This is a genomic window from Paenibacillus sp. FSL P2-0089 (genome assembly GCF_038595095.1).
In the GTDB taxonomy this organism is placed as follows: Bacteria; Bacillota; Bacilli; order Paenibacillales; family Paenibacillaceae; genus Paenibacillus_AQ; species Paenibacillus_AQ silagei.
On sequence record NZ_CP152006.1, the window covers coordinates 1901881 to 2363253 of the forward strand.

Consider the following 461373-nt stretch of genomic DNA (forward strand, 5'->3'; position numbering starts at 1 on the left):
GAGCTGAAGATCACGATTAAAGGCGGCTTGAAAGTATGGGATGTGGGGTATAAGAAGATGCAGTATTTCTGGCAATGAGTGCTTGATCTTCTATTCAGAGAGGATGGGTGACGGTTATGAAAATGGCATTTGTTCTGTTCGACGGCATGACCAGCATGGATGTTGTGGGGTTCTATGAAGCGGTGAGCTGGGTGGCGATCCTGAAGGCGAAGGAGAACGTATCCTGGACATTTTGCGCCAACAAAGCGGAGGTGACGGATGACCGGGGGCTGACCATGAAGGCCAATGAGGTGCTGCCTGATCTGGGCACCTTCGATCTGGTCTTCCTCCCGGGCGGCATGCCGACCCGGACACTCCGCTATGACGAGGACTTTATGAGCTGGATACGAACGGCAGAAGGCGCACGTTATAAAGTGTCGGTCTGCACCGGTGCACTGCTGTTAGGGGCGGCAGGATTCTTAGAGGGGAAAAAAGCGACCACGAACTCGTCAGCCTACGATCTGCTTGCCCCTTACTGCGGGGAAGTCATTAAGGCCCGGGCCGTCCGGGACGGTGATACCTTCACCGGAGGCGGAGTAACGTCCTCGATCGATCTTGGTCTGTACCTGATTGAGTGCTTAGTGGATACAGACACTGCACGCCTGGTGCAAAAAAAACTGGAGTACCCTTACTACCAGGCAGGTAAGCTGAGCGATATCTACTATCCGTATGAAGTGGAATAGACAGAGGGTCGCCGGCAATTTAGAATGTAAGAAAAGGCAAGCCCCGCAGCAGGGGCTTGCCTTTTGTCCGTTTATTATTGCCCGGCTGCAGCGTCCAATTGAACCGCAACGTAGCTTCCAAGCTCAACCATGCCTGCACTATCCAGCTTGGCGGCATCGTGTTGCTTGATGACCTCGGCGGTTTTCTGCATCAGCTCCGAGCTGTCGGTATTGCCCAGAACGCGCAGGACTACCAGCGTCTCGCCTTTCTTCAGTTGTTCGGCTAGCTTGGTCTTGTAGGCGTCCAGGGAATCTACCTCCAGCCCTTGGGTCACGTAATAATCGTAGGCATTGCTGGTGGCCTTGAAGAGAGGCAGCTCATGATCCAGCCAGTAGCCCTTGTCCATCACATACTCTACATCGGAGGCTGTAGCGTCATTGGAGTTATAGAGCAGATAAGGAAGTCCGGTATTGGTGGCGTTATTGGTCGGGTCAACGTTGACCCATTCGTCGCCAATCTTCACCTTGTTCCAGGCGTGATTCACGCCGCTCATGGTTCCTGTGACGACCATCGAAGGGACCTGGACGAGATCAGAGAGCAGCTGGAAGGTATGGGCATAGCTCATGCATACGCCGACTTTTTTAACCAGAATGCCATAGGTATTGAAAGAATCGTTATACTTCGCATCCACTGTCTTGAACTCCTGCTCCATGGCATTCTCCAGTGCAGCATCGTCATAGGCGGTGTTATCATTCAGATAATCGTAGATCGCCATCTGTTTCTCATCCGCGCTCATGCCTTCCTTGATCACAGCAGCGATTACTTTATCTGCCTCGGCAAGGATCTCCTTCTGCTTGGAGCGGATGATCTCGGCAGAATCATCGTACTTCACATTCAGTGTCAGCTTCTCATAATCGTAGCCATAGCCGCGGAAGCCGAGAATGAGCGGGTTCTGGTAGACTACCTTCTCAATTACATCCACCAGGGTACGGGCATTCTGCGCCTCCGGGAAGGCTTGCAGCGAGATTTCAGTGTCGCCGTTCATCAGGGTCAACGCGAGATACTCCTCCAGCGCAGAGTCTGCATGAATCAGATCTGCCCGTATCGTGGTGCCCGGAACCGCCTGTTTGTTGCCTTCCTCTACCTTGCTCTTGGTATTTTCTTTTTGCTGGTCGATGACATTATCTCCAGGTTCACTAGCGTTCCCGTTATCGCTGTTGTCGATGATGGTCGGTACATCCGGTGCAGGCACATAATCCGTGTCATTCTGCGGCTCCACATACCCGGGATTCGCCTTGTTGCTCTGGGCGGCTGCAAGACTGGTAATATCCGCTTCCGTCAACTGCGTAACCTGGACATAGCCTTTGAGCGCAGTACCTTGTATCGTGTACGGGACATCGGTTGGACCGGAAGCCTTAAGAGTCACAGCTCCGGTATCGTACATCACTGTTACTGAGGCTTTGGAGCCGTCAATGAACTGGACCGGGACGGTCTTGGGCAGCTCTTTGGCATTCTTGTACAATTTCAGGTTGATGTTATCCTCAGGAGCCACGGTGCGCGGCAGCCGTTTGGATAATGCCACGGTGTCCACCGAGCGGCTGAATCTGGATTCTTTGTCTCCCTGAACGGCAGTAACGTAATATTCCCCTTGCACATTGTTGTTCTGGACGCTTGTAATGGTCTCATCCACAATCCCGAGCGCACCGCGGCCGTCCTTCATGAAGTCGTTATACTCATTGCCCTGTACCGTTGCAATCTTCAGCGGACGCTGATCCGCATAGCCCTGCTCGGCGCCGCTGAGCGGCTCATTGATGTTCTCCATTGTAATATGGGAGGCGCTGTAAATATTGTAGCTTTCCGCGCCCGGAACTTCATTCCACACCAGAGTCAGTCTTCCGTCAGGACTGATGTCGGCTTGCAGCGTCGGCGTGGGCAGATCCGATTTCACCGTAAACGGGATGATCACTGGCTGCTTCAGCAGAGTAGGCGACTTGGCATCCAGGTCATAGTTGAGCCGGATGTAGTAGACCGGGGCGTTCCCCCAGGAACTGTCTCCCGTGGCACGCAGAGAATCGGAGGGAAGGACGCCGAAGCCGAGCGGCTTGATGGAGTACACGCTTTTGCCGTCTACGAGCTGTGAATCCTCAAGGGTCGCGACCTTGCTCTCCGGCAGCGCCTCGATATCGGTATGTACGGATAACGTCTTGCCAATGGCTTCTGAGCCAAGATCGGTATTGAATCTGAAGATGAATTCCATATCCTGCTCCACATTATACATAGGCATGATGCCCGGATTGTGATCTGCTTCGTCCGAATCATACTTCTGCTTCAGATCGTACACGGTCTGTGAAGCCTCCGGCGGAGGGTTCCCCGAAGTGTTCTTCGTCTCGGCAGCTGCCGTGGCGGCGGGGCTGGATGAAGGCGCTGGACTTCCTTCTTTGCTGCCCCCCATGCAGCCTGTCAGAATCACACACATGATGAGCAGCAGTATTGCCATTTGTTTCACTTTCACTTACGTCCTCTCCCGTCTGGTTTCTGTATGAGGGTAATTATAGACCATCCAGAATTACCCATTATAAATCACAGGAGATATTTAACCCATTCGGATACTATTAAAACAAAATTGGGATAATTTATATTTAAGTATTTTTTGCAGCAGGGGATATGGGGGAGAGGGGGCGATGGGAAGGGCGGATTTATTATTTTCTGGGCAACACGCTTGTCATACTTTTCGACATTTCTTTAGTATTTGTTTAAGCCGTTTACGCTTTCCTGACAAGCTCTTGGAGCTGGTCATTAACGTTACCCTTACATAATCCTCCGTGATAACAAATAACCGATGTAATGTCGAAGTCTAAATATTTTTCTAGGGAACGGAAAGCTGTGTTCATATCCGGTGTGGAATGCGGGTGGGGTCCCCTCAAGATGCCTTCCACACTGAACATTGCATCACCAACAACAAGGGTTTTGCTTTGTTTCAAATAAAGACTAATATGTCCAGGCGTATGCCCGGGTGTAAAGATAACTTGAATTCCCCCGCAATACGGAAGCTCTTGTCTGTCAGCTAAGGTTCTGTCAACTTTGGCCTTAGGAGAGTTCTCTAACAAGTAGGCTACTATTTTCAAACGTTCGTCTTCCGGAAGGGATTCTAATTGCCAAGCCATACTATCGAGATTCACTTTCATAAGGGGCAATTGGCCTTCAATATATGGTTTATCCAGCTCATGAGCGTATACTTTAATATCTCCATCAAGTTCCTGCAGGATTTCAGGAAGACTGCCGATGTGGTCAATATCTTGATGAGTTAAAATGATTGCCTTCAACTTATCCATGGAGACTCCACACTCGTTCATGGCTGCACGTATTTGCTCGAATTGACCGGGTGTGCCGGTATCAATTAAAATAGCAGCTTCATCGTCCCAAAGCAGGGTAGGATTCAATTCTTGACTACTGCCGAATACTTCAACCTGCAATTCCAGCATTTCTACTCCATTTGAAATTTTCATCATTTCTTCTCTCCTATTATATGAATTAGTACTCTTTACTATATAAACGAATGGGAACCATCTAAAGATACGGGGGGGGGCAATCTTTAAGTTTACTGAAGTTTGGAGCAGAAGCAGCATTCGTATCAGATTGGTTGTCATGGGACGGTATAAATTCTTATGTTATCAAAAACGAGCCGCAGCGTAATTGCACATAGCAACTACACTGCGGCTTATTGTGAGAACTGATTCATTACTTTACATAAACCGCCGCTGCACCTTTTTGCCGTCATAGGTAAACAGGGCATTTTTGTCTTCCACAACAGTCTGCAGATGCACGGTACGGCCCCACAGGGCGTAGATATGCGGGAGCGTGCGCTCCAGGTATTTCAGATCCAGCTCGATACTCTCATAACGGTGGGCAATCAAGAGTTCGCCGTTCCGCTCATAATCGGCATCCTGGATGACGAGGTACGGGGAGCCGCCGTTCACCCGGGCCAGCACCAGCTGGTCGCGCACATTCTCCCACGCTTTATCGGTAATTTTCCATTCCGGGCCCTTTTTCTCGAATACATAGAGGTCCAGGTCATTCACCAGCTCCTTCGAGAGATAACTGCGGATGAAGGAGATGTCGGAATCTAGCTCACGCACCTCGAACATTTTGTCCCGGTCCCAGCGCTTCTCAATGTCCTCGAAAATCTTCAGGCCTAGGTAATATGGGTTCAGGCTCTGGCGGGAGGGCTGCACCACCGATGAATTCAGCTTGGCGTATTCGACCGTTTCTTCAGCAGTCAGGTCCAGCTCGCGCATAATCCGCTGATGCCAGTAGGAAGCCCAGCCCTCATTCATGATCTTGGTCTCCATCTGCGGCCAGAAATAGAGCATTTCGTCATGCAGCATAGTCATAATATCGCGCTGCCAGTCCTCCAGGGCGGTGGAATACTGCTGGATGAACCAGACGATGTCCTTTTCCGGCTCCGGGGGGAAGGTGCGTTTGCCAGCGGTTTCCGGTACTGGCGGGACGTCATCACTCTTTTCCAAGTCCCACAGCTCACTGTAAGCATTAGCCGGTCCAGGCCCGCCGGGAGGGGAATCCTTGCGCTCCTTCATCTTAGCTTCAAGCAGATGGGTCTTGCCCAGCTTGCGCGGTTGGATCAAGCTGGGATCGATATGCTCCTGGATCGCCAGCACGGAATCAATGAAGCTTTCTACAGTGTCTGTGCCATAAGTGACGGAATAATCATTGATGCGGTCGGCGGTGGCCGCCATGCTCTCGACCATATCCCGGTTGGACATGGAGAAGCGCATATTGTTCTTGAAAAAATCGCAATGCGCCAGCACATGCGCAACAATCAGCTTGTTCTGCACCAGGGAGTTGCCGTCAAGCAGAAAGGCGTAGCACGGATTAGAGTTGATGACCAGCTCATAAATTTTGCTCAGGCCGAAATCGTATTGAGCCTTCATTTTATGAAAAGTCTTGCCAAAGCTCCAGTGCCCGAACCGGGTGGGCATCCCGTACGCACCGAAGGTATAAATAATATCCGCCGGACATATCTCATAACGCATCGGATAAAAATCGAGCCCGAACCCGGAAGCAATCTCCGTAATCTCGGCAATCGACCGCTCCAGCGCTTTAATCTCATCATCACCGGGCATGCATCCATCTCTCCTTCCAGCTTGTAAACCGTTCTTCCTATGTATATGGGGGGAGGGGAGGGAGTATGATGGGCAGGCCCAGCCTAAATATCCATTACTCTGCTTCTGTGTAAAATAGTTTAAGCAGCATATTCTGCGAATAATTTCCAAAGTGCTCCCCGAAGATGGTAAGTCCGCCTTTGTTTTTGGAATTCCCGTCAATACCAATCCTCAGCTTGATGAAGGGGGAATCTTCGATTTTTAATTGGGCGAGTGTAACCGATGATATTTTTTGACCGTCTATTCCCGTATCTTTCTTGGTGACTCTTAAATGCTTCAAAAGGCCATACTGGCTTAGTTCGTTATCCCACCAGTTTGGTGTTAATTTCCCGCGCACATCTGAGAAATTCCCCGGAGCCGTCCAGGTGCCTAAAAAAACATCGTTGATATAAAAAGCGATATCACTGGGCCAATTATTGTTGGAGCCAGGAAACTCTGAAGAGAGCTCTAAGGATAACTCTAATAATTCTGCAGTGAAATTGTGGTTGAAGTCATTCGGAATCATATATTCAACGAAGCCTTCGGCAAACCAAAGTAAGGATGCATCGATCCGGTCATTGGAGACGAAGGTCCGTTGATCATCTAACTTGCCGATAATTTTAGCCTGGCTGGCTAATCCGCAGGTAGGGGTGACTGAGAAATTAGAATAGTATCCCAGCTTGATTTCATTCGTAATGACTTTAAAAGGAAGATGGAGCTTTTGCGGTAAGTTGAGGGCAACATGATCTACCGCAACAATGAAATTCTTCTTTCGGCTGTCGGCAGCCTCCATGTTGTCCTGGAGCTTGATAATCTTGGCGTCCTCCAGTAACCGGATATGGCGTGACACGATAGCTTTGCTTAAGTTTAGTTTTACTGCCAGCTCACTGACAGTAAGCGGTGTATGTAACAATAGTCTAAGAATCGAAGCTCTAGTGTCAGATGCCAATGCCTTCAAAACAGAAATACCATTCTCATCGAGTTCTAAGAACATAATTATACCTCCTTGTCATATCTGTGGCTTCCGCCGATTGTTGAATAGTATAACATATCGTTAACTTTTTAGTTTACAATAAACGATCTATTTAAGTATGGATTTTTATTTGTATACCACAAAGTTGAAAATCACATATAACGCTGATATTAGCTTGAAAGAACGCTTTCATCATGATAGTATTTGCTTGCTTGCTAGGAAGATTAACGGTGAAAACCACAAAAAGTTAACTTTTATTGTTGTGACTACTAAGATGGGAGCTGAAGCTGGATGACACACAGGATGGAATATCCGCGTCCGCAGTTCGTCAGAGACGCATGGCTTAACTTAAATGGAACCTGGCAATTTGAATTTGATGACAGCAATGAGGGAGCCGCGCAGCGGTGGTTTGATCCAGGTGAAAATTTAAGCCAGACCATTCAAGTTCCCTTTGCGTTTCAGACCCCTGCCAGCGGAATACACGATACCACGTTTCATGACTATGTCTGGTATAAGCGCAATTTTACACTCGATCCAGACTGGTATCAGAAGCGGGTGAGATTACATTTTGGAGCGGTAGATTATCGGGCTTGGGTGTATGTGAATGGTCAATATATCGGGATGCATGAGGGCGGACATACTTCATTTTCGTTTGATATTACACATGCCTTGACCGGACAAGAGGAACAGGTAACGGTTCATGTAGAGGACCCATCAACAGACGAGACTATTCCCCGGGGCAAACAGTTCTGGTTAGAGCAGCCCGAAAGCATCTGGTATACGCGCACGAGCGGGATTTGGCAGACCGTGTGGCTGGAGGCGGTCAACCCTGTGCATATTCAGCAGGTGAAGTTTACGCCGGATTTGGATCAAGGGAGTGTTGGGATAGAGGTTAAATCGGAGGGACATGGATCAGAAGAATTGGATTTGGAACTTCGTATTTCTTTTGGCGGAGCACTTGTTATTCAGGACCGGGTACGTTTGTTACAGCCTATAACACGCAGAATAGTAGATCTGTTTGGTCTAAAAATATTCCGCACAAACTTTCATCGGGCCGGCTGGACATGGAGCCCGGAAGCTCCTAATTTGTTCGATGTGGAAATGAAGCTGTACGATCACGGGGTTGAGGTGGACTCGATTCAATCGTATTTCGGCATGCGGAAGGTGCATACAGAGAATGGTATGGTCTATCTGAATAACAAACCTTATTATCAAAAGCTTGTACTGGACCAAGGGTATTGGCAGGAAGGACTGCTTACAGCGCCAACGGATGACCATCTGAAGAAGGATATTGAATTAGCCAAAGAATTAGGGTTCAACGGTTGCCGTAAGCATCAGAAGGTCGAGGACCCGCGGTTTTTATATTGGGCGGACCGGCTAGGGTTCCTTGTATGGGGAGAATGTGCGGCGAACGCCTCTTACAATAATGATGCTGTAGCCCGGTTAACCAAAGAATGGATTGAGATTATTGACCGTGACTTCAATCATCCCTCGATTGTGGCCTGGGTCCCGCTTAACGAGAGCTGGGGCATTCCGCTGGTGAAATCGGATAAGCAGCAGCAGTATCACAGCGTAGCCATGTATAGTCTGATTCATTCATTGGATAATACCCGGTTAGTCATATCGAATGACGGATGGGAAATGACGCTGACGGACATTTGTGCGGTACACAATTATCAGCATGGCAGAGCAGATGAGCCCGATAAGTATGAAGAGTTCAAGCGGATTCTTTCTACCAAAGATACCATGCTTGCTTCCAAGCCATCGGCCCGCAGTGTATATGCAGACGGATATGAGCATCGGGGCGAGCCGATCCTGTTAACTGAATTCGGGGGTATCAGCTATAAGGCTGGCGCTGACGATGGCTGGGGATATACCAGTGCACAATCTGCAGAGGATCTTGTTCAGGAATACGGAAGAATCATGAAGGCGGTATACGCGTCCAAGATTATTTATGGATATTGTTATACACAGTTAACGGATGTGGAACAGGAGATTAACGGCCTGGTAGCCTATGACCGGACACCCAAATGCGATCTGGCGTTAATTAAAGAAATTAATGATCAGTGGCATCTGCGGACCATTTAAGCGGACTTAAGGAATAATAAGGAGCTGATAATCGATGACAAATGAACTATTGCTTGAGAAGATCGGGCTGGTCGTAGACAGGCTTATGAACCTGGGCGGCAGCGACTATGAAAAGGATAAAACTGTGGTTCAGGCCGATACTAGAGTAGGGATTGTGCAACGGGATTTCGGCATTGAAGAATGGGATTGGCCTCAGGGCGTAGGTCTTTATGGTCTGTACAAGCTGCAAAAGTATTATGGCGATACGCGTTACATGGAATTTTTCCGGAATTGGGTTTCCCGTAACCTGGAGGCGGGCCTGCCTTCCAAAAACATTAATACAACCGCTCCTTATTTGCCTCTGGTGCTGCTCCTGGATCAGCTTGAGTCTTCCAGTGAACTGGAGAAGCTATGCCGGGAACATGCGGATTGGCTCATTCATGAGCTGCCCAAAACCAAAGAAGGCGGCTTTCAGCATACGGTCACTGCCATCGGCAACCGGGATGGAATTCACCTGCACAATGGACAGTTATGGATTGATACGCTCTTCATGGCGGTTCTGTTCCTGAACCAGGCGGGACGCAAGTTTAACCGGCCGGAGTGGGTACACGAAGCTGAACACCAGATTCTGCTCCATATCAAGTATTTGTTCGACAAACATACCGGCTTATTCTTCCACGGCTGGAGCTTCGAACGCAATGATAATTTCGGCAGTATCTTCTGGTGCCGCGGCAATTCCTGGTTTACCTATGGGATCGTCGATTACCTGGAAGCCTGCCAGGATTCGATTAGTCCGGGGTTCCGCCGGTTTCTGATTGATACGTATACTGCTCAGGTCAATGCCCTGGTATCTCTCCAGGCAGCATCCGGTCTATGGCATACCGTCCTGCAGGACCCATCCAGCTATGAAGAGGTATCCGGGTCGGCCGCAATTGCCGCAGGGATTATCAAAGGCATCAAGGCCGATATTCTGGATTCCTCCTATCAGGCTGCGGCAGATAAGGCCATTCAGTCGGTATGTCAAAATATTAGCGGAGACGGAACCGTGCTAAATGTGTCGGCGGGAACCGGTATGGGAATGGATAAGGACCATTACAAGAACATTGCTCTCAGACCTATGGCGTACGGACAGTCCTTGGCTCTTATTGCGTTATATGAAGCTTTAAAATAAACTGCAAAAAGCCTAATCCTTGAGCAAAGGATTAGGCTTTTTTCACAATAAACTATGTTAAGATTACGTTAATTAACACTTGGATATCGACGAACGGGGAGGGATAAGTAATGACAGACTTTACAGTGATTCGAGACCTGTTCCATATTACGGAACCGTGCGGATTTGATCATGAATCGTTAACGCCGTGGATGGAACGCTACGGGCATATTCCGCAGGTGTTGCGGGCGTATTATACGGAGCTTGGGGCCCACTCTGCATTGAACGCGACTCAGGATTTTCTGGTTCAGCCTCACAATTTTCCGCGTTATATGGAAGAAGATTACTGCATCTTTTATACCGAAAATCAAGAAGCCTGCGTGTGGGGAATCCGTGCAGCGGATATGAAGCTTGATAATCCTCCCGTCTATGTGCGCAGCGGAGCCGAATGGGAGCGCCTGCGTTCGTCTGTTAAGGAATTTTTGCTGGCCATGGCCCATTTGCAGGCAGTGCTGGCGATGGAGTATAGCAGCGAAGAATATTGGGATATCGATGAGGCTGTTGCGGAGCGAATTGAGCAGAACTTTCCATCCCGCCAAGCCGATTCAGATTTGTACACGGGCGTACGTTTTTTTGGCCGGCCGGGTGAATTGATTATGATTATGAACAACAACGGTGGCCATCTGCTAATGTTCGCGGCCGAAAACGAGGAACGCCTTGATGAATTGTACAACCTCTTTGAGCAGTGGACGGATCAATAGCTCCTTCAGCGTCAAAAGGGCCTGACCGCAGTCAGGCCCCGCTCAACATACATCAAACAGCTTCCATCCCATTTGAACTGCAACAAAATTAAATTTGCAACTGTGGTGGAATCTGACTTCACAAAAGTAACATATACCGTATGGGTTCCTACCGCTGTTCCGGCATTGATCGGGATATTCTTAACTGACCATGTCTGCCATCCATACTTGTTTTAGCTGTATTACCGAAGTCTACATTTTAAATGCTATAGCCTTCCGCTTCAAATTTCAATGTGTTAAATTTAGTCCGCTCCCTTAACCATATACCCGCACCTCAATAATCTCCGCATACTCACTGCCGTTGGTCTCAAGCACTACCACGCGAAGGCGGTCGGCTCTCACAGCTTCGTTAAGCGTGTGTACCCGCTTGCGCTTGTGGTTGTCACGTTCCCCGGCAACTGTGGTCCATTTACCATCCATGTAAGCTTCAATACGATACTCTTTAACGAGTGTTGGCAGGATTTCGTAAGGCGTAATATGATGATGCAGGTTGATCAGATCCTCGTTGACATCGTCGTTGAAGGTAACGTGAACCTCGCGCAGAGTTACCGGCTCGTTCCAGGCCAGCTCCAGCCATTCCGGCTGATCGGAGGCCATCCGGTCAGAGGACCACATATGCGGACCGCCGTACGGGCGGAGGTAGCCGTCGATAACTTTATCCGCAGCGAAGGCACTCGTTATCCCGGACAGACGGAGGCACGGGGCTTTGTGGTCGAATTTCTTTTTGTCCCATTGCACTACGGGTTGTGCAGGCGGATTCTCGCCAAAGTCCCGCGAGGCTGCGGGGGTGTCACTATGCCCGTAGGCGAGTATTCCTGAAGCGGGCTCATCTGCCATATGCAGCGACAGTACAGCGTTGGCCTTGACGATCAAGAATGCATTGCGCGGTGACTCCGGCTTCCACTGAACCGGGAGCTTCACCCACTGGGCGGCTCCGGTCTGAACGGGAGCTGACGCGGACTGAATCAGCGTATGGGGAATATAATTCTCGGGCCGTCCGGTCTCCCATAGCTCGACCGTCAGCTCTGCGGCTTCGGCCGCATCGATCAGCAGCTCAATTCCGTTCAGCCCCGGATCGGCCGCAACGGTGATGCCGATGTTCGCTGTGAGCGGGACGCTGAATGCGGAATGCTCCACACCGAACCGGCTCCGCTCGCTGGAAGCGCTGAGCGCAGCCTTCAGCGCCAGATCGGCATCATCCTCGTTGAGTAGCCCGAGGACGGAAGCATCCTGGCGCAGCATCGTCTGCTGCAGCTCGTTCAGGTGGGCCGCATGCAGTTCGCGCGGCGATATTCCCTTGGCGGCGCAGAGTGCCGCGCCGATACCGGCGGCCTCGCCGATGACCGCGCAGGTAGCCATGACGCGGGTCGTGCCGAACGCGACATGCGAGGCGCTGATGTCGCGGCCGGCCATCAGCAGATTGTTCACGTTCACCGAATACAGCGAACGGAACGGGATGTGATAGCTGCCGTCCGAATACATATGCTTCGAGCCTGACTCTGTAGCGTACACTCCCTGCGGCGGATGCAGGTCAATGGACCAGCCGCCGAACGCAACGCGGTCCGGGAATTCGCGCTGGGCCAGGATATCGTTCTGATTCAGGACATAATCGCCAATGAACCGGCGGTACTCCCGCTTGCCCGGAGTCGAGCCGACCCATTCCAGCGTCATGTTGTCAGCGTCGAATTTGCCGGAGTTCTTAATATAGTCCCAGATCCCGTAGATCACAGACCACAGCTCGTCGCGGATGGCCTCATTGTCATGAACAGTGTCCTGCTCGCCGCCGAATTCGATCCACCAGTAGGCGCAGCCGTTGTCGCCGCTGCGGATGATGCGGCGCTCGGCAATAGAGGTTTGTGTAATATCCTTTGCCATGGCTGGAGCGATATATTTGACCGGATGACCTGCGTCCTTGGTATAGAAGAGCAGTGTGCTGCCGAGCGTAATATCATCTGCGACCAGCGGCGCCCATTCCTCATTATATTCTTCGCGTGCTTCACGGCCCAGCCGGTACTCTGCCCCTGCCAGGAAGCCTACCAGGCCATCTCCCGTACAGTCCAGAAAGACCGCGCTTTCAAAAGTGATTCTCCGCTCCGACCCCATCATCCACCCGGTCACGGACCGGATGCTCCGCTGGCCGCTGCCATCCTCGGAAACATCGACCTCATGAACATCCGTGTTCAGAAACAGCTGGATTTTCGGCTCGGCCTTAACCGCTTCAAGCACAACCATATCCCAGAGATACGGATTGCCGTCTTTGTTGCGGTACTGGTTCTCCACGAACAGCTCGCCCATAATCCCCGTTTCACGGGCATACCGGTGGATACCGTGCGAGGTTGCACCGCATACCCATACCCGCACCTCACTGCTGGAGTTACCGCCGAGCACCGGACGGTTATTAATCAGCGCCACACGCTGGCCCAGACGGGCTGCCGCAATCGCCGCGCATACCCCTGCCAGTCCGCCGCCTACCACAGTTACATCCGTGTTGACCGTTTCACTACGCATTGTTGAACCTCTCCTTTGGTGTGTGTTAATATATCCGTAGTTTCATGATAGAATAATCAATAATCAAATGACATGCATATAATTTCTTGATTTATACACTTTATTTCATTGAATAATGCATCTGAGGGGAGTCAGAACATGCGCATGAATTGGTCGGTTCGTCCGGCAGCCCACATCTATTGGGAGCAGAAAAAACAGTTCCTGCTGGAGCACGACACCTACCCTGTGTGGACCTTATTTGCGGTGGAGCAGGGACAATTCGCTTACCGCTTCGGAGACCACGAAGGGGAAGGAGGGTCCGGGGACATCATTGTATGTCCGCCGGGGACAACCTTTTACCGGAGAACGCTTAGTCCGTTGACCTTTCATTTCATACAATTCGAATGGGAGGAAGAGGGGGGACCGGAGGACGCCGCAACGCTTGGAGGCAGATGGACTGTCAGGGATGTGGAGCGCCTGATGTCTACCTACCGCTATATGCGGAGTATCGGAAGAGGGATTCAGGAGGAACCTGGCTATAGCCGGATGAAGCATATGCTGGAGGATCTGTGGAGGCTGCTTGAAATCGAGCGCAGCAGTGCATCCGAGGAGCTGCGCTCTGGAGAGACAAGCCCGGGCCCGCTGATGCAACAGGCTAAGCAATGGCTGCTAGAGCATGCCTGTACACCTATGACCCTGCAGGAGCTGGCCGCTACCCTTGATATTACACCGGTACAATTAACGCGGCGTTTCCGTGCAGCCTATGGGATGGCCCCTTCGGACTTTGTGACCGGACTCCGGCTCAGACGGGCCTGCCAGCTCTTGGAGGACTCAAGGTTGCCCATTGAACTGATCGCCCAGCAGTGCGGTTACGAGAACGGCTTCTACCTGAGCCGGGTGTTCACGGCGAAGCTGGGATTAACGCCATCCCGGTACCGTAAGCTACACCGCGTATAATTAAAACGATTGTATATTTCAGAACATTATACTATCATGTAATTAGTTATTTATCTAATTTTATGTGAACCAAATGATTTGTTCTGTAGAAAGGATTGGACTGTAATGATAATAGATGCCAACCAAGGTAAGGATTATCCCACATTTGCGTATTCGGTATTAGACCATTATATTGCCGGGGACATCATCGTCGATAAGTCTTCGGCGCTGATCGGTACTTCTTCAGGCATTTATACAGTGGTTGGGGATGAGACAAATGATGATTTTGCACCCATGCTTATGCACGAATTCAAGCGTAGAGAGATGCTTAATCAGAGATTTACGTTATTTTCATCCTCTGAACGATGGGATCGCAGAATCAATGAGCTTTTAGGGGCGAAGCTGCAGCGGATGCCGAGGTATTCTTTTACATTCAATGAGCACCGTTTCATGCAATCGCAAAGAGTGGGTATACCGGATGGCTTCCGGCTGAACAGGACAAACAAGGAATCGCTTGAGGTGAATAGAGAGTTCGATGCAGCGTACATCCGGAAATACTGGGGATCGGTGGAGCGTTTTGCGGACAAGGGCTTCGGTTTCTTTGTTACGGAACACGATGTATTTGCTGGGGAATGTGTCTCTATATTCTCGTCCGAACAGTACGCTGAAATTGATATAGTGACGAATCCTTTGTTTAGGGGAAAGGGCGTGGCTCAATGTGTTGCCGAAGCTTTTATCCTGGAGTGCTTAGAACGTCAGATCACGCCAAGATGGGACTGTGACCTTCACAATACTGCCTCTATCCGGTTAGCGCAGAAACTACATTTTGCCGCTCCAGAGACCTATTCGCTCTATGTGAGGAAGTAAGGCTGAATTATTGTAGTAATATATGGGTATGTAGATGGAATAGGGAGGGGGAATTGCATGCTTAAGCATTGGCATAGACTGTTCTTGCTGGTTGCAGTATTCTTATTGATTGCTGGCTGCGGCCCTACGAAAGCAGATGTCATTGATCAGCTAGTGTCCAAGGAAGAGAATGTACTCCACTTGCATATGTTCTCCAATTCACGGGATTGGGATGATGAAGTAAATGAGGCGCTTAATTCCGAGCCTGCGCTTGTGGAGCATATCCCGCATGTGACTGTGCATACAGAGGAGAAGAAGCTGAAGTGGCTGGAGCTACTGGGCCTGGAAGCGAAACGGCCCGTAATTGTGATTTTTGATCATGAACAAATGGTGTATCACACAAGTGAGCCTGAACAGCTGAGAGAGTATGCTAAAACACTTGATTAATGCAATCTGATTCAGTCTGATTTATTCATTCCAGTAAGCCGTTGCCAAAGTGAATTCTGCTTCCATAATACAGCGACAGCCAGAGACGTTATCCGTCCTCTGCTGTCGCTGTTTCTGTTTGCAGGACAAGAAAGTATAAAAAACAAGAAAAAGAACATAGAAAGCGCAAGAAAATTAAACTTATCCGAACTATAATGGGTTATGCTTACCTATCGTTGATTGAGTATTTGTACATAACGCCCGTGTGAAGGAGGACTTCCGAATTTGAGAACATTCCGTAATCCGGTGCTGCCGGGCTTCTACCCTGATCCTTCGGCTATCCGTGTAGGAGAGGACTATTATCTGGTTACTTCAAGCTTTGAATTCTACCCCGGGGTTCCGGTCTTTCACAGCAGGGACCTTGTCCACTGGCGTCAACTGGGCCATGTGCTGGACCGTCCGTCCCAGCTCAATCTGGACGGAATTCTCCCGTCGAGAGGGATTTGGGCACCGACTCTCCGGTACCATCAAGGTCTCTTTTATATGATCACGACATTTGTTGATAATCACAAGCAGCCGCATAATTTCTATGTAACCACAGCTGATCCGGCGGGAGACTGGTCAGATCCGGTCTGGCTGGAGGATGCGCCCGGCATTGATCCTTCCCTGTTCTTCGATAAGGACGGCAAGGTCTACTACACTGGTAACCGGGTGCCTCCCGGGGGCCAGGATTATCCGAAGCATATGGACATCTGGCTGCAGGAGATTGATCTGGCGCAAGGCAGGCTTACCGGCCCGAAGCACAGTCTCTGGCAAGGTGCGCTGAAGACAGCGCATGCCCAGGAAGGGCCGCATCTGTATTCCATAGGAGGATGGTATTATCTGCTGATCGCTGAGGGCGGCACCGGCCATACCCATGCGGTAACGGTTGCCAGAAGCCGGAACGTGACGGGGCCTTATGAGGGGCACCGGGCCAACCCGATCCTGACCCACCGCCATCTCGGCAGGGAGTACCCCATAGTGAATACGGGTCACGGGGAACTTGTCGAGACGCAGCATGGGCAGTGGTGGATGCTCTGCCTGGCCTCCCGGACCTGCGGGGGATATTACCGCAACCTGGGCCGGGAGACCTTCCTGGCACCGGTCAAATGGGAGGACGAATGGCCGGTAGTGAATCCCGGTAAGGGCGTACTGGAGCTTGAGGGGCCAGCGCCGAATCTGCCGATGACGCAGTGGCCGCTGTTGCCGGTGCGTGATGATTTTGCTGACGGGGAGCTTAGCCCCGCCTGGAACTTCCTGCGCACGCCGCGCGGTGAATTCTGGAGCCTCAGCGAGCATCCGGGACATCTGCGGCTGCGGCTGAAGCCGGAGGTGCTGGCAGAGACCGGCAATCCGGCTTATATCGGAAGACGGCAGCAGCATCTCAGCTTCAGAGCCGCAGCGGAGATGCGCTTCCAGCCGGAGGCCGCAGGAGAGAGCGCCGGACTGGCCCTGATCCAGAATGCGGACAACCACTTCCGCTATGAACGGGTGGCAGAGGATGGCAGGCAGCTGCTGAAGCTGACTGTGCGCAGCAGAGGAGCTGAGCAATTGCTGGCCTCTGCGCCTTATCCGCTGGATACCGTACAGCTTAAGGTAGAAGCCAGGGGGCAGGATTACAGCTTTTATTATAGAGCTTCAGGATCAGACACCTGGACCGCACTGCATGAACAGGCTGACGGCCGGGTGCTGAGCACGGATTGGGCCGGAGGTTTTACAGGGGCCTATATCGGAATGTACGCCAGTGCGGGCGGAGCGCAGAGCAGCAATGTTGCGGATTACGGCTGGTTCAGCTATGAAGAGCTTGAATAGATCTTGATTAGACAGAGATGGAGGAATACGATGACTAATATACATGATTACGAAGTTTATCCAATCCCCGAGCTGCCGCAGATTCCGCAGCGGACCTTCCGTATTACAGACTACGGGGCAGAAGCTGAAGGGCTGCTCTGTACATCTGCTATACAGGATACCCTGGATGCCTGCGCAGCTGCGGGAGGAGGAACGGTGATCATCCCGCCTGGAATCTGGCGTACCGGGCCGCTGACGCTGCACAGCCGGATCAATCTGTGTGCCGAGCGGGGGGCACTGGTATGCTTTGAACCCGACTATTCGCGGTATCCCCTGCTGTTCTCCCATTACGAAGGGACTGCCGGCTGGCGGTGCCAGGCTCCGCTGGACGGAGAGGATCTGAGCGATGTAGCCATTACCGGTGAAGGCATCTTCGATGGCAGCGGTGAGGCCTGGCGTCCGGTGAAGCGCTTCAAGCGGACGGAACTGGAGTGGAATAGCCTGCTTGCCTCCGGGGGGGCCTTGGATGAACAGGGTGAGATCTGGTGGCCTTCCAAGGAAGCGCTTGCGGGAGAAGCCTGTTATCTGAGCCTGAAGAAAAAAGGCGAGACAGCAAGGGAAGCCTACCTCCCTGCCCGTGCGTATCTGCGTCCAGCGCTGCTGAGCCTGCGGAATTGCCGTAGAGTGCTGCTGGAGGGGCCGACCTTTCAGAATTCTCCTGCCTGGTGTCTGCACCCCATGGGCTGTGAGCAGGTTACGATCAGACATATTCAAGTGCGCAATCCGTGGTACTCCCAGAACGGAGACGGGCTGGATCTGGAGTCCTGTACACATGCGCTGGTCGAGCACTGCGGGTTCGATGTAGGCGACGATGCCATCTGCCTGAAATCGGGCAAGGATGAGGAGGGCCGCCGGGCAGGAAGAGCTTGCCGGTACATTACGATCCGCCATTGTACGGTCTATCACGGACATGGCGGGGTAGTGATCGGCAGTGAAATGTCGGGCGGTGTACATGCGGTCCGGGTGAACGACTGCGTGTTCATGGGTACGGACATCGGGCTGCGCTTCAAGAGTACCCGGGGAAGAGGCGGCGTAGTAGAGGATATCCGGGTAGAAAATATACAGATGTCAGGCATCGTCCATGAAGCGGTCTCCTTCCACCTGTTCTATGCCGGGGTTGAGGGGTCTGAGGGCTATGATGAGCAGGAGGTTCCGGTCACGGAGGAGACTCCGCAGTTCCGTAACATCACGCTACGGAATATGGCCTGCCACGGGGCGGCAACCGCCCTGCTGGTGAACGGGCTGCCGGAAATGCCGCTTGCTGCGCTTACGGTGGAGAATTTCAGCGCCATAAGCAGGCGGGGCATCATCCTACGCCATGCCGCAGGTCTGAAGCTGGACCGGATCAGGCTGCAGACGCAGGAGGAGCCGCAGGTACAGATGCATAAGTGCAGTGATGTTGAGCTTGTCCGTTCAGGAGAGCTGGCCATCACAGAGCATTAAGCAGAGGTACGGGGCGGAACGGATACTACCCTCCAGACTCCGGTGCAGGCAGTGCCCCTGCTTCCTTGCGGTACTGGAGCGGGGTCAGGCCGGTTGATTTCTTGAAAGTTTTATTGAAATGGGACAGATGCTCGAAGCCGACTGCCCCAGCAATCTCCTGGATTCTGGCGGGGGTACCGGCCAGCAGGCGCTGGGCCTCGCGGACCCGGATATGGACGATATATTCCCGGAAATGAAAGCCGGTCAGGCGATGAAATACCCGGCTCAAATAGGACGGACTGATGAAAAAGTCCTTGGCGGTCTCTTCCAGCGTAAGCGCTTCCCGGTAATGGGCACGGATATAGGTGGCGACATCGGTTACCAGATGGTGCAGCGGATGGAGGGTCCCGCCGGACTGGGCCGTGCTCTCCGAACGCTGGAGCAGAATCATCAGCTCGGTCAATAGCGCGGTGACACAGGCTTCGTACAAGGGCCGACGGAGGCGGGATTCCTCCAGCATGCGGTTCAGCAGGGACTCCGCTTCATTCTGCTCGCGCAGAGTCAGCCTGAACAAGCGGTAGCGGCGGCTCTGGAACCACTGCTGCTCGTCCCTCAGCACCGGGGGCAGCAGCAGCGGGTCATAGTTGATCAGGATCCGCTCGAACTCGGCCTTCTCAGAGCTGGCCGTGGAATGGAGCTCGCGGCCGGGAATCAGAATCAGCTCGCCTTTGTGAACCGTAACCACCCGGTCGTCCACGAAATATACACGCTCCCCGTCCGTCAGATAATACAGCTCAGTCCATTGATGGCTGTGGGGGCGCGGCATGGCAGTGATGCCTTTGCGTTTCATATGCTGGATGCTGAAGCGTCCGTCTTCAAGATAATATTTGGGATTAGGGCCAGATACGCTGTTCATACATCTCCTCTTCTCCTGGAAGCTGTTACGGTTATTATAGAATACATTCAGGTTGCTGTGAAAGGAGCCGTTCAATGTTAATGATAGTCTCGAAGAATGCCGGAGAAGGATTCAGCAGTCTGCAGGAGGCGCTGGATTCCATTCCGCCGGGGGAGATGCAAGCCGTAACCATACGGATTAAGCCCGGGATCTATGAGGAAAAGGTTACGGTTGTCCGCGAAGCCCCGCCCATCCTGCTGCTGGGAGAGGATCAGCATTCCACGATTATCTCGTGGAATGATAATGCCCATACGCTCGGTACAGACGGTGAACCGCTGCGTACCTTCCGCACCGGGACGCTGAACGTGTTCGCAGAAGGCTTCACTGCCGAGAATCTGACCATCCGCAACACTTCCGGCCCGGGAACAGGACAGGCGGTCGCGGCGTTCGTGGATGCCGGGCAGGCTGTGTTCCGGCGTGTGCGTCTGCTAGGGGATCAGGATACCCTATATACCGGGCCGGGGCGGCAATATTATGATGATTGCTACATTGAGGGGGATGTGGATTATATTTTTGGCCCGGCCACCGCGTTGTTTGACCGCTGCCATCTCCATAACAAGCGCTCCAGAGGGTATATCACAGCGGCTTCAACGCCGGAGGGAGCCGCCTTCGGTTATGTGTTCCTGGATTGCCGGATTACCGGCGGCGAAGGGGTAAGTGAGTGCTATCTCGGACGCCCTTGGCGCCCTTACGCGCATGTCGCCTTCATCCGCACGGTGATGGACGGATCGGTGACCGGAGAAGGCTGGCATAACTGGGGGCAGCCGGACCGGGAGCAGTCCAGCCGCTATGAAGAGTACGGCAGCAGCGGCCCGGGCGCTTGCCCCGAAGGCCGGGTGGCGTGGTCTCGCCAGTTAACTGCGCAGGAAGCCGCACAGTACCGGATCCTGTCTGTGCTGGACGGCTGGCATCCCGAGGGATATTAATCACTTGGACCGTGGTACACCCGGACCCAGGCATTCAGGATTGGAGGATTTCCCTGATGGAATCACTTGAACAATATATCAATCAACTGACGGCGTCTGCACCGCGCAGCTCTGCCTTCAGCGCAGACCTTCCATTCGGACAATGGAGGGCATCCCTTACCGCGAGGTTCATAGAGCGGCTGGGCGGATTCCCTTCTCAGAGGGCGGCACTTGAACCGGTACAGCTGGAGCGTACAGTCTGCAGCGGATATATCCGTGAACGTATAGAGATCACTACCTATGAAGGACTTAGAATGGCCCTGTATCTCCTGATCCCGGAAGAGCCGGCAGGCTCTCCCTGCCCGGCTGTGCTGGCTATTCACGGGCATGGCTACGGCAGCCGCGAGATTACCGGCTTGAACCCGGACGGGTCGGAGCGGACGGGGGACCCGGGACTGCATAAGGATTTTGCCGTCTCCCTGGTGAAGCAAGGCTTCGTCGTTGCGGCTCCCGAGGTACTTGGTTTCGGAGACAGGCGTCTGGCTGAGGATCTTGCCAGCGGCGAGCCCGGACGTAATTCCTGCTTCCGCCTGTCCGCGGCGCTGCTGATGACAGGGCAGACGATGGCAGGCTTCCGCATCTATGAGACGATGCGGGCGCTGGATTATCTGCAGCAGCGGGACGAGGTGGAGGGTGAGCGGATCGGCATTATGGGCATCTCCGGCGGCGGGCTGGTGGCAGGCTTCACGGCTGCACTGGATGAACGGATCAGCAGTGCGGTGGTCAGCGGCTACGCCAATACGTTCCAAGACAGCATTCTCACGCGGAATCATTGTCTGGACAATTACATTCCGGGCATTCTGCTGGAAGCGGAGATGCCGGATCTGCTGGGCCTGATTGCACCGCGCGGGCTGTTCCTGGAGGCGGGGGATGCGGACCATCTGTTTGGTCCCGCCGCCGCGAGGCAAGCCTTGGACCGGCTGGAGCTGATTTATGCGGCAGAGGGCCGTGGAGGGCGACTTGCGGCGGATTTTTTCACAGGGGGTCATGAGATTCATGGGGAACCGGCGTATGCCTGGCTGCTTAAGCAGCTTGCCGGTCCGCAGGAGTAGGGTAACAGGTAGCGCAAATGACAGGAGGAATAGAGATGTCTATATCAGAAGCAGTAAGCACAGGCTTATCCCGCAGAATCGCGGATACCTTCATCGGACAATGCAATGAACAAGGGGAGCACGAGTATGTAATGGAGCGCTGGGCGTATGTCCCCGGCATGCTGCTGATGTCAGTGGCCCGGGCCGGGATGCAGCATAACGAGCCTGAGTACCTCTCGTTCATGCAGCGGCATATGGACAGCTTCATCGGGGAGGACGGAAGCATCCGCTCCTATTCGCTGGAGGAATATAACCTGGATCAGATCAATCAGGGCAAGAATCTGTTCTGGCTGTACCGTCAGACGGGTGAACAGCGCTACGCGGAAGCCGCTCATCTGTTGGCAGCGCAGCTCATCGGACAGCCCCGGACCTCCGAAGGCGGCTTCTGGCATAAGAAAATATATCCCTTCCAGATGTGGCTGGACGGATTATACATGGCTTCGCCGTTCCTGGCCGAATACGGGGCAGTCTTCGGGCGCCCGGAGCTGATCGATGAAGCTGCCCGTCAGCTGCTGCTGATTGAGCGCCGAACCCGTGATCCCCGTACCGGCCTGTTCTATCACGGCTGGGATGAATCCCGGGAGCAGGAGTGGGCGGATTCCTCCACCGGATTGTCGGCCCATTTCTGGAGCCGGGCGATGGGCTGGTATGCGATGGCCGCCGTGGACTGCCTGGAGCACTTCCCGTTGACCCATCCGCAGCGGGGAACGGTGATGGGGATTTTTCAGCGGATGTGCGGTGCGCTGGTTGAGGTGCAGGATAAGGAGAGCGGCCTCTGGTATCAGGTGCTGGATCAGGCGGGACGCAAGGGCAACTACCTCGAAGCGACAGGCTCATGCATGTTCGTCTATGCGATGGCCAAAGCCCTGCGGCTGCGCTATCTGGAGCCTTCCTTCAAGGCAGCGATGTTAAGCGGCTACGAGGGAATCCTTAAGCATCTGGTGACCGAAGATGAACAAGGCGTTCATCTACACCAGATCTGTCACGGGGCAGGGCTCAGCAAAGACCGCAACGGCTCCTACGATTACTACATTTCCGAAGAAGTTGTATCTGATGTACCTATGGGTGTTGCGCCGCTGCTGCTGGCTTCTCTTGAAGTGGAGAGGTATGTTGCCGGGCAATAATGAAGTCCCACGAACAGCGCAGAATTCAATATGAGTTATTCATGCATCCGGTTCATGAGAGGTTCGATATTGTGATTAGGAATCAAGATTAAGCATCGTTTATATCCAAAAGAATGATCAAAAGCTGCGGCTCCATCTATCCAGATTTCAGTGGACAGACGGGGCCGCAGTTTTATGATTTAGGGACCGCAACTGATGCTGCATATTTCTCTATCTGCTTCTTATGATGCTTGTCGTGGGAGATGAAATCTCTCAGATACTTGCGGATACTGAATTTCTTGCCGTCACCATCGGGATGATTCTGTTCTAGCGCCGCATCGCTGAAGGAGGCCGCAAGTCCGGTAATCTTGGTCCGGTACAGGACGAATTGGCGGATGGCTTCCTGCCGGGTTACTGTCCTGGCGTATAGAACCGCATTGGCATTGAATGCATTGAAGTCCAGATGTTCGGCTGTCAGCGGCAGGCCTTCTTGGATTTTGACCAGGGCCTCCTCATAAAAGTATTTGTCCCACAGCATGATGTGGCAAAGGACATCCTGCAGGGACCATTTTCCGGCCTCCAGCGGAGCCTCCCAGTCTGCATCTTCCATGCTGTCCAGCGATTGAATATAGGGGATGAAGGATTCGAATTCAAGAATGAGCTGCTTGTTGGTTTTGGCTGCCATGATCATACCACCTTGTCTGTCAGATTGAATAAGAGATTATATCATTCATTATAATAGGAGGAACTGGACGACAGCCTGTCAGGTTCGCAGAATTCATAGACTGGATGATATGACTAGAACCGGGCAGTCATTAGGCGGTATTTTCACTTTCCCGGTTAGAAAATAAAATCCGGAAATATACCAATCTTTTACCGGAATCATGCTATAATTTTAACGGATTCATAGGGCTTAAGGATCAGTTAGAGCAAGGAAATTTATAATTTGTATGCTTTTATAACTACATAGTCGGGGGAATCAGTTTGTTTATCAAAAGAAGTGTAAGCAAAAAAGTAGTCGCTGGAGCACTAGCCATATGTCTTGCGATATTGCCGGCAGGCGCAGCTTTTGCGGGTATTGCGCCGGATCTGGCAGGAAACTGGGCCAAGAATCAAATCAGTAAATGGATGGATCAAGGTCTGATCTCCGGCTACCCGGATGGGGAATTCAAGCCGGATAACCCGGTCACCCGGGCGGAATTAACGGTTTTGATTAATAGGGCTTTTGGATTCACTGAAACGAAAAAAGCTAATTTTAACGATATCTCCAGCAGTAAATGGTATTATTCAAGTATTTTGCAGGCTAATGCTGCAGGTTACATACAAGGCTACGAGGATGGGACCTTTAAGCCTGATCAGAAGATCAACCGGCAAGAGCTGGCTGTGATCATCAGCAAGCTGCTCAAGCTGACAGCACCGGCTGCGGCTCCTGAGTTCAAGGATATTACTAAGAGTGCAGCTTGGAGCAAAGGTGCGATCGGGGCTGTCAGTGAACAAGGTATCATGAAGGGTTCCGGTGATGGGAACTTTCGGCCTCTCGCTTATACAACCCGGGCAGAGACCGTAGTCATTTTGGATAGGGCTCTATCGGTGCTAAATGCAGATTCCGATGAATATGTAATCATCTATGAAACACCAGGTATATATGGTCCGTTGTCAGGAATGTCGGAAGTAGATAGTGATGTAGTGGTCAGCGTGCCGGGTATCACACTCCGTAATATGAATATCACTGGAGATCTGCTGCTGGGAGAAGGCATAGCTGAAGGCGATGTGCGGCTCCAGAATGTAACAGTAAAAGGCAATACCGCAATTGAAGGCGGCGGGGTGAACAGTATTCATCTTGCCGATTCCACACTGGGTTCTGTACGTGTTAACAAGGAAGATGGCAGTGTAAGAGTGGTCGCTGAAGGAAAGACCCAAATCCATAACCTTCAGATTCAGTCCGCTGCTGCCGTTGAATCCCTCACCGGAGCTGAGATCAGCACTCTCACGTTATCTCCTGAAATTCCAGCGGATGCCCGCATTCTGTTGACCGGTAGCTTCAAGGCTGTAAATATTCTTGCCTCACGCCTTAACATCGAACTCAGCGGGGGCACTGTGGAGGCAGTCAATCTTGATAAAACAGCGGGCAGTAATAAATTGTCCAATAGCAGCAATATCAAGTCCATGACAATGAACGCCGGTATACAAATATCAGGTAAAGGCAACATCGGGAATGCGGTTGTCAACGCTTCGGGCATTACGATGGAGAATGCTCCAGGTAAACTTACGATCGGCACAGATGTTCCGGCAGATGTGAAAGTAAATATAGCCGGTTCTGATCTAACGGTTGCTGCGTCTTCGGCGGCCCCAACAGCGGCTGTACTAGTTGGCGGCGGAGGGGGAGGAGCTGGTGGAGGCGATGGAGGTGGCAGTACGGTAGAGACACCGGCGCCAGCAGTGACGCCGACACCAATAGCAACGCCAGCACCAACGGCAACGCCGACACCAATAGCAACGCCAGCACCAACGGCAACGCCGACACCAATAGCAACGCCAGCACCAACGGCAACGCCGACACCAATAGCAACGCCAGCACCAACGGCAACGCCGACACCAATAGCAACACCAATACCAACAGCTACAGTAGCACCCACAGCGGTGAATTCACCGTCGCCATCCCCATCCTCGTGGCCGGTAGTAACACCCATAGTAACACCTGGGTCAACGGTGGCACCCACACCGCCCATTGTAAATCATGGGGTTGTAAAAGGTTTCATTGAGCGTGCAGACGGGAAGGCTGTTGATACAGGCATCTTGTACCTAGAACGGGATAGCGATCATATGATTTACACCGCTGCACTGACGAACGGGGAATTCTCAATAGATTTGCCGGATGGGCCGTACAAGATTTACTCGCTGCGTTCCACAACTACACAAGAGATCATTTCACTCTACTATATGTTTTACATTATGAATGGCAAGGCAGATAGAGAAGTGCATATTCTCATTCCTGAGCAGCAGGCCGGTACGATCCAGTATTCGGACGGGACCGCATTTGAGAATGGGGAAATTATTGTACAGCGCTTAGACAGCGGACCGCTTGGCTGGTATAGTGCCGAAATCCAAGCAGGCAGGTTCAACTTTAATCTACCGGACGGTCATTATAACGTAGAAATGTTAATCTATGGCGAAACCAACAATCAATTAAGAATTAATTATTTATTTGAGGTCATTGACGGCAAGAGCAATCTGGATATAAAATTGCCTCCAAAAATTGAAGGAAACATTAGCTTTGTGGATGGCTCCCCGATTGACGACGGATGGCTGGAAATTAGAGAAATGAATGCTCAGAATTACGGAATTTACAGGGTCCCTGTGGTTGCAGGTAAGTTTGATCTTTATTTACCGGATGGCGACTATAACATACAGCTGCTGAACATTAAGAATTCAGAAAGTATAGCCTTACGCACACAGATAACAATTGTCAATGGTGAACCTGCCGCTGGACCGATTGATATCAAGGTACCTTTAGCAATATCAGGCAAGATCTATAATGAGGATGGAACTCCACATGCTAATGGAGTGCTAATGATTACTGAGGCCGGTACGGATTCTCCGCTTTCCTATGCAGCAACAGTTACCAATGGCAATTTTGATTTTTATCTGCCGGATGGGGAATACGATGTATTATTCTATTGGGATGCTGAGCATCAAAAGAGAATCGATATAAATCGTAAATTTAAAGTTGAAGAGGGCTTGCTTGTTGATCCCCTCGATATTATTTTGGCTAAGGAATAATAACCGAATACAGCAGATGATCAGGAAAACAGAGCAGCGCTTCTCCCATTGCCGGAGAGCCGCTGCTCTGTTGCATGTAAACCTTATTCAATAGTCATTCAGTACACAACCGTATGTATGGTTAGCTCTTTTTAGTAGAATCGCGTCTGCAGCATTGATATACTTTAACAAATAGGAGTACGGGAGGTTCATTATGCAACAGAGGGTGCTGCTGATCGAAGATGATGAAGCGATCAGCGAAATGGTTCATTCTTATTTGACCAAAGAGGGCTATGAGGTGGAGATCGCATATGACGGAGACATGGCGGTGAGCAAGTTCCTGGGCGGGCTTATTTACGATCTGGTGCTGCTGGATCTGATGCTGCCGAAGCGCAGCGGCACGGATGTGCTGCAGATGATCCGCAGCGGCAGCCTTGTGCCGGTGCTGATTATGTCGGCAAAGGACAGCGATGTGGACAAGGCGCTGGGGCTGGGCTTCGGCGCGGATGATTATATTACCAAGCCGTTCTCGATGATTGAACTGGCAGCCCGGGTGAAGGCGGCGATCCGCCGGGCCGGATATGCTGCGGCGGGAAGCGGGGCCGCAGCCGGGAGCGGAGCGCAGGGTAGCGAAGAGACGCAGCCGGAGAAGTCAAAGGGTATCGAGCTGCGCGGGCTGAGCGTGGACCTGGATAATTTCTCGGTGCGGAAGAACGGGCAGGAGCTGAAGTTGACCGCCAAGGAGTTCCACATCCTGAAGCTGTTCGTGAGCAGTCCGGGCCGGGTATTCACCAAGGCGCAGATCTACAGCCAAGTCTGGGAAGAGGATTATTATGGCGATGAGAACGTAATTAATGTACATATGCGCAGATTGCGCGAGAAAATCGAGGATGATCCCTCCCATCCGGAGTATATCAAAACGCTGTGGGGGATCGGCTACAAGCTGGGGGATGTGCTGCTGTGATCATTCTGTTGCTGGTTCTGCTTGTACTGTTGCTTGTGGTCACTACGTTACAGTTCTTGAAATCACGGCAGCATGCCCGCCAGTTGGACTACATTCACTATAAGCTGGAGAGCATTATAGAAGGCGGATCGCATGAGCGGCTGCTGCTGATGAGCAGCAGTCCGCAGGTGCAGCAGCTGCTGACCGACCTGAACCGGCTGCTGGATGTTAACCATCAGGGAGCGGCTAAGCGGAGTAAGCTGGAGCAATCCATGCGCGGAATGCTGGCGAATGTGTCGCATGATCTGAAGACGCCCCTGACGGTGGTGCTGGGCTATATTGAGACGCTGCTGCATGATGAGGCGATATCCAAGGAAGAGCAGGAACGGATGCTGCGGACGATTCATACCAAGGCAGGTGAGGTCATTGTGCTGATGAACCGGTTCTTTGATCTGGCGAAGCTGGAGTCGGGGGACCGGGATATCCCGCTCTCGCGGGTAGAGCTGGGCGAGGTCTGCCGCCGGAATATTCTCTCCTTCTATGATCTGCTTAGTGAGAGCGGCACGGAAGTGCAGATCGAGATCCCGGAAGAGCCGCTTCATATCATGGGCAACGATGAGGCACTGGACCGGATTCTGACGAATCTGCTCTCCAACGCGATTACCTACGGTAATGCAGGGGGAGTGTTGGGGCTGAAGCTGTACCCTGACGCCGGACGGGTCTGCATAGAAGTGTGGGACCGGGGCAAGGGCATCGCCGAAGGCCACGAGGATAAGGTGTTCGAGCGGCTGTACACCCTGGAGGATTCGCGTAACCGCGACTATCAGGGCAGCGGCCTGGGACTGACGATTACGAAGCGGCTGACCGAGCAGATGAACGGGACTATTTCCCTGAGCAGCCAGCCGAATGTGCGTACGGCATTTACGCTCTCTTTTCCCAGACAGTCCTTCTGAAGCTTCTTAAGAATTAAGTAAGATTTCAGTAAGAAAAAAGCAAATTCCGCCCTGTAGAATAAATACCAGGAAGAACAAGACGATGCTAAAGGGGATAACGGAAAATGACAACGATACTCCGGACATGGGATCTGACCAAGGTCTATGAGGATAAGGAAATTGTTAGCAGTGTGAATATGGAGATTAAGCAGGGTGAAATTTACGGGTTCCTGGGACCGAACGGCGCCGGCAAAACAACGGTGATGAAAATGATCACGAATCTGGTGAAGCCGACGGCGGGCGAGATTGAATTTGCCGGGGAAAATGACCCACCGCTCTTACGACATGCTTAAGCGCATGGGCAGCATTATTGAATACCCGGTGTTCTACGACAAGCTGAGTGCCCGCGAGAATCTGGCGCTGCATGGGGAGTATATGGGCTTTTATGATGCCAATGCGATAGAGGAAGCGCTCGAATTAGTGAAGCTGAGAGCCGTGGACAGCAAACCGGTGAAGAATTTCTCCCTGGGGATGAAGCAGCGGCTGGGCATTGCCAGAGCGGTCATGACCAAGCCGGAGCTGCTGATTCTTGACGAACCGATTAACGGGCTGGACCCGCTTGGAATCAAGGAGCTGCGCGAGGTGTTCCGTATGCTGAGCCGTGATTATGGCATGACCCTGCTGATCTCCAGCCACATTCTGGGTGAAATCGAACAGATTGCCGACACGATCGGCGTAATCCGTGAAGGAGTGCTGGTGGAGCAGGTGGCAATGGATACGATCCGGAGCCAGCAAACCCAGTATATCGAGCTGGTGACCAGCGAGTGCACGAAGGCTGTCTTCGTCCTGGAGGGGAAGCTGGGTCTCCGCAATTACAAGGTGCTTGACCCGCGGACCATTCGTGTCTATGAAGACATCCCGCAGCTAGAGCTGAGCCGGGCCCTGTCCGCAGCAGAGGTGGAGCTGGAGAGTATGAGCAAGAAGCATCATTCGCTGGAGGATCATTTTGTGGAACTGATGGGGGGCGTCAACCATGTTTAAGTTAATCCGGCTGGAGCTGCGCAAGAGTAAATTCACTTTTCTTAAGGGCGTGCTGATTGCGGATCTGGCCATTCTTACTGCTATGATCTTGCTGATTTTTACAGGGATGGATGATGGGGAATTCGATACTTATGGCGAGATTTTTCAAGGAGTATTCATATTTGTAAAAGCGACTTATATCGTCTTCGCCTCTGTGTTGCTTAGCAAGCTGGTCATCGACGAATACAAAAACAATACGATTACTGTGTTGTTCACGTACCCGGTACCGCGCAAAATGCTCATGGCCGCCAAGCTGATCATTGTCTTTTTGTTTACCTTCTTCGGCATTTTGCTGTCGGATATTGCCATCAGCAGCCTTCTAGCAGGAAGCTTGTATGTGTTCCCGAATGTTATTCAGGAGACATTGACCCGGGAGCTGATTACTACTCATCTGCTCAGCGCGGGGACGGATGCGCTATACGCGGCAGGCATCGGGCTGATTCCGTTATACTTCGGAATGCGCCGCAAATCCGTAACGGCCACGATTGTTTCCGCCGTGTTGATCGTCTCGCTGATATCCTCCGGCAACAGCTTCGGCGGCTTCCGCATGGGTGATCTGTTCGGGATTTCGATCACGCTTGCCCTGGCTGGTGCGGCTATTGCCTACCTCTCCATCCGCAAGATCGAGCATCAGGATATAAGCTGACATCGCCGGAATCGAAGCCGGTCCACTCTTAGAAATGAAGCAGACAGTGCGGTCCTCCTGAAGGACTTGCACTGTTTTTGTTGTTGTACAGCCCGGTTAGTGCTATGTTTTTCTGGCGACCGCTAACGTTTTTTTTGCTATAATAGGAACTAATTCAGAGAGTTCTACATAATCAGAGCGTTTCTGCAGTCTTCGGACGCTAACGATAGCAGGGTTGAAGGAGCAGCGGAGGAGGTGGGCTATGCTTAAGGACTGGGCTTCTATTCTGGACAACGCGCTATCTGGTGAAAGTGCTTATAGGGCGTTGTTCGATCATCATCCGGACTTCATCATTGTGCTGGACAGGCAGGGAAGGTACAGGGACAGTAACCGGATGTTAAGTGCCGAGGAGGCAGGCAGACTGAACGATTGCCGGATGCATCCGCCCGGTGAGGCTCATTTCGCAGCTGCCCTGGCCGGGATTACATCGAGCTTCGAGCTGGCCGCGGAAACCTCGGAAGGACATGAAGAGACGGGGAGAGGGGCCGGCGGTGCTGAGCCTGGGGGAAATTATGGTGCTGGAAGTGCGGGAAGTACCAGTGTTGGAAATGTGGTAAGTGCTGGTGCTGGAAGTACTGAGAGTGCTGGAAGTTCTCGAAGTTCTGGAAGTGCCAAGGGAACGGGAAATGCTTGCGGTTCAGGGGTTACGGTACGCTATGTGCCGCTTCACACAGACGAAGGCATTGCCGGTGTATTCGCTATCCTCCATGATCCCGGGAACCGCCCCCTGTCCAGTCTGCTGCATAGCTGGGTGAGCATGAGCAGCAGTCTTGCGGCAGGTGCTGAGCGGAATGTGCAGGCAGGAGACGAGTGTTCTGCGTATGAGGATGAAGTGGCCGCCGCGAAGGATGACGAGGAGCTGCCGCAGGCCGAATTCGTGTTCGAGATGGCCGAGGACAAACGGCTTAGCCTCATTCTGAACTCCGTCTCTGCCGGAATCTTCGGCCTGGACAACCTCGGCCGGACCATATTCATTAACCGTGAAGGGGCAGAGATGCTGGGCTACGAGCCGTCAGAGCTGACCGGGCTGCCGATGATGGAGATAATCCATTACATGCATGGAGGCGCGCCCCTCCATTCTCTGCTGGAGTGTCCCATCACGCTTACCCTGCAAGACGGAGTTACCCGCAGCAAGGCGGATGAAGTGTTCTGGCGCAAGGATGGGACCAGCTTCTTCGTGAATTACCGGATCGCTCCGCTGCTGGACAGAGGGATGATCTGCGGTGTGGTTATTTCCTTCAGCGATATTACGAACGAGCGGGAGATTCTCCGCGCCAAGGAATCGGCAGAGCGGGCCGCACAGGCCAAGTCGGATTTCCTGGCAATGATGAGCCATGAGATCCGTACGCCGATGAACGGAATGATCGGTATGGCCGACCTGCTGCTGGAGACCGAGCTTGGGGAGGAGCAGCGCAGCTACGCCGAGATTCTGCGCAGCAGCAGCTACAGCCTGCTGCAGATTCTCAATGACATCCTTGATTTCAGCAAGATGGAGGCGGGTAAGATGCCGCTGCAATCCGAACGCTTCGATCTGCGGGAGATGCTGGAGGGCATTATTGATCTGTTCACTCCAAAGGCGGAGGAGAAGAAGCTCTCTTTGCGCTGGTGGGCAGATACCAGTGTGCCGGACATCGTCACGACCGATCCGAGCCGGCTGCGCCAGATTATCGTCAATCTGGTAGGCAACGCGCTGAAATTCACCGATCGGGGCAGTGTCACCTTGTCAGTCAAGAACATCCCGCTGCCTGCCTCACCGGAATATCTGCTGGAGTTCTCGGTCCGTGATACCGGTGTAGGCATTGCCGACAGCAAGCTGAATCTGCTCTTCCAGTCCTTCTCCCAGCTGCATCCGTCCATTAACCGCAAATACGGCGGAACCGGACTGGGACTTGCCATTTGTAAGCAGCTCGTGGAGCTGATGGGCGGAACGATCTTCGTGGAGAGCGAGGAGGACCGGGGATCGATCTTCCGGTTCATGCTGCCTTTTATGAAGGAAGAGGTGGAGCTGGAGCCGGAGTTACTCTCCTGAGGGTTAACCGGAGCCGGGGGCTGACGCTCACTTGTGTTCTCGTATATCGAGGACAATCACCTGTATTCTCAACTATCAAGCCAGACAACCCGTTCCCCAAGATACAGTGGGGCGGGTTATTTCTGTTCGTTATATCGACTTTAACGCATGGGTAGCGCAAACCATTGGATTTCAGCTTGTTGCATTATAACCGGATTATAGTAAAATCAGAAAGTGCTATTACCAAATTCTTCTTACAAGGGGGAGTAACATGCAAGAGCAGATGTCACGTACGAATAAGGCGGCTTGGGAGACAAAAGCCTATCAGGCTTGGACGCAGTACCATGGTTCACCTGAGGAGCTTGCAGTGCAGCTGCAGCAGGATCCCGCACATACACTGCGGTATTGGCTCAAGTACACGGGCGATCCGTCAGGCTTGAAGGTGCTGAATCTGCTTGGCTCTCACGGCAGGAAGGCCATTTGCTTCTCGTTGCTTGGCGCTGATGTTACCGTCGTGGATATTTCGGAAGAGAACCGCTTATATGCCTGCGAGGTAGCGGAAGCAGCGGGGGTGAAGCTGGATTACATCTGTGCAGACGCAATGAATATCCCCGGAGAAGAAGCCTTGGGAACGTTCGACGTGGTGCTGATGGAGTTTGGGATTTTGCATTATTTCACTGATTTGAATGCGGTGTTTGCCTTGGTCCGCAGACGGCTGAAGGTAAATGGACGACTTCTGCTGACCGACTTCCACCCGTTCGCCAGGGCATGGCTGACCACGAAGACGCTACAGCATCCCACCGGCAATTATTTTGACGATACGCTTAGAGAAAGTGAAGTTGCGTTCGCCAAGCTGCTTCCTGAAGAGGAGCGTTCCGGCTTAGGACAAGTGGTGGTGCGGAGCTGGACGCTGGGGGATATCCTGACCTCTGTCGCTTCGCAAGGATTATATATCCGTACCTTCGAAGAAATCAAGAGTGCCGAGCACCCGGGATTCCCCGAATTCTACACGCTGGTTGCCGATGCTGTTGAGGTACTGTTAAGACCGTTATATCCTGATAGGACAACGTAATAGTATCAAGCAAGCTAACAGCAGGTCTCCATTTGGGGACCTGCTGTTAGCTTGAAGCAAGTAGGCGGAATGTAATCGAAAAACCGATCACATTGTGCAATCGTGAGGCAAGAGAGCCAAATGTAATCGAAAAACCGATCACATCGGTGCGACCCCCTTATCCCGGAGTCCTCCGTATAAAATCGGTACTTGTCGTAGATATGCTCTTTATTTCGCTTTTTCTCTCGGCCAGAAGAAGCGGGAGCGGTCTTCTAGGGTCAAGACCCATTCCGCAAAGGTAGCTGGCGGCATGTTCCGAAGGCTTGTATGCATTCTGCGATTGTTGTAGAAGTCCATGTACCGGTCCACGGCTTCATAGGCCTCTTCGAACGTGTCGAAGGCTTCTTTGCGGAATAAATCCCGATCGATATTACTGTGGAACGATTCAATAAAAGCATTTAAATCCGGCGTTCGAGGCGGAATGCGTTCATGGGTCATTTCCCAGCTTTCACACATGTCGCCAAACAGATGGCTGACGAACTGTGGGCCGTTGTCGGTGCGGATCACCGGGCGTGCGCTGTCAGGGGCGCAGTGTTGCTCCATGGCGCGTCCCAGCGTCTGGCAGGCGTGCTTGGCCTCACACGACGATCCGCGGTGGTAGCCGACGATGACACGGGTAAACACATCGATAATGCTAAGGACAAAGAAATGCCTATCGCGGCCCGCCACGTAACCGTACTTAATGTCCATCTGCCAGAGCTGGCCCGCCCCTGTAATGACCCGGTTCTCCGGCAGCTTCCGAGGGTGCTTAAAACGCTTGTGACGCTGCGGCTGCAGGATATCCAGCGCCTGACACAGCCGGTAGCTTTTCTTGTGATTGAGCCTCAGCCCGTGCTGGTTCCACAAGCACTTGGCCAGCAGTTTGTACCCGTACACGTGCTCCTCTCCAGCAATTAATTCCAGCAGCCATTCCTGGATTTCCTCGTCGCTAATCTTCTCTCCAGACTCGGTCAGGGAATAGCCGGGTACGGGTCTTCCGCGCCCCTGGGGTACGGCCTGTGCATCCTGCTTCTTGCGTTTCTTACGGTCGTAATACGTAGACTCTGCTAGCCCCACGAGACGTAGTACCAACGCTGCGGTATTCCCCTGCTTAATGAACATGTCGGCTACCTCGATTTTTTCGGATAAGCAGGGGTTGGCTTTTTTAGCAGTTCACGCAGAATCTCGATCTCTAACTCCTTTTCGCCGAGGATCTTGACGGCCTTCTCGTATTTCTGCTCCACGTCCAGGAGGCGCTTCAGTTCCTCCACCTGCTCCTGGGGATACGGATGATCTTGTTCCCCATGGGTCTCTCGGTAGTCCCTCACCCACTGATTCACCGTCGATGGGGTCACCCCATACTTGCGGGCAACCACCGCTGCCTTAATGCCAGACAACACCTCTTGCGCTGCCTTCTCTCTTGTTCCTGTTAAGTGTCCCATACCGTTCATCCTCCTCCTATATCTAGTCTACATTTTTGTGGGGGAGGACTCCAACTTCTTTAGGGGGCTGTGGAGACATTGCACTATCGTGAGGCAAGTGAGCCAAATGTAATCGAAAAACCGATTACATTGCACTATCGTGAGGCAAGTGAGCCAAATGTAATCGAAAAACCGATTACATTGCACTATCGTGAGGCAAGTGAGCCAAATGTAATCGAAAAACCGATCACATTGTGCAATCGTGAGGCAAGTTAGCCAAATATAATGGAAAAACCGATCACATTGTACTGGCGCTATGGCAAGTGGGCCCAAATGTATTGTGTGGGCCCACCCACTCTAGCGCATATACATCAGACCTACCGTAGCAGGTCCGCAGTGACTCCCGATGACGCAGCCGGCATGAATGACGGCGATTTCCTTAACATCAGTCTGCGCGCGCAGCGCGGTCTCCAGCATCTTGGCATCCTCTTCTGCCAGCGTATGGGCAATAATGAGCAGCTCCTTGTCCATATCGGCGGCATTCGCCAGCGCATGGTGGAGCATCTGTTCCACGGCCTTCTCCTTCTTGCCGCGGATGCGGGCAACGGGGACAATGGCTCCGTCCACCAGCCGGAGGACCGGACGGATCTTCAACAGGCTGCCGATAAAGTTCTGCATCCCAGAACAGCGGCCACCCATGTATAAGTAGTCCAGAGTATCGACAACGAATTCCGATTCTACCCGGTTACGGGCTTCGGTAATCATTGCTGCGATGTTGGCAGCGCTCTCGCCTGCGGCTGCGGCACGTGCAGCCTTCATGACCAGCAGCGCGATTCCGCCGCATAAGGTCTCAGAATCTACGACATGCACCCGGCCCTCCGGGAATTCACCCGCTGCCAGTAGAGCATTCTGATATGTAGAAGATAGAGCAGAGGATAGACTGATATAGACAATATCATGGCCGCTGCTGATCACCGGCTGAAACGCGGCGATGAAATCAGCAGGGGAAGGTGCAGCGGTCTTAGGCAGGGCACCGCCCGCAGCAACCCGGCGGTAGACCTCCTCGGGGGTGATTTCGACCCCGTCCTTGAAGGTACCGTTCTCAAAAACTACATATAACGGCACAATGCCGATATCATATGTGTCCTTCCAGCCTTGCGGCAAATCGGAAGTGCTGTCTGAAAAGATTTTTACGATAGACATGAATATCTCCTTCACCGATCTCGGATGAGAATACACTAGATTATGAAAACTATAATCTATTTATTATACCAAGCTTGGGAAGAATCTCAAAACAAAAAAACAGCTCCACTGTCCAAGCAGACAGCGAAGCCGTTCCCCAAATATCAGCACTGTTCTTATTTCTTCATCACCGGAATCCATACTTCACAGACATAGTCCTCTGATCTCGTATCGCCGGGCGGGTATAACTCGATCTCAGGGCCGCCGGTATGCTCGTAGCCGGTTCCCGGGAACCATTCCTGGAAAATGCGTTGCCAGACTCCTTGAATGGCATGCGGCAAAGCACCCTCGGACCGGAAGACTGCCCAGCTGGCGGCCGGAACAACAGTGGTCTCATACCCTTGTGCATCTGTCTCCGGCGTTCCTTCCACCCCGATCCAGTAGGTAAGCTGTTCCTTTTTCATATCCATATCCGTGCAGATGCCAAGCCATTCGCGGGAAGACGCAAGCTCGAGCAACTTATCGGAAGTGCCGTCCTCATTGCATTCGTCCCAGAACTGCGGGATTCTCCGGAGATTCTCCCCGTCCCGGGTAGTTACCTCTATTGATTTGCCGATGACGGTAAAAGCTGGTTTATCCACGATTTTGTAGTCCATGTCCTGATCTCCCTTCAATGATAGGTGGAACGAGATGCGGGGGAAGGCTTTGAGCTGTACGCCGGACTTACGCGCTTCCGAGGGGGTAATCCCATGGGCTTTGCGGAACGCCTTGGCGAAGGACTCCGGCGAGTCGTAACCGTATTTCAGCGCCACATCCAGCACACGGACCTTGGACACGGCCAGCTCCTGGGCGGCCAGCGTCAATCTGCGCTTGCGGATATAGTCGGCCACGGTGAAGCCGGTCAGCATACTGAACATGCGCTGGAAGTGGAACGGTGAGACAAAGGCCACCTCAGCCACTTCCTCAATGCGCAGCGTTTCAGTCATTTTCAGCTCCATATAGTCCAGTGCATTCTTCATTCGGATCAGCCATTCCAAGCTCCCCATCTCCTTCTGAAATCATCCTATCATACCACCGCACAGATGTTCCTGTTATTATCTGCTCATTCATGACAGGGTTCTGCCTGCGTCCTATCCACCTATGATGTCATACTTGAAGGGGTTTGTCAGCATTCGTTAGACTACCCGATCCGGCAGGCTCTAGGATTAGTCACTTTTCACCTTCCAGGGTGCGGGTATAGGCATAGATATATTCATGCTCCGGCAAGAGCAGCTCATAATCGCCATAGACCATAATAAGATGCTGCTTGCGCAGCTTAATCAACTGCTTATAATAGTAAAAAACGGAGTCCGCATCAGCCAGTGCCTGCTCCCCATTAATCTCGGTGTAGCGCGGGCAGATCTGGTAGACTACGGCTTCTTTCCAAAAGGTTCTTTTCATAAATGTAGCTCCATTACCATGGTATATTAGGTTTATAGGTTGCAAGGGAATGGAGGGATTGGATTGACAATTCAAGCGGTTCTTTTTGATCTGGATGGAACATTGCTAGACCGGGATACATCCCTGTTAAAGTTCGTACAAGATCAATACAGGCGTTACCCGGAGCTTCAGATTGTTGATCATGATTTGTTTGTTCAGCGCTTTATCGAGCTTGATAATCACGGTTACCTGTGGAAGGACAAAGTATATCAACAGATCATACAAGAGTTCTCTATTCGGAATATAGACTGGAACTTGCTATTGGATGATTACTTATACAACTTCCAGCAACACTGTACAGGCTTCCCGAATTTATTAAGTATGCTTACTGAGCTGAAGAATCATGATCTGAAGATTGCGCTAATCTCGAACGGTTATGGTCAATTTCAATACGATAATTTCAAGGCATTGAACATCGGGCATTTATTCGATGAGGTGCTTATCTCCGAATGGGAAGGACTCCGCAAGCCAGATCCGGCTATTTTCCATCGTGCATTAACAAGATTAGGTGTAGACGCGGGCAATGCTCTTTTTGTTGGCGATCATCCGGATAACGATATTCGGGCAAGCCGCGAAGCGGGAATGAAGGCCGTCTGGAAACGGAATCAACAGTTTGTCACAGTGGCCGAAGCGGATGCAGTTATTGATGATTTGGCAGAATTAGTGGAGCTCTTATTGAAAAAAGCCCCGAAGAAGCCATACATCTTCGGGGCTGATAAGCTTACACCGTGACGGAAGCGCCCCCGGCACTAACGCTACCCAGTCCATTCACCGTATATTCCTTGCCGTGAATGGTGAGGGCTGCCGGAACCTCGGTTTCGTTGCTGACGGTAACCTGGGCATCGGTCACGGTCACTTTTAGCCGCGAGCCGCGGAACATGATTTTGAACGAATAAGAGGTCCAGTGTCCGGGGTTAGACGGGTTCAGAACCAGCCGGTCGTTCAGCACGCGAAGTCCGCCGAAGCCGTGAACAACGGACATCCATGTACCCGCCATGCTGGTTGTATGGCAGCCGTCCTCCGTATCGTTATTGTAATTGTCGAGATCCAGGCGTGAGGTCCGCAGGTACATCTCATACGCCTTCTCCTTGTAGCCCAGCTCACTGGCCAGAATGGAATGGATGCAAGGGGAGAGGGAGGACTCATGCACGGTGATCGGCTCGTAAAAGTCGAAGTTGCGCTTCTTGGTCTCCAGATCATAGCGGTCGCCGAGGAAGTAGAGTCCCTGAAGCACATCTGCCTGCTTGATGAAGCAGGAGCGCAGAATCCGGTCCCATGACCATTTCTGGTTCAGCGGCAGGTTCTCCGGCAGCACATCCTTGACCTGAATGATCTCCTTGTCAAGGAAGCCGTCCTGCTGGAGGAAGATTCCGCGTTCCTCGTCAGCGGGATAGTACATTTTGCCGATAATCTCACTCCACTTGGCCGTTTCACTCTCCAGCAGCTCCAGCTTGTCGGCCAGCTCAGCGTAACGCGAACCCTCATTCTCCTGCACATAGGCCAGAGCCTCAAGCGTGTATTCCATCGTCCAGGCGGCCATCCGGTTCGTGTACCAGTTGTTATTGACGTTATTCTCGTATTCATTCGGGCCGGTGACGCCCAGCATCACGTATTTGTCCTTATGCGCCACATAGTTCACACGCTCCTCCCAGAAGCGCGCAATCTCCACCAGCACCTCCAGGCCGTATTGAGCCAGATAAGCCTTGTCGCCGGTATAATTCACATAGTTATAGATGGCATAGGCAATCGCGCCGTTGCGGTGAATCTCCTCGAACGTAATCTCCCACTCGTTGTGGCACTCCTCACCGTTCATCGTGACCATCGGATAGAGCGCGCCTTTGCGGTAGCCGAGCTTACGGGCGTTCTCCTTGGCCTTCTCCAGGTGCTTGTAGCGGTAGATCAGCAGATTGCGGGCAATCGCGGAGTCGGCGGTACTGAGATAGAACGGCACACAATAAGCTTCCGTATCCCAGTAGGTGCTGCCGCCGTATTTTTCCCCGGTGAAGCCCTTCGGCCCGATGTTGAGCCGGTCATCCTCACCCGTATACGTCTGATTCAGCTGGAAAATATTGAACCGGATCGCCTGCTGCGCCGACACATCACCCTCGATAATAATGTCGCTCTCTTTCCACTTGTCGCCCCAAGCCGCAGCCTGTTCTGTCAAAAGCGCCACAAACCCCGCCTCCCGCGCACTTTGCAGTGCCGACCCGGCGGCATCTACGAGCTGTCCCAGCCCGTAATTGCGGGAGGTAACATTCGCAGCATACTTATAAATAACCAGCTGTTCGCCGGATTGTACCGGAACATTCACTGTACTGCCCACATATTTGTCCTGCTCCAGTACCTCTGCTTCGGCCGCAACCGGCTCCCCATTCAGCAGAATGTCGAAGACGAAGGCGGAGGTGACATGGAAATCAAGCTTTTTGGTCTTCAGGGTCAAATGTCCGCCTTCTGGTCCGGCCTTCTTCTCCACTTCGTTCCAGAACTTCTCGTCATAGTTGGAGTCCTTGTTCTTGATATCGCCGTCCAGGTAAGGGGTTACGGTAATATTCCCTGCAAAATTGAGCGGAGTGAGCGAATAGCGGATCGCCCCGATCTCCTGACGGACCATACTGACGATGCGGATGCTCTCAACCTTAACGATTTTGCCGTCTTGAGTGGTTGCGGTGAAGCTGCGTGAGAGCGTGCCTTCCTTCATATTGAGTACGCGGCGGAACTCTGTAACTGTGCATGTAGCCAGATCCAGCGGGGTCCCGTCCAGCTCGATGTTAATTCCGATCCAGTTGGTGCTGTTCAGCACTTTGGCAAAATACTCCGGGTACCCGTTCTTCCACCAGCCGACCCGTGTCTTGTCAGGGTAATAGACCCCGGCCATGTAGCTGCCTTGCAGGCTGTGCCCGCTGTATTGCTCCTCGAAGTTGGCTCGGCCGCCCATGTATCCGTTCCCGATACTAAATACGCTTTCGGATATTTCCTGAGTCTGCGGATCAAAGGATTCTTCGATAATGGACCATTCGTTGATTGTTAAGTATTGTTTCATGATTTTGGCTCCTTTAAGGGGGATATGAAATGAACCGTGTGCCTCAGTCTTGCCGGTACGTGCAGGCCGCTCCGAATGCGAAAGGATGTTACGATCGCTGTTGTCCCCGGATGCCTGTATTCAAGCTATAAGGTCAGCATCCGGGGACAAAGGCGAACGCTGGCGCTTCTGCACATTCCTTTCGCTTTCTGCGCTGATCACGCACCTAGGAGATTTCACACACCGTTCTTTTACTGATGGTAGGGTAGAAGATGCAAGTGCAGCATCCGCTCTGACTGATGATCTAAACTGATGATCTGAACGGATGATCTGAACGGATGAGTGCAGGGAGTAATTGACGCTTTCTGCACCATGAGCGAAGCTCAGAGGTTCAGACTTAGAGTTAGTTGTATTCTGTGCATTAAAAAGTTGCGATTAGAGGGACTTGAGTCGTTTAACTGTAGTCTGTACAGGCGTGTTGATTACCCATATTATGGGATGACAAAAACACCTAAATGTTCTTTACGCCTGAGCTGATTAAGCTGAACCTGCCACTCCAGCGGAAGATTAAATATACGCCAGTACTGCATAAATTCCCATAGAGTCAGCTTAGCAAAGACCGGTACCTTCGGATGAATTTCATCAAAAATGTATTTTAGAAGCACATACGCGGTAAGGGCCACAAACAATTGGCTATACACTGCATTTTCGGTGGTTCCAAACAGACAAGGGACATTCAAATGCTGTTTCACCCAGCGGAAAAAGACTTCAATCTCCCAGCGTGCTTTGTAAATTTCAGCAATCACGTGAGCGGACTCTTTTCTCAAATCAGTGACGACCCGTACGACTTCGCCCCGGTCATTTTCAAATTCAACGACGCGGTGGCGCTGGGCGGATTGGTGTTTCCCTTGACCGATATAACAGGTGATATCGCGTACAATTTTGGTGTCTCCCTCTGCCGGTCGATGACGTTTTCGCGGCAACACCAAGTGGAGATTGTCTTTCAAACGAATCACAAAGGACTGACCTTGCTGCACATATTGATCCAATCGACCGATTTTTCCATATGCCCGATCCTGGACTAGAAGGTAGTCCTTATCGGCCAAGACTTCTCCAAATGGAGCGTCATTGCGCCGGGCAATCGATTCGACCACCTTCACGGGTGAATGCTGTCCATGCGAGAAGGCCACATGCAGCTTGATACCTCCTCTGAATTTTTTATACGGAGCCCAAGACATACGGGAGTTTGCCGCCGTAACTGTCGTAGAGTCAATAAGCAGAAGATCTTTAGGCAGATTCAAGTGCCGCCGGGTTTGCCGGTTACATTTCTGGACGAGCATTTGAAACAAACGCTTGAAGATATCGTAAGGCACTTCACCGGCTTTGCCCGAAAGAGTGGAGTAATGAACCTTGGGCAAATCGTAGTTCGAGCCCACCCGAGCACTTTGACGAAAGCCATCCCATTTGTGGTAGCAGGCTTGGATAAAGTAGTCGAACAACACACCGACAGTCATTTTGATTCCTGTATCCTCGTAGTTCTTGGTTTGCCCAGTCACCATTTCGACTTCTTCCGGAGTTAATACTTGTTTGAACACGGCCAGGAATGGGGTATTATTATTCATGAGGTCGCCTCATTTCGGTTTGGTTTGGTCGTACTTACCATTACCCGAAATGGCGGCCTTTCTTGTCCCTTTTTTTGGAAATCAACACGCTTATAGTCTGTACAACTAAATCTGCCCTAAAAGGTCATATCAGCTTAAAAGGGATAGCATAATTGTACAAAGTACAACTAAGCCGATAACCGGGGGATAAATTGGCAATATAGTTGTACAAAGTACAGTTAGGTTGTCCGGCGGACTAGAGATGCCGCTTGAGCAGAAGGGCTTACGGCTAGGCTCAGGCTCTGTTACTATTCGTCATGCAGTAGCAAAAGATTCCTTCAGTGTGGCAACAGTGAGCTGCCGCAGGGAAGGGACAACTAGTGTGGCTCCGCCTAGCGTCTCGGGTGAGCCTATGCCCACGCTGCGCATACCGGCACGGGAAGCGGCCAGGATACCGGCAGCGGCATCCTCGAAGACGACGCAGTGTGCGGGAGCGGTGTCCAGCGCCTGCGCCCCGAGCAGGAAGACCTCCGGGTCAGGCTTGGCCGCGCTGGTATGCGTGCCGTCGATGATGGCATCGAAGTATGGGGTCAGGCCGGTATTGTTCAGGATGGTCATGGCGTTCTTGCTGGCGGAGCCGAGGGCTACCTTGATGCCGGCGGTCCGGCATTCCTGCAGAAAGTCCAGGGCGCCGGGCAGAATCTCCGAGCTGTCCATCTTGGCGATATACTCGACATAGCGGTTATTCTTCTGCTCGGCCAGCCGGGCTTTCTCGTCTTCAGCAAGTGTGATGCCGCCGATCTCCAGCAGAATATTCAGCGAAGCAGCCCGGCTGACGCCCTTGAGCCGCTCATTATCCTGCTCTGTGAAGACAAATCCAAGCTCTTCGGCCAGCTCCCTCCAGGCAATATAGTGATACCGGGCAGTGTCCACGAGAACACCGTCCAGATCGAACAGGCAGGCTTTGATATCTGACATGTTGAACCTCCTAATATGATTAGTTAACAATTAGATGTGGTTATCGCGCCAACTGGGCAAGAATCCTGCAAAATATGCAATATTTCTCTGCGAATCATGCCCCGCTGGCGGAAATCCTGCACAAAATGCAACAATCGGTGAAAGCTGGGTGCCAACTGGGCAAGAATCCTGCAAAATATGCAACATTTCTCTGCGAATCGTGCCCTGCTGGTGGAATTCCTGCAAAATGTGCAACAATTCCTATTCACACGAGGGCCGAACAGTGAAAACTAAAAAAGTGTGTATCAGCCCCAGCCTCACCGCCAGTAGCCGCAGGCGGGAATCCCCCTACCAGCAACATTCTGAACTTTAGCGCAAACGTTTGTACAAAGTTCCAAAAAATAAATGAAGCGTAACTCTGCTTCATTCATTTTCTTGTACATGCCTTAATTTCCCGGAGCATGCATAGAGGACTCCCGTACGATTAGACGGTGGGGAATGACAAAACGATTCGTATATCCGTCCTGATTATCCGGCTTCTGAATGTTCTGGATCAACACCTGAGAGGCCGTATAGCCAAGATGATAAATCCCGATATCAATGCTGCTGATCGGAGGACTGGACAGCTCGGAAAGCGGGATATTGTTGAAGCTGACAATCGCCAGATCCTCAGGGACCTTGTACTTCAGCTCGTTCAATCCGCGGAGTACCCCGAATGAGACCATATCATCCACCGCGACAAGCGCTGTCGGACGGTTCGGAAGATTCATGAAGAAGGACATCGCCCTATAGCCGCTGTCCTGCAGGAATTCGCCTTCAACGATCCATTCATCCTTCATTTCCAGACCCTTGCCCTGCATGGCCTTGCGGTAACCCTCCAGCCGGTCGCGCGAGACGATGAGGTTCGGCGGCCCGCTGACGAAGCCGATGCGTTCATGCCCCATGGAGATGAGATGATTCGTCGCATCATAGGCGGCCATGATATTATCATTGTCCACTGACAGAATATCCTCGTAGCGGTCGCTCCGTCCCACCAGGACAAAGGGATAACCGCCCGACTGCAGGAAATCGATCACCGCATCGTCTTTTCGGGAATACAGCAGAATAACGCCGTCCACGCGGCGTCCCTTGAGCAGACGGGAGACAGCTTCAAGCTCCTCCTTCTCGTTCGCTCCGGAGCTGATCAGCACATCATAGCCGGAACGGCTAGACTGAGTGACGATCCCGCGGATTAATTCCATAAAAAACAAATTGGAGAACAGCTCTTCAGCCGGTTTCGGAAGAATGATGCAGATGCTGTTAGTGGTCTTGGATACCAGACTTTTGGCCATCATATTCGGGGTGTAGCCCATTTCTTCCATAATCACTTTGACCTTACGGGAAGTTTCTAAGCTGATTCTGGGATGGCCTGACAACACCCGGGACACCGTGGAGGGTGAGACCCCCGCTTTCTTGGCAACGTCCTTAATGGTAACTGTCATAGAAACCTCCTAATGGAACCGTTTGCTTTACACAGTAATATTAATCGAAGTGGGGATGATTGTAAATAGTGAAACCTCGCATAGGGCGTAATCCCCGTGGCTTCTACGTTCTGAGCACTACACTGCGATACGGCTTAAGCTATTGTGAATCTGGAAGTGGAGCAGAGGGGTATGCAAATCTGTGCAATGAACAAGGGGATTTTGTGCAAAATTAGTGCAAATAGAGTAGAGTTTGGCTTATCAATCTCTAAAAAGTAAGCAGTTGAACATTACTTTTCCGGAAGATTAGCTGGTTCGAAAATTTCAGCAGACACCTATAAATACTCATTATATAGAGGACACAACAGAATTAATTCTATTGTGTCCTGTACTAAGTAGTAGCTCTATTTCATTCTACAAACGTTTGCGCCAAAATGTTCTGAATCAGCCCATAAGAAACCGATCAGAGTTTAGGACATATTGGCCTGAAGCACAGCGAAGCCGTATGCCGGTAGCCTCAATGACAGCTTGCCGCGTTCGGCATGGATCGCTTCGCCGGTCCACAGGTTCTCCCAATTGCGTTCCTGAACGTCCAGCCGGAAGGTCTGCACCGTCTCCTCCGTATTAATCAGTACGATAATCAGATCATCACCCAGACTGCGCTCGTAGGCCAGCTTGCTGCCCCCGGCTGCGGCTTCAAGGAAGGTGAAGCGTCCGGTGCGCAGCGCCGGATGGCTGCCGCGGATCTCAATCAGCTTACGGTAAAAATTGAATAAATTGCGGTCCTGCCGCTCCGGGTCCCACTCCATACATTTACGGCAGTCCGGGTCGCCTCCGCCATCCATTCCGATCTCGTCCCCGTAGTAAATGCAGGGCGTGCCCATGAAGGTGAACTGGAACAGTGCAGCCAGCTTCATGACGTTCTTATCGCCCTCGGCTACAGTCAGCAGACGCGCAGTATCATGGCTGTCCAGCAGATTGAAGGCGACCTCACTGGCCTGGAGCGGATACCGGGACAGCTGTCTGCCGATCGAATGGGCGAAGCCTTCCGCATCCAGCGTTCCGTAGACGAAGAAGTCAAGCACCGCGTCTGTGAACGGGTAGTTCATGACGGCATCGAATTTGTCGCCTTCCAGCCAAGGGGCTGATTCATGCCAGATCTCGCCCAGAATGTAAGCCTCGGGATTGGCACGCTTTACGACTTTGCGGAAATCACGCCAGAATTCGTGATCCACCTCGTTGGCCACATCCAGACGCCAGCCGTCGATGCCGACCTCCTTGATCCAATACTCGGCAACCTTCAGCAGATACTCCTTCACCTCAGGATGCTCTGTGTTCAGCTTCGGCATCAGCGGCTCGAAGGCGAAGGCATCGTAGGTTGGAATATTGTTCACGACCTGGAGCGGATATTCCCTGATATGGAACCAGTTCTTATACTCCGAATCCTCGCCCTTCTCCAGTACGTCCACGAACGGGGCGAAGGTACGGCCCGCATGGTTGAAGACCGCGTCCAGCAGCACACGGATGCCGCGCTCATGACAAGCATCGACCAATCTTTTCAGCGTGTCCACATCACCGAAATGCGGATCGACCTGCATATAGTCCTCCGTGTCATATTTGTGATTGGTGGTGGCAGTGAAGACCGGTGTGAAATAAATGCCCGTAATGCCCAGCTCCGTCAGATGGTCGAGATGATCTATGACACCCTGCAGATCTCCGCCGAAGAAATTATCCGGCCGGGGGGTTCCGCCCCAAGGCTCCACATTAGCAGGGCTTATGCCGGGATTGCCGTTAGCGAACCTTTCCGGGAAAATCTGATAAAACACCGCATCCTTGACCCAGGCCGGAGGCGTGAAGACATCACCGCGGCTTATGTAGGGGAATTCAAACAGCCGGTTGGGGTTCGCGGGACGCTCCTTCTGGAAATCACTCTCTGTCATCCAGATCCGTTCTTGGCCCTGCTGCAGCAGGAAGCCATATTTCAGCCTGCGGTAGAGCGGAACCGATTCGCATTCCCAGTAATCGAACATTGCATCGGAAGTGAACAGGGTCATCGGGATCAATTCCTTGGTGGTGTCCCAGGCATATTTATCACCCGCCCAGGCGAAGACCTCGGTCAGATCCCCCTTCTTGGCACGCAGCCGCAGGTGGATGGTGTTGTGATCATAGGCATACGACCAGTTCAGACGGGGACGATGATACACGGCTTCTAATAACATATTAATTCCTCCTAGATTTAGTTTGGCTATATAGATTGAACTTAAAAAATTAAGTTAAGGGAAAAGTGGCGGAGGGGAATTTTGGAACTGGAGGAGCGATAGCGACCGCCTTTGTCTGCGGATTTCGACCGCGAACAGCGGTATAAATCATGAAATCTGCAGACAACAGCGGCCGGAAGTCCAAAACTTCTCTGGAGTCACGGCTAATCCCAAAACATAAAAACCAGTAGTTCAATTTATATAGATTACGCACCCGATTCTGCACACAACAAAAAGGCACAACCGCCGGTTAGATTACGCCGAGGTTGTACCCGAGAAGGGACAGTGCCTTTAGATTGGTGAAGAATGAGGTGTTTCATGATGGTTTGGATTATAGCACGGAACAAAATGAGGTTCAAGAGGTTTGTACAAACAGTTGCACAAAGTTTTAGGAAGGGGAAACCGATTTCCAAAGTCTGTAAATTGATAATATTTAGCAATTATAAAACAATATTCGTCTAAATACGACAAAAAATGCAGAAAATAATTTTTAAACCGAAGTATATCCAAGTTATTTAAAGAAATCATGCGATAAAAAGAGTAAAGGTAACATTATCCATAATAAATGGCTGAATTCTATTGAATTTACTATGTGCAAACGTTTTTACAACTGCGAGTTAGCTGATGTATTATGGATTCAGGAATGAAGCGCTTTCTAAACCGGGTATAACGTATTTGGAAGAGGCAATTGGAGAAAGCAGAATTTTTTTTGAATCCTCTGAAATCGTTTGCGCAAAGTAAGAGCATCATCGTTAAGTCAAAGAAGCATCATCGTCAAATCAAGTGATATACACACACAGGAGGGGTTAAAAGGAATGAATCTCAAAAAACTTATGGTTCTCACCGCAGCGTGCTCGATGGCAATGTCAATTACGGCGTGCGGCTCAAACAACAATGCCGGAGGAAATGCGGCAGCGACTAATGCTCCTGCGGATAATGCAGCAGCTACCGATAATGCGGGGGCAGGCAGCGACAACGCACCGGCAGCAGGTGAGATCGTCCCGGAAGAGGGCGCTTCACTTGTGATCTGGGAGAGTAAGGAAGAAAGACAGTTCGCTGAAGAAGTTGCGAAGCAGTTCACTGCCAAGTATAACGTTCCGGTCAAAATTGAAGAGGTAGCCCCGCCGGATCAGGTTGGCAAGCTCACCCAGGATGGCCCTTCCGGCCTGGCTGCGGACGTCATCATCATTCCTCATGATAATCTCGGCAAGGCGGCAAGCGCGAGTCTGCTGCTCCCTAATGATATTTTTGCAGAACAGACCAAGGCGGAGAACACTGAGGCTTCCATCGTGGGTTCTTCCTATGACGGCGAGCTGTACGGCTATCCGAGAGCGGCGGAGACCTATGCGCTGTTCTACAACAAGTCTCTGGTCAAAGAAGCTCCCAAATCCTTCGATGACGTCATTGCCTTCAGCAAAACGTTCACGGATAAAGCCAAGAACCGTTACGGCATTATGTGGGAAGTAGGCAACATGTACTTCAACTATCCGTTCATCGCCACTACCGGAGGTTACCTGTTCGGCAAAGACGGTACCGACAAGGACGATATCGGCCTGAACAATGAAGGTGCGATCAAAGGCCTGACTGAATTTGCCAAGCTGAAGGAAGTCCTGCCGATCAAGAGCGGTGACATCAACCCAGACATCAAGCGCAGCCTGTTCAACAGCGGTGATGTCGCCATGGATATTACAGGACCTTGGGAGCTTGCGGGATATAAAGAAGCGCTGGGCGACAACCTCGGAATTGCTCCGGTTCCTACTATTGACGGCAAAACCGCCATTACCTTCTCCGGGATCAAAATTTTCACCGTCAACGCCTACACTCAGTATCCGAATGCGGCTAAACTCTATGCACACTTTGCTTCCGGCAAAGATTCGCAGCTGACACTTAACAAGCTGGTCGGCTCCGTGCCGACGAACCTCGAAGCGCTGAAAGATCCGCAGATTACGGGTGACGAGTTCGTATCCGCGTTCGCAGAACAGGCGAAGAACTCCCAGCCGATGCCTTCGATTCCTGAGATGGGGAACGTCTGGAGCCCGGTGAATGCTGCACTTCCGGCCATCTGGGATAACAATACTGATCCGAAGGCAGCCATGGACAAAGCCGTAGAGCAGATTAAAGACCTGAACAACGGGGCTTCTGCCCAGTAACTACACAATCAACAGCTTACCGTGGAATTAGAGTTGCCCGCCGCATAGCCTGCGGCGGGCAGTTTCCTTGGATTCCGCACGGAGAGGAGAACGGAAGGGAAATGCAGCGACACAAAGCGAGAGCTGGAATACTGTCGGCCATTTTTATGGGACTCGGGCAAATATATAACCGCCAATTCATCAAAGGGCTTATGTTCATAGCTGTAGAAGCTGTGGCACTTATCTATTTCATTAGCAATCTGGGAAGAGCCTTCTGGGGGATTACTACGCTCGGGGAATCTCCAAGCCGTCTGGAAAAGGTAAAGGGGATTGCCAAAATGGTTCCCGGGGACCATTCCATCGTCATTCTGATTGAAAGCCTGATCACCCTGCTGTTCTTTGTGTTATTCCTGATCGTCTGGTATATGAATATTAGGGATGCCTATAAAATCGGAGCAGAACGCGAAAACGGCCGTCCGTCCAATACATTTAAACAATCTGTACGTTATATCCTCGATTATAAATTCGCCCAGAGCTTCCTGCTGCTCCCGGGTATGGGCATTCTGTTCTTCACCATTATGCCGATCATCTTTATGATCATGCTGGCCTTTACCAACTATGCTGCACCGAACCACATTCCTCCGGCGAAGCTTGTAGACTGGGTAGGGTTCGAGACCTTCCGCAATCTGATGGTGCTGAAATCATGGAGCCATACCTTTTACGGTGTACTTACCTGGACCATTATCTGGGCGGTTCTTTCGACTGTAACTACTTATTTCGGCGGGATGCTGGTTGCCCTGCTGATCAGCCAAAAAGGCATACGCTTCAAAGGCATGTGGAGAATGCTCCTGATTATTCCTTACGCTATTCCGCAGATGATCTCGCTCCTGTTGATGCGCAACCTGTTCAACGGGCAGTTCGGCCCGATCAATCAGTATCTCGGCTATTTCGGACTAGGCGGCCTGCCTTGGCTGACTGATCCATTCTGGGCCAAGGTTACGGTTATTGTCGTCAACATGTGGGTAGGAATTCCGGTATCGATGCTGCTGATTATGGGGGTGCTGACTACGATTCCCCGCGATATGTATGAGGCGGCTGAGGTGGACGGCGCGACTAATTACCAGAAATTCCGTATCGTTACCCTGCCGATGATTCTGTTCTCTACCGCACCTACGCTGATTATGCAGTTCGCCGGGAACATCAACAACTTCAATGCGATCTTCCTGCTGACAGGAGGGAACCCGGTGAACGGGAACTACCAGTACGCCGGCTCGACGGATCTGCTTGTTACCTGGCTATATAAGCTGACGCTGGATCAGAACAAGAATAATATGGCGTCTGCGATCGGCATTATTCTGTTCATCATTGTTGCCGGGTTCTCCCTGTACAATTACCGCCGGACCAAATCGTTCCAAGAGGAGGATATGATTCAATGATCATCGGACGCAAGGCAGCGAATTTTATTCGTCTCTGCTTAAGCTATATCGTTCTTGTTGCACTGGCGGTTGCTGCAATCTATCCGGCACTCTGGATCCTGCTTGCCTCGTTCCGGCCGGGTAAATCCCTGTACAGCAAGACGCTGATTCCCGAGACATTCACCCTCGCCCACTATAAGGAGCTGTTCACCTCACCGGTCTATATGTTTGGAACCTGGTATGGGAATACGCTTAAGATTGCGGTGTTCTCGATGCTGATCGGGGTGGTGCTGACGCTGTTGACCAGCTATGCCTTATCCCGGTTCCGGTTCAAAAGCCGCAAGACCACCATGTCCACACTGCTGATTCTTGGGATGTTCCCGGGCTTCATGAGCATGATTGCCATCTATCTGCTGCTGAAGGAGTTCAATCTGCTGGATACCCATTTGGCGCTGATTATTGTCTATGCGGCCGGAGCGCCGCTTGGAGGAACGCTGATCGCCAAGGGGTTCCTGGATACGATTCCGCGTTCGCTGGATGAAGCCGCGCGGATTGACGGGGCGAGCAACTTCGGGATTTTTACCCGGATTATTCTGCCTTTATCCCGTCCGATGATTACTTATATAGCGCTGACCCTGTTTGTGGGCCCGTGGGTCGATTTCATCTTCGCCAAGCTGATTCTGCGGACCAAGGAGAACTGGACGGTTGCCGTGGGGATGTGGGATATGGTCAATACGATGCAGAATTCCAACTTCACGCTGTTCGCGGCGGGAGCCGTGCTGATCTCTGTACCCATAATGATTCTCTTTGCCTTCCTGCAGCGTCTGCTGGTTGACGGCCTGACGGCGGGGGCAAGCAAGGGGTAGAAAATAGTAATTAGACCATGTATGTACGAATAACGGGTGCGGCCTTGAAGCAGTTCTGAGGGGCTGCACCTTTCTTTTATGGAGGAGAAATCGTAATCTGCATGATAAGGGGAGAGTGTAGTGAAACGGCGGCGATTCATTAATTTTAGCTCGGTTGGCGTCAAGTTATTCGTAATTCTGTTCTGTACTATTGTCCTGTTGTCCTCAGTTCTGGGCTTAACCTCCTATTATGCGGCAAAAGGGATCATTACCGATGAGGTGGCAGCTGCCTCCTCACAGTCCATTGTCCAGGCGGCGGACAAGCTGGATTTCCTGTTCGCTGAATATGAAGCGCTCTCCAGGCAATTCGCTGTAGATCCGGCGTTAAAGGCTGATATGGAGACGGTTAATCGCCCGTCCGCCGGTACGGTTGCAAGGTCAGCCGCAGAGGACCGGATACGCCGCAAGCTGGACTCCGTCAGAGGGTCGGATGAGCGGCTGCTCGGAGTCCGGTTGGTCGCAAGAAGCATGGTGGATGCCGAATCCTACAAATCGACGGGGATTAGCGGAGTGCGCAGTGATGAAGGCATCCTGGCCCGGATGAAGGAGATTGATAACGGTAAAGGCAATCCGGTCTGGTTCCCCGTCCGGGCTAAAGGCTTCTTCGACGCGTACAGCGAGTCCGCTATGACGATGGGCCGTCTGCTGCGGAATATTCAGAATCCGGCGGCAGAGTATTATATGCTGATCGAGGTGAAGGGGCAGGCACTGACAGATGTGCTGTCCAACCTGCATATCGGGCTGGCCGGAGAGATCCGCATACTCGATCAGTTAGGCCGGATTGTCTACGGTGCGGACAATGCGCTGCTCGGGCAGGCTTCTTACATACATACTGGAGCGTTAAAGGACGGGGCGCTGACGGGAGTGCAAAAGGGTGAGGAGCAGAAGCTGCCTGGGGCAGTGAAGAGTGAGGAGCGGGAGCTGACCGGAAAACGGGAGAATGAGGGACAAGAGCCGGCCGGAGCACGGCAAGGGGAGAGCGGGAAGCGGTCCTTCACAGCCGGGGATGAGCAGGGGAGTGCGCAGCTGGTAGTCTACCAGCCGTTGAGTACAGCGGACTGGACGCTGCTGGGTTATGCGCCGGTGAGCGATTTCACCAAATCGGCCGACAGGCTGCTCTATATTACCTTGCTGGTAGTCTTGGCTGCAGCCTTGATTGCTCTGATCATTGGCTATGTTCTGGTGCTGCTGATCGGCCGTCCGCTTGGCAAGCTGGCCCGGCTGATGGAAGAGGGCGAGCAGGGCAATCTGCAGGTGCGGACCAGCTTCAAGGGCCGGGATGAGATCGGACGGCTGGGCCACAGCTTTAACCGGATGATGGAGCAGATCTCCCGGATGGCCGGGCAGAGCAGCAACTCGGCTGCTGAAGTGCTGGTGACCTCGGAGCAGCTCGTTGCCGCTTCCGGCGCGATCAGCGGCCAGGCCAGTGAGGTCGCAACTGCTACCGGCGAAATCGCCGGGGGAGCCGCCAGTCTGGCAGCCGAGGCCGAGAGCAGCAATGCCAAGGTAGAGCTGATGGGCGGCAAGACCAGCGAAGTAGCAGAAAGGAATGCAGTGATGGCCGCTTCCGCTGAGAAGGTCATGGAGGTCAGTGACCAGGGAGCGGAGCGGATGAAGAAGCTGGTATCGCAGAGTGAGGATGTGCTGAAGTTGATGGACCTGATTCAGGAGAATTCAGCCATGCTGCGGGATAGCACGGTGCTGATCCGCAGCATTCTCTCCCCGATGATTGCGATGAACAAGCAGACGAATATTCTGGCGCTGAACGCTTCAATTGAAGCCGTGCGCGCAGGCGCCGCCGGGAGAGGCTTCATAGTCATTGCCAATGAGATCAGAGGGCTGGCCAATCAGTCGAGCGAGTCGATTGCCTCCGTCACCCGGATTACCGAGGAGATCAGCGGCCATATCGAGAACACGGTCAAGGTTGTGAGTGAGGCTACACCGATGTTCCACAGCCAGCTGGCCTCGGTCCGGGAATCCTCGCTCATCTTCGGGAGTGTGAGGGCCGAGATGGAGGTGTTCAGCGGAGTTCTGAACCAATCCTCGGCGGCGGTCTCCGAGCTGGCCGAATACCAGCAGCAGCTGGGACAATCCATGGCGAGTGTGATCTCGGTAGTGCAGCAGACCAGCGCCTCTACGGAAGAGGTGGCGTCCATGTCCTCACAGCAATTCACAGTCAGCAGGGAGCTGGTCGCCCTGTCGCACAGGCTGGAGGAGCTGGCGGAGCAGCTGAAGCAGTCGATGATTTCTTTTCAGGGCTGAAGGTATGAAGGGGGAGCGGGTGGGAAGCGTATTGCGGGAACCTGCGCTTTTCTATAAGATGGATGAGGTAAGATGCAGGATATCTTGAGTACTGAAGGTGATGTCATGGACAAGCATTTATTTCTGAACGGCGGCGGTCCTCCGTTTACCCGTGGACTGGCACGGAGGTTCGTAAGCACGATGACAGCAGCTACAGAACCTGTCGCTGTGTTATTTGAAGAAAGGGAAGACTGGCCGGACTATATGCCTGCTTATATGCAGCCGCTGGTTGACGCGGGGATATCCGAGATCCGTTATTTGCCGCTGAAATCCACAGCGGTGGAGACAGCTATAGAGAGCCTCCGGGCCTGCGGCGGGATCTTTATCGGAGGCGGGGATACGGATCTGTATGCCGACCTCATTGTGGATACCGCTATCGGGGAGGTGATCCGGCAGCGGTATGAGTCCGGTGTGCCGGTTACCGGCTTCTCGGCAGGAGCCTTGATTAGCCCGGAGCGCTGTGTAATTTCCGCCAAGGATAATGAGAGCAGACAATTCAAACACCGCAAGGGCCTCAATCTGATTCCTGATCTGCTGCTATCTGTCCATTTCACCCAGTGGGATGAGGAGGAGCATTTACGGACAGCGGTCCGTACCCTCGGGGAGCTGCCGAATTACGGAATTGACGAAGAGACCGGCATCTACCTGCTGAATGGACAGCCCGAAGAGATAGAGGGCGGCGGGGTGTACAGTCTGGTGAATGGAATATTGACAAAGATTCATTGAAGATGATGAACGGGAGCAGAGGGCGCGGGCCTTCTGCTCTTTTTTTGCGCCGGGGAACCTGGACATGTAAGCTCCAGACTGGTATGAAGGCATGTAAGCGGAATGTAATCGGAAAACCGATCACAATCGGCTGGCGAGGGGTGCGTAGGCTTGTGGATGGGGGAAGGGGGCAACTCGCTTCTTGTCCTGCCTGCGCTCAAGCGATACACTTGTGCTATCGTTACTGGCAGAGGGGAGGCAGGCGGTGTGGCGGAGATGAACGGGAGTCTTTTTGAGCAGGGATTGCTGGAGCGGGATTATAGCCCGCACTTTCTGGCTTACTATTATAAGCAATGGAGCAATTATACGATGGCTTACCATCATCACAACTCCACGGAGATCATGTATCTTATCTCGGGCAGCTGTGTAGTGGAGGTGCGGGATGAAGCGGGCGGCGATACGCCCTTCCGGCTGAAGCGGGGAGAGATGATTCTGCTGGATGCGGAGGTGCCGCACCGGCTGATTGTGGAAGAAGGCTCCTCATGCCGGATGCTAAATGTGGAATTTGCTTTTACCGAATATGGGGGAGTAGTTCCGTCCATTGGCAGCTTGGCCCGGGAGGAGGAGGTGTTGGCAGAGCTGCTGCGGCATCCGTTCGATAGTCTGGTGTTGTCCGATCAGGAGGAGGTTTTCCATGTGTTGAAGGCGCTGGTGCTGGAGCTGGATCAACGCGGGCGGAAGGGGAGCAGCATGGTGCATCTGCTTTTCGCGGAGCTGCTGCTGCGTCTGGCCCGGCTGCGCATGGAGTCGCTCCCGTCCAGCCAGCAGCCCTCACAGCTCTACGTGCGGCGGGCCATCGAGTTCCTGCACCAGAATTATGACCGGAGCATTCAGGTTAAGGAGGTTGCTCTCTCCGTGAATGTTCACCCGGGTTATCTGCATCGCATCTTCCGAACGCACACAGGGCAGACCCTGACGGACTACCTGAACCAGCTGCGTATGGAGAAGGCCCGGATGCTGCTGGGACAGGGGGAGATTCCGGTAGCGGAGATTGCCGACTATGTGGGGATCAGCAGCAGGCAGTATTTTCATCTGTTATTCAAGAAATATTCAGGCTGCACTCCTATCGAATACCGCAACTCTATCGAACGCCATTACTGGAGTGAAGGATAGTTTTGTGTTCAACCGGGGAAGGGTATGGCGTATAGAAAGTTAGGATTCTTGACAGGTTACCCGCAAAATGGTCATGATATTGGTTACGCTTCCGGCAGTCCCCTTGTTACAATGGACAGGAGTCAATAACTCATTGCCGGAGAGGATGATTATTATGTCTTTTAAAGTAACCTTTATCGGGGCAGGCAGTATCGGGTTCACCCGCGGACTGCTGCGCGACCTGCTGACTGTGCCGGAATTCCGTAATATCGAAGTTTCGTTCATGGATATAAACAGCCATAATCTGGACATGGTCACAGAGCTGTGCCAGCGGGATATTAAGGAGAATGGTCTGGATATCACCATCTCTTCTACTACGGACCGCAGGGAAGCGCTCAAGGGGGCCAAGTACGTATTTTGTACTATTCGTATGGGGGGCCTTGAGGCCTTCGCTACCGATGTGGATATTCCGCTGAAGTATGGCGTGGATCAGTGTGTAGGAGATACGCTGTGCGCAGGCGGGATTATGTACGGGCAGCGCGGGATTGCGGAGATGCTGGAGATCTGCCGTGATATCCGTGAGACAGCTGCGCCGGATGTATTGCTTCTGAACTACTCGAATCCGATGGCTATGCTGACCTGGGCCTGTAATAAATACGGCGGTGTGCAGACCATCGGGCTCTGCCATGGCGTACAGCATGGACATCAGCAAATCGCTCAGGTGTACGGCCTGGAGAAATCGCAGGTGGACATTATCTGTGCCGGGATCAATCACCAGACCTGGTATATCTCTGCGAAGCATGAAGGCAAGGATCTGACGGCAGGTCTGCTCGAGGCTTTCGAGAAGCATCCTGAGTACAGCCGTACCGAGAAGGTACGGATTGATATGCTCCGCCGCTTCGGCTATTACAGCACGGAATCGAACGGTCACCTGAGCGAATATGTGCCCTGGTACCGCAAGCGCCCGAGCGAGATCATGGACTGGATTGATCTGGGCGTATGGATCAACGGGGAGACGGGCGGCTACCTGCGGGTCTGCACGGAAGGCCGTAACTGGTTCGAGACGGACTTTCCGAACTGGATGAAGGACCCGGCGCTGGAGTACATCCCGGAGAAGCGGGGCGAGGAGCATGGCTCGTTTATTATCGAAGGGCTGGAGACAGGGCGTGTGTACAGAGGCCACTTCAACATGGTGAACAACGGCGTGATCTCCAATCTGCCGGATGATGCCATTATTGAAGCGCCGGGCTACGTGGACCGCAACGGCATCTCGATGCCGCTGGTCGGTGACCTGCCGCTTGGACCGGCGGCGGTCTGCAACGTCAGCATCTCTGTGCAGCGCCTGGCGGTAGAAGCAGCTGTGCATGGAGACGACAAGCTGCTGCGCCAGGCGTTCATGATGGACCCGCTGGTCGGCGCCGTCTGCAATCCGAAGGAGATCTGGCAGATGGTTGACGAGATGCTGGTGGCCGGAGAACAGTGGCTGCCGCAGTACAGCGCAGCTATTGCAGAAGCGAAGGAACGCCTTGCCTCCGGTGACCTGATCCCGACGAATGCCGGCAACGAAGGCGCCGCCCGGCTCAAGGTGAAGTCAGTAGACGAGATGATGCAGGACCGCGAGGCCGCGAACAAGAACGCCGGGGAATCCGACAAGGGCAAGGACCGCGAGAAGGTGCAGTAAGCGGAGCAGGTAGAGTAAGCATAAGTCTACCGGAGTGAAGAAATATTGGAATTAGGGCTGTCCCAAAAGTCATGATGACTGCTTGGGATAGCCCTTTATTTTGGCGTAGGTAGAGGTGTGGGGCGAGCGCGCAGGGTCCGGGTGTATGTGTGTGCGAAAAACCGAACACAATGTGCTGGAGAGCAGGCACGCGGGCCAAATGTATGCGAAAAACGGCTCCCCTTGCTGTGATGGGGGAAATAGGTGGATATTGGGCACTTGCTAACCAATAAATAGACGATACTCCGGCAAGAGTTGGAAAAACAACAATTAAATATTCATACCTCTCCCGGTAGCAGCCAAATCGGCAATAGCAGATGCTGTTTTTCCACTTAGTTCCCTATAATCGTCAAACGTTGAAGAATTAAGCTGCATTAATCCACTTGTTATCTGCAGTGGTTGTGGATGCTGTAGCTATGGTTAGCCCGCAGGAGTATTAATTCTACTATTTCCGTTGGTTTGCGAGATTGTAAAGCAGTTCCTCACTCCCGAATCAGCTTCTCCTGCTGCAGCCGCGCGATCTTGCGGCGGATAGGCAGGCTGAGCCAGATGAAGAACAGGCCCAGAATGATAACGGACACTCCCACGACGAGGTTGATTTTGTAGATGTTAGAAGAAGTGTTCAGCATAATCAGCATGAGATTTAAGGAGCCGATGATCAGCTCCATGAACGCGAGGGACAGATAGACTTTATAGATTCTCTGATAGTGCTTGATCTTGGAATCTGCATCGGTATAGATCTGGAAGGGGCCTTCCGAGGCCTTCCTTCTGAAGAACACCCAGCGTTGGTTCATGAAGGCACGATTGGCCTTGGTAGGGGTCCCGGATGGCACCCGCTCGGCTCCGGTCTCCTCCATGAATTGCAAGTAGCCTGCCGCCTCCTTCGGGTCCTTCTCCAGCAGCTCAATCCGGTTAATATACTCCCCCTTAGCGCTCTCTTCGAACACATAACGGGCCCAAGAATGCTCCACCAGGGCCAATCCCTTGGCCGACATTTCATTCAGCCACGCTTCTTCCTTCTCGAAATCCATGAAAAATTTGCGCACCACCTGACTCATTACACTTCGCCTCCCAGTAGTTTTCTTCCATTAGTGAGCAACTCGTCAAGCCTTGTCATTTCACTCTGGACGATCGATTTGCCTAGCTCCGTAATCTGATACTCCTTCTTGCGGGAATCTTCTCCGCCAGCCAGCAGCTTGATCCAGCCTCGTTCTACAAGTGTGCTTAACGCCCCGTATAACGTGCCTGCACCCAGCTCCACACGCTGATTGCTCAGCAGCTTCACGTTCTGCATAATCCCGTAGCCGTGCATCGGGGTGAGCAGGGACAAGAGGATATAATAGACGCCTTCGGTCAGCGCCCCGTATTCATTGTTGCCGGACAATGCCATCACCTTCCTTATCGCGTATCTTTGAGCTTCATTTCACAGACCGGAAATTTCCTGTGTATCATTCGGCGTTATAGCATCTGACGTTATACCATCTGTCGTTATATCGTCAACCGATACATTTAGTATATCGGCTGCCGATATAATAGTCAACAGGGTTTTTGCAGCCAACATCCGCGCACCAAAAATCCCCTGCCCGCCGTTCACACGGTTTGCAGGGGATCCTTCTTACAGTATGAATCTGCGCGTAACGCTCATTCTACGGTCAGTCTGGAGAGCAGCTGCTCAGGCTTCGATTGCTTTTTTGCCGAAAAAAGCCTTCAGCGCCAGATACACTTCCTTCTTATCCTTAATCACATAATGCATGAACTGCTCCTGCTTCAGGTGGCGGTAGGCGGACATCAGGGTGCTGCTGCGGTTGTACTGGTTCACCTCGCCGTAGCCGAACATGTTGCTGCGCTTCAGCAGCTCGCCGATCAGCTTGACGCAGCGCTCATTGTCGGAGGTCAGATTGTCGCCATCCGAGAAATGGAAGGGATAGATGTTGTATTTGGCAGGCGGATAGCGGCTGTCGATAATCTCCAGTGCTTTTTGATACGCCGAGGAGCAGATCGTCCCCCCGCTCTCCCCCCGGGTGAAGAAGTCATGCTCGCTGACCTCTTTGGCTTCCGTATGATGGGCCAGGAACACAATATCCACCTTCTCATACTGGCGGCGCAGGAAGCGGGTCATCCAGAAGAAGAAGCTGCGGGCGCAGTATTTTTCAAAAGTGCCCATACTGCCTGAGGTGTCCATCATGGCGATAATCACGGCATTCGAGTGAGGGACCGTGATGTCATCCCAGGTTTTGTAACGCAGATCATCAGGGCTGATGCTGTGTATTCCGGGATTGCCGCTGCTGGCATTGCGCCGCAGATTCTCAAGCAGTGTACGCTTTTTATCGATGTTCGACATCATGCCTTTTTTGCGGATATCATTGAAGACAATCGACTTGACCTCAATCTCTTCCTTATCCTTCGGCTTCAGATGGGGAAGCTCCATGTCCTGGAACAGAATATCCTCCAGATCCTCCAGATCGACCTCGGCCTCAACGGTATCCGCTCCAGGCTGATCGCCGGCCTTATCCCCTTTGCCCGGCTGGGCCGACTGGGAGTCGCGCCCGAGGACATCGCCCACCTGGCTGTCCCCGTCTCCCTGTCCGACATGCTTCTGCTTGCGGAAATTATAGATAATCCGGTATTCATCCAGACTGCGGATCGGCACCTTCACAATCTGCTTGCCGCCTGACAAAATAATATTCTCCTCGGTAACCAGATCGGGCAAATTGCCCTTGATGGCTTCTCTGACCTTTTGCTGGTGACGCTCCTGATCCTGATGGCCTTTGCGGTGAAGGGACCAGTCTTCTTTGGATACGACAAATGCGTATGGACCGGACGGCTGGGACAAGGATGACCACCTCCCATGGACTGTGTTATTCGGTAATGTCACTACGGAGACTAAGACGAAGCAGCAGGTTGTAACTAAAGTATATTCAGGGAGATGGGGGATATGTGAGCTGTATTATTCACTGATTTCTTCAATGAGCAGCCTGTAGGTGTTAGAACGGGCTTCGCCGGAGTACCGGCGTCCGTCGATGGTGAACAGATACAGGGCAGCCGTGGAGCCTTGAAGATCCTTGCCCATATAATCCGCATTTATTGTGACAAAGTAAGTGAGTGTGACGGTCTGCCCCGCTTCCAGCGTTCCCAGAGCAACTGTTCCGCTATATGGCGTACCGGGCACGGCGATAGCGCTTATGGTAACGATATCGGGATTAATGACGGTACCCTGCGGTAAAATTCGGATCACCGAGACCTCTGCCGGATAATTCCCGCTATTGGACACGTAAATGTTGAATTCCGCGATACCTCCAGGCTCGACGATGGGCGGCTCGCCCTCAATCTGAATGGAAATGATGGGCGTGAACAGCAACGTGGTCACCGCATTGGAGCGGGAGAGCTGCCCGACATTGCGCCCGTCCGGCAGGGAGAACGTATACTGGACCACTCCCTGATTCTGAATGGCCGGCGTCTGGCGGATATCGGTGGCACCTGGAATAGATACGAGAAAATCTACCGCCATAACAGCGCCTGCCCGTAAGGTGCCCAGCGGAATTCCGTCCCCGGGGCGGACCCCCCTCTGGGGAACCCCGTCAATACGGACACTGTCCCAGATGAATAGTACGCTTGGCGGAATGGCGTCCGTCAGCAGTGCGTTCACCGCCATATTACCGCTATTCTGTACAGTGAACTCGTACCGCAAGTTGTCACCGGGCGCCGCGCTGTAGAGATCAACCTTCAGCTTTACCGATAATCCGGGCTGGATGACTGTAATCTGAACCGTGTTGCTTGTGGTGGAGGTTCTGTTGTCGTTGACCTCATAAGAGATCTGTGCGTTCGCCATAATCGCCGATCCTGGGGGGTTCGAGGCCACCCTTACACGGTAGGAGACCTCGGCGGCTGCGCCTGCAGGGAGCGAGCCCAGCCCGATGCCTGAAGCTGGGTCGGCCTCAGGCTGATAAATCCTGCCAGCGATAACACTTCCGGGAAGGAAAGAGGTGCCTTCCGGAACGGGAAGCGTGGCCATGACTCCGGTCAGCGGCCGGGTGCCTTCGTTCCTGAGTTGAAGGGTATAGGTGACGACATCCCCAATGAAGGTAGTGGGAGTGCTGGCCGAGAGCAGTGAGGACAACTGGTAGGACAGCAGGGAGACACTGACCGGATTGGAGCGGATCTCCCCGTTCACCGTTCTTCCTTCAGGTGTAGTGAAGGAATACGTGCCAACCGCCCTGTTATGCAGCGCGAGTGAAGGCGGAAGCGAGATAACAATGACCTGGAAGGCGATACTGACTCCCGAATGGGCGGCGAGTAGGCCAAGGGGAATGCCGGAAGACGGAGTGACCCCCGGAAGGGGGACTCCGTCTCTAAGCACACTATTGGCAATGAACGAGACGCCTGGGGGAAGCACATCCGTGATGGTGACAACCGCCCCGGTATTGCCGCTATTCCTGGCGGTCACAGTATAGACGAGCGTCTCCCCCAGGGAGGCGCTCAGGCGGTCTGCTTGCTTTTGCAGTAATAATACCGGGCCCACCACAAGCGTATTGACGGTATTGGAATAGGTAACCGATTCAGTGCCCTCTGCCGAGCTGTACAGAACCATGGACTGATTACTTACGACAGGCTGGAGCTGTGAGCCGTCTGTCATATGACGATGACCTGAACCTGGAAGGTTACCGTTGTGGTCGCTCCCGGGGCGATCGTTCCGATCACGATACCGGTGCCTGGATTTGAACCGGGACGCGGAGTGCCATCCACAGTTACGCTGCCTGCAACGAACTGGCTGCCGGCCGGGATCGGGTCAACAAGGACCACATTGTTGACGGGAACAATGCCGTTGTTGGTTACGGCAATCGTATAGGTGATGATATCGCCGACTACAGCATCGACAGCCGGAGTGCTCTTGACTGCCGTTACGTCCGGTGAAGAGACTGGAATGACGAGTGTATTCGATAGTGTAGAGCCTGAGAGCAGACGTCCATCAGGCGGCGTGAAGGTGAAGGTTGCCGCCGCCTGGTTCACCAGCTGCTGCGGTGAAGGCAGGGAAGCCAGCGTAACCTGCAGGGTGACGAGCATAGTAACTGTGGCACCCGCTGGAACTGTACCCAGATTGATTCCGGTAGTCGGATCAGCGCCGGGAACGGGCTGGCCGTTAACCAGTACACTGTTCGGTATGAAAACAGCTCCTGCAGGGATAGAATCGGTTAAGGTGACGACTGCCGCAAGATTACCTGTATTGGTGACGCTTAGTGCATAAGTGACGGTATCTCCAACCGTGGCATTAGTGGTATCAGCAGATTTCAGGACACCAATAATCGGCTGGAATACCGGGGTAATTAGATTGTTGGAATAAGAGGCGCCGGAGAATGCCCCGGAGGTGAAGCTGACCGAAGCCTGATTGTTCAGTGTGGCCGGATTAGGAAGACTGTTGACGAGAATATTGAAGGTGACCTGGACCACTGCACCAGGGGCGATAGTGCCGAGCGAGATCCCGTTCGCAGGGTTGCCTCCCGGCAGCGGAGTGCCGTCCACGACCACGCTGCCGGCTACAAAGGAAGAACCGGCCGGAATCGGATCGCTCAGCACTGCATTGTTAACCGGTGCAATTCCGTTATTGGTGACTGCGATGCTGTACGTAACGGTATCCCCCGGGACTGCATCGACTACAGTAGTGCTCTTTGCAACCAGGACATCCGGCGACGATACCGGAATCAGATTGATGTTCGAGCTGGCCGACTGATTGAAGACGCGTCCGTCAGGCAGCGTATAGTTGAAGGCGATAATGGCCTGATTGCTGAGCTGCTGGCTGGCTGGCAGCGTGTCGATCACTACAGAGAATACTACGGTCAGTGATGCACCGGCTGCAACACTGCCCAGAGGGATTCCGGTAGCGGGATCTGCACCCGGAGCAGGGAAGCCGTTAATCAGTACACTGTTCGGAACCAGAGTTGTACCTGCGGGAATAGTATCAGTCAGCGTGGCCGATGCCGCATAGTTCCCTGAATTGCTGACATTGACGGTATAGACAATGGTATCGCCTACCGTGGCATTCTGAGAGCTCGAGCTCTTGGCAGCAGCGATAACCGGCTGGAAGACCGGAGTGGTCACAATGTTCGAGAAGGCTACACTGGACAGGGCGCCGGAAGTGAAGCTGACGGATGACTGATTGTTCAGTACACCTGAAGCCGGCAGAGACGTAACCGTTACGTTAAAGGCCACCGTTACAGAAGCGCCCGGAGCGATGCTGCCTATGGTCACCCCGGTAGCCGGTGAAGAAGCAGGGCGAGACACGCCGTCTACGAGCACACTGCCCGGAACAAAGGCGGTACCGGCAGGCAGGGCATCTGTGAATACGACATTATTAACCGTAGCAATACCGTTATTGGTTAGGGTCACGGAATAAGTGATGGTGTCGCCCACATTGGTTGCGGTGGTTACAGTGGTTTTGACGACAGCCAGATTCGGGTTCGAGACAGGGATGGTCAGGGTGTTGGTGAGCACCGACCCTCCCAGGATTCTTCCGTCAGGCAAGGTGAAGCTGGAAGCAACGGTTCCCTGATTCACCAGCAGCTGCGGCGATGGCAGTGAAGTGATCACCACCGAGAACGAGACAGCTACAGTCGCCCCCGGAGCGATAGTTCCGGCAGCAATTCCTGTGGAGGGATTAGCCTGCGGCAGAGGCAGCCCGCCAATCAGCACGCTATTGTCTACAAAGGTGGTGCCGGCTGGAATGTTGTCCGTTACTGTAAGGCTTGCTCCGTAGTTGCCTGTATTGGTGACATTTATGGTGTAGGTTACGGTATCGCCGACCGTTGCATTGGCGGTATTGGCTGTTTTGACCGCAGCGATATTGGGCTGGAAGACAGGCACTGCCACGGGATTGGAGAAGGTTGATCCGCTAAATACACCTGAGGTGTAAGTAACTGTAGCCTGATTGTCTATGGAGGCATCCCCGGGTACAGAGGTGACAGTGACACTGTACGAGACGACGGCACTAGCCCCGGAGGCAAGCGTACTGATAGTAATCCCTGAGGCCGGATTGGCATTCGGAAAAGGCACCCCGTTCACCGATACGCTGCCCGGCACAAAGGTGGCCCCGCCCGGTGTTGGATCACTGAGCACGACATTGTTGACAGGGTCCATCCCGTTATTGGTGATGTTCACGGAATAGGAAATGGTATCCCCAAGGGCAACGGAGGTGGAGGTTGTGCTCTTGACCACCGCCAGATTAGGGGCAGAGACTGCGATGGTCACGGTATTGGAGACGGCACTTCCACTTAGCAGCCGCCCGTCAGGCGGAGTAAAGGTATAGGTGGCGTTTGCCTGATTGACAAGCTGCTGCGGTGAAGGCAGAGACACGATGAAGACCGTGAAGCTGACAGATACACTGGCACCGGGAGCTACAGTTCCAACAGTAATTCCGGTATCCGGTGCAGCCCCCGGCTGAGGGAATCCGCCGACAATGACGCTGTTGGGGTCAAATGTAGTACCCGCCGGGATGTTGTCGGTTAACGTAACATTGGCTGCAAGGTTACCGCTATTGCTGACTACAATGGTATAGATGACCGTATCGCCTACTGTGGCGTTCAGGTCACTGGCGCTTTTGACAAGGGAGATCTGCGGTTGTGTGACCGGTGTGGTGGTGACGTTGGACGATGAAGAGCCGGAGAAGACCCCGGAGGTGAAACTGACGGTGGACTGGTTATTCACCTGTGAAGGAATCGGCATGGTTATTCTCACCTCGAATGTGACGGCAACGGAGGCTCCAGGCCCCAGGCTGCCGATTGGGATGCCGGCCGACGGAACTGACAACGGCTGGGAGACGCCGCCGACAATTACGGTTCCGGGAAGGAACGCTGCATTCTCTGGCAAGGGATCGCTGAGAATGATATTGCTGACAGAGGTAATGCTGTTATTCGTCAGCACGGAGGTGAATGTAAGGATGTCGCCGGTCACGGCATCAATGGCATTGACGCTTTTGACAACACTGACATTCGGTGCCGAGACGGGAACCGTAAGTGTGTTCGACACGGTATTACCGCCAAGCTGACGCCCATCCGGCAGGGTGAAAGTATAGGATGCTGCTGCCGAGTTAGGCAGCTGCTGGTTTGGGGGAAGCGAAGTAACCGTAACAAGGAAGCTGACTACGACGCTGTCTCCGGGAGCAAGCGGCCCCACCGGAATGCCTGTTAATGGGCTGTACCCAGGCAGCGGGGTCCCGCCTATACTTACGCTGTTGGTCTCGAATACCGTCTGCGGCGGCAGGGCATCGGTCAGATTCAGCATTGCCGCGATATTGCCAGTGTTGCTGGCCAGGATGGAGAAGGAGAGCAGACTGCCGACAGAGGCCTGCGCAGGGCTTGAGCTTTTGACCAGTCCAATGACTGGAATGAAGACCGGGGTAGACACTGTATTGGACAGGGCTGTTCCGCTGAATGATCCGGCCGTAAAGGATGCGCTGGCCCGGTTGCTCAGTTGAGGCGGGCTTGGAATAGAGTTGGCATTCACCTGGAAGACAACGATGCTTGTGGCGCCCGCAGCAAGTGTTCCGAGAGCAATCCCGGCATTTGGATTGGCAGAGGGTACGGCCGTCCCGTTCACCGTGACAGTTCCTGCTACAAAGGCACTGCCTGCCGGAGCCGGATCAGACAGCACTACATTGTTAACAGCTACGCCGCTGGGGTTGGATACAGAGACGGTGTAGGTAAGATATTCGCCTACAGCCACTGAGGTGAGATTGGCATTTTTGAGAATCGTGATGTTGGGGGCAGAGACTGGAATAGTCACCGTATTGGATACACTTCCGCCGGACAGAGAGCGTCCGCTGGGCAACTGATAGGTATAGCTGCTGCTGCCCTGGTCGGTCAAGGTTGCCGGAGACGGCAGGGACTGGACATTCGTCAGGAAGGTTACGGTCAAGGCGGTACCTGGAGCTACGGAGCCGAGCGGGATTCCGCTTACCGGAGAATCTGACGGACGGACCGCACCGTTTACTGTGACGCTTCCGGCGACGAAGGCAGACCCGGCAGGGATCGTGTCAGTTAGGGTCACATTCGCTGCGAGATTACCGGTGTTCTGCACCTGCAGCGTGTATTGTACATTTCCTCCAACCGTGGCGCTGCTTGGACTGGAGCTTTTAACGATACCGATTATTGGCTGGTACACAGGAGTGAGGATTGTATTGGACTGTGTGATGGCGTTAAATGTCCCAGAGCTGTAAGAGGCCGATGATTGGTTGGCGAGCTGGCCGTTTCCCGGCACAGAGGTGACACTTACCTGGAAGGTTACCGTTACGCTGGCCCCTGCAGCAAGGGTACCTACGGTAATCCCTGAAGTCGGATCAGCGGAAGGCCGGGAGCTGCCGGCTACCACAACACTTCCCGGCACGAAAGAGCTGCCGGCGGGGATCGGATCGGAGAGCACGACATTCGTCACGGCTTCAATTCCATTATTGGTGATCACTGACGAATACAGCAGGGTGTCGCCTACGGTGACATCCGGGAAGCTGGCGCTCTTGACGATGGAGACATTAGGCAGTCTGACCGGTATGGTGAGCGTATTGGAGGCTGCCGTACCGTTAACGGTACGTCCGTCAGGAACCAGGAAGGTATAGGCGGCAGTAGCCTGGTCAACGAGCTGCGGAGGAGAAGGCAGGCTGTTCACCAGCACGCGGAACTGGACTGTCGAGCTTCCTCCCGCCGCGATGGTGCCGATGGCGATTCCGGCGGCGGGATTACCCGCTACAGGCGTACCGTTCACCGTGAAGCTCCCCGGAACATAGGTGCTGCCCGCAGGAATGTTATCCGTGAGTGTAGTGGTGGCACCGATATTGCCGGTGTTGGCTATCTGCAGCGTGTAGAGAATCTGATTCCCGACGGTTGCGTTGGTAGTATTGGCGCTTTTGACAATGCCGAGAACCGGAGAATACACCGGCAGTGATTGTGTATTGGATGGAATAACCCCGCTCACAATCGGGCCTCCGGCCACACTCTGGAAGGTGAAGGCGGCAGTGGCTGTGTTGGGAACAAACTGCGGATTAGGCAAGGAAGTTACCCTGGCTTGATAGGTAACCGTTATAGAAGTGCCAAGGGCCAGTGATCCCAGCGGGATGCCGGAGGTTATATCATAAGTCGGCCTGGAAACACCGGCAACCACCACGCTTCCTGCGACAAAAGTAAGACCTGCCGGTAAAGTATCCGACAATACAACACTGGCTGCACTTGCCGTACCTGTATTGTTGACCGTTACGGTGTAGGTGACCAGATCGCCAACGATGGTACCGGCGACATTTGCGCTTTTGGTCAAGGAGATCTTGGGCGCATTGATGTCAATTTGCAGCCCGTTGGCGTTAACGACATACGCATCGCCCGAAGTAGTTAAGGTCAGGAGTGCGGAGGACTGGTTATTGACCAGGCGCGCAGAGACATCCACATTCGTGATATCCCAGCCCTGCCGCCCCCCGACAATGTTGGAGCCTGGACTGCCGTTGGTCTGGTTGCGGGTGCCGAACGTACCGGTCGTATTCAGATTGCCGGCATCATTGTTAATCTGCGAGGCAAAAAAGTTGTTGGCAAAGTTATTAGGACCTGACAGGGCGACCTGAGTAGTAGAAGTAGGGCCGAAAAGCGCCTGGTCTCCCGAGCGGTTGGCATCTCCTTCCTGGGCGCTGAACTGGATACGTCCGCCCAGCGCGCCGGTAACAGGTGTGGCGAAGCCGGTAATGGTGGTGACCACCGGGGCCGAGGAGGCTTGGACAAGGACAGCGCCTGCGCGCAGGGACATGTTGCGGAAGGGCAGCGACGGATTCTGGTAGATGACGGCAAGTGTCCAGCCGGCATGGTTGGCAGTGGAATCGCCGGGAATTACAATAGTTCCGACTACACCGCCAGTGACATAGGTTCCGGCACCGGAGGCTTGAATGGTGCTGGTGACATTGGCGGAACGGACATATGCGAGTGCACCCCCGCCCAGATCCACCGAATTGGCTGTGGCTGAATCAGGGGTTACACTGACCGTGTTCCCTAGCGGTGTAGTGAAGGATACAGGGTTGTTGATTGCCGCAGTGAGATTTACGGTACCATTAACATAGGAACCGCCCCAGATCAGCTCGGCATACAGAACTGTGCTTCCGGCAGGGAGAACCAGAATAGCTGCTGAACTGTTGCTCTGATATAGACTGGTAGTGCCAGCAGGATAGGTGCCGTATACAGAAGCTGTATTAATCGTAGAGAAGCCTCCGATACTGTCCTGTGTACCCGGTACACCGGCAGTTTCAGAGCGGCTTAGTCCCAGCGTGTTGCCAGTGAAAGTGATGGCGCCTGTTGCATTAACCGTAGACCGAACGACTAGAGGAATAATTTTCACCTCCTTTTGAATAGAAGCTCAGACAGCAAGTGGAAACGGCTTTGCCGTCCTTTTAAAGGACGGTACCGTTTCAGCGAGAAATAGAAGGATAAGTTATCATGTGAAACAAATAAATTCTTCTATTTTCAAAAAAAAAGCAGACCGGCTCTGTGTGAGCCGATATGCCATCTTGCTTGTGTTGTATTAACCTATGTTCCGTTTTGGGCAATCTTGTATGTCCATCCCGAATTTTATAACATATATTTCCTGTTCTGCAGCCGAAGCCGGCGCTCTAGCAGTGCCTGTGGTTCAGGCAGCACCTTCCGGCTCATCGCCTCCAGTTCCTCATCGGTAATCTCCCGCTTAATGACGGCGAAGTGGTACATAATTTCGTGAATGACATTGGACTGCAGCGTCTTCAGAACCTCGAGCTCTTCCGCATCATACAGATTGTCGTCATACGGATATTGATAGAACAGCTCCATTCGCAGCAATCTGAAGTCAAACGGCGGCAGCGGAACGGGATAATCCGGGATCTCCGGGCACAGCGGGCTCTGATAGGGCTGGAAGAAGCGGCCGGTGAAATACCGTGGGGTATACTCATCGAACTTTTGCTTAAACATAGGGTTGGAGGCATGCGGGAAGCTATGGGCATAGGGTGAGAGAATACACACAACCGCTTGGTGTGTGCTTATTCTATAAATCTCTGACATCGCTGCAAACAGATCGTTCACATAAGGCATCACCCGGCTGGCCATAACGAATTCAGCCGTATTGTCGGGCAGGGGGATTCCTTCGCAAATATCGCAGACGATATCCACCCCGGGGTACTGTGTGCGGTCGATTCCCAGATACCCTGACTCTTTGCAGGGGCCGCAGCCGATATCGATTCTCAAGGGATACCACTCCTTCAAATGCTGAATAAGGCTCTTCATCTATTGTATTAGTCCGGCGCTTCTGTGCGTACGGCTGATGCCCAGCCCGTAACGGCAAGTTTACACTACCTGGCTTATGGGGTAATCCATAGGTAAGGTAAGCAGCACACAACCAACAGAGGAGGTACACATCATGAGACTAGAGCGTACGCTACCCGCTATGACAGCAATCGCTGTATTGATGCTCACCCTGACGGCTTGCGGCGGGAATAGCCCTGCGGAAGCCCCCGGAGAATCGTCCTCAGCAGGCTCATCGGGAATCCCTGTACAGACAGCGGCGTTACCTCTCGCCAGTCCGGTGCTGAAGCCTGGTCCTTCCGCAGCCGCAGAGTCAGAGAAGATCCAGGGCTCAGGCACTTATGTCGGGCAGATGGATACCCATTCCGTGGAGATTGTGACAGAAGAAGGGCCGACGGCCTTTGAACTCGGTGCAGGCACAGCGGATGCGCCGGAAGGACTTGAGATGGATGATCCTGTAGTATTTACTTATGTGGAAAAAATAGTCGGAAAAGATCCTGTCGTGATTCAGCGGGTATTGTCCAGTCTGGCCAAAGCGGACTGATTCGGCAGAGTGCCCTGAACCCGAACCCGGGCTGCAATGGCGGAATACCCCATGGGTATCCGCCATTGCAGTTCTTTTTGCCGCCTTTGGAATCGGCTCCAAAGGTTATTTTTTTGTAACCGGTTCAGAGAGAAACTTTTTCCGCCCGGCTTGCGTCAAAGAGATAGAAATTGAGATTGTTTTCCTATCCGGGAGGGTGAGCTTGTGAAAAAGTTATGGATTTCGATTGTAGCAGGATTATTGGTGTTCCCGATGTTGTTTCAGGCTCCTGCCCAGGCAGCAGCAAAACCCATCAGAGTTATTATTGATGGAGTGACCTTGTCCACAGACCAGCCGCCGGTAATGGTGAACGGACGGACCATGGTTCCGCTGCGGGCTATCTTTGAAGCCTTCAATGCCGACATCAAGTGGAATCAGAAGACACAGACAGTAACAGCTTCCCAGAACGATACAACGATTGTACTGAAGATTGGCTCCAAGATCGCAACCATCAACAACAAGGCAGTCAGCCTGGATGTGCCGGGCCAGAATCTGAAGGGCCGCACAATGGTGCCTACCCGCTTCGTAAGTGAAGCGCTCGGCCGCGAGGTCGGCTGGAATCCGGCTGCGCAGATTGTCACGATCACCACTCCGGTTCCGGTAGGCGGGAATGCGGCTCCGGTATCGGGAGTAACCGCCCAGGATATCAGCGATTATGGAGACGGCCGGGATCTGCAGATCAGCTTCAACCGTGCGGCCGACGAATCGCTGGTGGATCAATACCGAGTGCTTGTCGCCAAGGCCGGCACTTCACTGAACCTGTCGTCTGCACTGGCAGTAGGTGCCAATAACTACTCCGTTGCTCTGGTAACAGGAGCTAATCCTGTTGTGAAGCTGAACGCCGCCGCCAGAACGATCGATGGTGACCTGATTAAGAATAATCAGGGATATAGCGTATATGTAGTGACAGTCGGCAAAGGCAACAATACCAGTGCCCTCTCCAGTGCATCTGCCGTTATTACATTGCAGAACAAGGCAGTTCCGGCACTGGGCACCGTCCAGGCAACGGATAACAGTGATTACGGGGATGGCCGGGATCTCTCCGTCAGCTTCAACAAGCTGGCCGATGAGAGCAAGATAAGCTCTTACCGGATCTTCGTAGTCAAAGCGTCCAATTCCACAGTGTTTGACCTGGGCAGAGCCAATGCGGTCTCCAGCAGCAATTACACGCAGATCAACAAGACGGGGAACAACATCAGCCTGAACCTCTCCTCCGGCTCCAGAGATACAGATGGAGCGCTGATCAAGACGGGTGTCAGCTACCGGGTATACGTACTGGCGGTTGACAGCAGCAATGCTGCCAATAATGTGCTGTCACCTGCTTCAACGGCCCTTACACTGGCCAATGCAGGGGTATCCAACCTGAACGTGACCGATGTGAATGATTATAATGACGGGCGGGATTTGAAGGTTACCTTCAACCATGCTACAGACGAGACCAATATTAGCCAATACCGCATTCTGGTGGTGCCTGTGAATTATTACAGCAGCTTCAGCTTAAATGATGCGAATAACGTATCCAGTGCGAATTATACGGCGGTAAACACATCAGGAACCTATACCGAACAGATCCTGAATTCTTCCAGCAGAGATGTTCGCGGTTCCCTGATCAGGAACGGAACCAGCTACAAGGTGTATGTGCTCGCGGCAGGCAACTGGAACAATTCGGGTTCGAATGTGCTATCCGCTGCTTCTCCGGCGATTACGCTGGTGAATACCTCCGGCCTCAGTGCCATATCGAATCTAAGTGTGAGTGATGTGAACGATTATGGAGACGGCCGTGATCTGAGAGTATCGTTCAATCATGCCGGAGACGAATCCTACATCAGCCATTACCGGATTCTGGTGGTGCCTATGAATTATTACAACAGCTTCAGCTTGTCGGATGCGAATAATGCGGGGAATTATACAACCGCAGGTACATCAGGGGACAGCACCAATCAGGTGCTCGATAGCTCAGCCAAGGACGTACGCGGCGCAGCCATCAAGCCGGGAATCAGCTACCGGGTATATGTATTGACTGTCAGAAACGGCAGCTACCAGGGAGCTAATGTATTATCGGAGGGATCGGCAGCCATTACCTTATCGGCTAAGCTTCCCGTCACCTCCGTGACAAATGTGACCTACGGCATGGATAACGGCAAACTTGTGGTTAACTTCACCAAGTCTGCCCGTGAGTCGAATATTTCCGAATACCGGGTATTCGTAGTCCCTTCCAAGCAGAGCTTCGGTAGTGCAGAAGCCCTTGGCGTGCAATCCTCATACTACAGATCAGCAGTCCCTAACGGAAGCAATCTCTCTATAGCGGCTGCAGCCAGAGATATTAACGGTAATCCGATTGTCAAAGGCACCAAGTATAAGGTATACGTGCTTGCGGTAGCCAATAGCTCTGGCGTGCAGAACGGCGGACTGTCCGATTCAAGCGAAGAGTTCGAGATCTAAGCGTCCAGCTCTGTATATAAGGCTCCACAACAAAACACAGCATGTCCCGGTTCAAAGGGATATGCTGTGTTTGCGTACACGAGTTATCATGATGCTCCGGCATTCACCAGAACAACGGACAGCAGAAGCATGAACAGAAGGAGGAAGCCGGCGTTGATGATGGTGCCGATAATAGCAAAAACCTTGCGCCGTCTGCGCAGGGTCAGGCCGATAATACCGGTAACCGCCCCGATGATATTCACTGCGACCAGGATCAGCATCGTCAGGCCCAAATACATAATCGTTTCTGCCGAATCGGCAATCAGTTTATTATGCTCATTCATCAGAGAAGACGCTTGCGCTCCTACATACACGAAGGTAATGGCATAGCAGACCAATGTAAGTAGAGCTATTACGAACGAAGCGATACCGGGGCCCGAGTGCTTATAGTCGCGTTTGTTCTCCTGGTATACATAATCCGGGTTCATGTCTTGTTCAGAAGAGCCCCATCTTGCAGGCTCGGTTGCGGCGGTGTCCGATTTGGGAGTTGTATGATAGTCCATTTGGCTGCACTCCTTGGGGTGTAATAGGTTATTACTACCACTTCATCATAACAGCGCTCTAAATGCAAGTCCTCAGGAATACAAGCTACAGAATGATGCGGCTGGCAAAAGGCGAAGCTGATTGTTAAGATAGGAGAAGTTCAACTCAGGGAAGGAGCTGTATATCCATGCAACGAAGATTGGTGGGCTGGGGAGCCTTGCTGGGTATGCTGTCTGTTGCCATCGGCGCGTTCGGATCGCATATCCTGAAGCCTGTAATCAGTGAGCACTATCTGCAGGTGTACGAGACGGGCGTCCAGTATCATATGTTCCATGCGCTGGCCCTGATACTTATCGGGCTTACCGCTGGGCAGTGGGGCGAAAGTGTCCGTCTGCGCTGGGCAGGGCGGCTGATGGTTGCCGGGGTTATCCTGTTCTCGGGCAGCTTGTACATCCTCAGTATTTCCGGTGTCAAGGTTCTCGGAGCAATCACTCCGCTGGGAGGCGTATGCTTCATTGCGGGCTGGATTTGCCTGGCCTTGGAGGCCTTCTCGCGCAAGAAGTGAATAAGTGCGGCAAGAGCTGCGTATCCGCCAAAATAATCGTAAGAGAAAGAAGCACCCGCCCCCGGAACCCGGAGCGGGTGCTTCTTTCTCTTACAGAAATTCATCGATTTCATTAAGCTTGAACGTATAGACCTGCTTCTCGTCTACATGGTATACACTCAGCGAATTCTCCGTTTCGTCTAAGTTCAGAATACGGCAGGGCATGGATACCTGTTTGCCATACCGGTTCGCACGCAGCCGGACGAGCTGGTTATTCTGAATGTACTGTCTGATTTTGCCGAATACATCTGCTGGAGTTTCTGCCGGAGCTGCTGCAGGCTTCTTGGCTGCGGGCTTCTCCGCAGGCTTGGCTGCCTGAGGGTCTGCCGGCTTCTCCGGCAATTTCACTGGCACCGGAGCAGGTGTGAAGCTATCATTCTTCAGAGCCATTTTTGCAGACTTCAGCAGATGATCAATGGCTCTTCCAAGCTCCAGCCCGGAGTTGATGTTGAAATCAGTGACTTTGTCGCTTGAATTCAACATTTCAAGCAGGAATTGCAGCGCAAGCGGGTTGGTGCGGGCATTAATCAGGATGTCGACATTGAAAAGATAATTGCCGTCGGTATGTTGTAGTTTCTTATCCATTAATCCCCCAGCTTAATCGTTAATCACGATTTCTTTAATTTAAATTAGTGTATAAACTATACCATTAAATAAGCGGAAATTATATACCCTCCTGCATAAGAAATAAGGACTTCTGACCCTCCGATTTCTCCATGAACTAGGACAATCGTCCACACGTGGCCTGAACCGTACGCATAACCTACAACGTGAATGTGAAAGGAGGAGGTGCTGCAGATGGTAACAATAGAGCCCATGCAGGTGGGCGATCATGTCCTGGTGGGGGTTGAGGTGAAGCTGCCCAAAACGACGCTGCTCAGCATCAGCACAGACAAGGGATATATTATGTGCGGGGCGCTGGACATAGGACTGCTGAACGAGGTGCTGAGCGACCGGAAGATTATTGCGGCAAGGGCTGTCGGGGTGCGGACGCTTCAACAGCTGCTGGCCGCGCCGCTGGAGTCCGTAACTATAGAAGCAGAGAAGCTGGGAATCGTTCCGGGCATGTCCGGTGCAGAGGCCCTGCTGCTAATGATGTAAGGCACATAGCAATGTGTAGTCAGCCAAGGAGCTTCCCGGCCCCTTGGCTGACTTTATTCTGTCTTGAACCGCATCAATTAGCATAACCGGCGCTTGCTTGGTTCATCCTACGGGTGAAGACACAAGCATGCAGCCAGCGGCGGGGAAGAGGGCTTGTCCGGGGCCAGGCTTGTTTCGCCCTCCAGGCAAAAGGGTAAATGGAGAATAGACAACTGCAAGGCCGGACAATGGACAAGCAGCCGGCTAAATTTAATGGATAAGGAAGGGATCATCTCATGGCTAAAGCATCAAACAAAGTGAACACCGCTTCATTGGAACAGGTACTGAACCGTCAGGTTGCCAACCTGAACGTATTGTATGTGAAAGTGCATAACTATCACTGGTATGTGAAGGGGGAGCAGTTCTTCGCCCTGCATGTGAAGTTCGAAGAGCTGTACGATGATATTACACTCAAAATGGACGAGGTAGCTGAGCGCTTGCTGAGCATCAAAGGCAGCCCTGCAGCAACTATGAAAGAATATCTGGAACTGGCTACCATTCAGGAAGCCACAGGCAAAGAAGATGCCCGCGGTATGGTTCAGGCGCTGATCGAAGATTTCGCTACAGTAGCGGAAGAACTGACAGAGGGCATCGAGCTGGCGGAAGAAATCAGCGACCAGCCGACGGCAGACCTGTTCATCAAGATCCGCACGGATCTGGAGAAGAACCAGTGGATGCTGCGCGCTTTCCTGGGCTGATTGCGGGATAAGCAGCACAATGATTTGAATATAGGAATAAAGTCTCCCCTGAAGGGAGGCTTTATTTATTTTTCAAAATATAAGGATTCATGTGCTTCGCATGATCCCCTTTAAAAGGGCAGCGTAGCCCTTTCTACTCGAATTCACTAAGATTCAGGGGGAGCATTCTATTCTCATCAATCATCATTTGAATGAATTTCAGTGAAGCCTGCAGCTCCGGTTCCGAGAATTCACCCATTTTCTCAATGAATTTCTCCTCCAGGTTCTCGTGCATCCGGGCGTGGAGTTCAAAGAGCTGTCTGCCTTTAGGAGTAAGGCTGAAGTAGATTTCTTTCTTGTTGTCATTCATCCGGCTCCGCTTAATGCAGCCATCCTGGAGAAGCTTGGTGCTGATCTTAGTGATGCTCGCCTTGGACAATTTCAAGCTCTCCGCGATGGTAGTGCTGTTGACAGGCTCGTGATTGCCAATGCAGTCGATGACATGAATACTGGTCAAGCTGGTTGAAGTGAGAGTAATCCCGTACTTCCGTGTGAGATCCGTAAATACAGCCATTTCGGTTACGAAAGTCTCTTCAACTAAATGGGAGAGGTGGAGAAAACGGTCATACAGCAGCCGCTTAAGTCCTTCAGAGGAATGCATGGGGCTTAGCATCTCCTTTCTGCAAAGTACCTTTATTCTAACTTAAAATTATTAACGTGTAAACTAAATATTCAGACAATTTATTTATGGTAAATTGCTGATCTTAAACTAAATAATAAAGATTGACATCGTATTTCTTTCAAAATATAGTTAACTGGTAAACAATATTAATTATTGAATGCCAAACGATATTTTGGGGGGATGAAGATGAAGGATGTGTCCACAACGGTTAGGGAACGGCGGACCATTCGGAGATTCAGCGCTGCGCCGGTTGAACAAGAACGGATTATTTCCTTGGTAAATGAGGCGGCTGGCTTATACGAGTCCGAAGGAACGCCGCACTGGCGCTGTCTTTACTTCGGCACTCCCGAGTCCCGTGAAGAGCTGGCTGAATCCATGATGGCGAAGGTGACGGGCGGCCGGCTGGGGAAGCTCCTTCCTGCCCCAATGACAGATCTTCTAAGAAGGCAAATCACGGGTACTCCCGCTCATGTAATCTTCATTGCCGAGTCCGCCGGCACGGAGCGGGAGCGGGATGAGAACTACGCCGCGGTCTGCAGCATCATGCAAACGGTTCAGCTTCTGGGCTGGGAACAGGGGCTGGGGATGCTGTGGTACACAGATCCCTTGATTCTGAGCGAATCGTTCTATAAGCTCATCGGCTGGCGTGAAGGAGAGCGGTTTGCCGGGATTCTGGAAATCGGCTCCTTCGACAAAGCGCCGCGAGGACGGAAAAGAACACCGGCAGAACGGAAATGGACGGTTATCGGTGAAGACAGCCGCCAGCTTGAGGATGCCGCTCCTTTCTCCGCGTACAATGTCCTTAGGCTGCTGAACGAGGCGGTGTGGGCACCGAATGACGGCATGCGGGAGCCTTGGCGGTTCATCTATGTGACGGGTGATAAGACAGAGGCATCAGGCATACTGCAGTTCTCTGAAGAGGCACCTTCACCGCCGTTTCTGCTGGCCGTAGCCAGAGAAGAGACGGACCCGCACAAGCAGGACGAGGATTATGCCGCGGTGTGCAGCCTGATACAGAATTTTCAACTGCTGGCCCGGTCTGAAGGGTGGCAGGTGCGCCGCAGGATTCCGGAATGGGTCTATGACCGGAAGCAGTGTGAGTCCTTCGGGCTTCGTCCGCTGGAACGGATCGTCGCAGTACTTGAAGCGGGGGAACATAAGCGGTATTCAAATTCCGTTTTTCCTATTCCCGCAGTGAAGATAACCATTAATTAATTTGATAAAAAAGGGCCGATGTAATAAAATTAGTGAGAATCATTGATAATCATCCTGATTCACTTTATAATAATTATAATGTGATATAAAATCTAATTGCTTGTAATCAGGGTTAACCTGTGACAATACAACTTTCTGATTTCGCAAATCGATCAATGGAGGGAATAATAATTATGGCAGCAGAATTTGTCATTGAGGGACTGAAAGCGACGATTGAAGGAAAAGAAATTCTGAAGGGGATTAACCTTCAGATGAAGGGCGGAGAAATTCACGCCGTGATGGGACCGAATGGTACTGGTAAAAGTACGCTGGCCTCAGCTCTGATGGGTCATCCCAAGTATGTGGTTACAGAAGGTACGGCCTTGCTCGAAGGTGAAGATCTGCTGGAGATGGCAGTGGATGAGCGCGCCCGCGCCGGGTTGTTCCTCGGGATGCAATATCCAAGTGAAATCAGCGGAGTGACGAACTCCGACTTCCTGCGCAGTGCGATTAACTCGCGCCGTGAAGAGGGCAGTGAGATCTCACTGATCCGCTTCATCCGCCAGATGGAAGCCAAGATGAAAGAACTGGATATGAACCCTGAATTCCTGCACCGTTATCTGAATGAAGGCTTCTCCGGCGGGGAGAAGAAGCGTAACGAGATTCTGCAAATGATGATGCTGGACCCTAAGATCGTCATTCTTGACGAAATTGACTCCGGCCTTGATATTGACGCACTCAAAATTGTTGCTGATGGCGTGAACTCCATGCGCAGCCCGGAACGCGGATTCCTTGTTATTACCCACTATCAGCGGTTGCTTAATTATATCAAACCTGACTATGTGCATGTCATGATGCAGGGACGGATTGTGAAATCCGGCGGTCCTGAGCTGGCACAGAAACTGGAAGCAGAAGGTTACGAATGGATCAAGGAAGAGCTCGGCATTGAAGACGAAACTGTAGGACAAGAAGCTTAGAAACGCTGGAAGGAGGAAACCACTTATGACGACGCAAACCATTCTTCCCGTGGATGCACAGCAGCTCGGCGCACAATCGCAGAGCAGCGGCGAACCGGGCTGGCTGAAGGACAGCCGTTTGAAGGCTCTGGAGCTTGCCGCAGGGCTTGACCTGCCGAAGCTGGAGAAGACACGGATTGACCGCTGGAATATCAACAACTACGGGGAATACAAGCCAAGCCAGGCGCTGGCGGCACTTCAAGATGCACCGGCTTCTATTGCCGGGCTGATTGAAGGACAAGAGGAAGGCAGCCTGATTATTCAACGGAATTCAGGGGCTGTATATGCCCGCCTGGCTCCGGAGCTGGCTGCGCAAGGTGTTATTTTCACCGATTTGCAGACTGCAGTCAGAGAGCATGGAGACCTTGTTCAGCGTTATCTGCATAAGGCAGTATTGCCGGAAGAGCACTCCATCGCCGCACTGCATGCAGCACTATGGAACGGCGGGGTATTCCTCTATGTTCCGAAGAATGTTGTCATCGACACTCCGCTGCAGGCGGTTCTGCTCACGGATGACGCTGAAGCTGCCTTTGTACCGCATATTCTGATTGTTGCCGATACTAACAGTTCGTTGACCTACGTGGATAACTACGTATCCGATAAGACTGAAGCGGGTCTGCATAACGGAGCCGTTGAAGTATTCGTAGGTGCAGGTGCCACTGTGAGATACGCTACCGTACATCAGCTGGGGCAGGATACAACGGATGTGACGTACCGCCGCGCCGTTGTGGAGAATGACGGCACCATTGAATGGATCATCGGTGAGATGAACTATGGAGATACAGCCAGCGATACCAAATCGGTGCTTAAAGGCAACGGCTCAAGCTCAGATGCGAAGGTCATTGCTGTAGGCTCCGGTTCGCAGAAGCTGAGCTACACTACTCAGGCGCAGCATTTCGGACGGAATACACCGAGTGACATGATCACGCGTGCTGTTATGCGGGATTCAGCAACCTCGATTATTAACGGAATTACGAAGATTGAGAAGGGCGCTACCAGAGCTGACGGACAGCAGACAGAGAAGGTTCTGATGCTAAGCCCCAAAGCGCGCGGAGACGCCAACCCGATCCTCCTTATAGATGAAGATGATGTAACCGCAGGCCATGCCGCTTCCGTAGGACAGGTCAATTACGAGCAAGTCTATTACCTGATGTCCCGGGGATTATCGCGGCATGACGCAGAAACACTGATCATATACGGCTTCCTTGCACCTGTTGTATCGCAAATTCCACTGGAGGGACTGCGCAATCAGCTCCAATCTCTTGTGGAAAGGAAGTTAGGCCAATGATTAGCAGTCAGATCCGGGAGCAGTTTCCCATCCTGAACCAGAAGATCAACGGCCATCCGCTGGTCTACCTGGACAGTGCGGCCACTTCACAGAAGCCGCGCCAGGTCATTGAGGCGGTCAAGTCTTACTACGAATGGGATAATGCCAACGTACACCGCGGGGTGCATACCCTGGGGAGCCGGGCAACCGATGCGTATGAAGGCGCCCGCGAGAAGCTGAAGAACTTCATTAATGCCCGCAGTGTGAAGGAAATTATCTTCACACGCGGGACAACGACCGCGCTTAATATTGTAGCTTCCTCTTACGGTCCTTCCGTCCTAAAGGAAGGGGATGAGATCGTGATTACCCAGATGGAGCATCACAGCAATTTCATTCCCTGGCAGCAGCTGGCCAAGAACACCGGGGCTACCCTGAAATTCCTGCCGCTGCAAAAGGACGGTACGATCACGCTGGAGGATGCCGAGCAGACGATTACTGCCCGGACCAAGATTGTAGCCATTGCGTATGTATCCAATGTCATGGGCGTTACTCATCCTATCAAAGAGCTTGCAGCGATTGCCCACCGGAACGGTGCAGTGATCGTGGTGGACGGTGCACAGAGCACACCGCATCTGAAGGTGGATGTGCAGGACCTGGATTGCGATTTCTACGCCTTGTCCGGGCACAAGATGCTTGCGCCTACTGGTATCGGTGCTCTCTACGGCAAGAAGGCGCTGCTGGAAGCTATGGAGCCGGTTGAATTCGGCGGCGAGATGATCGATGATGTCGGGCTGTATGAGTCTACCTGGAAGGAGCTGCCGTGGAAGTTCGAAGGCGGAACACCGATTATTGCTGGTGCCGTCGGCTTAGGAGCAGCGATTGATTTCCTGCAGGAGGTCGGGATGGATGAGATTCACCGCCACGAAGTGCAGCTTGCAGCATATGCGGAGCAGCGGCTGTCGGAGGTCAGTGATCTGACGATCTATGGTCCCCGCAACCGTCAGGTGGGGGTAGTCACCTTCAACCTGGGTGATGTTCATCCGCATGATGTGGCCACCGTGCTGGATGCGGAAGGCGTGGCTGTCCGCGCGGGGCATCATTGCTGCCAGCCGCTCATGCGCTGGCTGGAGGTCAGCTCCACCGCCCGGGCGAGCTTCTACCTGTACAACACTGAACAGGATGTAGATGCGCTGGTTCAAGCCTTACTTAAGGCAAAGGAGTATTTCAGCTATGAACTTGGATGACTTATATAGACGCGTAATTATGGATCATTACAAAAATCCCCGGAATCGCGGCTCATTTGAAGATGACGCACTTAAGATTGAGCTCAATAACCCTACCTGCGGCGACCGCATTACGCTTCAGCTTAAGGTGGAGGATGGGATCGTCCAGGACGCCCGTTTCAGCGGCGAAGGCTGTTCAATCAGCATGTCGTCGGCTTCGATGATGACGGAAGCGGTCAAGGGCCAATCGATAGCGCATGCGCTTGAGATGGCCGACAGCTTCTCCTCTCTAATGAAGGGTGAGGAAGCAGATTTCGGTGACTACGAAGATATTGAAGCCCTGTCCGGTGTTAATAAATTTCCGGCGCGGATCAAATGTGCCACTCTGGCCTGGAACGCGCTTCGCAAAGGCATAGATACGCAAAGAAGCTTATAAAATAATATTACACACAAGGAGGCTGACACCATGGCTAAGAAAGCGCCTGATATGGAGGAATACCAGTACGGATTCCGTGACGAGCACAAGTCGATATTTCAGTCTGGTAAAGGACTCACGGAAGAAATCGTCCGGGAAATCTCCGCAATCAAAAACGAGCCGGAATGGATGCTGGAATTCCGGCTGAAATCCCTGGAGCAGTTCCGTAAGATGCCAATGCCGAAGTGGGGCGGCAATCTGGATGATCTGGATTTCGAGGATATCCAATATTATGTTAGACCTTCCGAGAAGCAGGGCAAGACTTGGGAGGAGGTTCCTTCCGAGATCAAAGAGACCTTCGACAAGCTGGGAATTCCGGAAGCGGAGCAGAAGTTCCTTGCCGGTGTCTCTGCACAGTATGAATCTGAGGTAGTCTATCACAGCATGCAGCAGAACCTGGAGGATCAGGGTGTGATCTTCACAGATACGGATTCCGCACTGCGTGATCATCCTGAGCTGTTCAAGAAGTTCTTTGGCACAATCATTCCGCCTGCAGACAACAAGTTCGCCGCACTTAACAGTGCCGTTTGGTCAGGAGGCAGCTTCATCTATGTTCCGAAGGGTGTGAAGTGTGAAGTTCCTTTGCAGGCTTACTTCCGCATCAACTCCGAGAATATGGGACAATTCGAGCGTACTCTGATTCTGGCAGACGAAGACAGCTTCGTGCATTACGTTGAAGGCTGTACTGCCCCAATCTACAGCACGAACTCTCTGCATAGTGCAGTGGTTGAAATTCTCTGCATGAAGAACGCCCGTGTCCGTTATACCACCATTCAGAACTGGGCACCGAACATCTATAACCTCGTTACCAAACGTGCGGTTGCCGAAGAGAATGCTACGATGGAATGGGTAGATGGCAACATCGGCTCCAAGCTGACTATGAAATATCCTGCGGTTGTTCTTAAAGGCCGTGGAGCCAAGGGTTCTGTATTGTCCATCGCGGTAGCGGGCAAGAATCAGCATCAGGATGCAGGCGCCAAAATGATCCACTTGGCACCGGATACCACCTCAACCATCGTATCCAAGTCGATCAGCAAGCACGGCGGCAAGGTCACTTACCGTGGACTCGCTTCCTTCGGCCGCAAGGCAGAAGGCGCGAAATCCAATATCAAATGCGATACGCTCATTCTGGATAACGAGTCCACCTCGGATACGATTCCTTACAATGAGATCATGAACGATAACATTGTGCTTGAGCACGAAGCGACGGTCTCCAAGGTATCTGAGGAGCAGCTATTCTACCTCATGAGCCGCGGTCTCTCCGAAGCTGATGCCACGCAGATGATTATCATGGGCTTCATCGAGCCGTTCACCAAAGAGCTGCCGATGGAATATGCGGTCGAGATGAACAGATTGATCAAATTCGAAATGGAAGGCAGTATCGGGTAACTAGCTGCCTCTTTCAATAACCAGGCGATATACAGTGAGTGTCCACAGAACTTTGATGCAGGTTGGTCAAAGCTCTGTGGGCACTTTTGTGTTTTATAGGAACATAAAATACCTTTTATAGGGCTTTCAAAAAGCTGCTTAGCATCGTTGAATCTTGCTATATCTTAATTGAGCAGTATTTGCGAGGAAATAGCAGCATTTAAAACTACGGGCGTCCATTAGCCCCTGCTTAAGCCCGGTTTATTCCGGAAAAAGAGGGAAAACGGTGGTTTCTCCCCTTTGCCGCATTAAATTAGGGATGATAAACTGCTTAAAGTCACTAAATTGGAAGCGCTAAAAAAGCTAGCTTACGGTGCGATATTTAGAGACCAAGTTTATGCTTACGGAGCAGGTTAATTCGTAAAGCTAAGTTTATGCTTACGAGGCAGGTTACTTCGTAAAGCTAAGTTTATGCTTACGGAGCCAGCTTTACTTCGTAAAGCTTTAAGGAGGAGAGATATGGATGTTCTCAGGCAACTGCGGGGCTTTTATCGGGAGAAGCTGCACTATCTGATTCTGTCGATTGTATGTTTGGCGGCCGCAACTGCAGTGGGGCTTATTACCCCCAATTTGTTAAGGAGATTGATCGATGATGTTATTGTTCCCCTAAAGTTTACTGAGGTGCCCGTACTCGCTCTCAGTGTGCTTGCTGTCATTGTTGTCAAGGCGTGCCTGCAGTTTGCCCATGGATTTTTCGGCGGACGGCTGGGGAATTTCCTGGCCTACCGGCTGCGCAATGCCTGCTATGAGAAGCTGCAATTTCTGTCCTTCCGTTATTATGATACGGCGAAGACAGGTGACCTGATGTCCCGGCTGACCGGGGATTTGGAAGCGATCCGGATGTTCATTGGCTTCGGATTTGCCCAACTGCTGAATGTATTTTTCATGGTTTTGTTCGGCTCCATTATGATGTTTACCATCAATTGGCAGCTGACGCTGGTTACTCTGATCACAATGCCGTTTCTGGCGGTAGTCGCACTCAGATTTGAATCCAAGATTCATCCGGCCTTTCAGGAGATGCGCCTGGCGTTAAGTTCCCTGACAACGGCTGTACAGGAGAATGTCACCGGGGTAAGAACGGTCAAATCGTTTGCCAGAGAGGCCTACGAAGTTGAGAAATTCTCACACCGTAATGAACGTTATAAAGATAATCAAATTTTTGCGGCCGAGCTGTGGAGTAAATTCTTCCCGTTCATGGAGCTGCTGGCTTCGGTCAGTGTAGCGATCCTGCTGGGTGTCGGCGGTACGCTGGTTATCAACGGGAAGATGTCGCTGGGTGAGCTGGTTGCGTTCTTCAGCCTGATCTGGTACATTATCGGCCCGGTATGGGGACTCGGGTTCCACATCAACAACTATACCCAGTCGAAGGCCTCTGGCGAACGTGTGCTGGAAGTGCTGAATCAGACAATCGATGTCCGGGATCAAGAGAATGCCCGCGAGCTTGTAGCGGCAGAAGTGAAGGGTGAGGTGGAGTTCGATCATGTCACCTTCGCTTACGGCAACAAAATGCCGGCAGTCAAGGATATTCATTTCCATGCGGAGCCTGGTGCGGTCATTGGATTCCTTGGCGGAACGGGATCCGGTAAATCCACGATTACCCAGCTCATGATGCGTGCTTATGATGTGAATCAGGGCAGTATCAAGCTCGATGGCGTGGATATCCGCGAGTTCCAGGTCCGTAGTCTGCGCTCGCAAATATCGACGGTATTCCAGGAGACCTTCCTGTTCTCCTCATCGATCCGCAATAATATCTCTTATGGACTGAAGAATGTCAGCATGGATGAGATCATCCGTGCCGCCGAGCTGGCGAAGGCGCATGACTTCATTATGGAGATGCCGGAAGGCTACGATACGGTAGTCGGGGAGCGGGGAATGGGTCTCTCGGGCGGCCAAAAGCAGCGGATTGCCATCGCGCGCGCACTGCTCAAGAATCCGCGGATTCTTATCCTGGATGATGCCACCAGTGCGGTGGACATGGAGACGGAGCATGAGATTCAGGCCGGGTTCCAGGAGGTTATGCGCGGACGGACCACCTTGATTATTGCCCACCGGATCTCCTCCCTGCGTCATGCCGATCAAATCATTGTCATGAATGAAGGGAGAATGGTCCAGCAGGGCACCCATCAGGAATTGATCGCGGTCCCGGGACCTTATCAGGATGTGTACCGGATTCAGTACGCCGATTATTTAGCCAGGGATAATGAACGAGAGGCGGGTGATCCGGCATGAACCTTCAGACCTCCAAGAAGACTGTAGAGGGCGCAGTAGAGACTGACAACAGTAAAGTAGAGGAACAGACGCTTGAAGAACGTTTTATCTACAAAGACGATGATGTGATCGACAAGGCTTTTGACTGGAAGCAGTTCACCCGCTTATTCAGCTATATGAAGCCATATGCGAGGCAGATGCTGCCGCTGGTCTCGATCATGATGATTCTGGGGACGATTACCAAGCTGACGGTTCCATTCCTGACCAGTATGGCGATTGATAAAGCGATTGCTCCAAAAGACGGAAACACCAGCTTGACGCTGCTCTACACGCTCACAGCCAGTGTAATCATTCTGTATCTGATTCAATGGATTGCGGGCGTATACCGGATCAAATATACGAATGTGATCGGCCAGCGGGTGATCTATGATCTGCGCTCGGACCTGTTCCGGCATATCCAGAAGCTGTCCTTCAACTTCTTTGATAAACGTCCGGCCGGATCCGTCCTGGTCCGGGTGACCAATGATATTAACTCGCTGCAGGATTTGTTCACCAACGGGGTTGTCAATCTAATGATTGACTGTGTGCAGCTGTTCGGCATTATGATAATTCTGCTGCTGATCAACTGGAAGCTGGGGCTGGCCGTGATGATTACGGTGCCCATTATGTTCCTGATCTCGACCAAGCTGCGGCAGAGAATCCGTATTGCCTGGCAGGATGTGCGTATGAAGAACTCGCGGATCAACTCCCATTTGAATGAATCGATTCAGGGGATTCGCGTCACTCAGGCCTACACGCAGGAAGAAGAGAACATGCACTATTTCGATGCCATGAATATGGACAGCCGGAAGTCTTGGAACAAGGCCTCAGCCATGAACCAGGCATTCGGTCCGATCATTGAAGTCACCGGCGGCTTCGGGACGATGATTCTCTTCTGGTTCGGGGCGTACCTGATTCAGTCGGGAGAACTTACGGTCGGCTTCCTGGTCGCCTTCAGCAGTTATGTCAGCAACTTCTGGGACCCGATCAACCGGCTGGGACAGATGTACAATCAGCTGCTGGTGGCGATGGCCTCCTCCGAGCGGATCTTCGAATATCTCGACGAACAGCCTGCGGTTCAGGATAAGCCGGGAGCAACTCCGCTGTCCAAGATTAAGGGAGATATTCACTTCGATAATGTTGTGTTTGAATATGAGAAGGGCCGTGCGGCTCTCAAGGGCATTAACCTGGATGTCAAGGCAGGCCAATCCATTGCACTAGTAGGACATACCGGCTCCGGCAAAAGCACGATCATCAACCTGATCGGCCGGTTCTATGATATCAAGAGCGGCGGCATCACCATTGATGGACGGGATATCCGCGAGGTTACACTCCAGAGTCTGCGCGAACAGATCGGGATTGTCTTGCAGGATACCTTCATCTTCTCGGGAACGATCCGCGACAACATCCGCTTCGGGCGGCTGGATGCCACGGACGAAGAGATTGAAGCGGCCGCTAAGGCTGTAGACGCCCATGATTTCATCGTCAAGCTGCCAGCCGGTTATGATACCGAGGTAGAGGAGCGGGGAAGCGCACTGTCCATGGGACAACGCCAGCTGCTGTCCTTCGCCCGGGCGCTGCTGGCTGATCCGCGGATTCTGATTCTGGATGAAGCGACCGCCAGCATTGATACGGAGACGGAGATCAAGATTCAGGAAGCGCTGAAGCTGCTGCTTCAGGGCCGGACCTCCTTCATCGTCGCCCACCGCCTCTCGACCATCCGCCATGCGGATAAGATCGTGGTGCTGGATCACGGCGAGATCAAGGAAGAAGGCAACCATGCCGAGCTGACCAAGCACGACGGTATTTATAACGGGTTAATAGAAGCACAGTTCCGCTTCTTATAGAAGCACATGCAGCAGCCTGGCCCCGATGTGGGGGAGGGGCTGCTGTTTTTTTTGCGTCTGGAATGATAAGGGGAAGCGTAGAGTTCCTTCCCGTTAAGGCCGTTTTCCCGGCTTCCCGCTTACCCGGACCTCCAGCAGCTGCGCACTGATCTCCTGCTGCCACCCGGTATCTTGAGTACTCTCTGCCAACAGAGCTTCGATATGGAGGCGGGCCATTTCCCAGCAGTAGACGGTGTTGACATGCAGGCAGTGCTGAAGCTCGTCTTGCTCCGCCGGAGCCAGTGGACGCTTCAGACTCAGGGTATATAGCTCGGCAAGGCGCTGGTGAACCGCAAGCATCATATCTCCTCCCTTGGATTATTGTCTGCTATTAGCGTGACCCTGGAGATACGGTTTCAAACCGGAATGAAGCCAAATATGAATATTCAGATCTTTGGAATAAAAAAAGTTCTTGAAATCGCTTTTATTTATGCTACAATAGCAGTAATACAGGATTGTGACCGGTAACGCGGGCAATGCCTAAGCTGATGCGAGTATCATTTTTATGAATGATATTGGGATCAACTTAGGCTTTTTTTGTACAAACTATGCGTCAGGAGGTGAAATAGAGATGATTATCGAGAAGGTGCTGAACAATAATGTGCTCCTGACCAAGAACCAGAAGGGCAAGGAGGTTATTGTGATGGGCAGAGGAATTTCCTTCAATAAGGTGGCGGGTGATTATGTGGATCCTGCCAAGGTGGATAAGATTTTTCTGCTGAATGAGAATGAATTCACTGCCCGGCTGACTGAACTGCTGAATGATATTCCGGTAGCTCACCTGGAGCTGGCCAGCGGCATCGTCACCTACGCGAGTGGAGTGCTGCACACAGAGCTGAACGATAATCTCTATCTGACGCTGACGGATCATATTCATTTCGCGCTGGAGCGTTTTGAGAAGGGGATTCAGCTGAAGAATGCGATGCTGTTTGAGATCAAGCGCTTTTACCAGAAGGAATTCGGGATCGGGCTGGATGCCCTGAAGATGATTGAACAGACCACCGGCCTCTCGCTCGGTGAGGATGAAGCCGGCTTCATTGCCCTTCATCTGGTCAACGCCAGAATGGATGGCACGGAGGTAAGATCGACGATCAAGATGACGGAGATCGTTCAGAATATCCTGAACATCGTTACCTATCATTATAAGGTTGTGCTGGACGAGACCTCGCTTAACTATTCGCGGTTCCTGACCCATCTGCAGTATTTTTCCATGCGGGTGCTGAAGAAGGAGACCAACAACAGCGGGGAAGAGTTCCTGTACAATCAGGTGAGGCTAACCTATGTCAAGGCTTTCGAATGCGTAGGCAAGATTAATGAATATCTGGAGAAATCCCATGGCCAGAGCCTCAGCAAGGATGAATATGTCTATTTGACGATTCACATTCAGCGTGTAACTGAACGCAATAGCCTGGAGTAACACGCAACATACGTAAGACTACAATATTTCATATATTTTCATATCATCTGTCAGGGTGTAACTGGTCATGCAGGCAAAACCTGAGCTGATGGCAAAATAGCGTGTGTTCTACGCCTTTTTTGCCTTGAGTTCAGGTTTTTCTTGTTTGCAGAGGGGAAAGATAGAAGGGCTGGCATAACTCGCCTCTGCAGCGATGCTTATATTACAGATCTCAAAAGGAGCAAACCCAAATGAGCAATAAAGACTTATCCAAACAAATTATCACACTCGTTGGCGGAGAAGGGAATGTGAATTCCGTCTTCCATTGTGCCACACGCTTAAGATTCAAGCTGAAGGATAACAGCAAAGCCAATAAAGCAGCGCTGGAGAAGACTCCGGGAGTCATTACAGTGGTTGAGAACAGCGGGCAATTCCAGGTGGTCATCGGCAACAATGTCAGCCAGGTATTCGAGCAGATTATGAAGGAAACCTCGCTTCAGGATGCGGAGAAAAGCGGCAGTGACGAAAGCTCGGAAAGCACCGGAGTTCTGGGTAAAGCGGTGGACATCATTTCAAGTATTTTCTCGCCGATACTGGGTGCACTGGCCGGGGCGGGGATTCTCAAGGGCTTGCTGGCCCTGATTCTTTCACTGGAGTGGATTAGTGCTGCCAGCGGCACTTACATGATCCTCAATGCGGCTGCCGACAGCGTGTTCTATTTCCTGCCTGTCTTCCTGGCGGTTACGGCAGCGCGCAAATTCAAGGCAAATCAATTCGTGTCCATTGCCATAGCCGGAGCCTTGATCTATCCCGCAGTCATTGCGGCTGTAGGCTCACCTGACCCGCTGCACTTCCTGGGGATCAAGATCGTACTGATCAATTATTCCTCCAGCGTGATCCCGATTATTCTGGCGGTATGGGTGCAGTCGTATGTGGAACGCTGGTTCCGTTCCTTCATTCATGAGTCCGTGCGGAATATTCTTGTTCCCATGTTCGCACTGCTCATTGTTATTCCGCTTACGTTCCTGGCCTTCGGACCTGTAGGTTCAATGATCAGTGAGGGACTCGCTTCCGGTTATACTTGGCTCTACAATCTAAGTCCGCTTGTGGCCGGAGCCATAGCTGGGGCGTTCTGGCAGGTGTTCGTAATCTTCGGTGTACACTGGGGCTTCGTACCGATCATGCTCAGCAATATTGCTACACTGGGACAGGATACCATGCTGCCTATTCTCAGTGCGGCCGTTCTGTCGCAGGCCGGGGCTGTATTCGGTGTATTCCTGAAATCGCGGAACCCGCAGCTTAAGGCACTCGCCGGTTCTTCTACACTATCTGCGGTCTTCGGGATTACTGAACCAACCATTTATGGAGTTACCCTGAAGCTCAAAAAACCGTTCATCTATGCGTGTATCTCCGGCGCTATCGGCGGTGCAATTATTGCAACAGGCGGCGCAAGAGCATTATCCTTCTCACTGCCGGGTCTGCTGGCTCTGCCGACCTATTTCGGTACCGGATTTGTCTGGGTAGTCATTGGTATACTGGTAGCATTTGTACTGGCCGCTGTACTGGTGCTGGTGTTTGGCTACAAGGAGCCTGAGACAGATGCTGCGGCATCGGTTAACTTAAGTGCAACCTCGGGTACGACTACACCGACGCTGATTGATAAAGAACTGATTGTAAGCCCGCTGGCAGGAACGCTGCAACCGCTTGACACCCTGCCTGACGAAGCTTTTGCTTCCGGCGCCATGGGCAAGGGCATTGTAATCGAGCCTTCTTCCGGCATCTTAACCAGCCCTGTGAACGGAACGGTAACTACTGTATTCCCGACAGGACATGCCATCGGCATCACTTCGGAGGGCGGTGCGGAGCTGCTGATTCATGTCGGTGTCAATACCGTGAAGCTTAAGGGTCAGCATTTTACCAAAAAAGTGCAGGAAGGCGACAAGGTAGTCAAGGGTCAGCTATTGCTTGAATTTGACCTTGAAGCCATCCGTGCAGCCGGATTTGTAACCGCCACGCCTGTGATTGTCACCAACTCGGCACAATACCTTGATGTGCTTAAGAGCACAGGGACAGAAGTGCCTAGCGGTGAGCTGCTGCTTACACTTATCCGATAAAAGGATAGCCTCCCCCGGCCGGGGGAGGCTTCTGTTGGTATTCAACTTCAAGCAGCACTTCTGCGGTAACGCAGGAGGGGCTGCTTGATTTATTTTGCGTAGAGGAAATCTCTCTACTCCATATAAATCTCAACGACGGCAATTTTGCGTTCGCGGGACAGGTCAAGGAACTTGCCTTCGCTCTGTACAAGCGGACGGAAGACATCCAGCGGGTTGTTCATCACGATAACACCCATATCACCGGTGCTCAGCAGAACGCGCTTGCCGATGAAGTTAGGCATCAGGTGATTGATGAAGGCCTGGACCGGTTTGCCGTTCAGCTTCCCGAAGCTGAGGGAGTTGATCTCACGCAGAACGGAAATCAGCTCCTGCTTGGACTGATAGACCCGGTGAGTGGTCATGGCACTGTAAATATCCGCAACGGCTGCGATCTGGGCGTAAGGATGAATATCTGTCTTGGTCAGCTGCTTGGGATAACCGGAGCCGTCCTCGCGTTCATGATGCTGCAGGGCAACCAGAGCAGTGAAAGGATCGTTCATGGAGTTCTGTATGATTTCGTATCCGTAAATCGTATGTAATTTGATCTCTTCGTATTCATCAGGGGTTAACTTACCAGGCTTATTCAGAATTGCGGGGGAGATGCGGCATTTGCCGATATCAATCAGGTATCCCGCACGCCCGATCTCGTAGCACTCTGTCTTGGAATATCCGAGCCACGAGGCAAGATAATACGAGAGCATGCCTACCTGCAGGGAATGATTGTAGGTATAGTTATCTTCCCGGTCCAGCAGCAGCAGGAGTGTCACTACGTCCTTATGTTTGTCCAGCGTGGACAAGGTCGGCTGCAGGATATCATCCACTACGGACTGATTGAAGCTGCCTTTGCTGAGCGCTTCCATATATAGAGATTCAAAACCGTCAATCGTGGTATCGAAGCTGCTGGCTGCGGCCTGAATGATTGACGTCCGGCTGGAAGGGGCGGGCTCTTCCTGTACCGTTTCAATGTCTACATAATCCACGCCATGCTGTATCAGCTTGGCGATTTCCTCCATTTGCAGCCGTGATCCCTTAGGGAGTACATGCAGCCCGCGGGAGCTGAAGGTATCCATCCGCAGATGATCACCCGGTTTAAGATCCATCACGTGTACTCTCAATGAATAGGCCACCTTACTATAGCAATTTTTTACAGCATAGCAACAAAGTCCGCAATATTCAATGGTGTAAGAGTACTGATTGTAGCTTGCAGATTGTGCAACCCGCTGGTCCTACCCTGTTGTGTATCTATGCAGATTCGCGGAAGGGGAACGGTCCGGTTAACCGCCGGATACGGGCGGAATGAAGGCCACCTCTGAGCCTTCGGTAATATCCGTATCATCAGGCGCATATTCCTGATCAACGGCTACAAGGGATACACTGATCTGCGGCGCGGCATCAGGATAGGAGGCGGAGAGGAGTTCCTTCAGCCTGCCTGCTGTCAAAGGGGACTCCTGGGCGTGGAAGACCAGAGTGGAGGAGCCGATGATTTCGGCCAGACCGGCGAACAGCCGGATGGAGATATGCATGCTTTCTTCACCCTTTCTGGACTTAAGCTTAGGACAGCTTATAATGATTACAATATACCATATTGGGTCTGAAAATGTTATGCTAACTCTAGAACTGAACAAGCCTGCCGCTTACTTTATAAACGGCTGTACAAGTGGGAGGGAAGCCAGCTTATGAAGCCTGGGCCGCAAAGATTAACCATTATTCATACCAATGATATACATAGCCACTTTGAAATGATGAGTCCGCTTGCGGCAGTGATATCCGCAATGAAGGCAGCGGCAGGCGAGGATCCGGTGCTGCTGCTTGATATCGGAGATCATATGGACCGCGCTGCTGTAGAGACGGAAGGCACGATGGGACAGGCCAACATAGACATTATGAATCTGACCGGATACGATGCAGTCACCATCGGCAATAACGAAGGCCTCACCTTCTCCAAGGAGATGCTCTCAGCCATATTCACAGGTATCCAGTGTCCTGTGGTATGCTGCAATTTCCTGGAGTCCGCTACCGGTGAGCCGCCGCACTGGATGCAGCGCCACGCGGTTCTGGAGAAGGACGGCATCAAGATTGGACTGACCGGTGCTACGGCGGCGTTCACCTCCTTCTATTCCCTGCTCGGCTGGGATGTGCTGGACCCGGAAGAGGCGCTGCGCGAGCAGGTTCAGCTGCTTGCCCCGCAGGTGGATATCGTGATCATTCTGTCTCATCTGGGGTTACCCGCAGACCAGAGGCTGGCAGAGAACCTGGAGGGCGTGCATGCCATTCTGGGCGGGCACACCCACCATATGCTGGAGCAGCCGCAGATGATTAACGGGACAGCCGTATGCGGAGCCGGCAAATTCGGCCGGTACGCCGGACGGGTGGTCTTCGAGCGGCAGCAGCCGGACGGAGCGTTTCACCTGGCCGAAGGAGGCTGCACGGAAGTTGATCCTGCCTTGACGGAGGAGCTGATCGCTCCGGCGGCAGCGATCCATCTGCTGCGCGGGCGTGAGGCCCTGGAGGAGACGGTTGCCATCAGCGACCGCATGCTGCCGCTGGATCTGCAGGGGGAGTCCCCTTTTGGCAACCTGCTGGCACAGGCAGTCCGCCAGTTCACAGGCAGTCCCATCTCGCTCGTGAATACAGGCCAGCTGCTTGGCCCGCTGCCGGAAGGGAATATCACTACAGGCATGCTGCATGCCTTATGTCCTTCTCCGATTAATCCTTGTATTGTACAGCTGACAGGCAAGGATATCCGCACCGCACTTGAACAAAGTCTGATGGCAGAGTTCCGGAATAAAGTCATCTACGGATATGGCTTCCGGGGAGAGGTGCTGGGCACCCTGGCCGTGGACGGATTAAAAATCTTGTACGATCCAAGGGTCATGCCTTATGATAACGGTATTGCGATTTTTGCCGGCGGGGAGCAGCTGGAGGATACCAAGGTATATAGTGTCGGCACGCTGGATATGTTTACGTTCCGTACAGGCTACGAGAGTATAGCCAATGGCCGGGAGGCGGTATATTTGCTGCCTCATTTCCTCCGCGATCTGCTGCGGATGGAGCTGCAGCGCCCGGGGAGTCTGGATGAGTGTGAAGCGGTTCGCTGGGAGAGGCAATCCACCTGATGATCCACACCATGTTTTATAAAATTGATAGTTAACACAGTACCAGGTTTCATTGACTAGATCAGGAGGAGTAATATGGATACAATTACAGCCATTATTCTGGCAATTGTGGAAGGAATCACGGAGTTCATTCCGGTTTCTTCGACGGGACACATGATTCTAACGACTAAGCTTCTGGGATTTAACGAGCAGGATTCGATTATGAAGACGTATGAGATCGTGATTCAGCTGGGGGCTATACTGGCGATTGCGCTGGTCTACCGCCAGCGGATTGTGGATCTGCTCGGATTCGGCCGCAGAGACAGAGGGGGCGTAATGCCGGCAGCCCGCCTGAACCTGATTCATGTGCTGTTGGGCATTGTGCCTGCGCTCGCTGTAGCTTTTTTTGCCCGGGACTTCATTAAAAGCCTCTTCGGGGCATCCACCGTCCTCTGGGCGCTGGTCGCAGGCGGTATTCTGATGATCATTGCCGAATGGGTCAACAAACGCAAGATCCGCGTGACGGCACATGATCTGGATGATCTGTCCTACGGGCAGGCACTCTCGATCGGACTGTTCCAGATTATTTCCGTCCTCTGGCCTGGCTTCTCCCGTTCCGGCTCGACCATTTCCGGGGGGATGCTGAGCGGAGTGAGCTACAAGGCCTCGGCCGACTTCTCCTTCCTCATCGCGATTCCGATTATGTGCGCGGCCTCGGGGTATGAGCTGCTGGATTCCTACAAGAATTTCACGAGTGAGACGATCGGGTATTTTGTCATCGGCTTCATTATTTCCTTCATCGTGGCTTATGTGGTGGTAGTTCTGTTCATGAGAATGATCCAGAAGATCAGACCGACGCATTTTGCCATCTACCGCTTTATCCTTGCAGCCGCCTTCTGGCTGTTTATTATGCGTTGATTCTCAGCTTGGCATCACAGAAAAGCAATTTTACCGTTTAAAGGCAGGAGTGAGCCAAGGTGCGTCTAGTATCCGTCAATCGGCTTCAGGCCGGAATGAAGCTGGGTAAAAAAATATATAATGATGAAGGGCTGGTTCTGCTTGCGGACGGAGTGGAGCTTACCGATTCCCTGATCAAGCGGCTCGCCAGAATCGATATCGGCTATATCTATATTGAGGATTCGCTCACGGAGGATATAGTGATCCCCGGAATGCTGCAGGACGAGACGCGCAATCAGGCGCTCAAGGTCATCCGGAATCAGTTCCAGCAGATGTCCGGCGCCTCGGGAATTACCAAGGGCTTTTATCATCTGGATAAAAAGTTCTCCAAGGTGATGGATTCCATCCTTGATGACATGTCCCTGCAGGAGGACCCGATGATCATGCTGCTTGACATGCACACCGCTGACAACTACCTGTATGTCCATTCCCTGAACGTATGCCTGTATACGCTGGTTCTGGGGATTGCCCACGGCTACAGCAAAGAAGAGCTGCGGGTCATTGGGCTTGGTGCGCTGCTGCATGATATCGGCAAGACGCAGATTCCTGTCAAAATTGTTCAGAAGCCCGGTATGCTCAGCGAGGAGGAATTCCGCCATATGCAGGCGCATACCGAGATCGGATACCGCATTCTCAAGGAAGAGCCGAATATTCCTCTGCTGGCGGCCCACTGTGCCCTGCAGCATCATGAACGGATTGACGGCTCCGGCTATCCGCGCGGCCTGACGGGTCCGCAGATCCATGAATATGCGAAATGGCTGGGGGTAGCCGATTCTTATGATGCGATGACCTCCAACCGGATTTACAAAAAAGCCATGCTGCCCCATCAGGCGGTAGAAGCGCTGTATGTCGGCTCAGGAACTTTGTATGAGCAGAAGCAACTGGAGTTATTCAGAGACCGCGTGGCCATCTATCCGCTGGGACTTACGGTGAAGCTCAGCTCCGGCGAGAGCGGTGTGGTGGTCAAGATTGACCCCAGCACACCACATCGGCCTGTTGTCCGGGTGCTGAATGGACCCGAAGGCGAAACGGTTACCCCCTATGAGCGTGATCTCAGCAAAGCCCTCTCTGTAGTCATTGTGGATGTGACAGACGGGGGAGAACCTGTAGTGAAAAGTACCGGATAGGTGTTCTGCGCAGCGAGGAGAGAATAGGGTATCTGCAGGAATTGCGGAGCTGTATTCTCCGCCTTGCTGTTTTTTTGAGTAGTCGTGGTATGATATAGCTTAAGTTATCGTTCTTTTTCTTTTGTTTTGGGTTAATAATAAGGAATAAGCATTAAAGGAGCATTAAGAAATGAGTATATTAGAGCCATCATCTATAATCCCTGTAAAAGAGCTGTCGCCGGAGTACGATCCATGGGATCCGATTACTTCACTCCGTGAATACGGGCAGCATGTGCTGACCAGTGTAGAGATGACGGTCACGAATCTATGCAATATGCGCTGCGAGCATTGCGCCGTCGGCGACAGTCTTACGATGAAAGAGGGAGAGCTGCTGCCTTTAACCAAGATGCTGAAGCGTCTGGACGAGGTAGAGCACCTGCAGACTATCAGCATTACGGGCGGGGAGCCGATGTTCCGTGCCGGGACGGTGGAGAATACCATCGTACCGCTGCTGAAATATGCGCGGGAGCGGGGCATCCGTTCGCAGATCAACTCCAATCTGACCATGCCGTATTCCCGTTATGAACAGTTGCTCCCTTACCTGGATGTCATGCATATCTCGTTCAATTATGTGAACGGCGATGACTTCCACGAGGTGGGCTTCGCGAACAGCGGGCACCCGGTCTCGAAGGAGGCCGCCTACCGGCTGTATGATACGATGCTGGAGAATTCCCGCCGGCTGAGCAGCGACGGAATGCTGATCTCTGCCGAGTCGATGATCAACTATCGTACACACACCAAGCTTCCCGAGATTCACCGGCTGATCGGGGACATGGGGGCTAGACGGCATGAGGTACACCCGATGTACGCATCCAGCTTCGCCTCGAAGCTGCCTGTGCTGTCGCTCCGGGAGATGAATACTGCTATTCATTCCCTCCTTGACCATCGTGACCCGGAGATGTGGATGCTGTTCGGCACGCTGCCGTTCTTCGCCTGCAGCTTCCTGGAGGAAGACCAGCAGCTGCTGAGCAGACTGCGCAGCGAGAAGAATGTAACGCTGCGCAATGATCCGGACGGAAGAAACCGGGTCAATGTCAACCTGTTCACGGGCGATGTCTTTGTAACAGACTTCGCCGACATATCCGCCTTTGGCAATATCAGCGACTCGAAGCTGGATGACATTTTCACCGAGTGGCAGACTAAGCATCCCTTGAATCAGCAAGTGAATTGTTACTGCGATGCGGCAGGCTGCTGCGGGCCTAACCTGCTCGTGGCCGATATGTATTATCCCGGGGTCGATTTCAAAACCAGAAAAGCGATCACCTTGTAGAAATGGGGCGTTATTATAGTGCATACGGAATTTGAAATAGGAAGATTAGTGCTTAATCTTTTGCTCGTTCTGGTGCTCGTATTATTAAATGGTGTATTTGTTGCGGCGGAATTCTCGCTGGTTAAGGTCAGACAGTCCCGTCTGACCCAGCTGGTCAGCGAAGGGAACAAAATGGCGGGATATGCGCTTAAGGTCAACAAGCGGTTGGATTCGTATCTGTCGGCCACCCAGTTCGGGATCACACTCGCTTCCCTTGGACTCGGCTGGGTCGGGGAACCGGCGATCTCGGAGCTGCTGGTGGAGCCCCTGATGTACCAGATCGGTGTTACTGACCAGACGTTAATCTCAACGGTATCTGTGATTATCGGCTTCTCGATTATTACCTTTTTACATATTGTGCTGGGAGAACTGGCACCGAAATCTCTGGCTATTCAAAAAACGGAAGGGTCAGCACTGCTGCTGTCCGCTCCGCTGATGTTCTTCTATAATCTGTTTCTGCCCTTCATCTGGGTGCTGAATGCGTCAGCGAACGCTCTGTTGAGATTGTTCGGCGTGGAGCCGGCCAGTGAAGCCGAGGCTGCCCATTCGGAGGAGGAAATCCGCATTCTGATGAATCAGAGCGCGAAGAGCGGGGTGATCGATCAGGATGAGATGAAGCTGATGGATAACATCTTCGAATTCTCGGACCTGCTGGCCCGTGAGGTGATGCTGCCGCGTACCGATATGGATGTACTGTACAGCAATCTTCCGCTGGAGGAGAACATGCGGATCATTACGGAAACGAAGCATTCGCGTTATCCGGTGGCCTTCGAGGACAAGGACCGGATTATCGGCTTCATCCATATTACGGATCTGCTGTTCGCCCCGCCGGAGCAGCAGAATGATCTGGCTTCCCTGGTCCGGCCGATTCTGAACGTGCCGGAATCGATGGAGATCAGCCATGCGCTGCGGCTGATGCAGAAGAACAAGGCCCAGCTGACGCTGGTCGTTGACGAGTACGGCGGAACGGCGGGGCTGCTGACCGCTGAAGAGATTCTGGAGGAGATCGTCGGCGATCTGCATGACGAGTTCGAGGATGAACGCCCCAGCGTAGAGCGTAACGGCGATTACATCTCCGTAGAGGGCCGGATGCTGATTGAAGACGTCAACGATCTCACAGGCGTCGTGATTGAGGATGACGAGGTGGATTCCATCGGCGGCTGGCTGTTCAAGGAGCTGGAGGGCAATCCGTCCAAGGGCAAGAAAGTTGTGGTAGGCGACGTCACCTTCGAGGTGGAGGAATCCACCCGGCTGCGGATCACCCGGATCAACATCCACCGCGAGCCGCCGCCAGAGTCCGAAGAGGATGCGGAAGCCGTGGAAGAGGAGAAGGAGTAAGCAGAAGTGTAACTCGTATTTTTAAATAGAGCAGGGTACTTCAGAAGCCGGTTTGCAGGGCTTTTGGGGTCCCTGTTTTTTTGTTGCTTAGGGCGATTTTATTGGGCAGTTGTTCTTTTCCACCCTTGGACTGTCATAAGTTAGTTACGAAGGTAACGATCAGAGATCTGGACATCCATCAGGCCATGCCGTCAAAACCTTACGAGGAGGAATGATCATTGAACTCCCAGGATCGCGTATGGACACCGTATAGGGGACCGTTTGATCCTTGTCCGCCGGTGCCGTTCAAGACGTATGTTGTGCCGCCGAATCAATTCGTCACGTTTCAGCCCCCGAATCTGCCGCAGTTCTCCCTGCCGGAGGCGCTCAAGCATGGAACGTTATGGCCATCGCTATACAGCCCTTATGAGTCCAAGTTCAAAGGAGGGAAGTAGGCTATGGAAGCTAATCCTTGCGAGCCCCGTTATTACGAGATGCTGGAGCAGCTGCAGGTACTTGATTTTGCACTCGTAGAGCTGAATCTGTACCTGGACACTCATCCGCAGGATGTGAAGGCGATTGAGCAGTTCAATCAGCTGACGTATGAGCGCACCAAGCTGGCGAACCAGTTCCAGGAGCTATACGGACCGCTGCAGAATTTCGGCCGCGCCTATTCCAAGGCTCCATGGCAATGGAGCGAGAGTCCCTGGCCTTGGCAAGTCTAAGGCATGAAGCGGGGAATGAAATAGCCTTAAGGAGGGGGAAGTTCACGAATGTGGATCTATGAGAAAAAGCTGCAATACCCGGTGCGTGTCGGCAAATGTGATGTGCGGATGGCCCGGTATCTGATGGAGCAATACGGCGGTGCGGACGGCGAGCTGGCTGCGGCGCTGCGCTATATGAACCAGCGGTATGCTATACCCGATAAGGTAATTGGTGTACTAACGGATATTTCCACTGAGGAATTTGCCCACCTCGAAATGATTGCCACCATGATCTACAAGCTGACCAAGGACGCCTCGGTGCAGGAGCTGGAAGCCGCAGGCTTAGGCCCGAACTATGCGCAGCGGGATCATGCCTTGTTCTATAACAACTCTGCGGGTGTTCCGTTCACAGCTGCCTACATCGCTGCGAAGGGAGATCCAATCGCGGATCTGTATGAGGATATCGCCGCCGAGGAGAAGGCCCGGGCTACATACCAGTGGCTGATTGACATGACCGACGATGTGGATCTGCAGGACAGCCTCAAGTTCCTGCGCGAGCGGGAGATCATTCATGCGATCCGGTTCAAGGAATCGGTGCAGATCTTGATTGAGGAGAAGGATAAGAAGCGGGTGTTCTGAGTTTTGATGCATAGACAAATTAAATAGATAGCTTGAAAAGAAGAGCCACAGGAGCAACATCTGCGGCTCTTTTTACATTGAATACGAACATGAGTGCTTTTTGTTATATTAAATTCCATTAAAATGGGATATGTTCACGAGGAACAAGCAAAATATAACAGGAGGCGACTAAAATCCCCTTACCGCATGATGAAGCTTTTAAGAAGCTGCTGGAGACGTTCTTTCAGGAATTCATTGAGTTGTTTTTCCCTGAGCTTGATTCGATGCTGGATTATAGGGAGACCCGGTTTCTGATGCAGGAATTGCTGGTCGATATTGTTGGCGAGGAAGCGCGGGAGCTGGATCTGCTGCTGGAAATCCGCTACAAAGGACTGGACGGTTATATTTTGATTCATCTGGAGCCCCAGTCGTATCGGGACAGTCGGTTTCATGAACGGATGTTTATTTACTTCAGCCGTCTATTCGAGCGCTACCGCAAAGAGCATAAGCTGATTATTCCGATTGCCATCTTCACTTCAGATGAGATCAGAGAAGAGCAGGACACCTTGGAGATGGTTATTCCTGAGCACCAGATTCTGCGCTTCCAGTTTCTCAAGGTGGAATTGCGTAAGCAGAACTGGCGCCGGTTTATTGATTCAGACAATGCAGTGGCTGCTGCGTTACTAGCCAAGATGGGGTATACTACAAGAGAAGCAAGAGAAGTGCGCCGGGAGTTCCTGCGCATGTTCATGAAGCTGAAGACACGACTCGATCAAGGTCGGCTGGCGCTTGTGATGTCAGTGGCGGATTTATATTTCCAGCCGGATCGGGTCCAGGATGAAGAGATTATAAAAGAATTGATGATACAATACCCGGAGGAGGGTGAAGCGATTATGGAACTCATGCCAGCCTGGAAGCGTTGGGGATATGAAGAGGGTATAGCTGAAGGTATAGAACAAGGCATGGAGAAAGGCATAGAGAAAGGTATAGAAAAGGGCCAAGCCGAGATTATCCGTAAGTTATTGCTTCATGGATTTACTCCAGAAGCGGTGTCCAAGGCCGTGGAGTTACCGGTGGACGAGATTAAGAAGCTGATGTAAGCAGGGCTCCTCCAGAGAACGGAATAAGATGCTAAGAGAGCTGCAAAAAACGCCTCCAGACCCAAGTAAGGGTCGGAGGCTTTTTTTTTAAATATAGAATTTATCCTGAATTTCGAAAGTAAGCATCCACAAATCATCAATAAGGCACTACACTAAGGGATTTCTTGCTAGAAACAGCTTGCACCAAATGGGTGAAGGAAAAACTAGGTCTATCCCTTGTCCTATCTGGATTTGTTTAATTCACTTTCGAAATTCAGGTTTATATGTTTCATGTTATAAATTATCCTTCTATTTCTCGCTGAAACAGTACCGTCCTTTAAAAGGACGGCAAAGCTGTTTCCGCTTGTGTGAACTCTTTTGGTATGTTTTCATTCGTTTTTCTGAAATAACCATTAATAACCAGAATTTCAAAGGAAATGATAGCATGACCTCGTTGGGGAGTGTACAAGGGCCTAGAGCTATTTGTATGTAAAATTATGTATATTTTTGAGTGTTGAGGAAACCGGCGTTTAGGCTTACACTGAATATGTAAATAAATACCAAATATTCGAATGGAGGAAGGCGATCAAGGCGGCTAAGCTAATCAAGCTGACTAAGCTGACTAAGCTGATTAAACCGATCTAAGCCGTAACGCATACTCTCTCATACATCGTGATCATACCCGCACGTAAGTCCACTACAATCAGAAAGGAATGTGAGATTTTGTGAACAGAGTTGCATTGGTAAGTCCCTTACGGACTGCAGTTGGTTCATTTAACAACGGACTTTCGACACTGAGTGCTACAGAATTAGGAGCGAACGTGATGACGGCCTGCCTTCAGCAAAGCCATGTAGAGCCTGCGTTAGTGGAGCAGATCTATCTGGGCAATGTCCTACAGGCGGGCGAGGGCCAGAATCCTGCCAGACAGGCGGCACTGCAAGCCGGTATCCCTATTGAAGTCCCTGCAACAACTATCAATACCGTTTGCGGTTCAGGTCTTCATGCCGTCGCTTTAGCTTACAACTCTATTCGGGCTGAACAAGGGAGTGTCCTTATGGCCGGAGGGATGGAGAGTATGTCGAATGCCCCTTATGTGCTGAGAAATGCAAGAAACGGCTATAAGCTTGGGAACAGCGAGCTGATAGATACCGTGGTCGCTGACGGGCTGACCTGCCCGATCAATCATTACCATATGGGCATTACAGCCGAGAACATTGCCGAGAAATATCATATTTCGCGACTGGAGCAGGATGAGTTTGCTTATGACAGCCAGATTAAGGCAGCAGAAGCTAAGAGAAATAAGGTTTTTGCCGAGCAGATCGTGCCCGTGATGACCGAAACCAAAAAAGAGAGCGTATGGTTCGCGGAGGACGAGCATGTAAGAGGAGAGGTCAGCAAAGAGAAGCTTGCTCATCTGAGGCCTGCTTTTAAAGAAAACGGATCGGTGACTGCCGGAAATGCCTCGGGCATCAATGATGGAGCGGCGGCTGTGCTGGTCATGTCGGAAGACAAATGCAAGGAGTATGAGGTAGAGCCTTTAGCCTATATTAAGGGTTATTCACTGGTTGGCGTAGATCCTGCCTACATGGGAATGGGTCCGGTAAGAGCTATTAAGTCGCTGCTTAAGAACCAGGACATCCCTCTAGAAGCTATCGATCTGTTCGAGATTAATGAAGCTTTTGCGGCACAGGCCATAGCGGTATTGCATGAGCTGGAGATTAACCCGGAGAAGGTGAATGTCAATGGCGGCGCGATTGCGATTGGACATCCTGTCGGGGCAAGCGGAGCCAGAGTGTTAGTTACACTGGTGCATGAAATGGTACGGAGATCGTCGCATTACGGTATAGCCAGCTTGTGCATCGGAACGGGGATGGGCATTGCCATGCTGGTCGAGAACGCACGCTATTAACACAACGCTGACAGAAAGGGGTTTAAGATCATTATGAATGCAAAAGAGGTTCTTACGCTACAATCCATGCCTGCGGCCAGTCCGGGTTACGGGCGTCCGCCTTACCGCTTCATTGACCGTGAATTTATGGTCATCACTTATGAATCTGACCCTGCTGCGATCAGACAGGCGGTCCCGGAACCCTTGCAGCCGGATGGAAGTAACACCGTGTCTTATGAATGGATCAAGATGCCCGATTCGTCGGGCCTGGGAAGCTATGAGGAGAGCGGGATTGTGATCCCGTGTACCTTTGAGGGGAAGCCATGCAATTTTGTAGCCCAGATGTATCTGGATAATGCGCCTGCCATTCTGGGAGGACGGGAGATCTGGGGGTTCCCCAAAAAGTGGGCCTCTCCCCGCCTGACAGTTGCAGGTACAGAGACGCTGACCGGCACGCTGCATTATAACGATGTCCTGGTGGCTGTGGGAACCATGCCATACAAGCATAACCTGCTGGATACAGAGGACACAGCTAGAGCTATCGCCAAAACTCAAGTGAATCTGAAGCTCATTCCCGATGTGGATGGGACCCCCAAGATTGCGCAGCTGGTTGCCTACACTCTTGAGGATGTTCATGTAAAAGGCGCTTGGACCGGGCCGGCCCGCTTAAGCCTGATCCCCCATGTGAATGCCCCTGTGGCCGATTTGCCGGTGAAGACATACCGCGGGGGAAAGCATTTCATTGCTGATCTAACGCTGCCCTACGGCAAAGTCATTCATGACTATATCATCCAGTAGCCTGTAGCCAGCTTTTCTCCAATAATAAACAAGGAGCCTGAAATCTATGATAAACAAATTAATCTCCGCCGAAGACGCTGTGAAGAGGGTGAAGGATGGAGATACCGTGATGGTCGGTGGTTTTCTGGCTGGAGGCCACCCCGAAGAATTGGTGCGTGCGCTTGTCGAGACGCAGTCAGCCGGTCAGCTCTCGCTAATTTCCAATGATACCGGCACCCCGGAATTATCGATCTATAAGCTGGTCAAAAGCGGCCGGGTCAAGCGGATCTATGCCTCCTACATCGGCTCCAACCCGGAAACGGGAAGGCTGCTGATGACCAAGGAAGCGGAGGTGAATCTCTATCCGCAGGGCACGTTGGCTGAGAAAATCCGGGCTGGTGGATCGGGGCTGGGCGGTGTTCTTACCCCTGTAGGAGTAGGGACGATTGTAGAGGAAGGTAAAAGGAAGCTCGATATTGAAGGGAGAGAATATTTACTCGAGCTGCCTCTCCATGCAGATGTGGCACTAATCCGGGCCCATAAGGCGGACGAGGCGGGGAATCTGGTGATCGACGGCTCTTCCCGGAACTTCAATTTCGTCATGGCGATGGCGGCGGATTATGTAGTAGCTGAGGTAGATACTTATGTGAAGCTCGGGGAGATTGATCCCAATCATGTCAACGTACCGGGAATCTTGATTGATGCCATTGTAAAGGCGGGGAATACGCATGAATAACCGGGAATTCATTGTGAGAAGAATCGCCCAGGAGTTCAAGGACGGCGATGTGGTGAATCTGGGGATCGGTATGCCGACCCTGGCAGTCGATTATATTCCTGATCATGTCCAGATTATGCTACAGGCGGAGAACGGAATACTTGGAGTCGGCCCCAAAGCGGCGAAGTCAGAAGAAAACATCGATTGTATAGATTCTGGCGGCAGCTTCGTGACCACGATGGCCGGAGCCTGCTATTTTGACAGCGCGGTCTCCTTCTCGATCATCCGTGGCGGGCATGTGGACATCACTGTGCTGGGCGCGCTTGAAGTCGATGAGCAGGGCAATCTGGCAAGCTGGATGATTCCGGGGAAAAAAGTCCCGGGCATGGGCGGAGCTATGGATTTGGTAGTCGGGGCTAAACGGGTCATTATCGCCATGGATCATGTGAGCAAGGACGGGCAGCCGAAAATAGTGAAAGACTGCAAGCTCCCCCTGACGGCGGTACATGTCGTAAACACGATTGTTACTGAAATGGCGGTCATCGAGGTGATCCCGGGCCAGGGGCTGATGCTGATGGAAATTGCACCGGGTCTGACGGTGGAAGACGTTCAGAAGGCTACAGGGGCCGAGCTATGGATCTCCCCGGACCTTAAGGCGATTGCTGTCTAATACAATAAAATTTAATATGCTTACATTGCGATGATTCTACGAACATATTACGCCGTTATGCTGTCTACTAGAACAGAGAACAAGGAGCGTGAAAGTTCGTGAGTAATCATCCATTTGTAAAGAGAGTCTTGAGCGGAATTCTGGCAGTAACAGTTCTGCTTCCGCTCATGCCACCCTCTCTATCCCAGTCACCCACCGTTTATGGGGAGGCAGGGGAACCCAGCGGTATCGTGAAGGTAGAGGATTTTGAACAGGTGAGCTTAACGGACCTAACCTTTGACAGTGCCCGTATTCATAGCGGCAGTCTGGCGCTGGAGACGAATCCGAAATACGTACATAGCGGAGCGAAGTCCCTGCGGATTGATTATGACTTCATTGGCATAACCGATAACCCGTCTCAGGTTGCCGTGGGTCCGGCGACTCAACTGCCGCTCTCTAACCGAACGCCTAAGAGAATCGGGATGTGGGTATATGCCAATCAGGAAGGTCATGGCCTCACCTCCAAGTTCTACGTGTCTTCCACCGGCAAATCCAAAACGTATGAAATCAGGAGTGAAGAGACCGGGATCGACTGGAGCGGCTGGAAGTATGTTGAGGCGGATATAGGTTCAGACCTGACCATGCCGGGTACACTGGCCTTCTACTTCCAGATGAAAGAAAGACAAATGAGCAAAAAGAATAAAGGCTCGATCTGGATTGATGACGTCAGGCTGATCTATGATGAGCCGGTTAATGAAGATATGGATGTGCCTGTGTTAAGTCCAGCGGCACCGGCTCCTAATCAAACCTTGAGCGCTCCTGTCTCTGACATTATTCTGTCAGCAGAGGATGCCAAGTCGGGCATTGACCCGGATTCCATCCGGTTAACGGTGGATGGTCAGCCTGCGGCACCGTCAACTTATGTCTATGATCTGAATCATAAGCAGATTACCTATCACCCGGAGCTTCCGCTGGCCGGAGGTTATCATCAAGTACTGGCAGAAGTGAAGGATATGGCCGGCAATCCGGCAGCAGCAGAATATGCTTTTCAGATTGAGCATGGGGCCAGATTTACCTTGGAAGCCCCGGAAGAGGCTGTCAGTAATGAGACCTACCGGCTGAAGCTGAAGGCGACGGACGTAGGCGAGGCTAAGAGCTTCCATGCCAGAATCAAGTTCGATCCAGAGACATTGCAGGCCAATGTGATTACTGCACGCTCCGGCCTCAGCCATGTGCAGACAGTCCTCGATAATACAGGCGGCTATGTTGAAGTCAGTGCCGGGGGATTGCAAGGGGATCAGGCGGATGCGCTGGCAAGTATTGATTTTGAGGTGAACCGGTCTGCGAAAATGGAACGCGGCGAGACGGCTAAGCAGATGGCTATGGTGGAAGGCAGTTTCGGGTATGAAAGCGGGACGCCAGTTCCTTCCTTAGCCTCCCCGCTTAGGTATAAGATCGGGTTTCCTTACAAGCTCAGCATCAAGGGATCAGCGCTGCACACTCAGAGTATCATCACGGTTACCTCCCGCGCAGGAGCGCCGGTGGAAGGAGCCGGGATTGATTTTAGCGATACCAGCGGTCCTCAGACTTATGTGCGTGTAACCGCCGATGGGTCCAAAGTGTATGCCAAAGCCGATCCATCGTCCGCAGTGTTGCTTGCTGTAGAGAAAGATGCGCGGATGTTCGCCACAGCTGGCAGTGCTTCCGGATTCATAAAGGTGTATTTGCCGGATGGCAGCAAGGCAGGGTACATCTCATCCGCAGATGTGGAGCAGAGTGATCTTACCGCAGGAATAGGCTTGACGGATGCCTTGGGAGAGATTCATACGTCCCTGACGAACCTTGCCATTGGCACTTGGAGCGTTCAGGCTGTCAAGGATGGCGGGACCAGCGAGAGTATCAATATGAATGTTGTAGCTCCGTTTGGCGGGGCAGATCCGCAATATGTGCAGACCTTTGTGACCGAAGATATGAAGACGATGATGAGCGTAGGGTGGCAGAGCGCGCCAAGTGTTCAAGAAGCTTACATCCAGTATATGAAAGATAGTGATTGGGTGGATAGTGATCTGACGAATGCTCCGGCAAAAGCAGCCACGCAGCGCGCGCTCTCCGAGGTGGAAGTCATTCCTGAGGTTGCAGGCGGACCTATGGGCGAAATCAAGCTTCATAATGCATTAGTCACGGGTCTTGAGCCAGGTACGGGCTATCATTACAGAGTTGGCTACGAAGGCCATTGGAGCGATTGGTCCAATTATAAGACGGTGGAGACTGCGCCGGACAAGCCTGTTTCCTTTGTATTTGTGACCGATTCGCATACCAAAGGGGACAATGGGCTGGAGACTTATCAGCAATTGATCCAGAATGCATTCACGAATTATCCCGATACCCAGTTCGTTATGCATGGCGGTGATATGGTCGATGATGGGGCGGTTTTGAATGAATGGAACCAGTTCTGGCAAGCCTCGTCGATCTATACCTCCTCTGTTCCTTCAGCGTATGCCATGGGGAATCATGATGTAAAAGGGGGAGGAAAGTACATTTTCGCCAAAGGCTTGGGGCTTCCTGTTAACGGACCTGAGCTCCAGAAGGAGTATGCCTATTCGTTCGATTCAGGAGAGGTGCATTTCGTGGTACTGAACTCCGAAGCAGACGAAGTCACGATGGGCAAGCAAGCGGAGTGGCTACGGGAGGATCTTCTGAACAGTCATAAAAAATGGAAGATTGTCATGTTCCACAAACCTGCCTATCATACCGAAGATGGACGCGGCAATCTGATTGAATACACACAGACTTATTTTGCCCCTATTCTCGAAGAATTGAAGGTCGATCTGGTGCTGGAAGGCCATGACCATGTATATGCGCGCACCTATCCGATGAGCAAAGGCAAGGCACTGCTGAACGGAGAGCAAGGAACAGTCTATCTGGACGGCGGAGCGTCGGGCTGGAAGTTCTACGATGGAAGCAAATACGAGTATCTTGATTTCATGTTTGACGAGGATGTTCCCGTCTATTCTGCCATTCAGGTAAGCCATGATGAGATCATTATCCAAGCCCGCACTACGCAGAGCGCAGAATTAATTGACAACTATACGATTGTGAAAAAGGATGAGCGGACAGTGACTTCCGTGGCCGTAGCCCCGGCCGAATTGAAGCTGAATGTCGGCGACACGCACGCGACGGTGCTTACGGCTACCTATAGCGATAACTCCACTGCCGATGTCACGAATCAAGCGGTCTGGACATCTTCTAATGAGCGGGCAGCTACAGTAGACGCCCAGGGTATCATTCATGCCGTTGAAGTGGGAGAAGCTACCATCCAGGCGAATTACGGTAACATGCCGCCGGTGAAGCTATCGGTAACGGTTCAGGCAGAAGGTACGGTGCCAAAGCTGCTGAAGCTGACCGCCGAGCCTGGCACACACACCTTACAGGTGAACAAGCAAGCAGCTTCCGTGATTACAGCGGTATATGACAATGGAGCAAATATAGTGGTTACGGATCAGGTTCGTTGGACAACTTCAGATCCTGCGGTCGCCTCGGTATCGGACAAGGGGATCATTACGGGTATTGCCGCGGGGGACGGGGTAACAATTACTGCTTCCTTCGGCGGCTTAACCATTGCGATTCCCATCGTGGTTGAGGGCGGAACGGTACCGGTGGCAACGCCGACACCAACGCCAACGCCAACGCCACAATCTGGAGGAACACCGGCAGCAACGCCAGCACCAAAGCCGGCGGTAACACCGACAGCAACACCGTCACCAACAGCAACGACGACACCGGCACCGGCACCAACACCGGCTATAACTGCCGGTCCCGCAAAGCCAACGGTAACCAGGCCTGTCCTGAAAGACACCTTGGACTTAGATGCGCTTAAATCTATCGTTGCAAAAGGCCGGACGGCTGCAGTTGTCAAGTTCCAGGATGTACCTGCCGTTCTGTGGAGTGCATCATTCATTGATCGTGCAGCCCGGATGGGGATGATAACGGGTTACGCGGATGGTTCATTCCATCCTGAAGCCAAAGTATCACGCGCTGAGTTTGCTGTAATGCTCACAAAAGCTTTTGGCCTCACGGGGTCGCAGGGGACCGGATTCTCTGATACGCATGGGCATTGGGCTTCTATGGCACTTGCGGCGCTTCAACAGCATGGAGTTATTCAGGGCTACGCCGATGGTTCCTTCCACCCCAAGCAGGAGATCACCCGCGCGGAAGCTGTGACTATGCTGGCGCGTCTTACAAGCTATGTTCCCGGCACACCGGCACCATTCTCCGACCTCCCGGCAAGCTGGGCGGCAGAGCCAATTAATGCCTTCGCTAATGCAGGAATTGTCTCAGGGAAAGGCAATGGCGCCTTCAAACCAAAGGATTCTGCTTCCCGCGCTGAAGCCGTAGTGATGATCGTCCGGCTCATGGATAAGCTTGTTGAAGCGGGTGAGGAGTAGGATAAGTAGACAAAGCTAAAGCTTCTGAGCAGACAAGGGCAGCCCCATTTAATCGGGGCTGCTCTTTTTTTTAGCAAGGTAAAATACCTTTACCACATGATGAGGCTTTTAAGTAGCTGCTGGAGACGTTCTTTCAGGAATTCATTGAGTTGTTTTTCCCTGAGCTTGATACGATGCTGGATTATAGGGAGACCCGGTTTCTGATGCAGGAATTGCTGGTGGATATTGTTGGTGAGGAAGCGCGGGAACTGGATCTCCTGCTGGAAATCCGCTACAAAGAACTGGACGGTTATATTTTGATTCACCTGGAGCCGCAGTCGTATCGGGATTCACAGTTTCACGAACGGATGTTTATTTATTTCAGCCGTCTGTTTGAGCGCTACCGCAAAGAGCATAAGCTGATTATTCCGATTGCCATCTTCACTTCAGATGAGATCAGGGAGGAGCAGGACACCTTGGAGATGGTTATTCCTGAGCATCAGATCCTGCGCTTTCAGTTTCTCAAGGTAGAATTGCGTAAGCAGAACTGGCGAAGATTTATTGATTCAGACAATGCAGTAGCTGCTGCGTTACTAGCCAAGATGGGGTATACTACAAGAGAAGCAAGAGATGTGCGCCGGGAGTTCCTGCGCATGTTCATGAAGCTGAAGACACGGCTCGATCAAGGACGGCTGGCACTTGTGATGTCAGTGGCGGATTTATATTTCCAGCCGGACCGGGTCCAGGATGAAGAGATCATAAAAGAATTAATGATACAATACCCGGAGGAGGGTGAAGCGATTATGGAACTCATGCCAGCCTGGAAGCGTTGGGGATATGAAGAGGGCATAGCTGAAGGCATAGAACAAGGAATTGAACAAGGAATTGAACAAGGCCAGACGGAGATCATCCGTAAATTACTCCTTCACGGACTTACTCCAGAAGAGGTATCCAAAGCGGTGGAGATGCCGGTAGAGAAGATTAAGAAGCTGATGTAAGCGGAGTTCTATCATATTATGCGTACGCCCAAACAGACCGTCTACCCTAAGACGGTCTGTTTTCGTATGTTCCGATTCAATCTTTTATTCAATATAGCTCCTTGTCGCCTCATACATTTGCACTGCATATTTGTCAATCTGCTCCCGTGACATGCGCAGACGGTCTACGGATGTGCCGTATCCGATCTCCAAGAGTCCTTCAGTGAGTCCCTGGAAGATCCCGTCCGTGAATGCATCTAACGGCTCGCCATGGACATGCAGTCCTGATCCGCCGAGATCCGTATTCACAGCAGGCGGGGCAATCTCAATGACTTCAACGGAAGACTCAGAGAGCTGAAACATGGCAAGCCGCAATGCAATCGTGCTGTCCCCCTCCGCCATCCAGTCTACATATTGCCTGATCTGGCTTATGGGCATCTGTGTGTTTTTCAGATAGAGGATGATCTTAAGGAAAACGAGGTGATCCTCCGTAAAAATCCGCCTGCCCGCTTCATCCCGCTCCATCCCGCTCCATCCGGGGCAGTAACCCCTGCTTCTCATAAAAACGTATGGTAGATTCCCGAATCCCCTAACCGCGTTGCCGCTTCGCCAATGGAATAATAGTTCATCTGGAGGCCTCCAATTGATTGTTTAGGTGTCGACAGTTATAGGATACGACTTAAACCAAGGGTTAATTCAACCTAATTTATAAGAGTCTGTCAAAATATTACTATTGGTTAGTTTTCCATTTTGCTATATTATGAGAATGCGTTTGCATTCCATGAAAATTTTCCAAAAATAGGAGGACTACCAAATGACCAAGACTGATTTCGCAGCGTACCAATGGATGAATGAAGGGAACATCAGGTTTGAGGATGACAGTATTATAATCGAGGCCACTGCTAACAGTGATTTTTTCTGCAATAACGGGGCGGTTGCGGAAGAAGGGCTGACGCCTGAGAGTCTGACCAACGCGCCTTTCTTCTATACTGAAGTATCCGGGGATTTCGTGCTGCGGGTGAAGGTGAGTCATGACTTCCGGGACACGTACGATTCTTCTTCCATTATGATTATGCAGGATCTGTCGGTCTGGGCGAAGGCTTGCTTCGAGCTGACAGATTTTGATACCCACGCAGTGGTCAGCGTAGTTACGAACCAGACCTCGGATGATGCGAACGGCTGCAATATTGAGGGCAATGAGGTATGGCTGCAGGCCGCCAGATCCGGGAATGCCTTTGCTTTTCATTATTCGACCGACGGCGTAAGGTTTGACATGATGCGTTTCTTTAACCTTCCGGTGGGAGACACAGTCAAGGTTGGGTTATTGGCGCAGGCCCCTACTGGCGATGGCGGGGATAGAATCTACAAGCATTTCTCACTGGAACAGCGGACGGTGAAAAATATAAGAGCCGGCATATAAGCCGGCTTTTTTCCGATGAACCAGCTGCTCCTGCCGGAGCTTAGCTCGAACCTTTGGCCTGTCTGGGCCAGATGAAATAGGTAACAGTGATAATCAGGTCAATGCCGACCACCACGGACCATACAGTCAGGATACTTAACAGCGCCTCCGTGCGGGCGGCATCGTCGATCCACAATATCAATCCATACAGAATACCGGCAGCGAGCACAAAAGAGAGCAAGTGCTTCACCCAGCCCTTGAAATAATGCTTGGCATGGTCCATGCCGTAACGCTTGGCCGGCTTCGTCCCTTGCTTGGTAACATAGTAGCGGAAGCGTTCGTCGGCCCAGGCGATCATGCTTTTACCGAATACAAGAGACACAGAAATATACACAGCCGCAAGCGCATGTGCTGTCGTAGCGGTAGCGCCCCGTGCCAAATCCACGCCGGAAATCAGTAACAGTAGGATATCGAGGACCGGAGTCATCGCCAGGAAAATGAGCCCCAGTGTAGGCCGCTTGAAGATATAACGTGCTGTAAAGCCTGCAAGAATGACCACCCAGAACAAGACCTCACAGGTCACAATCGCCCATGCCACCAGATTCATATAGCACCCCTTGTTATTGTTGATAGTAGTTATAGCCTAGTCGAAGTATAACAGCGGATTTTAAATAATACAATCGTATTATTTAAATTGTGCTTATCATTTCGGGTATGCTACAATATGGGCATGCCAAAAATTGTAGATCATTCCGAACGAAAATCGAATATTGCTGAAGCCACCTGGCGGGTCATTATCCGGCAGGGAATCAAAGGGGCTACGGTGCGTAATATTGCTGCCGAGGCGGGTGTTTCTTTGGGCGCGCTGCGCCATTATTTCTCCACTCAGCATGAATTGCTGGAGTTTGCTATGAATCTGGTAAAGGAGCGCGTAACAGCGAGGATTGTGGACATTATGCAGTCGGAGCTTCCTCCGCGGGAGCAGATTATGAAGGTGCTGCTGGAGCTGCTCCCTACGGACGACAGCAGCATGGCTGAGATGGAGGTATGGTTCGCATTTACCTTCCATCTCAAGACTGGCGGGGAGAAGCCTGTTGAGTTTAATGATGCGATCTATCCGCTGATTGTGCAGATTATTGACTACCTGGATCAGCACGCACTCTTTAAGCAGGGGCTGGATAAGGGGGATGAAGCTGAACGGCTGTATGCTCTGATTGACGGCCTGGCCCTTCATGCCATGCTGGAGCCTGACAGGATGAATAAACAACGTGTGATCCGGATGCTGAATATTCACCTGGAATCTATCTGTACTCCAAGTGCGACATAATAGTCTGTTTCTGTATAATGTTCTATCCCTGTCTCAGAATCACTAATTTCCCCCGAACCTTCCGGGTCTCATAATGATTATGCGCACCTACTATCCCCTGCATTGTAAACGGGAAAATCTCCTCCACATGCACCTTAAGCTTATGCTCGCGGACTTGCTGAATAATGGAAGCCAGATCCTTTGGGTTCGGCTCGATATAGGCAAACTGGGCTTCGATTCCGCGAACCTTGGGGTGGGTGGTGATCAGCGGGTCTACCAGGGAGATTAGCCTGCCGTTGTCCCGCAGAATCTGAAGGTTCTTCTGTTCGGTTGCTCCTATTCCAGTGTCCGCATCAATGGAAGTCTCTCTCACCATATCCAGTACAATATCTACTGTGCCGGCTGCTTCTGCAAAATCAGTGGTCGTGTAGTCAATAACCTCATCTGCTCCAAGCTGCCGCACAAATTCATGATTATACTCCCGTGCTGTGGCCAGGACATAGGCGCCGTGCTGCTTGGCCATTTGTACCGCAAGATGTCCTACACCTCCAGCGCCAGCGTGAATAAGAATCCGCTGGCCGGAATGCAGCTTGCCGTACTGGAATAAGGACTGCCAGGCAGACAAGGCAGAGGCGGGCAAGGCGGCAGCTTCCTGAAAGGAAAGCTCAGGCGGGATAACAACCGCTGAGTTCTCTTCCAGAGCTAAGAAGTCTGCGTAACCGCCGCCGGACCTGGAGAGCCCCATGACGCGGTCGCCCACCTTCAGCCGTGACACATTTTTCCCAATCGCCCTCACTATTCCGGCTACTTCTACTCCCAGCACATGGGGGAACTGCAGCTGCATGACCTCCTTGAATGCGCCTGAGCGCACCAGTTGATCAGCGGAACTGACAGTTGTGGCGTACATTTCAATGCGCACCTGAGTCTCGGTGATAGCGGGAGTAGGGAGTACCTCTTCTGTGAATACTTCGGGATTACCATAATGCTGAATAGCAATTGCATGCATAGCTGAATCCTCCGATCCGTGTATTTTGAGTCTCTGTTGATTTACGGGTAGACGTTCACTATAATGATCCTACCAGTGTGGTATAGCTGCATCAATTGCTAGAATTTCGGAATGTGTTCAGTATTGTACAGAATCTGTAGAAGTGTTCAAATCAATTCGAACGGGGCGAAGAAGGGGTTATTTATGGATAGAAGGATACGTAAATCGCAGGAGGCTATTATTGAAGCCTTTATCCAGCTGATTGCAGAGAAGAACTTCGAACAAATTACGATAAACGAAATAGCCGAGCGGGCCAATGTAAGCCGGGGCACCGTTTATTCGCATTATACCGACAAATACGATCTGCTGGACCAGTGCATCAGGACACATTTTGTCAAGCTGATTGACAGTTGTCTGCCGTGCGGCGAGCAGGCGCTTTTTCCCACAGAGGCGGCTCTGCACTATACGTTCCGTTACCTCGATGAGCATGCTTCCTTCTATGCAGCGGCGCTGGCTAACCAAGGGGTTCCCGCGTTCCGAAATCGTCTGCAGGCGGTACTGATGCGGGGGTTCGACAAACAGATGGATATGAGCGGCATTAACAAGATGATGGACAAGGGAATCCTGGTGCAATTTCTGGCTGTGGCGATGACCGGCATGATCGAGCAACTGGTTACGCGTGCAACGCCCTATTCCGCAGCAGAGCTGGCCGGGCAATTGTGGGCACTCATGGAGCGTAACCAGATGGTCCCGCCGTCCGCTCCGCTTTCTATTTCTACCAAATTGTTCTAGAATGAATAGGTGCATATAGCAACCGGTTGGTGGGAACTGCCGGATTCAGAGAGGAGCAGAGGATTAATGAAATACCGCAGATTAGGTGGGACCGGACTTAAGGTCAGTGAGATTAGCCTGGGAAGCTGGTTGACCTACGGAGGATATGTGGAGCAGGACAATGCCGTTAAGGCCATTGAAACCGCTTACTCCCTGGGCATTAATTTTTTTGATACCGCGAATGTCTATGAGAAGGGAGCGGCGGAAAAGGTGCTGGGAGCTACCCTGACCAGCTATCCGCGCGAATCCTACGTGCTGGCGACCAAGGTGTTCGGGGTCATGGGTGACGGTCCCAATGACCGTGGTCTGTCCCGGAAGCATATTACCGAGCAATGCCATGCCAGCCTGAAGCGGCTGGGCGCTGAATACGTGGATCTGCTCTATTGTCACCGGTATGATCCGGAGACCCCGATCGAGGAGACGCTGCGGGCGCTGGATGATCTGGTCCGTCAGGGCAAAGTACTCTATGTGGGGGTCAGTGAATGGACAGCGGCGCAGATGACCGAAGCCCTTGCGGTTGCCGACCGGTATCTGCTGGATCATATCGTGGTCAATCAGCCGGTCTATAATATGTTTGAACGTTATATCGAGAAGGAGATTATCCCGCTTGGGCAGCGCAAGGGAATCGGACAAGTCGTATTCTCTCCGCTCGCTCAAGGTCTGCTGACCGGCAAATACAGCTCGGTCTCCGAGATTCCGGCAGACAGCCGGGCTGCCCGGCTCGACTGGATGCGCAAAGGAATTACGGAGGAGAAGCTTACGAAGGTTCAGGAGCTGGGCAAGGTTGCCGCTGAACTGGATATCTCTGTAGGCAATCTGGCACTGGCCTGGATTCTGCGCCAGCCGAATGTATCCAGTGCCTTGGTCGGCGCGAGCCGCCCTGAGCAGGTGGAGGAGAATGTAAAGGCTTCCGGCATTGAGCTGAATGAGGATATACTGGCCCGAATTGAAGAAATTATCGGTTAAGAGAGAGGGAGGATACAGATGAAGGTTCTATTTATCGGAGGTACGGGACTTATCAGTCAGGCGGTTTCCCGGCTGGCAGTAGAACGGGGAATAGAACTGTATCTGTTCAACCGTGGAGAGCGCAGCGGCTTCGTGCCTCAGGGCGCACAGGTGATTCAGGGCGATATCCGTGACAAAGAGAAGGCAGCCGAGGCGCTGAAGGGGTATGACTTCGATGTTGTTGTGGACTGGATTGCCTTTACGCCGGAGCATGTGCAGACAGATGTTGACCTGTTCACGGGCAAGACGCAGCAGTATATCTATATCAGCTCGGCTTCCGCTTACCAGAAGCCCCAGCGTAATTATCTGATTACCGAAGAGACTCCGCTGGTGAACCCTTATTGGCAGTATTCCCGGGATAAGATTGCCTCCGAGCAGCTGCTTCTGGAAGCGTATCAGAGCAGCGGCTTCCCGGTGACCATTGTCCGTCCATCCCATACGTACGGAGATACAGCTATTCCGGCGGCGCTGACCAGCTGGAGCCATCCATGGTCTCTGGTGGAACGCATCCGCAAGGGCCAGCCGCTCGTCATCCATGGCGATGGTACCTCTCTATGGACATTGACGCATAATACGGATTTTGCCAAAGGCTTCGTTGGATTGTTGGGACTTCAGGAGGCGATTGGAGAAGCGGTTCATATTACCTCGGATGAGGTGCTGAACTGGAATCAGATCTATGCGGCTATCGGGGAGGCAGCAGGCCGTGAGCCGAAGGTTGTGCACATGTCTACGGATTTCATCGCTGCGAATACTCCGGCGGGAACGGCGGACGGGCTGATTGGGGATCAGGCGGTCAGCAGTGTGTTCGACAACAGCAAAATCAAGCGTCTGGTGCCTGACTTCCAGGCTACCCTGCCATTCGCGGAAGGCGTGAAGCGGTCGGTGGCCTGGTTCGAAGCCCATCCTGAATTATGCACAGTTGACCAGGATTGGTCCAAAATGCTGGACGGATTGATCGCCAGGCACGGCGTTGATGCGAAGCTGCTTAGCTATTACGTGTAAAGAGAACTAATAGTATCTATCAGAATATTTCTTCATACCGGAACAGGTGCTGTCCATAGAGGATGGTGCCTGTTTGTGTATAAGCAGTGTCAGGTTATAACCCAGGTATAGCATGAAACCCGGATTCGTGAATATACTCTGACTACCGAAATCCCCACGAGTAAAGGAGTCCTGGTCATGCCGACACATCCTTACGTCTCCCGTTTTTTTGTGAATACCGATGCACGCCGTGACAAGCTGATTTATGATTTGCCGGAAGCCTGGTGGAGCCGCCCATATGAATATGAATGGTGTACCCATTTCATATCACCGCATGATGTCGTGCTGGATGCCGCCTGCGGGATCTCTCATCCGCTCAAATTCTATCTTGCCGAGCATAGCGCTGAGGTCTATGCCTGTGATAAGGATGCCCGGATTCTGTCGCATGAAGCGATTATGCAGAATATCACCGAGGATGTCGGAGCAGCTGCAGCCCGTCAGGTGGAGGCCGGACCTGTGAACAGGCTGCACTTAGCCCAGGCTGATCTGACCTCACTGCCTTATGAGGATGAGAGCTTTGATACGGTTTTTTGTATCTCGGTGCTGGAGCATCTGTCTGTGCAGGAAGCGGTCCTGGCCGTCCGTGAGTTTCATAGAACGCTTAATGGAGAAGGACTGTTGGTGCTGACCTTTGATCATCCGACCGTCAACCTGCCGCGGATGAATGAGATTCTGCTCCAGGCCGGATTTCAGTATTGGGGCGAGACGGATTTCAATCTTCCGGCAGATGCCGTGCGTACAGACCAGTGGGGCGGCCTGAGCTGCTTCCGGGCAGTGCTTAAAAAAGCGCAAATCTAGCAAAATTCACCCATCATTTGGTTGTTTCCTTCCATTGTAGTAGAATAGCTTCAAGGGCAGAAGAAAGAAGGAGACAATCTCATGGGGATGATCGGCAATTACCTGGCTGTACATGCTGAATTGCTTCAGCTCTGGAGGGAATAGAAGAAGCCTGGCTGAGGGAACACTATCCTTTCCGGCAGATGATGGAGGAAGGAATCTACCCCCTTATGGAGGATGATGAGGCGGAAGAATTCTTTGATTATATCTATATGTATTTCAAGGCCATCCGGGAGTTCTACCAGCAGGCAAGCGCGAGTGCATCCTGCGTTGTGTTCTATATTTCCTAGTCACAGTCATTATTATAATACATTAGAAAAAGGAGCTAGAGAACGTTGCGCAGATATGCTGTTATATTCATGATTCTGCTTCTGCTGGTCCCCGCTGCGGGGATAAGCGCCCAAGGGACTGCTCCGCAGGAGGAAATCCGTCTTACGTTTGCCGGGGATATTCTGCTGGACGGCTTTGTCGGCGACCAGATTGCCAAGTATGGCGTAGATTTCCCGTTCGCCAAGGTAGCGCCTGTGCTGAAGAAGGCCGATCTTGCTTTTGCCAATCTGGAGACTCCGGTCTCTGTGCGCGGGGCTGCGGCCAGCAAGACGTTCGCCTTCCGTTCCAAGCCGGCGGCACTTGCGGGATTAAGTAAAGCGGGGATCGACGGCGTGAGCGTAGCCAATAATCATATTCTGGATTACGGCCGGACCGCGATGCTGGACACGCTGATTCATCTGGATAAGAACAATATTGGACACACCGGTGCGGGTGCCAATATGGATGAAGCCTTCAAACCGTATGTCAAGACCGTCAAGGGCAAGCGGATCGCTGTTCTGGGTACAAGCCGTGTGCTGTCTGACCCTTCCTGGTATGCAGGTAAGAACAGCCCGGGAGCAGCCTCAGCCTATACGGCAGAGCCGCTGCTAAGTGCGATTAAGAAGTCTGCCAAGGATAATGACTATACGGTTGTCTATATTCACTGGAATCAGGAATTCAAGGATTACCCGGAAGCGTATGCGCGGAAGCTGGCCAAGCAGATGATCGACAGCGGGGCAGATATCATCCTGGGCGCGCACAGTCATTGTCTGATGGGTATTGAATATTACAAGCATAAGCCGATCTATTATTCACTGGGCAACTTTGTGTTCAACCGTTCTACACGGGGTGGAGACAAGACCCTGCATTCCATGCTGGTTAACTTCACCATTAACCCGTCAGGGGTAACCAGCAGCATTACACCGGTCAAAATCATTGGCGGCCAGCCGAATTTCATGGGGGATGCCTACAATAAAGAAACCATCAAGAAGCTGAACCAGCTCTCCTTCAATGCGAAGATTGCAGCGAACGGGGCAGTCAGTGAGAAGCTGTGAAATAAGCCGGCGTAACAGTTCTTATCCATGAATCTGTATGATCCATCTCTTATAGCCCGGGGAGCCGCTTCCTAATCCTCCCCGGGCTTTTTTGCGTTTTCCCGGTATTCTTCATTTTGTGCTATTCATTCTTAGCATTGTGCTAACAGCGCGGAGTGAATCTGCTCTACAATATGAATATTAGTTCTATAGAATAGCTGTAACGAATTCCATGCAGAGGATGTCAGTGAATGATGCCCAAGCTTAAGAAGTACATGCCTTTCACCTATAAAATGATGATTCCTTATCTGCTGCTGGTTCTCCTCACGGATGTGTTCATCGGCTATATCTCCTATTCCATGCTGACGGATTCCAGGACAGAGATGGCCGAGTCCAACATCCGCACAGGTATGGAGCAGTCGAGGAACAATATCCGCTATCAGATGGATGAAATACAGCGGATGTCGGACAACCTGTTCGGCAGCCAGCCGTTCCAGCGTGCGCTTGAGCTGAAGGGGACGCCGTTTGAGATCTATCTGACGATGCTTGACGAGATTATCCCCCAGATTACCGCGCCGCTGCAGCTGTTCGGGAACAAGATCCGCTTCATGCTCTACACCCCGAACCCAGATCTGAACATTGTGTCCGGGGATAATCTGGATGAGCCGATCATTACCAGCGATTACTATATTCTGCCGCTGGACGATATTACAGGCAGTCCATGGTATCGCTCGCTGAAGGATTCCAAGCGTGATAATTTGTGGCTGCAGATTGATACGGACCAGAAGCTGGGCAACCTCTCGCATGTACGCAGACTCGTCAACTTCAGTGATTACAAGTCGCTGATCGGTTATGTGCGGATTACGGTATCGCTGGAGGACCTGTTCGGCGGCTTCGACACCTTCCCGCTGGAGGAAGGAATTACGCTGCGGCTGGTGGAGGAGACCACTGGGGACGTTCTGTTCCAGCGGGGTCCCGCCAATAATAGCAGCGGGGAGGGGAGCTTCCTCAGGCTGCAGGAGCAGATTCCGGGCAGTAACTTCATGATTGAAGCGATGGTTCCGCATAAATATCTCACTCAGGATGCCGGACGCCTGCGCCGTGTGATTATCGCAGTCTGCAGTCTGAGCTTCCTGGTTATGACCCTGATCGGGTATGTGGTAGCACGGATATCGGGACGCAAAATGAGCCGGATCGTAGGCCTGGTACGCTCCTTCCAGGACGGGAACTTCCAGAAGCGCATCCGCTTCTCCGGTAATGATGAATTCGTGCAGATCGCGGATTCCTTCAATGATATGGCCTCCAACATCCAGGGGCTGATCAACAGCGTGTATGTGCAGGGAATCCAGAAGAAGCAGGCGGAGCTGGAAGCCCTGCAGGCACAGATCAATCCGCATTTTCTATATAATACACTCTCTACCATCAGCAGCTTGGCCAATCTGGGTGAGATCGGCAAGGTCACGGAGATGGTCCAGGGGCTGTCCCGGTTCTACCGGCTGACGCTCAATCAAGGCAATGTCTATATTGAACTGGAGAAGGAGCTGGACCAGGTGGCTACTTACTTGGAGATCCAGCGGGTCAAATATGCGGATGCCTTCACGCTGCACGTGGATGTGGACGAGGAGATTCTGCACATGCAGGTGATTAAGCTGCTGCTTCAGCCTTTTGTCGAGAATATATTCAAGCACGCCTGGTTCGGTGAGACCATCGCCATCCGGCTGACCGGCAAGCGGGTGGGGGACAATATTGAGCTCAAGGTAATCGATAACGGGATCGGCATGCGCCCCGAGGTAGTCAAGCGTATGATGCAGGGGCCGAGCCAGTCAGGCGGTTACGGTGTGAAAAATGTGGATGAGCGGATCAAGCTCAGATACGGCGATGCTTACGGGGTGAGCATTGCTAGCTTCTACGGAGGCGGGACAACCGTGCGGCTGCTGCTCCCTGCCGGGCTTCAGGGTGATGAGGAGCTGTAAAACTTAGGGTCAGTTACACCTACAGGAGGACAAGATTGCGATGAGTATCAATGTATTGCTGGTTGACGATGAAGCGATTGATCTGGAATGGCTGCGGCGCAGAGTGCTGGCCAGCCCGCTGGATCTTGCAGTGGTAGGAACGGCGAACAGCGGCTTCAATGCGCTTAAGATCATGGAACAGGAGCGGGTGGATATCATCCTGTCCGATATACGGATGCCCATTATGACGGGGACGGAATTCGCGCGCCGGGCGAAGGTCATCCATCCAAAGGTCAAAATTGTCTTCATCAGCGGCCATGAGGATTTCAGCTATGCCAAGGAAGCGATTGAGATCAATGCCTCCGGTTATTTATTGAAGCCTGTGGAAGACAAGGATCTCTACGACATGCTGGAATCCTTGTCTGCTGCTCTGGAGCAGGAACGGGAGAAGAACCGCTCCTTCACCGAGGCGTTGTCTCTGGTGAACAAGGAGCTGATTCTGCGCTGGTTCGAGGATGCATCGCCTGAGCCGGCGGAGCAGCATCTGCGCAGTGCTCTGAATCCGCTGCTCATGAAGGGAGCGGCTGCAGCGATTATTGAGATCGATGATCTGGAATGGAAAATGCGCGACCTGTCCGAGGAGGATGCACGTGTCAAGACGCGGCAGATGGCCGGACTGATCAGAGCGTTCGTAGAGAGCACACAGCTGGGAACACTGATTCCTGTCCATCATCACCGGTTCGTCATTCTGTGCAGCCTTCCGCCGGACAGCTTCCTCAGTCTGCTGGATGAGCTGATTAAGCAGATGGCCGGGAGCTCACCCTGCACCTTAACCATCGGGGTCGGACGTTACGCCCAGGATGAGGCGGGGCTGCATGAATCCTACCAGCAGGCAACGGCTGCACTCAGTGCGAAGTGGCTGCTGGGCAAGAACCGGCTGATCCGCGACAATCTGGAGTCCTCCCCGCGCGGAACGCCGGGGGCCAGGATTGAACAGACTGTTGTGCAGCTGCTGGAGGCTATCATCCAGTATGATCTGGTGGCGATTGACGATTATCTGCTGGAGCTGTTCACGAATGCCGGCAAGAAGGATGTCTATGAGCTGATTATCCGTATCACCTCCAAACTGCATGCGGATCTTCAGCAGCAGAATGAGAATCTGTATGAGCTGCTCCAGTGGGAGTCTCATCAGCCGGACATTCTGTTCCAGTTCGAGACGATTCACGATATCCTGTCGTGGATGAGACGGAGATTCTTCGAGCTGTCGGAGCTGCTGTATGTGAAGCGGCAACGGCAGAAGCGCAAGCTGATCGACGAGATTATGAATTATGTGGAGGAGAATCTGGAGAAGAAGATCACGCTGAAGGAGGTAGCCGCCCACTTCGACTTCACCCCGAATTATCTGGGCTTCCTGTTCAAGGAAGAATACGGGGTTCCCTTCAGCGAGTACGTTAACGAACGCAAGACAGGCAGAGTGTTCGAGCTGCTCAGTGATCCGACGCTTAAGATCTATGAGATAGCTGAACGGATGGGCTATAAGAATATCATCTATTTTAACCGTCAGTTCAAGCAAATTACCGGCATGACGCCGGGGGAATACCGTAAGAAGCAGAAGATATAAGCTTTGTGTTGCCAAACGTTGCCAGCTCTGGTTTTCAAATCAGAGGCAACGTTTTTTGTTTTTTTGGAAAGTATATATATTTAAACGGATCGTTGAAAAAGTATTACTTTTAGTTGATAGCCCTAATCCACACCGGAAGGACGCTTATTTATAATAAGGCTATAGAGAAATGGGAATGGGAAAGGGGATTCAAGATGAAACAGAAACAACACGGATTCTGGGATGACGTTAAGAAATACAGATCCTTGCTTCTTATGCTGACACCGGCAGTATTGTTCTTTCTGCTATTTGCTTATCTGCCCATGTCGGGCATAGTGCTGGCATTCAAGCAATTTGATTATACTGGCGGGGTATTCGGCAGTCCGTGGAACGGACTGGATAACTTCAAATTCTTCATTGATTCCGGTGACGCCTGGCGCGTAACCCGAAATACAGCGTTATATAACATCGCATTCATCGTTGTGAACAACGGGCTTCAGATCTTCGCAGCGATCCTGCTGTTCGAGGTAGCGGGCAAATGGTTCCGCAAGCTGACCCAAACGGTATTGTTCCTGCCTTATTTCATCTCCTGGGTTGTAGTTGGAGCCATTGCGTACAACCTGTTCAACTTCGATGTAGGTACCGTTAACGTATTGCTGAAGGGACTCGGTATGCAGCCGGTGGATATCTATAATACGGCAGCCTACTGGCCGTTTATCCTGGTCATTGTCTCCGCCTGGAAGACACTGGGCTACGGAACGATCATGTATCTGGCCGCCATCACCAGCATAGACACCGAGATGTACGAAGCCGCCGAAATTGACGGCGCGAATATTTTCCAGCGGATTATGAAAATTACGATTCCTAACCTGATGCCGACTGTCATCATTCTGGTGCTGCTGGCGATCGGTAATATCTTCCGCGGAGACTTCGGGATGTTCTACAATATGGTCGGCAACAACGGCCTGCTGTTCTCATCCACAGACGTAATCGACACCTTCGTCTTCCGCTCTCTGACCACATCCAATGAAATCGGGATGTCTGCGGCAGCCGGATTCTACCAATCCCTGCTCGGCTTCGCAACCATCATGCTGGCCAACTATGCAGTACGCCGATACGACAAGGATCGCGCTCTATTCTAGGACAAGGAGGTAATGCCCAATGAGTTCAACCACTGCAAATATTAAATCACCGGAAGTACGCAGAAAGCCTGCTAACCGGGACAAGATGGTGCTATCCATCATCGGATACGTAACCTTAACAGTACTGGCCATATTCTGTATCTTCCCGTTCATTCTGGTCATCTCTTCCTCTCTGAGTGAAGAGAGCGCGATTATCGAGAAAGGGTTCCAGATATTCCCAACCGCCTTCTCGACAGAGGCGTACAGCTTGCTGTTCAAGTATCCGGCTGAGATGCTCAGAGCGTATGGCGTGACGATCTCCGTTACGGCCATCGGTACTATCGTCGGATTATTCCTGACGTCAATGACAGCCTACGTGCTGTCCCGGAGAGATTTCAAATGGCGCAGCCGCTTCTCCTTCTTCTTCTTCTTCACTACATTGTTCAGCGGCGGTCTGGTTCCATGGTATCTGATGATCATCAACTATCTGCATCTGAAGGATACGCTTCTGGTACTGATCCTGCCGATGATGATGAACGTCTTCTATATTATTGTCATGAAGTCCTTCATGAGCAGTATCCCGGATGCAATTACAGAATCCGCCAAAATTGACGGAGCCGGCGATTTCCGGATCTTCATGCAGCTGATTGTGCCGTTGTCCAAGCCCGCCCTGGCGACCATTGGTCTGTTCATTGCCTTGGCCTACTGGAATGACTGGTATAACGCATTGCTCTTCATCTCCAAGTCGGAGCTGATGCCGCTGCAGTATTATCTCTACAAAATGTTAGGCAACATGGATGGAATGCGTAAGGCGATGATGGCTTCCGGTGCGGTAGTCAATACGGACCTGCCAACCGAAAGTCTGAAGATGGCCATGACGATTGTGGCTACAGGGCCAATCCTGCTGGCGTATCCGTTCATCCAGAAGTATTTTGTAACAGGACTTACGATTGGCGCAGTCAAAGGATGATTACAGGGCAACCTGGTTATCAATATAAGACTTAAAGCAACTATTATTTAAGGGGGAAATACAGGTCATGATGAACAAGAAAAAGAAACTGACAGTTACGCTTGCAACGATGATGGCGCTTGGAACGGTCCTCAGTGCCTGCGGCGGCAATAATAATGGTAATACAGGAGCGGAGGCTACGAAGGCTCCGGCGACATCGGAAGGAGCAACAAATTCCGGTGCTCCGGACACCTCCAAAGAAGTGAAGCTCAAAATGATTCTGCTCGGGCCACAGCCTGGGGATTACGACAAGGTCTTCGGAGAGCTGAACACCAAGCTCAAGGAAAAAATCAATGCTACCGTAGAAACCGAATTCCTCGACTGGTCTGACTGGACCCAGAAATACCCGCTGAAATTCGCAGCAAATGAAGACTTCGATCTCGTATATACAGCGAACTGGGCCTTCTATAACGACCAGGCGCTGAAAGGCGGATTCCTGGAGCTAACGGATGATATGCTGACCAAATACATGCCACAGACCTGGGAAGCGATGCCGAAAGTGAACTGGCAGCAAGCCAAGGTGGACGGCAAGCTCTATATGGTTCCTAACAACAATGTTGAAGTAACCGACAAAGTGGTGCTGTACCGTGAGGATCTGCGCAAAAAACACAATCTGCCTGAAATCAACAGTGCTGAATCATATGCTACTTATCTGAAGGCCATTGCCAAAGATGAGAAAGGCATCACCGCATTCGGTGCCAAGCCTGCAGACGGCTGGAAATTCCATGAGCTGGATCAGACGCTGCTGGAGCAGAACAACAACTTCAACCTGGTAGATGCAAGCCTGCTGCCACTGGCGTACAAGCTGGATGATGCAACCGGTAAAGTCTTCAACATCTATGACACACCGGAATTCACTTCCCTGCTTAAATATTACAAAGACCTGGCCGATAACGGCGCGTGGTCCAAGAACGTAGTCAGCAACAAAAACGATGTATGGCAGGATGTGAAAGCAGGCAAAGTATCCTCTTATGCGCACAATCTGGGTACTGTAGCTGCTAACCTGGCTGAAATGCGCCGTGACAAACCGGATGTAGAGCTGGGCATTGCTGACCTTACCCCGGACAAAAAGAAAATTGCTGCGATCTCAACGCAGAACGGGATGTCGGTGCATGCAACCTCCAAGAATCCTGAGCGCGCACTGATGCTGCTGGATTTACTGCAGAATGACAAGGAAATTCACGACTTGACTATGTACGGTATCGCCGGAAGCAACTACAATCCGGAAGGCGACAAGAAGTTCACCGCCGGTCCTGCTGCCGCTAACTACACAGGCTTCTCGAACTGGGGCTGGAACTCCCCGCTGAACCGTCAGGATGCAGCGTATCCTAAGGAAGCGGACGATATGTTCAACACTTGGCAGTCCAGCATCTATCACTTCCCGCTGGAAACCTTCGTCTTCGACACTACGCCAGTGAAGAACGAAGTGGCTAATATCGGCAACGTGATGCTGCGTTATGCGATTCCGCTTGAATATGGCTTGATCGAAGATCTGGCGAAAGGCCAGGCAGACCTGATCAAGCAGCTGAAATCAGCAGGTCTGGATAAGGTGCAGACTGAAATGCAGACACAGATCGATGCGTTCCTCGCAGCGCAGAAATAACAGAATAAGCTTACGGGCTGCTCCAAAGCAATAGCTTTGGGGCAGTTTTTATGAAATTATAGGTATAGGTTGTACAAGGATCATACAATATGGCAAAGGAGCAATTCTCATGAGATATACGATACAGGCTGGGGTGTCTCCCAAAAAAATCTACCCGTCCACACTGAAGCTGGGCGGGAGCAATCCTCAAGGGGATGAGATCCGGTTCACGAATTATTATATGGAGCGCAGCGGCAAGCCTTATTTCGCCATCTGCGGGGAATTCCATTATTCACGGTATCCCGAAGCGGATTGGGGGAGTGAAATCGCCAAGATGAAGCTGTCCGGCATCAATGTGGTGGCGACCTATATCTTCTGGAATCATCATGAAGAGGTGGAAGGAGCGTTCGAATGGGCAGGCAACCGCAATCTCCGGAGATTCGTGGAGCTGTGCCGGGATAATGGCCTATACGTCATCCTGCGTGTGGGTCCGTTTTGTCATGGCGAGGTCCGTAACGGCGGACTGCCGGACTGGCTGTTCGGCCGGGAATTCGATGTGCGCTCCAATGACGAGGGCTACCTGAAGTATGTGAACCGCCTGTTCAAGGAGATCGGCAATCAGGCCGATGGACAGATGTTCAAGGATGGCGGCCCGGTGATCGGGATTCAGCTGGAGAATGAGCTGAATGCTGCGGCCGCTCTCTGGGAAGAGACCGCCAAGCAGGGTGACGAATATCTCAGCGGCGGAGCGAGCGGTGAAGCGGGATCTGAGCATATGCGTCTGCTTAAGCAGTATGCGGTGGATTCCGGTCTGATCGCTCCGATCTATACCAGCACCGGCTGGGGCGAGGCGCCGTTCCTGGAGGATGAGGTGCTTCCGCTCTACGGAGGGTATGCCTATACTCCGTGGAGCATCAGTGACCCGAATCAGGTTCAGAAGCCGACGCCGGAATACGTATTCGTGAATTTCCATGATGACAAGGCGCCGGGCGGCGAATTCAATCCGCCGTATGCGCGGACGAAATACCCGTTCGCTTGCTGTGAGATGGGCGGCGGGATGCAGACCTGGTATCTGTCCCGATTCCAGGTGGAACCGGAAAGTGTCATCGCCATGACCTTAATGAAGCTTGCCGGAGGCTGCAACTTCATCGGGTATTATATGTTCCATGGCGGAACCAATCCGGTGGGAAGAACGGGATACCTGAATGAGAGCACTACGCCGAAGCTGACCTATGACTTCCAGGCGCCAATTGGGGAATTCGGCCAGATCCGTGAGTCGAATCACCTGCTTCGTCCGCTTCATTATTTCCTGCGCCGGTTCGCAGACCGGCTTGCACCGATGGCAACTATACTTCCTGAAGGGGCAGAAGCAGTTACGCCGGAGGATGCGCATACGCTGCGTTATGCAGTCCGCACGGACGGCAAGTCCGGGTTCCTGTTCGTCAATAACTATCAGGACCATGTGGAGATGGATACGCACGAGGAGGTTGTGTTTGCGGTAGAACTGGGAGAGGAGATGCTAAGCTTCCCGCAGCGGAGCAAGCTGACAGTTCAGCCCAAGGCTTCCTTCCTGCTGCCGTTCAACTTCGCGCTGGATGGTCTTAATCTTAAGGCTGCCACGGCCCAGCCTGTTACGGCTATTGAAACGGAGGAAGCAGCCACCTACTTCTTCTCTATGCCGGAGGGCATCGACGCTGAGTTCCAGATTGACGCGGATGCCGGTATTCTGGAGGTGAGCGCGGAGACCGGAGACGTAGCAGAGAATGGCGGCTATAATGTGCTGATTCCGCATCACCAATCATCTATGATTGTGATCCGGCGGGACGGAGCCAGAGAAGTCCGTATCTATGCCATGAGCGCTCGTGAAGCTGCGGCTCTGTGGGAGCTTGAGGAGAACGGCCGCAGCCGCATCATCTTCTCACCGGTTCCTCCGGTTCAGACCCCGGGCGGAATTGAATTCATCAGCCAGGGGCATCATGCATTCACATTCCGTGAATACACGGGCGGAACTGAGGCGGCAACGCAGTGGAATACCGCACAGGCGGATGCAACGGTCAGCGGACGACAGGATGGCTGGTTCCAGGCTTACGAGGTACAGGTACCGCAGAAGGAAATCACGATTCCGATGCGCCGGATTCAGGATCACAAGGTTGTCCTCCAGTTGCCCGAAGAAGTCCTGGAGGGTTCGGAAGAAGTCCTGCTGAGCATTGATTATACAGGCAATGTGGGCTATGCCTTCGCTGCCGGGCAGCTGTTCCACGACCATTTCTATAACGGCCTGCCGTGGGAGATCGGCCTATCCCGGTTCCGGGAGGTACTGCGCCGGGGCGAGATCGTTCTGGAAACGACACCTCGCCGGACAGGTGCTGTTAAGCTGGCCGACGACGCCGCCATGGCTGTGGAGAAGGTGTTCGAGGGCGAAGCCGTTGCCGTGTTCCATAGTGTGACCGCAACAAAGGTGTACCGGATCGGACTAACAAGGTAATGCAAGAAGGAAGCACTGTCCAGGAAGCTCCGCTGGATGGTGCTTTTTTCTGTTTAAGTATTTTGTGAGATTTTTATAAGTGCATTAAGTTAGAATGAGAACATCGATGATTTGAACTGGAGGCTGTTTGTGAGAAAGGTAAATATCCGCAGACTTGCGGGAATCGGCATATTCTTCTGTATTATCTTTTCTTTGATCTTCATGATCTTCTCACTGACCCGGTCTCCTCAAAATGAGGTAAGCGTGGAGAAGGGAGTACTGGATCTGTCCTCATGGAATCTTGAGCAGCAGGGAGTCGTGAATTTGGATGGTGAGTGGGAGTTTTACCAGGATAAGCTGCTGAGCCCTGAGGATTTCCGGCAAGGCCGGTATGATTCTCCGCCTGCCTATTTGAAGGTTCCCGGTACCTGGCGCGGCAAGAATCCCGCTGGCGGGATGAGCAGCAGGGGTTCAGGCACCTACCGTTTACAGGTATTATTGAAGGATACCGATGAAATACTCGGCTTAAAAATAAGAAGCATCCGCATGGCCCACCGTCTGTTTATTGGTGGACAGGAGGAGGGGGCCAGCGGGCTTCCTTCCACGGACAAAGGCGCGTTTCAACCCGGAAACACACCGTATTCGATATTTTTTCATCCGGATTCCCGCAGGCTCGAGATTGTGATCCAAGTCTCTAACTATAATTTTGTCACCGGAGGAATTGTGAACTCCCTCACGCTTGGAGCACAAGAGGACATCACCCGGCGCAACATGATACAGATCGGTGCGGATATCGGAATCATTTTGATCTTGGCCATGTTCGGTGCCTATCACCTCAGCTTCTATTTTATTGGCCGCCATGAGAAGGAGTATTTGCTTAGCGGATTTTTCTTATTGTTTCTGGCCTTGCAGAACTCCTTGTACGGGGAAAAGATGTTTCAGCGTTTCCTGCCGTCGGTCCCCTTTGATTTTTCGTATAAGCTGCTGGATGTCAGCCACTTTCTTAACGCGATACTGATTATTGTGTTCTTTTGTACCGTAGAGTCGCACCTGATGTCGCTGCGCAGGCTGAAGCTGATTCTTACCCCGTTTATGGCCTATCTTGTTATGGTTGTGCTTTTGCCATATGCGGTGCATATTCGAGTGAAATATTTCTTTATATTCTATCTCTGGATCGTTATGCTCGGCATTGTAGCGAGAATGGTCTATTTGTATATGCGCAGGCAGAGTCAGGTGGCAGACCGTGCGGAGCTGATGCTGTTCATTGGCGGAGCCACTGCGCTGATGATCTATCTGATGAATGACGGCCTTTATTCCGAGAACATTGTCCAGAGCAATTTTACAGGAAGATGCGGAGTTATTGCATTTATTGTGCTCATTAATATCCTGCTGGCCGTGAGGTTCTCGAATGCGTATGCCAAAACAGAGATTCTATCCCGTAAGCTATGGACAGCGAACCAGCTGAAGGACGAATTCCTGATGAACACCTCTCATGAGATCAAGACACCGCTCCATGGAATAATGAATATGACCTCTTTTTTACTGGAGAATCAGGAAGAGAATTTGCATGCAGGCCAGAAGCAGAATCTGTGGCTGATTAAGGATACGTCCACGAAGCTGTCGATGCTGATCCAGGATCTGATCGATGTCAGCCGGTTGAGGCACGGAGAGCTGCGATTGCACCAGACCGCTGTTGATCTAAGCGTGGCTGTCCAAATTGTATATGATATTCTCCGGTTCGAGCTGGCGGGCAAAGAGGTGCAGCTAATCAACCAGGTGGAAGCCGATATATGGGTACTCGCGGATGAGAGCAGACTGCGGCAGGTGATGTATAACCTGGTTCATAATGCGATTAAGCATACCCGTCAGGGATCGATTCAGATTACAGCAAGAGTAGCCGGGAGTGAGGTCTTCATTGAAGTGGAGGACACCGGAACAGGGATATCCGAAGAGAACCATGCGGCGATCTTTGAATATTTCGAGCAGGTGGACAGGCTGCTGCCGCAGGACGGATATACCGGAATGGGGGTAGGGCTGTATATCAGCAGGAAGCTGGTGGAGCGTATGGGCGGTGTGATTCGGGTGGATTGGTCCGAGAAGGGCAAGGGAACCCGCATGGTATTTACGCTGCCTGTAGTAGACCCTATTCCCGAATATCAGCAGGCTGCCGTATCCGAACCTTACGCGCTGCATGCCGAAGTTGATTATACGGTGCTTGATGTACTGGACCGGGAAGGGCAGACCATTCTGATTGTAGACGATGAGGCCTCCAACATCCATACCCTGCTGAATATTCTCCGTCGTCATGATTATAATGTGCTGGTAGCCTTCTCCGCCAAGGAAGCATTGACCAAACTGCAGGAATATCAGCAAGTGGATCTTGTCATTCTGGATATCATGATGCCGGGTACATCGGGGATAGAATTATGCCAGTCACTGCGCAGCCGTCATTCTATACTTGATCTGCCAATTCTGTTCGCCACAGTCAAGGATGCACCTTCCGATATTGCGCTGGGCTTCCGGGCCGGGGCGAATGATTTTGTGACCAAGCCCTTTGAGAGCGAGACGCTGATGGCCCGGATTCATAACCTGCTGGCCATGAAATTGTCGATCCAGGAAGCGATCCGGCATGAGCATGCGTTCCATCAAGCCCAGATCAAACCGCATTTCCTGTATAATGCGATGAGCAGTATTATCTCATTCTGTTATACCGATGGCGTCAAGGCAGCTTATCTGTTAACCATGCTCAGCCAATATATGCGCTTTATTCTGGATATGGACCGCTCCACACTCGTCATTCCGTTGTACCGGGAGCTGGAGCTGATTCAAGCCTATGTGGAAATTGAACAAGCCCGCTTCGGGGAGAGGTTCGACTATAGCAGCCAAGTGGATGATTCCCTGAAGGCAGTGAATATCCCGTCCCTCTGCATCCAGCCGTTTATTGAGAATGCCATCCGTCATGGACTGTTCGAGAAGGAGGGGCAAGGCAAGGTTGCCTTAAGGATTCAGGCTGGTGACGGATACATGAAGATCTTAGTCGAAGATGACGGTGTCGGCATTCCCGCTGATCTGTTATATACATTGAATAGTCAAGGAGAGCTGCAAGGAAGCATTGGTATTCAGAATATTCGCAAGCGTCTGGATATGATTCCGGGAGCCAGCTTAAGCATTCATTCTGAAGCAGACAGCGGTACGAAGGTAACGATCTATCTGCCGCTCAGCGGCGGCGGCTCCGGGCAAGGGGCTTCTGAGGAGTAGGAGTAAATATGATTCTGCGTGAAGGAGGGGTCTTCCATGTTTCGGACGATGATTGTTGAGGATGAACGGCCAATCCTGGATTTAATGAAGGTGCTGGTTGGCCAAAATAGCAATTACAGCATTGTAGGAGCTTTTACGAATCCGGTAGAGGCCTTGGCGAATCTGCAGGAGCTGCAGCCGGATATCGTGTTCATTGATGTGGAGATGCCGAGGATGAACGGGCTGCAGCTTGCAGTGCACATCCATGAACAGCTGGTTCAGGCAGAGATAGTGTTCACTACGGCTTATAAGGAGTATGCGCTTGAAGCATTCGAAGTAAGTGCACTTGATTATATTCTCAAGCCTGTCACGCCGCAAGCGATTCAGCGGGTCACCGGGCGGCTGTTCAAGCACCGGACAACCCACATTCCCGCAGAGACCGTCAAGTCTAGCTTCTCCGTCCGCTGCTTCGGTGAATTTGAAGTCCTTAATCCGGAGGGACTCCCGGTCCACTTCCGAACCCGCCGGACCGAGGAATTGTTCGCTTATCTTCTCTGCCACCCTGGACGGTATATCAGCAAGTGGAAGCTCATTGATTTGTTGTGGCAGGATGCGAAGGGAGAGCGGGGATTATCCAATCTGCATAATACCCTGTACCTGTTAAAAAAGGTCCTGAAAGAGAACAAAATTCCGATGAGCATACAGAAGCTTAATGACGGTTACAGGCTGGATACGGCAAATAAACAATATGATCTCCTGCAGTATCATCAACTGCAGCAGGTTCACAGTGAGGGCAGACTGACCACAGAACAAGCCGAAGAGCTCTGTTCGCTGTATCAGGGGCCGCTGCTGGAGGGCAAGAATTACTTATGGAAGATCCCGTTAGAGGAAGCCTTCTTCAAGCAATATACAGCAATGGTCCGGGAATTGGCGGCGGCTGAGCTTACGTCTGGAAATGGAGCAGCAGCGGAATTACGTCTTGAGCAATACTTGTCGCTGTATCCGTTGGAGGAGGAAATGAACCGCCTCCTGATTAGCATGTATAGAGGACGCGGCGCATTAGAGAATATCAACAGACGGTATGAGCAGTTTGAAGCGGCTTGTAAAAATGAGCTGGGGCTTGAGCTGCCGCCGGAAATCAAGAATGAATGGCTGCAGGCTCATTAGTATATCCCCGCGACAAAAAGAAAAGGCGTCCCATGTAGCCGTTACACGGCTTATGGGGACGCCTCTTTGCATTGTGAGAACAGGATCAGCCCTTAACCGCCCCCGCGACAACGCCCTTCACAATGTATTTCTGCAGGAAGATGAAGACCACGATCGATGGAAGCACCGCCATTACCATAGCGGTCATGGCATACTGCCAGTCCGAGGTATACTGGCCCACGAAGGTGTAAGCCGCCAGCGTTAACGTCTTCGTCTCCGGTGAACCGTTGACCATCAGCAGCGGGAGCAGGAAGTCATTCCAGATCCACATGACATCGATGATGACGATGGTCGTGGTGACCGATTTCAGCAGCGGGAAGATCACGCTGAAGAACAGGCGGAAGCCGGAAGCGCCGTCAATCGTCGCACTCTCGTCAATCTCTGTCGGGATGCCCTTCACGAAGCCGTGATAGATGAATACCGCCAGCGGAGCGCCGAAGCCCCAATACAGGAGACCCAGTCCCCAGGTGCTCTCCGACAGGTTGAGGTTCTTGGCGGTCTGGAGGACCGTCAGCATGATCGACTGGAACGGGATCAGCATCGGCATAATGCACAGGAAGTACAGGACACCGCTCCATCTGGTCTTGGTCCGGGCCAGCTTATAGGCGGCGATGGAGGAGATGAATACGATACCGAGCAGGCCGACACCCGTAATGATGAAGTTGTTCAGGAACAGACGCGGATAGTTGATGAACTCCCAGACATAGGCGTAGTTGCTGAAGGTCAGCTTCTGCGGGAGGGCGATGACATCGGTCATGACCTCACCGAAGCTTTTTAACGAGTTAATGATCGTCAGGAACAGTGGATACAGGAACAGCAGAGACAAGAGGACCAGGACAATTTCCAGTATGATCTTGCCCGCCTTGTTGTGGTTTGTTTTCATTAGGCCTCTACCTCTCTCCGTTTGAAGACTGTCAGCTGGATGATCGTCACGACAAGCACAGCCAGGAACAGGATAAGCGCTTTCGCCGTGCCGTAGCCGTACAGATTGTTCTGGAACGTATCCCTGTAGATATCATAAGCAATACTGTAAGTAGTTCCGCCCGGACCGCCGCCGGTCAGCGACAGGATGACATCGAATACCTTGATTGAATTGGTGAGCGCCATGAACACAGAGATCGTGATCGATGGGGCAAGCAGCGGCAGCGTAATGCTGAAGAATCGTCTCAGCGGTCCGGCGCCGTCTACTGTAGCGGCTTCTTTGAGATCCTCAGGCACAGATTGCAGACCGGCAATGTAGATAACCAGATAGAACCCGATGGACTGCCAGATGGATACGCCCAGGATGGAGATGAAGGCCAGTCCCGGTGTCCCGAGCCAGCTTAGATCGAAGATTGCCCAGCCGGTGCTCTCGCCCAGCGAGTTGAAGCCCTGCATGAAGATGAATTTCCAGATGAAGCCGACAATCACAAGGCTGAGGATATAAGGGATGAAGAAGGCCGCTCTCAGCCAGGAGGTGCTTCTCAGCTTCATGTCCAGCAGCACGGCCAGCAGAATCGCCAGCACGTTGACTATGATAATGTAGAGCACCGCGTATTTAATCGTGAACCAGGCAGCATCCGAGAAGTTGGTATCGCCGGAGAAGATCTGCTTGAAATTATCCAGCCCGACGAACTTGGGGTGCTTGGAGATCCCGTTCCACTTGGTCATCGAATAGCGGATGGTCATGGCGAACGGAATATAGAAGGCTACAGCGATACAGATCAGAACCGGGAGAGTGAAGATTCCGAATTCGAATTTCTCGCGCCATCTTTTGCCGAGTGTTTTTAACATGGATGCACCTCTTCTTGAGTTATAGGGTGGGAGTAGTGGGCCTGGCTTGCCACACTTAACCATTCCGGTTAGTCTATATTGTGTATTATAGAGTAGACCCGTATCGTCAAAAATGGATTTAAGAGTACAGTTAAGGGTAAAAAGGTGAACGGACTGCGGAGGCCGGAAAAGTCCCCAAAACCGGCAGCGGGGAGAGCGGAGAGCATCATGAGAAAAGTGTGGGTTAAGCTGATCGAGCCTTTACTGGCGCGGGTGTCCCGCCGCCTGGCTAACAAGCTGATTCTGTTGTTTACGATTATCATCATCCTGGTGGTCAGTTCACTCACCTACATATCCTATAGCATGCTGCAGCGGGAATCGGTCGATAACAGCAATGCCAGTACTAGCAACAACCTGCTCCTGGTCGGACGGAATCTGGAGAGTTATCTGAGCGGGATTGAGCAATTGTCTCTGCCGCAAATCTCCTACGATGAGTTCAATTATGCGCTTTTGCATGAATCGGAAGACTACAGCTCCCGGATGTACGTGGAGGATTATCTGCGGAATCTGTATTTTTCGCGCAATGATCTGGAGGCTGCCTATCTCTATGTAATCAAGGAGCAGAAGTATTATTATGTCACTAAGGAGAACTATAACATCACCGTCCGGGTATCCGAGCACCCGCCTATTGATGACCTGCCGTGGTATAAGCGGGCGCTTAAGAGTCCGTATAACCGTTCCTATCAGTCGTTCGTGGAGGAGCAGCCGGCCAGCGTGAGCAGCGCCGATTACCCCGTCAACCATAATAAGGTGTTCATGGGCTACCACCGGCTGATCCGCTCCATTGTCTCACGCGAGCCGCAGGCGGTATTATCGCTATATTTGAACTCCTCCGTGACCGATGAGATTATGCGGGATATCCCGTTCAGCACCGGAGAGCATCTGATGTATATCAGCCCGGACGGCGAGCCCTTCAAGGTGGATGATAAGGAATTCTACCGGGAGAGCAGGGAGGCGGGACTGGCGAAGCTGCTGACACCGGAGCAGAAGGGGCGCGTAACCTGGTCGGATAAGGGGCAGAAGTACCTGGTAATCTACGATATCAGCCAAAAGGAAGGCTGGAAGCTCGTCAAGCCGATTCCCTACACCCAAATCTATGAAGCAGCTACAACGACGCGTACGCTAAGTGTGGCGATTGGCCTGCTGTTCCTGATCGTCTCTGTGGTGCTGGTCAGCTTCACCTCGAACCGGATTACCCATCCGCTGAAGAATTTGTCGCTCCAAATGCAGCGGTTCAGTACCGGGAGCTTCGATGCGCAGGCTGCGGTTGCAGGCAAGGATGAGATCGCCTACCTGTCGCGCCATTTCAACAAGATGGTCGAGAAGACGAATGAGCTGATCAATGAACGCTATAAAATGAAAATTGTTGAAAAGAACGCCGTCCTTAAAGCCCTGGAGGCTGAAATTAATCCCCATTTTCTGTACAATGCGCTCCAGGCGATCTCTACCAAGGCACTCAAGAACAACAACGACGATATTGTCGAGATGGTGGACAACCTGGCCCTGACCCTGCGATACTGCATTAGCGGCAAGGATGTCGTGCAGGCAAGGGAGGAGCTGAGGCATATTGAACGGTATCTGGCGCTGCAGAAGGCGCGGTTCGGGAACCGGATGCAGGTGGTGTACGCCTGGGATGAGAGCCTGATGGAGCTGCGGATTCCCAAGCTGTCGATCCAGACCTTGGTGGAGAACTGCATCAAGCATGCGCTGGAAAAGGTATCGAGTACGGTTACCATCACCATTGAGGCGCGTATCACCGGCACACACAGCGTCATCTCTGTGCTGGACGATGGGCCGGGCATCAGCGGAGAACGGCTGGAGCAGGTGCTCAGCTCCCTTCAGATGCAGTGGGAGGACCGCGTAGCGGACACGGCCGAAGAGGACGGTATGGAGAGTATCGGGCTGAAGAATCTGAATACCCGGCTGAAGCTTTTGTATGGAGAGGAGTCGGGTCTGGTCATTCATAGCACGGAGCAGGGAACACGAATGGATATGCGGCTGCCGCGGGGAGGAGTAGGACAACATGTATAGAGTGCTGATTATTGATGATGAGGAGCCGCTGCGCGAAGCGATTCATATCCTGGGGGATTGGGAGGGTCTCGGTGTCAGCGAGGTGCGGGAGGCGACAGACGGTAAGGCGGGGCTTGAGCTGCTGCGCCGTGAGCGGTTCGATCTGGTGCTGGTCGATATGAAAATGCCGGAGCTGAGCGGAGCCGAGCTGCTGCAGATTGCCGAGCAGGAATTCCCGGACCTGCTGCTGATTGTGATCAGCGGCTATAATGATTTCGAGTATACGCGCCAGGCCATCCGCTCGAAGGTGGTGGATTACCTGCTGAAGCCGGTGAACCGCACAGATCTTAACCATGCACTGCGCAAGGCGGTGGGGGTGCTGGAGGCCAAGCAGAAGCGGGAGAGCGAGTTCATAAGCCGCAATATTACACTCAATATGTCGCTGCCGAAGCTGAAGGAGAAGATGTATCTGTCCATCATTGACCGGAGCTTCAAGACCCAGTCCAATGAGGCTTTTCTCCCGCTGATCGGGGCGGACGGGGCGGCCAGCCACTTCGCTGTCGGCCTTCTGCGGATGCTGAATCTGGAGAAGGTGCGTAAGGAAAGATTCCATGGGGACCGGGATCTGCTGCATTTCGCCGTAACGAATGTAATGAACGAGAACACGGACGGGCAGTTCGAGTCATTCAGCTTCGCCAGCCCCAAGGGGGAACGCGAATTCATTGCCATCTTCACCATGAAGGGCGGTTATGAAGCGGATGCGGCCTTCCTGTCGCTGCACCATATGAAGAAAGCAGCCTCTACCCTGAAGGAGCTGTTCGGGATCATCTGTGCAGGCGGAATCGGGGAGCCTTGCAGTGATTCGCTCAGCATTGCCGCTTCTTATGAGCAGGCCAAAGCATCACTAGATACGATTGACCTGCTCAGCCTGAGGGGCAGCCTGATCGCGCAGGGCAGAGCAGTGAATCCAGTATCACGGGATAATCCCTCCCTGACAGGGCGGATGCCGCAGATCCGCAGCGCGCTGGAGAGCGGGAATGTGAACCATGCCCGCAGCATCCTCAGCGAGTTCATCCGCAAATGCCAGGAGACGGAAGGTTTTACTCTTGGTGAAGCGGACCGGACCCTGCAGGGCTTTCTCTTGCTGCTGGGCGAGATTGCTGCCCAGCTGGGTGCCATGCCGCCGCAGATCCGCAGCGGGAAGGACAGCAGCCTGGCACCTCTGGGCATCCTCAGCGACTTCTCCTCCTTTGAGCAGTTTGCGGGCGTGCTTAACGATATCTTCGACCGTTATGCGGGCGAGATCAGCCGGACAGTGGCCGGAGACCGCAGCAGCGTGCTGGAGAATATCAAGGCGTATATTGATAACCATTATTTCGAGGATATTAAAATATCGATGTTCACGGAACAATATTTCCTGAGCAGAGAGTATCTGATGAAGCTGTTCAAGGGACAATACGGCTACGGCATTCACGAGTATGTGCAAAAGGTAAGGATGGACAAGGCTAAAGCATTGCTACGCGACCCTGCCCTCAAAATTCAGGATATCTCTGAAATGCTGGGATACAAGGACAAGAACTATTTCAGCAAGGCTTTCCGCAATTACTATGATTGCTCCCCTTCTGAGTTCCGGCTGCAGCTGCCAGGGGTAGAAAAGTGAAACGGTTACATGGACACTTTTTTACCCTCAGAAGTTCACTTATGTACATTCTTATCCTTTTTCTTTTTATTTAGAATGATGAGCAAGACCACAAGATGCATAAGGAAAAAGGGGGCAACATCATGTTAAAACGATTCATGGCATTATCTGCGAGTCTGCTGCTGGTGGGCGGACTGCTGGCCGGCTGCGGCGGAAATAACACCAATAATACCGCTAACAACACGGGTGGAACAGCCGGAGCAGGCAATACACCTACGGATTCCGCCAAGCCCGTCACGATTAATATGTTCACCGCCTCTCCCGAATACACGGATGCCTTCAATGCTTATATTGCGGAATACAAGAAGGTTAAGCCGAATGTTACGATCAATCTGGAAATCATGCAGGCAGACTACAATACGGTGCTGAAATCCAAAATTGCCGCCGGCAGCACACCGGATGTGTTCCAGACCACGGCGGGCGGGGATATCGATACTTTTGCCGAATACAGTGCCGATCTTACCAATGAACCGCTGGCCGCAGCGATGACAGATGCAGTCCGCTCCAACATGAGCTCTACAGATGGCAAAGTCCTCGGACTGCCGGTGAAGGGTAACCTGTTCGTCCTGATGTACAACAAGAAGCTGCTGGCCGATGCCGGCATCACTGAAGTGCCTAAGACAACTGCTGAAATGGACGATGCAATTACTAAGCTTGAAGCCAAGGGCATCACGCCTTTCGCCAACGCCTACAAAGAGTGGTGGGTATGGAAGCATATCTTCCAGCACTTCGTAGATGCCGCAGCGACCGATGCCGGAACCGACGCCAAGACGCTCGTAGCGGACTTCATCGCCGGGAAGACGACCTTCAAGGATCATCCGGTGCTGAGCGATAACTTCTTCACCTTCATTGATACAACGGTTAAACATGGCACAGACAAGCCGCTTGAACGCGACAGCAATGCTGAGGTCAGTGATTTCGCCTTGGGCAAAACAGCCTTCATGACCGGTAAAGGGGCGTGGGATGAAGAAGCGATTAAGAAAATCACCCCTGACTTTGACCTCGGCATCGCCGGGTATCCTGTCAGTGACAAACCGGAGCAGTCCCAGATTATCACCGGTGCCGATCAGGCACTGCGGATCAACAAGGATTCTGCGGTAGCGGCAGAGACGATTGAGTTCTTCAACTGGCTGTATACCTCCGACTACGGGAAGAGCTGGTTCTCTAACGTAGCCAAGGTCATTCCTCCAATCAAGGATGCTCCGATGCCTGACCTGCAGATGCCTAAGGAAATGGAAGAAATTCTGAAGACGGAGAAATCCGGCGACCTGTCGGTGAACTACTCTCTGGATACGTTCCACCAGAAATTCGGTGAGCTGATGCAGGCTTATATCGGCGGCAGCAAGACGAAGGATCAGGCGATGGATGAAATTCAGAAGGCCTGGATTCAATTCGGGTCTGCGGAATAAAATTTTGGTTTGACCTTAACGGCCTCCGAAGTAAGCTTTATTACTGAGGGGGTCTTCTTTCTATGTAACGCAGATTTCAGGGTGGGGGGTGTAAGTGGCTGGACGTAACTGCGTGAGCTTTGGATTTCCGGAGAGGCAGGAAAACAGGAAACCAAGGACACCATCATTTGTAAGGAGGGTAAATCAGATATGCAGAGCAGGCTCATAGAGATAGCCGAGAACGGGCTGTATCTTACGATTGAAATTACTGGGGAGCAGGATGTGCGGCTGCTGCATTTTGGCGCAGCGCCGCTGGAAGCAGGGAGCATAGAAGAGAAGCATAAGGCAAGCTTCCGGCTGCTGGAGCTGCAGCTGTCGGGGGAAGACCGGGCGGAATATCACGGGCGGACGCACCGTGCATCTTATCCGGGATTGCGCATGGTGTATGACGGGCATAGGGACACGGTGAATCCGCTGGGACGGAAGCTGGAGCTTACACTGGCTGACCCGCTGACGGGTGTAAAGGCAGTACAGCATTATCAGTTCTATACCGGTGTGCAGATTGTCCGTTCCTGGACAGTGGTTCGAAATGAAGGCAATGCGGAAGCGGCTGTGGAGTATATCTCTTCATTCGCACTCACTGGAGTGGACAAAGAGGGCAGCGGAGACCGCAATGACAAGATCGAAGTGAGTATTGCTCACAGCGGGTGGCAGAGTGAGCTGCAGTGGAAAAGCTACAGCCTGCCCGAGCTGGGCATGTCCCATCTCGCCGATCGTGGATCGAAGCGGGTTGCCGCCAGCAATACCGGCTCCTGGTCGGCGGCTGAGCTGTTGCCAATGGCCGTGCTGCGCAACAAGGAGAGCAGAAGCAGCCTGTTCTGGCAGATTGAACATAATGGCTCCTGGCACTGGGAGCTGACGGATCAGGCAGATCAGCTTACGCTGCTGGTCAGCGGGCCTACGGAGCATGACAATCACTGGTGGCTGAGGCTCGCCCCCGGTGAAGCGTTCACCTCCGTGCCAGTGGCCGCAGGTGCAGTAGAGGGCGGGTTCGGAGAGGCGGCAGAGCAGCTTACCGCATACCGGCGGCTGATCCGCAGACCGAATGAGGATAATGAGCTGCTGCGGGTGATTTTCAACGACTACATGAACTGTCTGTGGGGAAGCCCGACAACGGTGAAGCTGCTGCCGCTGATTGATGCCGCTGCCGAGGTCGGCTGTGAATACTTCTGTATCGACGCGGGCTGGTATGCTCCCGGCGAGTGGTGGGACGGGGTCGGCGAGTGGGAGCCTTCGGCTGAGCGCTTCCCGGAAGGCATCAAGTATGTGCTGGATGTGATCCGCAGCAAGGGGATGATTCCCGGCCTCTGGCTGGAGCTGGAGGTGATGGGCATCAACAGTCCGAAGCTTGCGGAGACCGACGACAGCTGGTTCTTCATGCGCCATGGCAAGCGGGTCAAGGACCGCAGCCGCTATCAGCTCGATTACCGTAATCCGGCGGTCATTAAGCATGCCGACAGCGTGATTGCCCGGCTGGTTGAGGAATACGGCGTCGGATATATCAAGATGGACTATAATATCAATGCAGGCATTGGTACGGAGACGGGGGCGGACAGCTTCGGGGACGGTCTATTGCAGCATAACCGCGCTTATCTGGCCTGGCTGGACAGCATCTTCGCCCGTTATCCGCAGCTCGTCATCGAGAACTGCTCCAGCGGCGGGATGCGGATGGATTACGCCATGCTCAGCCGCCACAGCATCCAGTCCACCAGTGATCAGGAGGATTATGTGAAGTATGCTGCCATTGTCGCAGGCTCTCCGGCTGCACTGACTCCCGAGCAATCGGCGGTCTGGTCGTATCCGCTGCGCGAAGGCGACGATGAAGAGGTCATTTTCAATATGGTTAACTCGCTGCTGCTTCGCGTTCATCAGAGCGGCCATCTGGCCGAGCTAACGCCAAGACGCCGGGCGCTGGTGAAGGAGGCGCTGGATTATTACAAGTCTATCCGCGCCTGCATTCCGCAAGCCTTCGCCTTCTGGCCGCTCGGTCTGCCTGACAGTGGAGGGGAATGGATCAGCTTCGGACTCCGTCATGGAGACATCCGCTATATTGCTGTATGGCGGATTGCCGGAGAAGCGGCTGCGGTCACGCTGCCCATACCTGAGCTAAGGGGCCGCGGGGCGGAGGCCCGGTGTGCGTATCCTGAGGCGCACGGGGCGCAGTGGAGCTGGGACGCCCCGGAAGGCAGCTTGACCGTTACGCTGCCCGCCGGCAAGACTGCGAGGCTCTTCGAGCTTCGTTCGTAGGGCCAGCTTCATACACCTAGAAGAGGCTGAACAGCTGATACGGGGTGATTTGCATACAAAAAGGGGTATTTCTGCACCGGTGAATGGCTGCTGAAATACCCCTTTTTCTGCTACCTGATGAAGCTTAGGCTTAACAGCAGCAAACGGCGGGTGTAATAAAAGGACAAGAGCAGGAGGAACGCGAGAACTAGGCTGAAGGGCAAGCTGAGAAAGACCGGGACGGAATAGGATGGGGTCAGATTCATCCCTATGGCACTGACTCCGAAGGTCCGCAGCAAGCCGGCTATCGGAGCGATGATGGCACAGATGAGGCTCCCGGCCACCCAGACGCCCAGTACGGGCAATGCAAAGAGGATGACGAATCCTTTTGCCAGATAGTTCAGCAGTATAGGCATTGCACCAGAAGAAGAAGATTTCATGTCGTGTACCTCCATCGTTATGTATTCATCTGAATAATCTTGCCTATCCGGGAATGTGGATGAATCGTCAGCGCCTCCCGGTAACGAATCTCCCGGATGGAGCATCCCGGCCCGATTGTAACATTCTGTCCGCACACAAGGTCTGCCTGCGTCCGGTATAGGGTGAGGTCAGCCCCTTCAATGATCCCACAGCGCAGCTTGCGGAAAGGACTCAGCGGAATAGGGAGCAGCCTGGAGGAGGGCGACACGATAATATTACCTGCCGAGGTCATGTGCCTGATCTTGCACAAGGCCCCCAGCTTGATGCGGATGGTTCCCATGCAGGACAAGCGGTCTATACGTACGCAGCCCTCGGCTTTGAATTCTTCTGCGGCAACCTCACCGGTAACAGACAGGTATCCATTGGCCGTGATACTCACGCCCCTGAGTTCAGGAACGCGCAGACTGCCGAAGCTGCTCAGCTCCTGCGTATTGCAAGATAACCCTATGGAGCATTCTCCTCTAAGCCTCAGGCGTGCTGTGGTCAAGCTCCCGCTGACATGCAGGTGGCCCAGCACCTCCACATGGGAGGCATCCATATCCCCCCGGCAGATCCGGGAGCCGTTGATTTTAAGAGGTTTATTGGCCGCAGGTGTCGGGTTCAGTGCAGGCATAGGTTCAATCACCACCGTTTTATACTATTTTAGTAACTATAATATATATTAAATGAAATATTTAATCAATATATGTTCTTTAACAAAAAAACTGCACTCCCCGATGGGAAATGCAGTCTGTGCTTAAAGGATAGCCGTTGATGCTACTGTAACATTCCGCCCATCAGTTCATCAATTCTCTGCAGGGCTGCCGATATTTTGTCAAGGTCAGTCAATGCAAAGGTGTCGAAGAGAGAAAGGATGTGCTGCTTGCCTGATCCGGTGAGAACAATATTGACGACTCTGCGGTCTTCCTTCGTGCGAATTCTCTCGATGTATCCCAGATCCTCCAGCTTATCGCACATGAACGAAGCGGCTCCCGGCGTAATGACCAGCCGCTCTGAGATATCCGTAATATTAAGAGAGCCGGTGAGCTGTAGCAGGAACATCAGCATGATCTGGTTCTGCGAGAGTGACCCTTTTTTCGTAATCCGGTCTATGAACGCCTGTGACTTTTGCTGCACGCTGGCCATATGCTCCATGACGGTATAGACGGCTTGCTCTTTCTCAGCTTCTTTGCTCATGGAAACACTCCAATATAGTATATTACGTAAAATATATAGATTGTATATCTTTCTTGTCAAGTAAAGGAAGAGCATAGTTCCTAAGGAGCAGCCGTAAGCTAAGGGGAAAACCGATTCAGCCATACCCCTACAGAATTACGGGCAAAAATTGAATGAAAAGAATAAAATGGATATAAAACGGTTTCGATTATAAATTTGTCGAAAAAACTCTAAACTTTGTCGAATTTTTTGTCGATAAATATCAAAAGATGTAGAAATAAAATTGACAGGAAAGAAATAGCACTTTACAATGCAATTATAGAGTAATCATTTCTACTTATTAGAAGCTTTGATAGCTTTTAACACCGAATGATGATCCAAGTGTTATTTCAAGGGAGGATGCATAATGATGAAAGCAACTGGCATAGTAAGAAAAGTAGATGAACTGGGACGTATTGTGATTCCGATTGAGCTGCGCAGAACAATGGGAATTGACATAAAGGATCCGCTCGAAATTTTTGTGGACGGCGAAAAGATCATTCTCAGAAAATATGAACCTACTTGCATCTTCTCCGGAAGTTCCGAGAACCTGATCAACTTCAAAGGTAAAATGGTCAGCAAAGATGTTCTCGATGAACTGATCTCAAGCTTCGACAACGTATAAGTTAAGGTTCTGAGGCAGTATGCAGTATGAACAGAAGGGATCGCAGTGTAAGCACTCCATGTGTTTGCACTGCGGTCCCTTTCTGTAATTAGGGGTTCGTAGACAACATCTGCTGCTTCCTATATCATTAGGGCGTGTGACCGAAGAACAATTGGAAGGGATGATTCACCTCATGAGCAACGAAGAACAGACACAGGCGGGGAACAGACCGCTGCCGAAATTAAACCAGCCGGAAGCCATCGTATTTGATATGGATGGTACGCTGTTTCAGACAGAAAGCCTGTTATTGCCCGCCTATCATAAAATGTTCGATATTCTGCGGGAAGAAGGCCTGCATTCCGGCCCGACTCCGCCGGAGGAGCGCATCCTGGGCAGTCTAGGCATGCTGCTTGCGGATATCTGGAAGAACGTAATGCCGGAAGCGGATGAGGCGGTACACCGCCGGGCGGATGAACTGCTCCTGCAGCTTGAGATTGAGGGGCTGGAGGCCGGAGGTACAGTCCTGTACCCTAAGGTAGTCGAGACGCTGCGTGCGCTGCACGCACGCGGAGTGAAGCTGTTCGTCGCCAGCAACGGGCTGGAGGATTATATCCATAGCATCGTAGTCGTACACGAGCTGAAGGACCTGTTCGAGGGGCTGTACAGCGCGGGCGGCTCGGGCACGGCAACGAAGACCGAGCTGCTCGGCCTTCTGCTGGACAATCACAAGATCGGCAGTGCCTGGATGGTCGGGGACCGTTCCTCCGATGTACAGGCGGGCAAGGGCAACGGACAGACCGTGATCGGCTGCGCCTATGCCGGCTTCGGGCGGCAGGATGAGCTGAAGGGCTCGGATGTCATTATCTCATCATTCGATGAATTGATAGCGCTGTATGATAACAGCACAGCGCAAAGCCTGTAATCAGCCAGGCCAGAAGAGGGCTGTGTATATACAAGCAAGCAGAACCGGATGTCATTTCCGCCTTACTATAGGCGTGAAGGGCATCCGGTTTCATATCTGGCGGAGCGGACGCGGATTCATCTCGAAATTTCATACCTTTTCTCGAATGAGGGCCGTTTCATTGCAGGTGCTCAAATTTTATACTGGTACTGTAAGCGTTTCACCAGGAATGAGCCTCAGAAGCTTGGCGAAGCGCAGCGGCGGCCAGATACTGTATTTGGAGGGATAGGGTTGCACAAGCTGTTTCTGGTTGAGGATGAAGCCCTGATCCGTACGGGCCTTAAGCATTTGATTGAGGAGGTCATCGGCGGCTTTCAGGTGGTGGGTGAGGCAGAGAACGGAAGACTTGCACTGGAGGCACTCAAGAGTGTGAAGCCTGATGTCCTGATCTCGGATATACGGATGAATGAAATGAACGGGCTGGAGATGATCCGGCGGGTCCGTGACCAGTACCCTGAATTGTATATCCTGATTCTGAGCGGGTATGCCGATTTCGAATATGCAAAGCAGGCCATCAAATACGGCATCAGCGATTATCTCCTGAAGCCGGTTGACCGCACGGAGCTGGCCCAGGCCTTAGGGGAGTTCAAGCGCAAGCATGGAGCCCGGAATGCTCTGCCGGGCCAGCCGGAAGAGGGGGAGACCGACCAGAAGGGCAGGCAACTGATCCGCAAAGTGAAAGAACTGGTTGCCCAGCGGCTGGATCAGGAAATTTCGCTGCAATATATGGCGGAGCAGGTGCATCTGAATCATCAGTACCTGTCGGTGCTGTTCAAGACGGAGACCGGACAGAACTTCACGGATTATGTCTCCCGGTGCCGGATGAACCGGGCCAAGCAGCTGCTGAAGGAGACGAATCTCAGAATCTATGAGGTTGCCAAATTATCCGGCTACCTAAGCTCGAAGCATTTCATGGCGGTATTCAAGGACTATACCGGCTGCACCCCAACCCAATACAGGGAGCAGCAGTAATGTAACCGTTCACTTAGAAGAAGGAGGAACAAGGATGCGGAAATATGAAGTGGTTGTGGCGGGAGGCGGGGTTTCCGGCTCCATCGCGGCTATCGCGGCAGCAAGAGCAGGCGCCCGGACGCTGATCATCGAGGCGGGGGGATTCCTGGGCGGGACTCTAACTGCTGCGGGCGTAGGACCGATGATGACTTTTCACGCGGGGGATAAGCAGGCTATCCAGGGAATCACCGATGAGCTGATTCAGCGGCTCCGGGCGCTCGGCAAATCGCCGGGGCATATCCAGGACGCGACGAACTACACCTATTCAGTGACACCGTTCGATGCGGAAGCGATGAAATACGAGCTGGATCTGATGCTGCAGGAGAGCGGAGGCGAGGTGCTGTATCATACGATGCTGGCTGGTGCTGAAGTATCCGGCAGACGCATTACATCGCTTACCTTGTGCAACAAAGGCGGGCTTAGCAGGATCTCGGCGGATGTGTTCATCGATGCTACGGGGGATGGCGATCTGGCGGCCTGGTCCGGCGTCCCGTTCACCAAAGGGCGCGAATCCGACGAGCAGTCGCAGCCGATGACACTGAAGATGAAGATGAGGGGAGTGGACACGGAGAAAATCAAGGCGTACATCCGCGGGCACCGTGAGGACTTTCCGCGCATGAATCTGGATATTACGGTGATGGACTCGGCGGCCAGACTCTCTGTCGTCGGCTTCGACAAGCAATTCCGTGAAGCGAAGGCGCGCGGTGAGATCAGTATTCCGAGAGAGGATGTGCTATTCTTCGAGACGAGCAATCCCGGTGAGATTATTATGAACACGACGCGGATTCTCGGCAAGGACAGCACAGACCCATGGAGCCTCAGCGAGGCCGAGATTGAGGGCCGCAAGCAGTGCCGGGAGCTGGAGGTTTTTCTGAAAAAATATATTCCCGGGTTCGAAGATTCAGTGGTTGTCTCTACAGGCCCGTCCATCGGCGTACGCGGCTCCCGCCAGATCAAAGGTGTGTACACACTGACTGCGCAGGATATCCTGTCGGTGAAGCCCTTCGAGGATGTGATCGCCCATTCCGGCTACCCGATTGATATTCACAGCCCGGACGGCGAGGGAACCGCAACAGATCATCTGGAGTGGGGCGCGATGTACGGCATCCCTTACCGCTGCCTGATCACCAGCGAGATCGACAATCTGATTGTTGTGGGGAGATGCCTCTCGGCTACCTTTGAAGCCCAGGCGGCTGTGCGGACTACACCGACAGTAGGCGCAATCGGGCAGGCGGGCGGTACGGCGGCGGCGCTGGCGGTCCGGGAAGGAGTTCCAGTGCAGCAGGTGGATTATAAGAGCTTGCAGGAGACGCTTGTGGCGCACGGCGCTTATCTGGAAGTGTAACGCGCGGCGCCATAACTGTAATATGTGCAACTAAAGTGGCCAGTTATTAAGCTGTGTGTAGTTTAATTGTAGAAATACATCTAACTGTTGTTGGCTGTTGTTAGCATCTACCCTTGGCTGCAATTAAATAATAATTCTTATAACAACGTATATTCAACAAAAATTTAGGAGGAATTGGTTTGGAAACCGTGCAAATTATCGGAATTCTACTTGTATTCATTGTGTTTGTGGGGCTGATGATGACCCGCAAGCTGACCACACTGCTCGCGCTGCCGATGATGGCGATTCTGCTGGCGGCGATTGCCGGCATCCCGCTCCTGTCTGATAACCCGGACACCTTCACCATCACGAAGGGTGTGCTTGCAGGCGGAGCCATGAAGCTGTCTACCGCCATCGCCGGACTGATCTTCGGCGCCTGGTTCGGCCAGATTCTCAGCAAGGTCGGTATCACGAAGACCATTATCCGCAAGGCAGCGGAGCTGGCGGGAGATAAGCCGCTGGCGATTGCCATTATCTTTTTCCTCGCCGCCTCTGTGATCTTCTCGGCCGCGAACGGACTGGGTATGGTTATTCTGGTCGGGACCATCGCTATCCCTATTATGCTGACAGCCGGACTTAAGCCCTTTGTAAGCGGTCTGGTAGTACTACTGGCCAATGCGGTCGGTGTGGTGTTCAACGTCTCTACCTGGGCGATCTATACCGATGTGCTTAAGGTACCGACGAACACGATTGCTTCTTATTCGCTCGTCTGTGCCGTCCCGCTGATTGTGATTGCCCTGATTATGATCGTCTATTACACCCGCAAAGACGGCAAGGTCCGCCGCGCCTGGGCCATGCCGCTCAAGCCGGAATTCCAGGCTCAGGACAACAAGAATGTAAGAGCGATTGCGCTCATCAGTCCGCTTGTTCCGGTGTTGCTCGTATTTTTCCTGAAGGTGGATATTGTCTCGGCGGTCTTCATGGGGGCGCTGGTCACCCTGCTGCTGGCCACCCCTAAGCGTCCATTCCATGTGTTGTCGAGTGCGCTGGTTGAAGGCATTCAGGATGTAGCCGGTGCGCTGGGTCTGATGATCGGAATCGGGATGCTGCTTAGTGCGGTAACCGCGCCACAGGTGGCCTCGTTAATCCAGCCGCTGATCGAAGTCATTATTCCGACGAATCCGCTAATGTATATTCTCGTCTTCACGCTGCTCTCTCCGCTGGCAATCTACCGGGGGCCGCTCAATGTATGGGGGCTCGGCAGCGGAATTGCGGCACTGATCGTGGCTGGTGGTATGGCCCCTGTGGCAGCGATGCTGGCCCTGCGTATTGTGAGCAATCTGCAGGCTGTCAGTGATCCGACCAACTCGCACAATGTGTGGATCGCCGATTACACGAAGACAGATATTATTGAAACGCTGCGCAAGACGCTGCCATGGATGTTCGTTGCGGTGATGATCTCGATGATTATCGCGGGGATGATTGCCTTTTAGAGACTCTTAGAGACCTAAGCTTCATGGAGAGGAGAACCTGCTATGAGCAATAAACAAATCAGAATCGGCATCGATGTCGGAGGAACCTTCACGGATGCCGTGGCGATAGATAATGAGACCTTTGAGGTGCTGTCCAAGGTCAAAATGCCCACCACGCACCACGATAAACGCGGAGTCGCCAGCGGGATTGTCCAGATCATCCAGCGGATCATGAGCGAGAACGGGATTCTTCCCGGCGATATCAAGTTCATCGCCCACGGGACGACGCAGGCTACTAATGCGCTGCTGGAAGGCGATGTTGCCCGTGTAGGCATCGTGGGGATGGGTACGGGGCTGGATGCCCGCAGTGCCCGCTCAGAGACCAATGTGGCGGATATTGAATTGGCTGCGGGCAAGTATCTTACTACGTATCACAAGTTCATTGACTCCCGGGAACTTACAGCGGAAGCCATTGAAGATGCGATTGACCAGCTGCTGGCCCAGGGCGCAGAGGTCATTGTAGCCTCGGAAGCTTACAGTGTCGATGATCCGGCCAATGAGCTGAGAGTGATGGAAGCGGCACGCAGCCGGGGAGTGTACGCCACCGGCGGACATGAGATCTCCCAGCTCTACGGGCTGAAGACGCGGACCCGCACAGCGGTCGTCAATGCGAGCCTGATCCCGAAGATGATGGAGACGGCCAATATGACCGAGCAGGCGGTCCAAGAAGCGGGAATTACCTCACAGCTCATGATCATGCGCTGTGATGGCGGCGTCATGAGCATCGACGAGGTGCGCAAGCGCCCGATCCTGACGATGTTGTCGGGGCTGGCGGCCGGCGTGGCCGGTGCCCTGATGTATGAGAAGATATCGGACGGCATTTTCTTCGAGGTCGGCGGCACCAGCGTAGATATTTCCGTGATCAAGAACGGTAAGGTCATGATTGAGAACGCCCAGGTCGGCGGACACAAGACCTATCTGCGCTCGCTGGATGTGCGGACGCTGGCCGTTGCCGGAGGCAGCATGATCCAGATCGGCGGGGGCAAGATCACGGATGTCGGCCCGCGCAGTGCGCATATTGCGGGATTGGAATACGAGTGCTTCACCGGAAAGGAGAACCTGGAGCAGCCTGCGATCGGTCTCGTCAGACCGCGCGAAGGAGACCCGGATTATGTTACGGTTCGTAGTAGGGGAGGACAGGAATATGCGCTGACCCTGGCGGGAGCGGCGAATCTGCTGAACCATGTGCCGGAGACGGATTATGCGCGCGGGAATATGGAGAGCACGCGGATCGCCTGGCAGGCGCTGGGTTCTCATCTCGGGATGTCTGCGGAGGAGGCGGCCCGGGCCGCCATGGATATTGCCATCCGCAAGGTGATGGCGGTGGTGAACCAGATGATCAGCGATTATGAGCTGGACACCGGATTCATTACGCTGGTAGGCGGCGGAGGCAGCGGTGCAGTTCTGGTCCCGGCCATGGCTGCGAAGGAAGGCTTCAAGCACCAGATTGCGAACAATGCGCCGTATATCTCCACGATTGGCGTCGGGATGGCGATGGTCCGCGAGCAGATCGAGAAGACGGTCGTGGGTGCCACCGAGCATGATATCAAGCTGATCCGGGCAGAGATTATGGAGAGAATCGTCCAGTCCGGGGCGAACGAATCCACGGTCGATGTCACAATCGAGATCGACTCCCAGCGCAATATTCTGCGGGCGATCGCCACCGGCTCCACGGAGCTGCGCTCGAAGGATCTGGCCAGCCGCGCGGTGCCGGTGAATGAGCTGATGCAGACGGCGGCGGATGCGCTGGGCCAGCCTGCGGAGCAGACGGAGCTGAAGGCAGCCTCCGGCAGATGGTATCTGTTCGAGGCCAGCGAGATCAAGAAGTCGATGTTCGGCCTGGTGAAGAAGAAGCTCAGCCATGTGAGCGTGCTCGACCGTGAGGGAGTGGTCCGCTTCAAGAAGACGAATGCGTATCACCTAGCTTTTCTGAAGAAGAATATGGCTGACAGGTTCGCCTCGTTCCTGGAGGAGAATACGATCTATTCGGATGCAAATGCCACGATCCCCAAGACCTTTGTTTTCTATAAGGAAAAAATGCTCGATTTGACCGGGATGCAGACCAAGGAGCAGCTGTTCTCCATTCTTGAGGTGGAGACAGGGTTGCTCGAGGACAACAGCGAGCTGCTCGCGGTCGTCTACCAGTAGGAGGTGCAGGGGATGATGAAGACAGATGCACGTACACTGCCGGATGATCATGTACTGGGGTATGCCGAACTGAAGAACGACCTGCTGTTCCACCGGATTCCGAGCGGTAAACGGCGTTATTATGTTGAGCGTCCGCTGGCCATCGGGAAGGAGCAGGCTCTGGCGTTCAAAGCCCGCTATGGCACGGATGTCGGAGCCATCTGCAGGGACAGGGGCATCCAGGTGAACCTCAATGAACGGAAAGGCACCATCGGGCAGATCCGCTTCCGCGCCCAGATTGAGCTGTCGGCCAAGGAACGTGTCATTACACTGTACCGGTCCTCCATGGAGGAGTTGCGGCAATGTGCCGGTGTGCTGCTTCCCGGCCGTTCCTTCAGCCTCAGGGAGGTTACCGACATTCATCTCGCCCATGAGCTGTTCCATGATCTGGAGTTCACGGAGCTGGGATACACGAATAAGCGGCTGGATGACATCAGCAGCCTCTCCCTGGGGCCGCTGCGTATCCGGGCGGGCGTAACGAAGACCTCGGAGATCGCTGCGCATGCGTTCAGCCGTTATCTGCTGGACCTGCCCTGCTTGCCGAATCTGCTGGATTACGCGTATATGATTCACAGCGGGACACTGACAGCCGCCGAATTCTGGAGGCAGACGGAGGTCTGGTCAAGCGAGCTTGAGAATAGCTGAGCCGGAATCTCTGAGCCTGGGCAGGGCATGGCGGATAGCTCTGACTTCCATCCCGGATTATGCTATGTTGATGTAGAACCAGAGTTCGGGGAGGCTGTGCGCATGTTACGCATGTTATCCGGTAAAAGATTCAACAGATCCGCTTATGTGCCGCTGCGCACGAAGTTTATCATTTTATTCTGCTTGCTGATCACCATTCCGTTCCTGGTCATCGGCACCATCAGCTATAAGAAATATATTGCCGGAGTAGAACGCAACACGGTAGAACTATCCAATCAGGTCGTCAGCCAGATTAATATTAATCTGGAGCATTATATTAAGGAGCTGGACCGTCTGACGCTTGCGCCGCTGTATGATGAGGATATGATGCAGATTCTCCGCAAGCACAGGTTGCCGGGTTCGGGCGGCACCTATCTGAGCACGGATGAGACGCTGAAGATGAACCTGTTTATCTCTTCGCTGGCTTTTGACCGGGGGGAAATCGAGAGCATCCTGGTGTTCACCAATGACGGCGGAATCTTCAGTAATCTGGACCAGAGTGTGAGGAAGCGGTGGGACCGCAGCATGGCAGAGTGGATGGAGACCGTAGAGCAGGCGGACGGTGGCCTTGCCATTCTTCCGCCGCACAGCGCAACTTACTACACAGAGGCGAAGCAGGGGATCATCTCCGTGGCCAGAGTCATCCGTGAACCGTACACCCATGCCATGCTGGGAATTGTCAAGGTAGATCTGATGCCCCGGGGCTTCGGATCAATTGTCTCGACGGTACGCTCAAGCGGGAGCGGCCTGCTGCAGATTACTGGCAAGGATCAGGTCGTTCTGTACTCCGGGGCCGGCAAGCTTCCCGATTCACGCGAATCTTATATTACTGCCTCTGCGGAATCACCGTACACAGGACTTAAGGTCACCTCGCTGATGCCCCGGGCGCAGCTTCGGGAGGATGCCCGTGAGCTGACAAACTCTACACTGATTGTCTCCATAGTGGCCCTTATGGCGGCTTACGTAGCAGCCATACTGCTGTCGAGCCGCCTGATTAAGCCCATTGCCCATCTTCAGTCGAAGATGAGGCAGGTGAAGCGGGGGCTGTTCCTCGAACGCGCGACGGTCACCACCAGCGATGAAATCGGGCAGCTGACCGAAGGATTCAACACGATGATCGGCGAGATTGACCGTCTGGTCAAGGAGGTCTATGAGACCCGGCTGAAGGAGCGGGAGGCAGAGCTGCTGGCGCTGCAGAGCCAGATTCATCCGCATTTTCTGTACAACACGCTGGAAATGGTGAACATGCTGGCACTTCAGGGCAATACCCGGGAGCTCTCCGGTGTGGTAACCAGTCTCGGCAAGCTGCTGCGTTATACCGTAGGCCACCGGGAACAAATGGTGTATGTGCTGGATGAGGTGAAATTCGTGGAAGCCTATCTGCGTATTCAAGGCATGCGTCTAGGGGACAAGCTGGAGGCCGTGATCCATATTGATTCTTCCTTTGATTCCTGTGTGGTGCCGAAGCTGATTCTGCAGCCGCTGATCGAGAATGTCATTGAGCATGCCATGGGACCGGACAAGCTGTGCCTTACCTTGACCGCCTCTGTAGAAGAAGAGGATCTGATTCTGTCGGTTAGGGATAATGGCCTCGGCATCACCCGCGCACGGATGCTGGAGCTTGAAGAACAGCTATATGGCCGTCAGCCCCGGGCCGCAGCCGATGCGGAGCAAGGAGGCTTTGGCCGGATACTCAAGGGGTTCGCGCTGCGAAATGTCCATCAGCGGCTGCGGCTTCTCTACGGGGAGCCTTACGGCCTGACACTGGATAATACGGCAGAGCAGGGCGTAACGGTCTCGCTGCGCCTGCCGATGAACTGGGAGGCGATGAATGATGCCGGACCCGCAGGGGACAGGCAAGGAGGAGAGGAATAATGCGGATTAGGCTGTTAGCGCTTATCGCTGCGGTATTGCTGGCTGGGGGCTGTTCTTCGGATGCCGGAAACGGCGCGCCCGGCGGGTTAGCCGGGGAGGGAGAAGTGGAGAGCGGGACGGCTGCTGCGCAGGCACCCGTGAAGCTGAAGTTCAGTATCTGGGGCAATGATGCACAGAAGGCGATGGTGGAGGAGCTTATAGCTGAATTTGAACAGCTTCATTCCGGGATCGAGGTCGAGATTATGATGATTCCCTTTGCGGATTATCAGCAGAAGCTGTCAATCATGCTGGCCTCCCGCACCGCGCCGGATGCCGGCTGGCTGGCGGAGCGGATGATCCCGCAGCTGCTTGAATCAGGCCAACTGGCTGATATTGCCGCAGCGGTTCAGGATGACTCTGACTACCGGTATGCGGATATTTATCCGTCTACCCTTGATATTTTTAAGCGGGGAGACCAGTTATATGGCATCCCGTTCTCCACGCCCCCGGTGCTGATTTATTACAATAAGGATCTGTTCCAGGCCCGTGGACTGAAGACGCCAACGGAGCTGTATGAGGAAGGACAGTGGAACTACGATGAATTCCTCAAGGCGGCGCGAAGCCTTACCGACCCGCAGCGAGGCATCTACGGCGTGAAGCTGGTCCGCGATTGGAACAACTGGTCGGACGCACTGCTGCCGCTGTTCTGGTCGCATGGAGCGGAGCTGTTCGACAGCGGCGGAGCATCATTTGCACTCAATTCACCCGCAGGGAAGGAAGCGCTCCAGCTCTACAGTGACATGATGTTCAAGAGCAAGGTGCACCCGCTGCCCGGGGATGAGATTGCCTTCGACAGCGGCCGGCTTGGAATGTATACGGACCGTTACAGCTATACTTCCAAGGCCCGCGCGGTTAGCGATTTTTCCTGGGACATCGCTCCGATGCCGTCAGGCATTAAGGGGACAGGGACCTCCCTCGGTTATGCGGGAGTATCTGTTTTCGAGACCAGTCATCCGGCAGAGGCTGCAGAATTCCTCAAGTTCATCACCAGTGCAGAGTCTATGAGCATCACCGCGCAATATTTTGTCCCGTCACGCAAGTCTGTTCTGGAATCCGATGTCTTCCTGCGGGCAGCATCCAAGCCTTCACCGGAGAGCATCCAGCGGGCGGTGCTCGATCAGATCGCCACGGCGCGGATCGCGCCAGGACATAAGAACTGGCAGCAGATTGATACGAAGATCCAGCTGCTCATGGACGGTCTCTACACGCAAACGTCCACCGTTGACGAGTTGCTCGAACAAATGGAACAGGAAGTTACCCCGCTTATGAAATAAGCGGGGTGTTCCTCTGTAATTGTGTTCACCTGCTGAGTCATTTTGCTGAACTGTACATTGAGCCGTCCCCTGAGCCATCCGCTGTGCTATTCGCTGACCAACCGCTGACCATCCGCTGAACTGTACATTGAGCCATCCCCTGCTGATTTGGAAGTGGAGGCGGCAGCGCAATTACAATTCCTGCACATAATGCAACATTGCCTCTCATTAAGGGGCCATAATCAGAAAATGTTGCACAAAAAGCAGGAATACTCCGCATTTAAGGAACTTCACGTTAAGATTCCTGCATTTCCTGCAACAATTCTCCCGCACACCCCAGTATCTAGATAGCCAAGTTGCAATATCTGCAACATTATTAAGGCTGCTAGACTGTCAACCCGCTACAATCCCCGCCAAATTGCATACTGAGGATTTACTCATAAGGCTTACCTATGTTCAGAGCGGTTCACTCAAGGCTAGTCATCAGTACTTACTGATGCAAATCAGGTAATCCCTGCACGGGCTCATAGTAGCAAATGTATCTGTTTAGCATGATAGGGCGCAGCAGTCCTTTATGGACCAGCTCCTGCAGTTGTTTGCGAGCCGTCCGAAAGCTTACGTTGTATTGAAGCATCACATCTTTGGGCCGTAACCCCTTTTTTTGACTCAAGGAGAGTCTGACAATCTCTCTTTCCCTCGGTGAAAGTGAGGGTCCTGACTGAACACGGAGTAAAGAAGGGGAAATGACCATTTGCAGCAGCATACGGCAGATTTCCGGACGATTCTGCACATCATCGAAGGAGAAATGTATAATCCTCCAGCCCAGTCCGTTCAGATAATTCTCCCGATTCAGTGAGTAGCTGAACCTTTCGCGGTCCATATCCTTCACATGGCTCTGATAACCATCACATTCCAGGCCGAATTTTCCGTACGACGGAAGAAATGCAAAATCCAGAAATTGCGATTTACGGTTCCAGTCGTAGACCTCATACTCCGGATGCAGATCATCCAGATTGCCAAACAGCGGCCACCAGACATTACGCAGCAGCAGCTTCTCTGCATACTGATGCCCCCGTGACAGCCGGCCTCTGCGCTCTCCTGTTCTGATCGACAAATGATGGTCCAAGAGCAGCTGATGCGCTTTTTCAAAATCCATTTCCATTCCCTCCATCTCTCCTTTACGCAAAAAAAAGAACGCCCCTCTGCCAGCGATGGCTTGGGACGTTCTTCGTCTGAGCTAATTATACGCTGACACCTGGACGGGAGGCAATAAATGGTTTATCGATGTCCGTAGATTAACCGTTTGTTTGTAATCTATAGCAGCCACCAAGAGGATATTTCACCGCAGATCGTTTATACTGAGTTTACATACATAACGTAATTTAGTATCTGCACACGCAAGTGCAGAGATGGAGGTTTGTCCGATTGGAATTATTTGAGTATATTTTGTTGATGCTGGCAGCCGTGTCACTGTCTAATCTGGTGAACCGGTTTATCCCCTCGCTCTCCGTGCCGATCATTCAGATCGCGCTGGGTATGGCCTTGACCTGGCTGCCCCTGCATTTCGAGCTGGAGTTGAACCCGGAGCTGTTCCTGCTATTATTCATTGCTCCCTTGCTGTTCAATGACGGCAGGCTTGCCGATAAAGTGGCCTTATGGAAGCTGAAAAAGCCGATATTGCTGCTGGCGCTGGGGCTGGTTTTTCTAACGGTAGGGGTGCTGGGATATTTCCTGCACTGGCTGTTGCCGGTATTGCCCCTGGCGGCTGCGTTTGCGCTGGCTGCGGCACTGGCCCCTACGGATGCGATCGCTGTAGGCGCTTTGGAGCAAAAAGTAAAAATCCCCCATCAGACGATGCAAATTCTCGAAGGAGAATCTTTGATTAACGACGCGTCGGGTCTGGTGTCCTTTCAATTTGCAGTCGCAGCTATGGTTACAGGCGCATTCTCTTTCAAAACGGCCAGTCTGAGCTTTATTGGCATCTCGCTAGGCGGTGTGGTGCTGGGTCTTGTGCTTACGCTCATTAAATACGGGATCGTGCGGTGGCTGCGCAGGCTCGGGATGGAGAATGTCACGCTACATATGCTGATTGAGATTCTGACACCCTTTGCAATTTTCATGGCCGCTGAGGAGCTGGGAGTCAATGGAATTCTGGCAGTGGTCAGTGCAGGGATCGCCCATTCCTTCGGGTACAAGCAGATGAATCCTGAAGTAGCCAAGCTGAGTATCGTGTCCAAAAGCACCTGGGCCGTCATCATCTTCGTCCTGAACGGCCTGGTCTTCCTGCTGCTGGGTACCCAACTGCCGGAGATTATTCAGACGGTCTGGAACAACCCGGATATAGGGAATGTCCAGGTTATCCTTTATACCCTGCTATTAACCGCTGCTGTCCTCGGTCTGAGGCTGATCTGGATGCTGGTCATGGATATTCCCGAAGGGGAGGAGGCGCGCGGACCCTGGAAGCTGGAATTCAAAAAGGCGCTCATTCTCACACTGTCGGGGGTTCGAGGTACGATTACCCTGGCGAGTACGATGTCACTGCCGTTTTTCCTGGATGACGGCTCCTACTTTCCGGCGAGAGACCTGATTATTTTCCTGGCGGCGGGTGTCATTCTATGGACTCTGCTGGCGTCTAACTTTCTGCTGCCGCTGTTGCTTGGCTCAGATCATGAAGCAGAGCACAATGCCGAGGAGGCCGAGGCCAAAATCGAAATTCTGCGCAGTGTGGTTGCGGGCTTAAATGAGCAGGCTACAGATCAGTCCCGCCTCGCCTTGAATCATCTAACCGGGATCTATAACGCAAGAATCCGCCTGCTGAAGAAGAATGAAGACGCTGAGGAAATGGAACGTAAGCTTGGGGTGACAGCACTCAAGTGGCAGCGGGAATACACTATGCTTGCGCTCAAGCAGCATGAAGTGAACCCGTATACGGCATACCGCTATCTGAACCGCCTGAACCGGCAGCTGTTCATATACACCCGTGATCCGCAGTACAAGAATGATCTGATTCCGTTCAAAAGCTGGGAAGAAATCACAGGTGTCATTCAGCAGGTCCGCTTAAGCGCGCAGGAGCGGCGTGAGGAATCAAACCGGCTGCAGGCCGGGATTTTCGCTTATGTTCTTGAGCGGCTGAGAGAGCTGCAGACTACGGGAGAGATGGAGCCTGAAGTAATTAGCGCCCTGATTCTGCGCTATGAGCGGGGAAGAATGCGGTTAACCCGTCCAGAGTCCATCTCCTCCACGAAACGGGAGTTCGAAGAATCGCTGCAGGAATTGTCGAGAGCAGGCATTCAGCTCGAACGTGACCACATTCAGCTGATGTTCGAGGCTGGACGGATCTCCAGAGCTAGCATGAAGGAAATGAAACGTGATATTCTGTTCATGGAGCATGATCTGCGGGAAGAAATGGGCTGAATGCCATCTATAAGGAGCTGAATCTATATCGTGAACAATAAAATAGTAGCAGGTGCCTGTGCGGTTATTGCAGCGCTGGGAATCTACCTGTACGCGGGAAGCGGGGGAGCGAAAACAACGGAGGTTGCTACAACTCCGGGCAGCAGCCAGGACATCAAGCAAATGGTGGCTGACTTCAGCTCACGTACCTTGACGGCGGAGTCCGCTTCGATTACCTCGACCCAGCTGATTGTGGACAGCGGCGGTTCTAACGAAGCAGTCTATGGGCTGCCGGAGGATGAGTTCTTCCTGTCGGTTGCCCCTTATGTGCAGAATACACATCCCTGTGCCACCCACAGCCTGACCGGCTGCCAGGGAGAGATGGCCGGCCAATCCTTCGGGGTAACAATCGAAGATGCGGACGGTAAGGAGATCATGAACGAGACCGTCAAGTCCCAGCCGAACGGCTTCATCGACCTATGGCTGCCGCGTGATCAGAACTATAAGATGACCATTACTCATGAAGGTAAGCAGGCTCAGTCTGAGATTTCCACTTTTGAGAGTGATGATACCTGCCTTACGAGTATGCAATTAAGTTAAAAGTATAGCAATCCTGATTCTGTCTGTACCATCTCGTTTGTAAGAAGAATAATAAAAATATTGAATGAGTTGGGGCCGTATCTGTATACGGCTCCTTTTTTGATGTTCTTTGATATACATAAATCAAGCGGAGAATCCGATATTCGGTGTAAAAGGAAAATATATATAATCTCGGGGGAGATAAGTTGAGTGAGCGGATGATTATTAGGATTAAAGGACTAGCGCAGGTTGCAGTGGTGGGTATAATTCATTTGCTGATTATTAGCTTTTTGAATTTAAAAAAGGGTGCGTGGGAGGAAGTAGGGGGTCTGCAAATTGCATTGACATATTGCGCTCCGGTTTTTTTGTTGTATGCAACTTGTATGAGGTCGTTGAAAACGAAGAAGATCAGGTATAATCTGGTTTGGCTATTGACCAGTCTGCTTCCCAGTGCGGCCATACTTTTTAAAATAAAAGAAATTACAGGTGCGGAGCCGAGCGAACCTGTATTTATAGAATTCCATTTTGAACAGGGTTATTGGGAATTGATGTTTTTCTTCCCCATTATCTATTCAGTTATCCAGTTACTCCTTTGGGCCTCAATGTGGTTTATGATATTATCCAAAGAATAATCATTTTGCCTCATACAATGTTAGCAAGGAGGAAAGAGAATGGGGAAATTCATAAAGCCAATATACCAAGCCGTTCTTTATATGTTAGCAGCAATTGCAGTACATCTGATTTTAATCTATTTTCTTGAGATAAGAATTGAGGGATGGGCAACAGGAATAATAATATTACTTTGCAAAACCTACTTCCTGCCCTTATGCATGTGTTTTATTAATTCTTTATTGTTTATTAGGGCTAATAAGAGAGAGGAGCAAATCACCTGGTTTTTATTTACGGTCATTCCAAGCAGTTTACTCTTATTTCTTTTCGTGGAATTGCAAGGTATTGAACCCAGAGGCTATGCTGTAGTTTCCTTTGAGCTTTTCCGAAAATATCAGTTTGAAATGCTTTATTTGTTTCCGCTGGGTATATTAATAATCCAATTTCTTATGACTTTATATTATTTAATCAGTGTAAGGGTATGGAAAAGAAATTAATCGTTACATAACGATTAGAAGTTCTGTTAACGTTCCATTCACACTACTCTGATAATCTCTAGAAGTGTTAGGGAGATTGGCCCTAACCTTAAATATAGAAGATGATGCGGAGGGTAATAATGTTGATATTTATGAAAAAAAGGCTGATCGCTGCTCTGGCAATATTGGCTGTGATGGGATTAAGTGCGAGCCTTATATTTCCCGGGAAACATGCCAGTGCGGAGACAGGGCAAGCCGCTTCACCGGGTTCCCGGATTGAAGCGCCTGCCAATCTTGAGGATACGGCAAGTCTGACATCCTTCGTGGATGGAATGATGGAAGAGTATATGAACCGGCTGCAAATTCCGGGAGCGGTGATCTCCATCGTCAAGGATGGCAAAATCATTCTGGGCAAGGGGTATGGCAGTTCCAATCTGGAGCAAGCGGCTCCGGTTGACCCTGCAACCAGCATGTTCCGAATCGCTTCAACGACCAAGCTGTTCACCTGGACAGCAGTGATGCAGCTGGTGGAACAGGGCAAGATTGATCTGGACACGGACATTAATACCTACCTGAAATCCGTGAAGATTCCTGCTACTTATCCTGAACCCATCACCATGCGTCATTTGATGACCCATACTGCAGGCTTTGAAGAGGGCGGAGTCGGTTATCAGATCGTCACTGATCCTGCCCGATTGCCCGGTTCCATCTCGGAGACACTTAATAAACATATGCTGGCACGGATCAGACCGCCAGGTGAGATGAGTGCCTATTCTAATTATGGAGCAACGCTTGCAGGTATGATCGTGGAGGATGTCAGCGGTATTCCTTATAATGATTATATTCAGAAGTATATCTTCGATCCGCTGGACATGAAGCATTCAACGGTCGTGGAGCCTTTGCCGGAGTCATTCATCCCTAACCAGGTGGTAGGGTATAATAGCGGGAACGGCAGCTTTATTCCGGGCACACCTACCTTCGAGGGCGGATTTCGTCCTGCCGGCTCGGGTACTGTATCTGCAATAGACATGGCACATTTCATGATCGCCCATCTGCAGAACGGGAAATATGGCACCGGGCAGATTCTGAAGCCTGAGACGGCTGCATTGATGCATTCAACGGCATTCCAGCTCGATAAGCGCCTGCCGGGAGTAGCTCTCGGATTCGCAGAGAAGCGGGTGAACGGGGTGAGAATAATCTCTCATGGCGGCTCCGATCCCATGTTTAATACGGAATTGTATCTCGCACCTGCCAAGCAACTGGGGATTTTCTTATCCTACAATGGCGGTCAAGGCAGCGAAGCTGCGACCCATCTGGTCCAGGCCTTGTTCAACAAGTACTATCCCGCTCCTGAAGTGAAGCAGCCGGAGTTCTCCGCTTCCGCGGAATCCGTACAGAAATATGCCGGCTCCTATCAATTTACACGCCGTAACATAAGCGATATTGACAAGTTCTTTAACTTTTTTGCCCAGCTGAATGTTACGATTGTGGATAACAAGATATCCTTGGGAAGCGGTAGTGAACAACAGCTGTACAGAGCAGTCGCTCCTAACCTGTTCCAGCTGGAGGAAGGGACCGACCAGATCGGCTTCCTGACGGATGAGTCCGGCGCAGTGACACATATGCTCCTGGACATGGCTCCGGAGATGCCGCTGGAGCGTACGCCGCTTTTGGATCAAAGTAAGTTTTGGCTTATCCTGCTTGGTGTCTTGGGATTCATTTTCCTCACGGCATTGCCCGGACCTATCTTCTTCAGACGCAGGTTCAAGGCGATGACGCTCCCCGAAAAGCGGGCCATCCGATTATCTGCGGGAACTGCCGTTTGGGCGCTGTTGTCTTTTATTACTCTGTTTATGGTTATTATGTCCATGGACATTATGCAGAAGCTCAGCAGTATCAGCCCTTTACTGTCTGTCAGCTTGGTTATGCCAATCATTATGGCGGGCTTGACCTTAGCAATGCTGGTCTCAGCTATACTGGTATGGAAAAATAAATATTGGACCGCCCTCAGGCGGGTGCATTACACCTTAGTGATGCTGTCTGCTGCCCAACTGACGTTCTTCTTCTACTATTGGAATCTGCTCGGCTGGCAGTTTGGATAACGCTTAAGAGAGAAGGATGATCGTGGCTACTATACTGATCGCGGATGATGATGACAATATCCGGAAGCTGATGTCTCTATATCTGCGCAAAGAAGGGTTCGACCTCGAAGAAGCCGGGGATGGAACCAAGGCGATGTCCACCATTGAGAACTCGCATGTCGATCTTGTGATTCTGGATATTATGATGCCGGGACTGAACGGCTGGGAGCTGTGCCGGGAAATCCGGCGTACGGATGCCAACCTGCCCCTTCTCATGGTAACGGCCAAAGCGGAATCGGCCCATAAAGTGAAAGGATTTCAGCTCGGAACGGACGATTATCTGACCAAGCCCTTTGATCCGGTTGAGCTGGTCATGCGGGTAAAAGCACTGCTCAAACGCTCACTGGTTGTCACTTCCCAGTCCGTACAGCTTGGCAATGTGGTGCTTAACCGCCGGACTTTTCAGGTTACACGCGGTGGAATGCCGGTCACGTTACCTTTGAAGGAATTTGATCTTCTGTTTTTGCTGGTCAGCCACCCCAGGCAGATCTTCACCAGAGAACAGCTGATCCAGCAAATCTGGGGTTTGAATTATGAAGGGGACGGCCGGACTGTGGATGTGCATGTCAGCCGGCTGAGAGAGAAGTTCAGCGGCAATGGCGAGGGTTTTCATATCGAAACTGCCCGCGGTCTGGGCTACCGCCTGATCCCTGAGTCATGATCAAGACACTGTATGTTCGGGTCATTCTCACATTTCTCGGCATTATTGTCTTTAGTCTGATCTGTTCCTTTTTCATCGGCTTGTATGTATTTCAGAAGCAAATAAGCTATGAGGGACAGAACGAGATGATTACAGTGGGCAGGGAGATCATTCACCGCTATGATGATGCCAGGCCTGAAGATACGGATGAGTTCCTGAATAGTATGGTTAAGGTATCGGCGCATCCTATCCATTTGTACGACCAGTCGGGGGAACATACTTTCTATGGGCTCGCGGATAGTCCGGCTGTTACCATCAGTCCCGGGGCTGTCCGGCAAGTGTTGCAGGGGAAGGTCTATCGTTCTTCCACGGAAGATAATGATACGTTCATTGGAATGCCCTTTATGCTCAAGGGGGAGTGGCGTGCGATGTTCCTGCAGTACTCAGCCGAGAACGAACATATCGTCAACCGTCTGGTACTCTTTGTGCTGCTGCTCGTGCTGTTGCTGGGAAGTGTAAGCATTCTTATTGCTGCCAGATACCTGGTGGAGCCGATTAAGGCTTTGACGAATGCCACCCGAAGACTGGCCAAAGGTGATTTCGAAGTGGATCTCAGAATGAACCGTGTAGACGAGATCGGAGAGCTGACACAGAGCTATGTGGAGATGGCGGGAGAACTGAAGCAGCTGGAGCAGATGAGGCAGGATTTCGTCTCTAATGTCTCCCATGAAATCCAGACACCGCTTACCTCCATTTCGGGTTTTGCCAAGGCGCTGCAGAACAATGATTTGATTGCGGAAGAGGAGCGTAAGGACTATCTGGATATCATCATTGCGGAGAGTGGACGTCTGTCACGGCTGAGTGATAATCTGCTGAAGCTGGCTTCTCTGGATTCCGAGCATCACCCCTTCTCGGCAGTCTCCTTCCGGCTTGATGAGCAGATTAGAACCATCGTGGTGACCTGTGAGCCGCAATGGTCAGCCCGAAGCATCGTTATCGATCTGGAGCTGCCGGAAGCGGTCTATATCAATGGCGATGAAGATCAGCTGAAGCAGGTGTGGATGAATCTGCTGGGCAACAGCATCAAGTTCACGCCTGAAGGCGGAAAGATCCGCATCCGTATAGATCACAGTGCAGCAGAAGTTGCGGTCATGATCAGCGATAATGGCATCGGGATCTCCCCGGAAGAGTGGGGTGCCGTATTCCAAAGATTCTATACCATAGACAAGTCGCGGAATGGAAGTAATAACGGGAACGGTCTGGGACTGGCAATTGTCTCAAAAATCGTCTCCCTGCATCAGGGCAGTATTGAGCTGGACGGTGCGGTAAAAGAGGGAACAACGATTATCGTCAGGTTGCCCGCACGCCAGCCATAATGAAATCCTTGAATTGCCGGTCCGCTGCCCGGTCTTCCTCCGTAACGGAACCGCCCCGCTGATGAGACAGAATTACGGATTTTTGTAAATACATGAAATACAGGTGGGTGGACTTCTGCAGAAGATCCAGCCACTTTTTTTGATACTCTGGAGCCACCGCTGCTGTCTCAAGGTTGATGTACCGGGAATACCAGACCTCCATAGCTCTCTTGAAATCAGGCAGCTCCGCCGGATCCTTGGACAGGGTGCTATAATACACTCCAAAAATAGCATCATAATAGATCAGTGCCTCGTGATGATCTTTTAATGCCAGATATTGATCCAGAATCTTCTCCAGGGAGGAAACAGGCCGGGCAAAATCGAAATCAAACAGCAGCCTGCCAAACATCCGTTCCAGATTATCCACATAGAGCTTAGCGGCTAAATCTTCCTTGTCCTTATAATGAAGGTACAACGTGCGGCGGGAGACACCGGCTTGTCCGGCGATCTGTGCCATATCCGTGCGTTCGATCCCCTGAGTACAGAATAGGCCCAGCGCGGCCTCCTTAATGAGCTCTTTGGTCATTTGCATTTGCTTTTCACGTAAATTCAATGATCTTCTCTCCTATCTTCCTGCGAAAATACCGCTGCTGCAAAAGCTACTCCTGAGCAGGTGCTGTTGTCCCCAAGAACTCGCTGCCTACCGAATAGCGCTTCTGCTGATTGACCGCATCCCCCAGCCACTTCACAAGCTTCACACCATCCTGCTCCGCCTGATAGAAGGTCTCCCGGGTGGAAAAAGTGTGCGGAGTTGTCCAGTTCTCAGCGTTCAGCCCGTAATCCGTCAGATAGTAATAATAATTAGGAACCGTTGCCGCTAGAGCAGCTACTGATTGCCGCATTTCCTCTGACCACTCCTTAATGAGTTTCTGGTCCCGTGGCCCGTTGTAATCGTTAATCTTGTTCTGAAAGTGGATCAGGATCTCATCATATACCGAGTAGGCTTGTAAAAGCACCGTACCTGCAGGCAGCAGCCGGCCATTCGCGCGAAAAGCAGCCCCGATGATATCTGCCTCCGGCGCATACCCGAAGGTTGCAGTGAAATCCGAGTCCCATTCCTGCTTCATCACCTGCGGCCACTTGTCTGACTTCAGGAAGGAGCTGTCTGCATATTGGAAAATCTCAGAATCGCGGTAATGTGAAGCAATCTCGGGTGCCCAGAAGGCGGACCCGAATCCCCCGGCGCTCTCGCCTGCAATCAGCAGCTTATCGGGCTTAGCCACGTTCGCATAGATCCAGTCAAGGCTGCTGCGCACATTAGTACGCCCGTTATACCGCATGGTGAAGGTGCTCCCGTCCTCACGCGAATACGTAGCGGCGCGGTTACCAATGTGGAAGTCACCTGTGGAATAAGGGAGGTAGACCACATTCCAGCCGTGAAAAGGATTATCCGGTTTGTCCGTATCCATCATCCCGCCCAGCAAAGTCAGCATATAGAACGGAATGTCAGCGAAATAGTTGCCTGTATCCCCGCCTTTAATAAAGTTCATAATTTTAATGGGGTGGGCAGCGCTCCGGGCATCCCAGCTGACCCCGCCGCCGGAAAAGAAGATGATCCAGTTGTTGCTCTCACCGCTCTTAGTCCAGATGAAATACTCCGATCCATCACTGGAAAGAATATTCCCGCCCAGCTTCACCTTATTCCACTCGTAAGGCTTCGCTTCTGCGATTACGGGGGTAGTGGTCACCGGCCGCTGGATTACGAAGGCGTAGACCGCAACAATGGCTATGACAACAACGCTCAACAATCCAATACCTGTAAATATCGTGATTTTCTTCATTCTGCTCATCTCATCGCCCCTTTACTAGAAGTATACGTCTAGTTAACTGATTGCACAAGGTGTATACTTAAATCTGATGAGACAAGCTGAAAATAAGCTTTTGGCGGACTGTTAAATCTATGATTATCAATATAAAAGCTTTAATTTAGATATTCCAAATATAGTATTTTATGATAGTATTATCTACAGTTCTGTCGGCCGATAGATCAATACTCCAAGAGGGATTTGAAAAAGTGAAAAAAATGAAATTGAAATCGCTGTCAATTCTGTTTAGTTCGATAATCTCCGCTTCTCTATTGGCAGGCAGCGTATACGCCGCTTCTGGAGCCCGTATTCATGACGTAACCTCCCAAGTACAACAGGGCAGCTATCTGTGCTGGGCGGCAGTATCCAGCATGGCTGGACAATATCTGGGGAAATCCAGCGCCACCCAGCAAAATATAGTGAAGGCTGCAAAGGGCATATACATGGACACGGCCGGGACGGTCTACGATGCCCAGGCAGGACTTGCCGCCTATGGCGTAAGCTCATCTGCATCACTAAGTGTGCCGTCGTACAATAGTTTAGTCAGCAATATAGATAATTACTCCAATGTTCTTGCGTTCACGAGCAAGGCTGGCTCGAGTATTGGCCATGCCTTTGTAGTTAAAGGGTATTACTACAACACCACTAACAATATTCAGAACTTATATTATATTGATCCGGCAGATGGTTCGAGCAACGTTCAAGGCTATTCTACGTTCAAGAGCAATTCTACTTATAAGTGGGTTAATACAGTAAACAATATTAATTGAAATTAATGATCTAATACAAACAACAATTGGAGGGCTTTTTTTGAAAATTCGTGCGTTGCTATTAACCGCTGTCCTGGCTCTATCACTGGCTGGAAATACGGCATATGCCGATTATGGTCTTGAGAAGGCTGGGGCAGAGATCAAAGGGGCCATTGAGCAGGAATATAAAGAGTATTATGCGGATAGCCTTGAAGCCCAGAAGGATAACTTTCATGGTACGGGCAAAACAAGCTTTCATGAGGCCACTCTGGGGGAAGGAATCCCCTATTACCAGTTGAATGTCCATGACAACTCCATTTCACATGAAATGGCAGGTTATAAATTTCCTCTTTATCTGGAAGAGGCCCAGGTTGGAGTGATCGAAGCTACACTGGAGTCAGGAGCATGGACCATCTATAACATCAGTAATCATAATGATTTTGACAACACCGTGAAGCGGCTGGAAGCAGAGTATGCCGGAAAGGGCACTGTAGAGCTTATTGACGACAAACGCTACGAGCTGGATTATCTCTATATAAACAATGAGGTTAACGAGACCTATATTGATTTAACGAATGAGCAGAATATCAGTCCTTCAGAGGTTAGGGATGCGGTTAGCGAATCGGCAGATGCCTTGAATTCTATGAACCGCAATTCCAATGAAGGGGCAATCCTGGTGGGTGGTGGCCATCATGCCGCTTCTTCTGACGGAGGGCATAACTCTTTAATTACAGCTATCGTCCTGTTCGGACTATCTCTTGTCTTTGCTGTCCCGCTTGTAATCTCCGCTGTCCAGAGAAGAAGAGCCTCAGACGTATTGCAATGAGATTGGGACGAAACGAATGAACCGGCTCATAGGATTATTCCTAATGCTTAGCCTGGCACTGCTGGCCATAATGGGATGCAGCAACAAGGGGGGCGCTCCCGAAGGTGAGACTGACGAGCAAATCGCCGCCAGATATGTTGAGACTCTTGGTTACAGTATCGTTGACCCTGCAGGAGAAGTTGCCCAATACACATTGGATCAGACCATGCTTGAGAATCTGGATTACATGCAGCTCTGGTCGGTGCAGAAGCAAGAACCTGATGCCTATTTTGGCAAAAAAATCATAACTTACCGATTCCTCGTAGAGAATCATCCCCTGGAACAGCAATATCCCCCGGACGAATACAGGATTGCCGTAAATGTCATGCTTGCAGATCATGAGGTCATAGGCGGAACCTCGGGTCCGCTAAGCATAATCAAGAATCTCATCGTGGCCGGCGGAGAGTACTCCATCGAAGGGAAGACGCTGAAGGAGATCAAAGGGCTGGATTATTCGCAGTGGCTGGAGCATTGGAAGGAGAGCTATGGGACTGAAGTGAAGTGAAGATAGTAAAAAGGATGTTAAGAGTGTGCATACACTCTTAACATCCTTTTTAAGTTAATGTATTAACGAGTTCCACCTCAGCAATCTCTTGAACTGTATAGAAATCATTTGATTGAAAAGCTTTACTCAAGGCCGGAGTGAATTTAATATGGCGGTTTTTATGACTTCCTTGTTTAAATTACGATATAATTATCCCTAAGATTACCAGTGGAATGATAAGAACCTGGAGGGATTGTATGACACTATCCAAATGCCTCAAGTTTTCAGTGACATTGTTATTTCTCTTAATGTTCAGTACAGCCTGCCAAAGTAATAAGGAGCTAGGAACAAGCGGCTATATTTCGTTAAATGAATTAGAGAGCTTAGCGGACAAGGGAGCTGCACTGAATTGGAGCGATTTTGACAAGTATCCGTATGAGGATATCGGTTCAGGAGTGTATATAAGAAGGTACCCCATCGAAGGGGAACAACAGCTGTTAGTTAGAGGGAAAAGCCTGGAAAAACCGCCTGAGCAAATTTCTATTGTGGATCAAAAGGGTGAGGAGCAGGATGTGCTGCTATGTGTCAATCTAACGTGCAGATAAGTGAAACGACAACGTTGATCTAACGTATGAACTGTATTCAACTTTATCCCATATTGCTCATACGGAGGTGAACCTGGCTGGAGCATTTTTATGACTTGGTTCAATTGGCGTTCTCAATCGCACTTATTATTCCTTAATATCATTTCCATTTGCCCATTTTTCTGTACGGGAGATTCACTGGGATCATGACATTGCTGCAGCGGGTTCAACTTGGTATGTGGCTGTCAGACTCTCGCAACCGAGCAGCATTCAGCGTTGGATCATACGTACTGCCAGACGAAGAGAAGCACCGGATGAAGAGAACAAGGGTCCTTCCCCCAATTTATATCCGTTATCATTCCTGATCAAATTCTTCGCCAATACATTTCACGGAAACTAAAATGTACACGAAGCCACATGCAACAGTTAAAAACCTGCCTACAGGTGTAGAAGAATAATAAAATCCGATAAATCAACGGCAGTCTGGGACTTTTTAGTTCAAGACTGTTGTTGGTTTTTATATTGCCATCAGGAGGGGTTGGAGAAAATATGAAGAAGAAAAACTGGATTTTAGTAATTTTATTAGTTTCTCTATTCGGAAATGCTGCATTATTTATGGATCGTATACGAGTCAACAGAAATGAAGATTTAAAATATGAAATATTGAATGCTTATATTCAACGAGATCTAGTTCAACTTGAAGAAACTATACAGTATCAACAAGATAATCAATGGAAAAATGAAACGCTTGTTACACAGAAACTAGATAATGCCATCGATTCAATTATCTTACACAGTGGTATGGAAAGAGATAAGGATAAAGAAGATATTCTTATGAAATTGTACGATTACATGAATGAGTACAAGGTTGGTGATGGTACTTTTGATGTTAGCCTAAACGATAAGCAACGTGCTGATTACATCCATTTAGCTCAAAAGCTGCGTTCTAACGGGTGGAATTATGGTGTAGGGTATGATACAAGCTGGGATTCTTTTGCATCAAAAGTAAATGAGTTCGTAGGAGAGTTAAATCTCTATTAAGATATTTCCTCAATCGCCTGAACAGCCAGCCTCAAAGCCTTAATTCTCCGCTCCAAAAGCGTTCTTTGTGGACTGCCCGCCTTTGACTTGGCATAACTGTTCTCCACTGAAGGGGTTAAACCAGTGAGAACCTTGCCGGCCTCTGCTAAATCTTCAGGTGTATATGAATGAGGCTTTTGATTCCAGACATTTTCCAGAACCGCTAAACCGATGGATACAGCATGGAGCCGTTTGGTTACCAGGGTAGTATTGGCGCCACTTTGAGTCATTTGGGACAAAGCGCTCTCAAGTTTTTTGACTGTGGATTGCATAGAGGTTATGGATTCCAATTGATCTGCATTAGATACATTTTCCATGTGTGCACTATCCTTTCCTCACATCGAAATTTATTCACCTTACTTCATAAGCTCAACAGGATAATCCGGATCAGGAGTATTTTGAAGCTGAGTTTCTGTTCCGACAAAAAACTCCTGGACCGTAGGCCCTTCGATTTTACCGGAACCATTAACCGACTCGCCGTCGCCTATATGGTGACCATGGATCATTTGATCGACATCGATTTTTTGTTGCCTATTTTGTTCATCATAGTAGTAAAATTCTTCGAAAGATACCCCATATTCAACATCTGGAGTGGATGTTTTTAGTACTCCAGATTCAGGAATGGTAAAAATGTTTCTCCCATTAGCCTGTCCGATAGCGGTAAACCCCTCTTGATTATAAATAATCTGGACCCAACCCACATAATTTTTTGGAATAAGATATGTATTTAGTTTGCTTTTATTAGAGCTGCAGGATGCAAGGACCAATAATAACAACGGTATCAGTAGGAAAAGTGTCTTTTTCAATTTTTCTGCCTCCGGAATTTAACAATGTATATATGTATAATACACTTTTTATATAGGCAGTAATTTATCACCTGTTTCTTCCAACTTTCATGAAAATGATAAACATGATTAATAAGGGAAATCCGATATTCTAAGTGAAGGGGAAAATTTCAATTTAACCCGATATTTATAATTGGTTGATGAATGAGGAATTTAGAGGAAGGAGCACAGTACCATTTGAAATATGGTCAAGCTTAGTTATCTTTGGGTGATAGAAAGCCGAGTAACCTCGTCAAAGGAGAATACAATGAAAACGAGTTTATTTTTTGTTGCCTTAAGCGCAGCCATGGGTGTAGGTATTTGGTTTTTGGTTATAGGGATAATCTTTTCTATTGGTGTTGGTGACTTATTCACAGTAACTCACTATGATTCTTTATTTTTTTACGCTACCCTTTTGGTGTTAAGTATCATCGCCTATCTTTTTTTTGCAAAACACCTATTAGAAAAAAAATTACCACTTTTGCTTCTCATTTGTTTTGGGACTACGTTTCTCTTTTTTTTCCTTGCACCTTGGATCATCGAATCAAAATCCTTAGTAAAGCGAGAACTTTCTAACATTAGCTTTTCGAACAATGAAAAGTTTATTGAAAAAGTAGAGGTTATGCTAGAACAAAAAAAACTACCGTATTCAGTTGATGTTAATAAAAGTAGGGAAAGGTTTAAGGAGATAAGAAATATTAACGTTGTCGTATTGAATAAAACTACCAATGAAGAGATCAAGAAAAAAGATGTCGACGAGTTACTGGGCTTAGCGTATGGAGAAGATGTCAGGTTGAAAATTTTTGAGAAAAGTAATGAAAGATTGCTGATAGATTTTGTAATAGATATAGATAAAAGCGTTAGTTACTGTGAACCTTATAAAATATGCGAGGATTTAGGGTTAGATATTAAATAATCCATTACATAAAAGAAACACATTTATAATTTAGAGGGCAGGTGAATTAATGCGGAACCTCATATGCTCATTGCCGGAAGGAGGGTATGATCTTGAAAGAACGCTTTTTGATCCTTTTCTCGAAAGGTGCCGTGCAGATTAATGAACAGGGATGAGTTATTTTCGCATGTCCGAAAATTTTCTGAAGACCAGTATTCCAATGAACACCGTTTGAATGCAAGGATACAGTTGTATCAGTATTGTGAACATAAGAGGGATTGGCATGAATGGGTATTTGAGCATTTGGGACTTACCGAGGGTCTGAAGATTGCAGAAATCGGTTGTGGGACCGGTGTGTTGTGGGAAAAAAACATGAGTAAATTACCATCCAAATCGGAAATTGTCTTGACTGATGCTTCAAGAGGAATGGTAGAGACGGCAAAAGGGAGTATTAATGATCCCCTAAATCGGTTTCACTATGAAGTCGTTGATGCTGAGAAGATGCCTTGGCCGGATCATTCATTTGAAGTTTTGATTGCGAACCACCTGCTGTACCATTTTCAGGACCACAGGAAGATTTTCTCTGAAATCAACCGCGTATTGGTTCCTAATGGAACGGCGTACGCCTCAACTGTAAGCGCGAACAATTATAGAGAACTATTGCAGCTCATATTAGAGTTTGACGGCAGACTGTCTTTCTTTAACGAAGCCGTTAAAAACTTCAACCTGGAGAATGGCCAGGATATCCTCGGCAAATATTTTAAGGTAACAGCCCAATACGTATTGCAAAATGATATTGTCATACAATCGGCTGCGCCGCTCATTTTATATGTGGCCTCCTATTTTAGCGAAGCCCAATTACATATCCTGACCGACAGGTTCAATGAACTCTGCGATTATTTACAAGGGACTCTTGAACGTTCGGGAGCAATGCGTATCACCAATCGAAATGTTTTATTTCAATATCAAAGAGTTTCAACAGGATAACCAGGATCAGGAGTATTTTTAAGCTCAGCTTCTTTTCCTACAAAAAAGCTCTGCACTGTAGGCCCCTCGATTTTACCGGAACTAGTAACTGACTCGCCGTCGCCTATAGTGTGACCGTGGATCATTTGATCCACATCTAATTTTTGTTGCTTATTTTGTTCATCATAGTAATAAAATTCTTCGAAAGATATCCCATATTCAACATCTGGGGTGGAAGTTTTTAATACTCCAGATTCAGGAATGGTAAAAATGTTTCTCCCATTAGCCTGTTTGATAGCGGTAAACCCCTCTTGATTATAAATAATTTGCACCCAGCCCACATAGTTGTTTGGAATAAGATATGTATTTAGATTGCTTTTATTCGAGCTGCAGGATGCTAGGATCAAAATTAACGGTATTAGTAGCGAAAGTGTCTTTTTCAATTTTTTTACCTCCGGAATTTAACATTAATATATAAGATTCATAGGGAGAACCCGATAATTATAAGTGAAGGAAAAAAATCAATTTAGCAGATGTTCTTAATTGGTTGACGAGTAACCTCGCCAAAAAAGAATACAATGAAAACGAGGATGCCACAACGCTACCTTGTACCTAATACAGCATCAGATTTAAAAGGATGGGTAAGCTTGTGAAACCCTATCAACTCAAAATATAACGGACCAGAGAGATCTTATCCCCGCGAAAACGCCACTTTTTGCAGTTTAACGGACTCAGGCGACCTTAGTGTCTCTCTATGAGACGTTTCGGAGCCGAAGTGCTAAGGATAAGGCCTATGAAGTCCGTTACTCGCCCAAATGACGAATTTCTTCCCGAATAAGAGCGCCTCAGTCCGTTACGCCAAGCCAAGCACCTCTCCGCATATCCGGAGGGGCGCTTGTCGTTTATAGATTAATAATAACCCCTACTCCTCAACCACCTTAGAAGAACTAGGCGTATTCTTATTCTTATACACCCACATTGCGTACTCCAGCGGGCGGACCAGGGCTTTGCGGTAGGTGCTGTTGTCGCCGGAGCGGGCGAAGACCTCGCGGGCGGGCTTGGGGTTGACTTCCAGCACGTAGATTTTGCCCTCGCGGTCAATGGCCAGATCCAGGGCCAGCTCGCAGAGGGCGCCGAAGCTGTCTTCGAGATAGGCGGCAGCCTCGATCCCCAGCTTCTCGGCAGCGCGCATGGCCTTGTCGGCACGCTCTTCGCTGCCGAGCCACTGCTTCAGCAGCGTCTCTGCCTTCATGGCATGCCCGCCGCCATGGAGGTTCGAGGTGACGCTGCGCGCGGCGCCCACCCGGCCGGCCATGCCGGTGAACTCCCAGTCGCCCTGGCCGTTCTTCTGCACCAGCATCCGGTAGTCGTGGAACCGGCCGCTGGGCAGCCGCAGCGGGATGCCCTGCTGCACGAGGAATTTACCGCTGATGCACCACTGGCGGACGATGGTCTCCAGCCGGTTCAGCGACACCTTGCGCGGGGCGATAATCTGGCGGCTCTGGCGGCGTCCCTGGATATCGAAGAGGGACTTGCCTTCACGCTGGCGTTCGATCCGCAGGATGCCGCGCCCCCCGGTGCCGTTAATCGGCTTGACGTAGACGACGGGGCTGGATTTCAGCATCCGGTGCAGATCGGCAGAGGACTGGTAGAGCAGCGTCTCCGGCATATGGGGCCGGAAGCGGCTCCGCTGGGAGAAGGTCTGATGCACCGTCCATTTATTGCGCAGCGGGCGGTTCAGGAAGGTCAGATGGTCGTACCGCGCACGGAAGCGCAGCAGCTGCTGGAAGCGCTGGCTGCGCTGAATCCGGCAGCGGTCATAGATCATATTCGGGAAGGAGCGCCATTTGCGCGACCATACTCCGCTTTTGACATCATAGACCATGGCATTGATCAGGTCCTTGCTGACATGTACATCTGCCGGGGTGAATACAAAGACATCCAATCCAATCCGGCTGCCTTCAATAATCATCCTCCGGTATACACTCTTCTCTTCGAGCTGCTTGGCGTCGTTCAGATAGAGGGTGAGGATGCCTAGGACGGGCTCTGGCACAGGAGCTCACCTCCTTGCGGGAGAATGGCGGGATCAACTGCGCTCCCCGGGGAACGCAAGAGCAGGGTGGGCTTGCCTGTAGGGCCGGTGACCAGATCAACAGCGGAAAGGCCGATGTTGAAGCACATCTTGAGGCTGGCTGCATTGTCGCAGGCCACATGGCATTCCAGCTGCCCGAGGCGCTCCAGCTGTGCAGCAAGCAGGGCTGTGCCCGTATGCCTGTTCCGGTACAGGGGGTGTACGGCGACTACACAGGCCTCCTTGCCGTAGCCGGAGACGAAGCTGACGCCTGCGAGCTGGCGGCCGTTCTGACCACGCACCGTGGCAACGAGCAGGGAGACCCCCGGCAGGGCGAGCTGATCCGGTGTCAGCCGGGCCAGCCTCCTGCATCCGCGAAGTGTAATCCGCTGCTCCCCATACTCCCTCAGGAACTCAAGCAATCCGTTTCGCCTGGATTCCCACTGTACGGGATTGCTGTCGTAGAGTGAGGATATCTGCATGGTGTCACTTCCTTTGACGGGTAATGGATTATTTGGATTGGCGGGACAGATGATTGCCGTATTGGAAAATGCGTTCGAGTGACAGCTTGCGGATTGCCGGCTCGTCGAACTTCATCGGGCGGGAATTGGCTTCAAAAAACCATACTCCGCCTTCTTCATCGACCCCAAGGTCCATCGACATCTCGCCCAGCATGCTGGATGAAGCCCGCTCAATCTGCCGGGCCACCAGCAGCGCCGTGGTAGAGACATTCTTCAGGATAACCTCTGCCTGCTCGGGCCCGAAGGTTCCCTCCAGCATGCTGGAGGGGTCTTCAATGCTGCCGCCGCGCGGAACATGGGTGGTGATGCTGCGGGCCCCGGCCAACCGGGCGCCGATACCGGTTACCGCCCAGGCACCCCGGCCGTTCTTCTGCAGCAGCACCCGCAGATCGAAGGGGCGGCCGTGGTGTCCGGCAAGCACGATGGCTTGCTGGACAATATAGCGGGCGGACCCTTTTTCCCGGCCGATTCGGGCCCAAAGCCGTTCGACAGACGCTGCTTTGTAGGTGGTGTTTTTTTTGCCGCTCTGAATCTGCAGCCGGTAGGGAAGGAGAGTGTCAGGCCGGTATCCCAGCCGCATGATGCCTTTGCCCGCCTTGCCCTTCTCGGGCTTGAGATAGAGGCTCTCGTGATTCTTCAGCATCGCGGTAAGGGTCGCTGCGCTGCGCAGGCGGCGGGTTTTGGGCACATGCCTCGAGGTGGCCTTGGATTCCTTGAGCCACTCGAAGAGATTCCATTTATTGAAGAAGCTCGGATTGTACAGCGAGATCTCGGGATGCTCCAGGCACTCGGCAATTTTGCGCGCGACCGGTGCCTTCTCCTCCTCCTCGCGGTTGGGAATCCGGTTATAGATGACCTGCGGTAGCGGAACAGGAATGGCGTACCAGAGCTTTCCGCTGGCGGAGGGCACGTAGCCGGTCACGGTCTGTTCATTCAGCTTCAGGTCACGGACCGTGATGACATAGACCATATAGCCCATTTCTCTGCCGGTACGGATAATGTCGCGAAAGTTATTGCGGTTACCGCGGAACTGCTTAAGCCGGTCACTGGTGGTCAGAATGGCGATTACGGGCTTACTGGGATCGGGTATCCGGCTGTTCACAAGTCATCCCTCCTGCGGAATTTGCTGAGATACAGACAATGCTCCAGGATGTGCTCAATGGAAGCTTTGCCCTCAGCGCGCAGGGAGGGGTGGCGGAAGATAGAGCGTCCCGGTTTGGCATTGGCCTCGAACATCCAGATATCCTCATCCTGGTCAATGCCGAGGTCGAACCCGATCTCGCCGAGCAGATGGCGGTGCTGGATCTCCAGAGATTCTGCTAGCTTGACGGCAGTGGTCTTGGCGCGCTGGAGGACCTCATCTGATCTGGCCCCGAACACACGGCCGAGGGCCTGCTGCGGGGTCAATAGCGCTCCGCCGTTCTTCAGATGGGTGGTGACACTGCCCCGTCCGGCTTTTTTGGCCCCGATTCCGACGACGACCCATTGATTGCTGCCGTTCTTGTGCATGTGGAAGCGGAAATCAATCGGGCAGTTGTCAATCTCAATAAGGCGGATACCCTGCTGGACCACATAGTTCTGCATGCTCTGCCCATGGCGTCCCCGCAGCATACGCATCAGGCTGTCGAAGCTGGTGAAGCGCAGCAGCACATTCTTGCCGCTCCTGCGGTACCGGGCGAAATACCCTTTCTTCGGCAGGTAGGTCAGGCGGTAGATGCCGTGTCCCAGGCTGCCGGCCGAGGGTTTATAATAGACGAAGTGGTGACGGTCGAGCATATCCCGCATTTGTTCTGAGCTGGGGTTACTGTGCGTTTCAGGCACGAAGCGGTTCGCTGCCCCGTCATTCTCCAGCAGCCGGTAGACATCCGATTTGTTGAAAAAGCTCCAGTTGAAGTACGGAATCTTCTTGCGTCCGAAGCGCTCGCGCAGCTGGTTGATGTAAGGAGAGGTCTCAGCTCTGCGGCTGGGCAGGCGGTTATAGACGACATCCGGCAGGGGCACCAGCTTGCGCTCGAAGCGGCCGCTTGCCGTCAGAAAATATCCGTTGACCTGTTCCTGCTGCCAGTCGATATCGCGCGGCATGAAGGCGAAGATGTAGCATTTGTTGCTGCCTTCGCGCAGCAGCTGCTTGATGAAGCCGGTGCGGGAGCCGAAGGGCTGCGCAGCAGAAGCGGGTCCGTCTGAGAGCACACCGACCAGCGGCCCGAGCTGCACCTCGTCATTCTGCAGATTGCGCAGGTAGATGCCGCCGGACTTCGGGACCTTGATGGCGCTTTTGACGCCCGAGGCCAGGAAGAGGTGCTTGCCGGCACGCTTGATCGGCTTGATCGTGGCCGGGATGGCATCTTTTCCGAGGCGCAGGCGGATATTTTTCTTGCCGGATAATTTCAGGCTTCTCATCAGTTCACCCGAGACATATACTACTCGATCAGGCTGCTTGGTGAAATGGACATTGCAAAAAGTGAGACCCATTTATGAATCCTCCTTTGGAACCATAGATATCATTCTCCCGTGTGAACGGAGCTGCCCGGGAGGCAGCTTGTGCTGGCTGCTTGAGCTAAGCAGCAGATGGCGCGCATAGCGCAGCGGGTTCTCGGCGGCGAGTCTAGCAGCCCGGCGGTCGCCCGTCAGCCGGAACACCGTGCGCCCTGGCTTGGAGTTGGCTTCCAGCAGATAGATTCTTCCTCCGGCATCGATACCAAAATCCAGGCCCAGCTCTCCGAGTCTGCCGCAGGATTCTTCCAGCAGCGGAGGCAGGAGCGCAGACACCAGGGTCAGCTCCTCCAGCAGGTCTCTTCCTGCCGCGCCGTATTCATCCAGCAGGAAGGGGAGAGCAGGAACGGCCGTGCCTCCGCCGTGCAGATTGGAGGTCAGTGATCCCCGGGTGCCGAGCCGGACGGCCATGCCGGTCAGGGTCCAGGCACCAGTGCCGTTCTTCTGCATCAGCACACGTACATCGAACGGCTGTCCTCCGCTGCCGGTGAGATGCAGGTAAGGCTGTATGATATAGCGGTGCTGGCCGATGAAGCGGCCGATCCAGTCCAGACCTTCGTCCAGCGTACCGAAAACATATTGAAAAGGTTTGTTATCCCGGTCTCTGCCCCGCACCTTCACTCCCCCGCCTTCGCTTCTGCCGAGCAGTACAGCGTGCAGGGTGCGCTTGCCGTGGGAGCCGGTCCGGGGCTTCAGAAAGACGCCGTATTCCCTTCCGGCGAGCATATTGCCAAGCGCTTCGCTGCTGCTGTATAGCTCAGTTTCCGGCAGCAGGGGGGCGGCAGCGGGACTGCGCCGCAGAATCTCGTAGACTCCCCATTTATCAGGAAGCCCGCGTGACCAGGGCAGACAGCGGGTCAATACAGACAGGGCAGCGGAAGCTGCCCTTTTCTCCTCCGGTGTCCGGTAGAAGCAGCGGTTATAAAGAATGTCGGGCGGCGGAGCCTGCGCAGGCTCCCATTGTCCGTTCTGCCATTGATATCCGCGGACATAGGAGCCGTCCGCAGCCACATCCTCCGGATGAAAAACAAGGACCTTCAGCTCATACAGCGGGGCCGCACGGCAGAGATGACTGCAGAACTCCGGCTCTGCGATGGGAGGAATCCCGTGGCGACGGCCTGTCATAATGCCAAGGAACCCCATTGCTGTTGTGGTCATGATGTCCTCCTTATAATCCGGCCAGATAACGGCAGTATAGAATCATTTGTTTGACTGAGGGTCTGATTTTCTGATCATTCAGGGGTGTGTTGTCGTTCTTGGACGGCTTGGAGTTGACCTCCAGCAGCCAGATCCGGCCGGATTGGTCAAGTGCAAGGTCGATGCCGAGCTCCCCGAAATGGGCGGGAATGTAGGTCTCAACCCCTCTTGCAATGGCCAGCGCCGCTCGGGGCAGCTGAATCTGAGTGCTCTCTTTGACACCGGCCGGAAGACTGCTTTTGCCGACGGCTTCCTTGACCGTACTGAGCGTGCCGCCGCGGGCAAGATTGGAGACGAAATGATTGCTTCCGGCGGTCCGGGCCACGATGGAGGTGACGCCCCATTTGCCGGTGCCGTTCTTCTGCACCAGTGCCCGGAAATCGACCGGACGCCGTCCCAGCTCCATCAGGGAGAGACCCTGCTGGATCTGGAAGCGGGTGGTTTTCATCTTGGGGGCAATGGCCTGAAATAGCTTCGCCAGACTGGAATAGCTCTGTTTGCGTGTGCCCATCGGAGTGGTGGACAGCAGCTGGTAGCCGCCGCCTGCCTCTTTGGAAATGCGCAGAATGCCCTTGCCCAGGCTGCCGCGTACCGGCTTGAGGAACACACTGGGGTAGCTGCTGCACATTTTTTTGAGTATGGCGAGGCCGTTCAGGGCATGCGATTCGGGCAAGTACCGCTGCAGGGCGGGGTCCAGAGCCAGCGCCTCGAATACCTCTGTCTTGTCTAGGAACTTTTCGTTGAAGAAGTGGGTTCCGTAGCGGGATTTTACATCTGCCAAAAAATGCTGTACGCTAGGTTTATTCTCTACCTTTCGCGTGGTCAGCCGATTGTTGATCACATCGGCAACAGGAAGACTCAGCTTCCGCCAGCCCTCATCGTAGACCCAGCCCTGGATGGTAGTGGTGCGTGATTCCAGCGCTTCTGGGGTGAAGAAATAGACATAGGCGCCTTGTGCATGGCAGGCATGAGTCAGCTCCCGGCAGAACATGGTGATCTGGCCGAAGACCCGCTCCGGCTGTTCGGGATGGTCCCGGCTCACCAGGACGCCAATCATCGGCCCCAGACGCAGAATGCGGCTGCCGGTGCTGTAGGAAGCGTTAAGCGTCAAGCGCTGTCTTAAGCCAAGCCGCCGGCCGAGTGCCTCACTTACACGCAGGCTGTCGGATTTGGGGACAGGAATTACAGTAACCTCCTGCCGGAAAGAGCCGAAGTTCAGCTGAATGGTTCCGTGCGCCGGTATTTTGAGCCTCTTCATGGATTTGTCGCCTAGCATTACAGCATTTTCCTGCAGGATGCCCGAGTGGACCGTTTGAACCGGGATCTTTAGCTTAGACATCGTGAATCTCCTTCCGGTAGGCAAGCATGGTGCCGGCAATATGAATCTTGAGGGTTACATATCATTCATCATATGGAGACATCTGACCCTTGGTGATTGACCTATTCCCGAAAAAGCCGTGCCGGGCGGATTAATATCGCCGGCAGCCAGGGGGCTGGCAGGCGCACCCTGGACCGGAGGGCGGGAGCACAGAAGGAAGTAGGCGTGCCCGGGAGGAACTTGCGCGGCTGTCAAATTTGGGCGCGTACAGCCCCCGGGCTGGCTGCTGGACAGGCATAGATCCGCTGCCTGCTGAATGAGCGGGGGCTTTTGAAGCGAAGCAGAGACGAACATTATTTGGAGGAGGAAATAGAATGAACGTGATTGACAAGGCGCATGAATTGGCGCGTGCCATTAAAGACAGCAGTGAGGTATCTGATATTACCAGTGCAATGAAGGTGATCGAAGCAGATCCGGAGAGCAAGCAGATGCTCGACAACTTCCGCCAGAGCCAGATTGAGCTGCAGCAGCGGATGATGAGCGGGGACATGCCTCCACAGGAGGACATGGAGAAGATGGAGAAGCTCTTTGAGGTGCTTAACCTGAACCTCGGCATCCGCCGTCTGTTCGACGCAGAACGCCGCCTCAGTGTAGTCATCGAAGATGTGAACAAAATCATCACAGACAGCCTGTCCCAAATGTACGGCGCACAATAAGCACCGGCAGCGCATCGGGGATTCTCTCTGATACAAAAAAAGGGTGATTTCAGGGCCATACGGCTCTGGAATCACCCTTTTAGTCTAGTGCAGCATCCGCTTTAAAACTGTAAGAATGAACCTCAGGGTGTAAAGGCTGAAGATGAACATCGAGCTACTATTAGACTGATCCTGCACCCGTTACCGACTTCTGCTCTTACATTCAAGTAGTTGATTGTATTTCCTGCAATAGAAAATGCATTACTGATCGTAAAATGAGATTCTATTGTATTTCATACAGTGGAATGTTGTATTTTGGGTGAAAAATGGCCTTTTTTCAACATTCAATTGTACCGAATACAATAGATTCTATTTCGAAGCCTTTTTTACAGCATTCCATTGTACAAAATGCAGTTGCTATCGTGCCAACGCCTACTGCATCCTAATGACTGCTGCGGGATTGAGCGCTGCCTCGTTAAGGTCCGATAATGGTCATATTCACAATACTTAATCTGATGCAGTACTAGTAGTACAGCAGGTTTAAACGTGTGAGAACGCCTATAACCGCTTGCCGAGAGTTGGCTGTGTCCTAGTTAAGGTGTAGTGGGGATGCGTAATTGCAATCTGTACAACTAAATCGTCTGATTTACTCTCAAATATCCATTTAGCTGTATTTCGTGCAATTAAAATGCCTCTATACCTGGATTTTTGCCAATCCGGGCAAATTTAGTTGTACAGACTACACTTAGAAGAGGAAAGTCTTCCTTTTCACAATTTTTAATTGCACAAAATACACCTATCTCTGAACGTTCGCTTCGAACGCAACTTCGCACATTTAGCACGTTTATGAAATGATTTCATTTCTTGCAATCCGCTAATCCTGCTTGCCCTCTACCAGACACAGCAGAATAGTAGCGGCCATCCCGAGACGGCGGTCCAGCTTGCCGTGGGTGTCCTTTGAGAAATCGGCAGTGATTTTGGTGACAAACGGGTTGAAGTTGTACCGGAAGGCAGGCAGGCTAGAACCTGCCAATAATTAAAAACCTCCCTGCTGAAAAATTACGCAGCTTGTCTCATATTTCAGGATGCAGGTTCATAGAATAGAGATATAGATTCATTCTAACAATCCTGTAGAGCGAAGGAGCGGTCCTGCAATGAGAAAAAGAAGTAAATTCAAACATTCTGTGTATCTGCTGGTTGCCCTGGCCATGCTGTTATACGCGCTGCCGAAGCTGTCTTTTCAGAATGGTTCCAGCTGGGTGCTGGGCTTCGGTCTTGTCTGGTGTGTCTTCGCGTTCCTGGTTATTGCCTCACATCTGCATTTTATTATCGGAGTGGATGAAGAGAAGCAGAAGCGCCTGGATGCCGTCCGCAAGGCCAAGCTTGCACAGTGGCAGGGCCAGTGGAACGAAGAAGGCCGGGTGTCGCAGAGATCATAGTTCCGGGATTAAGCTAACGGTGCAAAAGTACCCCCTGTTTGCCTGTGCGGCGGACCGGGGGTTACCTGTGCATGCCACTTTTGCCGGGAGTAACGTACGCGGTGTTATATATATATTCCCGGCTGTACTCATTGATGTCATTCCTGGAAAGGCCCGTTCTTTCCGCATACCTCCCATACATTTATAATGGCTTGTCATAGAGCTGTCATAACTTTTGAAAGATACAGTGTAACCTGTTGTACTCCGGTGTGCCCAGCATGTATAATGGGTACAGAATAGTACAGATCGGGGTATGGGGGTGTAACAGTTGGAAGGTCAAGGAGATAATATCACAAAGCATGAACAACTGCTGCAGCACATTGAGAGTCTGAAGGTGGGAACCAAAATCTCCGTCCGCAAGCTGGCGAAGGAGATGGGGGTCAGCGAAGGTACGGCTTACCGTGCAGTGAAGGAAGCGGAGAACCTGGGGATCGTCATTACCAAGGAACGGATTGGCACAGTCCGGGTGGAGAAGAAGCCGCGCAATATTTCCGAACAGCTGACCTTCGGGGATGTCGTAGATATTGTTGAGGGGCATGTGCTTGGCGGAGCAGAGGGTCTGAACAAGCACCTTCATAAATATGTGATCGGTGCGATGAAGGTCGATGCCATGATCCGGTACATCGATGCCGACAGTCTGCTGATCGTAGGGAACCGCGATGATGTGCACTCGCTTGCGCTGGAGCAGGGGGCCGGGGTGCTTGTAACGGGGGGCTTCGGCACCAGCCGCGAGGTAAAGGCACTGGCTGATGAGCTGGATCTGCCGGTGATTTCGTCCAGACATGATACGTTTACGGTGGCTTCGATGATTAACCGTGCGATCTTTGACCGGCTGATCAAGAAGAAGATTATGCTGGTAGAGGATATTGTGGAGGGCAAGCTGCGCCTGAATACACTCAAAATCTCCAGCACTGTAGGCGAGCTGCGTGAACTGTCGCAGACCAGCGGCGAGCAGCGGTTTCCGGTCACGGATGAGTGGAACCGGGTTATCGGAATTGTAGGCCGGCGTGATGTGGAGGATCTCAGCGAAGGGCAGAGCATCGAGAAGGCGATGGTGCGCAGTCCGGTTACCGCTGCACTTCAGACCTCGCTGGCTTCGGCGGCGCAGATTATGATGTGGGAGGGGATCGATTTTCTGCCCATTGTGGACCGCAACCGCAAGCTGGTAGGGTCGGTCACCCGGCGTGAAGTGCTGCAGAGCCTGCGCGACGCCAGCAATCAGCCGCAGCTTGGAGAGACGTTCGATCATCTGATCTGGAACGGGTTCGCGGACGAGCGGGATGAGGAGGGAAGACTATTCTTCCACGGCTTCATTACCCCGCAGATGGCAACTGATCTGGGGACGATCTCGGAAGGGGTTCTGTCCACCCTGATGACCCTGTCCGCCTTCAAAGCAGCCAAGGACATCACCGGGAATGACTATGTACTGGACAATATGTCAACCTATTTCATCCGTCCGGTACAGATTGAGCATTCCATCACCGTCATGCCGAAGCTGCTGGAGATCAGCCGCCGCACCTGCAAGCTGGAGATCGAGATCAGCTATATGGATACCATTGTAGCCAAGGCCGTTCTGATGCTGCAGTCAATTGACCATGGGTAGCTGGATTAGCGGGTAATGACGGGTGAATAACGATTTTCGCGAAAATATCTAAATAGACCAGGCTGTCCTGCAGGCGATCAGGAGTAGCAACTGGTCTATTTGTATAGGCGCCGGCTGAACCCTCAGCTTCCGCTGCGCATCCGGCTGTAGTAGCTGAAGCTGCGCAGTCCCGAGAAGATATTGAACAGGCCCAGCAGCAGAAAAGCAGCCTCAATGACCACGTTAAGCGTTGAGCCGCGGAAGATGAACATTGACATTAGTGAAAGCGTGACCAGCATTCCGCCCAGCAGCATATTCATGATTGAGCGCCTAGTGCCTTGTATGAGCGGGTCGGCGGTTCTACGGGAAGAGATGCTGTACGCGGCGGCGCATACCATGAAGATAACGAGCAGGGCAAACAGTAGATACTTAATGAACATAATCATGAACGGCAGCTCCTTTGTGGAAGACCGGGCAGTCAGCGTAGCCTCAGCCGGGCACTCTGTATCCTGTGATTGTGATTTGTCCACTATTGTATCATGATTTGCGCCTCAGCTGCGCTTATAAGGGCTGATTTCCACCCAGATTTGCAGCACGCCCTCCATCACCAGCATGGTGCGGATTTTGACGGTGTATTCCTTCTCGCGGGCCAGATAGATTTTGCTGTCCAGCAGCAGACGCGCCAGCTTGCCGTCGGAGTCGATATCGAACATGCTGCGTCCGCGCAGCGGCTCCAGATCGCCCGCCAGCTTGCTGAGGACCTCCTTGGTTGTTACCGGGTCCAGCGCCGCGGCACCATCCTTTATCTTGCTGTCCTCGCTGCGCACCTTAATCTCCCGGATCACGGTGGAGGTATTATTGTACTTTTTGAGCGTGAGAATGTCATTCCGGTACTGTTCAATTTCCAGCCGCAGATCCTGATTGTTGAGCCAGAGTATGTTATAGCCCATGTTATAAATTGCGTTATACAGGGCGGCTCCCACAATCATCCCCAGCACAAACACAGCAGCAATCTGCGAGAAACGGCGGTAGCGGTCAAACGGCGGAAGTCGCATGTATCTTTTCACCCCTTGATCTATAGGCATTTGGTTGGAGGCGTGATGGTTCTACTTGCCGCAGACCCACTTGACCAGCTCACTGCCCATATGAGCGCCCAGGAAGGCGAACACCAGATAGAGAATCTGCTTGATCGCCGGTGAGAGATTGCCTCCCAGCATATTGCTCTCAATGACCCGCATCGGGTCGATCGTTCCGCCTACGGCGGCAGCTAGTGCCCATATCTTAATCCGGTCTGCGATTTCCACCATGGTATCGGTTGGCGGCTGAAGAGAGACGACGGCTCCGATTCCGCCCAGCATCGCTCCGCCCAGCACTATGCCGAACGCGATGAAGAAGTCGAGGACGGCCTTGCTTAAGAAAATATCCATAAAAAGCTCCCTCCTTAGATCAGGCGGCTGCCTGGCTTTTGCCTGTCCATATGCTCTTAATCCATTCTATGGGCGGCTCCCCCTCTAATATGATAAAATAGTTTCATCTTATGTTTTGATTTGGAGCTGAAGGGAAGTGGGGAATATGAGCCCATTCGTGCATTTGCATGTGCACAGCGAATACAGTTTACTGGACGGGGCGGCGCGCATTACAGATCTCGTGCGCCGGGCCGGCGAATACGGCATGACATCGCTGGCGCTGACGGATCATGGTGTGATGTACGGGGCCATCCCTTTCTATAAAGCCTGCCGGGCGCAGGGAATCAAGCCGATTATCGGCTGTGAGGCTTACTTGACCGCAGGCTCGCGCCGTGAGCGGGGGAGCCGTAAGGATCAGCCGATCTATCATCTGATTCTGCTGGCGAAGAATATGACCGGCTACCGGAATCTGATGAAGCTGATCTCCATCGGCCATCTGGAGGGCCAGCATTACAAGCCGCGCATTGATATGGAGGTGCTGGCAGCACATTCCGAAGGCATTATCTGCCTCAGTGCCTGCCTGGGCGGTGAAGTACCGCAGCATCTGCTGCACGGCCGGGAGGATGAGGCGCGTAAGGCGGCGCTGCGGTATAAGGAGATTTTTGGAAGCGACTTCTATCTGGAGCTGCAGGATCACGGGATTGCCGAGCAGAAGCGGGTGAATCCGCAGCTGATAGCACTTGCTGAAGAGCTCGACATTCCGCTGGTAGTGACCAATGATGTCCACTATATGGACAAGGAGGATGCTGAGGTCCAGGATGTGCTGATCTGCATCGGCACGGGCAAATCCGTAGACGATGAGGACCGGCTGAAGATCGGAACGGACCAGCTGTTCTTCAAAAGCGGGGAGCAGATGGCTGCGCTGTTTCCGCATGTGCCGCAGGCGATAGAGAACACGCAGCGGATCGCTGAAGCGTGCAATCTGGAGCTGACGTTCGGCCATCATATTCTTCCGGAATTCTCGCCTCTACCGGAAGGGCTGGATGCCGCTGCTTATCTGCGCGAGCTGTGCCGCAGCGGACTGGAGCAGCGCTATTCAGATACTCCGCTCTGGGAATCGCCGGAGCAGAAGGAGACGGCCGAGAAGCGGCTCGACTACGAGCTGGGAGTTATTGAGAGCATGGGGTTCAGCGATTACTTCCTGATCGTGTGGGATTTTATCGCTTTTTGTCACCGAAGCGGTATTGTTACAGGTCCGGGCCGCGGTTCCTCCGCAGGAAGTCTCACCGCATACACGCTGAAGATTACCGATGTGGACCCTCTGAAATATAATCTGCTGTTCGAGCGCTTCTTGAATCCTGAGCGGATCACGATGCCCGATATTGATATCGACTTCAGCGACGAACGCCGCGATGAGGTCATTGCCTATGTGGTGGACAAGTACGGTAAGGAGCATGTGGCGCAGATCATCACCTTCGGTACGATGGCGGCCAGGGCTGCTGTCCGTGATGTGGGCCGGGCGCTGAATCTGCCGTATAACGAGGTGGACAAGGCGGCGAAGCTGATTCCGGGCCAGCTCGGCATCAGCATCACCCGGGCGCTGGAGAGTACACCTGAGCTGAAGGCGCTGTATGAGACGAATCCGAAGACCAGAGCGCTGCTGGATACGGCGATGAAGGTGGAGGGCATGCCGCGCCATGCTTCGACGCATGCGGCTGGCGTGGTCATCTCCAAGGGGCCGCTGACTGATGCCGTACCGCTTCAGGCGGGCAATGAGAGCACGGCGCTGACTCAGTACTCTATGGAGCATCTGGAGAGCGTTGGGCTGCTCAAGATGGACTTCCTCGGCCTGCGGACCTTATCGATTATTGAACGCTGCATGAAATGGGTGAAGGAGATGACCGGGAGCGTGCCGGATTTCCGCATTATTCCGGATCATGATCCGCTAACCTATGAGATGCTTGGAGCAGGCGAGACTACCGGCGTATTCCAGCTGGAATCGGCAGGCGTACGGCGGGTGCTGAAGGACCTGAAGCCGAGCGGGTTCGAGGATATTGTCTCGGTGGTAGCGTTATACCGTCCGGGTCCGATGGAATTCATCCCGAAATTCATCGGGGGCAAGCACGGGGAGTTCGAGGTCGTCTATCCGCATGCGGATCTGCAGCCGATTCTGGCCGATACGTACGGCATTATCGTCTACCAGGAGCAGATCATGCAGATTGCCTCCCTGATGGCCGGTTTCTCGCTTGGCGAAGCGGACCTGCTCCGCCGTGCGGTGTCCAAGAAAAAGCGGGAGACGCTGGATCAGGAGCGCAGCCACTTTGTGGAGGGCAGTCTGAAGCAGGGCTACCAGGAAGCGGATGCCCATGCGGTCTATGATATGATCGTGCGGTTCGCCAACTACGGCTTCCCGCGCGCCCATGCGGCTGCTTACGGGGTGCTGGCCTTCCAGACCGCTTATCTTAAGGCGCATTATCCGGTGCAGTTCATGGCCGCGATGCTGACTGCTGTGATGGGGAGCCACCGCAAGGTGGCGGAATATGTTCTGGAATGCCGCCGGTCCGGGATTGGCGTACTGCCGCCGGATGTCAACGAGAGCGGGGTGCTGTTCACTCCGGTGCCCGGTGAAGGCCGCGGGCATATCCGCTTCGGGCTGGCTGCGGTGAAGAATGTCGGCACGCAGGCTGTAGAGAACATCATGGCAGTCCGCAAGGAGCGGCCGTTCGACAGCCTGCTCGATTTCTGCCGCCGGGTCGATCTGCGGGTCTGCAACAAGCGCGTGATCGAATCGCTGCTGCAGACGGGGGCATTCGATGCGCTGCCCGGACACCGGGCGCAGCTGCTGGCGATGCTGGATGAGACGGTGGACGCGGCGGCCAAATGGCGCAAGGAGCGCGATGAGCTGCAGATCCAGCTGTTCGATGACCTGATCGAGACGCCGAACTGGGAGATCCGCTACCCGGATATTCCGAGGTTCAGCGGAACCCAGCAGCTGGAGCTGGAGCGTGAGCTGCTCGGGCTCTATCTCTCCGGCCACCCGCTGGATGACCATGCGGGGCTGCTGGAGGAGCCGGGAATGCAGAAGCTGATGGATCTTGGCGAAGCAGCGGATGAGAGTTTGACCGTGACGGCCGGTATGGTCGTGTCGCTGAAGGAGATCACGACCAAAGCCGGTAAGGCGATGGCTTTTGTGGAGTGGGAAGACCAGATCGAGCGCTGCGAGGTTGTACTCTTCCCTGAGGTGTGGAAACGCAGCCGCGCCCTGATTGAGAAGGGCGCACTGCTGGCCCTGCGCGCCAAGGTGCAGCAGGAGGACGAGGGCTTTAAGCTGCTGGCCGAGGAGGTAGCTCCGCTCACCTCGGACAGCGTGCGCGGCCTGCTGCAGCGCCGCAGCGCCGGGTCCCGGCCCGCCTTCGGCGCGGGCCGCAGTGCCCCTGCAGGAGCGCCTGCGGCCGCTCCTGCAGCCCGCACGGGCGCCGGTGGCCCCGGCGCCCGGCCCGGCGGTGCAGCTGGCGCCGCCGCTGCATTGGCGGGCACGCGCACACCGGCGGCACAGCCGCCCGGTGCGCGCGCTTCTGCGGCCGCTGCGCAGGCCGCGCCTAAGGTCCCGGCCGCGTCAGACGCGCGGCCGGACAGCTCTGCCCCGCTGCGCACGGGGCAGGAGCCAGGCGCCCAGCGTGTCTTCATCAAGATCACGCCGGGCGCTGAGCTGAAGGGTCTGCTGCCGCGCCTCCAGGCGCTGCTGCAGACCCATCCGGGACCCGCAGCGACGCTGCTGTTCTACGAGCGCAACCAGAAGGTGCTTGCGTTGAGCGACAGCTACCGGATCGAGCCCTCGGAGGAGCTTTTCGCAGCCATTGAGGAGATGCTGGGTGCCGGAACCGTCCGCCTCAGATAGGAATAGCCAAGCTGTCCTTGGAGCTTGTTCAAAGCGAACATTCACATAGGTGTATTATGTGCAATTAAAAACCGTGAAAGGGACGGCTTTCCTCTCCTAACTGTAGTCTGTACAACTAAATCTGCCCGAATAGGTGAGAAAACGCATATAGAGGCAGTTTAGTTGTATCGATTACAGCTAAATGGATAGTCGGCAGTAAATCAGACGATTTAGTTGTACAGAATGCACTTGAGCATACCCGTTGCACCATAATCGCGCCATAAATACACTGATCTTTTTAGCACATTTGCCCCCTCTTCCGCATACATTAGGGAACCAATAGAGTGAACTTATGAATCTGTCAGGCTTCACTCTCAAGTTCAGCTAAATCATAGCGGGGCATTGTCCCGTGCGGAAGGGGAATGACATCATGTCCTATCAAATGGCGGAGGATCTGCTGGAGCGCCGGGGAGTATCACTGGATTCGATCGCAGAGATCGTCTATATCCTGCAATCGGTCTATTATCCCAGCTTAACGCAGGAGGAGTGCCTGAGCAGTGTCAAGTCGGTCTTGAACAAAAGAGAGGTCCAGTATACGCTCATGACGGGGATTGCGCTGGATGAGCTGGCCGAGAAGAAGCTGCTGCCCCAGCCGTTTCAGGCGGTAATGGAAGCGGATGAGTCGCTCTATGGGGCGGACGAGACTCTGGCGCTGGGCATCACGAGCGTGTATGGAATGATCGGTCTGACCAGCTTCGGCTACCTCGATAAAATAAAGCTTGGAATTATCGGCAAATTGAATGATGATAAGGGGAGCATTCATGTATTTCTGGATGATCTTGTGGCCGGAATTGCGGCTGCAGCTTCAGCCCGGATCGCCCACGGGCATGAGGGTGCGAAGGTCTATCCCCATGTGACCGGGACCGAATAACGGCTGCTCCTGATGCGCTGCGACCGGCCTCCCGGGCCTGAGTCCTTCCTGCCGGGCTTGCTTGCGGGAAAAAAGAAAACTGTGTTATCATAATTTCATTATATTCAGGATACGGCTGGATTCGAGATTAGGGAGGCCTTGCAGGGCATGTGGACGGTAATCTATATAGCGCCGACCGCCAAAGTGGCGGAGATGATTGAGAGGAAGCTTACGGAAGAAGGATTTCTGATTAAATGCCGTCCCATCAATATGTCCAAGCAGCAGTTTGAGATTCTGGTTCCTTCGGGAGAGCTTGAAGAAGTGCAGGAGGTCCTTAATCTGATCCTGCATCCCTGAAGAGTATGGCGTAGAGATTCAAGAACATTCATGACAGCGGCAAGCTGCTATTTACGCAAATAAACGGCTGAAGAGGTGCGACCCTTGTTCAAAGATTTATTTCAGAAAAAACGGAAGTACGCGACTATTCCTTCAGAGCGTCTGGAGCGAAGCGGCGGACCGGCAGAAGGCGAGCGCCCCAAGCGGGAGATTCCCGAAGGCCTAATGAGCAAGTGTGCCAAATGCGGAACAATCCAGTACAGCAAGGAACTGGAGAAGAATTTGAAAGTATGCCCGTCCTGCGGCTATCATATGCGTCTGAATGCAACCGAACGGATTGCGATGATACTTGATCCGGAAGGGTTCATTGAGTTCGACAGCGAGATGGCGTCCATTGATCCGCTGAAGTTCCCCGGCTATGCTTCCAAGCTTGAGCAGCAGCAGTCCAAAACCGGACAAGTTGAGGCTGTAATCACCGGCCAGGGCAGCATCGGCGGACATCCGGTGATTGTAGCCGTGATGAACTTTGAGTTCTTCACAGGCAGCATGGGATCTGTGGTTGGAGAGAAAATTACTAGAGCGGTAGAAGAAGCGACAGAGCGGGGACTGCCGATGCTTATTTTCTCCACCTCCGGCGGGGCCAGAATGCAGGAGAGCATTCTCAGTCTTATGCAGATGGCGAAGACAAGTGCCGCGCTGGCCCGGTTCAGTGAAGCGGGCGGCCTGTATATCTCCGTCATTACTGATCCGACTACCGGTGGGGTATCGGCGAGCTTTGCCAGCCTGGGCGATATTATTATTGCCGAGCCCGGAGCGGTCTTCGGCTTTGCCGGACGGATTGTCATCGAACAGACGATTCGCCAGAAGCTGCCGGAGGATTTCCAGACGGCCGAGTTCAATCTGCAGCACGGACAGCTGGATCTGGTCGTGCACCGTAAGGAAATGCGCTCCACACTCACGAAGCTGCTGGAGCTGCATGATGTGAAAGGGGGATTTTAGGTTGGCAGGAGAGATGCCTTTTGAAATGCCTCTGGTAGAAATGCGCAAAAAAATCGCCGAGCTCAAGCAGTTCGGCGAAGAGAAGGGCATTGATTTCAGCGATGAGGTAGCCCGGCTTGAGGAGCGCTACAGCGAGCTGGAGAATGAGATCTATTCCAATATATCCCCGGCCCAGAAGATGCATCTGGCCCGGCATCACGTACGCCCGACCTCGCTGGATCTGATCGGGCTTATCTTCACGGACTTTATCGAGCTGCATGGTGACCGCCTGTACGGTGACGATCTTGCTGTAGTCGGCGGAATCGCCAAGCTGAACGGCCGGCCTGTAACTGTCATCGGTCAACAGCGCGGCAAGGATACGAAGGAGAATATTCTGCGCTTCTTCGGCAGCGCCCATCCGGAAGGCTTCCGCAAGTCACTGCGCCTGATGAAGCAGGCGGAGAAGTTCGGCCGTCCGATCATCACCTTTGTGGACACCAAGGGGGCTTACCCGGGCAATACCGCAGAGGAACGCGGACAATCGGAAGCGATTGCCCGCAATTTGTTCGAGATGTCCCAGCTGGCCGTTCCGGTCATCTGCGTGATTATCGGCGAGGGCGGCAGCGGCGGAGCCTTAGCGATGGCTGTCGGCAACCGTGTGCTGATGCTGGAGAATGCGATCTATTCGGCGATCTCCCCTAACGGTGCAGCGTCGATTCTGTGGAAGGATGCCACCAAGGCGGAGCAGGCCGCAGAGGCCATGAAGATTACGGCCACCGATCTGCTGGAGATGGAAGTGATCGAGGAGATTATTCCGGAGCCCAGAGGCGGTGCACACCGGGATTACGAAGCTGCGGCGGAGGCGGTTAAGGACACAGTCTGGCGTCACCTGCAGGAGCTGTCCGGTATGGATGCGGCGGCGCTGAAGGAAGACCGTTACCTGAAATTCCGCAAAATCGGCGAGTTTTCCGAGGCGGTGCTGGAGCAGGATGCCGATCAGGATGAAGCGCAAATTGTAGAGTAAGCAGGAGATGCTCTCCGGGGAATTAGCGGCAATGCCGGTACCGCCGGTTTGCACTTTTTAACACATTCCAGCTTATTCCAGGCCGCGAATAGGACAAGACCGGTTATACATTTATTCCCATTCTAATCATCCTGCGCTTCTTGCGGGATGGTTTTTCTTTTATCGGCCATCCTATATTATTCGACTTTAATTTACAGCAAAAACAGGCACTAACATTGATTTTGTGTTCAACATGCAGTAATATTCATAAGGGCGCAATAAAACGTGCATGTCTTTACATGTGATAAAGTTCCTATACAAAGAGCAAGCCTTATAGTAGATTTTGTAGTTGGAAAAGATGAGACAGAGAGAACGAAAAAACGGAGGAAAACCTAATGCGGAAAAGTAAAATTGTATGTACGATCGGACCTGCAAGTGAATCGTTGGAGAATATCAAAAAATTGATTTTGGCTGGTATGAATGTGGCCCGTCTGAACTTCTCCCACGGCGATTTTGATGAGCATGGAGCCCGGATCAACACGATCCGTCAAGCATCCAAGGAACTTGGCAAGACTGTTGCCATCCTGCTCGACACCAAAGGACCGGAGATTCGTACAGGCAAGCTGGAAGTAGAACCGATTGAACTGGTTCAGGATGAGTATCTGACATTGACTACGGAAGAGATCCTTGGCGACCACAACCGTATCTCCATCACTTACAACAACCTGCCTAACGATGTTCAAGTAGGATCGACGATCCTGATCGACGACGGCCTGATCGGCCTTACAGTTGTCGACATTCAAGGCACCGAAATCAAGACCCGTATTGTTAACGGCGGTACGATCAAGAGCAAGAAGGGTGTTAACGTACCAGGAGTATCCATCTCCCTGCCGGGTATTACGGAAAAAGATACCAATGATATCATTTTTGGGATCGGACAGGACATTGATTTTATTGCCGCTTCTTTCGTACGCAAAGCCAGCGACGTTCTGGAAATCCGTGAACTGCTTGCGAAGCATGATGCTTCCCACATCCAGATCATCTCCAAGATCGAGAACCAGGAAGGTGTCGATAACCTGGATGAAATTCTGGCAGTATCCGACGGCCTGATGGTTGCCCGTGGCGACCTTGGTGTAGAAATCCCTGCTGAAGATGTACCTTTGGCACAGAAGCTGATGATTCAAAAATGTAATATCGCCGGCAAACCGGTAATCACAGCTACCCAAATGCTGGATTCCATGCAGCGCAACCCGCGCCCAACCCGCGCTGAAGCAAGTGACGTAGCGAACGCAATCTTCGACGGAACCGATGCAATCATGCTGTCCGGTGAGACTGCTGCCGGGAAATATCCGGTAGAATCCGTACTGACTATGTCCCGTATTGCTGAGAAAGCAGAATCTGCCCTGAACCACCGTGAGATCTTCATGAAGCAGCAGATTGCTCAAGAAACTACTGTAACTGAAGCGATCAGCCAATCCGTAGCGATCTCCGCTCTGGATCTGAATGCTAAAGCGATCATTTCTTCAACGGTAACTGGCCACACTGCACGCGTGGTTTCCAAATATCGTCCTAAATCACAGATCATTGCTGTTACCACCCAGGAAAGAACCATGCGTCAGCTGGCGCTGGTATGGGGCGTAACTCCTGTATTCGGTCCTGAAGCTCATTCTACTGACGAATTGCTGGAAACAGCTCTTAACGGCGGTAAAGCTTCCGGTCTGGTTAAAGCTGGCGATCTTGTAGTCATCACTGCAGGTATCCCGCTTGGACGTTCCGGTTCCACTAACCTGGTGAAGGTAGATACGATTCCAGCCGACTAGGATTTGGAAGAGCTTCTGCAGCACGAATAAGATATAATGATAAGAGCAGTGGCGCTTGATTGCCGCTGCTCTTTTTTGATATCGATAATGCAAATGGATATATTGGACCTGAGTGTCTGGAGCAGACGGCATGTCAGCCTGTTAGGGAGTCGTATAAATAGGGTTCCTGGAATACACAGCAGGAGGACTTTTATGATAGATTCGTCTGACCGAAAAGGCGCTTCCGCAAGAGCGCGGAGGAGAAGGCACGGCCAGCAGCTTCTTATTCTGGATCATAATGCCGCCGTCTGAGGCCTTTAGTCTGGGGCTGCGTCCATTGACCTGGCAACAGGTGAAGCAGACTGTGGATAACTTGGACAGCGGAGCGATATCGAATCCCACCTGCGGTGCTTCGACAATCCATTCGGCTGAGCTTTGCGGTCCGTTATAGCGCTGTACCGTGCGGAAAACCCAGCATTTGCTGAGATTGCGCAGGGTGATGCACCATTTTCCGGGACTGAGCTTGACAATGGAAGCCCGCATATGGTTGCCGGGAGAGACGGGGAGATGAATTACAGTCTCAGAGGCGGGGAGAATCTCCCACCATGCATAATACCTGACTTTGCCGTTCACCGACTCATGGCCGGTGCCGGTCTGGATCAAGCTGCTGTTCTTGAAGCCGTCGATGCCGATCCAGGCCGAGGAGAACGTAGCTTTTTCCGTAGGCTTTACATAAGGGACGATCCAGTCGGCGGATATCTGCCGGTAGCTGCCTTTTTTGCCGGAAATGGCATAACCGCTCCAGTTGCTTGATGTCCAGCCGAAGCCTGAACTGGCGGCTCTGCCCGTATTAAGTTTATCCTTCAGACAGGGTTTGCTTCGTGTTAATCTATTGACTTGGCCCACTTGTCCACCGCCTCATAATAGGTTGTGCTCTATTTAATGCAGCAGGCGGCTATGAAGGTTGGGTATTCTGTTAAAAAGAATGAGAGAGGACTTGTAATCCCCATGGAAAAAATAACAAAGCTGCGCGGGTTCTATCTATTTTTGGGACTGGCCGGAGGCTCCTTCGGCTCTTACCTCTCGCTGCTGCTGAAATCGAACGGACTTGAAGTCAGCCAGATCGGCGTGCTGATGGCTATAGGTACGCTGATCGCCATCTGTGTCCAGCCCTTATGGGGAATGGTCTCCGACCGGTATAACCAGGCGCGGCTGGTGCTGATTCTGAGCGTGGCGGTTCCGGCGGTGCTTGCGGTTCTGTACCGTTCGGAATATTTCATCGTGCTGATGCTGGTGTATACCGTGTCCACGATCTTCTCCTCTACACAGGCGCCTATAGCCGACTCATACGCCATAGCGGCAGCGAACAAGTCTGGGGCCACTTACGGCAGCATCCGCATGATGATGAGCATAGGCGCCGCCGTAGGGGCCATTGCGGGGGGACAGTATGTATCCAAGTTCTCTGTATCGACCATCTGGCTGCCGTTTCTGCTGCTGAATAGCGTCGCTGTAGTGATTGCCTTCACTCTTCCCAAGCAGGCGGAGGAGAATCATATGATGAGCCAGTCCTTCTCCCAGGGGATCAAAAAGCTGCTTGGCAACCGCATCTTCCTGGCCTTCCTGGGCGGGAGCTTTCTGGTCAATCAGACCATGACGGCCTTCGGGACCTATTTCGTGATTGCTTTCCAGTCGGTCGGCGGGTCCACTAGCTCTGCGGGAATCGCTCTGTTCTTGGCGTCGATTACCAATGTTCCGTCTATGTTCTTCGCCTCCCGGGTCATCCGCAGGCTCGGCATGGAGCGGACGCTGCTGCTTGGTGCGCTAATCTATGTGCTGCGCTGGGGCATTCAGGTGGCCTTCCCGTACCCTTCCGTCATGATCGGCGTACAGGTGCTTCACGGCCTCTCGTTCGGGTTCTTTTATATCGCGGCGGTTGAATATGTATCGAAGATTACCTCACCGGAGATGCAGGCGACCGGGCAAAGTGTATTTAACATCGTATTCTCCGGGTTAGCCGGCATTCTGGGCAATCTGCTGAACGGGATGCTGCTGAATCAGGGCGGGGTCGGGCTGATGAACCTCTCCTGTATGCTTAGTGCGGCTGCGGGTGCGGTCCTGCTGTTCTATGTTGCCCGAAGCTCGCGCCGCAAGCTGCCGCTGAAGTCTGCATCCGGCGGTGTCGGCGCTTAAGCGTTCTGCTGGCTACCGGACAGGCTGTATTTTAGAAAGGAGCATGAATATGAATCCGCATCAACCGGGATGGGCCAGCCGCTGGCACAGTACCTCCATCCGTGTACGTTATCAGGAGACCGACCAGATGGGTGTGGTCTATCATGCCAACTATTTGATCTGGTTTGAGTGCGGCCGGACGGAGATGTTCCGTGAGCTGGGCTTCGACTACAAGAGGCTGGAGGGCCTCGGTCTGCTGCTGCCGGTAACCTCTGCAGATTTGCAATTTAAAAGCCCCGCGCGATATGATGATCTTATTACCGTGTATGCGCGGTTAACCACCTTCTCGGCTCTTAGGGTTGTGTATGAATATGAAATCCGCCGGATGGCGGCGGGTCAGGAAGGGCAGGAGCGGACCGCAGGCGAGCTTCTGGTCAGCGGCTCGACGAGCCATGTCTGGCTGAACGGGGAATGGAGGCCGGTGCGGATCGACAGGGCACAGCCCGAGCTGTTCCATGCCATCCTGGCTGCGCTGAAGGAAGAAGAATAGCGTTAACGTAAAGAAGAAGGAGGAGCAGTATGATCAGGAACAAATGGCTGTGGGCCGCCCTATTTGCAGTCCCGGCCGTGGAATTATTCGGTTTCATCTATGTCTCAAGCTTTCTTGGAGCGCCCAAGACGCTGCTGATCATGCTGGCTACTTCAGTCATCGGATTGCTAATGATGCGGTTCGAGGGCAAGAAAGTGCTGCAGGACAGCAGAACACATATGCAGGAGGGCCGGGTGCCCGGACGGACCATGCTGGACGGCTTATGTATTTTCTTCGGCGGTCTGCTGCTGATTCTGCCGGGGTTTGTCACGGATCTGATCGGCTTTACTCTGGTATTTCCGCTGACCCGGCCGCTTTACCGGGTTTTTCTGCTGAAATGGATCGAGAAGAAGATGAAGAACGGCACGTTCACCTTCTACCGCAGGTAAGCGGGTAATAAGGAAGTAATCAGGCTTGTCAAAAGGTGTTCAGTGCAGGATACTGCGGCTGGATGCCTTTTTGGCGTTAGGGAGTGGTGCGGAGCAAAGTTAGTTTCGAACGCGGCCCCCTAATGCAGCCTGCCGCTGAGGATATAAGTGCGCAGGGCGCGGAATACGCCGGCGCGGGCGAATGCGTCGAGAATAACGAGCAGCACCGGGCCGAGAATCAGGCCGAGCATGCCCATCAGCTGAAGGCCGGCGAACATGCCGATCAGCATGGCGAGCGGATCGACGCCGATGCTGCTGGCGAGTACCTTGGGCTCCAGTACCTGGCGGGTGATCAGGATGATGCCGTAGAGCACCAGCAGCCCGATGGCCAGCGCCATGTTCCCGGTCATGTATGAATACAAGGCCCAGGGCAGAATGACGATACCAACACCCAGATAAGGAATCAGATCGACGATACCGATGGTCAGGCCGATGGCGAAGGCTGATTTGACCCCCAGCAGCAGCAGGCCGATGATCACAATTACCGCCGTTACGGAGATCAGCACCAGCTGGGCGCGGATGTAGCCGAACAGCGCTTTGCGCAGATCCTTCCAGATCTCCGACACCGGTCTTAGCAGCGGGGCTGGGAGCCACGCAGTCAGCTTGGCATTATGCCGTTCCCAGCCGGTGCTGAGGAAGAAGGCGGCCAACACGATGACAATCAGAATGGTTCCAAGGCTCGGCAGCGAGGAGATCAGCTTCAGGATGATATTGAAGAATCCGGTGATCATCTGCGTCACGGCTTGGCCGACCGTTTCAGTGGTCCGGTTGATATTGCTGTCAATGGTGGCATGATAACCCGGATTGTCGTGGTAAAACTGGTTGATTTGGTTAATAATATTCTGAATGCTGGCATTACGGCTCAAGGACAGCAGCAGCTCCCGCCACTGATCGGTATGAAGATCGAAGGTCTGGAGCAGCCCGATCAGCTCCTTCACGAGCCGTGTGATGAGAGCGGTCAGTACAAGAGCGATTCCTCCGATGTAGAACAGCAGCGAGAGGGAGACAGCGAGCCAGCCGGGGAGCTTCATCCCCTTAAGGATCAGGACCAGCGGATGCATGAGATAAGCCAGCAGCCAGGCGATCAGCAGGGGGTACAGGAGCGGCAGCAGTACATATACAGCCAGCAGAATCAGGGCGGCGGCAAGCACGACCCAGAGGCCGCGCAGCATTCTTTTAAGCACAAGTGTATCGATCTTCGGTCCCTCCTACTCTGGCGGATTCCAGAAATAACGGCTCGTCTTATATATATTCATAGGGGGTGTGAAAAGACTAGCAGCGCTAGAAAAGGGCAGACAGCGGGCATATTCGTAACCTGGAAGCGCGTTCATGAAACAGGTTTTGCGTTCGTTTTTTTCTATCCCTCCGATAAAATCATTTGATGTCCTGTAAAGCTTCCACGTTGTTCACATAACCGTCAAAATCCGGTATGATAATTAAAGGTTAAAGAGCAGAAATTTAGTTGCAATCTTCTGAGCCGGTCCTGAAGCTTTTTTTCAGAGAGAGTTGAAATACTTGGAAATGTAAATGTTTACATGAGGTTTGAAGCGGCACTATACACTCTTGTTGGCAAAGGAGAGAGATACTATGACAGCTACTAAAGGACTTGAAGGCATTGTTGCAACGACCTCCTCAATCAGCTCTATCGTAGATGGAGTGCTCACTTACCGCGGCTATGATATTGACGATCTTGCGGACCATGCCACATTTGAGGAGACCGCTTATTTGCTGTGGTTCGGCAGTCTGCCGACGGTGCCGGAGCTTGAAGCTCTGCGGCGCGACCTCAGCGCTCACGCTCCGATCCCGGAGCAGGTGCTCACTCAAATGAAGCTGTATCCCAAGGAAGCCAACACCATGGCCGCTTTGCGCTCTGCCGTATCGAGTCTGGCGCTGTACGATGAAGCCGCCGATGATATGAGCAAGGAAGCGAACCAGACCAAGGCGCTGAAGCTGCAGGCGCAGATTCCGACCGTAGTTGCCGCATTGGCACGCATCCGCAAAGGCCTGGAGCCGGTAGCTCCGAAGGAAGGCTTGACCATCGCTGAGAACTTCCTCTACATGCTGTGGGGAAAAGAGCCGGATGCGGTATCCGTCAAGGCGCTGGATACGGCGCTTGTGCTGCATGCCGACCATGAGCTGAATGCTTCGACTTTTGCCGGACGGGTAACGGTTGCGACCTTGTCCGACATCTATTCCGGTGTGACCTCAGCGATCGGGGCGCTTAAAGGGCCGCTGCACGGCGGGGCGAATGAAGCCGTAATGAAGATGCTCGAGGAGATCGGCAGCCTGGATGCGGTAGAGCCGTATATCCAGGGCAAGCTGGAGCGCCGCGAGAAGATTATGGGCTTCGGACACCGTGTCTACAAGAACGGCGACCCGCGCGCCAAGCACCTGATGAAGATGTCCAGCGAGCTGGGCACGATGAAGAATGACACCAGTCTTTATGACATGTCCGTCAAGGTGGAAGAGCTGATCACCAGCCAAAAGGGGCTGAAACCAAACGTCGACTTCTATTCGGCATCGGTCTACACACAGCTGGGGATTGAACGGGAGCTGTTCACCCCTATCTTCGCGATCAGCCGTACTTCGGGCTGGACGGCGCACATTCTGGAGCAGTACGAAGACAACCGTATCATCCGTCCGCGTGCGGAATATACAGGCATGTCCGACATGAAGTACGTCCCTGTAGACGAGCGATAACAGGCCGTCAGGGAGGGCGGCCCTTGCGGGCTGCTCTACCCCTTTAGTACAATGAATGATATGAATGCTTATACATCATACTTTTAGGAGGAATATCTACCAATGTTGAAACTGGAACAATACGATCTGCCCACAGAAGGCGAACAAATTACAATCGAAGACGGCAAGCTGCTGGTTCCGGATCAGCCGATCATTCCATTCATCGAGGGTGACGGGACAGGCCGTGACATTTGGAAAGCCTCCAAGCGGGTGCTGGATGCAGCTGTAGAGAAAGCCTACGGCGGCAAGAAGAAAATTGCGTGGTACGAAGTGTTTGCCGGCGAGAAGGCCTTCAATACATATGGTGAATGGCTGCCGAACGACACGCTGGAAGCGATCCGTGAGTATATTGTGGCCATCAAGGGCCCGCTGACCACTCCGATTGGAGGAGGTATCCGCTCCCTGAACGTAGCGCTGCGCCAGGAGCTTGACCTGTACGTATGTCTGCGCCCGGTGCGCTACTTCGACGGCGTTCCTTCTCCGGTGAAGCATCCTGAGCTGGTGGATATGGTTATTTTCCGTGAGAATACAGAGGATATCTATGCTGGTATCGAATATCAGGAAGGCTCTGCCGAAGTGAAAAAGGTGATCGAATTCCTGCAGAAGGAAATGGGCGTGAACAAAATCCGCTTCCCGGAAACATCCGGTATCGGTATTAAGCCTGTATCCGAGGAAGGCTCGAAACGCCTTGTTCGTTCAGCAGTAGAGTATGCGATCAAGCACGGACGCAAGAGCGTAACCTTGGTACACAAAGGCAACATCATGAAGTTCACTGAAGGCGCCTTTAAGAACTGGGGCTATGAAGTGGCTGAACAAGAGTTCGGCGATAAGGTCTTCACCTGGAACCAGTACGATGTCATCAAGGAACGCGACGGTGAAGCGGCTGCGAATGCTGCCCAGAAGGAAGCCGAAGCAGCAGGCAAGATCATCGTGAAGGATGCCATTGCGGACATTGCGCTTCAGCAGGTATTGACACGCCCGACAGACTTCGATGTCATTGCAACGCTGAACCTGAACGGTGACTATCTCTCCGACGCACTGGCTGCCCAGATTGGCGGCATCGGTATCGCTCCGGGAGCGAATATTAACTATATTACGGGACATGCTATTTTCGAAGCTACACATGGTACGGCACCTAAGTATGCTGACAAGGATGTAGTGAATCCGGGCTCTGTTATTCTCTCCGGCGTTATGCTGCTTGAGCATCTGGGCTGGCAGGAAGCGGCTGACCTGATCTACCAGGGAATGAGTACGGCGATTAACAACAAGACGGTTACTTACGACTTTGCCCGCCAGATGGAAGGCGCGACTGAGCTGAAATGCTCTGCTTTTGCTGACGAGATCATCAACCATCTGTAAGAGGCCGGGCCGGTAAATACTACAGATATAAGCTGCACATCCGTGTAGCTTATATCTATGTTGGCCGCCTTCAGACTATCATCAGGTTAGGAGGGCTACCGTGGCGATCAAACGTTCAAAAATCACTGTCGTAGGTGCCGGATTCACCGGCGCGACCACGGCGCTTATGCTTGCCCAGAAGGAGCTTGGCAATGTAGTGCTGCTTGACATTCCTCAGCTTGAGAATCCTACCAAGGGCAAGGTGCTGGATATGCTCCAAGCGGGACCCGTGCAGAACTTCGATGCTCAAATTACCGGAACTTCGAGCTATGAGGACGCAGCGGATTCTGACATCGTTATTATTACCGCAGGGATTGCCCGGGGGCCCGGCATGAGCCGTGAGGATCTGGTCAATACCAATGCGAATATCGTCAGATCGGTCTGCGGGAATGTGAAGCGCGTGGCCCCAGAGTCCATTGTGATCATACTGACCAATCCGGTGGATGCGATGACATACGTGGCCTATCATGCGCTCGGCTTCCCCAAGAACCGTGTCATCGGGCAATCCGGGGTGCTGGATACGGCCCGCTACTGCACTTTCATCGCTCAGGAGCTTAATGTATCGGTAGAGGATGTACGCGGCTTCGTGCTGGGCGGCCATGGTGACGATATGGTGCCGTTAGTGCGTTATTCCAGCGTAGGCGGTATTCCAATCGAGACGCTTATCCCGGCAGATCGCATTGCAGAGATTGTGCAGCGTACCCGTGTGGGCGGCGGTGAAATTGTCAGCCTGCTTGGGAACGGCAGCGCGTACTATGCTCCGGCAGCATCCCTGGTTCAGATGGCGGAGGCTATTCTCAAGGACAAGAAACGGATCATACCGGTAATCGCTCTGCTTGAGGGTGAATACGGCTATGAGAACCTGTTCATGGGAGTTCCTGCGCTTCTGGGAGCAGAGGGCATTGAGCGGATTTTTGAACTGGAGCTTACGGCGGAGGAACAGGCGGCACTCGACCAGTCCGCTGATTCGGTCCGCGCGGTGACTTCCTCTGTAACCATGTAACCCCGGCAGTCTGCCGAAGGCCTCACATTCAAAATTGGAGGAGATTACAATGGGTCATATTTTCTTTTTTCTGCATATGATCGGGACACTGGCACTCGGTTTCTATCTGGTGCTGCCGTTTATCTTAAGCGGGACGGCTAAGCTGTCCTCCCCGGCGAAGGAAGGCACGCTCAGTGCAATCGGCGGATTCAACCGCTTTGCCCAATACGGGCTGGTGATTCAGCTGCTGACCGGCGGCTACATGATGACTAAGGGCGAGTATTCTGTACCTTGGATGATCATTGTTACGGTGCTTCTGCTGGCTATGTTCGCGTTCGGCGGGATTATGACCAAGCCTCTGCGCCTTGCTGCGGCTGGCATGAGAGAGAACCGCGATGTCTCTGCGGAGACTGCCAAGATCCGTACCATGAGTCTGCTGCTGATGGTCTCGCTGGTCGTCATGATCTTTTTCATGGTCTACAACACAATTATCTAAATAACCTGCTGCCGGATGGGCAGTGTGATAACAGCTCTGGAAGCCTCGGCCTCCAGGGCTGTTTCGCATGTCTGGATGCACATGGTTGGATATTGTTCCCAACGGCTATGTATTCCGGTACACTGTGATTAGGTGCTTGGTTCATTTGGCATCACATACATACTTAGGAGTGAGCGCAGTAATGATAGGAAGAAAATTAGTAACGGTCGGGCTGAGTCTGGGCTTGCTGCTGGGTTCAGCCGGGCATATGTCTGCGGCAGCCGATTATGAAGGACACTGGGCGCAGAAGCAGATGAGCCGCTGGCTGGAAAAGGGATGGCTGAAGGGATTCGCGGACGGGTCAGTCCGGCCGGATCAGGCGATCACTAGAGCGGAATTTATCGCGTTAATCAACCAGTTGGCCGGGCTGACGACTGAGAGCAAGGTGAAGGCTGATTTCAGCGATCTGCCTAAGACGAGCTGGGCATACGAAGAAATCTCGAAAGCGCTGGAAGTGGGCATCATCAAGGGTTACGGAGGCACGATTCGTCCGGGCGATCCCGTTATGCGCCAGGAGGCGGCGATTATGGTGAGCAGAATGATGTATTTTGAGACGGGAAGCACGGAGGTATTATCCATGTTCAGCGATAAGGATCAGATTGCAGGCTGGAGTGAAGCCGATGTCGCTGCACTGATCAATGACGGAGGAATGAAGGGGTACCCGGACGGGCGGTTTGCTCCAGAACAGGCGATGACCCGGGCCGAAGCAATTGCACTGCTGGATTATTACAATGTCACAAGCGGCGGCTTGCAGAGTGTAACTATCGGCCGTTCTGAGGGGCTCGGAAGCTTTAAACCAGGAGCTATCAAATACTATAATAATGTCACTGTATCCGGCTATGATGTGCTGCTGCAGAATCTGAAGATTTTTGGAGACCTGGTCCTGGAGGAAGGAATCGGCAACGGAGAGGTGAACTTGGACAGTGTTGAAGTACTAGGCAAGGTCATCATACAGGGAAGCGGAGATCCCTCAGTGCAGCTCAAAAACACAACCATGAACCAAGTGATTGTGCAGAAGAATAGTGGAACTGCCCGCCTGCTCACCGAAGGTACAACCTGGGTGAAGGCATTGTCGGTACAGTCCGGTGTAAATCTGGAAGAGGGGGAGGGTACCGGAGACGGGTTCACAGATATTGATCTGCCATCCGGCCTTGCAGCCGGGATCGTAGTGACGCTTAACGGCAATTTCGGAGATGTGAACATTGAAGCCAAAGGACCCTTCCTCCACCTGCAAAAAGGCTCCATACGCACGCTTAAGACCGCTGCCACTGCAACAGGGGTTAAGATAGAGCTGGATGAAGGGACAACGGTGACGCAGGCGATTCTAAATACTTCAACAAAGGTTAGGGGTGCGGGTAAGGTTCAGGATGCAATTGTGAAGGAAGATGAATAGAGTTCTGGAAATAAGGCCGTTATCCCAAGGAGTGAGGTCTTGTCATGAGGGGCGATGTACTGCTATGAAGAGATATCGACCCGATGTATGCGAAAACAAACATGTCTTTCAAGGCACAGCTCCAGCATGAAAATGAGCAACGTGGCTAAAAACAGAATGTCGTCTTTTCATTTATTTAACATATGTAACCCGGGAAACTTAACACAAATGGAATGAACGCGCCGCGTAGGCCGAATGTAATCGAAAAACCGAACACAATTGGACTGGACGCGCCAGGTAGGCCGAATGTAATCGAAAAACCGAACACAATTGGACTGGACGCGCCGTGTAGGCCGAATGTAATCGAAAAACCGAACACAATTGGACTGGACGTGCCAGGTAGGCGAATGTAATCGAAAAACCGAACACAATTGGACTGGACGTGCCGTGTAGGCCTGCGTTTATCGCAGAAGACGTGTTTTCACAGATAACCGAATACAATTGCACCATGAAGCCATGTTGGTTTTATGTATGCTAAAAACCGAATACAGCATCCTTCCGCTATATCCCGATAATCGCCCGGTACTCCCGGTCCAGTATCGCATAAAAGTATTGGTTCACCCACTGGTCATTCCAGTGTATTTCTTCCCGGAATACGCCTTCGCGGGTCAGGCCCAAGCGTTCCAGCACCTTGATGGATGCGGTATTGTATTCATTGCACATAGCCACGACTCTGTGGGCCTTCCATTCTTCAAAAGCAAGCTTCAAGGCCAGCTGCGCCGCTTCGGTGCAGTAGCCTTGCCCCCGGTATTCAGGGAAAAGGCTGTAGCCCAGCTCCCAGCTCTCGCGCTCTTTTACATACCAGTGTATGCTCAGTTCCCCTACAGGGGTTGCTTCGGGAGTAGCTAGCCGGATCAGGAATTGTCTATGCCAGTCGCTAGCGATTCGTTCCGTCACCGTCTTCCGGACTGCCTCCTTGTCAGTTGGAATCATATCCTCGAAGGGCCAGAGGGCGGTATTGGTCTCCAGTTCTGTGATGAAATCGATATCGTCCGGGGTGACCGGAGATAGTGTGATTCTTGCATTCATTTTGCAAAACCTCCTGTTAGTATGATTTCGATACGATCTTGCCGTCTTTCATTACCCAGCTGACCTGCCGCAGGTTGTTAATATCCGCCAGCGGATCTCCCCCGACGACCAACAGATCGGCCCTCTTGCCTGTCTCAATGGTACCGAGCTCATGTTCCAGCTTACAGATCTTGGCACCGGTTGAAGTGGCAGCCACAATAATCTGCATCGGGGAGAGGCCGGCCTGGCCTAACAGCTGGATCTCCCTCCACGGCATACCGGCTCTGTACCACGGAGGAGTTTCTTCAATAAAATCATCCCCCAGCCCAATCTCCCCGCCTGCCTGAATAAATCTCCGGACATTATCCAGCCCTTGCTCCAGCAGCGGCGCACCGAATTTGTCCTGGAACATCTGGAGTACGGTGAGGGTGGGGACGATACGGATGCTCCCGCTCACCATTTGCCGGATCAGTTGATCGTCCAGCCGGTCGTAGACCATATGCGCAGCATCGCTGATCCCTGCATCCACCAGAATCTGAAGATTGCGTGCACTTGTAACATGAGCAGACACACAAGCACCCATACTCCTGGCCTCCTGGCAGATCGCTTCGAGAATCTCCTGATTCAGCTGCGGCAGTCCGGCGGTTGCGGGATCGTAGCCGTCTTCCAGCGCTGTTTTGATGAAATGTATTCCTTGTCCCAAGACTTCAAGGACCTTAAGCCGCGCCTCCTCTGCACTCCCTACTCCGATAGGCTCCTGACCACCGTACCCGCCTGGAGCGGTGAATACCTTGCCGGATGTAAGAATTCTGGGAGAATTAGCGTCCTCCAACTGCTGCGTATATGTGACCACATCATCAATCGATGCTGCCGTAGTCATCCCCTCATCCCGGATCGTAGTAATTCCTTCCGCAAGGCACGCGGCCAAATATTCCGTATGATATCCGTGCAGCGGCTCATTCTGTATGTACTTGAAGCTGGTATGGGCATGGGTGTGAATAAACCCCGGCAAAAGGAACAGACCCTCAAGGTCGATCACTGTTGTTGCGGAGTCATGCCCGATTCTCCCGTTAATGTCACTATACTGTGTTATGGTGCCGAAACGGCCATTAACAATCTCAATGCTTGCATGATGCAGCGGCTGCTGTCCGGTTCCATCGATTACAGTTCCGTTCGTCAGCAAGATGCGCTCATTTCCCATGATAGAAGCGTCCCCTCAGTTAAGGTAGTTGTCGTTCCCCACAAAGTATAGGACATTCCCCCTAGCGGATATAGATAATATTCTTTTTGGAAACGTTCGTTGCTTACCGTACTACCGTTCCGATATAGGCACCGTTGAATGAAGATTGGCTGTTTGGGCGGCTGCCAAGTGTGGTAAGTAACATAACGTACAGTCAAGCAGGCACACTGCCTGTGCATAAACACCAGACCTTAAGCCATGCTAACATGATTAATCAACAATACTGTGGACAGCGAAAGGAGAATGGATTATGCCAGACACTAACAAACAACCTGTCAAAACTCTGCCCCCGCAGGTACAGGATCAGCGCCCGGGAATTGAGAGTGAGATGAACCCGCTCCCGGAGTTTGAGACACCTGCGTACAAGGCAGCAGGCAAGCTGCTGGGCAAGGCCGCGCTCATTACCGGAGGCGACAGCGGGATCGGGCGTGCGGTTGCCGTGCATTTTGCCAAGGAGGGCGCGGATGTGGTGATCTCCTACTTGAACGAGCATGAGGATGCGGAAGAGACCAAGCGCCAGGTGGAGCAGGAGGGCAGAACGTGTATTCTGATCGCCGGGGATATCGGGGACGAATGCTTCTGTCAGAGCTTGATTCGCCAAACCGTTGAAGGACTCGGCAAGCTTGACATCCTGATTAACAATGCGGCGGAGCAGCATCCGCAGGACCATATTGAGGACATTACAGCGGAGCAGCTGGAGCGTACGTTCCGGACGAATATTTTCTCCATGTTCTACCTGACGAAGGCAGCTATGCCTCATCTTAAAAAAGGCGCTACGATCATTAACACGACCTCCATCACGGCGTATCGCGGCAGCCCGCAGCTGCTGGACTATTCGTCCACCAAAGGAGCCATTCTCAGCTTCACCCGTTCGCTGTCAATGAATCTGGCCGATAAGGGCATCCGCGTGAACGCGGTAGCGCCCGGACCGATCTGGACCCCGCTGATTCCGTCCACCTTTGACGCGAAGAAGGTCAGTGAGTTCGGCGGCACCCAGCCGATGAAGCGCCCGGGGCAGCCTGAAGAGCTGGCACCGGCGTATGTATACCTGGCCTCGGACGATTCCTCCTATGTGAGCGGACAGGTGATGCATGTGAACGGCGGCGAGGTTGTCAACGGATAATGGGTGCAGAATAAGATCTGGATGCAGATTTGTGTGCAACATATAAATTTTATTTTAAAAAAGCCTAACCGCTTGCCGGCAGGCTTTTTTTCTGCGCTTGTAACTATTACAATATATTTCCGTCTATTTAGATAATTTGATATGAAAAGGGGATAGGGATGCTTAGAAAAAAAGGATTCATTCTATCTGCAGCGGGGATTTTAATTTTTCTGGTAGTGTTCATTTATTGGACTCCTTTTGCAGGGAGAGTTGTGGAAAACACAAGATTGGAAGGATATGCAAAAAGCATTGGGATTAGAATTACACAGGAATCGCCGCCGCTACCCCTTGTTACTTCCGGGAAAACCCAAATTCCGGTTACCCAAGGCAGCTATTGCTGGGGAAAATTAGGATGTGCAGATTATACAGGAGGACAATCCTTGGTACAGGGGGTTACTCCCACTGTTATAGCCCCTGAGGGGGGGATCGATGTTGCTTTTACTTATAAACCGGCACCCGGCGGGTTAACCGTTCAGCAATTTGTCGATGATAAAGAAGTGCAAATTCCATTGAAGAACGGCTCTTTTAATGCTCCAAAAGAACAAGGCGTTTATTACTACGGCATATCAGCATTCTGGACATCCGAGGATGGTAAATTTTCAGAAGGGAGTTCATCCGTGGCTTTTGTAATTGAAGTAAAATCTACGAAAGAATAGCTCTAACAGGAATTATATGCTAATATACAAAAAGCAAGGCCAAACAACCGCATAGAACGATCACTAGGGGAGCCGCAAGGCTGAGACGGGCGTATCTGCTCGGACCCTTTGAACCTGATCTGGGTTATACCAGCGTAGGGAAGTGGAGAACGAATATTGCAGCGGGGGTATACGGCTAATACCGGTATTCCTGTTTCTATTCCAGACTGCTTCCTTTACGGGGGCGGTCTTTTTTGTGTTGTGGAGAGGTGTAGTGTGAGCTGGGACAGACGGGAGGGGGAAAGGCGTTGCACGAAATTCATGTCATCTCAGACGGTCGGCTCCACCCTGAGAAGCTTGCGGAGCTGGCTGCGGCGGTACATCCCATGGTGGATTATATCCATCTCCGGGAAAAAGCCATGTCCGCCCGCGAACTGCTGGCGGCGGCGCAGCAGATGCTTCAGGCCGGGGTTCCGCCTTCGAAGCTGGTCATTAATGACCGGATCGATATTGCCTTGGCCGCTGGGGCAGGCGGTGTACAGTTGGCCTGGCATAGCCTTCCGCCAGCCGCAGCACGCGGGCTTGCACCGGGCCTGCGGATCGGCAGGTCGGTACACTCGCGGGAAGAGGCGGCGGAGGCTGGAAGGCGGGGAGCAGACTTCTGCCTCTACGGGCATGTTTTCCCGACGGCCTGTAAGCCCGGACAGCAGGCACGGGGACTTGCGCAACTGGCCGAGGCTGTCCGCTGGAGCCGCATCCCGCTGATTGCGCTTGGAGGGATTACCCCGGGTAATGCCGGAGCGGTGCTGGCCCAAGGGGCGGCTGGCATTGCTGTCATGTCGGGGATCTGCGGAGCCCCGGACCCGGTGGCAGCGGCCATGGCGTACAGGGAAGCGGTCCACAGGGACAGGGCAGCGGAGCTGGCTGAAGCGCTGGATATGGCTCAAACACAGGGCACAGCAGGAGGTGAACAGGCATGAATGTGACCGTTAACGGAAAGAGGCAAAGAATCGAAGAGAGCTGCCGGACACTGGAGGATCTGCTCTCCCGGCCCGAGTGGGCCGGTAAGCTGGTGATTGTCGAGCTGAATGGTGAGCTTGCTGGCAGAGAGGTTTACGGAGAAACACTGCTCAGTGAGGGGGACCGGGTGGAGCTGGTTCATTTTGTAGGCGGAGGCTGAACACGAAGACTTATCCCAGGAGGCGTTAACATGCAAGATCCATTGATGATTGGCGGAGTGACTCTAACCAGCAGACTGTTCATTGGTACCGGAAAATACAGCCGCAACACCCTCATTCCCGAGGTGATTACGCGATCAGGCTCACAGGTCATTACCGTTGCTCTGCGCCGGGTGGACCCGGAGAGCAGTGACAATATTGTCAGCCATATTCCTTCCCATATGACCTTACTGCCTAATACCTCCGGTGCGCGCACCGCAGAGGAAGCAGTACGGATTGCCCGGCTGGCGAGATCGGCGGGGCTGGGGAACTGGGTGAAGATTGAGGTCATCAACGACCAGAAATATCTGCTGCCGGATAATACCGAGACCATCCGGGCGACCGAGATCCTTGCAGCAGAGGGCTTCGTGGTGCTTCCGTATATGAGTCCTGACCTGTCCGCCGCCCTGCGGTTGAAGGCAGCGGGGGCTGCGGCCGTGATGCCGCTGGGAGCGCCGATCGGGTCCAACCGCGGACTGCAGACCAAGGAACTGATCCGGATTCTGATCTCCGAGACGAATCTGCCGGTGATCGTGGATGCCGGAATCGGCAGACCGTCCGAGGCGGCTGAGGCGATGGAGATGGGGGCCGCAGCGGTGCTGCTTAATACAGCGATTGCCACCGCCTCGGATCCGCTGCTGATGGCAGAAGCCTTCCGTGACGCGGTAGCCGCAGGGCGCAAGGCTTATCTCGCCGGACTGGGGCCTGTGGAAGAGACGGCGGCAGCCTCTTCACCGTTGACCGGGTTCTTGGCCTGACAGATGGAATAGGGAGGAGAGAACGGTTATGAGCTTTTATGAGACGATGACCCGGCTGGAGCAGCTGCCTTACGAAGCGTTATGGAGCCGGTATACGGCAGAGGATGTGAAGCGCGCGCTTCGTGCAGAGCGGGTCGATGAAGAGGGGCTGATGGCACTGCTGTCACCGGCAGCGGAGCCTTATCTGGAGGAGATGGCGCAGAAGGCGCACCGCTTAACGCGTACGCATTTCGGCCATGTGATGCAGCTGTTTACACCGATGTACCTGGCTGATTTTTGCGTGAATCACTGCACGTATTGCAGCTTCAGTTCTATTTATGATTTTCCGCGCAAAAAACTGACGCTGGAGCAGGTCGCCCGGGAAGCGGAGACCATCGCAGCCACAGGCCTGCGCCACATTCTGATTCTGACCGGAGAATCCCGCAGGGACAGTCCGGCCGGTTATGTGAGGGACTGCGTGAATGTGCTGCGCCGCTATTTTGCCTCCGTCAGCATTGAAGTGAATCCGCTCTCGACAGCAGAATATGCTGAGCTCAGAGAAGCTGGCGTGGACGGTCTGACGCTCTATCAGGAGGTCTACCATCAGGAAACTTATCGTGCGCTGCATGTAAAAGGACCCAAACGCGTCTACCGCAACCGTCTGGACGCTCCCGAACGGGGCTGTCAAGCCGGGTTCCGTTCGGTGAATATCGGAGCCCTGCTTGGCATGTACGAATGGCGCCAGGAGGCGCTGGCCACTGCGCTGCATGCGAGATATCTGCAGGACAAGTACCCGGAATGCGAAATCGGGCTGTCGACTCCCCGGTTCCGGCCTTACTTAGGCGAATTCAATCCCGCAAGCGATGTAACCGACCGTGCGCTGGTGCAGATTATTCTGGCTTACCGCCTATTTCTGCCGCGCTCCGGCATCTCGCTGTCTACACGGGAGCCTGCGGCCCTGCGCGATCATCTGGTCCAGCTCGGCATCACGAAGATGTCCGCAGGGGTATCCACCGAAGTGGGCGGACATTCCCTGGAAGGGGGAACGCCGCAGTTTGAAATCTCGGACAACCGCAGCGTGAACGAGATGGCCGAGATGCTGCGTTCGCAAGGACTCCAGCCGGTATTCAAGGACTGGGATATCCTGTCCGAGCCGCTTGGGTTGAGGTAGGCAGGCTGAATCTGGTTGAGCCTGATGTGACCAAACCGGATGTAATTTAAACTGATCAGGAAAAACGAATGAACTTAACTTGACTAGACTAAGCGAATCAACTTAAACTGACCAGACTAACCGTGTCTAACTTAAGCTGACTAGACTAACCGTGTCTAACTTAACCTGACCATATGCAAATAACCCGCTTCATGGCGGGTTATTTGCATTGTATAAGGGTTATAAGTTGCATGTGGGCCCAATGTAGGCGAAAAACCGAACACAATCCCTAGCGAGAAGGCTGGTGGACCCAATGTAGGCGAAAAACCGAACACAATCGCTAGTGAGAAGGCTGGTGGGCCAAATGTAGGCGAAAAACCGAACACAATCGCTAACGAGAAGGCTGGGTGGGGCCCAATATGTGCGAAAAACCGAACACAATTGGTGCGGATGGAGAAAATGCGGGCCGTTTAAGAGAGGCATTCGCATAGCATTGTTAACACGTAAGTATATCAACCAACGCTAGGAGCCAACACATGCGAATGTGTACTCTATCTACTCTATAGATTCAGGCTCTCCGGCAGACTGTCCCTGACTCGCACTGGAAGACAGCTCGTCCAGCGACATCTCGAAGCCCGGAGCCATGTGTTTAAGGAAATATTCCATCTCAGGCATCTCCAGCACATGCAGCTTCGCGGCGGTCTGCTCCCTGGCTGCGGCGAATTCGCGGTTGCCTGCGGCGACCTCCCAGACGCATTTCAGGTAAGCGTCCAGCACATCCGCTGCCTTGACGTAGCGGAGCAGTCCGGCATCCTCGGAGCCGGGAGAGCTGGTGTGCGGCTGCAGGAGCGGCGCGTAGACTGCGCTCAGCTCCGGCGGGATCATGGCCGCCAGCCGGTCGGCGGCCACCTGCTCCATCTCGCGGAAGCTGGACAGCAGACGCGAGTTGTCATGCTTCACCGGCGTAGCGATGTCGCCGGTGAAGACCTCGGTGGCGTCGTGGAACAGCGCCATCGTGGATGCGCGGTCGGCGTTCAGCGACCGGCCGAAATGGGCATTGCCGATGGTGCACAGCATGTGCGCCAGCAGGGCGACCTGGAACGAATGCTGCGCCACGTTCTCCGGGGCGGTGCTGCGCATGAGGCTCCAGCGCTGGATATATTGCAGCCGGTAGAGATAGGCGGAGAAATGGTAGTTCAATTTTGAAGTAACCCCTTTCATGAGCAGCTTAATGTGCTATTATAGTAACTAATTGTACCAGAGTTAGGGCCGCTTGAACCAGATGGAGAGGAGACTGAATGAAGATGCAGCATTTTGAAGAGAGCATTTATAATTTGATTGTAGAGACCTCCACGAACCTGCCGGGAGATGTGCGCCGGGCAGTGGCCAGAGGGCGGGCGCTGGAAGACCGGGCGACACGCTCCGGACTGGCACTAACCACGATAGCGCAGAATATCGGGATGGCGGAGCAGCAAATATCGCCGATCTGCCAGGATACGGGGATGCCGACTTTTATCATTCATACGCCGGTGGGCGTGAATCAGATAGAGATGAAGAAGGATATTCACAACGCAATTATCCGCGCTACGAAGAACGGGAAGCTGCGGCCCAATTCCGTGGATTCGCTAACCGGCGAGAACAGCGGGGATAATCTGGGAGCAGGGACTCCGGTGATTCACTTCGAGCAGTGGGAGGAAGAGAGCATTGACGTCCGGCTGATCCTGAAGGGCGGCGGCTGCGAGAATAAGAACATCCAGTACAGCCTTCCGGCAGAGCTGGAGGGACTCGGCAAAGCCGGACGCGATCTCGACGGTATCCGCAAGTGCATCCTGCATTCCGTGTATCAGGCGCAGGGCCAAGGCTGTAGCGCAGGATTCATTGGTGTAGGTATCGGCGGTGACCGTACCACGGGCTATGAGCTAGCGAAGAAGCAACTGTTCCGCAAGGTTGAGGATGTGAATCCTAATGAAGATTTGGGCAAGCTGGAGAATTACATTATGGAGAATGCCAATAAGCTCGGAATCGGCACGATGGGCTTCGGCGGTGAAGTGACACTGCTGGGCTGCAAAATCGGGGTAATGAACCGGCTGCCTGCCAGCTTCTTTGTCTCTGTAGCCTATAACTGCTGGGCCTTCCGCCGCCAGGGCATTCTGGTTCATCCGGCTACTGGTGACATTCAGGATTGGCTGTATGAGAGCGGCACCGGGATATCTGTTGAGGGGGAAGCTGCACCGCAGCCGGTTGCTGAACCTGTGGGTGTAGCTGCGGCAGAACGGACAGCTTCCGGCGTGGTGCCAGAGGATGCTACGATTCCTGCGGCACCGGCTATTGTATCCGGGACGGGTGAAGCAGCTTCGGATGCAGCCGTTTCAGGGAATGGGGCAGGATCTGAAACGGCTGCGGCAGCTTCCGCTGGCTCAGGCGGCTCGCGCGAGATCCGTCTGACCACACCGATCAGCGAGGAGGATATCCGCAGCCTGCGCGTCGGCGATGTGGTGATCCTCTCCGGCGAGATGCACACCGGCCGCGATGCCCTGCACAAATACCTCATGGATCACGACACCCCTGTCGATCTGAACGGTGCCGTCATCTATCACTGTGGCCCGGTCATGCTGAAGGATGATGAAGGCTGGCATGTGAAAGCGGCTGGCCCGACGACGAGTATCCGCGAGGAGCCGTATCAGGGCGATATTATTAAGAAGTTCGGCATCCGCGCTGTAATCGGCAAAGGCGGTATGGGACCCAAGACCCTCAAGGCCTTAGGGGAGCACGGCGCGGTCTACCTCAATGCAATCGGCGGTGCGGCGCAGTATTACGCAGAATGTATCAAGAAGGTCAACGCCGTAGACTTCATGGAATTTGGCATTCCTGAGGCGATGTGGCATCTTCAGGTGGACGGCTTCGCAGCGATCGTGACCATGGATGCGCACGGTAACAGCCTCCATGCTGATGTCGAAAAGAATTCCGCCGCCAAGCTGGCCCAGTTCCGCGAGCCGGTGTTTAAGTAACAGGACCTCAAACAAAGAAACAGCGTCAGCCATGGACGAGAGTAATGTCCATAGACTGACGCTGTTTTATTGAATTAGCGTATACCGGAATTTTTCAATATACGACTCTTTCTTGTGCTCTACACGCTGCAAATGGTCATAGAAGCTATGGGTGAATTTAAACACGTGACCATAATCCCAATCCTGCCCGCTATAGTCCTTTTGCCAAAACTTAATGTCGGTCGGCAATACGTCCGCACGCTCAGCCGGCTTCAGGGGCAAATGATCGACAGGTGAAACCAGCTTGATGGGTTCTCCAGGTACAAGGTTACGGCTGTGGCGCAGAACTGTAATCAATTTCATTAAAGGCGGTAACCCTCTTTGGAAAAAGGAGACATGGCCAAGGTCATACAGGATGTTTAGCGCGTGGGAGAAAGTCAGCATATGACCGATCAGATCATGATGTGCTTCTGCCCGGTAAATGACAGGGAAATGAGCTAATTCTTCCAGCACAAGCGAAGAAAGCTCGCCGGGCGTCGAGATGACCGGAAAGCCGTCCTCGTCTGTAACCTCCATCCTCTTCACCTCGGAAGCAGAGAAGCCAATCCATGACCGCCCCGGAATTGTCCGCTCAAACGAGCGGATAAGATCGGTTATTCCGGCAAGATCCTCCGTACTTCCCCAGCCTTTAAGTTCGTGGATGGAGAGCAGACACGATGCGCTGTAAATCACATTATGACCGACCCAGTGTAACTCATCAATCGTTGCATCGAGGGCCTCAAGTATGGCAGTTACAGCCAGCTGCTCGTCACAGCCGGTACGATGTTGTATGCCGTTCTCCCCAATTTTCCTTTGGATCATCGCTTCGGTCTGCAAAGCTACAAGTCGGGCAAGCTCTGGTGCCGGATTATTCGTTTTAATAAAAAAATAACTGCCAATAGCGGCAGCACCAAAGTGAGCCTGCCAGATATCCCCTGTGTCTTTTTTACATGAAGAGATGATTTTTAATCCGTCCCGCAGAATGGATGGGCTCATTATAATATCGCTCCCCTTATATTGCAGCATTTTTATTTATCAGTCTAACACTATATTTTCTGGAGGCAACCGGTTCCTGAAAAGCCCCTACAGCTATTCGGCTGTGCCGAATAATATTTTTTTCATGTTTTGCAGAGTCGGCAGCCCCTATAGGATGCGGCTTGTGGAAGTTATAAATTATATGTCTTGACAGCGCATACATGGACATGTTAATTTTTAGTGGGGAAACCGGTTTCCCTATGTTAAAAAGATTGGAGTTATTGACGGCAGCTTATTCGTTACTGAAAGTGTATTGCATTCGGTTTACATGAGAGGGAGATGAGGAATGAAAAGTAAACGTACACGCCTACTTGTTCCCGTTCTAATCACATCCATTGTATTGTCGATCATGATGAATCTGTTTGTCCTGCCGCCAGCCAAGGTGGAAGCAGCCAGTATTGGTACAGTAACCGAGAATGACACGATTTATCAGATTATGGTTGACCGCTTCCATGACGGGGATTCTTCCAATAATGCAACAGGCGCGGCTATCCGCTACGGGGAGAACTCGGAGGAGGACTTCCGGTATATGAAGGGCGGGGACTGGCAGGGGGTCATTGACAAGCTCCCGTATATTCACAATATGGGCTATACCGCGATCTGGATCTCACCGGTAGCCGAGCCCCAGATGACTAACCGTGAGAACAACGGTACCGGCAAGAACACTGCCTACCACGGATACAATGTCAAGGACCCCAACAAGGCCAACCCTTACTTCGGCACCAAAGAAAAGCTGAAAGAGCTTGTAGACTCCGCACATGCGCTCGGGATCAAGGTCATTATCGACGTCGTGCCTAATCACATCGGCGATTATATGCTGGGCACACAGGCGTATTATGATATCCCGACATTGCAGCCTGCGGCCCCGTTCAATAATCCGGCCTGGTATCACCATAATGGTGACATTAACTGGTCTCTTGCCGACGGACGGTACGATCAGTGGGCCCAGGATTATCTGGAGAATCATGATCTGGGTGGTCTGGATGATATCGACTTCGATGTTCCTGCCGCCAAGCAGGCCATCTTCAGCTCGATCAAGGGCTGGTTTGACTATACGGGAGCAGACGGCGCCCGTGTCGATGCGGCCAAGCTGATGAAGCCGACCGATATCGGCGAGCTGCAAAATTTGCTGGGCGTGAATACTTTTGGGGAGAATTTCGACGGCAATGCCGAATTCGTCTCCCGCTGGGTCGGCCAGAATAAGGAGTGGGGGATGCTGGACTTCCCGTTGTTCTTCTCCGTGCTGAACAGCTTCGCATACGGGCAGTCTTTTGACGCGAATATTAAAGGCACCCTGGCTCAAGACTCCTACTACGGCGGCAACGCCAACCATATGGTTACCTTCATCGACAATCATGACCGCAACCGCTTCCTGACCGAGGCCGGGGGCAGTGTTGAGAAGCTGCAGAATGCTTTGTCCTTTATTTTCACCGTGCGCGGAACGCCTGTGGTCTTCCAGGGAACGGAGCAGAACAAGGGCAACGGCAACGGGCAGATTATGACGGGCGGAATCGCGGATACGTGGAACCGCTGGTCGATGGTGAAGCGGGATGCAAACGGCAATGTGCTGGAGAATTATTTCAATGAGAATGCCAGTACCTTCAAGCATGTAGCCAAGCTGAACGAGATCCGCAAAAACAACCCGGCCCTGCGCACCGGCACCCAGCGCGAAATGTGGTCCGCACAGAATCTGTACGCCTTCTCCCGGCGGATTGATACAGGCACGTATGTCGGCCAGGAGGTCATCTCCGCATTCAGTAATGCATCCGGCGGATCACAGACGGTGACGCTGCCGCTGCGCGCCGAGAGCACGCTTACCGCAGGCACGGTTCTGGTGAACCAGTTGAACCCCTCCGATACTGTGACCGTGCAAGCGGGCGGTGTCACTGGTAAGCAAATTACAATTACCCTGGGCGCCAACTCCGCCAAAATCTATGCCAAAACACAGCCGGTAACCGATACGCAGGCACCAAGTGTTCCGGGAAATGTAACAGCAACCGTACAGAATGCCTCCAGCGCGCTGGTGTCCTGGTCAGCTTCCACCGATAATGTCGGGGTGACAGGGTATGAAATCTACCGCAACGGAGTGAAAATCGGGACTTCGGCTACGACCTCTTTTACAGATAACGGACTTGTAGGCAGCACTAATTATTCTTATACGGTAAAAGCGTATGATGCCGCCATGAATCTGTCGGCCCTCAGCGCAGCCGCTCTGATCGTTACCCCTGCCGGTAACAGTGTGACAATCTACTATAAGCAGGGTTACACCAATCCGTACATTCATTACCGCCCAGTGGGCGGGACTTGGACGACATCTCCGGGTGTGGCTATTCCAGCCGCCGAGGTAGCGGGCTATAACAAAATCACCATTAACATCGGCGCAGCCACCCAGCTCGAAGCCTGCTTCAATAACGGCAGCGGCACCTGGGACAGTAACGGGGGCAGCAATTATCTGTTCGGTACTGGCACCTGGACTTACACGCCTACAGGCAATATCCAGGCAGGCGGCCCGGTAACGCCGACGGCATCGCCGACTGCTACACCAACCGTAGCACCAACAGCGACACCGACCGTGACGCCTACGGTGGCACCAACCGTAGCACCGACTGCTACACCAACTGTGGCGCCGACTGTAGCGCCGACCGCAACACCAACTGTGGCGCCGACTGTAGCGCCGACCGCAACACCGACTGTAGTGCCAACGGCGACACCTGTGCCAACCGCCACTCCGGCGGGCAACACCGCGACGATCTATTACAAGAATACAGCCTTCAGTAATTCGTATATCCATTACAAGCTGGATGGGGCGACAACCTGGACGACTTCACCGGGTGTGCGGATGCAGGCCTCTACTTTCAGTGGCTACAAAGCCATTACCATCCCGCTTGGCAGCGCCACAGGTCTAACCGCAGCCTTTAATAACGGCAGCGGGACCTGGGATAACAATGGCGGGAATAACTATCATTTTGGCACCGGCAGTTCCAGTCTGGTTGGGGGAAGCTTGACCTCCGGGGAACCGCAGGCGGACAGCGTAACCTTCCGGGTTAGCGTACCGGGGTCCACTCCGGCGAATGCTCCGGTCTATCTGACGGGTTCGTTCAACAGCTGGAATGCGGCAGATGCAGCCTATCTGCTGACCCGTGGCAGTGACGGCGTCTATTCCATCACCTTGAACCTTCCGGCAGGCAGCGCCGTGACGTATAAGCTGACGCGCGGAAGCTGGGGTACGGTAGAGACCGCGTCCAGCGGGGCGGACATTGCGAACCGGACGCTCACACCGGAAGGCGGAGCACAGACAGTGACACTAAGCGTGCAGCGCTGGAAGGATCAGTAGCGTTTGTAAGTAACAACGGTAACGCCCCTTCTAAATGGTGAGGTATGCCATTTAGGAAGGGCGTTTTCTGGTGTTTTATGATCTGTTTGTTTAAATAACCTGTTGTTGTTAAGGTGAGCAATGGGTTGGAGAACAGACTTCTTAGATTAAACAAATGGGAGTCCTGGAATGTATACGGAAAACCGAACACAATGTTTAGCGGCGAGGTATGCGGGCCGATTGTATTCGGAAAACCGAACACAATGTGCACGTGCGGGGTCTGCGGGCTAAATGTGTGCGGAAAACCGAACACAATGCGCAGTGGTGAGGTACGCGGGCCGATTGTATGCGAAAAACCGAACACAATGTGCACGTGCGAGGTTTGCGGGCTAAATTTATGCGGAAAACCGAACACAATGTGCACGTGCGGGGGCTGCGGGCTAAATGTATGCGGAAAACCGAATACATTGTATAGGAGCAAGGGTGTGCGTGCTGGATGTGTGCGAGGGTCTGAGGTTTACAGGATTTACCTGTATCTCCCACCACTTAAACAGCGCAGCGGGCGGACTGATTGTGGAGAAGCGGTAGCGTTCGCCTTTGTATCCGGATTTTTACCGTTTAGGGGAATAAATAAAATCTGGAGACAACAGCGATCGGAACAACGGTCCGTTTGCGGAGCGTCCATTATAGATCCCACAGCGCTCCATCCTCGGCCCAGGCTCTTGGATCTCAGATATCGCTCCATCCTCGGCCCAGGCTCTTGGATCTCAGATATCGCTCCTCCCTCGGCCCAGGCTCTTGGATCTCAGATATCGCTCCATCCTCGGCCCAGGCTCTTGGATCTCAGATATCGCTCCTCCCTCGGCCCAGGCTCTTGGATCTCAGATATCGCTCCTCCCTCGGTCCAGGCTCTTGGATCTCAGACATCGCTCCTCCCTCGCCCCTCAGTATATTCCCGCCTCCGCATCCCGCCCCCGCCCCCCGCACATTTTACACCACGTTGATAATCGCCGCCGGAACTGGTATTTTGCCGAAAATGCAGGTAGAGTGTTCTCATGGACATAAACACGAGGGAAGAGGAACGCCGCAGATGAAACCATTCCGCATTCGACTTACCATCATACTTATGGCACTGATAGGAATATCAATGACCGGGGCCGGAATCACCATGGCTCAGCTGTTCAAGGATTCGCATATTTCCGTGCTGGAAGAGAACATGTCCCGGGAAATAAAGCTGCTCTCCGGCACCTTCTCATTCATGGATACCAGCAGCCCGGATGCTCTGAACTACTATACAGAACAGGCAGAGAGGATATCCATCTTGACCGGATCACGTGTCACCTTCATTACGAAGCAAGGCCGGGTCATTGGGGACTCGGAGAAGAATCCGCGTGAGATGGACAACCACTCTACCCGCGAAGAGGAGCTGCTGGCCGCGAAGGAAGGGATTGGCCGGGCGATCCGTTACAGCGATACATTAGACCGTGAAATGATGTATGTGGCGGGTTCCGTGTCCTCCGATCAGGGCTTTGACGGGTATATCCGGCTGTCGATGGGGCTCGATACCGTATCCGAAGGACTGAACCGGGCGTGGATGATCATGGCAGGGGGGCTGGTGCTGCTGTTCATTGCCGCAACCTTGGTGAGCTACAAGGTGGCTTCCAGTATGACCTCACCGCTGGAGCAGATCACCAGAGTGGCGCGGCGGATTACCGATCTCGATTACGATGCCCGGGTGCCCATGAAGCGCAAGGATGAGATCGGACAGCTGGCTACAGCCATCAACGCGATGGCCGACAGTCTCCAGGCCCAGCTGAAAACCATCCGCGACAATGAGGACCTGCTGCAAAGCGTACTCGACAATATGACCGGCGGCATCGTGATGATCAATGCTGAAGGGGAGATTGCCCTGCTCAACCGGGCCGCCGAACGGCTGCTTGATGTGAAGCACAGCGAGATGACCGGTCATTCCTACAAGGAGATCAAGCATCATTATGAGCTTACGCGGCTGATTGATGATGGAGTGTCCGCGGGTGAACCTATTCACGAGGAGCGCAGCATCTATAATCCCGTGGAGCGGATTGTGCGTCTGGATGGGGTGCCGATGATTCAGGATGGCTGCTCCCGGGGCATGCTGTTCCTGCTTCAGGAGGTTACAGAGATCCGCAGGCTTGAGAAGATGCGCAGCGAATTCGTCGCCAATGTCTCCCACGAGCTGAAGACCCCTGTCGCTGCGGTAAAAGGCTTCGCCGAGACCCTCCTGGGCGGTGGCGTTACGGATGAGAAGACGGCGCGTTCATTCCTGCAGATTATTTACGATGAGAATGAACGGCTGAACCGCCTGATCGGCGACATCCTGGAGCTGTCCAAAATCGAATCCAAACGCGTTCAGCTGGAATGCTCCCCGGTTCATCTGATCGAATTCTTCGGCTCCGTACTGGAAACGCTCAGTAAGGTTGCGGAGAAGAAGAAGATTACACTTAGCTCGGATGTGCCTGCGGAGCTATTCATTGAGGGAGATGAAGACAAGCTGCGCCAGATCTTCATGAATCTGCTCTCCAATGCGATCAACTACACCCAGGACGGGGGGAATGTCAGAGTCACCGCAGTGAGCATCCAGAAGAAGGATGGCACCGAGAGCGTACGCTTTACAGTCAGTGATACGGGGATGGGGATTCCGCGCAAGGATCTGCCCCGGATCTTTGAACGCTTTTACCGGGTGGACAAAGCCCGCTCCAGAAGCTCCGGCGGAACCGGCCTCGGTCTATCCATCGTGAAGCATCTGGTTGAGCTGCATCGCGGGTCAATTAACGTTGAGAGCGATCTGGGCATCGGCAGCTCGTTCATCCTTGAACTGCCGCTGCTGCAGGAAGAGAATCTATAACCCTGCGGATCATAACGGATCAATAGAGAATAAATTTATGATTTTACACCAAGTTAACATTGTGGTGCTATGATGTGCATGTGTGCAGTTTTGTAAAATTAATAACCTATGAAAAGACGGGGGAACCTATGGCACAACGATTGCTTGTCATTGAAGACGAACCGACACTGGCCCGGCTGCTGTCGTACAACCTGACACAGGAAGGCTACGAGGTGACGGTGGAGGATCATGGAACGGCAGGATATGACCGTGCGACTAGAGAACCTTTTGAATTGATCGTACTGGATCTGATGCTGCCCGGCATGAACGGCATTGACATTCTGGATAAATTACGTGGGCAAGGCATCCGCACACCGGTTATTGTGCTGACGGCCAAGAATGCGGAAGAGGATGTCGTCCGCGGGCTGAAGTCCGGGGCGGATGACTATATTACGAAGCCCTTCGGCGTATCCGAGCTGCTGGCGCGGGTCAGCGCTGTACTGCGGCGGATCTCCGGTATTGCCGAAGAAGCTCCGCCCGAGACGGCGGTGTCTGCATCGACGATTATTCTCGGACAGCTGGAGATCTACCCCGAGCGTTATGAAGTCTCGCTGGGCGGACAGAGCATCAATCTGCGGCCGAAGGAATTTGAAGTACTGCTGTATCTGGCCCGCAAGCCGGGCGTTGTCCTGACACGGGATGATCTGATGAATGCGGTCTGGGGCTTCGACTATATCGGAGGCCAGCGTACCGTCGATGTGCATGTCAGCTCCCTGCGCAAGAAGCTGGAGCTTGACCCTGAATCCGTGCATATTGATTCCATCCGCGGCGTGGGCTATAAGCTGGTTGTCAACAAGAAGAGAACACCGGTCATTTAACATGACGGTGTTCTTTTCTCACAAGATAAGCATCTTCTCCTCCGGCATTGTCTAACTGTACAAGGATTTTTACACTGCGTTAACAATTCTCTGGAGCTCTATTTACACTGAAAGCTTATCATGGGGAACGAAGATGATGAGAAGGAGACAACAGAAACTAATGAAATCCATCATTGACATAGAGAAGCTAGATCTCTACTATGAGTCATTCCATGCCCTGAAGAAGGTGGATTTGCAGATTCCGGAGAAGCAGGTGACTGCGTTTATCGGACCCTCCGGCTGCGGGAAATCCACACTGCTGCGTACCCTTAACCGTATGAACGACATGATTCCTGGAACACGTATTGAAGGTAAAGTGAATATCGGCGGCAAAAACATCTACAGCGACGAGATTGAAGTGGAGAGTCTGCGCAAGCAGGTGGGGATGGTGTTCCAGCAGCCCAATCCTTTTCCCAAGTCGATCTATGATAACGTGGCTTATGGCCCGCGTCTGCACGGTGTGAAGAGCAAAGCCGAGCTGGATGTCCTGGTAGAGCAAAGTCTGCGCCAGTCTGCACTCTGGGAGGAAGTGAAGGATTTCCTCAAAAAGTCGGCCTTAAGTCTGTCCGGAGGCCAGCAGCAGCGTCTCTGTATTGCCAGAGCCCTTGCCGTACAGCCGGATATTCTGCTGATGGATGAGGCGACTTCAGCGCTGGACCCGGTGTCCACACTCAAGATTGAGGAGCTGGTCCAGGAGCTGCGGGATAAGTATACGATTGTAATGGTCACGCATAATATGCATCAGGCCGCCCGGGTATCGGGACGCACTGTATTTTTCCTGAACGGTGTTATTGTGGAGGCTGCGGACACGGAGCTGCTGTTCTCAAACCCTAAGGATTCCCGCACAGAAGACTATATTTCTGGCCGCTTCGGCTAAGGATAGCTGACTCGTAAGTCTCAGGTTCACTCCGTTCACCCGATATGACCATATGTTTTTGAGGAGGAGCACTTTCGATATGATTCGCAGAAAAGAATTCGATAAAGATCTGGAAGAACTGCGCACCCTGCTGCAGCAGATGGGCGAGCATGTAACGGATGCCCTGGATGGTGCGATATTGGCCCTGCAGACCCTTGATACGGTACGGGCGCAGGAGATTGTCAAAGCGGACCTGCGGCTGAACGCCATGGAAGACCGGATTATGGAGATCGGCTCACGGCTGATCATCACCCAGCAGCCGGTGGCGAAGGACCTGCGCCGCATTATTGTAGCCTTCAAAATCTCCAGCGATCTGGAGCGTATGGGCGATCTGGCACTGGATGTAGCCAAGGTAACGATGCGCATCCAGGGACAGCAGCTGATTAAGCCGCTTGTGGATATTCCGCGCATGGCTGAGCTGGTCACGATCATGACCACGGAGGCTATTCAGTCTTATCTGGACGAGAATACGGATCTGGCCTACAAAATGGCGCAGGATGACGATCAGGTCGATGGTCTGTACAGCGCGATGATTAACGAACTGTACACTTATATGGTTCAGAAGCCTGAGACAGTGAATCAGGCGATGCTGCTCACACTGGTTGGCCGTTACATTGAGCGGATTGCCGATCATGCCACGAATATTGGCGAGAGTGTAGTGTATCTGGTTACAGGTAAACGTCCGGATTTGAACCAATAACAGTATAGACTGCCAGAGGCAAGCCTTCATTCCGGGGGCTTGTTTTTTATTTTGGCATAAAGCGGCGATTCGTGGCAGAGCCATTTCGTCTTGGTGCGGAGCATATGTTACTATGTAAGGAGAAAGCAAGAAAAAGGCGAGGTGCTAGTGTGGACAAGCTGATACTCATTGATGGAAATAATATCATTTACCGGGCGTTCTTCGCCATGCCGCCGCTGACGAATACAGCGGGACAGCAGACGAATGCGGTATACGGTTTCACGACGATGCTACTGCGTCTGCTGGAGGAGCATAAACCGACACATATGATTGTGGCCTTCGACGCGGGGAAGATTACCTTCCGGCATGAAGGCTATGAGGAGTATAAAGGCGGGCGCCAGAAGACCCCGCCGGAGCTGTCCGAGCAGTTCCCGCTGCTCAAGGAGCTGCTGAAGGGTCTGGGGGTTCCGCAATTCGAGATTGCAGGCTACGAGGCTGACGATATTATCGGCACCATCTCCAGGGAAGCGGATGCCGCCGGCCGTCAGGTGATGATTGTGTCCGGGGATAAGGATATGCTGCAGCTGGCTTCCGAGCATACCACCATAGCGCTGGTGCGCAAGGGAGTTACGGAAGTGGAACTTTACGGACCTAAGCAGATCCGTGACAAATATGATCTCACCCCAGAGCAGATCATTGATCTGAAGGGGCTGATGGGCGATGCCAGCGACAATATTCCCGGGGTGCCGGGAGTCGGGGAGAAGACAGCGCTTAAGCTGCTCCAGCAGTTCGGATCGGTGGAGGGCGTGCTGGCCGGAACCGGTGAGCTGAAGGGCAAGATGAAAGAGAAGCTGGAAGAGCACGCGGACAGCGCCGTCATGAGCAAAAAGTTGGCGACGATCTACCGCGAGGTTCCGCTTGAGCATACGTGGGAGGATATGGTCTTCAGCGGGATTAACACGGACACGGCTGGGCCTGCGCTCGCCAAGCTGGAATTCCGCTCGCTGCTGGAGCGCCTGTCGCTGAGCGCCTATTCACATGCGGCGGACGGTAGCCTGACGGGTTCCCCCGTGGTGGAAGCCGCAGAGCTTAATATTACAATTGTTGACGAAGACGGAATAAGCGAGCTGGTTCAGGCACTGCCGGGCATCTCCGCCCTACATGTGGAATCTAACGGGGAGAACCCGCACCGTGCCGAAGTGATCGGTCTGGGGCTGTCTTCGCCGGAGCAGCATTATTTTGTGCCTTTTGCCCTGCTGAAGAGTAAGGCGGCAGCACCCCTGCGGGACTGGCTCGGTGACGAGCAGGCGCCGAAGAGCGGGTATGATCTGCACCGTGCCGATCTGGCGCTGCATTGGCAGGGGATTGCTTTTGCCGGAGCCGCTAACGATGTTCAGCTTGCCGCTTACCTGCTGGACCCGACCGAAGCGAGCCAGAATCTGAATGACCTGACCACGAAATACGGCCTGCCCCGATTGTCGCCGGATGAGGATGTCTTCGGCAAAGGGGCCAAATATAGAATTCCTGAGCTTAAGATTCTCGGTGAGCATGTCGCCCGTAAGAGTGCGACTGTGTTAGGCATTGTGCATAAGCAGCAGGAGGAGCTGGACAAGACGGACATGACCGGTCTGTTCCAGGACCTGGAGATGCCGCTGTCGCGGATTCTCGCCGATATGGAGAAGCAGGGCATTGCTGTTAACAAGGATGATCTCGTCCAGCTCGGCAGGGAATTTGAAGCCCAGATCTCCCGGCTGGTCACTGAGATCTACTCCGCTTGCGGAACCGAATTCAATCTTAATTCTCCGAAGCAGCTGGGCGAGGTTCTGTTCGTGAAGCTCGGTCTGCCGGTCGTGAAGAAGACGAAGACCGGGTATTCGACGGATGCCGAGGTTCTGGAAAAGCTTGCGCCTTATCATGACGCTGTGCGCCTGATTCTGCAATACCGTACCATTGCCAAGCTGCAATCCACGTATGTGGAAGGCCTGATGAAGGAAATCTCGCCGGAGACCGGCAAGGTACACACCTTTTACCGGCAGACGATTGCGGCCACGGGCCGGCTCAGCAGCCAGTTCCCGAACCTGCAGAACATTCCAATCCGGCTCGAAGAGGGCCGCAAGATCCGTAAGGTATTCGTACCCTCCGAGCCGGGCTGGTCGATTCTGGCGGCGGATTACTCGCAGATCGAGCTGCGTGTGCTGGCGCATATCTCAGGTGATGAGCGGATGAAGGAAGCTTTTGTCGAGGATATGGATATTCATACTAAGACCGCCATGGACGTATTCGGCGTCCCTGCGGAGAGTGTGGACAGTAATATGCGCCGCTCCGCCAAAGCAGTTAACTTCGGGATTGTCTACGGCATCAGCGATTACGGCCTTTCGCAGAACCTGAACATCCCGCGCAAGGAAGCGGCCCGGTTCATTGAGCAGTATTTTGAGGTGTTCCAAGGTGTGCGCCGTTACATGGATGATATCGTAGTCGAGGCCCGTAAGCAGGGGTATGTGACTACGCTGCTGGAACGCCGCCGTTATCTGCCGGAGATCAATGCGAAGAACTTCAATCTGCGGTCCTTCGCAGAACGTACGGCGATGAATACGCCGATTCAGGGAACCGCTGCGGATATTATCAAGCTGGCCATGGTTCATATGGACAAGGCGCTGCATGAGCGCGGCCTGAAGAGCCGGATGCTGCTCCAGGTACACGATGAGTTAGTATTCGAGGTGCCGGAGGAGGAGCTGGAGCAGATGAAGCAGCTGCTGCCAGAGGTGATGGCCGGAGCGCTGCAGCTATCTGTTCCACTGAAGGCAGAGGTAAGTTATGGCAGCAACTGGTACGAAGCGAAATAGGCTCCCCGCACATGGCAGATATCCGGTATAATGGAGTGGAGGTGAGCCATGATGCCGGAATTGCCGGAAGTCGAAACAGTCAGAAGAACCCTTAATGAGTTAATTACAGGCAAGCAGATAGAGCATGTCACCGTCCGGCTGCCGCGGATTATTCAGCGCCCGGATGATATTCAGGCCTTTGCCCATATGCTGGCAGGCCATACAGTGGTAACGGTTGAGCGCAGAGGCAAGTTCCTGCGTTTCGTATTTGACGGGCTGGTGATGGTCTCCCATCTGCGGATGGAGGGCCGTTACGGGGTGTACCGTGAGGGCGAGCTGCTGGACAAGCATACGCATGTTATTTTCCATTTCACAGATGGGACGGAGCTGCGTTATACGGATGTGCGCCAATTCGGGACTATGCATCTATTCCAGCCGGGAGAGGATCTGCAGCTGAAGCCGCTGAACAAGCTGGGGCAGGAGCCGCTGGATGCCGATTTCACGCTGGAACGGTTCAAGGAGATTGTCGTTAAGCGGAGCACCAAGATCAAGCCGCTGCTGCTCAATCAGGAATATATAGTAGGTATCGGCAATATTTATGTAGATGAGTCCCTGCACCGTGCAGGCATCCACCCGGAGGAGACCGCGAAGTCCCTCTCGGAGGATCAGCTGGCCAGACTGCATCATGCTATTGTCGCAACACTGACGGAAGCAGTGAATGCCGGAGGCTCCTCCGTGAAGTCATATGTCAACGGCCAGGGGGAGAGCGGGAGCTACCAGGATCAGCACAAGATCTACGGACGCAAGGATCAGCCGTGTGCCACCTGCGGCACGCTGATTGAGAAGAGTGTGGTCGGCGGACGGGGAACGCATTATTGTCCCAGCTGCCAGCCGGTACCTGTACTGATTCTGTAATATTTATTTAGAGTCAGCGCCGCATTTACAGCCCGTTTCCAGGCTAGTTACATCTGAGTTATAACCGTTATGTATAAAGGCAGGCACTTCCTGCCCGTCCCGCCCATATAATGTGTGAAGATTGCTGATTATGGCGAAACGGAGCTCCGGCTCCGGTTCTTCACGGGAGGGATTGCGGGTGCTTAGCCCATTGTTGTCACTGCTGTTGCTTGCGTTTGCGCTTAGTCTGGATGGATTTGGTGTAGGCATTACATATGGACTGCGTAAAATGAAAATTCCCCTGCTCTCCATTATCATTATCTCGCTCTGTTCAGGGGTCGTCATTTATGGTTCTATGCAGGTCGGCGTGCTGCTGGCAAAGGTAGTCTCCCCGAATGCCGCTTCCAGTGTCGGAGCGGTTATTCTCGTCTTAATGGGCTGCTGGTCCCTGTTCCAGATGCTGACACAGAAGGAGAAGGGGCAGGAAGAGGCTGCGCCCGGGCAGGAGATCAGGAGGGAGACGGCTGCTGCCGCACAGAGTGCTGAGGCAGAGCTGAAGCCGGCTGTATTCTCGCTGGAGCTTCGCCATCTGGGCGTGGTTATACAGATTCTCCGCACGCCGTCTTCCGCTGATATGGATGCCTCTGGAAGCATCTCCTCCATGGAAGCCATGATCCTGGGGATCGCGTTGTCGCTGGATGCCTTCGGTGCCGGCCTCGGTGCGGCACTACTCGGATTCAGCCCGTGGTCCACCTCGCTGATGATCGCTGTATTCAGCGGGACCTTTTTGCTGATGGGAATGAAGACAGGACTGAGATTATCCGGCAGCTACTGGATGAAGCATGCCGCTGCGCTGCCCGCGATATTATTAATTGTAATGGGTATAATGAAGTTATTATGAGGTGAGTACATGATTATAGGCTTAACCGGAGGCATCGCTTCGGGAAAAAGCACCGTGTCTGCACTGTTTGTCCGCAAGGGAGCTGCACTGGTGGATGCCGATGTCATCGCCAGAGAGGTGATGCTCCCCGGGCACCCGGTGCTGGCGGCGGCGGTGGAGGCTTTTGGAGACCGCATTCTGCTGCCTGACGGTTCGCTGGACCGGGCAGGTATTGGCGAGATTGTCTTCCGGGACCCGGAGGCGCTCAAGACACTGAATAACCTGACCCATCCGGCAATACGCAGGGAGATCAAGGACAGGATGTATGCGCTTGAACAGGAGAATCCGCAGCGGCTCGTCATTGTGGACATTCCGCTGCTCTACGAATCAGAGCTGGATTCCTTGTTTGATCAGATTATTGTGGTCTATGTTCCGAGGAGGGTGCAGTTAGCCCGCCTCATGGAGCGCAGCGGAATGAAGCTGGAACAGGCTGAGGACCGGCTGAGGTCCCAGATGGATATTGAACTGAAGCGCAGGAAAGCGAATTATGTGATCGACAATAGCGGTGATCCTGAATCTGCCGAGCTTCAGGTTGGACGTCTGTGGGACAGGCTGGGCCTGATATGATGAAGTGGCTGCGCAAAAAAAGAGTCCTGCTGCTGCTGTTCATCGGCTTCACCGCGATCCTGTTTCTTGGCTCCAACTGGATGTCATGGTTTTATCCCATTTATTATAAAGCAGAGATCCGCCAGCACAGCCAGACGTATGAGATGGACCCATTCCTGGTGGCGTCCATCATCCGTGTGGAGACCAATTATAAGACTGGCCGCGAATCCAAAAAAGGCGCACTGGGGCTCATGCAGCTCATGCCGGATACCGCCAAGTGGGCGCTCGAAAAGGCCAAGCTCCCCGACGTGTCGCTGGAGCGGCTGAAGGAAGAGCCCTCCTCCAATATTGAACTGGGCACCTGGTATTTGTCTACGTTGTCCAAGCAGTTCGACGGCAACCGTATAGCGGTCATAGCCGCCTATAATGCCGGGCCTGGTAAGGTGCAGAGCTGGTTGGATGAAGGGCAATGGGACGGAACAGAAGCCTCTGTGAAGGACATTCCGTTCGGTGAGACCCGTCACTACGTACAGCGTGTAATTTATTATTATGATCAATATACCGAGCTCTACAGTGAGTTCTAGAGTGCTTGTTACTGCTGCTGTTATGTAAAAAGAAGCATCAAACGGCCGGAGGCCGTTCGATACTTCTTAGGCAAGCTTATGTCGTGTGGGCAGGTATTATTTGTACTGACCTGCCAGTTGCTGTTCAGCCAGGGTTACAAGACGTTTAGTGATGTAACCACCGATCGAACCGTTTTCGTAAGAAGTTTTATTGCCTTGGTATCCGTCTGGGGAGAGGGTGATACCTAGTTCCTGGGCAACTTCATATTTCAGTTGTTCCAAGGCACCGCGTGAGTTTGGAGCTACCAGGTTATTGGAGTTGTTATTTTGGCTCATTGCTGTTCACCTCCTATCGGTTGGTAACTGTATTATGTGCCGGACATGTCAGATTCATAACAACAAATAAACGGTGTTTTCTGGAAATTAAATGATGCCCGCATAGCCCTTGCGTATCAAGGGACGGGGCCTGACCATTCTAATGATGAGGAAGTGAAGAAGCTTATGAAATGTCCTTACTGCGACCACACCAATACCAAAGTCCTGGACTCGCGCCCGGCCAACGAGAATAAGTCCATCCGCCGCAGGCGGGAATGCGAGCTGTGCAGCCGCCGTTTCACCACCTTCGAGATGATTGAAGAGACCCCCCTGATTGTGATCAAAAAAGGCGGCAGCCGTGAAGAGTTCAGCCGTGACAAAATCCTCCGCGGCCTGATCCGTGCCTGCGAGAAGCGTCCGGTCCCTGTAGAGCGCCTGGAGGTCATCGTATCTGAGGTGGAGAAAAGCCTACGCGGCATCGCTCTCGCCGAGATCGAGAGCCGCCAGATCGGCGAGCTGGTCATGGAGCAGCTCTACCCTGTCGACGAGGTAGCCTACGTCCGCTTCGCGTCCGTGTACCGCCAGTTCAAGGACATTAACATGTTCATGAAGGAACTGAAGGGACTGCTGTCCAAGACTGAGGAGCTGGACGGGCTGTAAGCTTCGCCGTTTAGAAGTGAAGGATTCGATTGGGGTAGTGGGGCTGGCCTTGAGGTTGAGAGGTCAGTTCCCGGGTGGAGCGTCTTGTATCAAAATTAATTTCGGAAAAGTGTTGACACTGAAAGCAGATTTCTGTATTATATAGAAGTCGCCTACGAAACACATTGATGAATAAGCGACTTGAGCTTCTCGCTCAGATCAGATTTTAGAATACATAATGTAATTCTAAATTGGCAAAATTGTAAAAAATATGGGGCCATAGCTCAGCTGGGAGAGCGCATCGCTGGCAGCGATGAGGTCAGGGGTTCGATCCCCCTTGGCTCCACCAATTTCATACGGACTCTTAGCTCAGTTGGTAGAGCAGTAGACTCTTAATCTATTTGTCCAGGGTTCGAGCCCCTGAGAGTCCATCACATGAAGAACGGCAGAGATGCCGTTCTTTTGCTGTTTCATGGAATATGGGTGATTAAGTGGGGGAACAGCAAGGGCTTGAGGTCCATTCCCGAACCTTGAACCCCGAACCCGAACCCGAACCCGAACCCGAACCCGAACCCCCGAACCCTGAACCCAAACTGCGAAATATGGTTTCCATCGAGTTCCTTCGGTTCTAAATGTGTCTAAAGGACTGCTGCGGACCCCACAGCCCTTATGTTCTTTATTCAGCATAATTAAAAGGGCTAACGGACCGTATCGCGCTTATTGCTTTTCACCATCCATATATGAGATGAAATCTAGTAAATAGCGCCATCTGAGTCCGTAAGCTTGGTAAAATTGTGCTTTTTGTAGAAATAGGTGTGCCTCAGTCCGTTACAGCTGATTGATACCTCTACTTCTCACGCTCACAGCCACGGAATTCAAGTGTTTTTACCATATCAGCTTTATAATTCATGCTCCAAAACATACGTTAAACTCTAAGCTGATATGTTCGATAACGCTGCTGTCCTCCGGCCACATCCAGTAACTGTTGTTCGAGCAAATGATGCAGAATTCGTCTGGAGTGCCTATCCGTTACCCTGAGATGCTTAGCAAGCTCGAAAGGTGTGAATGCCCTGAGCAGACGTCTTGCGTAACGAAGGGTCTCCGCTTCCAGCCAAGTTAATGTGGAAGAAACATCCGTCGCAATGAATTTGCCGATAAAAGACAACACCAACTGTTGACATTGCTTGGGTTCTTCGATAATCGAAGGATAAGCAATAGGAAGAAAAGTCCAACTATCAAGGACCAGTAAGCAATGCCGGCGGCATAAATCCTTGAAGCGTCTGACATCCAGATCTCTGGCGTGAGGTCCATAGCCTTGAATCTCAATCCCGCCTTTTGCATCTCCAGGCATATAAGCCAAGTCCAGATAGCGGTACCCGTTATTGAAATCACGCACTTCCCATTCTGGAAACAAATGATCGAAATTACCGATTGCCGGAAACCATACCTTGCGGAGAAATTCAACTGTTCCGTGGCCTAATCCTTTGCCAAGTAGCTCCTTGCGCCTGTGGTTGCTCTCATTCTTCAGATTGCTAACTAACCATTCCTCGTACTGCTGCTCAAATCGCGTCATCGATACTCCTCCTTTAACACTCAAATTAGCGTTGATTCCCAAGCAAAAAAGCCGCTTCAATACTCAACCCTCTCCAAGAATCTAACTCGGAAGGGGCAGAGCATTACAAGCGGCGTGTGCTTCACAACCTATGTTTCTTATTATAGCGCTACAAATCCAGGAATCAATAAGTAGTTACAGAGGTTCTAATCGTGCAGTATACTATAGAGGATTTATATTTTTGTTTTCTTTTATTAAACTGTACAATGAGGTTCGGAGAATGCGTGAGGAAGAATGAATTGATAAAAGGGGAGAGTCCGATGACTAAGAACGAACAAGCCAGATTATTCAAAGTAACCTTAAGCGACTGGAACGGTGCGGTGCGTGGTCGGCCGACCCGGAAGATTGCAATTTCTGCAAAGGCATCGCTGTACGATCTTGCGGCAGTTACGATTGAATCTTTTGATTTTGATCTGGATCATGCCTTTGGATTCTATGATAATCTCAAAAACTGGACACGCTCTGAGGAAGGCTATGAATCATTTGCTGATGTGGGGGCGGGGGATAGGTTTCCTGGAGTGCAAAAAGTGAAAATCAGTAAAGTCTTTCATACCCCCAAACAAAAGATGCTGCTCTTATTCGATTATGGCGATGAGTGGAGAATGATTGTTCAATATCTGGGAGAGACTGAAGTGAAGCCGGGACAAAAACTGCCTATGGTCACGGAGATCGAGGGAGAGGCACCGGATCAATATGGCGACTTTGATGAAGATGAAGATGAAGACGAAGAGGATGAAGAGGCATAACTGGAAATAAGATCCAGATCGGACAGGTATTAAAATCACGGGTGCGGGAGCCGGAGAAATGATGGAGGAATTAATCCACGTTATCCGGAACATTCCGAACCTTTTTTTATTTACACACTAATTTACAAACCAACGGTCGGTATGTATAATCAACAGTAATCATATTTTAAATTAACCCAATCTTAACTATGTAAGGCAGAAGAGGAGAATAGCAATGAAGAACGCAGACCGGCGGAAGCAGACCATCCGGCAGTTGTTGGATGCAACGAAAGAATTGCTGCGGGACAAGAGCTGTCATGCCATCACCTTAAAGGATATTATGGAGCAGTCGCAATTATCTAAGGGGGCGATATTTCATTATGTGAAGAGCAAGGATGAGATTTTTGCCTGGGTGCTGGAGGAGCGGCTTGACGCTGTGAATGATCGTTTTGAAGAGGAAGTAAGAGGCAGCATTGATAAAAGCTTCGACGGGCCGATGCATGCCATCGCCAGAAGTCTTGCCGGATTGGAAGACAGCCATGAAGCGACTAACAAGGTGCTTCTATACCTGCTGGGCAAGGAGAATGAACCGGCGGTAGCGGAGGTGCTTGAGCATTTTCATGAGCGGTCGGTGTCGGTCTCCAGGCAGTGGATTATCACGGGGCAAAAGTACGGGGTGATTAAAGAAACGGTGAACCCTGATGAGACGGCGGAGCTGTTCGTCCTGCTGTCATTAGGTCTGCGTGTGCGGGCGTCCCTGCGCGCCTCTTCCGGGACCCTTTCTGCGAAAGAAATATCCGGTTTTATGGCTGGTATTCTGAAGAATTGAGATGAAGCAATATGAAGTAACAAGAAGGGGTGAGGTTAAATGGTTCCTTTTATAGCGCTTATCGTATCCTTTTTACTGTTCCGGGGAATAGGTCTACTAGGCTTGACGTATTGGAATGACTGGCAAACCGCCCTTCAGTGGGCTGTAGCTGTGATGCTGCTTCTCGGAGCTTCTGCCCACTGGGGACGGCGGCGCTCCGATTTGGTAAGAATGGTGCCGCCTGTTTTTCCGCAGAAAGAATGGATCGTGACGGTTACCGGGATGCTTGAAATTGCCGGAGCTATCGGCATCCTGCTGCCCGCGTTCTCAGCAACTGCTTCTGTATGCCTGATCTTGCTTCTTATTGCCATGCTCCCCGCCAATATCTATGCAGCACGCAGTAATATGACAATCGGGGGCAAGCCTGTGCCGAAATTAGCGGTCCGCGTAGGGATTCAGCTCATTTTTATCACTGCAGTGCTGCTCGCATCCCCGTTACTCTACCTGCCTTAACTGTGAATAGACTCCAGCTCCTCCTTTACAAATTGCATCAAAAGCTTCTTGGATGAGGAGAGATACTCATCGTTGCGTGATTGCAGCAGGCCTACGGGAATGGAGGCTTCCTTCAGCGTGACCTGGAGTCTCACCACATTCGGCGGTAACGGCGTAGATTCGAGGACGGCTCCTACAAAATCGATTTGCTGGACGAAGCCCGCAATGGCAGAGATTTGACTTACGGTATGCAGAAAGGGAGTTTCGGTGTACCGGGAGAACTGCTTCGATAATTGGGAATGATATAGACAGGTAGCTCCCCCGGCAATGATTGGATAACCAAGCAATTCCTCGAAAGCGATCTCATCTTTTGCGGCCAAAGGGTGGTTGTTCCCTGCGATAAAAGATATCCGCTCCTGATACAAGGGTTCGAAGTGATACGAAGATAGGTCAACAGGCTCTCCACAGATGGCAAAATCCAATTGATTCTGAAGCAGGGCATGCGAGAGCGAAGCGGTGTTACCGATCACAAAATGGCAGGATACATTAGGCTTATGCTCCATGAACCGCAGCAGTGACTTTGGTAGTATCTGCTCTGTCAATGATTCCAGCCCTCCGATCCTGAGCGTTCCGATCTCCTCTTTTTGCAGAGCTTTTGCCTGGTCCGCAACATAGTTCCAATGTCGGATCAGACTGTCGATCTCAGCGGCAAATATTCGCCCCGAAGCTGTAAGCTCAGAATCCCAGCCCCGTTTGAACAGCTTGATGCCCAGTTCCTTCTCCAGACGTTGAACCTGATTGGTGATTGTGGATTGTGCGTAGTTCAGTTTGGCGGCTGCTTTAGAGAAGTTTCCTTCTTGCAGGATGGTTTGAAATGTAGTTAGTTCTTTTAGGTCCATTAGCAGATATCTCCATCGGGTAATTTGAATTTACGAATCATTTAATTCAATTATACAGAATAAGAGGCGGGGAGTACAATGAAGTTACACCAGTAAAGGAGTGAAATGACATGCCTTTTGTCAGAGTCAGTTACTTGGAGAACAAATACGATGACCAACAGCTGCCTATCATTAGCCGCGAAATTATGAGTGCTCTAAGGGAATATTTTAACGTGCCGCAAGATGATTTCTTTCAAGTCTACCATGCCCATAAAGCAAGCGAATTTTATTACAGTCCGAATTATTTAAATATAGAGCGAACGGATGGGCTGCTCTATATTCAGATTACGCTCAAATCCGGGAGAAGCAAGGAGCAGAAAAGGGGCTTTTACAGCAAGCTGGCCGAGACGTTGTCGAGCACACTGGGCATCAGGAAAGAAGACGTCTTCGTCGTGCTGGTCGATACAGAATTCGAGGACTGGACGTTTGGCAATGGCATCGCACAGATGATTGAATGAATGTTCATATAAGGAAGAGAGGTATTGGAATGAAGCATCGGAAAATTGCATCGAATGCTCTTGAAGCATTTGGAGACATTGCTCCTTCGTTCGCGCGTTATTCGGAGGAGGTGCTCTTTGGGGAGGTATGGAGAAGGGAGCAGTTGTCGCTTCGGGAACGCAGTCTCCTGACGATATAGGCCCTGGTTGCCGGTGGACTTACCGAGCAGTTACCCTTTCATATCCGTCTGGCCCTGGAGAACGGTCTATCCGAAGAAGAATTGATCGAGGCAATGACTCACCTCGCCTTTTATGGAGGTTGGCCGCGTGCCGCATCGGCGATACAGGTTGCCAAGGGGATTTTCGAGGAAATATGACCACAATTGCGCATGTGAGCGAAAGCTCCGTGCGCTTTTTTTGGTTTAGACAATTTTTTTGATAAGAGGTTAGAAAATCGCTGTTTTTTCATTTTTTTTAGAGCTATACCCCAATTAGGTCCTGATGAATCGGTTTTTGTCGAGAATTGTTAAGAGTTTGTTTAGAGCTGTCTGATAGAATGGGCGCAGAAATGAAATTTTCTAAGGGGGCAGATGCTAGACTCCAGCAGAACTTGCAATATAGCGCACAGGATGAATGAACAAGGGGGAACGATACATTTGTTTAAGGGTAAGGGATTGAAAAAATATTTCTCGTTGTTACTCGTGATCAGCTTGGTTTGGACCGGAGCCTTTCCGGTATATGCGGGTTCAACAGACAATGGTGCTGCAGGCTGGGACAATGTTGGTCCGCTGCCAGTCGGCATCAACGTAAACGGAGTTGCTATTGGCTCAGATACTTTAGTTGCAGTGGGGGGAGAAGGGAAAATTGTTGCCGCAAGCAGCACTTCGACCTGGGCAGTTAGTAATTCTGGGGTAAGCGAGGATTTGAATAGTATTATTCATAAAGGCGCAGGCGGCGAATTCGTTGCAGTCGGTGACAATGGGATAGTCCTAACGTCAACAGATGGCGTGTCCTGGACACCCTCCGATGGCTCCGCCGGTTTTAACTGGAATGGAGTCAGCTACGGCGATGGAACATTAGTTCTAGTCGGCGATTCAGGAATGATTATGATCAAAAATGACAATCGCCCTGACTGGGAGATCGTATTCTCAGCCACTAATGAGAATCTGAACGCTGTGGCTTACGGTAACGGTAAGTTTGTAGCGGTGGGTGATAACGGTACAGTGGTAATGTCCAAAGATGGATCTGATTGGACCAAGGTGACAAGTAAAACAACCAACAAATTGAACGGAATCACCTTTGGCGGCGGAATGTTCGTAGCGGTTGGTGCGTCTGGAACTATTATTACTTCTCCGGAAAGTTCGAAAGGCGCAGCAAAGGTCCTTGAGTCGAAAGTGAACCTGAATGGAATAACTTTCGGAAACAGCGTATTTATGGCCGCAGGAGATAGCGGGAAAGTGTTCTCCACTAGTGATCTGGGGCAGACATGGAAGCCTGAGACTTCAAACGCAACTGCTAATCTTAACGGCATTGTATTTTATCAAGTTCTTAATCAATTTATTGCAGCGGGTGATTCCGGAGAGATCATTATGTCTTATGTCGTTCCCAACATCCCGCGGGTGCTCAGTCTGACTCCAGGAAATGATGAGACGGATGTAGCAATAGATGATAATCTGGTTGTGATGTTTAATCAGCCGGTGACGGCAGCCACTGGAGACGACAATAAGTTTAAAATTTTCAAGGCTGCGGATCTGTCCACTCCGGTTGAAACCATCCCGGCGGATGACGCCAGCAGAGTAACAGTAAATCCAGCTACCAATACGGCAACGATTAATCCGGGTAAGGATTTTGATGCAGGGGCTAAATATGCCGTTACAGTTGACGCGAATGCTTTTACTAACGGTGCAAGCGGCAATGCAGCAATCACAGCGGAAGAGTGGAGCTTCACGACAGTTGCTGGGCCGGGTGATACGGAAGCTCCGACTGTAAGTGATTATTCTCCTGTGCCAGGGGCGGTAGGAGTAACCATTGACACAAATCTGACGCTCACATTCAGTGAGGATGTAACGACAGACAGCGGCAACATTGTGATTTATGACAGTACGGACGAAGGAAACCTAATGGTAATTCCGGTTAACTCAGCGGAAGTTACGGTTAAGGATAACGTGGTAACCATTGTCCCGTATGATGATTTTAAGTACAGTACTACGTACTTTGTAAACATCGATGAAGGAGCTTTCAAAGATCTAGCAGACAACGCTAACTCTTATGCAGGTATTTCGGACAAGGACACCTGGCAGTTCACAACAGAAGAAGCACCTGATACTACACCGCCGGTGGTGAGTGGTTTTTCTCCTAAAGATGGAGTAACGAATGAAGAGATTGGCACCAACCTTACTCTTACCTTTAATGAGGATGTACAGAAGGGTGAAGGCCGAATTAAGATAATCAACAGCACGAACAGCGAAGTTCCTCCTGTGACGATCCCTGTTGGTTCTGATGAAGTAATCGTTGACGGCAAAGTTGTAACGATTAACCCCGAGGCTGATCTGGATTATGGTGCAAGCTATTATGTCCAGATTGATAATGGTACATTTACGGATATGTCGGGCAACAGCTATGCCGGTATCACTAACAATACAACCTGGCGCTTTAGTACCACCAGCGAACCGGATACGACCGCGCCAATCGTAAGCACATACTCGCCTATGAATGGGGCAACAGAGGTAGCTATCGGAACTAACCTGGAGCTTGCTTTTAGCGAGAATGTACAAGCAGGGGAAGGCAGTATTGTTATCTACAACAACTCGTCTGACCAAATAGCGGCTACCATTGCTGCGAAGGACGTAAGTATTCTGAACAATGTAGTCACGATTAACCCGGCTGACAATCTGGAATATGGTACAAGCTACCATGTACAGATTAGCGGAGATGCTTTCGCAGATCTATCCGGCAACTTGTACTCCGGTATCGCAGACGACACCACGTGGCACTTCACCACAACGGCTGCGCCGGATACGACAGCTCCTGCATTAGAGCATTTTACGCCTGTAAATGGGGCAGCGGATGTAGCAACAGATGCTAATCTGACCCTTACCTTCAGCGAGAATGTAAAGGCTGGAGCAGGCAATATCGTCATTTACAATAGTGCGAATCATACACCGGCAGCGACGATTCCTGCGACTTCAGGGAATGTAACTATCCATAGCAATGTAGTGACGATTAATCCTACGGATGATCTGAAGTATGGTGCGAGCTACTATGTACAGATTGGAGCCGGGGCATTTACTGATCTCGCAGGCAACAGCTATGCCGGCAATGCAGAGAGCACAGTCTGGCAGTTCACAACTACAGATGCACCCGATCGGATCTCGCCAACGGTGATTACCTATTCGCCGGAGCCATGGGCCACAGAAATAGCAGTTAACGCGAATCTGATCCTTACCTTCAGCGAAAATGTACGGGCAGCGGCGGGTACTATTGAGATTTTCCGCAGCACTGATGATATTCATCCGGTCTTGACGATTCCAGCACTTTCGGAAATGGTAACCATTCTAAATAATGTGGTCACCATTAATCCGGCTGCCAATCTGGAGCATGGTACCAGCTACTTTGTGCGGGTCTCTGAAGGAGCATTCACCGATAATGCAGGCAACAGCTATGCCGGTATTGCAGGCATTAACGCCTGGCGGTTTGTGACCACCAGTGCGCCAGATACAGCAGCGCCTGTAGTGACCTCTTACAGTCCGGCAGGCAATGCAACGCATGTACCTGTATCGGCTGCACTCACATTGACTTTTAACGAGAATATACTTGCGGGAAAAGGCAATATTGAGATTGTAAATGCGGAGAATGGTGAAGTCGTTAAGTCGATTAAAGCGGACGACAAGACGCTAGTTTCGATTGCGAACTCAACCGTCAGCATCAACACGAACGGCCTGCTGAAGCAGGGCGGCAGCTATTACGTGCTTATACAACCGGGTGCTTTTACAGATGAAGCAGGTAACAGTTATGCAGGACTTGCGGATAGTAAGCTCTGGAGCTTCGCAACAGTTTCTGTTCCAGTCACGCCAACTGAATCTCCTACACCGGCACCGGGCGGCGGTTCAGGATCAGGGGGAGGAGCACCGGCTCCGGTTCCAACACCAAGTCCTCAGACAGAAAGCATTAACGCAAACGTTGAAAACGGGGCTGCTCAAGGATCCATGGTATCCTCCGTTGTCATTACCCGCACCAAGGATGCGAACGGCGTGAAGAGTGATACTCTTACGTTCACATTGGAGCAGGCGATCCGGGCAGTCAATGAGCTTAAGGCGGCCGGGTCCAATATTGCCAGAATCATCGTGCCTGATAAGAATGATGAGGTTGCCGGAACCAGACTGACCATTCCAGCAGCTTCCAGCAAGCAATTTGCTGATAATCAGATCATGCTGGATCTATTCACAGTGAATGCTGAGGTGAAGGTGCCGGGCAGCTCAATGGCTGGATTCGGTACAGATATTTATTTCAACCTCGTTCCACTGAAGACATCACAGCAGAGCGCAGAGGTTGAAGCACTTGCCAAAGCACAGGTGCAGAGTGTATCCCGCGGTGCGACAGTTACGTTAGTAAGCCGTCCTGTAACGATTGAGACCAATCTGCAGAGCCGTCCGGTTACACTAGTATTGCCGCTTGGCAACTCTTCGTTAACGGCGGAGCAACTGAAGGCACTGGCGGTCTTCATCGAGCACAGCGACGGCACCAAAGAATTGGTCAAGGGAGAGATCGTACCTTTCGGCCAGACCGGAAAGTCAGGCATTCAATTTAGCATCAGCAAATTTAGTACCTTTACCGTTGTACTTGCACAAGATCCTGCGGTACAGGTGAAGCGTTATATGACAGGTTATGCTGACGGCACCTTCAAGCCAGGGAACAGCATTACACGGGCCGAGACTGCCAGCATCATTGCCCGCACCTTCAGCCAATCCGTAGTCACTGCTGGCGTAGCGTATTCCGATGTTCCTGCCGGACACTGGGCGGCAGAAGCAATCGGTCAAGTGACGCGAAGCGGCATCATGAAAGGTTATGGGGGCGGCAGCTTCAAGCCTAACCAGACGATTACAAGAGCCGAAATGGCGACCATCCTGTCACGCTTGATCACTAGTGCCCAAGACCATGCGGCTGGCTTCAGTGATATTGCCGGGCACTGGGCGCAGGCCGCTATTGAGCGGATGTCCCAGGCAGGCATGATTACCGGCTATCAGGACGGCACATTCCGTCCAGACCAGACGTTAACGCGTGCGGAAGCCGTAACCATCGTTAACCGTGCCCTTGGCATCGCTCCGCTGACCAGCGCGGCTCAGAAGTGGACGGATGTCCCGGCGAGCTATTGGGCATTCGGCAGCATCCAGGCAGCTTCTGTAGATCATTCTGCAGAATAAAATAATTACAGCAAAACAGCCCTTCCATCCGTCTTTGACGGGGAAGGGCTGTTTTGTGTGCGGCTGAAGCTATAGGCTGCCACGAGAGCATGTGGGTCCAATGTAATCGAAAAACCGACCACATTAGGCCGGCTTGAAGCGAGTGGGCCCAATGTAATCGAAAAACCGACCACATTGGTCTGGCGTGGAGCGAGTGGGCGGAATGTAATCGAAAAACCGACCACATTGGTCTGGCGTGGAGCGAGTGGGCCCCAATGTAATCGAAAAACCGACCACATTGGTCCGGCGTGGAGCGAGTGGGCCCAATGTAATCGAAAAACCGACCACATTGGGCCAGCGTGAGGCGAGTGAGTCCAATGTGGTCGAAAAACCGACCAAATTGGTCCGGCAGAAGGTGGCTCAGCGCTATCGGCCATATCACCCGCCCGCCAGGGGACGTTGTTCCTGATCATGCTGGCCGCTACTTACTCCCCGCCTCCCACCGCAGATTCCAGTGGTAGCGCTGGTCCAGCTCCTCGTGCCCGCTGAAATATTCTACAAGCCGTTCCACGCTGAAGCTTCCATCTGGCTGGCTCCGAAGCATGGCGATGGCGCACATCCCCTTATCGTTGTTATGCTCGTCCAGCTGCACCTTGATCTCCGGCCCGCCCTGCTGGCTGATGGTTATAACGGCGCCAGCTTGCGACCAGTTCGTAACACCTTCATAGATAAAAGCAAAGATGACGATCCGGCTGATCTCGGACAGGTGATGGCCGTTAATCCGCAGATTCTCGCCTGTAGCGATGGAGCCGGTGCGGTCATCCCCGTCCAGCGAGATGTAGGGCGGCCGGTTCAAGCTGCCGAACGATTCGCCGAGTGCCTGGACCGTACCCTTAAGGCCGTTCTTCAGCTCGAACAGACAGCCGAGGTCCAGGTCAATGCCTCTGCTTCCGAACCACCCGGAGGATGGAGTCTGAAGCCAGTTAAGATTGATAAGAATCTCTCCTGCGGCTCCTGCTCCCTGCTGGAGACGGAGGGTCTCCCCGTGCCGCTTGAGTACGATGGTGTCCGGATTCAAGGGCGAAGCGGAAGGAGACGAAGGAGCGGCTGGTGCTGCGGGAGGCAATGAATCGACCGGCTTAGGCCGTGACCGCAGCTCCGGAAGAACAAAGGGGGAGTTGCGGGCAGGTTCGGCTGTTCTGGAAGCTTGAACAACGGGCAATATATCCTGGACCTGTATTCCGTAGCTGTGGCAGAGCGCGGCTAAGCCTCCCGCATAACCGGAGCCGACCGCGCTGAATTTCCATTCGTTCTGATATCTGTAGATTTCCCCTGCCACAATGGCCGTCTCCACGGAATAACCGCCGCCCAGGCGGTACTGGAGGAGCTCGGTTCCATCCGCAGCGTTCATAATGCGCAGATAGGGATCGGAGAGCAGCGAGAAGCTCTGCTGTCTTGATTCCGCCTCATAGATCGTCAAGGCAAAGGCAATCCGCTCAACCTCCGCAGGAATTAGACTAAGCTCTACAGCAATTTGTGTATCGTCAGCGGGTCCGCTATGGACTCGTTGCGCGGGCGGCAGTATCACTACAGACTGGTCCGGGGCCGCAGGATTGCCATAGAAAATAAGATCCTTCTCTGTTGCAACCTTCTGCGACGCGGTAAGTAAAAAAACGGAGAAATCAATCTCGACCCCAGCCCTTGCCTCATTCCAGCCCATGCCTACGATGATGCGGCCGAGGAGAGGATTGTCTTTGGTTAAGCTGCATTTTTGCCCCTTGATAAGCTCAAGTGTCATGAGAACCAGCCTTTCCTATGAGTAGTTCAAGCATGTATAAGTGCGGGTGGCAGACTCAGAATCTGCCCCGGCTTCCGGCATCCAGATTGGGACCATTAAGATCCGTCAGGCGCTCCAGGGATTGCTCGTAGATCCGTACAATATCCTGTATCTTCTGGAACTCGGGGTCCGAGGGGCCCAGGTTGTCCATGAACATGCGCTGTAGAATTTCTTGGTAAAAGGAGATACGGCTCCCCACCAGCTTGCATTCGTAGTCAATGACCTCTTCAATCGAGTGCTGCTGAACGAATTCCATCAGGTCGTCTGCAGGATTACCGCGTGACTCGCGTTCATTGCGTGCGGCAACCGGCGCGCTGACATTATCCAGATTGACCGTGGAGCGTATGTCGGTGAACAGAATTCCTTCCTTGGCCAGCATCACCTGAAAAGGCTTGTGCTTGAACAGCTCCTGCGCAACTAGCGTACACATCGCCTGATTCCTCAGCAGCATCCCGTCAAACGGATGAAGCACCCACCCGCTGTCGTCCCGGAACAGGTTGAATGTAAAATACTCACCCCCATACTCATATCTCAAGTTGATCGCTGTCTCAGAAGTAAGCTCGTATTGAAATGCATCCATTCTATTGCACGCCTCCTGCTTCTACTTTGGATTTCTATTAGCATAGCAGAAAATGGGGAATCTTGGAGAGAGGATTTTAGCCTAAATGGAAGAACCTCTTGCGCCGCAAGAGGCTCTTCCATTCGCTGACCATCCGTCTTCACGCCAAAGGGGGAAACTGCAGGGTGGCCCGCAGTCCATGGCCGGTGTTGCTCTCCAGAACAAGATTGCCCTTATGGGCTTCGGCAATGCGGGCGACCATCGGAAGTCCAAGCCCGTGGCCCTGCCGGACGGGGAGGGTCCGCTTCCCGGAGTAAGGCAGCAGGACCAGCTCCGGCAAGTGCTCCGCCGGAACTCCCTGACCATTGTCCGATACGGACAAGGCGAAACAGGAGTCTTCCCCGCTGCGGAGGATGCTAATCTCAATCCGGCACCCATCCGGGTTATGCCGGATGCTGTTCTGGACCAGATTGCTTACTGCACGGTAGAGCAGCTTCTCATCTCCCATCACCTGCAGGCGCTCGTCCATAATGCACAGGTCCAGTGAATAACGCTCCTCCAGGCCGTTATTAATGAAGTCGGATACCACGGTCCGGGCCAGAGCGGATAAGCGTACCGGCTTAAGCTGCAACGGTTGCATGTCATACTCCAGCATAGAGACGAGGTTCAAGTCGCTCACCAGCGACCTCAGCTGCTCGCCTTGACGGCGGATGATGGCAGCCTGCTGGCGTTGCTCTCCGGTCAGGTTGTCTTGTTCCTCCAGATTGCTCGCGTAGCCCAGGATCATCGAGAGCGGGGTGCGGATGTCATGGGAGATCCCGGCGATCCAGTTGGAGCGGGCTTCATCCCGTGATTTCAGCTGCGAGCTCCGGGTCTGCAGGGTAGCGGAAGCCGAATTAATGCTCTCGGACAAATCACTGAAGAGTCCGGCAGTCTCCAGGTTAACCGGCTTGTCTTTGGCCAGGGCATGAATGCTGTTGATCAGGGGCCGGATATTGCGGATCAGCCGGGTGCCGATGAACAAGGAGAGGGCCACGGCCAGTACCACATTGCAGATCAGGAGCAGCAGCACTCTTAAGGGAAGGGAGCGCAGCCAGTCCGTCAGGTATCCGAGCTGGTATTTTTCATATGAATATTTAGGATAGCCTACGACAATAAGTCCTTCTGGATGCTCCCAGATATACACAGGATATTCCAGCAAGTAGTAGCGTGAGAACTTCGCCACCTCTACGATATTGTAAGCGTGCGGAATCTCCGGAGGCAGCTGCTCACTCCATGTCACCTTGCCTTCCGCGTTCAGCAGCATAGCCCAGGCCCGGTTCTGCTGAAGCAGGGCACCCTCCTTGGGATTAAGGGAATACTTGCCGTCAGACCCTTGCAGAGCTGAGGATATCTCCCGTACAACCTTTTCCGGTGAAGCCTCCTGATGCGTTTCCTTGAAGATCAGGGAACCCAGCAGAATCAGATTGAACAGGAGCAGAAGCGTAGAGACCAGCAGGGTAGAACCTACGAATTTGCGTAAAATACGGACCGCGCTGTCCATTAGAGCGCCTCCTGCACCAAGAGCTTATACCCAAGCCCTCTGACCGTCAGCAATTGTACCGGCTTCGAGGGATCGGCTTCGATCTTCTCGCGGATACGCCGCATATGCACCATTAAGGTATTCTCATACCCGTAGCTGTCATCTCCCCATACCGCCAGGCAGAGAGCATCGCTGGTCACAATCCGGCCGCGGTTCTCATAGAGCTTGACCAGAATGGCGTGCTCTTTAGCCGTCAGAGGCAGCTCCTGGCCGTCTCTTCGTACCACAGCGCTGTTCAGATCCACCACCTGCTCACCTGACCTGAAGACAGGCAGCCGTTCTGGAATCGGCGAGGCATATACCCGCTTCAGCACAGCGCTCAGACGCAGCATTAACTCCCTCGGCAGAAAAGGCTTGACGATATAATCGTCGGCTCCCAGGCCCAGCCCCAGCAAGCGGTCCTCATCTTCGCCCCGTGCCGACAGGAAGAGTACCGGCATATCGGAGAAGGTTCGTATGGCGGAGAGGAGCGAGAACCCGTCCCCATCCGGCAGCATCACATCCAGAATGGCGATATCCGGCTTTTCCTGGCGGCACATGGCGAGGGCACTGCTATAATCTCCAGCCGCATAGATGCGGTAATACCCTTCTTTTCGTAAAAAGAGCTCGATCATCTCACGTATTTTTGGCTCGTCCTCAACGATCATTATTTTGCGGTTCTTCATGTTATTCAATCGTCATCACCCATGAATTAGTATACACGATCAGGCGGTGAAGAATGGGAGGTGCCGGTGTATTTAAGGTAGGCGTAAGGTTATCTTCAGCCTGGAGCAAGAGAAGGCCTCTATGCTAGGAAGCAAGAGCCAACTTGATAGAAATGGAGATGAACTGAAAACCTATGAACACTCATCCAATTATCGAGACAAGACAATTAACCAAAACCTATGGGGGAACGCCCCGGGTGGATCAAGTAAATCTGAAGGTGCAGCAGGGAGAGATCTTCGGCTTCCTCGGTCCGAATGGAGCAGGGAAGACGACTACGCTCAAGATGCTGCTGGGACTGGTGCAACCCACCCAAGGAACCGTTAAGCTGTTCGGCCAAGAGCTGCGGAACCACCGGCTGGAGATTCTGAACCGGACGGGTTCGCTGATTGAGTCGCCTTCCTATTACGGACATCTGACGGGCCTTGAGAATCTGAGAGTCATGCAGCGGCTGCGCAGCCTGCCTGCCAAAAATATTGACAAGGTATTGCAGATTGTCCGGCTGGACAATCACCGGCACAAGCCTGCCGGGCAGTATTCACTCGGAATGAAGCAGCGCCTGGGTCTGGCTATGGCCTTGCTGGCTTTCCCGAGTCTGCTGATTCTGGACGAGCCTACGAATGGGCTCGATCCTGCGGGGATCGGAGAGATCCGGGAGCTGATTAAATCCTTGCCTGCCCAGTATGACATGACGATTGTGGTATCCAGCCACCTGTTGTCGGAGATTGAGCAGACTGCTACCTCGGTTGGCATCATCAGTGACGGCAAGCTGCTGTTCCAGGGGGCGATGGCTGCGCTTCAGGCCCAGAACCGGGCGGCGGTTCACTTTCGGATCGATGATCCCGCCCGGGCAGTCCGGATACTGTCGGAGCACGGGTATAGGCCCATAATGCAGGAGCGGCAGCTGGTGTTCAGCGCCATGCCGGACTCTGAGGTGGCCCGGGTCAATGAGATTCTGGTGTCCGGTCAGATTGCTGTGAGCCGGATCGTGGAGTCGAGGAAGAGTCTGGAGGATATCTTCCTGGATCTTACCGGAAAGGAGCGGAGCCTGTGATGAAAGCCTTGTTCCTGGAATACTACAAAATCCGGCGGAGAAAGGTATGGGCGATGCTGACGCTCTTTCTGGCCGCCGAGCTGGGCTGGGCGGCCATGTCCATGAGCATCTCGATCTCGCGGAGTGCGGACAATGCCACCTGGGAAGCGCTGATTTTCAGCCTCTCGTCGATGAACGGGCTGTTCCTGCCGATTCTGTCGGCGATTGTAGTGTCAAGGATTTGCGACATGGAGCATAAAGGGGATACCTGGAAAATGCTGATGACCACTTCTGTCGGACGCCAGACGGTGTATGCCGCCAAATTCGTCTGTGCCGGAAGTCTGATCCTCTACGGCATTCTGGCCCAGGTTGTTTTTATTGCCGGCTTCGGCATGTTCCATAGACTCGCAGAACCGCTTCCGGCAGGCCTGCTGCTGCAGTTCACTGCGGGTACTCTGATCGCCAGTCTGCTGATTATTGCGATGCAGCAATGGATATCGCTGGCGGTGAAGAATCAGGCATTTGCCCTGTGTCTTGGCATGCTGGGCGGGTTCCTGGGGACGACCGCAAGCTTGTTCCCTGCCGCTGTCCGGCAGTTGGTCGTCTGGTCTTATTATTTGGATCTCAGTCCGGTGACTTATGTGTATAAGGCTTCATCAGGAACCTATGTTACCGGAAGCATGCCTCTGATTCAGTTAAGTGCAGCTCTGATACTGACACTGGTTCTGTATGTTGCCGGGAATACCCATGTCTCCAAACAATCGGTCTAAGGAGGAGAATTTATGCTTAGAAGTGTTGCTGCCGAATGGCCCAAGCTGCGCCGCTCGCGGATGGGACTGGTGCTGGTTAGTCTGCCTGTGGTCAGCCTGATGATCGGCTGTGCTAATTTTGTAATGAACCGGGAGGCCTTGCAGGGAGAGTGGTATAGCTTATGGACTCAGGTAAGCTTATTTTATGGAGAGTTCTTCCTGCCGATTCTGATTGCCATCTGCTGCGCCTTTGTCTGCAGGCTGGAGCATGTGAACCGGAATTGGAACATGATCCTGGCTGCTCCAGTATCCATAACCAGTCTCTTTATAGCCAAGCTTGTTATTGTTGGCGTGCTGATTGCGGGAGCGCAGGCGCTATTCCTTCTAATGTACTGGGCAGCAGGACAGATGCTGTCTTTGACGGGGGATTTTCCAATGGACATCATCCTGTGGACCCTGCGCGGCTGGGTGGCTTCGCTGAGTATTGCTGCCCTGCAGCTCGGCTTGTCCATCCGTATCCGCAGCTTTGCCACACCCATCGGAATCAGTCTATGTGCGGTTTTTGTCGGCCTGGGCCTGTATGTGCTGAAGCTGGGGCTGCTGTTCCCATACTCGCTGCTGACCATTGGCATGGGCGTGCTTACCCAGCGCGGACTGACGGCTATGGAGAATCTGCTATTCTTTCTGATGAATGGAGTGTACCTTGTAGTTCTGTCAGTCTGGTCGATTCGCAGATTGAGATATAAGGACGTAGGCTGATGCGGTAGCGGGCAGGCGTAGGAAGCGTTAAGCAGCAGAAAGCGGAGGCCGGGGGCCTCCGCTTATCTTTCGTACCCTATGAGGAAATGATGTGGAGGAGCCGCTCGAAACGCGCGCGTCTTCTTATTTGCTCATATCGTAATCCGGCATTCCAATGGTAGAGAACCACTGGCGGATCTGCTCCTGGTCCTTGGAGAAGGTAAGGCCCAGCTGAAGCAGGATTCTTGCCTTTTGCGGGAGTAAATCGCCTGCGCCGATGATGCCTTTGGCGCCTGTGTCATATACTGCGCCTGAACCCGCGCGTGTTGCACTTACGAATAAGACGCCCTTCTCGATAGCCGCCGTACGGGCTGCCTGCTGTGCGGTGGAGATGCCTCCTGCGCCGTGACCCGCAGTTACGATCCCCTTAACCCCTTCAATAGCCAAGGACGTAATGGGCGCAGCGGAGGCTTCTGTATAACTATACACAACATCGACTTTCGCCAAATCCTCCGGCTGGATCGTACTGAGATCAAAAGGAGTCTTCCACTTCTCCGTACCGGCATCCTTGACGCGGGCTGGCGCACGAACCGCACGAATCCGGTTCTCGTCTACCGTTCCCAGAGCGCCGTACCGGCCCCCGTCAAAGGTATCCAAGCGCAGCGCATCGGTCTTGGTAACTTCCCGGGCTGCAAAGAATTCATCATTCATCATCAAAACTGTACCATAGTAAGTGGTTTTCTGACTTGCAGCCAGCCGGATTGCATTCAGCAGATTAGCTTCTCCGTCGAAGGAGATCGTATTGGATTGTCGCATGGACCCGGTGAAGATAACAGGCTTGGGACTGCGGACAGTGAGATCAGTCCAGTAAGCCAACTCTTCCATGATGTTGGTGCCGGTAGTAACAACTACAGCATGAACAGCCGGGTTGGCCAGTTCCTTGTCGATAGCGATGGTAAGGTTGTATAAGTCCTTGGAGGTGGTTTGCGCCGAGCTGATATTGCTTAACTCAGTACTGGTGACATTGGCTATTTTGGATAGCTCGGGCTGTAGTCTTTGGATAATATCATTAATGGATACCTTTGGCGTGCCATACGTCTGAAACAGCTCTCTAGAAGGAGAAGTGGAGGTGATGGTTCCCCCGACACCGACTATTACGACATTCGGTATGATTCTCCCGGGAGTGGTGACTTCGGCGGCCTTCGTGATAGAAGGGAAGGATAACATGGTGAAGAGAACCAACAGAGCGGTAAAGAGACTTAGACTTCTTTTGTGCATAAGATTCATAAGTGACCTCCTCTTAATTTGATTTCTGTGTAAGTATATATGACATTATTCATAATTGTCAAAATGATAATTTTACTTTTATGTAAAATAAATTCATAAATATGCATAAAAATTTAATAAAAATTAATTTTATGTGATTATACAAAACATATAAATGACACATACATTACATTTAAGTCCGTAACGATGAGCGATCGCCCATCAGGTGTATAGAGGGAATTTCATCTGGAGCTGCAATTGCCGCACAAAAAGGCCGCTTTCATGCTCTTCCCCTCCTTAAAGCTGACGCGGATGGGTAGGGCAATAAAAGCGGCCGCTGCTTCACAACCTGCCTGTGGGAATACGGTCAATCGTCCGGATGTCCATTGCTCATCCAGCTATCCACGCGCAGGTTTCCGACATAGTCTTCACGCGCGGAGATTGCTGCGAGCTTCTGCTCTGCTTCATCACGGGTGGCGAAACCGCCGATGACAGCGGCGAAATCACCAGAGGCTGTCTTCAGGAAGGTAACATCGTCATCCAGATAGATCTCTTCCAGGATAGCCAGTGATTCTCCCGGAGGCATTCCTTCGCTGCGTACATAGTAGACTTCCTTAGATGCAGCGGCCTTGCCCTCTGCTGTCAGCTTCAGCTCAAGCGTACCCGGATTGCTGTACTCGGTAAGGGTATGGCGGGTGCCTTCCTTCAGTTCAACCACGAACCGCATGGCGGAATCATCCAGGATGATATTTCTGTACACATCACTGACCAGCGGTGAGGCCAGTATATCCTGCTCCAGCGCATCGTAAACGAAGCTGCGGACACCGTTAAAGGTAAAGATCAGACGGTTCGGAGCCTGCCTCTGGTCGACTGCATAGGAAGGCACACTTGCGGCTGAGCTTTCAGCTCTTTCACTCCTTTTTTGGCTTCTTGAAGCATTTGATTGACCATTAGACCGTCAAGGGGTGAAAATAGTTTCAACATCCTGCAAAAAGAATAAACCTGCGGGCAAAGAGCCGCAGGCTGTAGAAGCTTCTCGCTGAAACGGTACCGTCCTTTAAACGGACGGCAAAGCCGTTTCCATTTGTCCCGAAGGATTACCTTGTCTCCAGATAGGCGATACCCAGCGCTCCAGTGACCGGATTGCGGTAGGTCTCACACTCCACATCGAAGACCTCGCGGATTAATTCCTTCGTCAGAATATCCTCCGGGGCTCCGCAGGCCGCGACCCGGCCTTCCTTCATAACATACAGATAGTCGCAATATTCAGCGGCCAGGGTGAGATCATGGAGGGCGGCGAGAATGCCGATATCCAGCTTTCGGACGATATTCAGAATCTGCAGCTGGTATTTGATATCCAGATGGTTGGTCGGTTCGTCCAGAATCATGAATTCCGGCTGCTGGGCCAGCACACGCGCCAGAATGACCCGCTGCTTCTCGCCGCCGGATAAGGAATTATAGCTGCGGCCAGTATGCCCCTCCAGATTGACCTTGCGGAGTGCGGCCGAGACAATGTCAGCGTCCTGCTGGCTGTCGGTTTCCAGCATGCCTTTGTGGGGCGTCCGGCCCATTGCCACCATCTCACGAACGGTGAAGTCGAAGCTCAGCTCGTTGAACTGGCCGACTACGCCCAGCTTCCGGGCAACAAGCTTCGGGCTGGCCTTGATCACATTAAGCTCAGAGAGGAAGACATCGCCCTGGCGCGGTTTAATGACTTTATAGATGCTCTTGAGCAGCGTCGATTTGCCGCAGCCGTTCGGGCCGATCAGACCGACGAATTGCTTATTTTGCACCCTCAGCGAGACCTCCTGCACAATCTTCGCCTCACCGAAAGAGACGCTTAGCCGTTCAACATTCAGATTCATCAGCTTTTCCCTCCGAAGGCATAGCCTTTTCTAATCAGCATGTACATGAACATCGGCGCGCCAATCAGGGCGGTAATGATCCCGATCGGCAGCTCCACATTCGGGACGATGGTCCGGGCAATGACGTCCGTCCAGATCAGGAAGATCGCCCCGAACAGAATCGACGCCGGCAGCAGCCTGCGATGGTCCGAGCCTACCAGTCCCCGCACCAGATGGGGGATAATCAGTCCCACGAAGCCGATCATCCCGCAGCTTGCTACCATAACGCCGGTAATCAGCGCTGTGAGAATCATGTAGACTCTGCGGTAGGCACCCAGATGAATGCCCAGCGTAACCGCCGCCTCATCTCCTAGCAGCATGGCATTCAGCACACGGAACTGCGAGAGGAACAGGATAACGGCGAGGATGACGGTGACCGAGATCAGCGGCAGCTTGTCCCAGCTGGAGGCGGCCAGGCTGCCCATCGTCCAGAAGGTAACTGTCTTAATGCCTTCGGCATTGTTCGCGAAATAGACAATGAAATTGGCAAAAGCGGTACATAAAGCGTTAATGACCATCCCGGCCAGCACCAGCTTGACGGAGGTCATTTTGCCGCCCGCACTGGCAAGTGTGAGGACCAGCAGAGATGCGCCAACCGCCCCTGCAAAAGCCCAAAAGGCGACTCCCGACTGGCCGAGCAGCCCCATCGAGCCGAAGCCGATCAGGATGGCGAAGGTTGCGCCCAGCGAAGCGCCGGAGGAAATACCGAGTATGTATGGATCAGCCAGGGGATTCTGTACCGCCGCCTGCATGATCGTCCCGCACAGCGTAAGTCCGGCGCCGATGAACATCGCCATCAGGACGCGCGGGAAGCGGATTTTCCAGATAATATCCACGAAAGAACCGTTCGTCAGCTCCTGCATATCTCCAATCTGGATGCCTGTGATGTGATGAAGCAGAATCCGGTAGGATTGGGAGACAGGAATGTCCACCTGGCCGAAGGAGACCGCAGCCCCGGCAGACAGCAGGGTGATAATGAACAGGACGCCTATAACAGCCATGAAGCCGTAACGGGAATGAATGAGAGATTGCTTAGGCTGTGAAGGTACGGCTAGATCAGTATGCATGACAATGGGAAGGCTCCTTTACATTAAAAGATTAGTATGGACGGACTCATCAGAAGACACTGTGAGCAGAATATCGTAGCATGTTTTTAAATATAAAGGATATTGAGAACGATTGTCAATGATAATAATTCTCATTGACATGCTGTCCAACTTTCTATATTCTACGGAGGTATCCCCTGCAAGGCTATGGGCTTAATGCCCTACCCGCAGGATAACTAACATACATACAGAAAAGGGGAACCAAAGAATGAAGAAAATATTCAAACGATATGTACCGCTGCTGGCGGTTCTGGTGATGGCGGTCATGCTGGCAGCTTGTTCTTCCAATGCAGGTAATGAGAAGGAAGCGGCGGCAACGGCTGCACCTGCATCGGCCAGTCCCGCACCGGCGGAGACTGCACCTGCGGCGGCCAAGACGGTATATCCGCTTACTGTTGAGAACCATACGAATAACGGGGAAGGCACCGAATGGACGACTAAATCGCAGACCTTCGATAAGGCTCCTGAGAAGGTAGTAGCGAATACCCAAGGTGCGGCTGAACTGCTGATTAAGCTGGGGCTTACCGACAAAATGGTTGGGGTTGCGGCTCTCTACGGTGCAGGCGATCCGGCGGTTCAAGAGGAATTCAAGAAGATTCCTGTCATCTCCCAGGACTATGCCAGCAAAGAGCTGGTTGTAGGCGCAAGCCCGGATCTGGTGATGGGGCGCGGCGGTCTGTTCGCGGATGCGGATTGGGGAGTCGGGACGGTAGGCGGACTCAATGAGCTGGGCATCAAGACCTTCGTGCAGAGCACCAGTCTGCAAGGGGCAACGCTTGACAGCCTGTACAAGGATATTGAACAGCTCGGCCAGATCTTTGATGTGCAGGAGAAGGCTACTGCATATATTGCAGAGCTGAAGGAGCGTGCAGCGAAGCTGAAGGAAGGGGCAGCAGCAGGAGGGAAGACCTTTGCTTACGTCTCTGACGGGGGCAACGGCGCGATCGCCGTCTATAGCGGGAATGTGGATACTTTTGCGGGAGATGTGCTGGGACTGCTTGGACTGACCAACAGCTACGCGGATGTGACCGGTGAGATCAGCAAGGAGCAATTGATTGCGACCAACCCGGATGTCCTGCTGATCTCGGTGTACACAGGCGGTATTGATGCTGACCAGTCGATAAAAGCGTTCTATGCCGATCCGTCACTGCAGAGTCTGAAGGCAATCCAGAACAAAGCGATCTATAAGATTGACTTCAACCAGTTCTGGGGATATAGCTATTCCATCTTTGACGGGGCGGAGAAGCTTGCGTCTGAGCTGGCTGCCGGGAAGTAAGACGAAGCTGCCTAAGCGGGAGTTACTCCGTCCATAAGAGCTAATAAATGCCTGGAAAAAAGCAGCCTGAGCTGTCACGGTAAAGTGACGGTTCAGGCTGTTTGTTGGTTTATGCTTGTGCACTCTCATAAATATTCATGACCACCTGCTGAATCGGCAGCTCCTTGACCGAAATATCCGAGAAGCCGTGCTTGCGGGAGATATTCTCGATGAACTCGCTGATCGAGATGCGGGCGGTGTCCACCTCCAGCGTAACCTGGAAGTCTGACGGCCGCTCAACCACCTTGGTGTAATCGTTGTCGAAGGGGGTGTTCTGCACAGACTCTACAAAGGTAAAGCTCACCTGCTTCTTCTCTCCCAGAAAGACTTTAAGCCGCTGCAGCGAATCATCGAACACCTTCTCGCCATGGTTAATGACGATGACCCGGTGCGCCAGCTCCTCCACATCCTCCAGATCATGGGTAGTCAGGATACAGGTCATATTCAGCTTCTTGTTCATCTGGCGGATGAATTCGCGGATCTTGACCTTGGCGATCACATCCAGCCCGATCGTCGGCTCATCCAGGAACAGGATGTCCGGCTGGTGCAGCATGGCCATGACGAATTCGCATTTCATGCGTTCGCCCAGCGACAGCACCCGGGTGGGCTTCTCAATGACCTGGGAGATTTCCAGCAGCGCCGCGAGCTCCTCCAGCCGATGATTGAAATCCGGGGTGGAGATTCCGTAGATGGCCTTGTTCATATTGAAGCTGTCAATGGGCGGAATATCCCAGATGAGCTGGGATTTCTGGCCGAAGACAGCTCCGATTTTGCCGACATACCGCTTGCGGTCACGGGCCGGGGAATAGCCGAGGACCGAAATCTCCCCGCTTGTCGGGTAGAGTGCGCCGCAGAGCATTTTGATGGTCGTCGATTTGCCGGCCCCGTTAGGCCCCAGCATGCCGCAGATTTCCCCTTGCTCAATGGCAAAGCTGATATCGTTCACGGCTTGGACTGAGATTTCTTCACGCTTGAAGAAGCTCCTGAAGGTCTGCCCCATGCCTGCGCCCCGCTTATAAGTGGTGTACGTCTTCGTTAAATGCTTCACATCTATAACCGGCATCAGCCGCCAACCCCCTCGTACAATCGGATCATATGCCGGTACACCGCTATGCCCGCCGCCAGGAACAAGCAGCAGGGCAGTATCGCTGCAAAATCACTGGCTTCTACCCGGCCTAGCAGCGCCGAGGCCGGGAGGAAGCCGACCATGCCCACAGGAATGATCATCGTCGCTGCCGCCTGCACCGCCTTCGGGAAGATCGGCAGCGGATACTTGCCGACACTCAGTACACTGTCGGCCAGCTCGGATATCCGCGAATTACCGACCCATTTGAAAGACATCGCCGCCATCATCAGTGATAATCCGGCCAGGACTGCCGTTCCGGCGAAGAACATGCCTGCGAATTGCAGCCAGGCTAAGGCCGGAATCGCGCCTACATGCCAGGCGGAGAACACGAATAACGCCGCTCCGCCCAGGAACAGCCCGGCACTTTCGGTGGAGAAGGTCGTAGCCACAAGGTAGAATAGCGGATTCAGCGGCTTAAGCAGCACTACCTCGAAGCTGCCCTCCCGGACATGCGACATGGTGGTCCACATGACCCCTCCGAAGACAAGGCTGGAGAGGCCGCTGGACATCGTGAATACGGACTGGATCAACAAGACCTCGTATAAGCTCCAGCCGGGGAAGCTGGTGCCTGCCCGGTAGATCAGCAGGGTCACCAGCGGAAACAGTATATTACCGATGAGGGTAATCAGACTGCTGACGATGAAGTTCATCCTATAGGCCGAAGCCGTCTGCACGGCGGAGTACATGCACTGCTTGTATACATCTACATACCTTTTCATGTCAAGAATGTTCCTTTCTTCGGGGCATTCATTCACGCGCCGACCGCGGTAAACTGCTTCATGGCCCGGCGGCGGACCAGCTCATTGCACCCGAACATTACCAGCACAGCCGCCCCCTGCATGCCGACAGCCTCCGGGATGGATAACTCCAGGCCGCCGAGTGAATAATGGCCGGTGAACACCATGGCAGGCATATAAGCAATGTATTGAAACGGCAGGAACAACTGGGTCACCTGAAGCCAGTGCGGGAAGAAATCCAGCGGAATCAGCGCACCTGAGAAAATCCCCGACACCAGCATGAACGCACTCCGTATGCCCCCTGACTGCACCAGCCAGAAGGAGGTGAGTCCAATCGTATAGTTGACATAGAAATTCATCAGAAAAGCGAGCAGCACGGACACTATGGTCCACGGCAGGCTTGCCGGCCGCATATCGATGCCGAAGATAAAGATAAAAATCAGCAGGCATGGCAGAAATTCAAACACCAAGCCAAGGAAACGGTGCCCGAGCTTCTGAAACAGCGCGAAGGAGCGGTGATCGACCGGACGCAGATGGAAGGTCAGAAACTTGCCGGTGCGGACAAGCATCGACAGATTCCAGTCGGCGAAATCCATGATCAGGTAGCCAATCAGCGCCGTTGCCCCGAAGTAGCGGATCATTTGCTGGAGATCAAGCCCGCCCAGTGTAGCCTGCTCTCCATAGACTGCGGTCCAGATGAAATATTGCACCATGAAATAGACAGGACCGACGATTACGGACACCAGGGAGTGGGTGCGGTAGGCACTCCACTCCTTATAGGTTACCGCCGCCACGGAGCGGCAGATCCTCCAGTTATGCTTAAGGCGGTTCATCAGATCACGCCTGACCAGATAATATTGGTGACATTGAACAGCGCCTCCGCGTACCAGTTATCGTCCTTGAACGGCACGAACCATACCGCAGCAAGCTGTTCGGCAGGGTCCATCACCATACAGCAGGCTCCGGCTCCTTCATGGAAATAACTGCCCTCGGAGTAAAAGAAGGCAGGACCCTTCCGCATATCCAGTCCAATGCCGTAGCTCCGGTCTTTGACATCATTGCCCCAACAGTAGTCGGGAACCCCGTAGAGTGTACGGGTGGTGAGCTTCTCGACGGCTTTGCGGCCGAGAATGCGGGTCTCGCCCAGCCTGCCCATGCCCAGCAGCATGTTGGCGAAGCGGATCAGGTCAGCCGGTGTGGAGGACAGCCCTCCGCCGGTACTGGATACGGTCTCCCACAGCTTATCTGCCGCAGAGACTTCAGGCTGGATGCCTTGGGCCAGCTCATTCAACTGCTTTTCCCGCATTTCGTTGCGGACAATGAAGCGTCCGGCCAGCTCCGGCGTCGGCTCCCACATCGTGTCCTTCATGCCGAGCGGCTTCAGAATCTGTTCTTCTATGTACTGCTCGGCAGGAACACCTGTCACCTTCCTGATAATCTCGCCAAGAATACAGAAGCCGAAGGAGCAGTATTGCCATTCCTCGCCTACCTTCTTATTCACGCCGCAGCTCAGCGCGGCGGTGATCCAGTCCGGCTCCCCGTCCTCCGGCTTGTAGCTGTCGAAGTATTCGCCGATGAGCTGCCAATAGCTTTTGTGATAAGGAATCATGCTGCCCGCGCAGTCGGGGAACAGGCCGGAAGTATGGGTAAGCAGGCTGTAGATGTCGATTTTGGCAAAAGGCTCCACGTTAAACGGTTTCAGAAAAGTGCCGACGGGAAGGTCCAGCCGGAGCACGCCATCCTCCACAAGCTTGGCTATGGCCACGGAGGTAATGGCTTTGGTGATTGAAGCAATTCTATGAACGGTAGTCGGCAACAACGGCTCCGTCCGCTCTTCGCGGTAGGAGAGGGGGCCGATGGCGCCGTGCATGAACGTCTTGCCGTATCTGGATATACAATATGAGGCGGCTTGAATCTTTTTGTCATCGATCAGTTGCTGGAAGTGGGTATGCAATACCCCGATTCTTGTTGCGTCATAATTCACCTCTGCCGGTGAGCAGTCGGTAATGCCTGGAGTGTACAGCATAAAGGTATATGCCTCCTCGAAGGTTGTGGCGCTGAGCGAACCAGCTATGCCCAGGGAAATACGCCCAGGCTTCAGTATATCTTCCATATAGTGTTAGTTACAATGGGGAGTTTGGTTTATAACCAATTTCTCCGGCTCAAAAAGAGGGGTGAACAGGACAAATAGAGAAATAAAAGCATGATAAATATTTCACAGAACGGAAGGACAATGAATCACATCATGACAACAAAGCCGTTAACCAAAAGTATTACGTTCCTGCAAGCCCTGGCCCTGGTGGTCGGGATGATTATCGGATCGGGGATTTTTTTGAAGCCCGGAATTGTATTGAATAATGCGGGTAGCCCATGGATGAGTATTCTGGCCTGGGGTGTTGGAGGGATCATTACCCTGGCTTCGGCGCTTAGTGTGGCGGAGATCGCTGCGGCCATTCCAAAGTCGGGAGGCCTATATACTTATTTAAGTGAATTGTACGGCGGGGTGTTCGGATATCTGCTTGGCTGGGTGCAGGCGGTGATCTCCTATCCGGCTTCTGTGGCGGCGCTGGCCATTGCTTTTGCTACTTATTCCGGTTACTTTCTGCCGTTGAATGCGTGGCAGCAGAAGCTGCTTGCCGTGGGCATTCTGGCCTTTATTCTGCTGATGAATGTTATAGCGACGAAGTTCGGCGGGATCATTCAGACGGTGGCTACGGTTGGGAAGCTGATTCCGGTGGTGGGCATTGTGGGCGTCGGACTGTTCTCGGATCTGGCTCCAGGCTTCGGCGGCATCGGTACAGCGGCTGCGGGTGCAGGCTTCGGGGCTGCAGTGCTCGGCACACTCTGGGCTTATGACGGCTGGATCAGCGTAACCAATATGGCGGGAGAGATCAAAGACCCGGCCAGGACGCTGCCGAAGGTCATTTCGATCGGTGTTATTTTTGTCATTGCCGTATATGTGTTGTTCAATATTGCGGTGTTCCAGGCGCTGCCCTATGACCAGATTGTGTCGTCCCCGACTCCGGGTGCCGATGCAGCAGAGGCGCTGTTCGGTAGCGGCGGCGGAGCCTTTATTACGGCAGGCATTATTGTCTCTGTGCTGGGTGCGCTGAACGGTTATCTCATGACCGCAGCACGGGTGCCGCATGTGATGGGGGAGCGGGGACAGCTTCCGTTCTCACGGGTGCTGAGCAGCATTCATCCGAAGTTCCAGACACCGGCGAATGCGCTTGTTTTTCAGAGTGTGCTGGCGGTGGTCTACATCTTCTCGGGCACCTTCAATACGCTGACGGATCTGCTGGTGTTCGTGCTCTGGATCTTCTTCACCATGGGCGTGTTCGGCGTGTTCCTCCTGCGCAGGAAGCTGCCGCCTGTACAAGGCCGCTACCGTGTGCCGCTATATCCGTTCACCCCGATCCTTGGTGTAGCAGGGGGGCTCTATATTCTAGCCAGTACAATTATCAGTGATCCGCTGCGCTCGCTTATAGGGATTGGCATCACGCTTGCCGGACTCCCCGTGTATGTGGTGATGATGCGGAAGAATCGCGTGTAGACAGCTGTTCCTAGCCGGGGGTGAGAAACTTTTAATAAAACAGTTGACAGCGCCCGTTCAAAAAAGTATACTATGAAAGTACTTTTGAGCGGACGCAGTCAGCTTAGAGATCATCGTCTAGAGTAATGATATATAGACACCATACGGACTCTTAGCTCAGTTGGTAGAGCAGTAGACTCTTAATCTATTTGTCCAGGGTTCGAGCCCCTGAGAGTCCATCCCTTAAAAAACGGCAGAAATGCCGTTTTTTTGCTGTACAGGAAATTATAATTCCCCCTGTTGTGGACAAGGTGAGTCTACATTTGTGGAAAAGAGCTCTTTGAATGATTCGTAGAGTGACTTGGTTGCTGAATGGGGCTGAAGGGTCGCCGGGAGAGCAGGAGTGTATCTAATTTCATCGGTAAAACGCTGAATGTATGCTAAAAACCGCATACAAACGGCTGGTACAGCGGTACATGGGCCAAATGTATGTGGAAAACAGCATGCATTGTGTTCACATGCAGGCGCATGGCCCGAATGTATGTGGAAAACAGCATACATTGTGTTCACATGCAGGCGCATGGCTCAAATGTATGCGGAAAACAGCATACATTGTGTTCACATGCAGGCGCATGGCCCGAATGTATGTGGAAAACAGCATACATTGTGTTCACATGCAGGCGCAGGGCCCGAATGTATGTGGAAAACAGCATACATTGTGTTCACATGCAGGCGCAGGGCCCGAATGTATGTGGAAAACAGCATTCATTGTGTTCACATGCAGGCGCATGGCTCAAATGTATGCAGAAAACAGCATACATTATGCTGGCATGCAGGCGCGTGGGCCAAATGAGGAGCACTAATGCATCTCATTCGGCCCAATCGCAGGTTAAATCAGCAAATCAGGTACACTAGTGCTAGTCCGTGGATGGCAAGCCCATCCGAACGCCGTTACATATGCTCCGCAAGCTGCACCTCGAAACCGTCTGGGTCCAGAATATAGAAGAAGCGCAGGCTGGGATTCGGCGCGATGGGGCCGCGGGCTACCGGGATTCCTTCCTTAGCAAGTTCGGCCATAGCCTTGTCGAGCGATGCGACCTCGAAGCCTACAGACACTCCGCACTCCGGCTTCACCGGCGGGTCATTACCCTCTATCAGCTCAAGCTTCGGCTGCCCCTCTATCCCCAGCATGACGATCTGCTTCCCTCTGCTCTCGAATCTGCGCTCCACAGGAAGCCTTAGAATCCGGTGATAGAAATCAAGGGAAGCCTCCAGATTGCGTACCCTGAGTGTAATCCAATTCATCGTGAGCTCCATCATGATCCATCCTTTGCTGTACATTTCAATTGCTGCTAAGATAAGCTATCCGCATATTTTAACATATTTGATCATGAGGTTATAGTAATGAACAAGCCTCTATGCAGCTCATAGTGGAACCCGAAACCCCGGATATGATAAGCTCATGGAATCAGGGCAGCCCTGAACCAAGGAGGGAAAAGTTATGAGCAGCTTAATAGCAGGTGAGGTCTATTCCGGGTTTGAAGTTATACGCAAGGAGTACATACGGGAAATCGAATCCTCCGTATACACGCTGGAGCATCAGCAGAGTGGCGCACGGCTGCTCTATGTACAGAATCAGGATGACAATAAGGTATTCAGTGTCACGTTCCGGACTCCGCCTGCGGACAGCACGGGAGTGTTTCACATTCTGGAGCATTCGGTCCTCTGCGGCTCCGGCAAATTCCCGGTGAAGGAACCGTTCGTAGAGCTGCTGAAGGGCTCGATGAAGACGTTCCTGAACGCTTTTACCTTTGGCGATAAAACAATGTATCCGGTAGCCAGCCAGAATGACCAGGATTTTGCCAATCTGATGGAGGTCTATCTGGACAGCGTCTTTCAGCCGAACATTTACAGTCAGCCGGAGATTTTCGAGCAGGAGGGCTGGCACTATGAGTTGCCCAATTCGGGGGATGAGCTGATCTATAAGGGTGTCGTCTACAATGAGATGAAGGGCTCGTATTCCTCGCCGGTGACGGTGCTGATTGACCGGATCAAAAAATCGCTCTACCCGGGTACGATCTACCGTCACTCCTCCGGCGGTGATCCGCAGCATATCCCTGCATTGACCTATGAACAGTTTCTGGAGGCGCACCGGAATTATTATCACCCCTCGAACAGTTATTTCTATCTCTATGGTGATTTGAATATCGAAGCACGGCTGCAGTTTATCCATGAAGAATATCTCAGCCGCTATACCCGCAAGGCTATGGATACTTCGATTGCACTACAGGCACCGACCGGCATGACCCAGCTTACGGCGGAGTATCCCATTCTGGAGACGGAAACGGCTGCCGACAAGACATATTTGAGCTTGAATTATGTAATTGGGACCTCTCTGGACCGGGAGCTGAATCTGGCTTTTGCCATTCTGAAAAGCATGCTGATGGACAGTAGCGCCGCCCCGCTGAAGCAAGCGCTGCTGGAGAGCGGCCTTGGCAAGGATGTGGTTGCTTTTTATTCAGATAGCATGGTTCAGCCTATGCTGGGTATTGCCTTGACGCATTCCAACCCCGGTGCCAAGGAAGAATTCGTGAATCTCGTCAGAGCTACCTTAAGCCGACTTGCAGCTGACGGACTGGATGAGAAGCTGGTGCTCGCTGCGGTGAACAGCAAGGAATTTGAACTGCGGGAAGCCGATTTCAGCCAATATCCGAAGGGTCTCACCTACAATATGGAAGTGATGAAGGCCTGGCTGTATGACGGCTTGCCGTCCACGTATCTGGAGTATGAAGCAGCGATTACGGCGATCCGTGAGCAAAGTGGTGAGCGGTATTTCGAGCGCCTGATTGAGACCTACCTGCTGAACAGTAACCACTGTAGTGTCGTTGTCCTCCAGCCCTCACAGACTCTGACGGGGGAAAAGGATGCGGCGGTCCGCAGCCGTCTGGCGTCATACAAAGCGTCTTTGGCCCCGGCCCAGCTGGATGAGCTGGTGCTTAGCACGCAGAAGCTGCTGGCCCGTCAGAACACACCGGACCCCGCAGAGGAGCTGGAGAAGCTGCCGAAGCTGACCCTCCAGGATGTTAACCCTATTGCCCCGGCCGGGGTACCCACAGTTGAGGTTGCGCTGGACGGGATTAAGGTGCTGCATCATGAAGTGGCTGCCGGTGCAATCGCCTATATCAAGCTGTACTGGGACACCAGCGTGCTTGCAGCGCAGCAGATTCCTTATCTGGAGCTGCTGGCGAGAGTGCTCGGACAGCTGGAGACGGAAGCCTATAGTATTGAGGAGCTGACCAGTGAGATCGGGATTACAACCGGGGGCATCCGTTTTCAGAATGAGGTGTTCGGAGCCGGGAAGTCTGCGGAGGGAAGCTATCAGGCCAAATTCAGCGCGCGGATCAAGGTCATGCAGGGCAACATCGGCGGTTCCCTGAAGCTGCTGCATGAGCTGCTCTACGGCAGCAATCTGGATAACCTGTCCAAGCTGCAGGAGATTGTCCGCCGGGAAGCCTCCGGCATGGAAGCGATGCTGACCCAGAAAGGCAATGAGATTGCAGCCAGCCGGGTGCTGTCCTACTTCTCGGACCGGGGGATGTACGAGGAGCAGCTTGGCGGCGTGGCGTATTACCGCTTCATCAAGGAGCTTGCCCGCAGCATTGACCAGCAGGCTGAAGGGCTTGCAGATACCTTGAAGGAAATCTGCGGCTTGTTGTTCAATACGCAGAATCTGACGCTCTCCCTCACCGGTACGGCGGATTCGTATGCAGAATTCGCCGCACATGTGCAGGAGCTGGACCTGAGCAGACGGGTGGTAGAGTCCCTGCCGCTCTTATCTGCACAGGGGCAGGCGGTCAACGAAGGCTTCATGTCCGCGAGCCAGGTGCAGTATGTAGTCAAAGGTTATGATTACAAGAAGCTGGGCTTCGCCTATTCCGGCAAGCTGCAGGTGCTTAAGAAGATCCTCAGCCTGACCTACCTGTGGAATACGGTCCGGGTCAAGGGCGGAGCGTATGGCGGCAATCTGCTCCTGCGCCGCGACGGGGTAATCCTGTTCACTTCCTACCGCGATCCGAACCTGCTGGAGACGCTGGAGGTCTATGACCGGGCCTCTCAGTTTGCCGGAGAATATTCGGCTGATGAAGCGGAGATGGAGAGGGCGATTATCGGGACCCTGGCCATGCTGGACCAGCCGCTGAGTCCCGGCGCTACAGGCCGTCAGGCGGACCGGCATTATTTCGAGCAGATTACGGCGGAAGACCTTCAGCAGGAACGTAATGAAATCCTGTCAGCCACAGCCGGGGATATCAGGAGCTATGCCAGTCTGCTTGCGGCGGTAACGCAGCAGAATTACTTCTGTGTAGTCGGAGGCGAATCCAAGCTGAAATCGGCTTCAGGTGCTTTTGGCAGCCTGGAGGAGCTGGTGAAGTAAGCGGGAGCGGCTACGATTAGCCAGCTAATACGAAACAGGGTGCCTCTGGAGCTGTTAATACAGCCGGGGCGCCCTGTTTGCTGCGGGTTAAAGTTTTCTTTGAATATTTGACTATTTAGTTTTAGAATATAAAGATTACTGACTTTTAGGAGGAACAATACGTGGAACTTGGAATAAGCACCTTTGTCGAGACAACGCCTGATGTGAATACCGGAGTGACTCTTAGCCATGCGGAGCGGCTGCGCGAAGTGGTGGAGGAGATCGTGCTTGCGGATCAGGTGGGACTGGATGTATACGGCGTGGGTGAGCATCACCGGCCTGATTTTGCAGCTTCATCGCCTGCTGTGCTAATGGCGGCGGCTGTACCGCTGACGACCCGAATCCGCCTGACCAGTGCGGTCATGATTCTGTCCTCAGCCGATCCGGTGCGGGTATTTCAGGATTTCGCAACACTGGACGGGATATCGGGGGGCCGTGCCGAGATTATGGTGGGCCGGGGCTCGTTCACCGAGTCGTTTCCTCTATTCGGCTATGATCTGAAGAACTACGAAGAGCTGTTTGACGAGAAGCTGGACCTGCTGCTCAAGCTGCGGGAGCCCGGCAAGGTGAGCTGGAGCGGCAAGCACCGTCCGGCTATAACGAATCTGGAGATCTATCCGCGCCCGGAGCAGAATCCGCTGCCGGTATGGATTGCGAGTGCGGGAACGCCGGAGTCTGCGGTCCGTGCGGGTACCCTGGGTCTGCCCTTTGCCCTGGCGATTATCGGCAATGTGAACCCTTCCGATTATGCCATGCATGTACGGCTCTATAAGGAGGCAGCAGCCAAGGCGGGTCATGATGTGTCCAAGCTTCCAATTGCTTCACACTCTCATGGTTATGTTGCGGAGACGGACGAGCTTGCGGTAGAGGGCTTCTTTCCGTCTACACATGCGCGGACGAATGTCCGGGCGGTGGAAAAAGGACTCCCTTCGTATCACCGTGCGGATTACGATGCCGCCCGCAGCTTTGACGGTGCTCTATATGTGGGCGACCCGGACACAGTTGCCCGCAAAATCCTCCACCTCTACGAGCATGTAGGGATCACCCGCTTCCTGCTGCATGTCCCGCACGGCTCCATGCCGCATGCCCAGGTGATGCAGGCCATCCGCCTCTTCGGGACAGAGGTAGCGCCTAGGGTGCGGGAGGGAATTAAGCGGTTGAAGCAAGCATAGCTCCTGCTAGAGCAAGAGCGCTACTGCTATGAAATCCTGCCTGAAATACAACATTCTCTCCACTAAACAGGTCTTGATCGAAGATTGTTGCAGGAAAGGCAGCATTACCCCTCTTTTGTGCGGATTAGCTTGAAAAAACCTGTATATCATGCAACATCTCTCCCGCATACCCAGGTATACAGAACTGGAAGTTGCAGATCCTGCAACACTTTAGATTTGTTGCGGTGACAGCAGCGATCAGCCGGTGATTTATCAGGCGTAGTTTTGAGTTCGGAACTTATATTCGGAATATACAGAAGAGGACCCCGCGGCACTAGGCCTGGGGTCCTCTTCTGTATATGGAGCTATGAGCTTAAATGAGCATGGATCTGATCAAGTAATCGACGCCTCATAGATAGCCTGGATAGACGCCACGAGGGTGCTGTTGAATGCGTCCTCCGTCTGCTGATCGCTGAGCCCCTGGGATAAGGCGCGGGAGAAGCTGGCAATCACTCCATGCTGCCGGGCGAGCTTCTCGTTGGCTTCAGCCTGGGTATACCCTCCTGAGAGTGCTACGATCCGAACCACATGGGGATCTGCGGCGAGCTCACTGTATAAATTATCCTCTGTCGGGATCGACAGCTTGAGCATGACCTTCACGCCATCTGGCAGCTCAGACAAACGTGCGGCCAGTTCCCGTTTCAGCAATTGCTCTGACTCCTGCTTGTCCTTGCTTAGGATATCTACTTCCGGTTCAATAATCGGAACGAGTCCGAAGGCGGCGATCTGCCGGGCCAGCTCGAACTGCTGCTCCACGACCTGCCGGATACCCTCCGGGTTCGCCTCATGAATTACGGAGCGCATTTTGGTGCCGAAGATATGCTTGCTGACTGCCCGCTTCAGCAGATCATTGAGGGCGGGGATAGGCTTCATGAGCTGGACTCCGTGCTGAGGAGCGGCCAGTCCCTGGTCTATTTTGAGAAAAGGCACGACGCCCTTCTGCTCCCACAGGTAATCGGCGGTATATTGCCCGTCTATGAGGCGGTCCATCGTGTTCTCGAACAGAATTGCACCTAGAATATGCTCCCGGTTAAAGGCGGGACTCTGAATAATACGTGTTCTCATGCTGTGAACCATGGTGTACATCTCTTCGTCCCCTGAATAACGGTCTTCCTTAATACCGTATTGCAGCAGTGCTTTGGGGGTGCTTCCTCCGCTCTGATCCAGAGCAGCTATAAAGCCTTGGCCAGTGTGAATCCGGTCCAATTGTTCAGTATTCATGGTTGGTTCATTCCCTTCTGCAAAATGAGATGGTTACTGTACCCTGTCTAGTATAGCACTTGCGCATAAGGACATACATGGGGATCCGGCAGAGCTTTCCATTTGAGTTGAGAGATATGGTATGTTACCTTGTTCAATAGGATGGTATGATAGAAAGTGGGGTGAATTTAATTATGACAAACGAAACTACCAATGAGACCACGAATGAGCCGGTGAACGGTGAAGCGGAAGCTGCCGGGCAGGCCATGACCGAAGAGAATTGGAATGAGTTGCTCAAGGCTGTTTTTCATAACGGCATTGTAGCGCTCAAAATGAGCTTCAGCGATGTGGAAGGACAGGTGCTCAACCTGGACAACTACGGCCCGGTATTTGTATTCCGTGTGAAGGATAAAGATAACGCTGATTATTACTGCGGCTTCTTCCTTCGTGAGCTGGCTGGCCGGTTCCAGTCCGGCAATAGTCCGGAGATCTGGATGGCGTCCTTCTTCCACGAGCTGATGAAGACCAAGGGAGGCAACTCCATGCCTAAGCCGCTCGCCAGTGAAGAGGAAGCCAAGGCCGCTGTCGATAATGTGCTGGTTCCGATGTGTATCGCCGCTGTAACGGAGGAGTTCGCACCGGAGCAGGTGCATGCCGGACTGGCCTGGAACGAGGAGCATGGACCGGTCTTTGAAGCAGGCTTCCCTGCAATCACGGACGGAAATAACGTATGCGCTATCCCGCTCCATCTGTTACTGACGCATCTGCAGCTTAACCGTGATCCTTCGGAGCTGCTCGTGCAAGGGATGTATAAGATCCGCGAAGAGCACGGACTCGAGTAGTACGGCAATCAAGGTATCATCATTGCAAAAGCATGAACCGCCTCCGTTGGAGAGCGGTTTTTTGCTGTGGCTGGGCTTGATGAGGCAGTGTCTTACGAAAGGACGCCCTCTCCTTTTCCTCCAGGTTTGCTGAATTGTCAAATTTCTGGTTCTTCCGGGAAGCAAAAACGATATATATGGGATGTAGCAGAAGAAGGCGCTGCCATTATCAATGTCCGAAACCGGTTGGGTAAGGTTTCAACTGCACGAACGTACGCGTGCATTGAAATAAGGCTGGCCATTTTGAAATCAATAGAGGAGGGCAATAATGCTTAAAAGAGGTAAATTCTTAAGTCTGTTCATGCTGTTCACGTTATTCATCGCACTGGTCCCTGCGGGGAGCGCAAGCGCAGCAACCTGGAATCTGGCCTGGAGCGATGAGTTCGACGGCTCCTCCCTGAACACCGCTAACTGGACAGCTGAGATTGGCACAGGGACCGGCGGCTGGGGCAACAATGAATTGCAATACTATACGAACCGTTCACAGAACCTGAAGGTTACCGGCGGCAACCTGGTCATCACGGCGCAGAAAGAATCCTATGAAGGCATGAATTATACCTCGGCGCGGATTAAGACACAGGGACTCAAGAATTTCACCTATGGCAAAATCGAAGCCAGAATCAAGCTGCCTTCCGGCCAGGGATTATGGCCTGCGTTCTGGATGCTCGGCTCCAATATCAACACCCCGCCCGGCTGGCCTGCCTGCGGTGAGATCGATATTATGGAGCGGGTAAATAATAACGCTGCCGTCAACGGTACGGTGCACTGGGATGCAGGCGGCCATGCCGAATTCGGAAGGGTATCCGGTAATCTGGATTTCTCCCAATACCATGTATACAGTGTGGAATGGGATTCGAAGTACATCAGATGGTTCGTCGACGGCAACCAGTTCAATGAATTCTATATTGAGAACGGAACCGGCAATACGGAGGAATTCCAGAAACCGTTCTTCCTGCTGCTGAATCTTGCGGTAGGCGGCAACTGGCCTGGTGCTCCGAATGGCTCGACCAGCTTCCCGGCACAGATGCTTGTGGATTATGTACGGGTATATCAGGCGGGCGCTCCTTCGAGCGGCATTGTCAGCGGCGGAGTCTACACCTTGATGAACAAAGCGAGCGGAAAAGTACTGGATGTGACGGATGTCTCTACGGCAGACGGGGCCAAAATGCATCAGTGGACTAATTACACCGCCGCCAATCAGCAATTCAGAGTGGAGAGCACGGGAGACGGCTTCTACAAGCTTACAGCGATGCATAGCGGCAAGCTGCTGGATGTGCCGAATGCCTCCACGGCAAGCGGAGTCCAGCTTCAGCAGGCGAATGACAACGGCAGCAACGCCCAGCGGTGGAGCATCATCGATGTGGGCGGCGGATATTACAAGCTGATCTCCAAAGCCAGCGGGCTGGCCATGGATGTCTCTAACTCCTCTACCGCAGACGGAGCGGTCGTGCAGCAATGGACGGATAACGGAACCGACGCCCAGAAATGGCAGCTTATTAAAATTAATTAGGAGCGGACGAAGCAGAGGAATGCTTATACTGCTGTAAAAGGGCTTAAGAAAGGGAGAAGCCCCGCAAGCCTGTCGGCTGGGCGGGGCTTCTTGCTGTATTCTATTTCTTTGAGAACAACTCGATACTATGCGTCTCCATAATTGGATTCCAAATGCGCCAGACCGATTGGGTAAGCGGCTGCGGGTAATCTGCAGCTTGACTGCCAAAAGATAAACTCATCTCGACAATTCCCGTACCATCTCTAGAGACCGTGGTTCCGCCGAATTCGATTAGTGGCGTTTCCCGATTGGTTCTATCATGCACCTGGCCGCTGGCATCGGTGAATTTGTCGTCCAGTCCTACGCCGATGGACTCTGCCTGTACCGCCCCTTGCGAATCGGTATAATAAAACATGTCGGTCACCTTGCGCCGGAGCAGAATCTCTTCAGCCGCTGCATTATGTTCTTGTTTGGAGGTGATCATTTCCCAATCGTTTGTCGGTGCTTCAATCACTTGCTGCTTGTTCGGATCGACCACAAATTTCATACGGTCCGGCTCCAGAGCCGAGATACCGGCAATCTTCAGCGTGGCAGAGTCCGGCTGGTTAAGCTGGGTATACCTGAACACCAGCGTTGCCTGAGAGTGGTCTTTGTACTCCTCGGAATTATCGGCCGTGATTCTGCCCGGATAGACCAATTTCTCGGTTTGACTCCCAGTCGTTGCGATCAGAACAGGATTCAGCAGGCTGAAAATCTGTTTGGTGTTCGCCTCGTCATACTCCAGATCGACATAAGTATTGAACGGAGTATACTGCACTTGGCGCACTTTGATCTGTTGACCGTCCACTGTAAGCGTGCGATTCACAGAGAGTGTGTGCACCTGGTCTTTGAATTCGTCCGGGTCAAGCTGAAACGATACCTCCAGGCTGGTCCGATACTTGTTGCTGCTGGAAACGAGCGCCTGATCGGACGTTCCGGTTAGAATTACAGTGAACTTCACCTCCTTGGATGCAGTGATGGCAGCCGGATAGTTAGTGGAATAAATAAATTTCTTGTCTTCGCCGGGCTGAATTCTGGATTCGCCACTGTACACTAATTCCAGGGCTGCGCCCCGATGCGGATCCGGAACCTCATAATCACCGAATTGAATTTTTGTATGCCCAGGATTGACTACTTTATCCGTACCATTGTGCACATTGAATAGGATATACACTTTACGGCCATCTGTGACGGCGCCATCCACATCCATACGATATCCTTTGTTTGATGCGCTTTGACGCACCGGTTGGACCAGATTTCGTTCCAGGATGCCGCCAACCAGCTGGTTTTTTAATGGCTGTTTGCGATAGTCCGCAAAATCATTCCAGCTTGTGGTACTGGCCGCCTGCACTGAACCGCCGAGGACCGAATCGTCTGTACCTTCGGCCGGCAAGCCGATGGATGAGACAAGCACAAAAATGGCTGCGGCCGCGGCTAATACGGCGCCGGCCCCATAGGAATAGAAACGCCGTTTGCTGCGTTTTTTCCCTTGCGCCATTCCACTGCGCATTGCATTATGAATTTTCAATTCTTGAATCTCCTCTGCATGAAGATGGACCTCCTGGGCATCCTGTTTCAGGACACGCTCTTCTTTTTCCAACATTTCTGTCACCTCCGATTTGCTCACAGATATTTCCGCAACAGCCTAAGTCCTTCACGCAGCCAGGTTTTGATCGTGCCTTCGGGCTTATTCAGTACCTTGGCAATTTCAGTGGTCGTCATATCCTGGTAATACTTGAGCATCACAGCATGCCGGTATTTCGGCTTCATCCGGCTCATCGCCCGCTCCAGATCGAGACGGTCGCTGCTCCTCATCTCCTGGGGCTCCTCCTCCAGCTTCTCTGTCAGCACAACGCGTTTTTTACGCCTTAGCTCATCCATGCAGCAGTTGATGGTAATTCGGAGCAGCCATGGTGTGAAGGCCTGCTCGTTCTTAAGCTGTTTACGCTTCATCCAGGCCCGGCACGAGGCTTCCTGCACCGCTTCCAGGGCATCTGCTTCTGAGCGCAGATAGCTGTACGCGAGTGCATACAGTTTACGGTGCTCCTTTGCAAGCCGCTCATAGAACACCTCTTCATCCATCAGCGCCAGATCTGCTGTATTGGCTTTGTTCATTGTCTTCCCCCCATTCACCATCCCCTCTTCCTTGTTGTGTTGGTCTATGGAAGAAGTCGTCCTCGTAATATGTTTTCATAAGTAAGACGGAGCTGACCGGAAAAACGATTGATTTTTATTAAAACACATATAAGATCGGCCAGCCAGTGACAAACAGGCCGCAGCCAAGCGGTATAATTGTACTACTATAAATATCCAGATTTGTGGTACTGTTAATTGTAGGTGCTACGATTGTGTCGGAGAACGGGAGGCGGTCGATATGAAAGGTTCTCGAAGCTCCAGGCTGTATCTGCTTCTGATCATACTGTATATAGTGCTGGGTGGTTGTTCACGGAACTCAGGCGAAGACTCTCAAGGGGCAGAAGACAAGGTTGAGACGGTACCGCTGCAAAGCCCAGGCGTACAGAATCTGGTTTTTCACAGTGAGGCCCTCGACCGGGATATGCGGCTCAGTGTCTATCTTCCTGCAGGGTATAATGCCTCTCAGCGTTATCCGGTGCTCTATTTCATCCATGGCTACGGCAGCCGGGAGACGGATATTTTTGACGGACTGAACCTTCAGCAGAATGCAGAACGACTGATTGAGGCCGGTCAAATCGAGCCGCTCATTATCGTCGCTCCCCAGATGGACAACAGCTACGGGCTGAATGCTGTAGCTAATCCGGGTGATCCCGCAGCGCTGGGCGGTGAACGGTATGAGGATTATCTGGTCAAGGATGTTGTGGAGTATACAGATTCACATTTCAAAACTCTGGCTGAGCGCGATTCCCGCTATATTGGCGGTATATCGATGGGAGGTTTTATCAGCCTGCATTCGGCGTTTTTGCATAGCGATGTCTATAGCAGGGTTGGCGGGCATAGCCCGGCGCTATTCCTGGATGACTGGTCTCTTGCCGGAGGCGAGAACGGCCTGGTCCAGTTTCTCTATCCGACGGAAGCGCTGCAACAGGAGCGTGACCCGCTTCTTTTGGCGCAGAACAGGGACTTATCGAAGTTGAGTATCTACCTGGACTGCGGGGCGGAGGATAGCTACCGGTTCTATGAAGGCACGGAGCAGCTGTATACCCTGCTTAAGGAGAAGGGCGTGCCGGTAGAATATCACCTCAGAGCAGGCCAGCATGACGGGGACTATTGGAAGAGCCACATGGACGAATATTTGAAGTTCTATGCCGGGAGGACAGATGGATCATGACGCTTAGGAATTACAATTTGAATTTTGAAAAGCTGTGTGCTACATATAAGTTGGGCTTACTTTAACTGCGTCTATGAACCAACCCAAGGGAGATGAAGCCGAAGTGGAAAAGAATAAAGTTACCTATGAATCGGTGGACCAGTATATTGCTGCCTTTGCACCGGAGGTCCAGGAGCTACTGCAGAGCTTGCGTAAGGTCATTTCGGAAGCCGCGCCGGAGGCAGTGGAGAAGATCAGCTATCAGATGCCGACCTGGTTCCTGCATAAGAATCTGGTGCATTTTGCCGCCTACAAGACGCATATTGGGTTCTACCCGGCACCCAGTGGAATCGAAGCCTTCAAGGAGGAACTGGCGCAGTACAAAGGAGCCAAGGGTTCGGTGCAGTTTCCCATCAAGGAGCCGCTCCCTTATGAGCTCATTACCAGAATCGTCAAGTTCAGAGTGGAAGAGAATCAGCAGCAGGCTGCAGAGAAGCGGAAAAAGAAGTAAGAGGACGGGCTCATGTCGATCCAATTTAAAATTAGGGGCTGTCCAGAAGCCGTGAACTGGCTACTTGGGACAGCCCCTAATAGTTGACGCTACGCTTGATGGTGAATATAACTTAATTGTATTCGGTGTATGAATCCCAGTCCCTAAAGCGCCTTATCGTCTATGCTGTTCAGCCAGCCCTCAATCTCTCCGATGACCGAGCCGATGCAGCCATCCTCGAACGGGGAGGTTAATCCGGCAAGCTTCACCAGCTCCGTGAAGGAGCGGCTGCCTCCGGCCTGGCAGAGCTTCAGATAATCCGGCCAGGCCGAGGCGAAGTCCTCATTCGAGCGTTTCCAGAACTGGAAGGCGCAGAGCTGGGCAAGGGTATAGTCGATATAGTAGAACGGAAGACGGAAGATATGGGCTTGCTTGTGCCAGAACCCGCCCTGCTCCAGGTATGCGTTGCCGTCATAATCGCGGTGCGGCAGGTATTTCCGTTCAATATCCCGCCAAGCCTGTTTGCGTTCCTGCGGCGTAGCTTCCGGATGCTCGTACACAAAATGCTGGAATTCATCGACAGATACGCCATAAGGAATGAACTCCAAACTGTCCGCCAGGTGGTTGAAACGGTACTTATCCGCCTCCTCCTTGAAGAACAGGTCCATCCATGGCCAGGCGAAGAACTCCATACTCATCGAATGAATCTCAGCGGCTTCGGAGGTCGGGAACGCATATTCAGGAACCTTCATATTCCGGCTGGAGTATACCTGGAAGGCGTGTCCGACCTCATGGGTTAGCACATCGATATCCCCGGAGGTTCCATTGAAGTTGGAGAAAATGAACGGCGCGCGGTAGTCGCTGAAGTAGGTGCAGTAGCCGCCGAATTCCTTGCCTTTTTTGCTGACCAGATCCATCAGCCCGTTCTCCTGCATGAAGCTGAAGAATTCACCAGTCTCCGGGGACATCTCCTGGTACATCTTCGCACCATTCGCCACGATCCAGTCCGGGTCTCCCTTAGGGGTAGCGTTGCCGGAATTGAACTTAATCCCCTCATCGTAAAATTTCAGTCCGTCCAGCTGAAGGCGTTCGCGCTGGCGCTGCTTCAGCTTCCCGGCAACCGGCACGATATGCTCATGCACCTGCTTGCGGAAGCCTGCTACCATCTCAGCATTATAATCGGTACGTCCCATCCGGTCATACCCGAGCTCCACGAAGCTCTTGTATCCCAGCTTGGCAGCGATTCCCGCCCGGACCTTCACCAGCTCGTCATAGATCCGGTCGAATTCGGGTTCATGCTCTGCCATGAAGGCATTACGGGCTTCGAATACGCCTTTGCGAACTTCACGGTCCGTGGAAGAATCGAACGGAATCAGCTGTGCCAAGGTGCGTTCTTCGCCCTGAAACATGATTTTGGCGGACGCGATCAATTGGGAGTATTCGGAGGACAGCTTATTCTCCAGCTGCAGATCTTCAATCACTTCAGGGCTGAAGGTACGCAGTGAGATTTCGGCCAGGCTTAACAGCTGTGTTCCCCATTCCTGCTCGAACTCGGCTCTGTACTTGGAGTTGACGAGGGCTCTGTAATAATCCGTGATGTACTCCTGAATTACCGGCCCGGTCTCGTCCATATAATCCTGCTCTGCCTTGTAAAATGCATCCTCCGTATCAATGGAGTGGCGGACACTCACGAGCGTCTCCATCGTATCGAAGCGGCTGCGCAGCTTATTGATTGCTGCCACGGCAGCTTTTTGCTCCTCCAGATTGCCTGTCTCCAGGTCCTTCAGCAGAGTGGTGAACTCCTGCTTGAATTGCTCCACATCCGGGCGTTCGTATACATATTCTGAGAATTTCATTTGCTGTATCGCATCCTTTCTTTACCATATAGTTTCTATTATATAATCGGCGCCCGCAAAAAACTAATGTTCAGGCCGTAAAGTTTGATTATAGCTAATTGTGGGTGCAGCAGCGTCTAGTGGTTGAATGGATATGGAAATTATTCTAGAATAGAGTTAATCTGCACCAATTATTGAATCCCGGGAGGTGATGGCCCATGTTTCGAATGAGTCAGTACGTGCACGGCACGCTCCATGCAAAGCCTGTGAAATAACTAAGGCGAAAGCTTGGCATGGAGCGGATTTATTCGCCTGTAGTATGTTTTAAGAAATACAGTTATTTATACACAGGCTTTGCCCTTAAAAGATTAATATATTTTAAGGAGCGAGCCAGAGATGCAATGTATAAATGCAGCAAAGCTATTGCCAGACCACCTGCTGAAGGAGATTCAGCAATATATTCAAGGGGAAGCCCTGTATATCCCAACCTGCAAGAGCAAACGCAGAAAATGGGGCGAAAGCTCAGGGGCAGCCGATTACTATAAAGTCCGCAATGCTGAGATCCGTAGCCGCTTCCAAGAAGGTGCAGAGTTGTACCAATTGTGCGAGCAATACGGGTTATCCATCGACAGCATCCGCAAAATTGTATATTCCAAGAACCCGCAGAGCTGATCTGCGGGTTTTTGCTGCTCAGATGATACGCCATTCTCGACTGAATCCTCTAAATTAGGCGGACCCATTAGAAGTGTAGCCAATTGCAGACGAGGTTGCGGACTGAGATTCCGTTATTGCAGCTTGAAGCCGCTAAAGTGCAGCTTGCGCAAAGGCCATTGTATAAGTCATTTTACAAAAATATACTGTAGCTGTAGGGAGAGAAGGCAGGAGGCGGTGGCGGTGAAAATCACGATTGAGCAGGTGCCGGAGGGCGGGGAGCCTGAAATTATTCTCAGGTGCAACGACCCGGATGAAGCCTTGCTGGGGCTGATCTACTCGGTGAACGCAGGCGCAAGGAAGCTGATTGGTATGAACGGGCTGCAAATGCACATCATCCATCCGCGTGATGTCTACTACTTCGAGGCGGTCGATCATAAGGTGTTCATCTACTGCCAGGAGAAGGTGTATGAGTCAAGGCTGAAGCTGTATGAGCTGGAGACGGAGTATGAGTCTGGCGATTTTTTCAGGGCATCCAAATCCAGTATTCTGAATGTGGCCAAGATCGAGTCGCTCCGCCCGGTGCTCTACGGAAGATACGAGGCGCTGCTGCATAACGGTGAGAAGGTCTACATCTCCAGACAATACGTCCCGGTGCTCAAACGGAAGTTAGGGTTATAGCTGTGCTGTCCAAACTTGACTAGGAGGAAAACTCATGATTACAACCAGAAAGTATGTGTCTTTGTTCGTGAAGGATCTGCTGGTGGCTTGCGGGGGTCTGATGGTGCTCGCGGCGGTTGTGCTGGCTCTGAACTCAACGGAGATGATCCGGGGCTCGCTGCTGGTGCAATTGTTCCTGGGGGCTGCGGCATTTACCTGCTTCCGTTATGCGCTGTTGAATACGTATGAGGTTGATCCCAAAGTGCAGACGATCAGCTTCTACCTCTGCTTCATCCTTGCTGATGTATTGGTGATTCTCTGGCTATGGCTGTTCGCTGACGGTCCGCTGATGGATAAGGGAGTGCTGGTGCCATTCGTCATTGTCATTCTGGTGGTCAAAAGTATGGTGTACGCGATGATGCACATCGACGGGAAGCGGGAAGCCAAGCAGCTTAATCAGAAGCTGTATGAGTATAAGCAGGGCGGGGATCAAGGAGACGAAGAGCTTTAGGAATCTCTGGTGATAGGGGTTATGAAAGCCATCTTGGAGGGGAAGCGGCCCGGGTGGCTTTTTTGGTGCTAAGTAAGGTTGGGGATTTCTGTTACCTTTTGCAGACTGAACCGTAATAAGCCAAATGCAATACATAATCTTCCATGGAGATGATCTTATGCTGCTTCACAAGGTATCCCTGACAGAAATGATGAGCCGGATTCACGAACCCGGATATTCACCCGAAACTGTGCTTGACCCGTACTTGGAGCGTTACAGACAGGTTGAGCCGCATATCCATGCATTTGTCCCTGAGGATGAGGCTGAAGGGCGTCTGGATTCGGAAAAAGCTCTGCTGCAACGTACCTACAGCGGAGATGAGCGTAAACCGGCCCTCTTCGGCATTCCTGTGGGCATTAAGGATCTGCTGCATGTAGACGGCCTGCCGACCCGGGCGGGATCCCAGCTATCCGCTGAGCTGTTAGCCGGTGCCCAGGGATCTCTGGTCGCTAAGCTGCGTGCCCTAGGGGCCGTGATTGCAGGCAAGACGGTGACCGAGGAATTCGCTTATAACGGGCCGATTGCTACGCTTAATCCGCATAATACCGGGCATACTCCAGGAGGTTCCAGTGCAGGCTCCGCTGCAGCGGTGGCTGCGGGGCTCTGTCCGCTGGCAGTGGGCACACAGACGCTGCGTTCGGTGATCGCCCCGGCGTCCTTTTGCAGAGTGGTCGGCTTCAAGCCCAGCTACGGGAGGGTTCCGCTGGATGGGGTGCTGCTGTTCTCGCCGTCTTTTGACACAGTAGGGTTCTTCACACAAAACCTGCCTGATATGGAGGCTGCGGCGGCCTTGCTTGTCCCGGACTGGGAGGCTCCTGCTGCCCCAATGCCCCGCAAGCCGGTTCTGGGTATTCCCAAGGGAGTCTATATGGAGCTGATGAGCGCGGAAGTCAAAGGGCTGTTCGGGGCTCAGATCACAGGGCTTGAACAGCTTGGATATGAAGTCCGTTACGTCCAAATGCCGTGGGAGGATGAACTCATCTACGGAAATGCGATGCTGCGTTTCATTGAGGGTGAGCTGGCACGGGAGCATGAGCATAGATTCGCGGAGCATAGAGCGGAATACGGTCTTCCCGTGCAGGAAGCGATCCTTAGAGGGCAGCAGATTCCGGAGGAGGAGCTGGAGCAGTACCGAACCCGGCAAAGGGAGCTGAGGCAGGATCTAATGGAGCTTATGGAACAAGAGGGCATCGATCTGTGGGTCTCTCCGGCCCAAGGGGGGACTGCGCCGAAGATTGAGGAGCGGAATACGGGCTGGGCAGGGATGCCTGCGGTCTGGGGCTTTGCGGGAGTGCCCACGGTCAGTCTGCCTGCGGCAACGCTTGAAGGCATGCCGCTCGGCTTCCAGTGTATAGGAAGATATGGAGAAGACGAGGAGTTGTTAGCTTGGGCACGGCAGCTATGGCCGTGTCTGGCGGGTGAGCAACCGCTCCCCGTGGAATAAGGAGCGGTTACCGGTTGGTTACGGTGCCGGTTATTTTGTTTTGGGGTCCCCGCAAAGTACCTGAATATCCATCGAAGCTATAGTCTCACTTTGTGGGGTTTCTTGGGGAAGCAGCGCCGCTTCAGGAACCGTACGTCGATCTCTCCGCTGCCGCCGGTATTCGGCTTCAGGCGGAGAGGGAAGGCGTTACGCTTCAGCAAGAGCTTCACCTGGCGCGGCGTGAGACCAGGCGCAAGCTGGAGTAGCTGGGCGGCGGCACCGGACACGATGGGCGTGGAGATGCTCGTGCCGGACAGCTTGAAATACCGCTTGCCGACCTTATTGCGCGGCAATTCACGGACCAGCCGGGAGCCGGGGGCACGCAGCGAGATCACTGAATCGCCGGGGGCGACCAGATCCGGCTTCACCTTGCCGCCGGGAGCGGGCCCGCGGCTGGAATAGACGGCGATCCGGTCATCCTTCTGCGTCAGCGTCCGGCGGTCATTGACGGCTCCGACGGTGATCGCGGAGGGGCTGATCCCGGGGGACTCGACGGTCCGGCGCCTGGGGCCGGCATTGCCGGCGGCGATGACTACGGTGAGGCCGGCTTTGACGGCTTTTTCAACCGCCTGGACGAGAAGGTCATCCTTGATATGCGGAGCCACCGGTCCGCCGAAGGACATGGAGAGGATGCGCAGCTTGAGCTTTTTGCGGTGAGTGATGCAGTATTCAATCGCCTTGATAATGGTGGAGTCATAGCCGTCCCCATACTTATCCAGCACCTTGATTCCGACAATCCCCGCTTCCGGCGCGGGTCCCCGGTACTTGCCCCGGCTGGACCAGCCGTTACCGGCGGCATCCCCGGTGATATGCGTGCCGTGTCCGTTGTCATCATACGGGCATTTCCGGTGATTGATATAATCCTTGAACGCCAGAATGCGGTTCACCGGCCGGGTCAGATCGGGATGCGGATAGACTCCGGTATCAAGCACAGCGATGTTGATGCCTTTGCCGGTAAGCCCTCTTGAGCGTCTAACCGCTGTAGCGCCTATGGATGGAGTTGCAATGTTGAGCGTAGCCTTCTTAATGCCGTCCAGATAGACTTTATGGACTCCGTTCCAGCGGCATACATGCTCCAGACATTTCAGGGATACCTGTGAAGCCACGGCCTGGTGCAGCCGCAGATGATGCTTGACCGGGAGGACATGCCGTCCCAGATGCGTCCTTAGTTCGCGGAGTCCCGCCGGAGTAATCGGTTGTCTGAACTGTATGATCACCGGTATAGCAGCATTTGCAGTACTAGTGGAATAAGCACTGCGGATCTTATGCTTCAGGGGCCGGTTGAGCTTGGCGGCGTGATGCCTGACCCATGATGGTACACTCTTCATAATGTAATCACCTCTATGAAGCAGTGTATGCGGCCAGCTGCCCTGTGGGTACGAAACCATGAATGAGTACAGGGATACATTTATGTAAATAACAGGCAAAAGTGCGTTTCGGTTGATTCTTCTCTTGCATTTACTACTGTATTCCAATAGAAAGTGGTGAAGCAAATGAAAGAATCAGAGAAGAAGGCATTGCTGGCAAAACGTCAACTGATGGCTAAAAAAGCAAGAGCAGCGGCGGTAGTAAGACCCAAGAGACGGCGGATCAGACAGGTGCTTAATAATTTCATCGTGCTTGCCGTGAACAATAACAATGTCCCTTACGAAACGCAGGGCTGGACGGCTACACTGACCCGGAGCTCCGGCACTGTGATCACGGCTCAGTTCGATGAATTCGGCGTCGCCCAGTTTAATACGATCAGTACGCTGACAACAGTCAGCTACACGCTCCGAATTATCGATGCGGATAATGTGCAGCGCACACAGAAGTTCGTCCCGTCGAACCGCGAGTTTTTTGTAGCACGCTTCTAAGGTGGCGGACCTATTTATATTCTATGAACAGAGCAAGATAGAAAGCCAGATTGCATAGTGTAGCTGTGAATGACTGAACGAAAGAGCTGTTTCCGGGGCCGGAGGGCTGATGGGGGCAGCTCTTTTTTGAAAGAATTTATATGTTTTGGGGTCCCCGCAAAGTATCTGAGTCATCATCCAAGCTAAAGCCTCACTTTGTGGGGTTTATTTTGCGGATACGTGTGAGATAATATTTCGTTTGTCAAGCATTAAGGCGAGTTGGCGTTAAAATATTGGCTTAATGTACAATCCCGTCCACTGAATTCAGCTCTTATGACAATAAACCTTCCATCAATGTTCAAAAGCGGGGGCATACCCTATATAATATCGCCATAGATGTATATCAGGGATTATGGAACAGATTGCAAAGTGAGCAGCAGCTATGAGCTGAAGATGCCCCGGAAAGGTCTGAGGAATGATGAGCCTGGAAGCCTTGAATGAACGTGTGAACACGGATCTCGCTTATCTCGCCTATGGCGGCGCGGATTGGGTCCGCCCTGTGGAGCATGATGAAGGCCATGTCTATGATGTCGTCATTGTGGGCGGGGGCCAGAGTGGGCTTGGTGCGGCTTTTGGCTTGCTGCGCGAACGGATCTCGAATCTGCTGATTATTGACGAGAATCGTGACGGGCTGGAGGGGCCTTGGGAGACCTACGCCCGGATGGTGACGCTGCGCACTCCCAAGCATCTGACCTCGATTGATCTGGGAATCCCGTCGCTGACCTTCCGCTCCTGGTGGGAGGCTCAGCATGGAACGGCCGCCTGGAGTGAGGTGGACAAAATCCCGCGCGGCCAGTGGATGGAGTATCTGCGCTGGTACCGGCAGATTCTGAAGCTGCCGGTACGTAACGAGGTGCAGCTAAGGCTGATTGAACCTGGTGACGACGGAATCTACCGTCTGCAGGTTACAGGAGTGGGGGCGCAGGCTGGAACACTGCTGGCCCGTAAGGTGGTGCTGGCTACAGGTATTCAAGGCGGAGGGCAGTGGCATGTTCCGCCAATGATTGCAGATCATCTGCCGGAGCACCTGTACGCCCACACCTCCCGGCAGATTGACTTCGCTGCCCTGCGCGGCAAGCGGGTGGGGATTCTAGGCGGCGGGGCGTCCGCCTTCGACAATGCCAATTACGCGCTTCAGGAGGGCGCGGCTGAGGCCCAGGTCTTCGTCCGCCGGGCGCAGCTTCCGGGGGTGAACCCGATCCGCCAGATGGAGGGCTCAGGTATGATTGAGCGGTTCCATACCTTGGCGGATGCGGACAAATATGCAGTGATCTCGCATTTCTTCCAGTATAATCAGCCGCCGACAAGCGATACCTTCCGCCGTGCAACGGCATGGCCCGGCTTCCGGCTGCACCTCGGCTCGCCGTGGCTGAAGGTGGAGGCTTCGGGGGAGCAGGCGGTGGTGACTACGCCCGCGGGAGAGTTCAGCTTCGACTATCTGATCGTCAGCACGGGCCTGCTCAGTGATCCTGGCCTGCGGCCGGAGCTGCGGCAGGTGGAGCCTCATATTGCCCGCTGGAGCGACCGGTACACGGCGCCTGCGGGAGCGGCGAATCCGCTGCTGGATGCGCACCCTTACCTTAGCCCAGGCTTTGCACTTCAAAGCCGGGACGAAGCAGGCCGCAAGCTGCTGCATGGCTTATTCGTGTTCAACTATTCCGCTCTGGCCAGCTGCGGGTTATCGGCATCGGCCATCTCGGGCCTGCGGAATGCGATTCCTAGACTGGTCAGCGGCGTGGCTGACCAGCTGTTCCTGGATGACCGGCAGCAGATCCTACAGGCTTATTATGAGTACGATGAGATTGAATTTACAGGCCAGTAAGACGGCCGGAAGAGGCTGTACCTGAGGCGGGCTATGACCTCTGGTGCAGCCTCTTGGCGTACAGAGCGAATAGATGGGGCCAGTGCCTGAGAGCTGACGGGCAGCCGGGTCAGGCAGTAATTCTGGCGTACAGCGCGAAGAACAGCGCCAGCTCGCCCATGATCAGGACATTCGGTACATGGACTATAAGATCCAGCACATAGAAGCAGGCCAGAATGACGGTCAGCCCTGCCAGCGGCTTCATTCCCAGCCGATGCTGCTTATGCCTGTAGACCTGGAAGACCAGTGTGGTGGAAGCGAAGTAGAGCAGCACCGAGCCGAACAACAGGTTCAGCATCTGCCCATAATAAAGCTGATCCAGGAACAATAGCTGGATTGACGCAGCAAGCATACATAGCGACAGATAAATGAACAGATGCCCGTAGATAATGGTCTGTCCGGCAGTCTGGATATGCATATCGACCTTCTTCTCCAGGTTGTCATAATACTGCCACCATATGGCGATGATCAGCACAAAGGTGAGCGCAGCGAAGCCGACAGACGGCCCGGTCCAGCGGCTGGATTGCAGCACGGCGAGGATGCTAACCACAGATTCGCCGAGCAGGATCAAGGCGAACAGGGAGAAGCGCTCCAGCAGATGATGGGTATTGGGGGGCGTCTTCACCAGAATCCTCCGTCCCGTCAGCGGGAGAATGATGTCCAGCATAATTCCTGCGTACAGTACCGCATACCGCAGCCAAGAATCGAAGAACAGGGAGCAGGCCGAAATCGCAAGTCCAATCCAGAAGCGTGATCCCAGATAGCGGGCCGTGTCGCGCAGATGCCCGCTTTCTCTGGAATGGCTATAATGATATTGGACCGCGGTCATGATCCGGAGTCCGAGATAGCCAATCAGAAACGGCAGATAGTTGGCATCGAAATCTATTGACAGGCTGGCTGTCATAATCAATACGAAGAACAACTGGATAATCAGAAAAATCCGGTGCATCACCGTATCCTGACCATAGCGGTTAACGAAAAGCGTCTGGCCGACCCAGGCCCACCAGATCGGAATGAAGATCAGTACGAATTTGCCCAGTGTCTCAAGGGACAGGGTCTCGTCTTCTACATGCAGCAGCACATGGCTGGCTTTGGAGACTGCAGCGACAAACAGCAGATCGTAGAAGAGCTCCAGCCAGGTTACCTTTTTGATGATCATTGCGTTAGTCCCCTTTGCTTGCCGAATGTTTGCCCGGAGCCGTCCGGTTTACAAGTATAATAATGGCTCTCCACAGAAGAAGGCAAGAATATCTGTGACAACTGGAGAGGTTGCCCTGGCGGCAATTGACCTGACGGGCACACTCATTGATAATAAAGAGGTTCATATTCTTGAGAGAATGGGAGTAGAAGCATGTCATATCGCAATATGGAAGAATGTATTATTGACCTGGAGAAGCACGGGCATTTAATTCGCATACATGAAGAGGTGGACCCGCATCTGGAGATGGCGGCGATACATATGAAGGTCTATGAGGCAGGCGGTCCCGCTCTGCTGTTCGAGAAGGTCCGGGGCTCGAAGTACCGTGCGGTCTCGAATCTGTTCGGAACAATCGAGCGCAGCAAGTTCATCTTCCGCGACACTTGGGAATCGTCGCAGGCGGTCATCGCCCTGCGCAGCAATCCCATGAAGGCGCTCAAGCAGCCCTTTAGATATATCGGGACAGGCCTTGCCGCCCGCAAAGCGCTGCCGATCAAGAAGGGCAGCGGCGTGCCGGCCGGATTCGAGGAGATTCAAATCTCCGATCTTCCGCAGATTAAGCACTGGCAGGGCGACGGCGGGGCATTCGTCACGCTTCCGCAGGTGTACTCCGAAGATCCCGATAAGCCGGGCATTATGAACTCCAATCTGGGGATGTACCGTATCCAGCTTAGCGGCAACGAATATGAGCTGAATAAGGAAGTGGGCGTCCATTATCAGATTCACCGCGGCATCGGCATTCATCAGGCCCACGCGAACAGACGCGGCGAGCCGCTGAAGGTAAGCTGCTTCATCGGCGGCCCGCCTGCGCATACGCTCTCGGCGGTGATGCCGCTGCCGGAGGGCTTAAGTGAAATGACCTTTGCCGGGCTGCTCTCGGGGCGTCATTTCCGCTATAGCTATGTAGACGGCTTCTGCGTCAGCAGCGATGCTGACTTCGTGATTACCGGAGAGATTCATCCCGGGGAGACGAAGCCAGAGGGGCCGTTCGGCGATCATCTGGGCTACTATAGCCTGACTCACCCGTTTCCGGTGATGAGAGTTCACAAGGTTTACGCCAAAAAAGGGGCTATCTTCCCCTTCACGGTGGTCGGCCGTCCGCCGCAGGAGGACACTGCCTTCGGAGAGCTCATCCATGAGCTGACCGGCGGGGCGATCCGCTCGGAGATTCCCGGCGTGAAGGAGGTACATGCGATAGATGCTGCGGGAGTGCACCCGCTGCTGTTCGCGATCGGCAGTGAGCGGTATACCCCGTATCAGCAGCTTAAGCAGCCTGCAGAGCTGCTGACGATCAGCAATCGGATTCTCGGAACCGGACAGCTCAGTCTGGCGAAATATCTGTTCATCACGGCAGAAGAGGACAAGCCGGTCAGCACGCATGATATCGCCGGGTTCCTGACCTACATTCTGGAGCGGATCAATCTGCGACGTGATATTCACTTCCAGACGAATACAACGATTGATACGCTGGATTATTCCGGCACCGGGATCAACAGCGGAAGCAAGGTAGTCTTCGCAGCTGTAGGGGAGCAGAAGCGGAGCTTGTGCACGGAGGTGCCTGAGGTTCTTCAGCGGGTGGAGCAGGGCTGGGGCCCGGCGGCGATGATTATGCCGGGGATTGTCGCCATGCAGGGGAAGCCGTTCCGGGATTACGCCTCGGCGGCAGAGGAAATCTCCGGCCTGAGCGCTGCGATTGCAGCGCAGGGGGCGCTTGATTCCTGCCCGATGATTATTCTGTGCGATGACAGCAGCTTCATGTCGGAGTCGCTGAACAACTTCCTGTGGGCGACCTTCACCCGCAGCAATCCGTCCCATGACATCCATGGGGTGAACAGCACGGTGGAGCATAAGCACTGGGCCTGTGATAATGTGATCATCGATGCCCGGGTGAAGCCGCATCAAGCGCCGCCGTTAATTTCTGACCCCGAGGTGCAGCGGAGGATTGAACGGGTATTTAGTGAAGGAGCAAGCTTGGGTGGACTGCGGAGCCGTAAGGGGTGAAGCAGCACTTCTATAACCGCTGAAACCGCTGAAAAGAGGGGTTGTATGGCTGAGCTATTCGGGGTGCTTTTCGAAGTTATACTGGATCTCCTGCTCTATCGTAAGGACCGTAAACGGAGAAGAGAACGAAGAAGAGAGCGAAGAATAGCGCGGAGAATGAAAAGGCAGGGGCGTTTGTAGACGCCCTGTCTTTCATTTGGTGGGTGTTGGATGTTAGACGCATAAACGTCATTGTTTGTTGTAATGACGTTTATGCGTTTTTTTTGTTGCGGCCGAAAAAATGTAGGCGAAAAACCGGGCTCAACCGAATGTGGAGTGTAGCTGCTCAGTTCTGGCTACCTGGCCATGTGTAGGACTTGATGATGTCTTGGCTGCCGTCCATTCTGTGAAGGTTGAAGGTGAAGACATTGTCAGTACGTCCGGTGAAGTAGATATAGTCTCCCGGGAACATAAAATCGGGCTGCTCTACTTCGCGCTGGCGCTCTGCACTGAGCAGCTGCTTATATAACACAGTCTGTTTACCGGCAGCGCGGTCAACTAGGGTCAGGAAGGCAGTGTCTGTAGGGCGTACCAGCAGAACATCCGGGTATACGGCTTCGACATTGTAGTAGACATCCTGGGAAACGGTTGCACCCAGCAGTTTCGGTATATCTACGGTCTCGCTGACCGCTCCGGTCCCATCCTCAATGAGCCTTAGTGTGCGGCCGTCATTGAATACCAGCTTGCCGTCGGCCCAGACCGGGGCTGTGCCGAAGGAGGTATGGATATTCGTATGCCCCTGGCGGATCACACTGTTATTCTTCACTAGATAGGTGTAATACTCTGCATGCACATGGGGCTCGCCATACGAATTGACGACTTGAAGCAGTGTCAGACCGGCGGGTGTGCGCTCGAAAGTGAAATCCACTACATCCAGTCCTTTGCCGAGAACAGCAAGCTTATGCTTAGTGTTCTGCTTCGTAGTCAGATACAGCTCCCCGCTGTCCAGCGACAAAGAGTACACTCCGCCGTCGAACACTTCTGAATAACCGCGGTACATATGCAGACCGTTGGCCCGTATTGTATTGGTGGCCGCATCCCATCTTACGGGTCCGCCTTCAAGGGCTGCCACCACAAACTTGACGGGCACATACAACTGCTTATCCGCCATATAAGGTATACCTCCAAGGGAGACCTTCTTCCCGTCCAGTACGCCGGTGGATTGACCAAGCTTCATGCTGAAGCTTTTGTTCCACCCGCTGAAGGTGGCGGTTTTGTCCGCGTTATTCCACTTGACCTTAAGTCCCATGATTGTGACCAGGTTAGCTGGCATATAAGAGACCCCGTTCTTGATCTGTGCGGTGCCTCCGGCCATGCCTGATGTTCCGCTTCCGCTGTTGTAGGTTAATTGGAGCTGCACGTCCGGGGCGGGCTTGGCCGAAGCCGGAACGGCTTCAGCTCCTCCGGCCAGAGCCAGTGCAAGTGCGGGGAGGAGTAATAACCTTCGGGTGAACTTCATGTTCATCATCCTTTCTGGGGGCGCGGCGGCTGCTAAATCAGCCGTCCCCCGTACCGTGACCCATAGGCTGAACCACGGATTGTACAGTAGCCTTTGTTACAGATTCATAACCCTCCAGGGGGTGAATAGCTATAACGGCCAAGCTACATGACATTAGAAGCATAATCATTTTTCTTATCATTGGATTCTTGCACCTCTCCAATCAGAAGTCTGTATTGTTCTGTCTGTTCCTCAGTGGCTTGATGCCGGAATTGTTCAAACAGATTCACACATTTAATGATTATGCTATCACTCTTTATTTTAGCAGAAGATTCCAGACTTTGCAGAAGGAAGGCCATCCCTTCCAGGCGGTGATTGCGTAAATAATAGTTGGCTAATTCCGCTAGAAAGGTAGAGTACTGGTCGGCCAGGATCTGCTGGTTGTGAAGCTCGCCGAAGTCCTTCAGATTGGTCCGGTAAGGGATATAGGAAGGGAACTGTTCAAGCACCTCATCCACATTCCAGGAGAAGCGGTTGGCTGAGATCACAATATGGTACAGGGCTACAAAGATCTCACTGGCATGCGGAGCAATATAGGCCACATATTCAGGCAGCACTCCATAGTCGCCGGACATCATCCGGTAGAGGAGGGTATTGGCCGTGCCCCACTCCTGAAATTGGTCCAGGATGTGCCGGGTGTCTTCCCCTTTTTCGCGTATCCAGCTCCTATCCATATATAGAGCTACGTATTTCAGCGCCGATTCATAGTCCCGGAATTCTTCGCACACGCTTGCCCGCATCAGATGCGAATACAGCGCGTAGAAGAATACCGGCTTCTCCGGGCATTTATCCTGGCGGTCTCTGCGCTGCGACCGGTGCAGATGGTGATAGCTGAGCATGGCAAGACGGTGCATCTCCTGAGCCAGCGCGTCCACCTTGTCCCATTTGTGCAGCGAATAATAGACATGCATCAGAGCTTTCAGTCCATCGAGCTGATCAGACACCTCAAGCCGTTCAATATAACATTCGAATAAAAGAGCAGCCTGGAGGTTGAGTGTCTGGCTGTCTCCTAGGGCAATGCGGAACAAACGGTACTGGCAGAGGGCCAGCCGCTCGGAATGCTGATACTTCTCGCTCGCGCTGATATTCTTGTACAGCACGGCTGCCGCCTGCCAGTGATGCTGCTGGAACAAGTCCTCGGCCACTTCAAAAAGCATCGGAGCATAGGTTAGGTTGTCCAGCAGATTTTTGACTACTAGCTCTATACAGTCCAGCCGCCCCAGCTCCGCTGAATTCAGGATGAAGGGGCGCAGCCGCCGCCAGGTGGGTGCCGAATATAAAAAGCACTCATCGACATACATGCTATAGAAATGATCCTCCGGCAATGACATGCCCCGGGTGATCAATTTCAGGTGATTCATGGCAATCGGCTGCTGACCGCTAAGGATACGGCTTAAGGTGCCGGAATTAACGCCGGACTGAATGGAGAACTGGTTGATGGACAACTGCTGGGAATAGAGATAAGCCTCAAGATGACTGCGAATCGTTGTGAGAGGCTTCAAGGGATCACCGCCTGACTGAATTCCATATTTTGGATTATTGTATATGTGTATAATATAAGTCATTATTCCAATGGTCAATAGAGTGATGGGGAGAAACCGTGAACAATGGAAAAAAGCATTCCCGTGGTCCCAGGAACGCTTAGTCTTCATAGGCGGGCAGACAGCGGATCAGGCGGTGTAGATCCCTGCTTCATTCTTGATCCTGCGGCGCTCGATGACTTCTTCATAATCCTTAATCAGTCTGTCAAAAATCTGCTCCCAGGAGCGCTGGAGGGCTTGGTGCCGGCCTTCACGGCCCATTGCGCTCCGCAGCAGGGGCCTGGCGGCGGCGGTGCAGATCTGCTCTGCCATGGCTGCCGGGCTGCGCGGCCCGAACAGCATGCCGGTGACACCGGGTGCGATCAGCTCCCGCGTTCCGCCTGCATCTGCGGCGATCACGGGAAGCCCCGACGCCATGGCTTCAAGCACGACGTTGCCGAAGGTCTCCGTGCAGGAGGGGAAGACGAACAGATCGGCGGAGGCGTACAGCTCTGCCAGCTCTTCGCCGTGTCTGGCACCGGTGAAGGTGACATTCTCTAGTGCCTGCGATTTAAGCTCAGGCAGCAGCGGGCCATCGCCGACAATCACCAGCTGAACCTTTGAACGCACGGACTCCGGCAGGAGCTGCATAGCCTGAAGGAGGGTGGTGAGATCTTTTTCCGGGGCAATCCGTCCGACATAGAGCATCATCAGCGCCGCTCCCTTGCCGTAACGCTCCCTGGTCTCTTCACTTCGTCTCTCCGGCGAGTAGAGGGTACAGTCCACGCCTCTGGACCATAAGCGCAGTCGTGTGAAGCCCTCCATGCGCAAGCTGGTTAGGGTCTCGCGGGAAGGGGCCAGGATGGCATCGCAGGAACGGTGATACCACTTCATGTATTTCCAGTAGAGCGGGAGGATTCTTCTCATTTTGTAATATTCGAGGTAACGGTCGAAGTGGGTGTGATAGGAGGCGACATGGGGGAGCTGCTGCTTGCGGGCATACCGGAGGCCGGTTAAGCCGATATTGAACGGGGTGGCGAGATGGAGCAGGTCAGGGGCGAACGCAGCCAGTTCACTCTGCATGGAGGACATGCCGGGCAGGGCCAGCCTGCACTCGGGATAGAGGAAAAAGGGGATGCTGGCCACGGGTCTGACAGGATCGGGGTAGCTGCTCTCCGGGGCGGATTTTGGCGTGAACAGCAGATGTTCAATTCCCCGGCGGTGCAGGTGGCTGGTCAGCCGGCCGAGTGTACGGGCAACGCCATTCGTCTGCGGAAGAAAAGTGTCCGTGAATACAGCCAGACGCATCGGTATCCCTCCCAGTAATCTTGTTGCCTTGATCTTAACAACCAACTATTACTTGGAGATCAACCGCAGGTTAAACATCTTGCATGAAGAGGGGAATTTACAGGGAGGGCAAGGGAGGACAAGGGAGGGCAAGGGAGGACAAGGACAAGGACAAGGACAAGGACAAGGACAAGGACAGGACAAGGACAAGGGAAGACCAGGAGGACAAGGGAGGACTGGGGAAGAACGGGGAGGACTAGGGCAATAAGGTTAAAGGAAGCGTGGAGCGGGTATAAATGAGGTATCAGGAATGAAGGAGGTATAAGGAGATGAGCAAAGATCTGCCGCCCGAGGTTCCGCCGAAGGTTGTCCCCGATGTGAAGCCGGATATCCTCCCGGAGCCGGTTGTGATCCCGCCGGAGGTTGTGCCGGAGAAGCATCCCGAAATCGCACCGCCGGAGCAGCCGGATATGGTGCCGCCGGCCCCGCCCGAGATTCTTCCGAATGATCCGCTGTAAGCTGGAATGCTGTCTGACAGAAGGATAATGTATAGATTGTGCTGAGCGCCCGGGGAACCGGGCGTTTTTATGATTATATAGGAAACTATAGTTTCCTGCTGCTGTGGAAAAGGGATGACTTTGATGCTGAATGTGACTGAAGGCTGAATGTATGTGAAAAACAGCATACATTGTGTTCGCGAGCAGGCATATGGACCAAATGTATGTAAAAAACAGCATACATTGTGCTCGCGAGCAGGCATATGGACCGAATGTATGTGAAAAACAGCATACATTCGGTGCGACCCCCTTATCCCGGAGTCCTCCGTATAAAATCAGCACTTGTCGTAGATATGCTCTTTATTTCGCTTTTTCTCTCGGCCAGAAGAAGCGGGAGCGGTCTTCTAGGGTCAAGACCCATTCCGCAAAGGTAGCTGGCGGCATGTTCCGAAGGCTTGTATGCATTCTGCGATTGTTGTAGAAGTCCATGTACCGGTCCACGGCTTCATAGGCCTCTTCGAACGTCTCGAAGGCCTCTTTGCGGAACAAATCCCGATCGATATTACTGTGGAACGATTCAATAAAAGCATTTAAATCCGGCGTTCGAGGCGGAATGCGTTCATGGGTCATTTCCCAGCTTTCACACATGTCGCCAAACAGATGGCTGACGAACTGTGGACCATTGTCGGTGCGGATCACCGGGCGTGCGCTGTCAGGGGCGCAGTGTTGCTCCATGGCGCGTCCCAGCGTCTGGCAGGCGTGCTTGGCTTCACACGACGATCCGCGGTGGTAGCCGACGATGACACGGGTAAAGACATCGATAATACTCAGGACAAAGAAATGCCTGCCCTGGCCCGCCACGTAACCGTACTTAATGTCCATCTGCCAGAGCTGACCCGCCCCTGTAATGACCCGGTTCTCCGGCAGCTTCCGAGGATGCTTAAAACGCTTGTGACGCTGCGGCTGTAGGATATCCAGCGCCTGACACAGCCGGTAGCTTTTCTTGTGATTGAGCCTCAGCCCGTGCTGGTTCCACAAGCACTTGGCCAGCAGTTTGTACCCGTACACGTGCTCCTCTCCAGCGATTAATTCCAGCAGCCATTCCTGGATTTCCTCGTCGCTAATCTTCTCTCCAGACTCGGTCAGGGAATAGCCGGGTACGGGTCTTCCGCGCCCCTGGGGTACGGCCTGTACATCCTGCTTCTTGCGTTTCTTACGGTCGTAATACGTAGACTCTGCTAGCCCCACGAGACGTAGTACCAACGCTGCGGTATTCCCCTGCTTAATGAACATGTCGGCTACCTCGATTTTTTCGGATAAGCAGGGGTTGGCTTTTTTAGCAGTTCACGCAGAATCTCGATCTCTAACTCCTTTTCGCCGAGGATCTTGACGGCCTTCTCGTATTTCTGCTCCACGTCCAGGAGGCGCTTCAGTTCCTCCACCTGCTCCTGGGGATACGGATGATCTTGTTCCCCATGGGCCTCTCGGTAGTCCCTCACCCACTGATTCACCGTCGATGGGGTCACCCCATACTTGCGGGCAACCACCGCTGCCTTAATGCCAGACAACACCTCTTGCGCTGCCTTCTCTCTTGTTCCTGTTAAGTGTCCCATACCGTTCATCCTCCTCCTATATCTAGTCTACATTTTTGTGGGGGAGGACTCCAACTTCTTTAGGGGGCTGTGGAGCATTGTGTTCGCGAGCAGGCATATGGACCAAATGTATGTGGAAAACAGCATACATTGTGTTCGCGAGCAGGCATATGGGCCAAATGTATGCGAAAAACAGCATACATTGTGTTCGCGAGCAGGAGGGGCGTTCGGACAAGCAAGAAGTCACTGTAAAGGGAAATAGGTGGATTTTGTACACTTGCTGATGACCAAAAGTCCTCTGCTGCACCAATAGTTGGAATAACAACACTTAATTCGCACATATCCTCCAAAGTGGCGAAAAGTAACTGGAATAAATGTACAAAATGCACTTCTTACCCGATATTCTTGAGAAACCGGCGAAATAAGATACGTTTTTCCAATTGTTTACGGCAGGCAGCCGTCACCTCAGCTGGAAAAGGGTGCGGCGGTAATAGAGACGTTGGCTGACGTTTGGTAGGCTCAACCTCAACTCCCAGGGAGACTTGTCCAGATCGGCTCGGCGTATTGATTCTGCAGATTCATGCTGCAATCCTTGCCGGTATCGTAGGAGCGGTTGCCCAGTGCCAGTGTGAACTGCCCAAGCTTGCGGCTTGCCGCAGCGGAGTCCTCCGTACATCCCAGCCAATCGGCAAGCGCTCCGAGCACCGTCCGTCCTTCCGCAAGGGCCGCCTCCCACAGCTCCCACACAGATTCGGTCTGCACCTCGGAATATAGTGCGGGATGCCGCCACCGGGAGTGCCGCTCATTCAGATAATCCAGCCGTTCCTCGCGGGCAGTGAGCTTCCGTGAGAACAACCGGCGGGTCCGGCCCCAGGTTATAGCCTTCTTCCAGCCCTTCGGATCATAGAGGCATTTCTGAGCCAGCACCATATCGCGGTAAGAGGTCTGCCAGATCTCTTCAGGCAACCGGGCCATCGCCTCCGGGTAATGCTTAATGGCCGTAGTGTGAAGGATGCGGTGAACCGGACCGTGCAGCCGGGCACCTGTGTCAATTGTAGCCCAGGCAGCGTGCTGCCAGGTGTTCATCCCGTGCAGCCGCTTCATGAACAAAGTGTCCAGGTCAATCTCAAACCGCTGATGGGCACGGTACTTATAGCCCGCCTTCCAGTTAATATAGGGATGGAGGTTGCGGTCCAGCAGATGATGGGTCAGAAAACCGAGGAAATAGAGCTGGGCCTGAGCCGCTTCCGTTCCTTCAAGTCTCCGGGCAGCTTCCCACAAATCAACAAGTACCGGCCCGCAGCTCTGCGTATGCATCTGGTCTCCGAGATGAAGCGCCCCGGTATCTCGTCTCCAAGGAAGAAAGCTGTGATACAGCAGGAAATCCGGACCCTGACAGCCGAGATTATAGAGCCGTTGCTGTTGTTCCAGCAGCTGGAGACACGGGAAACGGCTGCTGAATTCTCCGGCCAGCTGCTGGCCGAATTCAATATGCATCCAGATATTGGGCATGATTGATCCTCCTACTAGTTATGATGGATACCGTGCAGTGATAATCTGAATCCATTGTAATGCCTATATGTTAAAACAAAATAAGAAATATGTGTGAAATTAGGCAGAGCTGTACATTCCCGTACATTAAGGTAGACATGGGTAGACATGATCACGGGCACAAGAGTATTCTTATATGGCCTTAAGACAACCATAACACTGTAATATGCAACTGGCAAAAGGAGGCCCATACCTATGAAGTCTCGTTCCTCTCAACGCGTTAAAATGCCTCCGGGATTCTGGACAGGAATAAGCCGCCTGGGGATTGCTGCCCGCGACGTAGCCCGCCAGGCACAGCTCCCTGTAACGATAACAACAGAAGCCACGGTTACCACTGCCCAATATTTCGCAATCTGGCAGGCGTATTCCGAGCTTGCCGGGGATCTTGCGTCAGGCATTACCAGGCTTGCGGCCGCCTTTGACACCGCGCAGTATCCTCCCGCCGTATTAGCGACGTATCACGCCCGTGACTACCGCGATGCCTTGCACCGCATGGTCAGGTACAAACAGATGTGTCCGCCCGAAAGCCTACGGATGACTGAGGAGAACGGGCAGTGCACCATAGAACTGGAGTGGGGGCCTACAGGGCTGCCCGGTCCGCCGGTGCTGGCGGGGATCACGCTGGCTTTTCTCTTGGAGCTTGGAAGAAAGGGGACGGGTCAGCCCTTGAAGGCGCAGGCCGCCGAATTTGTCCACTCCATGGGCGATGAACAAGTGCTTGAAGCTTATTTCGGCTGCGCGATTCAAACAGGCGGGAAGTATAACCGCTTGACGCTACTGTCAAGTCAGCTGGACCTTCCCTTTGTTTCGTATAACGAAGAACTGCTGGAGATACTTGCTCCTGCACTTGACCGCTCACTCGACGAACAGCTTGACAGCTTCTCTGTATCCGGGAGGGTCAAGGTGATCATTGCACACTGTCTCGCAGGTGGATGTCCCGACCTCCAGACAGTGGCGAAGGAGCTTACGATGAGCGGGCGGACCTTGCAGCGCCGGCTGACTGACGAGAATACGACCTTCAAGCAGCTTCTGACACAAGTCAGACATGAGCAGGCACGAGAGTACTTGGCCAATCCTTCGCTTGATCTTAAAGAGGCGGCGTATCTGACCGGGTATGAGGATCAGAACTCTTTCTTCCGTGCCTTCCGCCATTGGGAAGGGGTTACGCCTTCTCAGTGGCGTTCGGAGCACTTGAATAGTTGAACACCTGAATGCACGTATTTGCTGAGCTGTAACTTTTGGCGTGTCCGGCAAGAAGCTTGGCGTAAGGTGCTAGTTACTGAACGATCCCAACGAGATAATATAATCACTATCCGCAACACAAGAAGATATGAATAAGGAGAAGTGCATTATGGAGATGGGATTACACAATACAACAGCACTAGTTACAGGATCAACGAAGGGTATAGGAAAAGCCATCGCCATAGAGCTTGCCAAAGAAGGCGTCAACGTGCTGGTCAATGGACGGAATAGGGAAGAGGTGGAGCAGACTGTCCGTGAATTGAAGCTGAATTACCCGGCCACCGCTCCTCAGAATGCCGCAGCCGATCTTGCCGATCCTGAACAAAGACAAGCCTTATTCGCTCAATTCCCCAGCGTTGATATTCTGATCAACAGTATGGGCATTTATGAATTGATGCCGTATGAGGAAGTGGACGAGGATATCTGGGAGAAGTATTTCCGCACGAATGTGCTGGCTGCAAACGGATTAACGAAATTATATTTACCTGGAATGTTGAGCAGGAATTATGGCCGCGTGATCTTCATTGCCAGCGAAGAGGCGGTCATGCCCTCAGGACAAATGCCTCAATATGCGATGACCAAATCCATGCTGCTGTCCCTGGCCAAAAGTATCTCTAAAGTGACAGCAGGAACAGAGGTTACAGTGAATACCATCATGCCCGGACCAACACTCTCTGAAAAAGTGCATCACATCATTGAGGGTATGTATCCTGACGAAAATTTAACTTTTGCAGAAAAAGAGCAGAAATTCATGGCGGCCAACCTGCCGCAATCGGAATTACAGCGTTTCATCAAGCCGGTGGAAATCGGCAGGCTGGCTGCCTTCGTATGCAGTCCTTATGCGGCGGCCTTTAAAGGTTCTCCCATCCGCATGGATGGAGGGATGGTGCCGACTATATATTGATGGAGGTGTACATGCTCAACAGCAAACAGCGGCACCCGGGACGGTTAAGCCCCGGGATGCCGCTGTTTTGCTGTATGAGGACCAGATTCAGCCCAGTTTGATCATGTCACGGAATACTCCGGGAAAAGAGTCAGGGATCGCTATCGCACCGACGGTCTTCTCATAGAACGGCTGTGCGTCCTCGACCCAGCCGATGACGGCGTAGCCGTAGCCGTTCTGGTGCATCGCGGACAGGCATTCCAGCAGCAGGGCCTTCCCGATGCCCAGCCCCCGGTAATCATCCAGCACGCCGGTCGGGCCGAAGAAGTTCTTCATTACAACCTCGTGACAGGCGAAGCCGATCACCTCGCCCTGCTTCACTGCGATATAGCAGTGGACGGGCAGGTGGGCGAAGGCTACCTCGCATTCATTCCGCCAGCTCTCCGTGAAATGGCGGCCGACAAAATCCACAATGGCCTGCTTATCTCCGGTCATCGCCCGTTTAATAACAATGCCTTGTCCACGCAGACGCTCCAGCAGCGCCCCGTTGTCCGGCAGATCGTACAGCTTCACAAGCATATCAGGCATCAGCTATCCCCCGCTTTCTGTTCTATGATCTCAAGATCGGTAATCATGGCATGCAGGTCTGCTTCAAACAGTTCCGGCCGGTAGAAGCGGGAGCGGATGAACAGCTCCGCCATCTGCGGCGGAAGCAGCTCGGCAAGCACGGTCTGCATTCTTAGCTTGGCTCTCCGCAGATCTCCGTATCCGCTCCTGTATTTGTCCCGGAGGAAGGTCAGCACTTCCTCACTGCCCGGCGACATCGCGCCCCGGAAGAGGAAGGTATGCAGCGGGGAACGGCGCTGTGCCGGAATCTCATACTGGATCATGGCGTCGATCAGCTCGGCGGTCAAGCGGTTCTTCCTCACCTCAGGCAGCAGTTGCGGGATCAGGGCATAATAGTCGGTTACTGCATAATCCGCCCATTCTTCCCCGCTAAGGAGAGCGGCGGGCAGTCCGTGGAAGCGGTGCAGAAACCGGACCAGGAAGGTAGAGAGATCTGCCCCGGCATTCCAGCTCTGCTCTGCGGCCAGGAAGGCCGGATAACGCGAGGTCTCGAACAGCCCGTAAGGACTGCCCAGCGAGAACGGGCAACCCCAATTCGTATGAATAATGCCGCCCAGCTGCTCGGAGCGGGCGAGCTCAATCCAGTCCAGCACATTCTTGACCCGGTTATGGATGACCGGATAATTCTGGTCCCCGTTATCATCCCAGCAACGGACAGAGGAAGCGCCGAGGGTCTCGATGCCCGCATCCCGCAGCTTATGGAGAATCAGCCGGGCATCGGCCTTCATCCGGTGTCCGCCATAGATCCAGACGACGACTACAATCCGTTTGTCCAGCGCCGCAATCTCTTCCGCAGTAGCGTGCATGATCATATCATGCCAGATCATCGGCTGCTTGCCAAGGCTAACCGTCTTCTCCGCCAGTTGATTGACGAAGCGGATGAACGAAGCCTCCGGGGTAAGCCCGGACCGCTTGCAGTCTTCACAGGTGCCGAGGGTCCAGACCTCATCGCAGCCCAGGTGAAGATAGTCGCTGTGGGGATGCAGGGCAGCCACTTCCTCCAGAATGCCGGCCATCATCTCGAAGGAGCCTGGGCGGTGCGGGCACAGCTCCGATACCGTCTCCGGGACCTCTCGCAGACCGATATAAGCCGGATGCTTAAGGATATATTCCAGATGGCCGAAGGACTGTTGCTTCGGAATCACGGTGACGAAGTGGTCATGTGCGGCCTTCAGCAGCCGCTGGTGTTCTTCTTCACTGAAGGCAAGCTCAGGATGGCGCAGGAAGCCCAGCTTACGGAAGGGCAGCTTGTCTTCATATTCGATGACCAGCGTATTGATCTTATAATCGGCCAGCTCCGCGATATACTCCAGGATATGCTCATAGGTCGGATAGACCGTGCGCAGATCGAGATAATCGCTGCGCAGCTTCAGCTCCGCCCAGTCGGCAATGGTCAGGGCGGGTACCCTATCGCCGCCTGTATGGAGCAGTTGTTCCAGCGTCTTCAGCCCGTAGAACAGGCCGGACGCACTGAGCGCATACAGCTCAATCCGGTCCGTGTCTGTAATCAGCACGTAGCCGTCATGCTTGCCCTCAACCCGCCGGGCCATCAGCGGGTTGAGCGGGGTACCGTCCGTGACCAGGGAGAATACACCGCTGCCGTCATGCGTAGTACGCACCGTCACCTCTGTGAATATCCTTTGCGCTGCCGTGAGCAGCCGGACATCCTTCACGGGGAGCTGAAGCTGCACCGTCCAGCCGCGAATACCGCTGACCGGCTCCGGTCCCCGGCTCTGCACCACCTGAGGCTCAGGAATCAGCTGAAGGTTCATAGCCAGCGGACCCGGCCTTTGAAGCGTTCAATGAAGCGGTTATTCCACTCATCCCCGCCGGGAGCGTTGCCGCTGCGCCAGACTGGCACCTCGATCCCTTTCGCTCCGAGACAGGCCGCTGTAGTCATCATCAGGGAATTGAGCAGAAAAGCGTTGGCGAAGGTGGAGGTCGAACCCATCTTCGGTTCAATCCCGTCAATATGCAGCGCAGCGTCACCGGGCTTCACCTTGCTGTCAAGGACATAGTCACACAGCTCATACAGATTCTGCCCTGAAGGGTGGCGGGCAATATGATCCTTAGGCGTAGCTTCAGCATGGCCGACCGAAGTAACGGCAATCGTTGTGACTCCCCGGCGCCGGGCTTCTACAGCCGCATCGACACAGGCGGTGTTAATGCCGTAAGCATTGGCAAGAATCAGAATATCGTCCTCGCCCAGCCGGTTGTCTTCAATAACAAGTGTTCCATAGCCGGGAGTGCGCTCAACGGCCATCGAGCGCAGAGCGCCGTTCGAGATCATTGTACCTTCATCCAATATGGCGCTGATATGCATCAGGCCGCCGGCGCGGAAGAAGACCTCAGTGGCATTCATATTGGAATGGCCGCCCGGGCCGTAGAGGTAGACCAGCTTGTCCTGTGCGATATGATCCGCAAGCAGCTCTGCCACCTGCTGCAGCTTGTCCTGCGGTTCGTTCCGGATCTCATTCAGCAGCTCAACAATAGTATCCATATAAGCGGACATAATATCTGGCTTGGCGTTCATCTGGGTTCCTCCTAAAAGTTTTGTAAGCATAAGCTTCCTCAAGTCTCTTCGCAAAACTGGCTTCGGAAGCATACGCTTTAAGTTTTGTAAGCATAAACTTGTGCTTGCCTAGAAGATAACAAAGCGGGCAAACCAAGTAAATCAACTATTTTGCGCAAATCCGCACCGTTTTTGACCGATTTGGCCAACCGGATGTCATAGAGCAGCATCAGATGTAATCTGTGAATAGGATCAGATCCCTGAGGTTCCGTAAAATGAAACTGCATCAGCCGATGAGTTTGCTTCTAACGGACCTGAGAGCCCCTACTCCCTGGAAAACGCCACTTTTTGCGGTTTAACGGACGGAGTAGCCCTTATCGTCTCTCTATAAGATGTTTTCAAGTAGAAATTCCAAGAATAAGGACCATGGGGTCCGTTCTTGGCCAAAGTGGAGACTTTCATCCGGAATAAGCGCGCCTCAGTCCGTTATGCCGGGCCAGACGCTCTAATGGACAACTCCCGTCTTCGGCAGGTAAAAATTTTTCTGAACGGGTCAGGATCGTGACTTATGTAATATTCTTTGCTTTTCTATAATGAGAGATAAGATCACGCAAGAGGGGGGACAGAGCCTTTGAAGACGTCAGTTACCTTACCGCAGTCCCATAATAAACCAACCGCCGGCAGCAGAAAAAGAAAACGGATAGAAGCGGGGATGGGCTACTTTTTCACCGGTCCCATGCTGCTGGGGGTGCTGGTATTTACGCTTATTCCGATGATATTCTCCTTCATGCTCAGCTTCACCAAATGGTCGTTCGTTACCGGGTTTGACAAGATCCGCTGGAGCGGCCTCGATAATTTCCGCCAGCTGTTCCAGGATGAGGTGTTCCTGAAGTCGCTGGGCAATAACTTCATTATGCTGCTGGCCGTACCCGTCGGGATGGCAATCGCGCTGATCCTCGGGGTAATTATCACGAGTCATGTATATGCGCCGGGTGCCTTCAAGGTCATCTACTTCATGCCTCAGATATCCAGTGTAGTTGCTGTGGCGGTAGTGTGGCAGGTACTCTTCCATCCTTCGTACGGTCCAGTCAACGGTTTCCTGTCGGCGATCGGGGTGGACAATCCGCCCAAATGGCTGGCCGATCCAACGTATGCGCTTCCATCGGTCATGCTGCTGATGATCTGGATTGACCTTGGGGTCTCGCTGATTATCTACATTGCCGGGATCAAGAATATCCCTGCCGACCTCTATGAAGCGGCGACGATTGACGGCGCCTCCAAGCTCGCCCAGTTCCGCTCCATTACCTTTCCGCTGCTGACGCCGACGACCTTTTTCCTGCTCGTGACCGGCATTATCGGCAATTTCAAATCCTTCGCCCTGGTCAAGGTGCTGACGGACGGCGGACCGGCTAACTCCACTTCTGTCGTAGTGTACGACATGTACCAGACCGCATTTGTTGATCTTCAGACCGGTTATGCTTCATCCATGGTCATGATTCTGTTCGTCATCGTGCTTGCCATTACCGGCCTGCAGTGGCTGGGACAGCGTTATTGGGTCAATTACTAGATAAGGGAGGCACATACCTGTGAGAATAGGCAATCTGGACTGGGGAAAAGCCATCATCACCCTGATCATGGCACTGCTGGGAATTGTGTTTCTGCTCCCTTTTATATGGATGCTGTCCGCTTCGCTCAAGCCTGAGGCCGATGTGTTCAAATATCCGATCGAATGGATTCCGCAGACATGGAGGGCGGCGTTCAACTATCATTCCGTCTGGTTCGGCAAAGCAAACTTCACCCTGTATTACTGGAACTCGATTAAAGTCACGGCGCTCACGACACTTCTCTCCGTAGCGGTGTCCAGCATGGCGGCCTATGGCTTCACCAAAATCCGCTTCCCCGGCAGAAATGCACTGTTCGTACTGGTGCTGGCCACTTATATGATTCCTGCGGAAGCCACGCTGGTGCCGCTGTTCATTATCTTCCGCTCCACCGGCCTGTACGATACGCATCTGGGCCTGATCCTGCTTGGCGGGTTCAGCGTGCTGGGCACCTTTCTGCTCCGCCAGTTTTTTGCCTCACTCTCGAATGAGTATATCGAATCGGCGCAGATCGACGGCGCGGGACATATCCGTATCTTCCTCTCGATTCTGTTCCCGCTGGTCCGTCCCGCCATTGCCACTTATGCCATTCTGCGGTTCATCTGGACCTGGAATGATTTTCAGACGCCGCTGGTCTTCCTGAACAGCAAGACACTCTATACGCTTCAGCTTGGCATGAATGCCTTCGCTGACCGCAACGGCGCCTTCTATTCGCTCATCATGGCGGCTTCGGTCTCGGCGATTGTCCCGCTGCTGGTCGTGTTCATCCTCGGGCAGAAGCAGGTGATCGAAGGTATTTCCTTGGGGGGGGTGAAGGGGTGAGGGCTGGCAAGTTCCCGGAAGCTGCATAACCGGAAGACAGGCGGGCGGATAGGACGGTCAGGAAGTGCATGAGAACTGCATGGAACTGTAGACCACATTAGAAGGGGTGTTAGTTATGAAAAAGAATGTGTTCGCTCTGGTATGGATCATCGTGCTTCTGGTAGCCCTGGCGGGCTGCGGCAACTCAAACAACACAAATGGTGCATCTCCCACTTCCGGCAGCACGGCTGCACCGGAGGCGGGGGAGAGTGCCGCCGCACCTTCAGCAGAACCGGTAACGATCAAAGTCGCCAACTGGTCGCCTGCGGCGGATATGGAACCGATTCTGCGTGCGTACGAGGATTCCCATCCGGGAATTACACTGGAATACGTGGAGCTGGCTGACAACGGTGATTCAGTGGCCGGAATGAAGAAGCTGGATCTGCTCGTCGCATCCGGCGAGAACCTGGATGTGGTATTCATGCCGGGGGCAACCGATTATTCACAGCGTGCCGGACTCGGACTGCTGGCTCCGCTGAATGACCTGATCAGCAAGGAAGGCATCACGCTGACAGATGAGTATACGGTTGATCCGTCCGTTGACGGTAAAGTGTATGCCCTGCCGGATACGCTGGAGAATTATTTCGTCCTGCTGAACAAGGACAAGCTGGATGCGGCGGGCTTAGCCGTTCCCACCGAATGGAGCTGGGACGATTACCTTGATTACGCAGCTAAGCTGACCAGCGGCACCGGGCCGTCCAAGACCTTCGGTACGTATTTCCATACCTGGGCTATGTACTGGGAGCTGGCCGTCATCAACCAGGAGAAGGACAACAATCTGGTCAACAATGGTGTCGTAAACATCGATAGTGCGGGTATCCGCCAGTCCCTGGAGCTGCGCAGCAAGGCAGAGGCATCGGGAGTAGCGGTGCCGTATGCCGACACCATCTCCCAGAAGCTCGCGTACCGCTCGGAATTCTTCACTGGTCATGCCGCGATGATCGTGACCGGCAACTGGATGATCGGCGAAGCAGGCGGGTCGGAAGAATTCCCTGCAACCTTCACTACCGCGTTCGCTCCGATGCCGTCCAATAGTGCCGGACAACCTGCGGGAGTCAGCATTGCCAACGGCAACTATGTAGGCATCCTGGAGAAGTCGGGACATCAGCAGGAAGCCTATGATTTCATCCGCTGGTACTCCACAGAGGGCGAGCAGATGCAGAATGTATATTCCGCGTGGAAGAAGCAGGATGTGGACAAGTTCATTGCCGGCGTCAAATCGGGTGCCATGAGCCCCGACAAGATTGACGAAGCCTCACTGGCCTATGTAATTAAGAATGCCAAGCCCGCACCGCTCAGCGTGCCGCCGACCTATCAAGGCGAGCTGGAAACAGCCTTTACCAAAGAAACCGAGTTGTACATCCTGAAACAGCAGGATCTGGAGACTACCATCAAGAAGGCGCAGGCTGAGCTGCAGAAGATTGTAGACGCCAACAAGTAAAAATTGGAAGCGCTGAATAGCCCTTTTTTACCCGGAATAATAGATTGAAATGAGCTGCTGGAGGCGGAAAGCTGATATGATAGAGGCATAGAAAACGATAGTCTGATTGTGAAGGAGGATTGCCATTGCTGCCTAGAGGATGGAGACTCGGTTTTCGCAATAAGCTGCTCGTCGCTTCTCTGCTCTGTCTGCTGCTTCCCGCCTCTATTACCTTGTATATCTCCAATTCCTACACCGAGCATATCCTCCGCTCCCAGGTGATTCAGAATGAACGCCGTTCGCTGGAGCAGGAGAGCCTATATATCTCTAACCTTCTCAGCAATATGGTGCTGGTGGCGAATTATATCCAGTTCGACCCCGGCATCACTCTTATTCTCAAAGAAAACTGGCAGCGCAATAAGCTGCACGAACCTGATACCGCCAAGCACATTCTCGATTTCAAAGAGGTTACGGACAAGTTGAACAGCGTCACTTCCATGATGGAAAAAACGTTCGTCACCGTCCTCACCTCAGATGGACAATATTATTCAAACTATGCTTACGCCAAGCTTGATATCGGCGCACTACTTAAGCAGCCCTGGATGGAACAAGCCCGCCAGCAGCCTGCCTTCGAGCTGTATTGGGCGGGTGTGCTTGCCAACTATATTCCGACCGCTGCCCCAAGCAGCCCGCAGGTGCTGACCATTGCCAGGAATCTCAAGCTGTCCTCCAATTCAACCTATGCTACCTTGATCATCAGCATCGCCGAGAGCCGGATCAGCCAGATTTTTAATGACAACCGGCAGGGCCAGGAGACGCTGTTGATTGCGCCTGACGGAACCGTTCTTGCCGCCAGGGACAAGACCCGGCTGGGCCGGCCGTTCGCGCTTATGGATGCTGTGAAGCATTCAGAAGGTTCCGGGTTTATGGATTACCGGGGCGAGCAATATCTGCTGAGCAGTCTGGAGATTCCATACGGGAATTACCGGATTGTCAGCCTGTCGCCATACCGTGAGGCCGTGAGCCAGATCAGTGCCACCCACCGCTGGAGCAGTGCCGTGCAGATCGTATCAGGCGCTTTTTTCCTGCTGATTCTGGTTCTGCTGGTCCGGCAGTTCACGAAGCCGGTGATCCGGCTGGATCAGGTGGCAGCACGGGTGGACAGAGGAGAACTGGGCATCCGCTCAGGCGTCCGTGGCTATGACGAGATCGGACGGCTGGGCAAGTCCTTCGACCATATGCTGGATCGGGTGGAGCGGATGATTATCCAGATCAAGGTGGAGCAGGCGCAGAAGCGCAAGGCCGAGCTGGCCATGCTGCAGTCGCAGATCAATCCCCATTTCCTGTTCAATATTCTGAATTCGATCCGCCTGCGCATCATGATGCGGGGCGATGAGGAGAATGCGGAGCTGCTGTTCTCGCTCTCCCGGCTGCTGCGGATGACCATTCAGCAGCGGGACGAGTACACCACCCTGCATGATGAGCTGCATATTGTCAGGAGTTATGTAGAGCTGCTGAATTTCCGCCAGTCCGAGGAGGTGTCGCTGGATACAGACTGTACTTCGGAGAGCCTTGGCGTGAAGATCCCCCGGTTCCTGCTGCAGCCGGTCATCGAGAATGCCTACATTCATGGTCTGCATCAGGAGAGCGGACGTATTCTGATCCGGACCCGGACGCAGGATCACCGGCTGCTCATCGAGATCGAAGACAACGGGCAGGGGATGGATGAGGTGACCCTGGACCGCCTGCGCGCCGAGTTAAGCTCTGAATGGCAGGAGAAGGAAGCGATGCCATCCAGCAGACTGGCCCATATCGGCATGTCCAATGTCTATGAGCGGCTGTATCTGACTTATGGTGCAGCCTTCCAGATCACGATTGACAGCCTGCCCGGACAAGGGACGACCTTCCGGTTCGTGCTGCCTGAAGAGATTCCGGATCAAGGCTATGAAAGGGAGCGTGGAAGCGATGTATAGCGTAATGCTGGTGGATGATGATCAACCGGTACTGGACTTTCTCTCGGCAATGATTCCTTGGGATGAGCTTGGATTAACGCTGCATTCGGCCTGCAAGAATGGTCTGGTTGCCCTGGAGAAAGCGCAGGCCGATATGCCCGATATTGTCATTACGGATATTGGCATGCCCTATATGGATGGTCTGGAGCTGATCCGCGAGCTGAAGCTGCGCAGCGAAGAGCTGCGTGTGGTGGTGCTGTCCTGCATGGATGATTTCACATATGCCCAGCAGGCGGTGAAGCTGATGGTGAGCGACTATATCCTGAAGGAGATGATCAGCCGCGAGCTGATTACCGGGCTGCTGCGGGAGCTGGGCGAGGATCTGCGCCGCAGGGATGCGGACAAAGCCCAAACGCTGAAGTGGAAAAGCATGGCCGAGCATCAGAAGGTGCTGCTGAAGCAAAGTGTGCTGCGGCGCATCGCTGCCCGCGAGCTGCCGGACAGCGAATGGCGGGCAGACGCCGCCGAGCTGGGAATTATGCCGGATCTCACGGCCCATGTAGCCGTGCTCTGCCGGATCAGCGGCAACGCCGGGGAGAATGAACCGGAGGAGCTTGCACTAATGTCATGGGTGGAATCCGCCGCCGAAGCCGTGCGGCAGGAGGATACCGCTGCCGTGTGCCTGCCTTACAGCGGCCGCGACTGTGTGCTGGTCTTCAGCGGCGGTATGGGCAATGGAGCGGACTCAGGTCATATCTCCATGCTGGGCAGGCTGCGTTCCGCCATTCAAGCGCTGCCGGGGGTTACGGCTTCCTTTCAATATTTATGTATACCGGCGGGCGGCGGGCATTTCCGGGAGGGAATCATTGATCTGCTTAGTCAAGGCCGCGAATATGCCTTCTATCTGAAGCCGGGAGAGCTGAACGGCCTGAAGACGCTTCCGCCGTTCACGGAGGAGGATCTGTTCCTCTATTATGCCGAAGCCGCGCAGGAGATCCGTGAGGCCTTCCTGGAGGAAGCGGCGGACAGGCTTGCGGCCTTGCTGTCGAAATGGATGGATACCATCCGTGCCAGACGGTATGCGCCGCGCCAGGTGAAGGAGTGGATGCTCAAGCTGCTCTACGATAACCAGATGCGTCTGATGGCCCGCCAGCAATACCAGTCCACCTTTTCCCTGGAGCTGCTTCATGATACCCTGACGGCCATTGATCATATTGATCATCTGGAGGAATGGTCTCAGCAGTTCTTCAGCGAACGCCTGCCGGTGATCCGGGAGATGTACCAGGAGACCCGCCGGGATGAGATCAAGAAGGTGAAGCAGTATGTAGACCGCCATCTGAACCGCAAAATCACCCTGGAGGAGGTGGCGGAATACACACATTTGAATTCGAGCTATTTCAGCCGCCTGTTCAAAAAGGAAACCGGAATGAGCTTCATCCACTATGTCACCCATACCAAAATGGAGCAAGCTAAAGAATGGCTGGACCAGTCTCCGCAAAGTGTGGAGCAGGTAGCGGAGCAGCTAGGATATGAGAATAAAAGCTATTTCACGAAGCTTTTCAAGCTGCATACAGGCACTACGCCCGGAGAGTTCCGGGGGGAGGAAGGCAGCCGGTCTGCACAGACATTAGGCACAAGGAGGCACTACCCATGCTGAGCATCAAACCGATTCATACGGAACTGTCGGGCGCTATGCTTGTCAGAGTATACAAGAACCGCTCGCAGCTCGGAGCTGCTGCCGGGCGTGAGGCAGCGGCGGCCATCCGGGCGCTACTGGCCTCCAAGGAACAGGTGCGGATCGTGTTCGCCGCTGCACCCTCCCAGAATGAATTTCTTGCGGAGCTTGCCGCTGCACCTGATCTGGACTGGAGCCGGATTACCGCGTTCCATATGGATGAATATATCGGCCTGCCGGCAGGCTCTCCGCAGAGCTTCGGCAGCTTCCTCCGGGAGGCGCTGTTCGGCAAGGTACGGCCGGGAACGGTCCATTATCTGAACCCTGCCGCCAGCCCGGAAGCCGAATGCAAGCGTTACGGACGGCTGCTGGCGGAAGCGCCGATCGATATCGTCTGCCTTGGCATCGGGGAGAATGGTCACCTGGCCTTCAATGATCCGCCCGTGGCAGATTTCAATGACCCGCTTCCTGTGAAGCTGGTAGTACTGGATGAGGTCTGCCGGAACCAGCAGGTGAATGACGGGTGCTTCCCCAGCTTGGCGGAAGTGCCGCAGCAGGCCTTAACGTTGACGATTCCGGTCCTGCTGTCTGCGCAATGGCTGTTCTGCATGGTGCCGGGCGCTTCCAAGCGCGGTGCGGTTACCCGCACACTGCATGAATCCATCTCCACGGCATGTCCGTCCACTATCTTGCGGGAGCACGGGGATTGCCGGATGTTCGTGGACACCGACTCCTTCGGGGCGGTCTTCTCATGAACATTGACGCACTGCATTACCGGACAGGCGAACCCGTTCGGGTTCACGTGGAGGATGGGGCGATTGCTGCCATTGAAGCCTTGGGCATACGGGAGCTGCCGCTGGAGGAACGCGAGGGGCTTCCAATTGTTGCGCCGGGCCTGGTGGATCTGCAGATCAACGGCTATGGCGGATATGATTTCAATCATCCGGCACTGGGGGCAGAGGATGTCAAGAAGGCGGTCCGCGCGGTGTGGCGGGAGGGAGTGACCGGCTTCTACCCGACTGTAATTACCGGCGCTCCGTATACGATTCTCGGAGCGATGCGGGCGATTGCCCGGGCCTGTGAAGAGGATGAGGCCAGCGCTGCAACGATCAAGGGCATCCATCTGGAAGGCCCGTTTCTCTCGCCGGAGGACGGGCCGCGCGGGGCACATGCGCTGGAGCATATTCGTCCGCCGGATACGGCCTTGTTCGACCAGTGGCAGGAGGCTTCGGGCGGACGAATCTCCATTGTGACGCTGGCCCCCGAGTGGGAGGGGAGCGCGGAATTCATCCGCCACTGCGTACGGCAGGGAGTGACGGTCTCTATCGGGCATACGTCTGCGGATGCCGCGCAGATTGCCGGGGCGGTGGCCGCCGGAGCGCGGCTGTCCACGCATCTGGGCAATGGCGCCCATGCTATGCTGCCGCGCCATCCGAACTATCTGTGGGCCCAGCTCGCCGCAGATGAGCTGTGGTGCACATTGATCGCCGACGGCTCCCACCTCCCTGATGAGGTGCTGAAGGTGGCGATGAAGGTCAAGGGCCGGCGGGCGCTGCTGGTCAGCGATGCCGTTGCCCTCGCCGGGCTTGCGCCCGGCAGCTATGACACGCCGGTTGGCGGCCGTGTCGTGCTGACCCCGGCGGGCCGGCTGCATCTCGCCGGCGAGCCGGGGCTGCTGGCGGGTTCGGCGCAGATGCTGCTGCGCCACATCGCGCGCCTTAGCGCCGCGGGCCTGGCCAGCCTGCCGGACGCCTGGGACATGGCGTCCGTGCATCCGGCAGGCTTCATGGCCCTGCCTGCGGCCGCGGGCCTGGCCGCCGGAGCGCCGGCGGATCTGGCGCTGATCCGCCGCACCGGGCCGGGTGGCGGCGGGCTTGCGCTGACGGCGCTGTGCCAGGCCGGCGGCTGGGTGTACCGCCGGGAGTGAGTGAGCGGCGGTAAGGTGAGCACAGGCCCCCCGGTTACGGGGGCCTGTTATGATTTGGAAGTGAATCGCTCAAGTTGAACGATTGCAGAGGGCGGGGGTGGCATGGGCTGAGCAAGGGTATGGCTGTTGCGCCAGCGTCTGCTCCACGCCAGTAACATTAATAGTAAATGTATTCGGTTTTCCGTATACATTTCGCTGATCGCCTTCGCGCAGCGAAATGTGTTCGGTTTTCCGCCTACATTGGCTCCGTTCGCCTTCGCGCACCGATTGTTTTCGGTTTTCCGCCTACACTCACACTAGCACCCGCACTATATCCACACTTGCGTCAACGTTTGCGCCAGCGCCTGGACCAGTAGCTGCATCAGCATCAACATATGTATCTGCATTAGCCTCAGCACCAGCCTCACCGTCAACCTCAGCCCCTCCCTCAGGGAACAGTTGGATTTTAGGCACTTGTTCAGGGGCGGAAGGGACCACACCCAATCGTAGTTGGAAAAAAGGCACTTAATATGCTGGCATCAGAGCCTTAGAGGGAGTTTGCACAAGAATAAATGTCATAAATCCAATTAATATCCGCGAACGCTCCAACTGAGCCAGATTAAGCTGCATTTTTCCAACTAATTCCGTATCGTCTAGAAGTAAACCCCAGTTACTTTCAAATCGCATACTTTCAAGTCGCACATCTACATCTACCCGTACCGTTTGCGGAATCCCTCCAGAACGCTAAAGGAGTACAGCAGAACTAATCCTCCAGCAGACGCCTGTTGTCATGCCATTGGCCGTACATTTTGTTAACTCTAGTATTCTCTATGAATTTGTCCAATCTGCGTTCGAACAGCTCAGGCTCATGGATATAGCTCTGAATGGTGTCGATCCGCACCCGCTGATACAGCGCCGGGAAGGCCAGGAAATGGCGATACACCTGCTCGTCCGCCTTCAATCTCTGTTCAATCACGGGATCGATTCGAAAAGCTTCGACATTCATATCAGGCAGGCATCGCCGTCCCTCGTCGCGCATCAGCCCCAGCCTCTCCAGCCTTCGGACGCGTTCCTTATTCAGCTCAGTCCATGAACTCCGTTTGCTGCGCGGGGATAGTCTCTGTACCAGCTTCGAGTCAGCCGCCGCCTTCTTCACCCCGTCAATCCAGCCGAAGCACAGCGCTTCTTCCACGGCGTCCAGATACAGTAGTGTCCCCGGGAGCGGCTTCAGACTGACCTCTACCCAGCAAGAGCCCTCTGTGGTGCTATTTGCGATCAGCCACTTTCTCAAATCTTCTCTCGTTGCAGCTTCAAGTCTATTTTCGCTACTCATAGATATGGTTCATTCCCTTCTGTCTTCTGCTTCCGTCTCTCTGTCTGCCCTCTGCCCGATCGAAATCCTGCACATTATGCAACTTCTCCTTCAAGAAAATGCCCCTAATCCGGAATTGTTGCACAAATGACAGCATTCCCTCTACTCTAAGTGGCTAGGCGGCGAGAATTCCTGCATTTTATACAACATTCCTGCCCTTACACCAGTATCCATAAAGCAAAGTTGCAATTAGTGCAACATCCTCCTAATTCCTTAAATTTTGCCGCTTTGTTAACATTTTCGCAACACATTCTTTACGCTGCGCATACACAACTTGAGAGAGTAATTAATATCCGGCTTTTACAATGAGGTTATTAGCATAATATACCTATTGCATAATCAGGCTTGATATGAAGGGATGATACTTTTGAAGGGGAAGCGGCTGCACTTTTCGATGAAATGGAAGCTGATCTTGAGTTTCTCGGCGATTACACTTATTTTTCTGGGCGTGGCTGTGTACCAGGGACATAAAATCAAGCAGGTCGAGCGATCCATGGAACGGCAGAAGAGCGAAATGGAGAATAGAATTACGGTCTCAACCATCACCCAGCAGCTGCAGGAGCTGAACCGTGCGGAGACTTCCTTGGCGGATTCCAGTGACCTGGAGCAGGCAGAGCCCTTGAAGGAGAAGCAGCAGCAGCTGTCCACGGAGCTGGCCAAGGTAAATTTTGAGCTGGGTACGCCTGCTTCTGCGAGCTATAAGCTGCTGTCTGCCCAGGCCGCAGAATACAGCGCTCTGACGAAGGAACTGGTAACCACAATGTCGGACGAGACCCTTGACCCGCTAAGTGTTTTGGAGAAAATCGATGGTATACATACGAAGGCGCTTGCGCTGAATCAGGACATGCTGAAGACTAACGCTGAGCTGTACACCGCTGCTGCTGCCAATGCTGATCAGGCCCAGGGGGTCTCCTTCGCCCTGCTGGATGATACGGTATCCATCGTGACGTACGCTGCGATCGCAGTGTCCCTGTTCATGCTGGTGCTCGCCTGGCTGCTGATCCGCTCGTTCCTGTCACCGGTGCGCAAGCTGCAGGCGGCGCTCAGACAGATCGCGGAGGGCGATTTGCGGCAGCAAATTAACTCCCCGTACAATGATGAGCTGGGACAACTGAGCCATCATTTCGACCATATGGTCAGCAGGGTACAGGGGATGCTGCGGCAGACCTTGTCAGCGGCAGGCTCGCTTGCTGATTACGCGCAATCTTTTCAGGGGTCTTCGGCGGTTACAGCGCATACGAACCAGAATATTGTCAGAACCATCCAGGAGATTTCGCTTGGAGCAGACCAGCAGGCTGTCCAGTCGGAGCAGAGCTCACAGCTGCTGGAGGAGCTGGCCTGCGGGGTTCAGGAGATTGCCGATTATACGGATGTCATGCTGACTACGAGTGAAGCCGCTAACCAGAACAGGCAGCAGGGCTCGGAGACCGTTACGGCGCTGCGTCAGAGCTCCCAGGATTCCCGGGTGTCCATCAGCAAGGTCTATGGTGCGCTGGACAAGCTGGTGAGCCAGTCCAAGGATATCTCGCGTATTACCCATTCAATCACCGAAATCTCGAAGCAGACGAATATTCTCTCACTGAACGCAGCGATTGAAGCTGCCAGGGCGGGGGCAGCAGGCAAAGGCTTCGCCGTGATTGCCGATGAAGTGTGGCAGTTGTCCGTACAGACGAATGACTCCTCGGTACTTATCAGCAGGATTATTCAGGAGCTTGGGGCCGGTATGGCGGATTTCCAGGGACATATGATGGAGACCCGGGACCGTCTGGAGCAGCAGGACCATCAGGTGGAACAGACCCTGGCTTCCTTCGCCGCTATCGACGAATCGATTACAGGTATCAGCATACAGATCGGGCAAATTCACCACAAGGTGGAACAGACGCGTACCCTCAATTCGCGGCTTGCCGAATCTGTACATTCTGTTGCGGCTGTAGCTGAGCAGACGGCGGCCGGAGTTCAGGAGGTGAACGCCTCCAGCACCCAGCAGGATCAGGCCATCGGGGACATCGCCAGGCAGGCCGGGGAGATTAATGAAATCTCGCAGCGGCTGTTCCGGGAGATCAATGTGTTCAAAATATCGGAGACTGCTGAGGCCGGATTCGAGCTGGGAGCAGCGTCTGGGCTAGAGCCAGACCCAGATTCGGACCCGGGTTCAGATCCAAGTTCAACACATGCAGCTCCAAAGGTTCGCGGGATGGTGCAGGAATCGGAAGAGCAGCAGGAAGCGGAGACAGCCGGGGAAATCCAGCCCAAGCTACAGCGGGAGATGCATACGAAGCAGACGGAACAGACAGCAAAAAGGGCAGAAGCCGGAATTCACCAGCCCCTGCCTGCGCGAATACCGGTGCAAGATAAGCCTGCGCCCGGCCTGAGTACGCTTGTTAACGAACCTGATAAAGAGATCTCCAAAGAGCTGGAGGAGGAGCTACTGGTCCTGGCGAAGTGAATGGGTCAGCGACGAGACCAGCTCCGGGAACCACTCTGATAAGGACAGGAAGCTGAAGCCCGCGCTGCGGGCTTTTGCCGTATCCATGAACCACGATGCACCGATGCCAAAAGGCGATTGATCCGTCTCAGCCGCCTCACTCTGGACGATAGCTGTCCTTCCGGTAATCTGCTCGATGATGGAGATAACGCCGCCAATGGTGAGGGTGCCGTCCGAGCAGGCGTTCACCGGTCCCGTGACGGCTGAGCCTTCCCGGCCCAGCCAATGCAGGAAATCAGCCGCTTCATCCGAACGGATGAACGAGATCTCCGCCTGCGGATTAGGGATGCCAACCGGCCTTCCCGCCAGAACATGCTCGATGTGAAAATGCAACCGGCGCGTATAATCATCCGTGCCCAGCACAATCGGAAAACGTACCGCAGCCACCGGGAAATCGGCTGTCTGGAGCAGAACGGCTTCGGCTTGTCTTTTGCCTTCCTGGTAACTGATATCCGTCTTCCCGCCAGACTTCAGCGGATAATGCCAAGGATCGAAGTCCGTTTCAGCCAGCGCCTCCGGCTGCGGATCGTACACGGATAAGCTGGAAGTCAGGATATACCGCTTGGCCCGCCCCGCCCAGATCTGCACAGCTGCCGCCGCCTCATCCGGCGTGTAGCAAATGTTATCGTAGACGATATCCCATACAGTGTCCCCGACAGCCTGCTCAAGCGCCGCTTCATCCGTCCGGTCCGCGGCCAGCCGGGTGACATGCTCACCGAAGGAATCCTCTGTTAGGCCCCGGGTCAGAATGGTGACCTCGCTGTCCTGGTCCTGGAGCAGCAGCTCCACCAGCCTTTTGCCGAAAAATCTCGTCCCTCCAAGCACAAGCACCTTCTTCATGGGATCACCTCTCCTAAGTTATAGTCAGAGCTACTGCTCCATTCAGCCGTATTATGCAGCCATCCGAAGCTCACCGTATGCAGGCGCTCCATAGGTATAGGCGTATCTCACGTTGTCTGTATACATGGAATACACGGACTGAACCGTAAACGTGCTTACAGCCGCTGTTACCTCCCCGGCGTTCTCCTGGCGGAGCAGCTCCAGCAATACTGGAATCCGCCCTTGCTCATAAGCCTCAGCTAGAGCCCGCAGATAACCCCGGTAATCGGCATCCTGCGGAAGCGCGGGGCCTTCATGCTGGATCAGCTCCTCCCGGACCTTGCTCAAGGCCTGGCGTGCACGGTGCAGCGCCGCTTTTACCGCGCCTTCCGTGGTTGCCAAGAGTCCGGCGGACTCGGCGGCAGAATACCCCAGCACATCGCGGAGGAACCAGGCGGTCCGCTGCGGCGGCGAGAGATGGGCGAGCAGCGCCTGAAAGGTCAGCTCCGTCTCGGTCAGCTCCTCCAGGGCTGCCGCCGCAGAAGCTGGATCGGATGACACTCCAGACCTTTCCATGGCACGGATGAGCGACCCCTGGCGGCGGGAGGCGTCAATCCAGGTATTCTTGGCAATCCGCAGCAGCAGGGCTTCGGGATTGGGGCTGACGGTGAACTTGTGGTAGCCCAGCGCTTTGACCCAGGTCTCCTGTGCCAGATCGTCGGCGTCGAAGCGGGAGCGGGTGAGCGACAGGCAGTACCGCTGGAGTGTTGTTCCCAGCTCCTGCAGATGTCTTGTATCCATAGCTATCATATCCGTTGTCCGGTGATGTTCAAGCATCGTCATAGTGGCCCTCTCCTTCGATGGGTTGTGTTGCTTCTATTATATAAACGAACGGCACAATGTAAAAGATACGCACTCCCGCTATTTCCGCACACGCTGCGTCTTCCGTATCTTTTCGGGCAGGCTGACCGTTTACAGGGTATCTACACTAAAACAGATCAGAGGAGGCACACCAGAATGAGTGTAATACCCTATGTGATTGAACAGACGGCTAGAGGAGAGCGGTCCTACGACATCTATTCCCGGCTGCTGAAGGACCGGATTGTATTCGTAGGTGCGGCAATCGATGACGGGCTGGCCAATAGCATTATTGCCCAGTTGCTGTTCCTCGCGGCGGATGAGCCGGAGAAGGATATTCAGATGTTCATTAACAGCCCCGGAGGCTCGACTACCGCAGGCTTCGGTATTTATGATACGATGCAGGTAATTAAACCTCAAGTCAACACGATCTGCACCGGTTTTGCTGCTTCGTTCGCTTCTCTACTGTTGTTGTCAGGCGCTACCGGCAAACGGTCGGCCCTGCCGAACAGCGAGATTATGATCCATCAGCCGCATGGCGGGGCACAGGGGCAGGCGAGCGATATTGCCATCAGCGCCAGACGTATTCTTCAGATCCGTGAGAAGATTGTCGGCATCACCGCGCAGCGGACCGGCCAGCCGCCGGAGAAGGTGGAGAAGGACATGGACCGGGATTATTTCATGTCGGCTGAGGAGGCGCTGGAATACGGAATTATTGACACGATCATCACCCATCTGTGAGACGAAGGAGAGGAAGAGCATGCTGGAAGCGCTGAAGGGACAGGAAGTTCATATTCATTTTTTGGATGGTACAAGTGTTAGGGGAGGCGTACTGGAGGAACTGGATGATCGGTTCGTGAAATACAGTACGGAGTATCAGTCCCTCTACATTCCCATTACCTCGATCCGGGCGGTAGAGCTGCAGACCAAGGAGCGCGAGCGTCCGCGTGTCGGCTTCGGGCAATAACCGGGAGCTGCAGGTAAAAGCGTACAAAACCCCGTCATCCCTGCTCAGAACGAGCGGAGACGACGGGGTTTTTGCGCTTGTATAGGAAATTATAGTTTCCATCTGCTGAGGATAAGGCAGGTGTAGAGGTATGGATAAGCGTTCTTCGAATGATTCGTAGAGTCTGCGTATGACCCGAATGTATGCCAAAAACAGCATACATTGTGGTGGCACGCAGCCTTCTACTTCTCACTGAAACGGTACCGTCCTTTAAAAGGACGGCAAAGCCGTTTCCACTTATGGACGTAAGTTCTGGCAGCCGTATGAACGCCAGTCCCGCTTATACGGATAACGAGAAGGCAGGCTCCAGGCGGTGTACTCCCTTCGGGGAGTAGCTCAGGGCTGAGCTTAACCCGCACAAGTCCGCCAGCAGATAGATAATGCTTAGCCACATCTCCGTGCCTTGCAGGCCGGTCTCCTGCTGCCGGGACAGCTGGAAGGCGAAGCCGCGTCCGGAAACCCAGAAGGGCAGCACTTCGCCGAGCAGCTTCTCCGCCCAAGCGCGGATCTCCGCCTGCCGGTAATCACTCTGCTTCTGGCAGAGCCAGAGCGGGTGGACGACATCCAGCACGTTGCAGGCATTAAGTGCGTCCAGGCGGAAGAAGCGGCGGTCCCGGCTGTGAGCCAGCACGGTATCGATGCTGCGCTCCGGGTACGGCAGGGGCAGACCGAACTGGGCGTAGGTAGCGCGGGTAAGCCGGTAAAAGCCGTTCACCGGCTGCAGCCACCCCTCCTTCGAAGTAGGCAGACCCCACAGCCCGGAGTCCCGGCGGCAATGCGTCGTCAGCCAGCCGAACAGATCATCCGGGCGCTTGCCGGAGCCGAAGGACTTCAGGTTGTGATAGAGGCCGGTAGCATAACAGTCGATCCAGTCGCCAGCGCCCCAGGCATTGTCCGCCCATGGCAGACTATTAAGCTGATGATACAGTGTAGCAGTATCCATATTCTCGGCAACAGCAACGGGATGGGGCAGAGCAGAACCTAACACCTCAAGTGCGTACCCTACAGCGAGTAGATGATAACGCGAGAGATGATCGGCTAACCGCTCCGGCTGATCCTCCGGTCCGGGCGGCGACCACAGGTCGGGCAATAATCCGGTCTGGCTATCCTGGAACTGCTCTAATGTGGCGATCAGCTCTTCCTTCGTCCAGCCTGGCGGCAGACTGCCGAACATCGCAGCAATCTCCACAGCATCGCAGTAGGCCCGTACGGTCCGCCCCGCTCCCGGCCGGTCCCGGAACTGCTTCTCTCCCTCTATTGTTTCGGAGTAGAACTCCAGCAGGGAAGTTAGCTGCTCCTGCACCTGCTTGCTGAAGTCTGCCAACAGTCCATAAAGTGTCCTAAAAGAGGGGGCAACTCCATCACCCGGCCCTGCGTTATCTCCCGCTGGCTCAACGCCCTCGCCGAACAGTTCAACGCCTGTCTCCAACCGCTCACCGTTTTTCCCCAGCCCCTTACTTCCTTCCTCCCTCTGCCCAGATTCTCCCCCAAAATTAGCCTCCTCAATTCCCATTCCATCCTTCATCTTCATCACTGATTCCTCCTTGTCCTTGGTGGGCTCAGCCGTTGCAGCGGCCTCCCCGGCCAGCCGGCTGCGGATCAGCTTGGCCGGATTGCCGCCGACAATGCTGTACGCCGGCACATCGCGGGTTACTACCGCCCCCGCCGCAACAATGCTGTGCGAGCCGATCCGCACCCCGTCAAGAATCACGGCATTAGCCCCGATCCACACATCATCTCCTATGACAATGCCCTTGACTGTCAAAGGCTGGCGGAAGACCGGAACATCCGTCACGGCGTAGCCGTGATTGAAGCCGTATAGACTTGCATGGGAAGCGATCCGCACGCCATTACCCATGGTAATATCGCCTGACAATATGCTATAGCTGTTCATAGAGCAGTCGCTGCCTGTGACCAGCCGTGTGCTGCGGATAATCGCACCTCCTGCAATGTAGCTCCGGTCGCCGAGCGCCAGCTGATCCGGCAGCACGATGGCTTGCGGCGAGACGAAGCAGGCTTCTCCGAAGGTGCAGGGATAATCCGCAGCAAGCTGCTGCTGGTAGCGGTCCTGCTGAAGCCGTTCTTGTTCGGACAAGCCAATCCAAGGCATGTAATCTAGGGCTTGTGCTTGGGTGGACAGGGTTTCAGTCATCTGGTATCTCTCCTTCATCATTCCAGCCGTTAATGTCCTAAGTGTAGCAATGAATGCAGGGGAGTGGCATGGTATAATGAACAGAATTGGCATGTCAAAAACGCTTCAGTATTAATCTCTGGTTAATCCCATTCCTGGTTGATCCCATCTCTGGTAAATGGCAAACCGAGAAACGGAGGAGCTATACATGGAGGAGATTCCACAGAATCTGGTGATGGATATCCACTGGATTCATGACAAGACCACCTTTCCACACTGGAAGGATATCCGTCAGAATATACATGTACACAGCCTGTACTGGATTCAGGAGGGGGAGGGAGTATTCCGGACAGACACAGAGGAGCATTCGGTGTCGCCGGACATGCTGTTCTATCTGCGGCCGGGCCTGTCCATGGAGATGAGCAGCGGAGGCGGGGAGCCATTGCGGATCACCATGATCCTGCTCTCACTGTATACGTTGTCGCCTTCAGCGGATAATCAGGGGAGGGTGGAGCCGCTTCATGCACTGCCTTTGCCGTTCCACCTGAAGCCGGGGAGGGAGCCAGGCAGACAGCTGAGTCAGCTGTTCCGCCAGATTGCCGGCGATTTTGTTCCTGGTAATCCCGGAAGCCAGCTTAAGACTCAGGCGCTGCTCTATGAGCTTTTGTACGAATTGTTTCAGGCTAAGGATAGCGCTAATCCTGACTTGGGGCAGGGCTATGAACTGTTCTTACGGATGAAGGAGGAGCTTGAGCGGCGCTACAGTGAACCCTTGCAGATCCATGAGCTGGCGGTGCGCTACGGCATATCCTCCTCGTATGTGCGCAGTCTTTTTCAGCAATATCTGCACAAGAGTCCCAAAGGGTATTTAAGTGAAATCCGCTATGAACATGCGAAGAAGCAACTGCTGTATACCAGGCTAACCCTGAAGGAGATTGCTGCCGCCTGCGGATACAGCGATGAGTTTCATTTCAGCAAAGCCTTCAAGCAGCTCAGCGGACAGCCGCCGTCTGCGATGAGGTCCTGCTAATCCCGCAACGGCTAGGCACGACAGAGGTATGGGATAGAGAGGGTTACGCATAATAAACGGATGGACCGGACCGGATCAGATTAGTTAACATTGGGCGACCTTTACAGTTATCAGTTAACGGTAGCGAAAAACGGGTAAGTTATTATAATGTGCCTCATTTGCACTTTTGTCCGGCTGCCTTGCTTAAATTTAAAATAAAAAGTTGAACAACACCGCCGTTGTGATATAATTATCCGGTTGGCCTGATGGACTGAAATGTGGAAGGGACCCTAAGCTGGTTTTCAATTTATTAAGCTTTAAAGCGAAGGAAAACGAAGGATTTCAGTGCAATGAAGTGAATTACAGAGTATTAATGTAGAAAACTGCAGATTTTACACGGAAGATCACAGTTTTTGTCGGATTTTATTGATTTATTGAGAAAGTTTCTGTATAATCAGCGTTGTTGATTTTTCATAGGATGTAGCCTGTTCCAGAGCAGCAAGGCTAATAACTAATAACTTAAGCATAATTAGGGGGTTATTAATTTGGGAAAAGCGTTAATTATTGGCGCTGGCGGTGTAGCGAGCGTTGTTGTTCATAAATGCTGCCAGAACCCGGATGTATTCGAAGAGATTTGCATTGCCAGCCGTACGGTGTCGAAGTGCGATGCGCTCAAAGAGAAGCTGGACGGGGGCCTGACTAAGATTTCTACGGCCAAGCTGGATGCTGACAACACGGAAGAAGTGATTGAGCTGATCAAGAACTTCCAGCCGGATGTCGTGATTAATGTGGCTCTTCCTTACCAGGATCTGACGATCATGGATGCCTGCCTGGCTACCGGAGTGCACTATGTGGATACAGCGAACTATGAACCGCAGGATACGGCGAAGTTCGAATATTCCTGGCAATGGGCCTACAAGGAAAGATTCGAGAAGGCCGGAATTACAGCGCTGCTCGGCAGCGGCTTTGACCCTGGCGTAACCGGTGTGTTCACGGCTTATGCGCAGAAGCATTATTTTGACGAGATTCATACGATTGATATTGTGGATGCGAATGCGGGCGACCACGGTTATCCGTTTGCCACTAACTTCAATCCTGAGATTAATATCCGCGAGATTACTGCGAACGGACGTTACTTCGAGAATGGCGAGTGGATTGAGACAGCGCCGCTGTCTGAGAAGAAAGTATACGATCTCCCGGAGATCGGCCCGAAGGATATCTACCTTTTGTACCATGAAGAGTTAGAATCCTTGGCAGTTAACATTCCTGGCGTCAAAAAAATCCGCTTCTGGATGACCTTCTCGCAGAACTATCTGACCCACCTGAAGGTGCTTGAGAATGTCGGCATGACTTCTATTGAGCCTATTAATTATGAAGGTAAAGAGATTATCCCTTTGCAGTTCCTAAAGGCCATTCTGCCTGACCCGGCTTCCCTGGGACCAAGAACCAAAGGTAAAACCAATATCGGCTGTATCATTCAGGGCACCAAAGACGGCCAGCCTAAGACCTATTATGTCTACAATGTCTGCGATCATGAAGAGTGCTATAGAGAGGTTGGCTCCCAGGCCATTTCCTACACTACCGGCGTTCCTGCGATGATTGGGGCAATGATGATTATCAAAGGCATCTGGAACAAGCCGGGTGTACACAATATCGAAGAGTTCGACCCAGATCCGTTCATGGATGCTCTTAACAAACACGGCCTGCCTTGGCAAGAAGATTTCTCGCCGACGCTGCTGGATTAAGGCGTATGACCATGAAGAACAAGGACATCGATATTGATATCAGCAATCTGCCGTCCCCTGCGTATCTGGTGGATGAACGGCTGCTGACGAAGAACCTGGAGACTCTGAATTATGTGCAGGAGAAGAGCGGAGCCAAGATTCTGCTTGCGCAAAAAGGCTTCTCCATGCACGCCATGTACCCGCTGGTAGGCAAATACCTGCATGGGGTAACCTCCAGCTCCCTGTTCGAGGCCCGGCTGGGCTTTGAGGAGATGGGCAAAGAGGTCCATGTCTATGCACCGGCTTATGTAGACCGCGAGTTCGATGAGCTGCTTCGCTACAGCGATCATATGGTGTTCAACTCGTTCGACCAATGGAGCCGGTTCAAGCAGCGCGTGCAGAACGCGCCGAAGCAGATTAGCTGCGGGATTCGCGTCAATCCGGAGTATTCCGAGATTGAAGTGCCGCTCTATGATCCTTGCTACAACTTCTCTCGCATGGGCGTAACCCTGCCGAACTTCCGGCCGGACGAGCTGGACGGCATTGACGGCCTGCATTTCCACACGATGTGTGAGCAGAATTCGGACACGCTGGAGCGTACGCTTAAGGTCGTAGAAGAGAAGTTCGGCCAGTACCTGCACGGTATGAAATGGCTGAACTTCGGCGGCGGGCATCATATTACCCGTCCTGACTATGATCTCGACACCTTGATTAAGTGCATTCTGCATATGAAGCAGACGTACAATGTGGAGATCTACCTGGAGCCGGGAGAAGCGGTTGCGCTCAATACCGGTTATCTGGTAGCCACGGTACTGGATACGATGCATAACGGCATGGATATCGCGATTCTCGATACTTCGGCGGAATGCCATATGCCGGATGTGCTGGCGATGCCTTACCGCCCGGGCATCATCGGTGCCGGAGAACCGGGCGAATTCGCCCACACCTACCGGCTGGGCGGCATGACCTGCCTGGCGGGGGATGTTATCGGCGATTATTCCTTCCCGGAGCCGCTGAAATACGGCGACAAGCTGATCTTCACCGACATGGCGCATTACTCCATGGTGAAGAACCACATGTTCAACGGCGTCAACCTCCCGGCCATCGCTTCCTATAATGAAGCAGAAGGACTCAAGGTGATCCGCGAGTTCGAATATAGTGACTTCAGCGGCCGGTTGTCTTAAGGAATAGATATTATTAATAGATGCGCCCCTTCAGCTTTGGCCGAGGGGGCGTTTTTGTACACAATTTAAACCGGACTAACGATCAGTGCGGGACCGTGTTTAGCGGAATCTTTTTGCCAAAAAATACGAAAGATTCGATTTCTTTATCATTTATAATATTATCAAACGTTTTTAGTGTAATCAGCTGGTTGCTCTCATAATAACTTGCAGACATTCCGGTAAAAATGCGGGTTGTCTCTGAAGTGCCGTCCTTAAAGTTAATTGTGATAGGCAGTTTATCCAAAGATTGGTTTGGACCAATTTCTTCTGATTTGAAGGCGAATTTATTAATCTCTTTTAATGAATCGCTCTCAATTTTCAAGGTGATGGAAATTGGCGAGACAGAGATCGTCTTTAAGGTTGCCTTATAACCATACAGTGAAATGCCCTGATTGATCTGATAAAGGGTAGAGTACTCTTTGAAATCTAGCTTAAGTGAGGTTTCCCAGGAACCAGAAACTACGGTTTCAAAAATACCGGGAAACGGATCAGCAGCTTCTAAATCTCTAAAAATAATATCAACAGTTTGACCAGCTAAGGAATTATCGGTCATTATATTCATAACCAAGCTAATTTTGTTGTCATAAGGATTCCCGTCATCGAGTACCTCGTATCCTGTACTGTACGAGCTTTGATTAGAGTTGATATGGGCATGAAAACGATAACGGGCTGCATTCAAAATAGTGCCTTTAGGAGCGGTAAAGTCCATTAAAATGTAAGTTAGATTACTGTCACCGATCACCTGCTTAATGGCAACAGACCCCTGCTTATTTTTAATTATTTTATTTATTGTATAAGCGCCATTGGACATATGTACAACCTGATCCTTATTGGATGGTTTAAGAAATTGAATCAGTGCTTCATCAAGTCCTGTATATACTGCTGCAAAAGCTGTAGTGGTTAAACCAACCATCAGTACAGCAGCAATTATAGTATATCTTCTAAGTTTTATAGGAGAAGTTTTTCTTTGGCTTCTATGTTCGATCTGGCTACTTGTTAAAAGATTTTGAAAGATTTTTTCTTTTTGATCATTTGTTGGAGTCAAAGCTTCAAAAACCTTACGGATATTTTTAATCTTCAATATAATTCCCTCCCAAATCCATCTTAAGTCGTTTGCGGCCTCTAAATAATTGTGTTTGGACCGTGCTTTCTTTACGACCTAATATTTCAGCGATTTCCTTTACTGTGTATTCCTCTAAATAATATAGATACAAAACGGTTTTGTATTTTTCGGGGAGTGAAAGAAGTTTTGAAACGACTTTACCCGAAGGCTCAATACCATTCCAAATGACAATCTCCGGCAAAGGTTCCAATGCCACACGGCGGGTTCTCCACCAATGTTTAAGGATATCTTTGCAGTAATTCCTAGTGGTTACTGTCAACCACGCTTTTTCATGCTCGTGGTCGTTAAAGACCATTGGAGTGTTAATTAGTTTGAGAAATACAGATTGAACAGCGTCTTCAACATCAACAGGATTTTTTAAATATATATAGCAAAGCCGGTAGACCATATCTGCATGTCGTTGATAGAGTTCAGCGAATTCTTTATCTGTGTCTAACAAAGAGCTGGATTTCATTATTTCGCCTCCTATAAACAACACGATTGAAGGTTTCAAAATATCTCAAAAGGCGAATTTTAGATTAAAAAAAGACCATTCTCCATTTGAGAATAGTCCGCTAATATTCTTATGTCAGGAGAGAATCCCCTTACTTCATACTAATCGCAATTCTGCTCTCCTGCGGCAGCCAGTCAACCTTCGCCCCAAGCTGTTCGCTGATGAAGCGCAGCGGCAGGTAGACGGTGCCATTCACTACAAACGGCGGCGTGGCCAGAGTGACACTTTTACCATTGACGGTGGTGGCTCCGTTCACGGTATTGATGACGATGGATAGCGGAGTTTTATCGGCAGCGGTACCGGTGATCGTTACTACTTTGTCCATGGAATAACCGATAGTAGCGCCCATCTTGGTGAACAGCGAACGCAGCGGAATGAAATTCTGTCCGTTACGGGTAATTACTCCATTCGTGAAGGCGATGGATTCGCTATTCAGGGTAACGGAGATCGGCTTCTGCATCGGGACAGGCTGCTTATAGCTGAATTCATAGGTTCCGTACCCGAGTTGGGCATTCTTGTTCACGCCCCAGCCCCAGAGAGTGCCATCGTTTTTCTGCATAATGACATGTCTTCCGCCGCCTTTTATCGACTGAATATCGGAAGCAAGTAAGGTGAACTTTGCATTCGGCGACATAAGCTCTGCAGCAATCGAAGCTGCATAGACTTTGCCGTCTGAGGTCAGTGCGACAATAGATTGTTCAACAATGTAGGCATCGGTCACCTTGCTGATTCCTGAGAAGACTACCGGAACGGGTTCATCCTGATATGTGGTTCCATCCGAATATCCGGTGACCGTGGAGCCCCAGAACCATAGACGGGATTGCTTGTCAATCGCGAGCCGGCTGCGGCCATTGTTGTACAGCGCCTGAATATCTTTTAAGCCGGAAAAAGGGGTTGCAGTTATCTGCGCCGGGTCACTATAGGTTTCAGGTAAATAACTATCCTGGTCCGGCCAGGTCCAGACGCTGCCATCCTTGCTGAGCGCATAATTCTGTTCGAGCTGCACAATATCCTTCAGATTGGGGACGGGTGTAAAAGTGGCAAGTTCGTCAATGCTGGTCCAGACCGTCCCGTCTGTCTTCAGGAACAGATAACGATCCCAGCTGCTAACCTTATCGTTAAGCTTATTGCTCTCGTAATATTGAGAGATAGCTGCAACGTGATCCAGGCCCGGAACAGGCGCAAACGGTGGGGTCGTATTATCGTCAGTTGACGTAACTGAAGTATATACCGTACCCTCTCCGGTGACTGCTAAATGACGCGGGTATACTCTTTGGAAACTGGTTATATTCTTCAATTCCGGCACTGGCGTAACTTCGATGGCCATCGTCCGGGCGTTGCTCTCCCACTTCCAGACCGAGCCATCCTTGGTGGTTACCATTGCGCTGTAATATAGCGGGAAAGAAGCTTGTACATCACTTAGTCCATGTACCTGCGTAGGTACGGACTTCGTCTCACCCCAGACCCACAGGGTCCCGTCATTCTTAATCAGATAATCGGGTCCGTAGGAAGAAATGCCGGAGCCACCGCCACTAGCTGCTGCTGTTGCAGCCTCGGGAGTCCCAACAGTCAGACACGCCGTCAGCCCCATCACCATGCTCACAAGCAAATTTCTTTTTTTCATCATGATATCCTCTACTTTCTATAGGGAATTACTGAATTAGGTAAATAAATGAATATATTACCTTGAATATAGACGCTGCACAGGTGCGAAAAGTTTCTTTGAAAATTAACCGTTGCTGGCGGCGCTCCTGTGGTACAATAATTTAGTCTGTTTTTTGGAATTGTCCGTACTTGAGGAGGAAATTAGCTTTAATGAAACATGCACCTTTTATAGCCGTGGAAGGCCCGATTGGAGCCGGTAAAACCACCCTCGCCACGATGCTCGCCACCGAATTACAGCTTCCGGTCATTAAAGAAATTGTCGACGAGAATCCGTTTCTGGACAAGTTCTATCAGAATATGGACGACTGGAGCTTCCAGCTTGAGATGTTCTTTCTCTGCAACCGGTTCAAGCAGCTTGAAGACACGACTGTGCAGTACATAGATCAAGGGAAGCCGGTCATTTCGGATTATCATATCTATAAGAATCTGATCTTCGGGGAACGGACGCTGAAGGGATCGAAACGGGACAAATACCGGGAGATCTATCATATTCTGACCGATGATTTCCCCAAACCGAACATCATACTGTATATCCGGGCGGATCTGGATACGCTGCTGGCCCGGATTGCCAAGCGCGCGCGTACCTTCGAAGAGATCATTGCCCCTGCCTACCTCGAGCAGTTAATTGAGGATTACGACGATGCGATGGCATCACTGGCCCTCCGCGAACCGTCCACCGTAATCGTCACGATCGACGGAAACCAGGTGGATTTCGTGGAGAACCCGGAAGACTTCACCGCCATCGCGGAACAAGTAAAGGAGCTTATGAAATGAACAGTTACAATATCCCGAACAATGCCATTATCACGGTGGCCGGAACCGTAGGCGTCGGCAAATCGACACTGACCGCAGCACTGGCGGAGCGCCTGGGCTTCCAGACCTCACTGGAGCAGGTAGATCATAACCCGTACCTGGAGAAGTTCTATCACGACTTCGAGCGGTGGAGCTTCCACCTGCAGATCTATTTCCTGGCGGAGCGCTTCAAGGAGCAGAAGAAGATGTTCGAGCTGGGCGGCGGTTTCGTGCAGGACCGTTCGATTTATGAAGACACCGGGATTTTCGCCAAAATGCACGCCGATCAAGGCACCATGTCCCCGACCGATTATGCCACTTACACAAGCCTCTACGAGGCCATGGTGATGACGCCATACTTCCCGCATCCCGATGTGCTGATCTATATTGAAGGCAGCCTGCCTTCGATCCTGACCCGGATCAATGAGCGCGGTCGTGAGATGGAGATTCAGACCGACGTCTCCTACTGGGAGCATATGCACGGCCGCTATTCCCAGTGGATCAACGAATTCAGCGCCTGCCCGGTGCTGCGTCTGAATATTGATGAGTATGATGTGCATGATCCCGCTTCCATGTCGGAGATTCTGACCCGGGTCAGCGCGGTAATTAACCGGACTGCGGTGGGGAAATAAATAGTTAGAGTGAAAAAGCAGCACCAGGGGTTAATCCTGGTGCTGCTTTTTTGATCCGCCTTCCTGCAATGAGGCCAAATCCATCACAGAATGTTAAAATACAATGGTTTCGGGGGTTACACCCTTGGGATATTCTTCCTCCCATATGGTTTTGTCCATATAGGCTTGATACCACATGTCGCCAATCACATCCGGATCATTGATTGCGCCAGTACCCGACTCCTTAATCAACAAGCCTAAAGAACGGTGACCAACAAAAATGCCTTGAGCAGCCAATGAAGTATGGAGATTAGCTACATAATTGCGCAGTCCTGAAAGAGCAATGCCGATATTCCCCATCATTGGGACGGGGTACATGGCAGATAATCCTGTGGTAAAGAGTATGGAACCCTCTTTCTTAGCGAGCATATCAGGGAGAACAGCATTGACAACTTGGACGGCACTGACCACATAGGCCTCAAATGCGTCCCTTACATTCTCTACGGTTAACTCCAATACAGAGGTGGGAGGATAGTTGCCTGCTGTAGGACTGAATTCCAGCACATCAATCTGGCCATACTGTGCTTTAATGTTACTGATCGCCTGTTCAATTTGTTCTTTACTGAAAATATCCGCTATGAAATAAGAGGCCTTAATACCCTCCGCTTTCAAGTCATTCACCATTTCTTGCAGCTTTGCGGCGTTTCTTGCGACTAATGCCACTTGGAAGTCATTTTTTCCAAAGCTCTTCGCAATAGACATTCCTAATCCCTTACCTGCACCAATGATCGCTAGTGTTTTCATATCTGATTCTCCTCTTATGAATACGTGAGTGTAATTGACAATTTTAATTGTAAAATCTACAATTAAAACGTTCAATGGTTGATATGAGTCAACATGACATTTAAACATCATTTTATATATATTTGACTATTATTTATGAAGGAGTGGCTCATTATTGGGCAAGGATAAGGTGGATCTGCGTATTCTTAAAACGCGAAAAGCGATTAAGGAAGCCTTCTTGAGACTAGTGCAAACCAAAGGCTACGAACGAATTACTGTACAAGACATTGCCGACGAAGCGATGATAAATCGAAACACATTTTATTTACACTATGTAGATAAACCTGAATTCATGGACAAGTTATTTCAGGAGAGCGTACAGAATTTGAATGCTTGCTTGAGCCTGGAGGTGAGCTCGATCCATGAGATGGACAAGGATATGTTCAGTACGATGATAAAAACGATTTTCGACAATATCGATGCAAACATGATATTCTTTAAAACCATGCTCACTCAAAACATTCACCCAAACTTCCCCATCTACTTAAAAGACGCTTTTAAAACGTTCATCTTCGCCGGAATCAGCGATTTCCACCACGACGAAAAGATGAAAATTGGCCTCGAGTACATGATATCGGGATTGGTAGGTGCGATTTGTCTATGGATTGTTGAACGTGAGAATTATAAGATGGATGACTTTATCTACCATCTGAGCGAAATTCATTATCATAACATGGTTGACTTGCTGAAGAATACTAGATAGCAAAACAACACCAATAAACCGCAACTGAGCCGTTCTCAGTGCGGTTTATTTTGCTTTTCAGACATTTTCTCTTAAAAATTCAGGACTTTTTTCGTTTTCCGAGTATATTAACCCTGTTTTGGGGCGTTTGACGCAGCTTTTGTCGAGATTTGTTAAGAGTTTGTTTAGAGCTGCCTGATAGAATAAACGCAGATATGAAAAAATAGGTAGTTTATAACTAGTATTTTTTGTCCACGGGAGGGCAGGGCGAAAGGAGAATGCGGAAGCATAGGGAGTGAATCTTAGACTACAGCGAAGCTTGCTGCATGCCGGACAGGACATGATGAACGAATAAGGGGGAGCACCAATTGTTAATGAGCAGGAGATTGAAGAGATATACCTCGCTAAGCTTGATTCTTAGTATGTTGTTATCGTTAATACCCAGTTCCTTTAGCGGACTGGCAGAGGCTGCGGGTGATGATTTTGAAGTCAAGTTTCTAAACGGACAACATGTTGGGAACCTAAGCTACCCTGCGGATAATACATTCCTCAACTTTTATACCGAGGAGCAAGGCTTCAAACAGACAGAGAAAGACAAAGATGCCAAATATGATTGGGTCAAGGGAGATATCTTTGCCGGTGTCGATGATAATGAGGCCACGGTTCAATTCCAGGTGAAGGTAGCCGACAATACGCTTCTGAAAAATATGGCGGAGAGCGGACATGCGGAGATGCTTACAGGGTTCTCTGTACTGCGCCGTCACTCCGGGTTCTTATGGACGCGTCATTCGTCTATTACAGTAAACATTGACGGAAAAGATATTATTAATGAACGAACCGGCAGTAGCCAGCGGTATAACAAGTCGGCCAAGGCCATCATCAAACCTAATTCCGTTATTACCATTAGGGTCTGGGGCGAAGGCGATGACGACGGTGAAGCAGCCGGTGTACGCGGATTCTACCTCAAGTTCCAGGATCTCAAGCGTCCGGTCATCGATAACTATACCTTCACCGGCAATGGTGCAGAGCGGCTCAACGAGAAGATTAATCAGAAAGAGCTGTATGTCAAAAGAGACGAGAACATCACGCTCAGCTACAACTTCAGCGAGCCTGTCAGACCGACTTCGGTCGTGGAAGCAAACTCCGATTATTTCCTGCGGCATAAGTTGTTCGTTAGTGATCCGGGCACTGGACTTCCGGCAGCCGGAGAGCAGCAGTATCTGCAGAATATAAGCTTTACCAATACCAAGGTGAGTTTAAGTTCCTACCAGAAAAAAATTGCTTACAGATACACAGGAGTTCCTTTCCATAACAGCGGCAATCTGCCACTGAAACCGCTAATTACCGGGGGAACCACCGGCGGAGCGCAGATGGATCTATCGCTGGATAATAAATTGAAAGAAGCCGTGCTTAGCGATGCGGCAGGTAATAAAGCGGTTGTCAATCTCAACACTGTGCCGAGCAGCGGCAGCAATGCCTGGCTGGACCGGAAAAGCGGGAACCCGTTTGACTTCGACCGGGGCGGCTTCCGCGTCATTGTCGATGCCGTGCGTCCGAAGTATTCCAAAACCAAGAATGGCATTCAGCCGGAGATCCTGACCGGGGTTACGCTCAATAAGGGAGATGTCATTGACTTCACCCTGCAGATGACAGAAGAGGCCATCGCCAAGACCGGCTGGGAAGAGGAGAAAACCTTCATTATCTTCAATAACGGAATGAAAGCCTATTATGTTATAGGCCGGAATACACCGAATTGGACGTTCCGCATGACCGTGCCTGACGGGCTGACTGTGGAAACTCCGCTGCTCAAGGCCGTAGCCATATCCAATGATGCGAAGGGCGGCAGTGAGCCGATCCAGATGGATACCGATGTTATCCAAGATTACGCAGGTAACTTGCTGATTCAGCCTGCGAACTTTGATGGAATCCATGAAGAGAAGTTCCCTAATATTGAAGGCGGTGACTTTTCACTCGCCAACTCCAAGATTGACTGGGCGAACCTGTTCATCGACAACACGGAGCCGGTGATCGGTTACCGGTTCGAGACAGGCGGTGCGACGGATACAACCTATGCCAAAAAAGGCAAGGTGACCATCGACGCCAACGATCCTTCCATTAAAGTACCGCATCTTGATCCTACCGTAGGTGACCGCGGTACAGAGCGGCCGAGCCGCGGGATCTACCGCCCTTCCAATATGAGTGCGGAAGCCTCACCTTCGGTAGGTCTGGTGTACTACTGGTGGAGCCAGGATAAGGCTGATCCATTCGCTGGTGTAGCCGGAGATCATTATGCAGCGCTTAAGCGTTACGCACTCTCCGCCAAGCAGCCGTCGGAAGAGCTGTATCCGGGAGAATTCGAGAATGTAGAGCTGTCGGTAGTGAATAACAAGACGAACCTGCTCGCTCCTCCGGCGGAAGCCTTCGAGGAAGGGAACAGCGGCGAGTGGTATCTGCACACCTGGACTGCCGATATGTCCTGGGATTCAGCCAGGGAATTGATGCAGCATGAGAAGAAAGACGTCTACAAGAAAACCCATGAGGAACAGTATAAAGCTTGGAAAGCAGAGGCACCGGGATCAGAGACAGATAAAATCTTCTATGCCGACAATCAGGCTCTGGCGGCTGTTGGACAATACGGCGATAAGAGTGTCTGGCCGCTTGAGGATTTCAAGAATGACGACTCTAACTGGAAGCATGAAGTTGGCGTGCTGAAGCTGGACAACCAGGGACCTGCCATTACGCTGGCCGCAGAGGATACGGCTACAGTACAGGCTCTTGTGAAGGACCCTCATAGCGGAGTCAGCAGCGTACAGTATCAGTGGGTAAAGGACGGGGATTCCCCAACAAGCGGGAAGTGGGCGGATACGCCATATTCCGGCTCGACGGTAACCCGGTCTACCTATGAGGATATTGATGAGGACGGATCATACTGGCTCTATCTGAAGGCGCTGGATCATGCGGGCAATGAGACGATTAAGACTCCGCAGGAAAGAGCGGTAGTCGTGAGTTCTGAGGCAGCAATTCCGACACAGTTCACACCGGAAGCGAATCCTAACTATGTGAAGAGTCATGATGTGACATTCCAGATCAGCGGTGTGCATCCTGATTATGTGGGCTATGCCATCAGCGACAGCTCTCTTCGTCCAAAGGATAGTGATTTCACCGGACTGGATGCTTCTATGGTATCGGATATATCACCTTTGTCTGAGAAAAGCCTGCTTGAAGACGGAGCCGAACCGGCGGAGCCTGGCGCGCCGACTGAACCCAACTCTTCGGCTGAGCCGGAAGTTATAGCAAGCATCGGGCCGGTGGCCATTATGAAGTTCCTGTCTTCCGGACCGTCAGCGCCTTCACTGACGCCGCTTGAATCGGAAGAAACACCAGCACCGGCTAGCAGTGCCGAGTCTGCAGCAACACCTGCTGCTTCAGCTGAAACAACTGAACCGTCAGCGACACCAACTGGCTCAGCAGAAGCAACTGAACCGTCAGCGACGCCTGCTGCTTCGCCAGAAGCCAGCACGGACGCCAAGCTGGCAGCCAAGGGCCTTGGCGCTTCTGTAAGTGAAGCCACTTACAGCTATGTCATTCCTGCTGAAAAATTAAAATTGAACGGAACGCAATACATTCATCTTATGGTGAAGCACAGCGACAAAACGTACTACTACTCGAAGGCTTATTATTTTGACAATGAAGCACCGGCAGTTTATTTCAGCCCTGATAGTGTTGCTTACCCGCTCCCGGTGCAGAAGACGAAGATTAGCGTGTCAGAGTTCTACAGCAAAACAGGATTGGTCAGCAAGTATCAATGGGTCAGACAAGATGCAGGTGCAAAAGTACCTACAGAATCTTCCACAGAATGGAAAGATGTTCCGGCAGGCGGCTCAGTATCCATCGATGACCAATCACTGAAATCGGGAGAAATCTCGGAGTTCCGCTTATATGTACTCGCGGTTGATGGAGCAGGCAACAGCACAATCAAGGCAAGTGCAGGAACCTTCAAGGTCTCGGCAACGACCAAGCCGGATGCGCCGGTGTCGGATGCCAAGTCTTCTCTGATCTATCTGTCCGGTGATACAGCGGACGGCTACACAGCTATTGTGAAGCTGAGTCTCGAAACGGAGGACAAGACCGGTTATGAATATTCAGTATCACCGGATAACGGTGTGAGCTGGCTGAACTGGAAGCCGTACACCAACTTCGTAGCAGTGAAGGTTCCGACGAGTAAGCCTGAGGAGCTTCAGGTGTGGGTGAAGTACAGAACGCCGGGCGGTCTGATCAGCAAGCCGGCCCAGCTTGAAATCAAGCTTCCTCTTACTACCGTACAGCCGGTCTATGCGCTTGCTTCATTAAGCGTGAACAGCCCGGTCAATGCCAAGGTTGGCGCAGACATTGAGATTACGCTCCCTCCGGGTATCCGCGTAATGCCATCGAAGATTAACCCTTCGGTGCCTGTGCGGACCGGAAATTCATTCAAGATCTACGAGAATGGTTACTACAGCTTCGATCTCACCGATCTCAGTGATCCGGACCGGACAGATACGCTGTATCTGGTCGTGAAGAATATTGACGGTACGCCTCCTGAAGGAACCATTGAATATTCATACATGGAGAGTACGAACGGTAATGTGGTTGCCCTTCTCCAGAGCACCTCTGAGCCGGTCACGGTTGTGAACAATGGCGGCAAGACAGCATACACCTTCACGGAGAACGGCAAGTTCGAATTCGAAATTAAGGATGCTGCCGGAAATGTCAATAAGGTTGAAGCAACCGTTGCGAACATTAACAAGGAAGTGCCTAGGGTGAAAGTGGTCCGTTCCTACCAATATGGCGAGAATGGAAGCCAGACCTTCGGCACCCTGAAGGATAACAGCGGCAATGTGCTGTTCTCCACCGGCGTTACGGTTACGGTAGAGAAGGCGGATGCTTCGGCTAAAGCGTTCAACATTATCAGTGCCGATAAGAGCATTACACTCATGGAGAATGGAACGGCTTCATTCACTGTGGTGGATGTGTACGGCAATACAACAGTTATCAAAGAAAAGGTAACAAATGTTCTCTCTGCGCCGCCAGTACCGGACAAAGTGGCCTATACCTTTGTAGATGCCGAAGGCAAAGCGGTTCCGGCCGATCAGATTGTTACCATCGGCGGACAGAAATATGCCAAAGGCAAAGTGAAGGTTACGCTTAGCGGCACAGTAGCTGCCCCTAACCACATGTTCTCGGGCGTAAGACCTATTTCAGACGGAGCCGCGTATACGAACCAGATCAGTAAAGCGGATGGAACGTACAGCTACTCGCGTGCTTTTGAGAGCAGCGGTTCAGCGGTCATTGCCATCTCGGATCTGCTGGGCAATGTGAACAAGGTTCCGGTGACCATTGCAGGACTTGATAACACAGCACCTGAGCTGACACTGAACAAGGAAACCGTAGGGATTGTTCAGAACAAGAAAGACTTTAACTTCCGTACGGATCTCGGCGGGTTCACCGTATCTGATAATGTATCGGCTGAGACTAACGTGAAAGTATCGGTCAGCGGGCTGGATCTGAGCAAGCTTGGACGCCAGCGCGTAGCTTACACAGCAGTTGATCAGGTAGGCAATAAGACGGTGGTCTATCAGGATGTGGTGGTCGTGAAGGACGGCGGATTGCTGGTCTTCGGTAACGATACCTTAATCTCGGCTTCCTCCGGCGAATCTGCGTTGTTCAATACCAACACCATTACCTTCAAGGTATCCGGCTTCAACCTGATGAAGGTAGGCGGAGTAGACAAGGTCAACCAGGCAGGAACATTCGATATTCTGTATTACCCTGGTCTGTACCGCGAAGGACAGCTGAAGCTGGTGAAGCAGAAGCTGACCTATGCTGAACTGGTGAGCAGTAATTTCAAGGTCACCTTCCCGAAAACAGGCTGGTACACCATTGTGGTGAGAACCCAGGAACGTGACCGTGAATTTGCTACCTTCTTTGTCGGCAATCTGAAATAGTTGAAACAAGAACAGGGGGAATACTTGGTGAAGTTGTTGAAACGCACAGTAGCGGTAATGCTCACCTTAATCATGGTATTTCTGTCCACCTCCGAGAGCTTCCATGCTCTCGTCGAGGCGGCCAGCAGTACCAAGACAACCATGATCCAGAATGACTTTATTAAGGTCACCGTGGATAACGAAACGGGCCGCTATGGCATTCGCACTGTAGAGGGTCAACCGATCCGCAAGAACGACAATAATGTAAACCTGCTGTTCCAGGGAGATGACCCGGAGACGTCGTTCACGACGTTCCGGATCGATGGAACGGATTATATCTACGGTAATAAATACAAGTTCGACGCCAGCCACTATTCAGAGACTAGTGCACCTAAAGTGGTGGAGAATTCAAATGGCACCAAGCAGCTGGAGATGATCTGGAAGATTAAAGGCGTAGAGATCAAGCAGATTCTAATGCTCTACACCGACAGCAAGGATGCTGTGAATTCCGGGAATGTCAACATCCGTTATGAAGTGAACAACAAGAGCGGGGCGCAGGTGCAGATCGGCAGCCGGATTCTGCTGGATACGATGGTCGGCGGCAACGACGGGCCGCAGTTCCAGATTGGCACAGCCTACAAGTCACCGCTGCAGGTGGAGCGGAAGCTGGTCCACAATCCGGAGGACGATAAGGGGATTCCCTTTGAAGATAGAGCTTACTTCAAGATTCCTGCTTATTGGGTGATGCGCGACAAGCTGGATCTGACGAATCCTCAGGCAACCAATGTGGTGGCCTACGGCTTCAATAACTTTGCCGAACAGAATATTAATATTGTGGATGAAATGATCGTCGGGCACTGGAACGGCCTGGCGAATACGAAATGGGATTATAAAATTAATCCGAATCTAGACTTCACCAGAGATACCAATGATTTCGGCACAGCGGATTCTGCGGTTGCCTTCTATTGGAACCCGGAGAAGCTGGCGCCGGGAGGCTTCCAGAGCTTCGAGACTGTATACGGTCTCGGTGAGCTGACAGCCCCTGATAAAGTGTTCTCGATCCGTTATGTAGATCAGGTACAGCAACTGGCTACCGAGCCGGTTGAAGGCGGAGGCGTACCGACGAAATATGAGAAAAATGGTGTCTTCGACGTTATAGCAGAAGTAGAGAACCTTCAGGCTTTCAATATGGAGCACTCCAAAATTGAAGTCGAGATGACCTTGGAGAGCGGCCTCAGCTTCGTCAGGCAGAATGAAAAGGGAGAAACTGTCCTGGATGCAAACGGGAATCCGGTCCTGGAGAATGCCCGCAGCAAAATGCTGGAGTTCAAAAAGTCAGCCACACCTGATGAAGCAGCTATGGGCATTGAGCCGAAGTACAAGCCGGGTGACGCGATTACCGCAACCTTCCGCGTTCAGGCTAAAGGCAGACCTTGGCCGGTTACCCGGGAGTATATGATTTCCGCGAGAAGCCCGGAAACGCAAGGCAAAATCGAAGGCGTGAAGGATGAGGGCATTAAAGCCCAGTATGAATCGACCCGCACTAATTTCATTCTTTTGCCGCCGGTGGGAGAAGCAACAGCTACGTATTCCTACGCACTAGCACCGGCAGAGCTGTATAGCACAGACGTGAAATATTTGACCGTGAATTTGTCGAATATTGAAGCTTACAATACAGGTAATGCAACGACCGCGCCCAACTTTGACCTGTACCTCAAGAATAAGGCAGACGGTAACAGGTACAAAGTCAATGTTCAGGATGCAGTGGTGATGCAGCCGACAGACGATGGATTCTCCGGCGCTATGCGGATTACGTACCGCGGCGGTGACCAGGTGGATTCAGGCGGCAATGTGCTGGAAGCCGGGCTTGGACCTGAATTGCCGCTCGGTGAATATCAGGTGGAGATTGATTACAAAGGCGATGCCGGCGGAGATGAGGAAGTAGCGGCTCTCTATGATATGACAACTCCGCAATCGTTCCTGGTCACTGATAATAATGACACGCGTATCCGTGAAGCCGGAGTAATGGCGGTCTACAAGGAAGCTGTAGATATCAGCGGCCTTGCGAACGGTGCTTCTGTAAAGGATGAGCTGCTGGATCAGCTGAACTCTCTGTTCCCGGGCAAGCCTTTCAAGGACGGTTCGTTCCTGTACAAGGCTGTTACCGAATATAAGAAAACCAAGGCATTGTTCGGCGCAGCGAGCAAAGCGGTTGATCCGAAGTTCGATATCAGCGAATTCATGGATGAGGAAGCGCTGAAAGAGACTCCAATGTATGCTTACAAGCTGTTTGCAACAGAAGAGGACTTTGAGGAATTCAAGGAAGAAGTGGAAGCCAAGGACCCGGAATTCGACCGTGAGATTCTGGTTACCGTCCGCGGCATGATCAAGCAGGTTGGCACAGGAGACGAAGAGCAGGTCATCGTGGATACCAAGACAGAACCGGCAATTATTAATGATGCTGTAGCTTATAAAGGTAAGGACCTGTCTTTTGTACGCGGTAAGCTGGATATCTTCGGAAACACCCTTCCCGGCGATCTGCCCTTCCTGGATACCCTGTTCGTCAAGGGTGAAGGAACGCTGAGTGTAGCGAGCAGCGGGTTCGTCTTCCATAAGGGTGAATGGACGCTCGACTTCTTCAACGGCTTCAACAAGTCGCTTGGAGAAGAGGACTTCGATCCGACGAAGGAAAAAGAAGAAGATAAAGACGATGATGACGATAAGAAGGACGAAAAAGGTAATGATGGCAACCCGGAAGATGATACACAGAACGGCAGTCTGAAATGGGCTGTCGGCGGCGTGGGCGACAGATTGAATCCGCTGCGCCAGATTATGATTGAGGATGTGTACTTCAACAAGCAGTCTCTGTTCGGGGCACCAAGCTTCTCCATTGACGGCTTTGGCTTCTCCTTCAATGACTTCATTCTTAGAGAGAATGGGATTTCCTTCGGCGGCTCATTGTCCCTGAAGATCATTAACTCCGAGATCAAGAATGTCATCTTCAACAGTGCCGGCTTCTATGGCGTCGATGCCTCCCTGGGCTTCGATCTCAATCAGGAGATGGGCTTGTTCGGACCGGATAAGAAGAAGGATGCGGATAAGAAAAAAGGTCCGGATGCTCCAAGCGGCAAAGTTACAATCAAGCACGCTGTGCAAGGCGGGGGCGTAGGCAATGAATACGGCCTGGAGTTCGCAGCACAGCTGAAGAATATGATGGGCGTGGAGATTGAATTCTCGCTCAAAAAAGTAAAAGACGGCCGGATTCTTCCGGATGTGATTGCCTTCGGGGCAGAGCTTCCGCAGCCGGGTATCCTGGTGACGGGTGCAACGTACCTGACAGCCATCCGGGGAGCAGTACGTGAACTGGCGGACACTATTGCCGGCGGCACGGCAGAGGACCCGTTCCCGTTAACCATTCAAGCAGGCGTAGGCATGCGGTTCGGGATTGCTCCGGCGTATTTCTTCGGCGATGTGGACCTGACAGTGAAGCGTACCGGCCTTAAGGTGGAAGGCAGGCTGGATTTCGCTGCCAAAGCCGATGCGGAGAAAGATGACCGGCTTCCGATGCTGACTAAAGCGCTGCTCGAGGCGCAGTGGGTAACCCCATGGTTCGTGCGCGTGGAAGCAGAGATGGATATCGGCGGATGGGATATCATCATCGGGAAGGCGGGTATCTTCGTCGGACAGAATCTGGAGAAGAACCGCACTGATTTTGAAGGCTATATCAGCTCCAAAGTGCAGATTCCGAACGATGTACCGGTTGTCGGCGGCATGCCGCTGTCCAGTATGTTCCTTGGCGTCAACAATGATAAGGTCTGGGGCAGCATCGGTATTCTGCTGATCTCCTTAGGTATTACTTACTACTGGAGTGGCGGCATTGAATTCGGTACTTCGACCGATCAGCTGCCGGAAGGAATGATCCATCTGGTGGTGGATGATCCAGAGCTTGGACCTCGTCTCATGGTGATTGGTGCGGGCGTGCAGACGCTGGCCACCTCCAAGGTAGCTTCCGAGGAAGAGAATCAGGAAATTATCTACCGTGAGGTAGAAGAAGGCGTCAAATATGTCGAGAACGGATCAATCAATGTCGGTGTAGGCGGCATTACGGTCAAGAACGGCGGCAGAATCCATGAGATTCCAATGGATGGCGTAGCCGGTAATGCAATCATTGAGATGGAGTACAGCAGTAAGGAAATGCCGGAATTCAAGCTGCAGGATGCTTCAGGTAAACTTTATCCAGTGAAATTCGATAACACGAACACTGATCCTACGGCAAATGCTTTTACACAATATATTCCTGCAAGCTATAAAACGGAAAATGGGCCTAAGCTCAGCAGTGAAGTGGATATTCGCAGAGCGTATATCATTATTCCGGAGAATGAAGCCACAAAGGGCGGTACCTGGAAGCTGACAGCCGTCTCGGCGGTTGACACCAAGCTGTTGAACGTTCCTACCCTGCCTACTCTGGGTGAAGTCAACCTGGCGAAGGACAGCTTGAGTGCGAATAAGTTCACAGCCTCCTGGAAAGTGGCCAACGCAGCCGAAGGCGATACTGTGAACCTGTATCTGGCTGAGGATGCCGTGACGAACCGCAAGGAAATGCTTGATGGTCAGGAGATTCTGCAGACGGGTGATCCGGGTATGCTGATTGCCAAGGATGTGCCGGTTGGAGCAGGAGGTTCGGTCAGCGGCGGCATTACGAGCGGCAGCAAAGTGATCGATGTCACCAATGTAACATTAATGGGCAATCCCGAGGATATCCGCGGGCTGCTCAGACAAGGCAACTATTACCTGCGGGCCGAGTTGAAATCCAGCTCGAACTTCGGGACGAAGACTTCGCCGCAGCGGTTTGAAATCATTGATCCGCTTGCACCGCAGAGTGTCAGTGATGTCCAGGTTGAGCCTGCCGGCAACGGCCTGTTCTCACTCTCCTTCAAGCCGGGAGCGAAGAAATCCGGACACAGCGGCTTCGAGCACAGCTACGTGGTTGATGCGAAGCTGGATGCTGAAGGCAAACTGAGTGAATATGCTCCGTTTGGAGAGCTTTTGTATACCGAACAGGAGCTTAAGCCTTACTGGAATGCATCCACAGGCAAATACGAAGGTCTGTTGATTGGTGGCTGGAAGGCTGTATCTACAACAGATGAAGTCTATAAGGGCAGCCTTGAAGGCTCAGTGATTGATCTGAGCAAGGTGAAATATGTCGGCCTGGAAGTGAAGAAGAATTACGTCATCGGCGTCAGTGCCGCAACGGTTCCAACCGAGGATGCCGACAAGCATCAGAACTATCATTATGCCGAGCGGCGTGAGAGCAGCAGTACCTTGCTGCCAACTCCGAATCTGCCGGATCTGACGGTATTGAGTTCATCGGGGACGGTAGATGCCTCCTCCGGGAACTATGTGAACCTGTTAACGAATGAAACGAAGCAGAAGCTGACGCTCTCTTCCAAACAGTCCAATGTGACGGTGGAAGCATTCTATGCTGACAAATCCATTGGGACTGTAGCCCTGACGAACAAGGCCGTCGGTGGAAGTGAAGGTATACTGAATCTCGACCAGTTCCAGACGGACGGACCGTATGCGATTGAACTGCGGGCCAGAAATACGGCAACTAAGGATATCTCAGTGACCATGCTCTATCTGACGGTAGATACGATCGCACCGGTCTTGTATCTCACAGAGCCGGTAACGGGTGAGCGGACGGCACAGGGTGCCGTTCGTGTAGCCGGAACGACAACTACAGGAACTAAGCTGAGTGCAGTTTATACCGTGAGTCAGTTACAGTCTGACGGCAAATACAAAGACAAGGTCATCTCCAAGGAGCTTACGGTAGATCCGAAGACGGGAGATTTCAATGGAATGGTGGAAGTGAATTCTGAGGAGCCTTCAGTGGCGCTAAGCATTGTCGCAACTGACGGTGCCACCAATCAGAACACAGCCATTGTGGATATTACGAATGCCGGCTTCAAAGTACCGGTTGCCCTCGTTTTGAAGGGAGCGGAGACGCTGACGCCGGGTGCGGCAGGACAAATTCAGGCCTATCTCAAGGTGTCGGATGGCAAGGACGGGAACGGCAAGCCGAAATTCAAGGAAGAGCCGATTACCGGCAAGGATCTGGCCAATCTGACTTATGAAGTTGCCGTAGGCGATGCAGTATCCCTGTCGGCACAAGGCAATGTTACTGCACTGGCTACAGGCTCCAGTCTGATTGAAGCCGAGTACAAGGTGTCTGAGGGTGTTACGCTCAAGGGCATGCTTGCGGCAACCGTAGCTGTTCCGGATACGAATGAATTAGGTACTGTGCAAGCCGTATCCTCTCCGATTAACGGAGACAGCAACCATACGAAGATTACGGTGACTTCCGCCGGAGATATGACCGGACAGCAGATCGCTTACAAGGTCTTCTCGTCGAGTCCGGCAGAACTGAAAAGGGATGACAATGTAAGCTCATGGAGTCTGCTTCCACTCGATGGTATCGTGTCCGCTCATCCGGGCGCCACTGTTGTGCTGGCCAAGCGTACCTCCTTGGACAAGCTGGTTAGGGCTTCCGGCAGTGTCGCTGCATCGGTCTGGACCAGCAGCGGTTCAGGCGGAGGCGGCGGTGCTGGCGGCGGTGGCGGTGGAGGCGGCGGTGCCGTACCGGGAGTTGTTGAAGAACAAGCACCGGAGCAGGCAGCCGAGGTTACCGTCAACGGCCAAGCCGTGAAGACAGAGTGGAATGGACTTACAGCGATCGTACACATTACGGATAAAGAAGCTGCGGCTGGCAGTGACCTCACGGTAAGCTCCACCGATAAGAATGCCAAAGCATTCAGTATCCGTATAGACCAGAGTGTGGTCCAGCAGCAGCTGACCGCGAAGAAGAAGATTGTGATTGAAGTTCCAATGGGACAACTGGTGATTGCTCCTGAGAATCTTGCAGGTGTAACTGCCGGACTTACCATCGGTATTGGTGCCAATAGTGATGCCGATCAGCAGGGCATGAAGGCTATCGCCGATCAGCAAGGCTTCACCCTGATGGGGGCAGGTCAAGGTGCCGCAGTCACTGTGAACCTGCCGCAGGCCAGCTGGACTCCGGCGCTTGCCGCCAAGATCGCGATTCCTGCGCCGCTTGCGGCCAAGGAGATTACGGCCATGGTGCTTAAGGACAAAGACGGCAACTGGACAACCGTACCCTGGAAGCTGGACAGCAGCGGTACGGCAGTGAATGTACAACTGACCGGTGAAGGCAGCCTCTTCTTCATCCGCAACCAGAAGACCTTCAAGGATATGCCTTCAGGCTGGGGCAAGGAAGGCATTGCGGCTGCATCCGCCAAGCTGTTCGTGCTAGGGAAATCTGCGGAACTGTTCGATCCGGCAGGCAAAGTAACCCGGGCAGAATATCCAACCATTCTGCTGCGCGTTGCAGGTCTCATGAACAAGCAGGCAGCTTCGGCAGGCTTCAGTGATGTCAGCGGCAGCAGCTGGTATAACCGCAGTGTCTCCATTGCCGCTGAAATGGGTATTGTTACCGGACTCGAAGGCGGAAAGTATGCGCCTAAGGATACGCTGACAAGAGTTGAAGCGATGACGATGCTCGGAAGATTGCTGAATCAGGTTAATCCGGGCAGTGAACTTAGCGAGGCTGAAGTCACTTCGATCCTCAGCGGTTTCACTGACAAGGGTAAGGTTCCGGCATGGGCAAGACAAGCAGTGGCAATGAGCATCAAGAACGGCATTATTCTCGGGGAAGGCAACAAGGTGAACCCGTCCACTCCGCTTACGCGTGAGCAGGCGGCAGCCATTGCCATCCGTCTGGATCAATTCATTACAGCTAAGCAATAACTTGGGATGTGCCCGTTCGCTCGTAAGCGGGCGGGCACACTCTGCTGGGAAATCCTTAAGTCACAATACTATTCAGGTGGTGTCAACATGGCTTTGAAGCGAAGATCATGGATAGGTTATCTTATAGCACTGGCGGTAATTGTCGTTGCCGCAGTTGCCGGAGGCATCATGGCCAAGGCTGATCCGCAGACCTGGGACAGCACGGCCGATACCAGTTGGTACGTGCCGACGAATGATACTTTCAAAATTAACAATGCTAGAGAGCTTGCTGGTGTAGCCAAACTCGTGAATGAAGGCACTGTAAATGGACTCAGCGGTAAAATTATGGAGATTACGGACGACCTGGACCTCTCTGCTTACCAGTGGGTGCCCATCGGTACGGCCGAGAATCCCTTCCGGGGAACTTTAATCACGGAAGGCGGATTAATCAAGAAGATTTACGGTTTGAATGTAGTGGAGAACCGTTCTTACCAAGGCTTGGTAGGGAATATGCAAGGCGGTACAGTAGGCGGCCTGAGTTTTGAATCAGGCACCATCTCTGTGACCGGAGTAACCTATGATGTCTATGCCGGCTCAGCGGTAGGTAAAATGAGCGGCAGCAGCATTGTGTTTGACATTACCAACAAGATCAATATCACTTCGGACGCTTCCCCGTATCACTCCTACACGGGCGGTATTGTCGGGATGGGCGAAGGGATGATCTCGAACTCAATCAATAACGGAACCGTTACAGCGTTTGGTTCAGCCGATGTGGGCGGAATTATGGGCTATGGCGACTCCAGAGGCATCATCATCAAAAAAATAGTCAATAATGGAGCGGTTCTTGCCCAGGGGACGGACAGCTCCGTGCTTACTGCAGGCGGGATTGCAGGTCATACCACAGGACCGCTCAGTCTAAATGATGAAGACACTCCTATCATCAATACGGCGGCGGTTACCATCGCTGGCGGGAATCAGGTTGCGGCAGGCGGGATTGTCGGTAAAGTAGACAATACCATCGTGTTCTCCAACATGACTACCAATAATGGTGCAATTACCGTTAATGCAGCAGCGGCAGTGAGCTCGGCAGCCGGGGCGCTGGTAGGTGCGACAGGAACAGTAGCCAGCCGTGAGGTTTCCATTACATTTGTGAATACGGCGCCGGTTACCAATAACGGTGGCAAAAACGTATATACTGGCGGCATTGCCGGATATACGGGCAGCAAATTCACCTGGACGCATCCTTATGTGAATACACAAAAGATTACAGCATCAGGGTCAGAGAATGTAGCTACCGGCGGATTCGTCGGATACGCCGCAGGCGGTCTGGTCACCAGCAACGCTACAGCGGGAGTATTCGAGAATAAAGAGCTGATCTCGGTTAACGGCGGCACAGGCGTCTACACCGGCGGGATTGCCGGTTATGATGCAGGCGGGAACATCACCCAGACCTCTTCAACAGGCGAGCTGAAGGTTAAAGGGACTGCGGATGTATATACCGGCGGTACCGTGGGTTACGAAATCGGCGGAACCATTGCATCATCAGTGACCGGCAAGACGGAAGGGAAACATCTGGCAATCACTTCCGATGGTACAATCGGCGGAATCGTTGGCTATCTGGAAGGAACCTTGAATAATTCTTCTATTAAATATGCTACACTGCAGGTTACTTCGGCAGGCGGTGTTATCGGCGGGATTGCCGGTAACGCACAGGGTACAGTAAGCGGAGTTACGGCCGGAGATGCTGAATCGGCAGGCTACAGCACTTTGGTGCTTCAGGCTGCAGTAGCGGATGCGGCAGACGGGCAGGACAATATCACGTTCGGCGGACTCGTGGGTGTGAACACCAAGCCGCTGACGCTGACCGGCGGTAAGGCCTCACGGATCAGCTTCCTGAATGAAGCCGGAAGAAGCGGGTACACCATCGGCGGCACCGCAGGCAAGCTGACGGCGGATGCGGTCATCGGATCTGCAGCCGTGCCTGTGCAAGTGCAGGATATCCGCACAGAGCTGAAGGCTGATAAGGTAAGCTTCGGCGGCGGTGCAGGGCATAACTCGGCTGCCCAGTTCAACGGGCACACGAATCGTATCGAGATTAAGGCTACAGGAACTATGGTAAAAGCTGGCGGCATGTTCGGTGAGAACCATTCGGCCGCAGCCGCTCCGTTCAATCATGCGGAGAATGTAGCCATCACCGCGAGCGGTGCAGATAACCAGCTTGGCGGGAATACTGGCTTCAATGCCGGACAACTGGTGAATGCTACCGTAACTCAGCTGTCTATTGAAGCCAGCGGTGTGCGTGCTGAAGCCGGAGGGATTGCCGGACATTCGGAAGGAACAGAGGCTTCTGCCACACGAGCAGGAATTACTTCAGCTGTACTGAATGTTCCCGGAGCTGACCCGATGATTACGCTGACTGCGGCGGATGCCAAAGCGGGAGCGATCGTTGGAGCAGCGGCAACGACAGATATTACAACGCCGGAAGTGAACGCGCAAGACGGTGCGCTGATGCTCATTCAGGCGCAAGCGGCGAAGCCGTCTGTCGGCGGCTTGGCAGGTACCCTTACGAACAGCAGCATCAGCAGTGACAGCAAAGTGGTCAATGTGGAGAATATGCTGATTCTGGCAGGACCAGCGGCTACAGATGCCTATGTTGGCGGGATTGTAGGCTACAATGAGTCCTCCAGGCTGGAACGTCTGGTAGGTTCAGCGGTGAGTCTGACCCTTAATGCACCGCGCGCTACTGCAGGCGGGGTGGCCGGATATAACCACGGCAGTGCTACAGGTATTATTGTGGACACTTATATCAGCGGTCTGAATCTGAAGGCTAACAACGGGGCAGTGTCCTCGTATGCCGGGGGGATTGTCGGCCTCAATGCGGCTCAGAGTATTGATCCGGTACTGAATCCTGTGACCTCGGTCAGCACGATTCAGAATACCCGGACACTGGGTACGGTCTCCGCTACATCCGCCAATGCCATTGTGGGCGGTATGGTTGGTGAGAACCGCACGCTGATTGCCAACAACAGCATTACCGATAAGATCTCGGTGATCGCAAGAGGCAATTCCTCCATCATCGGCGGTCTGGCCGGTGTGAATACAGCATCGGGAACACTCTACTACACGTATTCCAATGCGAACCTGACCATTGAAGGAACAGGTACACATGCCGGGGGATTAGCTGGCAGCAATGCCGGTGCTGTCATTGGCTCTTATGTAGATATTGATGTGACAGGAGATGCTCAAGGAACCTCGGGCGGTTCCGTTTACCTGGGCGGACTCATCGGCAGAAATACAGCCGGTACGGTGGAGCAATCGTATTCTGTTTCCAAGGTTACCGCGAAGAACGTCTACACCATTGTCGGCGGTCTGATCGGAGAGCTGTCCGGCGGAACGGTCAAGAATTCCTATGTAGCGAAAAGTGTTAACGCTGCGAATGACAATTCTTATGCGGGCGGCTTCGTTGGCCGAATTACAAACGGTAAAATAAGCAACGTCTACTCAGCAGCAGAGGTTAATGTAGACGAGAAAAAGACTGCTTATGCCGGCGGCTTCGCCGGACGTTACGATAATGCAAGTAAAGAACTGCTCTATAAATCCTACTATATTAAAGATGAAGGACTGAATATCAACCGCGATCTGCCTGATTTCGCAGAGGGCAATCACCGCTGGCTGAATGTGCATGTCCGGCTGACCACCATTCTGTCAGAGACACTGAAAGACAGAACGGTTTTCCCGGGCTTGTCGGGCTGGGATTTCGAGGGAGCCTGGAAATACGGCTCGCTCAGTGCGGCCTACCGTTATCCTGAAGTCAACCGCACTGCCAATACCGGCGGCGGAGACAACGGCAATAACGTGAATGCCAATATCAACTGGTACACGAAGGATAAGGATGCAATCGGCTTCGAGATCACCTCGGAGGCTGAGCTGGCCGGTCTGGCGGGAATTGTCAACGGCACCATTGCCGGTGTAGAGCAATTCAGCTTTAAGGACAGAACCGTGACTGTGATGAATCCGGTCCATATCCAATCCAAGCAATGGGTACCTATCGGTGATAAGGAAGTCAATCCTTTTGAAGGAACATTCGACGGGAAAAGCCAGCTGATCGATGGTCTGACCCTGCAGCCGGTCTATACACATTCCGGGTTGTTCGGGATCATAGGAGCGAATGCTACAGTGCAGAACATGAATCTGGAGCCGCTCACGGTTGCCGGCAACGGCTACACCGGCGTTCTGGCCGGAACGAACCTGGGTACAGTCAAGAATGTGGACCTTAAGCTGCTGGACGGCGTGAAGGTCAGCGGCGGGATTGTCGGCGGCATCATCGGCCAGAACTCAGGCACGGTTGCCGGACTGCAGCTTACGCTGGACGGCGGAAGCCGGATTGAGACAGTTGCTGAAGGCGGGATTGCCGGCGGTCTGATCGGCGACAACACAGCGGATATTACAGCTGACACTTATGTCATCCACGATAAGGATGGCAGCATCGGCAGCGCGGCTGACCATGCCGTTATCGGCGGAATTATCGGGGTGCAGAATGGTAATGTGACGGACCTGGCCCTTGAAGTGAACTCAAGATACCGGATCTCTTCAACAGGAATGGAAGCCACTGTTGGCGGACTGGTTGGACATTACCAGACGGGTCAAGCTGAAGGGCTGACCGTAAGCATTGCAGACGGAACTCTGGAAGCGCGGGGGCTTGGCTCCATCCTGGGCGGAATGATCGGTCAATCTGATCAAGGGAATAGCATCCGCAATGTTACAGTTACCGGTCCAGGAAGCGGTGTGCAGCTGACAGCTAATGGTACGGCTGGCGGTGTTGTGGGCGCGAAGGAAGGCAGACTCGGCGGAATGTTGACCCGTTCTGTGGATAACGGCAGCAGCTTCGATATTGAACATGCAGCAGTATCAGGCGTGAAGCTGGCTACAACAGACGACAGCTTGAAGGCTGTGCTCGGCGGGATTGCCGGATCGGCTTCCCGGACGGCGATCAATGACGCCAAGTTCAAGGCTTCCCTACAGGCTGCGGGTGAAGTGATCACTGCCGGAGGTATTGTGGGAGAGAGTGATAACTCCATCATCTACAATGTGGATTCATCACCTGAGCTTCAAGCGGCAGCGAAGAGCGGTGAAGTTGCCGTCGGCGGGATCGCCGGAACGATCTCAGCCCAGGATATTAATCAGGGCTTTGACTTTGGCAAGGCATATCCGCTGTATAAGGGAATTTACATTGCCAAGGTTCATGATGGACAGATCACAGTCACCGGAACAGACCATCGTGCTGACCTCTATGCGGGCGGTCTGACAGGCAAGAATACGGATGCCTCCATCTATAGCTCCGAGGTTGCCTCCGGTCTGAAGGTAACCGGCGGCAATACCGTGAGTGCAGGCGGAGTAGCCGGATACAGTAACGGTATCATCGTGGATACCATTGTCAGAAGCGGTGTGAACGCAGATAACAGCAGAGTAATCAATGCCGGCGGGCTTGTCGGCTGGGGAGACGGCGGCGAGATTCATTACAGTAAGGTGATCTCCGGCTCCGGCCAGTCCATCAACGTCGGATCAGCAGTTACTCTGGGTGAATCAGTACCGAATACACGCGTTGGCGGAGTGATCGGTATGGCCGATCATGTCCTGATTACGAATACCCATACGGATATTCCGGTAGTGGTCACAGATACCAATCAGGATAACACGATGTATGCAGGCGGCTTTGCCGGACTCCTGGGTGAGAACGGTACACTTGCCGGACAGATTCAGAAGTCTTATGCCACAGGCAAGCTGAATGTCAGCGGCAGATTAGGCTCCTATGTTGGCGGCTTCGCCGGGTCTGTAGATCATTACTCGATCACAGATTCCTATGCCTCCGGTGACATCAGCAATACCGGCTTCGACACACGCAGCGGCGGTTTCGCAGCATCCGTGGAGCGAAGCGGCAGCATCAGCAAGTCTTACGCATTGCAGAATAAGCTGTCTACTGTCGGAGTGAAGTCATCAACCCGTTCCTATAACGGCGGCTTCGCCGGTTATAATGACGGAACGTTAACCAGTGTCTATGCCAATGTACCGCAGATTACCGTGGCGGTTGCGGGGGACAATGTCTCCAAAGGCGCACTGGTCGGCTATAACTTCCGGGACGGCAAAATCATTAGCTCCTCCTACACAGGCACATTGGCTGCTGTAGGGCGTAACACAGGCGCGGCTGCAGCAGCCGTAAGTACAGCAGCAGTTGATCCGCTGACTTCAGGACTCTGGAGTATCGACTATGATACTACCTTCCTGAACGACCTGACGGATGGGGCCATTACAGTGCAGACTCCGCTGCAGCTTGCAGGGGCAGTCATGTTCTATAACGAGACAGGGTTGAATTATTACAAGCTGTTCAACAGAACAGCTGAGAACAAGCCGGAGCTGGCAACAATCCTGCTTGGGGCGGATATTGATCTTGCCGGCCGCTTCTGGACCGCGTTCGACAGCTTTACAGGTGTGTTCGACGGCCAAGGCCATACGATAAACGGATTGTCTCTGAAAGCCTCCGGCCAGCAGAACGCCGGATTCATCAAGGATAACCGTGGCCAGCTCCTGAATGTGAACTTTACCGGAGCGGAACTCTCCAGCGCAGTGAATTTAGGTGTCGCTGCCGGGATCAACCACACTGGTGCAGTGATCCGGAATGTGAAGGTCAGCGGCTCCGTGGCGGGAAGTGCTGCCGCAGGCGGGGCAGTTGGTGTGAATCAGGGCACTCTGGAGAAGGTCACGAATGAAGGAGTGAAGCTTGCCGGAGCAGGCCGGATTGGCGGAATTGCCGGAAGCAACGCTGGTGTGATTCACCAGGCTGTATCGAAGGGCAACATTGATGTATCATCTGCACTGGCCGCAGGCGGAATTGCCGGTGAGAACAGTGCAGAAGGCTCCATCAATGAATCGCTTGTCTATGGCGATATCCGTGTAGCTTCAGCCCAGGCGATCGCTGGCGGGATCAGCGGACTGAATGCTGGAGAGATCAAGAACAGCTACTCTGCCGCCACGGTCCTCGCCGAAGGCATGTCTACTGCATGGGCTGGCGGTATTGCCGGTCTGGCAGAGAGCGGGTCGATTATTACTTCCCTGAACACCGGAGAAGTGAAGGCTGGAGTGAAGGGCAAGATTCAACCGCTGCAAGCCTTCTTCGGCGGGATTGCCGGACAGAAATCGGACAATGCCACGATCAGCGGCTCCTTGTTCAACAGACAAATGCTGAAGAATAATATTGCGTACTACAATCTGAATGGCCAGGCAGTGTCCGGCAATAACAGCAGTGCCATGGGGCTGCCGGGTGCAGAGCTTACTGGCGCGAATCTGCCGGCAGGCCTGGATGCCGGAATCTGGACAGCCCAGAACACATTCTATCCGCTGCCTCAGTCCTTTAACGGAACAAATGAAGGGACTCTGGCTTCAGCCGCTGTTATCCTGAACTCGCAGGATCTGATTAACCGCGTGGGTTCGGCATTCCACATGAGCAGCGGCGGAGCACTCTCCTGGAGCGCTGATCCGTCCAAGGCTGTAGTGAACGGTACAACCGGCAGCCTGATATCAGGCGGCAGTGCAGTGCTGAAGGCAACCGCTGGAGGACAGAGCAGAAGTATTGCTATTAATACAGCTGCATTCCAGTACCCGAGCGCAGCAGTTGCACCAACTGCAACTCCTGCAGATAAGAATTTCACTACTGAAGTGAAGGTGGAGCTGGCAACAGGCGAGCAGGGAGGAAGCATCTACTATACACTGGACGGTACAACACCTACAGAGACCTCCCAGGTGTACAGCGGACCTATCGATCTTAAGAGCACAACAACGGTTAGAGCCATTACGATTGTACCCGGCAAAGAGTACAGCCCGGTTGCAGCCTGGACCTGGACGCTTGTAGTCCCTAATCCGAGCCCTAATCCAAACCCTGGTACCGGCAATGGCGGCGGTGGCGGTGGCGGTCCAATTGCTCCGCTTCCAAGCCCGACACCTGCACCGGCAGCTCCGTCGATCACAGCGGTCGCTGGAACATCGACAGTAACTGGTGACAGTGAAGCTCCGGTCAAGATCGCTAAGAACAGCAAGCTTGCGCTGAAGGCTCCAGAAGGGCAGACGATCTATTACACAACGGACGGCAGTATTCCGACTGCCAAGAGCACGAAGTACACCGGTGAGCTGCTGATTACCAAGAGCATGACGATCAAAGCGATCACGGACAAAGACGATAAAGTCATTACCATCGAGTATGCGGTGGAGAATGCGAAGTACAGCCTGAAGAGTAACAGCGGTGAGATCAAGTATATGGCAGCCTATCCGAACGGTCTGTTCATGCCGAACGCAGCCATCACCAGGTATGAGCTGATCCAGTCGCTTGCACCGCTGCTTGACATGGAAGAAGTGAATGTAGGCAATCTGTTCAATGATGTCAATGCCGAGAATGAAGGACTGACCGGATTCTTCGCATCGGCCGGCATTATTGAAGGCTTCCCGGATGGCGGATTCGGCGGAACGAAGGGCTTAACCAGAGCCGAGTTCTCCAAAATCATGACAACTGTGCTGAAGCTTGATGTAACTGAGACAGGCGTAACGAAGCAGAAGGATCTGAAGGGACACTGGGCAGAAAAATATGTCAATGCCCTGTCGCAGGCAGGTTATGTGCAAGGCTTCCCTGACGGAACCTTCAAGCCGGGAACACCGATTACCCGTGCGCAGGCCGTAGTGCTGATTAACCGGATTGCCGGCACGAAGAAGCTGACGGTAACGGCTGTACAATTCAAGGATCTTCCGGCTACCCACTGGGCTTATAAAGACATCATGTCGGTTGTTAAATAACAGAAATTCATAAGTGAAGGAGCTCGGCGGATGAAAACAAAGCTGCTTGCCGTAAGCCTGGTCCTCTCATTGATCTCGGCGATACTCTTCTATTCCGGCACCACCAGTGCGGATACACCTGAGGCGTACAACGCTGAACAAAGCTATGGAATAGCGAGTAAGGCGATCTTTTATCTGCGGGTGCTGAAAAGCGACGGTACTGCAAGCTCCACCGGAACAGGAGTGATCCTGTCTCCGGCCGGTACTGCAGCAACGGCGTATCATGTGGTCAAAAACGCACAGCGCATCGAAGGAGTCATGGCGGATGGAACGGTGATCAGTCCGATTAAAGTCACGAAGTCCGACGAGCTGAAGGATGTGGCCATCCTTGAACTGCCAAGTCCCGCTGCGATGAAGCAAAAGGATAATGCCTATGCTTTTCTGCCGCTGCGGGGGGACAAGCTGAGACATGGTGAAGCGGTGTATGCCCTGGGCTATCCGCTCAAGAATACAGCGATCATCACGGAGGGGATAGTCAACACTCCGGCAGCTGACATTAACGGCCGAAGCCGGATTCTAACCTCGGCCCAGGTGGCAAGCGGAATGTCCGGGGGTCCTCTGCTCGATACGCACGGCGAGCTGGCCGGTATCATCTCCGGTTCCCTGCGGACGATGACTAACATTCATTTGATTGTGAATACGGAGGATCTGCGCAGCCTGCTGCCAGCTTCCTTCAACTAAAAGTATTACCAGAAGCAGCTTACACTTGAGGCTGCAATATAATACCGACTATGGCTGTCCTCAGGCGTTTCGTAGAAAACGCGGGGACAGCACTTTTTTTACAAATAAGAATGTATAAGCTGCGCGATGATCATAATTCATCCCTATGGAAGGAGGAGGAACCCGGGTGATTAAGGCCTATTTGCTGGATGTGAATCAGAAGGATCTCTATAAGCTGTCATCGATGCTTCAGCATACAGGCAAGGTGAATGTGATCGGCATGTCTGCTTATCCCGAGAATGTTGTGGACCAGATTGTCCTGCTGCAGCCCGATGTGCTGTTTCTGGATCTTCAGCTGCCCGGCCACCAAGGAGTCGTTGTAGCCGAGCTGGTGAAGAAAAGGCTGCCGGATATTCAGATTGTGGTGGTCACAGAGACGAAGCAGCATGCCCTGTGGGCCTTCGACCAGGACATTGTGGATTATGTGCTGAAGCCGCTGGAGGAGGTCCGGCTGGGTCAGTCTCTGGAGCGGCTGCGCAAGGGGAGTTGAAGCAGGCTGGCGGACGGAATCAAGGATGCCGGATGTTGTCTGCCCATGGTACAATGTACGGACAAGCAGAAAGGATGGGTGATTTTAGTTGAAGTATGATTTTAACCGGATCATTGACCGCCGCAATACCCGTTCCTACAAATGGGACCAGTCCGAGAAGCTGTTCGGAGACAAGGAGATTCTTCCGCTGTGGGTAGCAGATATGGACTTTGCAAGCCCTCCTGCGGTACAGGAAGCGATTCTGCGCCGCGTACAGTCAGGAATATACGGCTATAGCGTGACGGGCGACTCTTACAAAAAGGCGATTGCCGGCTGGTACCGCAGACGCCATGACTGGGAGATTCAGGAGGAGTGGATCTCGGATTCTCCGGGGATTGTAACCTCACTCAGCCTGTCGGTGGAGCTGTTCAGCTCGCCGGGAGATCAGGTGATTCTGCAGTCGCCGGTCTACTATCCTTTCTATGATGTGATCCGGATGAATGACCGCAAGGTGGCGGTGAATCCGCTGAAGCTGGAAGCAGGCCGTTATGTCATGGATTACGTTCAGCTGGAAGAGCTGATGGCCGGGGGCGCGAAGCTGCTGCTGCTGTGTAATCCGCATAATCCGGGCGGCAGAGTGTGGGAACGGGAGGAATTGCTGCTTCTGGGCGAGCTATGCCTGCGGTACGGGGTAACCGTGATCTCGGATGAGATTCATTGCGATATGATCATGCCCGGACACAAGCATATTCCGTTCGCTTCCCTGTCACCAGAATTGTCAGACATTACGCTGACTACACTGGCGGCTACCAAAACCTTCAATCTGCCGGGGCTGCAGACCTCGTATATCGTCACCTCCAGCCCGGAGCTGAAACGGAAGTTCGACTATAAGATTAAGACGCTCAGCCTGCATATGTCGGCGTTCTTCTCGCCGGAGGCTGTGGAAGCGGCGTATAACGAAGGCGGAGAATGGCTGGATGAGCTGATCCTGCATATTAACGGCAATGCTGACTACGCCATCTCCTACCTGGCCGAGCATCTTCCGCAGGTGAAGCCGATGCAGCTGGAAGCCACCTACCTGCTGTGGATCGACTGCCGGGCGCTCGGACTCGAGGCGGACGGGCTCAAGCAGCTAATGTACCGTGAGGCTAAGGTAGCCTTTAATGAAGGGTCTGTGTTCGGTGCGGAAGGCCAGGGTCATCTGCGGATCAATCTCGCCTGCCCGCGCTCCCTGCTGGCTGAAGCGCTGGAGCGGTTCGTCAAGGCTGCGGCTGCTTATGTGAAATAGATATTGCCTTACATGTAATAGTGAACGCCGTTTCCTCTTGAACATCATGTTCGGAGGGAGCGGCTTTTTTTGTTTTTTGCAGGGGAACCTCCGCAGTAGCAATGCAGCTTCCCGTTCCTTACTGGTCAAATATACGGAAGTCTGGAAATCCTGCACAAACTGCAACTCTCAGCACTTCTAAGTCGCTCAGCATGCCGTAATCCTGCCCGAAATGCAACAATCCGAGCAGATAAGCTCCTCATCTGGGAGAAATCCTGCACAAACTGCAACAATCCATGCTGCGGGGCATCAGCTTAGCCTAAATCCTGCATAAACTGCAACAATCTGCTCAAACTCCCTCCCCAACTCGCTCCTCTCTCCCCCTAATCCGCCCCTCTCTCCCAATATATTCATCTATATAAGAAGCACTAAAGAAAATAACAAAAACAAGAGAAGCGCAGGGGAAACTTGGAACTGTAGGAGCGGTAGCGACCGCCTCCCCGGATTTCCACCGCGAACAGCGGTTTAAATCAAGAAATCTGGGGATGGGCAGCGCCGAAAGTCCAAATGTTCACCGCAGTGACGATAAGCTTCAAGTTCAACTCTTAAGGGCGTCTTATATACCAGGCTCCCTTATTGAGCAGACCGCAGACCCGTGATAAGATGGGCAGTGCAGTACGGCTGAATGAGTAAGTATAAACAGAGAGTGGGAGAGATAGAGATGAGCAGCAGCAATACGACCCGGATAATTATAGATTGTGATACAGGAATAGACGATGCACTGGCCATATTGTACGCGCTCCGGGCGCCGGGGGTAGTGGTTGAGGGGATTACGACAGTGTTCGGCAACATCGATGTGCAGCAGGCGGCGGATAACACGCTGCGGCTGCTTGAGCTAGCGGCTCCGGGCTATGAAATCCCGGTAGCGCTCGGAGCTTCCCGGGCGCTGGTACGCGAGCTGACCGGCTTCTCCACCCATGTTCACGGGGAGAACGGCATTGGCGGCGTTCAGCTGCCGCCCTCCCGGCAGGTGCCGGTTCAAGAGACGGCAGCAGAGTTCATTGCGCGGATGGCGGATACGAATCCGGGAGAGCTGGTATTGGTGACGCTCGGACGGCTGACCAACCTGTCGCTGGCACTAGACCTGGACCCGCAGCTGACCTCCAAGCTGAAGAAGGTAGTGGTTATGGGCGGTACGGTATATAAGCCGGGCAACGTCACACCGGTGGCCGAGGCCAATCTGTGGGGCGACCCGGAAGCGGCTGACCGTGTATTCACCTCAGGGCTGCCTGTAATGATGATCGGGCTGGATGTGACGCTGCAGACGCGGATCACTTCAGAGCATGTGGAGCTGCTGAAACGGCATGGACGGGAAGAGAATAAGGCGGTCATCGAGTTTATGGAAGAGTCGCTTGCGTATTATTTTAAATTTTACCGCGAGGCGAACTATCTGATTAACAGCGCTCCGCTGCATGATCCGCTGGCCCTGATGGCTGCCTTGCAGCCGGATCTTGTAACCTGCCGCCGGATGAAGGTCCGTGTAGAGCATCAGGGGGCGTTCACCTCGGGTATGGTCGTAGCAGACTTGCGGGCACAGCCCAAAGAAGGCGAGTTCATCGAAGTGGCTGTAGAGGTGGATGCTGAACGGGCTGTTGGTGTCTTTTTGAGCGTGTTCATATAGGTGTTAAGGGAACCCCGGACGGGTGAATCTGCAATGGTTACAATCTCTTCATTTGCTATATTTATCTAGTTTGCTAGAATAGTAGGGGATGTAAGGTTGAGAGATTCACAATCTATTTAAGAGAATGGGGAACCTACTTATATGAAGCATTTGGCCAAAATAGTATTATGCGCAGCGATCTCACTCGGCAGCCTCTCGGCACTTCCGGCAAGTGCGGTCCATGCGGCACCTGCGGGTGTCAGTATCATGCTGGACGGTTATCCGCTGCCGTTCCCGGTGGAGCCGGTGATGATGAACGGAACGACCATGGTGCCCTTCCGCGCCATCTCGGAAGCCCTGGGGATTCAGGTCGAATGGAATCAGAAGGCCCGCAAAATTACGGCCACCCGGAAGGACGCAACTGGCACGGCTCCAACCGTAGTGGTCCTGACCCTCGGCAGCAAAAATGCAGTCGTGAACGGGGCGGTAGTGAAGCTGGAGGTCGCACCGCAGGACATCCGCGGAACCACGATGCTGCCGCTTAAGTTCTTCAGCCAGCAGTTCGGAGCGGCAGCCTCCTGGGATCAGGCGTCCAAGACCGTATCCATAACTTCCCCGAAGCGGGATATGTATACCTTGGGCTTCTACGCACAGAAGGCCTACAGTGAGGTCTCGCTTATTCCAAGCTTCGATGCGGTTGCTTTTGGCTGGGCACGGATTGACAAGGACGGCCAGTTCACCACCACCGGTAAGGATTTCTGGTGGCCGGAGGCTGCAGGTGATGTAACGCCGGAATCGATTGTGCAGAATGCGGCAGCGGGAGGGACCGCTCCCTACCTGATGGTCTATTCCAGTGACTCGTCACTGGAGCTGAGCAAGAATCTGGAGGACGCGCAGCTCCAGCAGCAGACGATCGCCAGTATTGTCGATTTGGCCACGCAGAAGGGCTTCAAGGGCATCGGACTGGATCTGGAAGGGCTGGGACTGACGGGGGATAAGGCGCTGGTGCAGAGCCAATATAACGCTTTTGTCAAAAATCTCTCCGCCGCCGCACGCGCCGCCAACCTGAAGCTGACTGTCATTCTGCATCCGCTGAACAGCTCCTACAAGGGTTATGATTACAAGACGCTAGGGACACTTGCCGACGATTTGGTTATCATGGCTTACGCCTATGAAGGGGAGACCGGGCCGGAGCCGATGAATAAGGTCGATGAGAGCATCCGGCTGGCGCTTGATCAGGTCAGCAAGGACAAGCTGATTCTCGGGATATCGGTCTACAGTGAGAACGGAGCCTCCGTCAATGCCAAGATCGGCCTGGCTAAGCGGTACGGCCTTAAGGGGATTGCGATCTGGCGTCTGGGGATCATCGGCCAGCCGGTGCTGAACCGGATGGGAGAAGCTATCGAGCTGTAGCAGGTACATCTATCTTAATGAAGACTGCTGTATGGTGAGCCTATAACCGTACAGCAGTCTTTTTGCAAAGATCAAATATCAAATGTCACATTAACCTCGCGGGCTTACCTGTATAATTCTATAGTTGACCTTAGAACAGATGGATTGAACAACCAAGGAGGACTATAGAAGATGAGCACGAAATATAAAGCACTGGAACTGGATAAGCCGATGACTTATGAGCTGGAAGGGCTGGAAGTCGGCGTGACCTCGAACTGCAATTTCCGCTGTGATTACTGCTGCGCTTACAATAGAAATGACGGCCAGACCCTTGACGGTAAGGAGGTCATCCGCATTCTGGAGGAGCTGCCTAATCTGAAGCGTGTCCGGCTCTCGGGCGGCGAGGTTACGCTGAAATTCCAGGATTGTGTGGAGATTGTGGCGTACTGCTCTTCGCGCGGCATTCAGACCCAGCTCAACTCGAACGGCAGTCTGCTGAATGAGGAGCGGATCGGGCAACTGGTGGACGCAGGTCTGACGACGATTCATATTTCTTTTAATTTCACCACGGCTGAAGGCTTCTCGCGGTATTATAATATTCATCCGAGTGTCTATCACAAAATCAGAGAGAACATCACTATGTTCGCCAAAACCAATGTCAATGTGGTGCTGGAGACACTTCTGTTCAATGAGACGCAGGATCATATGCAGGAGATCAGCGAGCATGTCTATTCGATGGGCGTAAGAACGCATGAAATTCAGAACAGCATCATTATGGATCACACCGGCTGGAAGGCGATTGCCGCCCGTGAGCAGCTAAAGAACGCTGTCCAGGAGCTGATCGACCGCAAGCCGGAGGACACGACGCTCTACTTCACTTGTATGGACCGGTTCATGGAGGCGATGGGCTTCGAGGAGCAGCCGGGCGTTTACTTCCCGCATTGTATCGAAGGGATGAAGCAGCTTCATCTGCACGGCAACGGCGACATTCTGATCTCCGAGCTGTGCCATCCGGTCATTATCGGCAATATTTATAACGGCACCTTGCTAAAAGATATCTACAGCAACATGCCTGCACCGCTGGAGCAATACCTGGAGAAACGGCCTTGCCCGGCGCTTGACGCTTTGTTCCCGCAAGGCGTATAGTCTGGTTACTCTGACTTAACAGCGAAGGCAGGACACAATTCATCATAGGCTGCAATGGCTGCGGCTTTTGACGGCTCACCGGAGAGGAGGAACCCTGACATGTTCAGTGCAGTAAGACGCGGATTAGTATCTTCCAATACAGTGCTGGAGCGGATCATGCCGCTGCTTACACCCGCAGCCATCGTGGTTGGCGTGCTGAATGAGGCGTCGCTGCTTCCGTTAACGTGGCTGGTGCCCTGGATCTTCGCAGGTATGACTCTGATCGGCAGCCTGAAGTCGAGCTTCCGGGATCTGTTCGCTGTACTAGCCAAGCCGCAGAAGCTGGTTATTCTGCTGATCATCCTGCATGTGGTAATGCCGCTGATCGGCTGGCTGGCCGCGATGCTGTTTTTCCCGGGTGACCCTTATACTGTTACCGGGTACGTGCTGCTCTTCGCTATTCCGACCGGAGTGGTCAGTGTAGTCTGGGTATCCATGCACGGCGGGAATATCGCGCTTACACTGGCGCTGATCCTGATCGATACGCTGTTATCGCCAATAATTGTGCCGACTACACTGTTCGTCCTGATGGGGGCTAGTGTACAGATGGATGCCGGTGAGATGATGCGGGGCCTCTTGTGGATGGTCGTCCTGCCTTCCGTAGCTGGGATGCTGCTGAATCAATTCAGCAGGGGCAAAATCAGCACGGTCTGCGGCCCGCCGCTGGCTCCGTTCGTCAAGGTGGGTCTGTTCACCGTGGTCTCGATTAATGGGGCCAGTATTGCCCGGTATCTGAAGCACCCCGACGGGAAGCTTGCGCTCATTATTGCTGTAACCTTCGTTACCGTTGCCCTCGGCTATGTCATTGGAGCTGTAGTCTCGAGCCGCCTGCATTATGATTATGCGAATACGGTAGCCGTGCAGTTTAACTCCGGTATGCGTAACCTTAGTGCGGGGGCGGTGCTGGCGGTACAGTATTTTCCGCCGGCAGTGGCCCTGCCTGTAATCTCCGGGATGCTGTTCCAGCAGATTCTGGCTGCCTGCTCCGGCATGTTCCTCCGCAGCAGGGCCAGACGCCTGCAGCAGGCCCGGTCAGCGGCAGCAGCGTCATCTGTGGTCTCTGCTGCGGCAGACCGTCCGCGCCCGCTGTAGTATCACACTTCATTAGAGAAGTATGCGAACCCGCTGTTCCTGATTCAACCGCTGTGTGCGGTTGTTGAGGAGGGCGGTTTTTTTACTATTTGGTAAATCAGGATTTGCACCTGTCGTGGATAAGCAGGTATACGTTGGCCGCGTAGGTCAAATGTAATCGAAAAACCGATCACAATCGGACTGAGCACGCCTCATAGGCCAAATGTAATCGAAAAACCGATTACAATTGGACTGGACACGCCGCGTGGACCAAATGTAATCGAAAAACCGATCACAATCGGACTGAGCCCGCCTCATAGGCCAAATGTAATCGAAAAACGGATTACAATTGGACTGGACACGCCGCGTGGACGGAATGTAATCGAAAAACCGATTACAATCGGACTGAGCCCGCCGCATAGGCCAAATGTAATCGAAAAACCGATCACATTTGACTGTGTGTGCGTACTGATGCCGTGCGCATATCATAGGTGGTGCCAGACGTATTTTCAAAGAAAACTAAATACCATATGTTTTCACGAAGAATAATATAATAGGTCATAATTCGACAAAATTCGATAATTTTTCTGAAAATACAACATTCCATTATTCATTACGTTCGAGGAAAATCCGATAATTATTGTAATAAAGCAATCTTTTTGGTTGTTTAAAGGCTAAGGAAAGACAACGGGGCGGAAGGAAGTAGAAGAAGATGAAGATTCGTATGAAGCTATCGGTTATGATGATTGTCGTTACCCTGATTTCTACAGCATTAATGGGGATTTTTACGTACACCAAATCCACAGGCACCATCATGAACCTGACCGAATCTTCCATGGCGCAGGTAGGCACGGATAAGGCACAGACCATCGGCGCAATGATCGACAAGGAGAAGAGGAACATACAGCTGGTTGCGGGGGAGAGTAAGATCACCGAGCTGCTGCTTCAGGCTGCAAATGGCGGCTCAGTGGAGGAAGCGCTACGTGACCAGATCAATGTCAAGCTTCAGGGCCAGGTGAAGGATGCAGGCAACCTGGAGCATATGTTTGTAGTTGATCTGAAGGGAACGGCGGTGGCGGATAGCGATACCAAGCTGGTAGGCGCCAATTTCAGCGATAGAAATTATACGAAGAATGTCTTGAAGACCGGGATGCCTGTCATTAGCGAGACGCTGAAATCCAAGTCAACAGGGGCATATATTGTGGCTTTTGTCCATCCGGTGATGAGTGGTGAGAAGATGATCGGGTTCGTAGCTTCGGCGGTCAGGGCGGACAGTCTGGTGACCTATCTGGCCGATGCCAAGGTGGCGGGTGCGCCTTCCTCTTACGCCTATCTGGTGGATGAAACGGGGAATACGCTCTATCATCCCGACGGGAAGAAGATAGGTTCCCAGGTGGAGAACGAATCCATCAAAGCCGTGGTCGAGCGGGTGAAGGCGGGGGAGAGCGTTGCCGATGGCATTGTGGAATATACCTTCAACGGGGCCAAGAAAAAAGCGGCCTACACCGTGCTCCCCGAGACGAAGTGGACCCTGGTGCTGACCGGAGATGTGGACGAGGTACTGCAGCCGGTGAGCGAAATGACGAACTTCATTCTGCTCCTGGGCCTGGGAAGCCTGCTGCTTACTCTGCTGATCGGGACTACAGTGGCTACCCGGATCTCCTCGCCGATCATCAAGCTCACGGAGCTTGTGAACCGTACAGCAGAGCTGGATCTCAAGTATGATAACCAATATGAATATTTGACTAAAAATAAAGATGAGACAGGAACCATCGCCAAGGCTATGTTCCGTACCCGCGCGGCGCTGCGTGAGATGGCGGGCAGTCTGATTGCGATCTCCACCAAGGTACTGGACAATGCTGAGACGCTGGAGAAGCTGTCGAACGAGGTCAGAGAGAATGCGCATGACAATTCAGCCACGACAGAGGAGCTGTCCGCAGGGATGGAGGAGACAGCGGCTTCTACCGAGGAGATGACGGCGGCTATTCACGAGACCCTGAATAATGTCAGAATGATCAGCGATAAGGTAAAAGAAGGCTCCGGAGTATCGGGCCAGATTACGCAGCGGGCCCTGGAGCTTCAGCATGATGCAGTGACGTCTACCGAGAACGCGAAGCAGATCTACAGCTCGGTCCGCAGTGAGATGCAGAAGGCGATCGAAGAGTCGGGAGCCATTCACGAGATCAACGTATTGGCCGATACGATTCTCTCCATTACAAGCCAGACCAACCTTCTGGCCCTGAATGCAGCGATTGAAGCCGCACGGGCAGGCGAGGCGGGCCGGGGCTTCGCCGTGGTGGCCGGGGAGATCCGCAAGCTGGCAGAGAAGTCCTCCGAGACAGCGTCAGGCATTCAAGAGGTGGTCAAAAATGTCTATGCCTCTGTGGAGCAGATGACCCGGCATTCCGAGGCCGTGCTGAGCTTCATCGACCGCAATGTGCTGGGCGATTATGAGCGCCTGACCGAGGTCAGCCAGCAGTACAATGATGATGCTTCCACAATTAACGGGCTGATGAACCAGTTCGAGGAAGCGGCCGATCACCTGAACGAGACCGTCTCCAGCATCGCCATCGCTGTCAATGAGGTGGCGGCCACGGTGAACGAGGGGGCCATCGGGGTGCAGGATATCGCCGAGAAGACGGCGGATATTGTGGAGAAGACCTTCCATGAAGCCACAATGGCCGATGAGAATACGCAGAGTGCTAAGGAGATGCAACAACTGGTAGAGAAATTCAAAATCTAAACTCGTTTCAGCAGATCTTTACCTGGGCTTCATCTGTTTTTAAGCTTCGCGGGGTATAGTACCCACATACCCCCCTTTAATATAACTTTTGGCCCCGCCGGACGCTGGCGGGGTCCCTTTTTTATTCCAGCTGTTTAAAAGCGGCTTGCCGTCTCCAGCATAGCGGCCATTTCTGTATAGCCCTGCGACTGGGCATGCGCCAGCGGTGTGACACCCTCGCGGTCGGCGATGGCTGGATCGGCTCCGTGCGTCAGCAGCAGCTTGACGATTGTCTGATGCTGCTCCCCGCCGTCGCCGAGGATGACGGCCTCCAGCAGCGCGGTCCACCCCAGATTGTTGATATGGTCGATGTCGACATCCGAATGCTCCAGCAGATACTTGACGACCTCGACATGCCCTCGATCTGCGGCGGGGATCAGCGCAGTCCCGCCATAGCGGTTGGTCAGCGTCGTATCCGCTCCCGCCTCAACCGCCATTTTCACAATGTCCAGATATCCGGATGCTCCGGCATATAGCAGCACATTATTAAGCATACGGTCGCGAATGTTGATATCGGCACCTTGGGCAATAAGCGCCTCGACCGTCTCGGCATGGTTGCCATAGGCCGCGGCGACCACCGCCGTTCGTCCGCTTTCGTCCTGCGCCTGAATATCCGCTCCGGCCTCCAGCAGCCGCAACACCTCAGCGGTATCCCCGCGCTCCGCCGCTGCGATTAATTGTTTATTCATGATTATGACCTCATCTCCCCTGTCGCCTCATCTAGGATACTAACAATAGCAATTGGTTCTGCCTTATTTATTGGTATTATGGACAAATCTATGATGAAATGTCAAAAGCCGCGGGTAAACAACATTTGCGCAAAAGCCGGGGTGACCGGTATGCTATATGTAAGTAATATACTGGGAGGAGGAAACTTCATGAGCAGATTAATGCTCAGCTCTGCGCAGAGTCTATGGACCACACAGCGGTTAATGTGCAGAGCGGTTAGCAATACTCCGCTGTAACGATTCACCAGTTCCTCTGTGAACACCTGTCCGATAGACTCTGCTGCCTTGATAAGTTGAAATAACTTAAGAGGAGCGGAGCGGGAAATGAAATATGTAAATGCAGATTTGGTATTGCCGCAGCAACTGCTGCAGGAGATTCAGAAATACATGCAGGGCGGGATGCTCTATATCCCGAAGCCCGAGGGGCAGCATAAGCGGTGGGGGGAGAGCTCCGGCGGCAGATCCTACTTAAGCGCCCGGAACCAGTCCATTCGTGAGCACTATGCCAGCGGACTGAGCGTAACCGAACTGGCGGAGCAATTCTGCCTGTCGGTCGACAGTATTAAGAAGATTGTGTATGGAAGCAAGCAGAGAGGGTAGAGGTCACAAAGGCGCGTAACTGGCCGTGTCTGCTTGTGAGATTCAGCTTGAGCTGGCTTCAATTGCATTATGTACACTAGATTCCTCTAAAACCCCGCGAAAATTAGTATCTGCTGCACTCTGTACAGCAGAATTTTGCACAGGCGGTCTTTTGGGGCATATATGCAGAAATCTAGTGTATGAAATACAGGAGAATGAGTGATTGTACCGGTTAAAGTGAAATCTATTGTATGAAATACAATCGCAGCGTTTAACACAGAAGCGTCCGCAAACAAGCGTTCACTCACCAGTCTTCACACACAAGCGTCCACACACAAGTGTCACAGAAGCGCCTACACAAGGCACACAAGCATGCAAGGTACTCAATCACACAAACACCTAAACCTGACCCCACCCTACACAGTGAGGCTGTCCCAAGAAGTCGCATCATGACTCTTGGAACAGCCTCTTTGTTTAAATATAAGAATTTATATGTTGCACACGATAACTTATCCTTATATTTCTCGCTGAAACGATACCGTCCTTAAAAAGGACGGCAAAGCCGTTTCCACTTGTGTGCAAAAGTTAGGTTATACCTGTCTATTATCTATGTCCGCTGCCTCCGCCAACCCTATAATGAATGCAGACATCCATATGAGGGGGCAGGAAGATGAAATTAGGAACAGCAGCAAGGGATATAGTACTGCGGGCGCTTAAGGCATATGAGTTGGATTGGAAAAAAGTTGAATATATTAAGCAGTCCGACAGTATCACGTTCAAGGTAGAGACGGAAACTGCGGGCAAGCTGCTGCTGCGGATACATGGCGAACGGTGCAACCGGTCTGAAATTCTGTCGGAGCTGGAATGGCTCAGCCATCTCAGTCAGAAAGCGAAGCTGGTTGTCCCCGTGGGGCTGCCCGATTCAAGCGGCAGATATATCCTTGAGGCTGGCAATGAACCTGGCAATGAACCTGGCAATGAACCTGGCGGCGAAAAGCAGCAGTTCAACTATGTTACCCTGATGCGCTGGGTCGAAGGTGAACATGCAGCGGGCAATCTGACAGATGAGCAGCTCCACGCTGTAGGCGTGATGCTGGCCAGGATGCATGAAGCGGGCGAACAGTTTGTACCATCGGCGGAGTTCATCCGTCCGGCTTGGGGAGCGGACAGCTTCCGTAAGGATTGGGATAAGCTGGAGAAGCATCATGAACTTATGGTCCCTGAAGCATGGTGGAAGCTCTATCAGGCTGCCGCCGCCAGAATCCCGGGTGAACTCGAGGCCATGACGCCAGACCCCGGCAGTTATGGCCTGATCCATGGTGACCTGCACTTTGGGAATGTGGTGTTCGCTGACGGCCAGCCCCGGGCGATTGATTTCGGCCTCTGCGGCTACGGCTTCTACCTGTATGATCTGGCTGCTGCTCTGCTGGAGCTGTCCACGGAGCAGCGCAGGAGTCTGATTCGGGGCTACAGCAGCATCCGTGCGCTGGAACCTGATTACGAACGGAAGCTGGAATGCTTCTTCATTATGATCATGATCGGGAATTACAGCCATCATATTACCAATCCGGATGAGCACCCCAGCTTGCGCGAAGAACAGCCGTATGCGCTGGCCTATCTAAAGGATTATCTGGCGGACTCCCGCTTTTTGTTCAAGAGAATCGAACCTGTGCAAGTAGAATGAAGCTGTGCAATCTGTAAATATGTCCACTGATCCTAGCCTGAGGACATTTATTGCGCTCCCCCGCGGCGGTAACATATAGACATCAAAGAGCAGTCAGCTTTGAATTACCGGTCAAAGGGGAGTATACAGATGAAGCGATCCATGCAAAAGGGAGCATCACTTTTACTGATGGGTATGATGCTGGCACTGGTTGTAACCGCTTGCGGCGGCAACAATGCGAAGAATAACGGCGCGAACAGCGGAGGGGCCACACAGGGCGCGGACGGAGGCGGCAGCAGCGGCAAAAAGACAGAGCTGTTGTTCTGGTCACCCTTCTCCGGCTCGGACGGCCCGTTCATGAAGAAAATCGTTGATAAATACAACAGCTCCCAGGATAAGTATAAAGTGAATTTCGTGATCCAGCCGAATGGCGAATATTACAAACAGCTTGATGTAGCGCTCAGTACCGGCAAGGAACAGCCGGACCTGATGATTATGCATGTCGATCAGGTGCCGACGTACCAGAGCAAGGAGCAACTGCAGCCTGTGGATGAGCTGGCGGCCGCGGCCGGGATCAACCCGGCTGATTTTGCCGAAGCTCCGGTGAAATATGCCACTATCGACAATAAGCTGTATACGATCCCGCTGGACATTCATCCGGTTGTTATGTATTACAACAAGGATCTGTTCGAGAAGGCGGGCATCACTGCACCTCCAGCGAACCGCGCTGAATTCGATGCCGCTGTGCTGAAGCTGACGGACAAATCCAAGGGGGTCTATGGATACGTGGTGCCGACCCTCTGGCCGCAGCAGTTCATTTTCCCATCCCTCGTCTGGCAGAATGGCGGGGAACTCTGGAACGGAACGGATGTAGCCTACAATTCACCTGAAGCGGTTGAAATGGTACAGTGGCTGCGTGATATGGTAGACAAGGGAGTCTCCCCGGCCAATGTGCAGCAGGATGGTGAGAATACCCTGTTCTTGCAGGGCAAGAACGCCATCCAGTTCAACGGGCCGTGGATGAAATCCCAGTTCGATGAAGCCGGGCTGAATTATGGCGTCGCTGTCATGCCGCAGATCGGCAAGGTGAAGCAGGCGATTTATGCAGGCTCGCATGGCTTCGTCGTTCCCAAGGCCGTGACAGACAGCACGAAGCTGGCCGGTATCGGCGATTTCCTGAAATATGTCTCCGGCAACTCGCTGGACTGGGCGGAGTCCGGGCAGGCGGTAGCTTCCAAGACCGTGATGGACAGCGCCGAATTCAAGGCTATGGAGTTCCAGAGTACGGTATCCCAGAGCTTCTCCTCCGTACAGTTCGCACCGAATGTGCTGAATTGGGGGACCATTATCGAGCCGGTATGGGGAGAGCTGAGCAGTGCCCTTCTTGGCAAAAAATCACCGCAGCAGGCGATGGATGATGCTGTAGCCAAATCCCGTCAGGCGATGAAGTAGCCTATCCGTGGAGCGGATATTTCGGTTGGTATGGCGGGGAGCGGGAGCTTCCCGCTTTTCCTTATCCTTATGCTAAGGAGGAATCACTTTTGAAAACCCTATGGACTTCACGCTTGACCTCATTTCTGTTCGTGCTGCCCTATCTGGCTGCCTTCGGGCTGTTTCTGCTTTTCCCGATTCTGTATGGCTTTATCATCAGCCTGCAGGACTTCGAGCTGCTGTCTGCCGCCCACCCCTTTGTGGGGCTGCGCAATTATATTACTATTTTCACCCCGGGGACCTATGAGAACAGTATTTTCTTCCGGGGGCTGTGGACCACTCTTCAATTTGTCCTGTACTCGGTTCCGTTGCTGATCATTACCGGGCTGGGGATCGCAATGCTGGTCAACGCTCTGCCGGCGAAGCTCAGGGGCCTGTTCCGCACCTTCTATTTCCTGCCCTACGCGCTGTCAGCTTCCGTGATGGCTGTCATCTGGCTGATGATGTTCGATACCAATGCCGGGTTCATTAACAGTCTGCTGCAAAAGCTGGGCTTAACCGGCATCCCCTGGCTGACCGCTACGCCTTGGGTCTGGATTGCGCTGGTGCTTACGACACTCTGGTGGACGATCGGCTTCAATATGATTATTTTTGTGAATGCGCTCAATGAGGTGCCTGAGGACTATTATGAGGCGGCTTCCATGGACGGGGCGAACGCCTGGAAGCGTTTCGTGTCCATTACCTTGCCCTCCATCCGGCCGGTCATGCTGTTCGTAATGATCACCTCAACCATCGCCTCCTTCAATATTTATGCCCAGCCGTTCCTGCTGACGCGCGGGGGGCCGGGAGATACCACCCGGGTGCTGCTGATCAATGTGCTGGACCAGGCGTTCGTGCGCAAGGATATCGGTTCGGCTTCGGCAATGGCGATTCTGATGGCGCTGCTGATCATGCTGGTGTCTATCGTACAGTTCCGTCTTACGAACCGGAAGGAGAAGGTATAGATGGGAAAAGCCAAAAAAACAGGCCTGCTGCTGCTGGCCATCCTGATTGCGCTATTCGTGCTGCTGCCGCTGGTCTGGATGCTGTCGACGGCGTTCAAAAATGATTTTGAAGCCCTCTCCGGGCGGATGAACTTCCTGCCGAAGAAACCGACGCTTGATAATTTCGTCCAGGGGCTGAGCGGGGAGCTGATGAATACCCCGATTCTGCGCTGGATTGTCAATTCCCTGTCGGTGGGGATTGCGGGCACAGCGATCGTACTGCTGATCGATTCTATGGCGGCGTTTGCCCTGGCCCGTCTGCCGGATCTGCCGCTGCGCCGCACGCTGCTGGCGATGTTCATTGCTTCGCTGATGATTCCGGGCGTACTGACCTTTCTGCCGATGTACATTGAATTCAATACACTCGGTCTGATTAACACGTATCAGGCGCTGATCCTCCCGGCTACCGCCGGGGCATTCGGGGTATTCCTGCTGTATCAGTTCTTTGTCTCCTTCCCGAAGGAGATCGAGGAAGCAGCCCGGATCGACGGGGTGAACAAATGGAATCTGTATCGGAGAATTCTGCTGCCTTCAGCGGTGTCGATCATGACGACACTGGGGATTTTCACTTTTATGGGGATTTATAATGATTTTGTCTGGCCGCTGTACGCGACCACCTCTCCGGAGATGCGGACGATCACCGCAGGGATTGCCATGATGGCCACAGGCAGCTATACCCAGAGCTATGGTAAATTAATGGCCATGACCACCATCGCGGCGCTGCCGGTGCTGATCCTGTTCATTGCCGGCCAGAAGTCGTTCGTTAGGGCGATTACCAGCTCGGGAGTGAAATAGCGGAAGACGGGGAGGGAAGCAGATGAGCATGAAACCTGATACACAGCAGAAGGCATGGGCAGGCAAAAATTCACGTACAATAATCTACTCCCTTGCGGCGCTTCTGTTCTTTATACTCGCAGGAGGTGCATACTTGTTGCTGAAGCCCAATAACGGCGTTAAGGATGAAGTTTATAAGGGGCATGGGGGAACATTCAAGAATACGCTGGCCGAGATCGATACGCCTGATCCGAGTGTGATCTACAAGGATGGATATTATTATATGACCTTCACCCATAATGGAACGGATATTATGGTGATGAAGTCGCTCACCCTGGATTTCCGCCAGGCGGAGCGGAAGGTCGTATGGTACCCGCCGGCGGAGACAGCCTACTCGGCGAATCTCTGGGCACCCGAGCTGCAGTATATCCGGGGAAGCTGGTATATCTATTTTGCCGCAGATGACGGACAGAACGAGAACCACCGGATGTATGTGCTGCAAGCGGACAGCGGTGATCCGCTGGGCAGCTATACCTTCAAGGGCCAGGTAACTGACAGCAGTAATAAATGGGCGATCGACGGGCTGGCGATGGAGGTGGACGGGGAGATGTATTTCGTCTGGTCCGGCTGGGAAGGGGAGGCAAACGCTGCGCAGAATACCTATATTGCTCCGATGAGTGACCCGCTGACGATCAGCGGACCGCGGGTGCTGCTGAGCGAGCCGCTGCTTCCCTGGGAGCAGGCCGGAGGCCCGCCTTATATTAATGAGGGCCAGTCCGTCCTTCATCATAACGGCCGTGTCTTCATTGTATTTTCCGGTGCTGGAAGCTGGACTCCGTACTACAGCCTGGGACTGCTTGCCCTGAAGCCGGGCGGCAACCCGCTGGAGGCCGCAGACTGGATCAAGGCGGAACAGCCGCTGCTGGCCATGGATGAAGCCGCCGGAGTCTACGGTCCGGGGCATAATTCATTCACGGTCTCGCCGGACGGAAGTGAGCAGTGGATCGTCTATCATGCCACGACAGGGGCGGAGGACGGCTGGAACAACCGCAAGGCACGGGCCCAGCCGGTTAGCTGGGACGCTGACGGCCTGCCGGTCTTCGGCAAGCCGCTGCCGCTGAGTGAGGCCATCCCGGTTCCCGCAGGCATGGGCGTGTTCCGGGCGGAAGCGGCCCTGCGCAGCGGGAACAAGCTGGAATTCCCGTCCCTGCCGTCCACGGTGGACAGCATGCTCCCGCTGCTGGTGCATTATGTGAATCCGGGCGGAGAACCGGCCGGGGCGGCAGTCTCGGTGAATGGCGGGCCGGCGGCGGCGCTTCCACTGCCGCCATCCGGCGAGGGCCAGACCGGTTATGCTTATCTGAGTCTGCCATTCACAGCCGGGAAGAATACAGTAGCTATAGAGCTGCCGGAGGGTGCTGCGGCAGAAGTGCTAGCGATTGAAATTCCGCGATATGAAGGCGAGGCTCAAGCCATGGAGGGGAACGCGGTGGCAGAGGATAATCCCTTTGCCTCGGGCGGGGCAGCGGCTGTCTTAAGCGGCAGCGGAGCTGCGCTGAAGTTCAGCCATCTTCAGGTCCCGCACAGCGGAACCTATACGGTGCTGGTGGCGGTGATGAATGCTTCGCTGGACGCGAAGCTGGAGCTGGCGGTGAACGGAGGTGCGAAGACGCTCTATTCCCCCCTCTCGCAGGAACGCAATATGCCTTCCCTTTGGCAGCTGGAGCTGAAATTACAGAGGGGGCCGAACGAGATCATTCTTTTTGACAGACAAGGCAGCTTCAGTATAGATTATATGGATATATGGCAGAAGAGTGAATGAGCCGGGAGATTCATAGACGGGAAGCAAGACGGGGGCTTACTCATATGAGAGATACGAGCTGCAAGACCGGATACAGACGGAATAAACTGATTACGCTTTCAATTATGCTGATTGCCCTGCTGTTGCTGGGAGGGTGCAGCGCAGAGAGGGAGGAGCCGCCGCAGGCACCTGTTGTCCAGCCGGTGATTCTCGAATACTGGACCCCGTTCAGCGGGGGAGACAATATCTTCATGACCGGGCTGGTGGAGCAGTTCAACAAGGAACATCAGGATATCCGGGTCGATCAGATCAACTCCCGGCTGGATGATTACTATTCCCGGCTGCGGACAGCCATTCTGTCCGGCAATGCGCCGGATCTGGCGGTGATCCATGCCACCAATCTCCCGCAGTTCGTGCAGAACGGTTATATTGAATCGCTGGACGGTTTGGCTGCGGAGACGGGCCTGGACTGGGGCCAGTTCAGCACCAAAATTGCCGAATCCACCGTCTACGGAGGCGCTCATTATGCGGTGCCTCTGGATACGCATACCTTGGTGCTCTACTATAACAAGAAATATTTAAGAGCGGCCGGGCTGCTGGACACAGCGGATAAACCGGTGATCGGCCGGGGAGAGCAAGGCTTTACCGCTTTTCTGCAAAAGCTGAAGCAGTCCGTTCCGCCCGGTGTCGCACCGCTGGCTCTGCCCAGCACACGGATTGATTCCGTGTGGTTATGGTGGAGCCTGTACAATCAGATCGAGGGCGGTGGTGTCTTTTACAATCCGGACGGCACACAGGCGGTCTTCAATAATAAGGCATCGTTACAGGCGCTGGAGTTCGTCAACAGTCTGTACCAGCGGGAGCTGATTCCGCCGGGGATCAATGATGCCTTCAAGCTGTTCTATGACGGGGAGGCGGCGGTGCTGATTACCGGGGTATGGGGCACAGGCGCTTTTGAGAAGGCTGAGAAGCTGGAGCTGGGGGTTGTGCCGGTTCCGGTCATTTATGATCATCCGGCCGTCTGGGGAGATTCCATACGCTGGCGATTCCGGCCCAAAGTGAGATGAGTACGGAGAAACGGAGGGCGGCGATGGCTTTTGCCCGTTGGGCCGTTGAGCACGGGGTGATGTGGGCGGAGGCGGGCCATGTCCCGAGCTCCCGGAAGGTCGTGGAGAGCGGGGCGTATTCCGCGCTGAAATTCCGCAGTGACTATGCGAATACCGCCAACTCCGTAGTCTATTGGCCGCGGAATATGAAGCAGTGGAGTATTAATGAAGAGATCATCCGGCAGTTTGAGCGGATGATCTACAAGGAGCAAAGTCCGGCGCAGGCTCTGCAGCAGGCGGTGGACAGCATCAACCTTCAACTGAAGAAATGACTGTAAGGGAGCAAGGGGGGAATGCGGTTGAAATCCTTTCGCGGCTGGTTCAGGAACCTGGCGCTTGCGCGCAAGCTTATTCTTATCAATGTCGTGTTCATTGTGCTTCCGCTGGGACTGATGGGCTATTTCGCCTTTGCCCGTTTCACCGAAACGACGGAGCGCAAGGTAGGCGATTACCAGCTCCAGACGCTGAAGCAGCTTACCCTGAATATCGATACCTATATGAATGAGCTGAACCGGCTGACCGTGATGCCCTATCAATATCCCAAGGTGACCGATTATCTGGCCACGAAGCGTGCTCCCGGCGAACCCCTGACGCTGGATGAGATCAGCGGACTCAACAGCTTCGTCACCCAGGTGTTCCTGAACGGGCGGGTCGATATTCTGGGCGTATCCCTGTATGGTACGGGCGGAGCCTCCTATGTGGTCATGCCGGAGAGCCAGTATGTCACGACTTACAAGCTGGATGAGAATGTGAGCTGGCTGAATAAGTTCAAGGGTCATTATGGACAGCCAGTCTATGTGGCCACGCATGATTTAAGGTCCAGCGGCGGAAATGTATATCAGGCCTTCTCCATCGTAAGAGAGCTGCGCAGCTTCGATGACGGCGTCACACTCGGGTACATTGTCATTGATGTGGACCCCAAGTTCATCCGTGAGATTCTGTCCAAGGTCACGCTGGACCCCCAGGAGCTGCTGTATATTACCGATGATTCCGGCAACCTGGTGACCGGCAAGGATCACGGAATTCCGCAGGGAGTAGCTGATGGTTCCTACGGCAAAAAGGGAGAAGGGGTCAGCCATGTGAAGTCCGGGGGCGAAGGGCTGCTGGTCGCGCATGTTACCTCTGAGGTGACCGGCTGGACGACCGTGGGCGTTGTGCCGGTGTCCGGTCTGATGAAGGATACCGAGGTGCTGCGCACGTATCTTATTCTCATTGGCGTGATCTGTGTAGGCCTAGCCTTGCTGCTGTATGTGTTCATCGCCTACCGGATCACCCAGCCGCTGCGCAAGCTGAGCCGGCTGATGCGCAGTGTTGAGCGCGGCGATCTGAGTCAGGCTTTTCCGGTGAGCGGGACGGATGAGGTGGGGCTGCTGGGCCATTCGTTTAACGGCATGATTGCCAAGCTCAGCGAGCTGGGTTATCTGCTCTATGAGACGGAAATCCGCGAAAAGGATGCGCAGATTGCCGCGCTGCAGAGCAAGATCAATCCGCATTTTCTGTACAATACACTGGGCTCAATTAGTATGTATGCCGAGCTTGAGGGCAGCCCGGAGATTATAACCATGTCTAACAACCTGAGTAAGCTGCTGCGTTACAGTCTGAGCGGGCGCAAGGAGCATGTGACGCTGCAGGATGAGTTGGACCATGTAAGCGGATATATGGCCATCCAGCAGATGCGCTATGAGGAACGGATTCAATTCACGATGAATATTGAGCCCTCCCTGCTGGACTGCGAGGTCATTCCGCTGATGATCCAGCCGCTGGTTGAGAATGCTATTAATCATGCGCTGGACCAGGGGGTGGGCCGGGGCGTGATTACATTGACCGCAGGCAGCAGCAATCAGGTGCTTACCATTACAGTCGAGGATGACGGAATCGGTATGAATGCAGAAGCACTGGAGGCACTCCGGCTGCATCTGCGGAATACGGAGGAGCTTGGCGGGCGCTCAGGCAACGGGCTGCTGAATGTCCACCGCCGGATCGTGCTGCATTACGGGGAGGAATACGGCCTCTCACTGGAGAGTATGCCGTATCAGGGCTTCAAGGCCGTGCTCAAGCTGCCGGTCATTCATCATCAGGGCAGAGCAAGGGAGGATGACGGGGTTGCCTAAAATATTGATTGTGGACGATGAATCGGTCTTCCGCAAAGGACTGCGCAAAATGATTACCAGCCTGGATAGCAACTGGGAGGTGGTCGGTGAAGCCAGCGACGGCTATGATGCACTCGACAAGCTGGCCGAGCTGTCTCCGGAGGTGCTGCTCACCGATATCCGCATGCCGCGGATGGACGGTATCCAGCTGCAGCAATTGGCTGCGGGACGCTTCAAGGATCTGATGACCATCGTGGTCAGCGGTTATGATGAATTCGCTTATGTGCAGCAGTCCATGCGCCAGGGGGCGAAGGACTATCTGATGAAGCCGGTGGAACGCCAGGAGCTGGGCCGTGTGCTGGAGCGGCTGGGGCAGGAGCTGGCCGAGCGTCACACGCAGTCTGCGCGAAGCGATCAGCCGTGGCAGGTGGAGCCTGTGCTGAAACGGCATGTGGCCGGTCATCTGGCGGACAGTCTGCTGAAAGGCAAGACGGAAGATAGCGATTTGCGGCTGCTGCGTGAGCTGGGCTTCGCCTTCGGTCATCCCTATTTCATCTGCATGGTCATCAAGCTGGATAAGCATTCCGTGGAGAAGGAGCGTTATGAACGGGGAGATGCGTCGTTGTTCCTCCTGTATATCCAGCAGGTCGTCCAGGAGATGATCGATCGTCAGGCCGTAGGAATAAGCTTCGTGCAGTCGGATACTGAGGTGGTTGCCCTGCTGAATACAGCAGATCCGCAGTATTCTCTGTCGGCGCCTGGGGCACTGGGGGACCTGATCCGCAGGCAGATCCGTTCCTTGTCCAATCTGACGGTGACGATCGGGGTCAGCAATCCGGCAGAAGGGCTGTCAGGCATCCCCAGAGCCTACAACGAGGCCGGAATTGCTCTGCTGTACCGGTTGATTGAAGGCGGTGACAGGCTGCTGGATTATGCCAAAATGAAGGAGCGCCCCAACGAAGGCAGCAGCCCCCTGAAGTGGTCCTGGGAGCTGCTGGAGAAGTCGATTACCGGCGGAAAAGAGGCCGGCATCGGCCCGATTGTGGAGCGTATGATCGAAGAGCTGTGCAGCATGGCCGAGTCACCCGAGAGCATTCACCAGCAAATCTGCAAGCTGCTGCTGTATTATTATGAATTGTCGGAGGAGCTTGGGGTTACCGAATCATGGCTGGGCTCGAAGGATATCCGCACCATCCTGTTCGAGGTGTGCAGCCTCTCTTCACGGCAGGAGCTTGCCGAGCAATGCCGTGGGCTGCTGCTCACCCTGACCGGCTGCATTGCCGAATCCAGAGAGATGAAGGCTATCGATCCGGTCACTGTGGCCCAGCGCTATATCTCGCAGCATTATCATCATCCGCTGAGCCTCAAGGAGGTAGCGGATAAAGTATATTTGAACCCGGTGTATTTCAGCAATCTGTTCAAGCAGAAGACAGGCGTCACCTTTAGCGAATTTGTCACGCATATCCGCATGGAGGAGGCCCGCAGGAAGCTGGCCTTCACCGGGGAGAAGATCAGCAGAATCGCTGAGGAGACGGGCTTCGGCAACGTGCGCCACTTCAACCGTGTGTTTAAGAACAGCAGCGGTCTTTCGCCCAAAGCGTACAGGGACAGCTCGCGCAGGGTACAGACAGCTTCTATGGATGTTAAGGACTGATAATAAAGACTGTTAATAAGGACTGCTTGCAGATTCTTACCCTTTAACTGTGGAGCGATACGAAATCCTGCATAAAATGCAACAATATGTTGTCGCCACGCGTAATCTGAAACTGATCCTATACTGATAGCCAAACAGGCGAGGGGGAGATACTCCAATTTACTTAACAACCATTATTGCGAAGTCAAGCGAACAGCCTCCGCCGCTGTAACCAGCTGCTCGCTCCCCAGCTCCATATCCTTCAGCCGCAGCTTCTGCTCAGCGGCTTCGCTCTCTCCGACCATAATCACATAGCGGATGCCCTTGGCGCTGGCTGTGGCCAGCGTTTTTTTGAGCTTGCGCTTGCCAGTGTCCACCGTGACCCGGATGCCTGCCGACCGCAGCGCAGCAGCAGCAACTAGCGCCTGCGGCACATACCCGCCGATCGGAACGATCAGAACGCCGGAACGCTCCGCCGCTGCCTGCTCCCGGCGTTCGCCTAATAGGGCCATGATCGACTCCATGCCGAAGGAGATCCCCACGGTAGGGTATTCGATATCATCACGCCCCACGAGCTTGCCGATGATGTCGTCATATCTGCCCCCGCCGCCCAGGCTTGAGGGATAGCCGCCTGTGGCATCAAAGATTTCGTATACAGTCCCTGTATAGAATGACAGCCCGCGTGACAGAAATGGATCGAAGACACACATGTCCGCAAGTCCAACCGCATCAATCAGCTGCTGCAAGGCCTGCACTTCGAGCGTCCCCGGCAGCCCTTCAAGCTTATACCGCTCCACCAGTTCCTTGAATCCCGGGTTCTTCAGCTCCAGTAGCTCTGAGATCAGTGTAACCGTCTGAGCGGTTAGCTGCTTGTCCGTCAGCTCTGCCAGCACCCCGCCGCTGCCGATCTTAGCCAGCTTGTCGAGGGTCAGCATCACCGAGAGCTGTTCCTCTGCCGGAACCCCGACCGATCCGAGAATCTCACCCAGGAAGCGGCGGTTATTCCACTTCAGCACAACCGGAATCGCAAGGCGGCGGAACGCCTCTGCGGCGAGCTGCATCAGCTCCGCTTCCGCCTGCGGGCCGGCAATACCGACGACATCGGCGTCACATTGCAGGAATTCGCGCAGGCGGCCTTTTTTGACCGGACCATCCCGGAACACCTTCCCGATCTCATACCGCCGGTAGGGGAATTCAATGCCCGGATTTAAGGCAATCACCTTGGCAAAAGGGATCGTCAGATCGTAACGCAGCCCCAGCCTGCGCCCGCCCTGATCGGCCAGCTGGTACATTTCGCGCAGAATCTCATCGCCCCCGGCGTATTTGGAGGTCAGCAGCTCCAGCTCATTCAGCAGGGTTGTATCCATCGATTCGAAGCCGTACAGCTCGAACAACTCCTGCAGCGTAGTGCGCACCTTCTGGCGGATGGCCTGTTCCCGGCCAAAGTAATCGTAAGTTCCTTTAATATTTTGCATACAGCACAGCTCCTTTAGATGTGAATTCCGGTAAAATAAAAAACGCGCCGGACCCCATGGTCCTGCGCGCTTATCTATGCCGCAGGGAGGTCGAACGCGAAATGCGTTAGCCCTCCCTGAATGAATTCAGGTGTGCTAACGCTGCTTGTGATGATGAAGCTGATTCGTTATGATGGACAAGCGGTTCATGCGAATCAATTCCCTTCCGGCTGGATTACAGCACATTATAGCGGATCAGGAGCAACCGCGCAAGACCTGCATTATTTTCCATAAAGGAGCAATCATAATGAATCATACAGTGCTGATTACAGCAGCAGAGAACTTCGCGAAGGAGCAGCTCGGCCAGGATACCACCGGCCATGACTGGTTCCATACGAACCGGGTGCGGAATACTGCGGCGCTGATCGCAAGAATGGAAGGGGCGAGTGTGGTCATCTGCACGATCGCTGCCCTGCTGCATGATGTAGCAGACGAGAAGCTGAACCCCTCCAAGGAGGCGGGGCTGCTCAAAGTACAAACATGGCTCACCGCACATCTGCCGGATGAAGCTGCGTGCAGGCATATTATGGAGATCATCGGGACAATGTCGTTCAGCGGCGGCGGGGGGGAGCCCATGTCAACGCTGGAAGGGCAGGTGGTCCAGGATGCGGACCGTCTGGATGCGCTCGGGGCGATCGGCATCACGCGGACGATGGTTTTCTCCGGTGCGAAGGGCCGTCCGGTCTATGATCCGGAGATTCCCCCGCGTGACGAATCGCTGAAGAAGGAATACCGCGATTATTCCAAGGGTACAGCGGTCAATCATTTTTATGAGAAGCTGTTGAAGCTGAAGGACCTCATGAACACCCCGTACGGCAAGCAATTGGCGGAGGAGCGGCACCGGTTCATGCTGATTTTTCTGGAGCAATTCGATAAGGAATGGAATCAGGGGGCGGAGTAGGTGTTATAATGGAATAATGCGCAAGATGGATGGAACGCGGGCTGGCCCCGCCTGAACCGGAACAATCAGCATAGAAGAGGTAGAATATAATATGAGTGAAGAACAAGTACAGTTTAGTGATTATGGTCTGAATGAGGAGATTATCCGCGCGCTGGAGGTTCTGAAGTATGTGGACCCCACCGAGGTGCAGCGGAAGGTGATTCCTGTGGCGCTGAAGGCGCAGGATCTGATCGTCAAGTCTCAGACCGGCAGCGGCAAGACCGCAGCCTTCGCCATCCCGCTCTGCGAGCTTGCCGATTGGGCGGAGAACAAACCCCAGGCGCTCGTGCTGACCCCTACCCGGGAGCTGGCCCAGCAGGTGAGAGAGGATATTACGAACATCGGGCGCTTCAAGCGGATCAAGGCGGTAGCGCTGTTCGGCAAGCAGCCTTTTGCCCCGCAGAAGCTGGAGCTGACCCAGAAGACGCATGTCGTTGTAGGCACGCCGGGCCGTGTATTCGACCATATTGAGCGCGGTACGCTGAACCTGAGCCGGATACAATATCTGGTGATTGACGAAGCGGACGAAATGCTCAGCATGGGCTTCATCGAGCAGATCGAGAAGATCATTAAGCAGCTGCCCAAGGAACGTGTAACGATGCTGTTCTCGGCGACACTGCCGGAAGTGATCAAGAATCTGTGCCGGAAGTATATGACGGACCCGGTGGATATTGAGATTGAAGCCAGCGGAATTACGACAGCATCGATTGAACATGCCTTGATTGAGGTTGTACAAGCTGCCAAGTTCGGACTGCTCAGCGACCTGCTGACGGTGGAGAACCCGGATAGCTGTATTATTTTTTGCCGGACCCAGGAGCAGGTGAATGCCCTCTTCCGCGGGATGGCCGACCTCGAATATCCGGTGGACAAGATTCACGGCGGCATGGAGCAGGACGAGCGGTTTGAGGTGATGAATGCTTTTAAGCGGGGCCAGTTCCGTTATCTGATCGCCACCGACGTTGCAGCCAGAGGGATTGATATCGAGAACATCACCCATGTCATCAACTACGATATCCCGCTCGAAAAAGAGAGCTACGTCCACCGCACCGGCCGGACTGCCCGCGCAGGCAAAAGCGGCAAAGCGATCACCTTCGTGACGCCGAACGAGCACAAATGGGTCAAGGAAATTGAAGGCTATATCGGCTTCAGCCTGCCGGAGATGAAGGCTCCCTCGGACGATGCCGTGGCCTATGCCAAACCTGCCTTCGATCTGAAGCTGGGTAAGCAGCAGGTCCGTAAAGCCGGCAAAACCGAGGTCATGAATCAGGACATCATGAAGCTCTATTTCAATGGCGGCAAGAAAAAGAAGCTCCGCGCGGTGGACTTCGTCGGCACCATTGCGAAGCTTGAGGGCATTTCGGCTGAGGACATCGGGATCATCACGATTCAGGATAACGTGACCTACGTCGATATTCTGAACGGTAAGGGCTCGCTTGTATTGCAGACGATGAAGGAGACCACGGTCAAGGGCAAGCTGCTGAAGTGCCATATTGCCAAGAAATAAGCTGGAGCAGTATAAGACATAAGCCAAGCCGGTAACACTTGGTTTCTTCTAAATCCGGAGCCTTGCGGACTCCAGAGGCCTTATTAGGCGAAAAAATCTGTTTTTGGGTAGCTAACGGACTCCAGAGATGTTATATGCCGGAAAATGCGCTTATTGGACATTTAATTGAGCAATAAGCGCTCTGGAGTCCGAAAGACGGGGAAAAGTGAGCAAGATTTGCACATAACGGCTCTGGTGTCCGCTACTATCCGAAGTGTCGAGTTTTATCTGAACAAAAAACCCTTCCGCGCAGCCTTAGGCTGCGCGGAAGGGTTTCATTTGTATATAGACCAGCTTAACCAGCCGTTAGAGTCCTGCTCTGCTTTTAACTCTTCGATATTCTAAGCATTGTACTGCGCCTGATACAGGCGGCTGTAAGTGCCTCCGGCGTTCACCAGCTCCTCGTGGCGGCCTTCCTCGGAGATGCCGTCCTCGCTGACAACAACGATCCGGTCAGCGTTCTTGATCGTCGTCAGGCGGTGGGCAATGACCAGCGTGGTGCGGCCCACCGAGAGGTCGGCCAGTGACTGCTGGATTGCTGCTTCTGTCTCGGTGTCGAGGGCCGAGGTAGCCTCATCCAGAATCAGAATCGGCGGATTCTTCAGGAACATCCGGGCGATGGCCAGGCGCTGCTTCTGTCCGCCGGACAGCTTGACGCCGCGTTCGCCGATCACAGTGTCCATGCCATTCGGCAGGCTGTTAATCAGCTCCTCCAGGCGGGCCTGACGGGCAGCCTGCCAGATTTCCGGCAGCTCTGCATCAAGCTTGCCGTAGGCAATATTCTCACGGATTGTGCCGGAGAAGAGGAACACGTCCTGCTGTACGATCCCGATCTGCTTGCGCAGCGAGCTGAGCTTCATATCCCGGATGTCGATCCCGTCGATGGAGATCGCGCCGCCGGTCACATCGTAGAACCGGGGGAGCAGGCTGCAGATGGTTGTTTTCCCCGCACCGGAGGGTCCGACGAAGGCAATCGTCTCACCGGCGTTAACGCTCAGGCTAACATCCTCCAGCACCTTGCGGTCGTCTTCATAGCCGAAGCTGACATTGCTGAAGCTGATATCCCCGCGAAGCGGGCCAACCGCTACTGCATCCGGTTTGTCAGCGATATCCGGCTCGGTATCAATGACTTCCAGATAACGTTTGAAGCCGGCAATCCCCTTCGGATAACTCTCGATTACAGCATTAATCTTCTCAATCGGCCGGAAGAAGACGTTGGACAGCAGAATGAAAGCGACGAATTCCCCGATTTCCAGCTCTCCCTGAATGAAGAACCACGCCCCGCAGACCATCACTACAATGGTGATCAGACGGGTCATCATATAGCTGACCGACGAGCTTTTGGCCATCAGCTTGTACGCCATCAGCTTGGTCTCGCGGAACTTCTGGTTGTCCACAGCGAACAGCTCTTTCTCGAATTCTTCATTGGCAAAAGACTGGACCACGCGGATGCCGCCGACATTATCTTCAATCCGAGCATTGAAGTTTCCTACGTTGCCGAATAGACGGTGATAGGTTTCAGTCATGCTGCGTCCGAAGTGGATAATGACCCAGGCCATAATCGGCACGATGATGAAGGTGATCACGGCCAGCTGAAGATTGATATCGGCCATCAGCACAAATGCACCGACCAGCGTCATGACGGCAATGAACACATCCTCCGGCCCGTGATGCGCGACTTCCCCGATATCGTTCAGGTCATTGGTTATTCTGCCGAGCAGGTGACCTGTTTTATTGTTGTCGAAGAACCGGAAGCTGAGCTTCTGGATATGATCGAACATTTTTTTTCGCATATTGGTTTCAATATTAATGCCCAGCATATGCCCCCAGTAGGTAACGACGTAATTCATTGCTGTATTGAGCGCATAGATCCCGAGCAGGGCAACGCAGGCAATCAGAATCAGCGGCCAATCTTGGCCCGGCAGCAGATCATCAATGAATTTATTGACAGCCACCGGAAAAGCAAGCTCCAGCAGACCGGCACCCACCGCACAGGTGAAATCAAGGATAAACAGCTTCTTGTAAGGACGGTAATAGGAGAAAAAACGACGCAGCATATCTTGTTCACTCTTTTCTGTAATATGTTATGTATCTGGTTATTGAGATTGATTCTCAACTGAACCTATGTTTAGGATACTAAAGCGGGTTACACGTTTTGTCAACGGTGAGAACATTTAAATTAGAAATATACTGCGGAATTCATTGCCGTTTAACCCATACCGAAAAGCGGTTTTATACATATTTTAACAGTATACGGGCATAAAGGAGGAGTTAACATGAGCGAAAATATTGGGGGATACGGCGGAGTCTTCACTTCAACTGGAGCGATTCTGGTTCTGTTCATCCTGCTCGTCATCATCACTAAATCCTTCTGTCTCTAATTCTGTTTCACTTGTTGACCTGCCGCCGGCCCTGAGACCGGCGGTTTTCTTCAAATATAAGAATTTATATGTTGCACACGATAACTTATCCTTCTATTTCTCGCTGAAACGGTACCGTCCTTTAAAAGGACGGCAAAGCCGTTTCCACTTGTGGCTAGGAGGCTGCTCTATCAAGCGATATGGTATAATGAAATAATGCGCCTTGGTTGAAGGGCGTAATACATATAGCGGCTGTATTCACTGACAAGCTCCGGGCTTGACGGGTGCTTTGCTGCGACCTGGAGGTACAACATGAAGCTCGGCCGTGAAAATAACAAGAGGACAAGCCTGTCCTTGTCCTCATCTGCTGCGGATATCCGCAGCAGATGGATGCTCGTCACCGGAATCATCTGTGTGGCCGCTGCCCTGCGCGCCCCGTTCACTTCCGTCGGACCTCTGCTGGAGATGATCCGGGATGACCTGGGGTTGTCGAATACTCTGGCGGGAGCGATTACTACTTTACCTTTACTGGCTTTTGCCCTGCTGTCACCGTTTGCGCCCCGGCTGGCCCGCAAGCTGGGACTGCCCAATATCCTGGTGCTGGCCATGCTCACGCTGTCCATGGGAATTCTGGTTCGTTCGGCTTCCGGCACGGTAACCTTCTTCGCAGGTACGGCGATGATCGGTCTGTCGATTGCCGTCTGTAATGTGCTGCTGCCGGGACTGATCAAGGGGGAATTTCCGCACCGCATCGGTCTGATGACCGGAATCTATACCGTGTCCATGAACATATGTGCAGCGGCTGCTTCGGGGCTGAGTGTTCCCTTGGCCACCCGTGCGGGGCTGGGGTGGAGAGGGACGCTGGCGCTCTGGTTCATGATTGCTGCACTGGCTACGATTTTCTGGATTCCGCAGCTGAAGAGTCTGGGGTCAGGGCAGGCAGGCACTGCATCCCCTTCAGCGGCAAGGGTCTGGCGCTCCCCGCTCGCCTGGCAGGTTACGCTGTTCATGGGGCTGCAATCCCTGCTCTATTATGTGCTGATTGCCTGGTTCTCGGTGATCCTAGGTGAGCGGGGGATGTCTGCCGGCCATGCCGGCTGGATTCTCTCGCTGATGCAGCTGGCCCAGCTGCCGTTCACCTTCTTCGTGCCGCTCTGGGTGGGAAGGATGAAGAGCCAGCGGCTGCCGGTGGTGATAACTTCGGTTCTGTTTATCACGGGCATCCTTGGCGTCTGGCTGGGCAGTACCGCACTGATGGCATTATGGGCTATCTGCATAGGGATTGCCGGGGGCTTCGCCTTCGGTCTGGCGATGATGTTTTTCAGCCTGCGCACCCGGACCACACAGGAGGCCAGCGAGCTGTCAGGGATGGCTCAGTCTGCCGGATATTTGCTGGCGGCGGCGGGACCTGCACTGTTTGGCCTGCTGCATGATGCTGCGGGGAGCTGGAATGTACCGCTTGCGCTGCTTGCCTTAGCAAGCGTACTGCTGTTCGCAGCCGGTATGGGGGCCGGACGCGACAGATATGTGGGAGACCGGTTATAAACGATGGGCTCCGTCAGCTTGGCGGGGTCAAACTATAAGTTTGTATAAGATTTTCGCAGAGAAAGTGCATTGAAAGCTGATCCTGGCATGCTACTATTGTGTTTAAGATCATCTGAGAATGATTATCAATGAAATTAGACACAGGAGTGAAGAGAGACATGAACAATTGGGGCCTGAAAATCATTTGGACCGCTGTACTTATCCTGGCAATGTCCGCTATCGCGGCCTGCGGAACGAATAACAAGGCTGCGGACGGCAAGAATGTCCAGACAGGAAATGCGGCAGCTGCCAGTGCAGCTCCTGCAGAGACTGGCGGAGCGACAGCTTCAGAAGGGGCAACACGGACGGTAACCGGGGAATTCGGGGAGGTGGAGATTCCGGCGAACCCTCAGCGGGTAGCGGGAATCTACGTGGAAGATTACTTGAAGGCGCTTGGCGTCACCCCGGTGGTGCAGTGGTACCATCCCAGCTGGGGCAAGCAGGATTATCTGAATCTGGATGTGCCTGAATTTGATATCAGCGGCAGCATAGAAGCGCTGCTCGATAAGAAACCGGATCTGATCATTACCGATGGCGGTGCAGATGCCGCTAAGGTTGAGCAGTATTCCCTGGTAGCCCCAACCTACCGCCTGCCGGAGAGCGTATTGCAGGATTCAAGGCTAATCCTTACAGCGGTTGCAGACGCGCTCGGTATTCCTGAGAAGGGGAAGGCCGTACTGGCCGAATATGACCAGAAGGTAGCAGACGGCAAAGCCGCGTTGCAGCAGGCCTTGGGACAAGAGAAGGTGGCTGTGATCCGGCTGAATGTGGCAGACAAAACCGTTGCTCTTTTTGGAGTCAAAAACCGTTTTACCGGTGTGCTCTATAATCAATTCGGTCTGACACCTGTTCCTATGGCCGCTGAGATGACGGAATTTCAGTCGATCATCTCCGAAGAAGTGATCCCCGAGCTTGAAGCGGATCATATCATTGTGTTCCCTGACAACGGGAATTGGGATACTGCGGCCAACCAGGAGGCGATCCAAATTCTCGATGGCCCTCTGTGGAAGAACCTGCCTGCGGTCAAGAACGGCAATATCTACCGGATGGAGCGTTCACACTGGCAATCAGGGGGGATTACGGCCAACCAGATGAAGCTGGATGATCTGCTTAAGACTATGGTGAAGTAATTCGGCGTGAAGTGATGATTAGTCTATAAGCGAGAAGAAGGTCTATCCGCAAGGTTGATAGATCTTCTTTTTTGTTTTACACTGGAGTCTATGATAATGATTCTCAGTCAGGAGGGGCGGCAGAATGACCGAACAGTTGCAGGAACACACCAGGAGAAGGCTGCTCCACAGCCTGATAAATATAGAAGCGGTGACACGCTCCCCGTCCGGGAATGAACAGACCGAAGTCTATCCGGAGCATACCCTAATCATTGTGTCTGAAGGGCAGGGGTGGCTGAAGGCAGAGGACAGAAGGTATTCTTTGGAAAAAGGGGCCGGGTTCCTGATCGAAGCCGGATCACTGAACCGGATTCAGGCCGGCGAGCAGGGGATCAGCTGGTACCGGATGGAGTTCGCGCTGATTCCCGCAGGGTACGTCAAGCCTGGCACCGGAGATAAGGGGCAGGAGGAACATGCAGAATATTTGCTCTGCCCGGGATATCTGGATTGCCGGCCGTTCTCCCAGTGTGCCCTGCTGCTGGATTCCATCTATTATAGCTTCCGGCGCCCGGAGGATATGGAATGGTTCGCGGCCCAGACCCGGTTCCAGGAGCTGCTGCTGTTGATTATGCGGGCGAATACTCCGGTACTGAAGGCTAAGGATGACCGTGAGGCCGTGGAAGCCTCGATCCGCTATATGGAAGAGCATTGCAGTGAACCGTTATCTGTCGATCAGCTGGCTGAGATTGCAGGGATCGGGCGTGCGCGTTATACGCAGATTTTCAAAGAAATTACGGGCCGGATGCCCTTGGAGCACCTGAACGGTCTGCGTATTGAACGGGCACAGCAGCAGCTTCTGCTGACCCGGGACCGGCTGCATGAGGTGGCCCTGGCTGCAGGCTACAGCAATGAGTATTATTTCAACCGGCGCTTCAAAAGAACAGTAGGGGTGACTCCCGGACAATACAGAAGCCTCCACCAGGAGGGCGTCCGGGTATTTGCTCCTTTTCTGGAGGATTATCTGCTGGCACTCGGCATTACTCCGGTCGTGCAGTATTGCCATGCCAAGTGGGGCAAGCAGGAATACCTCGGGCTGGATCAGGTTCCGGCGTTCGATATCTCCAGCGGAGACTGGCAAGGACTCATCCGTTACAGTCCTGAGCTGATTATGCTGGATGACGGCTTCCAGCGCTGGCAGTTGGGGGAATGTAGCCGTGTCGCCCCGCTGTTCCGGCTCCCATTCCATCAGGAGGACTGGCGTGCCACGCTCCGCAGTGCAGGTGCAGTCTTCGGGAGAACGGGTCGGGTGCAGGAGGTCATCAGCGATTATGAGCAGCAGGCCCGGCAGGCAAAACGTCAGCTCAGCCGCAGCGTCCGGGGGCAGACAGTGGCACTGCTGCGGATTTCTGCCCATGGCATTGCTCTGTATGGCAGTGAGCATCTGGGATATGCAGCGGGTGTCCTCTATGAAGATCTGGAGCTGGGGCGGAATCCCCTGGTACGGCAGCTCACCCGTGGACAGAAGTGCGTGAGCCTGAGCCCTGAAGAGCTGTCCGGCTTGAACACAGATCATTTGTTCATTACGTTCGACCGGCAGGAAGGTGAGGGGCGGGAACTGCTCGATACCCCAATCTGGAGAAGCCTGCCTGCAGTACGCAACCGCTGCGTGTACGAGGTGGATTTCATGGCCTGGATGAATTACGGTGTCCTGTCGCATCAGCGGAAGATCGCGGATGTGCTGAAGGTATTGGCTTAAGGCACACCTCCCTACAGAAATACACACAAAAAAAGCTTGCAATTCCCGGCCAAAGAGAGTATATTCTTAATTACGGTGATTGAATCACTGTAATACATAATATGCGGTCATGGCGGAATTGGCAGACGCGCTGGCTTCAGGTGCCAGTGATAGCAATATCGTGGAGGTTCGAGTCCTCTTGACCGCATCATAGCTTACAATACAGGTTCTTGCTTGGCATTTATGCCAGCAGGGACCTGTTTTTGTTTGGTATTTTAATGATTAGTTCGTTCCCCGCTTAAACAGCGGTCCGTTCACGCAGCGTCCACCCAAGTGCTCAAGCGGATCTTACTCCAAACAGTAATCTCTCAGCTGCAATCAATCCAATAAAAATCCTATACATATCATAAAAATGTGAGTTAGAAGCCGGAACCCTGAGGCTGTATCATAACTAGTAAGCAAGGCTGTTTATTTAAAATTCATGATGCGAGGAGAACGGTGATATGCAGGATACCATTGTGCGGATCTTGAGTGAAATTAAGAACAATCCAGAGCTGTTGCTCACGGCCACTGAAGCCACCGATATTGTGAATGATGTAGGTCTGGATTCCCTGCAGATGATTAATTTCATTCTCCGGATCGAAGACGAATTTGAAATTGAGTTTGATTTTGATCATTTTGCCTATGAGGATTTCCAGTCGATCGGGGATTTCATGGGGTTCATCACAGCCACGCAAACCGCTTCTTAAGGGGGCTTCATGGATGAAGTCAACCGTGGTTTTAGGCACCTTTGATTCCGAGGCGTGGTGGCGGAGTCCGCATGGATCTATGCTTCCTTCTATGAACAGCAGCCAAGCTGTGACGATGGGCATGGATGAATTGTTGTTTCCGTTATGCAAGGAGCAAGATATTCTGTTCACCCGGCAGCCCATGGACGAGCATCTTAGAAGCTATTTATCGCAGCTCGGCTATACCTTCACGAATGTTCATTGCAGAAATCCTCTTCATGCGGATGACTACAGGCTGCATGTGTTTGATCTTCTAATGGCTGATGCAAGCTACTACCAGCAGGTACTCCCGCAAGAGGCTCTATTCTCTCCCTATTCTATTCTGTCCGATACCAGTGAGTTAGTGCGCAGGTTCAATGTCGGTAATCAGTTTCCCTCCTTAGATACAGTTCGGGCTGTGAATTCAAAGATCTATTCTCATGAACTAAGACAAAGATTGGGCATTCGCAATATGTCCTCTATAGCTGACAGCTCGGAGGAACTGCTGGCCCTGGGCTCGGAGCTGCTACGGACTGGACAAGTGCTGGTGAAGGACCCTCTGGGTGTCTCAGGCCGGGGCAATATGTTGATTTCGGGCGATAGAATGCTGAAGAGAATTGCGGCCTATCTGCAAGAGCAAGAGAATCGAGGCAAACAAACACAATTCATTATTGAACCCCTGCTTGATAAAACGGAGGATTTCTCCTGTCAGCTGTTCATTACAGCGCAGGGGGATGTGCAATACCTTTCTGTTCAAAAGATGGTAAACGAAGCTTTCTCTTATGTAGGCTCCTATCCTGTCGGTTCCGGGTTTACCCGGATTCTCCGGGACAATGATTATTTCAGCATTATGGAAGAAGCCTGCAAGGACTTGTTCATGGCAGGCTATCACGGAGAGGTATGTATAGATTCCATGCTGCTGGCAAGCGGTGAGCTGGTACCCATCGTTGAGATTAATGCCAGAAAGTCCATGGGGCTGATTAATCATCATCTCAATAACTATTTACAGCAGTATTCTTTGTTCAGCTTTTTGACCTTTATCTCGGCAGGCTGCGCTGCGGAGGTGACCATGCTGCAGGTTCTGGAGGCTCTAAGAGCAGGCGAATTGTTGTTTACGCAAGAGAACAGGCAAGGAATTATTCCGCTGGGTGCAAACACGCTGTTCGGCTCCGGCAATACCGTATTTACTGAGGCGGAGTCTGTTTGGCGGAAGGGGAAGCTTTATGTAGCTGCTCCCTATGCTTCTGATATAAGTGAAGCATTAACTCTAGTCCAGCGGGTGAAGGACGTCTTGAAGTCTCTGGCGATTAAAATTTATAACTGACCCGTCTTTATTGTGAAAAGAGGGAGCTGACCAATGATTACCCTTTTATGCTCATCTGTCGCATTGGGAGTCTATACGCCCGCAGTCCTGTTACGTGAGGAGCTAAGCAGGTACTATGAGGCCGATCTGGAAGTGCTGGAAAGCCTGTATCCGCCCGAAACAAGACTGAAATTAACCGAGAACAAGAAGGTTTTCTCTACTAGGTTTGATGTAGCCAAGCTGGGTCACAGAATGATCAGGGATATCACACCGAATCTGGACCCGCAGCTGGTAACCCGGCTTCTAGGCAAGTGGGCTGAAGAGAACCGGAGGGTATTTATGGTTTTCTCGGGGTTTTGGATGCCCATTCTGGAAGAGTACACGAAGAGTTACCGCAAGGATGTCCATGTGGAGCTGATTCATATGGATGCGGTCATATCCCCTTCGTGGAAGCTGTATTCCAACAATATCCGGAATGATCTATTTACAGTGAACGATGTCTGGCTTTTTGATGGGGCGGCTGGGCGGGTGAATTACACTATTTCCATGGGTCATGCTGCCCCTAAAGACTATAAGGAACGTGACAACCGGCTCGTCATCCATGGCGGCGGCTGGGGAATGGGGACCTACAAGGAGACGGCAGCAGAGCTGAATCACTCCCTGGATTTGAACATCGTCATTCATGAGCTCACGGATAATCAGGCTTATGGAGCCGGCCACCGTTACTACATGGTGAAGCCGGGCTGGTCGCCCTGGATGAAGAATGAAGAGAATGAATATACCCTGCCGCCGTTCGGCGAAGTGATCCATCAGCGCTTTAACGAGGATACCGGGGTGAAGCATAGCTTCTATCAGCTGATCTGTAACTCGAAGGCTATTATCAGCAAGCCGGGCGGAGGAACCCTGCTGGATTCGCTGGAATCCTTCACTCCAATTATTTTCCTGGAGCCGCTGGGTGAGCATGAAGCCTGCAACGCCGAGCTATGGGAGCGGCTGGGTTTTGGCATAAGATATGAGCACTGGATGAGTATGGGCTGTCCGCTTGAGATTTTGGAGGCATGTAGTGAGAACATAAAAAGCTATAAAACTCAGGTGTTAAATTATGGGAGGTGCTTTCATGAGACAGCCGCAAACATCGGTAGTGCTCGACCGGGATTCCTTTGAACGGTTAAAGAAAACCATTAAGCATATGTCGGTCACGCACAAACAGGTTCACCTTAACCCTACGTATTCTACGAATCTTCCTGTCGAGGTCGGGCTTAAATTAACCAATGGCTGCAATCTGCGCTGCAAGCATTGCTTTGAATGGAACGCTGAGGGGTATCATCGGGATTTGGGCAGAGCCGAGCAGAGGGAAGAGCTTGATTTCGCTGTAATTGAAAAAGTGTTCCGGCAAACCAAAGAAACGAACGCCAATATGTTCCTTTGGGGAGGGGAGCCTCTGTACTACAGCCGGTTCAATGAACTGGCCGACCTGCTGGAGCAGGACCCCAGATGGACGGTGTTATGCACCAACGGCATTCAAATTATAGAGAAGCTGGATTCCATCCTCAAAATGTCCAAAAGTCTGGTCTGTCTGATCAGTCTGGAAGGCTTCGAAGCAGAGAATGATGCGATCCGGGGAAAGGGCACCTTCAAGAAGGTGATGGCGGGCATTGATAAGTTGCTGGAGCTGGAGAAGGAGGGCATCTACCAGGGGAAAATCTCCATCCATCTGACGATCAGCGATGTCATGATTGATAAGCTGTATGATTTTGTGGAGTTTTTTGAACAAAAGGGGATTGACTCGGTATATATTACCTTCCCGTGGTATTTGCCGGATGAAGTGTCGAATAAGATGGACCGTTATTTCAACGAGCATTTCAAGTGGCTGGCGGATGATCTGGAGGAAGGGCACCGCAACAGCTGGCATTCGTTTAAATATAAAATTTCGCCCGACAGGATCGATCCGTTGCTTGCGCAGATGGAGAGAATTAACCAGCGAACCTGGAATTTAAGAACACGGTATCAGCCCGCGCTCGAACTGGATGAAGTACGGGACTTTGTACTCGGTTCAGAGAAGCCTGCCCAGAATAAAACGCAATGCTTGTCGATCCGCACCAGACTGGATGTGCTGGCTGACGGTGAAGTCAGTGCGTGCAAATTATTTCCGGAGTTCTCCCTGGGGAATCTGGCCGATCAGGATCTCAAAGAGATATGGGATGGCGACAATTTTGAAAGGGTACGGGAAACCCTGCAATGCGGCCTGATGCCGGTATGCTCCAAATGCATTCTGCTGTATCTTCACGGAAAATAGGGATGGAGGCTATCACGAAGAATTCCGCTGTGAGCCGCAAACTGACGGATTGGACAGTTCCCTTTGGCCCCTATGATTGTTTGTTGAATGCGGTTACATTGTGGCTGTCTGTCCATCATGCCGATCCGAATCCGCTGTACAGGTATAATTTCTCCATTAATTATTATGCAGGCTATGACTGGTTCGACAGTACGGTGCCTGTGAATGAACTGTTTAACTTCATCCGGCGCTCTTATGGGGTTGAATGCAAGCCTTGCCGTTTAGACTCGGTGGATCGTGGACGGATGTATCTGCTGCCGGTGGACGCTTATTATGTGGCCTACATGAAGGAATTTTACGGGAAGGGCCATATGCTGCATTATGTGCTGGCTGAAGCGGCAGACGATCAGAGCCTGAGAGTTACAGATCCTTATTTTGCAAAAAGCCTATTGGCCGACAGAACTTGCGTGGAGCAGGCATGGCGCACCTTCAGTGAACCGGTTATCCAAATCAGCCCGCCCCTCAGCCTGAAGCCTGACCTGAACTCTATTCGGCCTTACTTAACTGCACAGCCCTATGATGAGCTGCTCCCCCGCACCTTTGACCGGATTTCGGAACGGATCATGGATGTTGGAGCCTATAGGCAGCCGGAGAATTTAATGGATGACCCTGTGTTCAAGCAACAGTTTGGCTGCATCCGCACGATTGCCCTATCGCGGTTAAGGCATTTCGGCACCTGCAGCACCATGGATGTTGCTCACCTCGGCTCAGCCTGGAGGAAGCTTGAAGTGAGCTTTATGAAGATGACCCTGAATATGGACAGAGGGTTAACCGCTACCGTGAAACAATTGAAGCAGATTGCGGAGGATGAGCTGGCTTATTTACATTCCTATGCAACAGGAGGCCGATGATGCCGGAAGAAACCAGGTATGAGCAGATCCAGCGGATGTTTTGGGAGAAGAGGGTCGAGGCTGTCCAATTGCTTAGACGGGCGCTTAAAGAGCAGGTGGAGCAGATTGAGATTCATAAGGATGAGACCCGGATCAGGCTTACAGATGGGAGACGGTTTCATTGGGATCTCGGGCATGTGAACAGTCTCGGATTCCTGATGCGGGATGGATATGTCGAGCGGGAAGAGAGCCGGTTATTGTCTATTCTGATCCGTGAAGGATTTGAAGTATTGGATATCGGGGCGAATTATGGATGGTATTCCACGTTATTCGCACAAGCGGTGGGGCCTGGGGGCAGAGTTCATAGCTTTGAGCCGGTAAGCCCTACCTTCTCTGAACTGGCAAGAAACATCCAATTAAATAAGCTGCAGAATGTAGTGTTGAATCAGCTTGCGCTGTCGGACTATAACGGGGAAGCCGAGATCTATCTGCCTGTACAAAGCGGATCTGAGGATGCTGCGTTAATCATTGACCCGGCCTTGCAGCATGAAACCTACCATTGCCGGGTGCAAACGCTGGATACGTACATTGAGTTGCAGCAGATCAGCCATATTGACCTGATCAAAATCGATATTGAAGGCGGCGAATTAAAAGCATTACAGGGAATGGAACAGTATTTACAGCATCATGAGAAGCCCATGCTCATGCTGGAAGCGACGGAAGTTCTGGCTTTACGGTTCGGGAATTCGATAAGTGATGTATTCCGGTTTTTGAAGGAGTATCAGTATCAACTCTTTCAACTGTCCGCAGAGGAGCTTGTTGAGCTGGATAGCGCTGCGGAAGTGCAGGCACAGAATATATTTGGTCTGCAGCCGGAGCATATCCGGAGGTACAGCCCGTTCATCAGATTGATAACCATTGCAAAGTAGGGATGCCGGTATGGTCATTCATGTGGATCAATTGAGCAAGTCCTTTGACTACTACAAAAAAGAAACGGGAATCAGAAACTCTGTCAAGAATCTGTTCCACAGGGAGAAATTAACCAAGGATGCAGTAAATAAGGTCTCATTCGATATTAACGAAGGCGAGATGGTTGCCTTTCTGGGTCCGAACGGAGCAGGCAAAACCACCACTTTGAAAATGCTCTCCGGTATTCTTTATCCGACTGATGGCAGTGCGGAGGTGCTGGGCTACACGCCCTGGGAGAGGAAAAATGACTTCAAGAAGCAATTTTCCATTGTCATGGGCCAAAAAAACCAGCTGTGGCTGGATCTGCCGGCAAGCGATTCCCTGTATTTAAACAAGTGTATTTATGAAATCAGCGATCAGAAGTATAAGGAGACACTTGACGAGTTAGTGACGCTGATGGATGTCAGGCACCTGCTGCATGTACAGGTCCGAAGACTGTCCCTGGGTGAGCGGATGAAGATGGAGCTGATCGCTGCTTTGCTGCACCGGCCGAGAATTATTTTTCTGGATGAGCCGACGATAGGCCTGGATCTGGTCTCTCAGAAGAACATCCGTGAGTTCCTCAAGGCCTACAATCATGAATTCCGCACGACTCTGCTGCTTACGAGCCACTATATGAAGGATATTGAAGACCTCTGTAAGCGGACCATCGTAATCAATCAGGGCAAGCTGGTGTATGACGGGGAGATCCGCAAGATCAATGAGGTCATGAATGAGAAAAAACGAATGAAGCTGACGTTCTCGGCCATCGTCGAGCGGAAGGATCTGGCCGTTATGGGTTCTATCAAAGAATATAGCGGCTATGACGTCATTCTGGAAGTGGAGCGAGCGAAGTTCAAGGAGTATTCCAGAATGGCCATGGATCACTTTCCCGTCATTGATCTGAATCTGGAGGACATTCCTCTGGAGGAAGCCATTGCACGTTTATATGAACAGCCGGAGCCGCGCGGATGAACAATAAATTTGCCGTCAGCTTTTCGCTGGGAATCCAGAACTCCATGGAATACCGCTTTAACTTTTTTATGGGTTTTGCCAGTCTCTTCTTCCCGATCTTCATCCAGCTCTTCCTGTGGAAGGCGGTCTATAGCCATGCCTCTAATATGAACTTGTATGGCTATACTTACCAGCAGATGATCGTCTACACCATCGTAGCTGCCCTGATCTCGCGGCTGGTGGCTACGGGTCTGGAATATGACATTAACCATGATATCAAGAGCGGGGGGCTCAATAAATATCTGGTGCGGCCGATCGGTTATTTTCCTTATAAAATATGTGTCTACCTTGGCGGGAAGGTCCTCTCGTTTGTCATTACGTTAATCCTGCTGCTGGGCGTGGTGCTGTTTATGGTTTATTACTTCAAGGCGCCAATCAGCGTATCGCGTATACTGGTTTTTGGTGTCGTGCTTATGCTGGCGGTTGTGCTTAACTTCATGATCTCCTTCTCGGTCAGCGCGATTGCCTTCTGGTTAACCGATGTCTCTTACTTTTTTCATGTTACAGCGTTATTGATTCAGATATTTAGCGGCGGGATTTTTCCGCTCGATATTTTTGGGGCGACATGGCTGGCTGTCTTCGATTACCTGCCGTTCAAGTATACGATCTACATGCCGGTGAATTTAATCAATGGCAAGCTGACCCTGCTCCAGGCGCTGCATGTGATAGAGCTGCAACTGCTATGGATTGGACTCCTTCTGTTGCTTACGCGCTATATTTGGAGAGTGGCGATCAAGAAATATATTGCCGTAGGGGGTTAAGGGAACCCGATGCTTAGATCACTCCGGAAGTACGGTTTCATATACAGCTTGTTCATCAAAAATTCCCTGATGTCCCAAATGGAGTATAGAGTTAACTTCCTGATGGGCCTGCTGGTGGAGACCTCCTATCTGTTCGCCAAATTCCTGTATGTGATTATTGTCTATGAGGCAGGATTAACGCTGGATGGCGTGCCCATTGATGCGATATTGCTGTTTATTGGCACCTATACCTTGATGACGGGGATATATTGGGGACTATTTGCCATCAACTTCGTGCAGATCCCGGAGCATGTAAGAACCGGGTCACTTGATATTTTGCTAACCAAGCCGATTTCCCTGCAATTTATGATGACCTTACGGAATGTTGACTTTGGGCTGGCGATTCCGAATGTGCTGGGCGGAGTGACCATGGTTGTGGTGGGCTGGAGAAGACTGGGGCTTCCGGCCGATGCCGCTTCAATAGGCGGATTCATCTTCTTCCTCGTGCTGGGACTGTTCGTAACCTACACCTTGTTCCTGATCCCGCAGTTATTATCGTTCTGGTTCATTCAGATTGCTGCTGTCAATGACATCTCAAACGGCCTGTTCGAGCTGAATAACATGCCAATGATGATCTACTCCAAATGGATTCAGCGTATAGGGATATTTATTATTCCGGTTCTATTGATTACTAACTTCTCACCCTTATTCGTGCTGGACCGGTTACATCCGGGCCTCTTCCTCTGGGCTATTCTGTCTCCCATCCTGTTGCTGGGAATCACGAGATGGATCTGGTCCAAAGCGATTCGTAATTACAACAGCTCAGGCGGCTAGATATCCGGAATCACAGGAGGTAAGGATATGAATATTCAGAAGCCATATCGTATTGGAATTTTGGGCTGCTCCACAATCGCTCCATTCTCGATCATTAACCCGGTCAGGGAGCTTGATCAATTTGTAACTTATGGTGTAGCGTCGCGTGATTTGGACCGGTCTACAGCCTATGCGCTGAAGCATCAGATTCCGCATGTGTTTGACAGCTACGATCAGCTGCTGGAGTCGGCGGACATTGATGTGGTCTATATTCCGTTATCCAATTTCCTGCATAAGGAATGGACGCTGAAGGCGATTGAGGCTGGCAAGCATGTCTTGATTGAGAAACCGATGGCCTTGCATGCCGATGAGGTGCTGCTCATCAATGAACGGGCGAAGGAGCAGGGTGTGCATGTCCTTGAAGCGCTAATGGTCCAGCATCATTCCTGGCAGCAGGATATAACAGACATGATAGCAGCAGAAACCTACGGCAAACTGACAAAGATCAAAACCCGGATCTCCTTTGAAATTCTGCAAAGCAACTACAGCGCGGATAATTACCGGTTCAAGCCGGAGTACGGCGGCGGCTGCTTCATCGACGAATGCTCGTACTGGCTGCAGTTTATTCAAAAGGTCATCGGCTTGAAGCCGCAGACACTGGACGGATTCTCGACCTTCTCCGGTGTCAATCAATGTGATTGGACCTTTCATGCATCGTTGCAATATGAGGGGGGCGTCGAGGCAGAGTTCCTGGGTTCCTTTGAAATGCCGAACAATGCCACCCACTGGCTGGAGTTTGAGCGGGCCAGGGTAAGGATCAGCGGCTTTTTCAAGCCTTGTTATGGGGATTACAAGATCATCATTCAGGTTGAACATACGGAAGCGGGAACAACAGACAAGCTTGTATACTCTCCGCAGAATTATTATGTGAACCAGCTCCGGTTTTTGGCTGAGGTGCTTGGAGGCACTAGAGAGAATATCCCCTTATCCGAATCCTATGAACGAGTGGCAACTATGAACGCCATCTATGAGATGGCCAGGAAGAAGCATCTTGAACAGCCCGGCATGGAAGAAAGACCGGACGGGGAGGCTGTGAATTATGGATGACCGGGAACAGGAGATTCGTAAGCTGCTCGCTCAATTGCCCGGCGGTTCTCCCCGTCTGAAGAATGCAGGTATGGACGCGGATTTGCGAAGCTATGGCATGGATTCTTTGTTGTTTATTCATTTTGCGGTGGTCCTGGAAGAGCATTTCTCAATAGAGGTAAGCCCGGAATTTCTCGATATAGATAAACTATACAGTCTTCAGAAGTGGAGAGAATATATTGATTCACAGGATCTCGTATGTTAGTAGCCCTGGAGATGGACTATTACAGCGAGGGCTACCGGACCATGCACTCCAATTGCGTGGATTTGCCCATGGCGGGTGCTGCGGGCTTTCATCAGTATGAGAATTATTTCTACTATACCTTCCTGTATGCCGTCATGATGAATTGGGGAGAGGCAGCGGACGGGGACTGGGTGGCCTCCAGACGCAGCATTCTTAACAAGCTCGGCTTGACCCTTAAGGTGACTGAGGTCCTGGATGCTGCTGGGCTGCTGTCTGCGATTCGCATGAACATTGATCAGCAGTGCCCGGTCGTGATGATTGCCAACTACAACGATCTGTTTTTTTTGAGCCAATACAGGACGGTCATTGACGATCATGCCGTGTTAATCACGGAATATGATTCAGCCAGACGACTGATCGTGATCCGGGAGAATCAGCTGAACAAGGAGGTAACCCTGAATGTGATGAAGGGGGAGCCTTTTTTCAAGCTGCAGCTGACCGAGGAATTGATAGCGGATATCTGGAATAAATCCAATGCTTCTTTTAAGGAAATCAGGAATTATTGTTATAACAAGCTGTTCAGTGTAGCGAAAATAGGCGAACCGGAGATTCACAGCTATCTGGAGCTGGTTGAGGATTTCGTGGAGTCCAATAAAAATCGTTCCAGTCATTTGATCGAAGCCGTGGAACGTTTCAATGACAATGTCTCTCTTATGGATGGACTCAATGACGCAAATGCCGTTGCGGTTGAATTTGAAACCATGCGCAGGAGTTATCACGGCTCGGCTATCATCATGTTCGATATCTTCGAGAAGGCGCTGCCCTGGTTATCCTCTCATGAAGAATGGGGGCAGATATTCGGCGGGTTCCGGGATCAATATATCAAATTCAGATACCATCTGATCTCCAGCTTCCATGCGGATACGCTGAGACGGAAGCTGCTGCCGCCGGATAGAATTCTTCAGCTTACAGTGGAGATTAGCCAACTGGATACGGAGCTGTTCTCTATGCTCGGTAAGCTGCTCGCCCATCACCATAAGGAGCAGGAACCTCACAATGCCGCACAGGCCTGGACGAATTATGCGGCTTGCGCTGAGGTGTCTGCGGACAGTGAGTATAGCCTTGACCCGGAGACCGTCTGTCAAGCCAGCCAGGCGGTGAATGGCAGGTCGGAGAACTGGGTCACGGATTCCTGGCATTCGGACACCGCCCAGCCCGTCCATTGGTTGCTGCTGGATCTGCTGAAGCAGAGAGATATTCTGAGAGTTGTGATCAGGCATTCGCCTGCCCCCGGCTATATCACGATGGATTATGAGCTTCAGGGAAGCAACGACACAGAGCAGTGGGAGCAGATAGCGGCTGTACGGAATAATGAGTCTGTCTTAACCGTGCATGAGGCTGACGGCTGTTCGTTCAGATACATCAGACTATATATTACTTATCCGGCCCAGAATGATTTTCAGGCGCGGATCTATGAGCTTGAAGTGTGGGGACTGCCTGATATCACTCAAGCCTCAAAAATCTGATATGATTCAAAAAAAAGTAGGATATCCTTCCATTTGGCCTGCTGGATATAATAAAAATGTAAAAAATAAAATGCCATATTGATTGGAGAATCAAACATGAACAACAAGAAGAAATGGACGATTTATGTGATTCATCATTCTCATACGGATATTGGCTACACCGAGCGGCAAGAGAAGATCGAGCAATATCACGTGGACTTTATCAGGCAGGCCATTGCGATCTGCGAGGCGGCTCAGACGGAAGACCGTAAGGAATGGGCGGGCTTTAAATGGACCTGCGAAACCTTCTGGGCCGTGGAGAAGTTTCTGGAGGAAGCCACGGAACAGGAAAAGGAACAATTTGCAGCCGCGCTCAGACGCGGGGATATTGAGCTGTCGGGCACCTACTTGAATATGACGGAACTGATCAATTTCGAGCTGCTCAGCAGTATGCTTGCAAGGGCGGGGAACTTCGCCCGGCCGCTGGGGCTTCAGGTGAAGTCGGCCATGACCGCGGATATTAACGGATACAGCTGGGGTTATGCACAGGCTCTGGCAGATGCAGGAGTCGAGAATTTGCTGTCCAGTATCCACACGCATCACGGGATGTTTGCCATCGGGCGCAAGCAATTCCCCTTTTATTGGGAGACACCCAAAGGCAACCGCCTGCTGGTATGGAGCGGCGAGCATTACATGATGGGGAATGATCTGGGGATCAATCCGGATGGGGCATTGTCTTATACCATCAAAGACGAAGACCCGGTATGGGGGATCTCTAAAGATCACTGGAAGCTGGCCGAGACCCGGATTGCCCGCTATCTGGATCAGCTGGAGAAGGAGCAGTATCCCTACGATTTTGTATTGGTGAATGTCATGGGGCTGCTGCGGGATAACTCGGCGCCGAACCCCGGAATCATAACCTTCATCAAGGAATGGAATGAGAAGCACGGGGACCGTGTTGAGCTTGAAATGACAACGCTTAACCGGTACTTCGACCTGTTGCGGCAGCAGGAGGCCGAGATTCCTGTCTATAGCGGGGACTGGCCGGACTGGTGGTCCGATGGCGTGGCATCAACCGCGATGCACACCCAGATCTTCAGGAATGCCCAGCGGACCCTGGACGTCGTCAAGCGGCTGGACCCGGAGCGCAAGCTGGCGGCGGCAAGCGATATTGCCCATGCAGAGCAGCAGTTAATGATGTATGCCGAGCATACCTGGGGATATCACTCCTCCATCTCGGAGCCCTGGCACATCATGGTGCAGGAGCTGGCCGTCCGCAAAGAGGCGTATGCCGCCAATGCCAGCAGACTGGTTCATGCCTCGCTGGATGCGGTACTGAAGGCGCGGGGCGATGTGCTGCTGCGGGCTGACCGGGCATTCACCTATAAAGTAATCAATTCCTTCGATTACCCCGTTGAGGATCTGGCTCATTTCTATCTCGAGGAGCAGTGGGAAGCGGATTATTTCCGGCAGGGGCTCGAGGTGGTCGATGAGCAGAGTGGAGAAGTGGTCCACCATCAGCAGGAGAAGGTAAGCAGAGGATACCAGATTGCGGTCATGGTCAAGCTGGGCGCAAAGGAAGAGAAGCGGTTCCGTATCCGGGAAGCCTCGAAGACCGTCCCGGTGACGACGAGCAGCACCCGCTTGCGGGGAGCCGACCGGATTCATGATATCCGGGATATCTTCCCTCCTGTGCAGGAGGAGACCCCCCGGCTGTTCATCACGGAGAATCATATTGAATCGCCTTACGTACGTATTGCGTGGAGAGCAGGAGAAGGCATCGTCTCCTGGATGGATAAACAAACCGGTCAGGAATTCATTGATCCCCGTCAGGCTCACGGAGCCTTCACTCCGGTGTATGAAGTGACCCCCGGCGGCGGTGACGACCAGATGACCGTGCGTAGAATCATGGGCAGGAACCGCAAAGGTATGAATGTTCAGCGGTCGGAGGGGCTCCTCTCAGGCGTGAAGGAAATAACGAATGGCCCGGTGTATGGCATCATTGAATTGAAATATCAGGTTCAAGGGATGAGCCACTATTCGTTATTCCTGAAGGTGTTCAAGGACCGGAAGAGAGTTGATATCTCTGTCCGCATCCACAAGGATAGTGTGTGGGACCCGGAGAATGTGTACGTCGCCCTCCCCTTTAGTGCAGGCGGCAGCAGTGAGCTGTGGTTCGAGAAGGCCGGGGCTGTCCTAAGGCCCGGAGTAGATCAGATCCCGGGCACCTGTACGGATTTCTATTGTATTCAGGAAGGGCTTGCGGTTATATCCCCTCAAGGCGGGCTGTCCATTGCGGCCCCGGATACGCCGCTGATGCAGACCGGGCCTTTGGAATACGGCCCAAGACTCGTGCAGGGCCAACAGGAAGAGAACGGACATACCTCGTTATACGCCTGGGTGCTGACCAATTACTGGGAGACGAACTTCAAGGCGACCCTCGGGGGATTCTACGAATTCCGGTATATGCTGCAATGGGGAAGCGAAGCGGATACGGCAGAACAAGCTATTCAGTTGTGCCACAGTGCCAATGCAGGCACGGTTGCATTCAGAACCACATAAATTCCGGCGGGCTTAAGAAGGGCTGAATCTTTTATAGAGAAGCCCTTTTTTTGGAATATAAGAAATTATATGTTTCACACCATAACTTATCCTTCTATTTCTGGCTGAAACGGTGCCGTCCCTAATAGGACGGCATAGCTGTTTCCACTTGTGTAAAAAAGGGAGGCGTGCGCTGTGTACCGTATTCTGATTGTGGATGACGAACGCATAGAGAGAGAGGGCATTCAGCAATTGATACAGGATCACCATCTGGAGCTGGAGACACTCCTTGCGGCGAATGGCGAGATTGCGCTGGAGATCCTCGGGAAGCACAGGATTGATATTCTGATTACAGATATCAAGATGCCTTTTATGGATGGACTGGAGTTGTCGGAGAAGGTTAGCAGCCTGGGTCTGGATATTGAAATGATCATCTTCAGCGCTTACCATGAGTTTGAATACGCGAGAAGAGCCTTGCGGACCAACATATCGAATTATTTGCTCAAGCCGGTTCATATCCCGGAGTTTCTCAGTGTGATTAACGAGGCGATCAGGGCCTGTGAAGACAAAGCGGCAGAGAAATTGCGGAACGAACAACTGGTGGAGGGATATAACCGGGGGCTGCTGTATGAGAAGGAGAAAATGCTGCTGGACTCCCTAAACGGTGTGAAAATCAATACAGAGGCCTGGATGTCCCCGGAACTGCTGGAATATGTCCAGCACAAGCATTGGCTGCATATGATTCTGGTGGATTGCCGCCGGAAGTTTTTTGATATTCACAATGATGAATTCATTAGGCTGTTACATGATAACCTCAGCTACGCCTTCGATTATGTGAACTTGAGCGAGCATCAAAGTATGCTGTTCGTCAAGCACCCCCGCCCCATCCCCAAAGAGACGCTGAGGCTGCTTGGAGATCAGATTATCCGCGCCGCCGCCGGGAGCCTGGAGCTGAATGTGGGTCTGGTGATCGGGAGAGCGGTGAATCAGCCGGAACAGTTGTATGATGCCTATACCGAGATGGAGCAGATGCTGGAATTCAAATTTTTCATGGATGAGTATACCCTTCTATTTGCCGATGAACCCTTTGAGCAAGCGGGCTTTGACGAGATCGAATTGAATCCGATTCTGGATAAGGTCTACCAGTGTCTGGAGTATAACGATTTTACCGGTGCGAAATACAGTATAGAGCTGCTGTTCACCTACCTGAGAACCAAAGGGCAATTCTCGTCCCTGTACACCAAGTTCATCTGTTCGGAAATTATGAAAAAGGTGGTGACGAGAGAGAAAAACCATGAGCCTGTGGAAATGAATCATTACTTGGACCAGATTCATAAGACCGTTTCCCTTCAGGATCTGAAGGATCACATGTTTGCGATCCTGTCCCTCATGGAAACCGTCAGCGGAGCGAGCCCCAAGAAGGCCGCCAATCTTAAGCTGATCCGGACCATTACAGATGTAATCGACAAGGAGTACGATCAGGATCTCTCTTTGGAGGGCATCGCGGAGAGGGTCTATTTGACCCCCAGTTATCTGAGTTATTTGTTCAAGAAGGAGACGGGTCAAAGTCTCATCCGGTACATCACGCAGGTGAGAATGGACAAAGCCGTCGAGCTGCTGAGTACAACGAATATGAAGATCGTCGATATTTATAAGAAGCTGGGCTACAGAAGCTCGACCTATTTTATCCAGACGTTTCGTAATTACCATGGAGTCACTCCGGCCAAGTTCAGGGAAGGCTCTCCGTAGGGTAGCGCCCTCACCATGATCCAACTATTTCTCGCTGGCACGATACCGGAAATAGTTGGATTTTGTACACTTACTGATGGACGATGGGAACCTGCGGCGGCAACAGTTGTATAAACAGCACTTAAATTCTCCGATTTCACCCCAAGCAGCGAAAACGCACAATAGCAGATGTAGTTTATCCACTTGCTTCCGTCCATCCCTCGGAAATGGTCAATTTAAGTTACGTATTTCCACTTGTGATCCTAAGCTGGACGGGTGCAACGACGAAGCGCATGGCGAAGCTAGCCGCGAAGCACACGGCAAAAGCACATGGTCAAGCTTGCGGCGAAGCTCGCCGCGAAGCTCATGACGAAGCAATGACGATGCCCCGCCTATCCCTCACTGAACATCCGGGCAATGCCCCGGAAGGTATACGCGAGTACATGCTCCGCCGTGCGGACCGTCAAGGCGGGGGAGCATGACCTCTGCAAGCGGTTCAGCAAGGCAGGGCCTAACAGATCATGGCTTTTGGAGATTTGCCCGCCCAGCATGATGAAGTCCGGCCGGTAACCGTCCACGTAAGGCTGGAGCAGCTCCCCGAGCCGGGCTCCGAATTCGGCGAATACCCCGCGCGCGGCAGCATTCCCCTCTCTGGCTTCATGGGCAAGCTCCTTCACATCCATGTTCGCTCCCGGAAGCCCAGCCTCCCCAATCCCCGCTTCACGGGCCAGCTTCAGGATGCCTCTCCTGGAGAACCAATCATCCGCCCTGCCGTCAAGATAAGGCTGGTCATACAGCCAGCCGTTCGGCGGGATGCCCGGCCCTGATTCCATGATCCGGGAGTTGTCGATGAAGGCGGAACCGAGGCCGGTTCCTAGCGTCAAGGCCATGAACCGCTTACGCGGGAATTCGGCGCTGACTCCCAGCGCAAACAGGCGGGCGTCATTCTCGAAGCGGATATCCATGTCCGGCAGCGTGCCGGCCTCCCGGGAGCTGCCAGCGTGCCAGCGTGCGCGTAAGGCTTGGCCCAGATTCAGCCCGTAGATCGCCTCGAATTTGCCAAGCCCCCGGATCAGACAGACGCCCTGCCTGTAATCGAACGGGCCGGGAAAAGCCATCCCGATATGATAGCGGCAGTCCGTTACAGCGTCCGGGTACCTATGCTGATACAGGTTGTACTGGGCCTGAAAGATAGACATGAAATGGTCAAGGATCGTTTCCCGGTCCAGGTCAGCCAGGGCGGGGAATTCCATGTCACTGCCTTGCAGCGGAAGGCCGTCCTCCAGCACGCAGGTCTTAATAAAGGTTCCGCCCACATCCAGCGCGAGTACGATATCACGGCTCAAGGAGACTCACATCCCATGCTGCGGAGACACCGGCCTTGATCAGCTTGCAGGGGCCGGAACCGGTATTGACGATGGTGTATTCCCCTAGTACAGCCGGGAGAATATACGATTCCGCATAATGCAGCTCCACAAATACCGCCTCGTCCGCAGCAGACACAATCCGTACAGACTCTCCTTCAACGAGGTTATACATGGTCATTTCGCCACGCGTATCGTCTTTCCAGGTATCCTTCAGATGAACACGGTGGACATAGAACAGCAGATCGCTGCGCTGTCCCAGCACATACTCTTCATTCTCCCCTTGCTGCTGCAGAAGCACCGGCGAAGGCATGAGCTGCTCTTCAACCCGGGCGGTCTTCTGCGTGAAGTCAATATTGTCGAAGGCGAAGTCGATATTGATCGGCCGGGGTTTGCCATCCAGGTCCTTGCGCAGAAAATCATAGATTTTGAAGGTGAACCACCAGGTGGTAGAGGAGATCTCCAGCACCAGATTGTCTTTGCCTGCGGAATGAACGGTTCCGGGCGGAATCAGGAACAGCTCGCCCTTCCGGGACTCATAACGGTTGACATAATCGGTCAGCGGCAGCGGGATGCCCGTCTCCTGAGCCTTCTGCACCTCATGGCGGAACTGCTCAGGTAGGCAGTCTTCCGTCAGTCCCAGATAGACCCCGGAATCCCCCTGCTGCTCCATAATGTAATAGGATTCCTGCTGGGCCATGAATTCATTGAACCGGCTGCGGATGTAATCCTGCGTGGGGTGGACCTGGCAGGACAGATTGTCTCCGTCCATCGTGTCCAGATAGTTGAAGCGGATCGGGAAATAATCGCCGAATAAGCCGGTCAGACGTTCCCCCAGAATCGCTGGATGCTCCTGCTGCATGACCAGCAGAAACGGAATTTCCATCTCTTTGCCTTCATACTCTACAAGGATGGAATTCTCCGGGGCAATCGGCTCGAAGCTCCAGGCGCAGTTCACCCAATCCTCCGGCAGATCGGCCAGCTGTTTGAGGAATTGTCCGCCCCACACCCCCGGTGCATAAAAAGGCTTCACCCGCAGCGGCGACCCGGCAATATCCGAGATCATCCGGCGCAGGGACGGCACGGCAGTCATGACTGGCTGCTTCGGCTGATTCAGGTCGATGTAGTAGTCCATTTGATCCAGGATTTGTTTGCGGTAGGTTTCGAGAATAGGCCATTCGACGAACAGGGCGATTTTATATTTCTCCACCGCATCCCGGTTCCAGTTGAGGCCGAAACTCAGCAGCTCCTGCCGGTGGCCGGCCTGCTGGTATTCACGCGAGACATCCAGATAGAAGGAAAGATCGAACCGCCCCTCTCCAAGCCAGTAAGCCCCCGGGCCAAAAACGATACAGAATGCAGCCGAATCCGCACCCGGCTCTGCCTCATCCAGCCTGCGGGCGGCTTCTTCCCTGGCCCCGTCTCGGAAATAATCCTCTATACTTCCGTCAGTGAAATAGCCGAAGGCGCGGTTATCCGTAATATTGGCGGCAAAAAACTCCCGCAGCTCTTCGCCTGACTTGAGATAGCTGCCCGAGCCGATGAGGGACACTGAATGGCCCGCTTGCTCAAGCGCATCCACTGCTCGCTGCAGAACGGTTTGAAACGGGGCGCCGTGGGTTCCGTCAAAAGCAACATACAGATTGCCGCTTCCCTTCTCACTGGCGAGCTGAAGCAGGGAAGCGGCAATCGCTGAATAGCCTTCCCGGAGCACTGCGGGAGGAGCAGCCAAGGGGATGTCGTCCTGCGGAACAGGAATGGGGCTGCGTACAAGGTTGACTGGTCGTTTAACAAACATGGGGAACTCACTCCTTCTAAGGGTTTACAACCATTGTAAGGAGTCCTTGCGGAATTATCTTTGAATACGGCGTCTAATTTTTTGTACAATCCGGACATTTGGCGTTGATTAGCTCAGGTTCTGTCTTCCGTCTGCAAACTGCGCTCTGCGGAACCGGGCGGGGGAGACACCAAGCTGCTTGGTGAATACGCGGGTGAAATAGTGCACAGACTCGAAGCCGCAGCGCTCGGCGATATCTTTGATAGGGTAGTCGGTGTGCAGCAGCAAATCCTTGGCTTGTTGGATTCTTCGTTCCTGAATATAATGGACGAAAGTCTGGCCCAGGCATGCCTGGAAGATCCTCGACAGATGGCGTGGAGAGATATCCAGTTCCAGGGCCACTTGGGCCATGTGCAGCGGGGAGGACAGATTGTCGCGGATATAGCGCTTGGCCCGTTCCAAATGGCGGTGTTCCCCGCTGTCCTCCTTCATTGCCCCGGCCTGCAGATGGGGTTCGGGGGAGAACGCCTGCGGGAACGAATGCAGCAGAGCAAGCGCCAGATGATTCATCGGCAGCCTGGACACCCCCGCTTCGCTCTCGGCCAGGCTGAAGAGGGTCCGCCAGATTCGGGCAGAGAGTGCGGCAGCTTCATGAGGGGCTATGGCCTGCCCTCCGGCGGCGAGTTCCTGAAACGGCTTGCGGCCGTCCGCAGAGCTTAAGGCTTCGTCGATTTCAAAGGCAATGAAGAACAGGACCAGCCCCTGCTCACTGCGGATCTGGTGCCAGATGCCCGGACGTGAGAAGAACAGGGTTCCCGGCTCCAGGGGGAAGAGCGCATCGTCATCCTGGTAAGAGCCGGTGCCTTGCTGGACATAACAGACTTCAAAAAAAGAATGGCGGTGCAGGGAATTATTATAATGATTCGGCATGAAGCCCCAGTAATGAATATGAAATGAGGTTTGTCCGTCACTGATATTTGAGATATGCTGATTCAAAAGTGCATTGGCTTTGCGGTACGCCAGGCGCATGGCGGGACCTCCTCATGGTGTAGGCTTCAATGAAATGATAACGTTTGCTTATGATTCTATCAGACATCAGGAGGGAACTCTATGTTTACCATATTGATCGTGGATGATGAGAAAATTGAACGGGACGGCATCCGGGGGCTGATCGCTGACATGAACTACGAGCTGCGGGTTGCCGAAGCGGAGAACGGGGAGAAGGCGCTGGAGTATCTTCGTCTGAACCCGGTGGACATCCTGCTCACAGATATCAAAATGCCCTTCATGGGCGGTCTGGAGCTGGCGGAGCAGGCAAGCCTGGCGCAGCCCTCCCTGGAAATTATTATCTACAGTGCTTACGGGGAATTTGACTATGCCCGCCGGGCGCTCTATACCAATGCTTCCAGCTATCTGCTGAAGCCGATTGATATTGAGGAGTTCGCCGGGGTGATGTCAGGCGTGATACAGAAATGCGCGGATAAGGCCACCCAGCAGCGCCGCACTGCCGAGATGATGCAGGGGTATCAAAAGGGCCTGGAGTATGAGAGGGAGAAGTGGCTGACCGATGTGCTGAACGGGGTTCAGGTGATCGCGGATGATGCCGCCCTGCCGTTCGGAGGGCAGCCGGCCGCTCTGCTGCTGATTGATTTCAAGGAGCGTTTCTTTGACCGCAGCTACGAGGCATTTGAACAAGCGGCAGAGCAGCTTACAGCCGGTGAATATGAGCTGCTGAACCTGAATGAATATCAAAGTGTGCTTATGGTCCCTTGCCCAGGCAGCGGCGGACAGAAGAGGATCAGGGAGATGAGTGAAGCGCTGGCGGAGCGGATCGCGGAACGCTTTTACCGGTATTGCTGCATCGTATACAGCCCCGTGATCTCCGATTGGCAGGAGGTTTCGGCGTGTTATGAGCAGATGGAGCAGACGCTGGACTACAAATTCTTTTTTGAAGATACGGTGGTACTGTTTGCCGGAGATGATCTGGCGGGCCGTGTCCCGGAGCTTGTCAGCACCGAGACGCTGATGGCGGATATCAACCAATTCATTAACCATGGGGAATATGCAGGCGCAGCCAAAAGCATTGAGCTTCTGTTCAGCCACTTGAGCCGGAACGGCGGATCTTCTGCAATCTATGTTAAGTATCTCTGTTCGGACCTGGTGCGGAATGCGTTTGAACAATCAGCCCGCAGGCAGAAAGCGGATTTCCAGCAAACGGTAGAGCGTATCTTCAAAAGCGATTCGATTCTCGGGGTGAAGCAAGTGCTGCTGCAGGCGCTCTCGGAAATAGAACCGGACAACGGCGCTCCCGATGAGAGCAAACGCCATATTGTCCAGCAGGTCATCCGGATTGTGGAGAAGGATTTCAGGGAGGATATCAGTCTGGAGGTCATCGCCGGGCGCGTATCGCTTAATCCCAGCTACCTGAGCCATTTATTCAAGAAAGAAACGGGGCAGAGCCTGATCAAATTCATTACTCAGCAGCGTCTGGAACGGGCAAGGCATTTACTGGACAGCACCAATATGAAAATCGTCGATATCGCTGAACATGCCGGCTACTGGAGCTCCTCCTACTTCTGCCAGACCTTTAAAAAATATTACGGCATCAGTCCGCAAAAATATCGTGAAATACTGGACGAATAATAGTACGAATTATTGGAGAGCACCTGCGGGTGCTTTTTACTTCCAAATTAATTGACGCGTATCCAAAGAATTTGGGATTTCGCTCCCTTCCAGGCTAATTTACAATTTAACTGTAAGCATGAAAGCGTTTTATAACAAAGTTTGGGAGGGGCATCTATGAGATTGAAGAAAATTCGTGTTATGGCCTTGCTGCTGTCCATGGTAATGGTGCTGGGAGTGCTGGCGGCCTGCGGCAGCAGTCCAAAGGAGGAGAAGGTTGCTGCGCCCGCCGGCAGTGAGTCCACGAATGCCGGAGGCAATGAACCATCCGCCACCGCCAAGGAGGACGATGGACCCTTCAGCAAATATGAAGAACCCGTTACCGTGTCTCTGGGGAGACAGGGCGTATCGGGGAATAACCTGCCGGCAGGAGATACGCTGGAGAATAACAAGTATCTGAAATATGTCGAGGACCGCCTGAATGTAAAGGTGAAATACGATTTCTCGGTAGAAGACCAGGATGCGTATAACCAGAAGGTTACCCTGGCGATCTCGAGCAATTCCCTGCCGGACATTCTGGTGGTGGATGAGCAGCAGTTCAAGAGAATGGCCAAAGCGGGTATGCTGGCCGATCTGACCGAGTTATACGATCAATATGCCTCGCCGCTGATTAAAGATTATTACAATTCCTACACAGGAGACCGGGTGCTGAACACCGGAAGAATCGACGGCAAGCTGATGGCGCTGCCCAATACCAACATCGACGGCAATTATCAGCTCCTGTGGATACGCCAGGACTGGCTGAACAAGCTGAAGCTTGAGACGCCCCGTACCATGGATGAAGTTAAGACTGTGATTAAGGCGTTCAAAGAGCAGGACCCTGACGGTAACGGGAAAGCGGATACCGTTGGTCTGCTTGGCGATAAAAGTGTGGTTGCAGACGGCGGCTTCTTCACCTTCGATCCGATCTTCAATGCCAATCATGCCTATCCGAAGAATTGGTTCAAGGATGAGGGAGGAAACATCATCTACGGCTCCACAACGCCAGAGACCAAGCAGGCGCTATCGGAGCTGAGAGAGATGTATGCGGACGGGTTGATTGACAAAGAGTTCTTGACCCGGAAATACGAGGATAATGCCGGGCTGGTATCAGGCGGACGTGCCGGTATCCTGTTTGCCCCCTGGTTCGGAGGCTGGGCGTTGTCTGATGCGGTGAAGGCCAACCCGGAAGCGGATTGGGTGCCGCTGGCTGTGCCGCTGGACGGGGACGGCAAACGGAATATCGTACCCTCCACGCCGTCAGGAACCTTCATGGTGGTGAACAAGAAGGCGGAGCACCCCGAAGCTGCCTTGAAAATGCTCAGCGTGGAGTATGAAGGCATCCGCCTGATTGATCCGGTTGCACAGGAGCTGTATAAGGATCTGGGTGTAGGCTGGCTAAATTATCCGATTAATGTGCAGCTGGATTATCAGGATTCCCTGGCACGCGATGTTCCTATCTATGAGAAGGTGATTAAGGATAAGAAGCTGGACGATCTGCCGGCCCGCATCCTGCCGAGAGTCAAGGCGGTCTTGAAGAATAATGAAAATCCGAAAAAGGATATTCCGGCTTATGCCGATTCACTGGCCTTCTATACTGCCGCCTCCATCACCGGAGCGAAAGAAATTGTGAAGGTGGAGCCTGTGTTCTACGGCAAGACGGAAGCGATGCTTAAAAAGGGAGCCAATCTGGAAAAACTCGAAAACGAGACCTTTTTGAAAATCATTACCGGCACTTCTCCCCTTGAAGAATTCGACAAGTTCGTGGAGACCTGGAAGAGCATCGGAGGGGAAGAAATCACCAAAGAGGTTGCTGAGGCAGTTGAGTCACCATGAGAAGCAGAGCTTCTATCTGGAATTACCACCTGATGCTGCTCCCCGGCATATTGCTGCTCATAGCATTCAGTGTAGTTCCGATGTTCGGAATCGTGATTGCCTTTCAGGACTTTCAGCCTACGCTGGGCATCTTCCACTCGGAATGGGTGGGCTGGGAGAATTTTGAGTATATGTTCAGCCTGCCGGACAGCAGGCTGATTCTCGGAAACACCCTGAGCATTGCACTGATGAAAATCATTGCCGGATTGACCGTTCCCTTTGTATTTGCACTGCTGTTCCATGAAGTGGCGAATATTAAATTCAAGCGTACCATCCAAACGATTGTGTACCTGCCCCATTTCATGTCCTGGGTCATTCTCTCAGGGGTGCTGATTAACCTGCTCAGTCTGGACGGCATTATCAATCAGATGATCCAGTGGTTCGGCGGCGATCCGATTATGTTCCTTCAGAGCAATCACTGGTTCCGCTTTGTGATCGTATCGAGCGATGTTTGGAAGGAATTCGGCTTCAATACGATCATCTATATCGCTGCCCTGACTTCCATTAACACCAATCTGTATGAAGCAGCCGCCATTGACGGAGCAAACCGGTTCCAGCGCTTAACCAATATTACGATTCCGGGTCTGATGACCACGGTGATTCTGCTGGCGACCTTAAGCCTCGGCAATGTGCTGAATGCGGGCTTCGAGCAGATTCTCAACCTGTATAATCCGATTGTCTATGAGTCGGGGGATATCATTGATACTTATGTATACCGTTCAGGATTGCTTGAAATCCAGTATGGACTGGCAACAGCGGTAGGCCTGCTCAAATCGGTCGTAAGCTTTGTGCTGATTGCCGCTTCCTATGGTCTGGCTGCCCGGTTTGCCAACTACCGTATTTTCTGACAGAGGTGATTTGCTGTGATCCGTGGAACCAGCCGGACTGTTGATATTGTGATTTATTGTATTCTAACCGTGATTGCTTTTCTCTCCTTGGCCCCCGTACTGAATACCTTGGCTATTTCGTTCAGCGGCAAGGTGGCGGCCATGTCGGGTCAGGTCTTCTTCTGGCCGGTTGATTTCAATCTGGAGGCCTATAAGTCGGTCATCAGTGACCGGAGCTTCTTCACTTCCTTTGGCGTATCTGTGAAAAGGGTGCTGCTCGGAGGAGTCGTCAATCTGCTGGTTACGGTGCTGATGGCCTATCCTTTATCGAAATCGAACAAACATTTTCCGGGCAGAAATATCTATATGTGGTTCGTTATCTTCTGTATGCTGTTCAACGGCGGGCTGATCCCGTGGTATATGACGATCAATACGTACGGGCTGCTCGATTCCATCTGGGCGCTTGTGCTGCCTACCGCCGTTCCGGTATTTAATGTGATTCTGCTGATGAACTTCTTCAAGGGCGTTCCGAAGGAACTGGAGGAGGCTGCCGGGATGGACGGGGCGGGGGCGTGGAGAACGCTGGTGACGATTTATATCCCCATCTCCCTGCCCTCACTGGCAACAGTCACCCTGTTCTCGGTCGTCGGCCACTGGAATGCGTTTTTTGACGGGATGATCCTGATGAACCACAAGGAGAACTGGCCGCTGCAAACGTATATCCAGCAATTGATTATCAGCGTGAATTCGATCATGAACACCACCGATCCGGAAGAGATTAAGCGTCTGTCGAATATGTCGAGCCAGCTGCTCAATGCGGCCAAGGTGATGGTCTCGATGATTCCAATCATGCTGATCTATCCGTTTCTGCAGCGGTATTTCGTCAGCGGAATCGTGCTCGGTGCCGTCAAAGAGTAAGCGTAAACTGCATGTAAGCGGGTGTCCCGTAAGCCGGAAACGGCTGGGGACACCCCTTTGTTGTTTCGAGGCAGGGCTCATGCGGCGGGCCGCCGCTTTTACAGATTGTTATTTGCCGGGGGCAATGCTACGTTATAAGGACAAGAGGCTTAAGACAGGAGGGGTAGATCTGGAGCGCCCAGGCCGGTTCATCAGGAATTTAAGAATTAAGCATAAGCTGTTTGTCTCTTATTTACTCGTTATCATTATTCCGCTCAGTGTGCTTGGCTGGTATTCGTATGATCAATCCAGGAGTCTGCTCGTTCAGCAGGCCCGGCTGACCTTAACCGACAATGTGTCGGAGATCGCCGCCAATCTGGATTATAAGTTCAGCAAGCTCAATGCCGCGCTGGACTCGTTCACCTTTAACTCCAGTGTAGTGTCCGTCTTCAACAATGATTACTCGGACAATTATTACTATATGTACAATGATCTGAACACCATCGTAGAGCCGCTGTTCAATACGCTTCTGTTCCTGAACGAAGAGATCCGCCAGCTGACGGTGTATACAGGGAATAACATCACGGAACGGAAGAATACGATTCTGCCGATTAGCAGCGTATCCGGGAAGCCCTGGTATGAAGCGGCGATGGCCAGCGGCCAGACGCATTGGATCAAGGAGGGCACGGCCTTGTCCGCAGTGCGTAGGATGGTGGGCGGCTCGGGAACGCAGTATGACAACCTGATCTACTTAGGCTTTGACAGCAAGGATATGTTTGCGGGTCTGACCAATGTGGTCTCCGGTGAGTATGGCGTCCTGGTCGAGAATGGAGCGGGGGAGCCTGTGTATGACTATCACAACGGGCTGCCGTCCTTTGAATCGGCTAAGGCGGCGGAAGATCGTGCAAGCGATTTCATCGTGATCTCCCAGACGCTGGGCGTGACGGGCTGGAAGCTTGTCTTTTATATGCCCAAGAACTCGATCGGTGTCGATGCCAAGACGATTCTCCGCGCCACCATGCTCACGGTCGGGATTTGCCTGCTGATTCTGGTGCCAGCGGTCTGGCTGTTGTCGAACGCTTTTGTGAGAAGGATCTACCGTCTGAACCGCACGATGAAAAGGGTGACCCGCGGGGACCTGCATGTGGATATTGTGGTCGATTCCAATGACGAGATCGGCGAGCTGACCTCGCGGTTCAAGGATATGCTGCAAAGTCTGAATGAGCTGTTCAATGAAGTCTACCGCAGCAAGGTTGTGCAGAAGGATGCGGAGCTGAAAGCGCTGCAGGCCCAGATCAATCCGCATTTCCTCTATAACTCCCTGTCGCTGATCAACTGGAAGGCTATAAGCATTAAAGCGTATGACATCAGTAAAATCACCACAACCCTCTCCAAATTTTACCGGACGACCCTGAACAGGGGGCAGGATGTCATCAGCGTTCATGATGAACTGGAGAATACGAAATCTTATATTGATCTGCAGCTGATTATGCATGACCACAGCTTCGATGTAGTGTACGAGGTGGACCCGGAGGTGCTGGGCTATCACATGATTAAGCTGATTATGCAGCCTATTGTAGAGAATGCGATTGAGCACGGCGTGGACAACAAGCGGGAGGGGCGCGGCAGAATCAGCCTGCGGGCTTGCTTCGAGGAAGATACGATTGTGTTCGGCATTGAAGACAACGGTCCGGGAATGACTCAGGGGACAATGGATACGGTATTAAGCAGGCAATCCAAATCGTATGGACTGTTCAACGCCCAGGAGAGAATCCGGATTTATTTTGGCGAGGCGTACGGGATCATGATCCACAGCGAAATCGGCCAGGGTACGACCGTGACGGTGAGAATTCCCAAGAGGACCACGTGAAGGATGGAGGCATCCAGGAGGTGCTCTATGCCAAGCGGTTACGTCATCTTCCGTTATTTCTGTGCCTTCTGGCTGCCGCGCAGGAGACTGGACTAACCTATTATAACCACCGCCTTGATGTCATGAAAGTGACCAGGGCGGTTTTTTCTGTATGTGGATATGCACCGTTTCCAGCGGCAAGCTTGCCCTGTGTATCTTCATTAGCGGGACTTTAGGTCTGGAGCATAAATTCCGAAAAAAAGGTATAATGTTACTAAATTATGTCCCCCATTTTCTCAGAGGAGGCTCTAGCTTTGTCCGACACTCTATTTAAGCACTTGTACTTGCGGTCCTCAATAGGATATGCGGCAGTAGCCATTACGGATGGTACTATGCTCATGGCTAACCCTGCGCTTTGCGGGATGTTTGGATACACCGAGACCGAACTCAAGGAGCTGCGTTACCAGGATATCGTCTTTCCGGATGAAGGGTATACCCTGGATCACGGGCAGATTATGAATGCTTTAATAAACAGTCCTGATATGGCTGTAGATACCGACAAGCGGTTCGTACATAAGAATGGTGAGATGCTCTGGGTTGCCCTGCATCTTTTTCTGATCATTGATGAACAGACTGGAAGTCCCTCCCATTTGGTTGCGGAGATGACGGATATTACCGCGCGCAAGCTGGCGGAGAAGAAGATAGAGGAGGATCGCCAGCTCTTCGAGCTGATTACGGAGCACACCCCGGACATGATCTCATTCGCCGATCCCGATGGAACGCTGCGCTACGTCTCCCCGTCAGTCGAAACGCTGCTCGGCTACCCGGCAAGTGACATGATCGGCCGCAACAAAACGGATTATTACCATGAAGCGGATGCGCTGGAAATGACCGAGCCGGGCAAGCTCTACTCTGACAGTGACACCTTTACACGCAGGGTCAGGCATAAGGACGGCCATTATCTTTGGACCCAGAGCTCCTTCCAGGTGGTGCGGAATCGTGAAGGCGAAGTGCGGCAGATCCTGACGATTGCCCATGATATCACCGAGCGGAAGAAGGTTGAAGATATGCTGGCTGCCGCGCAGGAGTTAGGACAAATGGGCTCCTGGGAGTGGAATTCCGTATATGATCAGCTGATCGTCTCCAGCCAGCTGATGGCTATCTTTGAATTAGGCGGGAATTGCGGAAATCATACCGTGGTTCATTATACTCAGCTGTTTGACTGTGTAGTGCCGGAGGACCTGGACAGATTGCGCGAAGAGCTGCATTATACGCTGAAGTCCGGGGCTAAGGGTGAGGCGATTTTCAGAGTGAAGGGCAGCGAGGAACGTAAGTCTCTCTATGCGCACTGGGAGGTGATCCTGGATGCAACCGGTAAGGTTCAGCAGATCCGCGGTATGGTGCAGGATGTGACCGAGCGCCAGCGGATGGAGGAGCAGCTCCGTGAGAGTGAGAACCGGTATAAGTCGCTTTTCGAATATAACCCGTCTGCCATCAGTGCCATGGATCTGCAGGGGTACATACAGTCGATGAATGCCAGTCTGGAGCAGCTGACAGGATACAGCAGGGAGACCCTGATGCATTCCAGTTACTGTGAGATTATTGAAGAGGATGAGCTGGAGCATGTGAATATGCGGTTTCTGGCGGCAGCCGGAGGCATGGCCCAGACCTTCGATACCCGGGTGATCCGTCATGACGGGGAGAGGGTGGAGGTAGGGATGATTTATGTCCCTATGCTGATTGATCATGAGGTCGTCGGTGTATTCGCCATTACCAGTGATATTACAGAGCCTAAGCGGTATCTGGAGCAGATTGAGAAGCTTAGCTACGAGCATGCGCTGATCCTGAACTCAGTGTCTGAGGGGATTTTTGGCATGAATCTGGAGGGGGAGACTGTATTTATCAACCCCGCTGCGTCGGTCATGCTCGGATATAACCCGGGTGAGCTGGCCGGCAATATCAAGCTGCATACGATAGCGCAGACCTGGATGGACGGCGAGCTGTATCCCGGAGGACACCGGACGCTGGCGGAGCTGCTGAAGACCAACCTCTCTTATGAGCAGGAGCAGGAAGGGATCTTCTGGCGTCAGGATGGCTCCAGCTTCCTGGTCAAATACCGGATGACGGCATTATATGATAACGGAGAGCATAAGGGGGCGGTGGTGGTCTTCCGGGATATCACCGAGGAGAAGGCTGTGGAGCGTGCCAAGGAATCTGCGGAGAAGGCTGACCGGGCCAAGTCGGAGTTCCTGGCGATTATGAGCCACGAGCTGCGTACGCCGATGAATGGAATTATCGGGATGGCCGATCTCCTGTCGGGAACAGAGCTTACGGAGGAACAGCAATATTACACCCAAATTATCAATAAAAGCGGTGCCGCGCTGGTACATATTCTCAACGAGGTGCTGGATTTCAGCAAAATTGAATCCGGCATGATGACGCTGGATCTGCAGCCGGTCGATATCCGGCAGGTCGTTCAGAACGTCTGTGAGCTATTCTATCCGCGTATCCAGGAGAAAGGGCTGGTTCTGCGCAGCCATATTGAGCCCGATCTTCCGGCTGTTGTCATCACCGACGAAACCAGGCTGAGGCAGGTGCTGGTGAACCTCGTCGGCAATGCGGTCAAGTTCACTGAAGAAGGCGAGGTCAGCGTCTGCGTGAAGCTGGAGGCTGCCGGGGAGCCAGGCTCGCTGATTCTGAGGTTCTCGGTAACCGATACCGGTATAGGCATTCCGCAGGGCAGCCAGAACCTGTTATTCCAGTCCTTTTCCCAGCTGGACCCATCGATCAACCGCAAGTACGGCGGGACGGGACTGGGTCTGGCGATCAGCAAGAAGCTGGTGGAGCTGCTGGATGGCGCCATCGGTGTGAACAGCGTCGAAGGAGAAGGCTCGGAGTTCTACTTCACCATCGGCGTGATGTATTCGGTGGAGGAGCAGGGCCAAGCGCTGCTGGCAGGAGTTGCTGCCACTCAGGAGTATAAGGGTGGTGTTTTCAATCTGGATTATCCCGAGGGTCAATACGGGCCGTTGTCCATTCTTATCGCGGAGGATCATCCGGTGAATCAGCAGATCCTGCAGACTTTTCTCAAAAAGCGCGGCTACACCTCTGACCTGGCAGTGAACGGGGAGCAGGCGGTAGAAGCTGTACGGTCCCGGCATTATGATCTGGTGTTCATGGATATTCAGATGCCGGGCATGGACGGGATTGAAGCCACCCGGCAGATCCGCGAGGCGCTGGGGCTGTCCCCGGTGATTATTGCCGCCACTGCCTTTGCACGTAAGGAAGATAAAGAGATGTGCCTCCGGGCAGGAATGCAGGACTTTATTCCCAAGCCGATCCGTGGAGATGAGCTGGACAGAGTGCTGAGGGAATGGTCCGGCAGCATCCGCAGATAGTTCTGTAATGTGAAAAGCCGGATAACCGGCAGGCAAAGCAAGCGCTATTCACGTTGACAGCTTTCCCTTGTCTGCATTATTATTATATAAATCGTAAATATTACGAATAAATAATGGCAAGCGAAAGGGTCAATAGAGTGAAAACGATGAAGCGCGGAGATTTCCTGCTGATTCTCATTGTATTGCTGGCCGCCGGTTCCATCTACGGCTACAAGTGGTTCTCTAACCACAATCATCCGTATAAGCAGGGGGAGCTGGAGGCCGTAATCACCGTGAACGGCAAAGCCTACAAGACTGTACAGCTGACCAAGGAAGAGCAGATTATTGATATCCGCACCCGATATGGTCATAACACGCTGAAGGTATACGATTATGGTATTCAGATGACCTATTCGGATGCTCCGCTGACCATTGCGCTGGACATGGGATTCATCTCCCGGCCGAAGCAGCAGATTATCTGCATTCCGGCCCGTCTCCTGGTGGAAATCTCGAACCCGGAGTCTTCGCTGGAGGATGACGATGCGCTGGACGCGGTCATCTAGTCATGGCTGCAGCGCTTTCCATGCCGCTGCGGCATCGGCATTCGTGTACACATAAGGTGTGGACGGTGCTGCCACTGCTGTTATACTCTGCGGAGCGATCTGCAGAGTCTCCACTCCCTCATGGAGCGTCACATGAAGCTTGCCCCGAACCTCAATCCAGGTATCGGCGGGCAGGCTTATTTGTGTACCCGGTGCAAGAAGAATGCCGAAGGGGGTGGCATCTGCCGTACAGCATTGGACCAGGAAGCGGCTGACTGCGTAGCCGGATCGACCGGACCCCTGCGGCTCACGGTACAGGAAGCCGGATACAGAGATTTCCTTACCCTCGAACTGTGATTTGTACAGATTAAGGGCACCCAGCGTTTCCGAGAAAATCTCAGGGAATACAGGGATGACGGGCTGCCTGTAGAGCTGTCCTGCCAGCTCTGCAAATTCGGCCTCATAGGGGTTGGCCGCTGTGAAGCTAGCACCGGTGCCGGACTCAACGGCAGTGTAAGACAGGGCAAGGCCCTTCTTGGCCGCTGCGGCACTGCCGAGTGCCCGGTCGGGCAGCAGGAAGCCGAGCAGCAGCGGAAGCAGGAACAGGCTGTACAGCGTGGAGCTGCCCAGGAGTGAGCGGGGCAGGCGGTGCTCGCAGTCACAGAGGGCGGAGCTTCGGCCAAGCACAGCCTGGAGCCCGAGGCTGAGCGCCATCAGGGAGAGCGGAACCGGGCATAACCGGATCCAGCGGGCCAGCTTAGGAGCAACATAATAATGGAGGGCGTCCTGCTGGACCAGATGTCCGATATAGAGGGCGAAGGCGAGCAGAATAACTGCCCTGAGTACATAGTGAAACCGGATGCTTCCGGAGCTATTCATACAGATCCTCCTTCAGATATTCGGAATTTCAGGGCAGCTACAGCCAGAATGAAGCCAGCACGGAGCCGGTGAAGACGGCCGCGGTAATGAGGAAGAACAGGTACAGGGCAAATCTGGTTTTGAACAGCGAGAGCAGCATCAGGGCGTTCTTGAAATCGAGCATCGGTCCCAGCACCATGAAGGCGAGCAGCGCCCCGGACGGGAAGGTATGCAGGAAGGTGGACGCAACGAAGGCGTCAGAGGTGGAGCAGAGCGAGAGTGCGAAGGCCAGTCCCATCATGAACACGTAGGAGCCGAGCGGACGGTCTCCAATGGCGGACAGGCTGCTCTGATTCATGAAGGTCTGGATGCCCGCAGTCAGCAGACAGCCGATGATCAGGAATTTGCCCATCTCAAAAAATTCATCCGACGTATGCACCAGGACCGCCGCCGCCCGGCCCCCGCGTAGTGTGCCATGCGGCTCTTCGCTTCCCTCCCGGCGGATGGATAAGCGCAGCGGCGATCTGCGGACGGTCCCGTAGATGATCAGACCAATGCATGCCGCTACGGCAAAAGCCAGTCCCATCCGGGTGTAGGCCAGCTCCGGATGGGAGCGGAAGGCTGTCAGGGTGGCCCCGTAGACGACCGGGTTGAGGATCGGGCCGGACAGAATGAACACGATGGCCACGTAGAGCGGCATCCCCTTATGCATGAGGCGGCGGACCAGCGGAATCATTCCGCATTCACAGACGGGGAAGAGGATCCCGAGCAGGCAGCCGAAGAGAATCGCCGGAACCGCGCGGCGTGGAATCCAGCGTGAGATCAGCTCGTCCGGCACGAAGACGCGAAGCAGGGAGGAGAGCAGCGCGCCCAGCAGGACAAACGGCAAGGCCTCCAGCAGAATGCCGAGGAATGCGGTTTTGAACGTGTCGACATAGCCGTTGTCCAGCAGGCTTAGATGTCCGGGCAGCCACAGACTGCCCGCTGTGAGCAGAAAAGCGGCGGAAAAGAGCAGCGGCAATATTTTAAACGGCGTAAGGGTTGTCAAGGGTTCATCGGCTCCTTCCCGCACAGGGTTCTTAGCTGAATAACGCCGCCCAGCTGCGGCTGATCGCCTTCTCATCCAGATTCAGGCCAATGCAGACGATATAAGGCTGGCCCGGGTAACTTGAAGCCTCCCAGGAGATACGGTTACCTGCAAGCTGCACCAGCTGCACGGAATCCCTGCCTGCAAGCCGCACATGGCCCTTGGCCCGGAGCAGACTGTAGCCCCATTGCCGCAAAAAATGCTCCAGCTCCTCCTGGCGGAGGCTTCCGGCCCATGCCGGAGGAACGGTTAACGTCACTGCCGCCACTTGGGAATAAGAGCCGTCTGTTCCGGATTCAGGCTCATGTACTGCCGTTGCGCTGCCGCCGGTGCTGCTGCTGCCCGTGTTCATGCGCTGGAGGGCGGTGCCGCTGATATTGCCGGGGCCGCGCCGGGGAGCAGAGCCCTTAAATCCGCGGGCGGCGATGCCTGTCAGCAGCGGGGCGAGATTAATCTGGCTGTAGTGGGTGAAGACAATCTCGGGTTCCGAATTTTGCTTGTAGACCATCTTCTCGATCTTCCACAGGGTCTCCGGTTCTACCAGATCGCTTTTGTTGACGATGATGAGATCAGCGGTGGTGATCTGCTTGCGCAGGGTGCGGACGAGCTGCTTGTCGGACGAGAAGCGGCTGCTGTACTCCAGCGCATTCTCGGCATCCAGCAGCGTAATGGCGTGGTGCAGCTGCAGCCGGTCTGCCAGCACCGGCGCCAGTAGCGACTTCGCGATCTCGTCCGGGTCAGCTACCCCTGTAAGCTCGATGTAGATGATATCCGGGCGGCGCGCCAGCAGGGCGCTCAGGCTGCGCGGCAGCTCCTCCTTGCGGCTGCAGCAGATGCAGCCGTCCAGCAGCTTTTCCACACTTGTGCCGGTACTCTCCTGAAGGATATAGCCGTCCACATCTTTTGCGCCCAGCTCATTCATGATTACGCCCGGGTTCAGCCCTCTGCGCTGGCTCTCCTTCAGCAGACTCAGCAGCAGGGTTGTCTTTCCGCTCCCCAGAAATCCGCTCAGTATAATCACAGGTATCTTCATGGCTCACTCTCCCGCTCCAATAGTACCGTCCCCATAAGAAGGCGGCCAAGCCGCTTCCGCTTGTAATTCCATCTATACGTCAAGCTTATTCAGGAAAGAACACTAATCTAAGAGAGCCCAAAAGTTCCTGGACAGCTGTTGACAGCGGAGGGCGGGAGCGTGTAGAATGTTTAAATCGTAATAATTACGATTAAACAGAAGGGAGCTTGATTGAAATGAGAGTAATCGTTACTTTGGCCTGTACGGAGACGGGCGACCGCAACTATACCACCACGAAGAATAAGAGAACGACACCGGAACGCTTGGAAATGAGAAAATATTGCCCGCGCCTGAAGCGTGTCACACTGCACCGGGAGACCCGCTAAGCTGCGGAAATCACTTTAACTCATCGCTGGCTGAGGGTTTGCATTGCCCCGATTAGAGTGCAAGGGGGAGGCTTGATTGCAGTCTGTACAACTAAATCGCCGGATGTGCCGCCGAATCTCTGTTTAACTGTAGTTCGTGCAATTAAAATGCCTCTATACCTGGATTTTCGCCCATTTGGGCTAATCTAGTTGTACAGAATACAGTTAGAAGAGGAAAGCCTTCCGTTTCACTGTTTTTAGTTGCACAGAATACACTTATCTCTGGTGGTTCGCTATGAACAGAATGCCCTTTTGAAAATATAATCTACAAGGAGAATACAATGGATAAAATTCCTGTAACAGTGCTAAGCGGATATCTTGGCTCCGGCAAGACTACACTGCTCAATCATATTCTGCATAATCGTGAGGGCCTGAAGGTGGCCGTGATCGTCAATGATATGAGTGAAGTGAATGTGGATGCGAATCTGGTGAAATCCGGCAGCAGCCTCTCCCGCACCGAGGAGAAGCTGGTCGAGATGTCCAATGGCTGCATCTGCTGCACCCTCCGCGATGACCTGCTGCGCGAAGTGAATCATCTCGCCTCGGAGGGGCGCTTCAATTACATTCTGATCGAATCCTCCGGGATCAGCGAGCCGGTCCCGGTGGCCCAGACCTTCACTTACCCGAACCCGGAGCTGGATATCGATCTAACGGAGCTGGCCCGGCTGGACACGATGGTTACGGTGGTCGATGCCAACCGCTTCTGGCAGGATTTCGCCTCGGGCGACAGTCTGCTGGACCGCAATATGACGGCGGGCGAAGGCGACTTCCGGGATATCGTCGATCTGCTGATCGATCAGATCGAGACCTGTGATGTGCTGCTGCTCAACAAGTGCGATCTGGTAGAGGAGGCAGAGCTGAACAAGCTGGAGGCGGTTCTGCGCAGACTTCAGCCGCGCGCGAAGATCATCCGTACGGTGAACGCACAAGTGGAGCTATCCGAGATTCTGAATACCGGATTATTCGATTTCGAACAGACCAGTCAGTCGTCCGGCTGGATCGCTGAGCTTGCCAAGGAGGAGCACACACCGGAGACTGAGGAATACGGCATCACCTCCTTCGTTTACCGCCGGAGAACGCCGTTCCATCCGCAGCGGCTGAGCTTCTTCTTCAGTAACTGGCCATCCGAGGTCGTCCGGGCGAAGGGATTAGTCTGGCTGGCCGCCAGTGGTGATCTGGCAGCGACCATCAGCCAGGCAGGGCCGTCGATCCAGTTCGGTCCCGCCGGTTATTGGCTGGCTACCCTGCCGGAGGAGCAGCAGCAGGAGGTGCTGGCTGCGGAACCGGATGTGCTGGCGAAGTGGGACGAGCAGTGGGGAGACCGGCTGAATGAGATCGTCTTCATCGGAGTCCAGATGAACCGTGAGGATATCGAAGCCCGCCTGGACCGCTGCCTGCTGACCGCAGAGGAGATGAACCAGGACTGGACGGCATTCAACAACCCGCTTCCTTGGCATGTAGAGGAGTTGCTTGCGGCGGGGCAGGAATAACTTCTTCTGTAAATGATAGTCTGGAAAGCCGGAATCCTTTCTGCGGATTCCGGCTTTGTGCTGTATAGGGATTAGGCGCTACGAAGGCACGTGAGGCAAGTGCGAATGTATGCGAAAAAGCGAACACATTGTGTAGTGCGAGGGGCTAGTAGAACGGATGTAGGTGGAAAACCGAACACATTGTGCTGTTTCGAGGGGCGCGGGGCGAATGTATGCAAAAAACCGAACACATTGTGCTAGTGCGAGGGCTGGTGGGCCGAATGTATGCGGAAAAGCGAACACATTGTGTAGTGCGAGGGGCTAGTAGAACGGATGTAGGCGGAAAACCGAACACATTGTGCTAGTGCGGGGGCTAGTAGGCCGAATGTATGCGGAAAACCGAACACAATTTGTATTGCGGGGGTAAGTGGGGCATTCATGCTGGCACGGGTGGACATAGACCGAGTCGGTGCGATCCCAATGGCTTGAATTTCGATGTTTTGTCGCACGCTGGCTTGGCCCGAATAAGGTTAATCAGTGTGATTACGATTAATTTGTTGTTTTGGGTTTACAAATCGTAATGATTACGATAATATCAATGAAGTTGAAACATAATCGTAAATATTACGAATAATAATCAATACTTAGTTTGTTTAATCCGTGGAACATGCTTGGTCCAAATTAATAAGTGCCCAACAGCAGACGGAGCAGTAACTACGGCAGCAGCCATAGGATCACGCACGGGATCACGCACGGAATCAGGCACGGAATCATTACGGCACGCCACAGCGGGCCGAAAGAAAGGGGGAGGAACGATGATTTTGTCATCCATCAGGGATGTGGTGTTCGGTTACGGGGATGAGCCGGTCATTGACCGCTTGTCGCTGGATCTGGAGGCCGGACAGTTCATTGGAATTACCGGACCGAACGGGGCAGCGAAGACCACGCTGCTCAAGCTGATGTTGGGCCTGCTGAAGCCATGGAGCGGAACGGTTACTCTGAACCGGGAAATTACCGGAGGGGGCAAGCTTACGATCGGGTATGTGCCGCAGCAGGTAGCCTCCTTCAATGCCGGATTTCCGAGCAAGGTGATTGAGCTGGTCCGTTCCGGCTGTTATTCAGGGTTGGGATTGTTCCGCCGCTTCACTAAGGAACAGGAAGCGCTTGTCGAGAGCAGCCTGCGGCAGGTGGAGATGTGGGAGTACCGTAACCGGAGAATCGGTGAGCTGTCCGGCGGGCAGAAGCAGCGGATCTGCATCGCCCGCGCGCTGGCGCAGCAGCCGCAGGTGCTGGTGCTGGATGAGCCGGTAACGGGGATGGATGCTGCCAGCCGCACCGGGTTCTATGAGCTGATGCGGCATTATGTCAGCCGGCATGGCCGGACCGTCATCATGGTTACACATGGCCTGGAAGAGACGAGTTCCTATCTGGATACCGTGATTACGCTGGAACGCAAGGAGCAGGAGGGCTGGACATGCTTGGTTACGAATTCATGCAACGCGCATTTTGGGCAGGAGGCCTGATCGGGCTGATCGGACCCTTACTGGGAGTCTACCTGATGCTCCGCAGGCAGGTGCTGATGGCCGATACGCTGTCTCATGTCTCCCTTGCCGGAGTAGCACTGGGTTCCGTACTGGGATGGAATCCTGCTCTGAGCGGCTTCGCTGTAGCTATAGCAGGAGGGCTGATTATTGAACAGCTGCGCCGCTCTTACCGTACATACAGCGAGCTTCCGGTTGCTATTATTATGACCTCCGGCCTGGCGCTGGCCGTCGTGCTGATGAGCCTGAAGCAGAATCTGACCAAGAGCTTCAGCTCCTATCTGTTCGGCTCCATCGTTGCCGTAAGTGATACTCAGCTTAAACTGATCGCCGTGGTGGCTGCAGCCGGTCTTCTCTATTTCATCATTCTGCGCCGCCCATTGTACAGCCTAACCTTCGACGAAGAGACGGCCGCTATCAGCGGTGTCCGTACCGGGTGGTTGTCATTCTCGTTCGCCGTCCTAACCGGTATGACCGTTGCCGCAGCTATGCCGGTGGTGGGTGTGCTGCTCGTATCCGCTCTGATTGTGCTGCCCGCTTCTATAGCGCTGCGGATTGCATCGGGCTTCACGGCAGCCATAATGATCTCCGTCAGTGTGGGGCTGACCGGTGTGTTCAGCGGGCTTACAGCCTCCTACTATATCAACACGCCTCCAGGAGGCACGATTGCACTCATTCTGCTGGTATTTCTGCTGATAGCCATTGCAGTACAGAAGCTGATCAGGCTGCGCAGCCGCAGCCAGTATTCATCTCAAGCCAATGAAGAAAAGGGGTCTCACAACATATGAAATTCAAATCCATAGCAATATCCAATTCGAGCGCACAGTCCACATTCAGAATCCGTCAGCTTGCCGCCTTGTCCCTGACCGCCATGCTATTGATCTCCGGCTGCGGCAACAACACTGCGACGAAAGCCGCTTCAACCAGCAGTCCGGCGGCTTCACCATCGGCTGCGGCCGAAGCTTCATCTCTACCCGCAGGGGATAAATTGAACATTAAGGTTAGCTTTTACCCGATGTACGAATTCACGAAAAGCATTACCGGAGACCTTGCCAATGTGGAGGTGCTGGTCCCGCCCGGAGTCGAGCCGCATGACTGGGAACCGACTGCTAAGGATATGGCTGATATTTCGGATGCAGATGTGCTTGTCTATAATGGCGCTGGCATGGAGGGCTGGGCGCAGCAGATTGTGGACGGTGCTGCCGGAAGTGATCTGATTACGATAGAGGCGAGTAAAGGACTCCAGATTATTGAAGGGACAGAGCACGAATATGAACACGAACACGAACACAGCCATGAAGAGGAAGCTGCGGCTGAAGCAGGCCACGATCACGACCATGACCATCAACATGATGAGTCCGCAACTGAAGGAAGCGGTCACGACCATTCCCATAATGATACAGCTGTCAGTGAAGCAGACCATGACCACGGCGGGCTTGATCCTCATGTATGGCTGGACCCGGTGATGGCTATCCGGGAGGTTAAGACCATTGAAGCAGCACTCTCCGCAGCATTTCCCGGAAATGCTGCTGCCTTCCACGCGAACAGCGATGCTTATATCGCCAAGCTGGAGAAGCTGGATCAGGATTTCAGAGCCGGGCTTCAGAATACGAAGCGCAAGGACTTTATTACGCAGCATGCCGCTTTTGGTTATCTGGCACAGCAATATGGCTTGACGCAGGTGCCGATTGCGGGGCTGTCGCCGGAGCAGGAGCCGTCTGCTGCACAGATGGCCAAGATTGTGGAGTTCGCCAAGGCGAATAAGGTGACTACAATCTTTTTTGAAACCTTGGTCTCCTCCAGTGTCGCTGATACTATTGCCCAGGAAATAGGAGCCAAGACTGCCGTGCTGAATCCAATCGAAGGATTAACAGAGGAAGACGCTGCCCATAATCTGGATTACCTGAGTCTGATGCGGCAGAATCTTGAAGCGCTGATCCAGGCGCTGAACGAATAAGAACGAAGGAGTGATCTATAGTGGCCAAGAAATCTAAGGTTGTGAAGGAACAGAAACGGCAGGTGCTGGTGGCGAAGTACGCTGACAAGCGCAGAGAGCTGAAGGCGGCGGGCGATGTGATGGCACTGCAGAAGCTGCCCCGGGATTCCTCAGCCACCCGCCAAAAGAACAGATGCAGCGTGTCCGGCAGACCGCGTGGCTATCTGAGTACATTCAAGATATCCCGGATCGTTTTCCGCGAGCTGGCGCATAAGGGACAAATTCCGGGCGTTACCAAGTCCAGCTGGTAGGCTGTTAACTTCATAGATGCTATAACGGCAAGACGGCTGATCTCTCTGTGTTACAGGAGCCAGCCGTTTTGCTGTGTCCGTAGACTTTGCCGGATCTGGCAGAGTGGACTATGATAGAGAAGAGGGACAGCTATATAGATACATAATCTCAACAGGAAAGAAGGAGCTGCATGACTGAGTATTGGAGTAAAAGATTTGCGCAGGAGGGGATGATCTGGGGGAGTGAGCCAAGCCCGTCGGCAGAATGGGCGAAGCGGAAATTCCAGGAGGCAGGTGTCTCCTCCGTTCTTGTTCCGGGTGCCGGATATGGGCGGAATACCAAAGTATTCTCTGCTGATTTTAAAGTATACGGCATAGAATTAAGTGAACCGGCGCTTGAGCTGGCGGCAGCATGGGACCCGGGAACTAGCTTTATTGCAGGCTCGGCGCTGGAGCCGCAGCTTAGGCAGTCTGTAGATGCCGTATACTGCTATGATGTTCTGCATTTATTCCTCGCCGGGGACCGCCGCAGGCTGATTGAAGCGAGTCTCCGTCAGGTCAGGACTGGAGGGCTGCTCTACTTCACCAGCTTCTCCGACGAAGATCCCCATAACGGCTGCGGGAGAGAGCTGGAGCCGGGCACCTTTGAATATAAAGAGGATAAATATGCCCACTTCTTCAGCGATGCCGACTTGCGGGAGCATTTTGCCGGGACGGAGATTCTGGAGACAGGTTCATTTACCGAGTCGTTGCAGAACCCGCAGGGCGGGACTCATGAATACATACTAAGAACGATCCTTGCGCTCAAACGGTAACTGCCATCTGCGAAAGTAACGTCAACATGGCCCCTCCCTGCGGCGAGAAGGACCCTACTGTGAACCTGATGCTGTGCGTGCTCCCACTTCTTCCTGCGGCTTCCTATTAATGAAGGTTAATGCAGCTCGCAGTCGGCGAACAGGATATGCCGCGGAATGCGGAAGAAATTCTCGGCCTTCTCCTGCAGGGCCAGGGTAGGCAGATGGCAGTGGTGCAGCCACTTGCGGAAGGTGCCGGGATGGACGCCAATCCAGATGCTGACATCGGTTACCGAGAAATCATACACCATGCAGAGTCCGGTCAGAATCGCGTTGTGCTGCGGTGAATGGGCGAGCGTTCTTTTCATGAAACGGGATGGGGTCGGCTGGCACACAATCGGACTTTGCCGCAGAAGAGCTTCATTGAACAGGATATGGGGCGGATAGCCTAAATGGCGGCAGACCTTGTCCAGATTGGTTCTGGAGGGAATGCGTCCTTCATATACCCATGCGCTTACGCTGCGTGAGGAGACGGAGAGCTCTTCTGCGAGACGGGAGAGCTTCATGTCCTTGGCCATCAGGATGGCCAGCAGAACGCGGTTGCGGATCTGGCTGCGTTTGGGGCGGCGAAATCTTTTGACCCGTACGCCTTGTCCAAGATATTTGCGGTTGATCAGAGACCAGGCCTGAATTTTATGTGTTTCTTGCTGATTTTTAGCCATAATACCTCCGGGTGTACTGATTTAATGAAGTGACGGATCATCTAGTTTAGCTGTTATGACTTTACCATTTCATCACGGCATTCGTCCAGAGTGCAAAGCTCCTGTTTTGGTCATGAACCAAGATTGTTTCAGTAATGCTGCAGTTTATGATATATTTTGAGTAATCAATTTCACATTAATCAGGCTGGGAGCGGGATAGATGATCAAGCATATTGTTTTCTTCAAATTAAAGGACCGGTCCCCGGACAAGGTCGCAGAGACTGTTGCAGTCCTCCGTAATATGGAAGGAAGAATTCCGCAGCTGCTGTCCATTGAAGTCGGGGCCGATCTGATTCACTCGGAGCGTTCGTTCGATATCGCCCTGGTCACGGTTGTTGCCTCGATGGAGGATCTGCAGGCGTATCAGGTGCACCCGGCTCACAAGGAAGTCATTGCCCATATCAACGAGGTCAAGGAGCTGTCGGTAGCGGTCGATTACGAGATCTGAGACTGCACGACTTGCAAGGCTGGAACCCATTAAGCACGGAAAGCGGTGAGCGGAATGCGTGAGCTTGAGTATCCGATGGAAGCATTGACGTATCTGATTGTTTTTATGGCGGCGTGTGTCGTGATGGTGTTCTGGCTGAAGCGCCGGGGCAGGCGGGGGAAATAACGGCAGTTCATGTTAAGGAAGGTCACTAAATACCGCAGGGTGGAGGGTCAGCTGTGTATTATGTCAACCGGAAGCAAATAGAAGTTATTCTTGAACAGATCCCTGATCTTAATGAAGGTCTAGCACATGCAGCTTCTTCCTGGGACGGCAGTACGCTGCTGGGTCTGGTGCAGGAACGGTGCTTACATCTGGCCGTTGAAGTCGTGACGGATGTGGGCAGCTGTCTGATTGACGGTTTCATTATGCGTGATGCCGGAAGCTACGAGGATATTATATCTATTATCCATGAGGAAAAGGTGCTGGGAGACAGCGGGATCTACGAGGATCTGACTTCGCTTGTAGCCTTGCGTAAGCCGCTGGTTCAGGATTATTTCGTATGGGAACGCAGAGAGCTGCACCCCATGACCCGGACGCTGCCGGATATTCTGGAGAAGTTCGCCTGCGAGGTGCGCAGGTATCTGGATCAGGAGCTGGGCAGCGGGGTCACGGGTTAGCTGAGCCGGGGCTGTGTGCATACAGACAGAAAGGAGGTCCTTTATGGCGAAGAAGGGTCAGGAGAGCGGTTCAACCCGGCGGATGATTATGACGCTGCTGAAGATGAGAGGTCCACTGACGATCAGCGCTCTTGCCGAGGAATTGGGAATTACCGAGATGGGTGTCCGCCGCCATGTGCTTCAGCTGGAGCAGGAGTCGCTTGCCAAGACCAAGGTTGTGCGCCAGGCCATGGGACGTCCGATGCATGTATATTCGCTTACCGAGCGGGCGGAGGATCATTTTCCCAAAAGCTATCACAATCTGGCGCTGGAGCTGCTGCGGGAGCTGGACCACGGGAGCGGGGCGGATGCGGTCAATATACTGTTTGAAGGCCGCAAGCGGCGGATGCTTGCCCAGTACAGTTCGATGATGAAGAGCCGTGATCTGGAGGAGCGGGTGGCGGAGCTGTCAACCATTCAGAATGCCGGGGGCTATATGGCGGAGTGGAGCAAGGAAGAGGACGGCTCATACACACTGAGGGAGTATAATTGTCCCATTCGTCAGGTGGCTACCCAGTACCGCAAGGCCTGCCAGTGCGAGCAGCATTTGTTCGAGGAGCTGCTGGAAGCGAAGGTGACACGCAGTGAGTGTATGGCGGAAGGCGGCCAATGCTGCCGGTATGCAATCACGCCGAACCCTGAGCAGAAAACTTCCGAAATCAGGGGCTGAACAGTCACAGGACATCCTCTCTATGCTTATGATATAGCAGAAATAGGCGATCGCCCGGGTGGCCGGGCAGAGGCACTTAGAATCCAAAGGAGAGATTGATGATGAAAAAAGATAACAAAAGCTTGCTCTGGGGCGTACTCGCCGGCAGTATTGTGGGATCGGTGACAGCGCTGCTGTTCGCCCCTAAGCCGGGTAAGGAGCTGCGCAAGGATATTGCTGAAGGCACAACGGAAGCTGTGGATAAGGTTCAGGTTATTGCCGGCCAGGCCGGCGAGAAGACCACTGAGATCTACTGTAAGGCCAAAGAAGCTGTAGTCTCGGTGGTAAGCGAAGTCAAGGAATGGAGCAAATCCGTCAAGGATGCGGTGGAAGAAGCAGATGTAGCTACTGTAAGCGGCATTGCGGAGCAGGCTGTGGAAGTTACCGATGCAGTGGAAGCCGTGCGTGACGAGGTGGCTGCATATGAGGCTGCTGAAGAAGCGGCAGTGGTGGAGGCTGAGATCGAAGCTGTGACCGGTACAGATGCCGCTGTAGCGGAAGCTATCGAGGATGGCAAAACCGCAGGGAAGCTGTCCTAAGCTTGATATAAAAGGTATGGAGCCGTTTTCCGCTTCACAGGCGGGAGGCGGCTTTTGCATGTGGCGGTATGCTTCGGGTGGGTCTGCATTATGGCTCCGCTATCTTCCCTACTTGAACTGAACCGGCAAATGGGGTAATATCTGCAATTGGGGCTGAAATCCTGGTACACATTATTCCAGCCTTACATAAGCTACACAAAACGAGTTAAAGGATGCGGTGTGTTCGTGCAGCAGGCAATAGCAATATTAGACTCAGGCGTTGGAGGATTGACCGTAGTCAAGGAAGTGATGCGACAGCTCCCCCGGGAGAAAATCATCTATTTCGGCGATACGGCAAGAGCCCCGTACGGACCCCGTTCCACTGAGGAAGTGAAATTGTTCACTGAACAGATCGTGGACTATTTAATTCAATTTAATCCTAAAATGATCGTCATTGCTTGCAACACAGCAACGGCAGCAGCGCTTGATTATATCTCCGCCAAGGTAGCCATTCCTGTGATCGGAGTCATTCACCCCGGTGCCCGCGCCGCCATCAGCGCATCCAAGAGCGGACAGGTCGGCGTGATCGGCACCATCGGCACGATTACAAGCGGTGCCTATACGGCGGCGCTGAAGCAGTTGTCTCCCTTTGTTCAGGTGGTCAGCCAAGCCTGCCCGGCGCTTGTGCCCTACGTAGAGCAGGGGTTATTCCGCTCGGAGGAGAGCCATCTGGCGGTGGCTGAATCACTGAACGGCATCAAGTACGAGCCGATCGATACGCTGATTCTCGGCTGCACCCATTATCCGTTTCTGGTGGAGCCGATCGGCAGGGTGATGGGACCCGGCGTCAAGCTGATCAGCTCGGCGGATGAGACGGCGCGGGAGATCAGCACCATCCTCTACGATAAAGGCCAGCTGGCGCGCGGGGATGAGAGTCCGATTCACCAGTTCTTCTGCAGCGGAGATGCGGAAATCTTCCAGCGGATTGCCCGGGACTGGCTGGGCGAGCAGATCAGCAGGACGCCGGTAGTATGGCAAGTATCTACTCTGTAGGATGAGAGCATTGCAGCGGCGAACTGAATAGGGACAAACCTCCAAGTTGCTACATTTCCACATGACCCGCTGCTGCTGCTCATATACTAGGCATGAGGGCCGGGTCCCGCATGTCATCACGGAGGATGTTAGGGACGCCGGCACAAGAGGGCCGGGAGGATGAGACCTATGCAGCAATACATTGCCCGCAGGGGAGATACCGTAAGCCGTATCGCCGCAAGACACGGATTGACACCGGAGCATGTCATACAGGGGAATCCATGGGCTGGCAGCCAGCCGTATTTATATCCGGGGCAGGTGCTGTTCCTGCCGTCTGCCCCGCGCAAGCGGTATGCGGTGCAGGCGGGGGACGATGCGCAGAGCATCGCGTCCTTGTTCGGGGTTGGCATAGATGAGCTGGAGATGCTGAATCCCGGGGTAAGCTCGGGACGTATCTGCCTGTCGGGCAAGGTGCTGGTGATTCCGGCGGCCACCCGGGGGACAGAGGTTTATCTGCACGGGGAATACGGACCGGCTGAGATTGAGGCGGATGCTGCAAGACTTGCGGCCCGCTATTCTTTTGTCAGCAGCGAGGTTATAGGCCACAGTGTGCTCGGCAAGCCGCTCCGTCTGCTGCGGATCGGCAGCGGCCCGCGCCACCTGCATGTGAATGCCGCGCTGCATGCCAACGAATGGTTGACGTCCCCGTGCCTGATGAGCTTTCTTGAAGAATATGCGGCTGCTTATGAATCAGGTGCGGACTGGCACGGGCGTCAGCCTGTGGACTGGCACCGGGACTGGACACTCTGGGCCGTGCCGATGGCGAATCCCGACGGTGTCGAGCTGGTGCAGGAAGGGGCGATGCCGGACCATCCTCATTATGCAGAGCTGATGAGGTGGAACTGCGGCAGGCGCAGCTTCCGGCACTGGAAGGCGAACATCCGCGGTGTCGATCTTGGAGACCAGTTCCCCGCACACTGGGAGGAGGAACGCGACCGGCGGCAGGTGCCCGGCCCGGCACCGCGCGATTACAGCGGCCCGGCGCCGCTCAGTGAGCCGGAGGCGGCGGCACTGGCGGCGCTGGCCGAGCGGGTTCCGGGCGATGCCGCCGTATCCCTGCACAGCCAGGGGGCAGAGATCTACTGGAACTACCGGGGCTATGAGCCGCCGGAGAGCAAGCAGTGGGCAGCGGCGCTTGCGGCGGTGAGCGGCTACAGGGCGGTGGAGCTGACCGGCAGCGATGCCGGCTACAAGGACTGGTTCATCGAGCGCTTCCGCAAGCCGGGCTTCACCGTAGAGCTGGGAGTGGGCAAGAATCCGCTGCCCGTGGCTGATTTTGAGGATATGGCGCTGGACACCGGCCTGATTCTAAGTGCGATTCTGTCGAATTTGAAATAAAAATGAAACAATCTCTGCAAATTTGCGTAAGATAACAGCAAAGGGCACGGCCGCAATCCTGACCAAATGATGCTTTGCGGCTGTATCCTTTTTTTGTGTGGGGATGAAGAGCATAAGTGCCCCTGATTTCAGCAAAAGTTGGCTGGGTGAGCCAATGAGGTGTGTAAGTGCCCCTGATTCGCGGGATGCTGCCACTGCCACCAGCCACCACATACCTGACCCAAGAAACTGTTCTTTCATAGAGTTGGAGGGAGACCTCCTACTTCTGTAAGAACGGTTTTTTTGGTATGTTAACGCCTATCTGCGCTTGTTAGCGCAGGCGCTTAGGGCTGGAAATGAGGTCAAAATAATACACATTAACGCGTATGAAAGCTATACCGTATCAGCCAAAGTCTCTTGCTAAAATTAGCGTATAGAAGAGCGGCGGAGGGCTTCACGGAAAGAGGACTACCCGCCGGGAAAGTGAGAGCCAAATGGAGAACGATACGTATACGCTGAAAAGTAAACCAATCCCACTGAACGCCTCCTACGACGTAATTGTAGTCGGAGGCGGGCCGGCGGGCTGCACCGCCGCAGCGGCGGCGGCCAGGGAAGGGGCGCGGACACTGCTGGTCGAAGCGACCGGGAGCCTTGGAGGAATGGGAACCTCCGGCCTGGTACCGGCCTGGTGCCCATTCTCGGACAAAGAGAAGATGGTCTACCGTGGTCTCGCGGCCAAGGTGTTCAATACCTTAAAGGCTCAAATGCCGCATGTGCCGGAGGATGCGATGGACTGGGTGCCGATCGAACCGGAGAAGCTGAGGCGGGTCTATGACGATCTCGTAACGGAGTCGGGTGCCCACATCCTGTTCCTGACCTCGCTTGCGGATGTGGATAGAGACGACCACGGCAACATCACCACACTCCTCCTTCTCAATAAAAGCGGCCTGCAGGCCTTCCGGGCCGCCGTGTATATCGATTGCACAGGAGATGGCGATGTTGCTGCATGGGCAGGTGCCGAGTACCAAATGGGGGACGAAGCGACCGGCGAGCTTCAGCCCGCGACCCATTGCTTCATACTGGGCAACGTGGATGATTATGCTTATGTGAATGGGCCGAAGCTCCATGCGGAGAACCCGCACAGCCCGATCCATGAGGTGGTCCGCTCAGGAGAATATCCGGGCATTCCGGATACGCATCTGTGCAACAATATGGTAGCTCCGCGTGCCGTAGGCTTCAATGCCGGACATCTCTGGGGAATTGACAACACGAATGCCTTCTCCGTATCCGGGGCACTGGTAGAGGGACGTAAGATGGCGGCCGCCTACCGGGACATGCTTGCCGCTGTACACCCTGCGGCCTTCGGCAATGCGGTAGTGATGAGCACAGGCACACTGATCGGCACGCGGGAATCCCGGCGGATTACCGGCGATTATGTCCTGACTGCGGAGGATTACATCTCCCGCAGAAGCTTCGATGATGAGATCTGCCGCAACAGCTACTTCATTGATGTGCATGGCACACAGAAGGAGCAGCAGAGCGGCGCCGGATCCAGCCAGTCCATCACGCTCTACGGGCCGGGCGAATCGCACGGCATTCCGTACCGCTGTCTTACGCCGCGCGGACTACGCAACGTTCTGGTCGCCGGACGGTCTATCTCCTGTGACCGCAGGGTGCTCGGCAGCGTGCGTGTGATGCCGGTCTGCCTGGCGATGGGCGAAGCTGCCGGACTTGCTGCGGCACTGGCTGCCGCTCAGACCGGAGGCGATGTCCATGCCGTAGATGTCCCCCTCCTTCGCGCCCGTCTCCGGGAAGAAGGCGGCTATCTGCCGGACAACCAAGCTGAAACTGCAAGGGAGAGATTGCAATGAGTGAATCTGCGGTTACCCGGAAAACGGCCAAGCCCGCAGCCGGTACGTATTGGACGCGCAAGAGACGGGAGCAGCTCGCCGGATGGCTGTTCATTGCGCCGGAGGTGATCGGGATGCTGGTCATCGCAGTGTTCCCGCTGCTGTTCAGCCTGTTCCTCAGTCTGACGGAGTGGAACCTTGTCGGCGGCTTGTCGGCGATTAACTTTGTCGGTCTTGATAACTTTATCGAGCTGTTCAGGGACAACCGCTTCCTGCTGGCCCTGAAGAATAATGTGCTGTTCACGGTCGGCACAGTGCCGGTCACGATGCTGCTGGGAGTAGTTCTCTCGGCGCTGATTCATAAGAAGCTGTATGCCAAGACCTTTTTCAAGGTAGCCTTCTTTGTACCTTATATCTGTTCCACGGTAGCCATCGCCGCAGTCTGGCAAGCGCTCTACCATCCGTCCAAGGGGCCGGTCAATCAGATTCTGATGCAGCTTGGAGTATCCGAACCGCCGCGCTGGCTGGTCGATACCAGCTTCTCGCTGATTGCCATTATGATTATCTATGTCTGGCAGCTGCTGGGCTATCAGATGATTATTTTCCTGGCGGGGATGACGAATATTCCAGAGGAGCTGTATGAGGCGGCGACGATTGACGGGGCCAGCGGGATCGGACAGTTCCGGCGGATTACGCTGCCGCTGCTGGGGCCGACTACCTTTTTCCTGGCCATAACGAGCACGATCTCTTCCTTCAAAATCTTCGACATGATCAAGTTCCTGACCGGCGGCGGGCCTAACTATTCCAGTACCGTTATCGTGTACCAGATCTATGAAGAAGGATTCGAGCGCTTCAAAATGGGCTACGCCTCAGCGATGTCCTGGGTGCTGTTCCTGATCATTATGCTGGTGACCTCCATTACCTGGATAACCCAGAACCGTAAGGTCCATTACTAGTCCAAGGCGAAAGGAACGAAAGGCAATGACAATGAAAAAACTTAAGCCCGGCAATCTGATCTTCACGGTCCTGTTCGCCCTGTGCTCGGTATTCTTCCTGATGCCGCTGGTCTGGATGCTGTCGGCTGCCTCCAAGACGGAGAAAGAGGTCTGGACCTTCCCGATTCAGTGGATTCCCACCGACTGGAATCTGGTCGCCAACTTCAAGGCCGTATGGATGGGCGATGTGGCGTTTGGATTATTCTATATGAACTCGCTCAAAATCGCCCTGATCTCCACGCTGGCTACGATTGTCATCTCGGCGATGGCCGGGTATGCGCTCGCCAAGCTGGATTTCAAGGGCAGAGCGCTGATCTTCACCCTGATGCTGGCGTTCATGATGATTCCCGAGCAGGCCACGCTTGTTCCGCGCTATATTATGATTAAGGAGCTGGGCCTCTATGACTCCCATGCGGCGCTGATCCTGATGGGGATGTTCTCCAGCTATTTCACCTTCCTGCTGCGCCAGTTCATGATCGGCATTCATAATGATATGCTGGAAGCGGCGGAGCTGGACGGCGCCGGGTTCTTACGTATCTTCTGGAGTGTCGTGCTGCCGCTCAGCCGCCCGATTCTGGCGACCGTAGGGATTATCAAGTTCATCTGGACCTGGAATGATTACCAGGGGCCGCTGATCATGCTGAATTCGACCAAGCTGTATACGATTCCGCTGGGGATGCAATTTTTCAAGGAGGAATTCGGTACACAGATCTCCGTCATGATGATGGCCTCCGTGGCCGCGATTCTGCCGCTGCTGGTGCTGTTCCTGATCCTCCAGAAGCAGGTCATTAACGGGATTGCCATCGGAGGAGTCAAAGGGTAAAGGTCAAAAAAGTGTACGCGCACACCGCATAGCTGTACACGGTGTGCGCAAAGCTTAGATTGTATAATGAGCCTGCAGACAACAAATCAAGGGGGAATTGCTTTGAAAAAACTACCATTTATGCTTGCCAGTATGCTCCTCATGCTCTCCGTCACCGCCTGCGGCGGGAATGGAGGCAACACCTCAGCAGCAACCGATGCACCGGCCTCGGCTGATCCGTCTGCTGGAACCACCGGCACAGCCCAGCCTGCAGGCAAAGCTAAGATCAAATTCTACACCTTCAAGGCCGATAAGCCGGAAGAGCCCATCTACCAGGCTGTTCAGGCGTATAACGAAGCTCAGGATAAAGTGGAAGTGGAGTATGAATCCCTGGTCCAGAACAGCGACAGCACAGATTTCATGAAGAAGCTGGATATTCTGGTCGCAGGCGGTGAAGTGGTCGATGTGTTCATGACCGGGAATGAGGATGAGCTGCTGGAGCGTGCTTCGCGGGGTGTTGTGGAACCGCTTAACTCTTTTTTTGAACAGGAGAGCATCAAACCCGAGGATGAATATTCCAAGCTGCTGAAGCTGGAGGATAAGGTATACGGCATTCTGCCAAGCTCGACGCAGTGGCTGACGGTCTTCAACAAGGATCATCTGGAAGCTGCAGGGCTGTCCCTGCCTGAGATGGGCTGGACCTGGGATGATTTCCGCGATTATGCCAAGAAGCTGACGACACCCGAGCACTTCGGAACGTACTTCCACACTTGGGGAGAATATCCGAACATTATCGCATACACCGAGAAGCCGCATCCGCAGCTTAGCGCAGACTTGAAGCCGATTTTTGACGATCCGTCCTTCGAATACTTCTTCAACCTCCGCCGCACGATGGAGAAGGAAGATAAGAGCGCTGAGCCGTATGCCGATGTGCTGGCCTCGAACTATCATGTGCTGCAGCAGTTTTTTGCCGGAAATGCCAGTATGCTGGCTGTGCCAAGCTATGCTGTCCGGGCAGCGCTGAACCTGGAGAAATTCCCGCATGAATTCCAGAGCATGTACGCCCCGCTGCCGCGTTCGGTGGACAGTAAGGAACTGGGCATGACGAATATCTCCGGCGGCGGCCTGGCCATGGGCGCGAAATCAGCGAATAAGGAAGCCTCGTATGACTTCATCCGCTGGATGTCCAAGGAAGCCTACAAGTTCACCAAGGAGATTCCTTCGTTCAAGGGCGTGGACGGGGCGGAGCTGATCAATAGCTTTTTCGGGGAAAATACAGATCTGATCGATACCGCTTCCCTCTCCAAGACGCTGTTCGATCCGAATATTAAAATGCCGGACACCTTCAGCGTGCCCTACGGCAGCGAACTGAAAGCGATTGTGGAGAACGGCTTCGCCAGCTTCATCCTGGACAACCGCAGCTTCGATGAGGTCAAGAGTGAGATGACAGCGGAAGTCGAGAAGGTAGTTTCTGCCAATCAGAAATAACGGATGAAGTGCAAAGGCAGCAGTGATTATGGATTATAATAGGGACGTTGAAGCTTTCATTACAGTGCGGGGTGGAATTCTTATGAAATGGTTAAGCCGTTTTTCCTTCCATCGCAGACTGCAATACACGTTCCTGATCCTGATCCTGCTGCCTTTTGTTGTCGTTACCTTCTGGTCGTATACCTCTGTGCGGGAGAATGTGAGTGAGAAGATCGCCCGTTCGAATGAGGAGACACTGAAGGTAATCGGCAGTCAAATGGAAAAAACGGTGGACAGCATCTCGTTTGTCTCGGTGTATTTCTCTGAGGCTTATGATCCGGCCGTGCTGGAGAGTCTGCGTTATCTCAAAAATACGGGAAGCTTCGGTAATTACGGAGTGTATACCCATTACAACAAGCTCAAGACTACGGCCAATATCCTGTCGGTGCAGTCGCTGGATGCTGATCTGCAGATCATGCTGGTCAACCGGGAGAACCGGATACTGATTGGCAACCAGAATATTCCGGTGTTCTCTGTGCTGCCTGAGAATCTTCTTAAGGAGAGCAGCAGGCTGGATGAGCGGGAAAAAGTGTCGCTGCAATGGTTCCCCTACGGTGGCACCCCCGCTGCACCGGATTATTATTATGCGGTACGCTTCATTACCGACCCGCTGAACCAGGACAAGCTGGCCACGCTGTACGTGGGCATTCCGAGCCACTACTTCCGCAGCCTGCTCGATACGGGCAATGCGCTAAGCAGGCTCACGCTGGTTGACCAGAAGGGGAGAAGCATTGCTGTCACCGGAGAAGCCGCTCCTGCGGATGAAGGTCCGCTGCTGGCCAGTGAGGTCCGTATTCCCAAGGTGGGCTGGCTGCTGACCAGCAAGACGCCCCGCAGCTCCATCGACAGCCATATCAACCGGGAGTTTCTGGTCTCCATCTCGCTGATCGGACTGTTCTTCCTGGCGTTTCTGGTCCTGTCCATGCTGTGGGCCGGATATATGAACAAGCCGATCAGCCTGCTGCGGGCCAGCGTCAAGCAGTATGTCGGCGGCAACCGTGCGGTGCGGATACCCGTCAAGGGCAAGGATGAGGTGGCGGTGCTGTCGGCGGCCTTCAATCAGATGCTGGAGGATATGAACGGGCTGCTGCAGCAGGTCGAGAGTGAGCAGGAGGAGAAAAGGCGGCTGGAGCTTCAAGCGCTGGCGGCGCAGATCCGGCCTCATTTTCTGCTGAATACGCTCAATTCCATCAAGGTGGATCTGCTGCTCAGCGGTGACCCGGCGCATGGTGCCATGATCGATGCGCTCATGAAGCTGCTGCGTGTGTATGTGCATGCGGATAAGCCGCTGGAGCTGGCGGAGGAGTGCAGGGTGCTGGGCAGCTATGTGCAGGTGATGCAGATCCGCAACCGTCTGGATATCGTCTGGGAATGCAAGGTGGGCGAGGAAGAAGGTGCGGTGATGCTGCCCCGGCTGCTGCTTCAGCCCATTGTCGAGAATGCCATCAGCCACGGCTTCTCCGCCCGTCCGGACCATCCGTCGATCCGGCTCGAAGCGGCGTTCGAGTCCGATCTGCTGCGGATCAGCATCAGCGATAATGGCCGCGGGATGCCGGAGGATAAGCTCCAGCGCCTGAACCGGCGTCTGCAAGGAAGTGAAGACACTGCGCTCTGGCCGGAAAAAGGGGTCGGGCTGGTCAACACAGCACGCCGTCTGCAGGTATTGTACGGATATCGCGCACGGCTGAGCGCGCAGGCAAGAGAAGACGAGGAAGGCATGACGTTCACCCTATATATCCCCGTGACCCGGGAGAAGGAGGCGGTTCCCCTTGATGACCCTGATGCTGATAGACGATGATGTCCCGATGCTGGAATACGTGGAATATCTGCTTGGGCCCTTGGGGCTGGATCTGCAGCTGGTGGCTTCGGCGTATAGCAGTGAGGATGCGCTGGAGCAGTTTCATGCAGCACTGCCGGATATTGTGATTGTGGACATCGGTCTGCCGGGGATGGACGGGCTGGAGCTGGCGGATGCCTTCCGGATCACGAAGCCGGAGGTTCGCCTGATTTTCCTGACCTGCTATGAGGATTTCCACTACTCGAAGCGGGCGATCCAGCTGGAGGCGGATGATTATCTGATCAAGGATGAGCTATCCCCTGAGCAGCTTAAGAGCAGTCTCGCCAAAGCGATGAGCCGCTTCAAGAGCCGGGAGGAACTGTTGGAGCGCTACTCCTTCCGCCAGGCGATTGAGCGTAATAAGGAAGTGCTGAAGCAGAGCTTCCTGAAGCAGCTGTTGTCGGGTGCGGCGGGCCAGGAGAACACCCTGGAGTTCGGTGAACGGCTGGGCATCTCCTGGAAGCACCCCTTTCTGCGTCATGGATTCATTCATATGGATGCCGCATCGGTTACCGAGCGTTACCGGTACAAGGATATTCCGCTGATCCATTCAGCCGTGAACAATATTGCGCTGGAGCTGTCTGCGGCAGAGGCTTCCATTACACCGATTATGAGCAGGGACGCCGATATTTATCTGGTCTGGAATGTGGAGGACCCCGGCGTCACAGAGAACAAGCTGGCTGAATTCATGCAGGCGGTACAGGATAAGGTGGAGCAGTATCTGAAGATTAGCCTGCGGGGGTTCTATTCGGAGTCCTGTGCACCGGTCCGCAGCTTCGGTGTGTTATACAAGACTCTCACCGATTGCCGGGAGAATAACTTTTATCAGTCAGTGACGCCGGTGTCCCTGCTTGAGGGTAACGCGGATTTCGGGCAGACGTTAGAACGGCGCGGGGAAAAGGAACGCGGTATGCTGTCGTTGGCGCTTGCAGACCAGCATGCCGCCTGGATTGATCTGGCCGTGAATCAGTGGACGCAGCTGGCGTCGGCGGAGCGGCTGCTGCCCCGGCTGGTGAAGGAGACCTGCGGGAATCTCGTGCGCCAGCTGGCCTTCGAAGCCGGCGGGCTGGCTGAGGAGGACTTCTTCACGCAACTCGAACAGACGGTTCATATCGAGGAAGCGGCCAGCCTGACTAAGCGGGAGCTGAGGCATCTGTGGCGTCAGCATACTCTGGCCCCCGCAGCTGCTGAGGAGAAGGATGTCCGGCTTCAGGCGGTGGATGAGTTTCTGGAGGAGCATGTGGACCGGATGATCACCTCTACAGATATGGCAGAGCATCTGCACCTGAATGCCAGCTACTTCTCCCGTTATTTCAAGAAGCTGTCCGGCGTGAACTTCACCGATTACGTCAACCAGTACAAGATGAATATGGCCATCACGATGCTGGCCCGCCCGCACGAGACCGTGGAGAATGTCGCCTACACTCTCGGCTTCTCCGACCGGGCGTACTTCTCCAAGGTATTCAAGAAATACAGCGGCCGGAATCCCAGCGAATTCAAGGCAGGTCCGCCGGAAGAGCAGGGCAGGGAGACATCCACGGATGATGCCAAGCCATAAAGGTCAAAACTGTCCACCGTAACAGGCAATCAGTCTGCACGCTGTTGCAGCCTCCGCCTTCTTATAATGGTGAGGAGTACTAAGTATAGCTTCAAGGAGGAACAACAATGAATCGAACTGTATTTACCTTGCCTGCGGAGGAGATCACGGTATCCCGCGAGGTGGATGTGCTGGTTGCGGGCGGCGGGCCTGCGGGCGTGGCAGCGGCAATAGCTGCGGCCCGCAGCGGGGCTCGGACGCTGCTGATTGAGCAGCGCGGCTTCCTGGGCGGCATGGGCACCGTTGCCCTGGTGCCAGCCTTCTGTCCTTACAGTGACGGGGAGAAGGCTGTCGTGCGGGGAATCGGCCTGGAACTGCTGGAGCGGATGAAGGCCGGATGTGAGCCGGAGTTCCGCGAGCGCTTCGGGGCAGAGCTGGACTGGGTGCCCATCGACCCGGAGGTGCTGAAGCGTGTATACGACGAGGCTGCCACCGAGAGCGGAGCGGAAGTGCTGCTCCATACCGTGGCGAGCCAGACGGTGATGGATGAGACCGGCCGAAGCATTGAGGGCGTGGTAATCGTCAACAAGTCAGGCCGGAGTCTGGTCCGCGCCCGGACCGTTATTGATACGACCGGGGACGCCGATCTGGCCGCCCTGGCGGGAGCGCCGTTCAATAAGGGCGGAGAATCCGGCGAGCTTCAAGCCGCGACTATGTGCTACCTGCTGGCGAATGTGGACCGGCAGCGTTTTGAAGAATACCGGAATGAAAGCGGTGACACGGATCAGATCCATCAGGCCGTCCAGCAGGCGCAGGTTGACGGGAAGCTGCCGCAGGGCCGGGACTCCGTCTCGGGCCTAGCTTGGATTGCCGATTATCTGGTCGGTGTGAATTTTGGGCATGTGTTCGGCGTCGACGGTTCCAGGGCGGAGGACTTGACCCGGGGGGCAATAGAGGGACGTCGGCTAGCCCACCGCCAGCTGGAATTCTTCAGGGCTTATGTGCCCGGATTCGAACAGGCCCATCTGGTGTCCACCGGCGAGCAGATCGGTATCCGCGAGACGCGGCGGATTGTGGGCGATTACGTGCTGACCCAGGAGGATTTCATGAAAATGGCTTCCTTCCCGGATGATATTGCCCGCAACAGCTACTTCATCGATATTCATATGGCCCGCAGCAGCGGGGCGATGCATATCCACCATCTTCCGCCCGGGAAGTCGCATGGTGTCCCTTACCGCTGCATGCTGCCGGTGGGACTGGACAATGTATGGGTGGCGGGGCGCGCCGCATCCTCGGACCGTGTCGTGCAAGGCTCACTGCGGGTGATGCCGAACTGCTTCGCCATGGGGCAGGCGGCGGGTATGGCGGCGGCGATGGCGGCCGGAGCGGAGGGACAGAGCCGGAAGGTGGATCTCGCCAAGCTTCAGAACGGGCTTGTGCAGCGGGGAGCGTGGCTGGGTGAGGCGATCACAGCGTTATAACTAATTGCGGGAGAGTGATTAGAATGACAAGTAACCATGTGAAACATAATCCAAGGCAAGGCAGGCCGCGCAGATTCACCATGCTGGGCATGATCGTATTTTTACTGTTCAGTCTCCTATCCGGCTTGTCAGGTCCGGTTGCTGAGGCGGCAGGCACCACCTATTACGTCGATGCTGCCCAAGGCAGCGACAGCAATTCCGGCACCAGTGAGGTGGCGGCCTGGAAGACGCTGGGCAAAGTGAACAGCGTCACCTTCAGCCCGGGGGACCGGATTCTTTTGAAGGCAGGCAGCGTATGGAATGATCAGTATCTCGATCTTAAAGGCTCCGGGACGGAGGGGAATCCGATTACCGTGGACCGCTACGGGAGCGGAGCCAAGCCGCTGATTGATTTCGGCAATACCGCCGTGGGCGGGGAGGGCTTCGGCGTCCGGCTGCGCAATGTCTCCTACTGGGAGATCAACAATTTGGAGATTACAAGCGGACAGCAGCCTACAGATATGCGCAGAAACGGTGTGCTGGTCGTAGGCGAAGGAGCAGGGGCGGGGAACTTCCGGCATATCTATATCCGCAATCTCGACATCCATGATATCTTCGGCACAGACCGCCGCACAGGCGGCATCAACTTTCATGCCCGGGGAGCCAATACAGCACTTGAGAGCACCTGGGAAGATATTCTGATCGAGAACAATACAGTCATTAACGTGGCGGATACAGGGATTCAGACGATGACGGATGCTTTTTTCAACAGTGCCTGGACACATAAATTCGACGCCTTCCGGGGTGTGGTCATCCGGGGCAATGTGGTGGAGAAGATCCACCGGGACGGCATCCTGGTCAGAGCCGGCGCCTCGCCGCTGATCGAATACAACAAGACGAAGTCCATCGGAGAAGCCTGCGATGTGAACACATCCATCGTCAACTATCTTGAGGATATCACTGTCGTTGCGGCGCAGTGGGCTTATTATACGAAGGGTGCTATTTTCCAGTACAACGAGGCCTCCGATACCCGGATGCTGGGTGGAGACGGCCAGCCCTGGGACTTCGACATCGAGGTGCACGACAGCATCTACCAGTACAATTTCAGCTATGACAATGAGGGCGGTACCCTGCTGGTCATGAACAACACGAACAATAATATTTTCCGCTATAATATCAGCCAGAACGATAAGGACGCTAACGGGGTGTTCCATCTGGTGAACGGCGGGGGCAATCTCTATGTCTACAACAACATCATCTACCGTTCGGGAACGCAGAATAAGGCGCTGACCCATGCGAGCAATACAGGAATGGCCTATTACACGAACAATATCTTTTATAATGGTGCCAGCGGACAATACACGAACAGCCCCAGAATGACGTATGATCACAACAGCTTCTACGGGCTGAACTCAAATGTTCCGAGCGATCCTAACAAAATTACCGGCAATCCCGGATTCATCAGTCCCGGCACGGCCACAGGACTCGATTCGGCAGACGGATATAAGCTTGCGCTCTCCTCTCCGCTGATCAATGCCGGGGCGGCGGTTGCAGGCAACGGAGGACAGGACTTCTTCGGGAATCCGCTGTATAACGGCGTGCCGGATATCGGAGCATTTGAATTCCAGGGTACGATCACACCGCCGGTTACGTTGTTCCAGGATGATTTTGAGGATGGCAATTCCAGCGGATGGACGACTTCTGGCGGAGCCTGGAGTGTGGAGGATGACGGCACGAAGGCTCTATCACAGAACTCCGGGACAGGAGAAGCGCTTGCCTATACAGGCGACGCCTCCTGGAGGGATTACACGTATTCGGCCAGAGTCAAGCTGCTGAATACCTTCGCCAACGCCGGCCTGCTGTTCCGGTATGCGGATGCTTCCAATTATTACATGTTCCGGCTGAATGATTCCGGTGACAAGGCGGAGCTGTTCAAAAAAACAGCCGGAACGCTCACGATGGTCAGCAGCGTAAGCTTTGCCGTCACGCCCGGCCAGTGGACTGAGCTGAAGGTGACGGTAAGCGGCAGTACGATTACGGCATCTGCGGGCGGTACCCAGCTGATCCAGTGGACCGATACGGCGGCGCAGCCGGCCGGAGGGAAGATCGGACTGCGGATGCATTCCAGCACCGCACGGATCGACGATGTTAAGGTGACGGAGTGAATGTTGGTCCGGCTCGGGAGAATTCGATAAAATTCTACTTAAAAGCGAAACGAAACCTGCGCATTCGCGTAAGATAACAGCAAAGGGCACAGCCGCAATCCTTTTACAGGTGCTTAGCGGCGGTGTCCTTTGCTGCTTACACAGATTACACAGGGAGGCATAACTCATGAAATTCAGAAAACTGTTGTCACTCAAACAATGGTCTCATATATTCCGCAGCTCCTGGCATTATATCGTTTCGCCTAATGTGGCTATGGCCGACAAGCTGCTGTTCACTATTCCGGCGCTGCTGTACTGGGTGCTGCCCGATTTCATGCCGTTTATACCGATTGACGATATTGGCGTAACGATGCTGCTGATGGGCTGGTTCACAGCGCGGATGGACCGTAAATACGCGGCGCTGCACAGCGGAAGATGACATTTTAGCGACGATTGTACCTTTAAGTGTGGATGTCCATCTCCTAATGGTTGCTTTATCCTCCCATATTCCTTAAAATGAATTATTGAGTATTTAAAATATAGAGGCCTGGGAGATGGAATCGAATGAACGTCAAAATTACCCGCAACGCGGCTAAAGTGATAAAGAAAACCATGGAACTTGAAGGCAACAGTGAGCTTAAGCTTCGTGTAGCAATTACACATGCCCATGGCGACCATGCCCACTACGGACTGGATCTGGACACGCCTAAGGAGAACGATGTTGTAGTCTCCACTGACAAGGATATCGATGTCATTCTTGATCCGAACCAGCCCCTGCTGGACGGAGTGAAGATTGATTATCTCTACTTGCCCGAAGAAGGTTTTGTGATTACTAATCCGTCTAAAGGAAATCATGGCGATCACTAGTTGATCCGCCCGTATTTTACGGACATAAAGAAGGGTTGCTTCATGGCTAACGATATAAGATTATGTGACGAGTGCAATCATATCAAAATGAAAAGCATCGTGCCCAAGCTGCTGAAGATGGCACCGGATGCCGAAATCAAGACAGGCTGCATCTCCTACTGCGGACCGTGCGGCAAACGCCCGTTTGTCTACATCAACGGCCGCTATATCAGCGGACCGACGGAAGACGAGGTGCTGGCCAAAGCGGAAGCCTTCGTCAAACGGCCGGTGGAGAAGAAGTAATTCAGATCTGCTGCGCCTGCAGCATCGTACAGCCCCCGCGTTATTTGCGGGGGCTGTTTTGGTGTGCGCGGGTGTAGTCGGAAAACCGAACACAATAGGCGGGTGAGAGGGTGCGTGGGCCGGATGTATGCCGAAAACAACATACAGTGTGTAGCTGCGAGGGTGAGTGGAGCAAATGTATGTGGAAAACATTATACAATGTATAGTTTCGGGGTGAACGGGGGCAACTGTGTACGAAATTGATGCAGCATCAGCGGCTGAATGAGAACAAAAAGCCTTAAGTCCATAGCACAGAGTGCTTCATGGGACTTAAGGCTTCTTAGAGATCGTTACTTAACTGCTTAACCGCGCTGTTCCTGCTATTTCCGCGGAGGCAGCGGCCCCAGGTATTGATAGTATTGGCATTCGATCCGGCCGTTGTAGAGCTTGCGGCGCTTGTCCGCCTTGCGTCCGTAGTATTGCTCGAACTCCTTGTACGGGCTGATGGCGAAGAACGACCAGGTCGGCAGGTAGAGCATCATCTCGCCGAACTGGCGGGTCAGCTTCTCCACTTCCTTGTCATTGCTGATCCGCTCGCCGTAAGGCGGGTTGGTGATGATGCAGCCATATTCGCCTTCCGGCCGGGCCTTCGCAGCGGCCATATGCTTGAACGTAATCTCACCGGAGAGTCCGGCGCTCTTCGCCGCCGCCTCGGCGATCTCAATTGCTGCCGGATCGATATCCGTTCCGGTCAGCTGCAGCGGGTAATCGTCACGCACCGCATCGAAGGCTTCTTCGCGGGCTTCCTCCCACAGGCGCTGCGGAATCTCCGGCCAGTGCTCGGATGGGAAGGAGCGGCGCAGGCCTGGCGCGATATTCCAGGCGATCATCGCAGCCTCGATCAGAATCGTGCCTGATCCGCAGCAAGGATCATAGAGCGGACGATGGCCGTTCCAGCGGCTGAGCTGGATCAGAGCCGCAGCCATCGTCTCCTTCAGCGGCGCTTCCGTAGCCTGGCGGCGGTAGCCGCGCTTGTGCAGGGCCGGGCCGGTGGTATCCAGGGTGATCAGCGCGATATCATTCAGCAGGATCACTTCTACCACATACCGGGGGCCGTTCTCCGGGAACCATTCAGTGCGGTACGACAGCTTCAGCTTCTCGACAATGGCCTTCTTAACGATCCCTTGGCAGGCAGGTACGCTGGTCAGCTGAGATTTATGCGAACGGCCCTCTACCGGGAATTCGCCGTTCTCGGGAATCCAGTCCTCCCAATTTATCGCCTTCACTCCTTCGAACAGCTCATCGAAGGTCCGGGCCGGGAATTGGCCCATCTTAACCAGTACACGGTCCGAGGTACGCAGCCACAGATTACAGCGGCAGATGTCGATGTAATCCCCGCTGAACAGGACCCGTCCGTTCTCGACCGTGGTCTCATAACCCAGCTCGTTTAATTCGCGTGCTACTACAGCCTCCAGCCCCATGGGGGCGGTGGCGATCAATTGTAATTTGCCCAAGTGCGCTCAACTCCGTTTAACTTGTGGATAAATACGTATAGCCAGTACAATAAGAGTAACTATATAAATTGTACATGTAAGTTTTTCAGTAGGGGCTCCGTTACTTTTCCCTGTCTGTAGATTTTCAAGTTCAATTTATATGGTTTGTCATCTGAACCTGCAGAACGTTCAGCTTACAGTATAGGGTAAGGAAGAGTTCTGCACAATGCCTGTCCGCAGGCGCATACACCCATTCAAGAGGAGAATACATATGCAGAATCAGGAAGAGTACAGCGAACAGCTATATACAGAAGATGAATTGTTGCTCCAAGTCAAAGCAGCCATCGCGGCCAAAGGCATGCCGGAGGTGTCCATTGCCCCGGGCTACGGCAGATTGCTGACGATGCTGGTGACCCTCTCCCGCTCAGCAAACCTGCTGGAGATCGGGGCGCTAGGCGGCTACAGCGGAATCTGTCTGTGCCGGGGACTTACGCAGGAAGGCCGGCTGACCTCTCTGGAGCTTAAGGCCGACTATGCTGAGCTGGCACAGAGCCATCTGCAGCAGGCGGGCTTCGGGGACCGGGTGGAATACCGGATCGGCCCTGCACTGGACAGCCTGAAGCTGCTTGAAGCACAGGGGAACAGGTATGATTTCTTCTTCATCGATGCCGATAAGGAGAACTATCCGAATTATCTGGAATATGCGATCCGGTTGGCTTCGCCGGGGGCGATTATTGCCGGGGACAATATTTTTCTGCGCGGACGCACACTCAATACGGAGAAGAACGGACCGGCAGTCCAGGCCATGCGCCGCTTCAATGAGATGATAGCGGGCGATCCCCGCCTGACCAGCACACTGCTGCCTGCCTATGACGGCCTGGCGCTGGCAATGGTGAAATAACTTGTGCTACACCAGCCACACCAGTTATACCGCCCATAAGAAAAGCAGCCTGTTAACGGAATAGCCGGGGTTCAGTCTTCTTGTACAGCTTGATCCGCACCCAGACCGTATTGATCAGCAGGAATGCACCGGAGACAATGAACAGGCCTTCAATCCCGATATAACCGGACAGGAAACCGCCGATTACCGCACCGAGCATATTGCCGAGCGCGAGCGTACTGCTGTTGAAGCCAAAAGCCCGGCTCTCCTTGCCGTCAGGCGTATAGGAGCGGATCAGGGCGTTGACGCTAGGCAGCAGGCCGCCCATGAAGACGCCCATCAGGAAGCGGACGAGAATCAGCTGCCAGACGCTGGTCACGAACGCCTGCGGAATCAGGAACAGAGCGGCGCCGATCAGCGCAAAGGTCAGTATCCGGTGCGCCCCTACCTTGTCGCTGAGCTTGCCGAGCAGCGGCGAAGCGAGCATATTCGAGATGCCGGTGACTGCGCTGACCATACCTGCCCAGAACGCAAGGTCCACGGTGGTGCCATGCAGCTTCTCTACATAGAGCGGCAGTAGCGACATGGGACTGACCATGGCGAACTGCAACAGGAAGGTCACGCCGAACAAGGCGGGAAGCTGCGGTACCTTCGCCAGTTCCTTTAAGCCTTCCAGCACGGATACCTGAGGCACCTGTGCTGCTTCTGCCCGGTCGAATTTCTCTTTGACCAGGAATAACGCCAGCAATGAAGCAACGAACAGCAGCGCGCCGACCACATAGAAAATCGGTCGGAACCCGATCCAGTCCGCCAGTAAGCCGCCCATTAGCGGCCCCAGAATCGTTCCGGCTACCGCGCCGGACTGCATCAGGCCCATCGCGAAGCCCATCTTCGGTTTCGGTGTGGTGCCTGAGACCAGCGCGACAGAGGCGGGGTTGAAGCCGGAGATGGTTCCGTTCAGCAACCGGAGCAGCAGCAGCTGCATCGGGGACTGGGCGAAGCCCATCAGCACAATAACAATCGCCATGCCGAAGCTGGAGCGCAGGAGCATAATTTTGCGTCCGTATTTGTCGGCAAGCTTGCCCCAGAGCGGCTGGAAGATGAACGAGGTCAAGAAGTTGGCGGCAAAAATAAGCCCGGCCCACATCCCGATTGCGCGGTCGCCGGTCACCCCCAGATCTTTGGCGAGATAAAGCGACAGAAACGGGGTAATCATAGTCATGCCTGCATTCACCAGAAACTGGCCGAACCAAAGCACCATGAGGTTGACTTTCCAGGTCTCCCAATTCTTCAAAGTGCTTTCACTTCCTTTCAGGGGATTCAATGTTACAGAGTTCACGAAAAATTGACATTATATCAGTATATCATAGTTTTTCAGCGGGACAATGCAACACATGTCATAGTAATGTCATGGGATTGTCATTCCCTTTCGGGTGAGGCGGTTGTTAGCCGCTTACAAAAGGGGCATAATAATGATATGTGTTTTTTCACAGTATTCTATTAAATCTAATGGAGATCTTATCATGACCTACAACGACACTTTTATCCGTGCCTGCAGACAGCAGAACACGGAGTACACCCCCGTATGGTACATGCGGCAGGCTGGCCGGTATGATCCCGACTACCGTACGATCAAGGAGAAATATTCGCTGCTTGAGATCTGCAGGCAGCCTGAGCTTGCGGCTGAGGTGACCCTGATGCCTGTGCGCAAGCTGGGCGTGGACGCGGCGATTCTGTATTCTGACATCATGAATCCGGTGGCCTCCCTCGGTGTGGATTTTGACATTGTGAAGAACATCGGACCGGTTATCGAGAATCCGATCCGCTCCGCAAGTGATGTGGACCGGCTGAAGCCGATTGATGTGGAAGGCGATCTGGGCCATATACTGGAGACCATCGCCATACTGGACAAGGAGCTGGACGTTCCGCTGATCACCTTCGCCGGGGCTCCGTTCACCATCGCCAGTTATCTGATCGAAGGCAGACCGTCCAAGACCTATCACCGCACCAAGGAGCTGATGTTCAGCCAGCCTCAGGTGTGGGAGAAGCTGATGGAGAAGCTGGGCGATATGGTTATCGCCTATCTGCGCGCCCATGTCGCTAGCGGCGGGAAGGCGTTCCAGCTGTTCGACAGCTGGGTCGGGGCGCTCGCTCCACGTGATTTCGGGCAGTATGTGCTGCCGACGATCACCCGGATTTTTGCCGAGTTGTCTGATCTGGAGGTTCCGAAGATCTACTTCCCGGGTGTCAGCTCAGGGGAGCTGCTCCCCAGCCTGACCAAGCTGCAGGCCGATGTGATCGGGCTGGACTGGCGGGTAAGCATCACCGAAGGACGGCGCAGATTGGGCGGGGGCTATGCGGTTCAAGGCAATCTGGATCCATACCTGCTGACCGCGCCGATGGATATGCTCAAAGCCCGGGCCAAGGAACTGATCGATGAAGGCATCACGCAGCCGGGGTATATTTTTAACCTGGGACATGGATTATTCCCTGAAGCCTCACTCGATACGCTCAAGGAACTAACGGATTACGTGCATGAGTATTCTGCAGCAGCAATGAAACAGGCGGCACCGCCGCTGGCCTAGTTGAAGAAATAGCATCAAGATGGCAGCAGCCTTTGCTGCTCTCTTTGCTGTATAGGACGTTAATTAATTCATAAAGGGGATGGAAACCGTGGCCAACAAAATTGGAGTACTCGTGATGTCGTACGGCACGCCTGAGAGTCTTGAGGATGTAGAGGCTTATTATACGCATATCCGCCGGGGGAACGCTCCCTCTGCTGAGCAGCTTAAAGAGCTGACTGACCGCTACAAGGCGATTGTCGGCGGGGTTTTTCCGCTTAGAGAAAATACCGACCGTCAGGTGGAAGCCTTGCAGGCCAAGCTGAACAGCGGGCAGATCCAGTATGTTTGCTACCAGGGTCTCAAGCATGCCAGACCATTCATCGAGGATGGTGTCGAGGCTATGGTCCGGGACGGTATTACCCAGGCGATTGGCATCGTGCTGGCTCCGCATTACTCTGTGATGAGTGTAGGAACCTATATCAAGCGCGCCAAGGAAAAAGCCGAAGCCTGCGGTATTCATATGGAGTTCGTAGAGAGCTACCATATGCACCCCGAGCTGATCGATGTGCTTAGCCGGAGAGTGACTGCCAAGCTGGACGAGTTCGAAGAGACCGGCGCGTCGCGCGAGGAAGTGCGCGTGCTGTTCAGTGCACATAGTCTTCCTGAACGTATTCTGGCGATGGGTGATCCATACCGTGACCAGCTGCTGGAGACCTCTCAGGCGATTGCCGCCCAGGCGGGGGTGGAATCCTGGCAGTTCACTTGGCAGAGTGCGGGCAGGACGGCTGAGCCTTGGCTGGGCCCGGATATTCTCGATACGCTGCGTGAGCTGGCCGAGAGTCAGGTGAAATACGTGCTGTCAGCCCCGATCGGCTTCGTCTCCGACCATTTGGAGGTGCTGTACGATCTGGATATTGAAGCGCAGCAGCTTGCCTCCGAGCTGGATATGCGTCTTCTGCGGATTGACTCGCTGAACAGTGATCCGGCCTATATGTCGGTGCTCAGCGATGTGGTGCGTACGAAGGCGAACCAGTTGAAGGTGAATCTGCCATGACGGCATCACCCCGCAAGGTAGTTATTATCGGCGGAGGCCTTAGCGGGCTCAGCGCCGCGTTCTATATCCGCAAGTTCTACCGTGAGGCGGCAGTACAGCCGGAGATTACCTTAATCGAGAAGGACAAGGTCCTTGGCGGCAAAATCGAGACACTGCACCGTGACGGCTTCGTGATTGAGAAGGGCCCGGATTCCTTCCTGGCCCGTAAGACGGCGATGGTCGATCTGGCCAGGGAGCTGGAGCTGGACCACGAGCTGGTAAGCACGAATCCTAATGCCAAGAAGACCTACATTCTGCAGCGTGGCAAGCTCCATCCGATGCCTGCCGGTCTTGTGCTGGGCATTCCGACAGAGCTGAAGCCCTTCCTGAAGAGCGGTCTGGTCTCCTTCGGCGGCAAAATGCGGGCGATGATGGATTTCGTACTCCCGCCCCGCCGAAGTGCAGAGGATGAGTCGCTAGGCGATCTGATTGAGCGCCGTCTTGGTACAGAGGTGCTGGAAAATATGACGGAGCCGCTGCTGGCAGGGATCTATGCAGGGGATATGCGCAAGATCAGTCTTCAGGCGACCTTTCCGCAGTTCGGTGAGGTCGAGCGCCAGTACGGCAGCCTGATCCGTGGAATGACCACCGGTAGGAAGCCGGTGGAGACCCATACCGGAACGAAGAAAAGCGCCTTCCTCACCTTCCGGCAGGGGCTGCAAAGTCTCGTGCATGCGCTCATCCATGAGCTGCAGGATGTCCGACAGCTCACGGGGACAGGAGCGAAATCCATCCGTGTTCTGGGAGGTGCCGGTTCTTCCGGCGCTGCCCGTTATGAGGTGGAGCTTGAGGGCGGTGAGTTGCTGGAAGCAGACGACATCTACATTACGGTGCAGAACTTCGCAGCCGCAGAGCTGCTGCGTCCCCATGTGGATGTATCGGCGCTGGATGCAGTGAACTATGTATCAGTAGCTAATGTGGTTCTGGCGTTCACCCGGCAAGATATCGTTACTGAATACGACGGATCGGGCTTCCTTGTTCCGCGTAAGGAAGGGCGGAACATCACCGCCTGCACTTGGACCTCTACCAAATGGCTGCATACCAGCCCTGACGATAAGGTACTGCTGCGCTGCTACGTGGGACGGTCGGGGGATGAACAGAATGTGGAGCTGCCCGATGACGCGCTGGCAGAGCTGGTCCGCAAGGACCTGAAGGAGATTATGGGGATCACCGCAGCACCGCTGTTCACAGAGATTACCCGACTGAGGTCATCCATGCCGCAGTATCCGGTCGGCCATCCCGGCCGGATTGCCGGCCTGCGCAGTGAGCTGGCGCAGAAGCTGCCCGGCGTCTATGCTTTTGGCGCAGGCTATGACGGCATCGGGATGCCGGACTGCATCAAGCAGGCGAAGCTTACGGCTGAGACTGCCGCAGCCAGCCTCACGAAGCTGCCGGAGCCGGCGGGAGCTACAATCTAAAAGCAATGGTGGAGCGGAGCAGTGGCGCTCCACCTTTTTTTATGAGAGGCTCCGTTCCCGGCTTGGAGCGGCAGCTGATAGATATGCTATAATAGAAACACTTTAAGGGTAAAGGAGATTACTTGGACTCATGTATCCGCCGAGATCAGGCAATAGACAAGGCAAGAGACAACATAGCAGGCGACGGCGCAGAAGGGTCTGGGCGTGGGTCAATGTGGCGCTGCTGCTGATGATTACCGCAGCGCTCGCTTATTCATTCATGGATGACAAGGACCCGCAGGGCTCTGCTGCTCCGCCAGCGGCGCTTGTCACCTCCCCTTCACCAGAAGCTGATGCAACGGCGGCCGTCCCTACAGAAGCCGTACCTACAGCGGCAGAGACTGGGACGGAGGCTACAGCCACTGCTGAGCCTGCTCCGGAGGAGACACCGGAGGCTTCTCCAGTGCCTGCGGCGACCACGGAAGCTTCGGCTACGCCTGCACCGTCACCAACGGATCAGGCAACCCCTACGGATGCACCGCAGGCCACAACGGGAAGCAGCAGTGGGCTGGTCGCAGGCTTGCCGGAGAATACCTCCGGCGGGACGGTGAAGCTGAGCTTTGCCGGAGATATCATCTTCAGTGGAAAAGCAGGCGCGCTGCTGGAGCAGAAGGGCTACGATTATTCCTACAGCGCGCTGGATGGAATGTTCAAGAAGGATGACCTCACGGTAGTCAATCTGGAAACGCCGATTACTACACGCGGGGTTGGGGCCAAGAACAAGCAGTTTGTGTTCAAGGGCCCGCCGAAAGCACTGGACGCGCTCAAAGCCGCCGGTGTGGATGCCGTCAATCTGGCTAACAACCACACACTGGATCAGGGGGAGGAAGGTCTGCTGGACACCCTGAAGCATTTGGGTGAGCGCGGAATCCCTCATGTGGGGGCAGGGCGGAATAGCCAGGAGGCCTATTCGGCGCAGTATTTTGAACGTAATGGAATTAAGATTGCCCTGCTGGGCTTCACCCGGGTGATGCCGGTGATTGAATGGAAGGCGGAAGCGGGCAAGCCTGGCCTTGCCTCCGTGTATGACAGTGCGGAAGCGCTCAAGGCGATTGCCGCAGCCAAGCAAAAGGCCGATGTTATCGTTGTCGTCGTCCATTGGGGACGGGAGCGGATGGAGCAGTATGACAAGACCCAGCAGGCGCTTGGGCATAGCTTCATTGATGCCGGAGCCGATCTAGTGATGGGCGGCCATCCTCATGTGCTGCAGGGAATTGAGCCGTACAAAGGCAAATGGATTGCCTACAGCACAGGCAACTTTATTTTCACACGCGGCTCCATCCCGGCGACTTGGGAGACGGCGGTATTCCAGGCGGAATGCAGCAAGCAGGGGCAATGCGCTCTTAAGCTGAAGCCGATGGATGCCGAGCTGGCGCAGCCTGTGCCGATGAATGAAGCCGACGGGCAGCTGCTGCTGCACAGAATACAATCTATTTCTTCCGGCCTGATCAAGGTCCGCAATGACGGTACCGTAACCCAAGCGGTGAAATAGCCGGAGGTGCGTATCAATGATGAACAATATGTGTGTAGCCCACCGTGGTTTTTCCGGTAAAGCCCCTGAGAACACATTGGCTGCCGTGCGGATGGCGATTGCGCTGCCATTTGTACGCTGGATGGAGATTGATGTGCAGCTGACGAAGGACGGGGTGCCTGTGGTCATCCATGATTATTCCCTGGACCGCACGACTAATGGACACGGCAAGGTGAAAAATATGGATTATGAACACATGCGGCGGCTGGATGCCGGTAGCTGGAAAGGGCGTGCTTTTCGCGGAGAGCGGGTGCCTTCCCTGGAGGAGGTGCTCGCTCTGGCGTCAGGCCGGCTGCGGCTGAATATTGAACTGAAGACGGTGGGCGACATGTATCCCGGTCTTGCGCAGGCGGTCATTGATCTGGTAAATGCCAGGGGAATGCGTGAGGAAGTGGTGCTGACCTCGTTCGATGCCGGCGTATTGCGGCGGATCAAGGAGCTGGACGCGCGGTTCCATACAGGGCTGATCTATGACTCCAGATCCGGTAATCCTGCGGGTAAGCTTGATGAGCTGGGCTGCTCCTTCTTATCCATCAGCTATGACCGGCTTAGCCCGGTTCTGGCCAGATCCCTGATTGAACGCGGGGTGCAGGTGATGGCCTGGACCTTGAACAAGGGCAAGGAAATGCGCCGCCTGTCGGAGATTCATTCCGATATTATGATCTGTACGAACCGTCCGGATATTTGGGGCGAACTCTTTTTGAAGGCCTAATAAAGATTGCAGCATTGCAGTATGAATTCCAATTCATAGAGGAAGAGAGCTGACGGAACAATGAGCAGTGCGATCAATAATGTATACTGTGTAGGACGCAACTATCAATTACATGCGGAGGAGCTGGGCAACAAGGTGCCTGCCGAGCCGCTGATCTTCCTGAAGCCGTCTCATGCTGCCGTGGCCCTGGATAAAGCGATCATCCATCTGCCCAAGGACGCCGGATTGATTCATTACGAGGGGGAGCTGGTGCTGCGCATTGCACGTGATTACGTGCCGGGGATGAGCGTGCAGGAGCTGGTGGATGTCATGGCGCTGGGCCTCGACTTCACGCTCCGTGATGTGCATAATGATCTGCAGCGCAAGGGTCTGCCGTGGACGGCTGCCAAGGGCTTCAAGAACGCAGCTCCGCTGACCCCGTACATGGCATTGCCTGAGGAAGAGGAACTGGAGGCCACCGACTTCACCGTCCGTAAGAACGGAATTGAGGTTCAGCGCGGGAACGTGAAGAACATGATTTTCTCCCTGCAAAAAATCGTTGAATTCATTGCCGCACGCTACGGGCTGGGCAAAGACGATATTATCTTCACCGGAACTCCCGCCGGGGTAGGTCCTGTAGTGGCGGGCGATTCGTTCGAGCTGTTCTGGGGCGATACCCTCATGGGCACCTGCCTGATCGGTTAAGGCGATGCTCTCAGGACTTGAAGTGCTGCAATGGCTGATCGGGGCCTGCGGTGCGCTGCTGGTTGCCGGGGCCGCTTACTGGAAGCAGTCGCTTAGCTTCTCAGGAATGGTGGCGGCAGTGGTTATGGGGACGATCTATTTCGGCGCGGGGAATCTGTTCTGGTTCGGTATCCTGCTCCTGTTCTTCATCTCCTCAACCCTGCTGTCGAAGCTGCATCATGAGAATAAGGCAGAGCTGGAGGCCACGTATGACAAAACCGGACGCCGCGACGCGGGCCAGGTCTTCGCCAACGGCGGACTCGGGATGCTGGCCGTTCTGCTGAACGCGGTCTATCCGCTGGAGCTCTGGGGCTTCCTGTTCATCGGGGTGATGGCTACTGTGACCTCGGATACATGGGCGACAGAGATCGGCACGCTGGCCCGGAAGCCTCCCCGGTCGGTGCTGACCGGGAAAGTGCTCCAGGCAGGCACCTCCGGCGGCGTATCCCTGCCCGGGACGCTGGCTGCTGCGGCGGGAGGAGCGCTCATCGGCGCGGCCTCCTGGCTGCTGCGGGCGGCCTCCGGCATGACGCCGCATGCCTTCTGGCTGCTGGTGCTGGCCGGACTACTGGGCGGGCTTGCGGGAGCTTTTGCCGACTCGGTTCTGGGTGCTACCGTGCAACGGATGAACCGCTGCACGGTCTGCGGCCGCGAGGTCGAGGCCTCCAAGCACTGCGGGAAGCCTACGGTATACGCCAGGGGCTGGCGCTGGATGGACAATGATACTGTAAATGCTGTAAGTTCTATAATAGGCGGTGCTGTAGCGCTGCTGGTCAGTTATATCAGTTACATAGGATAAGGACGGACCTGAGGATTAAGCCGGCCGTTGCGTTATCCGGTAACATACAGGATTCTATGGGTTGGGAGGTGAACCGTTGAGCAGTGCATCCGTAGACAAACATGCAGCTATTCTGGATGCCGCTTATGAGCTTTTCGGTTCAGGCGGCTTTTATGAGACCAAGATGTCGGAAGTGGCCGAACGTGCAGGCATTGCCAAGGGTACGGTCTATTTATATTTTAAAAGCAAAGAGGAGCTCTTCATGGCGGTTACCCGCCGCGATTGTGAAGGCTTCCTTGAGCAGCTTGAGGGTAAGCTGAGGACCTGCTCCGCAATGACAGACAAGCTCTCCGTGATTGCAGAGCATCATCTGTTCTATTACTATGAGCGCAAGCAGCATACGAAGCTGTTCTTCCGTGCGCCTAACAATAACCCTGAGCTGGTGGCGTATATGGCACAGTTCATGGAAGCCTATATGCAGGCTGTGGTGAAGGTGCTGCTGGAAGGCGGGGCTACCGAGCCGGAGCTGATGGCACAGTCGTACATCGGGATTCTGGACCGTCTGAAGATGGATATCCTGTTCGACCCTGAGTTTGCCGAGGCGGATGCCGATAAGAGGGCGAAGTTTGCGGCCAGGCTCTTTATCAATGGGGCACTAGGCAGCCTGGATTCGGCGCTGGGCGACTTCCCTGCTGAAGCTGAATCTTAAGAGAGTACAGCTAAGTTCCGGTTTCAAAATATAAGGCAAGCGAGGACAACTGATGAATATTATGACGGTGGAACACCTCTCCAAGAGCTACGGGGAGAAAAACTTGTTCCGTGATGCCTCCTTTGGCATGGACGACAGGGATAAGATAGGCGTAATTGGCGTCAACGGCACGGGAAAATCAACCTTTCTGAAGATTATCGCCGGGCTCGATACAGCAGATGAAGGGCAGATTAGCATCGGCAATGATGTGCGGGTGCAGTTTCTGGCCCAGAATCCGCCTTATGAGCCTGGAAATACGGTCCTGCAGCAGGTATTTGCCGGAGAGGACCCGGAGCTTGCGACGATGCGGGAATACATGGAGGTGATGTCTCTTCTGGAGCAGAATCCGGGAGACTCAGGGCTGGAGAGCAGGCTTGTCCGGATTGGTCAGGCCATCGACGCCGCCGGCACCTGGCAGCTGGAGAGTGAGGCCAAGACGGTTCTCACGAAGCTGGGGATTACCCGGTTCGATGCCCGGATGGAGAGCCTGTCGGGCGGACAGCGCAAGCGCGTAGCGCTGGCGGCGGCACTGATTACACCGTCGGAGCTGTTGATTCTGGATGAGCCTACCAACCATATTGATACGGATTCCGTAGCCTGGCTGGAGCAGTATCTGCAGAAGCGGCGCGGGGCGCTACTGATGGTAACGCATGACCGTTATTTCCTGGAACGGGTAGCCAGTGTAATGCTTGAGCTGGACGGCGGGAATCTGTACCGGTATGAAGCGAACTATTCGCGGTTCCTGGAGCTGAAGGCAGACCGTGAAGAACGGGAGGCTTCGGCCGAGCAGAAGCGCAAGAATCTGCTGCGCACCGAGCTGGCTTGGATTCGCCGCGGGGCTAAGGCCCGCTCCACGAAGCAGAAGGCGCGGATCGACCGCTTCGAGAAGCTCAAGGATAGCACGGGAGGCGCATCGGCGTCATCTATGGATATCTCTGTAGCCTCCACCAGACTGGGCCGCAAAATCATTGAGATTCAGGATCTCACCAAATCGCTGGATGGCCGGACCTTAATCAAGGATCTGAATTATATTGCTGTGCCGCAGGACCGCGTGGGGATTGTCGGCAAGAACGGCAGCGGCAAGTCCACGCTGCTTAACCTGATTGCCGGTAAGCTTACCCCGGACAGCGGTGAGGTGCAGCTCGGAACAACCGTGAAGCTGGGCTATTTCACCCAGGAGCATCAGGACATGGATCTCAGCCTGCGGGCGATCGAGTATGTGAAGGAAGAAGCCGAGATCATCAAGACCGCAGACGGCAGTGTCATCACCGCCGGGCAAATGCTGGAGCGCTTCCTGTTCCCGCCCGCGATGCAGTGGACGCCAATCTCCAAGCTGTCCGGCGGCGAGAAAAGACGTCTCTACCTGCTGCGCGTCCTCATGGGAGCCCCGAACGTGCTGCTGCTCGATGAGCCGACGAATGATCTGGACATCGGTACACTCGCTGTGCTGGAGGATTACCTCGATGAATTCCCCGGCGTAGTCTTCACCGTATCGCATGACCGCTACTTCCTGGACCGTACCGTGGATAAGCTGATTGCCTTCGAGGATGGGGGCATCCGCCTGCATGTCGGCGACTATAGCGAATATGAAGAGTGGCTGGCGAAGAACGTCCCATCCGGCAGCGAGAACGCCGGCAAGGCAGACGGCGGCTCCGGCCGCAGTGCCAGCGGGGCTGGTGCCGCTGCTGAGCAGGGCGGGAATGCTCAGGCCGGGTCAGCGCCGCGCGAGAAGCTGAAATTCACCTTCAAGGAGCAGCGCGAGTATGAGGGGATCGACGAGGCCATTGAACAGGCAGAACAGCATCTGACAGACATCTCGGCCCAGATGGAAGCGGCCTTCGCCGACTCCGGCAGGCTGCAGGAGCTGGTGGAGAAGCAGCGGCAGGCCGAGGCAGAGCTGGAGCGTCTGATGGAACGCTGGACGTATCTGAATGAATTGGCGGAGAAGATCGCGGGTAAATAACACCGCGGTGCAGAAGGAGGGGACAGTGGCTGTGACTCATACGATAGAAGCTGCTGTGCAGCTCCGGTCCTCTGGCCGGGCAGAAGAAGCAAGGACCATGCTGCTAGAGCTACTGTCAGCAGACGGGAGCAATGCCGAGCTGCATTATCAGCTGGCATGGACGCATGATGTGCTGGGCTTGGAGCGTGAGGCGGTGTCCTATTACGAGCAGAGTCTTGCCCTGGGGCTTCCAGATGCGGAGCAGAAGGCAGGCGCGATGCTGGGCCTGGGCAGTACCTACCGGACGCTCGGGCAGTATGCGGAGTCCCGTGTGGTGCTGGAGCAGGGAGCGCTTGAATTCCCGCAGCGTGCGGAATTTAAGGCTTTTCTGGCCATGACGCTGCATAATCTCGGTGCTCACACCGAGGCCATGGAACTGCTGCTTACCTTGCTTGCGGATACATCCGCCGATCCTGGTATCCGGGATTACCGTAAGGCCATTAAGTACTATGCGGACAAGCTGGAGCAGGTATGGCCTTAACCGGGGGATGCAACATCTCACGCGTGAACACAGCCCTAATCCTCAAAGTCAGAGGGTATGCGGAAATCCTGCCCAAAATGCAACATCTCTCTCGTTATCTCAGCTCTAATCCGCAAATGTTGCCCAAAATGCAGGATTATTCCTCACCGGAGCCGGTGGGCAGGGGAATTGTTGCAATTTGTGCAGGAATCCCTGCAAATATTCAATTATGGGCGGGCCAGGTTGCAATAGTTGCAACATTTCGGCCGTGTAAAGTAATATTTGTCTAATTACTATATCACCAAGGTTAACTAAAAAGGCAGCACCAGCTATTGAAATGAGCTGGTGCTGCCTTTTGTACTTGTTTACTAATATCCAGGTCGTGTTGCTATAGAAAGTGACCCGCCGTGGCGAGCAGCCCGATCAGTTCGCCCCAACATAAGCCGCCAGCAGCTTAGCCGTATTAAGCACAGCCTGTTTGTGGGTACGCTCCATGGAGTGCGAGGCGTGTACGCCCGGTCCGATCAGTGCGGCCCGGATGTTATTTCCGCCGCGCAGTGCAGCAGAGGCGTCGGAGCCGTATTGCGGATAGATATCCACCGCGAATGGAATAGCCAGACCGTTCGCCAGCTCGATCATTCGGCTGGTCATGGCATAGTCATACGGGCCGGAGGAGTCCTTGGCACAGATGGAGACATCCGTCTCTTTGCAGCTGAGGTCATCGCCCATCGCGCCCATGTCCACAGCGATCATCTCATTGATCTCCCCTGGAATCCAGGCAGCGCCGTGACCTACCTCTTCATAGTTGGAGATGAGCAGGGACAGGTTATGCAGCGGCTTCCAGCCTTCGCGCCGGATGCTCTCCAGCAGCCCGAATAAGGCGGCTACACTGGCTTTGTCGTCCAGATGGCGGGATTTGATATATCCGCTGGGGGTAAGCACCGCCCTTGCATCGAACGAAATGAAGTCACCTACCGAAATCCCCAGCTTCAGCACATCATCCTTGGTGGAGACCAGCTCATCAATCCGGATTTCCATGTTCTCTTCCGCGCGCTTGAAATCACGGGCATCGGCATACACATGCACAGAAGGATGACTGGTCAGGATCGTACCGGTATAAGTTAAGCCGCTGCGGGTATGGATGATGCAATATTCATTCTCAATGCTGTTCATGCTGAATCCGCCTACAGAGGTTAAACGGAGGGTACCGTTAGACTTAATAGAGCGGACCATGGCACCGAGCGTATCCACATGGGCGCTGATGCCGATCGTGCGCGAAGGATCAAGTCCGGGTACGGTGAGCATCGCGCCGCCTTTTTCATTCCAGGTGAGCGGAATATTGAGCGCCGCCGCTTCTTCAGCCACGAGTGCCATCACCTGGGCGGTGAAGCCGCTGGGGCTTGGGGTGTCGAGCAGTTTTTTGAGCAGATTCAGAATATATTCTTCATTGGGCTGGATGGTAAGCAAGGATAGTTCCTCCTATTCGTCTATGGGTTACAGCCGGGATGATCCTTCTGGCGTAAAGGGGTCACTCTCAGCAGGGATAGGTTCCATGTTGATACTATTAGCGTCACGCAGCTTGGCAAGCTCGGCATTCAGGCTCTTAATCTGCTTCTGCAGCTTATACTGGCGGAAAATTCCGTACGAACCGACCACAACACCGCCGATCAGCGCACAGCCAAGAATAACGAGGATAAGCGGAATGCTGACAAAGTCAAACCCGAAATTAACGGGCACCGTATCCACATTCATTACTGCGAAAACTGCAGTCAGCAGAGCGAAAAATAAACCTAATATAAGTGACCATTGAAATTTCATATAGCTTCCTCCTCAGGATGATCTGACAATACAAATCCCCTGCCATCAAAGGGCAAGGGATTACTGTAATACTAAGCCTTCTGTCTTACTTGGTCAACTGCTCCATCTGTTCGATCACGCTCTCGAATACGCTCATGGCTTCGCGGATCGGTTCAGGAGACGACATATCAACCCCGGCTTTGCTCAGGATGTTAATGGAATAATCGCTGCCGCCGCTCTTCAGGAAGCCGAGGTAACGGTCAACCGCCGGTTTGCCTTCCTCCAGAATCTGTTTGGCGAAGCTCGTCGCCGCCGAGAAGCCGGTAGCATATTTATAGACGTAGAAGCTGTTATAGAAATGCGGAATCCGTGCCCATTCCATCTCAATATCCTGATCAATCACCATATCCTTGCCGTAATACTTGACATTCAGGTCATAGTAGATAGCCGAGAGATCCTGCGGTGTGAGCGACTCGCCTTCTTCAGCACGCTGGTGAATGATTTTTTCGAATTCAGCGAACATCGTCTGCCGGAATACCGTCGTGCGGAACTGGTCGGCATAATAGGTGAGCAGGTACATTTTTTCCTTCGGATCTGTGGATTTGTTCAGCAGGTAATCCATCAGCAGCGCCTCATTGGTAGTAGAAGCAACCTCCGCCAGGAAAATAGTGTACTGCGCGTCCCGGTATTTCAGCGCTGTGTCCGAATAGTAGGAGTGCAGGGCGTGACCCATCTCATGTGCCAGTGTGAACATGCTGTTCAGATTGTCATTATGGTTCAGCAGCACAAAAGGATGGGTGCCGTAAGCTCCCCAGCTGTATGCGCCGGAGCGTTTGTTCTCGTTCTCGTAGACATCGATCCAGCCTTTGTCATAGCCTTCCTGCAGAACACTCAGGTAGTCCTCGCCAAGCGGCTTCAGGCCTTCCTTGGTAATCTTCTTGGCCTCGTCAAACGTAATATCCAGCTTATATTCGTCCACCAGCGGAGCGAACAAGTCATACATATGTAGCTCATCTACCCCAAGCAGCTTTTGGCGCAGCTTCATATAACGGTGCATCAGCGGCAGACTCTCGTGAATCGTATCGATCAGATTCGTGTAGACTTCCTTCGGAATATTGTCGCCGTACAAGGACATTTCCAGTACGGAAGGATATTTGCGCACACGGGAGTAGAAGACATTCTTATTCACATTCGCGCTCAGCGTGGCAGCAATCGTGTTCTTTTGCTTGCCGTAAGTTTCATAGACCGCTTTGAAGGCGTTCTTGCGTACCTCACGGTCCGGGCTTTCGAGGAATTGAATATAGCTTCCGTGGGTCAGCTCAACTTCCTTGCCTTTTTCGTTCTTAATCTTAGGGAACTTCAGATCCGCATTATTCAGCATGCTGAATACAGTTTGCGGGGCCTGGGCGATCGTGCTGACCTGAGCCAGCAGCGCTTCTTCCGCCTTGGACAGGACATGGGCCTTCTCACGCTTCATTTCAGTCAAGGTGAAGGTGTAGTCGGAGAGCGAAGGGTCAGCGATGAACTGGTCCAGTGTCGCGTCAGGCAGGGCCAGAATCTCAGGTGTGACAAAAGAAAGAGCTTCACCCGCTTCAACGCCAAGCTTCTTGGCCTTGGAGGAGAGAGCCTGGTACTTCGGAGCCGCTGTATCCTCGTCCTGGCGCATATGCGCATAGACATAGAGGCGTTCAGTCAGCAGGGACAGCTTATCGTCCAGCTCGAAGCACTTCTTCAGGGCATCCGGAGAATCCAGCTTCCCCTGGAAGGAGGCAGCGCTTGTAATCAGCGCCTTCACTTCCTTATATTCGGCATCCCATTGCTCCTCTGAAGCAAACATATCTTCAAGCTTCCAGCGGTTCTCGGCGGGCACTTCACTTCTCTTAGGTAATTGTTCCATAGAAATCCTCCTCGGTAGATGGGATGCGGCTGGGCTGCTCTCCGCCTGCGGGAGCGCTGAGGACAGATTTCCCTGCAGCAGGCTGAGCGCAAGCAGGAGCGGGAGTGATTTGGCGGTAACGGACATGACGGCAGCCTCCTGATTCTCAAAGTCTGCTTAGTATGCCCTGCCAATTCATGTTTATTAAATCTTGCTTACAGATGAAGTTATGTGAGCAGGCTATAAATAATGAAGACAAAAGCCAGCGCAATCATAATGACTGCGGTCAATGCCATCCCGCGCTTCAAGCGCGGGGGCATTTTGTCCTTGCTCATAATCAGTACGGCACCCAGGCACAGGACGACAATGACATAAATGACAAGACTCTCATTATCCATGCCGGACTATACCTGTTTGAAGGCTGCGATGATATTCTTGTACTCTTCTTCATTATCCTTGTAGGATTCTTTATTGAAGCGGTTGTTCACCCACTGCATCATAGCCG

General features: G+C 53.1%; 375 protein-coding genes, 4 tRNA genes, 5 pseudogenes and 1 riboswitch (2 of these 385 cut by a window edge). Of the genes and pseudogenes, 268 read left to right on the forward strand and 116 right to left on the reverse strand.

Annotated elements, in window-relative coordinates; translation table 11 throughout:
• On the forward strand, positions 1-78 hold the 3' end of the coding sequence (locus NST69_RS07660; RefSeq protein ID WP_342548913.1) for a VanZ family protein. Its footprint begins 855 nt before the window's first position; 78 of the gene's 933 nt are visible here — the last part of the coding sequence; its start codon lies beyond the left edge, outside the window; its stop codon occupies positions 76-78.
• Positions 79-116: 38 nt separating this feature from the next.
• Positions 117-722 (forward strand): DJ-1/PfpI family protein, encoded by a 606-nt coding sequence (locus NST69_RS07665; RefSeq protein WP_342548914.1) that lies wholly within the window; start codon positions 117-119, stop codon positions 720-722.
• Positions 723-796: 74 nt separating this feature from the next.
• On the opposite strand, the gene NST69_RS07670 is transcribed toward NST69_RS07665, so the two are convergent.
• The 4 genes from NST69_RS07670 to NST69_RS07685 all read right to left on the reverse strand — a co-directional run bounded on the left by NST69_RS07670 (position 797) and on the right by NST69_RS07685 (position 6855).
• On the reverse strand, positions 797-3214 hold the full coding sequence (locus tag NST69_RS07670; RefSeq protein WP_342548915.1) for a transglutaminase domain-containing protein: 2418 nt from the start codon (positions 3212-3214) through the stop codon (positions 797-799).
• A 250-nt stretch (positions 3215-3464) separates the two neighbouring features.
• Positions 3465-4208 carry an MBL fold metallo-hydrolase gene (locus tag NST69_RS07675; protein WP_342550107.1) on the reverse strand — a complete coding sequence of 248 codons (744 nt, stop codon included), beginning with the start codon at positions 4206-4208 and terminating at the stop codon, positions 3465-3467.
• 237 nt (positions 4209-4445) lie between these two features.
• Positions 4446-5843, reverse strand: coding sequence for a SpoVR family protein (locus tag NST69_RS07680; protein WP_342548916.1), 1398 nt, complete (start codon positions 5841-5843; stop codon positions 4446-4448).
• A 94-nt stretch (positions 5844-5937) separates the two neighbouring features.
• Positions 5938-6855, reverse strand: coding sequence for a helix-turn-helix domain-containing protein (locus NST69_RS07685; protein ID WP_342548917.1), 918 nt, complete (start codon positions 6853-6855; stop codon positions 5938-5940).
• A gap of 270 nt (positions 6856-7125) precedes the next feature.
• Here NST69_RS07685 and NST69_RS07690 point away from each other — a divergent pair, with 270 nt between their 5' ends.
• The 3 genes from NST69_RS07690 (at position 7126) to NST69_RS07700 (ending at position 10812) form a co-directional block, all read left to right on the forward strand.
• Positions 7126-8922, forward strand: a complete 1797-nt coding sequence (locus NST69_RS07690) for a sugar-binding domain-containing protein (protein WP_342548918.1) — start codon at positions 7126-7128, stop codon at positions 8920-8922.
• A gap of 34 nt (positions 8923-8956) precedes the next feature.
• Positions 8957-10072 (forward strand): glycoside hydrolase family 88 protein, encoded by a 1116-nt coding sequence (locus NST69_RS07695; RefSeq protein ID WP_342548919.1) that lies wholly within the window; start codon positions 8957-8959, stop codon positions 10070-10072.
• Positions 10073-10182: 110 nt separating this feature from the next.
• Positions 10183-10812, forward strand: a complete 630-nt coding sequence (locus NST69_RS07700; RefSeq protein WP_342548920.1) for a hypothetical protein — start codon at positions 10183-10185, stop codon at positions 10810-10812.
• Between the two features lie 294 nt (positions 10813-11106).
• Here NST69_RS07700 and NST69_RS07705 read toward each other — a convergent pair whose 3' ends face one another.
• Complete coding sequence (locus NST69_RS07705) at positions 11107-13359, reverse strand: FAD-dependent oxidoreductase (protein WP_342548921.1); 2253 nt, start codon at positions 13357-13359, stop codon at positions 11107-11109.
• 138 nt (positions 13360-13497) lie between these two features.
• Between NST69_RS07705 and NST69_RS07710 the strand changes: the two genes are divergently transcribed.
• From NST69_RS07710 to NST69_RS07730, 5 genes are all read left to right on the forward strand, one after another.
• On the forward strand, positions 13498-14295 hold the full coding sequence (locus tag NST69_RS07710) for an AraC family transcriptional regulator (protein ID WP_339255005.1): 798 nt from the start codon (positions 13498-13500) through the stop codon (positions 14293-14295).
• A gap of 105 nt (positions 14296-14400) precedes the next feature.
• Positions 14401-15141 (forward strand): GNAT family N-acetyltransferase, encoded by a 741-nt coding sequence (locus NST69_RS07715; RefSeq protein WP_339255006.1) that lies wholly within the window; start codon positions 14401-14403, stop codon positions 15139-15141.
• Between the two features lie 57 nt (positions 15142-15198).
• Positions 15199-15567, forward strand: a complete 369-nt coding sequence (locus NST69_RS07720) for a hypothetical protein (protein WP_339255007.1) — start codon at positions 15199-15201, stop codon at positions 15565-15567.
• A gap of 264 nt (positions 15568-15831) precedes the next feature.
• Entirely contained in the window at positions 15832-17397 is a 1566-nt protein-coding gene (locus tag NST69_RS07725) for a glycoside hydrolase family 43 protein (RefSeq protein ID WP_339255008.1), read from the forward strand.
• A gap of 30 nt (positions 17398-17427) precedes the next feature.
• On the forward strand, positions 17428-18879 hold the full coding sequence (locus NST69_RS07730; RefSeq protein ID WP_339255009.1) for a glycoside hydrolase family 28 protein: 1452 nt from the start codon (positions 17428-17430) through the stop codon (positions 18877-18879).
• A 25-nt stretch (positions 18880-18904) separates the two neighbouring features.
• Here NST69_RS07730 and NST69_RS07735 read toward each other — a convergent pair whose 3' ends face one another.
• The gene (locus NST69_RS07735; protein WP_209872878.1) at positions 18905-19774 is read right to left on the reverse strand and encodes an AraC family transcriptional regulator; all 870 of its coding nucleotides are present in this window, start codon (positions 19772-19774) and stop codon (positions 18905-18907) included.
• 74 nt (positions 19775-19848) lie between these two features.
• Here NST69_RS07735 and NST69_RS07740 point away from each other — a divergent pair, with 74 nt between their 5' ends.
• The 4 genes and pseudogenes from NST69_RS07740 to NST69_RS07755 all read left to right on the forward strand — a co-directional run.
• Entirely contained in the window at positions 19849-20739 is an 891-nt protein-coding gene (locus NST69_RS07740) for a pectinesterase family protein (protein ID WP_339255010.1), read from the forward strand.
• Between the two features lie 56 nt (positions 20740-20795).
• Positions 20796-21830: an alpha/beta hydrolase family protein gene (locus tag NST69_RS07745; RefSeq protein WP_339255011.1), complete on the forward strand. Its 1035-nt coding sequence runs from the start codon at positions 20796-20798 to the stop codon at positions 21828-21830.
• A 35-nt stretch (positions 21831-21865) separates the two neighbouring features.
• Positions 21866-22993 carry a glycoside hydrolase family 88 protein gene (locus NST69_RS07750; protein WP_036721368.1) on the forward strand — a complete coding sequence of 376 codons (1128 nt, stop codon included), beginning with the start codon at positions 21866-21868 and terminating at the stop codon, positions 22991-22993.
• Positions 22990-23085, forward strand: a pseudogene (locus NST69_RS07755) (phosphoribulokinase); the annotation flags it as partial. The gene NST69_RS07750 and the pseudogene NST69_RS07755, both read left to right, overlap by 4 nt.
• 80 nt (positions 23086-23165) lie before the next feature.
• On the opposite strand, the gene NST69_RS07760 reads toward NST69_RS07755, so the two are convergent.
• A complete protein-coding gene (locus NST69_RS07760; RefSeq protein ID WP_339255012.1) occupies positions 23166-23657 on the reverse strand; it encodes a DinB family protein in 492 nt (163 codons plus the stop codon).
• Between the two features lie 299 nt (positions 23658-23956).
• Here NST69_RS07760 and NST69_RS07765 point away from each other — a divergent pair, with 299 nt between their 5' ends.
• The 7 genes and pseudogenes from NST69_RS07765 to NST69_RS07795 all read left to right on the forward strand — a co-directional run bounded on the left by NST69_RS07765 (position 23957) and on the right by NST69_RS07795 (position 33451).
• Positions 23957-26752 carry an S-layer homology domain-containing protein gene (locus NST69_RS07765; RefSeq protein ID WP_342548922.1) on the forward strand — a complete coding sequence of 932 codons (2796 nt, stop codon included), beginning with the start codon at positions 23957-23959 and terminating at the stop codon, positions 26750-26752.
• A gap of 193 nt (positions 26753-26945) precedes the next feature.
• On the forward strand, positions 26946-27695 hold the full coding sequence (locus NST69_RS07770) for a response regulator transcription factor (protein WP_342548923.1): 750 nt from the start codon (positions 26946-26948) through the stop codon (positions 27693-27695).
• The gene (locus NST69_RS07775; protein WP_209872862.1) at positions 27692-28627 is read left to right on the forward strand and encodes a sensor histidine kinase; all 936 of its coding nucleotides are present in this window, start codon (positions 27692-27694) and stop codon (positions 28625-28627) included. Before NST69_RS07770 ends, NST69_RS07775 begins: the two co-directional genes overlap by 4 nt.
• Before the next feature lie 104 nt (positions 28628-28731).
• A pseudogene (locus tag NST69_RS07780) lies at positions 28732-29647 on the forward strand (ABC transporter ATP-binding protein).
• The gene (locus NST69_RS07785; protein WP_342548924.1) at positions 29640-30332 is read left to right on the forward strand and encodes an ABC transporter permease; all 693 of its coding nucleotides are present in this window, start codon (positions 29640-29642) and stop codon (positions 30330-30332) included. The pseudogene NST69_RS07780 and the gene NST69_RS07785 overlap by 8 nt, the downstream one beginning before the upstream one ends.
• A 241-nt stretch (positions 30333-30573) precedes the next feature.
• Positions 30574-32400, forward strand: coding sequence for an ATP-binding protein (locus NST69_RS07790; RefSeq protein ID WP_342548925.1), 1827 nt, complete (start codon positions 30574-30576; stop codon positions 32398-32400).
• A gap of 250 nt (positions 32401-32650) precedes the next feature.
• Positions 32651-33451: a methyltransferase domain-containing protein gene (locus NST69_RS07795; protein WP_339255017.1), complete on the forward strand. Its 801-nt coding sequence runs from the start codon at positions 32651-32653 to the stop codon at positions 33449-33451.
• A gap of 207 nt (positions 33452-33658) precedes the next feature.
• Here the strand turns inward: NST69_RS07795 and NST69_RS07800 are convergent, their stop codons facing one another.
• From NST69_RS07800 to NST69_RS07820, 5 genes are all read right to left on the reverse strand, one after another.
• Positions 33659-34591, reverse strand: coding sequence for an IS3 family transposase (locus NST69_RS07800; RefSeq protein ID WP_339310604.1), 933 nt, complete (start codon positions 34589-34591; stop codon positions 33659-33661).
• Positions 34592-34596: 5 nt separating this feature from the next.
• Positions 34597-34911, reverse strand: coding sequence for a helix-turn-helix domain-containing protein (locus NST69_RS07805; RefSeq protein WP_339310606.1), 315 nt, complete (start codon positions 34909-34911; stop codon positions 34597-34599).
• Positions 34912-35247: 336 nt separating this feature from the next.
• On the reverse strand, positions 35248-36093 hold the full coding sequence (locus NST69_RS07810) for a DegV family protein (RefSeq protein ID WP_342548926.1): 846 nt from the start codon (positions 36091-36093) through the stop codon (positions 35248-35250).
• A 155-nt stretch (positions 36094-36248) separates the two neighbouring features.
• Positions 36249-37109: an AraC family transcriptional regulator gene (locus tag NST69_RS07815; RefSeq protein ID WP_342548927.1), complete on the reverse strand. Its 861-nt coding sequence runs from the start codon at positions 37107-37109 to the stop codon at positions 36249-36251.
• 172 nt (positions 37110-37281) lie between these two features.
• Entirely contained in the window at positions 37282-37512 is a 231-nt protein-coding gene (locus tag NST69_RS07820) for a hypothetical protein (RefSeq protein WP_342548928.1), read from the reverse strand.
• 63 nt (positions 37513-37575) lie between these two features.
• On the opposite strand from NST69_RS07820, the gene NST69_RS07825 reads away from it, so the two are divergent.
• Positions 37576-38283 carry an HAD family hydrolase gene (locus NST69_RS07825; RefSeq protein ID WP_342548929.1) on the forward strand — a complete coding sequence of 236 codons (708 nt, stop codon included), beginning with the start codon at positions 37576-37578 and terminating at the stop codon, positions 38281-38283.
• Here NST69_RS07825 and NST69_RS07830 read toward each other — a convergent pair.
• The 5 genes from NST69_RS07830 to NST69_RS07850 form a co-directional block, all read right to left on the reverse strand.
• Positions 38273-40591 (reverse strand): glycoside hydrolase family 65 protein, encoded by a 2319-nt coding sequence (locus NST69_RS07830; protein ID WP_342548930.1) that lies wholly within the window; start codon positions 40589-40591, stop codon positions 38273-38275. The genes NST69_RS07825 and NST69_RS07830 overlap by 11 nt on opposite strands.
• A gap of 470 nt (positions 40592-41061) precedes the next feature.
• Complete coding sequence (locus tag NST69_RS07835; RefSeq protein ID WP_342547723.1) at positions 41062-42192, reverse strand: IS4 family transposase; 1131 nt, start codon at positions 42190-42192, stop codon at positions 41062-41064.
• Positions 42193-42486: 294 nt separating this feature from the next.
• Positions 42487-43149 carry a beta-phosphoglucomutase gene (gene pgmB / locus NST69_RS07840; protein ID WP_342548931.1) on the reverse strand — a complete coding sequence of 221 codons (663 nt, stop codon included), beginning with the start codon at positions 43147-43149 and terminating at the stop codon, positions 42487-42489.
• A 425-nt stretch (positions 43150-43574) separates the two neighbouring features.
• Positions 43575-44609 carry a LacI family DNA-binding transcriptional regulator gene (locus NST69_RS07845; RefSeq protein ID WP_076079097.1) on the reverse strand — a complete coding sequence of 345 codons (1035 nt, stop codon included), beginning with the start codon at positions 44607-44609 and terminating at the stop codon, positions 43575-43577.
• Between the two features lie 449 nt (positions 44610-45058).
• Entirely contained in the window at positions 45059-46807 is a 1749-nt protein-coding gene (locus NST69_RS07850) for an alpha-glycosidase (protein WP_342548932.1), read from the reverse strand.
• Positions 46808-47661: 854 nt separating this feature from the next.
• On the opposite strand from NST69_RS07850, the gene NST69_RS07855 reads away from it, so the two are divergent.
• From NST69_RS07855 to NST69_RS07885, 7 genes are all read left to right on the forward strand, one after another.
• Positions 47662-48996, forward strand: coding sequence for a maltose ABC transporter substrate-binding protein (locus tag NST69_RS07855; RefSeq protein ID WP_036721401.1), 1335 nt, complete (start codon positions 47662-47664; stop codon positions 48994-48996).
• A gap of 101 nt (positions 48997-49097) precedes the next feature.
• Complete coding sequence (locus tag NST69_RS07860; protein ID WP_342548933.1) at positions 49098-50411, forward strand: ABC transporter permease subunit; 1314 nt, start codon at positions 49098-49100, stop codon at positions 50409-50411.
• Positions 50408-51256, forward strand: coding sequence for a sugar ABC transporter permease (locus tag NST69_RS07865; protein ID WP_340942434.1), 849 nt, complete (start codon positions 50408-50410; stop codon positions 51254-51256). The genes NST69_RS07860 and NST69_RS07865 overlap by 4 nt, the downstream gene beginning before the upstream one ends.
• Before the next feature lie 120 nt (positions 51257-51376).
• Positions 51377-53557: a methyl-accepting chemotaxis protein gene (locus NST69_RS07870; protein WP_342548934.1), complete on the forward strand. Its 2181-nt coding sequence runs from the start codon at positions 51377-51379 to the stop codon at positions 53555-53557.
• Positions 53558-53662: 105 nt separating this feature from the next.
• Positions 53663-54322, forward strand: coding sequence for a Type 1 glutamine amidotransferase-like domain-containing protein (locus NST69_RS07875; protein WP_342548935.1), 660 nt, complete (start codon positions 53663-53665; stop codon positions 54320-54322).
• Between the two features lie 255 nt (positions 54323-54577).
• Positions 54578-55474, forward strand: coding sequence for an AraC family transcriptional regulator (locus NST69_RS07880; protein ID WP_076079140.1), 897 nt, complete (start codon positions 54578-54580; stop codon positions 55472-55474).
• Between the two features lie 154 nt (positions 55475-55628).
• Positions 55629-57134, forward strand: a complete 1506-nt coding sequence (locus NST69_RS07885; protein WP_339313353.1) for an alpha-glucosidase/alpha-galactosidase — start codon at positions 55629-55631, stop codon at positions 57132-57134.
• Positions 57135-57655: 521 nt separating this feature from the next.
• Here NST69_RS07885 and NST69_RS07890 read toward each other — a convergent pair.
• From NST69_RS07890 to NST69_RS07915, 6 genes are all read right to left on the reverse strand, one after another.
• Complete coding sequence (locus NST69_RS07890) at positions 57656-58231, reverse strand: DUF2812 domain-containing protein (protein WP_342548936.1); 576 nt, start codon at positions 58229-58231, stop codon at positions 57656-57658.
• Complete coding sequence (locus tag NST69_RS07895) at positions 58231-58563, reverse strand: PadR family transcriptional regulator (RefSeq protein ID WP_036692768.1); 333 nt, start codon at positions 58561-58563, stop codon at positions 58231-58233. The genes NST69_RS07890 and NST69_RS07895 overlap by 1 nt, the downstream gene beginning before the upstream one ends.
• 282 nt (positions 58564-58845) lie before the next feature.
• Positions 58846-60006 (reverse strand): sporulation protein YhbH, encoded by a 1161-nt coding sequence (gene yhbH / locus NST69_RS07900; RefSeq protein WP_209872814.1) that lies wholly within the window; start codon positions 60004-60006, stop codon positions 58846-58848.
• A 114-nt stretch (positions 60007-60120) separates the two neighbouring features.
• Complete coding sequence (locus tag NST69_RS07905) at positions 60121-61806, reverse strand: hypothetical protein (protein ID WP_342548937.1); 1686 nt, start codon at positions 61804-61806, stop codon at positions 60121-60123.
• A complete protein-coding gene (locus NST69_RS07910) occupies positions 61803-68522 on the reverse strand; it encodes a hypothetical protein (RefSeq protein ID WP_342548938.1) in 6720 nt (2239 codons plus the stop codon). Before NST69_RS07910 ends, NST69_RS07905 begins: the two co-directional genes overlap by 4 nt.
• 230 nt (positions 68523-68752) lie before the next feature.
• Positions 68753-69397, reverse strand: a complete 645-nt coding sequence (locus tag NST69_RS07915; protein WP_342548939.1) for a methyltransferase domain-containing protein — start codon at positions 69395-69397, stop codon at positions 68753-68755.
• A gap of 172 nt (positions 69398-69569) precedes the next feature.
• Here NST69_RS07915 and NST69_RS07920 point away from each other — a divergent pair, with 172 nt between their 5' ends.
• Together NST69_RS07920 and NST69_RS07925 are read left to right on the forward strand one after the other, a co-directional pair.
• Positions 69570-69998 carry a hypothetical protein gene (locus NST69_RS07920; RefSeq protein ID WP_339255032.1) on the forward strand — a complete coding sequence of 143 codons (429 nt, stop codon included), beginning with the start codon at positions 69570-69572 and terminating at the stop codon, positions 69996-69998.
• Positions 69999-70202: 204 nt separating this feature from the next.
• Positions 70203-72479 (forward strand): copper amine oxidase N-terminal domain-containing protein, encoded by a 2277-nt coding sequence (locus NST69_RS07925; RefSeq protein WP_342548940.1) that lies wholly within the window; start codon positions 70203-70205, stop codon positions 72477-72479.
• Positions 72480-72565: 86 nt separating this feature from the next.
• On the opposite strand, the gene NST69_RS07930 is transcribed toward NST69_RS07925, so the two are convergent.
• Positions 72566-73021: a hypothetical protein gene (locus NST69_RS07930; protein ID WP_342548941.1), complete on the reverse strand. Its 456-nt coding sequence runs from the start codon at positions 73019-73021 to the stop codon at positions 72566-72568.
• 167 nt (positions 73022-73188) lie between these two features.
• Here NST69_RS07930 and NST69_RS07935 point away from each other — a divergent pair, with 167 nt between their 5' ends.
• Positions 73189-73566: a DUF423 domain-containing protein gene (locus NST69_RS07935; RefSeq protein ID WP_342548942.1), complete on the forward strand. Its 378-nt coding sequence runs from the start codon at positions 73189-73191 to the stop codon at positions 73564-73566.
• A 90-nt stretch (positions 73567-73656) separates the two neighbouring features.
• On the opposite strand, the gene NST69_RS07940 is transcribed toward NST69_RS07935, so the two are convergent.
• On the reverse strand, positions 73657-74190 hold the full coding sequence (locus NST69_RS07940; RefSeq protein WP_342548943.1) for a hypothetical protein: 534 nt from the start codon (positions 74188-74190) through the stop codon (positions 73657-73659).
• Positions 74191-74403: 213 nt separating this feature from the next.
• Between NST69_RS07940 and NST69_RS07945 the strand changes: the two genes are divergently transcribed.
• A complete protein-coding gene (locus NST69_RS07945; RefSeq protein ID WP_209872793.1) occupies positions 74404-74706 on the forward strand; it encodes a DUF1805 domain-containing protein in 303 nt (100 codons plus the stop codon).
• Positions 74707-74981: 275 nt separating this feature from the next.
• On the forward strand, positions 74982-75443 hold the full coding sequence (locus tag NST69_RS07950) for a Dps family protein (protein WP_036692784.1): 462 nt from the start codon (positions 74982-74984) through the stop codon (positions 75441-75443).
• A gap of 133 nt (positions 75444-75576) precedes the next feature.
• On the opposite strand, the gene NST69_RS07955 is transcribed toward NST69_RS07950, so the two are convergent.
• The gene (locus NST69_RS07955) at positions 75577-76083 is read right to left on the reverse strand and encodes a MarR family transcriptional regulator (protein WP_342548944.1); all 507 of its coding nucleotides are present in this window, start codon (positions 76081-76083) and stop codon (positions 75577-75579) included.
• A 207-nt stretch (positions 76084-76290) separates the two neighbouring features.
• Here NST69_RS07955 and NST69_RS07960 point away from each other — a divergent pair, with 207 nt between their 5' ends.
• The 8 genes from NST69_RS07960 to NST69_RS07995 all read left to right on the forward strand — a co-directional run bounded on the left by NST69_RS07960 (position 76291) and on the right by NST69_RS07995 (position 86801).
• Positions 76291-77319, forward strand: coding sequence for a nitroreductase family protein (locus tag NST69_RS07960; protein ID WP_342548945.1), 1029 nt, complete (start codon positions 76291-76293; stop codon positions 77317-77319).
• Positions 77320-77492: 173 nt separating this feature from the next.
• Positions 77493-78275: a Fe-S cluster assembly ATPase SufC gene (gene sufC / locus NST69_RS07965; protein ID WP_036721433.1), complete on the forward strand. Its 783-nt coding sequence runs from the start codon at positions 77493-77495 to the stop codon at positions 78273-78275.
• Positions 78276-78300: 25 nt separating this feature from the next.
• A complete protein-coding gene (gene sufD, locus NST69_RS07970; protein ID WP_342548946.1) occupies positions 78301-79602 on the forward strand; it encodes a Fe-S cluster assembly protein SufD in 1302 nt (433 codons plus the stop codon).
• Positions 79599-80825 (forward strand): cysteine desulfurase, encoded by a 1227-nt coding sequence (locus NST69_RS07975; protein ID WP_342548947.1) that lies wholly within the window; start codon positions 79599-79601, stop codon positions 80823-80825. Before sufD ends, NST69_RS07975 begins: the two co-directional genes overlap by 4 nt.
• Positions 80812-81240, forward strand: coding sequence for a Fe-S cluster assembly sulfur transfer protein SufU (gene sufU / locus NST69_RS07980; RefSeq protein ID WP_339313364.1), 429 nt, complete (start codon positions 80812-80814; stop codon positions 81238-81240). The genes NST69_RS07975 and sufU overlap by 14 nt, the downstream gene beginning before the upstream one ends.
• A 30-nt stretch (positions 81241-81270) precedes the next feature.
• Positions 81271-82668 carry a Fe-S cluster assembly protein SufB gene (gene sufB / locus NST69_RS07985; RefSeq protein ID WP_036721442.1) on the forward strand — a complete coding sequence of 466 codons (1398 nt, stop codon included), beginning with the start codon at positions 81271-81273 and terminating at the stop codon, positions 82666-82668.
• A gap of 498 nt (positions 82669-83166) precedes the next feature.
• Positions 83167-84936: an ABC transporter ATP-binding protein gene (locus NST69_RS07990; RefSeq protein ID WP_342548948.1), complete on the forward strand. Its 1770-nt coding sequence runs from the start codon at positions 83167-83169 to the stop codon at positions 84934-84936.
• Positions 84933-86801 (forward strand): ABC transporter ATP-binding protein, encoded by a 1869-nt coding sequence (locus NST69_RS07995; protein ID WP_342548949.1) that lies wholly within the window; start codon positions 84933-84935, stop codon positions 86799-86801. The genes NST69_RS07990 and NST69_RS07995 overlap by 4 nt, the downstream gene beginning before the upstream one ends.
• 93 nt (positions 86802-86894) lie before the next feature.
• On the opposite strand, the gene NST69_RS08000 is transcribed toward NST69_RS07995, so the two are convergent.
• Positions 86895-87143, reverse strand: coding sequence for a hypothetical protein (locus NST69_RS08000; protein ID WP_339313367.1), 249 nt, complete (start codon positions 87141-87143; stop codon positions 86895-86897).
• A gap of 268 nt (positions 87144-87411) precedes the next feature.
• Here NST69_RS08000 and NST69_RS08005 point away from each other — a divergent pair, with 268 nt between their 5' ends.
• Positions 87412-88257, forward strand: a complete 846-nt coding sequence (locus NST69_RS08005) for a PRD domain-containing protein (protein ID WP_036721447.1) — start codon at positions 87412-87414, stop codon at positions 88255-88257.
• 230 nt (positions 88258-88487) lie between these two features.
• Positions 88488-90350 (forward strand): beta-glucoside-specific PTS transporter subunit IIABC, encoded by a 1863-nt coding sequence (locus NST69_RS08010; protein WP_036721449.1) that lies wholly within the window; start codon positions 88488-88490, stop codon positions 90348-90350.
• 113 nt (positions 90351-90463) lie between these two features.
• Here NST69_RS08010 and NST69_RS08015 read toward each other — a convergent pair whose 3' ends face one another.
• Together NST69_RS08015 and moaD are read right to left on the reverse strand one after the other, a co-directional pair.
• Entirely contained in the window at positions 90464-91504 is a 1041-nt protein-coding gene (locus NST69_RS08015) for an HD-GYP domain-containing protein (protein ID WP_036721450.1), read from the reverse strand.
• 159 nt (positions 91505-91663) lie between these two features.
• Positions 91664-91912, reverse strand: a complete 249-nt coding sequence (moaD, locus tag NST69_RS08020) for a molybdopterin converting factor subunit 1 (protein ID WP_036721451.1) — start codon at positions 91910-91912, stop codon at positions 91664-91666.
• Between the two features lie 153 nt (positions 91913-92065).
• Between moaD and NST69_RS08025 the strand changes: the two genes are divergently transcribed.
• The 15 genes from NST69_RS08025 (at position 92066) to NST69_RS08095 (ending at position 110086) form a co-directional block, all read left to right on the forward strand.
• Positions 92066-93505, forward strand: coding sequence for a bifunctional UDP-sugar hydrolase/5'-nucleotidase (locus tag NST69_RS08025; RefSeq protein ID WP_339313371.1), 1440 nt, complete (start codon positions 92066-92068; stop codon positions 93503-93505).
• Between the two features lie 75 nt (positions 93506-93580).
• Positions 93581-94402 carry an undecaprenyl-diphosphate phosphatase gene (locus NST69_RS08030; protein WP_209872766.1) on the forward strand — a complete coding sequence of 274 codons (822 nt, stop codon included), beginning with the start codon at positions 93581-93583 and terminating at the stop codon, positions 94400-94402.
• A 59-nt stretch (positions 94403-94461) separates the two neighbouring features.
• Entirely contained in the window at positions 94462-95568 is a 1107-nt protein-coding gene (locus NST69_RS08035) for an HD-GYP domain-containing protein (protein WP_036721458.1), read from the forward strand.
• Positions 95569-95737: 169 nt separating this feature from the next.
• Positions 95738-96877 carry a radical SAM/CxCxxxxC motif protein YfkAB gene (gene yfkAB, locus NST69_RS08040; RefSeq protein ID WP_339255043.1) on the forward strand — a complete coding sequence of 380 codons (1140 nt, stop codon included), beginning with the start codon at positions 95738-95740 and terminating at the stop codon, positions 96875-96877.
• 12 nt (positions 96878-96889) lie between these two features.
• Positions 96890-98254 (forward strand): hemolysin family protein, encoded by a 1365-nt coding sequence (locus NST69_RS08045; protein ID WP_143803712.1) that lies wholly within the window; start codon positions 96890-96892, stop codon positions 98252-98254.
• Positions 98255-98472: 218 nt separating this feature from the next.
• Positions 98473-98688: a spore coat associated protein CotJA gene (locus NST69_RS08050; RefSeq protein WP_036692819.1), complete on the forward strand. Its 216-nt coding sequence runs from the start codon at positions 98473-98475 to the stop codon at positions 98686-98688.
• Positions 98689-98691: 3 nt separating this feature from the next.
• Complete coding sequence (locus NST69_RS08055; RefSeq protein ID WP_036721463.1) at positions 98692-98958, forward strand: spore coat protein CotJB; 267 nt, start codon at positions 98692-98694, stop codon at positions 98956-98958.
• Positions 98959-99006: 48 nt separating this feature from the next.
• Complete coding sequence (locus tag NST69_RS08060) at positions 99007-99576, forward strand: manganese catalase family protein (protein ID WP_036692823.1); 570 nt, start codon at positions 99007-99009, stop codon at positions 99574-99576.
• Positions 99577-99749: 173 nt separating this feature from the next.
• Positions 99750-100655 carry an Rpn family recombination-promoting nuclease/putative transposase gene (locus NST69_RS08065; RefSeq protein WP_342550108.1) on the forward strand — a complete coding sequence of 302 codons (906 nt, stop codon included), beginning with the start codon at positions 99750-99752 and terminating at the stop codon, positions 100653-100655.
• A 704-nt stretch (positions 100656-101359) separates the two neighbouring features.
• The gene (locus NST69_RS08070; protein WP_342548950.1) at positions 101360-102544 is read left to right on the forward strand and encodes an acetyl-CoA C-acetyltransferase; all 1185 of its coding nucleotides are present in this window, start codon (positions 101360-101362) and stop codon (positions 102542-102544) included.
• A gap of 33 nt (positions 102545-102577) precedes the next feature.
• A complete protein-coding gene (locus NST69_RS08075) occupies positions 102578-103321 on the forward strand; it encodes an acetoacetate decarboxylase (protein WP_342548951.1) in 744 nt (247 codons plus the stop codon).
• 46 nt (positions 103322-103367) lie between these two features.
• Positions 103368-104036 (forward strand): CoA transferase subunit A, encoded by a 669-nt coding sequence (locus NST69_RS08080; protein WP_342548953.1) that lies wholly within the window; start codon positions 103368-103370, stop codon positions 104034-104036.
• Positions 104029-104685, forward strand: a complete 657-nt coding sequence (locus NST69_RS08085; protein ID WP_339313377.1) for a 3-oxoacid CoA-transferase subunit B — start codon at positions 104029-104031, stop codon at positions 104683-104685. Before NST69_RS08080 ends, NST69_RS08085 begins: the two co-directional genes overlap by 8 nt.
• A 98-nt stretch (positions 104686-104783) precedes the next feature.
• Entirely contained in the window at positions 104784-109109 is a 4326-nt protein-coding gene (locus NST69_RS08090; RefSeq protein ID WP_342548954.1) for an S-layer homology domain-containing protein, read from the forward strand.
• Positions 109110-109258: 149 nt separating this feature from the next.
• Complete coding sequence (locus NST69_RS08095) at positions 109259-110086, forward strand: Rpn family recombination-promoting nuclease/putative transposase (protein ID WP_051477736.1); 828 nt, start codon at positions 109259-109261, stop codon at positions 110084-110086.
• An 84-nt stretch (positions 110087-110170) separates the two neighbouring features.
• Here NST69_RS08095 and NST69_RS08100 read toward each other — a convergent pair.
• A pseudogene (locus tag NST69_RS08100) lies at positions 110171-110449 on the reverse strand (short-chain dehydrogenase); the annotation flags it as partial.
• Between the two features lie 78 nt (positions 110450-110527).
• Positions 110528-110626, reverse strand: a pseudogene (locus NST69_RS08105) (hypothetical protein); the annotation flags it as partial.
• Positions 110627-110879: 253 nt separating this feature from the next.
• Between NST69_RS08105 and NST69_RS08110 the strand changes: the two are divergent.
• Complete coding sequence (locus tag NST69_RS08110) at positions 110880-111485, forward strand: DUF1349 domain-containing protein (protein ID WP_036721478.1); 606 nt, start codon at positions 110880-110882, stop codon at positions 111483-111485.
• Between the two features lie 40 nt (positions 111486-111525).
• Here the strand turns inward: NST69_RS08110 and NST69_RS08115 are convergent, their stop codons facing one another.
• Positions 111526-112071: a hypothetical protein gene (locus tag NST69_RS08115; protein WP_076079043.1), complete on the reverse strand. Its 546-nt coding sequence runs from the start codon at positions 112069-112071 to the stop codon at positions 111526-111528.
• Positions 112072-112194: 123 nt separating this feature from the next.
• Between NST69_RS08115 and NST69_RS08120 the strand changes: the two genes are divergently transcribed.
• A complete protein-coding gene (locus tag NST69_RS08120) occupies positions 112195-112791 on the forward strand; it encodes a TetR family transcriptional regulator C-terminal domain-containing protein (protein ID WP_342550110.1) in 597 nt (198 codons plus the stop codon).
• Positions 112792-112813: 22 nt separating this feature from the next.
• Here NST69_RS08120 and NST69_RS08125 read toward each other — a convergent pair whose 3' ends face one another.
• A complete protein-coding gene (locus NST69_RS08125) occupies positions 112814-113776 on the reverse strand; it encodes an NADP-dependent oxidoreductase (protein WP_342548955.1) in 963 nt (320 codons plus the stop codon).
• 183 nt (positions 113777-113959) lie between these two features.
• On the opposite strand from NST69_RS08125, the gene NST69_RS08130 reads away from it, so the two are divergent.
• The 14 genes from NST69_RS08130 (at position 113960) to NST69_RS08195 (ending at position 132944) form a co-directional block, all read left to right on the forward strand.
• Positions 113960-114547 (forward strand): TetR/AcrR family transcriptional regulator, encoded by a 588-nt coding sequence (locus NST69_RS08130; protein WP_342548956.1) that lies wholly within the window; start codon positions 113960-113962, stop codon positions 114545-114547.
• 66 nt (positions 114548-114613) lie between these two features.
• Positions 114614-115552, forward strand: coding sequence for an aldo/keto reductase family protein (locus NST69_RS08135; protein ID WP_342548957.1), 939 nt, complete (start codon positions 114614-114616; stop codon positions 115550-115552).
• A gap of 18 nt (positions 115553-115570) precedes the next feature.
• The gene (locus NST69_RS08140; protein WP_342548958.1) at positions 115571-116593 is read left to right on the forward strand and encodes an SDR family oxidoreductase; all 1023 of its coding nucleotides are present in this window, start codon (positions 115571-115573) and stop codon (positions 116591-116593) included.
• 177 nt (positions 116594-116770) lie between these two features.
• Positions 116771-117430 (forward strand): class I SAM-dependent methyltransferase, encoded by a 660-nt coding sequence (locus NST69_RS08145; RefSeq protein WP_076079038.1) that lies wholly within the window; start codon positions 116771-116773, stop codon positions 117428-117430.
• 131 nt (positions 117431-117561) lie between these two features.
• Complete coding sequence (locus NST69_RS08150) at positions 117562-117759, forward strand: DUF1877 family protein (protein ID WP_342550112.1); 198 nt, start codon at positions 117562-117564, stop codon at positions 117757-117759.
• A 45-nt stretch (positions 117760-117804) separates the two neighbouring features.
• Entirely contained in the window at positions 117805-118833 is a 1029-nt protein-coding gene (locus NST69_RS08155; protein ID WP_342548959.1) for a CapA family protein, read from the forward strand.
• 230 nt (positions 118834-119063) lie between these two features.
• Positions 119064-120785, forward strand: a complete 1722-nt coding sequence (locus tag NST69_RS08160; protein WP_341169355.1) for a histidine kinase — start codon at positions 119064-119066, stop codon at positions 120783-120785.
• A 40-nt stretch (positions 120786-120825) separates the two neighbouring features.
• Positions 120826-122385, forward strand: a complete 1560-nt coding sequence (locus NST69_RS08165; protein WP_342548960.1) for a response regulator — start codon at positions 120826-120828, stop codon at positions 122383-122385.
• Between the two features lie 194 nt (positions 122386-122579).
• Positions 122580-123506, forward strand: coding sequence for an ABC transporter permease subunit (locus NST69_RS08170; protein ID WP_036721498.1), 927 nt, complete (start codon positions 122580-122582; stop codon positions 123504-123506).
• Positions 123507-123525: 19 nt separating this feature from the next.
• Positions 123526-124455, forward strand: coding sequence for a carbohydrate ABC transporter permease (locus NST69_RS08175; protein WP_036721501.1), 930 nt, complete (start codon positions 123526-123528; stop codon positions 124453-124455).
• Positions 124456-124522: 67 nt separating this feature from the next.
• Positions 124523-126097 (forward strand): DUF3502 domain-containing protein, encoded by a 1575-nt coding sequence (locus tag NST69_RS08180; protein ID WP_340954618.1) that lies wholly within the window; start codon positions 124523-124525, stop codon positions 126095-126097.
• 109 nt (positions 126098-126206) lie between these two features.
• Positions 126207-128561, forward strand: coding sequence for a beta-galactosidase (locus tag NST69_RS08185; protein WP_342548961.1), 2355 nt, complete (start codon positions 126207-126209; stop codon positions 128559-128561).
• Between the two features lie 129 nt (positions 128562-128690).
• Positions 128691-131798: an ATP-binding protein gene (locus NST69_RS08190; RefSeq protein WP_342548962.1), complete on the forward strand. Its 3108-nt coding sequence runs from the start codon at positions 128691-128693 to the stop codon at positions 131796-131798.
• 36 nt (positions 131799-131834) lie between these two features.
• Complete coding sequence (locus tag NST69_RS08195; RefSeq protein WP_342548963.1) at positions 131835-132944, forward strand: response regulator; 1110 nt, start codon at positions 131835-131837, stop codon at positions 132942-132944.
• A gap of 85 nt (positions 132945-133029) precedes the next feature.
• On the opposite strand, the gene NST69_RS08200 is transcribed toward NST69_RS08195, so the two are convergent.
• Both NST69_RS08200 and NST69_RS08205 read right to left on the reverse strand, forming a co-directional pair.
• Entirely contained in the window at positions 133030-133866 is an 837-nt protein-coding gene (locus NST69_RS08200; protein ID WP_036721510.1) for a carbohydrate ABC transporter permease, read from the reverse strand.
• Complete coding sequence (locus NST69_RS08205; protein ID WP_036721513.1) at positions 133866-134756, reverse strand: sugar ABC transporter permease; 891 nt, start codon at positions 134754-134756, stop codon at positions 133866-133868. Before NST69_RS08205 ends, NST69_RS08200 begins: the two co-directional genes overlap by 1 nt.
• Before the next feature lie 207 nt (positions 134757-134963).
• Here NST69_RS08205 and NST69_RS08210 point away from each other — a divergent pair, with 207 nt between their 5' ends.
• From NST69_RS08210 to NST69_RS08225, 4 genes are all read left to right on the forward strand, one after another.
• Positions 134964-136826 (forward strand): sensor histidine kinase, encoded by a 1863-nt coding sequence (locus NST69_RS08210; RefSeq protein WP_342548964.1) that lies wholly within the window; start codon positions 134964-134966, stop codon positions 136824-136826.
• Positions 136819-138465: a response regulator gene (locus NST69_RS08215; RefSeq protein ID WP_342548965.1), complete on the forward strand. Its 1647-nt coding sequence runs from the start codon at positions 136819-136821 to the stop codon at positions 138463-138465. The genes NST69_RS08210 and NST69_RS08215 overlap by 8 nt, the downstream gene beginning before the upstream one ends.
• 122 nt (positions 138466-138587) lie before the next feature.
• Entirely contained in the window at positions 138588-139913 is a 1326-nt protein-coding gene (locus tag NST69_RS08220) for a sugar ABC transporter substrate-binding protein (RefSeq protein ID WP_342548966.1), read from the forward strand.
• A 189-nt stretch (positions 139914-140102) separates the two neighbouring features.
• Entirely contained in the window at positions 140103-142199 is a 2097-nt protein-coding gene (locus tag NST69_RS08225) for an alpha-galactosidase (RefSeq protein WP_342548967.1), read from the forward strand.
• Positions 142200-142309: 110 nt separating this feature from the next.
• Here NST69_RS08225 and NST69_RS08230 read toward each other — a convergent pair whose 3' ends face one another.
• From NST69_RS08230 to NST69_RS08240, 3 genes are all read right to left on the reverse strand, one after another.
• On the reverse strand, positions 142310-142618 hold the full coding sequence (locus tag NST69_RS08230; RefSeq protein ID WP_342548968.1) for a hypothetical protein: 309 nt from the start codon (positions 142616-142618) through the stop codon (positions 142310-142312).
• Between the two features lie 17 nt (positions 142619-142635).
• Positions 142636-143271, reverse strand: a complete 636-nt coding sequence (locus NST69_RS08235; RefSeq protein ID WP_342548969.1) for a hypothetical protein — start codon at positions 143269-143271, stop codon at positions 142636-142638.
• A 143-nt stretch (positions 143272-143414) separates the two neighbouring features.
• Complete coding sequence (locus NST69_RS08240; protein WP_209872629.1) at positions 143415-143834, reverse strand: MarR family transcriptional regulator; 420 nt, start codon at positions 143832-143834, stop codon at positions 143415-143417.
• Positions 143835-144219: 385 nt separating this feature from the next.
• On the opposite strand from NST69_RS08240, the gene NST69_RS08245 reads away from it, so the two are divergent.
• The 9 genes from NST69_RS08245 (at position 144220) to NST69_RS08285 (ending at position 155343) form a co-directional block, all read left to right on the forward strand.
• The gene (locus tag NST69_RS08245; protein ID WP_036721536.1) at positions 144220-144477 is read left to right on the forward strand and encodes an AbrB/MazE/SpoVT family DNA-binding domain-containing protein; all 258 of its coding nucleotides are present in this window, start codon (positions 144220-144222) and stop codon (positions 144475-144477) included.
• 172 nt (positions 144478-144649) lie between these two features.
• Positions 144650-145378 carry an HAD family hydrolase gene (locus NST69_RS08250; RefSeq protein ID WP_051477738.1) on the forward strand — a complete coding sequence of 243 codons (729 nt, stop codon included), beginning with the start codon at positions 144650-144652 and terminating at the stop codon, positions 145376-145378.
• A gap of 270 nt (positions 145379-145648) precedes the next feature.
• Positions 145649-146389 carry a response regulator gene (locus NST69_RS08255; protein WP_209872623.1) on the forward strand — a complete coding sequence of 247 codons (741 nt, stop codon included), beginning with the start codon at positions 145649-145651 and terminating at the stop codon, positions 146387-146389.
• Positions 146390-146423: 34 nt separating this feature from the next.
• Positions 146424-147773 carry an FAD-dependent oxidoreductase gene (locus NST69_RS08260; protein WP_342548970.1) on the forward strand — a complete coding sequence of 450 codons (1350 nt, stop codon included), beginning with the start codon at positions 146424-146426 and terminating at the stop codon, positions 147771-147773.
• Between the two features lie 188 nt (positions 147774-147961).
• Entirely contained in the window at positions 147962-149245 is a 1284-nt protein-coding gene (locus NST69_RS08265) for a citrate transporter (RefSeq protein ID WP_342550114.1), read from the forward strand.
• Between the two features lie 42 nt (positions 149246-149287).
• Entirely contained in the window at positions 149288-151432 is a 2145-nt protein-coding gene (locus NST69_RS08270; RefSeq protein ID WP_342548971.1) for a hydantoinase/oxoprolinase family protein, read from the forward strand.
• Positions 151433-151444: 12 nt separating this feature from the next.
• Positions 151445-152116, forward strand: coding sequence for a hypothetical protein (locus tag NST69_RS08275; protein WP_209872614.1), 672 nt, complete (start codon positions 151445-151447; stop codon positions 152114-152116).
• A gap of 102 nt (positions 152117-152218) precedes the next feature.
• On the forward strand, positions 152219-154030 hold the full coding sequence (locus NST69_RS08280; RefSeq protein ID WP_342548972.1) for a histidine kinase: 1812 nt from the start codon (positions 152219-152221) through the stop codon (positions 154028-154030).
• Positions 154030-155343 carry a sugar ABC transporter substrate-binding protein gene (locus NST69_RS08285; protein WP_342548973.1) on the forward strand — a complete coding sequence of 438 codons (1314 nt, stop codon included), beginning with the start codon at positions 154030-154032 and terminating at the stop codon, positions 155341-155343. The genes NST69_RS08280 and NST69_RS08285 overlap by 1 nt, the downstream gene beginning before the upstream one ends.
• A gap of 469 nt (positions 155344-155812) precedes the next feature.
• On the opposite strand, the gene NST69_RS08290 is transcribed toward NST69_RS08285, so the two are convergent.
• Positions 155813-156478, reverse strand: coding sequence for a hypothetical protein (locus NST69_RS08290; RefSeq protein ID WP_342548974.1), 666 nt, complete (start codon positions 156476-156478; stop codon positions 155813-155815).
• Positions 156479-156747: 269 nt separating this feature from the next.
• On the opposite strand from NST69_RS08290, the gene NST69_RS08295 reads away from it, so the two are divergent.
• From NST69_RS08295 to NST69_RS08325, 7 genes are all read left to right on the forward strand, one after another.
• Positions 156748-158736: a Na+/H+ antiporter gene (locus tag NST69_RS08295; RefSeq protein WP_342548975.1), complete on the forward strand. Its 1989-nt coding sequence runs from the start codon at positions 156748-156750 to the stop codon at positions 158734-158736.
• A gap of 27 nt (positions 158737-158763) precedes the next feature.
• Positions 158764-159315, forward strand: coding sequence for a CueP family metal-binding protein (locus NST69_RS08300; RefSeq protein WP_342550115.1), 552 nt, complete (start codon positions 158764-158766; stop codon positions 159313-159315).
• Between the two features lie 185 nt (positions 159316-159500).
• Positions 159501-159926, forward strand: a complete 426-nt coding sequence (locus NST69_RS08305) for a hypothetical protein (RefSeq protein WP_342548976.1) — start codon at positions 159501-159503, stop codon at positions 159924-159926.
• A 39-nt stretch (positions 159927-159965) separates the two neighbouring features.
• The gene (locus NST69_RS08310) at positions 159966-160400 is read left to right on the forward strand and encodes a hypothetical protein (protein WP_209872593.1); all 435 of its coding nucleotides are present in this window, start codon (positions 159966-159968) and stop codon (positions 160398-160400) included.
• A 119-nt stretch (positions 160401-160519) separates the two neighbouring features.
• Positions 160520-162481: a serine hydrolase domain-containing protein gene (locus tag NST69_RS08315; protein ID WP_342548977.1), complete on the forward strand. Its 1962-nt coding sequence runs from the start codon at positions 160520-160522 to the stop codon at positions 162479-162481.
• A gap of 22 nt (positions 162482-162503) precedes the next feature.
• On the forward strand, positions 162504-163181 hold the full coding sequence (locus tag NST69_RS08320; protein WP_342548978.1) for a response regulator transcription factor: 678 nt from the start codon (positions 162504-162506) through the stop codon (positions 163179-163181).
• Positions 163178-164536: a HAMP domain-containing sensor histidine kinase gene (locus NST69_RS08325; RefSeq protein ID WP_342548979.1), complete on the forward strand. Its 1359-nt coding sequence runs from the start codon at positions 163178-163180 to the stop codon at positions 164534-164536. The genes NST69_RS08320 and NST69_RS08325 overlap by 4 nt, the downstream gene beginning before the upstream one ends.
• On the opposite strand, the gene NST69_RS08330 is transcribed toward NST69_RS08325, so the two are convergent.
• Complete coding sequence (locus tag NST69_RS08330; RefSeq protein WP_342548980.1) at positions 164511-165128, reverse strand: TetR/AcrR family transcriptional regulator; 618 nt, start codon at positions 165126-165128, stop codon at positions 164511-164513. The genes NST69_RS08325 and NST69_RS08330 overlap by 26 nt on opposite strands.
• A 46-nt stretch (positions 165129-165174) precedes the next feature.
• On the reverse strand, positions 165175-166365 hold the full coding sequence (locus NST69_RS08335) for a pectin acetylesterase-family hydrolase (RefSeq protein ID WP_342548981.1): 1191 nt from the start codon (positions 166363-166365) through the stop codon (positions 165175-165177).
• Positions 166366-166598: 233 nt separating this feature from the next.
• Here NST69_RS08335 and NST69_RS08340 point away from each other — a divergent pair, with 233 nt between their 5' ends.
• The 5 genes from NST69_RS08340 to NST69_RS08360 all read left to right on the forward strand — a co-directional run bounded on the left by NST69_RS08340 (position 166599) and on the right by NST69_RS08360 (position 170103).
• Positions 166599-167150, forward strand: a complete 552-nt coding sequence (locus tag NST69_RS08340; protein WP_342550116.1) for a papain-like cysteine protease family protein — start codon at positions 166599-166601, stop codon at positions 167148-167150.
• A gap of 40 nt (positions 167151-167190) precedes the next feature.
• Positions 167191-167955 carry a hypothetical protein gene (locus NST69_RS08345; RefSeq protein ID WP_342548982.1) on the forward strand — a complete coding sequence of 255 codons (765 nt, stop codon included), beginning with the start codon at positions 167191-167193 and terminating at the stop codon, positions 167953-167955.
• 43 nt (positions 167956-167998) lie between these two features.
• Entirely contained in the window at positions 167999-168499 is a 501-nt protein-coding gene (locus NST69_RS08350; RefSeq protein ID WP_342548983.1) for a hypothetical protein, read from the forward strand.
• A gap of 236 nt (positions 168500-168735) precedes the next feature.
• Positions 168736-169083 carry a hypothetical protein gene (locus NST69_RS08355; RefSeq protein WP_342548984.1) on the forward strand — a complete coding sequence of 116 codons (348 nt, stop codon included), beginning with the start codon at positions 168736-168738 and terminating at the stop codon, positions 169081-169083.
• Positions 169084-169611: 528 nt separating this feature from the next.
• Positions 169612-170103, forward strand: coding sequence for a hypothetical protein (locus tag NST69_RS08360; RefSeq protein WP_342548985.1), 492 nt, complete (start codon positions 169612-169614; stop codon positions 170101-170103).
• On the opposite strand, the gene NST69_RS08365 is transcribed toward NST69_RS08360, so the two are convergent.
• Both NST69_RS08365 and NST69_RS08370 read right to left on the reverse strand, forming a co-directional pair.
• Complete coding sequence (locus tag NST69_RS08365; protein ID WP_342548986.1) at positions 170100-170459, reverse strand: hypothetical protein; 360 nt, start codon at positions 170457-170459, stop codon at positions 170100-170102. The genes NST69_RS08360 and NST69_RS08365 overlap by 4 nt on opposite strands.
• Positions 170460-170498: 39 nt before the next feature.
• Positions 170499-170948 (reverse strand): hypothetical protein, encoded by a 450-nt coding sequence (locus NST69_RS08370; protein WP_342548987.1) that lies wholly within the window; start codon positions 170946-170948, stop codon positions 170499-170501.
• A 286-nt stretch (positions 170949-171234) separates the two neighbouring features.
• Between NST69_RS08370 and NST69_RS08375 the strand changes: the two genes are divergently transcribed.
• Complete coding sequence (locus tag NST69_RS08375) at positions 171235-171882, forward strand: hypothetical protein (protein ID WP_342548988.1); 648 nt, start codon at positions 171235-171237, stop codon at positions 171880-171882.
• 141 nt (positions 171883-172023) lie between these two features.
• Positions 172024-172848: a class I SAM-dependent methyltransferase gene (locus tag NST69_RS08380; protein ID WP_342548989.1), complete on the forward strand. Its 825-nt coding sequence runs from the start codon at positions 172024-172026 to the stop codon at positions 172846-172848.
• Here the strand turns inward: NST69_RS08380 and NST69_RS08385 are convergent.
• The 7 genes from NST69_RS08385 to NST69_RS08415 all read right to left on the reverse strand — a co-directional run bounded on the left by NST69_RS08385 (position 172827) and on the right by NST69_RS08415 (position 180448).
• Positions 172827-173270, reverse strand: coding sequence for a hypothetical protein (locus tag NST69_RS08385; RefSeq protein WP_342548990.1), 444 nt, complete (start codon positions 173268-173270; stop codon positions 172827-172829). The two genes, NST69_RS08380 and NST69_RS08385, sit on opposite strands and share 22 nt — an antisense overlap.
• Positions 173271-173749: 479 nt before the next feature.
• Entirely contained in the window at positions 173750-174880 is a 1131-nt protein-coding gene (locus NST69_RS08390; protein ID WP_209872563.1) for a YheC/YheD family protein, read from the reverse strand.
• On the reverse strand, positions 174862-175380 hold the full coding sequence (locus tag NST69_RS08395) for an N-acetyltransferase (protein ID WP_342548991.1): 519 nt from the start codon (positions 175378-175380) through the stop codon (positions 174862-174864). The genes NST69_RS08390 and NST69_RS08395 overlap by 19 nt, the downstream gene beginning before the upstream one ends.
• Before the next feature lie 28 nt (positions 175381-175408).
• Complete coding sequence (locus tag NST69_RS08400) at positions 175409-176521, reverse strand: YheC/YheD family protein (RefSeq protein WP_036721597.1); 1113 nt, start codon at positions 176519-176521, stop codon at positions 175409-175411.
• On the reverse strand, positions 176518-177891 hold the full coding sequence (locus NST69_RS08405; RefSeq protein WP_036721599.1) for a YheC/YheD family protein: 1374 nt from the start codon (positions 177889-177891) through the stop codon (positions 176518-176520). Before NST69_RS08405 ends, NST69_RS08400 begins: the two co-directional genes overlap by 4 nt.
• Positions 177892-179070: a YheC/YheD family protein gene (locus tag NST69_RS08410; protein WP_051477744.1), complete on the reverse strand. Its 1179-nt coding sequence runs from the start codon at positions 179068-179070 to the stop codon at positions 177892-177894.
• Between the two features lie 10 nt (positions 179071-179080).
• Entirely contained in the window at positions 179081-180448 is a 1368-nt protein-coding gene (locus tag NST69_RS08415; RefSeq protein WP_036721601.1) for a YheC/YheD family protein, read from the reverse strand.
• A gap of 353 nt (positions 180449-180801) precedes the next feature.
• On the opposite strand from NST69_RS08415, the gene NST69_RS08420 reads away from it, so the two are divergent.
• Complete coding sequence (locus tag NST69_RS08420; RefSeq protein ID WP_036691219.1) at positions 180802-181143, forward strand: YlbF family regulator; 342 nt, start codon at positions 180802-180804, stop codon at positions 181141-181143.
• Between the two features lie 853 nt (positions 181144-181996).
• Here the strand turns inward: NST69_RS08420 and NST69_RS08425 are convergent.
• The gene (locus NST69_RS08425; protein WP_340954548.1) at positions 181997-182155 is read right to left on the reverse strand and encodes a hypothetical protein; all 159 of its coding nucleotides are present in this window, start codon (positions 182153-182155) and stop codon (positions 181997-181999) included.
• A 121-nt stretch (positions 182156-182276) separates the two neighbouring features.
• On the opposite strand from NST69_RS08425, the gene NST69_RS08430 reads away from it, so the two are divergent.
• Together NST69_RS08430 and NST69_RS08435 are read left to right on the forward strand one after the other, a co-directional pair.
• A complete protein-coding gene (locus NST69_RS08430) occupies positions 182277-182561 on the forward strand; it encodes a hypothetical protein (protein WP_342548992.1) in 285 nt (94 codons plus the stop codon).
• 307 nt (positions 182562-182868) lie between these two features.
• Positions 182869-184203, forward strand: a complete 1335-nt coding sequence (locus NST69_RS08435) for a DRTGG domain-containing protein (protein WP_209872548.1) — start codon at positions 182869-182871, stop codon at positions 184201-184203.
• 122 nt (positions 184204-184325) lie between these two features.
• Here NST69_RS08435 and NST69_RS08440 read toward each other — a convergent pair whose 3' ends face one another.
• The 3 genes from NST69_RS08440 to NST69_RS08450 form a co-directional block, all read right to left on the reverse strand.
• A complete protein-coding gene (locus tag NST69_RS08440) occupies positions 184326-184628 on the reverse strand; it encodes a YtpI family protein (RefSeq protein ID WP_076082940.1) in 303 nt (100 codons plus the stop codon).
• 105 nt (positions 184629-184733) lie between these two features.
• Positions 184734-185237, reverse strand: a complete 504-nt coding sequence (locus tag NST69_RS08445; RefSeq protein WP_209872545.1) for a hypothetical protein — start codon at positions 185235-185237, stop codon at positions 184734-184736.
• A 51-nt stretch (positions 185238-185288) separates the two neighbouring features.
• Positions 185289-185609: a YtrH family sporulation protein gene (locus NST69_RS08450; protein ID WP_036721610.1), complete on the reverse strand. Its 321-nt coding sequence runs from the start codon at positions 185607-185609 to the stop codon at positions 185289-185291.
• A 145-nt stretch (positions 185610-185754) separates the two neighbouring features.
• Here NST69_RS08450 and NST69_RS08455 point away from each other — a divergent pair, with 145 nt between their 5' ends.
• The 6 genes from NST69_RS08455 to pyk all read left to right on the forward strand — a co-directional run bounded on the left by NST69_RS08455 (position 185755) and on the right by pyk (position 194512).
• Positions 185755-189486, forward strand: coding sequence for a DNA polymerase III subunit alpha (locus NST69_RS08455; protein WP_342548993.1), 3732 nt, complete (start codon positions 185755-185757; stop codon positions 189484-189486).
• Positions 189487-189895: 409 nt separating this feature from the next.
• A complete protein-coding gene (locus NST69_RS08460) occupies positions 189896-190396 on the forward strand; it encodes a phosphatidylglycerophosphatase A (RefSeq protein WP_036725608.1) in 501 nt (166 codons plus the stop codon).
• A 147-nt stretch (positions 190397-190543) separates the two neighbouring features.
• The gene (locus NST69_RS08465; protein ID WP_036725605.1) at positions 190544-190732 is read left to right on the forward strand and encodes a hypothetical protein; all 189 of its coding nucleotides are present in this window, start codon (positions 190544-190546) and stop codon (positions 190730-190732) included.
• 84 nt (positions 190733-190816) lie between these two features.
• Complete coding sequence (gene accD, locus NST69_RS08470; protein ID WP_076082930.1) at positions 190817-191710, forward strand: acetyl-CoA carboxylase, carboxyltransferase subunit beta; 894 nt, start codon at positions 190817-190819, stop codon at positions 191708-191710.
• 1 nt (position 191711) lies between these two features.
• Positions 191712-192713, forward strand: a complete 1002-nt coding sequence (locus NST69_RS08475) for an acetyl-CoA carboxylase carboxyltransferase subunit alpha (protein WP_076082927.1) — start codon at positions 191712-191714, stop codon at positions 192711-192713.
• 374 nt (positions 192714-193087) lie between these two features.
• A complete protein-coding gene (gene pyk, locus NST69_RS08480; protein ID WP_036725599.1) occupies positions 193088-194512 on the forward strand; it encodes a pyruvate kinase in 1425 nt (474 codons plus the stop codon).
• A gap of 141 nt (positions 194513-194653) precedes the next feature.
• Here pyk and NST69_RS08485 read toward each other — a convergent pair whose 3' ends face one another.
• Positions 194654-195397 carry a G1 family glutamic endopeptidase gene (locus NST69_RS08485; protein ID WP_342548994.1) on the reverse strand — a complete coding sequence of 248 codons (744 nt, stop codon included), beginning with the start codon at positions 195395-195397 and terminating at the stop codon, positions 194654-194656.
• A gap of 102 nt (positions 195398-195499) precedes the next feature.
• Here NST69_RS08485 and NST69_RS08490 point away from each other — a divergent pair, with 102 nt between their 5' ends.
• From NST69_RS08490 to NST69_RS08500, 3 genes are read left to right on the forward strand one after another with little or no spacing between them, the layout of a single operon-like run.
• The gene (locus NST69_RS08490; protein ID WP_342548995.1) at positions 195500-196681 is read left to right on the forward strand and encodes an MFS transporter; all 1182 of its coding nucleotides are present in this window, start codon (positions 195500-195502) and stop codon (positions 196679-196681) included.
• A 49-nt stretch (positions 196682-196730) separates the two neighbouring features.
• Complete coding sequence (locus NST69_RS08495; protein ID WP_339255124.1) at positions 196731-197210, forward strand: thioesterase family protein; 480 nt, start codon at positions 196731-196733, stop codon at positions 197208-197210.
• A gap of 29 nt (positions 197211-197239) precedes the next feature.
• Positions 197240-197638: an FxsA family protein gene (locus NST69_RS08500; RefSeq protein ID WP_036695825.1), complete on the forward strand. Its 399-nt coding sequence runs from the start codon at positions 197240-197242 to the stop codon at positions 197636-197638.
• Between the two features lie 119 nt (positions 197639-197757).
• On the opposite strand, the gene ytvI is transcribed toward NST69_RS08500, so the two are convergent.
• A complete protein-coding gene (gene ytvI / locus NST69_RS08505) occupies positions 197758-198873 on the reverse strand; it encodes a sporulation integral membrane protein YtvI (RefSeq protein WP_342550118.1) in 1116 nt (371 codons plus the stop codon).
• 391 nt (positions 198874-199264) lie between these two features.
• On the opposite strand from ytvI, the gene citZ reads away from it, so the two are divergent.
• The 5 genes from citZ (at position 199265) to NST69_RS08530 (ending at position 204724) form a co-directional block, all read left to right on the forward strand.
• Positions 199265-200377 (forward strand): citrate synthase, encoded by a 1113-nt coding sequence (gene citZ / locus NST69_RS08510; RefSeq protein ID WP_036725592.1) that lies wholly within the window; start codon positions 199265-199267, stop codon positions 200375-200377.
• A 102-nt stretch (positions 200378-200479) separates the two neighbouring features.
• Positions 200480-201775, forward strand: coding sequence for an NADP-dependent isocitrate dehydrogenase (gene icd, locus NST69_RS08515; protein ID WP_036725590.1), 1296 nt, complete (start codon positions 200480-200482; stop codon positions 201773-201775).
• Between the two features lie 100 nt (positions 201776-201875).
• Positions 201876-202817 (forward strand): malate dehydrogenase, encoded by a 942-nt coding sequence (gene mdh, locus NST69_RS08520; protein ID WP_036725589.1) that lies wholly within the window; start codon positions 201876-201878, stop codon positions 202815-202817.
• A gap of 49 nt (positions 202818-202866) precedes the next feature.
• Positions 202867-203292, forward strand: coding sequence for a hypothetical protein (locus NST69_RS08525; RefSeq protein ID WP_076082918.1), 426 nt, complete (start codon positions 202867-202869; stop codon positions 203290-203292).
• A 181-nt stretch (positions 203293-203473) separates the two neighbouring features.
• Positions 203474-204724 (forward strand): S-layer homology domain-containing protein, encoded by a 1251-nt coding sequence (locus tag NST69_RS08530; RefSeq protein ID WP_036725586.1) that lies wholly within the window; start codon positions 203474-203476, stop codon positions 204722-204724.
• 540 nt (positions 204725-205264) lie between these two features.
• Here the strand turns inward: NST69_RS08530 and NST69_RS08535 are convergent.
• Both NST69_RS08535 and NST69_RS08540 read right to left on the reverse strand, forming a co-directional pair.
• A complete protein-coding gene (locus NST69_RS08535; protein WP_342548996.1) occupies positions 205265-205792 on the reverse strand; it encodes a GNAT family protein in 528 nt (175 codons plus the stop codon).
• Positions 205793-205808: 16 nt separating this feature from the next.
• Complete coding sequence (locus tag NST69_RS08540; protein WP_340954520.1) at positions 205809-206972, reverse strand: amidohydrolase family protein; 1164 nt, start codon at positions 206970-206972, stop codon at positions 205809-205811.
• A 289-nt stretch (positions 206973-207261) separates the two neighbouring features.
• Between NST69_RS08540 and NST69_RS08545 the strand changes: the two genes are divergently transcribed.
• The 6 genes from NST69_RS08545 to thiH all read left to right on the forward strand — a co-directional run bounded on the left by NST69_RS08545 (position 207262) and on the right by thiH (position 211933).
• Positions 207262-208134, forward strand: a complete 873-nt coding sequence (locus NST69_RS08545) for an SDR family oxidoreductase (RefSeq protein WP_209872520.1) — start codon at positions 207262-207264, stop codon at positions 208132-208134.
• Positions 208135-208292: 158 nt separating this feature from the next.
• Positions 208293-208829: a hypothetical protein gene (locus NST69_RS08550; protein ID WP_340954518.1), complete on the forward strand. Its 537-nt coding sequence runs from the start codon at positions 208293-208295 to the stop codon at positions 208827-208829.
• Positions 208830-208884: 55 nt separating this feature from the next.
• A riboswitch (TPP riboswitch) is annotated at positions 208885-208987 on the forward strand.
• A 129-nt stretch (positions 208988-209116) separates the two neighbouring features.
• Positions 209117-209788 carry a thiamine phosphate synthase gene (locus tag NST69_RS08555; protein ID WP_340954515.1) on the forward strand — a complete coding sequence of 224 codons (672 nt, stop codon included), beginning with the start codon at positions 209117-209119 and terminating at the stop codon, positions 209786-209788.
• The gene (thiS, locus tag NST69_RS08560) at positions 209785-209988 is read left to right on the forward strand and encodes a sulfur carrier protein ThiS (RefSeq protein ID WP_036725578.1); all 204 of its coding nucleotides are present in this window, start codon (positions 209785-209787) and stop codon (positions 209986-209988) included. The genes NST69_RS08555 and thiS overlap by 4 nt, the downstream gene beginning before the upstream one ends.
• Positions 209989-210018: 30 nt before the next feature.
• Positions 210019-210783 carry a thiazole synthase gene (locus NST69_RS08565; protein ID WP_209872516.1) on the forward strand — a complete coding sequence of 255 codons (765 nt, stop codon included), beginning with the start codon at positions 210019-210021 and terminating at the stop codon, positions 210781-210783.
• A 28-nt stretch (positions 210784-210811) separates the two neighbouring features.
• Entirely contained in the window at positions 210812-211933 is a 1122-nt protein-coding gene (thiH, locus tag NST69_RS08570) for a 2-iminoacetate synthase ThiH (RefSeq protein WP_340954513.1), read from the forward strand.
• 534 nt (positions 211934-212467) lie between these two features.
• On the opposite strand, the gene yfbR is transcribed toward thiH, so the two are convergent.
• Positions 212468-213112 (reverse strand): 5'-deoxynucleotidase, encoded by a 645-nt coding sequence (yfbR, locus tag NST69_RS08575; RefSeq protein WP_342548997.1) that lies wholly within the window; start codon positions 213110-213112, stop codon positions 212468-212470.
• A gap of 104 nt (positions 213113-213216) precedes the next feature.
• On the opposite strand from yfbR, the gene NST69_RS08580 reads away from it, so the two are divergent.
• The gene (locus NST69_RS08580; protein ID WP_342550119.1) at positions 213217-214920 is read left to right on the forward strand and encodes a fumarate hydratase; all 1704 of its coding nucleotides are present in this window, start codon (positions 213217-213219) and stop codon (positions 214918-214920) included.
• A 66-nt stretch (positions 214921-214986) separates the two neighbouring features.
• On the opposite strand, the gene NST69_RS08585 is transcribed toward NST69_RS08580, so the two are convergent.
• Positions 214987-215937: a hypothetical protein gene (locus tag NST69_RS08585; RefSeq protein ID WP_342550120.1), complete on the reverse strand. Its 951-nt coding sequence runs from the start codon at positions 215935-215937 to the stop codon at positions 214987-214989.
• Between the two features lie 322 nt (positions 215938-216259).
• Between NST69_RS08585 and NST69_RS08590 the strand changes: the two genes are divergently transcribed.
• The 10 genes from NST69_RS08590 to NST69_RS08635 all read left to right on the forward strand — a co-directional run bounded on the left by NST69_RS08590 (position 216260) and on the right by NST69_RS08635 (position 230447).
• Entirely contained in the window at positions 216260-219307 is a 3048-nt protein-coding gene (locus NST69_RS08590) for a carbohydrate binding domain-containing protein (protein ID WP_342548998.1), read from the forward strand.
• A 1069-nt stretch (positions 219308-220376) separates the two neighbouring features.
• A complete protein-coding gene (locus tag NST69_RS08595; RefSeq protein ID WP_036725568.1) occupies positions 220377-222170 on the forward strand; it encodes an ATP-binding protein in 1794 nt (597 codons plus the stop codon).
• Positions 222171-222298: 128 nt separating this feature from the next.
• On the forward strand, positions 222299-223027 hold the full coding sequence (locus NST69_RS08600; protein WP_036725566.1) for a response regulator transcription factor: 729 nt from the start codon (positions 222299-222301) through the stop codon (positions 223025-223027).
• Positions 223028-223187: 160 nt separating this feature from the next.
• Entirely contained in the window at positions 223188-223943 is a 756-nt protein-coding gene (pstB, locus tag NST69_RS08605) for a phosphate ABC transporter ATP-binding protein PstB (protein WP_036725565.1), read from the forward strand.
• A gap of 79 nt (positions 223944-224022) precedes the next feature.
• Positions 224023-224682: a phosphate signaling complex protein PhoU gene (gene phoU / locus NST69_RS08610; protein ID WP_036725564.1), complete on the forward strand. Its 660-nt coding sequence runs from the start codon at positions 224023-224025 to the stop codon at positions 224680-224682.
• A 149-nt stretch (positions 224683-224831) separates the two neighbouring features.
• The gene (gene polA, locus NST69_RS08615) at positions 224832-227504 is read left to right on the forward strand and encodes a DNA polymerase I (RefSeq protein WP_342548999.1); all 2673 of its coding nucleotides are present in this window, start codon (positions 224832-224834) and stop codon (positions 227502-227504) included.
• 51 nt (positions 227505-227555) lie between these two features.
• A complete protein-coding gene (mutM, locus tag NST69_RS08620) occupies positions 227556-228398 on the forward strand; it encodes a DNA-formamidopyrimidine glycosylase (protein ID WP_339257406.1) in 843 nt (280 codons plus the stop codon).
• A 178-nt stretch (positions 228399-228576) separates the two neighbouring features.
• Complete coding sequence (ytaF, locus tag NST69_RS08625) at positions 228577-229278, forward strand: sporulation membrane protein YtaF (protein ID WP_342549000.1); 702 nt, start codon at positions 228577-228579, stop codon at positions 229276-229278.
• A gap of 9 nt (positions 229279-229287) precedes the next feature.
• Entirely contained in the window at positions 229288-229884 is a 597-nt protein-coding gene (coaE, locus tag NST69_RS08630) for a dephospho-CoA kinase (RefSeq protein WP_342549001.1), read from the forward strand.
• Positions 229884-230447, forward strand: coding sequence for a lytic transglycosylase domain-containing protein (locus NST69_RS08635; RefSeq protein ID WP_036725612.1), 564 nt, complete (start codon positions 229884-229886; stop codon positions 230445-230447). The genes coaE and NST69_RS08635 overlap by 1 nt, the downstream gene beginning before the upstream one ends.
• A 96-nt stretch (positions 230448-230543) precedes the next feature.
• Here the strand turns inward: NST69_RS08635 and NST69_RS08640 are convergent, their stop codons facing one another.
• A complete protein-coding gene (locus tag NST69_RS08640) occupies positions 230544-230762 on the reverse strand; it encodes an alpha/beta-type small acid-soluble spore protein (RefSeq protein WP_036695868.1) in 219 nt (72 codons plus the stop codon).
• Positions 230763-230927: 165 nt separating this feature from the next.
• Here NST69_RS08640 and nrdR point away from each other — a divergent pair, with 165 nt between their 5' ends.
• The 3 genes from nrdR (at position 230928) to NST69_RS08655 (ending at position 231811) form a co-directional block, all read left to right on the forward strand.
• Positions 230928-231401, forward strand: coding sequence for a transcriptional regulator NrdR (gene nrdR, locus NST69_RS08645; protein WP_036725557.1), 474 nt, complete (start codon positions 230928-230930; stop codon positions 231399-231401).
• A gap of 252 nt (positions 231402-231653) precedes the next feature.
• A tRNA-Ala gene (locus NST69_RS08650) sits at positions 231654-231729 on the forward strand.
• Between the two features lie 9 nt (positions 231730-231738).
• A tRNA-Lys gene (locus tag NST69_RS08655) sits at positions 231739-231811 on the forward strand.
• Positions 231812-232305: 494 nt separating this feature from the next.
• Here NST69_RS08655 and NST69_RS08660 read toward each other — a convergent pair.
• Positions 232306-232953 carry a transcriptional regulator gene (locus NST69_RS08660; RefSeq protein ID WP_342549002.1) on the reverse strand — a complete coding sequence of 216 codons (648 nt, stop codon included), beginning with the start codon at positions 232951-232953 and terminating at the stop codon, positions 232306-232308.
• 299 nt (positions 232954-233252) lie between these two features.
• Here NST69_RS08660 and NST69_RS08665 point away from each other — a divergent pair, with 299 nt between their 5' ends.
• The 3 genes from NST69_RS08665 (at position 233253) to NST69_RS08675 (ending at position 235038) form a co-directional block, all read left to right on the forward strand.
• Positions 233253-233738, forward strand: coding sequence for a hypothetical protein (locus tag NST69_RS08665; protein ID WP_342549003.1), 486 nt, complete (start codon positions 233253-233255; stop codon positions 233736-233738).
• A gap of 214 nt (positions 233739-233952) precedes the next feature.
• Positions 233953-234546, forward strand: coding sequence for a TetR/AcrR family transcriptional regulator (locus NST69_RS08670; RefSeq protein WP_339255138.1), 594 nt, complete (start codon positions 233953-233955; stop codon positions 234544-234546).
• Positions 234547-234585: 39 nt separating this feature from the next.
• Positions 234586-235038 carry a DoxX family protein gene (locus NST69_RS08675; RefSeq protein ID WP_342549004.1) on the forward strand — a complete coding sequence of 151 codons (453 nt, stop codon included), beginning with the start codon at positions 234586-234588 and terminating at the stop codon, positions 235036-235038.
• Here NST69_RS08675 and NST69_RS08680 read toward each other — a convergent pair.
• Positions 235035-235916 carry a LysR family transcriptional regulator gene (locus tag NST69_RS08680; RefSeq protein WP_342549005.1) on the reverse strand — a complete coding sequence of 294 codons (882 nt, stop codon included), beginning with the start codon at positions 235914-235916 and terminating at the stop codon, positions 235035-235037. The genes NST69_RS08675 and NST69_RS08680 overlap by 4 nt on opposite strands.
• A gap of 110 nt (positions 235917-236026) precedes the next feature.
• Between NST69_RS08680 and NST69_RS08685 the strand changes: the two genes are divergently transcribed.
• The 3 genes and pseudogenes from NST69_RS08685 to NST69_RS08695 all read left to right on the forward strand — a co-directional run bounded on the left by NST69_RS08685 (position 236027) and on the right by NST69_RS08695 (position 241812).
• On the forward strand, positions 236027-236413 hold the full coding sequence (locus tag NST69_RS08685) for a tautomerase family protein (protein ID WP_339313451.1): 387 nt from the start codon (positions 236027-236029) through the stop codon (positions 236411-236413).
• Positions 236414-236442: 29 nt separating this feature from the next.
• Positions 236443-236769: pseudogene (locus tag NST69_RS08690) on the forward strand (carboxymuconolactone decarboxylase family protein).
• A gap of 279 nt (positions 236770-237048) precedes the next feature.
• On the forward strand, positions 237049-241812 hold the full coding sequence (locus tag NST69_RS08695) for an Ig-like domain-containing protein (RefSeq protein ID WP_342549006.1): 4764 nt from the start codon (positions 237049-237051) through the stop codon (positions 241810-241812).
• 460 nt (positions 241813-242272) lie between these two features.
• On the opposite strand, the gene NST69_RS08700 is transcribed toward NST69_RS08695, so the two are convergent.
• From NST69_RS08700 to NST69_RS08715, 4 genes are all read right to left on the reverse strand, one after another.
• Entirely contained in the window at positions 242273-243589 is a 1317-nt protein-coding gene (locus NST69_RS08700) for a TerD family protein (RefSeq protein WP_342549007.1), read from the reverse strand.
• Positions 243590-243644: 55 nt separating this feature from the next.
• On the reverse strand, positions 243645-244208 hold the full coding sequence (locus tag NST69_RS08705) for a hypothetical protein (RefSeq protein WP_209874654.1): 564 nt from the start codon (positions 244206-244208) through the stop codon (positions 243645-243647).
• Between the two features lie 139 nt (positions 244209-244347).
• The gene (locus NST69_RS08710; RefSeq protein WP_342549008.1) at positions 244348-245730 is read right to left on the reverse strand and encodes a HAMP domain-containing sensor histidine kinase; all 1383 of its coding nucleotides are present in this window, start codon (positions 245728-245730) and stop codon (positions 244348-244350) included.
• The gene (locus tag NST69_RS08715; protein ID WP_342549009.1) at positions 245730-246443 is read right to left on the reverse strand and encodes a response regulator transcription factor; all 714 of its coding nucleotides are present in this window, start codon (positions 246441-246443) and stop codon (positions 245730-245732) included. The genes NST69_RS08710 and NST69_RS08715 overlap by 1 nt, the downstream gene beginning before the upstream one ends.
• Positions 246444-246607: 164 nt before the next feature.
• Here NST69_RS08715 and NST69_RS08720 point away from each other — a divergent pair, with 164 nt between their 5' ends.
• Genes NST69_RS08720 through NST69_RS08730 form a run of 3 tightly spaced genes read left to right on the forward strand, consistent with a single transcriptional unit; the run spans position 246608 to position 249012 of the window.
• The gene (locus NST69_RS08720; RefSeq protein WP_342549010.1) at positions 246608-247525 is read left to right on the forward strand and encodes an ABC transporter ATP-binding protein; all 918 of its coding nucleotides are present in this window, start codon (positions 246608-246610) and stop codon (positions 247523-247525) included.
• Positions 247525-248274 (forward strand): ABC transporter permease, encoded by a 750-nt coding sequence (locus tag NST69_RS08725; RefSeq protein ID WP_340958102.1) that lies wholly within the window; start codon positions 247525-247527, stop codon positions 248272-248274. Before NST69_RS08720 ends, NST69_RS08725 begins: the two co-directional genes overlap by 1 nt.
• Positions 248275-248286: 12 nt before the next feature.
• Positions 248287-249012 carry an ABC transporter permease gene (locus NST69_RS08730; protein WP_342549011.1) on the forward strand — a complete coding sequence of 242 codons (726 nt, stop codon included), beginning with the start codon at positions 248287-248289 and terminating at the stop codon, positions 249010-249012.
• A gap of 123 nt (positions 249013-249135) precedes the next feature.
• Here the strand turns inward: NST69_RS08730 and NST69_RS08735 are convergent, their stop codons facing one another.
• The 4 genes from NST69_RS08735 to NST69_RS08750 form a co-directional block, all read right to left on the reverse strand.
• Positions 249136-250278 (reverse strand): asparaginase, encoded by a 1143-nt coding sequence (locus tag NST69_RS08735; protein ID WP_341187990.1) that lies wholly within the window; start codon positions 250276-250278, stop codon positions 249136-249138.
• Between the two features lie 346 nt (positions 250279-250624).
• Complete coding sequence (locus NST69_RS08740; protein ID WP_341187991.1) at positions 250625-251143, reverse strand: hypothetical protein; 519 nt, start codon at positions 251141-251143, stop codon at positions 250625-250627.
• A gap of 211 nt (positions 251144-251354) precedes the next feature.
• Positions 251355-252122 carry an ABC transporter ATP-binding protein gene (locus tag NST69_RS08745; RefSeq protein ID WP_036725446.1) on the reverse strand — a complete coding sequence of 256 codons (768 nt, stop codon included), beginning with the start codon at positions 252120-252122 and terminating at the stop codon, positions 251355-251357.
• Positions 252122-253228, reverse strand: coding sequence for an iron ABC transporter permease (locus NST69_RS08750; protein WP_036725444.1), 1107 nt, complete (start codon positions 253226-253228; stop codon positions 252122-252124). The genes NST69_RS08745 and NST69_RS08750 overlap by 1 nt, the downstream gene beginning before the upstream one ends.
• Positions 253229-253475: 247 nt before the next feature.
• On the opposite strand from NST69_RS08750, the gene NST69_RS08755 reads away from it, so the two are divergent.
• Positions 253476-254543, forward strand: coding sequence for an ABC transporter substrate-binding protein (locus NST69_RS08755; RefSeq protein WP_339313464.1), 1068 nt, complete (start codon positions 253476-253478; stop codon positions 254541-254543).
• A gap of 109 nt (positions 254544-254652) precedes the next feature.
• On the opposite strand, the gene NST69_RS08760 is transcribed toward NST69_RS08755, so the two are convergent.
• Genes NST69_RS08760 through NST69_RS08775 form a run of 4 tightly spaced genes read right to left on the reverse strand, consistent with a single transcriptional unit; the run spans position 254653 to position 258471 of the window.
• On the reverse strand, positions 254653-255645 hold the full coding sequence (locus NST69_RS08760) for an ATP-binding cassette domain-containing protein (protein WP_342549013.1): 993 nt from the start codon (positions 255643-255645) through the stop codon (positions 254653-254655).
• Positions 255645-256427, reverse strand: coding sequence for an ABC-2 family transporter protein (locus NST69_RS08765; RefSeq protein WP_342549014.1), 783 nt, complete (start codon positions 256425-256427; stop codon positions 255645-255647). Before NST69_RS08765 ends, NST69_RS08760 begins: the two co-directional genes overlap by 1 nt.
• Before the next feature lie 32 nt (positions 256428-256459).
• Positions 256460-257278: an ABC-2 family transporter protein gene (locus NST69_RS08770; protein WP_342549015.1), complete on the reverse strand. Its 819-nt coding sequence runs from the start codon at positions 257276-257278 to the stop codon at positions 256460-256462.
• Entirely contained in the window at positions 257278-258471 is a 1194-nt protein-coding gene (locus NST69_RS08775; RefSeq protein ID WP_342549016.1) for a serine hydrolase domain-containing protein, read from the reverse strand. Before NST69_RS08775 ends, NST69_RS08770 begins: the two co-directional genes overlap by 1 nt.
• Before the next feature lie 219 nt (positions 258472-258690).
• On the opposite strand from NST69_RS08775, the gene NST69_RS08780 reads away from it, so the two are divergent.
• On the forward strand, positions 258691-259998 hold the full coding sequence (locus NST69_RS08780) for an amino acid permease (RefSeq protein ID WP_342549017.1): 1308 nt from the start codon (positions 258691-258693) through the stop codon (positions 259996-259998).
• A gap of 145 nt (positions 259999-260143) precedes the next feature.
• Positions 260144-260216 (forward strand) — tRNA-Lys (locus NST69_RS08785).
• A gap of 712 nt (positions 260217-260928) precedes the next feature.
• Here NST69_RS08785 and NST69_RS08790 read toward each other — a convergent pair.
• On the reverse strand, positions 260929-261318 hold the full coding sequence (locus NST69_RS08790; protein WP_342549018.1) for a VOC family protein: 390 nt from the start codon (positions 261316-261318) through the stop codon (positions 260929-260931).
• Positions 261319-261478: 160 nt separating this feature from the next.
• Between NST69_RS08790 and NST69_RS08795 the strand changes: the two genes are divergently transcribed.
• Both NST69_RS08795 and NST69_RS08800 read left to right on the forward strand, forming a co-directional pair.
• Positions 261479-264409 (forward strand): insulinase family protein, encoded by a 2931-nt coding sequence (locus NST69_RS08795; protein WP_342549019.1) that lies wholly within the window; start codon positions 261479-261481, stop codon positions 264407-264409.
• Positions 264410-264570: 161 nt separating this feature from the next.
• Complete coding sequence (locus tag NST69_RS08800) at positions 264571-265620, forward strand: Atu2307/SP_0267 family LLM class monooxygenase (protein WP_342549020.1); 1050 nt, start codon at positions 264571-264573, stop codon at positions 265618-265620.
• Positions 265621-265992: 372 nt separating this feature from the next.
• On the opposite strand, the gene NST69_RS08805 is transcribed toward NST69_RS08800, so the two are convergent.
• The gene (locus NST69_RS08805) at positions 265993-266880 is read right to left on the reverse strand and encodes a fructose bisphosphate aldolase (RefSeq protein WP_342549021.1); all 888 of its coding nucleotides are present in this window, start codon (positions 266878-266880) and stop codon (positions 265993-265995) included.
• 173 nt (positions 266881-267053) lie between these two features.
• Between NST69_RS08805 and NST69_RS08810 the strand changes: the two genes are divergently transcribed.
• Positions 267054-267701, forward strand: a complete 648-nt coding sequence (locus NST69_RS08810; RefSeq protein ID WP_036725428.1) for a hypothetical protein — start codon at positions 267054-267056, stop codon at positions 267699-267701.
• Positions 267702-268008: 307 nt separating this feature from the next.
• A complete protein-coding gene (locus NST69_RS08815) occupies positions 268009-269250 on the forward strand; it encodes an RICIN domain-containing protein (RefSeq protein ID WP_342549022.1) in 1242 nt (413 codons plus the stop codon).
• A 100-nt stretch (positions 269251-269350) separates the two neighbouring features.
• Here NST69_RS08815 and NST69_RS08820 read toward each other — a convergent pair whose 3' ends face one another.
• Both NST69_RS08820 and NST69_RS08825 read right to left on the reverse strand, forming a co-directional pair.
• On the reverse strand, positions 269351-270871 hold the full coding sequence (locus tag NST69_RS08820) for a DUF4179 domain-containing protein (protein ID WP_342549024.1): 1521 nt from the start codon (positions 270869-270871) through the stop codon (positions 269351-269353).
• Positions 270872-270891: 20 nt separating this feature from the next.
• Positions 270892-271383 (reverse strand): sigma-70 family RNA polymerase sigma factor, encoded by a 492-nt coding sequence (locus NST69_RS08825; protein WP_339255164.1) that lies wholly within the window; start codon positions 271381-271383, stop codon positions 270892-270894.
• Positions 271384-271642: 259 nt separating this feature from the next.
• On the opposite strand from NST69_RS08825, the gene NST69_RS08830 reads away from it, so the two are divergent.
• Positions 271643-272575 (forward strand): alpha/beta hydrolase-fold protein, encoded by a 933-nt coding sequence (locus tag NST69_RS08830; RefSeq protein ID WP_342549025.1) that lies wholly within the window; start codon positions 271643-271645, stop codon positions 272573-272575.
• Between the two features lie 103 nt (positions 272576-272678).
• Positions 272679-273065, forward strand: coding sequence for a DUF1801 domain-containing protein (locus NST69_RS08835; RefSeq protein WP_342549026.1), 387 nt, complete (start codon positions 272679-272681; stop codon positions 273063-273065).
• A 143-nt stretch (positions 273066-273208) separates the two neighbouring features.
• Here NST69_RS08835 and NST69_RS08840 read toward each other — a convergent pair whose 3' ends face one another.
• The gene (locus NST69_RS08840) at positions 273209-274900 is read right to left on the reverse strand and encodes a M3 family oligoendopeptidase (RefSeq protein ID WP_342549027.1); all 1692 of its coding nucleotides are present in this window, start codon (positions 274898-274900) and stop codon (positions 273209-273211) included.
• A gap of 375 nt (positions 274901-275275) precedes the next feature.
• Between NST69_RS08840 and NST69_RS08845 the strand changes: the two genes are divergently transcribed.
• The 4 genes from NST69_RS08845 to NST69_RS08860 all read left to right on the forward strand — a co-directional run bounded on the left by NST69_RS08845 (position 275276) and on the right by NST69_RS08860 (position 278184).
• Entirely contained in the window at positions 275276-275551 is a 276-nt protein-coding gene (locus tag NST69_RS08845; protein WP_209874583.1) for a CD3324 family protein, read from the forward strand.
• Positions 275552-275773: 222 nt separating this feature from the next.
• Positions 275774-276211 carry a LytTR family DNA-binding domain-containing protein gene (locus tag NST69_RS08850; RefSeq protein ID WP_342549029.1) on the forward strand — a complete coding sequence of 146 codons (438 nt, stop codon included), beginning with the start codon at positions 275774-275776 and terminating at the stop codon, positions 276209-276211.
• 34 nt (positions 276212-276245) lie between these two features.
• Entirely contained in the window at positions 276246-276701 is a 456-nt protein-coding gene (locus NST69_RS08855) for a hypothetical protein (protein ID WP_342549030.1), read from the forward strand.
• A 157-nt stretch (positions 276702-276858) separates the two neighbouring features.
• Positions 276859-278184, forward strand: coding sequence for an amidase (locus NST69_RS08860; protein ID WP_342549031.1), 1326 nt, complete (start codon positions 276859-276861; stop codon positions 278182-278184).
• A gap of 77 nt (positions 278185-278261) precedes the next feature.
• Here the strand turns inward: NST69_RS08860 and NST69_RS08865 are convergent, their stop codons facing one another.
• Positions 278262-279551, reverse strand: coding sequence for a S8 family peptidase (locus NST69_RS08865; RefSeq protein WP_342549032.1), 1290 nt, complete (start codon positions 279549-279551; stop codon positions 278262-278264).
• Between the two features lie 165 nt (positions 279552-279716).
• Here NST69_RS08865 and NST69_RS08870 point away from each other — a divergent pair, with 165 nt between their 5' ends.
• Positions 279717-280079: a hypothetical protein gene (locus NST69_RS08870; protein ID WP_051478024.1), complete on the forward strand. Its 363-nt coding sequence runs from the start codon at positions 279717-279719 to the stop codon at positions 280077-280079.
• A 457-nt stretch (positions 280080-280536) separates the two neighbouring features.
• Positions 280537-281940 carry an NAD(P)/FAD-dependent oxidoreductase gene (locus NST69_RS08875; protein ID WP_342550123.1) on the forward strand — a complete coding sequence of 468 codons (1404 nt, stop codon included), beginning with the start codon at positions 280537-280539 and terminating at the stop codon, positions 281938-281940.
• 109 nt (positions 281941-282049) lie between these two features.
• Here NST69_RS08875 and NST69_RS08880 read toward each other — a convergent pair whose 3' ends face one another.
• Positions 282050-283138 (reverse strand): low temperature requirement protein A, encoded by a 1089-nt coding sequence (locus tag NST69_RS08880; RefSeq protein ID WP_342549033.1) that lies wholly within the window; start codon positions 283136-283138, stop codon positions 282050-282052.
• Between the two features lie 192 nt (positions 283139-283330).
• Here NST69_RS08880 and NST69_RS08885 point away from each other — a divergent pair, with 192 nt between their 5' ends.
• Entirely contained in the window at positions 283331-285178 is a 1848-nt protein-coding gene (locus tag NST69_RS08885; RefSeq protein ID WP_342549034.1) for a UbiD family decarboxylase, read from the forward strand.
• A 325-nt stretch (positions 285179-285503) separates the two neighbouring features.
• Here NST69_RS08885 and NST69_RS08890 read toward each other — a convergent pair whose 3' ends face one another.
• The 3 genes from NST69_RS08890 to NST69_RS08900 all read right to left on the reverse strand — a co-directional run bounded on the left by NST69_RS08890 (position 285504) and on the right by NST69_RS08900 (position 289543).
• On the reverse strand, positions 285504-286676 hold the full coding sequence (locus NST69_RS08890) for a copper amine oxidase N-terminal domain-containing protein (protein ID WP_342549035.1): 1173 nt from the start codon (positions 286674-286676) through the stop codon (positions 285504-285506).
• 143 nt (positions 286677-286819) lie between these two features.
• Positions 286820-288217 (reverse strand): hypothetical protein, encoded by a 1398-nt coding sequence (locus NST69_RS08895; RefSeq protein WP_036725409.1) that lies wholly within the window; start codon positions 288215-288217, stop codon positions 286820-286822.
• 168 nt (positions 288218-288385) lie between these two features.
• Positions 288386-289543 (reverse strand): glycosyltransferase family 1 protein, encoded by a 1158-nt coding sequence (locus NST69_RS08900; RefSeq protein WP_342549036.1) that lies wholly within the window; start codon positions 289541-289543, stop codon positions 288386-288388.
• 83 nt (positions 289544-289626) lie between these two features.
• On the opposite strand from NST69_RS08900, the gene NST69_RS08905 reads away from it, so the two are divergent.
• Both NST69_RS08905 and NST69_RS08910 read left to right on the forward strand, forming a co-directional pair.
• Complete coding sequence (locus tag NST69_RS08905; RefSeq protein ID WP_342549037.1) at positions 289627-289782, forward strand: hypothetical protein; 156 nt, start codon at positions 289627-289629, stop codon at positions 289780-289782.
• Between the two features lie 69 nt (positions 289783-289851).
• Positions 289852-290040: a hypothetical protein gene (locus NST69_RS08910; RefSeq protein WP_340979087.1), complete on the forward strand. Its 189-nt coding sequence runs from the start codon at positions 289852-289854 to the stop codon at positions 290038-290040.
• Between the two features lie 339 nt (positions 290041-290379).
• On the opposite strand, the gene NST69_RS08915 is transcribed toward NST69_RS08910, so the two are convergent.
• The 3 genes from NST69_RS08915 to NST69_RS08925 all read right to left on the reverse strand — a co-directional run bounded on the left by NST69_RS08915 (position 290380) and on the right by NST69_RS08925 (position 293123).
• Entirely contained in the window at positions 290380-291312 is a 933-nt protein-coding gene (locus NST69_RS08915; protein WP_340957263.1) for an IS3 family transposase, read from the reverse strand.
• Between the two features lie 5 nt (positions 291313-291317).
• The gene (locus NST69_RS08920; RefSeq protein WP_339313306.1) at positions 291318-291632 is read right to left on the reverse strand and encodes a helix-turn-helix domain-containing protein; all 315 of its coding nucleotides are present in this window, start codon (positions 291630-291632) and stop codon (positions 291318-291320) included.
• Between the two features lie 504 nt (positions 291633-292136).
• A complete protein-coding gene (locus NST69_RS08925) occupies positions 292137-293123 on the reverse strand; it encodes a zinc dependent phospholipase C family protein (protein WP_342549038.1) in 987 nt (328 codons plus the stop codon).
• A gap of 234 nt (positions 293124-293357) precedes the next feature.
• Between NST69_RS08925 and NST69_RS08930 the strand changes: the two genes are divergently transcribed.
• Together NST69_RS08930 and NST69_RS08935 are read left to right on the forward strand one after the other, a co-directional pair.
• Positions 293358-294365, forward strand: coding sequence for a helix-turn-helix domain-containing protein (locus tag NST69_RS08930; protein ID WP_342549039.1), 1008 nt, complete (start codon positions 293358-293360; stop codon positions 294363-294365).
• Between the two features lie 148 nt (positions 294366-294513).
• On the forward strand, positions 294514-295308 hold the full coding sequence (locus NST69_RS08935) for an SDR family oxidoreductase (RefSeq protein ID WP_342549040.1): 795 nt from the start codon (positions 294514-294516) through the stop codon (positions 295306-295308).
• 87 nt (positions 295309-295395) lie between these two features.
• Here the strand turns inward: NST69_RS08935 and NST69_RS08940 are convergent, their stop codons facing one another.
• From NST69_RS08940 to NST69_RS08950, 3 genes are read right to left on the reverse strand one after another with little or no spacing between them, the layout of a single operon-like run.
• Positions 295396-295875 carry a GNAT family N-acetyltransferase gene (locus tag NST69_RS08940; RefSeq protein WP_076078214.1) on the reverse strand — a complete coding sequence of 160 codons (480 nt, stop codon included), beginning with the start codon at positions 295873-295875 and terminating at the stop codon, positions 295396-295398.
• Positions 295875-297686: a family 20 glycosylhydrolase gene (locus NST69_RS08945; protein WP_342549041.1), complete on the reverse strand. Its 1812-nt coding sequence runs from the start codon at positions 297684-297686 to the stop codon at positions 295875-295877. Before NST69_RS08945 ends, NST69_RS08940 begins: the two co-directional genes overlap by 1 nt.
• Entirely contained in the window at positions 297683-298447 is a 765-nt protein-coding gene (locus NST69_RS08950) for an SIS domain-containing protein (protein WP_342549042.1), read from the reverse strand. The genes NST69_RS08945 and NST69_RS08950 overlap by 4 nt, the downstream gene beginning before the upstream one ends.
• Before the next feature lie 610 nt (positions 298448-299057).
• Here NST69_RS08950 and NST69_RS08955 point away from each other — a divergent pair.
• The 7 genes from NST69_RS08955 to NST69_RS08985 all read left to right on the forward strand — a co-directional run bounded on the left by NST69_RS08955 (position 299058) and on the right by NST69_RS08985 (position 307862).
• Positions 299058-299993, forward strand: a complete 936-nt coding sequence (locus NST69_RS08955; RefSeq protein ID WP_342549043.1) for a sugar ABC transporter permease — start codon at positions 299058-299060, stop codon at positions 299991-299993.
• A 67-nt stretch (positions 299994-300060) separates the two neighbouring features.
• Complete coding sequence (locus NST69_RS08960; RefSeq protein ID WP_051478036.1) at positions 300061-300849, forward strand: carbohydrate ABC transporter permease; 789 nt, start codon at positions 300061-300063, stop codon at positions 300847-300849.
• A gap of 115 nt (positions 300850-300964) precedes the next feature.
• The gene (locus NST69_RS08965) at positions 300965-302329 is read left to right on the forward strand and encodes an extracellular solute-binding protein (RefSeq protein ID WP_342549044.1); all 1365 of its coding nucleotides are present in this window, start codon (positions 300965-300967) and stop codon (positions 302327-302329) included.
• A 125-nt stretch (positions 302330-302454) separates the two neighbouring features.
• Positions 302455-304281 (forward strand): histidine kinase, encoded by a 1827-nt coding sequence (locus NST69_RS08970; RefSeq protein WP_339255178.1) that lies wholly within the window; start codon positions 302455-302457, stop codon positions 304279-304281.
• Entirely contained in the window at positions 304274-305917 is a 1644-nt protein-coding gene (locus NST69_RS08975) for a helix-turn-helix domain-containing protein (protein WP_342549045.1), read from the forward strand. The genes NST69_RS08970 and NST69_RS08975 overlap by 8 nt, the downstream gene beginning before the upstream one ends.
• Positions 305911-306690 carry a glucosamine-6-phosphate deaminase gene (locus NST69_RS08980; RefSeq protein ID WP_340954368.1) on the forward strand — a complete coding sequence of 260 codons (780 nt, stop codon included), beginning with the start codon at positions 305911-305913 and terminating at the stop codon, positions 306688-306690. Before NST69_RS08975 ends, NST69_RS08980 begins: the two co-directional genes overlap by 7 nt.
• The gene (locus NST69_RS08985; protein ID WP_342549046.1) at positions 306687-307862 is read left to right on the forward strand and encodes an amidohydrolase family protein; all 1176 of its coding nucleotides are present in this window, start codon (positions 306687-306689) and stop codon (positions 307860-307862) included. Before NST69_RS08980 ends, NST69_RS08985 begins: the two co-directional genes overlap by 4 nt.
• 742 nt (positions 307863-308604) lie before the next feature.
• Here NST69_RS08985 and NST69_RS08990 read toward each other — a convergent pair.
• Positions 308605-309174, reverse strand: coding sequence for a YdeI/OmpD-associated family protein (locus tag NST69_RS08990; protein WP_342549047.1), 570 nt, complete (start codon positions 309172-309174; stop codon positions 308605-308607).
• Positions 309175-309580: 406 nt separating this feature from the next.
• Here NST69_RS08990 and NST69_RS08995 point away from each other — a divergent pair, with 406 nt between their 5' ends.
• Positions 309581-311659, forward strand: a complete 2079-nt coding sequence (locus NST69_RS08995; protein WP_342549048.1) for a methyl-accepting chemotaxis protein — start codon at positions 309581-309583, stop codon at positions 311657-311659.
• Here the strand turns inward: NST69_RS08995 and NST69_RS09000 are convergent.
• Both NST69_RS09000 and NST69_RS09005 read right to left on the reverse strand, forming a co-directional pair.
• Entirely contained in the window at positions 311639-312538 is a 900-nt protein-coding gene (locus NST69_RS09000; protein WP_342549049.1) for an NAD-dependent epimerase/dehydratase family protein, read from the reverse strand. The genes NST69_RS08995 and NST69_RS09000 overlap by 21 nt on opposite strands.
• 51 nt (positions 312539-312589) lie before the next feature.
• Positions 312590-313360, reverse strand: a complete 771-nt coding sequence (locus NST69_RS09005) for an RNA polymerase sigma factor (protein WP_342549050.1) — start codon at positions 313358-313360, stop codon at positions 312590-312592.
• On the opposite strand from NST69_RS09005, the gene NST69_RS09010 reads away from it, so the two are divergent.
• On the forward strand, positions 313343-314116 hold the full coding sequence (locus NST69_RS09010) for an ATP-dependent Clp protease proteolytic subunit (protein ID WP_342549051.1): 774 nt from the start codon (positions 313343-313345) through the stop codon (positions 314114-314116). The genes NST69_RS09005 and NST69_RS09010 overlap by 18 nt on opposite strands.
• A gap of 19 nt (positions 314117-314135) precedes the next feature.
• Entirely contained in the window at positions 314136-314342 is a 207-nt protein-coding gene (locus tag NST69_RS09015) for a hypothetical protein (RefSeq protein WP_036725389.1), read from the forward strand.
• 319 nt (positions 314343-314661) lie between these two features.
• Here NST69_RS09015 and NST69_RS09020 read toward each other — a convergent pair whose 3' ends face one another.
• Positions 314662-316533, reverse strand: a complete 1872-nt coding sequence (locus tag NST69_RS09020) for an acyltransferase (protein ID WP_342549052.1) — start codon at positions 316531-316533, stop codon at positions 314662-314664.
• A 187-nt stretch (positions 316534-316720) separates the two neighbouring features.
• Here NST69_RS09020 and NST69_RS09025 point away from each other — a divergent pair, with 187 nt between their 5' ends.
• From NST69_RS09025 to nspC, 3 genes are all read left to right on the forward strand, one after another.
• Positions 316721-317542 (forward strand): AraC family transcriptional regulator, encoded by an 822-nt coding sequence (locus NST69_RS09025; protein ID WP_342549053.1) that lies wholly within the window; start codon positions 316721-316723, stop codon positions 317540-317542.
• A 524-nt stretch (positions 317543-318066) separates the two neighbouring features.
• Entirely contained in the window at positions 318067-319266 is a 1200-nt protein-coding gene (locus tag NST69_RS09030; protein ID WP_342549054.1) for a saccharopine dehydrogenase family protein, read from the forward strand.
• Between the two features lie 26 nt (positions 319267-319292).
• Complete coding sequence (gene nspC, locus NST69_RS09035; RefSeq protein ID WP_209874726.1) at positions 319293-320429, forward strand: carboxynorspermidine decarboxylase; 1137 nt, start codon at positions 319293-319295, stop codon at positions 320427-320429.
• A gap of 82 nt (positions 320430-320511) precedes the next feature.
• Here nspC and NST69_RS09040 read toward each other — a convergent pair whose 3' ends face one another.
• The 3 genes from NST69_RS09040 to NST69_RS09050 form a co-directional block, all read right to left on the reverse strand.
• The gene (locus tag NST69_RS09040; protein WP_339313512.1) at positions 320512-321549 is read right to left on the reverse strand and encodes a hypothetical protein; all 1038 of its coding nucleotides are present in this window, start codon (positions 321547-321549) and stop codon (positions 320512-320514) included.
• A complete protein-coding gene (locus tag NST69_RS09045; protein ID WP_339313513.1) occupies positions 321539-322045 on the reverse strand; it encodes an RNA polymerase sigma factor in 507 nt (168 codons plus the stop codon). Before NST69_RS09045 ends, NST69_RS09040 begins: the two co-directional genes overlap by 11 nt.
• A 130-nt stretch (positions 322046-322175) precedes the next feature.
• Complete coding sequence (locus NST69_RS09050) at positions 322176-323711, reverse strand: stalk domain-containing protein (protein ID WP_342549055.1); 1536 nt, start codon at positions 323709-323711, stop codon at positions 322176-322178.
• Positions 323712-323899: 188 nt separating this feature from the next.
• Here NST69_RS09050 and NST69_RS09055 point away from each other — a divergent pair, with 188 nt between their 5' ends.
• Positions 323900-324523, forward strand: a complete 624-nt coding sequence (locus NST69_RS09055) for a deoxynucleoside kinase (RefSeq protein WP_209874512.1) — start codon at positions 323900-323902, stop codon at positions 324521-324523.
• A complete protein-coding gene (locus tag NST69_RS09060; protein WP_339255207.1) occupies positions 324520-325173 on the forward strand; it encodes a deoxynucleoside kinase in 654 nt (217 codons plus the stop codon). The genes NST69_RS09055 and NST69_RS09060 overlap by 4 nt, the downstream gene beginning before the upstream one ends.
• A gap of 93 nt (positions 325174-325266) precedes the next feature.
• On the opposite strand, the gene NST69_RS09065 is transcribed toward NST69_RS09060, so the two are convergent.
• Positions 325267-325956, reverse strand: a complete 690-nt coding sequence (locus NST69_RS09065; protein ID WP_339255209.1) for an SDR family NAD(P)-dependent oxidoreductase — start codon at positions 325954-325956, stop codon at positions 325267-325269.
• Between the two features lie 154 nt (positions 325957-326110).
• Here NST69_RS09065 and NST69_RS09070 point away from each other — a divergent pair, with 154 nt between their 5' ends.
• From NST69_RS09070 to NST69_RS09125, 12 genes are all read left to right on the forward strand, one after another.
• Positions 326111-326698 (forward strand): TetR/AcrR family transcriptional regulator, encoded by a 588-nt coding sequence (locus NST69_RS09070; protein WP_339255211.1) that lies wholly within the window; start codon positions 326111-326113, stop codon positions 326696-326698.
• A gap of 353 nt (positions 326699-327051) precedes the next feature.
• Positions 327052-332661 carry a hypothetical protein gene (locus NST69_RS09075; protein ID WP_342549056.1) on the forward strand — a complete coding sequence of 1870 codons (5610 nt, stop codon included), beginning with the start codon at positions 327052-327054 and terminating at the stop codon, positions 332659-332661.
• A 27-nt stretch (positions 332662-332688) separates the two neighbouring features.
• Positions 332689-340464, forward strand: a complete 7776-nt coding sequence (locus NST69_RS09080) for an S-layer homology domain-containing protein (protein ID WP_342549057.1) — start codon at positions 332689-332691, stop codon at positions 340462-340464.
• A gap of 87 nt (positions 340465-340551) precedes the next feature.
• Positions 340552-349278 (forward strand): chitobiase/beta-hexosaminidase C-terminal domain-containing protein, encoded by an 8727-nt coding sequence (locus tag NST69_RS09085; protein WP_342549058.1) that lies wholly within the window; start codon positions 340552-340554, stop codon positions 349276-349278.
• A gap of 30 nt (positions 349279-349308) precedes the next feature.
• A complete protein-coding gene (locus NST69_RS09090; protein WP_342549059.1) occupies positions 349309-349998 on the forward strand; it encodes a serine protease in 690 nt (229 codons plus the stop codon).
• A 166-nt stretch (positions 349999-350164) separates the two neighbouring features.
• Positions 350165-350527, forward strand: coding sequence for a response regulator (locus NST69_RS09095; RefSeq protein WP_076078275.1), 363 nt, complete (start codon positions 350165-350167; stop codon positions 350525-350527).
• Positions 350528-350615: 88 nt separating this feature from the next.
• Positions 350616-351794 (forward strand): MalY/PatB family protein, encoded by a 1179-nt coding sequence (locus NST69_RS09100; protein WP_339255223.1) that lies wholly within the window; start codon positions 350616-350618, stop codon positions 351792-351794.
• A gap of 700 nt (positions 351795-352494) precedes the next feature.
• Complete coding sequence (locus NST69_RS09105; RefSeq protein WP_339313524.1) at positions 352495-353454, forward strand: nucleoside hydrolase; 960 nt, start codon at positions 352495-352497, stop codon at positions 353452-353454.
• Positions 353455-353595: 141 nt separating this feature from the next.
• Positions 353596-354846, forward strand: a complete 1251-nt coding sequence (locus NST69_RS09110) for a stalk domain-containing protein (RefSeq protein ID WP_342549060.1) — start codon at positions 353596-353598, stop codon at positions 354844-354846.
• A gap of 171 nt (positions 354847-355017) precedes the next feature.
• On the forward strand, positions 355018-355971 hold the full coding sequence (locus NST69_RS09115) for a radical SAM protein (RefSeq protein WP_342549061.1): 954 nt from the start codon (positions 355018-355020) through the stop codon (positions 355969-355971).
• A gap of 99 nt (positions 355972-356070) precedes the next feature.
• Complete coding sequence (locus tag NST69_RS09120; protein WP_342549062.1) at positions 356071-357102, forward strand: bile acid:sodium symporter family protein; 1032 nt, start codon at positions 356071-356073, stop codon at positions 357100-357102.
• Positions 357103-357793: 691 nt separating this feature from the next.
• Entirely contained in the window at positions 357794-359824 is a 2031-nt protein-coding gene (locus NST69_RS09125; RefSeq protein WP_342549063.1) for a methyl-accepting chemotaxis protein, read from the forward strand.
• A gap of 134 nt (positions 359825-359958) precedes the next feature.
• Here the strand turns inward: NST69_RS09125 and NST69_RS09130 are convergent, their stop codons facing one another.
• On the reverse strand, positions 359959-360552 hold the full coding sequence (locus NST69_RS09130; RefSeq protein WP_342549064.1) for an ankyrin repeat domain-containing protein: 594 nt from the start codon (positions 360550-360552) through the stop codon (positions 359959-359961).
• A gap of 363 nt (positions 360553-360915) precedes the next feature.
• On the opposite strand from NST69_RS09130, the gene NST69_RS09135 reads away from it, so the two are divergent.
• From NST69_RS09135 to NST69_RS09180, 10 genes are all read left to right on the forward strand, one after another.
• Positions 360916-361191, forward strand: coding sequence for a CD3324 family protein (locus NST69_RS09135; protein ID WP_342549065.1), 276 nt, complete (start codon positions 360916-360918; stop codon positions 361189-361191).
• Between the two features lie 649 nt (positions 361192-361840).
• Positions 361841-362854 (forward strand): phosphotransferase, encoded by a 1014-nt coding sequence (locus NST69_RS09140; protein ID WP_342549066.1) that lies wholly within the window; start codon positions 361841-361843, stop codon positions 362852-362854.
• 129 nt (positions 362855-362983) lie between these two features.
• Entirely contained in the window at positions 362984-364285 is a 1302-nt protein-coding gene (locus NST69_RS09145; protein ID WP_209874475.1) for an ABC transporter substrate-binding protein, read from the forward strand.
• 89 nt (positions 364286-364374) lie between these two features.
• Complete coding sequence (locus NST69_RS09150; protein ID WP_342549067.1) at positions 364375-365268, forward strand: sugar ABC transporter permease; 894 nt, start codon at positions 364375-364377, stop codon at positions 365266-365268.
• Positions 365269-366102, forward strand: a complete 834-nt coding sequence (locus NST69_RS09155) for a carbohydrate ABC transporter permease (protein WP_036725349.1) — start codon at positions 365269-365271, stop codon at positions 366100-366102.
• Between the two features lie 22 nt (positions 366103-366124).
• Positions 366125-367903: a family 43 glycosylhydrolase gene (locus NST69_RS09160; RefSeq protein WP_342549068.1), complete on the forward strand. Its 1779-nt coding sequence runs from the start codon at positions 366125-366127 to the stop codon at positions 367901-367903.
• Between the two features lie 44 nt (positions 367904-367947).
• The gene (locus tag NST69_RS09165) at positions 367948-368949 is read left to right on the forward strand and encodes an extracellular solute-binding protein (protein ID WP_342549069.1); all 1002 of its coding nucleotides are present in this window, start codon (positions 367948-367950) and stop codon (positions 368947-368949) included.
• 23 nt (positions 368950-368972) lie between these two features.
• The gene (locus tag NST69_RS09170) at positions 368973-369260 is read left to right on the forward strand and encodes a hypothetical protein (RefSeq protein ID WP_342549070.1); all 288 of its coding nucleotides are present in this window, start codon (positions 368973-368975) and stop codon (positions 369258-369260) included.
• Positions 369261-369287: 27 nt separating this feature from the next.
• Positions 369288-371099, forward strand: a complete 1812-nt coding sequence (locus NST69_RS09175) for a sensor histidine kinase (RefSeq protein WP_342549071.1) — start codon at positions 369288-369290, stop codon at positions 371097-371099.
• The gene (locus tag NST69_RS09180; RefSeq protein WP_342549072.1) at positions 371092-372732 is read left to right on the forward strand and encodes a response regulator; all 1641 of its coding nucleotides are present in this window, start codon (positions 371092-371094) and stop codon (positions 372730-372732) included. Before NST69_RS09175 ends, NST69_RS09180 begins: the two co-directional genes overlap by 8 nt.
• A gap of 173 nt (positions 372733-372905) precedes the next feature.
• On the opposite strand, the gene NST69_RS09185 is transcribed toward NST69_RS09180, so the two are convergent.
• Positions 372906-374186 carry a histidine--tRNA ligase gene (locus NST69_RS09185; RefSeq protein ID WP_342549073.1) on the reverse strand — a complete coding sequence of 427 codons (1281 nt, stop codon included), beginning with the start codon at positions 374184-374186 and terminating at the stop codon, positions 372906-372908.
• A gap of 286 nt (positions 374187-374472) precedes the next feature.
• Here NST69_RS09185 and NST69_RS09190 point away from each other — a divergent pair, with 286 nt between their 5' ends.
• The gene (locus tag NST69_RS09190; RefSeq protein WP_342549074.1) at positions 374473-375126 is read left to right on the forward strand and encodes an HD domain-containing protein; all 654 of its coding nucleotides are present in this window, start codon (positions 374473-374475) and stop codon (positions 375124-375126) included.
• Positions 375127-375217: 91 nt separating this feature from the next.
• Positions 375218-376669, forward strand: a complete 1452-nt coding sequence (locus NST69_RS09195; RefSeq protein ID WP_342549075.1) for a DEAD/DEAH box helicase — start codon at positions 375218-375220, stop codon at positions 376667-376669.
• 380 nt (positions 376670-377049) lie between these two features.
• On the opposite strand, the gene NST69_RS09200 is transcribed toward NST69_RS09195, so the two are convergent.
• On the reverse strand, positions 377050-378765 hold the full coding sequence (locus NST69_RS09200) for an ABC transporter ATP-binding protein (RefSeq protein WP_342549076.1): 1716 nt from the start codon (positions 378763-378765) through the stop codon (positions 377050-377052).
• Between the two features lie 219 nt (positions 378766-378984).
• Between NST69_RS09200 and NST69_RS09205 the strand changes: the two genes are divergently transcribed.
• The 19 genes from NST69_RS09205 to NST69_RS09295 all read left to right on the forward strand — a co-directional run bounded on the left by NST69_RS09205 (position 378985) and on the right by NST69_RS09295 (position 399371).
• Positions 378985-379089 carry a YjcZ family sporulation protein gene (locus NST69_RS09205; protein WP_209874443.1) on the forward strand — a complete coding sequence of 35 codons (105 nt, stop codon included), beginning with the start codon at positions 378985-378987 and terminating at the stop codon, positions 379087-379089.
• A 291-nt stretch (positions 379090-379380) separates the two neighbouring features.
• Positions 379381-380613: an MFS transporter gene (locus NST69_RS09210; RefSeq protein ID WP_342549077.1), complete on the forward strand. Its 1233-nt coding sequence runs from the start codon at positions 379381-379383 to the stop codon at positions 380611-380613.
• A gap of 158 nt (positions 380614-380771) precedes the next feature.
• Complete coding sequence (locus NST69_RS09215) at positions 380772-381782, forward strand: ABC transporter substrate-binding protein (RefSeq protein ID WP_342549078.1); 1011 nt, start codon at positions 380772-380774, stop codon at positions 381780-381782.
• A gap of 124 nt (positions 381783-381906) precedes the next feature.
• The gene (locus tag NST69_RS09220) at positions 381907-383517 is read left to right on the forward strand and encodes a helix-turn-helix domain-containing protein (protein ID WP_342549079.1); all 1611 of its coding nucleotides are present in this window, start codon (positions 381907-381909) and stop codon (positions 383515-383517) included.
• A 103-nt stretch (positions 383518-383620) separates the two neighbouring features.
• A tRNA-Leu gene (locus tag NST69_RS09225) sits at positions 383621-383704 on the forward strand.
• A 295-nt stretch (positions 383705-383999) separates the two neighbouring features.
• Positions 384000-384245 carry a phosphopantetheine-binding protein gene (locus tag NST69_RS09230; RefSeq protein ID WP_042238312.1) on the forward strand — a complete coding sequence of 82 codons (246 nt, stop codon included), beginning with the start codon at positions 384000-384002 and terminating at the stop codon, positions 384243-384245.
• A gap of 13 nt (positions 384246-384258) precedes the next feature.
• Positions 384259-385587, forward strand: coding sequence for a hypothetical protein (locus NST69_RS09235; protein WP_342549080.1), 1329 nt, complete (start codon positions 384259-384261; stop codon positions 385585-385587).
• A gap of 33 nt (positions 385588-385620) precedes the next feature.
• Complete coding sequence (locus NST69_RS09240) at positions 385621-386730, forward strand: hypothetical protein (RefSeq protein ID WP_342549081.1); 1110 nt, start codon at positions 385621-385623, stop codon at positions 386728-386730.
• On the forward strand, positions 386684-387862 hold the full coding sequence (locus NST69_RS09245; protein ID WP_342549082.1) for a radical SAM protein: 1179 nt from the start codon (positions 386684-386686) through the stop codon (positions 387860-387862). The genes NST69_RS09240 and NST69_RS09245 overlap by 47 nt, the downstream gene beginning before the upstream one ends.
• 29 nt (positions 387863-387891) lie before the next feature.
• Positions 387892-388752, forward strand: a complete 861-nt coding sequence (locus NST69_RS09250; RefSeq protein WP_342549083.1) for a hypothetical protein — start codon at positions 387892-387894, stop codon at positions 388750-388752.
• Positions 388749-389660 carry an FkbM family methyltransferase gene (locus tag NST69_RS09255; RefSeq protein WP_340979117.1) on the forward strand — a complete coding sequence of 304 codons (912 nt, stop codon included), beginning with the start codon at positions 388749-388751 and terminating at the stop codon, positions 389658-389660. Before NST69_RS09250 ends, NST69_RS09255 begins: the two co-directional genes overlap by 4 nt.
• Positions 389661-389670: 10 nt before the next feature.
• Positions 389671-390654, forward strand: a complete 984-nt coding sequence (locus NST69_RS09260) for an ATP-binding cassette domain-containing protein (protein WP_339257414.1) — start codon at positions 389671-389673, stop codon at positions 390652-390654.
• Complete coding sequence (locus NST69_RS09265) at positions 390651-391454, forward strand: ABC-2 family transporter protein (protein ID WP_342549084.1); 804 nt, start codon at positions 390651-390653, stop codon at positions 391452-391454. The genes NST69_RS09260 and NST69_RS09265 overlap by 4 nt, the downstream gene beginning before the upstream one ends.
• A gap of 9 nt (positions 391455-391463) precedes the next feature.
• On the forward strand, positions 391464-392267 hold the full coding sequence (locus tag NST69_RS09270; RefSeq protein WP_342549085.1) for an ABC-2 family transporter protein: 804 nt from the start codon (positions 391464-391466) through the stop codon (positions 392265-392267).
• Between the two features lie 27 nt (positions 392268-392294).
• On the forward strand, positions 392295-393353 hold the full coding sequence (locus tag NST69_RS09275; protein ID WP_342549086.1) for a Gfo/Idh/MocA family oxidoreductase: 1059 nt from the start codon (positions 392295-392297) through the stop codon (positions 393351-393353).
• Positions 393346-393597: an acyl carrier protein gene (locus NST69_RS09280; protein ID WP_036725312.1), complete on the forward strand. Its 252-nt coding sequence runs from the start codon at positions 393346-393348 to the stop codon at positions 393595-393597. The genes NST69_RS09275 and NST69_RS09280 overlap by 8 nt, the downstream gene beginning before the upstream one ends.
• Complete coding sequence (locus tag NST69_RS09285; RefSeq protein ID WP_342549087.1) at positions 393591-395102, forward strand: discoidin domain-containing protein; 1512 nt, start codon at positions 393591-393593, stop codon at positions 395100-395102. Before NST69_RS09280 ends, NST69_RS09285 begins: the two co-directional genes overlap by 7 nt.
• A 96-nt stretch (positions 395103-395198) precedes the next feature.
• Complete coding sequence (locus tag NST69_RS09290; RefSeq protein WP_340979122.1) at positions 395199-397643, forward strand: glycoside hydrolase; 2445 nt, start codon at positions 395199-395201, stop codon at positions 397641-397643.
• A 174-nt stretch (positions 397644-397817) separates the two neighbouring features.
• A complete protein-coding gene (locus NST69_RS09295; RefSeq protein WP_036725307.1) occupies positions 397818-399371 on the forward strand; it encodes a response regulator in 1554 nt (517 codons plus the stop codon).
• 371 nt (positions 399372-399742) lie between these two features.
• On the opposite strand, the gene NST69_RS09300 is transcribed toward NST69_RS09295, so the two are convergent.
• The 3 genes from NST69_RS09300 to NST69_RS09310 form a co-directional block, all read right to left on the reverse strand.
• The gene (locus NST69_RS09300; RefSeq protein ID WP_051478011.1) at positions 399743-400696 is read right to left on the reverse strand and encodes an ROK family protein; all 954 of its coding nucleotides are present in this window, start codon (positions 400694-400696) and stop codon (positions 399743-399745) included.
• The gene (locus NST69_RS09305; RefSeq protein ID WP_342549088.1) at positions 400686-402512 is read right to left on the reverse strand and encodes a class I mannose-6-phosphate isomerase; all 1827 of its coding nucleotides are present in this window, start codon (positions 402510-402512) and stop codon (positions 400686-400688) included. The genes NST69_RS09300 and NST69_RS09305 overlap by 11 nt, the downstream gene beginning before the upstream one ends.
• A gap of 108 nt (positions 402513-402620) precedes the next feature.
• Complete coding sequence (locus NST69_RS09310) at positions 402621-403520, reverse strand: AraC family transcriptional regulator (RefSeq protein ID WP_342549089.1); 900 nt, start codon at positions 403518-403520, stop codon at positions 402621-402623.
• Between the two features lie 81 nt (positions 403521-403601).
• On the opposite strand from NST69_RS09310, the gene NST69_RS09315 reads away from it, so the two are divergent.
• The 7 genes from NST69_RS09315 to NST69_RS09345 all read left to right on the forward strand — a co-directional run bounded on the left by NST69_RS09315 (position 403602) and on the right by NST69_RS09345 (position 414540).
• Positions 403602-405134 carry a helix-turn-helix domain-containing protein gene (locus tag NST69_RS09315; RefSeq protein ID WP_342549090.1) on the forward strand — a complete coding sequence of 511 codons (1533 nt, stop codon included), beginning with the start codon at positions 403602-403604 and terminating at the stop codon, positions 405132-405134.
• A gap of 156 nt (positions 405135-405290) precedes the next feature.
• Entirely contained in the window at positions 405291-406988 is a 1698-nt protein-coding gene (locus NST69_RS09320; RefSeq protein ID WP_036725301.1) for an extracellular solute-binding protein, read from the forward strand.
• Positions 406985-407875: an ABC transporter permease subunit gene (locus tag NST69_RS09325; protein WP_036725300.1), complete on the forward strand. Its 891-nt coding sequence runs from the start codon at positions 406985-406987 to the stop codon at positions 407873-407875. Before NST69_RS09320 ends, NST69_RS09325 begins: the two co-directional genes overlap by 4 nt.
• Positions 407876-407890: 15 nt before the next feature.
• Positions 407891-408772 carry a carbohydrate ABC transporter permease gene (locus NST69_RS09330; protein ID WP_342549091.1) on the forward strand — a complete coding sequence of 294 codons (882 nt, stop codon included), beginning with the start codon at positions 407891-407893 and terminating at the stop codon, positions 408770-408772.
• A 124-nt stretch (positions 408773-408896) separates the two neighbouring features.
• Entirely contained in the window at positions 408897-410621 is a 1725-nt protein-coding gene (locus NST69_RS09335) for a sensor histidine kinase (protein ID WP_342549092.1), read from the forward strand.
• A gap of 293 nt (positions 410622-410914) precedes the next feature.
• Positions 410915-413998: a PAS domain S-box protein gene (locus NST69_RS09340; protein ID WP_342549093.1), complete on the forward strand. Its 3084-nt coding sequence runs from the start codon at positions 410915-410917 to the stop codon at positions 413996-413998.
• 146 nt (positions 413999-414144) lie between these two features.
• Entirely contained in the window at positions 414145-414540 is a 396-nt protein-coding gene (locus tag NST69_RS09345; protein WP_036725293.1) for a NusG domain II-containing protein, read from the forward strand.
• Here the strand turns inward: NST69_RS09345 and NST69_RS09350 are convergent, their stop codons facing one another.
• From NST69_RS09350 to NST69_RS09360, 3 genes are read right to left on the reverse strand one after another with little or no spacing between them, the layout of a single operon-like run.
• Positions 414541-415398, reverse strand: a complete 858-nt coding sequence (locus NST69_RS09350; RefSeq protein WP_342549094.1) for a TIGR03943 family protein — start codon at positions 415396-415398, stop codon at positions 414541-414543. It abuts the gene before it with no gap.
• 37 nt (positions 415399-415435) lie between these two features.
• A complete protein-coding gene (locus NST69_RS09355) occupies positions 415436-416425 on the reverse strand; it encodes a permease (protein ID WP_342549095.1) in 990 nt (329 codons plus the stop codon).
• Positions 416426-416456: 31 nt separating this feature from the next.
• Positions 416457-417497, reverse strand: coding sequence for a GTP-binding protein (locus tag NST69_RS09360; RefSeq protein ID WP_342549096.1), 1041 nt, complete (start codon positions 417495-417497; stop codon positions 416457-416459).
• A gap of 215 nt (positions 417498-417712) precedes the next feature.
• Between NST69_RS09360 and rpmG the strand changes: the two genes are divergently transcribed.
• The 7 genes from rpmG (at position 417713) to NST69_RS09395 (ending at position 423952) form a co-directional block, all read left to right on the forward strand.
• Positions 417713-417862: a 50S ribosomal protein L33 gene (gene rpmG / locus NST69_RS09365; protein ID WP_036725285.1), complete on the forward strand. Its 150-nt coding sequence runs from the start codon at positions 417713-417715 to the stop codon at positions 417860-417862.
• Positions 417863-418182: 320 nt separating this feature from the next.
• Positions 418183-419391, forward strand: coding sequence for a GTP-binding protein (locus tag NST69_RS09370; RefSeq protein ID WP_342549097.1), 1209 nt, complete (start codon positions 418183-418185; stop codon positions 419389-419391).
• A gap of 794 nt (positions 419392-420185) precedes the next feature.
• The gene (locus NST69_RS09375; RefSeq protein ID WP_209874360.1) at positions 420186-420893 is read left to right on the forward strand and encodes a metal ABC transporter ATP-binding protein; all 708 of its coding nucleotides are present in this window, start codon (positions 420186-420188) and stop codon (positions 420891-420893) included.
• Positions 420839-421699, forward strand: a complete 861-nt coding sequence (locus NST69_RS09380; protein ID WP_076078384.1) for a metal ABC transporter permease — start codon at positions 420839-420841, stop codon at positions 421697-421699. The genes NST69_RS09375 and NST69_RS09380 overlap by 55 nt, the downstream gene beginning before the upstream one ends.
• Positions 421696-422868 carry a metal ABC transporter substrate-binding protein gene (locus NST69_RS09385; protein WP_342549098.1) on the forward strand — a complete coding sequence of 391 codons (1173 nt, stop codon included), beginning with the start codon at positions 421696-421698 and terminating at the stop codon, positions 422866-422868. The genes NST69_RS09380 and NST69_RS09385 overlap by 4 nt, the downstream gene beginning before the upstream one ends.
• A gap of 20 nt (positions 422869-422888) precedes the next feature.
• Positions 422889-423158: a 30S ribosomal protein S14 gene (gene rpsN / locus NST69_RS09390; RefSeq protein ID WP_036725280.1), complete on the forward strand. Its 270-nt coding sequence runs from the start codon at positions 422889-422891 to the stop codon at positions 423156-423158.
• Between the two features lie 170 nt (positions 423159-423328).
• Complete coding sequence (locus NST69_RS09395; RefSeq protein WP_036725278.1) at positions 423329-423952, forward strand: class I SAM-dependent methyltransferase; 624 nt, start codon at positions 423329-423331, stop codon at positions 423950-423952.
• Positions 423953-424068: 116 nt separating this feature from the next.
• On the opposite strand, the gene NST69_RS09400 is transcribed toward NST69_RS09395, so the two are convergent.
• On the reverse strand, positions 424069-424653 hold the full coding sequence (locus NST69_RS09400; RefSeq protein ID WP_036702276.1) for a helix-turn-helix transcriptional regulator: 585 nt from the start codon (positions 424651-424653) through the stop codon (positions 424069-424071).
• A 199-nt stretch (positions 424654-424852) separates the two neighbouring features.
• On the opposite strand from NST69_RS09400, the gene NST69_RS09405 reads away from it, so the two are divergent.
• The 17 genes from NST69_RS09405 to NST69_RS09485 all read left to right on the forward strand — a co-directional run bounded on the left by NST69_RS09405 (position 424853) and on the right by NST69_RS09485 (position 442775).
• The gene (locus NST69_RS09405) at positions 424853-425140 is read left to right on the forward strand and encodes a Dabb family protein (protein WP_036702274.1); all 288 of its coding nucleotides are present in this window, start codon (positions 424853-424855) and stop codon (positions 425138-425140) included.
• 218 nt (positions 425141-425358) lie between these two features.
• A complete protein-coding gene (locus NST69_RS09410; RefSeq protein WP_036725274.1) occupies positions 425359-425799 on the forward strand; it encodes a HepT-like ribonuclease domain-containing protein in 441 nt (146 codons plus the stop codon).
• Positions 425800-425842: 43 nt separating this feature from the next.
• Positions 425843-426508 carry a metalloregulator ArsR/SmtB family transcription factor gene (locus NST69_RS09415; protein ID WP_036725272.1) on the forward strand — a complete coding sequence of 222 codons (666 nt, stop codon included), beginning with the start codon at positions 425843-425845 and terminating at the stop codon, positions 426506-426508.
• 98 nt (positions 426509-426606) lie between these two features.
• Positions 426607-427086, forward strand: a complete 480-nt coding sequence (locus NST69_RS09420) for a YtxH domain-containing protein (protein ID WP_340954213.1) — start codon at positions 426607-426609, stop codon at positions 427084-427086.
• Positions 427087-427311: 225 nt separating this feature from the next.
• Positions 427312-428118 (forward strand): glutamate racemase, encoded by an 807-nt coding sequence (gene racE, locus NST69_RS09425; RefSeq protein ID WP_036725271.1) that lies wholly within the window; start codon positions 427312-427314, stop codon positions 428116-428118.
• A 168-nt stretch (positions 428119-428286) separates the two neighbouring features.
• A complete protein-coding gene (locus NST69_RS09430) occupies positions 428287-429495 on the forward strand; it encodes a M14 family zinc carboxypeptidase (protein ID WP_340954210.1) in 1209 nt (402 codons plus the stop codon).
• Positions 429496-429968: 473 nt separating this feature from the next.
• A complete protein-coding gene (locus NST69_RS09435) occupies positions 429969-431345 on the forward strand; it encodes an FAD-dependent oxidoreductase (RefSeq protein ID WP_209874345.1) in 1377 nt (458 codons plus the stop codon).
• Positions 431342-432280, forward strand: coding sequence for a sugar ABC transporter permease (locus tag NST69_RS09440; RefSeq protein WP_339255324.1), 939 nt, complete (start codon positions 431342-431344; stop codon positions 432278-432280). Before NST69_RS09435 ends, NST69_RS09440 begins: the two co-directional genes overlap by 4 nt.
• A 25-nt stretch (positions 432281-432305) precedes the next feature.
• The gene (locus tag NST69_RS09445; RefSeq protein ID WP_209874339.1) at positions 432306-433142 is read left to right on the forward strand and encodes a carbohydrate ABC transporter permease; all 837 of its coding nucleotides are present in this window, start codon (positions 432306-432308) and stop codon (positions 433140-433142) included.
• Between the two features lie 102 nt (positions 433143-433244).
• A complete protein-coding gene (locus NST69_RS09450) occupies positions 433245-434609 on the forward strand; it encodes an extracellular solute-binding protein (RefSeq protein ID WP_162174689.1) in 1365 nt (454 codons plus the stop codon).
• 82 nt (positions 434610-434691) lie between these two features.
• Positions 434692-436446 (forward strand): histidine kinase, encoded by a 1755-nt coding sequence (locus NST69_RS09455; RefSeq protein ID WP_340954206.1) that lies wholly within the window; start codon positions 434692-434694, stop codon positions 436444-436446.
• The gene (locus NST69_RS09460) at positions 436421-438043 is read left to right on the forward strand and encodes a helix-turn-helix domain-containing protein (RefSeq protein WP_340958095.1); all 1623 of its coding nucleotides are present in this window, start codon (positions 436421-436423) and stop codon (positions 438041-438043) included. Before NST69_RS09455 ends, NST69_RS09460 begins: the two co-directional genes overlap by 26 nt.
• Positions 438044-438150: 107 nt before the next feature.
• Entirely contained in the window at positions 438151-439503 is a 1353-nt protein-coding gene (locus NST69_RS09465) for an FAD-dependent oxidoreductase (RefSeq protein ID WP_340954205.1), read from the forward strand.
• A gap of 23 nt (positions 439504-439526) precedes the next feature.
• Positions 439527-441647, forward strand: a complete 2121-nt coding sequence (locus tag NST69_RS09470) for a family 16 glycoside hydrolase (protein WP_340954203.1) — start codon at positions 439527-439529, stop codon at positions 441645-441647.
• Positions 441648-441813: 166 nt separating this feature from the next.
• Positions 441814-442065: a hypothetical protein gene (locus NST69_RS09475; protein ID WP_036725259.1), complete on the forward strand. Its 252-nt coding sequence runs from the start codon at positions 441814-441816 to the stop codon at positions 442063-442065.
• Positions 442066-442190: 125 nt separating this feature from the next.
• On the forward strand, positions 442191-442493 hold the full coding sequence (locus NST69_RS09480) for a heme biosynthesis protein HemY (protein WP_036702251.1): 303 nt from the start codon (positions 442191-442193) through the stop codon (positions 442491-442493).
• Positions 442494-442535: 42 nt separating this feature from the next.
• Complete coding sequence (locus NST69_RS09485) at positions 442536-442775, forward strand: DUF1450 domain-containing protein (RefSeq protein WP_036725257.1); 240 nt, start codon at positions 442536-442538, stop codon at positions 442773-442775.
• 359 nt (positions 442776-443134) lie between these two features.
• Here NST69_RS09485 and NST69_RS09490 read toward each other — a convergent pair whose 3' ends face one another.
• A complete protein-coding gene (locus NST69_RS09490; RefSeq protein WP_036725255.1) occupies positions 443135-444268 on the reverse strand; it encodes a class I SAM-dependent RNA methyltransferase in 1134 nt (377 codons plus the stop codon).
• Positions 444269-444518: 250 nt separating this feature from the next.
• On the opposite strand from NST69_RS09490, the gene NST69_RS09495 reads away from it, so the two are divergent.
• A complete protein-coding gene (locus NST69_RS09495; RefSeq protein ID WP_209874312.1) occupies positions 444519-445148 on the forward strand; it encodes an O-methyltransferase in 630 nt (209 codons plus the stop codon).
• Positions 445149-445200: 52 nt separating this feature from the next.
• Here the strand turns inward: NST69_RS09495 and NST69_RS09500 are convergent, their stop codons facing one another.
• On the reverse strand, positions 445201-446421 hold the full coding sequence (locus tag NST69_RS09500; RefSeq protein WP_036725253.1) for an MFS transporter: 1221 nt from the start codon (positions 446419-446421) through the stop codon (positions 445201-445203).
• A 229-nt stretch (positions 446422-446650) separates the two neighbouring features.
• Here NST69_RS09500 and hemE point away from each other — a divergent pair, with 229 nt between their 5' ends.
• From hemE to NST69_RS09550, 10 genes are all read left to right on the forward strand, one after another.
• Positions 446651-447712 (forward strand): uroporphyrinogen decarboxylase, encoded by a 1062-nt coding sequence (gene hemE / locus NST69_RS09505; protein ID WP_209874309.1) that lies wholly within the window; start codon positions 446651-446653, stop codon positions 447710-447712.
• An 88-nt stretch (positions 447713-447800) separates the two neighbouring features.
• Positions 447801-448745: a ferrochelatase gene (gene hemH, locus NST69_RS09510; RefSeq protein WP_209874306.1), complete on the forward strand. Its 945-nt coding sequence runs from the start codon at positions 447801-447803 to the stop codon at positions 448743-448745.
• On the forward strand, positions 448742-450202 hold the full coding sequence (gene hemG / locus NST69_RS09515) for a protoporphyrinogen oxidase (protein ID WP_209874302.1): 1461 nt from the start codon (positions 448742-448744) through the stop codon (positions 450200-450202). The genes hemH and hemG overlap by 4 nt, the downstream gene beginning before the upstream one ends.
• Before the next feature lie 130 nt (positions 450203-450332).
• Complete coding sequence (locus NST69_RS09520; protein WP_340954197.1) at positions 450333-451733, forward strand: CapA family protein; 1401 nt, start codon at positions 450333-450335, stop codon at positions 451731-451733.
• Between the two features lie 19 nt (positions 451734-451752).
• A complete protein-coding gene (locus NST69_RS09525; protein ID WP_340958094.1) occupies positions 451753-452484 on the forward strand; it encodes a glycerophosphodiester phosphodiesterase family protein in 732 nt (243 codons plus the stop codon).
• Between the two features lie 60 nt (positions 452485-452544).
• Positions 452545-453168: a fumarylacetoacetate hydrolase family protein gene (locus tag NST69_RS09530; RefSeq protein WP_339255344.1), complete on the forward strand. Its 624-nt coding sequence runs from the start codon at positions 452545-452547 to the stop codon at positions 453166-453168.
• Positions 453169-453193: 25 nt separating this feature from the next.
• Positions 453194-454006 (forward strand): DUF92 domain-containing protein, encoded by an 813-nt coding sequence (locus tag NST69_RS09535; RefSeq protein ID WP_340958093.1) that lies wholly within the window; start codon positions 453194-453196, stop codon positions 454004-454006.
• 76 nt (positions 454007-454082) lie between these two features.
• Positions 454083-454694: a helix-turn-helix domain-containing protein gene (locus NST69_RS09540; RefSeq protein ID WP_339255346.1), complete on the forward strand. Its 612-nt coding sequence runs from the start codon at positions 454083-454085 to the stop codon at positions 454692-454694.
• 52 nt (positions 454695-454746) lie between these two features.
• The gene (locus NST69_RS09545; protein ID WP_340954192.1) at positions 454747-456696 is read left to right on the forward strand and encodes an ABC-F family ATP-binding cassette domain-containing protein; all 1950 of its coding nucleotides are present in this window, start codon (positions 454747-454749) and stop codon (positions 456694-456696) included.
• Between the two features lie 31 nt (positions 456697-456727).
• Positions 456728-457216, forward strand: a complete 489-nt coding sequence (locus NST69_RS09550) for a tetratricopeptide repeat protein (protein ID WP_340954190.1) — start codon at positions 456728-456730, stop codon at positions 457214-457216.
• 402 nt (positions 457217-457618) lie between these two features.
• On the opposite strand, the gene NST69_RS09555 is transcribed toward NST69_RS09550, so the two are convergent.
• The 5 genes from NST69_RS09555 to NST69_RS09575 form a co-directional block, all read right to left on the reverse strand.
• Positions 457619-458662 carry a M42 family metallopeptidase gene (locus NST69_RS09555; protein WP_036725236.1) on the reverse strand — a complete coding sequence of 348 codons (1044 nt, stop codon included), beginning with the start codon at positions 458660-458662 and terminating at the stop codon, positions 457619-457621.
• Positions 458663-458689: 27 nt separating this feature from the next.
• Positions 458690-459013, reverse strand: coding sequence for a lipopolysaccharide assembly protein LapA domain-containing protein (locus NST69_RS09560; protein WP_036725233.1), 324 nt, complete (start codon positions 459011-459013; stop codon positions 458690-458692).
• Between the two features lie 85 nt (positions 459014-459098).
• Entirely contained in the window at positions 459099-460889 is a 1791-nt protein-coding gene (gene pepF, locus NST69_RS09565; protein ID WP_342549099.1) for an oligoendopeptidase F, read from the reverse strand.
• A gap of 206 nt (positions 460890-461095) precedes the next feature.
• A complete protein-coding gene (locus NST69_RS09570) occupies positions 461096-461266 on the reverse strand; it encodes a hypothetical protein (protein ID WP_209874284.1) in 171 nt (56 codons plus the stop codon).
• Between the two features lie 6 nt (positions 461267-461272).
• A protein-coding gene (locus NST69_RS09575) for a hypothetical protein (RefSeq protein WP_036702226.1) crosses the window boundary here: on the reverse strand, positions 461273-461373 show its 3' end. It continues 133 nt past the right edge of the window; only the last 101 of its 234 coding nucleotides appear in the window; the start codon falls outside the window, past its right edge; it ends in the stop codon at positions 461273-461275.

Excerpts from the sequence above, each read along its gene's own strand:
- NST69_RS07880 (WP_076079140.1), top strand. The coding sequence starts at position 54,578 with ATGAACGGGAGTCTTTTTGAGCAGGGATTGCTGGAGCGGGATTATAGC.
- NST69_RS08855 (WP_342549030.1), top strand. The coding sequence starts at position 276,246 with ATGATTACAACCAGAAAGTATGTGTCTTTGTTCGTGAAGGATCTGCTG.
- NST69_RS09310 (WP_342549089.1), bottom strand. The coding sequence starts at position 403,520 with ATGCGCCTGGCGTACCGCAAAGCCAATGCACTTTTGAATCAGCATATC.
- NST69_RS08170 (WP_036721498.1), top strand. The coding sequence starts at position 122,580 with ATGAAACAGAAACAACACGGATTCTGGGATGACGTTAAGAAATACAGA.
- NST69_RS07690 (WP_342548918.1), top strand. The coding sequence starts at position 7,126 with ATGACACACAGGATGGAATATCCGCGTCCGCAGTTCGTCAGAGACGCA.
- NST69_RS09015 (WP_036725389.1), top strand. The coding sequence starts at position 314,136 with ATGCTGGAAGCGCTGAAGGGACAGGAAGTTCATATTCATTTTTTGGAT.
- NST69_RS07850 (WP_342548932.1), bottom strand. The coding sequence starts at position 46,807 with ATGTTATTAGAAGCCGTGTATCATCGTCCCCGTCTGAACTGGTCGTAT.
- NST69_RS08430 (WP_342548992.1), top strand. The coding sequence starts at position 182,277 with ATGAGAAAAAGAAGTAAATTCAAACATTCTGTGTATCTGCTGGTTGCC.
- NST69_RS08790 (WP_342549018.1), bottom strand. The coding sequence starts at position 261,318 with ATGTACAGCAAAGGATGGATCATGATGGAGCTCACGATGAATTGGATT.
- NST69_RS09170 (WP_342549070.1), top strand. The coding sequence starts at position 368,973 with ATGGCTTTTGCCCGTTGGGCCGTTGAGCACGGGGTGATGTGGGCGGAG.
- NST69_RS09560 (WP_036725233.1), bottom strand. The coding sequence starts at position 459,013 with ATGAAATTTCAATGGTCACTTATATTAGGTTTATTTTTCGCTCTGCTG.
- NST69_RS09235 (WP_342549080.1), top strand. The coding sequence starts at position 384,259 with ATGAAGTCAACCGTGGTTTTAGGCACCTTTGATTCCGAGGCGTGGTGG.
- NST69_RS09375 (WP_209874360.1), top strand. The coding sequence starts at position 420,186 with ATGATTTTGTCATCCATCAGGGATGTGGTGTTCGGTTACGGGGATGAG.
- NST69_RS07960 (WP_342548945.1), top strand. The coding sequence starts at position 76,291 with ATGAAGGATGTGTCCACAACGGTTAGGGAACGGCGGACCATTCGGAGA.
- NST69_RS08455 (WP_342548993.1), top strand. The coding sequence starts at position 185,755 with ATGAGCCCATTCGTGCATTTGCATGTGCACAGCGAATACAGTTTACTG.
- NST69_RS09385 (WP_342549098.1), top strand. The coding sequence starts at position 421,696 with ATGAAATTCAAATCCATAGCAATATCCAATTCGAGCGCACAGTCCACA.
- NST69_RS07735 (WP_209872878.1), bottom strand. The coding sequence starts at position 19,774 with ATGAACAGCGTATCTGGCCCTAATCCCAAATATTATCTTGAAGACGGA.
- NST69_RS09445 (WP_209874339.1), top strand. The coding sequence starts at position 432,306 with ATGACAATGAAAAAACTTAAGCCCGGCAATCTGATCTTCACGGTCCTG.
- NST69_RS09165 (WP_342549069.1), top strand. The coding sequence starts at position 367,948 with ATGAGAGATACGAGCTGCAAGACCGGATACAGACGGAATAAACTGATT.
- NST69_RS09305 (WP_342549088.1), bottom strand. The coding sequence starts at position 402,512 with ATGTTTGTTAAACGACCAGTCAACCTTGTACGCAGCCCCATTCCTGTT.
- NST69_RS08825 (WP_339255164.1), bottom strand. The coding sequence starts at position 271,383 with ATGAACAAAGCCAATACAGCAGATCTGGCGCTGATGGATGAAGAGGTG.
- NST69_RS09270 (WP_342549085.1), top strand. The coding sequence starts at position 391,464 with ATGCTTAGATCACTCCGGAAGTACGGTTTCATATACAGCTTGTTCATC.
- NST69_RS09470 (WP_340954203.1), top strand. The coding sequence starts at position 439,527 with ATGACAAGTAACCATGTGAAACATAATCCAAGGCAAGGCAGGCCGCGC.
- NST69_RS08725 (WP_340958102.1), top strand. The coding sequence starts at position 247,525 with ATGAAAGCCTTGTTCCTGGAATACTACAAAATCCGGCGGAGAAAGGTA.
- NST69_RS08710 (WP_342549008.1), bottom strand. The coding sequence starts at position 245,730 with ATGGACAGCGCGGTCCGTATTTTACGCAAATTCGTAGGTTCTACCCTG.
- pstB (WP_036725565.1), top strand. The coding sequence starts at position 223,188 with ATGAAATCCATCATTGACATAGAGAAGCTAGATCTCTACTATGAGTCA.
- NST69_RS08500 (WP_036695825.1), top strand. The coding sequence starts at position 197,240 with ATGATCAGGAACAAATGGCTGTGGGCCGCCCTATTTGCAGTCCCGGCC.
- NST69_RS08405 (WP_036721599.1), bottom strand. The coding sequence starts at position 177,891 with ATGGGTCTCACTTTTTGCAATGTCCATTTCACCAAGCAGCCTGATCGA.
- NST69_RS08180 (WP_340954618.1), top strand. The coding sequence starts at position 124,523 with ATGATGAACAAGAAAAAGAAACTGACAGTTACGCTTGCAACGATGATG.
- NST69_RS09230 (WP_042238312.1), top strand. The coding sequence starts at position 384,000 with ATGCAGGATACCATTGTGCGGATCTTGAGTGAAATTAAGAACAATCCA.
- NST69_RS07705 (WP_342548921.1), bottom strand. The coding sequence starts at position 13,359 with ATGCGTAGTGAAACGGTCAACACGGATGTAACTGTGGTAGGCGGCGGA.
- NST69_RS09530 (WP_339255344.1), top strand. The coding sequence starts at position 452,545 with ATGAGCAGTGCGATCAATAATGTATACTGTGTAGGACGCAACTATCAA.
- NST69_RS09420 (WP_340954213.1), top strand. The coding sequence starts at position 426,607 with ATGATGAAAAAAGATAACAAAAGCTTGCTCTGGGGCGTACTCGCCGGC.
- NST69_RS07720 (WP_339255007.1), top strand. The coding sequence starts at position 15,199 with ATGCTTAAGCATTGGCATAGACTGTTCTTGCTGGTTGCAGTATTCTTA.
- NST69_RS09110 (WP_342549060.1), top strand. The coding sequence starts at position 353,596 with ATGAAGCATTTGGCCAAAATAGTATTATGCGCAGCGATCTCACTCGGC.
- NST69_RS08355 (WP_342548984.1), top strand. The coding sequence starts at position 168,736 with ATGACACTATCCAAATGCCTCAAGTTTTCAGTGACATTGTTATTTCTC.
- sufC (WP_036721433.1), top strand. The coding sequence starts at position 77,493 with ATGGCAGCAGAATTTGTCATTGAGGGACTGAAAGCGACGATTGAAGGA.
- NST69_RS09245 (WP_342549082.1), top strand. The coding sequence starts at position 386,684 with ATGAGACAGCCGCAAACATCGGTAGTGCTCGACCGGGATTCCTTTGAA.
- NST69_RS07920 (WP_339255032.1), top strand. The coding sequence starts at position 69,570 with ATGAGACTAGAGCGTACGCTACCCGCTATGACAGCAATCGCTGTATTG.
- NST69_RS08810 (WP_036725428.1), top strand. The coding sequence starts at position 267,054 with ATGACAAACGAAACTACCAATGAGACCACGAATGAGCCGGTGAACGGT.
- NST69_RS08965 (WP_342549044.1), top strand. The coding sequence starts at position 300,965 with ATGAAAAAGAATGTGTTCGCTCTGGTATGGATCATCGTGCTTCTGGTA.
- NST69_RS07740 (WP_339255010.1), top strand. The coding sequence starts at position 19,849 with ATGTTAATGATAGTCTCGAAGAATGCCGGAGAAGGATTCAGCAGTCTG.
- NST69_RS08940 (WP_076078214.1), bottom strand. The coding sequence starts at position 295,875 with ATGCCTGATATGCTTGTGAAGCTGTACGATCTGCCGGACAACGGGGCG.
- NST69_RS08000 (WP_339313367.1), bottom strand. The coding sequence starts at position 87,143 with ATGATGCTTGCGGTTCACCAGCGCCTTGCCGAGCTATATACCCTGAGT.
- NST69_RS08530 (WP_036725586.1), top strand. The coding sequence starts at position 203,474 with ATGATAGGAAGAAAATTAGTAACGGTCGGGCTGAGTCTGGGCTTGCTG.
- NST69_RS09325 (WP_036725300.1), top strand. The coding sequence starts at position 406,985 with ATGAGAAGCAGAGCTTCTATCTGGAATTACCACCTGATGCTGCTCCCC.
- NST69_RS08880 (WP_342549033.1), bottom strand. The coding sequence starts at position 283,138 with ATGATCATCAAAAAGGTAACCTGGCTGGAGCTCTTCTACGATCTGCTG.
- NST69_RS08115 (WP_076079043.1), bottom strand. The coding sequence starts at position 112,071 with ATGAATCTGGTGGCATGGGCGATTGTGACCTGTGAGGTCTTGTTCTGG.
- NST69_RS08730 (WP_342549011.1), top strand. The coding sequence starts at position 248,287 with ATGCTTAGAAGTGTTGCTGCCGAATGGCCCAAGCTGCGCCGCTCGCGG.
- NST69_RS07715 (WP_339255006.1), top strand. The coding sequence starts at position 14,401 with ATGATAATAGATGCCAACCAAGGTAAGGATTATCCCACATTTGCGTAT.
- NST69_RS07730 (WP_339255009.1), top strand. The coding sequence starts at position 17,428 with ATGACTAATATACATGATTACGAAGTTTATCCAATCCCCGAGCTGCCG.
- NST69_RS08780 (WP_342549017.1), top strand. The coding sequence starts at position 258,691 with ATGACAACAAAGCCGTTAACCAAAAGTATTACGTTCCTGCAAGCCCTG.
- NST69_RS09005 (WP_342549050.1), bottom strand. The coding sequence starts at position 313,360 with ATGACGATGCTTGAACATCACCGGACAACGGATATGATAGCTATGGAT.
- pgmB (WP_342548931.1), bottom strand. The coding sequence starts at position 43,149 with ATGTCAGATATCAAAGCCTGCCTGTTCGATCTGGACGGTGTTCTCGTG.
- NST69_RS08215 (WP_342548965.1), top strand. The coding sequence starts at position 136,819 with ATGTATAGAGTGCTGATTATTGATGATGAGGAGCCGCTGCGCGAAGCG.
- NST69_RS07845 (WP_076079097.1), bottom strand. The coding sequence starts at position 44,609 with ATGACAGTTACCATTAAGGACGTTGCCAAGAAAGCGGGGGTCTCACCC.
- NST69_RS09435 (WP_209874345.1), top strand. The coding sequence starts at position 429,969 with ATGGAGAACGATACGTATACGCTGAAAAGTAAACCAATCCCACTGAAC.
- NST69_RS08960 (WP_051478036.1), top strand. The coding sequence starts at position 300,061 with ATGGCACTGCTGGGAATTGTGTTTCTGCTCCCTTTTATATGGATGCTG.
- NST69_RS08980 (WP_340954368.1), top strand. The coding sequence starts at position 305,911 with ATGCTGAGCATCAAACCGATTCATACGGAACTGTCGGGCGCTATGCTT.
- NST69_RS08240 (WP_209872629.1), bottom strand. The coding sequence starts at position 143,834 with ATGAGCAAAGAAGCTGAGAAAGAGCAAGCCGTCTATACCGTCATGGAG.
- NST69_RS08290 (WP_342548974.1), bottom strand. The coding sequence starts at position 156,478 with ATGGATTTTGAAAAAGCGCATCAGCTGCTCTTGGACCATCATTTGTCG.
- NST69_RS08815 (WP_342549022.1), top strand. The coding sequence starts at position 268,009 with ATGCTTAAAAGAGGTAAATTCTTAAGTCTGTTCATGCTGTTCACGTTA.
- NST69_RS08220 (WP_342548966.1), top strand. The coding sequence starts at position 138,588 with ATGTTAAAACGATTCATGGCATTATCTGCGAGTCTGCTGCTGGTGGGC.
- NST69_RS07930 (WP_342548941.1), bottom strand. The coding sequence starts at position 73,021 with ATGGACTATCATACAACTCCCAAATCGGACACCGCCGCAACCGAGCCT.
- NST69_RS07665 (WP_342548914.1), top strand. The coding sequence starts at position 117 with ATGAAAATGGCATTTGTTCTGTTCGACGGCATGACCAGCATGGATGTT.
- NST69_RS09055 (WP_209874512.1), top strand. The coding sequence starts at position 323,900 with ATGAAACATGCACCTTTTATAGCCGTGGAAGGCCCGATTGGAGCCGGT.
- NST69_RS08125 (WP_342548955.1), bottom strand. The coding sequence starts at position 113,776 with ATGCATGCAATTGCTATTCAGCATTATGGTAATCCCGAAGTATTCACA.
- NST69_RS08060 (WP_036692823.1), top strand. The coding sequence starts at position 99,007 with ATGTGGATCTATGAGAAAAAGCTGCAATACCCGGTGCGTGTCGGCAAA.
- NST69_RS07885 (WP_339313353.1), top strand. The coding sequence starts at position 55,629 with ATGTCTTTTAAAGTAACCTTTATCGGGGCAGGCAGTATCGGGTTCACC.
- NST69_RS08765 (WP_342549014.1), bottom strand. The coding sequence starts at position 256,427 with ATGAAAAGGTATGTAGATGTATACAAGCAGTGCATGTACTCCGCCGTG.
- NST69_RS08315 (WP_342548977.1), top strand. The coding sequence starts at position 160,520 with ATGTTGATATTTATGAAAAAAAGGCTGATCGCTGCTCTGGCAATATTG.
- NST69_RS08915 (WP_340957263.1), bottom strand. The coding sequence starts at position 291,312 with ATGTTCATTAAGCAGGGGAATACCGCAGCGTTGGTACTACGTCTCGTG.
- NST69_RS07800 (WP_339310604.1), bottom strand. The coding sequence starts at position 34,591 with ATGTTCATTAAGCAGGGGAATACCGCAGCGTTGGTACTACGTCTCGTG.
- NST69_RS07835 (WP_342547723.1), bottom strand. The coding sequence starts at position 42,192 with ATGAATAATAATACCCCATTCCTGGCCGTGTTCAAACAAGTATTAACT.
- NST69_RS08025 (WP_339313371.1), top strand. The coding sequence starts at position 92,066 with ATGAAGCCTGGGCCGCAAAGATTAACCATTATTCATACCAATGATATA.
- NST69_RS09190 (WP_342549074.1), top strand. The coding sequence starts at position 374,473 with ATGAATCATACAGTGCTGATTACAGCAGCAGAGAACTTCGCGAAGGAG.
- NST69_RS08395 (WP_342548991.1), bottom strand. The coding sequence starts at position 175,380 with ATGCAGATATCCTCACTCTACGACAGCAATCCCGTACAGTGGGAATCC.
- NST69_RS09280 (WP_036725312.1), top strand. The coding sequence starts at position 393,346 with ATGGATGACCGGGAACAGGAGATTCGTAAGCTGCTCGCTCAATTGCCC.
- NST69_RS07855 (WP_036721401.1), top strand. The coding sequence starts at position 47,662 with ATGAATCTCAAAAAACTTATGGTTCTCACCGCAGCGTGCTCGATGGCA.
- NST69_RS09135 (WP_342549065.1), top strand. The coding sequence starts at position 360,916 with ATGAAATATGTAAATGCAGATTTGGTATTGCCGCAGCAACTGCTGCAG.
- NST69_RS08900 (WP_342549036.1), bottom strand. The coding sequence starts at position 289,543 with ATGCGTCTGGCTGTATTCACGGACACTTTTCTTCCGCAGACGAATGGC.
- NST69_RS09345 (WP_036725293.1), top strand. The coding sequence starts at position 414,145 with ATGAAGCGCGGAGATTTCCTGCTGATTCTCATTGTATTGCTGGCCGCC.
- pepF (WP_342549099.1), bottom strand. The coding sequence starts at position 460,889 with ATGGAACAATTACCTAAGAGAAGTGAAGTGCCCGCCGAGAACCGCTGG.
- NST69_RS07940 (WP_342548943.1), bottom strand. The coding sequence starts at position 74,190 with ATGGATAAGAAACTACAACATACCGACGGCAATTATCTTTTCAATGTC.
- NST69_RS08750 (WP_036725444.1), bottom strand. The coding sequence starts at position 253,228 with ATGCATACTGATCTAGCCGTACCTTCACAGCCTAAGCAATCTCTCATT.
- NST69_RS09125 (WP_342549063.1), top strand. The coding sequence starts at position 357,794 with ATGAAGATTCGTATGAAGCTATCGGTTATGATGATTGTCGTTACCCTG.
- NST69_RS08705 (WP_209874654.1), bottom strand. The coding sequence starts at position 244,208 with ATGGATGCATTTCAATACGAGCTTACTTCTGAGACAGCGATCAACTTG.
- NST69_RS08280 (WP_342548972.1), top strand. The coding sequence starts at position 152,219 with ATGTTACGCATGTTATCCGGTAAAAGATTCAACAGATCCGCTTATGTG.
- NST69_RS09025 (WP_342549053.1), top strand. The coding sequence starts at position 316,721 with ATGGAGGAGATTCCACAGAATCTGGTGATGGATATCCACTGGATTCAT.
- icd (WP_036725590.1), top strand. The coding sequence starts at position 200,480 with ATGTTGAAACTGGAACAATACGATCTGCCCACAGAAGGCGAACAAATT.
- NST69_RS09045 (WP_339313513.1), bottom strand. The coding sequence starts at position 322,045 with ATGAAATCCAGCTCTTTGTTAGACACAGATAAAGAATTCGCTGAACTC.
- NST69_RS08230 (WP_342548968.1), bottom strand. The coding sequence starts at position 142,618 with ATGAAATCTTCTTCTTCTGGTGCAATGCCTATACTGCTGAACTATCTG.
- NST69_RS09255 (WP_340979117.1), top strand. The coding sequence starts at position 388,749 with ATGATGCCGGAAGAAACCAGGTATGAGCAGATCCAGCGGATGTTTTGG.
- NST69_RS08205 (WP_036721513.1), bottom strand. The coding sequence starts at position 134,756 with ATGTTAAAAACACTCGGCAAAAGATGGCGCGAGAAATTCGAATTCGGA.
- NST69_RS09120 (WP_342549062.1), top strand. The coding sequence starts at position 356,071 with ATGTTCAGTGCAGTAAGACGCGGATTAGTATCTTCCAATACAGTGCTG.
- NST69_RS08200 (WP_036721510.1), bottom strand. The coding sequence starts at position 133,866 with ATGAAAACAAACCACAACAAGGCGGGCAAGATCATACTGGAAATTGTC.
- NST69_RS08120 (WP_342550110.1), top strand. The coding sequence starts at position 112,195 with ATGCCAAAAATTGTAGATCATTCCGAACGAAAATCGAATATTGCTGAA.
- NST69_RS07700 (WP_342548920.1), top strand. The coding sequence starts at position 10,183 with ATGACAGACTTTACAGTGATTCGAGACCTGTTCCATATTACGGAACCG.
- NST69_RS09265 (WP_342549084.1), top strand. The coding sequence starts at position 390,651 with ATGAACAATAAATTTGCCGTCAGCTTTTCGCTGGGAATCCAGAACTCC.
- NST69_RS09290 (WP_340979122.1), top strand. The coding sequence starts at position 395,199 with ATGAACAACAAGAAGAAATGGACGATTTATGTGATTCATCATTCTCAT.
- NST69_RS08450 (WP_036721610.1), bottom strand. The coding sequence starts at position 185,609 with ATGGATATTTTCTTAAGCAAGGCCGTCCTCGACTTCTTCATCGCGTTC.
- NST69_RS08175 (WP_036721501.1), top strand. The coding sequence starts at position 123,526 with ATGAGTTCAACCACTGCAAATATTAAATCACCGGAAGTACGCAGAAAG.
- NST69_RS08925 (WP_342549038.1), bottom strand. The coding sequence starts at position 293,123 with ATGCCCAATATCTGGATGCATATTGAATTCGGCCAGCAGCTGGCCGGA.
- NST69_RS08580 (WP_342550119.1), top strand. The coding sequence starts at position 213,217 with ATGCAGCATTTTGAAGAGAGCATTTATAATTTGATTGTAGAGACCTCC.
- NST69_RS08380 (WP_342548989.1), top strand. The coding sequence starts at position 172,024 with ATGAACAGGGATGAGTTATTTTCGCATGTCCGAAAATTTTCTGAAGAC.
- NST69_RS09115 (WP_342549061.1), top strand. The coding sequence starts at position 355,018 with ATGAGCACGAAATATAAAGCACTGGAACTGGATAAGCCGATGACTTAT.
- NST69_RS08935 (WP_342549040.1), top strand. The coding sequence starts at position 294,514 with ATGGAGATGGGATTACACAATACAACAGCACTAGTTACAGGATCAACG.
- NST69_RS09000 (WP_342549049.1), bottom strand. The coding sequence starts at position 312,538 with ATGAAGAAGGTGCTTGTGCTTGGAGGGACGAGATTTTTCGGCAAAAGG.
- NST69_RS09360 (WP_342549096.1), bottom strand. The coding sequence starts at position 417,497 with ATGAAGATACCTGTGATTATACTGAGCGGATTTCTGGGGAGCGGAAAG.
- NST69_RS07990 (WP_342548948.1), top strand. The coding sequence starts at position 83,167 with ATGGATGTTCTCAGGCAACTGCGGGGCTTTTATCGGGAGAAGCTGCAC.
- NST69_RS08340 (WP_342550116.1), top strand. The coding sequence starts at position 166,599 with ATGAAATTGAAATCGCTGTCAATTCTGTTTAGTTCGATAATCTCCGCT.
- phoU (WP_036725564.1), top strand. The coding sequence starts at position 224,023 with ATGATTCGCAGAAAAGAATTCGATAAAGATCTGGAAGAACTGCGCACC.
- NST69_RS08285 (WP_342548973.1), top strand. The coding sequence starts at position 154,030 with ATGCGGATTAGGCTGTTAGCGCTTATCGCTGCGGTATTGCTGGCTGGG.
- NST69_RS09020 (WP_342549052.1), bottom strand. The coding sequence starts at position 316,533 with ATGACTGAAACCCTGTCCACCCAAGCACAAGCCCTAGATTACATGCCT.
- NST69_RS08545 (WP_209872520.1), top strand. The coding sequence starts at position 207,262 with ATGCCAGACACTAACAAACAACCTGTCAAAACTCTGCCCCCGCAGGTA.
- NST69_RS08590 (WP_342548998.1), top strand. The coding sequence starts at position 216,260 with ATGAAAAGTAAACGTACACGCCTACTTGTTCCCGTTCTAATCACATCC.
- NST69_RS08250 (WP_051477738.1), top strand. The coding sequence starts at position 144,650 with ATGAGCAACGAAGAACAGACACAGGCGGGGAACAGACCGCTGCCGAAA.
- NST69_RS08270 (WP_342548971.1), top strand. The coding sequence starts at position 149,288 with ATGAGCAATAAACAAATCAGAATCGGCATCGATGTCGGAGGAACCTTC.
- NST69_RS08460 (WP_036725608.1), top strand. The coding sequence starts at position 189,896 with ATGTCCTATCAAATGGCGGAGGATCTGCTGGAGCGCCGGGGAGTATCA.
- NST69_RS08860 (WP_342549031.1), top strand. The coding sequence starts at position 276,859 with ATGCTGCTTCACAAGGTATCCCTGACAGAAATGATGAGCCGGATTCAC.
- NST69_RS09130 (WP_342549064.1), bottom strand. The coding sequence starts at position 360,552 with ATGAATAAACAATTAATCGCAGCGGCGGAGCGCGGGGATACCGCTGAG.
- NST69_RS09545 (WP_340954192.1), top strand. The coding sequence starts at position 454,747 with ATGAATATTATGACGGTGGAACACCTCTCCAAGAGCTACGGGGAGAAA.
- NST69_RS08985 (WP_342549046.1), top strand. The coding sequence starts at position 306,687 with ATGAACATTGACGCACTGCATTACCGGACAGGCGAACCCGTTCGGGTT.
- NST69_RS09200 (WP_342549076.1), bottom strand. The coding sequence starts at position 378,765 with ATGCTGCGTCGTTTTTTCTCCTATTACCGTCCTTACAAGAAGCTGTTT.
- NST69_RS08680 (WP_342549005.1), bottom strand. The coding sequence starts at position 235,916 with ATGGACCTAAAAGAACTAACTACATTTCAAACCATCCTGCAAGAAGGA.
- NST69_RS08920 (WP_339313306.1), bottom strand. The coding sequence starts at position 291,632 with ATGGGACACTTAACAGGAACAAGAGAGAAGGCAGCGCAAGAGGTGTTG.
- NST69_RS08495 (WP_339255124.1), top strand. The coding sequence starts at position 196,731 with ATGAATCCGCATCAACCGGGATGGGCCAGCCGCTGGCACAGTACCTCC.
- NST69_RS09010 (WP_342549051.1), top strand. The coding sequence starts at position 313,343 with ATGTTCAAGCATCGTCATAGTGGCCCTCTCCTTCGATGGGTTGTGTTG.
- NST69_RS09315 (WP_342549090.1), top strand. The coding sequence starts at position 403,602 with ATGTTTACCATATTGATCGTGGATGATGAGAAAATTGAACGGGACGGC.
- NST69_RS09275 (WP_342549086.1), top strand. The coding sequence starts at position 392,295 with ATGAATATTCAGAAGCCATATCGTATTGGAATTTTGGGCTGCTCCACA.
- thiS (WP_036725578.1), top strand. The coding sequence starts at position 209,785 with ATGAATGTGACCGTTAACGGAAAGAGGCAAAGAATCGAAGAGAGCTGC.
- NST69_RS09155 (WP_036725349.1), top strand. The coding sequence starts at position 365,269 with ATGGGAAAAGCCAAAAAAACAGGCCTGCTGCTGCTGGCCATCCTGATT.
- NST69_RS09395 (WP_036725278.1), top strand. The coding sequence starts at position 423,329 with ATGACTGAGTATTGGAGTAAAAGATTTGCGCAGGAGGGGATGATCTGG.
- NST69_RS08160 (WP_341169355.1), top strand. The coding sequence starts at position 119,064 with ATGATGCCCAAGCTTAAGAAGTACATGCCTTTCACCTATAAAATGATG.
- NST69_RS08760 (WP_342549013.1), bottom strand. The coding sequence starts at position 255,645 with ATGCCGGTTATAGATGTGAAGCATTTAACGAAGACGTACACCACTTAT.
- NST69_RS08905 (WP_342549037.1), top strand. The coding sequence starts at position 289,627 with ATGAAGAGGGGAATTTACAGGGAGGGCAAGGGAGGACAAGGGAGGGCA.
- NST69_RS08350 (WP_342548983.1), top strand. The coding sequence starts at position 167,999 with ATGCTTAGCCTGGCACTGCTGGCCATAATGGGATGCAGCAACAAGGGG.
- NST69_RS08665 (WP_342549003.1), top strand. The coding sequence starts at position 233,253 with ATGACTAAGAACGAACAAGCCAGATTATTCAAAGTAACCTTAAGCGAC.
- NST69_RS07945 (WP_209872793.1), top strand. The coding sequence starts at position 74,404 with ATGGTAACAATAGAGCCCATGCAGGTGGGCGATCATGTCCTGGTGGGG.
- NST69_RS09220 (WP_342549079.1), top strand. The coding sequence starts at position 381,907 with ATGACCGAACAGTTGCAGGAACACACCAGGAGAAGGCTGCTCCACAGC.
- NST69_RS09205 (WP_209874443.1), top strand. The coding sequence starts at position 378,985 with ATGAGCGAAAATATTGGGGGATACGGCGGAGTCTTCACTTCAACTGGA.
- NST69_RS08325 (WP_342548979.1), top strand. The coding sequence starts at position 163,178 with ATGATCAAGACACTGTATGTTCGGGTCATTCTCACATTTCTCGGCATT.
- NST69_RS09060 (WP_339255207.1), top strand. The coding sequence starts at position 324,520 with ATGAACAGTTACAATATCCCGAACAATGCCATTATCACGGTGGCCGGA.
- NST69_RS07685 (WP_342548917.1), bottom strand. The coding sequence starts at position 6,855 with ATGTTCTTAGAACTCGATGAGAATGGTATTTCTGTTTTGAAGGCATTG.
- NST69_RS08415 (WP_036721601.1), bottom strand. The coding sequence starts at position 180,448 with ATGTCTAAGCTAAAGATCCCGGTTCAAACGGTCCACTCGGGCATCCTG.
- NST69_RS08820 (WP_342549024.1), bottom strand. The coding sequence starts at position 270,871 with ATGTTGGAAAAAGAAGAGCGTGTCCTGAAACAGGATGCCCAGGAGGTC.
- NST69_RS09260 (WP_339257414.1), top strand. The coding sequence starts at position 389,671 with ATGGTCATTCATGTGGATCAATTGAGCAAGTCCTTTGACTACTACAAA.
- pyk (WP_036725599.1), top strand. The coding sequence starts at position 193,088 with ATGCGGAAAAGTAAAATTGTATGTACGATCGGACCTGCAAGTGAATCG.
- NST69_RS09065 (WP_339255209.1), bottom strand. The coding sequence starts at position 325,956 with ATGAAAACACTAGCGATCATTGGTGCAGGTAAGGGATTAGGAATGTCT.
- NST69_RS08260 (WP_342548970.1), top strand. The coding sequence starts at position 146,424 with ATGCGGAAATATGAAGTGGTTGTGGCGGGAGGCGGGGTTTCCGGCTCC.
- NST69_RS08540 (WP_340954520.1), bottom strand. The coding sequence starts at position 206,972 with ATGGGAAATGAGCGCATCTTGCTGACGAACGGAACTGTAATCGATGGA.
- NST69_RS09210 (WP_342549077.1), top strand. The coding sequence starts at position 379,381 with ATGAAGCTCGGCCGTGAAAATAACAAGAGGACAAGCCTGTCCTTGTCC.
- NST69_RS07905 (WP_342548937.1), bottom strand. The coding sequence starts at position 61,806 with ATGACAGACGGCTCACAGCTCCAGCCTGTCGTAAGTAATCAGTCCATG.
- NST69_RS08310 (WP_209872593.1), top strand. The coding sequence starts at position 159,966 with ATGGGGAAATTCATAAAGCCAATATACCAAGCCGTTCTTTATATGTTA.
- NST69_RS07995 (WP_342548949.1), top strand. The coding sequence starts at position 84,933 with ATGAACCTTCAGACCTCCAAGAAGACTGTAGAGGGCGCAGTAGAGACT.
- NST69_RS09285 (WP_342549087.1), top strand. The coding sequence starts at position 393,591 with ATGTTAGTAGCCCTGGAGATGGACTATTACAGCGAGGGCTACCGGACC.
- NST69_RS09140 (WP_342549066.1), top strand. The coding sequence starts at position 361,841 with ATGAAATTAGGAACAGCAGCAAGGGATATAGTACTGCGGGCGCTTAAG.
- citZ (WP_036725592.1), top strand. The coding sequence starts at position 199,265 with ATGACAGCTACTAAAGGACTTGAAGGCATTGTTGCAACGACCTCCTCA.
- NST69_RS08245 (WP_036721536.1), top strand. The coding sequence starts at position 144,220 with ATGATGAAAGCAACTGGCATAGTAAGAAAAGTAGATGAACTGGGACGT.
- NST69_RS08990 (WP_342549047.1), bottom strand. The coding sequence starts at position 309,174 with ATGAGTAGCGAAAATAGACTTGAAGCTGCAACGAGAGAAGATTTGAGA.
- NST69_RS09475 (WP_036725259.1), top strand. The coding sequence starts at position 441,814 with ATGAAATTCAGAAAACTGTTGTCACTCAAACAATGGTCTCATATATTC.
- NST69_RS08950 (WP_342549042.1), bottom strand. The coding sequence starts at position 298,447 with ATGAACGCCAAGCCAGATATTATGTCCGCTTATATGGATACTATTGTT.
- NST69_RS08145 (WP_076079038.1), top strand. The coding sequence starts at position 116,771 with ATGCCGACACATCCTTACGTCTCCCGTTTTTTTGTGAATACCGATGCA.
- NST69_RS08830 (WP_342549025.1), top strand. The coding sequence starts at position 271,643 with ATGAAAGGTTCTCGAAGCTCCAGGCTGTATCTGCTTCTGATCATACTG.
- NST69_RS08360 (WP_342548985.1), top strand. The coding sequence starts at position 169,612 with ATGAAGAAGAAAAACTGGATTTTAGTAATTTTATTAGTTTCTCTATTC.
- NST69_RS08165 (WP_342548960.1), top strand. The coding sequence starts at position 120,826 with ATGAGTATCAATGTATTGCTGGTTGACGATGAAGCGATTGATCTGGAA.
- hemE (WP_209874309.1), top strand. The coding sequence starts at position 446,651 with ATGACCTACAACGACACTTTTATCCGTGCCTGCAGACAGCAGAACACG.
- NST69_RS08550 (WP_340954518.1), top strand. The coding sequence starts at position 208,293 with ATGCTTAGAAAAAAAGGATTCATTCTATCTGCAGCGGGGATTTTAATT.
- NST69_RS08845 (WP_209874583.1), top strand. The coding sequence starts at position 275,276 with ATGCAATGTATAAATGCAGCAAAGCTATTGCCAGACCACCTGCTGAAG.
- NST69_RS09240 (WP_342549081.1), top strand. The coding sequence starts at position 385,621 with ATGATTACCCTTTTATGCTCATCTGTCGCATTGGGAGTCTATACGCCC.
- NST69_RS09400 (WP_036702276.1), bottom strand. The coding sequence starts at position 424,653 with ATGGCTAAAAATCAGCAAGAAACACATAAAATTCAGGCCTGGTCTCTG.
- NST69_RS08805 (WP_342549021.1), bottom strand. The coding sequence starts at position 266,880 with ATGAATACTGAACAATTGGACCGGATTCACACTGGCCAAGGCTTTATA.
- NST69_RS09160 (WP_342549068.1), top strand. The coding sequence starts at position 366,125 with ATGAGCATGAAACCTGATACACAGCAGAAGGCATGGGCAGGCAAAAAT.
- NST69_RS08375 (WP_342548988.1), top strand. The coding sequence starts at position 171,235 with ATGAAAACGAGTTTATTTTTTGTTGCCTTAAGCGCAGCCATGGGTGTA.
- NST69_RS07810 (WP_342548926.1), bottom strand. The coding sequence starts at position 36,093 with ATGTCTATCGTAAAAATCTTTTCAGACAGCACTTCCGATTTGCCGCAA.
- NST69_RS08130 (WP_342548956.1), top strand. The coding sequence starts at position 113,960 with ATGGATAGAAGGATACGTAAATCGCAGGAGGCTATTATTGAAGCCTTT.
- NST69_RS09075 (WP_342549056.1), top strand. The coding sequence starts at position 327,052 with ATGAGCAGGAGATTGAAGAGATATACCTCGCTAAGCTTGATTCTTAGT.
- NST69_RS08055 (WP_036721463.1), top strand. The coding sequence starts at position 98,692 with ATGGAAGCTAATCCTTGCGAGCCCCGTTATTACGAGATGCTGGAGCAG.
- NST69_RS07820 (WP_342548928.1), bottom strand. The coding sequence starts at position 37,512 with ATGAAAAGAACCTTTTGGAAAGAAGCCGTAGTCTACCAGATCTGCCCG.
- NST69_RS07955 (WP_342548944.1), bottom strand. The coding sequence starts at position 76,083 with ATGCATTCCTCTGAAGGACTTAAGCGGCTGCTGTATGACCGTTTTCTC.
- NST69_RS07950 (WP_036692784.1), top strand. The coding sequence starts at position 74,982 with ATGGCTAAAGCATCAAACAAAGTGAACACCGCTTCATTGGAACAGGTA.
- NST69_RS09050 (WP_342549055.1), bottom strand. The coding sequence starts at position 323,711 with ATGATGAAAAAAAGAAATTTGCTTGTGAGCATGGTGATGGGGCTGACG.
- NST69_RS09090 (WP_342549059.1), top strand. The coding sequence starts at position 349,309 with ATGAAAACAAAGCTGCTTGCCGTAAGCCTGGTCCTCTCATTGATCTCG.
- hemG (WP_209874302.1), top strand. The coding sequence starts at position 448,742 with ATGACGGCATCACCCCGCAAGGTAGTTATTATCGGCGGAGGCCTTAGC.
- NST69_RS08185 (WP_342548961.1), top strand. The coding sequence starts at position 126,207 with ATGAGATATACGATACAGGCTGGGGTGTCTCCCAAAAAAATCTACCCG.
- NST69_RS07860 (WP_342548933.1), top strand. The coding sequence starts at position 49,098 with ATGCAGCGACACAAAGCGAGAGCTGGAATACTGTCGGCCATTTTTATG.
- NST69_RS08195 (WP_342548963.1), top strand. The coding sequence starts at position 131,835 with ATGTTTCGGACGATGATTGTTGAGGATGAACGGCCAATCCTGGATTTA.
- NST69_RS07695 (WP_342548919.1), top strand. The coding sequence starts at position 8,957 with ATGACAAATGAACTATTGCTTGAGAAGATCGGGCTGGTCGTAGACAGG.
- NST69_RS07875 (WP_342548935.1), top strand. The coding sequence starts at position 53,663 with ATGGACAAGCATTTATTTCTGAACGGCGGCGGTCCTCCGTTTACCCGT.
- NST69_RS08595 (WP_036725568.1), top strand. The coding sequence starts at position 220,377 with ATGAAACCATTCCGCATTCGACTTACCATCATACTTATGGCACTGATA.
- NST69_RS08945 (WP_342549041.1), bottom strand. The coding sequence starts at position 297,686 with ATGAACCTTCAGCTGATTCCTGAGCCTCAGGTGGTGCAGAGCCGGGGA.
- NST69_RS07745 (WP_339255011.1), top strand. The coding sequence starts at position 20,796 with ATGGAATCACTTGAACAATATATCAATCAACTGACGGCGTCTGCACCG.
- NST69_RS08770 (WP_342549015.1), bottom strand. The coding sequence starts at position 257,278 with ATGAACCGCCTTAAGCATAACTGGAGGATCTGCCGCTCCGTGGCGGCG.
- NST69_RS09460 (WP_340958095.1), top strand. The coding sequence starts at position 436,421 with ATGACCCTGATGCTGATAGACGATGATGTCCCGATGCTGGAATACGTG.
- NST69_RS08005 (WP_036721447.1), top strand. The coding sequence starts at position 87,412 with ATGATTATCGAGAAGGTGCTGAACAATAATGTGCTCCTGACCAAGAAC.
- NST69_RS08865 (WP_342549032.1), bottom strand. The coding sequence starts at position 279,551 with ATGAAGAGTGTACCATCATGGGTCAGGCATCACGCCGCCAAGCTCAAC.
- NST69_RS08525 (WP_076082918.1), top strand. The coding sequence starts at position 202,867 with ATGGGTCATATTTTCTTTTTTCTGCATATGATCGGGACACTGGCACTC.
- NST69_RS07675 (WP_342550107.1), bottom strand. The coding sequence starts at position 4,208 with ATGAAAATTTCAAATGGAGTAGAAATGCTGGAATTGCAGGTTGAAGTA.
- NST69_RS08225 (WP_342548967.1), top strand. The coding sequence starts at position 140,103 with ATGCAGAGCAGGCTCATAGAGATAGCCGAGAACGGGCTGTATCTTACG.
- sufB (WP_036721442.1), top strand. The coding sequence starts at position 81,271 with ATGGCTAAGAAAGCGCCTGATATGGAGGAATACCAGTACGGATTCCGT.
- NST69_RS07760 (WP_339255012.1), bottom strand. The coding sequence starts at position 23,657 with ATGGCAGCCAAAACCAACAAGCAGCTCATTCTTGAATTCGAATCCTTC.
- NST69_RS09520 (WP_340954197.1), top strand. The coding sequence starts at position 450,333 with ATGTATCCGCCGAGATCAGGCAATAGACAAGGCAAGAGACAACATAGC.
- thiH (WP_340954513.1), top strand. The coding sequence starts at position 210,812 with ATGAGCTTTTATGAGACGATGACCCGGCTGGAGCAGCTGCCTTACGAA.
- NST69_RS08030 (WP_209872766.1), top strand. The coding sequence starts at position 93,581 with ATGGATACAATTACAGCCATTATTCTGGCAATTGTGGAAGGAATCACG.
- NST69_RS08140 (WP_342548958.1), top strand. The coding sequence starts at position 115,571 with ATGAAGGTTCTATTTATCGGAGGTACGGGACTTATCAGTCAGGCGGTT.
- NST69_RS09455 (WP_340954206.1), top strand. The coding sequence starts at position 434,692 with ATGAAATGGTTAAGCCGTTTTTCCTTCCATCGCAGACTGCAATACACG.
- NST69_RS08875 (WP_342550123.1), top strand. The coding sequence starts at position 280,537 with ATGAGCCTGGAAGCCTTGAATGAACGTGTGAACACGGATCTCGCTTAT.
- NST69_RS08565 (WP_209872516.1), top strand. The coding sequence starts at position 210,019 with ATGCAAGATCCATTGATGATTGGCGGAGTGACTCTAACCAGCAGACTG.
- mutM (WP_339257406.1), top strand. The coding sequence starts at position 227,556 with ATGCCGGAATTGCCGGAAGTCGAAACAGTCAGAAGAACCCTTAATGAG.
- NST69_RS08085 (WP_339313377.1), top strand. The coding sequence starts at position 104,029 with ATGAATAACCGGGAATTCATTGTGAGAAGAATCGCCCAGGAGTTCAAG.
- NST69_RS09570 (WP_209874284.1), bottom strand. The coding sequence starts at position 461,266 with ATGGATAATGAGAGTCTTGTCATTTATGTCATTGTCGTCCTGTGCCTG.
- NST69_RS08910 (WP_340979087.1), top strand. The coding sequence starts at position 289,852 with ATGAGCAAAGATCTGCCGCCCGAGGTTCCGCCGAAGGTTGTCCCCGAT.
- NST69_RS07895 (WP_036692768.1), bottom strand. The coding sequence starts at position 58,563 with ATGGCATTGTCCGGCAACAATGAATACGGGGCGCTGACCGAAGGCGTC.
- NST69_RS07785 (WP_342548924.1), top strand. The coding sequence starts at position 29,640 with ATGTTTAAGTTAATCCGGCTGGAGCTGCGCAAGAGTAAATTCACTTTT.
- NST69_RS08755 (WP_339313464.1), top strand. The coding sequence starts at position 253,476 with ATGAAGAAAATATTCAAACGATATGTACCGCTGCTGGCGGTTCTGGTG.
- coaE (WP_342549001.1), top strand. The coding sequence starts at position 229,288 with ATGATTATAGGCTTAACCGGAGGCATCGCTTCGGGAAAAAGCACCGTG.
- NST69_RS08465 (WP_036725605.1), top strand. The coding sequence starts at position 190,544 with ATGTGGACGGTAATCTATATAGCGCCGACCGCCAAAGTGGCGGAGATG.
- NST69_RS07830 (WP_342548930.1), bottom strand. The coding sequence starts at position 40,591 with ATGAAACAATACTTAACAATCAACGAATGGTCCATTATCGAAGAATCC.
- NST69_RS08365 (WP_342548986.1), bottom strand. The coding sequence starts at position 170,459 with ATGGAAAATGTATCTAATGCAGATCAATTGGAATCCATAACCTCTATG.
- NST69_RS07935 (WP_342548942.1), top strand. The coding sequence starts at position 73,189 with ATGCAACGAAGATTGGTGGGCTGGGGAGCCTTGCTGGGTATGCTGTCT.
- nrdR (WP_036725557.1), top strand. The coding sequence starts at position 230,928 with ATGAAATGTCCTTACTGCGACCACACCAATACCAAAGTCCTGGACTCG.
- NST69_RS09350 (WP_342549094.1), bottom strand. The coding sequence starts at position 415,398 with ATGAATAGCTCCGGAAGCATCCGGTTTCACTATGTACTCAGGGCAGTT.
- NST69_RS08335 (WP_342548981.1), bottom strand. The coding sequence starts at position 166,365 with ATGAGCAGAATGAAGAAAATCACGATATTTACAGGTATTGGATTGTTG.
- NST69_RS09145 (WP_209874475.1), top strand. The coding sequence starts at position 362,984 with ATGAAGCGATCCATGCAAAAGGGAGCATCACTTTTACTGATGGGTATG.
- NST69_RS07975 (WP_342548947.1), top strand. The coding sequence starts at position 79,599 with ATGATTAGCAGTCAGATCCGGGAGCAGTTTCCCATCCTGAACCAGAAG.
- NST69_RS08885 (WP_342549034.1), top strand. The coding sequence starts at position 283,331 with ATGTCATATCGCAATATGGAAGAATGTATTATTGACCTGGAGAAGCAC.
- NST69_RS08535 (WP_342548996.1), bottom strand. The coding sequence starts at position 205,792 with ATGAATGCAAGAATCACACTATCTCCGGTCACCCCGGACGATATCGAT.
- NST69_RS08720 (WP_342549010.1), top strand. The coding sequence starts at position 246,608 with ATGAACACTCATCCAATTATCGAGACAAGACAATTAACCAAAACCTAT.
- moaD (WP_036721451.1), bottom strand. The coding sequence starts at position 91,912 with ATGCATATCTCCATCCGGCTGTTCGCCGGTCTGGCCGAAATCATCGGC.
- NST69_RS08210 (WP_342548964.1), top strand. The coding sequence starts at position 134,964 with ATGAGAAAAGTGTGGGTTAAGCTGATCGAGCCTTTACTGGCGCGGGTG.
- NST69_RS09335 (WP_342549092.1), top strand. The coding sequence starts at position 408,897 with ATGCTACGTTATAAGGACAAGAGGCTTAAGACAGGAGGGGTAGATCTG.
- NST69_RS09525 (WP_340958094.1), top strand. The coding sequence starts at position 451,753 with ATGAACAATATGTGTGTAGCCCACCGTGGTTTTTCCGGTAAAGCCCCT.
- NST69_RS07805 (WP_339310606.1), bottom strand. The coding sequence starts at position 34,911 with ATGGGACACTTAACAGGAACAAGAGAGAAGGCAGCGCAAGAGGTGTTG.
- NST69_RS09405 (WP_036702274.1), top strand. The coding sequence starts at position 424,853 with ATGATCAAGCATATTGTTTTCTTCAAATTAAAGGACCGGTCCCCGGAC.
- NST69_RS08110 (WP_036721478.1), top strand. The coding sequence starts at position 110,880 with ATGACCAAGACTGATTTCGCAGCGTACCAATGGATGAATGAAGGGAAC.
- rpmG (WP_036725285.1), top strand. The coding sequence starts at position 417,713 with ATGAGAGTAATCGTTACTTTGGCCTGTACGGAGACGGGCGACCGCAAC.
- NST69_RS09430 (WP_340954210.1), top strand. The coding sequence starts at position 428,287 with ATGCAGCAATACATTGCCCGCAGGGGAGATACCGTAAGCCGTATCGCC.
- NST69_RS07750 (WP_036721368.1), top strand. The coding sequence starts at position 21,866 with ATGTCTATATCAGAAGCAGTAAGCACAGGCTTATCCCGCAGAATCGCG.
- NST69_RS07890 (WP_342548936.1), bottom strand. The coding sequence starts at position 58,231 with ATGAGTCAGGTGGTGCGCAAATTTTTCATGGATTTCGAGAAGGAAGAA.
- NST69_RS08795 (WP_342549019.1), top strand. The coding sequence starts at position 261,479 with ATGAGCAGCTTAATAGCAGGTGAGGTCTATTCCGGGTTTGAAGTTATA.
- NST69_RS08075 (WP_342548951.1), top strand. The coding sequence starts at position 102,578 with ATGAATGCAAAAGAGGTTCTTACGCTACAATCCATGCCTGCGGCCAGT.
- NST69_RS09105 (WP_339313524.1), top strand. The coding sequence starts at position 352,495 with ATGAGCAGCAGCAATACGACCCGGATAATTATAGATTGTGATACAGGA.
- NST69_RS08635 (WP_036725612.1), top strand. The coding sequence starts at position 229,884 with ATGAAGTGGCTGCGCAAAAAAAGAGTCCTGCTGCTGCTGTTCATCGGC.
- NST69_RS09215 (WP_342549078.1), top strand. The coding sequence starts at position 380,772 with ATGAACAATTGGGGCCTGAAAATCATTTGGACCGCTGTACTTATCCTG.
- NST69_RS09185 (WP_342549073.1), bottom strand. The coding sequence starts at position 374,186 with ATGCAAAATATTAAAGGAACTTACGATTACTTTGGCCGGGAACAGGCC.
- NST69_RS07770 (WP_342548923.1), top strand. The coding sequence starts at position 26,946 with ATGCAACAGAGGGTGCTGCTGATCGAAGATGATGAAGCGATCAGCGAA.
- NST69_RS09370 (WP_342549097.1), top strand. The coding sequence starts at position 418,183 with ATGGATAAAATTCCTGTAACAGTGCTAAGCGGATATCTTGGCTCCGGC.
- NST69_RS08640 (WP_036695868.1), bottom strand. The coding sequence starts at position 230,762 with ATGAGCCAAAATAACAACTCCAATAACCTGGTAGCTCCAAACTCACGC.
- NST69_RS08445 (WP_209872545.1), bottom strand. The coding sequence starts at position 185,237 with ATGCGACTTCCGCCGTTTGACCGCTACCGCCGTTTCTCGCAGATTGCT.
- sufU (WP_339313364.1), top strand. The coding sequence starts at position 80,812 with ATGAACTTGGATGACTTATATAGACGCGTAATTATGGATCATTACAAA.
- NST69_RS08420 (WP_036691219.1), top strand. The coding sequence starts at position 180,802 with ATGAACGTGATTGACAAGGCGCATGAATTGGCGCGTGCCATTAAAGAC.
- NST69_RS08675 (WP_342549004.1), top strand. The coding sequence starts at position 234,586 with ATGGTTCCTTTTATAGCGCTTATCGTATCCTTTTTACTGTTCCGGGGA.
- NST69_RS08745 (WP_036725446.1), bottom strand. The coding sequence starts at position 252,122 with ATGAATCTGAATGTTGAACGGCTAAGCGTCTCTTTCGGTGAGGCGAAG.
- NST69_RS07790 (WP_342548925.1), top strand. The coding sequence starts at position 30,574 with ATGCTTAAGGACTGGGCTTCTATTCTGGACAACGCGCTATCTGGTGAA.
- NST69_RS09480 (WP_036702251.1), top strand. The coding sequence starts at position 442,191 with ATGAACGTCAAAATTACCCGCAACGCGGCTAAAGTGATAAAGAAAACC.
- NST69_RS08410 (WP_051477744.1), bottom strand. The coding sequence starts at position 179,070 with ATGACCACAACAGCAATGGGGTTCCTTGGCATTATGACAGGCCGTCGC.
- NST69_RS09495 (WP_209874312.1), top strand. The coding sequence starts at position 444,519 with ATGCAGAATCAGGAAGAGTACAGCGAACAGCTATATACAGAAGATGAA.
- yfkAB (WP_339255043.1), top strand. The coding sequence starts at position 95,738 with ATGAGTATATTAGAGCCATCATCTATAATCCCTGTAAAAGAGCTGTCG.
- NST69_RS07795 (WP_339255017.1), top strand. The coding sequence starts at position 32,651 with ATGCAAGAGCAGATGTCACGTACGAATAAGGCGGCTTGGGAGACAAAA.
- NST69_RS08080 (WP_342548953.1), top strand. The coding sequence starts at position 103,368 with ATGATAAACAAATTAATCTCCGCCGAAGACGCTGTGAAGAGGGTGAAG.
- NST69_RS09085 (WP_342549058.1), top strand. The coding sequence starts at position 340,552 with ATGGCTTTGAAGCGAAGATCATGGATAGGTTATCTTATAGCACTGGCG.
- NST69_RS08775 (WP_342549016.1), bottom strand. The coding sequence starts at position 258,471 with ATGCTGTACACTCCAGGCATTACCGACTGCTCACCGGCAGAGGTGAAT.
- NST69_RS08670 (WP_339255138.1), top strand. The coding sequence starts at position 233,953 with ATGAAGAACGCAGACCGGCGGAAGCAGACCATCCGGCAGTTGTTGGAT.
- NST69_RS09440 (WP_339255324.1), top strand. The coding sequence starts at position 431,342 with ATGAGTGAATCTGCGGTTACCCGGAAAACGGCCAAGCCCGCAGCCGGT.
- NST69_RS08700 (WP_342549007.1), bottom strand. The coding sequence starts at position 243,589 with ATGACACTTGAGCTTATCAAGGGGCAAAAATGCAGCTTAACCAAAGAC.
- NST69_RS08735 (WP_341187990.1), bottom strand. The coding sequence starts at position 250,278 with ATGAATCTTATGCACAAAAGAAGTCTAAGTCTCTTTACCGCTCTGTTG.
- NST69_RS09485 (WP_036725257.1), top strand. The coding sequence starts at position 442,536 with ATGGCTAACGATATAAGATTATGTGACGAGTGCAATCATATCAAAATG.
- NST69_RS08870 (WP_051478024.1), top strand. The coding sequence starts at position 279,717 with ATGAAAGAATCAGAGAAGAAGGCATTGCTGGCAAAACGTCAACTGATG.
- NST69_RS08275 (WP_209872614.1), top strand. The coding sequence starts at position 151,445 with ATGATGAAGACAGATGCACGTACACTGCCGGATGATCATGTACTGGGG.
- NST69_RS09195 (WP_342549075.1), top strand. The coding sequence starts at position 375,218 with ATGAGTGAAGAACAAGTACAGTTTAGTGATTATGGTCTGAATGAGGAG.
- NST69_RS08890 (WP_342549035.1), bottom strand. The coding sequence starts at position 286,676 with ATGAAGTTCACCCGAAGGTTATTACTCCTCCCCGCACTTGCACTGGCT.
- NST69_RS08010 (WP_036721449.1), top strand. The coding sequence starts at position 88,488 with ATGAGCAATAAAGACTTATCCAAACAAATTATCACACTCGTTGGCGGA.
- NST69_RS08235 (WP_342548969.1), bottom strand. The coding sequence starts at position 143,271 with ATGCCTGCACTGAACCCGACACCTGCGGCCAATAAACCTCTTAAAATC.
- NST69_RS08660 (WP_342549002.1), bottom strand. The coding sequence starts at position 232,953 with ATGACGCGATTTGAGCAGCAGTACGAGGAATGGTTAGTTAGCAATCTG.
- NST69_RS08600 (WP_036725566.1), top strand. The coding sequence starts at position 222,299 with ATGGCACAACGATTGCTTGTCATTGAAGACGAACCGACACTGGCCCGG.
- sufD (WP_342548946.1), top strand. The coding sequence starts at position 78,301 with ATGACGACGCAAACCATTCTTCCCGTGGATGCACAGCAGCTCGGCGCA.
- NST69_RS09320 (WP_036725301.1), top strand. The coding sequence starts at position 405,291 with ATGAGATTGAAGAAAATTCGTGTTATGGCCTTGCTGCTGTCCATGGTA.
- NST69_RS08840 (WP_342549027.1), bottom strand. The coding sequence starts at position 274,900 with ATGAAATTCTCAGAATATGTATACGAACGCCCGGATGTGGAGCAATTC.
- NST69_RS07865 (WP_340942434.1), top strand. The coding sequence starts at position 50,408 with ATGATCATCGGACGCAAGGCAGCGAATTTTATTCGTCTCTGCTTAAGC.
- NST69_RS07710 (WP_339255005.1), top strand. The coding sequence starts at position 13,498 with ATGCGCATGAATTGGTCGGTTCGTCCGGCAGCCCACATCTATTGGGAG.
- NST69_RS08685 (WP_339313451.1), top strand. The coding sequence starts at position 236,027 with ATGCCTTTTGTCAGAGTCAGTTACTTGGAGAACAAATACGATGACCAA.
- NST69_RS08490 (WP_342548995.1), top strand. The coding sequence starts at position 195,500 with ATGGAAAAAATAACAAAGCTGCGCGGGTTCTATCTATTTTTGGGACTG.
- NST69_RS09465 (WP_340954205.1), top strand. The coding sequence starts at position 438,151 with ATGAATCGAACTGTATTTACCTTGCCTGCGGAGGAGATCACGGTATCC.
- NST69_RS08975 (WP_342549045.1), top strand. The coding sequence starts at position 304,274 with ATGTATAGCGTAATGCTGGTGGATGATGATCAACCGGTACTGGACTTT.
- NST69_RS09415 (WP_036725272.1), top strand. The coding sequence starts at position 425,843 with ATGGCGAAGAAGGGTCAGGAGAGCGGTTCAACCCGGCGGATGATTATG.
- NST69_RS08440 (WP_076082940.1), bottom strand. The coding sequence starts at position 184,628 with ATGATTATGTTCATTAAGTATCTACTGTTTGCCCTGCTCGTTATCTTC.
- NST69_RS08135 (WP_342548957.1), top strand. The coding sequence starts at position 114,614 with ATGAAATACCGCAGATTAGGTGGGACCGGACTTAAGGTCAGTGAGATT.
- NST69_RS08930 (WP_342549039.1), top strand. The coding sequence starts at position 293,358 with ATGAAGTCTCGTTCCTCTCAACGCGTTAAAATGCCTCCGGGATTCTGG.
- NST69_RS07680 (WP_342548916.1), bottom strand. The coding sequence starts at position 5,843 with ATGCCCGGTGATGATGAGATTAAAGCGCTGGAGCGGTCGATTGCCGAG.